Source organism: Nonomuraea sp. NPDC051941 (assembly GCF_044593615.1).
Map to the genome: position 1 here is coordinate 57,172 of NZ_JBIUCF010000001.1, position 451,729 is coordinate 508,900.

Below are 451,729 nucleotides of genomic sequence, written 5' to 3' on the forward strand. Positions count from 1 at the left end.
TACACCTACGCCGACGGCGAGGCCGTCGTGGCGGATCCGTATTACCGCGAATCAAGTGACCGTTAAGCGGCTGTAGATGCGGGCCGAGCATAGTGGTCGGACCAGCGAAAGGGAGGCACCACGATGCCAGTCCAGCGTCCCAGCAAGGCCCTCTTGATCGGCCTGGTCGTGTCCAGCGCCCTGGCGATGATCGTGCTGACCGTCATGCTGCTGTCGGGCGGGCCCGTGGGGTTCGGGCTGTCCGCGCTGCTGGGCGTGGCGCCGCTGCCGGTGCTGCTGGCGGCCGTGCTCTCGCTCGACAGGCTGGAGCCCGAGCCGAAGCTGAACCTGGCGTTCGCCTTCGCGTGGGGCGCGGGGGTGGCGATCGTGCTGGGCGTCGCGCTGTCGTTCGTGGGGGAGGCGCTGTTCACCAGAGCCGGGTTCGGCGAGGCGGTCGTCGACGACGTGGGCACCGTCCTGCTGGCCCCCGTGATCGAGGAGGCGCTCAAGGGCTCGGCGCTGCTGCTGCTCCTGCGCAGGCGGCAGGAGATCGACGGGCTGACCGACGGCATCGTGTACGCCTCCATGGCCGGCCTGGGCTTCGCGGCCGTGGAGAACGTCGGCTACTACATGCTCGCGTACAACGAGGACGGGGCCGGCGGGGCGCTGCAACTGTTCGTGATCAGGGGCCTCATCGACCCGCTCGGCCACCCCATCTACACCTCCATGATCGGCCTCGGTGTCGCCTACGCCCTGACCAGGCGCACCGCGGCCAGGTTCGCCGCGATCCCGCTCGGCTACCTGGGCGCGGTCTTCCTGCACGGCCTCTGGAACGGCTCCGCCACCACGGGCTCCCTGGCCTGGGTGGCCGCCGCGTACCTCGTGATCATGGGGGCGCTCATCCTGCTGATCACCGTGACCGTCATCGAACGCCGCCAGCTCGTCACCAGGATGGGCGTCTACCTGCCCGGCTACCAGCAGACCGGGCTGATCACGGAGGCCGACGTCAGGATGCTCAGCACGCTGTCCGGCCGCAAGGCGGCCCGCAAGTGGGCCAGGGGCGCCGGGCTCGGCCGGGCCATGGGCGACTACCAGCAGGCGGCGACCGAGCTGACCATGCTGCACCTGCGGGCCGAGCGCCAGGGCATGGACCCGGTCCGCTTCGCCGTGGAACGCGACGCGCACCTGGGCATGATGGCGAACGCCCGCCGCTGGTGACCCAGACGCTCCCTGGCAAAATGGGGTGAACCCTCGAAGGGAGAGCAGATGAGCTGGGTGGAGATCGGGTCCGAGACTGAGCTACGCGAATTGCTCGGCGAGGTCATGCCGAGGGCGGCGACCAAGGAGCGCGTACGGCTGCACGAGCGTGACCGAGAGTGGCTGGCGGCCTCCCCGTTCTGCCTGATCGCAACATCGGACGACGCGGGCGCCTGCGACGTCTCGCCCAAGGGCGACCCCGCCGGGTTCGTCCACGTCATCGACGACACCACGATCGCCATCCCGGACCGGCCGGGCAACCGCAGGGCCGACGGATTCCTCAACGTCCTGACGAACCCGCACGTCGGGCTCATCTTCCTGATCCCCGGCCGCAACGAGACCCTGCGCATCAACGGCCGGGCCAGGCTCATCCGCGAGGCCCCGTTCTTCGACGAGATGATCGTGAAGGGCCATCGCCCGCACCTCGCGCTCGTGGTGGAGATCGAGCAGATCTTCTTCCACTGCGCCAAGGCGTTCCTGCGCTCCTCGCTGTGGAAGCCGGACAGCTGGGAGCCCGAGGTCCTGCCCTCCCACGCGCGGCTCGTCAAGGACGTGCAGAAAGTGGAGGAAAGCCTCGAACAGCTCGAGAGCTACTACGGCAAGACCTACGCCGAGCGCCTCTACGGCTGACCTCGAGCCCGCCGCCCGGCTCCGGGCCGGGCGGCGGTGCTTTCAAGGCGTTTCAGGCGTTTCAGGCGGCGGAGGTCGGACCGCCCGGGAAACGGATGACGTTGCGGCCGCTGTAGGCCCGCAGGTCGATCACCTTGGGATCGGCGGGCTGCTTGCGGCGGTCGGCCGAAGGAATCTCGCGGACCTTGTGCCTGGCGATGTGTGGCGGCACCACCACAAGCCTCTTCATCGTGAGCCCCCCGTGATGACTTTGTTATCTAGTTATCTACCGAAGGACCGATAAATCCGGCGTAAAGAGAGCACGTCAGTAGGGGAGTGTGCGGCCCGCCGGGGTCCGCAGGTCCAGCTCCAGAGCCGGCTTCGTGGGCCGCTTGGTCGTCGACTTCGTGACTCTGACGCGTTTCATGGCCTCCCCCTTCGGAAGCGCGTGTCCGCGCCGCCGGCCGGTGGCATGACGGGCGCCTGCCACCCGCCATGCGCGCCAACCTAACGGGCCACCACCGGCTCTCTCAATGCATTTCTACGAATGTCATGCTCCGGGCGTGAGCCGGGCGGTGACACCGATCCGGTTCCACGCGTTGATCATGGCCAGCGCCACGATGAGCAGTCCCAGCTGCTTCTCGCTGTAGTGCTTCGCGGCCTCCTCCCAGACCGCGTCCGGCACACCCGCGCCGTCGGCCAGCCTGGTCGCCTCCTCCGCCAGCGCGAGCGCGGCCCGCTCGGCCGGCGTGTAGACGGTCGCCTCCCGCCAGGCGGCCACCGACCAGAGGCGCTCATCGCTCTCACCGGCCTTCTTCAGGTCGCGGCTGTGCATGTCCACGCAGTAGCCGCAGCCGTTGATCTGGCTGGCGCGCAACTTGATCAGCCCGAGGGTGGTGGTCGGCAGCTCGCTCTCGTGCAGCAGCTTCTCCACGGCCAGGAAGTGGTGGTACGCCTGCGGAACCTGCTGTGCGACGTTGATCCGCTGGGTCATGTGTCTCTCCTCAGTTCGTTTGTAGGAGGACGGGATGGGCCGCCCAGTTGTGACAACTTCCGCGAAGAAAGTGACATCTAACCCGCCATGGAGGCGCTGAGAGCGGGGGATCCCCAGCGCATCGGGGATTACTGGCTGGCGGGGCGGCTGGGCTCGGGCGGGCAGGGGGTCGTGTACGACGCCTACGACGCCGGCGGCAGCCGGGTCGCGGTCAAGGTGCTGCACGCGAACGGCGACCGCGCGATCCGCGACCGGTTCGCCAAGGAGGCGACGGCGGCGGGGCGGGTGTCGTCGTTCTGCACGGCTCGCGTGCTGGCCACCGACCTGGAGGGGAGCAAGCCGTACCTGGTCTCGGAGTACGTTCCGGGGCCGAGCCTGGGCGCGGCCGTGCGGGACGGGCGCCGGTTCGGCGGCGACGACCTGCACCGGCTGGCCACGGCGGTGGCGACGGCGCTGACCGCGATCCACGACGCCGGGGTCGTGCACCGCGACCTCAAACCGGACAACGTGCTGCTCGGACCCGACGGTCCACGCGTGATCGACTTCGGTATCGCGCGCACGATCGACATGTCGCTCACCAAGACCGGCGAGGTGTCGGGCACACCGGCGTACATGGCGCCCGAGGTGTTCACGGGGCAGCGGGCGGGCGCCCCGGCCGACGTGTTCGCGTGGGGCGCCGTCATGGTGTTCGCCGCGACGGGGCACGAGCCGTTCGGCGCCGAGAACCTGGGCGGCGTCATGCACCGGGTGCTCTCGCACCGGCCCGACCTGAGCGCGCTGCCCCCGCGGCTGGCCGCGCTGGTCGAAGCCGCCATCGACAAGGACCCGGCGGCCCGGCCCGCGGCCCGTGACCTGCTGCTCGCGCTGGTCAGCGGGACCGGCTCCGACATCAGGGGGCTGCTGGCGGCCGGCAGCCGGACCGCCCGGGACGTGCACGGTCCCGGCCACGCCGATCCCGCGCTCGGCACGATCGCGGAGGACGCCTACGAGTCGCTGGCTCCCGAGGAGCGGGAGGTCGCGGCCGAGGTGTTCCTGCGCCTGGTGGCCGTGGACGGAGACGGGCACGAGGAGGGGCGGACGGCCGGATACGAGGAGCTGTTCGGCGGGCGGTCCGAGCGCGAGTCGGCGGCGGTCAAGCGGGTGCTGGAGGCGTTCTCGTACGTGATCGCCGACGGGGACGGCTCGGTGGCGCTGTCGCGTCCCGGCCTGCTGCGCGCCTGGCCGAGGTTGCGCATGTGGGTGGACGCCGACCGCGACGGCCTGGCCCTGCTGAACACCGTCAACGCCGCGGCCCGGCACTGGGCGGGCAACGGCCGCCGCGACGCCGACGCGTTCCAGGGCAGCCGCCTGGAACAGGCGCTGAGCTGGGCCGCCACCGGACGCCGCCACGTCACGCTGACCCCGCTCGAACGCGACTTCCTGCGCGCCGGCACCGACCTGACCAGGCGCCGGGCCAGACGCCGGACGCTGACCACGGTCACGCTGGCCCTGCTGCTCGTGGTGGCGCTGGTGGCCGGCGGGCTGGCGGTCCGGCAGCGCCAGGAGACCGCCCGCCAGCGCGACATCCTCGCCGCCAAGCAGGTGGCCGCCGAGGCCGACCGCATGCGTACCGCCGACCCGGCCCTGGCGATGCTGCTCAGCGTGGCGGCCTGGCGGGTCTCGCCGGCACAGCCGGAGGCCCGCTCCAGCCTGATCGCCTCACTGCAGCAGCAGGAGGCCGCCGTCTTCCGCGAGCCGCCGGTCAAGGGCTCGGCCGAGCGGCTGCTCAGCCGCGACGGCCGCACGCTGGTCAGCGCCAGCGAGGGCGGGGTCAACGTGTACGACGTGCGCACCCACGAGCGCACGGCGAGCTGGCCCGAGATGAAGGTGAACGGGACGATCACCGGCACGCCCGCGCTGAGCCGCAGCGGCCGGCTGCTGGCCGAGACCTCCACGGAGGAGCTGGGTGTCTGGGACCTGAAGACCGGCAGGAAACTCCTCGAACGGCGCATTCCACCGGCGTTCGAGGGCGTCTACACCGCCGTGTTCGGCGAGCACGAGACCACGCTCACGCTGATGTACGCCAGGCAGGAGATCTATTACCTGCTCGACGTGTCCACAGGCAGGCGGTTCGGGAAGGGCGTCTTCGAACAGCGCGGCGAGGTGGCGGTGAACGATCCGCTCGTGGACCCCTCGGGCAGGCACCTGCTGCTGCCGGGAGGCCGCTTCGACCAGCGCTCGCTGCCGGGCTGGCGGGCCGAGCGGCCCTTCCGCGCCTGCGTGACGCATCCCGACCTGGCGGCGTTCAGCCAGGACGGCAGGACGCTCGCCTGCGGCAACGGGACCGAGGTCGCGCTCGTGGACGTCGCCTCGGGCCGGGCCTTCGGCGAGACGCTGACCTGCGAGGTCTGCGGATTCGAGAGCAAGCTGCGCTTCAGCCCGGACGGCCGCCACCTCGCGGCCTACCGCGGCAGATACGTGCAGGTCTGGGATCTGCGCACCCGGCGGGCGGTACTCGGCTACCGCGCCGAGGGCGAGCTGGCCGACGTCGCCTTCGACCCCGACGGCAGGACGCTGCGGTACGTCGTGGACGACGCCGTCGTCAGCCTGGACCTGCGGTCGCGTACGCATGTGACGGAGACGCCGGGCTCGGCCTTCCTCAGCCCGGACGGCCGGTGGGCGGCGGTCCAAGCCGGAAAGCGGCTTCGGATCTGGGACGTGGGCGCGGGCAAGGAGACCGGCAGCCTTCCCGTCGGCGATGACGACGGGGAGCCCGAGGAGTTCCACGGAACGTGGCTGGCCGTCTCGGACGCCAACGGCACGATCGCGCTCTGGGACGTGCGGACCCTCGCGAGGCTCTGGTCGACGCGGGTGTCCAAGCCGGCCGGCGCCGTCACCGACGTGCACTTCACCCGGGACGGGCGGCGGCTGGTGACGAACGTCGTGTTCTCCCAGAACCCGGTGGCCAAGGAGGTGGTGCTCGACGCCGCCGACGGCCGCGTGCTGAGCTCGACCGACACCAGGTACCAGGGCGGGCCCTTGCTCCCGGGTGGCACGGCGTACGCGTCGCTGCTCGGCGGCAGGTTCGTCGACCTGCGCACCGGCAAGCCGGTGGGGGCCGGGTTCGGGGCCACGAACGCGATCGAGTTCAGCCGGAACGGGCTCATGGCCGTGAACGAGGCGGCCACCGGGCGGATCGGGCTGTGGTCGGTGGACGGGCCGACCCGGCTGAGCCCCGCCCTGCCCCGGGCCGCCGACGACCTCCTCCTGCTGGCCTTCTCGCCCGACGGCGGGACCCTGGCCTCCGTCACGGAGAAAGGCGCGCTCCAGCTCTGGGACGTCGAGACCAGGCGGCGGCTCGGCGGGTCCTACCGGCTGGGGGACGGCCCGGTGTCGCTGGCGTTCAGTGCGGACGGGGAGACGTTGCACGCCGGGACCGACGAGGCCCTGCACGCGATCCCCGTGCGGGGTGAGCGGGTCGCGCAGGAGGTGTGCGCGCGGGCCGGGCGTTCGCTGTCGGCCGACGAATGGGCCCGGTACCTGGGCGGCGTGCCGTACCAGAACGTCTGCCCCTGACGGGACGCCGCCCTCCAGGGACCTCAGCCCTTGCAGTTGCCCCAGGTCTTGCGGCCGCCCCAGGCCTCGACGCGGTTGTCCGGGTCGCGGGTCCAGCCGGCGTACTTCACGCACTTCCACTTGCCGTCGATGTGGCCGGTCTCGGCGTAGAAGCGGTACTTCTGCACGTCTTCCGCCCGGCCGCCGCCCCTGACCTCCAGGTAGGCGCCGGTGACCGTGCGCGTGCCCGTGTACGCGCTCTTGATGGCGGTCACGCAGTTCTTGCCGCTCCGCTTGTTGTACATCAGGTACACCTGCCCCAGCACCGCGCCCTCGCGGGTCTTCATCGCCCGCTGGCCGTCCTTGACACGATGGAAGCCGGGGCCGCAGACCCGCTCGGGGGTGAAGCGGGCCGTGGCCGCGTACGCCGAGGAGGGGGTGGCGACGATCCCGGCCGCGACCAAGGCCGTCGCGATGACCGTTCGGGTGAGCACGAGCTTCCCTTCGGCAGGGGTAATAAGGACAACGTCGATCTTTACTGTGCCTTGACCGAAATATCAAGGGGTTGTGGTAAATGCCGCTTATCGCGGTGTGCGCGGCCTGGGCCGTGTTCTGGGGCTCCTGGTCGGCCCTCCTGCCTGCCATCAAGCTGGAGCTGGGCATCTCGGCGGGGGACCTGGGACTCGCGCTGAGCGCCGTACCCGTGGGGGCCCTGCCCGCGATGGCGCTGACCGGGCGGCTGGTGCGGGGGCGCGAGCGGACCGCCCTGCTGGTGACGACGGCATTGTTCGGGCTCAGCGTGGCCGGGATCGGGCTGGTGGCCACACCCTGGCAGCTCGCGCTGTCGCTGCTGCTCGTCGGGGCGACCAGCGGGGCGCTCGACATCGCCCTGAACCTGGCCACGGGGCGCGCCGAGCGCGAGACCGGCCGCCGCCTCTTCCAGCCCGTCCACGCGGCCTTCCCGGTCGCGGTCATAGCGGCGTCCCCCGCCACCGGCCTGGCCCGATCCCTGGGCCTGAGCGTCGGCACGGTCCTCGTGATCATCGCAGCGATCGTGATCGCCACGTCCCTGACGGTGCTGGCGCTGCCCGCAGGCGAGGGAACGTCCGCCTCGTCCGGCGGCCCGGACAGGCGCGCGCTGTGGGGCGCCGCGGTCGTGGTGGGGGCGCTGGCGGCCTGCGTCCTGGTCATCGAGAACTCGGTCGAGCAGTGGTCGGTGCTGCTGCTGGAGGAGCACCGCGGGGCCACGCCCCTGGTGTCGAGCGCCGCGCCGTCCGTCTACATGGCGGCGCTGACGGCCGGGCGGCTCATCGTGCAGGCGCTGCCTCGGGTGCCGCTGCGGGCGTTGTACCTGGTGGCGGGGGTGGGCGGCGGCGCGGGCATCGCCCTGGCGGGGCTGGGCGGCACCGTGCTCGCCTCGATGGCGGGCTTCGCGGTGACCGGGCTGGCGCTGGGCCCGCTGGTGCCCGCCCTCCTCAGCCGGGCCGCCGCCGACGACCCGAGCGGAACGCTGGTGTGGGGGGTGTCGACGATCTCGTACGCGGGGTTCGTGATCAGCCCGCTGCTCGTCGCGGCTCTGAGCGGATGGCTCGGCCTGCCCTCAGCCGTGGCCCTCCTCGGCCTCCTGGGCCTGCCATTGGTGGCCCGCTTCGCCCGGTCCTGACCGATTTCGAGGGACGTTTGGGGAAATTGGTGGTCCTTTGAGGAAGAGAGGCCATAGAACCGGGTATCCCCCCGGCGGAATGGACTGTAGGAGGGATCACCATGGCTGTCTGCGAGACCTGCGGAAATGACTACGACATGGCGTTCGAGGTGCATGCGCAGGGAGCTGTGCACACCTTCGACTGCTTCCAGTGCGCCATCGAGGCGATGGCGCCCATCTGCGAGCACTGTGGCACCAAGGTCATCGGGCATGGGGTGCAATCGGGCGAGCACTGGTACTGCTGTGCGCATTGTGCGCGCGAGGAAGGCAGCCAGGGCCTCGTCGACCGCATCATGGCCACCACCGGCCGCTGACCCGCCCCGCCCCCGGGCGCGTGCGGGTTACGGGAGCAGGGTGCGGATGCGGGTGATGGCCTCCTCAAGAGGGCCCGAGGGGACCGGGGTGGCGAGGTCGACGGTGATGTGGCCGTTCTTGGCCTCCCAGACCCCCGCGACCCGTCCCTCGTGGACGACCACCGGGGAGATCCACCCCGCCTGACGGCTCACCTTGGGCTTGAGGGGCCGCGGGATCAGCGGGGCGAGGCCGCGCGGGGCGCCGAGGATGTACTGGTCGAAGCCCGGCAGCAGGTGGACCTCGGCCGACGGGCCGGTGGCGGCGAGGTCGTCGAGGTGCTCGGTCAGGGCCAGCAGGGTCTGGCCGTCGTCGGTCTCAACCTCGGTCAGCTCGGGCGCCAGGTCGCGGAACCATCCCTTCAGCACCGTCTTCTTCGCCACGCCGCCGAACAGCCACGTGTCGAACATCTCCGGCGTCGCCGGCCCGTGCGCCCCCAGGAACGCGCGCGCCACCCGTACGCCGGCCTCCTCGTACGGCGGCAGCGCGGCGGGCCAGCCAGGAAGCCAGGCGCGCGGGGAGGTGAAGGTGACCCTGCCGTCGCGGGGCGGGCCGTAGCAGAGCTCGCCCAGGCGGCTCAGCGGCTTGAGCAGGGCGCCCCAGCCGGACGTGAGCGCCTCCCGCAGATGAGCGTCCCCGGTCACCGTCACCACGGCGTCGACGAGCTCCTCCCTGGTCAGCGCCGGCCCGCCCGGCGCCCCGTCGCGCAGGGCGCGGGGGACCGCGTCGATGATCGCCGCGATCTCGTCGGCGGTGACCCCGTGGCCGCGTTGCCACGAGCCCTTCTCCCAGAAGCGCAACGTGCCCAGGGCCGCGCAGAAGTCGGCCAGCTCGTCGGCGGGGAGGAGGTGGAGGGTGCCGCGCATGATCCACGTCTTGACCAGCGTGCGGTCGCTCCACAGGGCCTGGTCGATGCCGCCCGGGTCGGGCTTGTCGCTCCGGACCGCCACAGCGAGCTGGGCCGAGGAGGCGACCTGTGCCTGGACGCCGCACAGCCGCCGGGCCACCGCCACGGGATCGGGCGCGTCCGGCTCGCTCACGAACTGTCTGCGCAGGCGCCAGGCCAGGATCTGCGGCCAGGTCAGCTTGGTAGTCACGCGTCCACTTCTACACCCGGCCGCCGACGCTTCCGAACGGGTCAGCCGGTGAAGCCGATGTCCTCGTAGCGGAGGTCGTAGAAGCCGCGGGCCCCCACGTTGGCCAGCGTCTGGCGGGCGGCGACGTTCTGCGGGCGCTGGTAGAGCGGCAGCACGTTGACCTCCTGCCAGATCAGCGCATCCGCCTCGTTGGCCGCCGCGCGCGCCCGCACCGGGTCGAGGCTCTGGGCGGCGCGGTTCATGGCCTGGTCGATGGCGGGCGAGCCGGTACGGCCGAAGTTCGCGTTCCAGGTCTTGCCATCGGCGGAATTGGCATAAATCCCGAAACTGCTGGAAACCGGGAAAGGCGTCCCGATGTATGCGAAGGGCGTGATGTCGAAGTTGCCGGGGATGACGTACTTGGTGAAGAAGTCATCGCTCGGCACGGCCTGAATGGTCAGCTTCACGCCGACCTGGGCGAGCATGGTCTGCGCCAGCTCCCCCTCCGCCTTGCTGATCTGAACCCCCGACGGCACCACGAACCGCAGCTCCAGCACCTTGCCGTTCTTCTGCCTGAACGAGCCGCTCAGCTTCCACCCGGCCGCGTCCAGGAGCCGCCGCGCCTGACCGGGGTCGTACGCCCCGAGCTTCCCGGCGTTGTCCTGGTAGCCCTCCTGGGTGTTCATGAAGAAGTGGTTGTTCAGCAGGGCGATCGGCCAGTCGAGGCCCTGCAGGTCCGACTGCGCGATGGCCTGGCGGCTGATGCCCAACTGGACGGCCTGCCGGACGTTGCGGTCCTTGAGCAGCTCGCTGGACCCGTTAAAGGTGAAATGCCGGAAATCGGGGCCAGCCGCCTGCCGCACCTGCGCCCCCGGCGTGCCCTTCGCCCGCGCGTAGTCGGGCGCCGACGGCCCCACGTCGATGAGGTCGAGCTCCCCGTTGCTGAACGCCGAGATCAGCGAGTCCTGCTCCGACGACCGATAGATGATCTTGTCGAGCTTCGCCCGGTTCCCCCACCACGAGTCGTCCCGCACGATCGTGATCGTCTTAGCCGTCTGGTCGAACCCCCCGAACCTGAACGGCCCGGCCGTCATCGGGATCTTGTTCAGCCAGGCGTTGTCGAAGGCCTCGGGCGTCCGGTTGGTGGCGGCGGGCAGCAGCGGCCCGAACAGCGCCTGCCAGTCCCCGAACGGCTTGTCGAACGTCACCACCACCTCGAAGTCGTCCTTCCCCCGCGCCACCTTCTCGATGTCCTGGTAGCCGGTGGACGAGGCGATGTGGAAGGCCGGATTGCGCCCGTTCAGCGCGTGCCACTGGGCCTCGTAGTCGGTCCAGGTGATCGGCTTCCCGTCGGACCACTTCGCCTTCGGGTTCAGCTTGTACGTGACCACCTGCTTGGGCCGCTGGGCGGTCACCTTCGCGTCGAGCACGTAGTTGCGGTCGACCGAGATCTCCGCCTTCTCGTCGGAATGGAACGGCGAGGGCAGCAGCGCGTTGCTGACCACGGCGGCCATGGCCAGGTTGCCGTCGACGTGGTTCCTGTTCCACTGCGCGGGGAACTCGTTGATGCCCCACCGCAGCGTCCCGCCGTCCTTGACCTTGTCGCGCGGCTGCGGGTTGACGTCGTAGGCCTTGATCGTACGTTCGTCACCGCCGCTCTCCCGGCCCGGCCCGCTCCCCGTGCCCTTGCCGCAGCCCGCCAGGCACAGCGAGCCCGTGACAACGGCGGCCACGACAAGACGTGATGCTTTCATCGAGAGAATTCCTCCTGGTCAGAGCGAGGTCTATACGACTTCGCGCCTCTCGGCGTAATGGCAGGCCGCCCCCTGGTCCTCGCCCAACGGACGCACCTCGGGCTCGACGTCCACGCAGAGCCTGCGTTGTTCGTCGGTGAGCTCGCCGCGGAACTTCGGGCACCTGGTGCGGAATCGGCAGCCCGTCGGAGGGTTGGCCGGGCTGGGCAGGTCGCCTTCGAGCAGGATCCGCTCCCGGGCGCGCTCGCGTACCGGATCGGGCAGCGGGATCGCCGACAGCAGAGCCTGCGTGTACGGGTGCGCCGGGGCGTCGAACACGGCGTCCACCTGGCCGATCTCGGCAATCCTGCCGAGATACATCACCGCCACCCGGTCGGCGATGTGCCGCACGACCGCCAGGTCGTGCGCCACGAACAGGTAGGACAGCTCCAGCCGGGCCTTCAGCGAGCCGAGCAGGTTGATCACCCCGGCCTGGATCGACACGTCCAGCGCGGAGACCGGCTCGTCCAGCACCAGCAGCCGGGGCTCCAGGGCCAGCGCTCTGGCGATGCCGATGCGCTGCCGCTGGCCGCCCGAGAAGTCCTGCGGGTAGCGGGCCGCGTGGGAGGCGTCGAGCCCGACCAGGGCGAGCAACTCGGCGATGCGCCGCCCGGGGCGCCGCCGCCCGTGCGTACGCAGCGGCTCGGCCAGGATGTCGTGCACGGTCATGCGCGGGTCGAGCGAGGCCAGCGGATCCTGGAAGACGACCTGCATGTCGCGCCGGATCGCCTTGCGCTCGGGGCCGCTCAGCCGCGCGGTGTCGCGTCCGAGCACGACGATGCGCCCGCTCTGGGGCGCGGCCAGCTCCAGGATCTGCGTCAGCGTGGTCGTCTTGCCGCTGCCCGACTCGCCGACCAGCCCCAGCGTCTCGCCCTGCCGGATGTCGAAGCCGACCCCCGCCACGGCGTGCACCGTGCCCACCCTGCGCTTGAAGATCGCGCCCTTGAGCAGCGGATATTCCTTGACCAGGCCGTGCACCTCGAGCACCGTGCGCTCGCCGCGCTCGCGCCGTCCCGGTTCGACGGGGACGAGGACGGGCTCGCGGGGGCGTACCTCCTGCCAGCGGATGCAGGCCGCCCGGTGCCCCGCCCCCACGTCGAACAGCGGCGGCTCGCCCTCGTCGCAGGCGTCGATCTTCATCGGGCAACGCGGCGCGAACGGGCACCCCGGCGGCAGCGCCTCGGGGGAGGGCGGGCTGCCCTCGATGGGCGCCAGCGGCTGCCGCGCGCCCCGGTCCACACGCGGGATCGAGCCGAGCAGGCCCACCGTGTACGGCATCCGCATCCCGTAGTAGATGTCGTCCACGTCGCCGACCTCGACGGGCCGCCCGGCGTACATGACCAGCACCCGGTCGGCGAACCCGGCCACGACGCCCAGATCATGCGTGATCATGATGATCGCGGCGCCGGTCTTCCGCTGCGCCTTCTTCAGCACCTCCAGCACCTGTGCCTGGATGGTGACGTCGAGCGCGGTGGTCGGCTCGTCGCAGATGATCACGTCGGGGTCGTTGGCGATGGCCATCGCGATCACCACGCGCTGCCGCATGCCGCCGGAGAACTCGTGCGGGAAGGCCAGCGCCCGCTCGGCCGGCCGCGGGATGCCCACGAGCTCCAGCAGCTCGACGGCCTTGACCATGGCCGTCTCCTTGCTCACCCGCTGGTGCACGCGCACCGCCTCGGCGATCTGGTCGCCGACGCGGTAGACGGGGGTGAGCGCCGAGAGCGGGTCCTGGAACACCATCGAGATGGTCTTGCCGCGGAAGGACGTCAGCTCCCGCTCGGGGGCCCCGATCAGCTCCTTGCCGTGCAGCCGTACGGACCCGGTGACGCGCGCTCCGGGCGGCAGCAACCCCATGACGGCCGCCGAGGTGACCGATTTGCCCGACCCCGACTCGCCGACGATGCCCAGGACCTCGCCGGGCTCCACGTGGTAGCTCACCCCGCGTACGGCCGGCACGCCGCCGAACGACACGTTGAGGTCGGTGACCTCGAGGACCGGGCTCATCGCCGCCTCCTCCGCGAGGTCGAGGGGTCGAACGCGTCACGCAGCGCGTCGCCCATGAGGTTGACCGCGAGCACGGTGACCACCAGCAGCCCCGCCACGAACCAGAACGTCCACGGCGCGTAGACCGCCGTCCTGGACCCGTCGGCGATGAGCGTCCCGAACGACACGTCGGGCGGCTGGATGCCGAAGCCGAAGTACGACAGCGAGGTCTCGGTGAGGATCGCGCTGCTGACGTTGAGCGTGGCGTCCACGATCAGCAGCGACGACAGGTTGGGGATCACGTGGCGGAAGATGATCCGTACGGGGGACACGCCCATGAAGCGGGCGGCCTGGATGAACTCCCGCTCCTTCAGCGAGATCGTCATCCCCCTGACGATCTTCGAGGTGACCATCCACAGGAACAACGCCAGCATGACCACGAACAGCGGCCACTGCCCGGCCTCGAACAGCGGCGACATGATCGCCAGGATGAGGAAGCCGGGCAGCACGAGCAGCAGGTCGGTCACCCAGCTCAGCGTCCGGTCCGTCCACCCCAGGAAGTAGCCCCCGAACGCGCCCACCACGGCCGACAGCGCCGTGGAGATCAGGGCCGCGAGCAGCCCCACGACCAGCGACTTCTGCATGCCGCGCAGCGTGACCGCGTAGACGTCGGCGCCGGTTTGGAGCGTTCCGAACCAGTGGGTGGCCGACGGCGGCTGCATGAACGCGGTGAAGTCCTTGTCGGTGTACGTCCACCTGGAGAAGATCGGCCCCGCGAACGCCAGCAGGAACATCGCGGCCAGCACCGCGAACCCGACCCGCCCCTGCGGGGAGCGGAAGAACCGCCCGGCCACCACCCGCAGCCGGGACGGCGCCGTGGCCGCCGTGCCGTCGGTCAGCTCCTCGGCGAGCTCCTCGTCGGAAAGCGTCATCACGCCCGCACTCTCGGGTCGAGCGCCGCGTGCAGCAGGTCGGAGACCAGCGCGGAGCACAGCACGGCGATGGCGGCGAGGAGGGAGATGGCCGCGACGGTGTTGACGTCGTTGCTGAAGATGGAGTTGATCAGTTGCTCACCCAGCCCGTGCCAGCCGAAGATCTTCTCGGTGAACGTCGCCCCCGTCAGCAGCGCCCCGAACGTGAACGCGAAATAGGTCACGACCGGGATGAGCGCGGTCCGCAGCGCGTGCTTGACGAGCGCCCGGCGCCTGCTCAGCCCCTTGGCCAGGGCGGTGCGGACGAAGTCGGCGCCCTGCACGTCGAGCATCATGTTGCGCTGGTAGCGGCTGAAGACCGCGACGAGCCCCACCGACAGCGAGATCGTCGGCAGGATCAGGTGTTGCAGCCGGTCGACCACGTGCCCCCAGAACCCGGCCTCCAGCCCGTCGGTGTACTCGCCGCTGACCAGGAACACCGAGCGGCCGAACACGTTCTCGTTGGCCCAGGCGGCGACCAGGATCAGCATGTTGGCCAGCACGACCACCGGCACGGCCAGCACCACGAAGGACAGGGCGGTCGAGATCCGGTCGAACCAGCCGTACTGGCGGACCGCCGCGAAGGCGCCCACCAGCACCCCGAGCAGGCTCCCGAACAGCATCCCCAGCACCACCAGCCGGGCCGTCACACCCATGCGCCGCTTGAGATCCTCATTGACCGGAGCGCCCCCGACGGACTTGCCGAAGTCGCCGCGCATCACCCCGCCCGCCCAGGTGGCGTAGCGCTGCAGCAGCGGCGTCTTGTCGTTGAGGTTGAGCGCCGTGAGCTGCGCGTCCACGACCGCGGGCGGAGGTTTTGGCGTGCGGTCCGCGTAGTTGGAGCGAGGATTCAGAGCCGTGGCAGCCAGAAGGTAGGCGAGACTGGCGGCCACTACGACCAGCACGGCGTAGTTGAGCAGCCTGCGGGCCAGAAACCCCGCCATCGCGCTCCCCCTCCGACGCGCACCGCACGTAGTTATATTGCTACACCATGTGACGGGTCGCGCGCAGGGAACCGCCGAAGATGGTCGGCTCCGGAGATGGTCAGCGTCCGGAAAGCTCGTCCACGGCGGTGCGGACGTCCTCGCTCGTGATCGTCGTCAGGTCTGCCGAGCTGGCGGACCCGCCGCGCGAGGCGTGGGCGGCCAGCCGCACGTCGCGGCGCATGGCGGCGCGCTCGAACAGCGACCTGGCGAAGCGGCCGTTGCCGAGCCCGTCGATCAGCCGCTCCTCGCACACCCAGGCGAACACGTCGTCGAGGTCGCGCAGCGCCTCCTCGTCGAAGGTGTCGCCGGCCTTCCCGGCCAGCAGCACCGCGATCTCGGACAGCTCCTGCGGCGAGTAGCTGGGGAAGCCCACCCGCTGGTTGAAGCGGCTGGCCAGGCCGGGGTTGGTGGACAGGAACGCGTCCATCTCGCGCTCGTAGCCGGCCAGCACGATGACGAGCCGGTCGCGGTCGTCCTCGGCGCGCTTGAGCAGCGTCTGCACGGCCTCGGCGCCGAACGCGTCGCCACCCTGGTAGCCGGGGTTGACCAGGCTGTAGGCCTCGTCGATGAAGAGCACGCCGCCCAGGGCCCGGTCGACCAGCTCGTTGGTCTTGATCGCGGTGGCGCCGAGGTGCTGGCCGACCAGGTCGGCGCGGTGCGCCTCGACCACGTCGGGCCTGGCCAGCAGGCCGAGCGCGGCGAAGATGCGGCCGATGACCCTGGCGACCGTGGTCTTGCCGGTGCCGGGCGGGCCGACGAACACGAAGTGCCGCATCTGCGGCGGGGTGGGCAGCCCGCGCTCCTGCCGCATGCGCGCCATCTGGAGCTGGGCCGCGATGGCGTGGACCTGCCGCTTGACGGGCGCGAGGCCCGCCATCCTGTCGAGGTCGGCCAGCGCCTCCTCCAGCGTGGGCGTGGCGACGTAGCCGCGGAAGCGCGCGGTCAGCTCCTCGAACGCCTTGGTCACGTCGGGCGTGGTGGTGGTCACCAGGTCCTCGGTGGTCGGGGTGCCGCCCGCGCCCACCACGCGCACGTCACGGGCCTGCGCGGCGGCCTCGACCAGGCTGCGCGCGAACCTGGCGTTGCCCAGCTCGTCGACCAGGCCGCGCCGGTGCACGTCCTCGAACAGGCCGAGCAGCACCCGCCTGGTCTCGGCGTCCATCGTGTCGCCCCGGCGCCGCTGGAGCAGCCCGGTGACCTCGACCAGCTCGGTGGGGGAGTAGCCGGGGAAGCGCACCCGGGTGGCGAACCGGCTGGCCAGCCCGGGATTGCTGGACAGGAACGCGCCCATCTCCTGCTCGTAGCCGGCCAGGATGATGATCAGCCGCTCGCGGTCGTCCTCGGCGCGCTTGAGCAGCGTCTGCACGGCCTCGGCGCCGAACCTGTCGGGCTGCCCGTCGGAGGAGTTGACCAGCCCGTACGCCTCGTCGATGAAGAGCACGCCGCCCAGGGCCCGGTCGACCAGCTCGTTGGTCTTGATCGCGGTCGCGCCCAGGAACTCGCCCACCAGGTCGGCCCGCTGCGCCTCGACCACGTAGGGGGTCTCCAGCAGGCCGAACGCGTAGAAGATCTTGGCGAGCGCGCGGGCGACGCTGGTCTTGCCGGTGCCGGGCGGGCCGAGGAAGACGAAGTGCCTGGTGGGCCGCTCGGTGGTGTAGCCGGCCTCGGCGCGCAGCCGGGACGCCTCGATGGAGGCGGCGATCGAGCGCACCTGCTCCTTGACGGGGGCCAGGCCGACCATGCTCTCCAGCTCGCTGAGCGCCTCCTCGACGGAGATCTGCGGAAGCCCGCCCTGCCTGTCCTGCGGGGACTCGGGCCTGCCCTCGCGCGCCCTGACGCGTACCTGCTGCTCCTCGGCCGCGGCGCTCTCCGCCTTGACCCTGCGGGCCAGCACGAACCGGTAGACCAGCACCGCGGCGGCCACCGCGTACGCCACCCAGACCGCCACGTTCGCCGAGACGAACGAGAGCGGCACGGCGAGCACGCCGGCGGGGGCGAGCGCCAGCAGCGTGGTCACCCACGGCGCCACCCAGCGGATGAGGTGGGCGCCCGCGGCGGCGGGCAGGGCCAGCGCGACCATCAGGTGCACCGAGCCGGAGCCCGCGGGGAACAGCCCGGAGAAGATCGGCAGCGTCAGCACGACCCAGCCCGCGACCACCAGCACGGTGGCGGCGGCGCGGGGGAAGCGCATGGTCAGCGCGACGAACGCGAGCCCCAGCAGGACGAGGGGGAAGGTGTTGAGCAGATTCCACCCGAGCGCCGCCCCCAGGCCCATGACGGCGACCAGCACCACCACGTAGAGGACCCGGCGCACGGCCGGGGGAATCTGGTAATAACGCAGCCGAACCTTCTCGAACAGATCCCGCGCCGCGACCCGCCCCGCGGCCTGGGCCCTGCCGGACTCCTGCATCACGCCTCCCCGGTCCGCCCCCGGTTATACCGCACCGGACCGACGATTGGGCGCTCCTGACACGCTAGGTGGAGGTCACGAAAGCGGCGATCTGTCGCCCGAGTTCGGCCCCCGCGTCCTCTTGCAGGAAGTGCCCGGCGCCCTTGATGACGGGATGCCGCAGGCCGGACGTGCCCGAGATCGACTTGAGCAGAATGGGCGCCATGCCCCCGGTGATCGGATCTCCGTCGGAGAACGCCACGAGGAAAGGCCGCTCGAGTGTCGTGAGAACCTGCCAGGCAGCGCGGTTGGCGGGCGCGGCCGGGTCGTCGGGGGTGATCGGGACGAGGCTCGGCATGACGCGAGGGCCCGCTTTGTACGACTCGTCGGGGAACGGCGCGTCGTAGGCCGCCCGGACCTCCTCGGGCAACTCCGTCCTGCAGCCGGCCTGGACGAGCCGGGCGATGTCCAGCACCGGGGCCTTGAGCACGGCGTTCCTGAACTGGTGCCACACCTCGGGCATGGGAATGTCACCCGTCGGCAAGCCCGTGTTGGCGGCCACGATCCTGGCGACGCTCTCGGGGTGTTCGGCGGCGATCCGCAGCCCGATCAGGCCGCCCCAGTCCTGGCCGACGATGGTGACGCGGCTCAGGCTGTGTTTTTTGGCCGAGCCTTCGCTCGGCGTGCTTCGCTCGATGTCCTCGCTTCGCTGCGGATCCAGTCGAAGCGCGTCGAACAGCAGGGCGCGGGTCCACTCGACGTGCCTGGCGTAGGTGTGCTCGGCCTGGTCGGCGGGCTTGTCCGAGCGGCCGAACCCGACGAGGTCCACCGCTATCGCGCGCAGCCCGGCCGCGGCCAGCTCGGGCATGACGTGCCGGTAGAGGAACGACCAGCTCGGCTCGCCGTGCAGGAGCACGACGGGCTCGCCGTCGGCGGGGCCCGCCTCGACGTACGCCATCCGCAGGCCGTCGGGGACCTCGGCGTAGCGGGGCTCGTAGGGGAAGCCGGGCAGGCCGGCGAAGCGCTCTTCTGGCGTGCGCAGGATACGCATAGAACAAGATTCTAGCTAGCGGCGCTGGTGCCGCCCAGGGAATTCGCCGACGAGCACTTGTTTGGGGGTGACGCGCAGGACGTCGGAGTCGGGCAGGGCGATCCCGCGTACCTCCACCCAGAACCGCCGCTGCAGCGGGTCCGCCGCGAACACCGCCACCCTGGGGTCGGCCGCGATGGCGTCCCACGCCTCCAGCTCCGTGATCACCCGGAGCTCGCCGGACGAGGTGACGGTCGCCACCGCGCCGGCGACCCGGGGGCCGAGGGCGTCGCCGTAGGAAAGGACGATGCTGCGGGCGTACGAGAAGGTCTGGCGCACCTCCGGGTCCAGCGAGACGGACGGCTCGGCGCCCACAGGCAGGTCGCACATGATCAGGGAGGTCCGCCACGGGCCCGGCCCGCCCCGCCACCAGGCCCGCGCCGCCCGCGCCCCGAACACGGCCATCGCCGCCGCGAGCGCGCCCAGCCCGAGCCGCCACGCCCACGTCGCCGCCGGCTCGGCCCGCCAGGACTCCAGCAGCCCGCCCGCCGCGCAGGAGGCCGCGGCCAGGACGACGAGCGCGGTCGCGGCGGGCAGCCACCGGTCGCCGCGGTGACGGGCGCGCAGGTAGCCGCGCACCATCGGGTACGGCACCGCCACGGCGGCGACGGCGGCCCTGGGCTCCACCGCGAGCGCCCCGCCCACCAGCGGGACCAGCACGGACCAGGTCCTGCCGAGCAGGATCCAGAGCAGGACGCCGGCGTTCCTGCGGGCGGTGCGGTCGATCTGCGCCGCGTGGGTGTGCTCCAGGGCCTCCCGGGCGCGCGTGGTCTCGGCCAGCGCCAGGAGCGGGCGGCCGCGCCACGTCTCGGCCAGCGCCCGTACGGCCGCCAAAGCGGGCCACCCCAGCACCACGATGCCCGCCAGCCCCGCCCAGACCGGGTCGAGCGCGGACGGAACGGACGGCACCGCCCCCAGCAGCAGCCAGGCGGCGAACGCGACCACCGACACGGCCGCCGACACCACCGCCGCGCCGAGCCAGGGATCCCGGCAGAGCATCGCGGGCACGTACGACCACAGGCCCACCCGCCGCGCCTGCCTGACCGTGAGCGGCGCCAGGAGCACCAGCACGGCGAACCCGCCGAGCTGGGTGTCCCGGTCGAGGAGGAGCGCGGCCCCGGCGATCGCGAGCGTGGCGAGCGCGACCAGCAGGCGGGCCTGGCGGGACCAGACCTCGAGCGCCCTCCTGACCCGGCCCGTCTCGCGCGGGTCGACCGGCCAGGCGGGGTCGTGGTGCGGGCGGGGGCGGTCCCAGCGCAGCAGGGACAGGCCGAGGTTCATGCGGGCCTGGGGGTTGGCGGGATCGACGGCGAGCGCGGCCCGGTACGACCGCTCGGCGCCGGTGTGGTCGCCGCCCAGCAGGGCCAGGTCGCCCAGCATGACCTCGGGATCGGGCCGCTCCGGCGCGAACTTCCCTGCCAGCGTGGCGTGCTCCACCGCCTCCCGCCGGCGGCCGGGGGAGCGGCGCAGGGTCGCGGCCAGGCGCAGGCGGGCCGGCCAGGAGCCGCGGGCCAGCTCCACGGCACGCTCGGCGGCGGGCAGCGCGTCGGCGTCGCGGCCCAGCCGTTCGTGGGCGAGGCTGATGAGCCGGTACGCCCATTCCGCGCCCGGATCCAGGTCGGCCGCGCGGCGGGCGGCGTCGAGCGCGGACTCGGGGCGGCCGGCGTTCAGCCTGGTCAGGGCCTCGTCACACCATTCACGTGAGGATCGGTCGGAAATATCGCCATTTCTGTCACTTTCGTCGCGCCCCACGGTCTCCATGATCGGGTCGAGGGCGAACCCTGGATAGATGCCGACATATGGCTGTATCTCTCTAGAGAGGTAACGGGGCATCTGTGGATCAGTCGATACTGCTATGACAAGTGCTGGACATGCCCTAAGCTGCGACGCAAGCCGGAGTGCGAGGAGTCGAGGCGGAGGAGCTCGGGAGGAGCGAGCGTCGAGCCGGGCTCCCGCCGCCGACCAAAGAGCACGTGCGGGCCCTGTCAACGGATCGGCCTGCAAGGAGGCCCATGACCGTCATACAGGCCGCACCCCTCGTACGGACTGCCGATCGGGAGCACGGGGACCGCCGCTGGTCCATTCTCGTGCTGCTCTGCGTGAGCCTGCTGCTGATCACCGTCGACGCGACCGTCCTGCACATCGCGGTGCCCGCGCTCACTGCCGCGCTGGAGCCGTCCGCGGTGCAACTGCTGTGGATCATCGACATCTATTCGCTGGTGGTCGCGCCGCTGCTGATCATGTTCGGCACGCTCGGCGACCGGTACGGGCGCAAACGGCTGGTGCTGTGCGGCTACGTCCTGTTCGGCCTGGCCTCGGCCGGGGCCGCGTTCGCCCCGACGCCGCTGACCCTGATTCTGGCCAGGGCGCTGCTCGGCATCGGCGGAGCGATGATCATGCCGGCCACGCTGTCCCTGATCCGCCAGATCTTCACCGACAGGCGCGAGCGCGCCATCGCGCTGGGCGTCTGGAGTGCGGTGGCGGCGGCCGGCGCGGCCGTCGGCCCGCTCATCGGCGGCGTGCTCGTCGGCATCTGGTGGGGCGCCGTCTTCCTGATCAACGTGCCGATCCTGCTGGCGCTGATCCCCGCCGCCGTCCGCCTGCTGCCGGACTCGCCGGGGCGCAAGGACAGGGGATGGGACGGCGCGAGCGCGGTGCTGTCGGTGCTCGGCATCCTGGCGCTGGCGTTCGGGCTGAAGGAGGCGGGCTCGGGCAGCCTGATGCCGCTGTGGGCGTCGGTGCTGGTGTTCCTGGCCGGGCTGGGGCTGCTCTTCCTGTTCGTACGCCGCCAGACGCGCCTGCGCCACCCGCTGCTGGAGGTCGGGCTGTTCCGGCGGCGCGAGTTCACGACCGGGGTGGCCGGCGTGCTGCTCGGCGTGTTCGCGCTGGTGGGCCTGCAGCTCATGCTCGCCCAATACCTGCAGCTCGTGCTCGGCGACAGCCCGCTGCGCGCGGCGGTCCGGATGTTGCCGCTGGTGATCTCGGCCATCTCCGGTGGGCTCGCCGCCGCCCACATCCTGCCGCGCATCGGCATGCGGACCACCATGAGCGGCGGGCTCGGGCTCGTCGCGCTCTCCCTCACCCCCACGCTCTCCTGGGGCGTCGAGGGCCATCCCGTGATGCTGGCGTTCTGCTTCGTGGGCATCGGATTCGGGGTCCAGGTCGCGCTGCTGGCCGCCTCCGACACGATCATGTCCGCGGCGTCGGAGTCCCAGGCGGGCGGGGCCGCGGCCATCGAGGAGACCGCGTACGAACTGGGCGCCGGCCTGGGAGTGGCCGTGCTCGGCACGATCACCGCCGTCGTGTACGCCCCCGGCCTGCACTCGGTGCCCGGCGTGTCCGCCAGCGGCATGGACAAGGCCAGGCAGTCGCTCGCCGGCGCGGCGCACGTCGCGCACGAGGTGGGCGGCAGCGCGGGCGGTGCCCTGCTCGACGCGGCCCGATGGGCCTTCGTGAACGCCCTGCACACGACCGTGGTCGTGAGCGTCGTCCTGCTCAGCCTGACCGCCGTCGCGGTGGCCACGCTGCTCAGCCGTGATTGAGGTGTGCCATGTCCCGATTAGGGCAGACAACTACCGTGAAACAGGCCCTCCGTGATCTTGCTGCTTTAGTCGCCCGCGTCGGCGTGGGCGGCATCTTCTTCGCGAACGGCTGGACCAAGCTGGAAGACGGGCTGAAGGCCACCGGGGCGAAGTTTCTCGCGCAGGGCGCCCCCGCACCCGGCGCCTGGGCCACGGTGACCATGCTCACCGAGCTCATCGGCGGCGCGCTGCTGATCGCGGGCCTGGCCGTCTCGGTCACGGGCCTGATCCTCTTCGCCGAGGCGCTGGGGGTCTTCGTGGTGGCCCCGCCGCTCAACCCCATCAGCCTGAACGAACTCATCCTCCTGGGCGCCGCCTCCCTCCTGCTCGCCGTGGTGGGCGCGGGACGGGTGTCGGTGGACCACATGGTGGTGATCAGGCGGAGGGAGTCGGAGGCGGCGAACGAGTTCGCGGCCGACACGGAGGCGGACCGCGTCATCGCCTCGCTCCGGGGACCCGACAAATCACCGGCTCCGGGGCCGGAGGCGCAGGACGAGCCCAAGGACACCGCCGCCACGGAGGATACGGCGCCCCATCCCCGGCCGCGCGCCAAGAGCGCGGAGACGAGCCGCGCGGAGGACCCCGCACCGGCCCCGGGCGACACCCTGGTCGCCGGCCGCAAGAAACCCACCGCCCGCACCCGCCGCCCACCCTCCGACTGACCCCCCACCCTCCGCCTCGCCGCCCCGACGCCGGTTGAGGCGGAGGCCGCAGGTCACATCCGCCCCGCACCGCCGCGCCGTGCGTCCGTGTCCCCGCCCGTGCGTCGGGGAGCGACTCAAGGTGCGACCGGGGCCGGGTTCTCGGCGGGCGGTGCGGGTGGCATGTGAGATGGGCTCATGTTTGGGTCTTGTTGGTCACGCGGACGCGGCGGATGCTGGTGGGCGAGCCCCCGGTACCCCCAGCCCCGTGAGGTGCCCCATGCCGCGCCGCTCAGCCCACCGGTTGATCGTCCTCGTGCTCCTCCTCGCCGGCACCCTGGTGATCCCCCAGGCCACGGCCACCGCCAAGACCACCACCACGGCAGCCCAGGTCAGCGGTTTCATCGACGCCCACAGCCACCTCTTCTCCTACGAGGCGTTCGGCGGCCGGCTCATGTGCGGCAAGCCGTTCGACCCCGACGGCATCGCCAAGGCGCTGACCGACTGCCCCGACCACTACCCCAACGGCGAACTGGCCTGGTTCGAGAACTTCACCCGCAGGGGCACGGTCACCGGCACCCACGACCCCGTCGGCTGGCCCACGTTCAGGGACTGGCCGGCGAACGACTCGCTGACCCACCAGCAGGCGTACTACACCTGGGTCGAGCGCGCCTGGCGGGGCGGGCTGCGGATCCTGGTGAACGACCTGGTGGCCAACCGCCAGCTGTGCGCGATCTACCCCCTGAAGAAGAACTCGTGCGACGAGATGACCATCATCAGGCTCCAGGCACAGCGGGCGAGGGAGCTGCAGGACCACATCGACGCCGAGCAGGGCGGGCCGGGCAAAGGCTGGTTCCGGATCGTGGCCGATCCGGCCGAGGCGCGGCAGGTCATCCAGGCCGGCAAGCTGGCCGTGGTCCTGGGGATCGAGACCTCCGAGCCGTTCGGCTGCCGCCAGATCCTGGGCATCCCCCAGTGCACCAGAGCGCAGATCGACCGGGGCCTGGACGAGATGTACGCGCTGGGCGTACGCAGCATGTTCGTCTGCCACAAGTACGACAACGCCCTGTGCGGCGTAAGGTTCGACTCCGGCACCCAGGGCGCGATCGTCAACCTGGGCAACTTCCTCGGCACCGGCTCCTTCTGGCAGGCCCGCACCTGTACGACCCCCGAGCACGACAACCCGATCGACCCGGGCGGCGTCCTGCCCGACCCGATCGCGGGCCTGCTGCCTCCCGGCATCTCGCTGCCGGTCTATCCCCCCGCCCCGCACTGCAACACCAGGGGCCTGACCGCGCTGGGCGAGTACATGGTCCAGGGCATGATCCGCCGCGGCATGCTGATCGAGCTCGACCACATGAGCGCCAAGGCCGCCGACCGCACGCTCGACCTGCTCGAAGCCGCCCGCTACCCGGGCGTGATCTCCTCCCACAGCTGGGCCGACCCGCTCTACTTCGACCGGATCTACGCCCTCGGCGGCATGATCACGCAGTACGGCCACGACGCGGAGCACTTCGTCGCCGAGTGGGCCCGCACCAGACCCTCCAGGCAGGCGCACCAGGTCGCCGGCTACGGCTACGGGCTCGACGTCAACGGCATGGGCAGGCTGCCGGCTCCGCGGGCGGGCGCCAACGGGGTGACGTACCCGTTCAGGTCGTACGACGGCAGCGTGCTCCTGGACCGGCTGCGCACCGGCCAGCGGGTGTGGGACGTGAACACGGACGGCGTCGCCAACTACGGCCTGGTGCCCGACTGGATCGAGGACATGCGGATCATCGCCGGCGACGAGATCGTCCGGGACATGGCGGCCGGCGCCGAGTCCTACCTCCGCACATGGGAGGCGGCCACCTCGGCCAGGCCGTGACCGCCCCGGCTATTCTGGCGGCAGGGCGGAGCGAGGGGCGTGGATGGCGGCCAGGTCCGGCAGGGCGCGCGCGACGGTGCGTGACGTCGCGGCGGAGACGGGGCTGTCCATCGCCACGGTCTCCCGCGTGCTCAACGGCCAGGCCAACGTTGCCCCGCACACCCGGGAGCTGGTGCTGCGCGCCGTCGGGCGCCTCGGCGACCAGGCGCCGCGGCCGCGCACGGTCCACGACCCGTCGGCCGGCGCCGTGTACGTTCGCTGCCCGTACGTGCTGACCGACTATTTCGGGCTCATCGTCTCCTCGGTGGGGGAGACCATCGAGCTGCACGGCAGGCAGATGATCCTCGGCGCGGGCGAGGCCGCCCAGGACGCCCCGGTGCTCGCCGGGCTGCCCGGCAGGCAGGGCGTGGCCGGCGCGATCCTCGTCCTGCCCCCGGAGCCGGGCGACGAGCTGGTACGCCTGCGCGACAGCGGCTTCCCCTTCGTGGTGGTCGACCCGAGGACCCCGCCCCCCAAGGACATCGCGGCGGTCTCGGCCGCTCACTTCGCGGGCGGGCGCAAGCTGATGGCGCACGTGGTCGGGCTGGGCCACCGCCGGGTCGGGATCATCGGCGGCCCGGTGGAGTGGCTGCCGAGCGAGGCCAGGCTCGCGGGTTACACGGCCTCGCTGGCGGACGCCGGGGTGCTGCCCGAGCCCGAGCTGCTGCGCAGCGTGCCGGAGCCGAGCACCGAGTACGGCTACCTGGCGGCCTGCGAGCTGCTCGACCTGCCGGAGCGGCCGACGGCGCTGGTGGCGTTCAACGACAAGATGGCCGTCGGGGCGCTGTGGGCGGCGGCCGAGCGGCGGCTGAGCGTCCCAGGCGACCTGTCAGTGGCGGGCTTCGACGACATCGACGTCAGCAGGGCCACCTCGCCCGCCCTCACCACGGTGCGCCAGCCCCTGCAGGAGATGGGCCGGATGGCGGTCACGCTGCTGATGCGGCTGCTGAGCCGTCACACGGTGGAGGCGCTGCACGTCTCGCTCGAGACCGAGCTGATCGTCCGTGGCTCCACCGGCTCAGCCTGATCGTTTCATTTGTTTCATAGCCACAAATGGGCCTTGACGCTGCCCATGACCCGTGGTCACCTAAAAGAAAGTTTCTTTATTGTTTCATTTGTTACATGGACATCACCCCCCGCCCGGAAGGGAAACAACGCCGTGTCCCGAATACTCACGCTCGTCTGCGCGGCCGTGCTGGCGCTGGCCGTGCCCGTCCCGGCGTACGCCGCCGGCGAGACGGTGAACGTCTGGCTCACCACCACCTCGGACGCCGGAGGCCGGAACGTCACCCGCGGCCTCGCGCAACAGACCCCGATCGCCTTCGGCTCCGCCGGCGGCAGCGCCAACCAGACGATCACCGTCAACGAGGGCACCACGTACCAGCAGTTCGAGGGCGGCGGCGCGTCGATCACCGACACGACCGCGTACCTGCTGCGCGGCGGCCCCGTCAGCGCGGCCACGCGGGACGCGACCATGCGCAAGCTGTTCTCGCCCACGGACGGGATCGGCCTGTCGTTCGTCCGCAACCCGATCGGCGCCTCCGACCTGTCGCGCCCCGGCATGGTCTCGCTCGACGACACCTGCTGTGACCTCAACGACTTCGGCGCCAACGGCTACGACACCAACGTCCGCCTGCTGACCGTCCAGGCCAAGCAGCTCAACCCGGAGCTGCGGGTCAAGGGCGTGCCGTGGAGCGCGCCCGGCTGGATGAAGGACAACGGCCGGATGGACCAGATGGGCTGGCTGAAGTCGCAGTACTACGCCACGTACGCCCAGTACTTTGTCAAGTACGTCCAGAGCTACCAGGCCGCCGGGGTCCCGGTGAACTACATCTCCGTCCAGAACGAGCCCAACTGCTGCCAGGCGTCCAACCCGACCGCCATGAACTACCCCGGCATGAACTGGAACTCCTCCGGCCTCATCGAGCTGACCAAGAACTTCGTGTACCCGGCCTTCCGGGCGGCCGGCATCACCACGAAGGTGCTCGTACACGACTGGAACTACGGCGACTACGGCCAGATCGGCGGCCCCATCCTGGCCGACGCGGCGCTGCGGAACGACCCGCTGTTCGGCGGCATCGCCTGGCACGGCTACTTCGGCGACCCGGCGGTCGGCTCGCAGGTGCACGACCAGTACCCGTCGGTGCCCCAGTTCAGCACCGAGCACTCCGGCGGCACCTGGATCGGCAACCAGCACAACGAGGACATGGCCGACATCGTGAACTACACCCGCAACTGGAGCCGCAGCCTGGTCAAGTGGAGTCTGGCGCTCAACCAGCAGATGGGTCCGCACAACGGCGGCTGCGGCACCTGCACCGGCCTGATCACGGTCCAGGAGGGCGGCTCGCGCGCCGGCCAGGTGGACTACACGATCGAGTACTACACGACCGGCCACCTCACCAAGTTCGTCAGGCCCGGGGCGTACCGGATCGACTCGACCGCCAACTCCACGGTGCAGAACGTCGCCTGGCGCAACCCCGACGGCTCCAAGGCCCTGATCGCCCACAACGGCGGCACCTCGGCCCAGTCGGTCAGGGTCAACTGGGGCAACCAGTCGTTCGTGTACACGCTGCCCGCCCGTACCACCGCGACCTTCACCTGGTCGGGCACGCCGGGCGGCAACCCGGCCGGCGCGATCACCGGTCTGGCCGGCAAGTGTGTCGACGTGGCCGGCGGCAGCAGCGCGGACGGCGTGGCCGTGCAGCTCTACACCTGCAACGGCACCGCCGCCCAGCAGTGGACCCGCCCGGGCGACGGCACGCTGCGCGCGCTCGGCAAGTGCCTCGACGTGGTCGACCGCGGCACCGCCGACGGCAGCAAGCTCCAGCTGTGGTCGTGTTCGGGCGGCGCCAACCAGCAGTGGACCTACACCTCGGGCCGCGACCTGGTGAACCCCGCCGCGAACAAGTGCGCCGACGTCACCGGCAACTCAAGCGCCGACGGCACCCGGCTGCAGATCTGGACCTGCACGGGCGCCGCCAACCAGAAGTGGACGCTGTCGTGATCACATGCCGGCGGTGAGGCGGGCGACCACCCGCATCTTGTTCATCGCGTCCAGCGCGGCCACCTTGTACGACTCGGCCAGCGTCGGATAGTTGAACACGGCGTTGACCAGGTAGTCGATCGTCCCGCCGCACCCCATGACCGTCTGCCCGATGTGCACGAGCTCCGTCGCCCCCGTGCCGAACACGTGGACGCCGAGCAGCCGCCGGTCCTCGGGGGAGACGAGGAGCTTGAGCATCCCGTACGAGTCGCCGATGATCTGCCCCCTGGCCAGTTCCCGGTACCGCGAGATGCCCACCTCGAACGGCACCTTGTCCCGGGTCAGCTCGTCCTCCGACCGGCCGACGAAGCTGATCTCGGGAATGGTGTAGATCCCGATGGGCGGCAGCTCGCGGGCGTCCTCGACCGGCTCCCCGCACGCGTGCTGCGCGGCCACCCGCCCCTGCTCCATGGAGGTGGCCGCCAGCGCGGGGAAGCCGATCACGTCGCCCACGGCGTAGATGTGCGACACCTCGGTGGCGTAGTTGGAGTCCACCGAGATGCGGCCGCGGGCGTCGGCGGCCAGGCCGGCGGCCTCCAGGCACAGCTCGGCGGTCTTGCCCTGGCGCCCGGCCGAGTACATGACGCAGTCGGCGGGGATCTTCTTGCCGCTCTCCAGCAGGGTCAGCGCCCCGCCGGGGCGGCGCTCGACGGCGGCCACGTTCTCCCCGAAGCGGAACGTCACGGCCAGGTCGCGCAGGTGGTACTTCAGCGCCTCGACGATCTCCAGGTCGCAGAACTCCAGCATGCGCTCGCGCCGCTCGATCACCGTCACCTTGGTGCCGAGGGCGGCGAACATGGAGGCGTACTCGATGCCGATGACCCCGGCCCCCACCACGACCAGGGTCTCGGGGATCCGGTCGAGGTGCAGGATCGCGTCGGAGTCGATGATCGTCCTGTCGTCGAACTCGACGCTGTCGGGACGGGCGGGTGAGGTGCCGGTGGCGATCACGACCTTCTCGGCGGTGATCTTCGTCTCCTCGGACTTGCCCTCCTCGTGCGTGATCCCGATCGTGTGCGCGTCCAGGAACCGGCCGGTGCCCTGCAGCACCGTCACGTGGTTGCGGGCGAGCTGGCTGCGGATCACCTGGATCTCGCGGCCGATCACGTGCTGGGTGCGCATCCCGAGGTCGGTGACCGTGATCTCGTCCTTGACGCGGTAGCTGGCGCCGTACAGCTCCCGCTGGTTGAGCCCTGTGAGATAGAGGACGGCCTCCCTGAGGGTTTTGGAGGGGATCGTCCCCGTGTTGATGCACACGCCGCCGAGCATGTGTCGTTTCTCGACCACAGCGACACGCTTGCCGAGCTTCGCCGCCGCGATCGCGGCCTTCTGTCCACCTGGCCCGGAACCCAGGACCACAACATCAAAGTCCGCCACACCGTCCAGTCTGCTGGTGGCGTGTTAACGGGAAAAGACCTGTCTGCGAGACTCCGAATTATGTTGCGCCCTTTCACCGAGGTTGACGTCTTCACCACCACCCCGTACCACGGGAACGCGCTCGCGGTCGTGCTCGACGGCCAGGGGCTGACGGCCGAGGAGATGCAGCGGTTCGCCACCTGGACGAACCTGGCCGAGACCACCTTCCTGCTGCCGCCGACCACACCCGAGGCCGACTACCGGGTGCGGATCTTCACCGCGTCCGTGGAGCTGCCCTTCGCCGGGCACCCGACCCTCGGCACCTGCCACGCCTGGCTGGAGGCCGGGGGAGTGCCGCACCAGGAGGGAGAGATCGTCCAGGAGTGCGCGGCCGGGCTGGTACGGGTACGCAGGACCGGCGACGGGCTGGCCTTCCACGCGCCGCCCCTCGTGCGGTCGGGCCCCGTGGAGGAACCGCTGGCCGGGCGGATCGCCGAGTCCCTCGGGATCGGGCGGGCCGACATCGTGGACATGGAGTGGGCCGACAACGGCCCCGGCTGGATCGCGGTGCTGCTCGCGGACGCCGAGTCCGTGCTCGCGCTGCGCCCTGGCCTCGTCCCCAACTACGTGGGCGTGGCGGGCCCCTACCCCGAGGGGGCGCCGTACGACTTCGAGGTGCGGGCGTTCACGCACGCGCACGGCTCCACCATCGAGGACCCGGTGACGGGCAGCCTCAACGCCTCCATGGCCCAGTGGCTGCTTCGCTCGGGCCGGGCCAAGGCCCCGTACGTGGCCAGACAGGGCACGGTGCTGGGCTTCTCGGGCCGGGTGCACATCTCCACCGACGCCGAGGGGGACGTGTGGGTGGGCGGCTCCGTGCTGACCTGCGTCACCGGCCAGGTCGAACTGTGAACCGCACCTCGTCGCCCGGCCGCAGCTGGGCGGCGACCGGCAGGTCCGCCTCGCGTACGACGCCGATCACCGGGTAGCCGCCCGTCGGCGGGTGGTCGGCGAGGAAGACGATCGGCTGCCCGCTCGGCGGCACCTGGATCGCCCCGGTGACCATCCCCTCGCTCGGCAGCTCGCCCTCCTTGGCCCTGACCAGCTCGGCGCCGCTGAGCCGCACCCCGACGCGGTTGCTGTCCTGGCTCACCGAGTACGGCCGCGCGCACAGCTCGGTCAGCGCGTCCGGCACGAACCAGTCGTCCCGCGGCCCCGGCGTCACCCGCAGCACGGCGGGCCGGGGCCCGGGCGGCGGCGCCAGGTCGACGGAGATCACGCCTTCGGGCCGCCCGACGGGCAGCAGCGTGCCCGCCCGCAGCGGCTCCGGGCCGAGCCCGGACAGCGAGTCGGTGGAGCGGCTGCCGAGCACCGGCTCCACCGCGATCCCGCCGCGCACGGCCACATAAGTGCGCAGCCCCCACTCCGGCATGCCCAGCCGCAGCTCCGTGCCCTTCGCGACCCAGTACGGCGCCCCCATCCCCGCCGCGCTGTCCACGGGCGCGCCCGCCAGCGCCACCCACGCCCCGTCGTGGAACAGCAGCCGCGCCATGCCGAACGTCAGCTCGATCCCCGCCAGGCCCTCCGGGTTGCCCACGAGCCTGTTGGCCAGCCGCAGGCTCGGCGCGTCGGCCGCCCCCGAGCGGGGCACCCCCAGATGGGCGAGGCCCGGCCGCCCCAGATCCTGGACGGTCGCGTACGGCCCCGCCGCCATCACCTCGATCATGTGGGTTCAAACCGTACGCGCACGCCCGGCCTGAAGAGCGAGGGAGGGTCGGCCGTCACGTCCCACACCCGCACGGAGGTGCGCCCGATCAGCCGCCACCCGCCCGGCGAGGCGCTCGGGTAGACCGCCGAGTACGGCCCCGCCACCGCCACCGACCCGGCCGGCACCGACGTGCGCGGTGTGTCGAGCCTGGGCGTCTCCAGCACCGGATCCAGCCCCGTGAGATAGGCGAACCCCGGGGCGAACCCCAGCCAGCCCACCACCAGCTCCCGCCCCGCGTGCCGGGAGACCACCTCGTCCACCGGGATCCCGGCCAGTGCCGCCACGGAATCGAGATCCGCCCCGTCATAGACGACGGGAATCGTCACGACGTCCCCCTCGGCCGCCCGAGCACCGGCCCTGTCCCGCTCGCGGCCGACGACGTCCACCAGAAGCGCCCGCAGCCGCGCCTGATCCGCCCCAGGAGCCACCACGAGCACCGTCTCCGGCCCCGGCACGATCTCCACCACCCCGGTCGGCAGATCGGCCCGCAGCGCCGCGTCCAGCCGGTGAGACAGCTCCAGCGAGCCGGTCTCCACGAGCAGCCCGTGCTCCCCGGCCGCCCGGATCACGCGAACGCCTGCAGGACCACTCCGGCCGCCAGCAACGCGTCCCGCACCCCCTGCGCCAGCCGGACGGCGTCAGGCGTGTCCCCGTGCACACAGATGGAACGTGCCGAAACCGGGACAGAACTGCCGTCGATGGCCGTCACGGAGCCGTGCACGGCCATCCGGCACGCTCGGTCGGCCACCGCGGCGGGGTCGTGGATGACCGCGCCCGGCTCCCTGCGCGACACCAGAGTCCCCTCGGGGGTGTACGCGCGGTCGGCGAACGCCTCGTTCACGGTCGGGACGCCCGCGGCGGCCGCCACCGCGTGCACCACCGAACCGGGCAGCGTGAGCACCGGCAGCGAGGGGTCGTAGTCGGCCACCGCGTCGATCACCGCCGCCGCCTGCACCTCGTCGCGGCAGATCCGGTTGTAGAGCGCGCCGTGCGGCTTGATGTACGAGACCCGGCCGCCCATGGCTTTGGCGATGCCGTCGACGGCCGCGAGCTGGTACAGCACCTCGGCGCACAGCTCCTCCGGCTCGGCGTCCATCTCCCTGCGCCCGAAGTGGGCCAGGTCGCGGTAGGACACCTGCGCGCCGATCGTCACCCCGCGGTCCACGGCCGCCGCGCACGTCCGTCTGATCGTCACGGGGTCGCCCGCGTGGAAACCGCAGGCCACATTGGCGCTCGTGACGATGTCGAGCAGGGCGAGGTCGTCGCCGAGCCGCCAGACGCCGAACCCTTCACCCAGGTCGGCGTTGAGGTCGATCACCATGGCAGTAGAGGCTATCTCGGCGCCTATCTCGGTGCGATGAACAACGTCTGGATCGCCGTGCCGACTTCACCTGTCCCGTCGTACAGGGTGGACCGGGTCAGGCCCCTGCCGGACGGGCCGACGACCGTGGCGGCGTCCATGCAGATCCATTCGCCTTCGGGGGCGCGGAACAGCGAGATGGTCAGGTCCACGTTCACGAACACGTGCGTGTCGAAGCCGAGGGCGGCGCTGACGCCGTTGCCGCTGTCGGCGAAGGCGGCCAGGCGCTCCATCGGGGTGAACTCCTCGCCCTCGACCAGCGGCACCGTGAACCGGCCCCAGACCGTGGCGGGGCCGGGCCGCGTGGGGCCGCCTTCGGCGAAACGCCAGTCGAGCGCGCGGCCGTACCCGAATCCCGAGCCGAGCCACGAGCGGGCGGCCTCCTCCGAGGGCGGCGGGACCGGCCCCGGTGGCCCGGGGACCGGCGAGGCGGGCGTGTCGGCCGTACGGATGCGCCAGGCGCTCGCCCTGGCGTACTCGCGGCCGCCGGACGAGACGCTGGCCGACAGGCACTGCACGCGCTTGCCGTCGCGGGTCACGTCGGTGGCGATCTCCAGCTCGGCCACGGGCACGGGGGCGAACACGTCCACCACGAGCTTGGACAGTTCCAGGCCCGGGCGCGGCGCGGTCTGGGCCAGCTCGTGGACGATCAGGGCGGTGACCGGGCCCATGTGCTGGGTGCGCGGGTCCCACGGGCCCTGCGTGTGCTCGGAGGCCCGGTAACGCCCTTCGGTCAAGCGGGTGTACATCGCCATAGAAGAAAATTCTACGGTGGTCCGCGTCCGGCGGTCCGTCGCGGGGACCGTTCCTAGAACTCGTCCGGGATGTCGGCGATGTCGTCCAGCGCCGCCGCCAGCTCGTCGGGGTCGCCGCCGATCCGCTCGGCGATCTCGATCAGCACGTGGAGCACGTCGTGGCGGTCGTGGCCGAGGTCGAGCAGGCGCTGCGCGGCCTCCCACAGCTGCGGCGGGTCGCCCTCCCACAGCCGGGTGGCGATCTCCTCGTGCCAGGCCAGGTGCTCCTGGTCGATCGCGTCGCCGTGGTCGATCTCGAGCAGCGTACGCCGGTCCGCCTGGTCGGCGGGGTTGAGCTTGTCGAGCTCGATCCCGTTGTGCACGCCCTGCAGGTACGGGAACGCGAAGACCCGCCTGGCCAGCGCCGACAGGTCGCCGTCCGGCAGCAGCCGCTCCAGCAGCGGCCGGTCGAGCCCGAAGGACGTCGGGTCCCGATATGCCTCGGGGAACTTGCCGATCGCCTCCCACACCGCGTCCAGCGTGGCCTTGAGCCCCTGCTCCGGCAGGCCCGTGCGGTGGGCGGCGAAGCGCACCCACGCCGACAGCACGTGCGGCATCGCCTCCTGCTCGGCCACGCTCAGCATCACCTTGCGCGGCAGCCAGTCGAGCAGGAACGTTTCACATTTGGTCGGGCTGACCCGCAGCGGACGGTTGAAGTCCTGGTCGCAGCCGTAGTCGATGATGTGGTCGGCGCAGCGCGAGGCCGCCGACGGGTCGGACAGGTGCTCGGCCGCGTCGGACGCCAGGAACTCCGCCGCCAGCATGGCCCGCCGCTCCCTGCTGTACGGGGCCTCGGTGTGCCGCGGCGCAGGCCGCTTGCGCCCGGGAGGCAGCGCCTTGAGCCTGGCGCGGGCGAAGGCGTGGTAGGCGCTGTAGCTGTCGCTCACCGGCGGCGGCGTCTTCGGCTCCCTGGTGGCCTTCATGGCCGACTCCAGCAGCGCCCTGGCCTGCTCGGGCTCGATCTCCTCGAACAGCAGCAGCGGATTGCCCGCCGCCTCGGCCCTGGCCTGCTCCAGCAGCTTGTCGACCTGCGAGGACACCCAGGCGTCCCGGGCCATGCCGCTCATGTTGTAGTCGACCACCATGACGAGCGCGTGCCGGTCGACGGGCAGCGAGTCCTCGTCCCAGCGGTAGGCGAAGGTGCAGATCACCGTGTCCTGGTCGCCGTAGGAGTCGCGGGAGACGTAACAGCCCGCCGGCTTGACCGCGCCCACCCGGTCGGCCCAGCCAGGCCTGGCCACCCCCGACTCCATCATGGCCAGCGCCGCGCCCTCGGCCTTGGCGCCCTGGCGGGCCGTGCCCAGATAGGCCAGGCAGATGAGCAGCGTCAGCGAGGCCGGCGTGCCGGCCTTGGCGGCGTAGTCGACCAGTCCCTCCCCGAGCACCTGCTCCACGTCGCCGCCCCTGACCCGCCTGCCCCACCAGGCCCCGATCATGTCGGAGACCATCAGCTCCGCGTCCAGAGGGGTGCGTACGGCGAGCAGCTCGCGAGCCGCCTGCACCATCTCCTTGAACACGTCGTCTGGCGGGGTGCTCTCCCGGGGATCTCGTCGGTGTCGGCGCACACCCTCACTCTCTCGTATTCCAGGCGCAAACGGTGCGGAGAACTCGGCCTGGTGACCCCGATGTTATCGGGGACTTCTGGATGGGACTTAACTCGACTTCCGGGCTTTTGTTTGGTTACCGGGAACTTCGGGGCGGAGGCGCTGAGTTGACGATCGCGAGCAGATGCTCGCGAGCGATGCGCTCCACGATCTCCGGCGTCGCCGAGACGCCGAGATGCTGCGCACACGCGCACACGTCGGCCACGCAGCGGTCGATCGTGTCCACGGGCACGGTCAGGAACTCTTCGGCCAGCCTGAGACTGACCGGCTCCCGCAGGAACCGTGTGGCCAGAGCGAGCATAGAAGTGAGATTCCTCTGGAGACCAGGGGGCAAACCCCCAGGAATGTCGGCAGGGCGACTTGCGCTCTCATTTCACCTTTTCTCGGGCGGCTGTCAAGGCTCCGCGGCGGTTGTGTTCACGTCACCCGGTGCCCATTCGTGCGAAGCTGTCTCCATGCGCATCCAGCTCGCCCAGCGGAGCGAGGCAGACGAGCTCCTCGGCCGCAGCCCGCTCGCCCTGCTCGTCGGCATGCTGCTCGACCAGCAGATCCCCATGGAATGGGCGTTCACGGGGCCATATACGATCTCCCAGCGTCTGGGCCACGACCTGACCGCCGGGGAGATCGCCTCCTACGACCCGGAGGCGTTCGCGGCGCTGCTGGCCGAGAAGCCGGCCGTGCACCGCTACCCCAAGTCCATGGCGGCCCGGGTCCAGCAGCTCGCCGCCTACTTCGTCGAGCACTACGACGGTCAGCCGGAGAAGCTGTGGGCAGACGCCGCCGACGGCAAAGAGTTGCTGAAACGACTGATGGCCCTGCCGGGATACGGCAAACAGAAGGCCCAGATTTTTCTGGCATTGCTGGGGAAGCAGTTGGAGGTCCAGCCGCCGGGCTGGCGGGAAGCGGCCGGACACTATGGCGAGGAGGGGTCGAGCCGGTCGGTGGCCGACGTGGTCGACGCCGACAGCCTGGCCCGAGTGCGAGCCTTCAAGCAGGAGGCCAAGCGCGCGTCGAAGTAGTTGGGGCCGGGGTCTCGGCCCCGGCGATCGAGCGCTGTAACCTGATCTTGCTGCGCAATGTGGAGCGACTTTGACAGGATGCGTAGACCCTAAAGGCGACCGGGCCGCGACGGGGGCTTCCGTCCACACATGCCCATCGCCGATGATGTACTGCAGAATCCGGTCGCCCGGAGCTGCGCTACGCCGATACACAGTTATGGAGATGTGCCGCGTGGGAGACCCTGGCACGCGACGGAGGTGCGGACCATGAGTGCCGAGACCTCCGTTCCCCGTCCCCGGGAGTCGGATGTGGACATCTCGGACTCCGCTCTGTTCAAGGGCATGTTGTCGGAGGCCGAGTTCGCCTTCGCGTTCTTCGACGGCGACGGCCGCATCCAGCGGGTCAACGACGTGTTCAGCGACGTCGTCAACGTGCCCGCCGAGCGCATGGCCGGCAGGCTGCCGGTCGAGGTGCTGGCCGCCGACCTCAGTCAGATCATCACCCACGCCGTGCAGGCCGTCATCGAGACCGACGCGCCCGTCACCGAGGGCCGCGTACGCGTGCGGACGGCGGAGGGCGACACCAGGCACTGGTCGCTGTCGTTCTCGCCGGTCCACGACGAGGCGGCGGGCGAGCTGCGCGCGATCGCGCTCGTCGGGCTCGACGTGACCGAGAGCCGCCAGACCGAGGAGGCGCTGCGCCGCAGCGAGGAGCGCTACCGCTCGCTCGTCGAGGCCCAGTCGCAGCTCGTCTGGATCACCTCCCCCACCGGCGCGGTCGTCGAGGACGCTCCCCAGTGGCGCGCCATCACCGGCCAGGGCCTGGAGGAATACCTCGCCAACGGCTGGCTGGAGGTCGTCCACCCCGAGGAGCGCCAGCAGACCGAGGAGGCCTGGAGAGAGGCGCTGCGCGGGCGCACCATGTTCGAGTGGAACTACCGCGTGCGCACCCGGGCCAGCGGCTACCGACACTTCGAGGTGCGGGCCGTGCCGATCATCAGGCACGGCCGGGTCGTCGAGTGGGTCGGCGCCAACACCGACGTCACCCCGCAGCGCGAGGCCGAGGAGATGCGCGGCCGGCTGACCGACCAGCTCGGCGCCGCCGCCCTGCGCACCGCCCGGCTCCAGGGCGCCACCGCCCAGCTGGCCGAGGCCCTGACGGTCGAGCAGGTGGTGCAGGTCATCATCGACGTGGGCCGCACGGCCCTGGCCGCCGACCGCTCGGCCGTGGCGCTGCTCGACCCCGACCGCGCGGCGCTCAAGCTGATCAACGGCGAGGGCATCATGGAGGCCTCCGGGATCACGGGCGACGAGATCCCGCTGTCCCACTCCAACGTGATGACCATGGCCGTCAACAGCCGCCGTCCGGTCTTCGCAGAGTCGCCCGAGTCGCTGAAGGCCCAGTTGCTCGAGGCGGGCGACGACGAGGAGATCCTGGCCGGTTTCATCACCCACGGCGACGAGCGGGCCTGGGTGGGCCTGCCGCTGCTGGCGGCGGGGAGGGCTCTGGGAGCGCTCCGATTCTCCTTCACGAGGCCGGTGAAGATCTCCCAGGAGGACGGCGTCTTCCTGGAGGCGCTGGCCGGCCAGTGCGCGCTGGCGGTCGAGCGGGCCACGCTGTTCGAGCGTGAGCACCGCACCGCCGAGACGCTGCAGCGCAGCCTGCTGCCCGACCGCCTGCCCGTGATCAAGGGTCTGGTGCTGGCCCAGCGCTTCCGCTCGGGCAGCCGCCACGTCCAGGTCGGCGGCGACTGGTACGACGCGTTCGTCCTGCAGGACGGGCGGGTCGCGGCGGTCGTCGGCGACGTCATGGGCAAGGGCGTCAAGGCCGCGGCGGGCATGGGCCGCATCCGCAACGCCATGCGGGCGCTGGCGCTGACCAACCCGCCGCCCGCGGCCGTGCTGACCGGGCTCGACCGGGTCTTCGAGGCCACGGAAGAGGAAGAACAGGTCACGACTTTGGCGTACATGGTCGTGGAGCCGGTCACCGGTGAGGGCACTCTGGCCCTGGCCGGCCACCCGCCTCCCGTCCTGGTTTCGCCGCAGGGCACGGCGATCCTGTGCGACGGCGAGCCCGGCACTCCGCTAGGCTGGCCGACCAGCCGCAGGCAGTTCCGGTTCGTGGTGCCGCCCGGCCATACCGCCGTGCTCTACTCCGACGGTCTCGTCGAGAACAGGAAGCGCGGGCTGGATGCCGGATTGGCAGACCTTTGCAGTGTTGTGACCGAAGCTCCGCCTGAAGTTGTGAGTAGTCCGCACATGTTGCTGGACTTCCTGGTTGACCGGATGTTGTCTGGATATGAACAGGATGATGACGTTACCGCGCTAGCAATTCACGTCCCGCCAGCCACGAAGAGTGACTGAATGAAACAGTCATAACGGTTGCTTTCGGGTATCAGTGCCCCGCTTACGTACGCACTACTGTCTCGGTCGGCCTAGGGTGGAGGTCAACCGCCGGGAGGTGGCCGTACGGAGCGCGGGGTCGTGCCAGAATGCTGTGCAGGTCCGTCGCGGTCCGCACGGCCTCACCGATCTCCGAGAGAGGCAACAGCCCCCCAGCGGGCATCTGGGTCCATAGTCGCCACGCGTTCGTTCGAGAGGTGTTCGTGTCGCCTGCAAGTTCGACTCGCTCGAAGCCACAAGAGCTGAACGAGCCCGTCATTCAGCGACTGCTCGAGCGTGGGCGCTCGCAGGGTTTCCTCGAGTCTGAGGATGTCCGTCAGGCCTTTGAGGAGGCGGACATCCCCATGTCGCACGCCGCCGCGTTCTTGCGGAACCTCAGCAAAGAGGGCGTGACCGTGGTCGTGACCGCCGCGGATTCGGCTGCGCCGAAGAAGTCTCGTGGTCCAGCAAAGCGCCGCACCGCTGCCCCCGTCAAGACCAAGACGGCAGCGGCCGCCAAAGAGCAGCAGCCCGAGACCGTGACCGCGGTCGTGGGCACCACTGAAGCCGAGCCGGCCGCCAAGAAGGCGGCCCCTGCCAAGAAGGCCGCTCCGGCGGCGAAGAAGGCCGCGGCTCCCGCCGCCGCCAAGAAGGCCGAGCCGAAGAGCGCTGGGCCTGCCGAGACCAAGCCGAAGCCCGAGTCCCGGGCCGACGCCGACGACGACGAGGACATCGAGCTCGACGGCGACGTGGAGCTGGAGGACCTCGAGGATATCGACGTCGAGGACGACGAGATCGTGGCCGAGGACTCCGACTCGGAAGGTGAGGAGGAGTCCGACGACGAGTCCGACGCCGAGCCCAAGCCTTCCGAGGTCGCCGCGGTCCAGAAGACCGAGGACGAGGTCCTCATCCTCTCCGACGACGACGATGACGCCCCGGTCGCCCAGGTGGCCGCCGCCGGCGCCACCGCCGACCCGGTCAAGGACTACCTCAAGCAGATCGGCAAGGTCCCCCTGCTCAACGCCGAGCAGGAGGTCGAGCTCGCCAAGCGCATCGAGGCGGGCCTGTTCGCCGAGGAGCAGCTCGGCGGCGGGGAGACCGAAGGGCTGCCGGTCGACGTCAAGGCCGAGCTGGAGTGGATCGCCGAGGACGGTCGCCGGGCCAAGAACCACCTGCTGGAGGCCAACCTTCGGCTCGTGGTCTCGCTGGCCAAGCGCTACACCGGCCGCGGCATGCTCTTCCTCGACCTGATCCAGGAAGGCAACCTGGGTCTGATCAGGGCCGTCGAGAAGTTCGACTACACCAAGGGCTACAAGTTCTCCACCTACGCCACGTGGTGGATCCGGCAGGCGATCACGCGTGCCATGGCCGACCAGGCGCGGACCATCCGCATCCCGGTCCACATGGTCGAAGTGATCAACAAGCTGGCCCGCGTCCAGCGGCAGATGCTGCAGGACCTGGGCCGCGAGCCCACGCCGGAAGAGCTGGCCCGCGAGCTGGACATGACGCCCGAGAAGGTCGTCGAGGTCCAGAAGTACGGCCGTGAGCCCATCTCTCTCCACACCCCGCTGGGTGAGGAGGGCGACAGCGAGTTCGGCGACCTCATCGAGGACTCCGAGGCCATCGTCCCGGCCGACGCCGTCAGCTTCACGCTGCTCCAGGAGCAGCTGCACTCCGTTCTCGACACGTTGTCGGAGCGGGAGGCGGGCGTCGTCTCGATGCGCTTCGGTCTCACCGACGGGCAGCCGAAGACGCTGGACGAGATCGGCAAGGTTTACGGGGTCACCCGTGAGCGCATCCGCCAGATCGAGTCGAAGACCATGTCCAAGCTGCGCCACCCCTCGCGCTCCCAGGTCCTCCGGGACTACTTGGACTAACACGCACGAATCCCCCGCCCCGCTCGGTCCTTCCGCGCGGGGCGGCGGCATTCCCACCCACCATCCCACTCCACGTCTGCCACACCGCAGCCGGCTCCGCCGCACGCCCGCCACCCAGCCGACGGCCCTGTCCCACACCCCGTCACCCAACTGACGGCTCTGTCTCACATCCCGTCACCCAACTGACGGCCCTGTCTCACACTCCGTCACCCAGCCGACGGCACTGCTGCACGCCCCGCCAGACCGCTGACGGTTCTGCCGTACTCCCCGCACCGCCGTGGATCATGGTCGCTCGTCGCACCGTTGGCACCTCGACTGCACCTCCACCGCCCCACCACACCGGCCGTTGGCACCGCCGCTGCGCCCCCGCCATCGCCCCACCGGCCGTTGCCACCTCGGCTGCACCCCCGTCCCCTCCGCACCGGCCGATGGCACCGCCGCTGCGCCGTCGGTGGCTGTTCGCAGTCCCCAACGCCTCAGTTGCACCATCGCCGCGCCCCCCACCCCGACGGGACCGCCACTGCAGCGTCGATGGCTTGTCGCACTACCACCGCCCCCACTGCACCACGGGTGGCTCTGTCGCGCTCCCGTCGCTCTCCATCGCACTACGGGGCGCCCCCGATCGCATCGCTGGCGCCGCGTATATCCAGCGTCGCGGCCGTACGACACGCCCGGGCAGCCGATGATCGTGCGAAACGCCTGGGCAGTTCGCGATCGCGCGACACGCCCGGGGCGCTGCGCCGACGTTCGTGGCCCGTAGCCCGTAACGTGCCTCCGACACGCCCGGGCGGCCCGTGCGACCCTTACGCCGGGTCGGTGACGTGCACGTCGAGGGTCCAGGGGCGGTTGGCGCGGGCGGGCTCGGCCAGGTCGATGGTGTGGCCCAGGGTATCGAGGGTCTTGGCCAGCTCGTCAGGGGTGTCCGGAGCGGTGTCGTGCCGCAGAAGGGCTCGGGCGATCTCCCCCCGGGTCGCCTTGGCCATGTGGCTGACGACCTTGCCGTCCCGGAACACCCGTACCGTCACCGACCGCGCACCAGGCTGCCAGGCGCTCGCGTACGTGGCCGAACGGAGATCCACCACCAGTCCCGGCACCCGGTCCAGCTCCTTGGCGATCAACGGACGCCAGAACGTGCCCAGCCCGCCGAGAGGCGGGAGATTGACGCCCATCGAGAGCCGGTACGGCGGGATGAGATCTGTGATTCTCACCACACCCCACAGGCCGGAGAAGATCAGCACCGACTCCTCCGCCCGCCTCCGCGCCTCTTCGTCGAGGGTGCCCAGCCCAAGGTTGTCGTAGAGGACGCCGGTGTAGAGATCGGCGGCCGGCAGGGTGGGGGCGGTCTTGAGGGCGGCGTTCTTGACCAGTTCGCCCGCCAGCCCGGGTGTGAGGCCGAGCACGTCGAGGGCGTCGCGGCGCTTGGAGGCCCGTACGAGCGCGTTCAGCACGCGCTTGCGGGCCTTGTCGAGGGTGGGGAAGGACAGCTCGCCGACGGGCGGCCCGCTGCCTTCGGGCGCCTTCCCCTCGGACGGCGGCAACAGGATCAGCACAACCCCTTACCTTATTGCTCCTGGTCGGAGGCTCTCCCGCCGTCCCCGTCACGATCTTTTACGGTGGCCCAAGCGGGCACCACCCGCCGACCGTGGCCGGGCCCTGTCCAGGGTGACGCTCACCGGGTGGACATGGCCGGCCGCCGCAACGGCGCCCCCTGGACCATGTTCTTCGCTGAATCGTCGGCCTCGGGCGCAGGCTCCCGGCATGGCGGCGAGTCCCGCTCCGGTGTCGGCCCGGCCCTGCGGCACGCTGTTGAAGCGTTCTGAGGAGGCTTCAGCCCCGGCAACCGGTGCCCGGCAGGCAGGAGGGAGGGCGTATTCGGAGGTCGGCTAGGCTGCGCGGGTGAATTTCGACCTCCTTGTCCATGAGGCCTGGCCCGCCTATGAGCAGCGCGTTCACGACGGATGGGTGCTGCGTTACGCCGGTGGCGTGACCAAGCGGGCCAACTCGGTACTCCCTCTGGACGAGCCCGCCGACCTGGACGGGGCGATCGAGGTGGCGGAGGCCTTCTACGGGGAGCGCGGGGTGCGTTGTGTCTTCTCGCTGGGGCCGAACGCCACGCCCGGGCTGGACGAGGAGCTGCAGCGGAGAGGCTATGAGCTGGTCGATCCGACCGTCATCATGGCCGGCTCGCCCGCCGGCCCTCCGCCCCCGTACCAGGTGAGGATCGAGGACCGGCCGTGGCAGGGCTGGCTGGAGACGTGGTGGGCCGTGGACGGTCGTTACGGCACCGGGTTCGAGGAGGCGGAGCGCATCTGCACCGGGGTGCCCGCCTGGTACGCGGCGTTCGAGGAGGACGGCGTGGCGCTGGCCGTCGGCAGGGCCGTGCCCCAGGCCGGCACGTACGGTGTGTCGGGGGACGAGGCGTCCTCGCAGAGTGACACCCTTGGGATCTACTGCATGGCCACCCTGCCCCAGGCCCGCAGGCGAGGACTGGCTCGTGCGGTCATCCGGGCGCTCGTGCGGCATGCGGATGCGAAATCCGCCTACCTGGTCACCACGGCCCCGAACCTGGCCGCTCAGGCTCTCTACCGTGGTGAGGGACTCGAGATCGTGGACCGGTACCACTACCGGGTCCGCTGACCGGCCCTACTGTCGCTTTGGCCGCGGCCGATGCTCTGGGCACGACCGCGTCGATATCGGTCCCGGCGGCCGCTCTGCGGGGCTCTGGCGTCCCGCGAAGTCGCGCGTCCGCCTGCCAAGGCACGCGTCTGCCTGTGAAGCGGCGTACCTGCCCGTGAAGTCGCACGTCTGCTTGCGAAGCGGCGCGTCTGCCCATGAAGCGGCGTGTCTGTCGCGAAGTCGCGCGTCTGCTTGCGAAGTGGTCGGCCTGCCCGCGAAGTCGCGCGTCTGCGTGTGCACCGGCCGTTCCGCTCGTATAAACCCCGTTCTCCGTGCATGACGGCGTGTCTTCGGGCATACCAGAGTGACTGAACGCAGAACGGCGGCCCCGGGCGGTGCCGGGGTCGCCGTTCTGCGTTGTCGCTATATGTGGTTATCTCAGCACGACAGGCGCTGCGTCAGCGCTCGTCGTTGGGGGCATTTGAAGGGGTTTCGCTGAGTCGAGCCGACTCGTCCAGGATGTCGGCACCCTTTTCGCGCAGCGCTGCGATGTGCTGACGCCCGTGGTGGGCGCAGAACAGCAACTCCCCACCCACAGGCAGGGTCGCGCGAATGTAGGCCTGGGCGCCGCAGCGGTCGCAGCGGTCGAGGGCCGTCAGCGGCTTAACGGGGGCGAGAGCTCCAGTCACGTATCGCCTTTCGGGTCACCCCCGCCGAAGCGAGGATCTGGCGTCAGTCACTTGGAACAACATCTAACCGGACGTGGACGTTCCCAACCGCCCCCTCTCTACGCCCAGAGCGGAATGTGTCCCAAAGTAATGACGATCAGCCGGTTGGTAACGGCAAACGTGTCGGCATGGCAAGCTTGTACGCGCGCGTGTGGGAAGAACGGTAAGCTACGCACACGTGTTCGATGCCTAGACCAGGGGAGCTGGAGTGACGCTAGTGGAGGCGGGTTACACGGCTCGTCACCTGTCGGTGCTTGAGGGCCTGGAAGCAGTTCGCAAGCGCCCTGGTATGTACATCGGGTCCACCGACAGCCGCGGGCTCATGCACTGCCTCTGGGAGATCGTGGACAACGGCGTCGACGAGGCGCTGGCGGGTCATTGTGACCGCATCGAGGTCGAGCTCTACGCCGACGGTTCCATCGAGGTGCGCGACAACGGCCGGGGCATCCCCGTCGACATCGAGCCCAAGAGCGGTCTGGCCGGGGTCGAGCTGGTTTATACCAAGCTGCACGCGGGCGGCAAGTTCGGCGGCGGCTCCTACGGCGCGTCCGGTGGTCTGCACGGCGTGGGCGCCTCCGTGGTCAACGCCCTGTCCTCGCGAGTGGACGTCGAGGTCGACCGCGACGGCAAGGTCCACGAGATCAGCTTCCGCCGTGGCGTCCCCGGGATCTTCGACGGCCCCGGGCCCACCGCGAAGTTCAAGAAGAAGTCCGGCCTGCGCATCGGCGACAAGCTCCCCAAGAACGTCGCCGGCACCCGTGTGCGCTTCTGGGCCGACAAGCAGATCTTCCTGCCCGACGCCGAGGTCTCGCTCGACGAGATCCACGTGCGCCTGCGGCAGACCGCGTTCCTGGTGCCCGGCCTGACGCTGGCCGTCTTCGACAGCAGGCACGAGGAGCGCACCGAGGAGGAGTTCCGCTTCGACGGCGGCATCTCCGAGTTCACCGAGTTCCTGGCCCGCGACGAGGCCGTGTGCGAGGTGCTGCGGCTGCAGGGCCTGGGCCACTTCCACGAGACCGTGCCGGTCCTCGACGACCAGGGCCACATGACGCCCACCGAGGTGCAGCGCGAGCTCACCGTCGACGTGGCGATCCGCTGGGGCAAGGGCTACGAGTCGACCGTCCGCTCGTTCGTCAACGTGATCTCCACCCCCAAGGGTGGCACCCACCTGACCGGGTTCGAGCGCGGCCTGGTGCGCACGGTCAACGAGCTGCTGCGCGAGACGCGCCTGCTGAAGAACGGCGACGACCCCGTCACCAACAGCGACATCTCCGAGGGCCTGACCGGCGTGGTCACGGTCCGGGTGCCGGAGCCGCAGTTCGAGGGCCAGACCAAAGAGGTGCTCGGCACCTCTGCGGCCACCCGCATCGTCTCCCACGTGGTCTCCCGCGAGCTGAGGGAGCTGTTCACCAACCCGCCGCGCGGCTTCAAGCAGCAGTTGCGTGCTGTGCTCGAGAAGATCGTCGCCGCCGCCAAGGCCCGCATCGCGGCCCGCGAGCACCGCGACAACCAGCGGCGCAAGAGCGCGCTGGAAAACTCGGCGCTCCCGGCGAAGCTGGTCGACTGCCGCAGCGACGGCATCGACCGCAGCGAGCTGTTCATCGTCGAGGGTGACTCGGCCCTTGGCACGGCCAAGCTGGCCCGCGACTCGGAGTTCCAGGCGTTGCTGCCGATCCGGGGCAAGATCCTCAACGTCCAGAAGGCGTCCGTGAGCGACATGCTCAAGAACGCCGAGTGCGCCGCCATCATCCAGGTCGTCGGGGCCGGGTCCGGGCGCTCGTTCGACATCGAGTCCGCCCGCTACGGCAAGGTCATCCTCATGGCCGACGCCGACGTGGACGGCGCCCACATCCGCTGCCTGCTGCTGACCCTCTTCCACCGCTACATGCGGCCGATGGTGGAGGCGGGGCGCGTGTTCGCCGCCGTGCCGCCGCTGCACCGCATCGAGCTGACCAACCCCGGGCGGGGCAAGGAGAAGTACATCTACTGCTACTCGGACGCCGAGCTGCAGAAGGTGCTGCGGGATCTCGAACGCCGGGGCAAGCGGTGGAAGGACCCCGTGCAGCGGTACAAGGGTCTGGGCGAGATGGACGCCGACCAGCTGGCCGAGACGACCATGGACCCGCGCCATCGCGTCCTGCGCCGCGTCCGCATCGAGGACGTTGAGGAGGCCGAGGCCATCTTCAACCTGCTCATGGGGAGCGAGGTTGCGCCTCGGCGGGAGTTCATCGTCAACAGCGCCGCCGAGGTCGACCGCGACCACATCGACGCCTAGCCGTTCTGCCGTCCGGTGAGGTTGGGTACGCGGCGGGCGTCTGGAAGGCCGCCCAAGGGGCCCAGGGAGAGACCGCCCGGGGTGCCCAGGGTGGCTGGTGAGCTCGTTGTGAACGGTCAGGGGAATTCCTGAGGCATGCGCGCGCGGCTCTGAGGTGCCATGCAGGGCCGTTTGGCGGTCTCCTGGAGTGGTACGCCGGGTCGCGGCTCAGCGCGGCCTCTCGAGGCTCTGACGCGCGGAGCGGGGCTCCGGATCCCTACGCGTGCGCCGCCGGCTCTTCGCTGACGGTTCTCAGGGCCATGGTGCGGGCTGCTCGGTTGTGAGGGTCCTGGGCTTTGGATACGCGGGCCGCTCGCGTCGTCTTGGGTGCCGTCTGGTCGGGGGTGGGGTGTGAGGGCCGCCGGCACGTACGAGATCGTGCTCGGGGGAATGATGGCGACTTCGGTCCCCGAGACCACCTTGGTTCCACCGAGCCGTCACATCGATGGCGAGCCCGCCCACAACCGCAACCGGCGCGTGCCCCCACGAAGTCGTCCGCGCTCGTACCGTCGGGGACGGGGGGAGAGCTCGGAGATCCTCTCGTACGCGCCCAGGGCGGGCCCGGGGCGCCCGGTCATGCTGTACGGACCGGGCGCCACTCAGGCCAGGTGAATTCCTTCAGAACGCGGCAGGCGTCAGCCGGCCCGTGCGGACGTCGTAGATGGCTCCCGCGATCGGCATGCCCTCCGGCAGGAACGGGCTGGTCCTGATGCGGGTGAGGTCGTGGCGGAGCGCCTCGGTCTGGTCGGGGACCGTGTGGAACTCCAGGCTGCGGGTGTCCACCCCGCGTTCCTGGGTGAGGGCGTGGACGTCCGGGTCGGTGACCTTGGCCATGCCGCAGTCCGTGTGGGGCATGACGAGCACGCGTTCCACGCCGAGCAGGTAGACGGCCAGCACCAGGGTGCGCAGGACGTCGTCCGTCACCCGGGCGCCCGCGTTGCGCAGGATCTTGGCGTCGCCGGGCTTCAGGCCCAGCAGGCCGAGCGGGTCGATGCGGGAGTCCATGCAGGTCACGACGGCCAGCCCACGGCCGGCGCGGCCGGTGAGGCCGGAGTTTCCGAACTTCTTGGCAAACCTCGCGTTGGCGGCATACAGGTCGTCGAACGCACTCATGCAACAAATGATGCACTGCGCCCCAAGGTCAGTGATGGACGGGGTGGCGACTGGCCGGAGTTGGCAAACATCCCACGAAAAACCGTCACCTTGCGTGATGATGTCGTAGCCGTATGTACGTGATCGAAGAAGGTTTGTCGTGAGTAGGTCCGAATCGCTCGCCGAGTACCTCCGTGCCCAAGCCCGGCGCCGCCTCGACCGCGTGGAGTCCAAGGACGGCGGTCGCAACGCCAGGCTGGCCCTGGCTCTCCTCGACACCGCCGCCTACGCGGCCAGCCTGCCCGAGGACGATCCGCTGATCCTCATGCTGGACCAGGCGGGCTGCTACGGGCCCCTGGGGTGCGAGAGCTTCGACCCCGGCGAGGGGGGCAACCAGCTGATCCGCCACTGGGACGGCGGCGAGCCGCACGAACTGCTGCTGGCCCTCCCGCCCGCCGTCAGCGCCGCGGGCGCCTGAGCGGCCCGCCCGCTCGCCGCCCGCGGGCTCCGCCACGCGGGTGCCGCCGGGTTCGAGCACGTCGAACCCGGCGAACATGCGTGCCATCTTCTCGCGGCCGCAGCGCCGGCTCCTTCCCGGCGGCCCCACCGCCAGGGCCGACCAGGTGACTGCCGTGGGCAGGCGGTGGCGACGCGCCACACGGGCAGGCAGTGGGCACCTCAGACCAGCTTGCCGGGGGCAGGCGGTGGGCACCTCAGACCAGCTTGCCGAGGTCGGTCGGCCGTCACCGCGTCCCGGTGCTGCTCGGCTGGGCACCGCCCGGTGAGCAGGGCGGGAACCGGATCACGCGGGAGCGTTGCCCGGCTTCCACTTGATGCCGCAGCCGAGCGACGGGTTCTGCTCCCCGGGCACCGGCTCGCCCTCGAGCACGGCGTCGATGGCCGCGCGCAGCGACTCGCCGGTCACCGGCACCGAGTTGCCCGGCCTGGCGCCGTCGAACTCGCCCCGGTAGACGAGCTGCAGGTGCGCGTCGTACAGGAAGAAGTCCGGCGTGCACGCCGCCCGGTAGGCCTTGGCGACCTCCTGGGTGTCGTCCAGCAGGTACGGGAACGCGAACCCGGCCCGCGCCGCCTGCTCCGCCAGGTGTGTCGGATCATCGTCCGGGTAGTTCACGCTGTCATTGCTGCTGATCGCGACTATGGAAAGCCTGGCGCCGTAGTCGGCGGCCAAGGCGCCCAGCCCCTTCTCGATGTGGCGCACATACGGGCAGTGGTTGGACAGGAAGACCACCAGAGTGGCGGGCGAGCCTTTGAGATCCCCGAGTGAGACACTGCCGCCGTCGATGGCGGTCAGGTCGAAGGCGGGTGCTGGGGTGCCGAGCGGCACCATGTACGAGTTGGCAGCCATGGCATCCATTCTTGTCTGCGGACGTGCCCGCAAAACGAAGACGTGCCCGCAAAACGAATCTGAGAGGTGAATCGAGTGAGTGGCATCGCTGAGTTCCGCACTGTCGTGCTCGACTGTCCCGACCCCGGAGCGCTGGCCGAGTTCTACTCCCGGCTGCTGGGATGGCCCGTCACCTACGCGGATGACGAGTGGGCGCTGGTGAGCGACGGCGGGGCTCCCAAGCGAGTCGGGTTCCAGCTCGCGCCCGACTTCCGGCCGCCCACCTGGCCGGATCCGGAGCGCCCCCAGCAGCTCCACCTCGACGTGACGGTGGTCGACATGGACGAGGCGGAGAAGCAGGTGATCGAGATCGGCGCGATCAAGCACGAGCACCAGCCGAGCGAGGACGACAGCTTCCGGGTGTTCCTGGATCCGGCCGGACACCCGTTCTGCCTGTGCCGCGCCTGACGTGAGGGGCTGTCCCCGCCCCCGGCGGGGACAGCCCCTCGTGACCTCAGCGGGCGGCCTGGGCCAGCAGGTCCACCGCCTTCCTCAGGTTGCCCGCCGCCAGTTCGTGGTCGGCCGCCGCCTGCAGGTCGGGCCGCCTGCCCGCGCTCTGCGCGACGTCCCTGGCCACCGACACGACGGCGTCGTCCACGGTGTACGTGTCCGTCTTCGACCGTTCGAGCAGCGTCGCGGCCGTGCCCAGGGCGCCCAGGACGGCCCGCGCGTCACGTACGGACCCGTCGGCGTTCCAGACGCGCGCGGGCAGCGCGAGGACCAGCGCCGCGGCCTTGGAGAACCCGTCGCCGAAGGCGAGCCGGTCGCGCGCCGCCTTGAGCCGGTCGCGGGCCCGGTCGGTACGCAGCCCCCACCCGTAAGGCCAGAGCGGGTCATAAGCCGCGTCGCCCACGTTGATCGGCAGCTGCGCCACCGAACGGAACCAGGTGAACGGCAGCCGCCCCGTGTACGGCACCGCCCCGAACAGCGGGTCGGCCACCCCCGCGCCCTCGGTGCCCGGCAGCCAGGAGGCCACCACGGCCTCGACGCCCGACAGGTCGCCGAGCTGCAGCGGACGCCCGGAGACGACCAGGACCGCGCACTTCATCGCCCCGCACACCTTGTCGATCGCTCCCCGGTCGGCGGCCGACAGCTCCAGCGTGCGCCCGGCGCGGCCCACGTCGCCCTGCCCCTCGGCGTACGGGGTCTCGCCCACCACCACGACGCCCACGTCGTGCCCGGCCGGCTCGGCCGCGGCGTCGCGGGAGTACGTCACGGAGGACGCGCGGGAGCGGATGGCCGACAGGATCGTGGTGCCGGGAGTGATCGGCCCGGACGAGCCCTGCCAGCTGATCGTCCAGCCGCCGGTCTGGTTGCCGATGTCGTCGGCGTTCGAGCCGGCCACGTAGATCCTGGCGTCGCGGCGCAGGGGGAGCAGGCCGCCGTCGTTCTTCAGCAGCACCTGCGACCTGGCCGCCGCCGTGCGCGCGACCGCCCGGTGGGCCGCCGAGCCGACGTCGTCGATCCCCGACCGGTCGGCGTACGGGTGCTCGAACAGCCCCAGCCGGAACTTCTGGGTCAGGATCCTGGCGACCGCGTCGTCCACCCGGCCGACCGGCACGCGCCCGGCCTCGACCTCGGCCTTCAGCGTGCTCTCGAAGGCCGGGTAGGCGTACGGCACCATGATCATGTCGAGCCCGGCGTTGACGGAGGTGCGCACGTCGCTCGGGTAGTCGCCGGGGATCTGGTCGATGGCCCGCCAGTCGCTGATCACGAACCCCTTGAAGCCCAGCCGGCCCTTGAGCACGTCCGTGATCAGCTCCTTGTGGGCGTGCATTTTGAGCGGGCCGTCACCGAAGTCGACGCTGGAGAACGACGGCATGACGGTGGCCACCCCGCGCTTGACCGCCTCCACGAACGGCGCCAGGTGGACCGCCTCCAGCTCCTGGCGGCCGACCTTGGTGACGCCCTGGTCGATCGTGTAGTCGCCGCTGGTCGAGGAGCCGTACGCGGTGCCGCCGTCGCCGACGTAGTGCTTGGCCGTGGCCAGCACCCCGTTGTCCTGCAGGCCGTCGATGACCGTGGCCATCCGCGACACCAGCGCCGGGTCCTCCCCGAACGACTCGTAGGCCCGCCCCCACCGGTCGTCGCGCGACACGCACAGGCACGGCGCGAAGTCCCAGGGGATGCCGGTGGCCTTGACCTCGCGGGCGGTGATCTCGCCCGCCCGCTCGACGAGGTCGGGGTCGCGGGTGGCGCCCAGGCCCACGTTGTGGGGGAAGATCGTCGCGCCGACCACGTTGTTGTGGCCGTGCACGGCGTCCACGCCGTAGATCAGCGGCACCTGGAGCCGGGTCCGCTGCGCCTGGAGCTGGAACGCGTCGATCATGTCGGCCCAGGCCCGCGGCGTGTTGGACGAGGGGGTGGAGCCGCCGCCCGACAGCAGGGAGCCGAGCACGTACGTGGCGATGTCGCTCTGCTTGCCCAGCGCGCCGCGCTCGGCCTGCGTCATCTGCCCGATCTTCTCGTCCAGCGTCATCCGCCCGATCAGGTCGGCGACGCGTTCCTTGATCGGTTTGCGGGGGTTCAGGTAGGGGAGGCCGTGCGCGTTGATCACGACCACCGGAGCCTCGGCCGGGGGCCTGGTGCCCGTGCCGGACAGCTCGATCGGGATGGTCTCGGCGACCTCGTCCTGGCCGTCCTTCAGCATCTTGACCGTGAACGCCTTGGCGGCCCCGGACGCCGTGCCCGCGGGGAACGTCAGCGTGCCTTCGACGGGCGTGTAGTCGCCGCCGGGGGTCGCGGTGCCCGTACTGGTCCTGTAGGACACGGCCAGGTCGGCGGGCAGGGGGCGGCCGTCGGCGGTGGCGACGGTGACGTTGACCTTGGCCTCGCCCTTCTCGTTCACCGGGTAGACGGGCCGGTCGGTGAACAGCCTGACCGGGCGCGGGGGAGCGGTGCCGTAGAGCTCGACCTGGTCCCACTCCAGGGTGCCCTGGGAGGAGGCCGGGAGCCGCATCGAGTAGCCCCACATGGCGACCAGGTCCAGCTCACCGTCGGACGGCGCGCCGCCGGGCTGGTAGTCGGCGCGCCTGGTGAAGCTCCCGAACGGCACCTTCACCTGCCGCCAGCCCGCCGTGTCGTCGGTGAACGACGACTCGAACAGCTCGGCGGCGCCCGCCCCGCCGCCGCCGTCCTTGACCTCGAAGAAGATCTTCTGGCCCGAGGCGGCGCCGTTCACCCAGAAGGAGAAGCCCTCGTACGGGGACCAGTCCTGGGTGGCGGCCAGATCGTGCGACCAGCCGCCCCACTGGCTCACGTTGTAGACCGACTTGAGCACCCGGTTGGTCGCCGGGGCTCCCGGCCTGCCGGGGCCGGGCTCGATCGTGAGCGTGGGGGTCGAGGCCGCGTCGTTGCCCCAGGCGTACACGCCTGAGGGAACGCTGTCCGACTCGAAATCGGTGATCGTGAGGGGGTCGGCGGCCGCGGCCGCCCGTGGTGCGACGATCAGGGCGGCGAGCAGGGAAAGAGCCACCCATAACGGGCATCTGGATCGGAACACGGTACCTCCAGTGGGAGAGAGAGCGCTCTCTCAGGAGAGATCGGTGCCGATCCGTGATTCATAACAACGGAGCGGGCGCCCGCTGGTCGCGGGCGCCCGGCGCCGTCAGAGGGACGTCTGCTCGTCCGGGGCCGACCCGGACGGCAGGGCCTCGGGCCCAGAGGCGAGGGCGCCGCCGATCGCGCCGATGGTGTTGGTCAGCCGCACGCCCGAGCCGTCGCGCCGGCCGATCTCCTCCGGCAGCGGCACGGGCTTGCCCACCGCCGAGACCGCCTTGGCCGGCGCCGGGCCGGCCCACGCCAGCAGCAGTTCGTCCTCGCCCTTCAGGAACCGCTGCGCCCGGACCCCGCCCGTCGCCCGCCCCTTGGCCGGGAACTCGGCGTAGTCGGACAGCTTGCCGCCGCCCACCTGCGTGCCGGGCAGCGCGGTCGAGGAGCCCGCGATCGTGACCACCTGCGCGGGACGCTCGGGATCCACCACCCCGAACCAGATCACCCGCGCCCCGTCGTCGAGCCGGATGCCCGCCATGCCGCCCGCCGGGCGGCCCTGCGGGCGCACCTGCGAGGCCGGGTAGCGCAGGAGCTGGGCGTCGGACGAGATGAACACCAGGTCGTGCGACTCCGACACCAGCTCGACCGCGCCCACCACGATGTCGCCGTCCTTCAACGTGATCACTTCGAAGTCGTCGCGGTTGGCCGGATAGTCGGGCACCACCCGCTTGACCACGCCCTGCGCCGTGCCGAGGGCCAGGCCGGGGCCGTCGGGGTCGAGGGAGCCCAGGCCGACGACCTTCTCGTCGGGCTGCAGCGAGACGTATTCGGACACCGGGTGCCCGCCCGACAGGGACGGCGGGTTGGCCGTGGTCGGCAGGGTCGGCAGGTCGACGACCTGGATCCGGATCAGCCGGCCCAGCGACGTCACCACGCCCACCTCGCCGCGTACGGACGTCTTCACGACCGACACCAGCACGTCGTGCGCCGACCGTTCGCCCTCGCCGGACAGCGGCGTGGCGTCGGAGGTGCGGGCCAGCAGGCCGGTCGAGGACAGCAGCGCCAGGCACGGGTCGTCGGCCACCTGCAGGTCCACGACCGCGACCGGGGTGCGGGTGACGCCCGGCGCCTCCAGCAGGACGGTGCGGCGCGGCATGCCGTACTTCTTGGCCACGTCGGCGAGCTCGCCCGAGACCACCTGGCGCAGCTTGGCGTCGGAGGAGAGGATCTCGGTCAGCTTGGCGATCTCGTCGCTCAGCGTCTCCTTCTCCCGGTCCAGCTCCAGTTTGTCGAACCTGGTGAGCCGGCGCAGCGGCGTGTCCAGGATGTAGGAGGCCTGGATCTCGCTCAGGTCGAACACGTCCATCAGCCGCGTGCGGGCCTCGGCCGAGTCGTCGGAGGAGCGGATGACCTGGATGACCTCGTCGATGTTGAGCAGGGCGATGATGAGGCCGTCGACCAGGTGGAGGCGCTCCTCACGCTTGCGCCGCCTGTACTCCGACCTGCGGCGCACCACCTCGAGCCGGTGGTCGACGTAGACCTGGAGCATCTCGCGCAGGCCGAGCGTGCGCGGCTCGCCGTCGACGAGGGCGACGTTGTTGATGCCGAACGTCTCCTCCATCGGCGTCAGCCGGTAGAGCTCCTCCAGGACGGCCTCGGGGATGAAGCCGTTCTTGATCTCGATGACCAGCCGGAGGCCCTTGTGGCGGTCGGTGAGGTCCTTGAGGTCGGCGATGCCCTGGAGCTTCTTGGCGTTCACCAGCTCCTTGATCTTGGTGACGACGCGCTCGGGGCCGACGTTGTAGGGGAGCTCGGTGACGACGATGCCCTTGCGGCGGGGCGTGATCTGCTCGACCGCGCACTTGGCCCGCATGCGGAACGTGCCACGCCCCGTCTCGTACGCGTCGCGCACGCCCTGCAGCCCGATGATCGAGCCGCCCGTCGGCAGGTCGGGACCCGGGACGAACGTCATCAGCTCGTCCAGCGTCGCGTCCGGCTTCTTGATCAGATGGCGGGCGGCGGCCACGACCTCGTTGAGGTTGTGCGGCGCCATGTTGGTGGCCATGCCGACCGCGATGCCGCTGGTGCCGTTGACCAGCAGGTTGGGGAACGCCGACGGCATGACGACCGGCTCGGTCTCCTGGCCGTCGTAGTTGGGCTTGAAGTCGACGGTGTCCTCGTCGAGGGAGTCGACCATGAGCATCGCCGCCGGGGCCAGCCTGGCCTCGGTGTATCGCATGGCGGCCGGCAGGTCGTCGGGCGAGCCGAAGTTGCCGTGGCCGTCGACGAGCGGCAGGCGCATGGAGAACGGCTGCGCCAGGCGCACCAGGGCGTCGTAGATGGCGCTGTCACCGTGGGGGTGCAGCTTGCCCATGACGTCGCCGACGACGCGCGACGACTTGACGTGGCCGCGATCCGGGCGCAGGCCCATCTCGCTCATCGAGTAGAGGATGCGACGCTGCACGGGCTTGAGGCCGTCGCGCGCGTCGGGCAGGGCGCGCTGGTAGATCACCGAGTAGGCGTACTCGAGATAGCTGGTGCGCATCTCGGAGGTGACGTCGATGTCGACGATCCGCTCCTCGAAGTCCTCGGGCGGGGGTGCAGTCGTGCGTCGGGCCATGTCGAACATTGTGCCGAAGGTATTCGGGTGCCCGCGACTCGTTGGCGTCACAAGTCGCGCGCGGCGTGTACGGAAGGCTCTCCCGGACGCCCCTTGACCAAGCAATTGCTTGGGTCGTACGTTCGGGCCGAGGGTTCCCACCTGTATCCGGAGGCGTCATGATCGAGTTCCATCCCGTGACCATGCATATCGGCGCCGAGGTCACCGGGGTCGATCTGCGCAAACCGCTGTCGCAGGAAGAGGTCGCCACCCTGCGGGCCGGCTGGCTCAGGCACCTCGTGCTGTTCTTCCGCGACCAGCACATCGACGACGAACAGCACCTGCAATTCGCCCTGAACTTCGGCACGCTCAACCACCCGGCCTTCAAGAAGGACTCCACCAGCCCCATCCACGTCCTCGACCAGACCTCACCGAAGGGCGAGGGCGGGGACGAGTGGCACAGCGACAACACCTTCGAGCCCACCCCGCCGATGGGCTCCCTGCTCCGCTGCGTCCAGCTGCCCAGCGTGGGCGGGGACACGTGCTGGGCGAACACGTACCTGGCGTACGAGACGCTCTCGCCGTCGCTGCAGCGGCTGTGCGACGAGCTGACCGCCGAGCACGACATCACGATGTCGATGAAGAAGGCGATCGCGAAGGGGCACCCGTTCGACCTGGCCGAGATCCAGGCCAAGTGGCCGCCGATGGTGCGCCCGGTGGTGCGCGTGCACCCGGAGACCGGCCGCAAGGCCCTGTTCGTCAACCGCGCCTCCACGACCCGCCTGGTGGGGCTGACGGACCGGGAGAACGAGGCGCTGCTGCCGCTCCTGATCGACCACATCCGGTCGCCGGAGTACCAGCTCCGGCTGCGGTGGCGGCCCGGCACGCTGGCGTTCTGGGACAACCGCCCGACCCAGCACTACGCGGTGGCCGACTACACCGAGCGCCGCCGCATGCACCGCGTCACCATCAACGCCTTCCCCGAGCACGCCGACAAATAGCGGGTGCGGGTGAGCCCCCCTGAGGTCACAGTTCCACCGAATGCGGGGCGGGTATGGCGGTCGGCGGCCCATTCCGTCGGAGAAAGCTGGTAACAAGGGGGGCATGAGTGAAGCCCCCGATGTCGCGATGCTGCGTGAAGAGGCCGAGGAGCGGTTGCGGGCCCTGGCCGGGGAGCACGCCGTGCTGCGCGAGGACCAGTGGGCCGCGATCGAGGCGCTGGTGCTGGATCGGCGGCGGGTGCTCGTCGTGCAGCGTACCGGCTGGGGCAAGTCGGCCGTCTACTTCGTGGCCACCGGGCTCCTGCGCGAGCTCGGCGAGGGCCCCACGGTCATCGTCTCGCCGCTGCTGGCGCTCATGCGCAACCAGATCGCCGCCGCCGAGCGGGCCGGCATCAGGGCCGTCACGATCAACTCCGCCAACCCCGAGGCGTGGGAGGAGATCTACGGCGAGGTCGCCGAGGGCCTGGTCGACGTGCTGCTGGTCAGCCCCGAGCGGCTCAACAACCCCGACTTCCGCGACAACGTCCTGCCCGAGCTGGCCGAGAGCGCCGGGCTCGTGGTGGTGGACGAGGCCCACTGCATCTCCGACTGGGGCCACGACTTCCGGCCCGACTACCGCAGGCTGGCCACGCTGTTCGAGGAGCTGCCGCCGGGCATCCCCGTCCTGGCCACCACCGCCACCGCCAACGCCCGCGTCACCCGTGACGTGGCCGAGCAGATGCGCCTGCCCGGCGACGACGGCGACGGCACGCTGGTGCTGCGCGGGGCGCTGGAGCGGGAGAGCCTGCATCTGAGCGTCGTGCGCCTGCCCACCGCCGAGCAGCGGCTGGCCTGGCTGGCGCAGACGCTGCGCGAGCTGCCCGGCTCCGGCATCGTCTACACCCTCACCGTCGCCGCCGCCCACGAGATCGCCGGATACCTGCGCGACCAGGGGTTCGAGGTGGCCGCCTACTCCGGGCAGACCGACCCGGCCGAGCGGCTGGCCGCCGAGGAGGCGCTGCTGACCAACAAGCTCAAGGCACTGGTGGCGACGAGCGCGCTGGGGATGGGGTTCGACAAGCCCGATCTGGGGTTTGTGGTGCACGTGGGGGCGCCGCAGTCGCCCGTCGCCTACTACCAGCAGGTCGGCCGGGCCGGGCGCGGGGTCGAGCGGGCCGAGGTGATCCTGCTGCCGGGCACCGAGGATCGGGATATCTGGTCATATTTCGCCTCGCTGGCGTTCCCGCCCGAGCCCGTCGTACGGACCACGCTCCAGACGCTCGAAGAGCGCGGCGTCATGTCCACCCCGGCGCTGGAGACGGCGGTCGACCTGAGCCGGAGCCGGCTGGAGATGATGCTCAAGGTGCTCGACGTGGACGGCGCGGTCCGGCGGGTCAAGGGCGGCTGGGAGGCCACCGGCGAGCCGTGGGCGTACGACGTCGAGCGTTACACCCGCATCGCCGCCGAGCGCAGGGCCGAGCAGGAGGCCATGCTGGGGTATCTGACGACGTCCGAGTGCCGGGAGCAGTTCCTGCGCAGGCACCTCGACGACGAGACCGCCACGCCGTGCGGCCGCTGCGACAACTGCACCGGGCGGCACCGCTCGCCGGAGATCGGCGCGCAGGCCGTCGAGGGCGCCCGCCAGCGGCTGAGCAGGCCCGGCGTCGAGATCGAGGCCCGCAGGCAGTGGCCCACCGGGCTGGCCGACCTGTCCGGGCGGATCAAGCCGGAGCTGGGCGCCGAGCCCGGCCGCGCGCTCGGGCGGCTGACCGACATCGGCTGGGGCAACCGGCTGCGGGAGCTGTTCCACGGGGGCGACGGGCCGGTGTCCGACGACGTGTTCAAGGCCGTGGTGCAGGTGCTGGCGTCCTGGGAATGGCGCGAGCGGCCCGTGGCCGTGGTCAGCGTTCCGTCCGCGACCCGCCCCACGCTGGTGCGGAGCTTCGCCGAGCGGCTGGCGTCCGTGGGCCGGCTGTCCTACCTCGGCGAGCTGGGCTATCGGGCGGGAGCGCCCGGGCAGCAGTTCAACAGCGCGAAGCGGGTGCAGGCCGTCCGGGGGACGCTCGCCATGCCCAAGGAGCTGGGCGCCTCGATCGCGCAGTGCGGCGGGCCGGTGCTGCTGGTGGACGACCGCGTCGACACGGGGTGGACGATGACGCTGGCGGCGGCCCTGATCAGGCACGCGGGCGCTCCGGCGGTCCTCCCGCTCGCCCTGGCCGTCACCTCGTGAGGCGCCTACTTGAGGCCCATGGTGAGCAGGTCGTAGTTGCCAAAGACGGGGCTGACGTGGACGTTGGCGGCGTTCTGGCCGCGTAGCAGCACCGGGCATACCCAGACCAGCGGCACGAGCACGGCTTCGTCGGCGAGCTTCTGCTCCACCTCGGTCCACAGGTCGGCCCGCTTGCCCGCGTCGAGCTCGGCTCTGGCCCGGTCCATGAGATCGTCGATCGCCTTGGCCCGGACGCTCACGTTGAACGAGTACGTGTCGGTGATCTGTCTGCTGTCGGCGATCAACGACAGGAACGACTCGGGGTCGGGCCAGTCAGGTGCCCAGGACTTGGGGATCAGGCCGATGCCCTGCCGCTTGAGGTTGGCGGGGTTGCCGCCGTATATCTTGTGGAACTCCGCGGTGGAGACCTGCCGTAGCTTGACGTCGATGCCGATCCCGCCGAGGTCGTTCTGTACGACCTCGGCGATCTGCTTCTCGGCGCCCAGGTCCCGATAGACGTAGTTCGCGGTGAACCCGGACGGTTTCCCGCACGCGGCCAGCGACTGCTTGGCGGCCTGCTGGTCACCCTCGGCCTTCAGGTTCGGATCGGACCAGCGACCGCCGGCGACCGTGGGCGGGACGAGCGACGTGGGCAGCCGGGACTGTGCCGGTCCGGCGCCGAACGCGCGGGCGAGGTTCTTGAGGTTGAGCGCGCGGACCACCGCCCTGCGGCAGTCGACCTTGTCGAACGGCGCCACCTGCGGGTTGATCGCCAGCATGCGCACGGACGTGCCCACCGGGACGTCGGCTCGTTTCCTGAGCGCCGGGTCGGCGAGCGCCGCGGCCTCGCTGCTCGCCGAGCTGGTCGCGAAGCCGAAATCGGCGGTGCCGGCCCGCAGCCGCTGCTCGGCGTCGGTGACCTGGTAGTCGATCTCGTACCGGTCGGGGAGCGGGTCGCGGTTGGGGTCCGTGGCGGCGGCCCACTGGTCGTTGCGGGTGAGGACGAGCTTCTTCTTGTCGGCGGACACGCTCTCGATCTTGTACGGGCCGGAGGCGAGGACGCTGCCCTGCGTGTCCTTGGCCTTCGGCACGGGGACGGTCTCGGGGAGCTGCACGACGTCGTCGAACGTCGCGTACGGCCGCTTCAGACGGAACACGATCGTCCGCTCGTCGGGGGTCTGGATGGCCGAGTCGGTGTTCGCGCTCGATGACTTGGCGGGGCCCCGGTAGCTGGCGGGGAGGTCGAGCATGAGGTCGAAGTGGCTCGATCCCAGGGTGCGGGAGGGATCCATGCTCCGCAGGATCGCGTACTTGACGTCCTCGGAGGTGATCGGCGTGCCGTCCTGATATTTCACGCCTTGTCGGAGTTTGTACGTCCAGGTTTTGCCGCCGTCACCCGGCGCCCCGAGCGATTCGGCCAGGTCCGGCACGACCTGCGTCCCGGCGGCCCCCGGCACCGGCTTGAACATCGTCAGCGAACGCCCGTAGAGCCGGACCAGGTTCAGGGACTCCGTCGTGTACATGTTCCCCGGATCGACGGACTCCAGCTCGTACGGTGAGACGACGCGCAGGGTCCCGCCCTTCCTGGCCGAAGGGTCCGCCACGGAGGTCACGGCCGTCCCGAAGGCCGCCACGGGCGAGGAGGACGTGGGAGCGGGGTCCGGCCGGCGGTCCTCGGGATGGGTCCGCGCCACGAGCCACACCGAGATCCCGGTCACGAGAGCGGTGGCCGCCGCCCCGATCGAGACCAGCGCCCTCCGCTGCCCGCGCCGCCGCGAGGGCTCGGTCGAGGCCCCCGGCACCGGCGGCCGTACGGCGCCGCTGACCGGATACTGCGGGGGTGCCCCCGGACGGAGGTGCCCCCCGTTCGCCTGAGGGGCGCTGATCGGCTGAGCTTCCGGAGGGGCGGGTGGCGGGGCGGTGCCGGCGCGGATGAGGTCCCGCATCAGTTGCTCGGCGGTGGGCCGTCGCCGGGGATCCTTGGCCAGGCAGGCCCACAGCAGCGGCGCCAACTCCGGTGGCACGCCGTTCAGGTCGGCGTCCAGGTTGAGGATGCGGTGCATGACCACGGGCAGCGGCCCGAAGCCGAAGGCCCCGCGCCCGGTGGCGGCGAAGATCATGGTGCCCGCCCAGGCGAACACGTCGCTCGCCGGAGGGGCCTCTCCGAGGAACTGCTCGGGGGCCATGAACGCGGGCGTCCCCACGATGCCGGTGGTCAGGCTCTGGCTGATGTCGAGCGCCCGGGCGATGCCGAAGTCGATCACGCGGGGCCCGTCCGGCCCGAGCAGCACGTTGCTGGGCTTGAAGTCCCGGTGGACGACCCCGGACCCGTGGATGGCCACCAGGGCCGTGGCGGTGGTGATCGCCAGCCGCATGAGCGCCGGGCCCTGGACGGGGCCTTCCTTGGTGACCTGGTGCTGCAGGGAGGGCCCGTCGACGTACTCGCCGACGATGAAGGGCTGGTCGTTGACGGCCCCGACCTCGAGCACGCGTGCCGTGCAGAACTCGGCCACCCGCCGTGCCGCCTCGGCCTCTCGGCGGAAGCGGCGTACCGCCTGCTCGTCGTCGGCGAACCTGGCGTGCAGCAGCTTGATCGCGACCTGCTCGCCGGAAGGGGAGGCGCCGAGGTAGACGCTGCCCTGACCACCCTCGCCGAGAAAACCGGTGACCTTGTACGAGCCCACCGATGTGGGGTCGCCCGGCCGTAACGGACGCACGCCGCGCATCCGGCTCCCTTATTTCGCGCTCATCCCGACTTTCTCCACCATAGCGGTGCAGGACCGCTCACAACGGAGCCCTGTGGGACTAGAACGGCGGGCGGGCGCCCAGGTGCGCGATGGCCTTCGCGGCCAGCCGGCAGCCGGCGGCCAGCGACTCGGTCGGCGGCTTGCCCGCCAGCCAGACGGGCAGGAAACCGGCGCTGAACGCGTCTCCGGCACCCGTGCCGTCCACGATCTTGTCGACCGGCTCGGCGGCCACGTGGACCGGGTCGGGGCGGCCGTTGGCGTACCACAGCGCACCTTCGGAGTTCATCTTGATGACGACCTGCGGGAACCACGCCGTCAGCACCTTGGCGGCGGCCTCGGCGTCGTCGCGGCCGGTCAGCACCTTGGCCTGCTCGATGTTGGCGAACAGCAGCTTGACCCCGTTGGTCCACTCCAGGAACGACTCGGCGCCCGTACGCTCCAGGGGCGCGGACGAGGCGCAGTCGACCGAGATCGACATCCCGCCGCGCCTGGCCATGTCGAGCGCGGCCAGGCCCGCGTCGCGCGAGCCCTCGTTGATCAGCGTGTAGCCGGACAGGTGGAGGTGCGCGCCGCTGGAGAACAGGTCACGCGGCAGGTCCTCGGGCGACAGCGCGGCGTTGGCACCGGGGTCGGAGAGCATGGTGCGCTCGCCCTTGTGCGTGACGAGCACCACGCAGGTGCCGGTGGGCCGCTCAGGGTCCATGACGAGCCGGGCGTCGACGCCGTAGCCCATCAGCTCCATGTCGCGGTTACGCCCCGTGATGTCGGCGCCCCTGCGGCCGATGAAGGCCACCTCGGCGCCTTCGACGGCGAGCCACGAGGCGATGTTGGCCCCCGAGCCGCCGCCGTGCATGGTCACGATCGCCGGGGTGTCACTCGCCCTGGCAAGCGCATAACGGGCGCGCGCGACCGCGTCGGTCATGAGATCGCCCACCACGACGACCCGCGTCATGATGTCACCACCTTGCTGCCTTCAGAACGAGCCTGGCCACGGCAAAACTAACAGCTTCCGGGGTGCCCGTGGGGCGGTCCCACGACACCGGGCTGCAGTCGATGCACAAGCGTTGCCCAACAGGGGCTCCGGTCTTGGCATATGAAATGCGGGTTTACGCTCGACACTGTGGAGGCACATTATCCGGCCCACTGGGAAGCCGACGTCGTTTTGGCCGACGGAGGCACGGCGCACGTCCGGCCGATCAAGCCCGCAGACGCCGACCGCCTCCGCTCTTTTTACTCGCGGTTGTCGGACGAGTCGATCTATTTCCGGTTCTTCGGGCCGAGGCCCCGGCTGTCCGACCGGGAAGTCGAGCGGTTCACCAACGTCGACTACGTCAACCGGGTCGCGCTGATCGCCACCATCGGCGCCGAGATGGTCGCCGTCATCCGCTACGACCGCACCGGCCCCGGCGAGGCCGAGATCGCCTTCCTCGTCGAGGACGCGCACCAGGGCAGGGGAGTGGCCTCCGTGCTCCTGGAGCACCTGGCGGCCACGGCCCGCGAGAACGGCATCGAACGCTTCGTCGCCGACGTCCTGCCCGCCAACATGCGCATGATGGGCCTGCTGCGCCAGGCCGGTTACACGGCCCAGAGCCAGTTCGAGGACGGCGTCGTACGCATGACGCTCGACCTCACCCCCACCGAGACCTCGACGGAGGTGACGCTCGCCCGCGAGCACCGCGCCGAGTCCCGGTCCATCGGCAGGCTGCTCGCCCCCGGCTCGGTCGCCGTCATCGGCGCCTCGCGCGAGCCCGGCGGGGTCGGCCAGACCGTCCTGCGCAACCTGCTGGCCGCCGACTTCACCGGCCCCGTCTACCCGGTGCACCGGGAGGTGCGGGCCGTGGCGGGCGTGCGGGCCTATCCGAGCGTGGGGGCCATCGACGGCGATGTCGACCTGGCCGTGGTGGCCGTGCCCGCCTCCGGCGTGATCGACGTGGTCAAGGAGTGCGCGGAAAAGGGCGTGCACGGGCTGGTCGTGGTCTCCTCCGGGTTCGGGGAGACGGGCCCGGAGGGCAAGGCCAGGCAGGACGAGCTGGCTCGCCTCGCGCGTTCGTACGGGCTGCGCGTCGTGGGCCCCAACTGCCTCGGCATCGCCAACACCGACCCCGCCGTCCAGCTCAACGCGACCCTCGCCGCCACCCTGCCGTGCCGGGGCAAGGTGGGGTTCTTCAGCCAGTCCGGCGCGCTCGGCACGGCGCTGCTCCAGCGGGTGGCACAGCGCGGCATGGGCATCTCGACGTTCGTCTCCGCGGGCAACCGGGCCGACGTGTCCGGCAACGACCTGCTGCAGTACTGGGAGGAAGACGACTCGACCGAGGTGATCCTGCTCTACCTGGAGTCGCTGGGCAATCCGCGCAAGTTCACCCGGCTGGCCAGGCGCATCGCGCGCAGCAAGCCGGTCGTGGTGGTCAAGAGCGGCGGCACCCCCTCCGGGCACTCGGCGGAGGAGCTGCGGCTGCCCGACTCGGCGATCAGCTCGCTGTTCGAGCAGGCGGGGCTGATCAGGGTCGACGACCTCATCCAGCTGTTCGACGTGGGCCAGTTGCTGGCCTACCAGCCGTTGCCCGCCGGGCCCCGGGTCGCGCTCGTGACCAACTCCGACGCGCTCGGCCTCCTGGCCGCCGACGCGTGCCTCGCCGCCGGCCTCGACCCCCGCTCGCCGGTCAACCTGGGCGCCGCCGCCGGGGCCTCGGAGTTCGGCGCGGCCCTCGCCGGCGAGCTGGCCTCGCCCGACGTGGACGCCGCCGTCGTGATCTACATGCCGCCCATCCCCGGCGACACGGACGCGGTGGCGGCCGAGCTGCTGCGGGTCTCGAAGGGCTCCGGCAAGCCGGTGCTGGCGACGTTCCAGGGGCATCTGGGCATGCACCAGGCCCTGCGCGTCGAGACCGGCCCGCCGGGGTGCGGGACGGCCCCCGCGCGCGGCTCGATCCCCTCGTACGCGGCGCCCGAGGAGGCCGTGCGCGCCCTGGCCCATGTGGTCCGCTACGCGAAGTGGTTCGCCCACCCGGCGGTGCCGCCGCCGGAGCTCGACGGCATCGACACGGTCCGTGCCAAGGCCCTCGTCCGGACGGCCCTCACCACGACCGTTCCGGCACGGACCGGCGCGTCGGAAGAGGGGGCGTTCGCGCAGCCGGGCCCGCCGGTCGAGGTGGACGCCGCCGAGCTCCTGTCCTGCTACGGCCTCACCGTCTGGCCCGCCGAAGTGGTGCGCTCGCCGGACGAGGCGGTGCGGGCGGCCGAGCGGCTCGGGTGGCCGGTGGTGCTCAAGGTGGCCGACCCCGGCGCCTCGCGGCGCGCTGGCACCGTGCGTCTCGGCCTGACCGGGCCCGAGATGGTCCGCCACGCCTATGCCGAGTTCGCCGACCAGCTGGGCGAACGCGTGGAGCTGGCAGTCCAGCGCATGGCGCCGCAGCCGGCCGTCCCGACCGTCGTGGGCGTCGTCGAGGACCCCGCGTTCGGCCCCTTCGTCTCGTTCGGGCTCGGCGAGGTGACCGCGCGCCTCCTCCTCGACCAGGGCTTCCGCCTGGCCCCCCTGACCCGCGAGGACGCCGCCGCGCTCGTGCGTTCCGTCCGCGCGGCCCCGCTGCTCTTCGGCGAGTACGGCTACCCGCCCGTGGCCGTGGACGCCCTGGAAGACCTCCTGGTACGCGTCGGCCGCCTGGCCCACGACCTGCCGGAGGTGGCCAGGCTCGACCTGGACCAGGTGCTCGTCGGCGAATCGGGGGTCATCGTCCTCGGCGCCCGCGCCACCCTCCGCACCCCGGCGGGCCCACGCCTCGACGGCGGCCCCCGGAGGCTGTCCTGATCAGCTCTCAGCGAAGGGCGGCCGACGGGAGCGAATGGGGTGAACCGAAGCGCCCCCTGATGCCTGGATAAAAGACGTTATAGAGCGTTATATCCAGTGGGTGAGCACACAGCCTCGCCCTGGCAGGATGGACCCATGAGGGAAACCCGAGTCTCAGCCGCGGGCCTGCGTGAAGCGATCGAGCGCAGCGGCTACTATCCCGACCTCGTCACCGATGCGGTCGAATCCGCGCTGGGCAAGGACGCAGTGACCGCCTTCGTGGTCCATCACGAGGCCACGTTCGATCCCGCCATGGAGGTGCGCAGGCACGTCACGGTGCTGGTCCTCTCGGCGACGCGGCTGCTGGTCTGCCACACCGACGAGCATCCCGCGGTGGAGGGCGTCTCGACGTCCCACGCCTCCACGACCACGGAGGCCGTGCGCCTGACCCGTGTCCAGTCGGTCGCCGTCACCCGCGTGGTGCCCGACCCCGCCTCCTACGTTCCCGGTGTGCCTCCCACGGAGGTGACGCTCACGATCGGCTGGGGCGCCATCTCCCACGTGGACCTGGAGCCGGCCACCTGCGGCGACGAAAACTGCGAGGCCGACCACGGCTACACGGGCGCGATCACGGCCGATGACCTGTCCCTCCGGGTCAGCGAGGCGGCCGACGGCCCGGAAGCGGTCACCCACGTCCTCGCCTTCGCCAAGGCCCTCTCCGAGGCCACCGCCCGCGCTTCCTGAGCGGGAGATCCGCCAAGGCATAGGATGAACGACATGCTGGTGCCGGGGTACGGCGGCGGGTCACTCGCGGACCTGCCCGACGCGTTGCTGGCGGCGCTGGGCGTGCGCGCACCCGAGCCGGACACGGCGAGTCCGCCCGGTGCGACGGGCGCCTCGGATCCGGCGAGTCTGCCCGGCGCGGCAGGCGGAGGGCCGCTCGTCCTGGAGCCGGCCGATCGCGTGTGCCTGTTCCTGGTCGACGGCCTGGGCGCCGAGTTGCTGAGGGCGCACGCCGAGGCCGCCCCGTTCCTGTCCGGCCTGGCGGGCCGGACGCTCACCGCCGGATTCCCGGCCACGACCGTCACCAGCCTCTGCTCCCTGGGCACCGGCCTGACCCCGGGCGAGCACGGCATGCTCGGCCTGACGCTGGCCGTCCCCGGCACCGGCCACCTGTTCAACTGCCTGCGGTGGACCCTCCCCGACGGCCTCACCATGGATCCCGAGCTCTGGCAGCCCGCCCCGACCGTCTACCAGCGCGCCACCCGGGCCGGGCTCGACGCCGTCTACGTCGCCCCCGCCGAGTTCGAGGGCACCGGCCTGACGCAGGCCGTCTACCGGGGCGTCCGTTACGTGGCCGCCGACACCGTGGACGACCGCGTGGCCCGCGTGCACGAGTCCATGCGCCAAGGGGCGGCGCATGTCACCGTCTATTACGGCGACCTGGACGCCGCCGGTCACATGACGGGCTGGGGCAGCGAGGAGTGGCTGCGGCAGCTCGCCGTCGTCGACGGCATGGCCCAGCGGCTCGCGGAGGGCCTGCCTCCTGGATCCGCCCTCTACGTGACCGCCGACCACGGCATGGTCAACGCCACCGAGAAGATCGACGCCGAGAGCGTGCCCGAGCTCACGGAGGGCGTGGCGCTGCTCGGCGGCGAGGCCAGGGCCAGGCACGTCTACGCCGAGCCCGGAGCCGCGCGGGACGTGCTGGAGGCGTGGCGCGAGACCCTGCGCGGGAAGGCCTGGGTGGTCTCCAGGCGGGAGGCGGTGGAGTCGGGCTGGTTCGGCCCCCGGGTGCGGGACGCGTGGCTGGGGCGCATCGGCGACGTCGTGGCCGTGCCGTATGCCGACCTGGCGATCATCGCGCCTTCCCATCACAGGATCGAGGCCCTGTTCACCGGCTACCACGGCTCGATGACGGCGGCCGAGCAGCACGTGCCGCTCCTGCAGGCCCGCACGTGACCTGGCCGGAGATACTGTGACGAGTTCCGGCGACGAATTCTCTGGGGGTACGCCTTGACCAGCCCGCTGATCACACCGGCCGAGCTCGCCGCGCTCGATGACGTGACGGTGCTCGACGTCCGCTGGCGGCTCGGCGGGCCGCCCGGGGTGGAGTTCTACCGCGAGGGGCACATCCCCGGCGCCGTCTACTGCGACCTCGACCAGGATCTCGCGGCCCCGCCCGGCGCGGGCGGGCGGCATCCGCTGCCCGAGGCGGGCGCGTTCCAGAGCGCGATGCGGCGGCTCGGCGTGTCGGACGGGCGCCCCGTGGTGGTCTACGACGACGCCGGATCCACGGTCGCGGCCAGGGCCTGGTGGGCGCTGCGCTACTTCGGCCACCAGGACGTCCGCGTCCTCGACGGCGGGCTGCCCGCGTGGACCGAGGCCGGGCTGCCCACCACGAAGGACTCACCCGACCTCGCGGCGTCCGGCGACTTCACCGCGCGGCCCGGCGGGATGCCGGCGCTGACGGCCGACGAGGCGGGGGCGCTGGCCACCCAGGGCGTGCTGCTCGACGCCCGAGCCGCCGAACGCTACCGGGGCGAGGTGGAGCCGATCGATCCCGTGGCCGGGCACGTTCCCGGGGCCGTCAACGCGCCCACGACGGAGAACGTCGGGCCCGACGGCCGCTTCCTCCCGCCCGCGGCCCTCCGGGACCGCTTCACCGGGCTCGGGGTCCGGGAGGGGGTTCAGGCGGGGGCCTACTGCGGCTCCGGCGTGACGGCCGCGCACGAGGTGCTGGCCCTGGAGGTGGCCGGCCTGCCCGCCGCCCTGTACGTCGGCTCCTGGTCCAACTGGGTGGCCGACCCCTCCCGGCCGGTCGCCACCGGCTGACCTCACCGCCGACGGCCGGCCTCCGGCTGCGGGGCCCCGCAGCCCTGGCCCTGCGTCGGTGTGGGGGCCGGGCTGATCAGCTCTGCGGCCCCGTACCGCTAATACAACGGATGGTCGCCCGCGCCGAAGCAGACGAAGCCGGTCTCGCCGGTCTTGGCGGCGGCGGAGGCCAGGGCAGCGTCCGGGGGCCGGCCCGCCACCAGCAGTTCGTGGAACATGCTCATGAGCGCCATGGCCCCCTCGTCCCGCACCGGCACCAGCCCGGCCACCACGCACGCGGACCCCTTGGCCAGGAACGTTCCGGGCAGGCCCAGCGGCGCCCCCTCCACCGGCGTGCGCGACATCCCCGAGTTGCAGGCCGACAGCACCACCAGCCCCGGCGACCGCGGGATGTCCAGCAGGTCGTAGGCCATCAGCGAGCCGTCCTCCAGCGTGATCCCGGACACCAGCGGGCTGCGCGCGTGGAAGACCCCGTGCGCGGCCAGGTGCAGGACGTCGGCCGCCGCCAGGGCCTTCAGCACCGGCCCGGTGCGCCCCGGCGCCTCGCGCCCGTCCGGATGGCAGGCGAGCACGTTGCGCACCTCGGCGTGCGCGTGCGCCAGGGCGGGCCCGGCCGCCGCCACCACCGCCGGCGGGCCGCTCCGGCGGGCGCGGGCGAGCTCCCGGGCCCGCACCCAGCCGGCCGCGCTGGCGACCACGTTGACCGGGCGTTCGCGCAGGCACGGCAGCGCCCCCCACGGCAGCGTGTGCAGGGCGTCCACCGGCACCACCACCAGCGGCCCGTCCCCCAGCTCGGCGAGGAGCGGGCGCAGCAGCAGCCCTTCGACCTCCAGGGCCGCCACCTCGACGCTCTCCAGGTCGCAGCGAGGACGCTGCGTCCCGGAGCACTGGCGGCGCAGCGCGTGACGGAGCCGGACGATCGCCTCCTTGACCTGCCGAGCCTCGCCCACCCGCCGCAGCGTCACGCGTTCCCCGGTGACGAGCACGGCCAGCAGCGCGTCCTCGTCCGCCACGAACTCGACCAGAGCCCCGCCCCCCAGCTCCGCCCGCACCCGTTCGGGATCCACCAGCGAGCACGCGTGCGAGGGCGCGGCCACCGCCCGCCACCGCTCCGCGAACTCGAACACCTCCCCGGCGGACCCGCCCCGCACCGCCAGCCCCAGCCCGAACCCCGCCAGCCGCTCCCCGGCTCTGGCCGCGTGCGCGCGCAGCGAGGGATCGTCGAACGTCTCCACCCGCTCGCTCACCTCCGACAGCCCGACGCGGACCGCCCGGAAGGCCCCGGTGGCGTCCTCCTGCAGCGACGCCTCCAGGGCGAGCGCGTGCTGGCGCACCGGCACCGGGATCTCCGCCTCCCGCGCGGGCTCGGAGTCCAGCGGGGTGAGCCGGGTGCCGATCGGGGGGAGCGGCTCCTCACGTTCGGCGTGCTCGGTGAGGAGGGCCAGCTGCGCCGAGGCCGTCGGATGGTCGTCCACGGCCAGCGCCGCCTCGGCCGCCACCAGCCGCAGCGCGGCGGCGCCCGCCAGGTGCGCCAGGCCGTCCTCCAGCTCGTCCGCGCACGCGACCAGGTCGGCGACCAGGGCGGGCGTGACGGGTTCGAGCGTCAGCCGGGCCCGCAGGACCACCTCCCTGGCCAGCGGCAGCCATGACGTCCGGTCCTGCGCGGCCAGCTCGCCGGCCGCCTGCTCGGCCACCTCCAGCGCCCGGCGCGGGTCGCCGGTCAGCAGCTCCACCTGCGCCAGCTTCAGCCGGGCCTCGGCCAGCGCCACGTGCGCCCCCGACACCTCGAGATCGGGTACGGCCAGGCTCAGCATGGCCCTGGCCTCGCCCGGCAGATGGGCGGCCAGCAGGGCGCCGGCGAAGTCCGCCCGCATCGTGGCCAGCCGCTCGGGGAAGCCGAACAGGGTGTCCTCGGCCTCGCGGTAGAGCTTGAACGCCCCCGCGATGTCGCCCCGCCGTACCGCGAGGAAGGGCAGGTTCGCGGCGGACAGGCGGGCCAGGTGCCGCAGCCCCGAGTGCCGGGAGATCTCCAGGCAGGCGGTAAGGTCGCGCATGGCGGCGTCCCAGTCGCCGCGGTAGGAGTGGACGAGACCGCGGTTGAGCAGCCCGCCCGCCAGGAACCTGCGGTCGTCGATGGTGCCCGGAGCGGTCACGAGGGCCCGCAGCGCGCGGTCACAGGCGGCGATGGCCTCCTGGTGGCGGCCGAGACGGGCCAGGGCGACCGCGCGCTGGGTGTCGAGCTTGGCGCGGTCGAGCGGCGAGAGGTGGGCCCAGGCCAGGGCGGCCACCCGCAGGGCCTGGAGCGGGTGGCCGAGCTCGGTGCGTACGGTGACGAGGGAGAGCCGGGCCTGGGCGATGCGCTCCGGCGGGGCGCCCGGGGTGGCGATGGCCTCTCGGAGGTGGTGCTCGGCGCTGCGCAGGTCGCCGAGCTCGCGGGAGGCCAGCGCGATGGCCCTGTGCGCGACGGCCTCGGCGTCGGGGTCGCCGACGCGGCGGGCGGTGGAGAGCACGGTACGGCCGGCGCGAAGGGCGTGGTCGGGATCGACCAGGGAGCGCATGACAGCGGCCTCGGCCGCCACGACGAGTGGATCTCGGTCGTCTGGTCGCTCTGGTGTTGCGCTCATCGAAAGTTTCCAAGGAAACCCGGCCCTTTGGCTTCGGCGCCGGGAGGAATTGGATTCCTGCCAAGCAGAGCAAGAGCAGGCATGCGGCCGCCGGGTGGACCGCCAGCCTGGGTAACAGCGAGAATTTTAACCGATCTCGCTTTAGAATGTGAGGCGTGACACAGACCGTGAAGCGGCCCTACAAATACCGCTTCTACCCGACCTCCGAGCAGGCCGAAGAGCTTGCCCGGACGTTCGGCTGCGTGCGCCTGGTCTACAACAAGGCGTTGGAGGAGCGGACCCGCGCCTATGCTCTGCACGGCCGTCGTGTTTCCTACGTGGAGTCGTCGGCGGCCTTGACGGCCTGGAAGAAGGCGCCCGAGCTGGCGTTCCTGGCCGAGGTGTCCAGCGTTCCGCTCCAGCAGGCCCTCCGACACCTGCAAGCGGCATTTGCGAGCTTCTTCACTAAACGGGCCAAGTATCCGACGTTCAAGTCCCGTAAGAAGTCGCGGGCCAGCGCCGAGTACACCCGTAGCGCGTTCCGCTGGCGCGATGGCCGGCTCTGGCTGGCCAAGATGGATGCGCCGCTGAACATCCGCTGGTCGCGCTCGCTGCCGCCGGGAGCGGAGCCCTCCACGGTGACCGTCTCGCGTGATGCGGCCGGGCGATGGTTCGTGTCGATCCTGGTGGAGGAGAAGATCTCCCCGCTGCCGCCGGTCGAGGCGTCGGTGGGGGTGGACGTGGGCATCACGGCGCTGGTCACCTTGTCCAGCGGGGAGAAGATCGTCAATCCCAGGCACGAGCGGGTCGACCGGCGCAAGCTCGCCAAGGCCCAGCGTGAGCTCGCTCGCAAGGCGAAGGGCTCGAACAACCGCGCCAAAGCCCGGCTCAAGGTGGCCCGCGTATATGCGCGGATCGCCGACCGGCGCCGGGATTTTCTGCACCAACTGTCCACACGGCTTGTTCGCGATAACCAAGTGATCGCCGTGGAGGACCTCACCATCCGCAACATGGTCAAAAACCGCCGGTTGGCCCGCGTCATCTCGGACGCGAGCTGGCGGGAGTTGCGGTCGATGCTGGAGTACAAGGCCGCCTGGTACGGCCGCACGCTGGTGGCGGTGGACCGCTGGTTTCCCTCCTCCAAGCTGTGCTCGGCATGTGGCGCGCTGGCCGAGCGCATGCCGCTGACCATCCGGGAATGGACGTGTGCCTGTGGCGTGGTCCACGATCGGGACGTCAACGCTGCCAAGAACGTGCTCGCCGCCGGGCTGGCGGAGAGCTGAAACGCCTGTGGAGCTGATGTAAGACCTCAAGAGGAGTCCTCCTCGGCGGGCGATCGGTGGTGAAGCAGGAAGCCCAACCCGTGAGGGTTGGAATCCCCCTCGGTTGCGAGGAGGAGGAAGTCAAATGGGGTGCCTTGGGATCTCTCTCTCCATCTCCACAAAAAACAGCCGAGAGAGGCGACGCGGCTCTCTCGGCTGGTCGACAAGGGGATCAGGGTCGCGTCGTCAGGGCCGGATGCGCACCCATCGCGTCTGAACGGGCTTGTGGCCGGGGCGGTGGCAGACCACGCTCAGCCAGCCCGGCGGCAGGCCGGTGGCGGCGAAGTCGCCGGAGCCGGCGATCCGCCGGGTGAGCGTCAGATGGGGAGTGCGCACATCGATGAGCGCGCCCTCCCCCGGGTACGGGAAGACGTGTCCCGCCACGTCGATGAGCCCGTCGCCGATCGTTATCTCCAGGTCGAAGGTGAGGCCCGCCACGACGAAGCGCACCAGATGGGAGCCTTCGTCATCGCGTACACCGTCGGCGGCGCCGCGGTCGGTGGGGCCGGCCGTCACCGCCCCGGGAACCCGGAGCCGGTAGGCGTCGCGCGCGGCGGCGGACACCTGGCCGGGGATCGGGTCGTTCCCGGAGGCCAACCGGAGGGCTGCCAGGAAATACTCGTCGTTGATCATTGCGCTGTCTCCTGTATTGAGATCAGAGTGCGCAGTTTTTCCAGGCACCGGGCCTTGGTCGGACCGATGCTGCCCACGGGCAGTCCGAGCCGTGACGCCATCTGCTGGTTGCCGAAGTCGACGGCGACCAGCTGGAGGAGTGAGCGGCAGGGCTCGTGCAGGTCGGAGACCGTCTTCCAGAGCAGGCGGCGGCCGTCGGCCTCCAGGACGGCGGACTCCGGGTCAGGGTCTTCGACGACCTCGAAGGAGGAGACCCCGGGACGATCTTTACGCAGCAGCAGGAGGGCTTCGCGGCGCACGGTCGTCACCAGCCAGGCCCCCACTCCGGCCGGATCCCTGATGCTCGGGAGGTGCTGCAGCAGGCGCAACCAGGAACCCTGGACCGCGTCCGCCGCGTCGGAGGGGCTCAGGCCGCACGCACGCGCCACCGCCCACATACGCGGCCCGAACCTGGCCTCCAGCTCGTCCCAGGCCGTCCGGTCGCCCTCGGCCGCCGCTGCGAGCAGCTCCGCTGAATCGCGCATCGCGGCCTCCTTCCGTCCGGCACGAGTAGGCGATCATGCCTCCCCGTGATTGGCTGAGGACTGAGCGTAAACTCTACAGACTCGCCGGGATCAGAACTCCCAGATCCGGAATTTGCCGGGCCCGCTCAGATTCGAAGAGCCGTCTGGCGACCTCCTTGGCCGGCTCGCTCTTGGCCCCGTCCGCGACGGCCCCTGCCACCAGGGCGGTGGCGAACGACGTGCCGCTCCACGCCGCGTATCCCGCGAAGTCACCGCCGTCCAGGAAACTGCTGGTCAGCCAGTCGCCGCGGGCGCAGGCGTCCACCCAGATGCCGTAGCCGGAGTAAGGGGCGCGCTGCTCCTCCGCGGCGTCCACTGCGGCCACGCCCACCACAGAGGGCAGCGCCGCCGGCCAGAACGGCCGGTCGGACCCCGTGTTGCCGGCGCAGGCCACGGTCACCGTGTCGGGCAGCGCGGCGATGGCGTCTGACAGCAGCGGTGGCGGGCGGTCGTCGTAGCTGTGGCCGCCGAAGGAGAGGTTGAGCACCTGCGGAGGGCGCTCGCGCAGGCGGTGGAGAGCGCGGACGACGGTCGCCTCGTCGCCGATGCCGTCGCCGTCGAGCACCCGGTGCACGCTCAGTTCCGCGCCCGGGGCCCGCCGGGTCAGCAGGCCCGCGATGAACGTGCCGTGCCCCGCCTGCGAGCCCTCCGTAGCGTCGGCGCTCTCGGGGGCGGTCTCGCCGTACCAGTCGCTGCCGGACCACCACGGGTGCTTGGCGATGCCGGTGTCGAGCAGCCCCACGACCACGCCCGAGCGAGACCGCCCCGGCTTGTGGGCGATGGGCGGGGTCGGAAAGGGTCTGGACGCGGGACCACCGAAGAACAGGGGCTGGCCGCGGAACACGTGGTTCGGCGACGCTCGCAGGCCCCGCTCGCGGAGTTCGGCGGTGATCTCGCAGGGGTCGGCGCCGGGCGACAGGTGGATCACGCAGACGCCGTCCGCCTCCGAGACCGCCTGGGTCCAGCGGGAGACGGCCGACAGCGCCGCGCGGTCGGTCAGCACCTGACCAGGCCGGATGAGCGACGCGCCGACAGATTGGATGTCCATGAGGCGGTATGTTTCCCCGCTGGTCCAACTGTCACATGCCACTCCCGCACCAAGTTGGTATGGCCCCCCTCTGGTGTCGGATAGCGACCGACGGTAGTCTCTCCCTAGTCACTTGTGATCATCCCGGGGCGAGGCCGTTGGGGAAGGCGCACCTCGTACCGAAACGGGAGGTCCGGTGTCTGCTCGTGGCGTCCTTTACGTCCACTCGGCTCAGCCCGCGCTGTGCCCTCATATCGAATGGGCAGTCGCGGGTGTCCTTGGCGTGCCCGTGGATCTGACGTGGACTCCGCAACCCGCCGCGCCCAACGTCGTGCGGGCCCAGGCGGAGTGGGATGGCCGCGCCGGCATCGCGGCGGCCATCGCCTCCTCGCTCATGGGCTGGCAGCGCCTCAGGTTCGAGATCACCGAGGACGCGTCACCGGGAGTGGACGGGTCCCGCCACGCCTACACGCCGACGCTCGGTGCCTTCACCGCGGTCATCGGTGCGGCCGGCGACATCATGATCCCCGAGGAACGGCTCCGGGCGGCGATGATGATGGCCGCGCAGGGGCGGTGCGTGCTGGAGGACGAGCTGGACAAGATGCTCGGACGGCCCTGGGACGAGGAGCTGGAGCCGTTCCGGTACGCGGGCGACGGTGCGCCCGTCCGCTGGCTCCACGCCGCCGTCTGACCCTGCCCACGCCACGGGCGAATGCCACGCCCAAGAGGCCCCGCACCCACGCCGGTGCGGGGCCTCTTGGAAAGCACGGTGCGGGGCCTCTTGGGAAGCACGCGATCGGCCCCGCACCGATGCTCGGTGCGGGGCCGATCGTCAAAGAGCTACAGCGGGATGTTGCCGTGGGCGCCGCGGGCGGGCGTGGCCTGGGCGAGGAGCTTGGCGATGGCGCCGCGCGTCTCCGCAGGCTTGATCACCTCGTCGATGACCCCCAGCTCACGGGCCCGGTCGAGCCCACCGGCCAGCTTCTCGTGCTCGGCGGCCAGCCGCTGCTCCAGCTCGGCCCGCTCCTCCTCCGGCGCGGCGGCCAGCTCGCGCCGCTTGAGGATGCGTACGGCCGCCACCGGCCCCATGACCGCCACCTCGGTGGTCGGCCAGGCGAACACCTTGGTGGCCCCCAGCGCGCGGGAGTTCATCGCGATGTACGCGCCCCCGTACGCCTTCCGCGTCACCAGCGTGACCCGCGGCACCGACGCCTCGGCGAAGGCGTGCAGCAGCTTGGCCCCCCGCCGAACGACCCCGTCGTGCTCCTGCCCGACCCCGGGCAGGTAGCCGGGAACGTCCACGAGGACAACCAACGGCACTCCGAAAGCGTCACACATGCGTACGAAGCGGGCGGCTTTCTCGGCGGACGTGGCGTCGAGGCAGCCGCCGAGCCGCAGCGGGTTGTTGGCGATCACACCGACCGTCCGGCCACCGAGGCGGCCGAGCGATGTGACGATGTTCGGCGCCCACTTGGGGTGCAGCTCGATGCCAGGCTCGTCGAGCAGGCCGTTGACCAGCGGCTTGACGTCGTAGGCGCGCCTCGCCGAGTCGGGCAGCAGCGTGGAGAAGTCCACTTCCTCGATTTCTCCCGTGCGCACCCGGCCCTGGTGGCCGAGGAGCGTGGCGAGCTGGCGCGCCTTGACGTACGCGTCGGTCTCGGTCTTGGCGACGACGTGCACGACGCCGCTGCGCTTGCTGTGCGGCTCCGGGCCGCCCAGCGCCGCGGAGTCGACGTTCTCGCCGGTGACGCTGCGGACCACGTCGGGGCCCGTGACGAAGATGCGGCCGGACTCGGCCAGGATGACGATGTCGGTCAGCGCGGGACCGTACGCGGCGCCGCCGGCGGCGGGGCCGACGACCACGGAGATCTGCGGCACCACGCCGGACGCCTTGGTCATGGCGGCGAAGACCCGCCCGACGGCGTGCAGCGACTCGACGCCTTCGGCGAGTCGCGCACCGCCGGAGTGCCAGATCCCGATGACCGGCACCCGTTCACGGACGGCCACGTCGTAGGCGTGCACGATGTGCTCGCAGCCCTCGCTGCCCATCGCGCCGCCCTGGAAGCGGGCGTCACTGCAGAAGGCGACGACGGGAACACCCTCGACGCGGCCCATGGCGGCCAGCACGCCGCTCTTGTCTTCGGAGCTGATCAGCCGCAGCGAGCCCTCGTCGAGGAGCGCGGTCAGGCGGACGGCTGGATCGCGGGGGTCGGCAGGCTCCTGTTCGGTGCCGTCGGTCGCTATCCCGTTGTCCAGCACGGTCATTTATGCCCCCTTAAACACGACGGCCACGTTGTGGCCCCCGAATCCGAACGAGTTGTTGACCGCGGCGATGTCTCCGTCGGGCAGGGGGCGGTTCTTCCCGTAGACCAGGTCGACCTCGATGCCGTCGTCGAGGTCGTCGAGGTTGATGGTCGCGGGGACGATCCGCTCCTGCAGGGCCTTGATGGTGAAGACGGACTCGATGCCGCCGGCCCCGCCGAGCAGGTGACCGGTCATCGACTTGGTCGAGGTCACGAGCGGGTGGGTGCCGATGGCCTTGGCCACGGCCTGCACCTCGCCGACGTCGCCGGCAGGGGTGGAGGTGGCATGTGCGTTGACGTGCTTGATGTCGAGGCCGGTCAGGCCGGCGTCGTTGAGCGCCTGGGTCATCGCCATGATGATGCCCCGGCCCTCGGGCTCGGGCTGCGTGATGTGGTGGGCGTCGGCGGAGTAGCCGACCCCGGCGCAGTAGGCGTAGATTTTCGCGCCGCGCGCCTTCGCGTGCTCCTCGGACTCCAGCACCACGATGCCGGCGCCCTCACCGAGCACGAACCCGTCGCGGTCGCGGTCCCATGGCCTGGACGCGCCCTGCGGGTCGTCGTTGCGGGTGGACATGGCGCGCGCGGCGGCGAAGGCCGCCATGTTGAGCCCGTGGATGGCGGCCTCGGTGCCGCCGGCCACGACCACGTCGGCGCGGCCCACCCTGATCATGTCCATCGCGTGGCCGATCGCCTCGGCGCCGGACGCGCACGCCGACACAGTGGCGTGCACCCCCGCCTGGGCACCCAGGTCGAGGCCGATCCAGGCGGCCGGGCCGTTGGGCATGAGCATCGGCACGGTGAACGGCGACAGCCGGTTCCAGCCGCGCTCACGCCAGGTGTCGTACGCGCTCAGCGTGGTGCTGATGCCGCCGATGCCGCTGGAGACCACGACGCCCAGCCGCTCCGGCGCGACCTCGGGGGCGCCGGCGTCCCGCCAGGCCTCCCGGGCGGCGACCATCGCGAACTGCTCGCTGCGGTCGAGCCTGCGGGCCTCCGGCCGCGGCAGCACCTCGGTGGGGTCGACCGCGGCCGTCCCCGCGAACTTCACGGGGACGGAGTCGATCCAGTCCGTGGTGAGGGTCTCGACACCCGACTGACCGGCGAGGAGCGCCGTCCAGGTCGAGGTGACGTCTCCACCGACGGGCGTCGTCGCGCCAAGCCCGGTGACGACGACACGTACCCGGTTCGCACTCACGTTTCGCGCTCCTTGCTAGTCAGAATGATGACTTCTCAGCCCTGGATGAAGTTGAGGACGTCCTTGACCGTCTTCAGGTTCTTGAGCTGGTCGTCGGGGATCTCGACGCCGAACTCGTCCTGGGCGGCCACGGCGATCTCGACCATGGACAGGGAGTCGATGTCGAGGTCGTCGACGAAGCTCTTCTCGGGGGTCACGTCCGAGGCCGGGATGCCGGTGATCTCGTTGATGATCTTGCCGAGGCCGTCAAGAATGTCCTGCTCGGTGGCAGCCATGTCGCTGGTTCTCCTTTTGATTTCTGGGTTCTGCACGGCTGTGCCGTACAAGCTCTGGATGGTAGTGCGGGGGGAGGCTAAGGGATCTCGATGACTTGCCCGGCGTAGGTCAGCCCCGCGCCGAAGCCGAGCAGCAGCGCGAGACCGCCGGAGCGGACCTCGCCGCGCTCCAGCATGCGCGAGAGCGCCAGCGGGATCGAGGCGGCCGAGGTGTTGCCGGCGTTGACGATGTCGCGGGCGATCACGGCATTGTCGGCGCCCAGCTTACGGGCGATGGCCTCGATGATGCGCAGGTTGGCCTGGTGGGGCACGAACGCCGTCAGCTCCGACGGGTCCACGCCCGCGCGCTCGCAGGCCTCGAGCGCCACCGGGTGGAGCGCGGTGGTCGCCCAGCGGAACACCGTCTGGCCCTCCTGGCGGAGGAAGTTCTGGCGGTCCTGGATGGCGATCGCCTCGGACTTGTCGCCGGAGCTGCCCCACACCACGGGGCCGATGCCGGGGGTCTCGGAGGGACCCACCACCGCGGCGCCCGCGCCGTCGGCGAAGATCACGGCGGTGGACCTGTCGGTCCAGTCGATCCACTGCGACAGCTTCTCCGCGCCGATGACCAGCACGTGGCGGGCCGAGCCCGCGCGTACGGCGGCGCTCGCGGTGCCGAGGGCGTAGCAGAACCCGGCGCAGGCGGCGTTGACGTCGAACGCGCCCGGCGCCTTGATGCCGAGCCGGTGGGCCACGACGGCGGAGGCGTTGGGGATCTGGGTCTCGAGCGTGCAGGTGGCGACGATGACCAGGTCGACCTCTTCGGGCGACAGGCCGCTCGCGGCCAGCGCCTTGCCGCCGGCGATGGTGGCCATGTCCTCGAGGGACTCGCTGTCGGGAGCGACACGGCGCTCCTTGATGCCGACCCTGGACTGGATCCACTCGTCGTTGGTGTCGATGTTCTTGGCCAGGTCGTCGTTGGTGACGACGTTGGCCGGCTGGTAGTGGCCGAGGGCCAGGATCCTGCCGCCAGGGGCGACGTCGGGAATCTTCACTTGGTCAGCTCCCTGGCCGCGTCGAGGTCGTCGGGGGTCTTCAGCGCCACCGTCTGCACGCCGGACAGGCCGCGCTTGGCCAGGCCGGTGAGCGTGCCGCCGGGCAGCAGCTCGATCATCTTCGTGACGCCGAGCCCGGCCATGGTCTCCATGCAGGCGCCCCACCTGACGGGGCTGCTGATCTGCCTGACCAGCCGCTCCACGAACTCGGCGCCGGAGGCGACCGCCTGGCCGTCGGAGTTGGACAGGAGCGTGACGGTGGGGTCGGCGGGGGCCACGTTGGCGGCGGCCTCGCGCAGGCTCTCCACGGCGGGGGCCATGTGGCGGGTGTGGAAGGCGCCCGCGACCTTCAGCGCGATGAGGCGGGCACGGGTCGGCGGGTCGTCCTTGAGCGCGGCCAGCTGCTCCAGCGTGCCGCCCGCGACGATCTGGCCGGCGCCGTTGATGTTGGCGGGGGTCAGGCCGTGCTTCTCGAGGGCGGCCAGCACGTCGTCCTCGACGCCGCCGAGCACGGCGGTCATGCCGGTCTCGGTGACCGCGGCGGCCTTGGCCATGGCCTGGGCGCGCTCGCGGATCAGGGTGAGCGCCTGCTCGGGGGTGAGCACCCCGGCCAGCGCGGCGGCGGCGAACTCGCCCACGCTGTGGCCCGCGAGCACGTCCGGCGTCGCGCCGAGCACCTCGGCGGAGGCCAGCGCGGCGGCCACGAGAAGCGGCTGGGCGACGGCGGTATCACGGATCTCGTCGGCGTCGGCGGTGGTCCCGTAGGCGATCAGATCGAGCCCGACGACCTCCGACCAGGCGCCGAGTCTGTCGGCCACACCGGGGAGCTCGAGCCAGGGAGAAAGGAAGCCTGGCGTTTGGGCACCTTGGCCCGGAGCGACGAGTACAAGCACAAAACCCACCTTGCCCTGTAGAACTCCGACACGCGGATAATGATCCGCACGAACTTCGTCCGGGGGGTTTTGTAGGAAGCCTACAGTGGGGATTTCGGCGACATTACGTTAGGGCGCGCCACATTTCGGCGCTCTCCGCCAACCGGCCGAGGATCAGGCCGACCTGGAGCGTGAAGGCGGACCTGCCCTCCGTGGGCTGGTAGCCGGTCAGCTCCGTGATCTTCTTCAGGCGGTAGCGGACGGTGTTGGGGTGGACGAACAGCAGCCGCGCCGTCGCCTCCAGCGAGGTGCCCTGCTCCAGGTATGTGGCGAGGGTGTCGAGCAGGGGCGTGCCGGCGAGCGGCAGGTAGACGTTCTCGATGAGCTGCTGCCTGGCGTCGTCGTCGCCGTCGAGCGCCCGCTCGGCCAGCAGGTCCTCGGCGTGCACCGGCCGGGGCGCGTCGGGCCAGCCGGAGGACGCCTTCAGCCCGGCCAGCGCCGCCCTGGCGGACCTGGCCGCGGCGTGCAGGTCGGGGACCTCGGGGCCGATGACGATGGGGCCCATCCCGAAGCGGTGCACGACCTGCTTGGCCGCGTCGTTGACGCTCTCGGCGCCGCCCACGATGACGATCAGCCGGTCGGCCTGCACGCCGGCCAGCAGGTCCATGCCGATGCGGCGGCCCTTCTCCCGCAGCCCGTCGATGACCGCGCGGGGGTCGTCGACGGGGGCGTGGCCGGCGATGACGACCACGGGGGAGGAGGTCCAGCCGAGCGCGGCCGCCCAGGAGTGCAGGCCGTCGTCGACCTCGCCGCGGACGAGGGCGTCCACGATGAGGGCCTCGAGCCGGGCGTCCCACGAGCCCCGGGCCTCGGCCTCGCGGGCGTAGACGTGGGCGGCGGCGAAGGCGACGTCGCGGGTGTAGCGGAGCATGGCCTGCTGGAGCTGGTCCTCGCCGCCGGGCGCGGCCAGCTCGTGGGCCTGCGCCTCGACCACCTCGACCACGACCCTGACGATGTCGACGGTCTGCTGCAGCGAGATGGACCGCTTGAGCTCGCGCGGAGCCGTGCCGAAGAACTCGATGCTGGGGGTGGGGGGATCCTCGCCGGCGATCGAGAACCACTCGACGAACGCCGCGATGCCGGCCTGGGCCACGAGCCCCACCCACGACCGGTCTTCGGCGCTGAGCGCGCGGAACCACAACAGCTGGTCCTCCATGCGCGCCATCGCCGCCGTGCCGAGCGAGCCCATGGCCCGCTCGAGCCTGCGCGTGGTGTCCTCGCGGGTCCGGTCTGTCACGTCTCCTAGAGTGCCAGCTCCGTTCGGATGACCGCGACGGTCGTCCTCCTGGGACCGGACGCCGGGCGTCAGATGACCGCGACGGCCGTGATGAGGCCGATCGCGACGTGCGTGACCGCGAGCAGCCGCGCGCCCGGCTGCAGCTCGGGCTCCTTCACGAGGTCGCGTACGGAGATGCCGACGATCCGGTCGAACAGCAGCATCGCCACGGTCTGCACCACGATGCCGACCAGGCCGAACACCGCCGTGCCCGCCAGCCCCTCGGCCAGCCGGCCGCCGGAGGACCAGATGGAGGCGGCCACGATCAGGCCGACGGCGGCCAGGGCGGAGGTGGCGAGCAGGGTGGCGTTCGGGTTGCGCTGGGTGCGGATGATCTCGCTCAGCTTGCCGGGGGTGGCCCAGTCGATCACGTAGAAGCCGACGATCATCAGGATCACGCCGACGGCGGCGTACGCGGCGATGGCGCCCGAGCCGCGGGCGAGGGTCTCGAGAAGAGTCACGTTGATTCCTATCGGGGGATGCGGTGGGGAGTCAGGCGATGCGGTGGGGGACGAACGAGGAGGTGTCATCGGTGATCAGGCCGGTCGTCTCCCTGATACCCAGCCCGGCGGCCTCGTCGGCGACCACCCAGGCGCCGAGCACCGGCCGCTGCCCCTCGAACTGGGGCAGCGCCTCGAAGCCCTGGAAGACGTAGCCCTCCTGGCCGTAGACGCCCGGCGTCTCCTGGGTGCCCTCGGGGGTGACGATGCGCATGGAGGCGCCCTCCCTGCCCAGCAGCGGCTTGGCGATGTAGGAGGTCAGGTCGCGCGGGCCGTCGAGGTAGGCGGGCAGCAGGTTGGGGTGGCCGGGGTTGAGCTCCCACAGGATCGCCAGCAGCGCCTTGTTGGACAGCAGCGTCTTCCACAGCGGCTCGATCCAGGTGGAGTGCCGTACGGCGTGCCGCCCGAAGTCGTCGGCCAGCATCCACTCCCACGGGTAGAGCTTGAACGCCGAGCGGATCACGCGGTTCTCGACGTCCACGAAGCGGCGGTTGAGGGAGTCCCAGCCGATGTCCTCCATGGCGACGGCGACGGTCTGCAGGCCCGCCTGCTCGGCGGTCTCCTGCAGGTAGGCCACGGTCATGGCCTCCTCGCCCGTCTCGTCCATGTTCGTGAACGCGAAGTGGGTGGGCCCGGGCGGCAGCCGCATCTCGCGCCAGCGCTCGATGAGCCGCTCGTGCACGGAGTTCCACTGGTCGGCGCCCGGGTGGACGTCCTGCAGCCAGAACCACTGCACGACCGACGACTCCACGAGCGAGGTCGGCGTGTCCGCGTTGTACTCCAGCAGCCTCGCCGGGCCGGTGCCGTCGTAGCGCAGGTCGAAGCGGGCGTACAGGTGGGCGTCGCGGCGCTCCCATGAGCGCGCCACCTCGTCCCACGCCCACTCGGGGATCGCGAAGTCGGCGAAGCGCCGGGCCGAGACCACGTGCTCGACGGCGCGCAGGCACATCTCGTGGAGCTCCTCGACCTGCTCCTCCAGCGCCTCGACCTCGTCCATGGAGAACACGTAATGGATGGACTCGTCCCAGTACGGTCTGCTCAGCCCCGACGGGTGCGCCGCCCGATGGTAGGCCAGGCCCTGGCCCTCGATCATCTTCTCCCAGCCGTCCCTGGGAGTGCCATGCTCACGCCGCACCGGTCAGCTCCCGCCGCCCCAGTGGTTGCCGAAGCCGCCCCGTTGGATCTCTTTCCCGTTGCGGGTGGAGATGTTCACGTCAGAGGGCCGGTACGTGGTGCCGCCGCGCACCTTGTTGCCCGATCTGGTGCCCCCGTAGTACCACATGTACGCCCCGCGCGAACCGCCGTAGTAGTGGTACGAGCCGTTGTCGTCATCGTCGCAGTAGTCGTCGTCGACGACCTCGTACGTGCCGTCGTCCAGCTGGATGACGCAGTCCGCGGTGACGTCGTCGTCATCCTGGGTGGCCGCGCAGTACCCGACCAGCATGATGGACAGAACACCGAGAATGGTCAGCGGGATGGCCTTGGACGCCTTGCGCGCGGGCGGCGGCGGCGTGGGATGGGTTTGCGGAGGTTGTGCCATCAAGATCCTGCTTTCATGGGCCGCTCAGCCTATCGGCGGCCCTCGTCCCCGTTCAATCCTGTAGTCGTGGCCCCGAGGTATGTTCGCTCACATGGAACCGGTTGAGGCCCTGCGCGAGATCGCCTTCCTGCTGGAGCGCGCCGGAGAGCCCACGTACCGCGTACGTGCCTTCCGTCGCGCCGCCCAGGTCGTCACCGACCTGCCCAGGGACGAGCTCGTGCGGCTGGCCCGCACCGGCGGTCTCGGCGATCTGCCCGGCATCGGGAAGGTCACCGCCCTTGTGGTCAACGAAAGCCTCGATGGGCAGGTTCCTACATATTTGCGGCGGTTGCAGGCGACCGACGGCGTGCAGCTCGACGAGGAGACGCAGGCGCTGCGCGGCGCGTTGAAAGGCGACCTGCACAGCCACTCCGACTGGTCGGACGGCGGCTCGCCGATCGAGGAGATGGCCGAGGCGGCCCGCGGGCTCGGCCACGACTACCTGGCGCTGACCGACCACTCGCCCCGCCTGACCGTGGCCAAGGGCCTCTCGGCCGAGCGCCTGGAACGCCAGCTCGACGTGGTGGCCGAGCTGAACGAGCGGCTGGCCCCGTTCCGGATCCTGACCGGCATCGAGGTGGACATCAACACGGACGGCTCCCTCGACCAGTCACCCGACCTGCTGGAGCGGCTGGACGTGGTGGTGGCCAGCGTGCACTCCAAGCTGCGCATGGACGGCGACGAGATGACCCGCCGCATGGTCACCGCCATCGCCAACCCCCTGGTGGACGTGCTCGGCCACTGTACGGGGCGGGTGGTGAAGGCCGGCGGCAGGCGCGGCGAGCGCCGCCCGGAGTCGTCGTTCGACGCCGAGCTGGTCTTCGAGGCCTGCCGGCAGTTCGGGGTCGCGGTGGAGGTCAACTCCCGGCCGGACCGGCTGGACCCGCCCAAGAGGTTGATGCGGCTGGCGTACGAGATGGGATGCGTGTTCGCGATCGACTCCGACGCCCACGCGCCCGGTCAGCTCGACTGGCAGCACCACGGCTGCGAACGGGCCGCGCGGTGCGGCATCGAGGCCGACCGCGTCGTCAACACCTGGCCGCTGGAGCGGCTGCTCGGCTGGACGGCCGCCTGAGCGTCACGTGGTTACTTGCCGACCCCGTCGGCGAGGCCCCTGACGATGTAGCGCTGGCCGAGGAAGAACAGCAGGACCACGGGGAGCGCCGCGATCACCATCCCGGCGAAGACGACCGGGTACTCGGTGCCGTGCTTGCTCATCAGGCTGGTCAGGCCCACGGGGAGGGTCTGCACGCCGGTGCCGCTGGTGAAGATCATCGCGAAGAGGTACTCGTTCCAGGTGAAGAGGATGTGCAGCAGCATCGTCGAGGTCAGGATCGGCTTGCACATCGGCAGGATGATCCGCCAGAACGCCGTCCACCGGTCCGCGCCGTCCATCTCGGCCGCCTCGTCCACCTCGCGGGGCAGGTCGATCATGTACGCCCGGATGAGGAAGGTCGTGAACGGGACGCGGAAGGCGGTGTAGAGGATGAGCAGCGCCCAGAACGTGTTGTACAGCCCCATCGCCTGGAACATCTTCACCAGCGGCACGAGCGCCACGGTGGGGGCGAGCATGAGCCCGCCGAGTATCGCCGCCGTGAGCGTCCGGTTGAGCGGGACGTTCACGCGGGTGAGGCCGTAGGCGGCCCACGCGCTGACGAACACCGTGGCGACCGTCGAGGTCAGCGTGACCAGCACGCTGGTGGTCAGGTAGTCGCTGACGCCGCGGTTCCACGCCTTCTGGTAGTTCTCGAAGCTCCAGTGCAGGGGCAGCGCGAACGGGTCGCCGAACAGCTCGGCGTTGGTCTTGAACCCGTTGAGGGTCATCCACAGCAGCGGATAGACCACGACGACCGCGAGGGCCAGCAGGAAGGCCCACATGAAGACGCGGGCGATCACCGCGAGGAAGCTCAGGCGCGTCACCATTCCACCCTTCTCCTGCGGGTGACCCACAGCTGCGCCACCGCGATGCCGAGCGTGATCACGAACAGGACGGTCGCGACCGCGGCGGCGTAGCCGAAGTTGTTGCGGACGAACCCGCTGCGGTACAGCCAGGTGCCCAGCACCTGCGTCGAGTTGTTCGGCCCGCCGGCGGTCATCACCATGACCTCGTTGAACACCTGGAACGCGCCCGAGATGGTGACGATCGCCATGAGCCCGGTCATCTCGCGCACGAGCGGCACCGTCACGTGGACGAACCGGCGGATCGGGCCGACGCCGTCGATGGCGGCGGCGCCGTAGATCTCCGAGGGGATGCGCTGGATCGCGACCGCGAACAGCAGCGTGGAGTAGCCGAAGCCCTGCCACTGGCTCATCGCGATGATCGCCGACATGGCCGTGCTCTCCTGGCCCAGCCATGCCTGGGCGAACCCGCCCAGGCCGACGGCCTTGAGCGCGTGGTTGAGCGGGCCCAGGTTCGGCTCGTACACGAAGTAGAACAGCAGCCCCGCGACGGTCAGCGAGATCGCCGAGGGGATGAAGTAGACCGCGCGCAGGCCGCGCCGCCAGCGCTCGCTGCCGATGCTCTCGATGAGCGCGGCGAGCAGGAGCGCGCCGAACACCTGGAACACGATGGAGACCACCGCGTACAGCGCGTTGTTGCCCAGCGACGACCAGAACACCGGGTCGTCGACGAGCTTGGCGTAGTTGTCGAGCCCGACGTATTCCTGGCTGCCGCTGTAGATGTCCCACTTGAGCGTGCTGAACTGCAGGTTCTGCACGAGCGGCAGATAGACGAACACTCCGACCAGCACGAGGGCGGGCAGGACCCAGACGAGCCTGAGCGTGGCGCGCACGTGCGGACTCCCTACTTGGCTTCGGCCGAGGCCTGGCGCACGCTTTCGAGCACCTGCTCGGCGGTCTTGCCACCGCTGACGATCGCCTCGCCGCCGGCCAGCCACGCGTCCGCCACCTCGGGCACGGTGACCATGTCGAGCCAGATGGCCAGCTTCGGCGCCTTGTTGACCAGCTGGACGCCCTCGTAGACGGCCTTGCTGGAGGTCTCCGGCGTGACCGCGCCGACGACCGTGCTGGGCTGCCCGTACGGCGGCGCGGACAGCGTCCTGGCGTTCTGCGCGCTCGTGGCGAACTTCATGAAGTCGACGGCCAGCGCCACCCTGGGGGACCTGGCGTTGACCAGGTAGCCCTCGGGCGAGCCCTCCAGCACCGCCGGGTCGCCGGGGTGGTCGCCCGGGACCGGGAGCTGGAAGATGCCGAAGTCCGCGGGCTTGAGCTCGCCCGACGTCGCGTTGTCGAACTCCAGGATCTCCTGGTAGTACATGGCGGCCTTGCCGTTGGCGAAGGCCTCCTGCGCCGAGGAGTAGAGCACGCCGTTCGTGCCGCTCTTCGTGTCGGTGCACTGGTCGACCAGCGTCTTGAACTGGTTGAGCGCGGTGACGTAGCCCGGATTGTCCAGCTTGGCCGTGGCCGGGACGAAATCGGCCTGGAGCACGGCGTCCGGCACGTTGTAGGCGAACAACTGCTGCAGGTAGTGCAGGGCGGGCCAGCCGTCCTTGTTGCCGAAGGCGACGGGCTCGTACCCGGCCTTGCGCAGCGGGCCGCAGGCGGCGACGAGGTCCTCGAACGTCTTCGGCACCTCGACCCCGGCCTTGGCGAAGGCGCTCTTGCTGTAGCCCATGAACTTGCCGTTGCCGTACAGCGGGATCCCGTAGTTCTTGCCGTCGCGGGCGAAGGCGGCCAGCGAGCCGGGGCTGAACGTCCTGCCCCACTCCGTGTCCGGGCCGATCACCTTGGTGAGGTCGGCGGCGCGTCCGCCGCGGATGTAGTTGTCCGCCCAGTTGCCGGTCCAGGTGAAGTAGACGTCGGGCAGCGCGTCCGAGGCCGTGAGCGTCTTGAGCTTGTCCTTGACGCTCTGGTCGGTCTCCTGGATCAGCTCGATCTTCACCTGCGGGTGCTTCTTCCGGTACTCGGCCGCGAGGTTCTCGAAGTAGGGGCCTGTCGGGTCGCCGGCGAACTTGGTGAGGATGCTCAGCGTGCCGGAGAACTCCGGCGTGGCGGCGGCGTCGGCCGCCGGGGCCTGCTCGGGCTTGCCGCCTGAGCAGGCGGCCAGCGTGAGTGTCCCGAGGAGTGCCGCGAACGTCGGCAGTGCGCGAGGGCGCATGGGCATCCTTTCTCTTTCAGGAACGCCTTTGGTGTTGGCCGACCTTACAGCTCGTCTGATACCGGTACCAGACCTAGCTCCAAGATCTTTTCCATATGGCCTTGTATAGGCATTCTGAAGTGGAGTTGTTTGACGGATCTCAGCTCTTTGTGTCAACGTGACTGCCGCGTGATACCGGTATCAGGTCGGCGCACGAAATTTCCCCGGAAAGGATGCGAAGATGCTCGGGTTCAACGAGCCGGAATTTCTCTCCCAGGTGACGAGCGCGGTGGCCCTGCGCCCACGGATCGAGGAGCTGGTCGACCGGCTCGTGGACGAGGGGTTCAAGCACGTGCTCCTCGTCGGCGCCGGCGGCACCTACGCCCAGATGTGGCCGTACGAGCACCTGGCCCGGCGCAGCTCGACGCTCGACGTGCGCGCCGCGATCGCCGCCGAGCTGATCGTCTCCGGGGACGCCCGCCTGGGCGAGGACACCGTGGCGATCTTCACCTCGGTCTCCGGCACCACCGACGACACCATTCGCGCGATCGAGTACTGCAGGTCCAGGGGCGCCTTCACGGTCTCCTTCACCGGCCACCCCGACTCGCCCGTTGCCACGAAGGTGGACGCGGCGCTCGTCTCGCAGCCCAAGACCTGGCCCTTCGACATGCAGCTGCTGCTGTTCATGACCCGGCTGCTCGCGCGCCGGGGCGAGTTCGACGGGTACGAGAGGTTCGCCGCCGAGTTCGAGGGCGTGCCGGGGATCCTCGTCGAGGTCGCCAGGCAGGCCGAGCCGGTGGCCGCCGCGTTCGCCGAGGCCCACAAGGACAGCGGCTACCACTTCCTCGTCGGCGGCGGGAACCTCTGGGGGTTCACGTACCTCTACTCCATGTGCATCCTCGAGGAGATGCAGTGGCTGCGCACGACCAGGGTGCACAGCGCGGAGTTCTTCCACGGCTCGCTCGAGCTGCTCGAAGAGGACACCAGCGTGATCATCTTCCAGGGCGAGGACGAGACGCGGCCGCTCACCGACCGCGCCGAGGCGTTCGCCCGGCGCGTCTCCAAGGACGTCACCGTCTTCGACACCCGCGACTACCCGCTCACCGGGATCAGCCCCGAGTTCCGCGGCCTGCTCGCGCCGCTCGTGCTCGACACCGTGCTGAGCCGCGTCAGCAAGCACCTGGAACGGGTCCGGGACCACTCCCTCGACCTGCGCCGCTACTACCGGGTCATGGACTACTGAGGCCCGCATGCGAGTGCTCGGCTTCGGCGACAACATCGTCGACCGGTTCATCGACCGCGGCGTCGACTACCCCGGCGGCAACAGCGTCAATGTCGCCGTCTACGCCCGCCGCCTCGGCCTCGAGTCGGCCTACCTGGGCGTCTTCGGCGACGACTCGCTCGGTGGCTTCCTGCGGGAGTCGATCGCCGCGGAGGGGGTCTCGATCGACGCCTGCGTCGTTCGGGAGGGCGAGAGCGGCGTCTCGCACCTGCGGGTCGACGACGGCGACCGCGTCTTCCTCGGCTGGAACGGCGGCGGCGTCACCGTACGCGAGCCACTCGTGCTCGACGACGGCCTGCTCGGCTACGCAGGCGGCTTCGACCTCGTGCATTCGAGCGTCTACTCCCGCAGCGAGCCCGAGCTGCCGAAGCTGGCCGAGCTCCGCACGCTGGTCAGCTTCGACCTGTCCAGCGAGGAGGAGTACCGGCGCCCCGCCTACCTCGACCGCGTCTGCCCGCACGCCGATCTCGTGCTGCTGTCCTGCTCCGACCTCGACGCGGCCGCCACCGGCGACCTCCTGGCAGAGGCGGTACGGCGGGGCGCCCGGCTCGCGGTCGGCACCCGCGGCGTGGACGGCGCCATCGCCCACGACGGCCACGCCCTGGTGAGCGCTCCCGCCCGGCGCGCCGACGGCATCGTCGACACGATGGGCTGCGGCGACGCCTTCCTCGCCGGGTTCGCCGTCTCGCTGCTACGGGACGGCTGGACCTCCGAGGCCCGGCCGGGGCTCGGCCCGATCGCCCGGGCGCTGGCCCTGGGGGCGGAATCGGCCCGCGACCAGTGCTTCGTCGAGGGCGCCTTCGGCCGCGGCCGGCTGACTACGATGTGATGGGCCGATCAGGAACGGGGGACGGGATCCATGCCAGCTGACCGTGGCCAGGGGCCGACGATCTCCGAGGTCGCGGCCGAGGCCGGCGTGGGCCGCGCCACGGCGGCCCGTACGCTCGGCGGCTACGGATACGTCAGCCCGGAGCTGCGCGCGCGGGTGCTCGCGGCGGCCGAGAAGCTCGGCTACCGCGCCAACGCGCTCGCGCGCAGCATGTCGACGGGCGTGAGCCACACCCTGGGCGTGATCGTGGCCGACATCGGCAACCCGTTCTTCGCGGGGTTGCTGCGGGGGATCTCCGACAGCGCGCGGGCGCGGGGGTTCGACGTGATCGTGCTGAGCACGTACGAGGACCTCCAGGAGGAGATCGCGGCCACCAACGTGCTCATCGACAAGCGGGTCGACGGCGTCATCGTCGCGTCGGCCGCGCTCGACCGCGACCAGGTCGCCCACATCAGGGCGGCCATGGACCGGGGCATCCCCGTCGTGCTCGTCGACCGCGCGGTGGCCGCCCTCGACCTCGACGCGGTCGTCATCGACAACCGCGACGCGGCCCGCGAGGCGGTCGAGGTGCTGATCGCGGCCGGTCACCGCCGCGTCGGGTTCGTGTGGGGGCCGCCGGTGGCGCGGCCGCCGTCGACCAGGCGCGAGCTGCTGGCGGCGGCCTCGCGCAACCTGTGGACCGACGGCGAGCGGTTGCGGGGCTACCTCGACGCGCTCGACGACGCGCACATCCCGTTCGATCCCGAGCTGGTGATGGTCGGGCCCAAGACGGAGGCGCGGGTGGTGGGGGAGGTCGGCCGCATGCTCGCCCTCCCCGACCGGGTCACCGCCGTGTTCTGCACGGAGACGGACGGCATGACCGGCTCCCTGCGCGCCATGCGCCAGGCGGGGCTGTCCTACCCGGACGACGTGGCGCTGATCGGGTTCGACGACAGCGCGTGGGCGGCGGTCATGGACCCGCCCCTGACGATGATCGCCCAGCCGGTGCACCAGCTCGGCGCCAAGGCGGCCGAGGTCCTCCTCGACATCCTGGGCGGCGCCGAGCCGGCCCGCACCATGCACACCCTCCGCTCCGAGCTCATCCAACGCGCCTCGGTGGCCTCACCCCCGGAATGATCGTTCCACGCTGGAAACGCAATCGATCGATTTCGAAAGCGAATGTCAGCGGTACGATGACGCAGGAAAATCCGCGGAGCCGGAAGGAGCCCCACGTGCTGGCCGAGGAGCGACACGGGGCGATCTTGCAGGAGCTGAGCCGCAAGGGCTCGGTCAAGGTCGCCGATCTGGCCGCCAGGCTCGGCGTCTCGGCCGTCACCATCCGGCACGACGTGCGGGAGCTGGCCGGGCGCGGGCTGCTCGTCCGGGTGCACGGCGGGGCCGTGTCGATTCCGGAGGCGCCGGCGCGGGCGGGCGAGGAGCCGGCCGCGGGCGAGCGGAAAAGGGAGCGCGAGCCGTACGTGCTCGGCATGCTCGTGCCGCAGACCGCGTACTACTTCCCGGCGGTGATCAGGGGCGCGCAGGCGGCCGCGCGCGAGCTCGGCGTGCGGATCAGCCTCGCGGTCTCCCGCTACGACCTGAAGGAGGACCGCCGCCAGGTGGCGCAGCTGCTGTCGTCCGGCGTGGACGGCCTGCTGCTGACGCCGAGCGAGAACCCCACGCTCTCGCTCGCCACGGAGCAGTGGGTGAACGAGCTCGACCTGCCCGTGGTGCTGGTCGAGCGGAAGGCGGGCTGGTCGATGCCGGCGGTGGAGCAGGTGGCCACCGATCACGCGTACGGCGCCTATCTGGCCACGTGTCATCTCGCCCGGCTGGGACACGAGCGGGTGGCGCTGCTCGCCTGCGAGAGCAGGACCACCCCGTGGATCCGCGAGGGACACGAGCTCGCCCAGCGCTCTCTCGGCCTGCGGGAGGGGCCCGTGCGCATGTTCCCGCGGGCCGCCGTGGGCGCTCCGGCCGGGATGGACGAGCACGTCGACGACTTCCTGGACGCCTTCAGGGAGGAGGGCGTGCGCGCCGCGCTCGTGCACAACGACATGGACGCCCTTTCCCTGGTCAGGCAGCTTCGCGGCCGCGGCGTCTCGATACCCGAGGATCTGGCGATCGTGACCTACGACGACGAGGTCGCCTCCCTTGCCGACATCCCCCTGACCGCCGTGTCGCCGCCCAAGGAGGAGGTGGGGGCCGCGGCCGTGCGGATGCTCGTCGATCGGCTGGACGATCCGGGCAGGCCGCTGTGCGGCCTGCTGCTGCGGCCGAGCCTGCGGATCCGGGCGTCGTGCGGCGCGACACCCTCTTAGTGGCTTTCGTTTTCTTTCGTTTTTCCTGCTTGTGACGCGATCGTAACTGATCGCTGCTTCGGGATGCATTGACAGGCTTCATTCGAAACAAAATGATTGCACCAATCTTCACTTCCCTCCCTGGACGGTGCATATGAAGCCTCGATGCCTGCGGATCACGGCCCTGCTCGCGGGCGCTGTCGTCTCGCTGTCGGCACTGGCCGCCTGCGGGGGCACGGATCCGGGTGCCTCCGACGCGAAGCCGGGGGCGGACGTCATCACCTTCCGCTCCTTCGTCAAGGCATCCGACGTCGTCACCGCCGCCTTCAACAAGACCCACAAAGACTTCCAGGTCAAGTGGGAGAACGTGCCGAGCGGCGGCGACTACTACACCAAGCTCGCCAGCTCGGTGAAGGCCGGCAACGTCCCCGACGTGGCCATCGTCGAGTACAACCAGCTGCCCGACGTGGTCAGCCAGGGCGAGCTGGAGGACCTCACCGAGACCGCGGGCCCCGTGGTCGCCAAGACCTTCCCCGCCCAGGTCCAGCAACTGGTGAACCTCGGAGGCAAGACCTGGGGCATCCCTCGCGACGTCGCCCCGCTGATGTTCTTCTACCGCAAGGACTTCTACGACAAGCACAAGCTGGAGCTGCCGAAGACCTGGGACGACTACGCGAAGCTGCTCGCGGACGTGAAGAAGGCCGACGCGAAGGCGCGCGGCGGGATCTTCGCGACCGCCGACGCCGGCGTGCTGGCCGCGCTCTCCTGGCAGGCCGGTGGCCGGTGGTACGGCACCGAGGGCCAGTCGTGGAAGGTCTCCATCGACGACGAGCCGTCCAAGAAGATGGCCGCGTACTGGAACGACCTGGTCCTGAAGGGGCTGGTCGGCACGTACAACTCGACGAGCGACGACGCCTTCTTCCAGGCGGTGCAGAAGGGCCAGGTCGTCTCCTACATCTGCGCGAACTGGTGCGCGGGGGCCCTCCAGTCCACCGTTCCCGACCAGAAGGGCAAGTGGGCCATCGCGGCGGTGCCGAGCTGGGACGGCCGGCCGGCCTCCGCGATGCTGGGCGGCTCGGCCTTCACCGTCCCCAAGGGCGCCAAGCACCCTGAGCAGGCTCTCGAGTTCATCAAGTGGATCACCACGGATCCCGAGGGCATGAAGGCCTGGCTGTCCAGCGGCACCAGCAGCATGCTCCCGGCCGCGCCGGCCCTGCTGCCGGCCACCAGTGCCTTCAAGACCGACTTCTACGGGGGCCAGGACATCTTCTCCGTCGTCTCCCAGGCGTACGAGTCGATCCCGGCCGGCTGGACGTGGGGGCCGAGCGCCGGCGTGACCGGGACGGCGATCTCCGACTCGCTCGGCAAGGTCGCCGGCGGCGAGGTGAAGCTGGCCGACGTGCTCACGAGCGCCCAGCAGGCCACCGTGGCGGACTTCAAGAACCGCGGCCTGAGCGTCGCCCAGTAGTGCCCACTTCCCCCCTTCAAGGAGATGCCGTGGCGACCCGTCCGGCCCGCGGGCAGGGGCGCACCGCCGCCCTGCTCGTCGGCCCGTTCCTCCTGCTGTTCCTCGCCTTCTCCGTCGCGCCGCTGGTGTACGCGGGGTGGCTCAGCCTGTTCACCGAGCGCAGCTCCGGCCTCGGCTTCGGCGGCGTCGAGACCTTCTTCGTCGGCCTCGGCAACTACGCCCGGGCGCTCGGCGACGCGGCGTTCCGGGACAGTTTCCTGGTCATCGCGACCTACGTCCTGCTGTACATCCCGGTGATGATCGGGGGCGCGCTCCTGCTCGCCCTGCTCCTCGACTCGGCCATGGCCCGGGCGAAACGCTTCTTCCAGCTCGGCCTCTTCCTGCCGCACGCCGTACCGGGGCTCATCGCCGCGATCATCTGGGTGTACCTGTACACGCCCGGGCTCAGCCCGGTGATCGACGTGCTCGAGTCGGCCGGCGTGAAGTGGAGCTTCCTGTCGGCCGACCACGCCCTGCTCTCGGTGGTCAACATCTCCACCTGGGAGTGGGTCGGGTACAACATGGTCATCCTCTACGCCGCCCTGCAGGCCGTCCCGAGGGACGTCCTGGAGGCGGGGACGGTCGACGGCGCGAGCGGGCTGCGGATCGCGCTGCGGATCAAGGTCCCGCTCATCCGCCCGGCGATCGCGCTCAACGTGCTCTTCACCGTCATCGGCGCCCTGCAGCTCTTCACCGAGCCGAAGGTGATCTACCGGGCGTCGACCGAGATCGGCAGCGCCTGGAGCCCGAACATGTACGCGATGCGCGCGGCCTTCGACAACCACGACTACGGCCTGGCCGCGTCCGCCTCGATCCTGATCGCCCTGCTCGGCGGGGTCCTGTCCTTCATCGTGACCCGGTTCTCGGCGCGGAGGGTGCAGCCATGACGTTGACCGCGACGCCCGCACCGCCGGTTCCCGCCTCAAGGAGGCGCAGGAAGCCCGGCTCCCGCCCGATGCCGCGCCTGCTCTCGCGTGCCGCCGTCAACGGCGTCCTCGTCATCGCCGTGCTCTACACGGTGATGCCGCTGCTGTGGCTGCTCATGGCGGCCACGAAGAACATGCGTGACCTGTTCGGCACCAGCGGCTTCGCCTTCGGGCGGACCTTCGACCTCGGTGCCAACCTGGCGCACCTGTTCAGCGCGGGTGACGGCATCTACCTGCGGTGGCTCGGCAACACCGCCCTCTACGCCGTGGGCGGCGCCCTCATCGCCACGACCCTGTGCGTGGCGGCGGGGTACGCCTTCGACAAGCTCTCGTTCCCGTTCAAGGAGAAGATCTTCGGGCTGATCCTCCTCGGCGTGCTCGTACCGGCCAGCGCGATGGCCCTGCCGATCTACCTGCTGGCGTCCAAGACCGGCATCGTGAACACCTTCTGGGGCGTCTTCCTCCCGAGCCTGGTCTTTCCTTTCGGGGTCTACCTCGCCCGGGTGTTCAGCGCCGCGTACGTGCCCGACGAGGTGATCGAGGCGACCCGCGTCGACGGCGCCGGTGACCTGCGGACCTTCCTCAGCATCGGCTTCCCGATGCTCCGCACGGCCTTCGTCACCATCTTCCTCTTCCAGTTCACCGGCATCTGGAACAGCTTCTTCCTGCCGCTCGTGATGCTGACCGACCAACACCTTTACCCGCTCAACCTGGGTCTGTACACCTGGCAGACCACGTCGCTGAACCAGGGCCATCCGGAGGACTACCTGCTCGCCATCACCGGTTCGCTGGTGGCGGTCGTGCCGCTGGTCATCGCCTTCGTGGTGCTGCAGCGGTACTGGAGGGCGGGCATGACCGCTGGAGCCGTCAAGTGACCCTTCCCCGCGCGCTGCTCGCCATGGAGCCGCGATTCAAGGACGACCTGTTCGGGCCGGACGAGCTCGACCGGCTCACCCGGCTGGTGGACGTCGACCCCGGCCTGGTCGTCAGCGACTTCGCGGACGTGCCGGAGCTGGCCGCGGCCGAGGTCCTCGTCACCTGCTGGGGCTGCCCGCCCGTCGACGCTTCCGTGCTGCGGCGGGCACCCGGGCTGCGGGCCGTCGTCCACGTGGCGGGCACGGTCAAGAGCCTGATCACCGACGCCTGCTGGGAACGCGGCATAGCCGTCTCGTCGGGCGCCGCCACCAACGCGCTCCCCGTGGCCGAGTACACCGTCGCCGCGATCCTGTTCGCCGGCAAACGCGTCCTCGGCATCCGCGACCTCTACCGCACGCAGCGCCGGGCCCTCGACTGGGCGGCGCACTTCCCCTCGCTGGGCAACTACCGCAGGACCGTCGGGATCATCGGGGCCTCTCACATCGGCCGCCGGGTGCTCGACCTGCTCCGCCCGTTCGACCTCGAGCTCCTGATCAACGACCCGTACCTCGACGAGACCGCAGCGGCCGCGCTCGGCGCCCGGCCGGTCGGCCTCGACGAACTGCTGGCCGCCTCCGACGTCGTCTCCGTGCACGCCCCGGCGCTGCCGGAGACCCGGCACCTGCTGGACGCGCGGCGCCTGGGACTGCTCTCCGACGGCGCCACGCTCATCAACACCGCGCGCGGCTCGCTGGTGGACATGGAGGCGCTCACCAAGGAACTGGTCTCGGGCCGGATCGACGCCGTGCTCGACGTCACCGAGCCCGAGATCCTCCCGGCGGACTCGCCACTCTACGACCTGCCGAACGTCCTGCTCACCCCGCACGTCGCCGGCTCGGTGGGCGGCGAACTGCGCCGCCTGGGCCACTCGGCACTCGACGAGCTGGAACGGTACACGCGGGGCCTGCCGTTCGCGCATGTCGTCCGCGCCGACACGATCGGCCGCTCGGCGTGATTTGGCAGGCGCTTTCCGGGCAGCCCCCGCCGTGGCGGCCCGCCTCGACGTGGACCTGCCCCGGCGCGACTCATCCGGTCGTTCCGGGAGCGGGTCCCCACGGGATCCTCCTGAGTACGGTCCGCGCGGTCGTCGACGGAAGGCTCGCCGCAACGGCGCTCCCGCACGGCGAGCTCCGGGTGGACGGCGCCGCCATCGCGAAGGCGGTGGCAGGCTGCACCGGTTCCGTCGCCGGTCACCTGACCGACGGTCGTACCTTCACCGGCGAGGTGAGGATCCGCCCGTGACGTCCGACCCGCTCTTCTTGCGCTTCCGCAGCAGATCTCGAACATGCAGGTGAACGAGCAGGACCCAGCCGAAGATCACCACGAGCCGCCCCAGCCACGACCATGACCCCAGGTTCCAGCCGAACAGGTCCCAGGGCCCGCCCGCGAGCAGCCCCAAGGTCTGGGTCACGAGGACGAACAGGCCGAAGACGATGAAGAGCAGGTTGACCCAGAGCGGCCATGTCGGGCGAAGCCTTCGCGTGTCATCGGGTTGCTCAGCCACAGCAATACTCTGACACTTGCCGCATTCCACCGGAAGACGTCCGTCGTTGAGCCCAAGGTACGGATCGGCACGGCGTCCTTATCGGGTGCTCAACCTTGATCGGCTGCGTACCCCCGCGTCGCCGTTGACCCCATGTGGTAGGGGTCGTCGCCAGTGGGCCGCCCCTGGCCCGGCGCGAACCGCATCACCCCAGCCTCAGGACCTCAGCCGTCTTGCCGTTGCTTGAGGCGGAGTGCTTCTTTGCGGGTCTCGGCCTGGACGGACCGCTCGTGCTCCAGCCACGCCGGGTTCTCCGCCTTCAGCGCATCGATCTCAGCGGTGGTGAGCGGTTCGGTGATCCCGGCCCTGATCAGGCCCGAATTGGAGATCCCGAGCTTCGCGGCGACGACCTGCCTGGGGTGCGGGCCGTTGCGGCGCAGATCAGTGAGCCAGGCGGGTGGCGTCGCCTGCAACTCGTTCAGCTCGTCCCTGGAGACGACGCCCGCCTGGAACTCGGCGGGAGTGGCCGAGAGGAGGACACCCAGCTTCTTGGCCGCGGTCTCGGGCTTCATCGTCTGGATGCTCTTCGATTTGGGCGAGGTCATGACGTCAAGAGTAGTCAGTCGGAACGGGTTTCCATGACATCGATACCCTGAGGAAGTGACTGATGGGGAGACCAAGGCGTTCCGGCTGGCGTACGTGCCCGGGGTGACACCCGCGAAATGGGTCAACATCTGGTCCGAGAGGCTGCCCGACGTGCCGATCACCCTGGCCACTGTTCCCGCGGCCGAGGTGGTGGGTCTCCTTCGGGACGGCGGCGCCGACGCCGGATTCGTCAGGCTGCCGGTCGACCGGGACGGGCTCAGCGTGATTCCGCTCTACGTGGAGACCACGGTGGTCGTGGTGCCCAAGGACCACGCGGTGGCCGCCGCCGACGAGGTGACCATCGCCGACCTGGCCGACGACGAGGTGCTCCATCCTCTGGACGACACCATCGAGTGGACGGTCCGGCCCGGGCAGCCCGCGTTCACCCGCCCGGCCACAACCGCGGAAGCGATCGAACTGGTAGCGGCCGGCGCCGGGCTGCTCCTGGTCCCGCAGTCGCTGGCACGCCTCTATCACCGCAGGGACCTCACTTACCGGCCGGTGCTGGAAGCGCCGCAGTCCCAGGTCGCGCTGGCCTGGCCCACGGACGCGACCACCGACCTGGTGGAAGACTTCATCGGCATCGTCCGCGGCCGGACAGTGAACAGCTCGCGGGGGCGTACCCCCGCCGCTCCTGCGGAGAAACCGGTACAACGGCAGCCCCAGAAACCCGCGAAGAGCGGCTCCAGCCGCCGGGCCGTGCCGGCCCGCCGTAAAGGGAAGGGCCCCCGGCCCCGGTGACCCGGACCTTCCGTGGTTTTCCAAGGCCGAGGCCAGGGTTTTCCTACGGGTGGGCGGTCGGATTGCGGCCGGTGAGCAGTCGGGCGGCTGTCAGCAGGGCGGCGGCGAACACCAGGGGCCCGATCGTCTGAGGGACCTGATGGTGCGCAGCGCCGATCGCCGCATCGCCGATCTGGACCGCGCCGTTCAATGCGAGGAGCAACCCGAGGGAACGCCACGCGTGTCGGGCCAGCAACCAGACCATTCCGCCGAGCAGCACCACGCTGCGGGCCGCCATGTAGGCGGCATAGGTCCTGGGGGCGGCCTGATCGCCTCCAGGCACCAGCCCGCCCGGGTCCGCCAGGCTGGACACTGCGAAGTAGCCGGATGTGACCACGGTGAGGAGCACGACAAGTGCGCCGAATCGACGGACATTTAATGAGGGAGCCATATCTTTCGGGTGCCGAATCATATGGCTAGGCTAGCATTGGTGGTGTGATGGTGGAAGAGTCGTTGATCAACACGGTGGGTTTCCTGCTGGGCAAGCTGGGCCAGGAGGCGAACGGGCAGTTCGCGGATCGCCTGGCCCCGCTCGGCCTGCGGCCACGGCACTGTGCGGTCCTTGAGCTCCTGGCCGGCGGGCCCCGGGCGCAGCTGGAGCTGGCCAAGGCCGTCGGGGTGACCGCCAGTGTGGTCGTCGACATGCTCGACGAACTTGAGAAGCTCGATGCCGTACGACGAGTACGGGACACCGCAGACCGTCGGCGTCAGCTCATCGAGCTGACACCGACCGGCCAGGATCTGCGGCACCAGACGCTCTCGCTGGCGCGGCAGAACGACGAGGAACTGCTGAGCGCCATCGACCCCGCCGAGGTGGCGGCCCTGCGCCGGACCCTGGGTCGGATCGCCGCTGCGACTGGCCTCGTGGGGAAGTGACGGGCACTACGCGTGGCAGGTCGGCGTCGGCGAATGACTCGCCCGCTGCCATGAACGCCCAACGGCCATCGTCCGGATGGGGAACCCGTCCCTTGGCTTTGACGAGGCGATCGCGCGGCTTGACACCTGCGGACTTCAGCACCTCCTCCTCGGCATCGTCAAGAGCACCGAGTCCGCCTACAACTTTCAGCTCTTCCTATCTCCCGACGCATCACGTGTGGTGGCATGCCTCGGCGTCAGCAACCAACGGGAGCGCTCGCGCGTAACGGGGCTTGCGTGATGATGCGGTACCGCTCAGGACGTTTCTCCTGGAGGTGACAGCTCGACATCGGCGCGTGTGAGCCATGCCTCGTACCAGGCGTCGAAGGTGGGCGTAGGACCGAGATACGTCGGTGCGGCCAGGTCATAGAGCTCGCTCTCCAAGCTGGCGGGGGCGGCCATGGCCGGTCGCCAGGCACTTTCGTCGAGCCAGACATCCCAAACCGTGCCCGTCAGCTCTCCTGCGGTCACCAACGCGGTGACACTGGAGCAGCCCTGGGTTCCGATGAAGATGCAGCCAGGTGCGGGGTTGGGGGCTTCGATGCTGGGGCCGCCACCGGAGTCGGGCTCTGGTTCCTGGACCCATGCGTACCAGGCGTTGTAGATCTCCTCGGCGTCGCGGCGGGTGAGCGGGAAGGGTTTGGCAGGATCGCCCTCGGTCTCTTTCACGATCTCCTGCGGTTCCCAGATGCCGTAGTAGGGGCCCGCGCCGGGGCCGACCTGGAGCAGGAACTCCCGGTATGCGGGTGGTAATTGGACACCGAGATCGTCTTCTAGGGCCAGGACCGAGGTCGGGTCGAGCGGGGTGTTGCGGTACTGGTGTCGTTCAGCGCCGAAGACGAGGAACCGCTTGTTGCGTCGGTAGAACTTATGCAGGTGTACGGGTCGGCCGGTTTCGATGGCTCGCAGCCGGTCGAGTCTTGCTGTCATGGTCGACATGGCGCCAGTATGCGGCTTTTCGTGAAGCAACCTGGCGGCGGCATGACGATGGCTAGGATCGGCGGGTTCGTCTGGCTGCGGCGCGGCGTCGCTTGAGTTCGCGGCCCGGATCGTCGGCGTTCGGCAACAGTATGTTTAGCCCGACGTGGGCGAACTCCTCGTCGGTCCGCCCACGTCCCGCGCGGGAGTCCGTACGGTCGCAAGCCCGAAAAGGATCATCCCGTCACTCCCCGACAATCTCGCCCAGAGGCCCGATGCGCTGATCTTCACCGGCTCACAGGGCGGTCCGGGCAGCGCTGATCTACCAGCACAGCACGGGGGAGGCTGACCGGGGGATCGCGAACAGCTCCAATGGATCTTCGAATGGGCTCTGTCGCACCGGTAAATGGGACGAAGCCCCGTTTCCATGATTGGAGAGGGGCTCTTGATGCAGGTGGGCGGTACTGGGTTCGAACCAGTGACCCCCTCGCTTGTAAGGGAGCCATGATCCCTTAGGCGTACCTCTTGACCTGCCCCCCCGTACCTCCGAGACGCGCGGTTACACGGTGGTCGATTCAGTCTGATGGCACGCTAATGGCACGGCCCAGTGGCACGCACCGCGCACACCTCTCCCTGCCTGAGCTTCCCGTCTGCCGTCGACCCGCCCGAGGGGGAAGCGGGCCAGGGCCACGGGGTCAAGGTGCAGCGCCCCACTGGACGAACGACCTTGACCCCGGCCCTGGTCTGCTCGGCTCGTCCCGGGTCGATGGCGGGCGGGATGATCAGGCTTCCACCTCAGCCATTGATGGCCTTCAGGTCGTCGCGATCATCCCGGAGCCTGAGGTCCCCGCCGCAGGCGAGGACCTTGTCGGGTCGGCATGGTGTAGGGCAGCATGGGCGAATGTTCTTGACTATCGTTACCGTCGCTTCGCCGTTTGTGCTCGTAGCTGGAGCTGTCTACGTGGGCATTCGGCTGGCGTCGAGGCGCAAGCATGCGGGTGTGGATCACTAGTCGCGGATACCGAGGTGGCGTGGCCGATGCCCTGTGCGGCGGTGTGGCGCTTGGTCGGTGGGTTCGGGGTGTACGGCGGGGCGGCCGTACGGCGATGCCCCGCGCGGCGCTCGCGCGAGAACGGCCCCCAGACCGCACGCGCAGCACGGGACGGCGGCGCTTGATCAGTTCACCGGCCCAGAGGCCGACGCGCTGATCTTCACTGGCTTACAGGGTGGCATCCTTTGTCGGATCAACTTCCGGGCGGGCGGCCAAGTGGGACGAGAGCACGAGAAAGATCGGCTTCCCGGGCCTGCACTTCCATGATCTCCGGCACACCGGCAACACGATCGCTGCGAGCTCCGGCGCGAGCCTCAAAGATCTCATGCAGCGCATGGGGCATGACTCGGTCCGGACAGCACTGGGTCTACCAGCACAGCACGGCGGAGGCCGACCGCAGGATCGCTGACGCGAAGATCGCGAACAACTCCAATGGATCTTCGAATGGGCTCTGTCGCGCCGGTAAATGGGACGAAGCCCCGTTTCCATGGTCGGAGACGGGGCTCTTGCTACAGGTGGGCGGTACTGGGTTCGAACCAGTGACCCCTCGCTTGTAAGGAGCCATGATCCCTTGGCTGTACGTCTGGACCTGGACCCTCGTACCTGTGGGGCGCTTGATACGCCATGATCGATTCAGTCTAATGGCACGCTAATGGCACGGCGATCATGCCTCTGACGTGGCGTTCGCTTGCGGGATCTGGCACGGTAGGGCACGGCCTTGCGGCACGCAGATGGCACGGAAGCGAACCCGGCGCCCCTACGGGCGATCCACCCGCATGGGTCGAACGCCGGCGGTTTTACAGCGGGCTGACGTTCTTGACCGCATCAGGCCCCTGACCTCGGCGTACGGTTCTCGCTTTCCCTCTGCCAGGGAAGATCATCCCGCGTACATCCCGCGGGGCAAAGGGCCAACCAACGAGCTCCCTGGAACCTGCTTCCAGATCGGTTCAATGCAAGTCAGTGGCTGTGTACGGTCTTCCCTTCAGCAGTAAACCTGCCATTCCTCATCAGGGACATAGCCCTCTGTCACATCACAGACACGATCGGCCCATTCGCGGGCAACGAAAACGGGGCGCGTCAGGAGGATGTCTCCAGCGCGTTGCGCACGCAGTACGAGCCCAAGCTCGTCAGCTCCAAGATCTCCGTACTGCGAGCAGTGGACCGCTTCCGGCAGTCCCCGTGACTGCATGTGATCAACGAACAGATCGACCAACTCGGACGGCACACGCCCAACCAGCCGAAGGCCGTCCATCGTCACCTGAGGACCGTGCCGCGCATCAACCGCGATGCAGGACAGCTGACCAGACTTTGCGTAGTACGTCGTCAGGGCACCCCCGTAAGAGGTGGGCAGACGGAACCACGCAAGGCGCCCTCCCCACCTGCAAGGGCCTGTGGAAGGGGGATTCGCATCCAGCGCAGCAATCACCTCGTCATGACTCATCCCGAACCGGAGTGGCCCAACGCTGACGAGCGGCCTGAAATCCCACTGCAGTCGTTCCGTGTCGTCTAAAACGAGGCCTATAGGTTTCATGGGACCGCACCCTTTCGATGCCCTGTCAGCTCGTTGCAGCCGCACCCTACCGCGCGAGCAGAAACACTTGCTCGGGGTAAGCCGTCGAGACGACTAGGCAGTGCGTCATGGGCTTCAGCCACATCATTTCTCCCAATGCCGATCGTCCTCACCAGCCCGGCAACGGGGGTCAGCCACGCTACCTCGGTGAGCCAGGGTGAGGAACGAACCCTGGATCGTCGATCGCCCCCAGCCATCTACGGCGACCGGCCATGTAGTGGCGATCGTAGGGCTGCATCTGTGCGGCGGCGGGGCAACCCCGGTCGGAGCGTTCGGTCGGTACGGTGGGGCCGGCGCGCGGTGCCCGGCCCGGTGTCCCGCCGCCGTCCGGGACCGGCCCCCAGGCCGCACGCCCGGACGGCGGGCGGGCGGAGGGCCGGGGGTACGGCGGCGCGCCGCGCCGCCGCTTGATCCCAATGAGGATAATTCGGCAAGGTTCAACCAGATGAGAGCGCGGAACAGGGACTAAGGATGGCTAGCTTTCAGGCGGAACAATCGCTTTGACCAGCAGGACGGGCTGGTTGTCGCTGTGCACTGGACCGCAGCAGCCCGGATACCTTCTGTAAGCAGGCCCAGAGCGCAGGGTCGCCAGGCTCGAGCACCGAAAGCGACGCGGCAGCGTGGCCTCTACTTTTGAGCAAGTGCTGGGTAGTTGCGAAGAGCCAGCGGCGCACGTGACCCGTCAACAGCATCCAGCTTCCCGAAGAAGCATTCGAAGATTGACATACCTTGCGACAGATGTAACGTATAGCGTATTCCTGTCGATGTAGATCACATCAGCGCAAATCATCAGGCTAGGAGCTATCTATGGCACGTTATGCAGTCGCGGCTTACGGGCTCAAAATCGCACCATTTCGCCAGCCCAAGCGGTTCCTTAATCTAGAAGATATGGACGGACGCGGGCTCGATCTACTACACCTCGCACACGGATTCCTTAGAGACGTCCAAGCCGATTCGCTCAAAGAAGAACAATTCGGCCACTATCTTTCAGTGGAAAACATCAAGGCGGAAGGCAGGTCAATATCCTTTGGGACCGAGTACGGCAGATTCGGCTTCGAAGGCACCGTGAAGAATGTCCGCACAAATAAGCGCACTCATGAATTTGGTGCCGACGAGTCTGCAGTGGTTCATGTACGTAATATGCTGATTATCCCTCCCCACTCCAGCACCGCCCTATTTCTAGCAGAACGATGCAGCGGCAGAGGTGCTGCGAGCATTTTTTTGCGCCACCTCACGAAGGCATTCCGGAAGCGGTTCGTCGACGAGGCACTGATTCTTCACAAGGAAGGTTTGACAGAGGAGGAAGCCTGGAAGAGGTTCATGGAACGTGCTCGCCTAACACAGATCAGAGTGGTTCGGTACTCAAGGAGCCACGATCTGGCCGATGGCATTAACGGAATCAGCGAAACCAATATTGGCAAGCTGGAATATACTGTTAAGCCACTTCGCTCCAGCGGCCTAGCAAGACAGCTCATATCCCCAATTATGGATCGTTCCATCAAGCCTGAAACGCAGATATTGGGGCTTCGCGACGAGGTTGAGGCGGACGAAGTTCGCCTGCAGTTAACCGATGGCGACCAGCAGAGGGAGATCGTGCTCGGCAAGGACGGACTGCCCACGCTCGTCTACCCAATCAAAACTTCAAATGATGATCGCCCCTCCGACGGGGCCGTATACGACTACATGGGCGAATTGGCCAAAACGCTAGCGCAAGACCTACATCTTGAGTTACCATCAAACTGGAGAGATGGCTTGTGGACCAAGCAAGCCCAATCGATCCACATGGAGGCGGTGAGGGATGAGCTCTAAATGGTCCATCCGACCCCTTGTGGAAGATCACTTAGATACGTTCCGAGATCAGCGCACCAACGAGCGGCGGCGGCAAGACTATCTCTCTTTCTATGCCATTCCGACGACCTTCGGAATAGCGGGCTATTTGTTTGATTTTAAGATGCAAGACCCTGCGAGCATTCTTGCCGGAATAGCCGTCTTTACTGCCCTCTTATTTGGACTGCTAATTCACATTTTCAGCATGGGCCTTCGCGTCAATGACGACTCTCGTCTTCCCAAGTATGGGAACACAGCGGCACTGATTGACCAACTGCAGGCCAATGTAAGCTACTCGGTACTGATTGGGATTATAACAACAGCATTCTTGATTGCGGCGGCAGCGATTAGGGAAAACAATCAGCCGATCAATAGCTTGCTGTCAGCCATAATCGTGACATTGCTAATACATTTGATGCTTACCGTGTTCATGGCACTTAAGAGAACACGAGCTGCATACCAGGCATTGAGATTCTAGCCAGTAGGGCCATCATGAGGCATCGCGGATGGCAGCCCACAATTTCTCGAATCTAGTCGAGCAGGTCGGGCCGACGGCTATCGATGGCCCGCCGCGCAGTCACGAATCGTTCGTGGAAATCTTCGGCGAGCGCTTCTCGTCGGTAGCGCTGCCGTAGGACGCGATCGAGGTCTCCGGCACGATTGACGAGGTCGATGAGGGATCGGCGGTCGATGTCGAATGCGGCGATGCCGTGGTCCACGGCGGCGTCGAGATCTCCCCGTCGGGCGTCCACGATACCGAGGTCTATGTGTGCGTCGGCGACTCGCATGGGGGCGTTGGAGGTACCGTCGGGGCGGGTGTGCATCTGGATGGTTTCGCAGGCGTGTTCCTCGGCGCGGTCGTCGTCGGCGAGCCAGGTGTAGCAGGTGGCGGCGTAGAAGACCCACTTGGCGTGGTCAAACACGAAGTGATGATCAGGGTTGTCGGGCATGGGCAGGCGGTTGAGGACTTCGGCTCCGCGGGTGAGTGCGCGGTCTGCCTCGCGGCGGTCACCGATGCGGGCTAGGCCGCGCGCTTCCTGGAGGGTGAGTTGGACCATGGCGCTGGTCTGGCCGGCAACGGCCTGGCCCATGCGGGCGGCGTTGACGACATCTTCGTAGCGGCCCTCGACGAGGGCGAACCAGGCTGACATCTCGTGTGCCCACCCCATGAGTTCGCCGTGCCCGACCTGGCGGCCCATTTCGAAGGCGGCACGTCGGGCCGTTTCGGCCTCTTCCCTCTCACCCAGGTCATAGTGAACGCACCCCAGCAGGGCGGTGAGCCATCCGGTGATCACGAGCAGTTCACGGTGCTGGTCGAGGGTGAGACGCCCAGCGAGGAGGCGGTTGATCTGGGCCAGGCGCTTCTGGGTGCGATCGCGCAGGGTGCCGGCGGGCACCACCGGGTAGGCGCGGCACAGCAGATCGACAGCCTCGGCGAGAGCCTCCAAGGTGCCCGTTCCGACGTCAGATGCCTGAAGTTGCTGGGCAAGCTCCATCGTCCCGTACAGGTCGGCTTCGGCTCGTAGTGCGTCGATGGGCATTACCTGGGCCTCGATGAGACGGCTCTCGTTCTGTCTCCCCTGTGAGAACCCGAGCTCTTCCGGTTCCTTCCCGGTCAGTTGGGTCAGCGCCAGCCGGTATTCGGTGCGCGGCCACCTGACTTCGCCTGCTTCCCAGCGCCGGATCCGCTCCTCGTCGCAGGCCAACCTTTTAGCGACACCAATGGGCGTGGCGTTGAGCTTTTCGGCCATCTGCGCGCGGTTGAGCTGCTCCTGGTTGCGCCAGGCGCGAAGTCGAACGTTCGGGATGTAGTCGGGCATCTTCGGGTCTTCCTCCCGGCTGGGGGCTCGAAAGGGGAAATGAGGGGGCCGTTCAGGGGTCCTGCTCAGACGCGGTTGCCGGTGGACTTGTCATCAATCAACCACGGTACGTCACGCGGCCTCCCGCCACAGGGAACGCCGGATGAACGAGGAGATGGCGACGGTGATCCGGCCAGACGAGACAAGCAAGACGTCGCCCTGCCCTGCTTGCCGGGGACGCGGGATCAAGCTGCGCGACTCGCGCCGTGCGCTCCTTATCGGCGATGACGACGAAGATCAGACCTCGGGTGAGGAGCGGGAGTGTCTCGACTGCCTCGGAGACGGCCGGGCCGAAGGGAGCGGAAGATGAACTCGATCATTCAAGCGGCGGTGACCGGCTTCCCGGACAACAGCCAGGAAGAGGGCGACATGCTCGTCCAGTTGCGCGACCAACTCGCGAACCTCGGCGTGAACGCCGATCTGCGGGACAACAACAGTGTGCTGCTGGTGCGCAAGCCTGAGCCGGGGCTGCCGGTGTGGGTGTTCGTTGGGTACGGCGGGGCCTACTACTCGTGGCAGAGCGCCGAGAGGCGTCACCCGACCAGCGATCCGCAGGGTGCGGCGAACATCCTGGCCGAGTACATCGCCAGGTGATGACGGGCGTGGCGGGGCAGGCGTGGTCTCTTCCGGAGGGGGATGGCGGCCACTGCCTTGTCTCGCCACGCCTCGCCCGGCAGGTAGATGCAGTGACATCCACGAGGCAACCTTCCCAGCCCGGTCGCTGCGCTGCCTGTCGGGTTCTCATGTGCGGCTCACGCTTCCGGCAACGCCGTGGACAGCCGGCGGTTGGCCGGATACTCTCAAACTTAGTAAAACAACCTGTCGGCTGTTGGACGGTCAAGATGTCGCTAGAGTCCGTGCCGCCTAAGTATGCGCAGCTTGTGCACACTCTTCAGAGGCGCATCGAGGGGGGAGACTACCCACCGGGCACGATGCTCCCCAGCGAGAACCAGCTCATCCAAGAGTTCAGCGTCTCCCGTCCCACCGTGGTCGCCGCCCTCCGCGTGCTACGTGAGCAGGGCTGGATCGAGTCCCAGCAGGGCAAGGGACGCTTCGTGCGCGGCCGTCCGGCGATGGCCTCGGTTGAGCAGAAGCGTCCGGGACAGGCGTACCTGACCAAGCCGGAGACCGACTCCGCGGGCGAGGTCGTCGAAGTCGGCGCGGTCGCCGTGCCGAATCGGATTGGCGTGCTGCTCGACGTGCAGCCCAAGAGTAAGGCGTTCGTTCGGCGACGATTGATCACGCGAGAGGGCGAGCGGACTGAACTGGTGTCGCTCTGGCTGCCGTTGGAGCTGTCCGAGGGGACGGATCTGACCAGCGGCGAGCCGTTGCGGCAGGGTTTCCGCGAGCATCTCCAGGCGCGCAAGGGCGTGCGTTTCGATCACATCGTGGAGCAGATCACCGCTCGCATGCCCTCGGCCGACGAGGTCAAGCAGCTCGCCATGCCGAAGAACCAGCCACTTCTGGCCGTCTTCGGCGCGGTACGCGATGCCTCCGGCCGGCCTTTGGCAGTTGTGGAAGTGCTGCTACCCGCCGACCGGCACGAGTTGGAAGACGCGTATCCGATCGCGTAGAACCATCCGAATCTGGATGCGGGTCCGCGATCCGCTGCGCTAGTAGCAGCGCCAATCCCAGTCCCAGTTATGGGAGTCGTACGCCTCGACGATGACGCGGCGGCCACCAGCGTCAGGGTCCTCGTCTCCGAAGTACAAAGTGATCACCGCTTTCGACTCGGCTCCAGCGATGGACGCGTTGTCATAGTGGCGGTGGACCCGCTCCGGGGTCAGTGCCGTCTGCAGCGTGATCCGGACGCGGTAGTCGCAATAAGATCCGCTGCCTCCGACCAGGTTCTTATCGAAGATCACATCGCGATCCATCGGGAAGACGTCTCGGGTGTTCGGTGGGAGCGGGTAGGCAAGGACGCGCTCATAGAAGGCTTCAAGCCGGGCGTTGTCGCGCCACTGCGGGATCATGATCAGCAGTAACAGCCCGACAAGTGGCACGATCACGACTGCGGCTAAGCATCCCCACGCGATTCGCACGAGATTCTCCCTAAATGTCGGGCCATTGGCTTGGGCGACTGTCTATCGGATCGGTGACATCGCCGTCACTTTCACCTAGTAACTTGACCTAGCAAGCTACGGAGAGTTATCGTCGAATCACTTGATAGGTCGAGTGCCTGTCATCCAAGTGAGGAGTAGTTATGGCTCTGCAAGGCCCCATCCCCGTTACCTTCGCCATGGTCTTCCCGCACGGCTGCTACATCGTCGGCGAGGTCGAGCCCGTCAAGGACTTCGACGCCTCCGCCAACGGTCGCTTCGTGCAGGCCCGCGACAAGCAGACCGCAGAGCTGGTCTGGCAGGTCGCGGTCATGGACGGTGACCCGACCCTCAAGCCCGCCCAGAAGACGGTGGCGGTCAAGATCCTCGCGCCGGTACAGCCGGTGCCCCCGTCCCCGATGCCGGGACTCCCGTTCACGCCCGTCGAGTTCGACGCCATCGCGGTCACGCCGTACGTCAACGGCAACAACCGCCTCGCCTACTCCATCAAGGTCCGCGACATGCACGCTCCCCGCCAGACCGCTCCCAACAAGGCCGGAAAGGACGCCGCCTGATGACCCGTCGCCGTACCCCTCGAAACAGCGTGATCCGGCTGACCACCGGAAACGCCGCACGAACCCTCAACCACCCGTTCACCCGCCGTGAGCCCGTCCTGGCGCTCGACTTCGGCGCCACCTCCGTCCTGGTCACCACAAGCGGGCCGGTGACGGTGGAGGACCTGGAGTTCGCGCGCCAGCTCGCCCGCGAGGCCCACCGCTTCGCCCGCTCGATGGAGCGCAGTTTCTACGGCCTGCCCGACGGACGCGGGGTGGCGGCGTGAGCGAGCACCGGCCCTACACCTACGTCACCCTGTCCATGCGACCCGACTCCGACCCGCATGTCGGCGTCTCCTTCCACACACCGCGCCTCCAGATCCGCGCCGGACTCCTGATGGGCACTCCGCGCCCGTACCTGGAGTTCGCCTCCCACGAGGCCGACGTGCACATCTCCACCACCGGAGCCGGGCCGGTCACCGACGCCGACCTGGACATCGCCCGCGAAATCTTCAACGCCGCCGCTCGCTACCTGGCCGACTGCGAGCTGCTGCATGCCGAAGAGCCGGCCGAGGACGCCACCGACACGGCGGCCTGACATGAAGCGGGGCCGCTGGAAGCGGCAACTTCCGGCGGCCCCTCGGTTCTCCCCTGACTTCCACATCACGAGAGGTTCCCAGCTTATGTTCAAACGGCTGCCTGGCGACGAGGCGCGCAACCTCGTCTCCACCACGCCCGACACGGCCGTCGTCTTCCGCCCGGCCGTGATCAAGACTCCCGCTATCGTCACCTTCCTCGTCTACGGCTGGCGCTTCCTGTCCGCCCTCGTCCGCACGACCTGGCGGCATCCGGTCGCCGTCGCCATACCGGTCGCCCTGGGCGTCGTTTGGACGCGGTACGGGTGGCCTGCCACAGCATCCTTGTTCGGCTTCGTCGTCCTGTCCCTGCTCGCCTGGGCCTTCATCGAGCCCGATTCCTTCGCCCTTCTCGTCGGCTTCCGGCTGCTGGCCTGGTGGCGGCTGATGTCGGTCTACCGGCGACACTGGCAAGGCGTCATGGACGTCTCCGGACTGGCCAAGCGCGTCAACGGTCGCGTCTACATGCCGCGCCTGATGCGCGTCACCTGCGATGGCTGGGCCGACCGCATCACGGTCCGGATGCTCGGCGGTCAGGCGGTCAAGGACTGGTCCGACCGCATCGACAATCTCGCCCAAGGCTTCGGGGCGACGTCATGCCGGGTCGCGCTCGTCAAGGGTGGCCGGCTGTTGCTGACCTTCCCGCGCCGCGATCCACTGGCCGCGCCCATGCCCGCTCTCCCCATCCCGGACGAACCATCGGTCGGACCGGTCGAGATCGGCAAACAGGAGGACGGCAAGCCGCTCCGGCTGAAGGTCCACGGCACCCATGTCCTGATCGCGGGCGCGACCGGAGCGGGCAAAGGCTCCTTCCTCTGGGACACGATCCGCGGCTTGCTCCCCGCGATGCGGGTGGGCCTGGCCCAGGTCTGGGCTTTGGATCCGAAACTGATGGAGCTGTCCTTCGGGCGGGAGCTGTTCCAAGGCCGGTACGCCGCTGACCCGGCCGACTGCGCCGACCTGCTCGACGACGCGGTCAGTGTCATGCAAAAGCGCGCGACCCGCTTTGCCGGGCTGCAGCGCTCCCACGTCCCGACTGTCGAGGACCCGTTCGTCCTGGTGCTCGTCGACGAGGTGGCGTTCCTGACCGCCTACCAGCCCGACAGACAGCTTCGGCAACGCATCTCCGCCGCCCTGGCCACGCTCGCCACCCAAGGCCGCTCAGTCGGTGTCGGCGTCATGGCCGCTCTCCAGGACCCACGCAAGGAAGTCATGAATATCCGCAACCTGTTCCCCGACAAGATCGCCCTAAGACTCGACGAGTCCGAACAGGTGGACATGGTCCTCGGCGACGGCGCACGCGATCGAGGCGCGCTCGCTGATCACATCTCACCGGTTCCAGAGCTGGGGGCTGGCGTCGCGTACATGCGTCTGGAGACCTCCCCCGAACCCATCCGCGTCCGCGCCGCCTACGTCTCCGACGCCGACATCCGCGCCATGGTCGCCTACTACGGGCAGGCCGCATGACACTCGCCCACTTCCTCGACGGCCTACGCTGCGCCACCTGCAACACCCTGAACGCTCTGTGGCTCGACCCGATCCGCGCCCTGGTCGAATGCCGCGAGTGCGGCCAGACCGCACTCACCGTCACCGATCCCGACGAAGGGGGGACCGCATGACCCATGCGCACGACCGCGCACTCCCCCGGGCCGTCCGACAGGCCATGCCGATGGCCCGCGACGTGCTCGAAGAGGTCGCCAAGCTCCACGGCGTCTGCATCCGGCCCATCCCACTCAAGCGACTCGACACCATCACCGGCAATTCCGAGATCATCGACGTCCCATGCGGGGCCACCCTCGACAGCAAGTGCCCCCCGTGCGCCAAGCGCAACAAGCAACTGCGTAAGGCTCAGTGTCGCGAGGGCTGGCACCTCAACGCCGAACCCCTCATCACGCCCGACGAGGCCAACGAGGAACAGCGCTGGCTCGTCGAGTTCCGCGCCGACTACCAAGCCCAGCGCGACGCCGCCGAAAAGGCTGGCACCGACACCACCGAACTCGACGCGATCATCACCGGCCTCGACCAGGAGATCAACGCAGCGGGCATGCGCGGCAAGGTCCTCGGCCGTACCACCGCCAAGCGATCCCGCTCGACCAAGCGGCGGCAGGACGCGCCCGACCTGCCCAAGCGCACGATGACCAACACCACCCTTGGACGCACCTTCCAGGGCACGGACGGCAGGACCTACCGGCCATCGCTGTTCGTCACACTCACCCTGCCCAGCTACGGCAAGGTCCGCGACGGCGCTCCCATCGATCAGGACACCTACGACTACCGGCGTGCCGCCCGAGACGCGCTGCACTTTTCCAAGCTCGTCGATCGCTTCGTGCAGAACCTGCGCCGCGTCGCGGCTACGACGTGCAGTACTTCGCCGCTGTGGAGCCTCAGAAGCGACTCGCGCCGCACTTGCACATGGCCATCCGTGGAACGCTCCCACGCGCGGAGATCAAACAGATAGCCGCCGCCACCTACCACCAGGTCTGGTGGCCACAGGCTGACGAAGTCGTCTTCGAGGGCGATCACCTGCCGGTCTGGCAGGACGGCACCGGCTACCTCGACCCGGCGACCGGCGAGGTCCTGCCCACCTGGGACGAAGCTCTCGACGAGGACGCCGAACCCCTCCACGTCATCCGCTTCGGCGAACAGGTCGATGTCCAAGGTGTGCTCGCCGGTACCCCGGACGCCGACCAGTGCATCCGCTACCTGTCCAAGTACCTCACCAAGTCCATCGGCGACACCCTCAACAGCGGCCAGGCCCAGCAACAGCACGCCACCCGCATGCTCGACGCCCTCCGCTTTGAGCCCTGTTCACCCACCTGCCCGAACTGGCTGCGCTACGGCATCCAGCCCAAGGACGCCAAGCCCGGCATGCTCCCCGGCCGCTGCCGGGGCAAGGCCCACAAGCCCGACCACCTCGGCTACGCCGGACGCCGGGTCCTCGTCTCCCGCAAGTGGTCCAACAAGACCCTCGCCGAACACAAGCAGGACCGCCGCACCTGGGTCCTGGAAGCCCTCGGCAAGGCGGACGAACCCACCGACCCACACCGCTACATCTGGCGCCCCGTCCCGGCCGGAGACGCCAACGTGCCACCTCTCGCCGTCCGGCTCCTTAGATCCGTCCACGAACGCCAACGCTGGCGAGCCCACCTCAGGGAACTGGAAGCCAGAGCAACCGGACAAGACCTTTCGGCAACTGACCTCGGGAGGGCCGCCTGATGGCGAACAGACCAGGCAAGCGGCGCTTCGGCAGTATCCGCCAGCTTCCGTCCGGCAGATTCCAAATCCGCTACCCCGGCCCTGACGGCAAGATCCGTATGGGTGAGAACACCTATGCCCGCGAGCGCGACGCAGAAAGGGCGCTCTCACTGATCGAGGCCAAGCTGATCACCGGCGATTGGACCGATCCACAGCGCGCCAAGGTCAAGCTCGGCGACTACGCGGACAAGTGGATCACCGAACGGACGAACCTCCGGCCTCGTACCGTCGAGATCTACAAGGGGCTACTCAAGCGCTATATCCGACCCCATCTGGGCGGCCTACCCGTCGGCAAGCTGGACACGGCGACGATTCGTGAGTGGCGAGTCCTGTTGCTCGGCAATGGAGTCGGGCAGTCCGAGGTAGCCAAGGCCTACCGCTTCCTGCGGGCCGTCCTCATGACGGCGGCAGACGACCAGATCATCCAGCGCAACCCGTGCCGCATCCGCGGTGCCGGTGAGGAGAAGCCGGAAGAGCGGCCAGTCCTCACTGTGGCGAAGGTGTTCGAGCTGGCCGATCAGATGCCGCCACGGCTCCGCGCCCTGGTCCTCCTCGCCACCTTCGCCAGCCTGCGCTGGGGTGAAGTGGCAGCCCTGCGGCGTATAGACCTCGACCTTGCGGCCAGGACCGTCAGCGTTCGGCAACAGCATGTCGAGCTCGACACGGGCGAACTCCTCGTAGGTCCGCCCAAGTCCCGCGCGGGAATCCGTACGATCGCCATCCCAGAGGCGATCGTCCCGGCACTCCGCGATCACCTCGACCAGTTCACCGCCCCCGAAGCCGACGCGCTGATCTTCACCGGCTCACGAGGCGGCATCCTCCGCCGGAGCAACTTCCGGCGCGCGGCCAGGTGGGACAAGAGCACAAGAAAGATCGGCTTCCCCGGCCTGCACTTCCATGATCTACGGCACACCGGAAACACCATCGCGGCCAGCTCCGGCGCGAGCCTCAAAGATCTCATGCAGCGCATGGGACATGACTCGGTCCGCGCCGCGCTGATCTACCAGCACAGCACGGCGGAGGCTGACCGGAAGATCGCCGACGCGATGAACTCGAAGATCGCGCAGGACGTTGATGGACCTTCGGAGAGACCCTCCGGCGCAAGCTAATGGCACGCTAATGGCACGAAGCCCCGTTTCCATGATCGGAAACGGGGCTTTTCCGCAGGTGGGCGGTACTGGTATCGAACCAGTGACCCCTCGCTTGTAAGGCGAGTGCTCTACCGCTGAGCTAACCGCCCCTGATCGGCACTACACCTTACGACACCACGGGGCCCGATCGCACATCCACTGTCCAGCCCGGGCCCAGTTCGGGGCGGCCTGCGGCGCGCCAGCCCAGGAGGGCGGCTCCGAGCATGCCCGCGTCGACCCCGAGTGCGGCCGGCACCAGTGGGGGTGCCTCGCGGAAGGCCAGGCGTTTGACGAGGCGGGTGCGTACCGGGTCGAAGAGGGCCGGGCCCGCTTCGGCGAGGCCGCCGCCGAGGACGATCACCGTGGGGTCCAGCAGGAGCGTGTACGTGGCCAGGGCCAGCGACAGGGCCTCCACGGCCTCGTCCCAGACCTCTACGGCGATCGGGTCGTCGGAGGAGACCACCTGCTCCGCCTTGACGCCCTCCAGGCCGGCGCGCTGGCTGTAGCGGCGGCCCACCGAGGCGGCCGAGGCGTACGTCTCCAGGCAGCCGAACTGGCCGCACGCGCACTCTTCCCCGTCCGGGAAGACCGGGGTGTGGCCGATCTCGCCCGCCCAGCCGGAGGAGCCGCCGTACGGTTCGCCGCGGATGATCGAGGCGCCCGCGATCCCCGTGCCGATGGGGAGGAAGAGGAAGTCGGACAGGCCCCGGCCCGCGCCGAGGATGCTCTCCGCGAGGCCGCCGGTGCGTACGTCGTGTCCGAGCAGGACGGGGATGTCCAGGGTGGTGAAGCTGGTGGCGGGGACGTCGCGCCAGCCCAAGTTCGCGGCGTAGACGGCGGCGTTGTCGGAGACCAGGCCGGGGACCGCCAGGCCCACGCCTGCCGGGGTGCCGTCACCCGAGGAGGCCAGGTGGCTGATGAAGTCGGAGATGGCGGACACGACCGCCTCCGGGCCCTCCGCCCGCGGGGTCGGGCGCCGCTCGCTCAGCAGCACCACACCGGAGTCGCTGACCAGGCCGCCCTTCATGGACGTGCCGCCGACGTCGAGCGCGACGACGAACGAGCTCGGAGCCGGGTTCGGGCTCACGCTCACACTCGGGTTCGGGCTCTCGCTCACGCTCGGAGTCATCTCGGACACGGAGGAGACGATAGCGCAGCTCAGCAAATGTCTGGAAAGAGTCTCTTCGCCCGCGGGGATTCGCTGCAGGGATTCCCGGGGCTTGGATCCGGCTTGGCAGGGCGGTGCGGGGCTTGGACCCCGGCTTGGGCGGGCGGAGCTTGGACCCGGCTTGGCCGGGCCTAGCTTGGACCTCCGCCAGGCCAAGCCCTGCCCAGGCCTTGCCCTGCGTCGAGGGATCCAGGCTTCGGGTCCCAGGGCAGCCCACCGAGGGCTCAGAGCGGCTCAGGGCGCTGTGAAAGCCCCCGTGTCCCCGTCCAGGCCCCCGTGCCTCTGTGTCCGGGCTCAGGGCTCCGTGGGTTCGTGTCCGGCCCTGGGGGCTCAGGTGCGGCCCAGTACGCGGTTGAGGGCCGCTTCCACCTCCGCCGAGAGGCCGGGGGGTGAGGACGGTGGGGAGACGGGAGAGCCCGCGAGCGCGTCCGAGCGCGCCAGCCGTACGTCGCCGCAGGACCGGCACTCCACCTCGCCCAGCCGGCAGATCAGCGCGACCGACCCGCAGGCCGCGCACGAGTCGAGGTCGAGGTCGTGCAGCCGCTGACAGTCCGGGCAGATCAACACCTGCGTTTCGCGGCGCACCCCGCGCTGCCACGGGCTGGCGCCGCGCACCGGGTCGGTCTGCCGGGCCCCGCATCGGTAGCAGGGCATCGTTCCCTCCGAGGTCAAGAAATGTCGGCGAGTGCCTTGATGTAGGCGGCGATGTCGCGTGCGGCGGAGGTCGGATTGACCACCGACCACCGGATCACACCCTCGCCGTCGATGATGAAGGTCCCCCGAAGAGCGAACCCCTTCGCCTCATCGAACACACCGTACGCCCGCGCGACCTGTCCGTGTGGCCAGAAATCGGAGAGCAGCGGAAACGTGTAACCCTCGCGATCGGCCCACGCACGGTGCGTGAACAGGGAGTCGACGGACACGGTCAGCAGTTGTGCCCCGTCGAGCGGCTGGTCGCGCAGCGCGGACAGCTCACCGTGACAGATCCCGCTGAAGGCAAGCGGGTAGAAGACCAGCACGACCTTCGTGCCCCGGAACTGAGACAGGCTCACCGGGGTGCCGTGCTGGTCCTGCAGCTCGAAATCCGGAGCCAGGGCGCCGACCTCGGCAGGATGTGCGTTCACGGCTTCATCCTGCCGTACGGAAGGCGCTCGGACTCCCTACCGTTTGCCCTTGGGCGTGACGAGCCTGGTCCCGGACCAGTCCGGTGCGGCGGAGATGCTGCTGGTCTGTGAGAGACCCGCGGTAGCGGCATCCTCCCCGATGTCGCTCGGCTCCACGTGGCCGTCGCGTCCGGCCTTGGGAGTCAGCAGCCAGATCCGGCCGCCGTCGGCGAGTGCTCGCATGGCGTCGCTGAGGGCGTCGAAGAGGTCTCCGTCGCCGTCGCGCCACCACATCAGCACCACGTCTACGACGTCGTCGCTCTCTTCGTCCAGCAGCTCGTTGCCGGTCAGGTTCTCGATGGAGTCGCGAAGCTCGTCGTCGACGTCCTCGTCCCAACCGATCTCCTGCACCACCTGACCCGGCTTGAGGCCGAGCCGTTCGGCCAGGCCGCGCTCGCCCTGCGCCTGACCCGCGGTCGCGCTCACGTTTATCCCTCCTGCTTGAGTGGCCCCGCTTATGCGGTTTATCGCTTCGGCACAGTCCACACGCTGTGACCCTCAGTCGTCAACGGTCGCCACGGGTACGGCCGTAGTCGGCCAGAATCAATCCGACAAAAACGACAGGCGAACCTGGCGTTGCCGGTTGTCGACGTTCAGGTCGACGAGTGCGATCGACTGCCACGTACCGAGTGCCAGACGCCCGCCCAGCACGGGGACCGTGGCATATGGCGGGATCAGCGCGGGCATGACATGTGACCGTCCGTGACCGGGCGAGCCGTGGGCGTGACGCCAGCGGTCGTCGGGCGGCAACAGGTCGCGCAGCGCGGCGAGCAAGTCGTCGTCGCTGCGCGAGCCCAACTCGAGCAGGGCGACACCGGCGGTCGCATGGGGCACAAAGATATGCAACAGCCCGTCTTCGCCCTGCCTGTGCACGAAATCAGCGCATTCAGCGGTGATGTCGTGCACTGTCTCTCGTGACCCTGTGGCCACGGAGATGATTTCAGATCTCACAGGGAAATCTTACTTATGCACCACGACGGCGTCCGGGCCGGGAAACACCAGACCGGTGTGCCCGTCGTCGAAGCGCACCATGTAGGGAGGCCCGCCTTCGAGGCCCTGGACCTCCACAATCACACCACTCCGGTCCCCTTCGCCAACGGCATGTCCGTGCACCAGGAGCCGGTCTCCTACTGCAGCATTCATATAACCCACATTGGTACGCGGGAGGCCGTCCGAAAAGGGTGATTCGCAAGTTTTGCTCCCCCTCCAGAGGGGCGGAGAAAAATGACCGAAACGTTACGCTGCGATGAGGCGGCGGTGCCCGGGCTGGGTGGCGAACGGGCAAGGCGTGGAGGGAGTTCGGAGGCTGTGGGGAGGCGGAGGGGGCCTCGAGATGGTGGTGGGCCTTGGGGGTGGCAGGGGTGCCGGGATGAGGGGGAGGCGAGGGATCTTTAGGGTCATGCGGGTCCGAGGGGTGTCATGGACAGGAAGAGGTGGCATGACCCCATGGGTGGTGAGGGGCGTCACAAGCCGTGAGAGGCGATACGGGTCGCAAGTGGCGACAAGGGGCATGATCAGCGGCGATGCGCTCCCGGCCGACCCTCCGCCGGACGGCCCCCGTCGGAGCCGGGCCGGGAGGACGGCCGCTAGACTCGCCCGTCACGTCGCGCCCTCGTGGGGTGAGAACCCCCTCCCTTCGGGGGAGAGTGGAGGGTGCGGGGACCAGGAGTCCAGAGACATTCGAGCGAAATTTCGTTCGTTTTCCTGTCTTGTTAAATTGCTCCCGGGATGTAACCTTTGGTGGCGATTCGTCCTACCATCGGTGGTCTAGGCCATCTGATCTGTCTCTGCCAGCAGGGACACCACTGGTTACCGGTCAGTAGAGATGCGTTTTCTACGGCTAGCGACCAGGATGGAAGGCGACCCAGACCAGACATCAGTCATCCTCGGAAGGCGAGACCCAGTGGCTTCCGGACGCCAGCGATTCTCGATCATCAGCGACGGCCTACCCAGCCAGCTGCCTGATGTCGACCCCAGCGAGACCAACGAGTGGCTCGAGTCTCTCGACAACGTCGTCAAGACCGAAGGCCGCACCAGAGCCCGCTACCTCATGCTGCGCATGCTGGAGCGGGCCCGCGAGCACCAGGTCGGGGTGCCGGGTTTGCGGAGCACCGACTACATCAACACGATCCCGCCGGAGCGCGAGCCCTGGTTCCCCGGTGACGAGCACGTCGAGCGCCGCATCCGCGCCTACATCCGCTGGAACGCGGCCATCATGGTGTCCAGGGCCAACGCCCGCACCAACGTCGGCGGCCACATCGCCACCTACGCCTCCGCCGCCTCCCTCTACGAAGTGGGCTTCAACCACTTCTTCCGCGGCAAGGATCACGGCGAGTCGGGCGACCAGGTCTTCTTCCAGGGGCATGCCGCGCCGGGCATCTACGCCCGCGCCTTCCTCGAGGGCCGCCTCAACGAGGCCCAGCTCGACGCGTTCCGCCAGGAGCTGTCGCACGGCTTCCACGGCCTGCCCTCCTACCCCCACCCGCGCCTCATGCCGGACTTCTGGGAGTTCCCGACGGTCTCCATGGGTCTCGGCCCGATCGGCGCGATCTACCAGGCGCGGTTCAACCGCTATCTGCTCAACCGGCAGATCAAGGACACCAGCCGCAGCCACGTGTGGGCGTTCCTGGGCGACGGCGAGATGGACGAGCCCGAGTCGCTCGGCGCGATCGGCCTGGCGGCGCGCGAGGAGCTCGACAACCTCACGTTTGTGATCAACTGCAACCTGCAGCGGCTCGACGGTCCCGTACGCGGCAACGGCAAGATCATCCAGGAGCTGGAGTCGTACTTCCGCGGCGCCGGCTGGAACGTCATCAAGGTCGTGTGGGGCCGCGACTGGGACCCGCTGCTGGCGGCCGACGTCGACGGCGTGCTGGTCAACCAGATGAACACCACGCCCGACGGCCAGTTCCAGACCTACTCGGTCGAGTCCGGCGAGTACATCCGCGAGCACTTCTTCGCCGGTGACCCGCGCCTGCGCAAGATGGTCGAGCACCTGACCGACGACGACATCCGCAAGCTGTCGCGCGGCGGCCACGACTACCGCAAGGTCTACGCGGCGTTCAAGGCGGCCCGCGAGCACGTCGGCCAGCCGACCGTGATCCTCGCCCAGACCATCAAGGGCTGGACGCTGGGCAAGGACTTCGAGGCGCGCAACGCCACCCACCAGATGAAGAAGCTCACCAAGGCCGAGCTGAAGGAGTTCCGCGACCGGCTCTACCTGCCGATCCCGGACTCCGCGCTGGAGGGCGAGCTGCCCCCGTACTTCCACCCGGGCGAGAACGACCCCGAGATCCAGTACATGAAGGAGCGCCGCGCGGCGCTCGGCGGCGTGCTGCCCAAGCGCGTCATGCGCGCCAAGCCGGTCAAGCTGCCCGCCGACGAGGTCTACGGCGGCTTCGCCAAGGGCTCGGGCAAGCAGCAGGTCGCCACCACGATGGCGTTCGTACGGCTGCTCAAGGACCTCATGCGCGACAAGGAGATCGGCCACCGGTTCGTGCCGATCATCCCGGACGAGGCGCGCACGTTCGGTCTCGACGCCATGTTCCCGACGGCCAAGATCTACTCCCCGCACGGCCAGACGTACGAGGCCGTCGACAGGGAGCTGCTGCTGTCGTACAAGGAGGCCACGCAGGGCCAGATCCTGCACGAGGGCATCAGCGAGTCGGGCTCGATGGCCTCGGCCATCGCGGCGGGCTCCGCCTACGCCACGCACGGCGAGCACATGATCCCGATCTACATCTTCTACTCGATGTTCGGGTGGCAGCGCACCGGCGACCAGATGTGGCAGATGGGCGACCAGATGGGCCGCGGCTTCCTGCTCGGCGCCACCGCGGGCCGCACCACGCTCAACGGTGAGGGCCTGCAGCACGAGGACGGCCACACGCCGCTCATCGCCTCCACCAACCCGGCCGCGATCTCCTACGACCCGTCGTGGGCGTTCGAGGTGGCCCACATCGTCAAGGACGGCCTGCGGAGGATGTACGGCGACCAGCCGGAGGACGTCTTCTACTACCTGACCGTCTACAACGAGCCTTACCTGCAGCCCGCCCAGCCGGCCGACCTCGAAGTGCAGGGCCTGCTCAAGGGCCTGTACAAGTTCGCCGACGGGCCGCAGACCCAGGGGCCGAAGGCCAACATCCTGTCCTCCGGCGTGGCGGGCCCGTGGGCGATGGAGGCGCAGCGGCTGCTGGCCGAGGACTGGGGCGTATCGGCCACCGTGTGGTCGGCGACGTCGTGGTCCGAGCTGCGCCGCGACGCGCTGGCCTGCGAGGAGCACAACCTGCTCAACCCCGACACCGAGCAGCGCGTCCCGTACGTGACCCAGGCGCTCTCCCAGGCGCAGGGCCCGTTCGTGGGCGTCAGCGACTACATGAAGGCCGTGCAGGACCAGATCGCGCAGTGGGTGCCGGGTGACTGGTCCTCGCTGGGCACCGACGGGTTCGGCCTGTCCGACACCCGCTCGGCGCTGCGCCGCCACTTCCACGTCGACGCCGCCTCGATCACGCTGGCCGTGCTGACCAGCCTGGTCAAGCGGGGCGAGCTCGACGGCGAGGTGCTGCGCGAGGCGATCGCCCGCTACCACCTCAAGAACGGCGTCACCGAGGCGGGCGGCGCGGAGAGCAACGACACCCAATCGATGGGCGTCTGAGTCATCCAGGAGCGGCGCTCCCGCGAAGTACTTCTCGCGGGGGCGCCGTCATTTTCGCCGCCCGCGGCGTTCGGCCTGTGAGGCGGCACGTTCAGGAGGGGTACGTGCCGCCTCACCCAGGTATGGTGCGGCGTCACGTATTGTGGGCACTACTTCCCCCTGAGAGACGAGGGAGAAGTCTGTTTATGCGACGCGTCCTAGCCGCCCTGCTCATCCCGGTCGTCGCCGGTTGTTCCACCGTGCCGGCCGAGCCCGCCACGCAGTCGACGGCGGACACCGGCACGATCAGCTGGGGGCCGTGCACCGACATCAAGCGTCCCGGCGGTGAGTCACCGGCCAGCCAGGACAGTTCGGTACGGTGCGGGAAGCTGGCCGTTCCCCTGGACTACAACAAGCCCGACGGCGAGAAGCTGGACCTGGCGCTCATCAAGCTGTCCACCACCGGCAAGAACCGGCTGGGCTCGGTGGTCTTCAACTTCGGCGGTCCCGGCGCCTCCGGCGTCGACACGCTCGACCAGGCCGCCAAGGCGCTCACGGGGCTGCGCGCCCGATACGACCTGATCAGCTTCGACCCGCGCGGCGTGGAGCGCAGCTCCGGCGTGCGCTGCGGCGACACCGTGGAGATGGACAGGTTCACCGCGCTGGACACGCTGCCGTCCGACAGCCAGACCCACCAGGAGACCGCGGCGGCCAACAAGCAGTTCGCCGCTCTCTGCCAGCAGCACTCCGGCAAGATCCTCCCGTACATCGGCACCGTGAACGCCGCCCGCGACATGGACCGGATCCGCGACGCGGTCGGCGACTCCAAGCTCAACTACGTCGGCATGTCGTACGGCACGCAGCTCGGCGCCGTGTACGCCACCGAGTTCCCGAAGAAGGTCGGCCGCATGGTGCTCGACGCGCCGCTCGACCCGACGGTGACGTTCGAGCAGCGCACGCTGGTGCAGACGCGCGGGTTCCAGAAGGCGTACGAGAGCTTCCTGCGCTCGTGCGTCAAGAACAAGTGCGACATCGGCAAGGACCAGGAGACCGCCAACGCGAACGTGGACAAGCTGCTGAACCAGCTCACCACCCAGCCGCTGAAGGTCGGCACCCGCGAGCTCACCCAGGGCCTGGCCGCCACGGGCGTGGCGGCGGCGCTGTACTCGGAGCTGACCTGGCCCTTCCTGGAGCAGGCGCTCTCGGAGGCGATCAAGGGGCGCGGCGAGGCGCTGCTCTACCTGGCCGACTCCTACACCGGACGCTCCCAGGACGGCAAATACTCCACGCAGATGACCAGCTTCCCGGCCATCACCTGCGTGGACACCTCCGAGCGGCCCAGCGAGGCCGAGCTGCGCCGCACCGAGGCGGCCGCCATGAAGATCTCGCCGCTGTTCGGCAGCGAGGGGTCCGGCGGGCTGTGCCGGGTCTGGCCGGCCAAGGGCAGCGATCAGGCGCGGCACGTGAACGCCACCGGCTCGGCGCCGATCGTCGTGATCGGTGGCAAGGGCGACCCGGCCACGCCGTACGAGTGGGCGCCCAAGCTGACGGCCCAGCTCAAGACCGCCAGGCTGGTGACGTACGAGGGCGAGGGGCACGGCGCCTACCTGTCGGGCAGCAAGTGCGTGCTGGAGCTCGTGGACTCGTTCCTGATCGAGGGCAAGCTCCCGCAGAAGGGCGCGACCTGCCCGGCGGCCTAGGGTGGGGCCTGTGACATACGACTCGCTCATCGACGCCGAGACCGCCCGCCTGGCGGCCCTGGCCACGGACCTGTCCGTCCCGGTGCCCACGTGCCCGGGATGGACACTCGCCGAGCTGATCACGCACGTCGGCCAGACGCACCGCTGGGCGGTGCACGTGCTGCGCAACCAGGTCCAGGAGCGGATCTGGTCGCGCCAGGTGCCCAGCGGGCTGGCCGAGGGGCAGAGCGGCGACGCGGCCTGGCTGACCGCCGGGGCGGCCGAGCTGCTCGGTACGCTCGGCGACACCGACCCCACGCTGGCGGTGTGGACGTGGGGCCCGGACCGGCAGGCGTCGTGGTGGCCCCGCCGGATGCTCTTCGAGCTGGTGATCCACCGGGTCGACGCGGAGCTCGCGCTCGGCATCGACCCGGTCGTCCCGGCCGAGGTCGCGATCGACGGCATCGAGGAATTCCTGCACAACCTGCCGTACGCGACCTGGGTGACCCGGTCGCTGGCGGAGCTCGAGGCGGAGGGGGCCACGATCCACCTCCACGCGAACGACGCCGACGGCGAGTGGACCATCACCCAGGGCCCGGCCGGGACGGTCGACTGGGCGCGCGGGCACACCAAGGGCGACTGCGCCGTCCAGGGGACGGCCCAGGACCTGCTGCTCATGCTCTACGGTCGGCGCTCGCCCGAGGCGCTGACCGTGTACGGCGACGCCGACCTCCTCAAGCGCTGGCTGTCCAAGGCCGCCTTCTGACACGGGGGATGGGCCCTGGACGCGCCGCCGCTCGGCGATCGGCGGCGTGCCCAGGGCACGGGGTGAACCGCTCCTAGGAAGCGGCCCGTCCGTACGCCGGGGGTCTGCGGGGAAGGCGTTCTCCCCGGCCCTCGAACGGGTGATTCACCTGTGGGGGAAGCTCATCTGCGGTGGAAGACCCCGAAGACGCTCCCGGACGTGTCACGCAGGTAGGCGAAGTCGGTGCCGGCGCCGTCGTCGATCACCTTCGTGATCACCTTGCCGCCCAGCGACTCGCTCTTCGCGCAGGCCGCCTCGACGTCGGCCACCTGCACGTGGAAGATCGCGTGCGCCGGGAACTCGCCCTTGGTGTTGAACAGCCCGCCGCCGGGCTGCTCGCCGCCCGGACAGCCGATCATCCGGTAGTCGATCGGCCCCTCGCCGGCGCTGAACGTCCAGCCGAACAACCCACCGTAGAACGCCTGGGCGCCTTCGGGATCGTCGGTCGCGATCTCGAACCAGGTCACGGTGTTGTCCATCGTCGTCTCCTCGTCACTGAGCCTTTCTCGAACAAAGCAACGATCTAACGCTGTCGCGACAACCCTATGTCGGTGTTTTCGATTGACTAATCGAGCATGGCGGTGTCCACGATCATGTTGGGCACGTCGGCGGCGAAGCCTTCGAGCGGCCGGTCGGGGCTGCGCTCGGCGGTCACGGTCGCGGCGGCGATGCGATCGAGCCGGAAGACCCGCACGTCATCGCGTAACCGGCACCAGGCCACGAGATACCAGAACCCGCCCCGCCCGCCCAGGAACACCCCCGGCTCGACGTCCCGCGAGGTCAGCGCGCCCTTGGCGTCGGCGTATTCGAGCCTGAGCACGCGCCGCCGCAGCAGCGCCTCCTCGATGGCCCGGGAGATGCCCTCTCCCCCGAGCGGCCGGACCTCGGGGGAGCCGGGCGCCGGCGGGTGGTGGACGAGCTGCACGCGCCGCGCCAGCTCCCTGGCCAGATCGCCCTCGGAGCCCGGCATCGCGGCCACGACCTTGCGTAACGCGCTGCGGGCCTGCCGGCCGAACGGCTGGTCGCCGGCCTGGCTGAGCGCCACCGCGATGGCCACCGCCTCGGCCGGGGTGAAGTTGAGCGGGGGCAGGGACATCTTCTTGTCGATCGCGTAACCGCCCTTGCGGCCCGCCTCGGCGTAGATCGGCACCCCTGACTCCTGAAGGGCGGTGATGTCGCGCTCGATCGTGCGCACGCTCACCTCGAACCGCTTGGACAGCTCGCGGGCGGAGCGGCAGCGGGGCGCGATGGCGCGCAGGTCTTCGACGAGTGCGTAGAGCCGGTCGGTGCGATTCACAGCCGCGACGCTACGCGCCGCCACCGACAATCATGGTCCGCGCGCCGTCGCGGCCACCCGTGCCTCACCCCGCCGCCACGGGGGTCTCACCGCACCGGCCAGGCCGTGCCGCTCCCCGTGCGGATCGGGCGGAGGACGACCTGGCGGTAGGCCGCGCCCAGCGAGTGCCGTGCGGCTGTGAAGGCGCGGCCCGGGATCCGGCGCGGTCGTGGCCCAGCGCTCCTGGGTGTTGAGCTCGGCCGTGCAGCCGGAGGGGGCGGCGTGGGCGGCGGGGACGGCGCCCCGTCAATGCGCCTACCAGCGGTCGTGGACCTGCGGCCGGATCAGGTCGTCGTAGACGGCCTCGACCGCTTCGAGCGTGGCCGGCGGGAGCGGCGCGGACGACGCGGCGGCCGCGTTCGCGGTGGCCTGGGACACGTTGCGGGCGCCGGGGATCACCACCGACACGCCGGGCTGGTCGAGGATCCAGCGCAGCGCGAACTGGGCCATCGTCAGGCCCTCCGGCACCAGGGGAACCAGGCGGCGGACCGCCTCCAGGCCCGTGCGGAAGTCCACGCCCGAGAAGGTCTCGCCGACGTCGAACGCCTCTCCCTGCCGGTTGTAGGTGCGGTGGTCGTCCGCGCCGAAGGTCGTGTGCTCGTCGTACCGGCCGGACAGCAGGCCGCTGGCCAGCGGGACGCGGGCGATGATGCCCACCCCGGCGGCCCGGGCGGCGGGCAGGACCCGCTCCAGCGGCTTGAGCCGGAACGCGTTGAGGATGATCTGCACGGACGCCACCCCCGGCCGTGCGATCGCCGTCAGCGCCTCCTCGCACGTCTCCACGCTGACCCCGTACGCGGCGATCTTCTGCTCGGCCACCAGCGTGTCCAGGGCGTCGAACACGGCGTCCGTCGAGTACACCGGGGTCGGCGGGCAGTGGAGCTGGACCAGGTCGAGGGTGTCCACGCCGAGGTTCTGGCGCGAGCGCTCGTTCCAGACCCGGAAGTTGGACATCACGTAGTTGGCGGGGATCTGCTCCAGCCGGCGGCCCATCTTGGTCGCCACGGTCAGCTCCGGCCGCCCCTTGGCGAAGCGGCCGACGATCTGCTCGCTCCGGCCGTCGCCGTAGACGTCGGCCGTGTCGATGAAGGTGACCCCGGCGTCCACGGCGGCCCCCAGGGTGGCGAACGCCTCGTCCTCCGTCACCTGGCCCCAGTCGGCGCCGAGCTGCCACGCGCCGAGGCCGACTGTGCCCACCTGGCGTCCTGTTCGTCCCAACGTGCGTTGTTCCATGGGAACAGTCTCCCGGATGGGAACCGCGCTCCGCCCCGAGGGCCGGTCCCGCCGCCGGTCCGCTACCGGGGCTGGTAGCAGCAGCGCAGCCCCGTCTGCACCGTGGCGCGCAGTTCCTCCCCGATCGCCTGGTCCACCGCCGAGATCCGCGCCAGCGCCCGCCTGATCGCCTTGCCCACGGCGATCCTGGCCCGCTCCTCGCTCCCCGTGAACGGCCGCGCCCGACCGCCGATGCCCGTCGCCGCCGTCAGCTCCGCCACCAGCCACTCGCGCTCCAGCCGCAGCCCCGCCGCCCGCTCCAGGTCGTTCATCGACTCCAGCTCGTCGATCTCCGCCTCAAGCTGGCCCAGCCGCTGCCGGTAGGTGTCCCTGGCCTGGTCGTCCAGCACCGGCTGGGCCGACCTCCCCTCGGGCTCACGCGTCCACGACCCCGCGGCCAGGTCGACGGCGAGGATCTCCCGGCCCGGATTGGCGACCAGCGTGGCCAGGTGCCCCATCCCGACGCTGTGGTCGACGAGCGCGAGCCGCCCGCCCAGCTCCACCTGCCAGTGCCGCCCGTGCCTGCGGAAGCGGCAGCCGTCCTGCCCCGAGGCCGAGCGCCCGACCACGGACGGCAGCACCATGCCCAGCTCCCTGGCCTCCCGCGCGGCGGCGGCCTGCTCCCGGTTGGCCGCCTTGTCGTGCGTCCCGTCGCGCAGCGCCAGCGCCTGGCCCAGCCGCCACCTCGACAGCGCGGCGGCCGGCCAGTGCCCCAGGGCGAAGTTCCCCCGCACGGCCGCCCGCAGGTGCTCCACCGCCGTGGACAGGTCCCCGGTGGTGAGCGCGGCCATGCCCAGCGAGTGGTGCACGGAGCCGAAGCAGGCCACGCCCAGGCTGGCCACCACCGGCAGGTCCGCGAACGGGCGCAGCAGCGCGTACGCGCGGGCGGCCGTGTCCGGGTCCTGCAGCAGGTGGGCGGTCTCCACGACGCAGTACATCGAGAGCAGCCAGGTGCTCGACCCCGGCATCTCCTCCACGCGCAGCCTGGCCAGGTGCCCGGCCGCCGCGCGCCGGTCGCCCGCGACGGCCGCGGCCAGCGCCAGGCCCGCCAGGTACGAGTTGTCGATCGGGCTCAGCGTGGGCGAGCTGACCAGGTCCGTCAGGACGGGCAGCAGCTCGGCGGCCCGGCCCTGGAACCAGCGGATGGCACCGAGCTGGCCGCCGTACCAGCCGGTCGCGTCCATGTCGCCGGCGGTCACGCCGCGCTCGAAGCACTCGCCGGCCCGCTTCTCGGCCTCGGCGAAGCGGCCCGCGCGGATGGTCAGCATGACCTCGATGGCCTCGACCACGTACCCGACCGCGAGGTGGTCGTGGCCGGTCAGCAGGCCGCGCAGCTCCGCCAGGCCGCGCTCGGCGTGCGGGTCCGCGGCCAGGTAGAGGTCGACCGTCCGCCACAGCAGGCCCATCAGCAGGTCGCCCCTGCGCTCGGTGACGGCGGCCTGGCCGATCAGCTCGCTCGCCAGCTCCAGCCTGAGCGCCGCGTGCTCGGGGCCGAGCAGGCAGTGGTGCGCCAGGCTCAGCGCCTCGGCCAGCGCCGCCCCGTCGCCGGAGCCCCTGGTCTCGGCCAGCAGCTCCATGATCGTGGCGTGCCGGCCCGCGCGGTAGTCCTCCTCGCCGTGCAACCGCACGCGCAGCCGCAGGGCCGGCGAGGAGCGGGGGTCGATCAAGGACAGCGCGTGCCGCTGGCGGGCGCGTACCATCTCCGACTCCGCACATGTCCTGTGCTCGTGCACCCAGATCCCGCCCAGCCCCAGGGCCGCCCGCGCCAGCGACGACGGGTCGCCGCAGAGCTCGGCCAGCCGGTACGCCGAGTCGAACCAGCGCCGTGCGGTCTGCAGGTCGCCGTTCACGAACAGCGCCCGCTCGCCCAGCACGAGGGCCAGCTTGAGATCGGGGCACGAGGGCAGGAGTACCCCCGGTTGCTGCGCAACGCCCATCGGTTCCGCTCCCCTGTCCGATACCTTGCCTGAGCGTCTGCCACGGTCCCCGAATACCGTTCTGACAACTACGACGTTTGACACACTGGGCGGGTTCAATCGGAGAGGGCCATACGCTGGGTGCCATGATTCGCCCCGCGACACCCGCCGACGTGCCCGAAATCGTCAACATGATCCGTGAGCTCGCCGAGTACGAGAAGGCCGCGCACGAGGCGAGGGTCACCGAGGAGCAGCTGCACACCGCGCTCTTCTCCGACCGGCCCGCCGCGTTCGTCCACATCGCCGAGCACGACGGCGAGGTGGCCGGCTTCACGCTCTGGTTCCTGACGTTCTCGACGTGGCGGGGCGTGCACGGCATCTACATGGAGGACCTGTACGTCCGCCCCCAGCACCGGGGCGGCGGCCACGGGGTCTCGCTCATGAAGGAGCTGGCCGGGATCTGCGCCGAGCGCGGCTACCAGCGTTTCGAATGGTCGGTGCTCGACTGGAACGAGCCCAGCATCGGCTTCTACGACAAGCTCGGCGCGGTGCGCCAGGACGAGTGGCTGAAGTACCGGCTGACCGACGAGCCGCTGCGCCGCCTGGCCGACCGCCAGGACTGACCGCTCACGTATCGTGACAAGCCACGCATAAGATTACGGCTGATCGTCAGCCCGTATTACGAGCAGGTTTCCTCCGTGACGCATGTGCGTGGCTTGTTACGCCGGTGAATCACACGTAACGAACGCACAGCCACGGATCGTCAAAGTGCGTAACGCGCGCTTCCTACTTTGGAGTTCCCCCCGGACGCCGAACGTAGGAGAAAGTCGATGGCGCGCTGGATCGCCGAGTGGCACCCCGATGACTCAGCTTTCTGGGAGAGCTCAGGCAAGCGCGTCGCACGGCGCAACCTGATCTTCTCGATCGCCGCCGAGCACCTCGGCTTCACCGTGTGGACGCTGTGGAGCATCGTGGCCACCAAGATGGGGGTCTACAAGTTCTCCACGGACCAGCTCTTCTGGCTGGTCGCGCTGCCCAACCTGGTCGGCTCGGTGCTGCGCGTGCCCTACACGTTCGGCCCGGCCAAGTTCGGCGGGCGCAACTTCACCGTGGTGAGCGCGGCGCTGCTGCTCATCCCGGCCGTGCTGCTCGGCGTGGCGGTCGGGAACCCGGAGACGCCGTACTGGCTGTTCCTGGTGATCGCGGCGCTGGCCGGGGTCGGCGGGGGGAACTTCGCCTCCAGCATGGCCAACATCACCTACTTCTACCCCCGCCACAAGCAGGGGGTCGCCCTGGGGCTGAACGCCGCGGGCGGCAACATCGGCGTCAGCTCGGTCCAGCTCGTCATGCCGCTGGTGATCGGCTCGCTCGGGCTGGCCGCGGCCGGGTGGTTCTGGATCCCGTTCATCGTCGTGGCCGGCGCCTGCGCCTTCTTCTTCATGGACAACCTCACCAGCGCCAGGGCCAACCCGCGCGAGCAGCTCGCGGTGGCGGGCAAGGCCCAGACCTGGATCATGTCGTTCCTGTACATCGGGACCTTCGGCTCGTTCATCGGCTACTCCACGGCCTTCCCGCTGCTCAGCAAGAGCCTCTTCCCCGAGGCCCCGTTCGCCGCCGTGGCGTTCGTCGGGCCGCTGCTGGGCTCGCTGATCAGGCCGGTGGGCGGCTGGCTGGCCGACAGGCTCGGCGGCGCCCCCGTCACGCTGTGGAACTTCGCCGGGATGGGCGGCGGCGTGCTGCTCGTCTGGGCGGCCAGCACCTCCGGCAACTTCTGGATGTTCTTCCTGTCCTTCCAGCTCCTCTTCGTCACCGCCGGCATCGGGAACGGCTCCACGTACCGCATGATCCCGGCCATCTTCCAGGCCAAGGCCGTCGCCGAGCGCGGCGAGGGCGAGGAGTCCCTGCTGCACGGCAAGCGCCAGGCCTCGGCCGCCATCGGCATCATCTCGGCGGTGGGAGCGCTGGGCGGGTTCCTCATCAACCGGGCGTTCGGGATGTCGTTCGCCGCGGCCGGGACCCCGGCGCCCGCCTTCCTCGCCTTCGGCGCCTTTTACGTGTCCTGCTTCGCCCTGACCTGGTGGTGCTACACCCGCAAGGTCGGCGCCTCGGTCGTGGCCAGCCTCGCCTATGCCCGGGTCTGACCCGATGAGTGAGCCCGTGAAGACACACTGCCCGTACTGCGCACTCCAGTGCGGCATGGAGATCGGCCCGGAGCTGGCCATCAGCCCCAGGACCGACATCCCTGCCAACGCCTCCGGCGCGCTGTGCCAGAAGGGCTGGACGGCGGGCGAGCTGCTCACCAACGGCGAGCGCCTGACCACCCCGCTCCTGCACGGCGAGCCGGTGGAGTGGGAGGTCGCGCTCGACCACGTGGCGGAGCGGCTGTCAGCGATCCGCGCCGAACACGGCCCCGACGGCGTGGCCGTGTTCGGCGGCGGCGGGCTCACCAACGAGAAGGCCTACACGCTCGGCAAGTTCGCCAGGGTCGCGCTGGGCACCAGCCAGATCGACTACAACGGCCGCTTCTGCATGTCGTCGGCCGCCGCCGCCTCGATCAAGGCGTTCGGCATGGATCGCGGCATGCCGTTCCCCATCACCGACCTGGCCGAGGCCGACGTCGTGCTGCTGGCCGGCGCGAACGTCGCCGAGACCATGCCCCCGTTCGTGCGCCACCTGTCGGGCCCCCGGGTGATCGTCATCGACCCGCGGCGCTCCCAGACGGCCAGGCAGGCCTGGCTGCACCTGCAGCCCACACCCGGCACCGACCTGGCCCTGGCGCTCGGGATGCTGCACCTGGCCATCGCCGACGAGCTCGTGGACGAGGCGTACGTGGCGGCCAGGACCACCGGGTTCGAGGAGGTCCGCACCTCGCTGGCCGCCTGGTGGCCGGAGCGGGTCGAGCGGATCACCGGGGTGCCGGTCTACCGGATGCGGCAGGCGGTCCGGGCGCTGGCCGCGGCGGGCAACGCGTACATCCTGACCGGGCGCGGCGCCGAGCAGCACGCCAAGGGCACCGACACGGTCAGCGCGTTCATCAACCTGGCGCTGGCGCTGGGCCTGCCCGGGCGGCACGGCTCCGGGTACGGGTGCGTGACCGGGCAGGGCAACGGCCAGGGCGGCAGGGAGCACGGGCAGAAGGCCGACCAGCTCCCCGGCTACCGCAAGATCGACGACCCGGCGGCCCGCGAGCACGTCGCGGGCGTGTGGGGCGTCCCGGCGGACAGCCTCCCGGGGCCGGGGCGGTCGGCGTATGAGCTGCTCGACGCGCTCGGCACCCCCGGCGGGCCGCGGGCGCTGCTGCTGTTCGGCTCCAACCCCGTGATCTCCGCGCCCGCCTCCGAGCACGTGGCCGAGCGCATCGCCTCCCTCGACCTGCTGGTGACCTGCGACTTCGTCATGTCCGAGACCGCGGCGCTGGCCGACGTGGTCTTCCCGGTCACGCAGTGGGCCGAGGAGACCGGCACCATGACCAACCTCGAAGGCCGCGTCCTGCTCCGCAACCGGGCCGTGGCCCCGCCCGAGGGCGTCAGGAGCGACCTCGACGTGCTCGCCGGGCTCGCCGAGCGGCTCGGGCACCGCCTGGAGACCGAGCCGGTCAAGATCTTCGACGAGCTGCGCCGGGCGAGCAAGGGCGGGGCGGCCGACTACTCGGGCATCACCTACGAGCGCATCACCGAAGAGAAGGGCGTCTTCTGGCCCTGCCCAGACCCGGAGCACCCCGGCACGCCGCGCCCGTTCCTCGACTCCTTCGCCCACCCGGACGGCCGCGCCAGGTTCGTGCCCGTCCAGCACCGGCCGGCGGCCGAGGAGACCGACGCGGACTACCCGATCTACCTGAGCACCGGACGGGTGCTCGCCCACTACCAGAGCGGCGCCCAGACCCGCAGGATCGCGCCGCTCGTCCAGGCGGCTCCCGAGCCGTTCGTCGAGCTGCACCCGGACCTCGCCGAGCAGCTCGACATCTCGCCCGGGGACGTCGTACGGGTCAGCAGCAGGAGAGGCGAGGGGAAGGCCGTGGCCAGGATCAGCGACGCCATCAGGCGCGACACCGTTTTCATGCCCTTCCACTGGGAGGGCGCCAACCGGCTCACCAACCCGGCGCTGGACCCGACCTCGAGGATGCCGGAGTTCAAGGTCTGCGCGGTCAGGGTGGAGAGGGACTCATGAGGCTCGTCGTCGTCGGCAACGGGATGGCCGGGTCGCGGCTGGTCAGCGAGGTACGGACCAGGGACCCGCACATCAGGATCACGATCTTCGGCGCGGAGTCGCGCCAGCCGTACAACAGGGTGCTGCTGTCCAACGTGCTGGCCGGCAGCTCGCGTCCCGAGCAGGTGAGGCTGCTCGAATCCTCCTGGTACGACGCCCACAACGTCGAGGCCGCCTTCGGCGACGCGGTCGCCCACATCGACAGGGAGACCAGGCACGTGGTGACCGAGGGCGGGCGGCGCGAGCCGTACGACCTGCTGGTCCTGGCCATGGGCAGCGAGGCGATCGTGCCGCCGATCCCGGGCGTGGAGCGGGCCATCCCGTTCCGCACGCTCGACGACTGCGAGCGCATCATGGAGGCCGCCGACCAGGCCCGCAGGGCCGTGGTCGTCGGCGGCGGCCTGCTCGGCATCGAGGCCGCCCGCGGGCTGGCCGGGCGCGGCCTGCCGGTGACGCTGCTGCACCTGGCCGGGCATCTCATGGAGCGCCAGCTCGACGTCGAGGCGGGTGAGGTGCTCGGCGAGACGCTCGCCGGGCTCGGCGTCGAGATCCGCACCGGCGTCAGCGCCGAGTCGGTGCGGGAGGACGGCGTCCGGCTGGCCGGCGGCGAGCTGATCGAGGCCGACCTCGTCGTGCTGGCCTGCGGCGTCCGCCCCGTCACCGGGCCGGCCGCCGCGGCGGGGCTGGAGGTGCGGCGCGGCGTCGTCGTGGACGACGAGCTGCGCACCGACGACCCATCGATCTTCGCCATCGGCGAGTGCGCCGAGCACGAGGGCACCGTGTACGGCCTGGTCGCCCCCGCCTGGGAGCAGGCCTCCGTGGCCGCCGACGTGATCACCGGCGGCAAGGCCCTCTACCGGGGCTCCCGGCTGGTCACCAGGCTCAAGGCCAGGAGTGTCGAGCTGGCCGCCATGGGCGAGACCCAGCTCACCGAGGAGCACGCCGAGGTGGTGCGCTTCAGCCACCGGGCCCGCGGCACCTACCGCAAGCTCGTCATCCGCGACGGGCGGCTGGTGGGCGCGATCCTGCTGGGCGAGAGCGACGCCGTGGGCACGCTCACCCAGCTCTTCGACCGAGGCGCGCCGGTGCCGGGGGACCGGGCCGGGCTGCTGTTCCCCGGGCTGTCGTCGGCGCCGGTGGCCGACAGCCCGACGCTGATGCCGGACGCGGCCAAGGTCTGTCAGTGCAACAACGTGACCAAGGGTCAGATCAGGGCGTGCTGGGAGGCCGGGGCCCGCGACGTGGCCGGAGTGGCGGCCGCGACCAGGGCGACGACCGGATGCGGAACCTGCCGCGACGCCGTGGAGGGCATCGTCGGCTGGCTGTGCGAACAGGAAGGGGTTTCTGTATGAGCAGGATCGTCGTCGTTGGGTACGGGCCGACGGCCCACCGGCTCGTCGAAACTCTGGTGGACAAGGGCTTCGACGGCCGGATCACCGTGATCGGGGAGGAGCCGCGCCCGGCGTACGACCGGGTGGCACTGACCTCCTACCTCTCCGGCGTCACCGTGGAGGACCTCACCTACGAGATGCCCGCGGGGGTCGTGACGAGGCTGAGCAGCCGGGTCACCGGGATCGACCGGGAGGCCCGCGAGGTCACCCTGGCCGACGGCGCCACCGAGCCCTATGACGTGCTCGTGCTGGCCACCGGGTCGGCGCCGTTCGTGCCGCCGGTGCCGGGCGCCGAGCACGCCTTCGTCTACCGCACCATCGACGACCTGGACGCGATCCGGGTGGCCGCCAAGGACGCGGTCGAGGGCGTCGTGGTCGGCGGCGGGCTGCTCGGCCTGGAGGCCGCCGACGCGCTGCGCGCGCTCGGGCTGAAGGCGCACATCGTCGAGATGAGCCCCTGGCTGATGCCGCGGCAGGTGGACGAGGGCGGCGGCGCGGTGCTGAAGTCCCACATCGAGGGCCTCGGGCTCGGCGTGCACGCCGGGGCGGGCGTCCAGGAGATCGTCACCGCGGACGGCCAGGTCACCGGGCTGCGCAAGCCGGACGGCACGGTGCTGGACGCGCAGGTCGTGGTCTTCTCGGCGGGCATCAGGCCGCGTGACGAGCTGGCCAGGTCGTCCGGGCTGGAGGTCGGCGAGCGGGGCGGCATCGTGGTCGACTCCTCGATGCTCACCTCCGACGCCTCGATCTACGCGGTCGGCGAGTGCGCGCTGGTCGGCGGCATGGTCTACGGCCTCGTCGGGCCGTGCAACACGATGGCCGAGGTGGCGGCCGACCGGATCATGGGCGGGTCCTCGGCCTTCGAGGGCGCCGACATGTCCACCAAGCTCAAGCTGCTGGGTGTCGAGGTGGCGCAGTTCGGGGCCATGTCGGGGGCGCTCGACGTCACCTACATGGACCCGGTGGTCGGTGTCTACAAGAAGCTGTTCATCAGCGACGACGCGAAGACGCTGCTCGGCGGCATCTGCGTGGGCGACGCCTCCCCGTACACGTCCCTGCGGCCCTTCGTCGGCAAGGCGCTGCCCGCCTCGCCGTCCGACCTGCTCTTCAGCGGGGCCGGGGCCAGCCTCGACCTGCCCGACGAGGCGCAGGTGTGCTCCTGCAACAACGTGTGCGCGGGCGATGTCCGCACGGCCATCGCCGATAAGGGCGTCACCGACGTGCCCGGCATCAAGGCCTGCACCCGCGCCGGCACGACCTGCGGCAGCTGCGTGCCGATGCTCAAGCAGTTGCTGGAGAAGTCGGGCGTCGAGGTCAGCAAGGCGCTGTGCGAGCACTTCACGTACTCGCGGGCCGAGCTGTTCGACATCGTACGGGTCCGCAAGATCACCACGTTCTCCCAGCTCATCACCGAACACGGGCACGGCAGAGGCTGCGACATCTGCAAGCCGGCCGTGGCCTCGATCCTGGCCTCGCTCTACAACGGCCACGTGCTCGACGGCGAGCGGGTCACGCTGCAGGACACCAACGACCATTTCCTCGCCAACATGCAGAAGAACGGCACGTACTCGGTCGTCCCGCGCATCCCCGGCGGCGAGATCACCCCCGACAAGCTCATCGTGATCGGCGAGGTGGCCCGTGACTTCGGCCTCTACACGAAGATCACCGGCGGTCAGCGCATCGACCTGTTCGGAGCCCGGGTCGAGCAGCTGCCGGAGATCTGGCGGCGGCTGGTGGACGCCGGGTTCGAGTCCGGCCACGCGTACGGCAAGGCGCTGCGCACGGTGAAGTCGTGCGTCGGCTCGACCTGGTGCCGCTACGGCGTGCAGGACTCGGTGGGCATGGCCATCGCGCTGGAGCTGCGCTACCGCGGCCTGCGCTCGCCGCACAAGCTCAAGTCGGCCGTCTCCGGCTGCGCCCGCGAGTGCGCCGAGGCCAGGTCCAAGGACTTCGGGATCATCGCCACCGAGCGGGGCTGGAACCTGTACGTCGGCGGCAACGGCGGCTTCAAGCCCCGCCACGCCGACCTGCTGGCCACGGACCTGAGCTCGGAGGAGCTCATCAGGACGATCGACCGGTTCCTCATGTTCTACATCCGCACGGCCGACCGGCTGCAGCGCACCTCCACCTGGCTGGAGTCGCTGGACGGCGGGCTCGACTATCTCCGCGAGGTGATCATGGAAGATTCGCTCGGCATCTGCGCCGACCTGGACGCGCAGATGGAGAACCACATCGCCACGTACGCCGACGAGTGGGCGGCCACGCTGGACGACCCCGAGAAGCTGAACAGGTTCGTCACCTTCGTCAACGCCCCCGGCGTGCCGGACCCGTCGATCGTCTTCGCCAGCGAGCGCGGCCAGATCAAGCCGGTGATGGCCAGATGAGCTGGACGCGGATCTGCGACTATGAGGCCATGGTGCCGGAACGCGGCGTCTGCGCCCTGGTGGGCGGTGAGCAGGTGGCCATCTTCCGCACCCACGACGGCACGCTGCACGCGCTGGGCAACCTCGACCCGTTCAGCGGCGCGTACGTGCTCTCGCGCGGCATCGTCGGCACCAGGAAGGGCGAGCCGACCGTGGCCTCGCCGCTGCACAAGCAGGTGTTCTCGCTGGTGTCGGGGCGCTGCCTGGACGAGGACGCGGTGTCCGTGCCGATCTACCGGGTTCGGGTGGCGGACGGCGGCGTGGAGGTCGGCGCCTGATCGCCCGCCAGGACCAAGCCCAGGTCGTAGGCTCGCACGACGGCCTGGGTGCGGTCCCTCGCGCCCAGCTTGTCCAGGACGTTGCCGACGTGCGTCTTGACCGTCTCCCTGGTGACGTACAGGGCGGCGGCGATCTCGGCGTTGCTCAGCCCGCGGGCCAGGTGACGCAGGACGTCCAGCTCCCTGGGCGTGAGGTCGTGGGCGGCGGTGGCGCGCGGGCGCGGGGCGGCGATGCGGCGCAGCGCGTCGGGGAAGAGCACGCCGTCCCGCAGCCGGATCGCGGTGACCAGGTCGGCGGCGGGGGAGCGCTTGAGCACGTAGCCGGCCGCGCCCGCGCGTAGCGCGCCCCAGACGAGCTGGTCGTTCTCGAACGTCGTGACCACGACGACCCGGGTCCGCGGCGAGAGGCGGGCCAGCTCCCGGGTGGCGTGCAGGCCGTCCATGCTGCCGGCGGGGCCGGGCATGCGGATGTCCATGAGCACGACGTCGGCCGCGCGGCCCAGCTCGACGGCGGCGTGGCCGTCGGCCGCCTCCCCGATCACCTCGATGTCGTCGTACGGGGAGAGCATGGTGGCCCAGCCGGAGCGGATGAGCGGCTCGTCGTCGGCCAGCACCACCCGGATCCCCCTGCTCACGCGGGCAGTGTCGCCGTCACCCGCCATGTGCCGTCCACCTCCTCCCGCTCGAACACCCCTCCGGCCAGGCGCGCCCGCATTCGCATCCCCACCAGACCGCGCCCCTCCCCGGGCGTCGCGCTCCCGGCCACCTCGTTCTCCACGACCAGCACGACCTCCTTCCCGCCCCCTCCAGCGCCGCCCCTGACTGCGGTCACTTCGGGGGCGGAGCGGTGCCGGACGGCCAGGTCCACCCGGACCCGCCCCCGCCCGTGCCTGAGCGCGTTCGTGACCGCCTCCCTGGCGATCGCGTACGCCGCCCGCGACGCCGCCTCCGGCACCCGGTCCACCGGGTCGGCACGGCACTCCACGTCCAGCCCGTGCACGAGCGCACTGAGGGCGGCCAGCGTGGGCGCCTGCGCCGTACTGCCCTCGTCGAGCACCCGAAGGAGCACGTCCAGCTCCTGCTGAGCGCCACGTGCGGTGCCCACCAGGTGGTCCAGCGACCGTCCGGCCACCGGCACCGTCTCCGGCCGCCCCAGGGCCGCCTGGGCCGCCATGGCCTGCACCAGGACGACGCTGAGCGCGTGCCCCACCGAGTCGTGCAGCTCCAGCGCCAGGCTCTGGCGGCGGCCGAGCTCCTCGATCACCAGCGACGGGTCGGAGCGCAGCAGCCTGCGCGCCACCCGCTGCTGCCCGGCCCCCGCCAGCACCATCACCGCCAGCACGGCCACGGCCATGACGGACACCTGCGCCAGATCACCCTGAGCGGCCTGCGGGCGGGTGAACGCGGGCGCCAGCGCCAGCACCCCGGCACTCAGCGTCGCCCCCACGAACAGGTGCAGCGCCGTCAGCACCCGCAGATAGACCGGGTCGGCGCGGTCCGGCACGGCCACCCCGAGCAGCTCTGACAGCGCGATGACCTCCAGCCGCGGCACCAGGGGCAGGCACGCCACGAGCGCCGACGCGGGCAGGCACGCCGCCCACAGCAACAGCACCCGCGCCAGGGACACCTCCGTCACGAGCGTCACCGCCAGGACCGCCGCCACCGGCGTCAGCAACGCCGCGCCCAGTAGCTGGTAGAGCACCGCCTTCCAGGGCTTCCAAGGTTTCCAGGGAACCGCCACGGCTCCAGAAGCTAGCCGACCGGCCCGGGGACCGCCTCCCTCGTACGGGGGAAGTGGCTCGTCTTCCGCCTGCTCAGAGTGGGGTCATGCCGTTCTGGCATATCGGCTGCGCCGATGCCAGGCCGAGGGCTATGCTCCAGTCTCCACCGGGGGGTAGACGTGCGGGCTTCGATGGGTCAGTGGCAACACGCAACGCCGTCCTGAATCGATGCTGTCGCAACGTTCGGCGTCCTCGCGCTGGGGGAGGGGTTCGGGGTTCGCCTGGATTCGCGGCACTGGACGGACGCTATCGGCGGTGCCCTGTGCGCTGGTCTCGGGGCGGCAACGATCGCAACTCTGACCGGTCTCAGCCAGATTCAGTGAACCGTTACCGTGAGTAACACCCCAACGAGCTAAAGGCGTCGTGCGGACTGGCCAAACGCCGCATTCGCGCATGGCGGGTGCGGGCATCAAAGCGGCCATGAGCAAGGTTTTTCAGCGCTGGGCACTTCTACCGGCGGCGATCGTCCCCGTCCTCCTGGTCGCCGGTTGCGACGTGGGCGGTGACCGTACGCAAGCGATGAAAGCGGCCGTGACCCCGACCGGTCCCTACACCAGGAGCCCGTCCCCGACCGCGACGGCGACGGCGGCCGGGCAGCCGCGCGGCGCCGTCGAGTCCTACTTCAACGCGCTCAAGGCGGGGAACGTGGACCAGATCGTCAGCCTGTTCACGGGCAACGCGGTGGTCGAGATAGACGGCGAGGCCACGGCCGAGGGCACCAAGGCGATCCGCAGCCTCTACCAGCAGCAGTTGCAGGGCGCGACCGACGTGGTGTCGGCCATGCACACCATCGTGGACGTGCGTACGGTCGGCGCCGAGAACGCCGTCGTCCGCTCGGGGAGCAAGCAGGGGGACGCGCGCTTCCGCGAGCTGTTCCTGCTCGGCAAGGAGGGCGGGAAGTGGAAGATCTCGGAGTTCATGAACAATCAGTCGTCCTGACCGCCGGAGCCTCGGGAATGGGCCACACGTCCTTTGCGGGACGCCCGCCGGGAATGGCGGGAATTCCGGGACGGATTCACCGGTCCGGTTAAGTCACGAGGCGGGCTACGACTGCGCGGTGCCGCGCGGGATGCGCGGGGTGATGCGGCCCTGGTCGATCATCGCCAGGTAGACGGCGAAGGCGCCCCGAGCCCACGTTTCCGCCTGTCGCGCGGTCAACCTGATCTCCTCGCCCTCGTGCGAGACGATCATGTATCCGCCCCAGGGCGTGTTCCGTCGCCACGCCACCAATACGTTCTCGAAAACGAGGACGTCGAGCATTGCGGTCACATATGCGCGTCCGGTGGCGGACACGGCGCAAGCCTCCTCGCTCCCCGCCGAATTCTCGCCTTTCCTCCATTGTGCGCGCCGTAACGAGAAATGTCGCAGGCCCGTCAGAACCTGGGCCGCGCCTCCGGTGTATCTGTACCGGAGGTGGTCCCATGAAGAGGATTCTGGCGGTGCTGGCCGCCACGGTGGCCGGCATGGCGGCGCTGGTCCTGGGCGGCCTGCCCGCCGCCGCTGCCGGCGGTTGGGCGGTGACCTATCTGGATCCGGTGCCGTCCCGGTTCGAGGGCGGGACGTCGTACGCGCTGGGGTTCTGGGTGCTCCAGCACGGCTCCCATCCGTTCGACGGGGATCTCGGGGCGGTCGGGCTGCGGTTCACCGGGGCGGACGGGAAGAGCCTGCGCTTCGGCGGCACGGCGCTGCCGGAGGCCGGGCATTACGCCACGTCGGTGGTGGTGCCTGAGGGAGTGTGGAAGGTGGAGGGCGTCCAGGGGCTGTTCCAGCCGTACGTGGTGGGGACGCTGACCGTTCCCGGCGGGCTGAAGGTCGATCCGGTGCCCGCCGAGATGGTGGCGCCCATGTCGGCGGAGAAGTCGTTCTGGGGGGCCGTGCGGCCGCCCGGGTTCCCGGATGGGAGTCCGGCGGTGATTACCCGGTCGCCGAAGGGGCAGGGGAGTGCCGGTGCTACCGACGTGGGGCGGGAAGGCTCCGGTGACACGGGTGGCCGGCGGGCAAGCTCCGGTGGTGCGGGGCAGGGATCCGGCGGGGTGCCTGTCTACGCGCTGGCGATCGCCGCCGTCGGTGGTTCGCTGGTCGCGGTGGTGGCCCTGTGGCTGCTGCCGCAGTCCCGCCTGCCGGGCCTGCCGCCTCGGCCGCCCTCGCCGGACGGGGCGTCGCCGAGGTGGCCGGCCCGCGTGGCGCGGCTGATCCGCCGGTCGCGCCGGTCGGAAGCCGAGCCGGACCCGCCCACGGGCACGCCGGACCCATCGGACCCGCCTGAGCCGACGGGCTCGCCGGGGGAGACGATCGTCATCTCCGGTAAGTGATCGGCGGTCCTGGCGGGGAGAGCGCCGGGGTGTGCCTGCGGCGCCGCTTTCCCGAGCGGCACCGCGTCGCAGGCCCACCCCGGTTCCGCCACGTGAGCCTCGCCGCATCCCGACGCCGCGCTAGCCGGACGCGGCCCGATGCCACGGGGGTCGGATCGCGGCCCTACGTCGCGGGGGCCGTGTTCAGAGGTCGCGTTCCTGCTGGTCGAGGATGGCGACGGAGACGGCGACCGCGCGGGCCGCGTCGCCGTCCTCGATCGCGCCCAGCAGGTCGTCGTGGGAGCTGTCCGGCGTCAGGGCCGCCTGCTCCTGGTCCCTGACGCTGTCGCGCAGGGCGTCGCTCATGCTGCGGTAGAGGTCGCCGAGCAGGGCGTTGTGCGCGGCGTCCGCGACCAGCAGGTGGAAGTCCACGTCCGCGTCCGCGAAGCCGTCGAGGTCGCCGGCGCGGGCGGCCGCGTCCCGGCGGGCCAGCGTCCGGCGCATCGCGGTCAGGTCCTCCTCGGTGCGCCTGCCCGCCGCGAGCCGGGCGGCCACGAGGTCGAGGCCGCGGCGCACGTCGATGATGTCCATGGCGGCCGCCGTGTCGAGCCGCCGGCGCAGGGCGACCTTGGACTCGTCGGTGGCGGTCACGTAGGTGCCGTCGCCCTGGCGGGTGTGCAGGAGCCCGGCGTGGGCCAGGACCCGCACCGCCTCGCGCACGGACAGCCTGCTCATGCCGAGGCTCTGCGCGAGCTGGCTCTCGGACGGGATCTTGGTGCCGACCGGCCACACACCACGCGCGATCTCTCGGCGGAGCTCGTCGATGGCGGCGTCCACGAGCGAGGTCCGAGCGACGTTTCGCATGCACCCTCTCCTCATCGGATGGAGAACACCCACCCTAAGAGCTATCGCCGAAGGCGGGGTAGTCCGGCCGGTGATCGGGGGCGCGCCGCCGGTCAGCGCCGGGGCAGGGCGGAGAGGAAGGCGGACTGGACGGCCTCGAAGCGGCGGCCGACGTCCCCGAGGTCGAACGGCAGGCGCTCGCCGCCCTGGGCCTCGGCGAGGCGCTCCTCCAGCTGGCCCCGGGCCGACAGCTGGGCCGCGCGCAGCGCCGTCACGATCGCCTCGGCCAGCTCGTCGCTGCCCATCGTGCGCAGCACCCGTGCGTCCAGGCGGATGTCCCGGACGAGGCCGTCGGCCTCCACGGTGGCCTGGATCCGGCCCCCGGCGGCGGTGCCCTCCCCGGTGACCTCGCCGAGCCCGTCCATGGCCGTGGCGAGCTTCGACATGGCCTCGTCCGCGCGCCGCCCGATCCTGTCCAGCTCCTCGGGCGTGACGGCGGCCGGGTCGAAGTCGAACATGCCGTGACCTTCCTGTTCGTCGGCGCGACCAATGGAGTTGATCAAGATTTCCTGAACCCGCTGACAGCGGCTGGTTGCGCCCCGTCGAACATCCGGTGAACCCAGATGATCAACGCCTCCAAGGCGACAAAGATGACCTTCGACGCAGAACACCTGAAGGAGCGACATGTCCACCCCGCAGGAGACAAGGGTCATCACGTCCAGTGTCATCGCCGCCATGGGCGAGCGCTACGACGACGTCTGGGCCGGCCTCATGAAGACCGGAGACCGCGTCTACGACACCGACCTCGGCGACGGCACGCTGGGGACGATCTTGGCGAGAATCCTCGGCCCGGCCTACGAGACGGCGCAGCGAGGCTGCACGGAGGCCCTGAGGGGCGGCGCCATCGCCTCCCGCGGCATCACCGACAGCCTGGCCACCTGCGCGGGAAACTGGCGCAGGGCCGAGCAGGCCAGCATCGTGGAGTACGTGTGATGGCGCCCGCGCCGTGGCCGATCATCCGGACGCTCAAGGGGCTCCAGCTGTACGCGGGCGTCCCGCTGGTGTCGCTGGCCCTCCTGGAGTCCCTCCAGATGGACGTCGACCGGGTCTCGGAGGTCGCCAAGGTCTGGAAGCAGATGGCCAGGGACCTCGACAACCCCGTGGAGGTGCTGGACGGCATTCCCGCCGAGTCCCGCCGCGGCTGGATCGCCGACGACCAGCGGGAGTTCTCCCGGGTGACCGGCAAGATGCACGCGGGCACCGAGGTCCTGCGCGACTCCCTCGACCAGATCGGCGACATCCTCGACGGCGTGGCCAACGCCTTCCGGCTCTTCAAGGGGGCGATGGCGACCTTCTCCACGATGGTCGCCGCCTCCAGCGTGTACGGGCTGTCGATGATGGTGCTGTCACCCGTGGGGGCCGTCCAGGGCCGTCTGTACCTGAGATGGCTGCTCAACGCCGCGGACAAGGTGCTGACCGTGATGATCGGCGCGCTCCTCACGTACTGCATGGGCCAGGCGGCCATCGTCGCCTACCTGATCACGCAGGGGCAGGCGCTGGCAGACATGGCCGAGCCGTACGAGCAGGACGGCTGGCCGGGGGCGAGGCTGCGCGAGGTCGACTTCGCCACCGTGAAGATCGACAAGTCGGCGTTCCCCACCTTCCAGTACCCCGAGGGGAAGCAGGCCCTGCCGGACGACACGAAGGACTTCAAGTGGGTGGCCCCGAGCCGGCCCGGTACGAAGTGAGCCCGGCCCGGAGCGGCTCATGAGCGACGGGAGGCGGCCAGGGCGGCACCGATGATGCCGGCCTCGTTCTGCAGGGTGGCGGGGACGACGGGCGTGTCGATGTGGACGTGCGGCAGGAACTTGTCGGCCTTCCTGCTCGCACCTCCGCCGATGACGATCAGCGTGGGCGACAGCAGCATCTCCACGTGCCGGAGGTACTCCTCCACCCGCTCGGCCCACTTCTCCCAGCTCAGCTCGTGCTCCTCCCGCGCCCGCGCCGACGCCCGGTGCTCGGCGTCCTTGCCCCGCAGCTCCAGGTGCCCGAGCTCGGTGTTGGGCACGAGCGTCCCGTCGGTGAACAGGGCGCTGCCGATCCCCGTGCCGAACGTCAGCACGAGCACGGTCCCGCGCTCCCCGCGCCCGCGCCCGTAGGTCACCTCCGCCACGCCGGCCGCGTCGGCGTCGTTCAGCACGGTCGCCCCGCCGAACAACCCGGCCGCGTCCACGCCGATCCACGAGTGGTCCACATTGGCGGCCGTCAGCACGACCCCGTCCTTGACCACGCCGGGGAACGTCACCCCGATGGGACCGCTCCAGCCGAAATGCTTGACGATCTCCGCCACCGCTTCCGCCACCTCATCGGGCTTGGACGGCTGGGGCGTGGGAATGCGCAAGCGCTCCTTCACCAGCTCGCCGGCCTCGATGTCGACAGGGGCGCCCTTGATTCCCGAACCACCGATGTCAATGCCCAACACGTTCATGTCAATCCCTCTCCCCTTCAGGACACGAAAAAACTCCTGTCCCGATATTTCCGGAACCGGCTGAACCGGCCCACAGCCCTCCACGTATCTCGCGTCACAAGCGCTAACTAGGAGGCAACGGATGCGGCCACGCATCATCACACTCTGCGCTGTTGCGGTTGTGTGGGGAGCAACTCTCACCACTCCCGCGCACGCCACCACAACCAGGAACCGATTCGACGTGATCAGCCTTGTGTCGGACGTTCAGGGCAAAGCCCCGGTCACCGACGCCAAGGTCGTCAACCCGTGGGGCCTGGCCATGGGCAAGACTCTGTGGGTCTCGAACACCGGCACCGGCACCGCCACCGTCTACTCCGGCACGGGCAAGAAGGAGCAGACCGAGGTGTGGATCCCCGGCGGAGCACCCACCGGCCAGGTGTTCAACCCGGGCGAGGGCTTCACCGTCAAGGGCAAGCCCGCCACGTTCATCTTCTCCAGCCCGAGCGGAGCCATCACGGGCTGGAACAAGGACGTGGACCCGAAGAACGCGATCATCGGGGCCTTCACCCGCGGCGCCGACTACAAGGGGCTGGAGCTCGTCGAGACCGACGACGGAGACTTCCTGCTGGCCGCCGACTTCGCGAGCGGGCGCATCCACGCCTTCGACGAGGACTTCCGGCGCATCAGCCTGAAGAGCTGGCAGTTCCGCGACCCGGGCGTCCCCAGGACGTACAAGGCCTACAACGTGGCGATCGCCAACGGCAGCATCTGGGTGTCCTGGGCCCTGCGTGACCCGTCCACCGGCAAGCCCGAATTCGGCGAGGGCAAGGGCTTCGTGAGCCGCTTCAACGCCGGCGGGCGCCTCACCGGCCGCATCTCCAGGGTCGGGCTCAACGCCCCCTGGGGGATCACCGCCGCGCCGAAGGGCTGGGGACAGTACAGGGGCGCGCTGCTCATCGGCAACTTCGGCGACGGCACCGTGCACGCGTACAAGAACAGCCGCCACCTGGGCGCGCTGGCCACGGCCGACGGCAACCCGATCGTGCTGCCCGGCCTGTGGGACCTGGAGCCCGGCACCGCCACCAACGGCGGCGAGAACTCCATGTGGTTCTCCGCGGGCATCGACGGCACCAAGCACGGCCTGATCGGCATCATCGCCCCGCAGGGCACCAAGCCGACGTCCACCGCGACGCCCACGTCCTCGCCGTCGAGCTCCCCGACGAACCACCCGTCGGGCCACCAGACGAGCGCCCCCAGTAGCCAGTCGTCCTCCCAGAATCCGTACGGCGGGTACTGAGCGGCGCTCTCTCGCCGCCGCCCCCGGCCTGGCGAGAAGCGCAGCTCGCCGAGCAAGGCCGGGGGCGGCGGTCACGCGGACGTTTCCGGCGCGGTTGGCGCGAGCCGCGCCGGAAACAACCCCCTTGTTGGTGCTTCCGCCGCACCCTTACTCCTCGCCGCACTCCGGCTGAGGTCCCTGGGATGTCTTTGAGGGAATAGGGGAAGGGCTGGCTCCTCCCGGAGGACCTGGTGTCCTCCGGGAGGAAGGGGTTGAAGCTCGTTTTGGGTACGGTCGGATCGTGAGCGAGCGATCCTTCAGTGAATGGCTCAGGGCGCAGTGCGAGCCCGAGTGGACGGCGGTGGTGACGCACCCGTTCGCGATGGCGATCACGACGGGCTCGGCGCCCGACGACGGCATGCGGCGCTACCTGGAGCAGGACTTCCAGTTCGTGGACTCGTTCACGGCCCTGCTCGGGGCGGCCGTGGCGAGCGCGGACACGTTCGAGGCGCGGGTGCCCTACGGGAAGTTCCTCGGCCAGGTGGCGACCACCGAGGAGAAGACGTACTTCCACCGGGCGCTGGCCGCGCTGAACGGGCGGACCGACGCGCCGACCGAGCCGGTGACGGCCGCGTTCAGGCAGCTCATGGACGAGGCGCGGACGTCACAGGACTACCTGCTGATCGTCGCCGTGCTCTGCGTGGCCGAATGGTGCTACCTGGGCTGGGCGTCGCGGGCCGAGCGGCCGCTGCCGGAGAGCTTCGTGCACCGCGAGTGGATCGAGCTGCACGAGGGCCCGGAGTTCCGGGCCTGGGTGGCCTTCCTGCGGGGCGAGCTCGACCGCCTCGGCGCGGACCTGGACGAGGAGCGCCGGACGGCGGTGCTGGACGTCTTCCGCCTGGCGGTCGAGCTGGAACGAGCCTTCTTCGACCAGGCCACCGACCATCAGCCCAGTACGGCCGCCAGATCCTGGAACGAGCGGTAGTGGACGCCGGTCATGCCGAGCGCCCTGGCCGCCTCCACGTTCTGCAGCCGGTCGTCCACGAACAGGCAGCGCTCCGGCGCGACCCCGGCCCGCTCCGCGGCGATCTCGTAGATCCGCCGATCGGGCTTGGCCACGCCCACCCTGGCGCTGCTGACCACGTCGTCCGCGAAGTACGTGAGCCCCAGCAGGTCGAGGTGCTGCTCCAGCGAGTCCGTGGCGTTGGTCACGATCACCACGGGCACGTGCTGCTGTGCCTTGGCCAAGAGCGCCCTGACCTCCTCGTCCACCCAGAACCGCACCTGCCCGAACTCGGCCACGGCCTGGCGGGCCCGCTCGTCACCGCCGAGCGCGACGACGACCGACTCCAGCCACTCCGCCTCGGTGGCCTGGCCGAGCGTGGCGGGCATGATCAGCGCGGGGTCGAGGGCCGTCCGCATGAGCGGCAGGCCGTACCGGGCCTCGATGTCGGCCTGGGCGGCGTGGTCGAAGAGCCGGAGCACTCCATCAAGGTCAGACAGAACCGCGTCAAAGGGGATCACAGCCCCTCATTGTGACAGTCGTCAGCATTTCCTGCGTCGTCAAAGGTCCAAGGGCGACCGGCCGGACTACCATCTCCGAGACAGGATTCGGTATCGGAACGGTAGGGCATGAGCGCACGCGAGCTGGGGCGGCTGTTCGCCGACGGCGGCAGGGGGCACAGGCTGCCCGCGGGGCTGCCGCCGGGCGAGGTGGTCTGGCCCGATCCCGGCTACACCCGGCAGGGCCAGGCGCTCAGGCCGGCGTTCTGGATGAGCGAGGAGGCCGCGTCCGGCGAGGACTGGAGGCGCATGCGGGAGTGGCACCCGCACAGCGGCCTGTGGCCGGTGCTGCTGGACGAGTCGGCGCAGCCCTGGGGGGTCGGGCAGATCGTTCCGGACGACCCCCGCCAGATCGACCACTTCACCGCCGAGGGGTTCATGGCCGAGGTGTGGCAGGAGTGGGTGACCCAGATGCCGCAGGCCGCGCTGGAGGAGCTGGACCCGTTCGGGGCGATCTGTCCCGGCCCGGCCCCGCCCGGGATGCTCAAGGCCGCCCCCGAGGCGGTCGCCGACTGGCTCGCGGGCGAGCTGGCCGTCAAGGGGATGCCGCTCGGCCTGGTCGCCGCCCCCAGGAGCGCCGACGCGCTGGCCGTGATGGGCTGGCAGGGCGCGCTGCACCACAACGAGTGGATGATCCCGCTGGCCGCCGTGGTGCGCAGCTGGGAGGACCGGTTCGGCGCGCGGGTGGTGAGCGTCGGGTTCAACACCCTGGACCTGAGCGTGGCCGCGCCGCCGGTCGATCCGGAGCACGCGTTGCACGTGGCTGCCGAGCACTGGACGTTCTGCCCGGACAACATCGTCCAGGGCCCCGGTGACCTGCAGGGCTATGCCGAGCAGATCATCGGCGAGCACGCCTGGTCGTTCTGGTGGGACTGAGTCCGGCCGCGCGCACGACAGGGTGGCTCGGCCGGACCGTCCGGTGTCAGGGGAGGTGGGCCACGGCCCCGTAACTCCCCGAAGAACTCGGCTGTTCGGCGCAGGCGGTGTCGAGGCCGTCCGGCCGCCATTCCGGGATCCACACCAACCCCGGATCGACCAGCACCAGACCTTCGAGCAACGCCGCGACCTCCTCTCTGTTGCGAATCGCGTGACCCGGCAGCGTCATCGCCAGCAGGTCGTGAATCGCTCCTAGCAGCTCCGGCGGGACCGCGTCGAACGTGGTCTGCAGCAGCGACAGGTAGCTGCCTTCGGGCACCACCTGCCGGATCCGCTTGATCACGTAGTGGAAGTACTCGTCGTCGTTCAGGCTGTGGGTCGACAGCAGCAGCACGGCCATGGGCCGGTCCCAGTCGAGGAACGTCTGCAGGACCCGGTCATCGAGGATGTCGTCGATCTCGCGCACGTCGCCCTCTACGACGCGTACGAGGTCGGTGACGGGCTCGATGGTCGCCCGGGCTCCGGCCAGCACCATCGGGTCGTTCTCCACGTAGACCACACGGGGGACCGCGCCGCACAGGGCGTCACGGGCCACGTCGTGCAACTGTCTGCCCGCCGGCAGGCCGCTGGGCACTCCACTCCCGACAATGACGAACTGGTCCACACCTTCGCCGGCCAGATGACGCACCACACGGCACAAATAGTGGAGCACGGCCCGTGCGGCCGTCGTCACGACGGGAGCGGCCTGGTCGTAGCGGCGCACTGCGTCTCTGTCCGCCACGAAGTTGTTCTTCCCACCCGTGGCCGCGTCGAGAACCCGGGTGATCCTGGCTTGGGTCATCTCCAGCTTCGCCAGGTTTCGGATGGCACGCTGACGCATTGAGTGTTGCCCCTTTCCCCTCGCCCACTTTCTCGGGAAAAGAATGATCCTTTCGGACCCCACTCGATGACCCAGAACTTATGATCCTCGCTGCGCGGCGGATGACAACCGGAAAAGCCATTAGTTTTCGGTATATCTGCCTAACCCTCTACCGTGAATAACGATCATCCATTAGGGAAGGAGATCACTTTCCGAGGGAACGCGAAAGCCGCTCGCGATGGAAATTCAACACCTCGAAAGTCTCTTCGCGGGTCGTCGTCGTCACCGACAGCTTGGTGAACGCCTGGTGGTACGCCTCCACCGCGGCGGTGTCGGTGATCAGCTCGTCGGACTCGATGCCGTGGGCGCACGCGATGTCCGCCTCGAACGCCTCGGCGAAGCGCCAGAGCGTGAACGGGCCGGTGCGCGGCACGTAGACGGGATCGTCCGTCGGCAGCACGTGGAGCGAGATGTTGGGCCGCTTGGCGTGCTCGATGAGCTGGTCGATCTGGCGGAGCTGGACGTGCGGCCCGACGATCGAGCGGGTCAGCACGCTCTCGTCGATGACCGCCCACACCACGATGCCGCTGTCGCGGGCCACGGCCTCCTGGCGGGCCAGCACGAGGGCGAGCGCCTCGTCGACCGTCTGCTGCCCGAGCGTCGCCGGCCCGGTCACGGTGACGGCCGCCCTGGCGTATTCCTCGGTCTGCAGCAGCGGCGGGACGAACTGGGGGTGGTAGGTGCGGATCACCGTGGCCCGCTGCTCCAGCGCGTACGTGGTGGCCAGCCAGACCGGCACCGACTGCGCGTCGTACCAGGCGGCCTCGCGCTCGCCCCTGGCCAGCGACAGCACGTATTCGCGGATGGGCGGGGCGGTGACGCCGTAGAGGGCGAGCAGGCGCTCGGCGGTGATGGGGGCGGGCGCGATCCGGCCCTCCTCGATGGCCGGGATCGCGGCGGCTCCCTTGCCGATCGCCGTCTCCACCTGCGCGACCGACAGGTCGGCGGCCAGGCGCAGGCCGTGCAGCCGCCTGCCGAGCGCCCGGCGCTGCGGCCCGCTCAGCGGCGCGGCCGCCTCGGGGATGTCGGGGGAGGAGGGGGGCTCGGGCTCGTCGGGCAGCCCTTCGGCCCTGCGGGCCAGCTCGACCACGCCGCGCAGCAGGGTCAGGGAGCTCTCGGACAGCTCTGAGGTGCCCAGGCCGATGGCGGCCGCGCGCAGCTGGAGGTCCTCGACCGCGCCGGACTCGAGGTAGTCGTCACCGACCAGCCAGCCGACGCTCACCTGGAGGCACGAGGCCAGCGCCCTGAGCACCTGGAGCGTCGGGTTGGTCTGCTTGCCGGTGCGCAGCTGGCTGACATAGGCGCGGGTGATGGGGATGCCCGCCTCCGTCAGGGCGGAGGCGACCTGCGCGCCGGTGAAGCCGCGCTTGGTCAGCGCAAGATCGAGCCGTTCGGCGAAGTTCGCCACGGCACACCTCCATCCACCGCCCGTGAACTTTTCCAGCGTAAGGGACGCGAGCCGCACTGTCCCCTGCCATGCGGGGCAGCTCTGCCCCGCGAGTAGGTATCAACTTATGCGCAAACTGTCAGTTGACATAGCCTCGCTCGTAAGCAGACTATCGGAGGGCATGGTAACTGTGGCTTAACAATCGGGGAGGAGGTGGCCGGACGTGACCATGGAATCCTCGCACCTCGAAGATCTGTCCTCCACGGGGCAGGAGCGAGTGGTGCAGCGGATCTGCGCGCGCGTGGCCGGGCCGGCAGTGGGAGCCGGCGTTCAGGTCGCGAGCCTGCCTCTCGGCGGCCTCCAGGTCTGGCTGGACAGCCCTCGTCATCGTTGGCGCTTCTACCACCGGATGGCCCGCGAGCTGCGGCTGGCCGGCTGGCACACGGAGACGGGACCTGATCGGCTGCTGTTGCTCGGGTGGAGTGCGGTCTGCCTGAGCCACCGCGCCAGGATGCTGAGCGCGGCCCTGGCGGGACGGCTGGCCGACTTCGACAAGACGGCCTTCATGGCCGTCATGATCGCCACCCGGCTGCGCCACGAGGGGTTCCCGGTGGAGGAACTCCCGGCCGAGGTGGAGGCTCGCTGCCGCGACGCGCTGCGCTGGCCCGCCCGGCTGGAGGACCTCGACGGCCTGGAACGCCGGTCGTCGCTGGAGCCGCTGCGGCTCAGGCTCGCCCAGGTGGCGGGGCTCGAGTCCAAGGTCGGCTGCCGCTGCTGCGAACATCTCGCGCTCGCCTCGAAGGTCGCGCGCACGGTGGCCGGTGGTGCGGTGCCGGCCAGATCGCGCGCACGTTCGTCGGCATCGTGCTCCGCCACGCCGGATTCCTCCCCGGGGGTTGGGCTGACCGAGCGCATGGTCTGCGTCAGCGTGCCCAACGTGGCAACCACCAGAGCGGGGACGGCGCGATGACGCCGACGCCCATCCCCGCGCACCGGGCCGCACCGGTCCCGGCAGCCGTGGCGTGGCCACGGCACCGGGTCAGGAGGCGGCCGGGTCACCACTTCGGCGTCGCCATGAGGTTCCCCGCCGCGTACGCGCTGCCGCCCGGCGCGCCGCCCACCGGCCAACGGCCCTGGGGCGTCGCGTTCTGGTGCGCGTGCGCAGGAGCGGGAATGCTGGCGCTGCTGTCAGACGGCGGGTGGCCGCCGGCCGATCACGGCCGACTTCCCCGCCTGGGACTGACGGCGGCGCTTGTGCCGCTGGCCCCGGCGCTTCCCCATCCCTCCGGCATCGCGCGGCACGTGCCCGACTTAGTCGGCGCGGTGCTGTCGACCAGCGCGTTAGCGGCTGGCGTGCTGGCCGACACGAGGGGGAGCGCCTGGGGCCGGCTTTATCGGCGTCCGCCGGGCCGTGCGGCCGCGGCCACGGAGCCGATCGCGAGGTCGTACGCGGGATCGTCCGCGACCTCGTGGCGGCATCGTGCGCGCGCGACCGACCCGCGGCTCCGGCGACGTAGCGGACTCCCGATGGCGGCGGGCGCGTTCTGCCCGTCCGGTGCGGCGTCGTTCGCCGTGCTCGCCATGGGGCCGCCTTTTGTGGAGAAGGCCGGGCTCCTGTCGGCCATGATCGCGGTGACTCCGGCGGCCATCCTGGCCGTCCGCCGCGTCGGGACCGACGGAGCCGTCTACGGCGGAGGCTTTGCTCTGGGCGGAGGTTGCGCGCCGCTGCCGGCCCACTCGTCTTCCGACGGGTGGAGCCTGCTCGGCGCGGTGCTGATGGGCGCCGGATTCGGCGCGCTCGCGGTCGGTCTTCTGGCGGGGGCCACCGCGAGCGCCGAACCCGGTCAGCACGCCTCCGCGATCGGCACCATCGGCACGTGGGCGATGCTGGGTGGGGTGATCGGCGCGATGGGCGCCACAGTGCTGATCGGCCGGCCGTTCTCGGAGGGGCCCGCTTCCGGGCCCGCCTCCGTCCTGGTGGCCGTTCTCCCGGCCGCCGTTCTGCTCGCCGCCACGGCGCTGGTGCGGGTCGCCGGGGCGTCGGGCCATGAGACCGAACCTCGATCTCAACGCGCGGCGGAAGAGGGGCCGGCGATCTTCCGCCGGCTCCTCGCCGAGCCGCGCGGCCACGTCAACCACGTACGGAGCGAGGTTCTGGCCCGCTTCGCCACATACGACCGCAAGGTCGTCAACCCGCTATGAACAGGAGCGATCATGCTCACGGATGAACTGCGCCGGTCACAGCCGCACGAGGTCCACGCACGCGGAGCGCGCCACGCGCCGCCGTCCTGGGGCGAGGACCAGGGCGACGCGCCGCCGGTGGAAGAACCGCCGCGCACCGTGCACAGGCTGCGCCGCATCCGTCCGGTGTCCGCGCGGGCGATCACCGAGATCGACCACGCGTTACGCCACCCGGTCATCTGACACCACACCCTTCCCGCACAGGAGGAGAACCCATATGCGCACCGTCCTCGCCCGGAGCCTTCAGTGAGCCGCGGGAGGGTGGGAGTGATCGTGGCGCCCGCCAACCCCTCGGCGGAGCCCGAGCTCACCCGCCTGCTCGGGTCGCGCGCCGACATGCACGTCACGCGCTTCCCGGTACGGCCCGGGCAGTCTCTGGCCGAACGGCTGGAAAGCTACAACGAGGCCCTGCCCTCCATGGTGTACGCGTTCGACGCCCTGCCGCTGAGCGCGATGGTCATGGCCTGCAGCGAGCCCCGCTACCTCCTCGGTCCCGATGAGGACCGCGACCAGTGCGCCGAGCTGTCGGCCGCGACCGGGGTGCCCTTCGCCTCGGCCACGCAGGCCACGCGCGAGGCGATGGAACACGCCGAGGTGAGCGACATCGTGCTGGTCTCCCCGTACCAGCCGTGGCTGACCGAGCTGGCCGAGCGGTTCTGGAAGACGGCCGGGCTGAACGTCACCCAGGTCATCCAGGTACGCGCGAAGAACGGCTACTCCTCGTACGCGGTCACCCCCTCCGAGCTGATCAGCCAGGTCGAACTGGCCGAGCTGCCGGCGGACGCGGTGCTGCTGTTCACCGGCACCGGCATGGCCACGCTGCCCGTGCTCGGCCCCCTCAGCGCCGGCAACGACCGGATCCTGCTGACCTCCAACCTCTGCACGGCCTGGTGGGCGCTGTCCAGGACCATCGGGCAGCAGGTGACGCTCGGCCGCGTGCCGCACCGGCGGTACATGGGAGGCGCGGCATGAACGGCGTCATCGTGGTGGGAGCGGGGCCCGCGGGGCTGACCGCGGCGCTCTCGCTGGCCAAGGCCGGGATCCCGGTCACCGTGCTGGAGCGCGAGAGCGAGCTCAGCAAGCAGACCAGGGCCTGCACGTTCCACCCGGCCACGCTCGACCTCCTCGACGACCTGGGCGTGGCGTCCCAGCTCGTCGCCAAGGGCCGCGTCGTCGACCGGGTGCAGTGGCGCGACCGGTCCGGCATCGTGCTGGCCGAGATGGGCATGAACCGGCTCAACGGCCTGACCAGGCATCCGTTCAGGATCCACGCCGACCAGGCCGCGCTCACCCCGCTGCTGCTGGCGGCCCTCAGCGTCTACCCGGACGTGGACGTGCGGTTCGGCACCCACGTGGACGGCGTGGCCGAAGGTGGCACAGGGATCCGGGTCCGCGTCGGCCACACCTGGACGCGGGCCCGGTACATGATCGCCGCCGACGGCGCGCACAGCACGGTCAGGGGCTCCCTGGGCCTGCCGTTCCCCAGGTCCGCCTACCCGACGCAGGCGTTGCGGGTGTTCACCGACTCGCCGCTGGACCGGCTGCTGCCGAGCCTGGCGCCGCTGACGTACGTGCGGGACGTGCAGCAGTCGTGCACGCTGCTCGGGCTGCCGGACCACTGGCGGATCATCTTCAAGATCCCCTGCGACACGCACGAGCCGCTGTCGCCGCCGAACCTGTCCCTGCTGGTCCGCCGGGCCCTGCCGGGGGCGAGCGGGCCGATCCACGTGACGGGCGCCGACCGGTTCGGGCTGTCCAGGGGTGTGCTGACCTCGTACCGGTGCGGCCGGGTGCTGTTCGTCGGCGACGCCGCGCACCTGACCTCCACGGTCGGCGGGCTCAACATGAACGCCGGCATCCACGACGCGGCCGAGGTGGGCCAGGTGATCGCGGCCGTGATCGGCGGCTTCGCCCCGCCGGCGGCGCTGGAGGCGTGGGCCTGGCGGCGGCGCTCGGTGCTGCTGCAGCGGGTGATCCCACCTCGCGAGACCCGGCTCGCGGGAGTGCGGGAACGCGACAGCGCCAGGCTGGCGGCCGCCATGGCCGGGCTGCGCGCCATCGCCGGAGACCCTGACGCGACACGTGCCTACCTGGCACAGGCCTCATTACTGGACACCGTGCCAGGGAAGAGGTGACGACCCCCCGTTCCGCGTACTGACTGGAGGAGGTGTGACGCCGGATGTGGCGAACCCTGTCTGACGACGCTCGCCAGGCCATTCGCGACCTGTGCGACAAGCACGGAGCCCGCCTCTACGACTACTGCCGCACGGAGCTCGCCGCGGGCGACGCCGAGCAGGCGGTGGCCGGTGCGATGCTGACGGCGCACCTGTACGCGGATCGCGTGGTCGATCCGGCTCTGCGGCGGCCCTGGTTGTACGCGGTGGCCCGCGCGCACCGGGCGTTCGTCGCCAAGCCCGCGAGCATCGGCTCGTGGTCGCGGCCCGGCCGGATGTCGGAGCTGCTGCCGGAGGCGCTGCTCTCCCTGGAGCGCCCGCAGCGGGAGCTGCTCGACCTGTCCATGCGCCACGGCCTGGCCGACGCGGAGATCTCCGTGATCTTCGAGCTGCGCCAGGACGAGGTGCGGACCATCGTCACCCGGGCTGCCGAGTCCCTGGAGGAGTGGTTCGCCGCGATCATCGCCGCGCGGGGGCGCGACGGATGCCCCGACCTGACGGCACGCGTGTCGGCGTGGGTCGCGGCGCCCGGCCGGCGAGCCAGGGCCAGGATCGGCCGTCACATCCAGTCCTGCGCGACCTGCCGGGCCGCGCCCAGGACCATGTCGGCGGCGGCGCTGCTGCGCCGCCTGCCGATCACCACACTGCCCGGCACACTTCCCAACCGGCTGGCGTTGGCGCAGCCGTTGCCCGGCGAGGGGCCTCTCTGGCGGGCGGACGGCTTCCCCGTGCAGGCACGCACACTGGTGGAGACCGGTCCTTCCCCGGCTCCTCCGGTCGCCGACGCCACGCCGCAGATCCCGGTCGCCGACCCCACGACGGCGACCTCGGGAAAGCCCTGGTCGGCGGCGGGCGCGGCCGCCGCCGACCAGGAGCCCCCGGCGGCACCCGCCGTGCGCGGGCGGCACCCGTTCACGCCGCCGAGCCGTACGCGGGCCTTCCGCGGCGGCGCGTACGGGGACAAGCTCGTCTTCAGCGCCGCCATCAAAGGCTCGGGCAACGGCTCCCACAGCGAGGGCGCCATCATCCGGTACGGCGGGATCTCCCTGGGCGGCGATCTGGCCGAGCTGCGGGACGGGCAGGTTCAGGAGTTCTGGCGGGACCGGCTGGACGACGACGACCCCGAGGCGGGGCCGCCGATCAGGGCCGTGGCCAGGCTCGGCCTGATCGTGGGCGTGGGCCTGCTGGTGGCGGGGCTGGTCTGGGCCGTCGTGAACGCCCAGAAGCATCCCCCGACGCTCACCAAGGCCTCGGCGCAGTCGGGCGGCCTGCTGGACGAGCCGTCGCGCTGGGTGGCCGGGGTGGCCCCGATGGCCGCCGGAGCCGGCCTGACGAGCATGGCCAGGAAGGCCGAGCTGCCCAAGCCCGCGCCCCCGGTGGCCAGGCTGTCGCCGGCGACGGCGTGGCTGGGCTCGGGGCGTACCGGAACGTTCGCGCTGTCGTGCGACGGACGCTGCGAGATCGTCTCCGCCAAGGGCACCGACGGCATCACCGTGTCCGGAAACACCTTCAAGGTGACCGCGCCACTCTCGCGGCCCGGCTGCTCCGGGCGGTCGAGCGTGGAGCGGGGGAAGATCACCGTCCGGTGGGCGGGCCGGGCGACCGGTGACGGCAAGACGACCGGCGGCACCAGCGCCGGTGGCGGCACCCTGACCATGAGCGTCGCCTGGACGGTCCGGCAGAAGGGCACGCGGACGACGCTCGACTACCGGCGCGGCGTCCTCTCCTGCGGGTGAGGGCCCCGGGCGGCGCGCCCGAGACCCCCTCATACCGCTGGAAGCCCCCTCATACCGCTAGAAGAACGAGAACTCGCGATCGGGCTCGGGCAGCTCGACCCGGTCGGGACCGCGGAACGTGGTCGTGTCCTGCGGCACGTCCGCCAGCGGCGTGCCCAGGACGAACGGGACGACGACGCTGGACCTGGCCAGGTCGAGCGTCACGGTCGCGCCGGTGCCGGTCTCGTCGCTGTAGGTCGAGTCGGTGCCGGCCACCACGAGGCCGACCCGGTGGCCCTTCCTGAAGGTGTAGTCCTGCGGCAGCGTCAGCCACTTGACCGTCCCGTACGTGCCGGGCGGCAGCGGCGCGGCCTGGCTGAGCGAGTCGCGGTTCTGGACGTCGATCCAGCCGCGGGCGACGATCTCGAGCGGGCGGGTGGCCACGTTCGTGACGACCTTCTTGTAACAGGCGTCGTCGGCCGCGGTGCTCTCGCCGTAGCAGTCCTCCTCGGTGAGCGTGGTGATGCCCTGGCCGCGGCGCCAGTCGACGCGGGTGCCGTCGCCGAAGTCGACGAGCAGGGCGGTCAGGTTGGAGGTGGGCTTGTCCAGCTTGACCCGCAGGTCCGCGGTGGGCGTGCCGGACAGGCGCAGGTCGAGCGGGAGCGCGCCCGTGGTGAACGCGACCCGTCCCGGGTTCGCCGTCCCGATGTCGGCCACCATGTCGCTCTCGGTCATGGCGACGTCGGTGAAGGAGGCGGTGGTGTTCCTGGTGGCGGGCTTCAGGCCGAGCGAGCCGTCGGGCGCGGGGCGCAGGGACGCCTTGAGCGCGAACGGCGCCGGCCAGTCGTGCTGGGTGGTCCAGCGGGCCGGGCCGATCTCGACGTCGGCGCGGGGCTCGTTCGTGATCCCGTTGCGTACGCCGTGCAGCCAGTGGTCGAACCACCGGTGCAGGGTGTCCACCCAGAGCGCGCGCCGGCCCTCGAAGTCGAACGGGTCCACGTGCTGGGTCTGGCCGACCCAGATCTTGCGCGGCACGTTGCGGTCGGCCAGGGCCTTCCACCAGGTGGAGAAGTTGTCGGGCTTGACGTTGAGGTCGTTGACCGTGTGGACGACGAACACGCTGGCCTTGACCTTGGAGGCGTCGCCGAGCAGGCCCTTGATGTAGTCGCGCTCGGCCCAGAACGGGTTGAAGTCGCCCGTGTCGTCGCCGTCCTCGGCGTCCATCCTGTCGCGCACGGCCTGGCACTTGGCCTCGGGGTCGGTGTCGACGTAGTTGGCCAGCCAGGAGGCGTAGTCGTGGTTGTAGATGACGCCGTTGGAGCGCTGGTACTTGTACCAGGAGCTGATGGCCGAGATGGGCACGATCGTCTTCAGGCCCTCGACGCCGGTGGCGGCGACGGCGTTGGCCAGGGTGCCGTCGTACGACTTGCCGATCATGGCGGCCTTGCCCGTCGTCCAGTCGGCCACGGCCGGGGTGCCGTCCGCCCTGAACGCCTTGGCGCGGCCGTTCAGCCAGTCGATGACGGCCTTGCCGCCCAGGACGTCCGCCTTGCCGCCGATGTCCGGGCAGCCGTCCGATCGGGTGGTGCCGAGCATGTCGACGTTGAGGACGGCGTAGCCGCGGGGGACGAAGTAGTTGTCGTAGAAGAGCGGAAATTTCGTGACATTTCCGGCGGCGTCGTACATTTTGCGCTCTGCCTCGTTGCCGCGGCCGGAGTTGTCGTAGTACGGGCTCTCATCGATGATCACCGGCACCTTGAGCCCCGGGCCGGACTCCTTGGGCCTGATGACGTCCACGCGTACTCTGTCGAGTTTGCCGTCGAGGTCGCTGTCGACGGTCGACTCGACGTACACGTGCTCGCGGACGGCGTCCGCGTAGGAGAAGACCGGCTGTGTACGGCCGTTCTGGACGGTGATGGCGGGTGGCGCTGCCGCCGCCTGGGCGGGTGTCGCGATCGCGAGGGTGAGGGTGACGGCGAAGAGGGCCGGGCGTAATTGTGGCACGCGTGACCTCCGGGACGTGGGCCGAATCACCCGCAATCTCTCAGACCGCCCGGAGCCTGACAAGATTTCCCCCATGGACGTACGGGATCGAGTACGAGGCTGCCTCCTCGGTGGCGCGATCGGCGACGCGCTCGGGTCGCCGATCGAGTTCCAGTCGTTGCGGGAGATCCGCAGGGAGCACGGGGCGGAGGGCATTACCGGATATGTCACGACGTGGCGAGGAAGATCCGGTCTCATCACCGACGACACCCAGATGACGCTCTTCACCGTGGAAGGGCTGCTCCGGGCCCGCGCCGCCCACGCTGGTGGACCCCCGGCCCCGGGGCGGGCGGCGTACCCGTACCCCGAGGTGGTGGAGCCCGTGCGGCAGGCGTACCTGCGCTGGCTCGACACCCAGAACCACCAGGCCCCGCCGCCCGCGGACCGCCCGCACCGCACGGGCCGGCTGCGCGAGGAGACCTGGCTGTACTCGCGCAGGGCCCCGGGCAACGCCTGCCTGTCGGGCCTGCGTCAGCAGTTCCCCGGGCCGTCCCCGCTGGGCGTGCCGGGCCCGGTGAACCCCAACTCCAAGGGCTGCGGCACCGTGATGCGCTCGGCCCCCTTCGGCCTGGTCGCGCTCTCCGGCGCCGCGGGGCCCGACCCTCGGGAGGCGTTCGAGGTGGCGGCGGCCTGCGCGCAGATCACCCACGGGCACCCGACCGGCTACCTGGCCGCGGGGGCGTTCGCCGCGATCACGGCGTACCTCGTGGCGGGCGAGGACCTGGAACCCGCCGTCCACCGCGCCCTGGACCTGCTGGCGGCCTACCCGGCGCACGACGAGACCAGCGCGGCCCTGCGCGCCGCCGTGGCGCTCGCCGCCGGCGGCGGCGCGCACTCGCCGGAGCGGGTCGAGTCGCTGGGCGGCGCGTGGGTGGCCGAGGAGGCGCTGGCCATCGGCGTGTACTGCGCGCTGGCCGAGCCCTCCGTGGAGCGGGCCCTGCTGCTGTCGGTCAACCATTCGGGCGACAGCGACTCCACCGGCTCGGTGTGCGGCAACCTGCTCGGCACCCTCCACGGCACCGGCGTCCTGCCCGCCGCCTGGCTGCGCCCCCTGGAGGGGCGCGACACGATCGAACGTCTCGCCGCCGAGCCGGCATAACCGGCAGGCGCCCCGGGCCGGGCGAGATATTGGGATGCGCGTCCCGCCGGTGTCGGGCAGCATGGTCGGTTGGCTCCGGGGACGCGGGGCTCAAATATCCTGAAAGCAGTATGGGAACGCCTTCCTTGTCCTCTCCACTCGCCGAGCTCCACTCCCGCCTGCCCGAGCTCATGCCGCGCGACCAGCGGCGACTGCGGCGCAGGCTCGACGGCATGCGCCGGGTCCGGTCACGTGACGCCCGGGACAAGATCGTCGCGGAGATCCTCGCCGACGTCGAACGCGCCGAGCAGCGGCTGGTCCGGCGGCGCGAAGCCGTACCGGTGGTGAAATATCCGGAAAACCTGCCGGTCTCCCAGCGGAAAGACGACATCCTGGCGGCCATCCGCGACCACCAGGTGGTGATCATCGCGGGCGAGACGGGCTCCGGCAAGACCACCCAGATCCCCAAGATCTGCCTGGAGCTGGGCCGCGGCGTACGCGGGCTGATCGGCCACACCCAGCCCCGCCGCATCGCCGCCCGCACGGTCGCCGAGCGCATCGCCGAGGAGCTCGACACCGGCCTGGGCGAGGTCGTCGGCTACAAGGTCCGCTTCACCGACCAGGCGAGCGACCGCACGCTCGTCAAGCTGATGACCGACGGCATCCTGCTGGCCGAGCTGCAGAACGACCGCATGCTCGACCAGTACGACACGCTGATCATCGACGAGGCCCACGAACGCAGCCTCAACATCGACTTCATCCTCGGCTACCTCAAGCAGCTCCTGCCCCAGCGCCCCGACCTCAAGGTCATCATCACCAGCGCCACGATCGACCCCGAGCGGTTCTCCCGCCACTTCGACGACGCGCCGATCGTCGAGGTCTCCGGCCGCACCTACCCGGTGGAGGTGCGTTACCGGCCGCTCAGCGAGGACGACGACCAGACCCAGGGCATCGTGGACGCCTGCCGGGAGCTGATCTCGGAGGGCCCCGGCGACATCCTGGTGTTCCTGTCGGGCGAGCGGGAGATCCGCGACGCCGCCGACGCCCTGGGCAAGGCCGAGTTCCGCAACACCGAGATCCTCCCGCTCTACGCCCGCCTGAGCGCCGCCGAGCAGCACCGCGTCTTCCAGCGCCACACCGGCCGCCGCGTCGTGCTCGCCACCAACGTCGCCGAGACGTCGCTCACGGTCCCCGGCATCAAATACGTCGTCGACCCGGGGTTCGCCCGCATCTCCCGCTACAGCCACCGCACCAAGGTGCAGCGGCTGCCGATCGAGGCCGTCTCGCAGGCCAGCGCCAACCAGCGCAAGGGCCGCTCGGGCCGCACCTCCGACGGCATCTGCATCCGGCTGTACGAGGAAGAAGACTTCCTCAGCCGGCCCGAGTTCACCGACCCCGAGATCCTGCGTACCAACCTGGCCTCCGTCATCCTCCAGATGACCTCGATCGGGCTGGGCGACATCGAGGCGTTCCCGTTCGTGGAGCCGCCGGACCGCCGCCAGGTCAAGGACGGCGTCAACCTGCTCCACGAGCTGGGCGCGTTCGACGTCCACGGCAAGCTCACCGGCGTCGGCCGCAAGCTGGCCGGCCTCCCCGTCGACCCGCGCCTGGGCCGCATGGTGCTGGAGGCCGAGAAGAACGGCTGCCTGCGCGAGGTCATGGTGATCGCCGCGGCGCTGTCCATCCAGGACCCGCGCGAGCGCCCGTCCGACAAGCAGCAGCAGGCCGACGAGAAGCACCGGCGCTTCGCCGATCCCGAGTCCGACTTCCTGGCCTACCTCAACCTGTGGAACTACCTGCGCGACAAGCAGAAGGAGCTGTCCTCCAGCGCCTTCCGGCGGCTGTGCAAGGCCGAGTTCCTCAACTACCTGCGCGTACGCGAGTGGCAGGACATCTACAGCCAGGTGCGCCAGTCGCTCGGCGCCCAGCCCAACAGCCAGCCCGCGCAGCCGTACCACGTGCACGCGTCGCTGCTGGTCGGGCTGCTGTCGCACATCGGCGTCAAGGACGTCATGGACAAGCAGCGGGGGCAGGACGGCCGCCGGCCGATCCAGGAATACCTCGGCGCCCGCAACGCCCGCTTCGCCATCTTCCCCGGCTCGGCGCTGGCCAAGAAGCAGCCGCAGTGGGTCATGTCGGCCGAGCTGGTCGAGACCTCCCGGCTCTGGGCGCGCGTCAATGCCAAGATCGAGCCCGACTGGGTCGAGCCGCTCGCGCAACACCTGGTCAAACGCACCTACTCCGAGCCGCACTGGGAGAAGAACCAGGGTGCGGTGATCGCCCTGGAGAAGGTCACCCTGTATGGGGTGCCGCTCGTGGTGGGCCGCAAGGTCAACTACGGCCGCATCGACCCCGACCTGTCGCGTGAGCTGTTCATCAGGCACGCCCTGGTCGAGGGCGACTGGGACACCCACCACCGCTTCCTCAAGGACAACCGCAGGCTGCTCGGCGAGGTCGAGGAGCTGGAGAACCGGGCGCGCCGCCGCGACATCATGGTGGACGACGAGGCGCTGTTCGACTTCTACGAGCAGCGGGTGCCGGCCGACGTGGTCTCGGCCCGCCACTTCGACTCCTGGTGGAAGCAGGCCAGGCAGCAGACGCCCGACCTGCTCACGTTCTCGCCGGACATGCTGGTCAACGAGGGCGCCGACGTCAGCGCCCGCGACTACCCCGACACCTGGAAACAGCTCGGGCAGCGGATGAAGCTGACCTACCAGTTCGAGCCGGGCGCGGACGCCGACGGCGTGACCGTCCACGTGCCGCTCCAGGTGCTCAACCAGGTCAGCTCCGACGGCTTCGACTGGCAGATCCCCGGCCTGCGCGAGGAGCTGATCACCGCGCTGATCCGCTCCCTGCCGAAGGCCCTGCGCCGCAACTTCGTGCCCGCCCCCAACTACGCCAAGCAGGTGCTGGAGGGGGTCAAGCAGGGCGGCGAGCCGCTGCTGGCGGCCGTGGAGCGCGAGCTGCTGCGCCTGACCGGCGTACGCGTGCCGCGCGAGGCCTGGCAGCTCGACCAGGTGCCCGAGCATCTGCGCATCACGTACCGGGTGATCGACGAGCGCCGGCGCACGGTGGCCGAGGACAAGGACCTCGACGCGCTGAAGCGCCGCCTCGCCCCGCGCCTGCGGGAGACGCTCTCGCAGGCCGGCGACGACCTGGAGCAGACCGGCCTGCACAGGTGGAGCTTCGGGACGCTGCCGAAGGTGTTCGAGCAGGGCCGGATGAAGGGCTATCCGGCGCTGGTGGACGCGGGGGACTCCGTCTCGATCAAGATCTTCGACACGGCGGCCGAGCAGCGCCGCTCCCACTGGCCCGGCGTGCGCCGCTTGCTCCTCCTCAACGTCACCAACCCGGCCAAATCCCTGCTGGGCGGCCTGTCCAACCAGGCCAAGCTGGCGCTGTCACGCAGCCCGCACGGCGGGGCGGTGGCGCTGTTCGAGGACGTGGTCAACGCGGCCGTCGACAAGCTGATGCTCGACGCCGGGGGCGCGGCGTGGGACCCGGTGGCCTTCGACCGCCTCTACCAGCACGTACGGGCTCACCTCCACGACACGGCGGCCGACGTGCTGTCGAAGGTGGAGCAGATCCTGAGCGTCTGGCACGCGGCGGGCGGCCGGCTGGGCGGCCTGCGGGAGAGCGCGTCGACGGACGACATCCGCGAGCAGCTCGGCAAACTCGTCTACGCGGGCTTCGTCACGGCGACCGGTTACCGGCGTTTGTCCGACATCTTGCGCTATATCCGGGCGATCGACCGCCGCCTCACCAAGCTCCCCGAGGAGCCCTGGCGGGACCAGGAGTGGATGGACAAGGTGCACAAGGTCGAGGACGACTACCACGACGTGCTGGAGAAGCTTCCCCCGGTGCGGAGAGGGGAAGCGGACGTGGTGGAAATCCGGTGGATGATCGAGGAACTGAGGGTGAGCTTCTTCGCCCAGACCTTGGGGACTCCTACTCCGGTGTCGGAGAAGCGCATCGTCAAGGCGATGGAGAAGCTCACTCCATGAAGATCGAGGTGTCGAGCTCGAAGTTGACGGGGTCCGGCAGGTAGAGCAGCTTTCCCATGGGCTCCGAGTCGATCGTGCGATATACGCCGTCCTCGATGTCGCTGTACACAGTTACGCTCGGGCACTTCGCGACCTGGTCGATCAGCAGGTAGACCGGCACCTCGCCCAGCGCGTAAAGACGCACCTTTTCCTCGCGGTCGTCGCGAACGCTGCTGGGCGAGACCACCTCGGTAACCATGATCACTCCAGTCGACAGCAGCTCATTGCCCCACCGTTTGCAGTCGCAGGGCCACAGCACGTAGTCGGGCTGGAGTGAGTATCTGGGCCCATCGATGCAGATCTGCGGACCATGTGCTCCGTGCCAGCCGCGTTCCTTGCGCAACGGACGCAGAGCGTAGGCCAGCTCGTCGCTGGTCAAGAAATGCTCAGGGGTGCCTGATGGGCTCACGATCAGTTTCCCTTCGATGACCTCAACCCGGAAGCCGGGGAGGGGGGGTAGGGCATCGAACAACTCCCGAGCGGTGCGTGGCGTTCGGCGGCGTCGCATCGCAGTCGACTTCGGGTTGTCTTCTTGCTCTGCCTCGTCTGTGTGACGTTCCTCTTCGGCGGAGCCGGACTGCTGCTCCTCCTCCACGGCGTCGGCGTGGTCCTCCTCCACTTCCACTGCGTCCGTGTGGAGCTCTTCTTCCACGATGGCGACCATGGAATCTTTCCCTTCGTATTCGAACGGACACGCTAAGTATTCCATCACGCGCGCGCTCACGCCACACGAATCGGCCGCCCCGAAGGACGGCCGACTCGCGTACCAGTCACGCCGGGACGGCGTCCACGTCGCGTTCGTAGAAGCGGTGGCCGGCGACCGCCGTGGCGAACTTCTCGGCGATCCCGTCCCCCGTCACCACCCCCACGTCGCTGGGCAGTCGCGCGGCCTCCAGAAGCTCGCGGCCGGACCCCACGGCCCCGATGGCCTTGCCGTGCTTGAACGCCTCCATGACGAAGAAGCGCGCCCGCCCCAGCGAGGCCAGGGCCGCGCCGTCGGCGGCCACCACCGCGTCGTAGAGGACCGAGCTCGCCGCGCCGAGCTGCCGGTCCACGGGGATGCCGGCCACGGTGCCCTCCGCCGGGGCCAGCACCTCGCAGATGGCGCCCTTGCCCTCCAGGGACTCGCGCAGGGCGGTCACCTCGCCGGCGTCCGTCCCGTCCGCCATGAGGATGGCGACCTTGCGGGTGGCGAGGCTCTGCGGCTGGCCGGTCATGCTGAGCGCGGGTGAGGCGTTGGAGTGGACCTCGGTCCTGGGCGGCGCGGGCAGGCCGAGCCCCTGGGCCACCTGGGCGGCCAGGTCGGGGTGGATCTGGCCCAGGTGCCGGACCACGCCCTCCTTGATGGGGAGCCGCTCCACGTGCCCGAGTTCGAACAGGAACGCGGCCACGATGTGCCGCTTCTCCCAGTCCGCCATGCTGTTCCAGAACAGGGTGGCCTGGCTGTAGTGGTCCTCGAAGCTGGGGCTGCGCTCGCGGATCTTCACGCCGTCCACCCGCTCCTGGTAGTGCCGGTAGCCGTCGGTGGCCTCGGGGCGGTTGCCGCTGATGGAGTTGGGCGCGTAGCTGGTGCGCGACTCGTGGATCAGGTGCTGGTGGAAGCCGTCGCGCTGGTCGTTGCGCACCTCGTTCACCGGCCGGTTGACCGGGATCTGCGGGAAGTTGGGCCCGCCCAGGCGCAGGAGCTGGGTGTCGAGGTAGGAGAAGTTGCGGGCCTGCAGCAGCGGGTCGTTGGAGAAGTCGATGCCGGGCACGACGTTGGCGGTGTGGAAGGCGACCTGCTCGGTCTCGGCGAAGAAGTTCTGCGGGTTGCGGTTGAGCGTCATCTTGCCTATGGGCCGCAGCGGCACCTGCTCCTCAGGGATGATCTTCGTGGGGTCGAGCAGGTCGAAGTCGAAGTCGTGCTCCCGCGACTCGGGTACGAGCTGCACGCACAGCTCGTACTCGGGGTAGACGCCGCGCTCGATGGCCTCCCACAGGTCCCGGCGGTTGTAGTCGGGGTCGTTGCCCTGGATGCGCAGCACCTCGTCCCACACCAGCGAGTACGTCCCCAGCACCGGCCGCCAGTGCCACTTGACGAACGTCCCCTGCCCGGAGGCGTTCACCAGCCGGAACGTGTGCACCCCGAACCCCTGCATCATCCGGAAGCTGCGCGGGATCGCCCGGTCGGACATCAGCCACATGACCATGTGCAGCGACTCCGGCTGGAGCTGCACGAAGTCCCAGAACGTGTCGTGCGCCGACTGCGCCTGCGGGATCTCGTTGTGCGGCTCCGGCTTGACCGCGTGCACGAAGTCGGGGAACTTGATGCCGTCCTGGATGAAGAAGACCGGGAAGTTGTTGCCCACGAGGTCGAAGTTGCCCTGAGAGGTGTAGAACTTCGTGGCGAACCCGCGTACGTCCCGCACGGTGTCGGCCGAGCCGCGCGAGCCCGCGACGGTCGAGAAGCGCACGAACGTCGGCGTCGGCGTCGAGGTGTCGTTCAGGAAGGCCGCCGAGGTCAGGTCGCCGAGCGGCTCGTAGAGCTGGAAGACCCCGTACGCGCCCGCGCCCCTGGCGTGGACCACGCGCTCGGGGATGCGTTCGTGGTCGAAACGGGTGATCTTCTCGCGGAAGTGGAAGTCCTCCATGAGCGTCGGCCCGCGGGTGCCCGCCCGCAGCGAGTCGTCCGTGTGATCGACCGGGACGCCCTGATCCGTGGTCATGGTGAGGTCGTCGAGTGGGACGCGATCGGCGTCGAGCTGGCGGTGCTTCGCATCGCGCTCTGGCTTCATGAAGAAATCCCCCTTATAGGATTTGTCGGGCGCTTTTACCTGGGTGCCCGGCCGAACGGGTTGAAACGGGGGGATTGATGATGAAGGCCGTGGTGTTCGACGTCGGGGAGACGCTGATCAGCGAGGCGCGCATCTGGACGCGCTGGGCCGGGCGGCTGGGTGTGAGCGAGTTCGTGCTGATGGGCGCGCTCGGTGGGATGGCGGCGCTGGACCGCCCCCATATCGACGCCTTCGAGCTCATCCGCCCCGGCTTCGACGCGGACGCGGAGGATGCCGCCTGGGAGCGCGACGAGCCCGACGGCCTGCGCAACCACTTCGACGCCGACGACCTCTACCCCGACGTGCGCGACGCCCTGGCCGCCATCAGGGCGGCCGGATACCAGGTGATCATCGCGGGCAACCAGCCGGCGCGGGCCTACGGGGCACTGGTCGCCATGGACCTGCCCGCCGACTCCGTGCACACCTCCGAGGGATGGGGCGTGTCCAAGCCGGACGCCGGGTTCTTCGCCAAGGTCGCGGCGGTCGCGGGGCGGGAGCCCGGCGAGATCCTCTACGTCGGCGACCGGCTCGACAACGACGTGCTCCCGGCCGCCGCGGCGGGCATGCGCACGACGCTGCTGCGCCGCGGCCCGTGGGGGTACCTGCACGCCGAGCGCCCGCAGGCGGCGGCCGCCGACGCGATCATCGACGACCTGCACGCCGTACTGACCGTGCTGGAACGCCTCGGCTGAGCGCGAGTGCTGGGACGCGTTGGATGAGCACCCGCGCCGGAACGCCGCGCGAGCGGTGACGGCGGCGCGGGGACGGATCACGTGAGGTTCTCGTCGGAGTCGATGCGGATGGCACGCTCCTCCGCCGACAGGTCGTTCCCGTCGTCGTCGCCCCAATCGAGGGCGATCTCCTCGCCTTCCGTGTCGGGCGCCAGCCCTTCGTCCGGCTGGGTCAGCCGGTGCTTGGGGCGGGGCTCGTGGAGCCGGTCCCTGGCCTCGCGGCGAAGGCGTTCGTCGAGAGTGTCCCGGCGCTGGGGGTCGTCTTCCTTGACCTCGTGGTAGAAACCGAGATCCTCGGTCCACTCCTCGAACTCGATCGCCTGTTCGTCACTGAAGCCGAACCGGTCAGGAGGTTTTTCGGTCATATGCGACCCCTACCCAGGACGCGGCCCGAAATCCTATGACTTGGCCTTGCTCAGGGCCTTGGCCAACGCTTCCTTGTCCCTCCTCGACACTGTGGTGGGCGTCGGTTGCCAGAGGGGTCAGGGCTACTCATGGGACTGGGATGATGCCCATTTGGGGTTGAACGAGCTCGAGCGGATGATCCCTGCTCACCAGCGCCGCGTAGTGGCCGGCGCGGGCCATCAGCTCGTCGTGGGTGCCGCGCTCGACGATCTTCCCGCCGTCCAGCACGACGATCTGGTCCGCGTCGCGGACCGTGGACAGCCGGTGCGCGATCGTGATGGTCGTACGGCCCCGCGCCAGCGCGTCGAGCGCCTCCTGCACGGCCCGCTCGGTCTGCGTGTCCAGCGCGCTGGTGGCCTCGTCGAGGACCAGCACCGGCGGGTTGCGCAGCAGCGTGCGCGCGATGGCCAGGCGCTGCTTCTCGCCGCCGGAGAACCGGTAGCCGCGCTCGCCCACCAGCGTGTCGTAGCCGTCGGGCAGCGAGGCGATGTGGTCGTGGATGCGCGCGGCCCGCGCGGCCTCCTCCAGCTCCTCGTCGGTCGCCGACGGCTTGGCGAAGCGCAGGTTGTCGGCGATCGAGGCGTGGAACAGGTACGTCTCCTGCGACACCACGCCGACCGCCTCGCTCAGCGTGTCGAACGTCAGCTCCCGCACGTCCACCCCGTCGATCGTGACCCGCCCGCCGGTGACGTCGTAGAGCCTGGGCAGCAGGTAGCTGAGCGTGGTCTTGCCCGAGCCGGTCTCGCCCACGACGGCCAGGCTGGCGCCCGCCGGGACCTTGAGGTCCACGCCGGTGAGGGTGGGGGTCTCGCCGTACGAGAAGTCGACGTCCTCGAAGCGGACCTCGCCGCGCACGTCCTGCAGCTCCCGCGTGCCGGGGCGGATGTCCACCGGCAGGTCCAGATACTCGAAGATCCGCCCGAACAGCGCCAGCGAGGTCTGCACCTCGACGCCCAGCCGCAGCAGCGAGACCATCGGCCTGAACAGGCTGGTCTGCAGGGTCGTGAAGGCCACCAGCGTGCCGACCGAGATCGCGCCCGTGTGGCCGACCGCCCAGTAGATGATCGCGGGCATGGCCGCCATGACGATCTGGATGGACGACTGCCGCCAGCGTCCCGCCATGCTCGTCCGCACGCCGAGGTCGGCCAGCTCGTCGGAGGCCCGGCCGAAGCGCTCGGTCAGACCGTCGGAGCGGCCCATGGTGCGGCCGAGCAGGATGCCGCTGATCGACAGCGACTCCTGGACCATGGAGGCGATGCTCGCCAGCTTGCGCTGCCGCTCGTTGGTGATGCGCTTGCGCTCGCTGCCGACCTTGCGGCTGATCCACACGAACACCGGCATGAGCAGCAGCGAGACGACCGTCAGCCGCCAGTCGAGCGCGACCATGGCGACGATCGTGGCGATCACGGTGGTGAGGTTGGAGACGAGGGAAGAAGCGGTCGAGGTGACGACCGACTGCATGCCGCCGATGTCGTTGGCGATGCGCGACTGGACCTCGCCGGTCCTCGTGCGGGTGAAGAACGCCAGCGACATGCGCTGCAGGTGGCCGTAGACGGCGATGCGCAGGTCGTGCATCACCCGCTGGCCCACAGTGGTGGACATCAGCGTCTGTACGACGTCGAACACGCTGGTGATGACCGCCACCGCGATCATGCCCAGGGCCAGCAGCGCGAGCAGGCCGGCGTCCCTGGCCGGGATCGCCACGTCCAGCACCTCGCGCAGCAGGAAGGGCGAGGCCAGCGACACCAGCGACGACAGCAGGATGAGGGAGCCCACCAGGGCCAGCCGGCCGCGGTAGGGGCGGAACAGCTTGATGATGCGCCCGAGGGGCGCGCGTGGTTCCTCCGCCAAGTGGCGCCTCCTTTCAGATGTCCACTCAAACAGAGGTTAACTCATATTTGTTCCGGCTAAACTTATCGACATGGGAGAAAAGGAGCTCGCCGAGCTCTTGCACCTGGTCAGCCGGCGGTTGCGGCGCGGGTACGTGGACCGGCTGGTCCCGCTGGGGCTCAACCCGGGGCAGGCGCGGGCCCTCCGGGCGCTCGCCGAGGCCCCGGAAGCGCTGCGGATGGTGCGGCTGGCCGACGAGCTGCGGATCGTGCCGCGCTCGCTCACGCCGGTGGTGGACGCGCTGGAGGAGGCCGGGCTGGCGCGCCGCGAGGTGGATCCCGCCAATCGCCGCTCCACGTTGGTGGTGATCACTCCCGAGGGGCGCCGGATGGCCGAGCGCGCCCGCGAGGCCCGCCGGGACGCGGGTCAGGACCTGTTCACGGTCCTGACGGAGGAGCAGCGCGACCAGCTCCGTGACCTGCTGGGCCTGGTGGAGTCCCAGTTCCGCTAGCGATCAGGCCGCGGGGAGGACGGTGCCGCCGAGGACGGTGCCGAGGCAGGGCGGCTGGGCCAGGAGCGCGGCGTACGGGTAGCGTCCGCGGGCGTCGAAGACGGCGAAGTCGGCGCGGGTCCCCGGGGCCAGCGACCCGATGCGCCCCTTGCCCCGGTGCATCCCCAGCGCCCGGGCCCCGCCCATGGTCGCGGCCGCCACCAGCCTGCCGTCCAGCCCTCGGGTCCGCAGCCCGAGCTCGCGGGCGTGCTGCCGGATGCCCCGCGCCACCCCGAGCACCCCGCCGGTGCCGCCCGTCGGACCGCCGTCGGCCCCGGTGCCGAGGGCGACGGTGTTGCCCTCGTCGAGCAGGGCCAGCACGTCGGGGGCGGGCGACGCGCAGACGGCCACCACGGTCTTGCGCAGCCGCAGCAGCTTGCGCTCCCCGGGGTCCAGCGGCCGGGAGACCGCCACATGGCACAGCGGTCCCAGCACCCCCGCCTCGTCCAGCGCGGCGGGGGAGAGCCGGTCCAGATCGACCAGCAGGCGCAGCCCGAACGTCCTGGCCAGCACCGCCACGTCCTCCAGCACCTGCGGGTCCGGTGTGTGCGCCGCGATCCCCACCGGGCAGGGCCGGTCGACCTCGCGGATCGCCGTGATCACCGCGTCCCGCCCGCGGGTCTCCCACTCCTCCTCGCTCGCGCTGGTCACCTCGACGTACGAGATCCCGGGCACCCCGGCGGGCTCGGCCAGGTCGGAGACCACCCCGGCCCGCGCCGTCACCCCGGGTCCGGCGGCCGGCCCGGAGGCGGACCCCGCGGCGCGGGCGTCGACCAGCCCGGCCACGATCATGCCGGTCCACCGCCGCTCCTCGGCGGCGGGGAAGGACGTGGTCACCGAGGCTCGCGTGCCCACCTCGACCACCCGGTCACCCTTGAGCGCCACGGCCCCGTCGCGAATGGGATCGGCGCAGACGGGCAGGACGAGCGGGCCGGAATGGACCACGACGGGCATGGGCGCGCGCCTGTTCAGGACCGGACCGGCACGTTTCGCAGACGGCATCGGCACTCCCGTCGGATCATCCCTGTCAGGGCATTAAACGTGAGCCCTGTCAGGTTCGCAATTAGGACAAATTATGCGATTCTCTCGGTAAATATCGACCGGAGAGGCGGGCGAGTTTCAGGCTCAGGTGCAGCGCGAGCCGCTCGCCCCCGTCCTTCAGGTCGGTACGGGCCAGCTCCTCCACCCGCTGCAGCCGGTAGTACAGGGACGTCCGGTGCAGCCGCAGCGCCCGAGAGGTGGCGACCGCGCTCCCGGCCAGGTCCAGGTAGGTCTCCAGGGTCTCCAGCAGCGGCAGGTACTGGGCGTCGGCCAGCAGTCCCTCCAGCCCCGGATGCAGCTCCTGGTCGGGCAGCTGGGTGAGCATCCGGTAGACGCCGAGCCGCGCCCACTCGGCCGTGCGCCCGAGCCCGGGCACCCGCGAGGTCACCTCCGCCGCGTGCCTGGCCTCCCGGTACGACCCCGCCGCCTCCGCCAGCGCCGGCCTGGTCCGCCCCACCCCGACCACCACCGGCACGGGCATGGCCGCGTGCAGCTCGTCGGGGGAGACCGGCGGCCCGGCGGTCAGCAGCACAGCGTGGTCGTAGCGAACCAGGTGCAGCGGATGGTGACCGTTCAGCCGCCGCCGCAGCGCCAGCAGCCCCTGCTCCAGCCCCAGCCTGAGCGCCTCGTCCGGCTCGGCCCCGCGCGGCTTGGCCACCAGTACGGTCACCGGCTGCGCCTGCGGGAACGCGCCCGCCTCGATGAGCTGCCTGGCCGCGTCCCGCTCGCCCGCCAGCAGCCCGGTGACCGCCTCCAGCTCCCGGTGGGAGGCCAGCCCGGTGGCCAGGCTCTCGTGGAACAGGGCCAGTGCCAGCGCCGGGGCGGCGGCCACGGCCTCGGCGATCTCGGCGTCGGACATGGCCGGCTCCGCGTCGACGAACCACAGGAAGCCGAGCAGCGCGTCCGCGTGCCGTACCGGGACGCACACCCGCGGCAGCAGGCCGAAGTGCGGCGCGCCCGGGGTGCGCACGGGCCCGGTCGCCTCGTGCACGCCGGCAGCCCGGAACCACTGCCGCACCTCGGGAGTGGTGCTGCGGCGCAGGATCGAGTCGCGGCGGATGTCGTCCATGGCGCCGTTCTGCTCGCTGTAGGCCACGACGCGTTGCACGCGGTCCTCGAGCAGCAGGGGGCGGCCGAGACGCGCGGCGAGCTCGTCCACGGTCCGCTGGAGATCCGCCACACCAACACCTTTACGTGGATATTTCAACAATTGTCGGAAAGACGACTAGGGTTCTTCCCTACAACTGATCGGTGATCTCCGTCAATATCGTCTATACCGTCAATCCGTGATTGCCCCGAAGAAGCTGCTGAAGGGTTTGCTGGCGGCCATCGTGCTGATCCCGGTGAGCCTGATGGCGACCCCTGCTTCCGCAGCACCCCCCACCGATCCCGAGTATCCGTGGCGGCAGAACCACTGGCCGCAAACGCAGCCCTGGCAGCTCGACGAATCCGCCGACGCCCAGGCCCTGCGCTCCGACCCAGCCGGCGGCATCAAGCCGATTGATCCGCAGAACTGGGAGAATCCCGACAACATGACGTGGGCGGACTACAAACGGCCGCCCGGCACCAAGTGGAACGACCCCGCCGTCAAGGGGTCGAAGCGCACGTTCAAGGGCGCGCTCGTGCTGCTCGACTACCCGAACCAGTCGTTCGTGGTGACGCAGCCCAAGGGCTCGACGATCTACGCGAACCCGAGCGCCGAGGCCCACGACGTCCCGCGCGACCAGGTGGCCAAGTTCTACCAGGACTTCCTCAACACCCCGAACGACCTCAACAAGGGTCACACCATCCACGAGTACTGGATGGAGGACTCGGGCGGCAGGTACGGGGTGGAGCTGACCGGGTTCGGGCCCTACACGCTGTCGGGCAAGGACCACGAGTACGCGATGGAGTTCCAGGGCGGCACCGGCTGCCCGGCGGGCGACACCTGCAACAAGAACCTGCGTACCGAGGGCAACGCCGCCTGGATCGCCTCTGTCGGCGAGGAGGTGGCCAAGCAGTTCGACTTCGTCTTCTACCTGAGCGCCGGTCAGGACGAGTCGGCCACCTGGCAGGAGTTCGGGATGATGAAGTTCCCGACCAAGGAGGACGTGCCGGACGAGTGGGGCCCGCCGGACCCCGCGCTGCCCAACTGGGTGGCCACCCGCTACGTCGACTGGACCTCGTGGCAGGCCGGCTCCAACTTCTGGCCGAACGCCCGCTTCGGCATCGACTCGGTCCAGGCCGAGAGCTCGGGCATGGCCGTCTACGCCCACGAGCTGAGCCACATCATGGGCATCGCCGACAACTACAACAACCCGTACGGCGTGCCGGCGCGCAGGGCGTACACGGGCGTCTGGGAGATGCTCAGCCGCGGCAGCTTCAACGGCCCCGGCGGCCCGCACTCCCGCTGGCTGATCCCGCCGACCTCCGGCGCGTCCATGGGCGCCCAGCACATGCTGCGCAACAAGATCAAGCTGGAGATGGTGGACGAGCAGAACGTCTTACGCCTCTCGCGTGCGGCGCTCGACGAGTCGGGCCTGGTCACCGCCCGGGTCGTGGCCCGCGCCGTCCAGCCGGGCAAGAACGAGCTGTCCGGCGTCAACATCTCCTTCGACACCGGCGACAAGAGCCCCGCCTGCGACGTCACGACGAACCCGCTGTGTGACGGCGGCGGCTACGAGAACTACACGGTCGAGGTCGTGGACCGCGTGGGCACCGACTCCTTCACGCCCGACTCCGGCGTCCTGCTGGCCAAGACCAAGAACCAGGACCGGTCCCCGTTCGAGTGGGTGATCGACGCGAACCCGCAGGACATCGGCATGACCGACTACGTGCTGCCCGACGGGACGAAGGTGCCGATCACGGTCGGCGACTACCGCCAGCTCGCCGACGCCCTCTTCCACGCCGGCACGGACTCCGGCAGCGAGTACGAGTACGTCGACCAGGCCAACCGCCTGCACTTCTACGTCACCGACGTCAAGCGCGACCGCGACGGCGAGCTGTCCTACACGGTCGCCATCCGCTCGCTCGACGGCGCGGGCCCGCAGAAGCGCGGCGTCAAGCTGCTCCCCTCGGCCGGCCTGCCCACCGCCAAGAACATCTCCACCTGCAAGTTCCCGCTGTTCAACACCGGCAAGGCGGCTCCGGCGCAGGGGCAGCACCCGGAGGACGTCAGCGCCTACCTGAACTCCGACGTCTACCGGCTCAAGGCCGAGATCCAGGGCAAGGGCTGGACCGCCCAGCTCCCGAACGCGCTGGACTCCGTCGCGTTCGGCAAGCAGGACCTCGTCACCGTGAACGCCGTGCGCGGGACCGGCGGCGACCGCCTGGCCAGGGTCAAGCTCACCGCCACCTCGGAGAGCGACCCGAGCAAGACGGCGACGGCCACCTGTCATGTGATCGGCTAACAGATGAACGATGGGGTACGGCTGGCGCAAGCCGTACCCCATTGGCTTGAATTACCCCATAGGGGGTGTTCGTTGACAGGGGACCTACCTGACAAACCGCGCAAAAGGCGCAGAAAGGTGCCATGGGCCGCGCCCATCTCCGCGGGCCTCGCGGCCGCCGCCGCGAGCGTGCTGACCGCCTCCGTGGACTGGGAGATCCCGCCGCTGGCCAAGATCGCCGTGACCGGCGCGGCGGCCGTCCTCGTCGGGCTGACCACCTGGGCCACCACCGAGCCGCGCGAGCCCCGGCAGCAGGCGCTCCCCGCGCCCGGCCCGCACCCGCCCGACCAGTGGCCGCCGGTCCCCGAGCACTTCACCGGCCGCGCCGAGGCGCTGGCCGAGTTGCACGACGTCTTCACCGAGCGCAGGAAGACCCCCGGCCTCTCACCGCCCCTCGTGGTCTCCCTGTACGGCCGGGGTGGCGTCGGCAAGTCGGCGCTGATGACCAGGTTCGCGCACGAGACGGCCGGCTGGTTCCCCGACGGCAGGCTCTACGCCGACCTGCGCGGCGGCGTGGACGCACCGGTGCGCCCCGACGAGGTGCTGATCGGGTTCCTGCGCGCGCTGGACGTGCGCCTGACCACCGACCCCGGCGGCCTGGACGAGTTACGCAAGCTCTGGCTGACCTGGACCAAGGGCCGCAGGATCCTCATCGGCCTCGACAACGCCCATGACGCCGAACAGGTCAAGGCGCTGATCCCGGCCGAGCCGGGCTGCGCGGTGCTGGTCACCTCGCGCGCGCCGCTGTTCCTGAACGGCACCCATGACACGCGGCTGGGCGTGTTCAGCGAGGCGCACGGAGTGGAGCTGCTGGCCAGGCTGGCCGGCGGCGACCGGGTCGTCGACGACCTGGAGGCCGCCAAGGAGGTCGTGCGGCTGTGCGACTACCTGCCGCTGGCGATCAACATCTGCGGCGCCCGGCTGGCCACCCGCGAGCAGTGGAGCATGCGCGAGATGGCCGCCCGGCTGGCCGACACCCGCCGCCGCCTCGACCAGCTCGAAGTGGCCCCGACGGTGGACAAGAGCGTGCGCGCCTCCGTGCAGCTCAGCTACGACGACTGCACGGGCATGCAGCGCCGCCTGCTGCGCCTGCTCAGCGCGCTCACCGCGCCCGACGTGCCCGGCTGGGTGGCCGGCGAGCTGCTCGACAGCTCCGGGCTCGACGGCGCCGACCAGCTCGAAGCCCTCATCGACGCCCAGCTCGCCGAGTGCTCGGGCACCGACCAGACCGGCACGATGCGTTACCGGCTGCACGACCTGGTCAGGGTGTTCGCCGCGGAGTTGGCCGGGCAGGACGAGGCCGAGCGGCGCAGGGCCGCCATCGAGCGCGTGCTCTACGGCTACCGCCGCCGCGCCGAGGAGGCCGCGCAGAACCGCTGGCCGCAGGACTGGAGCAAGGGCGGGCGCCGCTCCGACGCCGACGGGCAGGTCCGGGCCGGCGACTGGCTCAATGCCGAGCGGCTGACGCTGCTCGCCATGATCCACCTGGCCCGCCAGCTCCGGCTGTGGGAGCTGACCTGGGGGCTGGCCAGGGCGTTCTGCTCCCTGTGCCACTCGCTGCGCGCGTACTGGGCCGACTGGGTGGCCGTCGCCGAGCTCGGCTGCGAGGCCGCCGCGCAGATCGGCGACCGGCGCGCGCTGGCCATCGCGCTGCTCGACAGCGCCTCCGTGCACGGCGGCCTGGGCCTGCGGGAGCGGGCGCTGGAGGAGGCCAGGCGGGCGCTGGAGACGTTCGAGGAGCTGGGGGAGACCTGGTGGGCGGCCAGGGCCATGCGCACGATCGGCATGACGCTGTTCAGCGACGGCCACCTGGACCGGGCGCAGGACTATCTCATCGGGGCCATCACCGCGTTCAAGGGCGAGGACGACCTGTGGTGGATGGCCCGCACCCAGCGCAACCTCGCCGAGATGCGCATGTCGGAACGCCGTCCCGACGAGGCCAGGGAGCTGCTGGAAGACGCCCTGGAGATCTTCAAGCGGGACGGCAACCGCTACTCCGAGGCCCAGACCCTGCGCGTCTACGGCGAGGTGCTGGCCGCGCAGGCGCGCGTCGAGCACCGCGCGGGCGACCTCCGGCTGGCGGCCAACCTGTTCACCAGGGCCGGGTTCAGCCTCGACCGGGCCTCCGAGATGTTCAGGCAGCGGGGGGAGCTGTGGGAGGAGGCCCGCTGCCTGCGGGCCGCGGGGGAGGTCGGCGACCCCGACAACGGGCTGCGCGAGCTGGACTTCGTCCGGCGGGCCGAGAAGATCCTGGCCGCGCTGGGCGACTCGTGGGGGGTGGCCAGGACCGCCGTGTCGGCCGGGCGGGCCCTGGCGCGGCTGGGCCGGATCGAGGAGTCGGAGCGGGAGCTGCGGCGGGCGGTGCGGGGGTTCGAGGAGCTCGAGGACCGGTGGTGGATGGCCAGGAGCCTGCGCTACCTGGGGGAGGCGCACCTCGACGCGGGCGGCCGCGGGGCCGCGGTGGAGCCGCTGGAGCAGGCCAGGGACATCTACCGCAGCCTCGGCAACGAGGCCGGCATGCGCCGCACCCTGGAGCTCCTCAGACGCGCCGGCCCCTGAGCGGCCCGGATCACGTGAGGGGGGTCCTGATCAGCTCGCCCGCCGCCAGCCTGGCCTGGGCGATGCTCTCCTCGAACAGCTTGCGCACGTGCGCCGCCTGGTCGGCCAGCTCCCTGATGCGCTCGTGGGCCAGCTCGTCCCGCACGGTGTCGGCGATCAGCTGCTGGTATTCGGGGGTCTTGGCGGCCAGCGCCTCGAGCCGCCGGTGCGCGTGGTAGACCTTGTCCGCCTTGACCACCTGCTTGGCGTACTTCTCCAGGTGGCGGACGCGGTGCGACAGCGACGTCCAGGCGGCGTCCAGCGCGGTGGTGTAGGGCTTGAACGCGTCCTCCATGCCGGGCGGCAGCTCGCGGGGGACGATCTTGCCGTGCTCGGCGTGCATGGACGACAGCTTCCGCAGCTGCTGGGCGATCTGCCAGACCTCCTCGGGCAATGAGACCCGGTTGTCGATGGTGTCGATCAGGCCGTCCCGGTGGACGCGGGAGGCCATGATCGCCTCGACCGCGTTCTGTGCCCTGCGCAGCAGCCTCTGGCAGGGGTAGTCCAGGTCCTCGGGGAGGATGAAGCGGTTGGCGTGGACCTGGGCGGCGCGGATCCGCCGCCGGGTCGATCGATAGGTGCCGTCCAACGCCATCCACCTGAACAGGACGATCAGCCCGAGCCCTACACCGGGGACCAGCAGGGCTGCCGTGCCGGTCGCTACGGCGATCACCATCAGGAGGGCCGGGATCACGAAGAGGAGGGCAGGGTTCTTCGTGGTGTCCACGCGCACACCGGATCGAGCCAGGCGGAGGATGTGCGGGCTGGACCGCAGCTCGACCGAGATCTCCGGGTGCAGCGTTGGATCGATCACCAGCCGGGGCGGCAGAGCTCGTGGATCCATACGTTCATGCTGCGTTATGAACCTCGAATTCGCTCATATTTGGCGGACATATAGGGTCGCAATAATGGATGAGATGACGAGGTGGATAGACCTGGAAGGCGCGGTCAACGCGCGTGACCTGGGCGGATTGCCGACTCGCGACGCCGGCCGCATCCGGCGCGGGCGGATCTTCCGCGCCGACAACCTGCAGGGCCTCACGCCGGGTGACGTGGCGGTGCTGGTGGGTGAGCTGAAACTGCGGCACGTGGTGGATCTGCGCTCGAACGCCGAGGTCGCGATGGAGGGCCCGGGGCCGCTGACCCTGGTGCCCGAGGTGCGCCACCACCACTTGACGCTGTTCGCGGAGGGCGGCACGCACACCGACGTCGAGGCCGACACCATCGACGGCGACCGGGTGCTGCCCTGGGCCGAGCGCGGGCTGGACGAGGAACTGCGGGTGACCGGCTTCTACTTCGGCTACCTGCGCGACCGCCCGGACGCGGTGGTGGCGGCGCTGCGCGCGATGTCGCTGGACGACGGGGCGGCGCTGGTGCACTGCGCGGCGGGCAAGGACCGCACCGGAGTGCTGTCGGCGCTGGCGCTGGAGGTGGCGGGGGCGACCCGCGAGGCGATCGTCGAGGACTACGTGGCGACGGGGGAGCGGCTGGAGCTGATCCTCAAGCGGTTGCGGAGCAGCGCGACGTACCGGGGCGATCTGGACTCGCGGCCGGCGGACGACCACATGCCGCGGGCCCGGTACATCGAGCAGTTCTTCCAGGTGCTGGACGAGCGGTTCGGCGGGCCGATGGGCTGGCTGACCCGGCACGGCTGGACCGACGCCGACACGACCGCCCTCCACACCCGCCTCCGCGACTGACTCCGCCGCCCGCGGGGTGTGGCAGGCGGATGGCCCCCGCGCCGAAGCGACGCGGGGGCCGGGGTCAAGACTTTCGGCTGGCGCTCATGGGGTTCGGAGACGCCAGATCTGGTTGGGGCGGTCCTTGCAGATCGCCTGGATGACGTTGGCCCCGTGGGCCTGGCTGGCGTCCTGAACGTCCAGGCACAGGCCGCTGTGCCGGGCGATCAGCTCGAAGGGGAGGCCGGTGCCGCGCCATTTCGGTCCGGGCACCGTCCGCATCCTCCACTGCTGGTTGTAGCCCGGATCCCAGCAGTTCGCCTGCAGGACGTCGGCGCCGTGGAAGCGGCTGGCGTCCTGCACGTCCAGGCACATGCCGCTGTGCCGGGCAACGAGCTTGAAGTAGCCGTTGTCGGTTCGCCTGAGAGCCCACTGCTGGTTGCGTCCATTCACGCAGTACGCCTGCAGAACGTTGGCCTTGTTGGCGCGGCTGGCGTCCTGAACGTCCAGGCATCTGCTGCTGTGCTCGGCGACCACCTCGTAGTAGGTGGTTTCGGCGTGGGCGACCCCGATCCCGGTGAGGGCGAGGCCGGCGGCTGCGGTCAAGGAGACGATGAGGGTACGGCGGACTGCTGCGAAGGACATGATCAGTCTTCCTTTCATGTGATCCAGAGTGGGTGTGACGAGCGGATTCCTCATGAGTAGGGCCTACTCATTTCCGGGCTCCCGAGTTCTTGGCGGCCCAGGCCAGAGCCAGGCCTCCGAGGAGAGCAGTGGGCTGGTGCGGGGAGAGCAGGACCGCGACCAGGGCGGCGAGGAGGAGCAGCACGCACGCGCCGCGGGAGATGCCGCGGCGGCGCCAGCCGGCGACGGCCAGCGCGGCGAAGCCGACCGCGCACAGCAGCATCTTGGGGACCAGGCTGAGGAAGCCCAACAGGCCGGGGCCCTCCCACTGGGCGTCGGTGACCGTCCCCGCGAGATCCGCGCCCACGGTCGCCATGGCCCACGCGACTGCGGCGAGGAAGGCACAGCCCAGGCCGGAGGTGATAGCGGCCCAGCGGGGGAGCCGGAGTGGTCCGGCGAGGGCGGGCAGGGCCAGGGCGATCGTGACGAAGCCGAAGGCGATCAGCACGTTGGCGGTGACGCAGAGCGGACTGCGCACGGCCTCGCGGCCGCTCAGGTCCGACAGCAGGAAGAAGCTGGAGATGTAGGCCGCCGCGCCGGTCGCGCCGACCAGGCCGCCGGCGACGACGGCGAACTGCGGGGTGAGGGCTCGGCCCGCCGGGGCCTGGGAGCCGTACGAGGTCGTGGACATGGCATTTCCTTTTCGAGCGGTCAGCGGTGGTGGCCGTCGGCGGGCGGTGAGCGATCCGCGGGCCGATGTCAGCAAGAGTGCGGCGCGGACGGCGGCGTGGTCAGCGGCCGTACGGCCGATCTCGTTGCTCCGTCCCAGGACTGAACCGGCCGGTCGGTTCCTTCCCATGGGGGAATGAGCGTTCCGCCGGATGGCGGTATCGAGGCGCGGCCGCGGGGCCGTACCCTCCGGTCATGGGTGTGACGGCGCCGTCTGGCGGACGGCGGGATCAGCTGCTGGACGTGGTGCTCGCGCCGGCCCTCGCCGCCGTGACCGTTGCCGACGTCCTCACCCCCGATCCGGCCTCCGCCCTCCCGCAGCCCGAGCCGGACGCCGGGCTTGTGTCGCTGGCGCTGGTCGCCGCGCTGTCGCTGGCCGTACGCAGGCGGTGGCCGCTCGCCGTCCTCGGGGTCACGCTGGCCGCGAACACCGCGTTCGAGTGGCTTCGGTGGGATCCGGGGCTGGTCGGCGTCTGCGTGCTGTTCGCGCTGTACGCGGTGGCCAACTGGCGGCCGGTCCCGGTCTCGCTGGCCTGCCTGGCAGGCACGTACGCGATCACGGGCACCGTCCTGGTGCTGCGGTCACTGGACACCTTCTCCCTGGCCACGCTGCCCGAGTCCGGATTCTTCGCCGTGGCCTGGGGGCTGGGGTTCTACGCCCGCCGATGGCGGCTGGGCAGGGAGGAGGCGATGGTGCGGGCGCTGGAAGCCGAGCGGAGCCGGGCCGCCGCGGTGGAGCAGGCCGTGTTCGCCGAACGGCTGCGGATCGTCCGCGACCTGCACGACATCGTCTCTCACACGCTGTCGGTGATCACGGTGCAGTCGGGGGTCGCCCGGCATCTGGTCGACGAGCGGCCCGAGCAGGCCGGGCCCGCCTTGTCGGCCATCGAGGAGGCCGCCCGGGCCGCGCTGGGGGATCTGCGCCGCATGCTCGGCCTGCTGCGCACGCCGTCTCCCGCGCTCGACGCTCCGCCCCGGCACGGCGATGAACTCGGCACGGTCGTCCCCGCCAGGCGGGAGCGGCTGCTCGACCTGCTGACCGGCCTGACGGTGACCGCCGTGGCGGTGAGCAGCGTGCTGACCACCGACCCGACCGACGCCTACGCCTATCCCGAGCCCGACGCGTGGCTGGTGCTGCTCGCTCTGGGGGCGGGCCTGCCGCTGACGCTCCGGCGCCGCTTCCCCGTGAGCGCGCTGGTCGTGGTCGTGACGTCGGCGTTCACGATCGCGGGGCTCGGACGCAACGCCGGGCTGACCCCGCTGTGCATGGTGATCGCCTTGTACACCGTCGCGACCGAACGGCCGCGCCGGTTCGCGGTGACGGGCCTGGCCATGGTGTACGCCGGGATGGCCAGCCTCGCCCTGCTGGGCGCGCCGTACTTCGACCACCCGCTCGCCCTGGTCACCGTGGCGGCGGTGACCGTGTTCTGGGTGCTGGGCCGCTACGCCAGGCATCGGCGGCTGGCCATGCGCCGGGCGGCCGAACTGGCGCTGGACGCGGAATGGCGCAGGGCGCGGGAGGCCGAGCGGGCCGTCGTCGAGGAACGGCTGCGCATCGCACGAGAGCTGCACGACGTGGTCTCGCACACGCTGTCGGTCATCGCCGTCCAGTCGGGGGTGGCCGTTCACCTCATCGAATCCCAGCCGCAGAAGGCGGAGCCCGCGCTCGCCGCCATCGAGGAGGCCGGCCGTACCGCCATGGAGGACCTGCGCCGCATGTCGGAGCTGCTCCAGCCGGAAGCCGGATCGGCCGGCCTGGCGCCCGCGCCAGGCCTGGACGAGCTGCGCCTGCTGGCCTCCGTGCACCGCGCCGCGCATGGAGCGATCGAGCTGGAGATCGACCCGGCCGTCGCGGATGCGCCGGAGAGCCTGCGGCTGACCGTCTACCGGGTGGTGCAGGAGGCGCTGACGAACGCCCGCAAGCACGCCCCGGGCAGTCCGGTCCGGGTAGGCGTGCGGGCCGCGGAGGGGCACATCGACATCCGGGTCGACGACGACGGCCCGGGCACCCCCGCCACCGGTGGCGGGTTCGGTCTGGTGGGAATGAGCGAGCGCGTGGCACTCTACGACGGGATGCTGGAGGCCGGCCCGCTCCCGGGTGGTGGCTTCCGCGTCCACGCCACACTGCCGGCCGCAACCGAACGGGTGAACCCATGACAACACCCCTGCGCGTCGTGGTCGTCGATGACCAGGAGCTGGTCAGGGCCGGATTCGTGGCCCTGCTGTCGGCCACCCCCGACCTCGAGGTCGCCGGCGAGGCCGGGCAGGGTGAGGAGGCCGTGCGGCTGGTCCGTGCCACCCGCCCGGACGTGGTGCTGATGGACGTCCGCATGCCGGTGCTCGACGGCATCGAGGCCACCCGCCGCATCACCGCCGACCCGGCGTGTGCCCAGACGAAGATCGTCGTCCTGACCACCTTCGGCCTGGACGAGTACGTCTTCGGGGCGCTGCGCGCCGGCGCCGTGGGATTCCTGCTCAAGGACACCCCACCGGCCGAGTTGCTGCGCGCGGTGCGGGTGGCCGCCGACGGCGACGCGCTGTTGTCCCCGTCGATCGCGCGCCGCCTCATCGACGCGTTCGCCGTCACCCCGCCGACCGCCGTGGACATAGGTGATCTGCCCGAGCTGACCGAGCGGGAGACCGACGTGCTCCGTCTGGTCGCCCAGGGCCTGTCCAACGCCGAGATCGCCGAGCGGCTGTACATCGGCGCGGCTACGGTCAAGACGTACGTCAGCAGGCTGCTCACCAAGCTGGATGCCGCAACCCGGGTCCACCTGGTGATCCACGCCTACGAGAGCGGGCTGGTCACGCGGGGCGGCGAACGCCGGCCCGCGTGACCAGCCGACGATCCGGTCGGCCCCCGCGCCGGACGACGCGGCCGCCGCCCTGTGTGACTGGCCCGCCGCTCGCGTCCCGGGCGGGTGGGTGGGTCAGCCCAGGTGGGTGACGATGCGCTGGGTGGCCGACAGGCGGGCCGCCTCGATGACGGTCAGCGTGTCGATCACGCTCTCCGGGTCCACGGGTGGTGGCGCCCCCTCGCGCAGGGTCGCCACAACCCCGCGATAGAAGTCCAGGTACGCCCCCGGCTCCGTCCGCTCGGCACGATGGGCCTCCTCCGTGCCGAGCAGCCCCCAGCTCCCCTCGTCATCCTCCCCGAACTCCGGCGAACCGGGCGACATCCCCGCCCGCAGCCGCTCCTCCTGCACGTCCATCCCGTACTTCACGAACCCGGCCGCCGAGCCCAGCACCCGGAACCTGGGCCCGCGCCAGGCCGCCACCGAGCTCATCCACAGATGCGACCGGGCCCCGCCCGCGTGCGTCAGCGCGATGAACGTGTCGTCGTCGGAGGCCACCCCCTCGCGCCGCACGTCGCTCTCGCAGTAGACCTCGCGCGCCGGGCCGAGCAGTTGCAGGGCCTGGTCCACCAGGTGGCTGCCCAGGTCGTAGAGGAGCCCGCCGATCTCCTCCGCGCCCCCGGTCTCCCGCCAGCCGCCCTTGGGCACCGGCCGCCACCGCTCGAACCTCGACTCGAAGCGCAGCACGTCACCCAGCCGCCCCTCCTCGACCAGCCTGCGGACGGTGCGGAAGTCGCCGTCCCAGCGCCGGTTCTGGAACACGGTCAGCATGAGCCCGCGCTCCTTGGCCAGCCGCACCAGCTCCCGGCCCTCCGCAGCGGTCCTGGCCAGGGGCTTGTCCACGACGACGGGCAGGCCGGCGGTGAGCGCGGAGGCTGCGGTGGCCATGTGGGTCCTGTTGGGGGAGGCGACCACGACGAGATCGCACCGGCCCCACAGCTCCTCCACGTCGGGCACCGGGACCGCGCCGTACTTCTCGGCCACCTCGGCCTGGCGGGCGGGGTTGCCGGTCACGACGGCAGTCAGGGACAGGCCGGGGGTGGCGTGGATGAGGGGGGCGTGGAAATACGCTCCGGCGGTGCCGTAGCCGACCAGTCCGACCCGGATGTCAGTCATTTCCTCAGGCTATCCGGCGGCCCCGTCGAGACCCCTCAGGCGGTGCCCGGCCACGGCCCTTGTCCCGGGGTCACGAAGGCATCGCTGTTTCCGGGGTCACGAAGGCACCACCCAGACGGCCCACGGGGCGGCGTGACGGCGGCCCGCCACGCACACCTGGTGAGCGTCACCCTGGACAGGCCCCGGCCACGTGCGGCGGGTGGTGCCGGCTCGGGCCACCGTAAAATATGGGTGTTCACTCGTCGTCGCGCTCGGCGAGGAAGCGTTCGAACTGGGCGGCCAGTTCGTCGCCCGTGGGCATCGGGGTCGTCTCGGCCATCAGGTTCTCGCGCTCGGCGCCGCCCGCGAACGCGTCGTACTGCTGCTCCAGCCCCGTGATCGCGGTGGAGAGCTCGGTGGAGGCCTGGATCTGCTCCTCGATCTCCGTCGTCGTACGGCGGGCCGCGTCGCGCAGCCCGTCCAGCGGGAACACCAGCCCCGTGCCCCGCGTCACCGCCTCCAGGCCGGTGACGGCGGCGGTCGGGTACTCGGCCTGCGAGAGGTAATGCGGTACGTGGATCGCGTACCCCAGCGCGTCGTGCCCCTGCGCCCCCAGCCGGAACTCCAGCAGCGCCGCCACGCTCCCCGGCACCTGGACCCGTCCGAACGCGCTCGTCTGGGAGTTGATCAACTCGGGCCGGCTGGCGTGCATCGTCAGGCCGAGCGGCCGGGTGTGGGGGACCGCCATGGGGATGCCGTGGAGCGTCACGATCTTGCTCACCTTCAAGCGCTCCACCAGGTCCGACACGGCCTTGGTGAACAGCTCCCACTCCCGGTCGGGCTCGGGCCCGCTCATCACCAGGAACTGCGTTCCCGTCGCGTCCTTGGCGACATGAACGGCCAATTCCGGGCTCTCGCACTCCACCCATCGGTCAGTGTCGAAGGTCATGATGGGCCGGCGAGACCGGTAGTCGAGCAGCCGGTCCACGTCGAACGTCGCCACGACCCGGTGCTCCAGCTCGGCCAGCAGGTGGCCCAGTGCGAGGCGTCCGGCGGCGCCCGCGTCGACAAAGCCGTCGAAGTGGTACAGCAACACCGGATCGGGCAGCTCGGGCGCGTCGTCTGCGAGCTCGTAGAGATCCTTCGGGTCGAACACGGTTGGACAGCCTTTCCCTAGGTACTCTTCACCAGAACCTACGGCGAGTCGGAACGATTCCGCGCACGGCACCCTATCGAGGGTCAATAGGACACATCGCCACGGACCCGAAGATCGGGGTTCGCAACCGGGATGTTCGCCCTGGCCAGGACGGGTGCCGCCGGGATGCCGAAGGCATAGGCCGAGGTCGGGCACCGGTCGAGGCGACCGACGGCAAAGGTGACACTTTGCTGGTGCTCGCGGCTCATTACGGTCACGCCAGGACGGTTTCGCCTGCTTGTAACAGCGGGGCGCCGATTCCCGCCGGGTCCGCGACCTCGGTCTGACGCCGCTCACCACGAAAAGGAGTCTGTCGTGGTCAGAGCGTTACCGAAGGAGAGCGACGATCGCCGCACGGGCTCGCCGCCGGCGTTGCGTGCGACGCGATTGTGGTAAATGACCAGTTTATCCAATGGTTCACGCAAAGCGATTCATAGTATGAAATAAGCACTAAAGGCCTCGAAGTTGCCGACTGTGGCCTTTCGTTCACCGCCTCGTCATGCTGGATGACGTGGCTACTTCTGCGCAAACATTTGGTAGGCGACCACTCCACATCCCTCCGTTGCCATGTCCGTTCCCGAACGAGATTCACGTGCACGCCGCGGAGGTCGACGCGGAGAGTCACGCATGGCTGGCCGCCACGAACATGCTCACCGGCGCCGAGGCGATCGAGCACTTCCGGCGCTCCAAAATCGGCCTGCTCGCAGCCCGGACCAACCCGACCGTGCCGCGTGACAGCCTCCGGTTGATCAACGACTGGTACAACTGGCTCTTCGCGTTCGACGACGCGTTCTGCGAGGGCGAGCTGATGGGACACCGGGCCTCCGCGTTGGCCCGCGCCCTGCCGCCGCTCCTCGAGATCCTCGACGGACGCAGGAAGCCGGACTTCGACGACCCGTTCGGCCTCGCCCTCAACGAGCTCCTGCACCGGATCTCCGAAGCCGCCACCCCCGCCCAGGTGGACCGGTGGCGGATCACGGTGAAGGAGTACCTGTTCGCCCAGATCTGGGAGGCGGCCAACCGCGAGGTCGACCTGATCCCCAACCCTGACGACTACGTGCTGATGCGCCGCATCACGGGGGCCACGTACACCTGCCTCGCGCTCATCGACGCCGGTGGCGGTTACCGGCTCGAGGCGGAGGAATGGCACCATCCCGACGTCCGCGCGCTCTCCGACCTGGCATGCGACCTCATCGGCTGGGACAACGACCTGCTCTCGTACGCCAAGGAACGGGGGAACGACAAGGCCCGGCACAACCTCGTCACCGTCCTGGCCACGCACAAGTCCCTCTCCCTCCAGGACGCGTTGCGCGAGGTCGCGGAGATGCACAACAACGCGGTCGCCGCGTTCATCGAGCGGCGCGCGACGCTGGAACACTGGGCGTCGCTACCGGTCCGCAAGTACGTCCGGGGGCTCGAACACTGGGTGCGCGGGCACATCGAGTTCTCCCTCGGCAGCGCACGTTACGTGCACGCCTGGCCCGACGGCACCCGCTGGCCCCAGGCGGTCTGAGGCCGGCGCTATTCAGAGGCGTCCGGCTCGCCACCGAGCGCGAGTTCGGACGCCTCGTCCAGGTCGAGCCTGGCGCCCTCCTCGAACGTGTTCTTGTAGGCCTGCTCGCCCATCCGCCGCACACACTCGCGCACGCACACGTTGTGGTCGTCGGTCAGGAACGGCGCGCCCATCTGCGGCAGGCCGGCCGACTTCCAGTTCTGCTGCAACGCGCCGAGCAGTTTGGCGGCCAGCGCCAGCTCGTCGTGCAGGACGAAGATGCGCGCGCAGGTCTCCAGCGCCAGCAGGGTGCCGAGCGTGTCGTGGAAGTGCCGCTTGATCCGCAGCCCCTCCCTGGCGCTCTGCAGCGCCTCCTCCGCCCTGCCGGTCGCGAGTCTGGTGAAGGCCAGCGCCCACTGCGCGTACGAGCTGACCCAGAGCTCGCCGCGCTCCCTGCACACCTGCAGGCAGTCCAGCAGCAGCGACTCCGCCTCGTAGAACTCGCCCTGCGACGACAGCACCAGCGACAGCTCGACGATGGCGGGCAGCAGACCGGGGTTGAGCTCCTTGTTGTCGGTGTTGAACTCGATCGCCACGCCCAGCAGCGCGCTGGCCTTCTGCAGGTCACCTTGGAGCAGCGCGGCCGTGCCCTGCATCTTGGAGGCCAGGATCACGGCCCTGGAGTCGCCGACCCTGACGGCCTCGGTGCTGCACTGCTCGGCCGCCTTCAGCGCGCCCGCGCTGTCACCCTGGGCGCTGCGCACGTACGAGAGCACCCACAGCGCCTTGCAGCGCTCCTTGCTCACGGTGGGGTTGGCCTGGAGCGCCTTCTCCAGGTAGAGCCGCCCCTCACGGACGAATCCACAACAGATCCACATGAACCACAACGACGACAGCAGCGTCAGCGCCAGCACCGACTTGCCCGGCGACTTGAGCGCATGATCGAGCGCCACCCGTACGTTGTCGTGCTCCTGCCGCATGCGGACGAACCAGTAGATCTGCCGCGGCCCGGACCAGGCGTCCTCGCTGCGCTGGGCCAGGCTCAGGTAGTACTCCAGGTGCCGCTGCTGCATCTGCTCCTTCTGGCCGAGCTTGTCGAGCCACTCCTCGCCGTACTCCGCGAGGGTGTCGATGAGCTTGTAGCGGACCCCGGCGTGGTTGCTCCTGATCAGCAGGATGGACTTCTCGACCAGCCCCGTGACCAGATCGGTGATGTCCTCGGACGGCAGCCGCCCGTCGGAGCAGACGAACCTGGCCGCGTCCAGCTCGAAGTCCTTCGCGAACACCGACAGCCGCGCCCACAGCAGCCGCTCCGCGGGCTCGCACAGCTCGTGACTCCACCCGATGGCCGCCCGCAGCGTCTGGTGCCGCGGCAGCGCCGTCCGGCTCGCGCCCGCCAGCAGGCTGAACCGGTCGGCCAGCAGCCCGAGGATCTGCTCCACCGACAGCGCCCGCAGCCGCACGGCCGCCAGCTCGATCGCGAGCGGGATCCCGTCGAGCCTGCGGCACAGCTCGGCCACGGCGCCGATGTTGTCCTCGTCGAGCACGAAGTCGGGCACGCTCGCCCCGGCGCGTTCGGCGAAGAGCTGCACGGACTCGTTCGTGAACAGGCTCTCGCCCGGATCCTCGAACGGCACCTGCAGCGGCGGCACGGGGACCACGTGCTCGTACGGCAGGTTCAGCGACTGGCGGCTGGTGGCCAGCACCTTCAGATTGGGCGCCGCCTCCAGCAACTCGTGCACCAGATCGGCGCACCCGTGCACCAGGTGTTCGCAGGTGTCGATGATGAGCAGCATGTCGCGCTCGCCCACCCACTCCGACAGCGACTCGGACTCGGCCCGCGAGGACTGGTCGGCGATGCCCAGCGCGGAGGCGATGGTGTGCTTGACCATGCCCGCGTCCTGCAACCGCCCGAGATCCGCGAACCACACGCCGTCCGGATACTGCGAGCGGACGAGATGCGCGAGCCTCAGCACCGTACGGGACTTGCCCACGCCCCCGATGCCCGTCACGGTCACCAGGCGGGACTCGCCGAGGTGCCGTTTGAGGTTGGCGAGGAGTCGTGTCCTGCCGATGAAGCTGGTGAGCTCCGCCGGTAGATTGCCGTCTCGCTGCCAGCCTGTCGGGGTTGCCATGAGCAGCCTCACGGGGGGATAGGCGACACCTGCTCTCGCATCGTACCGCCGCCGCCCCCGCCTGTCCCTGGACCTGCGGACACGTCGGGTGCTTTGTATGCCCGAGTAGCATGTCCGGCGTGAACGATTTTCTACCGGAGCAGACAGCGGACGACACGGACGAGGGCTGGGGCGACTGGCCCGAGACCGACCCGGACGCCTTCTACCTGGACAACAAGCCTCCACACTGGGCCTAAGGCCCTCGCTCCGCTCGGACTGTCCCTCCAGAGGCGCGCCTGGCGGCGCCATCGAGCCCACCCGCTGACCGGCGAAGCGGCGGGCTGACTGATGCCCACCCCGGACCGGGTGCCTTCCGAGCCGCGTTGCCCGATCTGGCGCGGTGTTCGCCAGTAACAGCTCGATCAGCTCCTACTGCGCTTCGGTCAGGCCCGAGGGGTAGCGATCAGCGGGCATCAGGCCACCTGACGGCACAAGCGCTCATCGTCACGCCGCGCTCAGTAATGGCCCACCGCTGGCAGGCGCGGTGGGAGCGCAAGCCCTTGTTGGGTCCGCATGTCAGTGGCGATCTCTATCATGCTGCCCCAGAGATCATCCATGCCGATTGGGGTCCCACCATGGAGCGTCACTTCGCGAGGATTGTCGATGGCCCGTTCGCCGGCCTTGATGCGGAGATCGTCTCTGTGGACGGTCAAAGGTTGACCGCGCGTGTGACGATCTTCGGTCGGGAAACAGCGGTGGAACTCCACCGGGACCAGATAGAGCATCCCGAGGACATACCCGTGCTGTGGTACGGCGAGGAGGAGGACGACGGGCAGGTCCTCGCGGGGCTGCGGGAGCAGATAGCGGCGCAATACGACGACCTCAGGTATGGGAGAAGGTTCGAGTTCTTTCTCGAGCGTGCCGACCTTCCCGAGGAGGATCTGGCCCAGGAGTGGGACGCTTACACCGCGTTGTGCACCGAGATTGACGCCGATGTGCAACGGTGCAAGGCGGTGGCGTTGCGCGCGTTCGATCAGGAGATCGCTCCGCTGCCGGCCGGTGAGGCGAGAAGGCGGGTGGCGGCCGACCCCGGCCGCTGGCTGCCGGCTGCGGCCGCCCGGGAAGAGCGCCGGTCGCGCTACCCGGGCATCGACCGCTCCAATACCGAAGAGCGGTTGCGGGCGGCGATATTCGGGGAGCCCGATCCGCCGCTGACGCTGTGGGAACGGGCCGACCGTCGGCGGGCCGCATCGCGTTCCGCCGCCGGACTGCGGGACTACGCGGTGTGGAAGGCGGCGAACCGACCGCAGGAGCAGGTGAGGTCGGCCGCTGCGGCCCAGGTGGAGCACGAACGCGCCGCGATCGAGGAACGCCTTGCCCGCGACTGGGGATTCCAGCTGCCCGACTCGATCTTCCGGTTTCGCGTCTTCCTGCTGTCCCTGGGCCCGGCCGAAAAGCAGGCCCTCGACGACCTGGAACTGTGCCCGTTCGGGATCATGGACCTGTTCGATGATCCCGAACGCGGTTCCCGGGCCGGCATCGATGTGCGAGTACACGGCCGCTACTACCGTGACCCGCCCGAGTTCCTCACGTTCATGCACGGCGGCACCGACGGGCTGCATTTCGGGCTCTGGTACGACGACGGCCGCACCTGCACCGGAGTCGCCTCCTACTACAACAACGACGGTGGCGGCGTGGGCATCCCGTCGCGCACCCCTCTCGAGGCAGTCAGGTACACGCTCGAATGGGGATGGCGCCACCTCGGAGACCAGGATGATGAGCCGGCCGATCCCATGGACCCCGAGGTGGTCGCACGACGGCACCGGCTACGGCTCCTGCGCGAGATCCTGATGACCTTCGAGACCGGCGACCGCGACGAGCAGGGCGAGGACTACCACAACGTCTACAAACACTCCCCAGAACTGCTCGAGCACGGAGATCCGGATCGAATCGAAACCCTGGACGGCGGCGGCGCGCTCGTCGACGGTGCCACCGCGATCAGGCGCGGCCGACAGAGACCATGGGACGACTACGAGTTCTGCACAACCCTGCAGAAGGAGCTGACCGACGACCCAGCCGTCCGGGAAGCCCGCCTCACCGAGGCACGGCGCCGCTGCGCCGCCGGACACCCCGCCGACGCTCTCACCCTCGGCCGTGACCTGCACTGGATCAGCGCAGGAGACCCCGAACTCGAACACCATGCGAACGAGCTGCTCACCATGGCCTACCGCGCTCTGGGACGCGACAACCTCGCTGCGATCGCCCAAGCCCACCACCGCCACCGCGATCTCCCCCAGGTGCACGTCCTCGAAGAGACCTGACGTACTCACCACCATCGCACTACCGACCTGGACAACGGAGCGGAGCGACGCTGCGAAGCCGGTTGGCCACATTCGCCGATCTTGACCATCGTGGGCGAACAGCCCCGGCGAAAGACGTTCACGACCTCGAGTGGGATGGACGGTCAGAAGCGGCCCCAGGCGATCAAGGCGGTCAGCGCGAGCAGTACGACGTTGACGGCGACGGCCGCAGGCTCTTTGCGGCGAACGTGGGTGGCGGCGGCGCCGAGCATGGTGATCGCCAGGCCGGCGGCAGCCAGCGGGATGAGGATCGGGGCGATGCCGGTGGCGGCGGGCAGGATCAGGCCGAGGGCGCCGAGAAGCTCGGCCACGCCGATCAGGCGGATCTGGGTGGGAGTGAAGTCCTCCACCCAGGGCAGCATGGGGCGCAGTCTCTCCTTGGGCAGGGTGGAATGCATGACCCCCGCCAGCCCGAAGACAGCGGCCAGGACGGCCTGCAGTACCCACAGGAACACGTTCACGTCAGTTGCTCCTTTCGCAGGTTCTTGGCCTAGTAGCGGCCGAGGGTGCCGCGGCGTCGGGCGAGGTGCTCGAGCCGGTTGAACAGGATCACCCCGGCGATGGTGATGAGCAGCGGCTGGACCAGCAGCCATCCAAGACCCCAGCCGGTCGGGAGGGCGGCCAGGGAATGCCCGCCGAGCAGGATGTCCCGCATCGCCTCGATGCCGGGCGCGATGGGGACCGCGAGCCGGCTGAGGAAGGCGACCGGGTCGGGCATGGCGGCCAGGGGGACCAGGGTGCCGCCGGCGATGGCGTAGACGGCCACGGACAGCTGGGTGATGATCTCGATACGTTTGAACACCAGGGTCAGCCCGCACAGGATGAGGGCCAGGCCGCAGGTGCCCAGCGTGATGGCGGCCAGCGGCACGATCACCTGCGCGTCGAAGGGCAGTCGCCCGCCCTGGAGGGTGAGGGTGACCGCGCCGGTGGCCAGGACGGCCAGTGCGGTGGGCAGGGCGGAGATCACGGCGGCGACCTGGCGGCCGAGGATGAGCGCGGCCGAGGGCAGCGGGGTCAGGTAGGTCTGTTCCAGCACGCCGGACTGGATGTCGCCCAGGTAGCTCCAGAACACGCGGTTGACCTGCTCGTGGATGAAGGTCAGCGCCACCATGCCGAGCAGGACCGGGAGCAGGAGGTCCGCGCGCAGTTGCCCACGTCCCATGAACAGCACGATGAGCAGGTAGAACAGCGGGAAAGTGGCCATCTGGATGAGGACTTCGCGCCATCCGGCGACGAGGTTGAGCAGGCCCTTGCGTACTTCCGCGGCGAATCCGCGAGCGAAGATCATGCTGTCTCCTGGAGGGCACGGCGATGGTTGCGGACGAACAGCAGCCCGCCGGCGGCGGTGAGCGCGATCGTATGGGCGAGCAGCCAGGGCAGGGTGCCTCCGTTCCACACGTCGGCCAGGGTCCGGTCCTGGAACAGCGTCGGGGTGAGAGCCTCGATGCCCAGCGTGGTGGGCAGGACCCTGGCCAGGACCGCCAGCCAGTCCGGATAGAAGGCCAGCGGCAGGAACGACCCGTTCAGCAGCAGCACCAGTGCGGTGAACAGCGACTGCAGCGCCCCGATCATCGGGGAGACCAGTGCGAGGGCCGCGAGCAGGAACGTGAAGGCCAGCACGTTCGCTCCGAGCAGCAGGGCCGGCACCAGCGCCGCCCAGCGCATCGGGATCGCGATGCCGGTCACCAGCATGGGGACGAGCGCGGCGACCGCGGCCACGGCCAGGCCGAACACCGAGGCGGTGATCAGCCGGCCGAGCATCGGCAGCCAGGGCGGCGCCGGGGTCATCTGCGCCTGGGCGAAGGTGCCGGCGCGTTTCTCCTCGATGAGGTCGGCCACCATCACCAATGCGGCGTACTGCAGGAACCAGTAGGCGCCGATCGCGACCAGGGTCCGTGGCAGGAGCTCCTGGCGCAGCTCGCCCTGGCCGAGCACGAACTGCAGGCCGAGGTACATGGTGGTGCTGATCAGCAGGGTGATGACGTGGCCGATCGGGTGGGCCAGCTGTACGCGCAGGCCCTTGCCGATCTCCGCGCGCAGGACGTCAAGCAGCATGGGACGCCTCGTTCACCAGGGCGAGGAACACATCCTCCAGGTCGGGCTGGAGCTGGGTCAGCGACTCCAGGACGGCACCCTGGGCGCGCAGGCGCTCGACCACGTCGTACACCTCGTGCGGGTGGCTCACCCGCACGCTGATCGTGGTGATGCCGTCTCGGGTGACGGCGTCGAACCCGGGTGGCGCCGCACCCTCGACGCGGATCTCGTACCTGTCCCGTTCGCGGAAGCTCGCCAGCAGCTGGTACGTGGGCAGGTCGGCGATGAGCCGTCCTTTGCGCATGACGGCCACCCGGTCGCACAGCTCCTGGGCCACGTCGAGCTGGTGTGTGGTGATCAGGATGGTGGTGCCGAGCTCGCGGGCCTGCTCGGTGATCCAGTTCTTGACGGTGCGGGTGGCCTCGACGTCGAGGCCGAGGGTCGGCTCGTCGAGCAGCACGATCGGCGGGTCGGCGATGAGAGCGGCGGCGATCGCGACCTTCTGCTGCATGCCGCGCGAGAAGCCGCCGACCTTGTCGTCGCGGCGCTCCCACAGCTCCAGGTCGGTCAGCAGATCACGGGCGCGCTCGGCGACCTGGGCCTTGCGCAGGCCTTTGAGCCGGCCGAAGTACATGAGGTTCTGCCAGGCCGACAGGCTCCAGTAGACGTTGCGCGAGCCTTCCAGCACGGCGCCGAACTGTGCCATCGCGGCCGAGCGCTGCCGGGTCACGTCGAAGCCGCCCAGCCGGACCTGGCCGGAGGTGGGGGACAGCAGGCCGGCCAGCATCTTGATGGTGGTGGTCTTGCCGGCGCCGTTGGGGCCCAGAAAGCCGAAGACCGACCCGGCGCGGATGTGCAGGGACACCTCGTCGACCGCCCTGACCTGCGCCGAGCCGTAGACCTTGGTCAACGTGTCGATTTCGATCATGTCATCTCCTTGGTTCGGGGAACCCCGGCCCTCCGGGCTGCGGGGCCGGAGGGCCGGGGCAGGTGGTCAGAGCTCGGCCAGAACCTCGATGTCCTCCGCCATGACGTCGCGGGCGACTGCGAACGCCGCGACGGCAGCGGGGGTGCCGGGCGCGGCCTGGCGGGCGGCCTGCAGGCTGGCGGCCGAATCCCAGCGCCAGATGCCGACCCACGTCTCGTCGTTCAGCCGGCCGAGGCGCGCTTCGGTGAGGCCGGGCTGAGTGGCTCTGATGGCGGTGACCAGGGCGGCGTGCCGGGCCTGAACCTGCTCGGCGTCCGCGGGATCGGCCTGGAAGCGGGTGACGCTGATGACCGTCATGACTGTGCCTTCTCTCTAGAGTTGACTTCTAGTGACTGAATCTAGAGATAGACTCTAGCCATGAGCGATGTCAAGCGGACGAACAAGCGGGCTGAGAAGGCGAAGGAGACGCGCCGGCGCATCCTCGCGGCAGCATCGGAGTTGTTCGTGCAGGACGGATACGGCGCGACAAACCTGCAGGACGTCGCCGAGAAGGCCGGGGTCGCGGTGCAGACGATCTACTTCGTCTTCGGCAACAAGCGCGCCCTGCTCAAGGAGCTGGTCGACGTCACGATCGCGGGCGATGACGAGCCGGTGGCCACGATGGACCGGCCGTGGTACGTGGCGGCGCTGGCCGCCGGCACCGCCCAGGACATGCTGCGCGCCTACGTCGCCGGCACGACCTCGGTCCTGGAACGCGTCGCGCCGATCGGCCGGGTCCTGGAGGCGGCGGTCGCGAGCGACCCCGAGGTTGCCGCGCTGTGGCCGTACGACGTCGATCCCCGGCACGTCGTCCAGCAGGGCGCGGCCAGGGCGCTTGCCGGCAAACCCGGGGCGCGGGCCGAGGTGTCGGTGGAGGAGGCCGCCGACCTGCTGTACGGCCTGCTCAGCCCCGAGCTGTACCTGCTGTTCGTGCACGAGCGCGGCTGGACGCGCGAGCATTGGGAACAGTGGGTCGGCGAGACCCTCCGCACCCAGCTCTGCACCATGGGCGGGAACGGGTGATCCTCCGTCCCGTCGCCCACGTCCTCGGCGGGCGTCTTCCGGTTCGACCGTATCGACGAAGCGGACATGCAGGGCCGTACCTGGTCGAATTCGCGCCCACCAGCCCGGTCCGGCGACCGGTCTGCGCCGGTACACGACTGCGATGAGCGGTGGTCTTGGCGCGGGCCGTGCACCCTTCGGGCGCGGACGAGCAGGGGCCACTGCGGCGCCTGGCCTGTGGGTAGGACGGTGTGCCCCATACCGGGTCACACCGTCCTCGGCAGAGTCAGTGGTGGGGTTGGGCGTGGTGTGGCAGCAGCCGTACCAGGACGCAGGAGGCCAGCAGAAGGGCCGCCACCACGCCGAGGCTGACCGTCGAGCCGGCGTGGAAGTAGACGGTGGTGAGGGCGGCGGCGCCGAGGCTGTTGGCCAGTTGCTGGGTGGCCGACAGCGAGCCGCTGGCGCTGCCGGACTCTGCCGGGTCGACGTCGCCGAGAGTGATCTGATAGACGGTGCCGAAGCAGGTGCCCAGACCCAGGCCGATCACGAACACCGGCAGGATGAGCGCGATGCCGGTGAGGAGTATCAGGACGCCGGTCAGGGTGAGCAGCAGGCCGATGAGGATGAGCCTGCGGCCCAGCCGGGCGATGAACCGGTGCGCGGTGATCGAGGCGACCACGATGCCGGCGGCGACGGGCGCCAGCCCGAGGGAGGCTCCGGTGGGGGTGCGGCCGAGGTCGTTCTGCAGGTGAAGGGAGAGCACCAGCAGCAGGCCGGCGACGGCGGCGTTGAAGGCCAGGCCGAGGATCAGCCCGGAGGTGAAGCCGCGGTTGGTCAGCAGCGAGGGTTTGACGAGCGGCTGAGGCGCGGTGCGCTGGCGGCGGCAGAACAGGGCGAAGGACACCAGTCCGGCGCCCAGGCAGATGACCGGTGGCAGGCCCCAGCCGTGACTGGAGCCGTCGATCAGGCCGTACAGCAGGGCGAGCATGGTGACGGCGAGCAGGGCTGAGCCGGGTCCGTCGACGGTGACGACACGGTCGCCGGGATCCGGGGGCAGCAGCCGTACGGCACAGCCGATCGCCAGGCCGCCGAGGGCGATGTTGATGAGGAACATGGCACGCCAGCCGAGGCCGAGCAGGTCGGCGTCGATGAGGAAGCCGGCGAGGATGGGGCCGCCGATGGCGGACAGGCCCAGGGCGGGGGCGAAGACGCTGAAGGCCGTGCCGATCTGGTCGCGAGGGAAGACGGCGCCGAGGATGCCGAAGCCCTGCGGGATGAGCAGGGCGCCGAACGCTCCTTGGAGCAGCCGGAACGCCACCATGGAGGTCGGGTCGAAGGCCAGGCCGCAGGCGATGGAGGCCAGGGTGAAGCCGGTGATGCCGATCAGGAACAGGCGTCGCCGGCCGTACTTGTCGCCGAGCCGTCCGCCGACCACCAGCAGCACTCCCATGGCCAGGGCGTAGGCGGCGCCGAGCCACTGGATGAGAGCCTGTCCGCCGTTCAGGTCGGCGGCGATGGCGGGGGCGGCGATGTTGGTGATGGTCGAATCCAGCAGGTCGAGGATGGCGGCGAACAGCACGACGGCGAGAACGGCCCAGCGCCGGCGCGCGGAGGTGAATGCAGGCGCGGGGGCCACAGGGGTGCGCATGAGGACTTCCTATGAGGGTGAAGGGGGATGAGCCCCGACCCGAGCAGGGCGGGGCGTGGACAGATGGCGCTCATCGGGCGTCGAAGGCGGCGACGTTCTCCGCGGCCCACTGGGCGAAGGTGCGGGCGGGAGTGCCGAGGAGCGTCTGGGTGGTCTCGGCGATCGGGGCGGGACCGGCGGTGGCGGCGGCCCACAGGTCCAGCAGCGAGCCGGCGTAGGGGGCGGACATCCACCGGGTCATCTGCTGCTCGGCCTTGGCGCGGGTGATCTGCAGGAGGGGGATGTCGCGGCCGATCGCGCCGGACAGGATGACCAGTTGCTCGCGGAAGGTGAGCGACTGCGGCCCGGTGAGGGTGACCTGACGGCCGGTGAGCGCGTCGCCGGTCAGGGCGGCCACGGCGAGGTCGGCGAGGTCGTCGGAGTGGATGGGCGCTATGTGCGCGTCGGGGTAGGCGAGCTGGATCGGCTGGTTCTGGCCGATGAGGTAGGACCAGCCGAGGGCGTTGCTGGCGAAGGCGTCCGGGCGCAGGAAGGTGCAGGTCAGGCCGGAGGCGGTCAGGGCGCGTTCGACCTGGAGGCTGTGGGAGGCCAGCGGGTCGGTCTCGGCGCCGGGGGCCGTGACGGAGGAGGACGACAGCAGTACGACGTGCTCGACGCCGGCGGCCTGGGCGGTCTTGACGAAGGCGTCGACACCGGCGGGCTCGGGGTAGAGGAAGACCTGGCGGACGCCGTCCAGCGCGGCGGGGAAGGTGCCGGGCTGGTCGAGCTTGAGCTCGGCGATCTCGACGCCGGCCGGGGCGGTCAGGCCGGTGGGGTCGGCGCTGCCGGCGCGGGTGGGCAGGCCCGCGGTGACCAGGCGGTGGATGACGGCCTGGCCGACCTTGCCGCGGGCGCCGGTGATGAGGATGGTCATGCTGACTCCGGAGGTAGTTGGTGCGTGAAGACACATGCATGTTGGCATGCACATAAATTCGTGTCAACACATGTCTTGTTGGTTGCACAGAGATACGATGAGGGCATGGATGAGACAGCGACAGCCGAGGACCTGCTCAACGCCGTGGGACCGGCCTTCTCCAAGTTGCGCCGCACCTCGCTGCTGGAGGTCGAGAACGCCATCTCGGCCAAGGACCTGAGCAGGACGCTCGTGCTGAACCTGGTCCTGGAGCACACCACCGGTCAGGACAAGGAGGTGACCGTCGGCGCGATAGCGGAGCTGCTGGCAGTGGACCCCTCGGTCGCCAGCCGCATGGTGAGCGACAACATCAAGGCGGGCTACCTGATCCGCACCGCTTCCCAGCAGGACGGCCGGCGCACCGTGCTGGAGCTGAGTCCGGCGGGGGTGGAGCTCATGGAGCGCTTCCGCCGCCACCAGCGCGAGGCGTTCGAGTACATCACCGCCGAGTGGAACGAGAGCGACCGGCTCGAGTTCGCCCGGCTGATGCTCAAGTACGTCGATTCCCTGGCCCAGCTCCGCGACCGCACGGGCAGGTAGGCATCGGGGCCCGGGTCCGGGCGGCCCTCCGCCCGAAAATGCCTTTGGGCCTGGTGGGGAGCACCCCTATCGTGGGCCGGTGACTACTCAGGTGATCGTGTTGAACGGCGGCTCCAGCTCGGGCAAGTCCGGGATCGTCCGGTGTCTGCAGGCGGTCCTGCCGGATCCGTGGCTCGCCCTCGGGGTCGACTCGCTGATCGAGGCGATGCCGGCGTCCATGCAGGGATCGGACGCGGGCATCGAGTTCGCTCCGGACGGCGGGGTCAGTGTCGGGCCGCAGTTCATGATGCTCGACCGGGCGTGGGCGGAAGGGGTCGCCGCGATGGTCCGTGCGGGCGCCCGGGTCATCATCGACGACGTCTTCCTCGGTGGACCCGCCTCCCAGGAGCGGTGGCAGAAGGCTCTTGCCGGGCTGGACGTGCTGTGGGTCGGCGTCAAGTGCGAGAGCGCGGTCGCCGCGGGCCGGGAGATCGCCCGGGGAGACCGGGTCCGGGGGATGGCGGAGTTGCAGGCGGAGGTGGTCCACCAGGGTGTGACCTATGACCTGGAGGTGGACACCACGCGTACCGAATCCCTGGAGTGCGCGCGGACCATCGCCGCGCGGGTCAGGTGACGGAGCCCATGACGTCCCCCGCGTACGAGCTGCGCCCGGCCACCCCCGCCGACTACGACCCCATAGCCGCCGTCGTCGACGAGTGGTGGGGTCGGCCGGTCCTGCCCTCCCTGCCCAGGCTCTTCCTCGACCACTTCCACCGCACGAGCCTGGTCGCGGAGGGCCCGGCGGGCATGGCGGGGTTCCTGATCGGCTTCATCTCCCCGTCCGAGCCCGACGAGGCGTACATCCACTTCGTCGGCGTCTCCCCGGAGGCCAGGACGGGCGGCGTGGCCCGCGCCATGTACGAACGCTTCTTCGACCTGGCCCGCCGCCACGACCGCCGCGTCGTGAAGGCCATCACCTCGCCCGTCAACCAGACGTCCATGGCGTTCCACCGGCGCATGGGGTTCGAGGTCGGCGAGCCCGTCCCCGGCTACAACGGCCCGGGAACGGCCCTGGTGACCTTCAGGCGACGCATCTCTGATCAGTAGGCGCTCCAGGGGACCGGTGAGCGCGAACAGCCTCCAATGTCACTTTGCGTGACGAATAGCATGCGCGCCGTATGCATGTCCCGAAATCGGGAATGGCACACGACGATCTCATGCGCAAGGAGGAGCGATGGCCGGACGTCGCGACCGGATAGGGCTGACCGGTGAGCTGATCGCCGAGTTCGCCGGCACGATGGTGCTCATTCTGTTCGGCGTCGGCGTGGTCGCCCAGGTGGTCGCGGGCAAGCTCGGCGACCACGACAGCATCGCCTGGGCGTGGGGCATCGGTGTCACGCTGGGCGTCTACGTCGCGGGCCGGACCACGGGCGCGCACCTCAACCCGGCGGTCACGCTGGCGTTCGCGGTCTTCCGCGGCTTCGCCTGGGGCAAGGTCCTGCCGTACGCGCTGGCGCAGACGGCCGGGGCCTTCATCGCGGCGCTCATCGTGCGCTGGAACTACACCGAGGTGCTGGCCATGGTGGACCCCGGGCACACGATCAAGACCCAGGGCGTCTTCTCGACCCTGCCCGGCAACGGGGTGCTGCCGGTGGACATGTGGGGCGGGTTCCGCGACCAGATCATCGGCACCGCCATCCTGCTCTTCGTCATCTTCGCCGTGTCCGACGTCGCCAACATGGCCCCCAGCGCGAACCTCGGGCCCGTCGTCGTCGGCCTGCTCATCGTGGGGATCGGCATGTCCTTCGGCACCGACGCCGGCTACGCGATCAACCCCGCGCGCGACTTCGGGCCGCGCCTGGCGAGCTACCTCACCGGCTACTCCACCGCCTGGCGAGATCAGTACGGCGATCTGTACTTCTGGGTGCCGATCGTCGCCCCGCTGATCGGCGGTCTCATCGGCGCCGGCCTCTACCAGGCGGGCATCGCCCGGTTCCTGCCGCCGAGCGAGGAGCGCGGGATCGTGCAGCCGGTGGAGATCTGACGGAATCTTGCAGAGGAGAAAGACATGCCCGAGTTCGTGGGAGCCGTCGACCAGGGCACCACCAGCACCCGATTCATGATTTTCGATCATGACGGCGCCGAGGTCGCCAAATACCAGCTCGAACACGAGCAGATCCTGCCGAAGGCGGGCTGGGTCGAGCACAACCCGATAGAGATCTGGACCGTGACGGCGGCCGTGATCCAGACGACGATCCAGCGTGCCGGGCTGCACGCCAAGGATCTGGCGGCCCTGGGCGTCACGAACCAGCGCGAGACCACGGTCGTCTGGAACCGGCGGACCGGCCGCCCGTACTACAACGCGATCGTGTGGCAGGACACCCGTACCGACCGGATCGCCGCCGCGCTGGAGCGGGACGGGCGCGGGGAGGTTATCCGCGACAGGACGGGCCTGCGGCCGGAGGCGTACTTCTCCGGCGGCAAGATCCAGTGGATCCTGGAGAACGTGGAGGGCGTCCGCGCGGACGCGGAGCGGGGCGAGGCCGTCTTCGGCAACACCGACACCTGGACCCTGTGGAACCTCACCGGCGGCGTCAAGGGCGGCGTGCACATCACCGACGTGACCAACGCCAGCCGGACGATGCTGATGGACCTGGAGACGCTCGACTGGGACGACGAGCTGCTGTCGTTCTTCGGGATCCCGCGCCGGATGCTGCCCGAGATCCGGCCGTCGGCCGACCCCGCGATGTACGGGACCACGCTCCCGTACGGGCCGCTCGGCGGGGAGGTGCCGATCAGCGCGATCCTGGGGGACCAGCAGGCGGCCACCGTCGGCCAGGTCTGCTTCGCGCCCGGCGAGGCCAAGAACACCTACGGCACCGGCAACTTCCTGCTGCTCAACACCGGCACCGACCGCGTGCGCTCGCGCAGCGGGCTGCTCACGACGCCGGCCTACAAGTTCGGGGACCAGCCGGCCGTGTTCGCGCTGGAGGGGTCCATCGCGGTGACCGGCTCGGCGGTGCAGTGGCTGCGCGACCAGCTCCACGTCATCACCTCCGCGGAGCAGAGCGAGACCCTGGCCCGGCAGGTGGAGGACTCCGGGGGGATGTACTTCGTGCCGGCGTTCTCCGGGCTGTTCGCCCCCTACTGGCGCGCCGACGCCCGCGGTGTGATCGTCGGCCTGTCGCGCTTCAACACCGACGCCCACCTCGCCAGGGCCGCTCTGGAGGCGATCTGCTACCAGAGCCGCGACGTCGTGGAGGCGATGCAGCAGGACTCCGGGGTGGTCCTGGACGTGCTCAAGGTGGACGGCGGCATCACCATGAACGACCTGTGCATGCAGCTCCAGTCCGACATCCTCGGTGTCCCGGTCAGCCGCCCGGTGGTGTCGGAGACCACCGCGCTCGGGGCCGCGTACGCCGCCGGGCTCGCCTCCGGATACTGGAAGGACATCTCGGAGCTGCGGGCGCACTGGGCGGAGGACCGCCGCTGGGAGCCCCGGTGGAGCGAGGAGCGGCGGGAGGAGGCGTACGCGGGCTGGAAGAAGGCCGTGACCAGGTCGTTCGACTGGGTCTAACTCACGACGTCCTTGCGCCGGAAGCGCCGGAACGCGAGCGCGATCAGGAGGGCCGCGTACGTGACCGACACCGACGCCCCCTTCGCCATGCCGCTCCAGTCCAGCTCGGGCATCAGCGCGTCGAGCCAGGCGTTGTTCCAGAACGTGGGCAGGAACTCGCGCAGCGAGCCCAGCGCCTCCACCGCCTGCAGGATGTTGCAGACGATCCAGAGCCCGACCGCCCCGCCGACCGCGCCGAGCGGGGAGTCGGTCATGGTGGAGACGAGGAACGCGAGCGCGGCCACCACCAGCTGGCTGACCAGCGCGTACCCGATCACGATGCCGAAGCGCGGCAGCACGTCCAGGGCCGGGATCGTCTCGCCCGTGCCGGGCACCTGGATGTCGTTCCAGCCGAACGCCAGCGTGCCCGCGAGCAGCGCCATCAGCGGCAGGCAGATCACCGCCGCCGCCGAGTAGCCCAGCGCCACGATCAGCTTCTGGCGCAGCAGCCGGTCGCGGGGGACCGGCGCGGCCAGCAGGTAGCGCAGCGACGACCAGTTGGCCTCGCTGGCGACAGTGTCGCCGCAGAACAGCGCGACCGCCACCACCAGCAGGAAGCTGGCCGACACCGACAGGGCGAAGGCGGCGAAGTTCAGGCCGCTCGCCGTCGCCAGGTCGGAGATGCGCAGCGACGACTGCCCCTGCCCGCTCGGCTGCGGCCCGAACTGGAACGCGATCACCAGGATCCACGGCAGCGCCAGCAGCAGCCCGAACATGACCAGCGTGCGCCGCCGCTTGAACTGCCTGACGATCTCCACGCGCAGCGGCAGCGTGCGACGGGGCGCGTAGCCCGGCGCGGCGACGGTCATGACTTGTCTCCGATGAGGTCGAGGAACACGTCTTCCAGGCGCGGCCCGTGCCCGTTGGAGGGGACGGTGGCCGAGGTGAGCAGCAGCGACACCGGCCCGGTCGAGACCAGGCGGCCCCGGTGCATGACCACGACGTGGCTGCAGGTCTGCTCGACCTCGGCCAGCATGTGGCTGGAGACGATCACGGTACGGCCGTCCTGCGCGTAGCGCTTGAGCACCTCGCGCATCTCCCGGATCTGGGGCGGGTCGAGACCGTTCGTGGGCTCGTCGAGCACCAGCAGGTCAGGAAGCCCGAGCATGGCCTGGGCGATGGCGAGCCGCTGGCGCATGCCCTGCGAGTAGGTGCGGACGGCCCGGTCCAGGGCCTTGCCCAGGCCGGCGATCTCCAGCGCCTCGTCGAAGTGCGCGTCGGCGGCGGGCCGTCCGGTGGCGGCCCAGTACAGCTCGATGTTGTCCCGCCCGGACAGGTGCGGCAGGAACCCCGGCCCCTCGACGAACGACCCGAGCCTGGACAGCACGGGAGCCCCGGGCGTGACGCGGTCACCGAAGATCCGGATCTCGCCGCCGTCCGGCTGGATGAGGCCCATCATCATGCGCATCGTGGTCGTCTTGCCCGCGCCGTTCGGCCCGAGCAGGCCCAGGACCTGGCCCCGCTCGACGCGGAACGACAGCCCGTCCACGGCCAGCTCGCCGTTCCGGTACGCCTTGGTCAGCCCGCTGATCTCCAGCGGCACGTCCTTGTCGCCGGCCCCGTCCTGCCGCTCGCCGCTCTCCGGGGCGCCGGGTGCGGTCCGGCGGCGGGACGGGACGCGCCCCGTCGCCAGCAGCACGGCGGCGACGACCACGGCGGCCAGCGGCATCGCCCACACCCACCACGCCACCCCGGTCGGCGGAGCGGCGAGCGTGCGCACCGTCGGCACGGCGAGCGCGGGGGAGGCCAGGGACACCTGGTACGAGGCGGGCTCGGCGGCGGTGGCGAAGCCCATGTCCGTCGTGGTCAGGACCAGCCGGAGCCGGTGGCCTGCGGCGAAGCGGTAATCCACGGCGGGCAGGGTGACGGTGACCTCCGCGCTGCCCGCGCCCTCCGGGATCGTCACCCGGACCGGCGCGACCAGCCCGGCGGGCAGGGCGGGCGGCTGGGTGCCGTCGGCCACGTCGTACAGCTTGGCGAACAGCGTCGCCTCGCCCTTGCCCGACACCTTGACCCTGACCGTGGAACTGCCGGTGAGCTGGAGCGGGGTGGTGAGCGGACGGGACTCGAACGCGGCGCTCTGGCCCGGCATGTCGATGGACACGCCGGTGCCGGCCTGGCTGCCGCCCAGCAGGCCGCCGATGCCGGGCACCGTCGAGATGGAGGCGGGCGCGCCGCCCGGCGGGTTGACGATGTTCTGGGCAGGGCCGTTCAGCTGGACCGTGGTGGTGTCGGTGCCGGTCAGGCCGGGGTAGGAGGCGGCCTCCGGGTGCAGGCGGATGCGCTGGCGGGTGCCGGGGTCGCGGCCGCCGTCGCGCGTCACCGTGAACGCGCTCACCGCCGGGGCGGACTCGTCGCCCTTCAGGTAGCGGGCGAACCAGGCCGTGGACTGCTCGAACACCCAGTCCGCCTCGCCGTTGCCGCCGTCGTGCCCGCCGTCGAACCAGGCCAGGCTCACCGGCGTGCCGGCGGCGGCGATCGCCTTGGCGTTGGCGTCGGCGTGGCCGAGCGGGAAGAGCGAGTCGCGCTGGCCCTGGATGAGCAGGGTCGGCGCCTTGATCTGGCCGGCCACGGTGATCGGGCTCGACTTGCGCAGCAGGGCGACGGCCTCCGGCGTGGCCTTGCCGTCCTTGGCGACCTGCTGGTAGACGTCGCAGATCGCGGGCAGGAACCTGCCGCACCGCGCCTGCTCGGGCGTCAGCGGGCCGGCGGCGGCCTGCCGCTCGCCCCGCCCCGCGAAGCTGTCCAGCGAGACGCCCTGGCCGAAGAAGATGCCGGCCCACATGCGCTTGAAGACCCCGTGCGCGGCGTCCTGGCCGATGGCGGCGGGGCCGGCGCCCTGCGCGGCGGCGTTGGGGAAGAGCGCGTCGGCCAGGTCGGCCCAGGTGATCTGGGGGACGATGGCGTCCACACGGTGGTCGTAGGCGGCCGTCATCAGGGAGATGGCGCCGCCGTACGAGCCGCCCGCGATGCCCACGCGCGGGTCGTTCGCTGCGTCGAGCTGGACCTCCGGCCGCTTGGCCAGCCAGTCGATCAGCTGCTTGACGTCCTTGACCTCGTAGTCGGGCGAGTTGAGCGCGATCTCGCCGGTCGAGCGCCCGAACCCGCGCGCCGACCAGGTCAGCACGGCGTAGCCCTGCTGGGCGATCCGGACCGCCTGGTCCCGCACGCTCTGCTTGCTGCCGCCGAAGCCGTGCCCGATCAGTACGGCTGGAGCCTTCCCGCCGTCGGGCGGCGGGAAGAAGGTCGTATCGAGCTCCACCCGTTGGTCGTCGCCGGGTCCGTCGACGACGCTGATTGTCTGGTCCTGGCCCCGCACCCCAGGAGCCGACGGCCACACGAGCCACGTCGTCACCCCGATGAGGGCGAGCGCCGCTACCAGCGCGGCCACACGCTTCATGACCGTGAGCCTACTTTCCGCACCTGAGAGATCCCTGAGATCAAGGCCTGAGCTGCGGGATCAGGCCAGGATGGCGTAGACGGTCGTCGCGTGGGCGGCGGTCTCGGCGCTGCCCTCGGCCGCGAGGGTGACGTCGGAGAAGGCCAGCGTGCGGCCCAGTTTCGTGATGCGGACGTCGATCAGGACGTCCTTGCCCAGCACCGGCCGCTGGAACGTCGTCGACTGCTGCACCGTGGTCATCGGCACGAACCCGCCGCGCGCCGAGGAGATGGCGATGACGGTGGCGGTGTCGGCTGCCGCCATCATCGCCTGGCCGCACAGCCCGCCGCCCTCCCGGGCCAGGTCGTCGGACCACGGGAGCCGTACGACGGCGTGGCGCTCGCTCACCTCCTCCACGCGCAACCCGAGCCGCTGGATCCAGGGGGCGAAGTATTCCTGGAGGATCGCCTCTGCGTCTGCTGGAGTCACGCGCTCATGATGCCCGCCGGAGCGCCGCGCCGCTCCTGGCTCGATCGCTTGCGTCGTGTCAGGGTGCCGGTATAGGGCAAAGCCACGACCTACGAGCGCGGGGGTGGGCGGCATGGCGGGTGCGAGCGGGCGGCCGGTGGTCGAGGTGTTCATGCCGGCCACGTACGAGTCGGCCGTCCCGTACGACCTGTTCGCCGCGTTGCGGGAGGAGTCCCCGGTCTGCCGGATCCCGGAGCCCGGCGTCGGCCCGTGGCGGGAGGGCCCCGGTTACTGGGGGGTGTTCGGGCACGCCGACGTCAAACACGTCCTGCGCACGCCCGAGGACTTCTCCTCGCAGCTCGGCGCCACCCAGCTCCGCGACCCCGACACCCCGGGCGACCTGGCGTTCGTGCAGGTCCAGATGCTGAACATGGACCCGCCCGACCACTCCAGGCTGCGCAGGATCGTGGCGGCGGCCTTCACCCCGCGGGCCGTGCGCGCCCTGGAGCGCACGATCGCCGGGCGGGCCGCGGCGCTGTTCGCGCAGGGCGAGTGCGATTTCGTGGAGGTGGCCGCCGACCTGCCCGTGTGGACGCTGGCCCACGTCATGGGGGTCCCGGCGCAGGACAAGCTGCTGCTGTACGACTGGGCGTCGCGCGTGATCGGATACCAGGACGCCGACTACGCGAGCCTGTCCACGGCCGACGTCGAGTCGCTCACCCCGATGGGCCGCCTGGCCGTTGCGTCCAGGCCGGAGCTCGCGCCGGGAGTGAACCCGCGCTCGAAGGCCGCGCTGACCGACATGTTCGCCTACGCGCACGCCCTGGCCGAGACCCCCGTGGACGGCGAGTCCGTCATGTCTGCCATGCGGAAGGGCGGCCTGACAGAGGCCGAGTTCGAGAACATGTTCTTCCTCTTCGCCGTCGCGGGCAACGAGACCTTGCGCAACGGCATCCCCGGAGGGCTGCTCACGCTCCTCCAGCACCCCGCGGAGCTGGCCCGCCTGCGCGCGGACCCGTCGCTGCTCGGCTCCGCCATCGAGGAGATGCTCCGCTTCTGGCCTCCCGTCATGCACTTCCGCCGGACGGCCACGCGCGACCTCACCCTGGGCGGCCGGCGCATCCGTGCCGGGGACAAGGTGGTCGTCTACCACGCCTCCGCCAACCGCGACCCGTCCGTCTTCCCCGACCCCGACCGCTTCGACATCGCCCGCACCCCGAACGACCACGTCAGCTTCGGGTTCGGCCCCCACGTCTGCCTCGGCGCCCACCTGGCCCGCGCGCAGTTCCGCTCGGTGTTCACGGAGCTGCTGCGCGAGTGGGACGTCGAGCCGGCGGGCAGCCCGCGACGGCTGATGTCCAACTTCCAGAACGGCCTCAAGCACCTCCCGGTACGGCTGACGAGAAGGCGCCCCTGACCGAAAACCAGCGGCGGCGGGATCGGGGGCTCGCCTACGCTGCCCTCCCATGGACTACTTGGACGTCAACAGGGCCAACTGGGACGGACGGGTCCCCATCCACGTCGCCAGCGACTTCTACGACGTCGAGGGCTTCAAGGCGGGCCGGAGCCCGCTGCGGGCGTTCGAGCGGGACGAGGTCGGCGACGTGACCGGCCGCCGCCTGCTGCACCTGCAGTGCCACTTCGGCCTGGACACCATGGCCTGGGCCAGGCTCGGCGCCGAGGCGACCGGACTCGACTTCTCCGAGGCCGCCATCGAGCAGGCCAGGGCCATCTCCGCCGAATGCGGCATCCCGGCGGAGTTCGTCACCGCCGACGTCTACGACGCGGTCGAGGCGCTCGGCGGGGCCACGTACGACATCGTCTACACCGGCCTCGGCGCGCTGGTGTGGCTGGCCGACCTCACCGCCTGGGCGCGGACGGTCGCCGCGCTGCTCAAGCCGGGCGGATTCCTCTATCTCGCCGAATTCCATCCGTTCGCCGACACCATGGACGACGAGACGGGCACCACCGTCACCACCGACTACTTCGACCGAGGCCCCCACGTCTGGGAGTACCCGCACACCTACACCGGCAGCGAAATCCTGGAGCACCAGACCTCCGTGCAGTTCCAGCACGGCCTCGGCGAGGTCGTCAGCGCGATCGCGGCGGCGGGCCTGCGGGTCGAGTTCCTGCGCGAGCACGACCGCACGTACTTCCGCCGCTTCGGCACGCTGGTCGACGGCCAGGAGGGCTTCCGGCTCCCGCAGGGTGCCCCCAGGATCCCGCTCCTGTACTCCCTGCGGGCCTCGGCGGTAGTCTGACCTGCCAAGACATTGCCTGGCATTACCCCAGCAACAGCTCAACGCAGGGAACCGTAAGATTCACTCCCGTGAAGTCTCCAGCATCTCTCAAGAGGGCCGCCGAGTGGGCCCTGCCGTACTGGACCAGGGGCCAGGCGGGGCGTGAGACGCCGCAGGATCTGTTCAGGGTGCTCTATTTCGGCTGGCTGGTGGCGTTCACGCTCAAGCTGCTCGGCTCGGCGTGGGACGTTTCATGGCACTTCAAGTGGCTGCGGGACGACCTCGCCCCGCCCCACCTGCTCAACTCCGCCGGCACGGCCATCGCCGTCGCGCTGACCATCATCCATGGTTACACCGGCTACGGCGTGGACAAGGCGGCGCTGCGGCTGATCCAGTGGGGCACCGGGATCTTCCTGGTCGCGGTCCCGCTCGACCTGATCAACCACCGGGTCAACGGGCTCGACATCACCTCGTGGAGCCCGTCGCACATCATGCTCTATCTTGGAACGTTTTTCATGATCGCGGGCGTGCTCCGCGGCTGGTTCATGGGCGCCGGAGCTCGGCCGCCGGGGCGGGAGCGGACCGTCGTGCTGGGCGCGTTCTTCGCGTTCTTCCTGGAGAACGTGCACTTCCCCGAGCAGCACCAGGAGTACGGCATCCTGTCGATCGGCGCCTGGGACAACCACGCGACCTACGCCGAGCAGATCCTGCTCGAGTTCGCCGCCCACCAGATGGGGCGGCCGGTGGACCGGCCGATGATGGTCGCGTTCTCGCTGCCCGTCCCCGACGTCCTCTATCCGGTCTACGCGGTGGTCGTCGGCCTGTCGGTGCTGGTCGTGGCCAGGCTGCTGATCGGTAGGTTCGGGGCCGCGACGCTGGTGGCGGGCGCCTACGTGGGGGTCCGCACGCTGCTCTGGCCGCTGCTGACGTTCACCGGGTTCCCGCCGTCGGCGGTGCCGTTCTTCCTGGTCGTGGCGGGGCTGGTGGTGGACCTCGCGTTCCTGGTGCGCATGCCGTACGTACGGGCCGTGCTCGGGAGCGTCGGCGTCACGGCCGCGGCCTACGGCGCGCTGGTGGCGCAGAGCGCGATCATGGGCGGCGTGTACAGCGCGATCAAGGGCCAGAAGGGGCTGCTCGGAGCGCCTCCACTGGCCACGTCGTCGGCCGTCTGGGCGGGGCTAGGCCTGCTGGTCGTCTGGCTGTCGGTCGAGTGGCTGGCCGCCAGGCGGCGCGGGTCTCAGCCGATCGAGGCCCGGGTGATCGCCACCGCCACGCCGTAGGCCAGCCCCATCACGCCCACCTCGGCCGCCGCCCAGCCCACCAGGGCGGTGGCCCGGCCTGCGCGGACGGCGGGCATCAGGCGGAAGCGGATGTGGGCGGCCAGCGGCACCAGCGCCGCCACCAGGACCGTCTTGATCACCACCAGCACGCCGTAGTGGCTGGTCAGCAGGGCGTCGGGCAGCGTCACGCCGGGGGTGAGGGCCATCGTGCCGAGCCCGTTGACCAGCCCTGACAGCCCGACCAGGAGCAGGCACACCGTGGCGATCCTGGAGAACCTGGGCAGCACCACGGCCAGCAGTTCCCGGTGCGGCGCCACGAACACGGCCGTGGCCGCCAGCCCGCCCGCCCACGCCGCAGCGCCCATCACGTGGATCTCCATCGAGACCATGATGGGGTCGTGCCAGACCGAGTTGACGGCGTGCCCGGTGACGGGGATGGGCAGCAGCCCGAACAGCGCCACGATCACCCGCAGCTCGGCCGGCACCTTCTCGCCGAACCGCACCGCCATGAGCCCGATGCCGGCCGCCGCCAGCGCGCACGCCGCGCTGAACAGCAGCCCCTGACCGGTGCCGACGGTCTCGACGTAGCCGGCGATCATCCCGAACGTGGGCACGCTGCCGGGATTGAGCTCGGCCGTCTGGAACACGATGGTGAGCAGCGCGCAGATCGCCCACGCCCAGGCGGCCAGCACGGCCAGCGGCCGCACCCTGAGCATGACGGGCTCGGTCCGCTCGGGGGCGTCGAAGCCGAGCAGCTTGGGCAGCAGGCTCAGCCCGACCACGGCGACGGCGGCCAGGTCGAGCAGCACCCGTACGACGGGCAGCCCGAAGGACACCAGCGGGCCGGGCATGGGGATGCCGGGCACGGCCTCCTGCGCGGTGAACGTGCTCGCCGCCACCGCGGCGACGACCGCGCAGACGCCGAACGCCCCGGCCACCAGCCGGCCGCCGACCCGCTGCCGGGGGAGGGGAGGCGCGGTGACGGTCATGCCCGGGCCTCTTCGCCGGCGGCAGCGGGCCCGGCATTCGGCTGGGCCTCTCCGGCGGAGCCCTGGTCGGGCGCGGCCGGGCGGGGGCGGCGCAGCGCCACCGCCGTGCCGGCGGCGAGCAGCAGCAGCGCGCCCACGATCCACACCACGGCCATGCCCGCGCCGCCGTTGGCGGCCGCCTCGGCGGCCTGCGCACTCGCGTCCTGCGGCGCCTGCGCGGTGGCGCCCTGGCCCGTGTTCTGGGCCGGGCCACCGGTCCCGGCCCCGGCCGCGAGGGTGAAGGTGATCTTGCCGGTGACCGGGTGGCCGTCGGCCGACAGGATCCGGTAGCCCACCGTGTACGCGCCCCCGGACGGCAGCGGCTTGACGCGTACCGACACCCGCTCCGCGGCGACCTCCGCGGACCCGTCCGCCCACGAGGACCCGTCCGGGCCCGTCACGCCCACCTGCGCGTAGCCCTGCCGCACCGCCTGGTCGAACACCAGCGTCACCCGCGCGGGCGCGGCCGGCAACGTGGCACCGTCCTTGGGGTCGCTGCTGAGGAGCACGTTGTGCGCCTGTGCCGCGGGAGGGGCGATCCCGGCGGCGGCGAAGGCGAGCAGCAGGACCGTGAGTAGCCGCCTCAAAGATCAAAACCTTCCAGCAACGACGAAACGAACCCGTATATGGTCCCATCCATGACAGACCTGTTTGCCGGCACGGCCCCCTACTACGCGAAGTACCGGTCCGACCACGGGGACCAGGCGATCGGGCACCTGGCGAGGACGTTCGGCCCGGACGGCACCGTGCTCGATCTCGGCTGTGGTCCCGGCACGGTGGCGATCCCGCTGGCGCCCGCCGTGCGCGAGGTCCTGGCCGTCGATCCCGACGAGGAGATGCTGGAGACGGGCAGAGGGCTGGCGGCGGAGGTGCGCAACATCCGGTGGCTGCGCGGCGACTCGACGAGGCTGCGCGAGCTCCCGGCGTTCGACCACATCGTCATGGGCAGGTCGTTCCACTGGATGGACCGCCGCGCGGTGCTGGCCGACCTGGACGAGCTGCTGCCGCCCGGCGGGGTCGTGGCCCTCCTCGGCCCGGGCCGCGAGCCCCAGGAGGAGCCCTGGGAGGCGACGATGCGCCGGGTGCGCGAGGAGTTCGACGCGAACACGTTCACGGCCGCCGGCTCCTTCCAGGTCAGCGGCGAGCACCCCCACGACGTGCTGGTCACCACGCCGTTCGGCGACCTGGAGTCCGCCGTGTACGAGCACCGCCTGACGTACGACGTGGACGCCGTGATCGGCCTGCAGCTGTCCTACTCCTACAGCTCCCCGGTCCGCCTCGGCGACCGGCTGGAGCCGTTCAAGGAGGCGGCCAGGAAGGCGCTGCTCGACCTCGACCCCTCGGGGACATGGGAGCACACCGAGGTCACCGAGGTGCTGATCGCCCGGCGGCCGACCCGCTAGATGCCCATCGCCCGCCAGATCCGCCGGGTGACCGGGTTGATCAGGCCGATCTCCGTGCACAGCTCCCGCGTCCTGCCCACAGAGTCGCGGATCTCCTGCTTGGCGGCGGGATTGCGCAGGTAGATGTCGGCGACCACGTGGGCCGGGATGCGGAAGCGCCGGATCATCGGCCCCGGGGGCGCCAGCATGATCCGGGCCATCACGCCCAGGATGACGGGGGAGATGACCCCCAGCAGGAGCCGCCGGTACGCGGGCATCCGGGGCACCCGGTTGCGCAGGTAGTGCCGGGCGAAGGAGATGTGCCTGGCCTCCTCCGCGATGTGGATCCGCATGATCGTCTCTTCCAGCGGATGATGCGCCCGCTCGTCCTTCAGCACCTTGCGCTGCACGTGGTCGATCGGGTCCTCGCCGCCGAGCACGAACACGAAGAACAGCTCCGTCGAGATCAGCGGGATCCACGGCGCCACCTGAGCGATCAGCGACAGCGGCCCGGGCATCCCGCGGATCGGTAAGCCGGTGCGGTTCACGAACTCCTGGAACATCATCCCGTGATGTCCCTCTTCGATGGTCTCGTGGTAGACGTACCGGAACTCCGGCGACCCGTTCGGCAGCCGGTAGGCGTAGTTGAGCAGCCCGCGCTTGAGCAGGTTCTCGAACTGCAGCCCGACCTTCATCGCGGTGGCCACCCGCCACAGCCCGATCGCCGCCCGCACCTCGGGCGGGCGGCTGCGGTACCACGGGTGGCCGCCCAGTTTGTCGACCTCCGGCAGCTCCCAGCGGGGATCCGCCGGGTCCACGGCGAACTCCGGGTCATCCCACGGGATGTCCCGGTACGGCTCCCAGTGCTTGTCGACCGACGCCTTCGAGAGCCGTTCGATGACCGCTCGGTAGGCGCTCCTGCTGGCGACCTGCTCGTCGCGTTCGCGGGCGGCGGCAGAGCTCGGTGCGGATGCCATCACGTGCTCCTCTCCTCGCCGCTAATTGTACGGAGCATCCAATAGCGTCGGAAGAGGGGAGGGTCACAGGGTTTCCGCAGAGAGCCCGAGCTCGGCCGCGGCGGCCGTACGGATCAGCGTGTTCACCTTGCGCCTGGTCAGCACCTTGGGATGCGCGTGCGTCTGGATCGCGAGCCCGTCCACGAGCGCGAGAATCCGCCACGTGGATGCGTCGGGGTCGTCGCACTTGAACTCGCCGCACGACACGCCCGCCTCGATGATCGCGCGCATGACCAGCCGGCCCCGGGAGTCGAGGCGGCGCGAGATCTCCTCCAGTTCCGGGTTGCGCATCGCCTCGGACCACGCGTCGATCCACAGCCGCCATCCCTCGGTGGGGATCGCCGGGGAGGAGAGCCTGAGCAGGGTGCGCAGTCGTTCGAGCGGCGTGCCCTTGGACTCCTCGATGTGTTCGAGCGAGTGGAGATGCTGGCGGGCGGCGTAGGTGAAGGCCTGCGCGAACAGCCGATCCTTGGTCTCGAAGTGGTAGAACAGCAGCGCCTGACTCACCCCGGCGGCCCTGGCGATGTCAATGGTCCGGGTATGCCCGAACCCGCGCTCCGCGATGACCTCGCAGGCCGTCTTCAGTAAATCCTCGCGCCGTAATCGGCTGAACCCTGAAGTCACAGCGAGTAACTCACCTCCGATGCATAGTAATCGTGTGCGCCCAGAGATCCATCAAGGGGCGGAAAATTTCTCATACCCACATTCACTCCTTTCGTATCGGCAATCGCAGCACGAAGCGTGCGCCGATGTCGGAGTCCTCGATCGTGAGGGTGCCGTTGTGGGCCTGGGCGATCTCGCGGGCGATGGGCAGGCCCAGCCCGGTGCCGCCGGCGTCGCGGCTGCGCGAGGCGTCCAGCCGGGTGAACCGCCTGAAGACCACCTCGCGCTGGTCCGGCGCGATGCCCGCGCCGTCGTCGAGCACCTCGAGCAGGGCCTGCTCGTTCCGGCGCAGGGTCACGATGATCGTGCTCTCGGCGTGCCGTTCGGCGTTGTCCAGCAGGTTCGTCAGGAGGCGGGCCAGCTTGAGCCGGTTGCCCGTGACGACCACGCCGGGCTGCAGCGCGGTGACGATCTTCTTCGACCGCGGCCTGGTGGTCTCGGCGGCGACCAGCTCGGCCAGGTCGACGGACTCGAGCCGCGACGGGGCGCCCGCTTCGAGCTTGGCCAGCGTCAGCAGGTCGGCGACGATGTTCTGCAGCCGGTCGAGGCTGGCCATCAGCTTGCCGCCGGTCTCGCACCAGTCGGTCTCCTCGGGTGCGAGCATCGCCGCCTCGAGCTCGGCGCGCATGGCGGTGATCGGGCTGCGCAGGTCGTGCGAGGCGTCGGAGGCGAACCGGCGCTGCTGCTCCATCGCGGCCTCCAGCCGCGCGAGCATGAAGTTGGCGGCATCCGCGAGCGCCTTGATCTCCTCGGCCTTCTCCGGCACGGGCACGCGCATGATCTCGTCGCCGTAGTTGATGTCGGTCAGCCGCCGGGTGATCTGGTTCACCGGCGCGAGCGTCCTGGCCACCACCTTGGACACGCCGAACCAGGTGATCGCGACCAGCAGCATGGTCAGCACGATCAGCGCGGCGATCACGGAGGGGTGGATGTACCAGGGCACCGTGGCGTCGTAGGCGTAGACGAACCAGTCGCCGGCCTCGTCGTAGACCCGGATGGCGGCCGTGATGTGGCACTCGTCGCCGAGCTCGGGCAGCTCGCACAGCAGGTCGGTGCGGCTGGGGCTGTTCGGGCCGGGCAGGATGGTGGTCAGGCGTGGCTTGCCCTCCAGGTTCGGCGTCGAGGCCACCACGCGACCGGTCTGGTCGATGACCTGGATGCCCTTCAGATCGAAGTTGGTCAGGGAGTGCCGGTGATTGCGCTGGATGTCGTGGCCCACGTGCAGCGCCGCGGTGGTCACCTCCCTCGTGCGGATGTCGACGGCGGTGTTGTGCCCCACCCACAGGAAGAACGAGCCCGCCGCCAGGCACAGCAGTGCCATGGCGACGCTGGCGAACAGCGCCAGGCGCGCGCGAATGGACCGGCCCAGCCGTTCGATCACACCCAATCCCCCCGTGATCAGATGATCACAGTTCGTGCCTCTACATCCAATTATCGGAGATTCGGTGACAAATCACGCCAAAAGACCTGCAGAACAGTGCTCTATGCGGCATCCGGTCGCCTGACTAGAGTAAGTGAGCACTGATGCCAAGGAGTCGAAGTGAACCTTGCTGACTATCGGCGGTCCGCCAGGACCTGGCTGCAGGAGAACGTCCAGGCGGACGACCGGCCCGGGGGAGACCCGATCGCCCGGGCCAAGGAATTCATGGCCAAGCTCCACGACGCCGGCTACTCCGGCATCACGTGGCCGCGGCAGTGGGGCGGACAGGGGCTGACGCAGGCGGAGGAGCGCGCGTTCGCCGCCGAGGCCCGCGGTTTCACCCTCCCCACGTACGTCTTCTCGATCGGCCTCGGCATGACCGGGCCCACGCTGGTCGACCGGGGCACCGACGCCCAGCGCGAGCGGTTCGTCCGGCCGCTGCTGCGCGGCGAGGAGATCTGGTGCCAGCTCTTCTCCGAGCCGGGCGCGGGCAGCGACGTGGCCAGCCTGCAGACGAGGGCCGAGCGCGACGGCGACCACTGGATCGTCAACGGCCAGAAGGTGTGGACCTCGGTCGCCCACCACGCCGACTGGGGGCTGCTGCTGGCCCGCACCGACGTGGAGGTGCCCAAGCACAAGGGGCTGACCATGTTCGTGGTGGACATGCACCACCCCGGGGTCACGGTCAGGCCGCTGAAGGACATGACCGGCAGGTCCAACTTCAACGAGATCTTCTTCGACGACGTCCCCATCCCCGACGAGCACCGCGTCGGCGAGGTCAACGACGGCTGGAGCGTGGCCGTCACGACCCTGCTGCACGAGCGGCTGTCGATCTCGGCGGGCGTGGGCATGAGCGGTCAGAAGGAGGACCCGACCTCGCTGGAGGCGTTGCGCCGGGTGGTCGACACCGGCGACCCGCTGGTCCGCGACGAGCTGGTCGAGCTGCACATCCGCAGCCGCGCCCTGGCGCTGTTCAACCAGCGGCTGGCCCAGGAGACCGAGGCGGGGATCTTCCCCGGCGCCCGGGGCAGCGCCGCCAAGCTGCTGCTGGCCGAGCTGACCATGTTCCAGGCCGACCTGGCCACGCGGCTCGCCGGCCCGGAGGCCGTCCTGGGCGACTCCCCGCTCGCGCAGGCGATCTCGATGGCCCCGGCCATGTCGCTGGGCGGCGGCACCAACGAGATCATGCGTAACATCGTGGGCGACCGCGTGCTCAACCTGCCGCCGGAGCCCCGGATGGACAAGACCGTGCCGTTCAAGGACCTGAAGGTGGGGACGCAGGGGTGAAGCTCATACTCGATGAGGAGCAGCGGCAGCTGCGCGAGGCCGTACGCGCCTTCCTGGGCGCCGCCTCGCCGCTGTCCAAGGCGCGGCACGGCTACGACCCGCAGGTGTACGCCAGGCTCAACGGCGAGCTGGGCCTGGCGGGCCTGATCATTCCGGAGGAGTACGGCGGCGCGGGCGCGGGCCTGGCCGAACTGGCGGTCGCGCTGGAGGAGACGGGCGCGGCCCTGCTGCCCGGGCCGTTCCTGGCCACCGCGTTCGCCGCGATCGCCCTGACCCGCACCCCTGACAAGGAGCTGCTCGCCGCCGTCGCGGAGGGGCGCACCACGGCCACGCTCGCCCAGGCCCCCGTCGACCTCGACGGCGGGGCCGTGCGCGGCACGCTGGCGCAGGTGCTCAGCGGTATGGAGGCCGACGTGCTGGTGGCACCCGCGCGCGGCGGCGACGGCGAGCTCCTGGTCGCCGTCGAGCTGGCCGGACCCGGCGTCACCAGGACCCCGCTGGAGACGCTCGACCTGACGCGCGGCCAGGCGCGGGTGGTCCTGGAGGGCGCCCCCGCCCGCGTGCTGGGGCCGGCGCCGGAGGTCGGCGACCGGCTGTGCGTGGCGCTGGCGGCCGAGCAGCTCGGCGTGATGCGGGCGGCGCTGGACGCCATCGTGGCCTACGCCAAGATCCGCGTCACCTTCGGCCGATACATCGGCTCCTACCAGGGTGTCAAGCACAAGCTGGCCGACATGCACTGCAAGCTCGAACAGGCCGAGTCCATCGTCAGGTACGCCGCCTGGGCCGCCGACGAGTCGCCGGAGGAACTGCCCGGCGCCGCCGCCCTCGCCCAGGCGTACGTCGGCCGCGCCTGCTTCGAGGTGGCCCGCGACCACCTGCTGCTGTACGGCGGCATCGGTTTCACCTGGGAGCACGACGCGCATCTGTTCTACAAGCGGGCCAAGGCGGACGAGGTGCTGCTCGGCCCGCCCCGCATCCACCGCGCCCGCCTCGCGCAGCTGCTGGAGCTGTGATGGATCCGCAGCGCAGCGAGGACATCCATCACAGCACTCCGAGTGCAGCTCGGCAATCAGACGCGGAAATGGATGTCAGCCAGTTGCCCGGCTTCTACGCCATCGCCGCCGCCGACCCCGACCGCCTCGCGGTGATCGACTCCGACGGCACGAGGACGTCCTACGGCGAGCTGCTCGCCCGGGTCAACCAGGTGTCGCACGGTCTCAGGGCCCGCGGGCTCGGCACCGGCGACGTGGTGGCGGGCGTGCTGCCCAACGGCATCGACGCCATCGTCATGGTCATGGCGACCGCGCAGATCGGGCTCTACTACGTGCCGATCAACTGGCACCTGACGGCGTCCGAGGTGGCGTACATCCTGGCCGACTGCGACGCCAAGGTCGTGGTCACCGGGCCCGACCACGCCGTACCCGGTGGGGAGATCGGCACGGCGGGGCTGGCCGAAGGGCAGCCCTCCGACGCGCCCGGCGAGCGGACGTCCGGGGCGGTCATGTGGTACACCTCCGGCACCACCGGCTTCCCCAAGGGCGTGCAGCGGCCACTGCCGGGCGTCGCGCCCGAGCAGATGGTGCCCGCCTACCAGTGGTTCCTCGGCGAGGTGGTGGACCTCAGGCCGGGCGACGACGTCCATCTGGTGACCTCGCCGATGTACCACTCGGCGCCGTGCGCGCACACCCAGTTCGCGCTGCACCTCGGGCACACCGTGGTCGTCGCGCCCAAGTTCGAGCCGGTGACGATCCTTGAGCTCGTCGAGCGATACCAGGTCACCAACGCGATGATGGTGCCGACCATGTTCCACCGCATGCTGCAGCTGCCGGAGGAGGTCAGGGGCAAGTACGACGTGTCGAGCCTGCGCCAGGTCATCCACACCGCCGCCGCCTGCCCCGTCGCGGTCAAGCAGCAGATCATGGACTGGTGGGGGCCGGTGCTGTACGAGTACTACGGCTCCACCGAGTCGACGATCGCGTTCGCGGTCAAGCCGCACGACTGGCTGGCCAGGCCCGGCACGGTGGGGCGGCCGGTGCCCACGTTCGAGGCCAAGATCGTGGACGAGGACGGCGCCGAGCTGCCGGCCGGCGAGCCCGGCCTGATCTACGTCAAGTCGGCCATGGGCACGTTCGAGTACCGCAAGGACCCGGCGAAGACGGCCGCCAGCATGCTGGGGGAGTGGTACTCGCCGGGCGACATCGGCTACCTGGACGAGGACGGCTACCTGTTCCTGTGCGACCGGCGGACCGACCTGATCGTCTCCGGCGGGGTCAACATCTACCCCGCCGAGATCGAGGCCGCCCTGCTCGAGCACCCGGCGGTGGCGGACGTGGCCGTCATCGGGGTGCCGGACGAGGAGTGGGGCCACCACGTGGTGGCCCTCGTCCAGCCCGCCGAAGGGGTCACGCCCGGCCCCGGACTCACCGCCGAGCTGCTGGAGCACTGCGGGCCGCGCATCGCCAGGTTCAAGCACCCGAAGGAGATCGAATACCGCTCCCTGCTGCCGCGCACGCCCACGGGCAAGCTGTCGCGCTCCAAGGTGCGCGAGGACTACCTGTCGGAGGGGTGAAAGACCAGCTCCTCGCTGTAGCTCCGGCCGTCTCCCAGGTAGAAGCGGGCCGACAGGGTGCGGGCGGCGGTGTCGAAGACGGTCGTCCACAACGTGCGGAACGGCAGGGCCGGGTCCTCGGCCTGCCGGACCGCGCGCAGGTGGTCGCGCAGCTCCCGCGGTGACACGGCGGCGCCCTTGCTGCGCTCGTACAGCGTGCGCAGCCGCTCGTACGTCCGGAAGCTGCCCGGGGTGTCCTCGGGCAGGTTCATCGGATCGGGGTGGCGGTGCAGCAGGTGGTTGGTGACGCAGAGCGGGCCGTCGCCGAGCTGGACGATGTGCTCGCTACCGTCCCTGCCGCGCTCCCACACGAACGCCTGCCCGTGGGCGTCGGTCACCAGGTAGTGCAGGGAGGTGCCGTGGTCGTACTGCTTGGCGCCCAGGAGCGCCTGCTTGGCCTGCTCCACGTTCTCACAGGTGTCGACCAGGAACCTGGGCAGCTGCACGCTCCCCACCCCGACCTGCGGCGCGACGTGCTCCGGCGGCGCGGCGCGCTCGAAGTCGGCCACCAGCAGCACGACCGCCAGGCCGGCCGAGTTGATGCCGTCCATGCAGCCGTCGAGGTCCGACATGGTGATCACGGTGGAGGCCAGCCCTTCGTCGGGCACCGTCGTGATCACGTAGGGGCGCGAGGCCATCGGCAGCTCGCCCGGCCTGGGCGCGGTGCCCATCACCTCGCTGCTGGTCATCGGGAAGAAGTCGTAGTTGCGGCCCACCCGGCCGTGGCCGTCCGCGGCGGCCGACGGCGGGATCCACAGGGCCGAGCAGCCGGTGCCCTCGGGGACGTAGTTCAGCCCGTCGAGGGCCAGATCATCCTGGTCGGGGTCGAGGCCGAGGACCGCCGCCGCGCCGTCCATACGGGCGTGGTGCTGCGGCCAGTGCCGCTCGAACCACGTCCTGCGGGCCCGGTTCACCGCCGGGTCGGCCGGCATGGGGGCCCAGCCCAGCCGGCGGGCCTCCTCGGTGAGCGCCCTGCCGATCTCGAACTGGCTGCCCGTGAGCGTGAGGTGGTGCACGAGCTGGAAATCGTCCTTGCCGCCCGCCACCCGCGTCATGTTCTTCATGCCGCCGAGCCTGGGGCCGCCCGCTGACCGGAGCCCTACCGTTCGCTGACCGCCCGCCGGTAGCGCTCGGAGAGCCTCAGCACGGCCTCGGCCAGCTCGGGCGGGTCGAGCACCTCGAAGTCCACGCCTATCAACCCGATCCACCTGGCCATGCTGTCCGGGTCGTCGCCGCCCAGCCTGACCAGGCAGGTGGCCTCGTCCACCGGCTCCACCTCCAGCCCCAGCGGCAGGCGGGGCAGCCGGTCGGCCGGGGCGTGCGCCAGCACCGTGCCCCGGTGGCGCCACGTCGCCGTGTTGACGCCCTTCTCCACGTACGCCGCCACGTCGCCGCCCTCCGGAGGCTCGCGCGGGGTGAACCTGGGCCCGGCCGGGGTGCGCGGGCGCACCCGGTCCACCCGGAACGTGCGCCAGCCCTGCCGCTCGACGTCGTACCCCACGAGGTACCAGCGGCCGCGCCGGTGCGCCAGGCGGAGCGGCTCCACGTTCCGCACGGCCGTCGCGCCGTCGTGGCCGGTGTAGTCGAAGCGCAGCCGCTCGTGGTCGCGGGCCGCGTTCGCGATCGTGGTCAGCACCTCGGGGGGTACGGCGGGCACATCGCCCGGTATTTGCCCCGGTATTTGCACGGTGTAGGTGTTGAGCGCGTTCACCCGGCGGCGCAGCCGGGACGGGAGCACCTGCTCCAGCTTGGCCAGGGCCCGCACGGAGGTCTCCTCGATGCCCTCGACGCCGCCCCCGGCCGCCCGGCCGAGCCCGACCGCCACCGCGACGGCCTCCTCGTCGTCGAGCAGCAGCGGCGGGAGCGCGGCCCCGGCGCCCAGCCGGTAGCCGCCCGCGACCCCGGGCGTGGCGTGCACGGGGTAGCCCAGCGTGCGCAGGCGCTCGACGTCGTTGCGGATCGTCCTGGTGGAGACCCCGAGCCGGGACGACAGCTCGGGGCCGGTCCAGTCCCGGCGGGCTTGGAGCAGGGACAGGAGCTTCAGCAGGCGGGCCGAGGTTTCCAGCATGAGACCAGTGTGCCGCGCTATCGCGGCAAGGTCCCTTCCGTGTTCACCACGATCTTGCCCAGGAAGTGGCCGTCCTCGCTGAGCCGGTGCGCGTCGGCGATCCGCTCCAGGGGGAACGCCTCCGCGATGGGGATCCGTACGTTCCGGTGGTCCACCGGCCCCTTCGCGCCGCCGGACGAGAAGCGCACGCCGAGCTCGGCCGCGCCGGCCCGGTCGGCGATGGTGATCACGTTGGCGGGGTCGCCGGCCAGCTTCACCGACAGCTCCAGCTCGCCTCTGCCGGAGGCGTCCAGCACCCGGTCGACGGGGCCGGGCAGCCGCTCCTCCAGGCCTTCCCCGTAGGTGACCGGGTGGACGCCGAGGCCGCGCAGGAAGGCGTGGTGGCGCTCGCCGGCCGTGCCGACGACCCGGGCGCCAGCGGCGAGGGCGAGCTGCGCGGCGGCCAGCCCGACGCCGCCCGCGACCGCGTGGATCAGCAGCGTCTGGCCCTTTTCCAGGCCCAGCCCGTCCAGCGCGCGCCGGGCCGTCTCGACGGCGACGGGCAGCGCGGCGGCCTCCTCGTACGTCAGATCGTCCGGCTTGGCCGCCAGCAGGCCCGCGTCCGCGATCGTGTGCGTGGCGGCGGCGCCTCCCTCGACCTGCCCGAACACCGGGTCGCCCAGCCGCCAGCCGGTCACCCCGGGGCCGAGGGCGTCGATCGTCCCGGCCAGTTCGAGCCCGGTGCCCTGAGGCTCGCCGAGGGGCGCGCCCATGAGGCCGCGGCGGATTTTCCAGTCGATGGGGTTGACCCCGGCCGCCCGGACCGCGATCCGCACCTGTCCCGGGCCGGGCTGGGGGAGCGGGATCTCCTCCAGAGCCAGCACCTCCGGACCGCCGTGGGCGCGGTAGCGGGCGGCCTGGGCGGTGACCAGCAGGACCGCCTTGCCGACCAGCTCGCGGCTCCCCAGGGCGGCGTGGGCCTCGTGCGCGCGTTCCAGCGGCACGGCCAGCCCCACGACGGTCGTCAGGATGTCGTGCTCCAGGGCCCGCCCGGCCAGCCGCCGGAACTCGTCCGGGGCGAACTGGACCTGCTCCATGCCCACCACCCGCGCGGCCCCGGGCTCGATCCGGGCGGTCGAGCCGCTGGGCACGCCGTAGGCGAAGAACGTGCCGCCGGGCTCGACCAGCTCGTACGCGGCGCCGCCGACCTCCCCGCCGACCCCGTCGAACACCACGTCGAAGGGCCCGCCGAGCTCGTCGTAGCCGACGGCCTCCGCCGCGCCCATGCCCAGCGCCGCGGCCCGCTTCGCCGCGCCGTGGGCGGCGGCCGTCACCTGCGTCCCCGCCGCACTCGCCAGCCCCACGATCGGCAGCCCCAGCGCACCACCGGCCCCCGTGACCAGCACCCGCGTCCCCGGCTTCAGCTCGGCCGCCTCGACCAGGCTCAGGGCCGCGGGCCCGACCTGGATCAGCGCGGCCGCCCGCCACAGGGGCACCTCGTCGGGCACCGCGACCACCGTCTCGACGTCGGCCACGACCCGCTCGGCGTACGCGCCGCCGCCGGGCAGGAGCGCGGCCACCCGCCGCCCCGTCCACGCGCCGTCCACTCCGTCGCCCACCGACAGCACCCGGCCGGCCACGCCGGTGCCGGGCACGAACGGTGGCTCGCCGGGGAACCACTCCCGTCCCCACCCGGACCGCAGCTGCGCGTCGAGCGACATCACGTCCACCACCGACACGCCGATGAGCACCTGCCCCGGGCCGGCCTCCGGCTCCGGCGCCTGCCGGACCTCCAGCACCTCGGGACCGCCGAACCTCGTCACCTCGATCACGTTCATGCGGCCGAGTCTGTAACCTCAAGCGAGGTTGAGGTCAAATTCCGGGGCAGGTCACTCCCTGACGATCAGCCGAACAGCTTGTCCGCCTGCTGAATGAGGACCATCACGGTCAGCGTGCCGAAGAACGCCACCGACCAGATCAGCGCGCCGAGCCGGTACGAGCGCACCTTGATGGGCTCGGGCAGCGACCGCCGGTTGAGGATGATCAGCAGGATCGAGTACACGAACATCATCACGGCCGCGAAGCACGCCGAGAGCACCAGCAGGATGAGCGGCTGGTCGAAGCCCGCCAGCAGGAAGGCGATCCCGATCAGCGCCATCGCCCAGACGGTGTAGAAGTAGACGCGGTTCACCGAGACGGGCTTGTCACGCAGGTAGACCGTCTTGATCGTGTCGGAGGCCAGCCGCGAGGTGTAGTCGACGATGCCCATGGCGGAGGCGAACAGCGCCAGCGCCCCGATCACCCAGAACAGCACGCCGAACCACGGCCCGACGACCTCCTGCAGCACCTCGCCCTCGACCTTGAGGAACTGGATGCCGTTGGCCAGCCCCTCGCGGCCGAACACGGTGGAGTAGGCCAGCATCGACATGAACGCGATCGTCAGGAACGACACCACGGCGAAGGTCCAGGCCTGCTCGATGTTCGCGAAGCGCCACCACTGCCGCCAGCGCGCCAGGTTCTCCTTGGTGGGCGCGAACTGGAAGCCGGTCGAGGCGGCCGCCTCCTCCTGGCCGGTCACCGGGCTGACCAGGCGCGGCACGTACTGGCCCATGCCGAAGCCCTTGTCGCGGATCCAGTTGCTCTGGCAGAGGTTCTGGCCGCCGCCCGCGCCGGCGTAGGCGATGGCGCCCATCAGCAGCGAGAACTCCAGCGGCGGCACCGGGATCCGGGCGCCGACGGTCAGGCCCTTGCCCAGTTGGACCCAGCTCTCGGCGTTGATCGCGAACAGGACGGCGACCAGGATCAGCGTGGCCACCAGGATGATCTTCACGAAGATGACCCGTTCGAGCACGGTGTAGATCACCGGCGCCAGCGTCAGGCCGAGCGCGATCACGACGAGCATGCCGATCGCGATCCACCGCACGCTGCCCGCGCCCGACCCGGTCAGGTACGTCACCATCGTCGCGGACGTGGTGACCCAGCCGGGCCAGAGGTTCGAGCAGAGCGTCATCACCACGAAGACCAGGCCCCAGTGTTTCCACATCCGGCTGAAGCCGGTGAGCGCGGTCTCGCCGGTGGCCAGCGTGTAACGCTCGATCTCCATGTTCAGGAACCACTGCGTGATGATGCCGATCGCGGCTCCCCAGACGAAGATGAGCCCGACTTGGGAGGCGATGTACGGCCAGAGAATGAATTCGCCCGACGCCAGCCCCACACCCGCGCCGACCAGCCCCGGGCCGATGATGCGCCAGGTCGATCGGGGAGGGTCGGGCAGGTCGCGGACGGTGACGGACGGTAGGACTCGCGCGGGAACGGTCGGGGTGAACTCCGCCATGCGAATCTCCTTGCTAAGCGTTGCCTAGCCGCCACATTACAGAGACCGCAAACTCTGGTGGAATACCTAGTTAACCTGCTTGACCACGTATTCTCCGCGTTCGGTGAAACCCACGACACGCCAGCCCGCTTTCATGAGCCGGCCGAGCGCGTCACGCACGGCCAGCCGCCACGCCCCGGCCGCCGCCGGGTTCTCGCGCCGCAGCCGCTCGACGTCCGCCGGCGTCCCCACGAGCACCGTGCCGCCCCGCGCCTCCTTGGCCACAGGCCATCCGCCCTCGTCCGACAGGAGCGCCTCGGCGGCGGGCGGTTCGCCGGGTTTCGCCGTTTCTGTGAGGCGCCACGCGGCCAGCAGCCGGTCGGACGCGTCACCCTCGTTGATCGCGTCGGCCATCTTCCCGTAGAAGTCCTCCAGGTACTCCTCCGGCATGGCGCCCAGCTTGATCAGGTTGAACCGCGCGTTCCTGCGTACGAGGGGGTCGAACGTCCAGGTGATCCGCTCCAGCCCCTGACCCAGGCACCACTCGCGCTGGTGCGACTTGAGCGCGTGGCCGATGCCCCTGCCGATGACCGCGCCGGTCACGTGCGAGTGCAGCGTCCGCTCCGCCGCTCTGAACCCGACCGAGGCGCCCACGAGCGTGCCGCCCTCGTCGTACGCGCCCGCCACGTAGTTGCCCGTGTGCGCGAACCCGATCATCAGCTCTATCGTCACGGGCGGGTTGTGCGGCGCCGGGTGCCAGATGTCGTCGAAGAGCCGGTAGACCTCCTCGAACTCGTCGATCTCCCGCAACTCCCTGATCTTCACACCACCGTTCACCCCTCCATTTACGCACGCCCCCGCCGGACGTCCCCGGCGGGATCGCCGCCGGGATCGCCGGCGGATCGTCGTCCCACGGCGCGGCGCGCTCCGCGGTACCGCGTGCTCGGCGTCAGGCGTCGGCGGGGACCCGGGGCCTCGGATCCGGGCCCGCAGATCCGGGCCCGCACTGTTGCGGCTACGGCGTCCTCAGGCCGACGGGGCGGTAGGCGGGGGCCGGGGGTCTGGCGGTGAGGCGGCGGTAGAGGGTGGTGGGGCCCGGCCAGTTGTTCGTCACGCGGCCCTCGGCCGTCTTGTACCAGCTCCGGCAGCCGCCGCCCCACACCATTCGCGCCATCGCCGCGTCGAGCTGCCCGCGCCAGGCCGCCATCACCTCGGGCCGCACCTCGATCGGCCCGTTGGCGGACAGGTACGGCAGGCAGGACATGATGTGCTCCACCTGGCACTCGATCATGAAGACGATGGAGTTGTGGCCGAGGTTGGTGTTGGGGCCGTACAGGAGGAAGAGGTTGGGGAAGTTCGGCACGGAGATCCCCAGGTACGCCTCGGGCCCTCCCTTCCACTGCTCCTCCAGCGTGCGGCCGTCGCGCCCGGTGATCTCCATCGGGGCCAGGAACTCGGTGGTCCGGAAGCCGGTGGCGTAGACGATCGTGTCCACCTCGTGCGGGCCCTCGGTGGTCTCGACGCCCGTGGGCTTGATCCGTACGATCCTGTCCGTCACCACGTCGACGTTGGGCCTGGTCAGCGCGGGATAGAAGGCGCTGTCGATGACGACCCGCTTGCAGCCCGGCGGGTAGTCGGGCGTGAGCTTGGCCCGCAGCGCCGGGTCGGGCACCTGGTCGTGCAGGTGCCGCAGGGCGCGTTTCCTGAGCAGGTCCGCGCTCCAGCCCTGGGCGAGCGCGGGATAGAGGGTGGCCTCGGCGTACCGGTAGAGCCACTCGCGGTAGGCGCGCTGGAGGCCGGGGACGTAGTGGAACCCCAGCCTGGCCAGCGGTCCGAAGGTGGTGTCCGGCTTGGGGATGACCCAGTTCGGGGTGCGCTGGAAGACGTACAGGCGCTCGACCTGCTCCGCGATGCGCGGGATGAGCTGGGCCGCCGACGACCCGTTCCCGATCACGGCGACGCGGCGGCCGGTGAGGTCGTGGGTGTGGTTCCAGCGGGCGGAGTGGAAGGAGACGCCCCCGAAGTCCGGCATTCCCGGAATATCTGGTAGGTGGGGGCGGTTGAGCTGGCCCGCGCCGGTGACGACCAGGTCGAACGGCTCGGTGCGGTCGCCGCTCGTCACCTGCCACCTGGTGCCGTCGAAATCGGCGTGCTGGACTTCCGCGCCGAACCGGATTTTTCGCCTGACGTCGTATTTATCGGCGCAATGTTCAAGATATCCAAGAATTTCGGGCTGTTCTGGGTAACGGCGGGTCCAGCTCGCGTACTTCTCGAATGAGTACGAGTAAAGATGCGAGGGAATGTCGCACCCCGCCCCGGGATAGCTGTTGTCGCGCCAGGTGCCCCCGAGGTCGTCCGCCCTCTCGAAGACCGTGTACGAGCGGATCCCGGCCCGTTCGAGCCGGATCGCCATGCACAGCCCGCCGAACCCCGCTCCGACGATCGCGACGCTTGGTGACATGCCGCCCTCCGCAGGTCAGGATTCACTTACATTACGCCGAACGCCGTTCCACCGACACCCTCTCCCGTGCCGATAGTCTGCGCAGGTGGCTGCTGTGTCGTTGAAGAACGTGATCGAGGTGCTCGAGGCGGCCTACCCGCCCGCCCGGGCCGAGTCGTGGGACGCCGTGGGGCTGGTCTGCGGGGATCCGGCGCAGGAGGTGCGCCGGGTGCTGTTCGCGGTCGACCCGGTGGCGGCCGTGGCCGAGGAGGCCCTGGAGTGGCGGGCCGACCTGATCGTCACCCATCACCCCCTGTACTTGCGCGGCACCACCAGCGTGGCCGCGACCACGCCGAAGGGCCGCCTGATCCACACCCTGATAAAGAACGACATATCGCTTTACACCGCCCACACGAACGCCGACGTGGCCAACCCCGGCGTGTCGGACGCCCTGGCCAGGGTCGTGGGCCTGGTGGGCGACCTGGTGCCGCTCCAGCCGTTCCCGGACGACCCGTGGCGGGGTCTGGGCCGCATCGGCGAGCTGCCCTCGGCGATGACGCTGGGCGACTTCGCGGCGCAGGCGTCCAAGGGCCTGCCCCGTACGTCCTGGGGGATCCGCGTGGCAGGCGACCTCGACCGGCCCGTCACCCGCGTCGCGGTCAGCGGCGGCGCCGGCGACTCCCTGCTCGGCACGGCCAAGGCGGCCGAGGTCGATGTGTTCCTGACGGCGGATCTGCGGCATCATCCGGCGAGTGAGTTCGTGGAGTCGGGCGGGCCCGCGCTCATCGACGCCGCGCACTGGGCGACCGAGTGGCCCTGGCTGGACAGCGCGGCGTCCATCCTGCACTCCAGTGGCGTTACCGTTGAAACGCGCGTCTCCGCCACGGTCACCGATGCTTGGACAAAAGGATATTGATCATGAAAGCAGCCCCTGAGGCACAGAAGAGACTGCTCGACCTGGCAGAGCTCGACTCCGTGATTGATCGGCTGGCCCACCGCCGCCGCACCCTGCCCGAGCTGGCCGAGATCGACGAGCGGTCGAAGTTGTTCGCCAAGGTCGCCACCCAGGTGATCGAGGCCGAGACCGAGGCGGGCGACCTGGCCCGCGAGCAGGCCAAGGCGGAGAGCGACGTCGACGCCGTGCGCACGCGTGCCGACCGTGACCAGAAGCGCCTCGACTCCGGCGCCGTGACCTCGCCGCGCGACCTTTCCAGCCTGCAGTCCGAGATCGCCTCGCTGCACAAGCGCCAGGGCGACCTGGAAGAGATCGTGCTGGAGATCATGGAGCGCAGGGAGGCCGCCGACACCAAGGTCACCGACCTGATCGCGCAGCGTGACGAGCTCGCCACCGCCCTGTCCACCGCCGAGGCCCGCCGCGACGAGGGGCTCCAGGGGATCGACAAGGAGGCTTCGGAGGTCCAGGGCCGCCGGGGCGGCGTCTCCGGCGAGATTCCCGCCGACCTGCTGGCGCTCTACGAGAAGCTCAAGGACCAGTACGGCGTGGGCGCCGCGATGCTGCGGGGCGGCCGGTGCCAGGGGTGCAAGGTGGCCCTGTCCATCGCCGAGATGAACCGCATCAAGGCCGCGCCCCACGACGACGTCCTCCGTTGTGAGGAGTGCCGGCGCATCCTCGTACGTACGGCAGAGTCAGGCCTGTGACCTCCTACGTCATCGAGGCGGACGGCGGATCCCGCGGCAACCCGGGGCCCGCCGGCTATGGCGCGGTGGTCATGGACGCCTCCGACGGCCAGGTGCTGGCGGAGGCGGCCGAGGCCATCGGCGTCACGACCAACAACGTCGCCGAATACCGCGGCCTGATCGCCGGCCTGCAGGCCGTGCTCCGGCTCGGCGGCGAGGGCGCGCCGGTGGCCGTCCGGATGGACTCGAAGCTGGTCATCGAGCAGATGGCGGGCCGCTGGAAGATCAAGAACGAGGGGCTGCGGCCGCTCGCGATGGAAGCCGGATCCCTGGTCAGGCGGCTGCGGGTGACGGAGTGGACCTGGATCCCCCGCGAGCGCAACAAGCACGCCGACCGCCTGGCCAACGAGGCCATGGACGCGGCCGCCAAAGGCCTGACCTGGAAGGCCGGCGGCACCACCCAACCGGAGCTCCAGGAAGAGCCCCCGACCGCAGCGGGAGTTGGAGAGCCCTCCACGGCCCGCACCACGGCGCCCACCACCACACCGCCTGCCATCGCCCAGCAGACAGACCTCCTCGACATAGGTGCTATCGGCCCCACGGGCACCATCTCCGAAATCTCCGCCCCAACCGCCTCCACCGCCGCGGCCCAGCAACGTACGGCCAAGGCGCCCGCCAAGGGCACCGGCTGGGCCCCGCCCACCCGCGTGGCCACGTCCTTGCTCCTGCTCAGGCACGGCGAGACCGCGCTGTCCGTGGAGCGCAGGTTCTCGGGCAGGGGCGATGCCGAGCTCACGGCCAACGGCCTGGCCCAGGCCGCGGCGGCCGCCGAACGGCTGTCGCGCGAGCCGTACCGGCTGGATGTGATCGTCAGCTCGCCGCTCAAGCGCGCCAGGCAGACCGCGGAGGCGGTCGCCCGGCGGACCGGGCTCGACGTCGAGGTGGACGAGGACCTCAGGGAGCTCGATTTCGGCGACTGGGAGGGCCACACGTTCACGGAGGTCCAGCGCCGCTGGCCCGCCGAGCTCTCCACCTGGCTCGCCGACCCGGAGACCGCGCCGCCCGGCGGCGAGAGCTTCGCCACGGTCGCCCGCCGCGTCCAGGCGGCGGGGGAGCGGCTGGTGGAGCGCTACGAGGGCAAGACCGTCCTCGCGGTCTCCCACGTCACACCCATCAAGATGCTGCTGCGGCTGGCCCTGATGGCCCCGCTGGAGTCCCTCTATCGTATGCACCTCGACGTGGCCTGCCTGTCGCTGATCGAGTACTACGCGGACGGCCCGGCCGTGGTGAAGTCGTTCAACGACACCTCACACCTGCGCCGTTGACCGGGAACGCCGCGGAGCTTGGTAAAGTGCTGCAGACGAGTCGGCCGGGCGACCGCGTCGGGCCATCCGGCCCGCCGAGGAAGGTCCGGGCTCCACAGGGCAGGGTGGTCGGTAACACCGACCCGGGGTGACCCGCGGGACAGTGCCACAGAAAGCAGACCGCCTCCCGGTTGACGGGAGGTAAGGGTGAAAGGGTGGTGTAAGAGACCACCAGCGCCCACGGTGACGTGGGCGGCTAGGTAAACCCCACCCGGAGCAAGGTCAAGAAGGGACGCTCTCCGGAGCGTCCCGCGCGCGACGTTCGAGGGCTGCCCGCCCGAGCCGCGCGGGTAGACCGCTCGAGGCCGCCGGCAACGGCGGCCCTAGATGGATGGTCGCCCCTTCTCACGAAGGACAGAACCCGGCCTACAGGCCGACTCGTCACCCAATCCCTCTCTGACCTGGGAGGGAACGGGGATGCCCAAGGGTCAGGGGCGCCAAACGCCCTGTCCAGCGCTTCTCTGGCTCTACCGGACGCTTCCGGTACGAGGTGACCGTACAGATCCACGGTGGTGGCAATCGACTCATGACCGAGCCACCTGGAGACCTCCGAAATGGGGACGCCGGAGGCGTACTGGCGAAGGTGTGACGCAGGTCGTGTCAGGAAGCAGGCCCGCCGCCGTAATGGAGGGCTTCCAGATCTTCGCTTTGACGTAATCGCTGCGGATCAGGTTGTCACGCAGGGCCGTACGGAACAACACGTCGACCGGGCCGCACGCACCGCCGTCACGGCACGCCCCCGCCTCCCGCTGACCCTCCCGGCGGCCGGCTGAGAACGACGCCGGACGGCTGGCGCGGACGAGTCGAACGGGCCCGCGCCACGCGACAGTACGATTCCGCTCAGCAGGCGCCGGGCTGGACTGGGAACAGCCGCCGGTTCCCGTCTGCACATGGGGATGTGCAGGCGGGGGCGCTCCGGCTCCGGGATGGCGCCCGAACATATGTGGGTTATGGGAATGGCTTGGGGTAGGCATCCATCCGTCCCGCTGCCGCTCCGTGGTGGGTCGATGGCGGACGGGATGGACAGGCAAGGGGTGCACCGAGGTTGGTGGTTCAGGGTGTTACCGCAGGCCAATGAGCAGGACGTCGCTTGACGAGCGTAAGACTTCTACAGGGTTTCTTGGACTTTAGGGTGCATGGCCTCGTAGCTGATTTCGCCATTCAAGTGGACCACGCGCAGGTACGTGTCTTCCGAGATGCCTGCCGCCACCTCATCAATGAGTTCGGCGGCATCGCCACCCGTCCAACAAATGTGCGTCTCTGTCGCTCGACCTTTCAGATAGGCGACACCTGCCTGACCCTCGCAGATCGAATAGCTCGTGCCCCGATCGCCCATGGAGGATCCCTTCGTCCGGTCCGGTCTCACCACATCTCAGCACAGATCCTCAGTTCCGCTCTGGTTCCACGCCTCAGCGACGAACTGAGTGACATCGGGAAGGCATTCTCCGGCCCGTCAGTGCACAGTGCGGCACACTAGCCAGTCCATCGACTTCGGCAAAGACCACTCCTCCCGATCGCGAGGGCTGCTTTGGGGGCAAGAAGTCGCAGGTTCACATTGGCCACGGACGTGGTTCCGCCGGAGGAAGCTCGGGACAGAGGATCGGCACCGTGCCGCCGTGAAGACGAGCGATATGAGCCTCAAGCAGCCGAACGGCCGGTCCGTGACCGTAGTGGAAGGCGAAGAGCTGCGGGACGTCCCCGTCAGGGCCCGGACGTTCGGGATCAGCGCCATAGGCCAAAAGCACAGCGGTACATGCAGCGTCCAGTGACTGCCCGGTCTGGGCTGCTCCATCGGCTTCCACGTCGATCGCATGCAAGAGCAAGGTCATGTTGGACCACACCTCATTTGGATCGGTGCCGGCGTCGAGTAACCGAGTCAGCTCCGCCAGGTCGCTGTGCTCGACCGCATGATGCGCCGGAGTCATCGGCTCGTAGGCTGCCGCTTCATATTCCATGGCTGGGATCAAAGCAGAAGACTCCATCACGGCCCTGGCACCGGGCACGTGGCCGGGGCAGAACCGCGCCTCCTCGCAGGGCACTTCCAGGGCATATCGCACCACTAGCGACCATAGTGTTTCTGCAGTTCAAACGATGTTGCGCGCGATCCGCCGCTCCGTGGTGGGGCGACGGGCGCGGAAGAAAATGCGTGGCGGGGCCCGTGTGCAGGACGTTATTTTCTCCATGGGTGCGGCGGACGTGCCCTTTCTGCGGCTTTGAATCAGCAGATCGGAGGTGCGGAGCGGAATGGCTTGTCGCCTCCACGCGCTCTGCTTCGACGCACACGACCCGCTCCGTCTCGCGCGCTTCTGGGCCGGCGTCCTGGATTGGGAGCTGGCCGACGACCCTCGTGACGGCATCGCGCTCCTGCCGAGCGATGACACCGGGTTCCGGATCCGGTTCCTGCCGTCCCAGGCGCAGAAGATCAGCCAGAACCAGATGCACTTCGATCTGACGAGCAAGTCACTCGAGGGCCAGCAGGAGACGGTGGCGAGGGCGCTCAAGCTCGGCGGCCGGCACATCGACGTCGGTCAAGGTCCGGAGGATGAGCATGTCGTGCTCGCGGACCCCGAAGGCAACGAGTTCTGCGTGATCGAGCCGGGCAACAACTTCCTCGCCGAATGCGGATTCGTCGGGGCGCTCGCGTGCGACGGCTCGCAGCAGGTCGGCTACTTCTGGAGCGAGGCGCTGGGCTGGCCGCTGGTCTGGGATCAGGACCAGGAGACCGCGATCCGCTCGCCGCAGGGCGGCCCGAAGATCACCTGGGGTGGTCCGCCGCTGGACCCGAAGACCGGGAAGTACCGGCTGCATTTCGACCTCGCTCCGCCCGCCGACGGTGATCAGCAAGCGGAGGTCGAGCGGCTCATCACCCTCGGGGCGACGCGCGTCGACATCGGTCAGGGCGAGGTCGACTGGGTGGTCATGGCCGATCCTGATGGCCATGAGTTCTGTGTTCTGAGCCCGCGATAGCGCCGTCGTTCGCGCCCTCTCGTGGCCGCTGACCAAGCGAAAGTCTCCGTAGTCCGTTCGTGAGGCGGGGTGTGGCGCACGTCATACCTGGCTCGTGTCACGTATCGGCGAGCAGCTTGCATCACGTGGTCGTCAGTGCGAGGAGAAGGGCGCAAAGATGACCAAACATCGGGTTCTGATTCTGGGGGCGGGGTACGCGGGGATGGCCGCGGCGATCCAGCTCGCGGCTCGGGGTACGCGGCGCGAGGACGTGCAGGTGACCCTGGTGAACGCGCAGGAGCGCTTCACCGAGCGGCTGCGGCTGCACATGTCGGCGACCGGGCAGCGGGTCGCCGAGCTGAGCATCCCGGAGCTGCTGGAGGGCACGGGCGCGCGGTTCGTGCGGGGCTGGGTGACGGCGGTGGACGCGGACGCGAAGCTCGTACGGATCGACGACGACCGGGTGCTGCACTACGACACGCTGGTGTACGGGCTGGGCAGCGTGGCCGACACGTCGGCGGTGCCGGGCGTGGAGGATCACGCGTACACGCTCAACAGCGCGCAGGACGCCGAGCTGCTGGCCGATCGGCTGGCTCGGCTGGGCCGTGGCACGGTCGTGGTCGGCGGCAGCGGGCTGACCGGCGTCGAGTCGGCCGCGGAGATCGCCGAGCAGTACCCGGAGCTGGACGTCGTGCTGCTGGGCCGGCAGGAGCCCGGCGCGGCCATGAGCCCCAAGCCGAGGGCGTATCTGCAGGCCGCGCTCGCGCGCCTGGGCGTCCGGGTGCTCAGCGGGGCCGAGGTGGTGAAGGTGCTGCCGGACGCGGTGGAGCTGGCGGGCGGGGAGCTCGTCGCCGCCGACGTCGTGCTGTGGACGAGCGGTACTCGAGTGTCGCCGCTGGCGGCCGCGGCCGGTCTGACCGTCGACGAGCGTGGCCGGGTCGTCACCGATGCCGCGCTGCGGTCGGTGTCGCACCCGGACGTGTACGCCGTGGGCGACGCGGCCGCGATCCGGCAGGGGTACGGCGTCATGCACGGCACCTGCCAGGGCGGCATGCCGACCGGTGTGCACGCCGCGGTGTCGATCGTCCGCACGCTGGACGGCAGGCGGCCCAAGCCGTTCCGTTTCGGCTACTACCACACGCCGGTGAGCCTGGGGCGACACGATGCCGTCGTCCAGTTCACCCACCCCGACGACAGCCCCCGACGGGTCTATCTCACCGGCCGGACGGCGGCACGGTATAAGGAGACGGTGACCGCCTCGCCCTGGCCGACCTATGGCCGCATGAAGAAGCTGCCCGCCTCGGGCGCGTTCTGGCCCCGCGGCGGCCGCTTCACCAGGGGCGTGCGGTGACTCAGCCGTACTCCGATCGCGACCAGCAGGTCTTCAACCAGCATCGCAACCTGCTGTTCTCCGTGGCCTACCGCATCCTCGGCACCGTGGCGGACGCAGAAGACGCGGTCCAGGAGGCCTGGATCAAATGGTCGGCCGCCGACCGTTCGCAGGTGGCCGACCCCAAGGCCTATCTGGCGCGGATCGTGTCGAACCTGGCGCTGCAACGGCTGCGCTCCACGCAGCACCAGCGCGAGACCTACGTCGGGCCGTGGCTTCCGGAGCCGATCCTGACCAGCGGCGACACCGCCGACGACGTGACGAACGCCGAGTCGGTGTCGACGGCGATGCTGGTGGTGCTGGAGACCCTGAGCCCGCTCGAACGCGCGGTCTTCGTGCTGAAGGAGGTCTTCGGCTTCAGCCACGCCGAGATCGCGGAGGCGGTGGAGCGCTCCGAGTCCGCGGTGCGCCAGGCCGCGCACCGTGCTCGCGAGCACGTACGGGCCCGGCGGCCCCGGTTCACCGCGGACCGGTCGCGGCAACGCGACGTCACCGAACGCTTCCTCGCCGCCGCGACCGGCGGCGACATCAACACCCTCATGGAACTGCTGTCCCCGGACGTCACCCTCTGGACCGACGGCGGCGGCAAGGTTCGCCAGGCGCTGCGGCCGGTGGTGGGCGCGGAGACGGTGGCCGCCTGGTTCGCCGCCATCGGTGAGGTCACCTACCAGGGCGTCGAGCCCGCCGACATGAACGCCGCACTGGTCGAGATCAACGGCGGCCCGGGCGTGGTGTTCAGCGGCCTGGGCCGGGTGATCGCCACCGTCACGTTCGATTTCGACGCCGAGGGCCGCATCTTCACCATCCACAACATCGCCAACCCGGACAAACTCCAGGCCATCGCGGACGGCACCACGCGCGACGTCCGTACCCCCTGAGACCTCGCGCGCGCGGGACTAACGGCTGAGGAGCTCGCTGAAGATCTCCACCACTTCGGGCCGGTCGAAGGGGCCGACGTGGGGCGCCGCGACGTTTCGCACGTCGGTCGGGTTGTCCGGCGTGAGGCGGTCGGCTTCCTGGATGAACCGGTCCTGCAGCGCCGGCGGGATCAGCCGGTCGAGGGTGAAACGTACGTAGGTCCGGGGAATGCGGCCCCACGTGTGCGCCTCACCCCGGGCGTCGGCCATGGGAATGCCGGCGGTCTCGTCCGGTTCGAGCAGGTTGAGCAGCCGGCTCACCCCCTCGTCGGTGAAGTCGCCGGCCAGGGCCTCCCTGACGCCGCGGAACACCGCCGGGTCGGCCGAGCGCCAGTTGAGCCGGGTCACCCCGAGGACCGCGGGGTCGGCGACCAGCGCCTGGGTCACTTGGGGGAGGAGGCTGTCGCTGTTCTCGGGGGTGGAGAGGTAGGCGGCCAGGTTCGGCAGGTCCACGCAGCAGTACGCGGCGACATAGACGACCCGGTCGAGCAACTCGGGGATGGCGTTGCCGACCCTGCTCACGGTGACGCCGCCCTGGCTGGCGCCGGCCAGGATCACGGGCCCGAGGCGGTGGGCGCGGCGGACCACGTCCACGACGCGTTCGACGTAGTCGTCAATGGTGATCTTGGCGAGCGGCGACGGCTCGGTCGCCAGCGCCTGGAGGTCCTGCGGGGCCTGGTACGCGCGGGGGTAGAACGCCTCGTCGCCGTGTCCCGGAAGGTCGACCATCAGGGCTCGGTGCCCGCGCAGGGTGAGTTCGCGGATCAGCCCCGTGCCCAGGGCTGAGGAGGAGTTGGTCCCGTGGACGAACACCAGGGTCGGCGTGCGTCCTGCTTCATGGTTGGTCATGATCGCTCTCTTCCTTGTTCGTCGGGTTTGTGTGGGTGGTCAAGGCCGCTGGCCGGCGCCACATCGGCCACAGGAGCGGGCTGTCGGCCACGCGTACCGGTTCGCCGAGATCCTCGAAGCCGTGCCGCAGGTAGAGGTCACGGCTGCGGGGCGAACTCGCCTCCAGGTACGCGGCGAGCCCGTCGGCGTCCGCTCGTTCCAGCCGGTGCCGCAGCATCGCCGTACCGAGTCCGGCGCCCTGCCGCCCGCCGACCACTCCCATGCACGCGAGGTAGAGGTGCGGTTCGTGGTCGGGGTGCCGTTGGGCCAGCGCCTCGCCCACGGCCTGCAGCCGTGCTCCGTTCTCGCCGAAGACCTGGTTCGCCCCCTCGTGGGACGTCTGGCCGGTGGCCGGCACCAGCCACAACGAGGCGCCTTCGCGACCGCCGATCAGGTACGCCTCGGCGGTGGGCTGGGCCAGCAGGGAGCGGTAGAAGTACGACTGGAGCCGACCTCGTTCGCTCGCCTCGGGGAAGAGCCAGCAGGCGAGGGGGTCGTTCATGAACGCCTCGGTGAGGACGTCCAGCACCGCCTGCTCGTCTGCTCCATCCGCCTTCCGCACGGATGCGTACGGCGTATTCACTGTCATGCGTACAGAGTATTTATGTGGCCGCCCTTCTGGCGTTTTTAGGGGAAAGAAGTGAACTATTACTGTATAGAGTGAACTAGTGCACTTATCGATGGATCGGAGGTCCCATGCAGCGAACGGATCCGCCCTACCAGCGGATCGTCGCGGAGATCCGTGCCCGGATCCTGAGCGGCGCCCTGCGGCCCGGCGACCGGATGCCGTCCATCCGGCAGATCGCCCAGCGATGGGGTGTCGCGCTCGCCACCGCGACCAAGGTGATGGCGGCGCTGCGCGACGAGGGGCTGGTCGAGACGAAGGTCGGCTCCGGCGCGGTGGTCAGCTCACGTACGACCCTCAAGCAGCCGGCCGTGCCGCCGAGGCCGCGGCAGGCCGGTGTCCCCAAGCAGGCGCTCAATCGCGAGCAGATGCTCCGCACCGCCATCAAGATCGCCGACGCCGAAGGACTCGAGGCCGTGTCCATGCGGCGGCTCGCGGCCGAGCTCGGCGCCGGTCCGATGTCGCTCTACCGGCACGTGGAGAACAAGGACGAGCTGGTGACGCAGATGGTCGACGAGGTCTTCGGCGAACCGGAGCTCCCCGCGCCCGGGCCGGACGGCTGGCGGGCCAAGCTCGAACTGATCTCCCGCGCGCAATGGCAGCTGGTACGGCGGCACCTCTGGCTGCCCAGGGCCGTCTCGTTCACGCGCCCGCTGCTCGTACCCAACATGATGGCCCACACCGAATGGACCCTGCGCGCGCTCGACGGGCTCGGCCTGCCCATGGAGACATGCATCCGGGAGGCGCTCGCGCTGCACGGACTGGTCATCACCGTCGCCCTGTCGATGGCGGACGAGGTCGAGGCCGAGCAGGAGACCGGCGTGACCCTCGACCGGTGGTGGCTCGCGCAACGGAACCGCGCCGACGAACTCCTCGACAGCGGACGATTTCCGCTGTTGGCCACGATCCCGGAGGAGACGGTGTCGGACCTGGACGGGCTGTTCGAGTACGGCCTCGCACGCCATCTCGACGGCTTCGCCGCCCTGGTCGAAGGTCAGGCCCGGGCGCGGTCATGAGCCCTCGTCAGGCTTCGGCGTTCTGCGGTGCCGCGTCGGCCGGGACGAGGTCACCCGCGGGAGCGGGCTTGGCGGGGATGCGCTTGCCCAAGGTGACGAACAGCAGGATCAGGCCCACGGTCAGCAGGACGTGACCCAGTCCGGAGATCAACGCGATGGCTTCACCGCTGGGGCGGCCCAGGACGGTCAGGGTGCCGTGGAGGGTCATCGTGGCGACGGTCACCGCCAGGCCGGCGTTGTAGATCCAGAAGAACCAGCCGAAGAGCCGAACGGAGGTCAGCGCGAACACCTTCTCCAGAGCGAGGACCACGAGAAAGAACAGCATCCCGAGCGCGAGCAGGTGCGTGTGGACGACGCCCAGCTGCGTGTCGCCGGTGAAGCCCGTCAGCTTGGTCAGCTCGCGGTAGTACAGGCCGCTGACCAGCCCAAGGATCATGTAGACGTGAGCAACGTTGAGGATTTTCCTCATGGGAGCTGACCTTCACTCTCGCGCGGGGGGGAAACGGTGCGGCCCTCGCCGGGTGAGGTTCGCTGGAGGGGCGTTCTTCTGGTGCCGGTCGGTGCCGGGAGGACATTATCGGACTGTGGTCCGCTATCGCAATGCCGCCGGAGGGCTCGGGTCGAGGCCGGTCAGGGCGGAGCCGGCGGCCCACACGCGGGCCGCGAGTTCGGTGTCGGCCAGGTGGCCGCGTACGGGTTCGAGGGTGGGCAGGCCGCGGATCCCGAAGACCCGGGGTCCCCATAGCTGGCCGCCGCGTACGGACGGGTCGAGGACGGCCCGGACGGCGGGCCAGGCGGCGGCTTCCTTGCCCTGGAGGAGGAGGCCGGCGGGCAGGCCGCGCAGCCGTTCGCCGGTGGTGGGCAGGTGGACCGGCGGGCGGGCCGGTGTGAGGGAGTCGAGTGCCCCGCCGGGGTGGGTGACCACGCTCAGCGTCGTGCTGCCGGCGGCGCGCAGGCGGCGGTCGAGTTCGAAGGCGAAGAGCATCTGCGCGAGCTTGGATCGCGCGTAGGTGCGTTTGGGCCGGTAGTCGCGCGTGCTCTGGAGATCGTCGAGGTCCAGGCTCTCGGACTTGGCGGTGAAGCTGCCGGTGGTGACGACGCGGCTCGCGGGCGTGGCCGTGAGCAGGGGCGAGAGCCAGTGGATCAGCGCGAAGTGCCCCAGGTGGTTGGTGGCGAACATCAGCTCGTTGCCGTCCCTGGTGACCTGCCGTTGCGGCTGGTCGAGCAGCACTCCGGCGTTGCAGACGACCGCGTCCAGCCTCTCCAGGCTCAGGGCGTCCACGGAGGTTTTGAGCGAGGAGAGGTCGGCGAGGTCCAGGCGGATGTGCCGTACGTCGGCGCCGGGGACGCGGGCGCGGATCGAGGCCCGCGCGGCTTCGGCCTTGGCGGTGTCGCGGCTGCCGAGGATGACGGTGGCGCCGGTGCCGGCGAGTTGTTCGGCGACGAAGTATCCGATGCCGGCGTTGCCGCCGGTGACGAGGAAGTGCTTGCCCTTGGCGGGCGGCAGGCGTCGTACGTCCCAGGGGGACATGGTCGGCTCCTTGGCTCGATGATTTCTGAACTGACTCTGAAACTATAGTCATTATGGATTCGTAGGCGTTCCAGGTTTCGCTACGATGAGGACGTGGAGATGGGGCGCCGGGAGCGCAAGAAGGCACAGACCCGCCGGGCGTTGTCGGACGCGGCGTTGCGGCTGTTCGCCGAGCATGGATACGACGGCGTCACCGTCGCCCAGATCGCCGACGAGGCGGACGTCTCCATCGCCACGCTGTTCGCGCACGTGCCGGACGGCAAGGAAGCGCTGATCTTCGACGACGGCGCGGAACGGCACGTCTGGCTGGCCGCCGCGGTCCGTGACCGGCCTGCCGGTCAGTCCGTACTGGGAGCTCTGCGTCGGTGCCTGGCGGGTCGAGGGCCCTTCACCGACGATCTCCCGCCCGAACTGCGGGCCAAGCGTGACCTGATCGTCGGCACGCCCGCCCTGCGGGAGTACTCGCGCAAGCTCTGGATAGCCGGTGAGGGGCCCCTGGCCGAGGCGATCGCCGCCGGGAGCGGCCGCGACCCGTCCGACATGACCGTCCGCGCGCTCGCCCGCTATGTCCTGGAGATTCCTGAGCTCGCGGGTGTGGAGGCCGACCCCCTGGCCGCGATGAACGCCATCTTCGACCTGCTCGAATCCGGCTGGCCGGAGTCGCACGAGGACGCCTGACCGGCTCACCCGATCCTGCGGGTGAACTCCCGACGGCGACGCCACTCCCGACGGCGAGGCCGCTCTGGACGGCGAGGCCACTTCCAGCGGCGAGGCCACTCCCGGTGCCACAGCTGCAGCACGGTGCCCCCACCCCGTGGCCGCGCGCGGTGGGTGCCTGACCGGGTGCACGCGGTTCCCCACTGGGCACACTTGAAACTCAACCCACAGTCGTACAAGTGATCCAAAAAATCGGACTCAGGGCGCATTGGAGCAGGTCCAGCCCTCGCGATAACGTCCATCGCATGACGCTTTCCCTCCACCGACGCGCAGTCGTGGCCGACACACACAACGATCTGCTCATGGCCGTCTCCGCGCGGCCGCCTCAGCAGTGGGCCTCGTTCTTCCGGGAGAGATGGCTGCCCCAACTCGTCGAGGGTGGGGTCGATCTGCAGGTCCTGCCGGTCTTCATCGACGACCAATATCGGCCGGAGGGCGCGCTGAGGCAGACGTTGCGCATGATCGAGTGTGCGCACGTGCTGGCCGAGGGAAATCCCGACCATGTCCGGATCTGTCTGAACGCGGCCGACATCGACCGCACGCTCGAAGAGGGCAAGATCGCGCTGGTGATCGCGCTGGAGAGCATGCCGGGCATCGACGCCGACGTCGAGCTGATCTCGACCGTTCACCGCCTTGGCGTACGAGTGGCGTCCATCGCGCATTTCGGGCGCACGGCGTTGGGCGACGGCAGCGGTGAGGACGCCATAGGCAGCGGCCTGACCTCCCACGGCATCGCGGCGCTGGAGGAGATGGAGCGGCTCGGCATCGTCTTCGACGTCTCCCACCTGGGCGCCTCCGGCGTGGCGCACGTCCTGGAGCTGGCCACCAGACCGGTCATCGCCACCCACTCCGCCGCCAGGGCGCTGCGCGACCACCACCGCAACCTCACCGACGACCAGCTCCGCGCGGTGGCCGCCACGGGCGGCGTGATCTGCGTCAACTTCTTCGCCCCCTTCCTCGCCGAACGCGAGGAGGACATGACCCTCGACCGCCTGCTCGACCACATCGAGCACATCGTGTCCGTCGCCGGGATCGACCATGTCGGGCTCGGCCCCGACTTCATCCGCGAGGTCATGGACGACCTGACGCCGCCGTGCTGCGAGGGCCTCAATACGAGAGGCGTCAACCCGAAGTCGGCCGTCCCGGGGTTGGCGGGTCCCTCCGGCCTGCCCATGGTCACCGAGGGCCTGCTCGCCCGCGGCCTCCCGGAGAAGGACGTCACGAAGATCATCGGCAGCAACGTGCACCGCTTCCTGAGCGAGCAACTGGCGTGATCGGCGACATGCGGTCGAGGTTCGGTCAGCGGCAGCCGTGGTCCGGTCAGCGGCAGGGTGCATCGCCTTCGGGCAACAGCTGAGCTGGTCAACGCCGGCGTGCACCGCCTTCGGGAAACAGCCGGGTCGGCTAACGCCGGCGAGCATCGCTCTCCGGCCAGGTAACTCGGTCGGTTAACGACCGCGCGCACGCTTTTCCGGCAAATAGCTGGGCCGGTTGGCGGCAGCGTGCACCGTTTTCCGGGTAAGTAGCAGGTGGAGTGGGTGGCGGCGGCCGGCGCCGTCTCCTGGGTGAGCGGTTGATGGTGTTGGCGGCAAGGCGTGTTGGTTCCTGGGCGGGAGCCGGTTCGGTTGGTAGCAGCGGGCGTGCTGCTTGGGCGAGTGGTCGGTGGAGTGGGCGGCGGCGTTCGCCATCTCCTGAGTGAGCAATTGACGGCGTTGGCGGCAGCGTGCGCCGGCTCCTGGGCGGGAGCCGGTTCGGTCGGCGGCAGCATGCACCTCTTTCAGAGGATCTAAGTGCGCGGCATGCGCATGACCCCTTCATCACCCCTTCTCGGACGGCGATCGGGCCGGTGCGAGCTGACGGCTGCGGAGAGGAAACGGAATGAAGCACGAGCTCTACGGAGGGACGGCATGATCGAGGATCTCGAAGAGCTGGTGTTGTGCGAGTCCTTCACCCACGACCTGGAGGCCGTTGCCCGCAGCGCGAAGGTCGTGGCCACGATGGGAGCCCGCTACCTGGGCACGCAGCCCGAGTTCCTCATGATCGACGGCGTCACGCACCTGCGCTGGACGTTCGGCACCCCCAAGGTGTTCCTGCTGTGCCACCACGACACCGTCTGGCCGATCGGTACCCTCGCCACCCACCCCTGGTCCGTGGTGGACGGCGTCGCACGGGGGCCCGGGGTGTTCGACATGAAGGCGGGGCTGGTGCAGACGTTCCACGCGCTGGCCGGGCTCGACTCGCTCGAGGGCATCACTCTGCTGATCAACGGTGATGAGGAGTGCGGTTCCCGTACGTCGGCCGAGCTGATCAAGGAGACCGCCCGCGGGCTGGCCGCCGCGTTCGTCATGGAGGCGAGCGCCGACGGCGGCGCGCTGAAGACGTCCCGCAAGGGCACCGCCCTCTACACCGTCAACGTCCGCGGCCGGGCCGCGCACGCCGGGCTGGAGCCCGAGAAGGGGCTGAACTCCGCGATAGAGCTGGCTCACCAGGTCCTGGCCATCGCCGCCATGGGCGCGGGGGCCACCACTGTCACGCCGACGGTGTTGTCGGCCGGCACGGCACGCAACACCGTCCCCGCCGCGGCCTCGGTCTCAGTGGACGTGCGGGTGGCTGAGATGTCGGAGCAGGATCGGGTGGACGCGGCCTTCCGCGCGCTCCGGCCGGTCCTGCCCGGCACCCGCCTGGAGATCCTGGGCGGCCCCAACCGGCCGCCGCTCGAGAGCGCGATGTCGTCCTCGCTGTACGCGTTGGCGCAGGAGCTGGCATCGGACCTGGGAGTGGGGCCGCTGATCTCGGCCTCGGTGGGCGGCGCCTCGGACGGCAACTTCACGGCGGGAGTCGGCTGCCCGACCCTCGACGGGCTGGGTGCGGTGGGCGGCGGGGCGCACGCGGACGACGAGCACGTCATCGTCGCCGAGATGCCCCGGCGCACCGCCCTCCTCCGCGCCCTGATCGAAGCCGTCCGTGGCGGGGCGTGAGCGTGGGTGTCCTTGCCGTGTGACCCGAGGTGTTCGTCCCGGTGGCCGTAGGACTGTTCGTCCCGGTGGCCGTAGGGCGGCTTGGGCGATCTCCTCGGCGGTGCCGAGCCGGTTGGTTGATGGGCTGGTTGGCGTCGGCGTGGTTGGAGGCACGGCCGGAGATGCCGCCAAGGCAGCTGAGGCCGGGATGCCGCCGAGCTGAGGCCCGGATGCCGCCGAGGCCAATGAGGCGCGAGATGCCGTCGAGGCCAGTGGATGCGCCGAGGCTGTTGGGGCCGAAGATACTGCCGAGGCTTGGGATGCCGCCGAGGTGACGATGGCTCTGCTGTCTTGTGCGCGCATGTGCCGCAGTGGAGGTTCCGGCGGCGATCAGGTCTGATGCGGTGACGTGTCAGAGGCCGTGTCAGCTCGGCAACGGTCCGATATCAGCGCGGCCGGCGATGGTGGATCCCATGAACGGCTCAGCCATCACGGTCCCGTGCTCGACGGCATCGCGCCGGATGCCCGGACCGGCACGGTTCGGATCCGACGGCGCTGGGAAGACCGCGGCAGCGAACGTGTTGACCGCGCTGCTGACCCCCGCGACGACCGGCTCACCGGCGAGGAAAACCCGCTGCTGATGGCAGACCCGCGTCATCGCTTCCATTCAGCCCTGATCGCGATGTCCCGACCTGAACCTAGGTCGATGAGAGGAATGACCATGGAAATCCCCCTCACCAAGATGCCGACCGCGCGTCAGCCCGGCTGCCCCTTCGACCCGCCCAAGGAGCTGATCCAAACCCGCGAGCACAGCCCGATCACCCCCTACCCCTTCCCCAGCGGACACCAGGGCTGGCTGATCACCGGATACGACCTGGCCCGATCGGTCCTGGCCGATCCGCGGTTCAGCTCGCGCAAGGAGCTCATGCGCCACCACCCGACCATCGACTACGGCGACATCGAGGTCCCTCCGGCGCCGCCCGGCGAGTTCCTGCTCATGGACGAGCCCCAGCACAGCCGCTACCGCAAACCGCTGGTGGGCAAGTTCACCGTCCGGCGGATGCGGCTGCTCACCGAGCGCGTCGAGCAGGTCACCGCCGAGCACCTGGACGCCATGGAGAAGGCCGGGCAGTCGGCGGATCTGGTGACCGCCTTCGCGAAGCCCATCCCCGCCATCATCATCTGCGAGCTGCTGGGCGTGCCGTACGAGGACCGGGGCCGCTTCCAGGACAACATCGACAAGTTCCTCGGCGGGGAGGTCAGCGACGAGGAACTGATCGCCGCCTACACCGCGGTCCAGCAGTACCTCGCGGAGCTGGTGGTCGCCAAGCGCGCCAACCCCACCGACGACGTGCTCAGCGACCTCACCGACAGCGACCTGACCAACGAGGAACTGCAGGGCATGGCCCTGATCCTGTTGTCGGCGGGGTTCGACACCACTGCCAACATGCTGGCGCTGGGCACCTTCGCGCTACTGCAGAACCCGGAGCAGTTGGCGGCGCTGCGCGCCGAGCCCACGCTCATCGAACCGGCCGTGGAGGAGCTGCTGCGGTATCTGAGCGTCCTCAGGGCGTTCCAGAGGGTAACGCTGGAGGACGTTGAGCTGGGCGGCCAGACCATCAAGGCCGGTACGACGGTCATCCTGTCGGGCAACACCGCCAACCGCGACCCCGAGCGCTTCACCGACCCCCACGTGCTCGACATCCGCAGGCAGGACGGCGGCCACCTGACCTTCGGCCACGGCATCCACCAATGCCTGGGTCAGCAGCTGGCCCGCGTCGAGATGCGCGTCGCCTTCCCCGCGCTGTTCAACCGCTTCCCCACGCTGCGCCTGGCCGTACCGGCCGAAGAGGTCAGCCTGCGCCCTGAGACCGCCGACATCTACGGGGTCAAGAGCCTCCCGGTCACCTGGGACGCATGACCGCCGCGACGTAACGCGCCCTCGTCCATCCCACGCCGCATCGCCCCGCCGCCCTTCGCCGCCTGGGCGGGGTGGAGCGGAGGAATGGGCGGACCCGCTCGGCCTCACCTGCGGTCCGCAGCCTTGGAGAGGGCCTTGGTGACGAGTTCGGCGACGTGCTCGACCGCTTTCACCCCGGCCCCCATCGTGCGGTGCCGGTGGGAGATGACGGCGATCAGGTACGTGTGCCCGTGGCGGTCGCGTACCCGGCCGATGCTGTTGACCGTCCACCGGCCCCCGTCGCGCGGCCGTGGCAGCCAGCCGTTCTTGAGGGCCACGTCCCCGCGTCCGGCCGCGCTGACGCCCCACGACTGCTCCGGCGTCACCTCGCTCATCAAGCCGAGCACGTACCGGCGGTTCTTGGCGGAAAGGGGGCTCTTGGGGGAGGTGAGCGCGGTCAGGAGGCGGAGCTGGTCGGCGGCGCTGGTCGTGGTCGCTCCCCACGCTCCTCCGGGGCCGGGGGTGGTGTCGCGCAGGCCGAGCTTCCGGTGGGCGGCGGCCAGGCCCGGCGCGCCGCCGATCGCGGACCACAGCGTGGACGCGGCGGCGTTGTCGCTGACCTTGACGGCCCGCGCCGCCCACCCCCGTTCCCGGCCGGTGAGGCCACGGTGCCGGCGCTGGGCCTTGAGCAGCAGCGCGACCACGAGGTCGACCTTGACGATGCTGGCGGTGGCCGTTCTGAGGCGGTGGTTGTAGGTGTAGGACAGGCCGGTGGAGAGCTCGCGTACCGACACCGAGAGCTGGCCGGGGAGGTCGTCCAGGTAGCGGTGCAGGGAACGGGTCAGCGCCTTCCTGTACGACGAACCGCGCGGAGCAGGCGCTGACGGCGTGGTCGCGGCGACCGGGCGGGGGACGAGCGGGGCGGGTACGGGCGCGGGGGCGGGGCTGCATGAGATGAGCAGGGATGACGAGAGGACGGACGCCGCCAGGGTTCGCCGGAGCGGTCGCGTCCCGGGCTGGGACGGCACGGCGGCCTACATGGGGGAGAAAAGCGACAAAGAGCGCGAAGCCATGGCAGGCAGCATTGCGGCGCAGCTGTTTCTCCGGTGTTAGCCAGGGCGGGTTCAGCTCGGTGAGCCCTTGCCTTCCGGGTCCAGCGGCGTCTGCTTGCAGGTGATACCGCGCTTCGGGGGCTGAGCGCTGATCAGGTACTGCTCGACCGGCTCGCGGATGCACTTCTCCGCGTTGGTCAGGTAGGCGGTGTGTCCGTCGCCGTAGTAGGTGAGCAGGACGCCGGACGTGAGCTGGTCCGCCAGGCTCTGAGCCCACTTGTACGGGGTCGCGGGATCGCGGGTGGTGCCGATCACGAGGATCGGCGGCGCTCCGGTCGCGGTCACCGCCCCGGGCTGCCGGGTGGGCCTGACCGGCCAGTACGCGCATGCCAGCCACGGCCACACGACGAACGAGCCGAAGTGCGGCGCGACCTTCCCGGCCCGGTCGGCCAGGTCCTGAACGGCCGCGAGGTCGGCGGGAAACGGCTTGTCGACGCAGTTGACCGCCTGCAGTGCCCCGAGCGGGGCGATCATCTCCTGCGCATAACCGAGCTTGAACAGGCCGGTGCCGTCACCGTCGTCGATCGCCTGTATCAGCGCCTGCCGCAGCGTGGGCCAGTAGTTCCGGTTGTAGAGGGCCGTGTAGATCCCCTGCGTCACCCCGTCGTCGTCCACCGGGACGCGGCCGTCCGCCCGGTTCTTCAGGGGCTCGCGGGCGGCCCGTTCCTGCAGGCCGGAGATCTTGCCGACGGCCCGGTCCACGCTCCCGGTGCCCAACGGGCAGCCGGCGGTGCTGACGCAGTAGGCGGCGAAGGCGCGGAGTGCTGTCTCGAAGCCCTCGGCGTGACCGAGGAGGAACTCCTCGCCCGTCAGTTTCGGGTCGGACGCGCCGTCCAGGACCAGGGCCCGCACGTTCCGGGGGAACTGGTCGGCGTAGAAGGCGCCCAGGTACGTGCCGTACGAGAATCCGAGGTAGGTCAGCCGCCTGTCGCCGAGCGCCGCCCGCAGCACGTCCATGTCGCGGGCGGCGTTGACCGTTCCGACGTACGGAAGATCGGCCCCGGACCTGGCCTCGCAGGCGGCCACGAACGCCCGCCAGAACGTGGCCTCGGCGTTGACCTGGGCGCGCGTGGTGGGCGGATCGTACAGGAGGCGCTGCTCGGCCTGCCGGTAGTCGAGGCAGCGCACCGGATCGCTCCGCCCCACGCCGCGCGGGTCGAACCCGACGAGGTCGAAGCGATCTCGCAGTGCCTCGCCGAACGCCTGGTTGGAGGTACGGAGGAAAGAGACGCCGGATGCGCCGGGTCCTCCAGGGTTGGTCACCAGTGAGCCGATGCGCCGGGATCTGTCTTTCGCGGGCAGCCGGATGACGGCGATCTTCAGCTGGTGACCCTCGGGACGGGCGTAGTCCCGTGGCACCTTCAACGTGGCGCACTGAAAGCCTTCTCTGCAGTCCGACCACGACAATTTCTGCTGATAAAACGGCTCAAGGCCGGATGCCGGCGCGGTCGCCGTCATCGTCATGCTCTGCGCGCCGGCGCACGCGACCGCGAGAATCCCCGTCGCCGCGGCTACCGCTGCTCTCCGAAGTGCCGTCACCGCCCATTCCCCCTGTTTCGGGCGATTCATTACTCTACGTGATGCTATGTAGCCATTCAGTTATTATGTAACGCAAAGTGAGGGGCGGAGGCATCGACACCTCCGCCCCTCCGGCCCCTGGGAGTCAGGACCGGCGTCGCGAGGAGCGCCATGGGCATATGGAGAACCTCGCCGGCCCCCGCGACACTAATCCGCCTCCCGGCGCCGCGTCTGCGCAGGATTACTCAGAAGCTCATCATCCGCTCGGCCGGTGCGGGGCGCAGCGGCGGCACCATGTGCACCCTGGCCGAGCCGATGTCGAAGAACAGCCCCACCAGCTCCAGCTTCCCGGCGCGCACCTGCTCGTCGACCTTCCGGTAGGTGCGCAGGTTCTCCAGCTGCTGTTGCACGTTGACCCGGCACAGCACGTCGAGAGCGCCGCTGTGCAGCCGGTCACCCTCGGTCTCGATGAACGTGGCCAGGCTGTGGTTTCCGTGCCGCAGCCACCTCCTCAGCCCCGGCAGGCTGCCCGCCTGCACCCCGCCGCTCAGCACCCCGGCCATGGCGCCGCACCCGGAGTGCCCGCACACCGTGATCGTGTGTACGCCGAGGACCTGCGTGGCGTACTCGATCGCCGCCACCACCGAGTCGTCGTGCGGTTCGGAGCCCCGGCGCGGCACCAGGTTGCCGATGTTGCGCACCGTGAACAGGTCTCCGGGCCCGCTCGCGGTGATGAGGCTGGGCACGATGCGGGAGTCGGCGCACGTGATGAACAGGTGCGAGGGCTGCTGCTTGCGGGCCAGCTCGGTGAAGATGGGCCGGACCAGCGGCGCCGTACGCCGGTGGAACTCGCGCGCCCCCGCCGTCAGCAGGCACTCCGCCTCGGTGGAGTCGGGAGCCGAGGGACGGACGGGATGACGGCGGTGCGACCACGGCAGCCACCAGCGGTCCGGCACCTTGGGCGGCGACTTCACCGGGAACATGCGCGCGCCGCTGGCCGCCAGCGTGTACCACTCGTCGTGCAGCTCGTCGATGTCGACCGTGCCGCCCATGCGCTCGTGGTCCAGCCGCCAGGAGTGGATGGCCTCGAAGGCGGCGTTGTCCATGAAGTCGATGTTCAGGTCGAGGTCCACGGCGGTGGCCGGGGCGATCGTCCGCAGTTCGTGCGTGAGCCTGGGCACCCCCAGGAACGTCAGCGAACCGGACACCGTCACGTGCAGCCGCCCGTCGCCGCCGTCGCGCTTCAGGACCGTGACCCAGGTCAGGCGGCGCAGCGCGAGCAGCGCGGCCAGGATCAGCCCCACCACGACGCCCTCGGCGAGCCCGAGCGCGATCACGGTGAGCATCGTCACCACGTAGACGGGCACCTCGCCGTGGCCGTGCACCTTCCTGATGTGACCGAGGTTCACCATCTGCACGCCGATGAACACCAGCAACGCCGCCAGCGCCTCCAGCGGGATCAGCTTGATCGTCCAGCCGAACCCGATCGCGAACACCAGCACCCACACCCCGTGCAGGATCGCCGACCAGCGGGTACGCGCGCCGGCCTGCACGTTCGCGGTGCTGCGCACGATCACCCCCGCCACCGGCAGGCCGCCGAGGGCGCCGGTGACCATGTTCGCGACGCCCTGGCCGGTCAGCTCCTGGTCGAGGTCGGCGCGGCGGCCGCCGTGCATCCCGTCCACCGCCACGCAGCACAGCAGCGACTCGCACCCGGCCAGCAGCGCCACCAGCAGCACCGCCCCCACGATCAGGTGCCAGTCGCCGTGCGGCAGGACCGGGAAGGCCCACTCGGTGACGCTGTGAGACAGGTCCACGCGCGTGACGTCCCACTCGAACACCCACGCCGTCACCGCCGCCACGACCAGCGCCACCAGCGGCGCGGGCACGACCTTGACCCGCTTGGGCAGCCGCGTCCACAGCGCGAGCACCGTGATCGTGAGCAGTCCGACGGCGACCTTGTGGCCGTGCAGGTTCGCGATCTGCCCGGGCAGCTCGATCAGGTTGGCCACGGCCGAACGCTGCGAGCTGCCGCCCAGCACCACGTGGAGCTGGGAGAGGGCGATGATCACGCCGACGGCCGCCAGCATGCCGTGGATGACCGCCGGCGACACCGCGAGTGCCGCCCTGGCCGCCTTGAACACGCCCAGCAGGAGCTGCACGGCGCCGGCCAGCAGGGTGATCATGCAGGTGGCGCGCCATCCGTACGTCTGCACGAGATCCACGACCACCAGCGACAACCCGGCGGCGGGTCCGCTGACCTGAACGGCGGAGCCGCCCAGGACGCCCGCCACGATCCCGCCGACCACGGCGGCGATCAGACCGGCGGCCAGTGGCGCGCCGGAGGCCATCGCGATGCCCAGGGACAGGGGCACCGCGACGAGGAAAACCACGAGCGAGGCTGGCACGTCATGCCGGAGGGTGCTCAGCCAGCTACTCTTCGTGTCGGGGATCATGGAGCAAACCCTATTGCTCCGTCGACCCTGCTTTAGGGGTGGCTCACGCTGGTTTTACCCATTAATGGGCGCGTGCGTTCACCGGTAGTAGTCGTGCGGGTGTTCCTGGTCGGACCCGCGACGGTGGTTGCCGCCGTCGTTGCCGTTCTGGGAGCCGTACGTCGGCCACGAGGTCGCGCTCGACGGCGGCTCCGGCCAGGCGGCGGCCGGGGCGGTGGTGATGTCGCCCGTCTCGTACGCGAACGGCGCGCCCTGCGGCGTCGGAGGCACCGGAGTCGACGTGGACAGCACGTCGTCGTAGGCCGAGACCGCCCTGCCGGGCACGGTCGGGGTGCCGGTGGCGGGGGAGGGGCCGGTGAGCGGGTCGGTGTCGTCGGCCACGGCCCAACCGGAGCGCACCTCGTACGAGGCGGGGTAGGAGGAGCGCGCGGCGGGCTGCTCGAACGCCGGCCAGGACGTCCCCGAGCCGTAACCGGCGGCGGGGGCGGGGTCGTCGAGGATGTCGGGCTGCGCGGGCCATGAGCCGGACGAGGAGGGCGTCGCGGGCGGGTTGGTCCAGGTGGTCTCGGCCGCGTTGGTGTAGGCGGGGAACGGGTCGCTCGTGGGCGCGCCGTGGATGGGGGCCGGCTGGGCGGGGAAGGAGCCGCTCGAGGAGGGGGTGGCGGGGTAGGCGCCGCTCCCGCCGGGCTGGCTCACGGGGCTGGCCGGGAAGGTGCCGCTGGCGGCGGGGGCCGCCGGGAAGGAGCCGGTGCCGCTCCTGGGCGAGTTGTTGGACGACAGGGAGTCGGGGCGAGGGGAGGGGACCGGCTGGGCGCCCGCGCCCAGGATGCTCATCACGTCGGCCGTGGGGGCCGCGAACGTCACCGTACGCTGGTCGGCCATCTCCGACTGGGACGGAGCGGGGCGCTTGGCGGGCTCCACCAGGTCGGCGAGGTTGGCCGCGGCGGAGGCCGGCTGGCGCTGCGGCAGGGGGGCCTGGATGGTGGTCGCGTCGGGGTCGACGGCGGCGGCAGCGGGCCGCGGCTTCGCGGTGCGCCCCTGGCGCTTGGGGGCCGCGGGGCGCTCGGCGGGCTTCTCACGCTCGACCGGACGGGAGGAGGCCTTCCTGGCCGCCACGGTGCCACCCGCGCCGAAGCCGCCCTCTTCCGCGTCGCTGCGGATGTTGGCCCAGAACTCCTCGTCGTCGTCATCCGTGCTCGGGTTGCCCCACTCGTCGACGCCGCGCCTGCCACGCTGACCGGTGCGCACCGGTTTGGGCTCGCGCTCGCCGATGGGGCTGAAATCGGGGCTGAAATTGGCCATGCGAGGCTCGTGCGAGGCGAACTCGTCGGTGGACCGCGTCTGGGTCCTCTCCTCCTTCTCGGCCATCTCCTTCAGGCGTTCCGGAGGGAGAGAACTCTCCCGGCGGCTCATGGAACGCATGCCCAGTGCCACGACGACGAGCACGAGGAGCACGACGGCGACCAAGCTCACTACGACCGCGATCATTGCACCACCCTCAAAGCCATGGCCTCCCTTCGGCGCCGGTGAGATCGCGCGGCCATCGACGCGACCTGCCCCCTTTGATCACCAGTGCCTAACGATTGGATCTGATTGTGTCGGACCACTATGAGCGTTGTCACACCCTACGTGAAGAATAGGTACACCGGACTACCTGCTGTGATCGCTCTCTCACTGGATGTCGACCGCTGTGAGCCGACCCCGGGCGATCGTCTTGTCCGCGATCTCCTTCAGGATGTCGGGGAGCTCGTCACCCTGCTTGAGGTCGACCCGTCCGTTCAGCGTGTAGACGGTGAAGCGATAGCTGCCCGGGCTTGTGCAAGGCGGCTCATAGCCCTCCTTGCCGCCGGTGACCTTCGCCTGGCCGGACCCCTCGGGCGGGTCCGCCGCGGCGTTGGGCCCCAGCTCGGTCGTGGTCGCCGGGATGTTGTAGAGCACCCAGTTGACGGCCGAATCGGACGGTGTGTGGGAGTCGACCACGATCGCGATCGACTTCGCCTCGGACAACGGTTGGCTCGACCAGCGCAGCGGAGGACTGCCCTCGCCACCCCGGCAGGAGTATTCGGCGGGGAGCGGCTTGCCCTCCCCCAACTCCGGGCTCGAGACGTTGATCTCCGCGATGTCCTTGGCCTGAGATCTGCCGATGAAGCTGCCGCAACCGGCCAACGCGAACGCCGCAGTCACCGCCGTCACACTGACGGTGATGCGCCGCATGCGTGTTGCCGCGTTACACAGCCCCATGCCGGACGATGCTACGCGGCTCTCGGCGGTGCGCAGACCGTTTCTCGATGGTCGGTGCTCGGTAAAGGATCCGAAACGGGTCAGAATCGCGGGATCCGTGGAGTGACGTTGGCCACAGGAGTGGCCTGCGTGTCTGTTGGGGGACCGGAATCGGGTCGCGCCTCGGGACCCGGCCTGGCCTGCTGGTTCGATGCGGTGGGACGGGGGTGGGCTCATGCGCCCGGATCCGACAAAACGGACACCATTTTCGGTCACGGTGATGCCGCAAAAACCAGGTGCGCCGGATTGGCCCCTGGATGTAGGAGCTCGTGGTGATTCGGGCGGCTCTGGTGGCCCGAATCGGGCGGTGGTGGTTCGCGGGGCGTTCGGGCCACGGGGTGAGGGGTGCCGGCGCGACGGCCGGTGGTGGTTCGTGCGGGTGACGGCGGCTGCCACGTTGCGTGAGGCGCTTGCGCGGTGGTGCGGTCATGCGCTGGCCGAGCCTGGTTGGCACGTACGTGGCGCCGCCGACGTGGCCAAGCTCGACAGCCTGCGGCCGGCCGCCACCGAGCATGGCACCGGGGCGGAGGGGCGCGACGGCCGACACGCCGAGGATCTCGGTCGATCTTTAGCGGCTCGCGGGCTGATCGCCCTGCCTCCGCGCGCCCTAAGCTGGCCTTGTGACGTCAACTGGCCCACTGCGCGATCCGGCGAACCGCGTCTCGCCGAAAGCCGTCCGCCTGTGGCTGCTCGAATCGCTGGTCGCCTTCGTGTTCTTCCTCGGCGGCTCGCTTCTGGTGGCGCGGTGGGTGGGCGGGAGCGGCTGGTCGTGGGTGCCCGGCTGGTTCGCGGACAACTCCTGGCTGCTGCCGGCCGCGGTCGTGCTGCTGACGGCGCCGTTCCTGGTGGCCGAGCCGTTCGTACGGTACGCCGTGCACCGCTGGGAGCTCTCAGGGGACGTCGTCTACGCCAGGTCGGGGTTCTTGACCAGGGAGTGGGTGTTCGTGCCTGTGAGCCGCATCCAGACGGTCGACAAGGGGCAAGGGTGGATGGAGCGGCTGCTCGGGCTGGCCACGCTCGAGATCCGTACCGCGTCCCACGCCGGGTCCTCGACGATCAAGGGTCTTGACTACGCGGTGGCGGCCGGGCTCGCCGAGCAGCTCGCGCACCGCGCCGAGGCGCTCAGGGACGACGCGACATGACCGACCCCCACCACCCGCAAGGCGACCCGCCCCCTCAGCCCTCTTGGAGCGAGCCGCGTCCTCAGCCGGATCCCGCCCCTCGAAGAGATCCTGGTCCTCCGCCTCCGAGCGAGCCGCGTCCTCTTGCCGGTCCTCCGCAGCCGTACCCCCGGGACGGCGCTCCGCCCTGGGTCGCGCACCCGGGCGGCGGCGTTGGGAGCGGGCAGGCGTCCGAGCCGTGGAGCGGTCCGCCCGGCCCGATGGGAGGGCCGCCGGGTCCTCCGGTCCGGGTGCCGCTGCGGTTGAGTCCCAAGGTGCTGCTCATCGACCCCGTACGCATGCTGCCCTCCCTCCTCCTGCCCCTCGTCGGCGTGCTGTTCGTGGGCGGGTTCTCGGCCCACTCGTACGTATGGGCGGCCCTGGGTGTGGCGGGCACCGTGGTGTTCGCGATCATCAGGTGGGCCACCTTCAGCTACGAGATCGTCGGCGACCGGCTGGAGACCAAGCGGTCGCTGATCAGCCGTTCCGTCCGTACCATCCCGCTTGAGCGGATCCGCGGCGTCGACGTGTCCACGCCACCCCTGCACCGCCTGCTCGGCCTGACCGTGCTCAAGATCGACACCGGGGCCAGCGGCGGCGACGAGGAGGCCGAGCTCGACGGGGTCACACCGGAGGAGGCCGACCGCCTCAAGTCGGTGCTGCTACGGCGCGCGCCCCGGCCCGAGGCGCAGGTTTCCGAGGCGGCGGCCCCTCACGAGCGGGTGATCATCGGGGTGCCGCGGAAGTGGCTGCTGTACGGGCCGCTGTCCGGCGCGTACCTGCTCACCCCCTTCGCCCTCGCGGGTGGCGCCGTGGGCCTGGCGTTCCAGTGGGGCGACGACCTGGGCCTCGACCAGGACGCCGCCTGGAGCGCCGGCGAATGGGTCTGGGACCATCCCTACCTGCTGGTGGCCGTGGCGGTGCTGCTCGTGCTGGCGATGCCGGTCGTGGGCGGGCTGATGTACGCGGTCTTCAACTGGGACTTCAAGCTCAAGCACCGCGACGGCTACCTGGTCGCCGAACGAGGGCTGATCAACCGGCGCAGCGTGTCGCTGGAGTCCGCCCGGGTGCGCGGCTACGAGATCGTGGACGGGCTCGCCGAACGCTGGGCCGGGGTCGTACGGGCCTGGGCCATCGTCACGGGGCTCGGCGACTCCGAGACGCGCGGGCAACTCCTGCCCGACGTGCCCCGGGCCGTGGCGTACCAGGTGACCGCAGAGGCCATCGGCCCCCACCAGGCCGAACTCCGCCGCCACCCGCCCGTGGCGCGCAACCGCCGCCTGTTCCGCGCCGTCTTCCCGTGGGCCGTGCTGGCGGTGGCGAGCGCCGTGGGGATCTGGGCGACGGGGATGATCCTCTGGTGGGTCCTGCTGGTGCTCGCGCTGCTGCTGGCCGGGGCCGGGATTCCGCTCGGGCTCGACCGGTACCGGTCACTGGGACACGGCTACGACGGGGTACGCGTGGCGGTGCGGTCGGGGTCGCTGCGACGCTCCCACGCCGTGATCGAACGCCGGGCCGTGGTGGGGTGGCGGCTGCGGCAGACGTGGTTCCAGCGGCGGGCCGGAGTGCTCACGCTGATCGCCGGGGTCGGGGCGGGCAAGGGGGGCTACTCGGCGATCGACGTGTCGGTGGCCCAGGGGGCGGCGTTTCCCGGTGAGGTGACGCCGGAGTGGCTCGCCCCCTTCCTCGAGTCCCCAAGCACACCGCCCACAGCCTGACCCCCGGCACCGCCCGAGCCCCCGGTCCCTCTCCTCTGCGCGGTGGACCGGGAAGTTCGTGCCGAGGCACCGATCCCCCTTCCTGCGGGGGTGGACCGGGGGCTCTCGTCCTTCGTTACGGCCCATGACCTTTGCGGCGGCGGTGGACCGGGAGGCCCCGTCCTTCGTCACGGCCCTCGCGCCGGTGTGGTGCCGCTGAGGTCGTGGCACCGTGGCTGGCGGTGGGCCGCCGAGGTCGATCTCCGCGCCTGGGGCGGGTCAGTCCTGGCGGCGGGCGCCGAACATGATCTCGTCCCAGGTCGGGACCGAGGCGCGGCGGCCCCGCGAACCCTTGCGCGCCTGGCGGGCCGCCGGAGCGGGCGGGGGAGACGGCACCGGCACGGGCGGCTCCTCCTTGGGCGCGTCCTTGCCGGACCGCGCCGCCGGGACCGCCGGGGCGGTCTTGGGCTCCGTCGGCTTGGGCTTGGGAGCGGGCGCCGGCGGCTTGGCCTCCTGAGCGGGCTGCTCGGGCTCGGCCGCGCTCTCGGGCTTCGGCGCAGCGGGCTGAGCCGTGGGCTCCGGCGCGGCGGCCTCCGCAGGCTTCGTCGCAGCAGTGCTCGCGGCTGCGGCACCGCTGGCGGATTCCGTCGTAGTGGTGGTCGCGGCTTCCTTTGCGGCGGCGGCACTGGCGGGCTCCGCCGTGGCGGTGCTGGCGGCCTCCGTTGTGGGGGTGCTGGCGGCCTCAGGTGTGGCGACCTCAGGGGCCGCCTCGGGCTGCGGCTTGGCGTCCGGTACGGCCTGGGTCGCCTTCTGCTCGGGCATGGCGGCCGTCGGCTCGGCGGTGGGCGCGTCTGCCGCTGGCTTGGACGTCTCGGCCTTTACGGCGTCGGTGGCCTGGACGTCCGTGGTGTCCCCATCGGCGGGCGCGTCGGCAGGCGCGGAGACGGCCTCGGAGACCGGCGTGGGAGCGGGCTCAGGAGTGGGCTCGGCGTCGCTGGCCGAGGCGACCGGCTCGCCGGCCGACGACGTGTCCGACTCGGTGGCCGAGGACGCGACCGGCTCGGTGGCCGAAGAAGTGACCGGCTCCGTGGCTGGTGCCGACTCGGTGACCGGGGTCGGCTCCGCGGACGCGACCGGCGCCGCAGATACCGCCGACTCGGTGACTGCAGCCGACTCCGAGGCGGCCACCGGCTCGGCGACCGCAGTCGGCTCCGCGGATGCCGCGGGCTGGGTGACTGCCGCCGACTCGGAGGTCGCTGCGGGCTCACTGACTGCGGTCGGCTCGGAGGTCGCTACGGGCTGGGTGACGGCCGTCGCCTCGGAGGTCGCCGCGGGCTCGGTGATCGCGGTCGGCTCCGAGGTCGCCGTGGGCTCGGCGGCTGCGGTCGGCTCCGTGGATGCGGCGGGCTCGGCGACCGGCATCGGATCCGCGGTTGTCGCTGGCTCGGTGGCCGGCGTCGGCTCGGTGGTTGCTACGGCCTTCGCGGGTGCCACGGGGTCTGCGGATGCCACGGGTTGTGCGGCCGCCGTCGCCTCAGGGGCCACGACCGGCTCAGGGGCTGCGGTCGGCTCGGAGGTCGCGATCGGGGCCGGGGTCGTGCTCGGCCGGCTGGTCGCGGCGGAGTGGGCGTCCTGAGCGGGCTCCGTGGACGGCTCCGGTGTGGCAGGCCGCTCCATCGCAGCGGGCGTTGCGGCCTCGGGCTTCGCGGCCTCGGCCTGCGCGGGCGACTCCACGGCGGCGCTCGCCTGGCCCTGGCCGACACGCTGGGCTTCAGCGGCGAGCCGGGCGTCAGCGCCGGGCAGGGTCTCAGCAGCGGGCTGAGCCTGGGGTGCGGGCTGGGCTGCGGGCTGGGCCTGGGGTGCGGGCTGGGCCGGGGTGGTGTGCTGGTCGTGGGTGGTGGGCTGGTGGTGGGGCTCGGTGGTGGGCTGGGGCGTGGGCGGTGTGGCCGCGGCGGGCTGGGACGGTGCGGGGGCCTGCGGGGCAGGGCTCTGCTCGCGCCAGGCCACCGGGCGCTCCTGGGCGGGCGGCTCCTCGACGGCGGGCGGCGGTGAGGTGCGGGAGTCCGCGGGAGTGCCGGCAGGGGCGTAGATGGAGGAGTCGGCCTCGCGCCCGGCAGGACGGCCGGAGCCGAAGTCGGGCAGCCACGGCGAAGACCCGCCGCGGCGGGACGAGGTGTCGCCGGGGCGGGCATAGCCGGTCTCGCGGGCGGGCGGCTCCGGCCGGTAGTGCTCGCCGGGGTCGGGCGTGTCGTAAGACACCTCTCTGGAGGTGTCAGGCTCACGTGGTGGCGCGCCCCGCTCGAACGGGGGCGCCGCCTCCGGGGCGCGGCCGTACGCCGTCTCCGGCGACCTGGGCGGCGGGTTGTAGCCGACCGCCGGCTCCTCCGGCTCGCGGCGCACCACCGACGGGAACGGCAGCGGGTCGGAGGCGAGCGGCGGCACCGGCTGCAGCTTGGCCACCCGCGGCGTGAACGGCGTCACCGTCGTGTCCTCCACGACGACGGGATCCGGGTCGAAGTCGGCCGACGACAGCCGCATGGCCTCGTCGTCATGGGGCGTCACGTGCCGCTTGCGCGGGTCGAACAGCCATTCGGCGTGGCGCGTGTGACCGTTCCACACGTAGCCGAGCTTGACGCGCCACAGCCCGTCGTCGCGCTTGGCGGAGTCCCAGTCGATCTCGTCGGTGGGCACGCCCCGCCTGGTCAGCCGCTCGGCGACGAGGTCGCCCAGGGTGGGCCCGGGCGCCGACTCACCGGGCATCCGGACGGCCACACGTTGCGCCTGCTGGGCGACGTACTCCCGCTCCTGCAGCACCGGACCCTCGAACCAGCGGACACGCTCGACCGGGATCCCGGCGGTCGCGGCTATCTCCTCCGCCGTCTCTCCGGCGCGGATGCGAGCCTGGATCTCCTTGGGGCGCAACGGACTCTCCACTTCGATCTCGTACTGGCCGAGACGGGAGAAGTTGCCGCGGACGGCAGCACGGAGCCGGTCGTCCACGGGAAGCGTGAAGCGCGTACCTCGCCCGGCAGTAGCCAGCACGAGATAGGTGCCGTCCTCACTCACCGCGACGAGTCGGAGCTCCTGCATGCGAGTCCCTTCGTCAGCGTCGCCATTCTTCCCCCGGACCCTTGAGTCTCTCGCGTGTGCCGGTTGCCTGCCAGCACCGTACCCGGCATGTCCGAACATCGCCTTCCTGGGATACTCCCGGGACGGTGTGACGCCGGTCACATTTGTCGAATCCATCCCTCTAGAGCCCGCCGTTGTGCAAGTGGAGGTTAGAGGCCCCTGACGGATTCTGACGAATCGCGGCGCGTGGTGTCGTGCACTTGAGCCAAGAGGCAAGAACGGATGGGGCGGCGCCAGGATGGCGCTCCAGGTATTGGGCGGCGACCCCGGCCAGATACGGTGCGTGAGCGGAGAATGCCTGAGCGCCGGGCACGGCCCGGCAGGCGCCGGAGGACGCCGCGCCGACCACGAAGACGCCCGACCGCACCAGCGACCGCGTGGCGGCGTCGAGCGCGGGGGAGTCGGACCCGTCGACGGCCAGGTGCGCGACGGAGGGGCCGTGGGCGTGCCTGCCGATCCAGTCCAGCCCGGCGAGCAGATCGGCCAGGGTGCCGTAGCCGGCGCAGCCGAGCACCCGCACGGAGGCGATCCTGGCCTTCGGCGCCATGACGTTGACGCGCCGCGCGGCCTCGGTGCCGTGGCCCGCGCAGTCGTGCCCGGTGCCGCCCGTGGCGTCGAAGGCGCGCCAGGCCCGGTCGCCGAGCTCGGCCCGGGCCGCGTCCAGGCCGCTGTCCACGACGTACACGGTGGCGCCGGCGCCGGTGGCCCAGTGGGAGCGCGGGCGGGATTTCCCGAGCGCCATGGGGCGGATCTCGCGGTCGGGCTCGACCGCGAGCACCCGCGGGTCCGACCGGAGCTCGGCCAGCTCGGCGGCGGTGAGGAAGGTGGCGAATCCGGGCAGTGCGGCGGTGTAATAGCGCCGCACCCGCCACCGCACCTCGCCGACGAGATCGCGGGCGGCGCCGCGGCTGCGTGCCGTGACGATGAAGGGCCGGGTCGGCTCGGTGGGGGCGGGCCGCAGGGCGAGTCCTGACGCGGGCGTCATGGCGAGAGGAACGGCGGTCGTGGCGGCGGTGGCCACGGCCGCGGCGAGGTACACGGAGGGCAGGCCGAGTCGTCGGGGCACGAGTTACGAGGATGCCCGCCACGAGGCCCGCGCGGATCCCAGGACACGTTTTCGAGCAAGCTCTTTACCTAACGATGCGTTAGCCGAGCACTAGATCCAGGTACTCATTGCCGAATAGGCGCCCCGGGTCGAGCCGGTCACGCAGGGCCGTGAAGTCCGCGAAGCGGGGATAGACCTTGTTCAGGTAGGAAGCGTCCCTGGTATGCAGCTTGCCCCAGTGCGGCCGCCCGTCCAGCCGCATCATGATCTCCTCCACGCCCTCGAAGTACGCGGGGTTCGGCGTCGGCCGGTAGATGTGGCACGCGATGTACGCCGACGACCGTCCGTACGCGGTGGACAGCCACGCGTCGCTGGGCGGCGTGACCCGCACCTCCACCGGGAACGTGATCTTCCAGTCCATCCGGTCGATCAGGTCCCTGGTCTCGCGCAGCGCCTGGCCGAGGCGTTCGCGCGGCACCGCGTACTCCATCTCGAGGAAGCGCACGTCCCGCCGCGCCGTGAAGACCTTGTACGACGTGTCCACCGACTCCGAGTCGCCGAGCGCCGCCGCGCTGACGGCGTTGATCCGCGGGATCAGGTCGGGGAAGCGGCCCCCGAGCGCGCAGGCCGCGCCGAAGACGGTGTTCTCCAGGAAGACGTTGTCCAGCCAGTGCCGCAACGCGCCCGGCGGCCGGGCCGGGCCCGGGCTGCGATTGTTGGTCTTGACCAGGCAGGCGTCGGTGTGCGGCAGCCAGAAGAAGTCGAGGTGCTCGTTCGCCGAGGTCAGCTCGTCGAGCGAGCCGAGCACCTCGCTGAGGGACAGCTTGCGCCGCCGGTTGTGCAGCAGGAACGCGGGCTCCACCCGGAGCGTCACGGCCGTCAGCACCCCGAGCGCCCCCAGCCCGACCCTGGCCGCGTCGAACAGGTCCTCGCCCGGCGCGGCCGTCGTCACCGAGCCGTCGGCCAGCACCAGCTCCAGCTCGGCGACCTGGTCGGCGAGGCCGCCGCTGTCGCGGCCGGTGCCGTGCGTGCCGGTCTGGATCGCTCCCGCGACGGTCTGCTCGGTGATGTCGCCCATGTTGGCCAGGGCCAGGCCGCGCTCGTCGAGCAGCTCGTTCAGCACGCGGAGCGGGGTGCCGGCCAGCACGGTCACGCGGTCGTCGCCCCATGCCCTGATCCCGGTGAGCGCGCCGGGGCGCAGCATGACGCCGTCGGTGAGGGCCACCCCCGTGAAGGAGTGGCCCGTGCCCACCATGCGGACCCGCCGCCCGGAGGCGGCGGCGTCCCGCACGGCGCGTACGACGTCCTCGACCGAGGCCGGCGTACGCACCTCGGCAGGGGTGCCCGACTGGTTACGCGCCCAATTCGCGAACGTCATGAGCACCCCTCCAGAGCATCGTTCGGTTAGACGCGAACGATACTCACTTCTCCCAGCCGGCGGGAACCGGGAAGATGTCGCCGGGCTGCAGGTTCTGCTGCTTGACGATGTCGGACACCGTCACGAGGTGGTAGCCCTTCTTCTGGAGCGACTTGATGAGGGCCGGCATCGCGTCCACGGTCTGCTTCACCCAGTCGTGCATCAGGATGATGCCGTTGGGCTGCGCGACCTCCATGGTCTTCTTCTTGATGGCGTCGACGTTCTTGCTGGACCAGTCCTCGGAGCCGGCGGTCCACAGGATCATCGGCATGCCGAACTCCGTGGCGACGTCGGCGACCTGCAGGTCGGCCAGCCCGTACGGCGGACGCAGCAGCTTGGGCTCGACGCCCGAGGCCTTCTTGACCGCGTCCTGGGTCTTCTTGATCTCGTTCCTGATGGCGCCCGCGTCGGACTTGGTGAAGTCGGGGTGGCTGTAGCTGTGGTTGCCGACCTCGTGGCCCTCGGCCACCATGCGCTTGACGAACGCGGGGCGGCTCTTGACGTACTGGCCCTCGAGGAAGAACGACGCCTTCGCGTCGTACTTCTTCAGCGTGTCGAGGAGCGTTCCCGCGTACTGGCCGGGCCCGTCGTCGAACGTCAGCGCGAGGCACTTGACCTGCTCGCAGTCGACCGGCGCGGCCTTCTTCGGCGCCTGGGCGAAGGCGGGCGCCGGGGCCAGAGTGACGCAGACAGCCGCGATAGCTAGAAGTGAACTGATTTGTCGGGACATAGGTAATGCTTCCAATGAGATGGGTGTTGCGAGGGATGTCCCGACCGTAGCGGATCAACTCCGGGCGGGTGAAGGAGCCTCGGGAAGTCTCAGCAAACCCGAACCTCCGATGCCCACGGCCGCGGCCAGGATCGCCGCACCCCAGGAGAAGGCGTACGCGTTGGACGCGCCGAACATCTCGGTGAGCCGCCCGCCGGCCCACGCCCCGACCGCCACGCCGAACCCGATCGACGTCGAGATCCACGCCATGCCCTCGGTGAGCAGGGACGGAGGCACCAGCCGCTCGGTGAGCGAGAAGCCCGTGATGAGCGTCGGCGAGATGGCGAATCCGGCCAGGAACAGGGCCGGCGCCATGATCCGCGCGTCACCGATGAACATGATCGGTATGAGCCCCACCACGAACAGCGCGAGCGTCCGCACGAACCGCCCGCGCAGCGAGATCTTCCAGTCCCGCGACCCGAACCACAGCCCCGACACCATCGACCCGCCCGCGAACGCCGCCAGCAGGAACCCGGAGGCGCCCTTCACGCCGTGCTCCTCGGCGAAGGCCACCGTGATCAGGTCGACCGAGCCGAACACGGCGCCCAGCGCCAGGTAGACGCACGCCAGCAGGGCGATGCCGGGGATCAGGATGGGAGTGCCCGCCACCGACTTGACCGGCTGCACGGGCGGCTGGGTGCGCCGCTGGGCCGCCAGCGCGAAGGTGCCGAGGAGCATGCAGACCAGGGCCACGACCAGCCCCGCGTACGGGTTCACGGCGGTGGCCAGCACCGTGACCAGCGCGGGCCCGGTGACGAAGATGACCTCGTCCACCACCGACTCGAAGGCGAACGCGGTGTGCAGCCTGCCCGACCCGCCGTGGATGACCGACCAGCGGGCCCGCACCATCGAGCCCAGCGACAGCGACGTGGCGCCCACGAGCAGGCCCGAGGCGTACAGCGTCCAGTCGGGCAGCCCGAATCCGGCGCACAGCATGAGGGCGACCAGCGCGAGCGCGTTGACGACGGCGAACGGCGGTATCACCCGGCCCTGCCCGAACCTGTCCACGAGGCGGCCCGACATGGGGGCGGCCACGGCGAAGGCCAGGTTGGTCATGGCGGCGACGCCGCCGGCGGTGGCGTACGACGAGGTGAGCGCGGAGACCAGCAGGACGACGCCGATGCCGAGCATGGACATCGGCATGCGGCCGATGAATCCCGCCAGGACGAATCCCTTGACGCCGGGCCCGTCGAACAATCCCCGGTAAGGCCCGACCACGCCGTTTCCCCCTTACTTGCGCCAAGTAACCATGACGCACCGTATGTCCGGATGGCAAGTGATTTAGCGGGCGAGTGGGTTAACGTGTCCCGAGTGTCCGGTCTTCCCTCGTTCCGCGCGGTCATCCTCATGGTCGCCGCCGTGCTCGTGGTCACGGCCGCGGCCGGCGGAGTCGTCGTGATCCTGGGCGACGACCTGGTCAAAACCGCGAACGAGCCGGTGCGCAGGAAGCCCACGCAGCGGCCGCAGCAGCCCTCGCCGCGCCTCGACCAGCTCGTGCCCACGGCCGCGCCGGTCAAGGACTTCGGCCAGGGCGGCGCCGGGGTCACCGCGACGCCGCCGCGCGTGCTGGCCATCGCCGCGGGCACGGTGCCGAAGACCACGAGGTTCGCGCTCAGCGGGCTGAAGTACGTGCAGAAGGTGGCCGTGGTGGACGCGGGCGCGGTCAAGGTGGCCGGCACAGGCCTGAACCTGCTGGCCGTCGATCCCGCCGACTTCCGCTCCTGGACGCCGCAGCCCGTCGCCGACCAGCCCGCCGTGTGGAGCGCGCTGGCCAGGGGCGAGCTGGTGGCCGACGCGGGCGCGATGCGCAAGTTCGGGATGATCCTGGGCGGCATGTACCAGGTGGACGGCGGTCCCCGCCTGCGCGTGGCGGCCTCGGCCACGCTCGGGCTCATGGGCGTGGACGGGCTGGTGAGCGCGGACCTGGGCAGGTCGCTGGGGTTCGCGCCGGGGGTCGCGGTGCTGCTGCACGGCAAGGCCGGCAAGATCAGCGAGGCGGGGGTGCGCAAGGTGCTCGGCAAGGGCTCGCAGGTCGTCATGCTGGACGCGGCGCACCGTACGCCGAAGCAGCAGAAGCCCCAGACGACGGTGAACGTGGGCCGCCCGGGCAGCTACCTGGACCTGTACAAGGCGGCGGCCACCCGCTGCCCGGGGCTGTCGTGGACGGTGCTGGCGGCGATCGGGCAGGTAGAGAGCAGCCACGGCCGCAACAACGGCCCGTCCAGCGCGGGCGCGCTCGGGCCCATGCAGTTCATGCCCGCCACCTGGAAGCACTACGGCGTGGACGGCGACGGGGACGGCAAGTCCGACATCTGGAGCCCGTACGACGCGGTGCCCGGCGCCGCCAACTACCTGTGTGCCAACGGCGCCGGCCAGGGCGGCGAGAAGCTACGCAAGGCGATCTGGTTCTACAACCACTCGTGGGACTACGTGAACAAGGTCATGGGGATCGCCCAGGCCTACGCCCGTACCTACGCCTGAGGGCGCCTGCGGGGCGGCGGGCAGCAGGTGAGCGCGCAGGGAACGGGCTCGGGCTCGTCCATCAGCTCGCGCACCATCTGGACGAAGCGCGGGTGCGTGCCGGCGGTCGCCGCCCGCTCCATGGGCAGCCCCAGCTCGGCGGCCACCTGCCTGGCCTCGGTGTCGAGGTCGTAGACGACCTCCATGTGGTCGGAGACGAACCCGATCGGCACCAGCACGACCGAACGGGCGTCCGTCTTGCGCAGGAAGTCGCAGACGTCCGGCTCCAGCCACGGCACCTGCGGCGGGCCGCTGCGCGACTGCCACACCAGGTCCCACGGTTGCGTGCGGCCGAGCGCCTGGCTGACCAGCTCGGCGCTCCTGCGGAGCTGCGCCTCGTACAGGCCGCCCGAGGGGCCCGCGGTCTCGGCCATGGAGACGGGGATGCTGTGGGCGGTGAACACCAGCCGGGCGTCGTCGCGGCCGAGCCGTTCGAGCGCCGCCCGCGTGTGGTCGGCCATCGCGGCCACGAACCCCGGGTGGTCGCCGAAGTGGCGCATCTTGACCAGCTCGGGACCGTCCTCGACGGAGATCCTGGCGATGTCCTCGTAGTACTGGCGGCAGCTCGAGTAGCCCGCGAACGCCGAGGTCGCGAACACGGCCGCTTTCCTGATCCCGTCGGCCTTCATCTGGCGGACGGTGTCCTCGCCGAACGGGTGCCAGTTGCGGTTGCCCCAGTAGACGGGCACGCCGGAGATCGGGCGCAGCGCCTCGACCAGGTCGCGGTTCTGCCGGTTGATCGGGCTGACCCCGCCGAAGCCCTGGTAGTGCTCGGCCACCTCGAGCAGCCGCTCGCGCGGCACCCCCCTGCCGCGCACGACGTTCTCCAGGAACGGCAGCACGTCCTCGGGCCCCTCGGGCCCGCCGAACGACAGAAGCAGCAACGCGTCGTATGTTCCCACGTGACCACAGTATTCAGGAGTGCGGGAGGTCTCTGCTGCGAGGTAGGTTCGATTGAGTGAGCGCATTCAATGACATACGCGACTACGTGGCCATCCCCCGGGTTCTCTCGCTGAAGCTCTCCCCCGACGGCTCCAGGTTGATCTCCACAGTCCAGTCACTCAACCCCGACGGCAAGTCTTACGGCACCGCGCTCTGGGCGATTCCGGTCGACGGCGAGCCCTATCGGCTGACCCGCTCGGCCAAGGGCGAGTCGGCCGCGGTCTTCACGGCCGCGGGCGACGTGCTGTTCACCTCCGCCCGCCCCGACCCCACCGTCAAGGACTCCTCCGACGAGGTGCCCGCGCTCTGGTTGCTGCCCCGCGCGGGGGGTGAGGCCCGCCAGGTGGCCACCCGCCCCGGCGGCGTCGGCGCGGTGCGTACGGCCGCCGACGTCGTGGTCTTCTCCGCCGACGTGCTCGACGGCGAGGAGGCGGCCGACGAGGACAGGCGCAAGGCCCGCAAGGACGCCGGGATCAGCGCCATCCTGCACGAGGGCTACCCGATCCGCTTCTGGGACCACGACCTCGGCCCGGGCCGCACCAGGCTGTTCGCCGCCAGGCTCGGCGGCGACCGCCTGGAGGACGTGCGCGAGCTGACCCCCGACGCGGGGGAGGGGCTGCGGGACGCCTCGTTCGAGTTGAGCCCGGACGGCGCCACGGTGTTCACGACCTGGCGCACGTACCTGCCTAAGGGTGAGAGCCGTACCGACCTGGTGGCCATCGACGTGGCCTCGGGCGAGCGGCGCACGGTGCTCACCGAGGACGGCTTCGACTACACGGGCCCGCTCGCGATCTCGCCCGACGGCTCCAAGGTGGCCTGCGCCCGCGACCGGTTCACCGGGCTGGAGGTCTCGGCGCGCAGCGAGCTGTGGATCGCCGACGTGGCCACCGGCGAGGGCCGCGCGTACGCGCCCGACCTGTTCCCCGCGGACATCGAGTGGGCGCCGGACTCCTCGGCCGTCTACATCGTGGCCGACCACCAGGGCCGCCGTCCGGTCTTCCGCGTCCCGCTGGACGGGGAGAGCACCAGGCTCACCCTGGACGACGCCGCGTACACCGGGCTCAACGTCTCCTCCGACGGCGGCTCCGTCTACGCGCTGCGCAGCGGCATCGCCCTCGCCCCCGGCCCGGCCAGGATCGACGTGGCCGGCGGCGAGATCGTCGACCTGCCCTCGCCCGGGCCGCGCCCCGAGGCGCCGGGCACGCTGACCGAGATCTCCGCCACCGCCGACGACGGCGCCACGATCCGCGGCTGGCTCGCGCTGCCCGAAGGCGCCTCGGCCGACGAGCCGGCGCCGTTCGTGCTGTGGATCCACGGCGGCCCGGTCGCCTCGTGGAACGACTGGCAGTGGCGCTGGCAGGTGTGGCTCATGACCCAGCGCGGGTACGCCGTGCTCATGCCGGACCCGTGCCTGTCCACCGGCTACGGGCAGGAGATGATCGACCGCGGCTGGGGCAACTGGGGCCCGCGCACCCAGGCCGACCTCGACGCGATCGTCGACGTGGCCCTGGCCAGGGACGACATCGACAGCGAGCGCATCGGCGCGATGGGCGGCTCGTACGGCGGCTACATGGCCAACTGGCTCGCCGGCCACAGCGACCGCTACAAGGCCATCGTCACCCACGCGTCGCTGTGGAACCTCGACCAGTTCGCCGGCACCACCGACGCCTCCATGTACTGGCAGCGCGAGTTCGGCGAGCCCGGCTCCGAGCGGTACCAACTCCTGTCGCCGCACAACTCCCTCGGCAAGATCACCACGCCGCTCCTCGTCATCCACGGCGACAAGGACTACCGGGTGCCGATCGGCGAGGGCCTGCGGCTCTGGTGGGACCTGCGGCGCAGCGAGGTCGAGTCGAAGTTCCTGTACTTCCCCGACGAGAACCACTGGATCCTCAAGCCGGGCAACATCGTCGCCTGGTACGAGACCGTCTTCGCCTTCCTCGCCCAGCACGTGCTCGGCGAGGAGTGGAAGCGTCCGGACTCGGTGGCCTGATGACGGATTTCCTGAGACTGGCCGAGGACATCGCGCGCGAGGCGGGCGACATGCTGCTCGCCAAGCGGCCCACGATGTCCGAGGAGATCGAGACCAAGTCCAGCCCCACCGACGTGGTCACCGCGCTGGACAAGGCGTCGGAGGAGCTCATCCGCGAGCGCATCCTGGCCGCCAGGCCCGGCGACAGGATCCTCGGCGAGGAGGGCGGGGAGAAGCCCGGCGATTCGGACGTGCGCTGGGTCGTCGACCCGATCGACGGCACCGTCAACTTCCTGTACGGCCTGCCGGAGTGGGCGGTGTCGATCGCCGTCGAGGTGAACGGCCAGGTCGTGGCCGGGGTCGTCAACCTGCCGGCGCGCGGCGAGGTCTACACCGCGGCGCTCGGCGAGGGCGCCTGGCTCGGCGCGGAGCGGCTGCGCTGCAACACGGGCGTGCCGCTCGCGCAGGCGCTGGTGGCGACCGGGTTCGGCTACGCGGTGAGCAGGCGCGCGGTCCAGGGCCAGGTGGTCGCGGCGGTGCTGCCCCGGGTGCGGGACATCAGGCGCGGCGGCTCGTGCGCGATCGACCTGTGCTCGCTCGCGGCGGGCCGGGTGGACGCCTACTACGAGCGCGGCATCAACCCGTGGGACTACGGCGCGGCCGGCCTGGTGGCGACCGAGTCGGGGGCCAGGCTCGAAGGCCTGCACGGCCGGCCGGTGAGCCCGGAGTTCGCGCTCTGCGCGGCGCCGGGGCTCTTCGAGGAGCTGCACGACCTGCTGGCGGCGCAGAACCCGGAACGGGACGCCTGAACGCGAACGGCCGGAGCCCCCGCGGGCTCCGGCCGTTCGCGCTTGGTCAGCGGGGCAACGGGATGCCGTGATCGTCGGCCAGCCTGCGCAGGTCCTCGATCTCGGCGGTGAGCGTGTCAGCGAGATATTCGTCGCCGACGCTACGGGCCTCCCGAAGGCCCTTATAAGCCTGGTCGAGGCGGTGTTCGATCGTAGTCGTGAACTCGCCCATCTCACCTACTCTCTGGGGTCCGATCCGTGTCTTAGGGCGAAGTACGCCCATTGCCGGGTGATGTCCGGGCGATGGGTGTCCCGCAGGCATACCCCGGCCCGTCGCACCCCGAAACATGAATTTTGTGCTCCTCTCCCTGACCGGGGGGTCACCCACCTCTGAACATGCCTTACCGTGCGCTTATCGAGGCTGTGGACAGAATGAGTGACCAGAATCGGAGAGAGGTGCATCAGGCGTGCGGGTGCTGGTGGTTGAGGATGAGCGGGTGCTCGCCGACGCGATCGCGACCGGGCTGCGGCGCGAGGCCATGGCGGTCGACGTCGCCTACGACGGGGGCGGCGCCCTCGAGCGGACCTCCTACATCGACTACGACGTGATCGTGCTGGACCGCGACCTGCCAGTGGTCCACGGCGACGAGGTGTGCCGTCGCCTGGTGGAGCAGCGGAGCGCCTCGCGGATCCTGATGCTGACCGCGTCGGGCGACGTGGACGACAAGGTGGAGGGTCTCGGCCTGGGGGCCGACGACTACCTGGCCAAGCCGTTCGTGTTCATCGAGCTGGTCGCCAGGGTGCGCGCGCTCGGCCGCCGCTCCGCGCCCGCCCTGCCGCCCGTCCTGGAGCGCGGCGGCATCCGGCTCGACCCGGGCAAGCGGCTGGTGGAGCGCGACGGCAAGGAGGTCGTGCTGACCAAGAAGGAGTTCGCGGTGCTCGAGGAGCTGATGCGGGCCGAGGGCGCCGTGGTCAGCCAGGAGGACCTGCTGGACAAGGCATGGGACGAGAACATCGATCCCTTCACGAACGTGGTCCGCGTGACCATGATGACGCTGCGGAAGAAGCTGGGCGAGCCTCAGGTGATCGAGACTGTGCCCGGGGTTGGGTACAAACTGTGAGAAACCGGCGATCCATTGAACGCCGTACGGCCGTCGCGGGGGAGGCCCCGTGATGGAGAGGTCGGAGGAGCTCCAGTCGGGGCCGACGCATCCGATGATCAGCCCGCATTCGGCGAGGAAGGCGACGCGCGTGCAGCAGGCGCCACCACCCAGCGGGCCGCCCGCCTGGGACGGCCCGCCGCCGCCCGCGGAGCAGACCCAGCGCACGCCGCTGGAGCGGATGAGGGAGCTGCCCGCCAAGGTCAGCATCCGGTGGCGGCTGACGCTCACGTACGGCGCGCTCGTCTTCGTGGCGGCCGCCGTGCTGCTGGGGTCGGTCTACATGATCGTCGGATCGGCGATCACCTGGGCCTGGCCGACCATCGATCTGGGGCTGCCGCCCTCCGCGGACGAGCAGCTCCAGAACGCCTGGCACAACATGCAGGCGCTGGCGATCCAGCGTGCGCGGGACGCGTTGTTCGGCAACTCCCTGCTCGCGCTGATGGGCGTCGGCATCCTGGCGCTGATCATCGGCTACTTCGTGGCCGACCGGGCGCTGCGGCCGGTGGCCCAGATGACGGCGACGGCGCGCAAGCTGTCCGAGAGCACCCTGGCCCACCAGCGCATCGACCTGCAGGGCCCCAACGACGAGCTGAAGGAGCTGGCCGACACGTTCGACGCCATGCTCACCCGGCTCAACGTCGCCTTCGACACCCAGCGCAGATTCGTGGCCAACGCCTCCCACGAATTGCGAACTCCCCTCACGATTAACCGGACCGTCCTGGAGATCGCCCTGTCCGATCCCGAGGCGTCCGAGGATCTCAAAGCGCTCGGCCGTACCCTTCTCGAAGTCAACGCGCGTAACGAGAAGCTCATCGAGGGACTGCTGTTGCTGGCGAGGAGCGAGCGCGAACTCGCCGTGCGCAAACCGGTCGATGTCCGGGAAGTCGCTCAGACGGCCGTGGAACAGGTGACGGCCTTCGCCGAGGAGCACGGGGTAACCGTGACGGCCGAACTGGTCAGCGCGCCTACCATAGGCGATCCGGTGCTCCTGGAGCGGTCGGTCAGCAACCTCCTGGAGAACGCGGTCAAGTACAACATTCCTGAAAACGGAAAAGTATGGATCCGGACGGGAATGGCGGACGGTGCCTTGGTTGTTCAGGTGGCCAACACAGGGCAGCATGTCCCGGCGTACGAGGTGAACAGCCTGTTCGAGCCCTTCAGGAGGCTCCACGCGGACCGCGTGGATTCGGCGAAGGGATCAGGGCTGGGGCTGTCCATCGTTCGTGCGGTGGTTCAGGCTCACGGTGGAAATGTGGCCGCGGTGCCACGTGATGGTGGAGGGCTCGTCGTGACCATTCGGCTCCCGAGACGCTGAGATCGTCTTGCTCCGGCGCGTTCGTCCGTGTGTTGGTGCCCGTGTTGAGGCGTGGGGGGCGTCTCATTCACGCCGCACATGTGGTTGGATGTGCCGTCGAACACGGTGGTGCATGGCGCCAAGGCTGTGGGTTTCGCCATATTTGGCTAACCATTGCCGACGGCAGCAGGCCCTGACGTGTTGGGAGGTTCGTCGTCCGTTCCAGCGGGGTACCCATGGGAAATCTCCCCGGCGGAACGGGCACAAGATGGGCTTCCTGGACGTTAGAAGACGCGCGATGAGCGCGAGGACATATAGATGAGGGGGATGGAGTAAGCACAATGGCTACCGACTACGACAGCCCACGCAAGACAGACGACGACCTGGGGGAGGACAGCCTCCAGGAGTTGCAGGCGCGGCGCACCGACAAGTCGTCTGGCAGCATCGACATCGACGAGACCGACCTGGCCGAGTCGCTCGAACTGCCCGGTGCGGATCTGTCGAACGAAGAGCTCTCCCTGCGGGTGATCCCCCGTCAGGCCGACGAGTTCACCTGCTCGCGCTGCTTCCTGGTGCACCACCGTAGCCAGCTGGCCTCCGAGAAGAACGGCCAGCAGGTCTGCCGGGAGTGCGCCGCCTAATCGACTGGAGCGAAATGCTCGGGGTAGGGAGACGAAGCCCGACCTTGAGCGATCGCGACCATGAGGACGGAGGCAACGCGTGGCCGTACCTGAGCAAGACAAGCAACCAGACAACGAGGTCGCCGGCCCCGAACGCGAGGTCGGCGAGCTCGTAGGCAAGCTCACCGCGCCCGGCGAGCTGGAGCCGGCCGAGCGGCGCAGGCTGCTCGGCCGACTAGCCCGCGCGCTGTCCGAGGGGGCCAAGAAGGCACGCGCCACAGGCGCGGGCCGGGGCCGCTGGCTGGCGGACGTCTTTCTCAACATCGCGCCGCGCATCCCGATCAGGGACCTGCACACCCTTTCCGAGCACCATCACGGCCTGACCGGCGAGCAACTCGCCGACGACCTGGTGCGCACCGCCCAGAAGGCCACGATGACGGTCGGCGCCATCGGCGGAGCGCTCGCGGCGGCAGAGTTCGCCGCACCGCCCCTTCTGCTCTCCGCCCCCGCGCAACTCGTCGCCGAGACCATCGTCGTCGCCGCCATCGAGGTCAAGCTCCTGGCCGAACTGCACGAGGTCTACGGCGTACGCGTCGAGGGCTCGGGCACCCAGCGCGCGGTCGCGTTCACGGCGGCATGGGCCAGACAACGTGGCATCGACCCCCTCACGCCCACGTCCGTCTCGCTGGCGCTCGGCGCGGCCACCAAGACCGCCCTGCGCAACCGCCTCCTCCGGACGCTCGGCCGCCACCTGACCACGCTCGGCCCGTTCCTCACGGGAGCGATCGCCGGCGGCGCGCTCAACCGCATCGCCACCAAGAAACTCGGCGAGGCCGTACGCAACGACCTGCGCGTCAAGCTGCCCCGCGGCGCCGAGACCCCCGAGGTCGATCCTCCGCGGCGGGACGCGTTAGACCCGTAGGCCGGTGAAGGTCATCTTGAGCAGCGCGTCGGCCAGGTCGTCCGCCGAGGCCCCGCGCGCCGGTCGGTACCACTCGGTGATCGAGTTCACCGCGCCGAACAGCAGCCGCGTCACCAGCGCCGGGTCCACGTCCGGCCGGATGCTGCCCTCCGCCGCCGCCTCCTTGACCAGGTGGCTGATGAACCTGTCGAAGTCCCGCCGCCGCTCCAGCGCCGCCTGCTCGGTGCGGCTGTTGCCGCGCACCCGCAGCAGCAGCGTCACGTACGGCAGCCGGTCCACGAGGATGCGCACGCTCTGCCGTACGGCCCACTCCAGGCGGTCGATCGCGGGTCCCGAGGCGGCGCGCTCGTCGGTCACCACCGCGAACAGCCCGTCGAGCGCCCGGTCCAGCGCCCGCGCGAGGAGTTGCTCCTTGCCCGGCACGTGGTAGTAGATGGCCGACTTGGTCACGCCGAGAGCCCTGGCCAGGTCCTCCATGCTCGTCCCGTCGTAGCCCCGCTCGTTGAAGACGCCGACGGCGGTGGACAGCACGGACTCCGGGTCGTGTCCGCGCTTGCGCTGACGGGTGGGGGTCGGAGAGGCCATGTCTTAATTATCCCGCTTGTCGATGACTCGTTTGAGCTTGCCGACCGAGCGCTCCAGCGTCTCCGGATCCACCACCTCGACCTCCACGCTCACGCCCACGGTGTCCTTGACGGCCCGGCGCAGCGCCTCACCGGCCTCTCCACGGCTCGCGAGGCCCGGGCGGGCCTCGACCCTGACCGTCATCACGTCGAGCCGCCCCGGGCGGGTCAGGTGGAGCTGGAAGTGCGGTGACAGGCCCTCCACGCGCAGCACCAGCTCCTCGATCTGGGTCGGGAACACGTTCACGCCGCGCAGGACGATCATGTCGTCGGTGCGGCCCGTCACCTTCTCCATGCGCCGGAACGCGGGCCTGGCGGTGCCCGGCAGCAGCCTGGTCAGGTCGCCGGTGCGGTAGCGGATGACCGGCATGGCCTCCTTGGTGAGGCTGGTGAAGACCAGCTCGCCCGCCTGCGCGGGCTCCCCGGTGAGGGGATCGACGGTCTCCGGGTAGAAGTGGTCCTCCCAGATGTGCAGGCCGTCCTTGGTCTCGACGCACTCGTTCGCGACGCCGGGGCCGATCACCTCCGACAGGCCGTAGATGTCCACGGCGTGCAGGTCGAAGCGGTCCTCGAGCTCCGCGCGCATGCGCTCGGTCCAGGGCTCGGCGCCGAAGATCCCGATCCGCGGGGAGGACGCGCGGGGGTCCAGGCCCTGCCGTTCGAACTCGTCCAGCAGGGCCAGCATGTACGACGGCGTGACCATGACGATGTCGGGCCGCAGGTCGGTGATGAGCCGGACCTGCCGGGGCGTCATGCCGCCGGAGACCGGCACCACCGTGCAGCCCAGCCGCTCGGCCCCGTAGTGGGCGCCCAGCCCGCCGGTGAACAGGCCGTACCCGTAGGCCACGTGCACGATGTCGCCCAGCCGGCCGCCGGAGGCGCGGATCGAGCGGGCCATGACGTCCGCCCAGACGTCGAGGTCGTGCCTGGTGTAGCCGACCACGGTGGGCGCGCCCGTGGTGCCGCTGGAGGCGTGGATCCTGGCCACCTGCTCGCGCGGGACGGCGAACATGCCGAACGGGTAGGTGTCGCGCAGGTCCTGCTTGGTGGTGAAGGGGAACCTCGCCAGGTCGGCGAGCTCTTTGCAGTCGCTCGGATGCACGCCCGCCTGGTCGAATTTTTGCCGATAAATCGGGACATGTTGGTAGGCGTGGGTGAGTGTCCGCTGGAGCCGCTCCAACTGGATCGACATGAGCTCGTCGCGGGACGCCCGCTCGATGGGATCGAGATCTTCCGGCGCGGGGGGATCGCCGAGTCTCATCAGCCCTCCACCTGTCCCAGTTCTCTGCTGCGGCCGCGGAACTCGGCGACCACCCGGCCGGCCGCTCCGCGCACCGTGATGTCGTAGATGCCGCTGCGGCCGTAGCGGGTGCGCTCGGCGGCCTCGGCCACCAGCACGTCGCCCGCGTGGGCCGGGGAGACGAACGTGATCTCCGCGCCCGCCGCCACCGTCACCGGGCCGTGGCTGTTGCAGGCGCACGCGAACGCGGTGTCGGCCAGCAGGAACACGTAGCCGCCGTGACACAGGTCGTGCCCGTTGATCATCTGGTCGGTCACGGTCATGCGGCACACCGCCCGGCCCTCGCCGAGCTCCGTCAGCTCGATGCCCAGGGCGGCGGAGGCGGTGTCGGCGTCCATCATGCGACGCGCGCTCTCCAACGCAGGTCTCCCTTGTCAACTGACCGAATGTTCGGTAAACACTTCACCGTCCGGACCATCCCTGTCAAGAGGATGAACACCATGTTCGAGCAGCACCGCGAGACTCTGGAGAAGGCGCTGTCGGCCATCGCCGAGCGGGGATACTGGAGCGCCTATCCCGAGTCGCCGAGCCCGCGCGTCTACGGCGAGGGGGCGGCCGAGCGGGGCAAGGAGGCGTTCGAGTCCTACCTCGGCAGGCCGTTCCCCCTCGACCAGCCGGGCACCGGGTCCTGGATCGGCGCCGAGCGCTCCCCGTACGGCATCGACCTCGGCGTCACCTACCCGCAGCCGCTCGTGGACGACCTGATCGCCGCGGCCCGGGCGGCGCTGCCCGCCTGGCGCGACGCCGGGCCCGAGGCCCGCGCGCTGGCCTGCGTCGAGATCGTCGACCGGATCAACCGGCGCAGCTTCGAGCTGGCCAATGCGGTGCAGTACACGACCGGGCAGGCGTTCGTGATGGCCTTCCAGGCGGGCGGGCCGCACGCGCAGGACCGCGCGCTCGAGGCCGTCGCCTACGGCTACGCGGCCATGACCTCCTCGGCCGCGAGCGCCCGCTGGGAGAAGCCGGCCAAGGGCGAGCCGCTGGTCATGGACAAGCGCTTCACGGTCGTGCCCCGGGGCGTCGCGCTGGTGATCGGCTGCAACACGTTCCCGACCTGGAACGCGTACCCGGGGCTGTTCGCCTCGCTCGTCACCGGCAACCCGGTGATCGTCAAGCCACATCCGCGCGCGGTCCTGCCGCTCGCCATCACCGTGCGGATCGCCCGCGAGGTGCTGGCCGAGGCGGGCTTCGACCCCGGGCTGGTCTCGCTCGCGGTGGAGGAGGGGCAGGGGCTGGCCAGGACGCTCGCCACCCACCCCGACGTCCGCATCGTCGACTTCACCGGCTCCACGGAGTTCGGCGACTGGCTGGAGCGCAACGCGCGGCAGGCGCTCGTGCACACCGAGAAGGCGGGGGTCAACACGATCGTCGTCGACTCGACCGACTCCTGGCGCGGCATGCTGGGCAACCTGGCGTTCTCGCTGTCGCTCTACAGCGGCCAGATGTGCACGGCGCCGCAGAACCTCCTCGTGCCGGCCGGCGGGATCGAGACGGACGAGGGCCACAAGAGCTTCGACGAGGTCTGCGCCGGGCTGGCGGGCGCCGTCGGCAGGCTGCTCGGAGACGACGCCCGCGCGGTGGAGCTGACCGGGGCCATCGTCAACCCCGACGTGCTGGCCCGGGTGGAGGCGGCGCCGTCGCTGGGCGAGGTGGTGCTGGAGTCGCGCGCGGTGAAGCATCCGGGGTTCCCGGACGCGGTGGTGCGGACGCCGGTGATCGTGAAGGTCTCGCCGGACGACTCCGACGTCTACGGGCGGGAGCATTTCGGGCCGATCGCGTTCGTCATCCCGACGGGGTCGACGCAGGAGAGCCTGGAGGTGCTGCGCCGCACGATCAAGGCCCGCGGGGCGCTCACGGCCGCCGCCTACTCCACCTCCGACGAGGTGCTCGACCAGGCCGAACGGGCCGCCCTCGACGCGGGGGTGAACCTGTCGTGCAACCTGACGGGCGGCGTCTTCGTCAACCAGTCGGCGGCGTTCAGCGACTACCACGGCACGGGCGCCAACCCGGCCGCCACGGCCTCGCTCACGGACCCGGGCTACGTGGCGGGCCGCTTCCACATCGTCCAGACCAGGCGCCCGGCGTGACGTGGGGCGGCGTTGGGAGAGGGGCCGTCGGAGGGGGAAGGGGTCCTGGCGGGTGCTGACCGCGTCGCGGGAGGAGTGGTGATGGCCAGACCGTTCGCCTCGTCGGCCGATCTCGGCGAGAAGAGGCAGTCCCTGGAGGTGCTGGCCGAGGGCGTGTACGCGCTCACGGCAGAAGGCGATCCGAACGTGGGCGCCATCGAGGCCGAGGACTTCCTCGTCTGCTTCGAGGCGCTCGCCACGCCCGTGGCCGCCCGCGAATGGCTGGCCAGGCTGCGGGAGCACACCGACAAGCCGATCAGGTACCTGGTGCTGTCGCACTACCACGCCGTCCGGGTGCTGGGCGCGTCGGCGTTCGGCGCGGACGTGATCGTGACGCACGACAAGACCCGCGAGCTGATCGCCGAGCGCGGCGAGCAGGACTGGGCCAGCGAGTACGCCAGGATGCCCCGCCTGTTCAAGGAGCCCGGGTCGATCCCGGGCCTGACGTGGCCGACGGCGACGTTCAGCGACACGTTCACCATCGACCTGGGCGGCGACCGGGGCGACCTGGTGCTGGCCCACTGCGGGCGCGGCCACACCGAGGGCGACCTGGTGGCCTGGCTGCCGAAGCGACGGATCATGTTCGCCGGCGACCTCGTCGAGTCCCAGGCCGCCCTCTACACCGGCGACGCCTTCCACCTCGACTGGTCCGCCGCGACGCTCGACAGGGTCGCGTCGTTCGGGGCGGAGACGCTGGTCGGGGGCAGGGGCGCGGTGGCGCGCGGCCGGCAGGGGGTGGACGCGGCCATCGCGCAGACGCGTGACTTCCTCGCCGTGATGCTGCGCGAGGTCGGCGCGGCGGGCTCGCTCAAGGAGGCGTTCGAGCGCACGCACCGGGCGCTGGCGCCCCGGTACGGGTCCTGGCCGATCTTCGAGCACTGCCTGCCGTTCAACGTCTCCAGGCTCTGGGACGAGCTGCACGGCGTCGAGCGCCCGCGCATCTGGACCGCCGAGCGCGACCGCGAAGTCTGGGACCAGCTCCAGTCATGAACGCCCCAGCCAGTGCGCAGGTCATCGTGGTCGGGGCGGGGCCGGTCGGGCAGAGCGCCGCGCTGCTGCTGGCCCGCTGGGGCATCCAGGTGCTGCTGCTCGACCGGCGGGCCGGGCGCGACTCCACCGGGTCGAAGTCCATCTGCCAGCAGCGCGACGTGCTCGACATCTGGGCCGCCGCCGGCGCGGGCAAGATCGCCGAGGAGGGCCTGGCCTGGACCACCGCCCGCACCTACTACCGCGACCGCGAGCTGTTCTCCTGGTCGTTCGAGCGCGAGGGCCCGCTGCCGGCGTGCGTGAACATCTCCCAGACCCGCACCGAGCAGATCCTGGACGAGGCGATCGCGGCGCAGCCGCTCATCGAGGTGCGCTGGGACCACGAGGTCACCGGCCTCGACCAGGACCCCTCGGGGGTGACGGTCCGCTGCGGTCAGCGGTCGCTGCGCGCGTCCTACGCGCTGGTCTGCGCGGGCGCCAGGGCCCAGCAGGTACGCCAGGCGCTCGGCGTCTCGTTCGACGGGGAGACGTTCGACGACCAGTTCCTCATCTGCGACATCAGGGCCGACCTGCCCGGCTGGGAGAACGAGCGCCGCTTCTACTTCGACCCGCTGTGGAACCCGGGCCGCCAGGTCCTGATCCATCCCTGCCCGGGCGGCACGTTCCGGATCGACTGGCAGATCGCGCCCGACTTCATCCCAACAAAAGCCGACATTTCCAGAAAAATTGGGCAGATCATCGGCGGCCGGCCCTATGACCTGCTCTGGCACAGCACGTACCGCTTCCACTCCCGCATCGCCTCCCGCATGCGCGTCGGCCGGGTCCTGCTGGCCGGCGACAGCGCCCACCTGGTGGCCCCGTTCGGCGCCAGAGGGCTCAACTCCGGCGTGCCCGACGCCGAGAACGCGGCCTGGAAGCTGGCCTTCGTGCTCAACGGCTGGGCGGGGGAGGGGCTGCTGGAGTCGTACCACGCCGAGCGGCACGCGGCCGCGCGGGAGAACCTCGAGATCACCGCCGCCACGATGCGCTTCCTCGCCCCCAGGACCGTGGCGGAGCGCATGCGCAGGCGGGCCGTGCTGGAGGGCGGGCTGGTGGCGGAGGTGGACTCGGGCCGGTTCGCGGAGCCGTTCTGGTACGTGGACTCGCCGCTGACCACCCCCGAGGCGACGCGGCCGTTCGGGGGCAGGCCGCCCAAGGGCGCGCTGTGCGTTCCGGCGCCCGGCGTGATCCTTCCGGACGTGGGACTTTCGGGCGGCAGGTTGCGGGAGTTCTGTCGTGACGGTTTTCTCGTGTTGTTGGGTGATATGTGCGATTCGCGTTTGTTTGCGCAGGTCTTGGGCAAGGTCATTACGGCGCCGCTCGCCGTGCGCGGGCTCGCGGAGATGGATGGGACCGGCTCGCTCGCTGAAAGGCTCGGCGCCGGACCGGATGAGGCATGGCTCATCAGGCCCGACTCCCACATCGCCGCAATCATCCCCCATGCGGGTCCCGACTCGGTGGCGGACGCCGTCCGCCGCGTGCTCGGCGAACAATAGGAGGAACTGCGTGACTGGCCGTAGCTCGTTTCTGATCGTCGCGAACCGGTTGCCGGTGGATCGGATGCTCGAGCCTGACGGAACGGCCTCGTGGCGCAGGAGCCCTGGTGGCCTCGTGACCGCGATCGCACCGGTGATGAAGCGCCGGCACGGAGCCTGGCTCGGCTGGCACGGAGCCCCCGACGAGAAGCTGGAGCCGTTCGAGCAGGACGGCATGAACCTCATCCCGATCCCCCTGTCGGCCGGTGAGGTGGAGCTGTACTACGAGGGCTTCTCCAACGCCACCCTCTGGCCGCTCTACCACGACGTGGTGGCGCCGCCGGTGTTCGACCGGGCGATGTGGGACACCTACCGCGCCGTCAACGAGCGCTTCGCCAACGCCGCCGCCGACGCCGCCGAGAAGGGCGCGGTGGTCTGGGTGCAGGACTACCAGCTCCAGCTCGTCCCGGCCATGCTGCGCAGGCTCAGGCCGGACCTGCGGATCGGGTTCTTCCTGCACATCCCGTTCCCGCCGACCGAGCTGTTCTGGCGGCTGCCGTGGCGCAAGGACCTCGTCGAAGGGCTGCTCGGGGCCGACCTGGTGGGCTTCCAGCTGCCCGGCGGGGCCTCCAACTTCCGGCGGCTGTGCCGCAGGCTGCTCGGGCTGCCGTACAAGGGGAACGAGATCTTCCTCGACGACCGGGTGGTGACCACGCAGGCGTTCCCCATCTCGGTGGACTTCGGGCAGCTCGACTCGCTGGTGCGCGACCCGCAGATCATGGCGCGGGCCAAGGAGGTCAGGGCGGAGCTGGGCGATCCCGAGCATGTGCTGCTCGGCGTCGACCGGCTCGACTACACCAAGGGCATCGGGCAGCGGCTGGAGGCGTTCGGCGAGCTGCTCAAGGACGGGCGGCTGAAGGCGAACGAGGCCGTGTTCGTGCAGATCGCCACGCCCAGCAGGGAGCGGGTGGAGGAGTACAAGCGGCTGCGCGACGACATCGAGCTGCAGGTCGGGCGGATCAACGGCGAGCACGCGCAGCTCGGCTACCAGCCGGTCCAGTATTTCCACCAGTCGTACGACCACGCCGAGCTGGCCGCCCTCTACCTGGCCGCCGACGTCATGGTCGTGACCCCGCTGCGGGACGGGATGAACCTGGTCGCCAAGGAGTATGTCTCCTGCCACCACGACCTGCACGGCGCGCTGGTGCTCAGCGAGTTCGCCGGGGCGGCCGACGAGCTGCGCCAGGCCTACCTGGTCAACCCGTACGACGTGGAGGACGTCAAGCGGCAGATGGTGGCCGCGATGCGGGCCACGCCGCACGAGCTGGCCCGGCGGATGCGCACGATGCGCCGCCGGGTAGCCACCTACGACGTGGACCGCTGGGCCAACGAGTTTCTCACTGCCCTTGAGTCACCTGCTTCACAGACTTCCACGCGTCGTAACGCTTCTTGGCGGTCCGGTTGACCACGATCTGCGCCACCGACATGCCGACGCCCATGAGCACGGCGTAGCCGATCGCCTCCCCCATGCTGACCTCGGGCGAGTCTGTGTCGAGCGGCGGTTCCTTCCCGGTCGCCTTCACCCAGACGAACCCGAGGATCTTCCTTGCCGCCCAGCCGGTGGCCAGACCGACCAGGCCGCCGATCACACGCCAGGCGACATCGGGCTTGTCCTCCGCCATGTCGATCTCCCTTCCCCTCTGTAACGAAGACTAGTCTGCACCGCTTGCCGGGCCTGCGAAGCCGTACCATATGGAGGCATGACTCAACAGCGACTACGCCATGCATCCATGCCGGAAAAGCCGACCCTCGACGGCTTGGAGCAGGTATGGGTAGCTCGCTGGGAGGACGAGGGCACCTACCGTTTCGACCGGTCCGCGCCGCGCGAGCAGGTTTATGCCATCGACACGCCGCCGCCGACCGTGTCCGGCTCGCTGCACGTCGGTCATGTCTTCTCCTTCACCCACACCGACATCATGGCCCGCTACCAGCGGATGATCGGCAAGTCGGTGTTCTACCCGATCGGCTGGGACGACAACGGGCTGCCCACCGAGCGCCGGGTGCAGAACGTCTACGGCGTGCGCTGCGACCCGTCGCTGCCCTATGACCCTGACTTCGTGCCACCGGACAAGCCCGGCAAACGTGAGATCGCCATCTCGCGGCGTAACTTCGTGGAGCTGTGCCACAAGCTGACCGCCCTCGACGAGCAGGCGTTCGAGGAGGTCTGGCGGCGGGTCGGCCTGTCGGTCGACTGGTCGCTGCTCTACACCACGATCAGCGACGAGGCGCAGGCGGTCTCGCAGCGTGCCTTCCTGCGCAACCTGCTGCGCGGCGAGGCCTACCTCGCCGAGGCGCCGACGCTGTGGGACGTCACCTTCCGCACCGCCGTCGCCCAGGCCGAGCTGGAGGACCGGGAGTGGCCCGGCGCGTTCCACAAGATCTCGTTCTACGGCGAGAAGGGCCCGGTCTTCATCGAGACGACCAGGCCCGAGCTGATCCCGGCGTGCGTGGCGCTGGTCGCCCACCCCGACGACGAGCGCTACCAGCCGCTGTTCGGCACGTCGGTGCTGACGCCGCTGTTCGGGGTGGAGGTGCCGGTGCTGGCCCACCGGCTGGCCGAGCCCGACAAGGGCACCGGCATCGCCATGATCTGCACGTTCGGCGACATCACCGACGTCATCTGGTGGCGGGAGCTGCACCTGGAGACCCGGCCGATCATCGGCTGGGACGGGCGGCTGCTGGCCGAGCCGCCGGAGGGCGTGGACGCGGAGCCGTACAAGGAGCTGGCCGGAAAGACCGTGCACAGCGCCCGCGAGCGGATCGTGGAGCTGCTGCGGGAGTCCGGCGACCTCGAGGGCGAGCCGAGGCCCGTCTCGCGCACGGTCAAGTTCTACGAGAAGGGCGACCGGCCGCTCGAGATCGTCACCACCCGTCAGTGGTACATCCGCAACGGCGGGCGCGACGAGGAGCTGCGTGATCGGCTGCTGGGGCGCGGGCGTGAGCTGACGTGGCACCCGCCGCACATGCGCGTGCGCTACGACAACTGGGTCGAGGGGCTCACCAGCGACTGGCTGATCTCGCGCCAGCGCTTCTTCGGCGTGCCGTTCCCGGTGTGGTATCCGATCGACGAGTCGGGGCAGCCCGTCCACGACGCGCCGATCGTGCCCACGGAGGACATGCTGCCGGTCGACCCGTCCTCCGACGTGCCGCCCGGCTACACCGAGGACCAGCGCGGCGTGCCCGGGGGGTTCATGGCCGACCCCGACGTGATGGACACCTGGGCCACCTCGTCGCTGACGCCGCAGATCGCGGGCCGCTGGGAGACCGACGACGACCTGTTCAAGCGGGTCTACCCGGCCGACCTGCGGCCGCAGGCGCACGAGATCATCCGCACCTGGCTGTTCTCGACCGTGGTCAGGTCGCACTACGAGTTCGGCCGGCTGCCGTGGAGCGACGTCGCGATCTCGGGCTGGATCCTCGACCCCGACCGCAAGAAGATGTCCAAGTCCAAGGGCAACGTGGTCACCCCGCTCGACCTGCTGAAGCAGCACGGCTCCGACGCGGTGCGCTACTGGGCGGCCAACGGCCGCTACGGCGTGGACACCGCGTTCGACGCCGGGCAGCTCAAGATCGGGCGGCGGCTCGCGATCAAGATCCTCAACGCGTCCAAGTTCGTCCTCGGCCTGGCTATGAACGACGGGCCAGGATCAAACACGGTCACCGAGCCGCTCGACCTGTCGATGCTCGCGGGCCTGTCCGACGCCGTGCGCGAGGCCGGCCAGGCGTTCGAGGCCTACGACCACACCAGGGCGCTGGAGGCCGTCGAGCGCTTCTTCTGGGCGTTCTGCGACGACTACCTGGAGCTGGTCAAGGCCAGGGCCTACGAGTCCGGTCCGGCCGCCGCCTCCGCCCACGCGGCGCTGCGGCAGGCGCTCGACGTGCTGCTGCGGCTGTTCGCGCCGTTCCTGCCCTTCGTGACCGAAGAGGTGTGGTCGTGGTGGCGCGAGGGGTCGGTGCACCGGGCCCCGTGGCCCGCTCTCTCGCGCGGGGCCGGCGACCCGGCCGTGCTGGCCGTGGCCTCCGAGGTGCTCGGTCAGGTGCGCAAGGCCAAGTCCGAGGCCAAGCAGTCGATGCGGGCCGAGGTCTCCAGGCTGACCGTTTGGGCGCCCGAAGTCGGGCTTGTCCGCCAAGCTCAGGACGACCTTTGTGCCGCAGGCACTGTGGAGGAGTTCGTCTTGGAGTATGGTGACGAGCTGAAAGTCGAGGTCCACCTGGGCTGACGTCCGGATGGCAGGACGCCGGGCCGCCCCCCTCTGCGGGGCGCCCGGCGTCCGTGCGTTCAGGGGTCCTCAGGGGTCCTCAGGGGTCCCGGGTGACGTCGCGGTGCATGGCCAGGAAGATCGAGTACGCCTGCCCGTCCGGCGGCGCCTGCCGCCCGCGAAACTCGTCGAACAGCTCCTCCAGTCGCCTGCGCAGCTCCGCGTGCCCGTCGGGGGTGAGCCTGAGCCCCAGCCTGACGAGGTCGGCCCGCTCGATGTCGATGAGCCCGCTCTCCTGCAGGAACGCGTCGAGCATCGCCGCGCTGCCCCCGCTCACGCCGCTCTCGCGGACGTCCATCTCCCACGACTTGCCGGTGGCCCGGTAGGGGATCTCCGTGGAGCCGCGCGGCCCCGGCCGGCTGGGCTCGGCGGACAGGAAACCTGTCTCCACGAGCTTGCGCACGTGGTGGAGGGTGGTGGCGGGGTTGGCGTCGAGGCGGCCGGCGATCTCTTTGTTGGTGAGCGCCTGGTCGAGACAGAGCCGCAGGATGCGCAGCCGTACGGCCGAGGCCAGCGCGCGGGCCTCGGCCTCGGTGGCGGGGCGGCGTTGGGTGCCCATGGACCGCCACCCTATAACCGGTTGATTTTTCTCAATCGGTCAGGGATGCTCTGACGGGTGAGCCTGTTACGCGATCACGACTTCCGCCGGTTGTTCCTCGCCGACGTCGCCAGCCAGGCGGGCAGCCAGCTCCTGGTGCTGGCGCTGCCGCTGGTGGCCGTGTCGGCGCTGCGGGCCTCCGCGTTCGAGGTGGGCCTGCTGGCGGCATGCCAGACGCTGGCGTTCGTGGTGATCGGGCTCCCCGCCGGCGCCCTCGTCGACCGGCTGCGCAAGCGCGTGGTCATGGTGGTCAGCGACTGGGCGAGGGCGCTGGCGCTCGCGTCCGTGCCGGTCGCGTGGTGGCTGGACGTGCTGACGATCCACCAGCTGTACGCGGTGGCGCTGGTGCTGGGCGTGTTCACCGTGTTCTTCGACGTCGCGTACCAGAGCTACCTGCCCTGCCTGGTCGAACGCGAGCGGCTCGTCGAGGGCAACTCCACGCTGGAGATCGTCCGCACGGTGGCGCAGGTCGGCGGGCCGAGCGGGGGCGGCTACCTGATCCACCTCCTCACCGCGCCGTTCGCGCTGGTCGCCACGGTGGCCGGGTTCGCCTGGTCGGCGCTGTGCCTGGGGACGATCCGCAGGCACGAGGCCCGTCCGGAGCCCGGCCGGGCCAACCTGGGCCAGGAGATCGCCGAAGGCGTGCGGTTCGTGCTCGGGCACCGGCTGCTGCGCCGCATCGCCGGCTGCACCGCCACCGCGAACTTCTTCGTCTCCGTGGCCCAGCCCATGCTCCTGCTCCTCCTGGCCAGGGAGCTCGGCCTGGACGCGGGCACCATCGGGCTGCTCATGGCCTCGGGCGGCCTCGGCGGGATCGTCGGCGCGCTGGTCAACGCCCGGGTCGTCAGGCGGCTCGGGCAGGGGCCGGCGATGTGGCTGGGCATCGCCGTGCCCGCGCCGCTGACGTTCGTGCTGCCGTGGATGGCGGCCGACTGGCGGCTGGGGCTGTTCGTGGCCTACGAGTTCTGCGTCGGGGCCGGGGTGGTGATCTACAACGTCACGCAGCTCAGCTTCCGCCAGGCCATCACGCCCGAGCCGCTGCTCGGGCGGGTGAACGCCACCATGCGCTTCCTGGTGTGGGGCACGCTGCCGCTGGGCGGGCTGATCGGCGGCGCGCTGGGCGGGGCGATCGGGGTGCGGAACACGCTCCTGGTCGCGGCTGCCGGGGCCTGCCTGGCGTTCCTGCCGCTGGTCACCTCGCCCCTGCGCTCGATGCGCGAACTGCCCGTCAGTAGTCGCACACTCCGGTAGGGAAGATCTGCTTCAGCCTGGCCCGCTCCTCCTCGGTCGGGTGCCAAGAGCCGTACAGGCCCCTCGCGACGGCCCGATCGACCGGTTGGAGGCGGCACCTGTAGACGCCGCCCGCCAGCGGGCCGCCCGCCACCACGCGGCTCGTCGAGTAGATCGGGAAGCGCTGCGTGCAGGCGCCGGGGGAGCGGCGGTCGAGGATGCCGTCCCAGACGTGCGGGCCCGCCGCGATCTGCGTGCCGTCCGTGGCGAAGCAGCGGTCCACCGCCTCCGGCGGCCTGTTGCCGACCACGCCGCGCGCCGGATATTTCCGGATGTTGGCCATCCAGGCGTCCATCACCTGCAGCGCCTGCGGCGTCTGATCGAACTTCGGCCCGTCAGGCCGCGCGTCCGTGAACCAGATGACCTGATTGCCCGCCCGGCCGTCGTGGTCGAGCATCCGCTGCCTGGACGCGAACGACTGGTGCGAGTCGTGCATGTCGAGCCGGTCCTCCAGGTAGTGCCGCCAGTCGATGATCGGGATGTCGATGTCGCCCCTGAACACCAGGCCGCTGCGCCGCACGTTCCTGATCGCGATCGGGTCTCCCGCGCGCCTGGGCGCCGGGTCGCCCAGGTTGACGTTGCGGGCGCTCCAGGGGTCGAAGTCGGCCGGGCAGGCGGACGGCACGAACGGGCAGCCCTCCTGGACCATGTCCGCCGCCTCCTTCCACGAGCCCGCCTTCGCGTTGACGTCCAGGAACTCGGCCGGGGTGATCACGCCGTCGGCCAGCGCCTTCAGCCCGTACTGGACGCCCACGTTGTCCCAGGTCGAGCGGGCGTACCCGTGCTCGTCCACGCCGTAGACGTTGCGCACGTCGTCCCAGTGCGTCCACTGCACGGTGTCCTTGACGCCCGGCGGGTCCATGCGCTGCCACTCGGGGTCGTTGTTCGAGGTCCACCGCGGGTTCATGGTCAGCGGGGTCAGGCCGCGCCAGCCGTTGACGCACTCGTCGGAGCCCTGTCCGCCGGTGTACGGGTTCGCGACCGTGTCGCCGGCGTTCATGCCGATGAGGGCCGTCCTGTCGTCCCACCGGGCCCAGCGCGGATTGCGGTCCATGTAGCGTTCGAGCAGCTCGCAGTCGCCCACGTGGATGGTCTGGGTGACCATGTCCGGATAGGAGTACTGCGGGATCGCGGCGTCGATCAGCCGGTCGCCCAGGTTCTGGCCGTAGATGTACTGCTGGATGGCCCCGCCCGAGCCGCCCACGCCCACCGTGTAGAGCGGGACGCCGTACTGCTCGATGAAGCGCTCCTTGACCATGAGGGCCGTCTCGCCGCCCAGGATCAGGTTGTAGTGGGTGGAGGTGCGGGTCCCCGACGAGTACATGATCGCGTAGCCCTGGCCCAGCCCGTACGGGTCGAGGGCGTTGCCGCCGAGCGTGCCCTGGTCGTGGCCGATCCCCACGCCGCCGTCGAACCGGTAGATCGCCCGGCCGGTCCAGCCGTCCTCGACCATGGCGATGGAGTAGAGGAAGCGGTTGATCACGCCGCGCTCCCTGCGTACCACGAAGTCGACCGTGCGGCCGTCCGGCAGCGTGGTCGTGGACATGTCGGCGGGCCGCCCAGTGGATCCGCTCGCCGGCATGGGCTTGAACGTGCCGTCCGTGGACCGGTAGAGGCGGTCGGTGACGGCCGGCGCGAAGCAGTCCCTGCTCCAGCCGCCCGCGACGCGCATGCCCTGGCCGTCCTGGTTGTCCGCCGCGGGCGGGCCCAGCCCGCTGCGCTCGGTCTTGCACAGGAACGGGTACTGGTGCGGACCCGAGAAGACCGGCCCCTCGATGGGATGGTTGCGCAACGTCAGCGTCCGCCGCTCCCGGCCCGCCGTGGCGACGATCGTGTTCGCTCCCGTCCTCAGGCCGGTGACCAGGGCCGTGAGGCCGTCCCCGGTCTGCTTGAAGGCCGCCGTGACGTCCTCGCCGTCGCGCGTGACCCGGAGCCGCGTGCCTTCGCGGTGGCGGACCCTGAGCAGGGCGTCACCGCCGGTGACCTGGTCGGGGCGGCTGGAGAGCACGTCCAGCGCCAGATCGGCGCGGGAGGCGTACGCGGGGGCGGGCAAGAGCGACGCGAGCACGGCGAGGACCACCACAGCCTTCATGACCATGACGGTGACACGCCGTCCATCCCTTGCACAGGCCCGACCTTGGCGAGGTGGGCTTGTGCTGGTCGCGCGGCCTTCGCGTCGCTCTGTGGTCAGCCGCCCCATGATTTATGGGCGCGCATCCGGGCCGCGGACATGCCAGTCTGGAATATGTGTTTCCCGACCGCCCTACCAAGCTCGTGCCGCCCGTGCTGGCCAAGATGGCCGCGTGGTGCGCGTGCCTGATCCTTGTCGGCGTGGTCGTCTACTTCTTCGCCCTCGTCATCGCCCGGCTCACGTTCGTGGCGCTGCCCGTGGCGATCGCGCTGCTGCTGACCGCGCTGCTGTTCCCGCTGACCAACAGCCTGCGCCAGGCGGGCATGCGGCCCATCTACGCCACCTGGATCACCATGCTGGTGGCCCTGACCGTGCTCGCCGGCACCGGGTGGCTGGTGGGGGCGCGGGCCAGCGACGAGTTCCCCAACCTCGTCCAGCAGGTGCAGGCGACGGCCCGATCGGTGCAGGACTGGCTGATCACCGGCCCCCTGCACCTCAAAGAGGCACAGATCACAAGCTACGTCGACGAGATCGCCACCATGGTCAACACGCAGCGCACGGCCATCACCGGCACCGTGCTGACGGCCGGGGCGGTCGCATTCGAGGTGCTCGCGTCCATCGTGCTGCTGCTGTTCGTGACGTTCTTCCTGCTCAAGGACGGCGAGCGCATCTGGTCGTGGGTCCTGCGGGGGTTCGGCAACGTCGCGCCGCGCGTGGACCGGGCCGGGCGGGCCGCCTGGGCCACGCTCTCCCACTACGTGCAGGGCACCGTGGCCGTGGCCGCCGTGCACGGGCTCATCATGGGCATCGTGCTGGCGGGCATGGGCGTGCCGCTGTGGGCGCCGCTGGCCGTGCTGATCTTCTTCGCCAGCTTCATCCCCATCGTCGGCATCTTCTTCGCCGGCACGGTCGCCACCCTCGTCACGCTGGGCGCCAAGGGGCTCGTCTACGCGCTGATCTTCCTCGGCATCCTCATCGTCGAGCAGCAGCTGGAAAATCACGTGCTCCAGCCGCTGATCGTGGGCCGGGCGCTCAACTTCCATCCGCTGGCGATCATCCTCGTGCTGGCCATCGGCGGCATCCTGGCCGGCATCGCGGGGGCCGCCGTCGCCGTGCCGGTGGCCGCGGTGATCTACCGCGCGCTGCCCGAGCTCATGCATCAACCACCTGCCCTGCCACCGCCCAGCCATGGTCCCGGCGAGGACAAGGGGCCCACAGGGGACGCCGGGGGAGGGCCCGGCGAGGTTCCCCGTCCGCGCGGCGAGGGGGCCGCTCTCCGCGACGACGTGTCCGGATCGCGCGGCGCGGAGCCCGGCGGCAGAGGCGCCGAGCCCGGAAGCCAGGGCGAGAACGGCCGGCGGGTGGACACCGAGTAACCTCGTCAGCCGTGACTCCCTGTCTCCTCTCCGCTCCCGTGGGCACGACACTCCACTTGCGTGCCGGGTGCGACGGCAATGCGGGCGGGAAGGCGTACCTTGAGGCTGAGGGGCGAAACAGCCCTCCGACGGTCCGTTCGCCCGTCCGCGCGGCGGCGCTGTTCGTCGAGGTGAGCATGGGACACTTCGCCAAGCACGCCACCGTACAGAACACCCAGGACTACGAGGTGAACCCTTGAGCAACGTAGAGGTCCTCATCCAGCGGCTCGACGCCGGGCTGCCGATGCCGTCCTACGCCCACGCGGGAGACGCGGGCGCCGACCTCTACGCGGCCGAGGACGTCGAGTTGCTGCCCGGCGAGCGGGCCGTCATCGGGACGGGCGTCGCGATCGCCCTGCCCGACGGCTACGCCGCGTTCGTCCACCCGAGGTCCGGGCTGGCCGCCAAGCACGGTGTCACGCTGGTCAACGCGCCGGGCACGGTCGACGCGGGCTACCGCGGCGAGATCAGGGTGACGCTGATCAACACCGACGCCAAGGAGCCGTTCCGCCTCCAGCGGGGCGACCGGGTGGCCCAGCTCGTGGTCCAGCGGGTGGAGCGCGCGGCCTTCTACGAGGTGGAGAGCCTGCCGGGTTCGGTGCGCGGCGCCAACGGGTTCGGATCTACAGGACGATGAGCATCGGGCCGCGCTGACGGCCCGCGAGCGAGGAGAGTGAGGAACGTGTTCCGACGTCGTCGTCGTGAGCAGCCGGAGCAGGTCGTCGAGCAGGATCCTGCCGCCCTTGCGCGAGATTCCGGCCCGTGGGACGCCGACGAGCCCCACCCGGAGACCGACAGGATCGACCTGGGCGGCCTGCGGCTGCCGCACAATCCCGACTTCGACGTGCGGCTGGCCTCCGTCGGAGACCAGCACGTCGGTGTCGTCGTGCTCTACGAGGAGAGCTCGCTGCAGCTCCAGGCCCTGGCCGCACCGCGCAGCTCGGGCCTGTGGGACGAGGTCAAGACCAAGATCCTGGCCCAGGCGCAGCATCTGGAGGAGCGGGAAGGCCCGTTCGGCAGCGAGCTGAGGGGCGAGATGAAGGTCGAGGACGGCTCCCGTCCCGCCCGATATCTCGGCATCGACGGGCCCCGCTGGTTCCTGCTCGCCGTGATCTCCGGCAAGGCGGCGCTGGACGAGGCCGTGGCGGCGGCGTACATCGACTTCGTCAAGGACGTCGTGGTGGTCCGGGGCGGCGACCCGATGGCCCGTGAGGAGCCCATCCCGCTGCGCCGCCCCAACGAACAAGCAGGCGAGACGGGCGACGATCGGCCCGGGTTCAACCCGTTCAAACGGGGACCCGAAATCAGCGAGATTCGCTGAGGGCTGACATCGCGCCGACATCACATAGGCTGATTCATCATGAGTACGGCAGAGCCTCCGAAACGCGGGGGATTGCGCGGGTTCTTCAGTCGGCTGGCCTCACCCCAGTCCGAGATCGAGGCCCAGGAACTGCGAGAAGACGCCGACGAGGTCGGCGCGACCCCCATCGTCTCGTGTGGCGGCCGTCGGCGCTTCTGCGTGGCAGGTACGCTACGTACGGTGACACTCCGTCCGAGGGGCGGCGCCCCCGCCCTCGAGGCCGAGCTCTACGACGGGTCCGACGTGATCGACCTGGTCTGGCTCGGCCGCCGCAAGATCGCGGGCATCGAGCCCGGCCGCACGGTCAAAGCCGAGGGCCTGGTCAGCATGCAGGACGGACGCAAGGTGATGTTCAATCCGCGTTACGAGCTGCGCCCAGGGAGTTGACACGTGAGTGCTGAGGCGGAAGAGGTCGCCCACGACACCGTTGAGGCGGCGGTGCGAGCCCAGCTCGCCAAGGCCTTCGGCGGGGTGCGCGGCATCATCGAGGCGGCGATCCCGACGATCGCGTTCACGGTGTGCTGGGTCACCACCGAGGAGCTGAAGCTGTCGCTCATCGTGAGCGTCTCGATCGCGGTGGTGCTGCTGCTGGTCAGGATCGTGCAGCGGTCCACGCCGCAGTTCGTGATCAACAGCCTGATCGGCATCGCGATCGGCGCGTTCTTCGCCAGCCGCACCGGCGACGCGAAGGACTACTTCCTGCCCGGCATCCTGTGGAACGCCGGCTACATGGTGGCGATGCTGCTGTCCATCGTCACCCGGTGGCCGGTGGTGGGCTTCCTGATCGGCTCGGTCACGGGCGACCCGACCGCCTGGCACAAGGACCCGGGCATCGTGAAGCTGTGCACGCGGCTGACCTGGCTGCTCCTGCTGCCGTGCGCGGTCCGGGTGGCCGTGCAGGGGCCGGTCTACTGGTTCGGAGGCGGCAACGAGGCGGTCGCCGCCCTCGGTGTCGCCAAGATCGCCATGGGCTGGCCGCTCCAGGTGGCCGCCCTCGGCGCCATGCTCTGGGTCCTGGGCCGCGGCCGCACCCCGATCAAACCCCCGGTGGCCCCCGCCTGACGATCCCTGGTAAAGATCTCCGGATCATTTCCTAGAAGAGCTGATCCACTTGCGCGGGTACGAAGGCTGGCGAAGGATCACTTCGAGCCAATCGGGGGCCCCAATGTACGCACGTGCCGTCACCGCCCTGGCCACGACCGCCGCCGCCCTGCTCCTGGCAGCGGGGCCGGCCGTCGCCGACGACGACTGGAGGGGGCCGGATGACACTCTGTGCGAACGGTTCCTCGAGAGCCTGGACAGGGGCTCCGTCGTGCTGCCCATGAGTGTCGTCGTCAACTGCATGGACGCGGATGACGCCAGGCGCTTCAGCGTGACCTTCGACTGAGCGCCGGTTCCTGGCTGTCGGGCACCGCCATGGTGATGACACCGAAGGATTCGCCAAGAGGGCTGGAAACCCTGGGTTAACGGGAGAACGCAGCCCTGAGGTGTGGGCCATCGAGGGCCGTCCCAAGGGGCCGGCCGTCGCTGAGGCTGAGGTTTCTGTCACGACGCGCTTCCTGCCCGGGCTCCTGGGGACCGGGCAGGGGCCACCGCTTCGGTGCTGTGACGAGGAGTCGGATGGGACCGCGAGGGGTGGCGCCGCGCTGGTCACGTGCAATCGACCCGGATGCCGGTCCGGCGCTCGCCAGGGGCGGCTTTGCCGTCGTCGTGCCGCCCGGCGGTGGGCGCCGGTAGGGAGTTCAGCCAGATGGAAACGGTCCGCGGGTCGCCGGCGTCCTGTCGCTGCCGGCGCATGACATTGGACCACCCCCGCCGCCCCTCTACGGCGAATAGCGCCGCCTACCCGAGTTCCCCGTCGTCCTCGCTGGATTCCTGGAGTGCCGCCTGGACCTGACGCGAGTCGGCAAAGCCGCGACCTCGCCGGAGACGATCTGGCTGATCAGTTGGGCCGATGGGATGGCCGAATGCCGTGTCGAGGTGCTGAGGTACTGAGGTACTCTGGTGCAGAGGGACAGGTGATTCCCATGGCTATGCCGAACCCGGGCGGCAAGCGGCAAGCGCCGTTGAAGGTCGATCTGGCAACAGACAAACTCATCACGCAAGGTGCACACTTCCTCGGGATGACCAAAAAGGATCTTGTGGATGCCGCGGTCCGTGCCTATCTCGATCGGCAGCGCGAGGAGATCCGTCGAGGCATGATCGAGTCCATGAAGATCCTCGATGGCTCTCTTGCCTCTGGCGTGTCCTTGCTCACAGGGCTTTCCGCCGAGAGGATCGAGGAACTGGGCGGCGTCGGAGGCTGGGAGGAATAGCCTCACAATGGCACACGTCCGGCCCACGATCCGGGTCCTTCGCCATGACCTGGGGATCCCCATTCCTCCAGCAAACCTGCCGCTGGAGAGCGTTGAGCATCCGCTCTTGGACAAAGCCTCGCACCAGTTCGCTGACCCTGACATCGCTCATGAGCGGATACGTGCGATAGACGACACGGTGATGTTCAAGGTCAAGGTGCAGCGATGGCGGGGAGCGGTGTGGAGGGACGAGCCTTCTGCGGACGTCAAGGCATGGTTAGTGGCTGGGGGAATGCGTGAGGAGGGTTCCGGGGACGACTTCTATTCCGCCCTCACTGCCGAAACCCGAGCCGCCCGTGCCCGCTACAACGCGGAGCATGACAAGCCACTGATCACTGACGCCTATAGTGCTCACCTGCTGCCCGGTCCCGATGATCATGACCGGTATCGCCTGGAAAGTGCGACACGGTTCGCATTGCGCCTTAATCGCACTATTCGTGAGCTGGTCTGCGGCTCGCTGCGTGACGGACATGAGCACGCGGCCGACTTCTCAGGCTTCAGGCTGGGCATCTTGATCAGGGCCGAGGACGGGCACGAAACTTATGTCGCGATCCGTATCACCGGTTCCGTTCTGCGCGACCTGGTCACGCTAATCCTGAGCCGGATGCCTGGCTGTCCCCCTGAAGCATGGTTTCCAGAGGTGGCTCTACCTGAGCGTGACCTGCTGCCTGCTGAGCAAGTGTGGTCCAACCTGATGGATCCCAAAGCGGCGGCCCTCCTCCTTGATGAGGAGTAGGGCCGGCTCCGCCCGGCAACGCTGCCGCCGTGGCGCTCGGCGGGACGAATCACATGGTGGGCAGGGACGCCATCGTCCACTGTCTCACCGTGGACTTCCCACGCATGTTCGTCGCCGATGTGGCGCTTGATTTCCGCTGGTTCTACGCCGAACAGCGATGTGGTCGTGGCGGAGGAGACCATGCAGCTACGCTGACCAACGCCCACGCCTATCGCAACGACTACTGTTTCGTCTTCGCACTGCGAGGCGGGCTGATCCATAGGGTGCGCGAGTACATGGACACCGCCAACGGGCACCGCATGGTATTCGATGGGGCGTGAGGCGGGAGCCTCAGACAGTGTCGTCGTGCCTGTTGCGGTGCTGCCTGTCTGCCGAAATAACCTTGCGCCCCGGCGCACGCCGTTGATGCGTGAGTAATCGGGGTCGCGTCCGGGGGTGCGGGGACCGGCAGGTCCCCGCCTGGGGTGTGGGGGCCTGCCCCCACAGGGCGCTGCCCGAGCTCTCGTCGCGCGCAGCGCGCCTTCAAGCGAGGACCGCGCCGTTGAGGGGTCGAAGGGGCGGAGCCCCTGGGAGGCGGGGCCCGAGTGCTTGCATGGCGCGAAGCGCCTCCCGGTGCGAGGACCTTGCCTTTCGGCCCCGGAACCCCCCCAAGGGGTCCGGGTCCGTACCGGCTAGTGCTGGGAGAGGAGGTGGGCGAGCTCCTGCTCCACCTCCTGGTTCGCGACGAACAGCAGCTCGTCCCCCGCCTCCAGCGGATCGTCCGCCGTCGGCACCAGGACCCGGCCCTCCCTGAGGATCGCGACCAGGGCGGAGTCCACGGGCCACGGCACCGAGCCGGCCCGCTGGCCCACGACCGGGGCGTCCTCGGCCAGCGTGAGCTCCACCAGGTTGGCCTGGCCCTGGCGGAAGGTCATCAGGCGTACGAGGTCTCCGACGCTGACCGCCTCCTCCACCAGGGCGCTCAGCAGGCGCGGGGTCGAGACGGCCACGTCGACGCCCCAGGACTCGTTGAAGAGCCACTCGTTGTTGGGGTGGTTGATGCGGGCCACCACGCGCGGTACGCCGTACTCGGTCTTGGCCAGCAGGGAGACCACCAGGTTGACCTTGTCGTCGCCGGAGGAGGCGACCACGACGTGGCAGTTGTTGAGCCCGGCCTCGTCGAGGGAGGCGATCTCGCAGGCGTCGGCGAGGAGCCATTCGGCGCGCGGCACGCTGTCGATCTTGATGGCCCTGGGGTCCACGTCGATGAGCAGGACCTCGTGGCCGTTCTCCAGGAGCTCGGCCGCGATGGAGCGGCCCACGGCGCCCGCTCCGGCGATGGCGACGCGCATCACTCGTCCTCTTCCGGTGCCGCGGCGAGCACCTTGTTGATCCGGTCCATGTCGTTCTCCGCGGCGATGACGTGGAGCACGTCGCCCTCCTGCACCACGGTGTCCTCCGTGATGGTCAGAGCCTCGCCCATGCGGTTGATGAAGGCCACGCGCGTCTTGACGCGGTGCTCGAGGTCGACGACGCGGGTGCCGATCCACTCGGGGTTGGCGGTGACCTCCGCCAGGATGATCGTGCCCGTGGGGTCGCGCCAGAGCGGCTCGGCGCCCTCGGGGAGGATGCGGCGCAGGATCTGGTCGGCCGTCCACCGTACGGTCGCCACCGTGGGGATGCCGAGCCGCTGGTAGACCTCGGCGCGGCGAGGGTCGTAGATGCGGGCCACCACGTTGTCCACGCCGAACGTCTCGCGGGCCACGCGAGCGGAGATGATGTTGGAGTTGTCGCCGCTGGAGACCGCGACGTACGCGGCGGCGGACTCGATGCCGGCCTCGGTGAGCACGTCGCGATCGAAGCCCACGCCCGTCACCCGCCGCCCTCGGAACCCGGCGCGAAGCCGCCGGAACGCCTGCGGGTCGCGGTCGATGATGGCGACGGAATGGCCGCTGTCCTCGAGGATATGAGCGAGAGTCGAACCGACTCGGCCACACCCCATGATCACTATATGCATTTCCCCCCGCACTTTCGCGGTCGGCCCATTGCTGGACACCAGTATGGCCCGAGGGGGGAGCGCCTCGTTTAAGGCCTCGGTATGGGGCTAGCATCTCGTTACGTGGCGAAGGTAACGGATCTTGTCAAACGCTTGCTCGTGGGGCGCGCCCTGCGTAGCGGGCAGCTTCACGAGCAACTCCTCCCAAAACGGATAGCACTGCCGGTTTTCGCGAGTGACGCGCTCTCTTCTGTGGCGTATGCGCCCCAAGAGATTCTGGTCATCCTGTCGTTGGCCGGAGTCTCCTTCTACACCTACAGTCCCTGGGTCGCGATCGCCGTCGTGGTCGTGATGCTCACCGTCGTGGCGTCGTACCGGCAGAACGTGCACGCCTATCCGAGCGGCGGCGGGGACTACGAGGTGGCGACCACCAACCTCGGCAAGAACGCCGGGCTCACCGTCGCCAGCGCGCTCATGGTCGACTACGTGCTCACGGTCGCCGTGTCCGTCGCCAACGGCGTCGATTACGTCGGCGCCACAATTCCGTTCGTGGGCCAGCACAAGCCCGCCATCGCCATCGCCATCGTGATCCTCCTCACGGTGATCAACCTGCGCGGCATCCGCGAGTCCGGCGCCGCCTTCGCCGTTCCCACATACGCGTTCATGATCGCCGTTCTGGCCCTGATCGCCTGGGGCGGGTTCCGGCTGCTGGTGCTGGGTGAGCAGCTCCAGGCGCCGAGCGCCCACTTCACCATCGAGGCCGAGCAGACCAACCTGACCACCTTCGCCGCCGCGTTCCTGATCCTGCGCGCGTTCTCCTCCGGCTGCGCCGCCCTGACGGGCGTCGAGGCCATCAGCAACGGCGTGCCCGCCTTCAGAAAGCCCAAGAGCAAGAACGCCGCCACCACGCTGCTGATGATGGGCCTGGTCGCGATCACTATGTTCGGCGGCATCATCGCGCTCGGCCTCGCGTCGGGCGTGAAGATCGCCGAGCCGTCCGTGGTCGCCACCGACCTGCACCTGCCCAACGGCAACCCCGTCGGCCCCGGCTACTACCAGCAGCCGATCATCTCCCAGGTGGCCGACGCGGTGTTCGGCGGGGGGTCGCTGCCGTTCGTGGTGATCTCGGCGGTGACCGCCCTGATCCTCTTCCTGGCCGCCAACACGGCCTTCAACGGCTTCCCGGTGCTCGGCTCCATCCTGGCGCAGGACCGTTACCTGCCGCGCCAGCTCCACACCCGCGGCGACCGGCTGGCCTTCTCCAACGGCATCATCATCCTCGCGCTCGGCGCGTGCCTGCTGCTGTGGGGCTTCCAGGCCGACGTCAGCCGCCTGCTGAACCTCTACATCGTCGGCGTCTTCGTCTCGTTCACGCTCAGCCAGATCGGCATGGTCATCCACTGGACCCGCCACCTGAAGACCGAGACCGACCCCAAGGTGCGCCACCAGATGCACCGCTCCCGTGTGATCAACTTCTTCGGCGGGATCATGACGGGGCTCGTGCTGGTGGTCGTGCTGCTGACGAAGTTCCTGGTCGGGGCGTGGATCGTGTGCATCGCGATGCCGATCCTGTTCCTCATGATGAAGGGCATCAGGCGCCACTACGACAACGTGGCGGCCGAGCTGGAGATCAGCGAGGAGTACGAGCCGACGATGCTGCCCGCGCGCAACCACGCGATCGTGCTCGTCTCCAAGCTGCACAAGCCGACCATGCGCGCGCTGGCCTACGCCCGCGCCACCAGGCCGTCCACGCTGGAGGCCATCACGGTGGGCGTCGAGGGCGAGGACGCGCGCAAGCTGCAGGAGGAGTGGGAGCGGCGGGGCATCCCGGTGCAGCTCAAGATGCTCGACTCGCCGTACCGCGAGATCACGCAGCCCATCCTCGACTACGTCAAGACCCTGCGGCGGCGCTCGCCGCGCGACGTGGTGACCGTGTTCATCCCCGAGTACGTGGTCGGCCACTGGTGGGAGCACGCGCTGCACAACCAGAGCGCGCTCAGGCTGAAGGCACGGCTGCTGTTCAAGCCGGGGGTCATGGTGACGAGCGTGCCCTGGCAGCTGCACTCCTCCGACCGCCTCAAGGGCAGGCCGGAGCCGTTCGCGCCAGGCGCGGTGCGCCGTCCCTGGGACCAGACCGCCAAGGATGGAGAGCAGGCTCGGGCATAGGGTGTCCCTGTGGAACAGGCATCTCTCGAGCTGACGGTAGGTCCGGTCGCGCACGGCGGCTGGTGTGTGGCGCGCCACGAAGGGCGCGTGGTGTTCGTACGCCACGCCTTGCCAGGCGAGCGGGTGATCGCCGACGTCACCGAGGAGACCGCCAGGTTCCTGCGTGCCGACGCCGTGGAGATCCTGGAGCCCTCGCCCGACCGCGTCGTCCCGCCCTGCCCGTACGCCGGCCCTGGGCGGTGCGGCGGGTGCGACTGGCAGCACGCCACGCTGGAGGCACAGCGGCGGCTCAAGGCGCAGGTCGTTGCCGAGCAGCTCAAGCGGCTCGCGGGCCTGTCGCGCGAGGTCGTGGTGGAGGAGGTGCCGGGCGCCAAGGACGGGCTCGGCTGGCGCACCCGCGTCCAGTTCGCCGCCCGGCCCGGCGGTGAGCTGGGCTTCCGCCGGCACCGTTCGCATGACATCGAGGTCGTGGACGCCTGCCTGATCGCCCACCCGGAGGTGGAGGCGGTCGGGGCGGAACAGCACTCCTGGCCGGGCGCGGCCGGCGTCGAGGTCATCGCGTCCTCGTCCGGCGACCGGGCCGTGGTCGTCTCTCCCAGGCCGCGCCGCAGCGTCACCGTGCCCGAGCTCGAAGCGCCCGCCTCGATCCTCCTGGACCAGGGCAAGGGCCGTACGGTGCCACGCCGCGGCTCGGGGGTGCTGCACGAGCAGGTCGGCGACCGCGGCTTCCGGGTCGCGGGCAGCGGCTTCTGGCAGGTCCACCCGGGCGCCGCCGAGACGCTGCTGGACGCGGTGCTGGCCTACGCGGCGCCGGAGCCGGGGGAGTGGGCGCTCGACCTCTACTGCGGGGTGGGGCTGTTCGCCGCCGGTCTGGCGGAGGCTGTGGGGGCCGAGGGGGCGGTGTTCGGGCTGGAGTCGGAGGCGGCCGCCGTCCGCGACGCCCGCGCCAACCTCCGCGACCTGCCGCAGGCCCGGGTGGAGCGGGGACGGGTCGAGGAGGCGCTGGACCGCTTCCAGATCGAACGCGCCGACCTCGTGGTCGTCGACCCGCCCCGTTCCGGGCTGGGGCGCGAGGTGGTGGAGCGGATCGCCGCGCTGGACGCGCAGCGGATCGTGTACGTCTCCTGCGACCCGGCCACGCTGGCGCGGGACCTGGCCTGGCTGGCGGAGCTCGGTTACCCGCTCTCCGACCTGCGGGCCTTCGACGCCTTCCCGATGACCCACCACGTGGAGTGCGTGGCCCTGCTGGCCAAGCAGTGATCCGTCGTCCCGGCCCGCCTCGCGGGTGAGCCGGGTCCTTCTCAGCCCGCGGCGCACGATGCGCCGCGGGTTTCTTCGTGAACCCCCAAGCGATCCTCCGCGTATCTCCAGGTGGCTCCCATGGGGGCCATGGGGCGTGCAAAGCCCGGTGAGACAGGAGTTTCGGGCCTGTGGCAGCGGGGGCACGGACGCCTCAGATGGCACTTTGGTTTACCCGAGTTGCGAGATTTATATCGCAATTTAGTGACAAGTCGGTCTCGTTCCCGACAGAATGCCTTGCCATCCAGCGTCTATGGCAACTGGAGGGAATCCCCTATGCGTAGACCCATTGGGGTATTTGCCGGGCTCATCGGCCTGGCGGCGCTCTGCGCGCCGATCGGTGCGGCCGAGGCCGCGGCGCAGAGCTCGGTCGAGGCGCAGGCCTCGTGCCGCGTGAACGTGGCCAAGCCCAGCCTGACCAACGCATTGAAGATCAAGTCGTTCGCCACCCGTCGCAACTGCGACGACAGCGCACTCCTGCGCATCCGCATCAAGCGCGCCGTCCCGGGTCCCGACCCCGTCGTCAAGAGCGGGGCCTCCAAGGACGGCCGCATCACCTTGACACTCGCCTGCAAACCGGGCACCTACTACGCGGTCGCGACCGACTATCGCGGCGGCACCGCCAAGTCCCGGGCCGTCCGGCTGACCTGCACCCCTGACAGCACGCCGACGCCCACTCCCACCACTCCCAGCCCCAGCGGCACGTCGACCCCGACGCCCACCGCGCCGCCCCCGTCGTCCGGAGGGACGGTCGGCACGGCCGAGGAGAACGAGGTCCTCAGGCTGACCAACGCCGAGCGGGCCAAGGGCGGCTGCCAGCCGCTCAAGCACGACCCGCAGCTCCGCACCGCCGCGTTCGGCCACTCCGACGACATGGCGAAGCAGGGCTACTTCGACCACACCTCCAAGGACGGCCGCAGCTTCATGGACCGCATCCGGGGGGCCGGCTTCAGCGGGGGCACGGCCTTCGCCGAGAACATCGCCTTCGGCCAGCCCTCCCCGGCCTCCGTGGTCCAGGGCTGGATGAACAGCGAGGGCCACCGGGCCAACATCATGAACTGCCGGTACAACCTGATCGGCGTCGGCGTGGCCAAGAACTCCCAGGGCCGGATCTACTGGACCCAGGACTTCGCGGCGAAGTAGGTCAAGTAAGCCAGGCGGGCCGATCAGGCCAAGTGGCCGCGCAGCCGTCCCATCTCGTCGGCGATGGTGGCCAGGGTCCAGTGGGCGTTCAACCCGCTCGGGTTGGGCAGCACCCACACCCTGGCCCCACCGACGAGCTCCTCCTGAGGGCCGATGCGGGCCTTGGGGCGGGCGAAGGCCATGCGGTACGCCGAGATCCCCAGCACCGCGAGGACCGCCGGCGTCGCGGCCGCAACCTTCGCGGTCAGGGCCAGGCCGCCCTCCACCAGCTCCTCCCGGGTCAGCTCCGACGCCTTGGCGCTCGGGCGGGCGACGATGTTCGTGATGCCCAGGCCGTACGAGGGGAGAAGGTGCTGCTCGGCCGGGGCCAGCAGGCGCGGGGTGAAGCCGGACAGGTGCAGCGCGGGCCAGAAGCGGTTGCCGGGCCGGGCGAAGTGGTGGCCGGTGGCCTCGGACATGAGGCCGGGATTGATGCCGCAGAACAGCACGTCGAGCTCGGGGGCCAGGACGTCGTCGATCACGTGCCGGAGATTAGCCCATCTCTTCGAGTTTGCGGCCCTTGGTCTCACGCACCCACCTGACGACGAACAGGAACGACAGCACCGCGAAGAACGCGTACATGGCGTAGGTGAGCGGCAGGTTCCAGGCCGCCATCGCCGGGAACGTCACCGTGACCGCCCAGTTCGCGATCCACTGGGCCCCGGCGGAGACGCCCAGGGCGGCGGCGCGGATGCGGTTCGGGAACATCTCCCCCAGCAGCACCCAGACCACCACACCCCAGGACAGGGCGAAGAACAGCACGAACACGTTGGCCGCCACGAGCGCGATCAGCCCCTGCGGGTCGGGCAGCGTGACCGTCTTGCCCACCTCCCTGGCCGCGCTGAACGCCCACGCCGCGGTGGCCAGCGAGACCGCCATGCCCGCGGAGCCGATCAGGAGCAGCGGCTTGCGCCCGATCCTGTCCACCAGCGAGATCGCGATGAACGTGCCCACGATGTTGATCATCGAGCTGGAGAAGCTGATCAGCAACGAGGCGCTCTGGTTGATGCCGACCGACTGCCACAGTACGGACGAGTAGTAGAAGATCACGTTGATGCCGACGAACTGCTGGAAGACCGACAGGCCGATCCCGATCCAGACGATCGGCAGCAGCCCGAGCGCGGGCCCGCGCAGGTCCTTCAGCCCCGGCACCCGCTGGGTGCGCAGCACGTGCTGGATCGCCGCGATGTGGGCCTCGATGTCCACGTCCTCGGGCTCGATCTCGGACAGCACCTCGCGGGCCCTCCTGGTGCGTCCCGACATGATCAGGTAGCGTGGCGACTCGGGGATGATCAGCGCGAACGTCAGGTAGAACAGGGCGGGCACGACGCAGGCGCCCAGCATCCACTGCCACGCCTGCAGGCCCCAGAGGGGGTTGTTCACGTTGCCGCCGGCCAGCTGGACGATCAGGTAGTCGACGAGCTGCGAGACCGCGATGCCGAGCACGATCGCCAGCTGCTGGAACGAGCCCAGCCGTCCCCGGTAGGCGGGCGGGGCCACCTCGGCGATGTACGCGGGCCCGATCACCGACGCCATGCCGATCGCGAAGCCCGCGATCACGCGCCAGAACGCGAGGTCCCAGATGGCGAACGGCAGCATCTGACCGATCGAGCTGACCGCGAACAGCAGCGCCGCCACCTGCATCGTCCTGGTGCGCCCCAGCCGGTCGGCCAGCCCGCCGCCCGCCCACGCCCCCACGGCGGACCCGAGCAGCGCGATGGCCACCACGAACCCGATCTCGACCGGCCCCACGTGGAAGTACTTCTGGATGCCGACGACGGCGCCGTTGATCACGGCGCTGTCGTAGCCGAACAAGAACCCCCCGATGGCCGCGGCCGCCGTGATGAAGATGACGTGGCCGAGGTGCTCGTGGTGCGCGAACTTCGTTGCCATGCAGGTCCTTCCCCGTGGTGGGGGACATACCCGCAGGTCATGGCGTTAGTCAGAGCCGGGGATCCACAGGCTCCGACTCCAGGGCCAGCACCGCGAAGACCGGCTCGTGCACCCGCCAGGCCGCCTCGCCGTCCGCCAGCCGCGACAGCGCCTCCAGCCCCAGCGCGTACTCGCGCAGCGCCATCGAGCGCTTCTTGCCCAGGAAGCGCCGGCGCAGCACGTCGAGCGACTCGGTGTAGTCGGGGCCGTAGATGATGCGCAGGTATTCGCGCCCGCGCACCTTCACCCCGGGCTGCACCCGCCCGGGAGCGTACGCGGCGGGCTTGACCACCATGCCCTCGCCGCCCGCCGCCGTCAGGGACTCCCACCACTCGGTCGCCGAAGCCCTCGACCCGGCCGAGTCGAGCGTGACGGAGACGTGCCGGGTGGGGGCGATCAGCGGCGAGTCGAGCAGCGCCAGCGTGGACAGGTGCCAGGCGTGCGGCTCCAGCGCCGTGGCCCGCCCCTCGCAGGCGAGGATCTGGAACGGCGCCACCCGGATGCCCTCCAGGCCGTCGACCGGCCAGCAGTAGCGTGCATAAGCGTCGCGGAACAGGGCAGCGTTGTCGGAGCGGCGCCGGGTGCGGGTCAGCAGTCCGCCCACGTCCATTCCCCGCCCGGCCGCCGCCTCCAGCGCCGCGACCGCCTCGGGCAGCGCGACGCGGGCGGCCGCGCCGACGGAGGCGTACTGCGAGCGGATCAGCTCGCCGGCCTTCGCCGACCAGGGCAGCAGCTCGCAGTCGAGCACCACCCAGTCGGAGTCCAGCTCCGCCCAGAGCGGCTCGCACGCCTCGCGCAGCCGTGCGACCAGCGGCGCCGTGTCGTCGAAGAACGGCCGTCCGGTACGCGTGTAGACGGCGCCGGTGCTGCCGTCCGTCACGCCGAACCTGGCCGCCGCCACCTCCGGCGTCCTGGCCAGCACGGCGACGGCCCGCGAGCCCATGTGCTTCTCCTCGCACACGACCTCGCGCACCCCGGCGGCGGCGAACTCCTCGAACGCCTCGTGCGGGTGCTCGAGGTAGCCGTCCAGCCGGGACGTCTCCGGCGGCGCCATGGTGGGCGGCAGGTAGACCAGCCAGCGCGGGTCCACCGCGAACCGGCTCATGACCTCCAAGGCCGCGGCCGCGTTCTCCTCCAGGACCTTGACCCTGGTGCCGAACCTGGTCTCGACGTGCCGGGTGCCGATCACGTCGTTGATGTCCAGCATGCCGGGATCGCGGGCCGAGCCGGTGCCGAGGGGCTTGGTCGGCTCGTACCAGACCTTCTCTGCCGGGATCTGGACGATCTGCCGCTCCGGGTAGCGCAGCGCGGTCAGGTGGCCGCCGAAGACGCAGCCGGTGTCGAGGCAGATCGTGTTGTTCACCCACTCGGGGCGGACCGTGGGGGTGTGGCCGTAGACGACCATCGCCCGGCCGCGGTACTCGTCGGCCCACGGGTAGCGGACGGGCAGGCCGTACTCGTCGGTCTCGCCGGTCGTGTCGCCGTACAGGGCGAACGCGCGCACCCGGCCCGAGGCGCGGCCGTGGTAGGCCTCCTTCAGGCCCGCGTGCGCGACCACGAGCCGGCCGCCGTCGAGGCGGTAGTGGCTGAGCAGGCCGTCCATGAACGTCCTGGCCCGCTCCACGAACTCCGGCTCCTGCGCCGCGAGCTGGTCGAGCGACTCGCGCAGGCCGTGCGCGACCGTGACCTTGCGGCCGTTGAGCGCGCGCACCAGCTTCTGCTCGTGGTTGCCGGCCACGCAGATCGCGGTGCCGGCCTCGACCATGTCCATCACCAGGCGCAGCACGCCGGGGGTGTCGGGCCCGCGGTCGACCAGGTCGCCGACGAACACGGCCGTGCGCCCCTCCGGGTGCGTGAGTCCTTCCCAGCCGAGCCTGCGTAGCAGCGTCTCCAGCTCCGAGCGGCAGCCGTGCACGTCGCCGATGATGTCGAAGGGGCCGGTCAGCTCGGTCCTGTCGGACCAGGCCCTCTCGTACGTGATCTCCGCGTCGTCGATCTCGTCGAGGCCGCGCAGCACGTGGACCCGCCGGAACCCGTCGTTGGAGATCTTGCTCAGCGAGCGCCGCAGGTCCTTGCGCTGGCGGATGACCACGCCGGGGCCGAAGTCGCGGTCGGGCCGGGCGGCGTTGCGCTCGATGGCCACCTCCTCGGGCGCGTCGAGCACGATCGCGTCGCACAGCACGTCGTACTTCCTGGCCAGGTCGAGGAGGCTCCTGCGGGCCGCGTACTGGACGTTGGTGGCGTCGACCACGGTGAACAGGCCCCTGGCCAGCCGTACGCCGACGATGTGGTGCAGCAGGTCGAACGCCGCGGGCGTGGCCGACTGGTCGTTCTCGTCGTCGGAGACCAGGCCGCGGCAGAAGTCGGAGGAGATGACCTGCGTGGGCTTGAAGTGCTTCCTGGCGAACGTCGACTTGCCGCTGCCCGAGACGCCGACGAGCACCACCAGCGAGAGCTCAGGAACGCTGATCACGGGTGAACACTCCCATCTGGGTCGGCGGGCCGACCTCGGGGTCATCGTCGCCGACCGGCGCGAAAGCGACCTGGTAGCCGTACTCGCCGGCGACCCTGGTGGCCCAGGCAGCGAACTCGGCGCGGGTCCACTCGAAGCGGTGGTCGGGATGGCGCAGGCCGGTCAGGAACTCGTAGCGGACGTTGTGCTCGATGTTGGGGGTGGTGACGAGCACGTGCTGGGGCCGGGCGCGGCCGAACACGACGCGTTCGAGCGCGGTCAGGCGCGGCGGGTCGACGTGCTCGATCACCTCCATGAGCACCGCGGCGTCGTAGCCGGACAGCCGCTTGTCGGTGTACGTGAGCGCGCCCTGGAACAGGGTGAGCCTGGCGCGCTTGCTGTCGGGCATGCGGTCCAGCCGCAGCTTGCGGGCGGCGATGGTGAGCGCCATCGACGAGACGTCCATGCCGCCGACCCTGGCGAACCTGGGCCTGGCCAGCAGCGCGCCGACCAGCTCGCCCTGGCCGCAGCCCAGGTCGATCACGCTGACCGCGCCGAGCTCCTCCAGCTTGGCCAGCACCGCCTCGCGCCGCCGGAGGTTCAGCGGCTTCGCCTTGGGCGCCTGCTGGGTGGCCTCATCTTGGGCGGCCTCCTCCTGGGGAGCGTCGCCCTGGGCCTCGGCCTCCGCGGCGGCCGCCTCGTCGGCGGCGGTCTCCCCGGCGGGCGCGTCCTCCTCGACCGCGGGCTCCAGCTCCTCCTCGGTCTCGTCGCCCAGCTCGGCCAGGCGTGCCAGCGCGGTGCGGGCCAGCGCCCAGCGCCGCCCCAGGTAGCGCCGGGTGATCAGGCCGCGCTCCGGGTGCCCGGCCAGCCAGCCCTCGCCCGCCCTGATCAGCTTGTCGACCTCGTCGGGTGCGATCCAGTAGTGCTTGCCGTCGTCGAGCACCGGCAGGAGCACGTACAGGTGGTTGAGCGCGTCGGCGAGGCGCGCCGTGCCGCGCAGGGTGAGCCGGACATAGCGCGAATCGCCCCACTCGGGGAAGCCCTCGTCGAGCGGCAGAGCCTGCGCGTCCACCTCCCACCCGAGCGGCTCGAACAGCCTGGTGGCCAGCTCGGGGCCGCCCCGGCAGGGCAGCGCGGGCAGCCGCAGCTCCAGCGGCAGCGGCGTGCCCGCCAGCTCGGGCCTGGCCGCGCACCGGCCCGCCCGCGCCGTGCGGAACACGTCGGCCAGCGCCACGGCCAGCAGCGAGGAGGCAGCGTAGGGGCGGTCGTTGACGTACTGCGACAGGCTGAAGTCGGGCGAGCTCTTGCCGCGCGACCTGACCAGCGCGATCGGATCGACTTCGAGCAGGAGCGCCGCCGTGCAGCGCTCCTCCTCGGCCTCGGGGTAGAACACCGTCGCCGTGCCGAACGACCGGCCGAACTCCTGCACGCGCCCGGGATGCTTGTGCAGGAGGAAACCCAGGTCAGTGGCGGGCCTCGCGGTGGTCGTGATCGTCAGCAGCACGCCCCAAGTCTGCCGTACCGCCACGAAGCGCCGCCAATGATTACTTACACGTGCGGAAGCACCTCAGCGGCGATCAGCTCCAGGTGCTCGAGGTCGTTCAGGTCCATGATCTGGAGGTAGACCGTCTCGGCGCCCAGCTCGGCGAACTTGCCGATCTTCTCCACGATCTCGGCCGGGGTGCCGCACAGGCCGCCCGCGGGCAGGGTCTCGGGGTTCTCGCCGATGGCGGCCGCGCGCCGCTCGACCTCCGCCCGATCCGCGCCCACGACGGTCGTCTGCGCCACCGAGTACGTCAGGCTCCGCCCGGTCGTCTCGCAGGCCGCGCGCACCCGCGCGAAAGCCTGCTCCGTGTCGGCCAGGGTGTGGAACGGGAGGTTGTACTCGTCGGCGTACGCAGCCGCCAGCCTCGGCGTGCGCTTGGCGCCGAACCCGCCGATGATGATCGGCGGCCTGGGCCGCTGGACCGGCTTGGGCAGCGCGGGCGAGTCGGCCACCCGGTAGTAGCTGCCCTCGAACGAGAAGCTCTTCTCCGCGGTCCACAGGCCCGTGATGATCTCGAGCTGCTCCTCGAACCGCCCGAACCGCTCGTTCTGCGGCGGGAACGGGATGCCGTACGCCGCGTGCTCGGTGTCGAACCAGCCCGTGCCGAAGCCGAGCTCGACCCGGCCGCCGCTCATCTGGTCGATCTGCGCGACGCTGATCGCCAGCGGCCCGGGCAGCCGGAACGTGGCCGGCGTCACCAGGGTGCCCAGCCGGATCCTCGAGGTCTCCCTGGCCAGGCCGGCCAGCGTGATCCACGCGTCGGTCGAGCCGACCCCCGGGTCGCCGGGGCCGATGCGCATGTAGTGGTCGGAACGGAAGAAAGCGTCAAAACCCAGTCGCTCGGTGGCCTGGGCGACGGTGAGCAGGTCGTCATATGTCGCGCCCTGCTGGGGCTCGGTGAAGATCCGCAGCTTCATGACGACATTATCCGCACACAACGGACGCGTGCCGGAAAAGGACCGCACAGCGGCTCGCGCGCTTGCTACCGTTCGAGTCAGCGCCGGAAAGTAGCCGAATGACCACGTGGGGTGGCCTATGCCGCGGCACAAGAGGGAGCCGGGCATGCTCCCGCGCCCGCTCGCGATCCTCGGGGCCCTCGCTCTCACCGGCGCCACCGGAGCGATCGTGCGCATGCTTCCCGCGGGTGCCACGCTCGCGCCGAGGCCGCCGGTGGTGAGGCACACCCCCGCCGTCTCGCGGCCGGTGGCGGTGGAGCCGCAGGCGGCGTTCGTGGAGTTCGTCGACACCGCGCGGGAGCCCGAGTTCGACCTGCCCAAGGAGACCCGGCGCACCGGTGTGCGCCGGTACGCGCTCGGCCACCTCGTCTCGGGCGACGACGGCTGCGCGCCCAAATGGAATGGCCCGTCCCAGTCCGACCCGCTCGATCCCGGCAAGAACCCCGTGGCCAACCGGATCGGCCGGCTCAGGGCGCTGGGCGGCGACGCCGCGCCCGTGTTCGGCGGCCCGGAGGGGCGGGAGCTGGCCGACACCTGCACCAGGCCGGGCGGGCTCGCGGCCGCCTACCGCAGGGTGGTCGGGGCGTTCGACGCCGACACCATCGACTTCGAGGTCAGCGACAGCCGGGACGAGGCCGCCGTGCTGCGCCGGGCGCGGGCCATCTACGCCATGCAGCGCGAGCGGCCGCTCCAGGTCAGCTTCACGCTGCCGCTGAAGTCGGACGGGCTGGGCTCCGGCGACGTGGCGATGCTGCGGGCCACCCGCCAGGCGGGCGCCGAGATCGGCACCGTCAACCTGCTGGCCGACATCGAGCCGCGGGGCGCCCCTGACGGCCGCCTGCGCCGGGTGGCGGAGGCCGTGCTGGCGGCCAGGGACCAGATCGCGCGGGCCCAGGGCCTGGACGACCCCGAGGAGGCGTGGCCGCACATCGCGCTCACCCCGGTGCTGGTGGGTGAGGGCGATCTGAACGAGGTCGACGCCCGGACCCTGGCCGCCTACGCCGCCCGCCACGGCCTGGCCTGGCTGTCGCTGCGCGGAGTCGCCCCGAAGCCGGACGTGTCGCGGATTCTTTGGCAGACCTCTCCCTGACTATAGGATTTCCGCGACGGGCGAGGTTTCCAGCGGCAGGGGGATGGCGTGATGGCGGCGCGTCCGGAGACGGCGCGAAAGATCCTGCTCTACTGGATGGACGCCGCGGTCATGCTCCTCGGCGTCATGTTCGTGGTGGTCATCGTCATCTACCTGGCGGACGGCCGGATCTCCACGCTCCACGCCGCGGCCGTCCTCACCTGCCTGCTTGCCTGCTTCGGCCTCTTCCCCTCCCTGCTCAGGGACGCCTACGACGCCAGGCCCCGGCCGACGCCGAAGCTGGTGGTCGCGGGGCTGTCCGCGGCGGTCGCGGTGGCGCTGGTGCCGCACCAGCCGCTGGAGGGCGTGCCCACCTGGCTGGAGATCGGCGTCCTGTGGCTGTCGATCGCCGCCCTCTACCTGCCGTGGGCCGTGACCCTCTGCCTCGGCGTGGCCGTGGTCGGCCTGGCCAGCGGCTATGTCATGGCCGTGACCGGCGAGCCGTGGTACGGGGTGCTCGTCCCCGAGACGTTCAGCGCCGTCGCGCTGACGGTGGCCATGCTGGTCTGGCGCTGGATCTGGTGGACGATCAGGGACGCCCACGACAGCAAGGAGGCCAAGGCCCGGCTGGCGGTGTCGGAGGAGCGGCTGCGCTTCGCCCGTGATCTGCACGACCTGCTCGGGCACAGCCTGTCGGTGATCACGCTGAAGAGCGAGCTGGCCGCCAAGCTGGCGACCAAGGACGCCGGGCGGGCGGACGCCGAGATGGCCCAGGTGCACCGGCTGGCCGGCGAGTCGCTGGCCGAGGTGCAGCAGGCGGTGCACGGCTACCAGACGCTCGACCTCGACGAGGAGCTGGCCGGCGCGCGGGTGGCGTTGGAGGCGGCCGGCGCGCGCTGCCTGATCGACGCCAGGGCCGACGGGCTGTCGCCGGCCGCCCGGACGCTGCTGGCCTGGGCGGTCCGCGAGGGCACCACCAACGTGCTCAAGCACAGCGCGGCCACCCGCTGCGCGATCACGATCGACGGCGGCGTGCTCGAAATGATCAACGACGGCGTGGACGGGCGCCCCTCCGCCTCCGGCAGCGGCCTGCGAGGCCTGTCGGAGCGGCTGGCCACGGCGGGCGGCTCCTTCTCCGCCCGGCCGACCCCGGCGGGCGAGTTCCTGCTGCGAGCGGCGGTGCCCGCGTGATCCGCCGTGCGACGAAGCTGGACAAGATCCGCTGGGTGATCGTCTACTCGACCGACTTCATCAACCTGTTCTCCTTCTTCGGCTATTACGACCTCTATGTCCGCTGGCAGATGGGCGTGCCGTGGCCGGTGGTCCTGGCCGGCGTCGCCCTGCTGGTGGTCTTCAACGTGCTCGCGACGCGGCCGCACCGGGTGGCCATGAGGGGCGGCAGGCGGCCCACCGCGACCCTGGCGGTGACCGGCGTGATCATCCTGGTCATGTCCGCCGCCTTCTTCATGTGGGCCATCCCGACGTGGCTGGGCATGCTGGGGCCCTTCGTGCGCAGGCGCACCATCGTGATCCTGTCGGTCCTGTCCGTCGTGCTCTTCAACCTGTACGTGGCGCTGCAGGGCGTGCCCATCTGGGGCACGCTCCTGGTGCAGTCGGTGTTCACCGCCGTGAGCGTGGTCGGCGTGCTGACGAACCTGTGGCTCTGGCGGGTGGCCAAGGAGGCGTACGAGGGGCAGGAGGCGCAGGCCAGGCTGGCGGTCTCGGAGGAGCGCCTGCGCTTCGCCCGCGACCTCAACGACCTGCTCGGGCAGAGCCTCACCGACATCGCGGCCCGCACCGAGGGCGCGTCGCGCACGTTGCCGGCCGACCCGGCGGCGGCGGCCGAGGAGATGTTCGCGGTCCGCGACCTGGCCCGGCGGTCGCTGCGCGAGGTGCGCTCCGTCGTGCAGAGCTACCGGGCCGTCGACCTGGACGAGATGCTCGCCAGCGTGCGGGCCGTGCTGGAGGCGGCGGACGTACGATGCACCGTGCGCGCCGAGACGGGCTCGCTGCCGCCGGAGACCCGCACGCTGCTGGCCACGGTCGTGCGCGAGGGGACCACCAACGTGCTCAAGCACAGCACGGCCGGACGCTGCACGATCACGATCGAGGATGGAGTGCTGGAGATGTCCAACGACGGGGTGAGCGGGCCGGCGGGCGAGCACGCGCCGAACGGCCTGGCGGGGCTGGCCCAGCGCGTACGCGCGGTCGGCGGCACCCTGGAGGCCGCGCCGACGCACGAGGGCGGCTACCTGCTGCGGGCGGCGGTGCCGGCATGACGACCAGGGTGTTGCTGGCCGACGACGAGCACCTGATCCGGGGCGCCATCGCGGCCCTGCTGGACCTGGAGGAGGGCATCGAGGTCGTCGCCCAGGTGGGCAGGGGTGACGAGGTCGTGGCCGCCGTGGCCGAGCACCGGCCCGACGTGGCCGTGCTCGACATCGAGATGCCCGGCATGGACGGCCTCAGCGCGGCCGAGCAGATCAGCGCGCAGTGCAAGATCGTCATCCTGACGAGCCTGGGCCGCCCCGGCTACCTGCGCAGGGCCATGGCGGCGGGGGTGAGCGGCTTCCTCGGCAAGGACGCCTCGGCCGAGGAGCTGGCCATGGCCATCCGGAAGGTCCAGGCGGGCGGCCGCTATCTCGACGCCGAGCTGGCCGCCGCCGCGATGGCCGCCGGCGACAGCCCGCTGACCGAGCGCGAGCGCGACGCGCTGCGGCTGGCCGGCGACGGGGCCACGATCTCGCGGATCGCGGCCGAGCTGCACCTGACCGAGGGCACCGTACGCAACTACCTGTCGAGCGCGATGACCAAGCTCAACGCCCAGAACCGCCTGGAGGCCATCCGCACGGCCCAGCGCATGGGCTGGCTCTGAACCCGGCCGGGGACCTCACCGCAGCAGGTCGCGCACCTTCGCCAGCAGGTCCACCTGGGTACGCCAGTCGCCGCCCGCTATGCCGATGACCGCGTGGCCCGCCCCGGCGTCGCGGTAGGCGGCGAGCGCCTCGGCGGCTCGCTCCGGCGGGCCGGTGAGCGGGATCGGCAGGACCTCCTCCAAGGGGCGGCCGTAGGCGGCGGCGACGCCTGACGCGATCTCCTCCCGCGACGGGACGCCGTCGCCGCTCCCCAGGGCCGCCGTGCCGCCGATCGCGACGACCGGTACGGGACGGCCCCGGCCCGCGGCCAGTTCCGCGAGCCGGGCCCGGCCCTCGGCCACCTCCCGGGGCGGGACCAGGGACGGGAACCACCCGTCGCCGAGCAGCGCCGCCCGCCGGATCGCCGCCTCGGACGCGTTGCCCACCCACACCGGCGGCATCGTGGCGGCGGGCGCCAGCCGTACGGGCGGCTCTCCGGGCTCGTCCCGCAGCCGCGTCTCCTCGCCCGCCAGCAGCCGGGGCAGCAGTTCCAGGGCGGTGTCGGTACGCCGGCCGCGCGAGCGGTAGGGCGCCCCCGCCGCGGCCCACTGCCCGGGACCGCCGCCCGAGCCCACTCCCAGGACGAGGCGGTCGCCGGTGACGTGCTGCAGGGTCGCGATCTGCTTGGCGGCCCACGCGAGGGGCCGGATGGCGGGGACGAACACGCTCATCCCGACCTTGATCCTCCGGGTGCCCGCCGCCGCGGCGGCCAGGGCGATGGGCCCGTCCAGGGTCGGCCCGCCGATGGCCAGGTGGTCGCCGTGCCACACGCCGTCCAGCCCGGCGTCCTCGGCGTGCCGAGCGGCGGCTAGCAGGTCGATGCTGTCTCGCCGCTGCACGGCGACCCCCGGCAGGATGACGCCGATCGTGAAGCTGTTCATGCGCTCCACCGTGCAACCTCAATCGCGGTCGAGGTCAACCGGTGAGAGCGTTTGCGGGGCGCGTCTCGAAAACGTCACGGGTATTGACGGCACGGACATCGTGAACTTACGTTCGCGGTACTTATCCGGTTCAGCAGGCCCTCGCGGCCTGTGACTACTCCTCAGTGAATCGCTCACCGGTCTCCAGGGCGGGAGCGCGTTCTGCGTTCTTCCTGGGAGCGCTCCCAGGTGGGAGCCCCCGCCGCCCGTTCGAGAGCAAGCCGGCCCATCGGGGGTCGATGGAAGACGTGCGAGCCTTCGCGCCACGCGCGGAGGAAGGAGAGAAGCGATGCGAAACCGGGCTCGGATCATGATTCCGCTCGTGGCGGCGGGCCTGCTCGCCGCGGCCTGCACCGGCGGCGGAGCCACGCCGACCCCACCGGCCTCCCAGCCGCAGAGCCAGGGCGCGGTGGCGAGCGCCAACCCCGACTCGCTGCCGCGCAACGAGACCCTCTACACGACCGGCACCCAGTGGGGGCCGCCCGTCAACTTCAACCCCATCAGGGAATGGGACCACGCCACGGGCACCAAGGGCCTGGTGTACGAGACGCTGTTCCACTATGACGCGACCGCCGGCAAGCTGACCCCCTGGCTGGCCGAGAGCGGCTCGTGGGCCGACGACAAGACGTACCAGGTCAAGCTCCGCCAGGGCGTCAAGTGGGCCGACGGCCAGCCTCTGACGGCCAAGGACGTGGCGTACTCCTTCGAGCTCGGCAAGATGGAGACGATCCCGTACCACAACCTGTGGACCTGGCTGAAGAGCGTCGAGGCGGTCGACGACCAGACGGTGAAGTTCAGCTTCTCCACGGCCAACTACCAGCAGTGGGACTTCAACCTGTACAGCCGCTCGATCGTTCCCGAGCACATCTGGAAGGGCCGCTCGGAGAAGGACGTGCTCGACGGGATCAACGAGAACCCGGTGGGCACGGGCGCATACACGTTCATGGCCAAGGACCAGGACCGCGTCGTGCTGCAGCGGCGCGACGACTGGTGGGGCAAGACCGCGCTGAACATGGAGCCCAAGCCCCGCTACATCGTCGACATCGCCACCCCGAGCAACGAGGTCGCGATGGGCCTGCTGCTGCAGAAGGGCATGGACCTGAGCAACAACTTCCTGCCCGGCGTGGCCAACCTGGTCAAGGGCAACTTCGGCCTGACGACCTACTACAGCGAGCCGCCGTACATGTTGTCGGCCAACACCGCGTGGCTGGTGCCCAACACCACCAAGAAACCGATGGACGACCCCGCCTTCCGCAAGGCGCTCGCCGCCTCGATCGACGTCAAGAAGATCGTCGAAGGCGTGTACGGCAACCTCGTCAAGGCCGCCAGCCCGACCGGCCTGCTGCCGCAGTGGGAGCAGTACGTCGACCAGAACGTGGTGGCCAAGTCGGGGTTCGCCTTCGACGCGGCCAAGGCGAAGAAGGCGCTGGCCGACGCCGGTTACAAGGACACCGACGGAGACGGGTACGTCGAGAACAAGGACGGCTCCAAGATCAGCCTGACCATCATCGTGCCGTCCGGCTGGACGGACTGGATGGAGTCGGCCAGGTCCATCGCCGCCAGCGCCAAGACCGCCGGGATCCAGATCACCCCGGACTTCCCCGACTTCAACGCCCTGGTGGAGAAGCGCGCCAAGGGCGACTTCGACCTGCTGATCAACAACGAGCGGCAGCTGTCCAACTCGCCGTACACCTACTACGAGTACCTCTTCCAGCTCCCGATCCAGAAACAGCAGAACACCGTCAACTTCGCCCGTTACGAGAACAAGCGGGCCTGGGACCTGACCAAGCAGCTCGACCAGGTCAAGACCGACGACGTCGAGGGCATGAAGAAGATCATCTCCCAGCTCCAGCAGATCCACCTGGACGACCTGCCGGTGATCCCGCTCTGGTACAACGGCCTCTGGGCGCAGTCGAGCAACCAGGTCTGGAAGAACTGGCCGGCCGCGGCGGGCAGCACGCCCAAGACCCCGGCCGTGATGTGGCACAACTGGCTCGAACTGGGTGGTTTCGAGACCCTCACGCAGCTCCAGCCCTCCGGCTCCTGACCCATCGTCCCCCGCTCCCGCAGGAGCGGGGGACTTTCACGGCTCTCACGGAGAAAGCATCACGTGCGTCGATATTTCGGCAGAAAACTGCTCATATACGGGCTGACCTTCTTCGTCGCTGTCACCGTCAACTGGCTGATCCCGCGTTTCATGCCCGGCGACCCGGTGGCGAGCATGGTGGCCAGGGCCAACGTCACCCAGCCCGCCGCCGCGGAGGCGATGCGGGTCTACTACAGCAACCTCTTCGGCTTCGACCAGCCGCTGATCACGCAGTACCTCAACTTCTGGGCCGCGCTGTTCAGGGGCGACTTCGGGATCAGCATCTGGCTGTTCCCTTCCCCCGTCAGCTCCGTGATCATGAGCGCGGTGCCGTACACGCTGGCGCTGATCATCCCGTCGGTGCTGCTGAGCTGGGTGGTGGGCAACTGGTTCGGCGCGTACGCGGCCCGGCGCAAGCTGCTCGACAACACCGTGCTCCCGGTCGGGTACGTCCTGACCGCGATGCCGTACATGTGGCTGGCCGTGCTCCTGGCCTGGGCGCTCGGCGTGATCGCCGGACTGTTCCCGGTGGCCGGCGGCTACAGCTTCTCGATGCGGCCCAACTGGTCGTGGGCGTTCCTGCTCGACCTGCTGCACCACTGGACGCTGCCGTTCCTGTCGCTGTTCCTGGTGGCGCTGGGCGGCTGGGCCATCGGCATGCGCAACATGATCATCTATGAGCTGGAGTCCGACTACTCCAACTACCTGGCCGCGCTCGGCGCGCCGGCCAGGCTCATCCGCAGGTACGCCTTCCGCAACGCCGTCCTGCCCCAGATCACCGGCCTGGCCCTGCAACTCGGCGTGATCGTGGCCGGAGCCCTGGTCACCGAGATCGTCTTCGCATATCCCGGCCTGGGCAGCCTGATTCTCAACGCCATCAAGAACAAGGACTTCTTCCTGCTCCAGGGCACGTTCCTGTTCATCGTGCTCGGCGTGCTGATCGCCAACTTCATCATCGACATCGTCTACGTCGTGGTCGATCCGCGTACCAGGGCGGGAATGGCGGGTGCGCGGGCATGACGGCACTCCAGGAAGTCGCCCCGCGCGAGCGGGCCGGGGTCCGGCGCGAGGCGCTCTACTTCGCGGTGCGCAACGGCAAGCTGATGTTCGGCTTCGGCCTCGTGCTGGCGCTGCTCCTGCTCGGCCTGATCGGGCCGGTGCTGACCGGCGGCACGCCCAACGAGTACGGCCCCCAGCCCATGAGCCCGCCCTCGGCCGGGCACTGGCTCGGCACCACCACGTTCGGCCAGGACATCTTCCTGCAGTTCGTGCACGGCCTGCGCAGCACCTTCGCCGTGGGCGTGGTCGGCGGCGGCATCGCGGCGGCCATCGGCATGCTCGTCGGGTTCGTGGCCGGCTACCGCGGCGGCATCGTCGACGAGGTGCTCAACATGCTGACCAACGTCATCCTCGTCATCCCGACCCTGGCCGTGCTGCTGATCATCAACGCGTACCTGGGGATCAGGAGCGTGGCCGTGCAGGGCCTGTTCATCGGCCTGACGCAGTGGCCGTGGGCGGCGCGGGCGATCAGGGCGCAGACGTTCTCGCTGCGTACGAGGGAGTTCGTGGACCTGGCCAGGATGAGCGGCGCGAGCACCTGGAAGATCATCACCAGGGAGATCGCGCCGAACATGAGCTCCTACCTGTTCATGACCTTCATCCTGCTCTTCGGCGGCTCGATCCTCATCGCCTCCTCGCTCGACTTCATCGGCCTCGGCCCGACCGAGGGGGTCTCGCTCGGCCTGATGCTGCAGAACGCCAACCAGTGGAGCGCGCTCCAGCTCGGCATGTGGTGGTGGTTCGTGCCGCCGGGCGCGGCCATCACCGCCATCGTCGGCGCCCTGTACGTGGCCAACGTCGGCCTCGACGAGGTCTTCAACCCGAAACTGAGGGAGACATGAGCCTGCAGGTCAGCGAGCTGAGGGTGCACTACCGCACGCTCAGGGGCGAGGTCCGCGCCCTCGACGGCATGTCCTTCGAGCTGTCGGACGGCGAGATCCTCGGCCTGGTCGGCGAGTCCGGCTGCGGCAAGAGCACGCTGGGCAAGAGCCTCATCCGCATGGACGGCCGCATGCGCCACGTCGGCGGCCGGGTCGTGCTCGACTGCCGGGAGCTGCCCATCGCCGACGACCGCGGGATGAACGACTTCCGCTTCAAGGAGGTCTCCCTCATCCCGCAGTACGCCATGAGCGCGCTCAACCCCACCCGCAAGATCCGCAGGATGGTCGGCGAGCTGCTCAGGTCGAGGGGCGCGGAGGTGGACGCCGCCGAGCTGGAACGCCGGATGGACCAGGTCGGCCTGCCCCGCGAGGTGCTCGACCGCTACCCGATCGAGCTGTCCGGCGGCATGAAGCAGCGCATGGTGATGGTCATCTCGACGCTGCTCGACCCGTCCCTGCTGATCGCCGACGAGGTCACCTCCGCGCTCGACGTCTCCACCCAGAAGGCCGTCGCCCGCGCGCTGCTCGGCTTCCGCGAGAGCGGCTACGTCAAGAGCATGATCTTCGTCACTCACGACATCGCGCTCACTCACCACATCGCCGACACGATCATGGTCATGTACGCGGGCAAGCTGGCCGAGAAGGCGCCCGCCGACGTGATCGTCAAGGCGCCCCGCCATCCGTACACGAAGTTGCTCCTCGACTCCCTGCCCGAGGTCGGCGTCCGCTACGCCGACCGCAGGCTGGAGGGCATCGCCGGCAGCCCGCCGTCGCTGCTGGACCCGCCCGCCGGCTGCCGCTTCCGCGACCGCTGCCCGATCGCGGGGGACGAGTGCGCCGAGGAACCGCCCGTGGCCGAGCTCGCCTCCGACCATCACGTCGCCTGCTGGAAGGCCTGATGCTGAAACTCGACGACGTCACCAAGGAATTCAGGATCGGCGCGTTCGGCGGCAAGAGCGTCGCGGCCGTACGGAACGTGAGCTTCGAGGTCGTGCCAGGCGAGGTCGTCTCCCTCATCGGGGAGAGCGGCAGCGGCAAGAGCACGATCGGCCGGATGATCCTCGGCCTGAACCCGGTCACCAGCGGCACGATCACCTTCGACGGGCGGCCCGTGCGCGGCGGCAAGGAGTACTACCGCCACATCCAGGGCATCTTCCAGGACCCGTTCAGCTCGTTCAACCCGGTGTTCAAGGCCGACCGGGTGTTCGACCTGGTCAAGGAGGCGTACCACCCGTCCGTCCCGGCGGCCGAGTGGGCCGGACGGGTCGCGGCGTGCCTGCGCGACGTGCGGCTCAACCCCGACCAGGTGCTCGGCAAGTATCCGCACCAGCTCAGCGGCGGCCAGCTCCAGCGCCTGCTCATCGCCCGCGCGCTGCTGCTGGACATCAAGCTGCTGGTGGCCGACGAGATCACCAGCATGCTGGACGCCTCCACCCGCATCGACGTGCTCAACCTGCTCGCCGAGCTGAAGACCCGCGGCCTCGGCGTGCTCTACATCACGCACGACCTCTCGCTCGGCAACTACCTCGCCGAGCGCACGGTGGTGCTGCGCCAGGGGAGCGTGGTCGAGATGGGGCTGACGGACAAGGTCTTCGGCGATCCGCTGCACCCGTACACCCGCGAGCTGCTGTCCGCCGTGCCGCGCCTGCACCAGGCCTGGGACGACGCCACGCCCGTGGAAACCTGCCTCTACCACGAGCGCGGCGGCACGGGAGCGCTGCTGGAGGCCGAACCCGGCCATCTCGTGGCGTGCGCCCGCCTCCCGGCCTGCAGAGGAATGTGAAGGGGGCGCTCAGACCCGGAACTCCTCGGTACGGTGCGCGTAGGCGGGCAGCGCGGCCCGCATCTCGTCGGTGACCTGCGGCGGCGGCAGCGGCACGATCTCCCGCTCGTGGAAGTCGAGCACGTTCTCCCCCTCGGCGAACAGCTCCTGGACCGTCCGCAGGCACGGCCCCACGACCGCGGGATCGGTGATCCGCCGCCCGCCCATGCCCCCGCCGTACCGGTCGTACAGCACTTCGTACATCAGGGACGGAGAGAAGATCACCAGCTCCGGCATCGGGTCGAGCCCCGCCACCCGCTCGGCCGGCACCACCCGGCACGGGGAGCCGGCCCTGGCGCGTAAGGCCAGGATGTGCATCTCCCACTGCAGGTACGAGGTGATCGGGAACTCGACGACCCGCACCCGCTTGACCGGGACGCGGTGCCGGAAATAGTCGGCCACGGTCGCCGCCATGTGCGCGGTCAGGGCCAGCGAACGCTCCCAGTCGCCGTCCATCATGGCCCGCCAGCTCGCCACGTCCGGCTCGTAGAAGTGCTGGGCGCGCTCCAGCTTCCACATCGGCTCGGGGCAGATCGCGTGGTCGCGGTCGAAACCGGTTTGGTACTCCGGCACGTCCAGGGCGAGGCCGTCGGCCGGGGCGACGGCGGCGAACGGGTTCGTGCGGCGGGCCGGAGCGCCCTGCTGGGTCATGCGGCGTCCCTTCGACTCTGAAGATCCGCCCTGATCATGAAATGAGCCCCTGACAGGGTCAAGGCCCAAAACGATCTGGGCGGACCGTCAGCGCCGGTAGTGGAAGCGCCGGTGGATGAGGCTGAACACCATGGCTCCCAGCCACACCACGAAGAGCACCTTGAAGATCCCGAAGCCGCCGAAGATCAGCCCCAGCAGCAGGAACACGAACAGCACGCCCATGAACGGATGCGGCCCGCGATGGCGCCGCCACGGGTGGTTGCCGCCCTGCTCGCGCCACTGACGGCGCATCTCCCGGCGGGCCTGGTGCATGGAGTGGCGCATGTCATGGTGGGCCTGGTGCATGGACTGCATCTGCCGGCGGTGCGCCGACATCGCCTCCCGCCAGCCGTCCATGTCATGGTGGGGGTCATGGTGGGGGTCATGGTGGGGGTCATGGTGGGGGTCGTAGTGGGGTGCGGGCTCGCGGTAGCCGGGCGCGGGCTGCGGCCCCGGCAGGTCGGCCGTCACTTTTGCCAGGTCACGGGCCGTCTTCGAGGCCAGCGTCTGGTCGAGTCGCTCGTCGAGCTCCTCGTGGGTCAGGCGGCCCTGCGCGAAGTGCTCGCGCAGGACGGCCATCGTCTGCTCACGCTCGGCGTCGCCGATGCGAAGGTCGTGCGAGTCCATACCTGATCCCGAATCCTTCCGGAAGCTCGCGCTCACTCCTCGCCCGGTTCGTCGTCCGCCAGGATCTGGTAGAGCTTGCGCCGGGTCTCTATAAGAGTCTTACGCGCTTCTCGGATTTGTGCGTCGTTCCCGGTCTGCAAAACCTGCATCATGGCGAAGGCCGACTGCCGGGCGATGTGCCAGAGATCGGCGGTGTTGTCGTCGATGTCGGGGCGCATCTCGTCCCACGGGGCCCGGACCTCGTCCGCGTGCGACTCGATGTAGTTGCGCCCCGCCTCGGTGAGGCGGAAGGTCTTGCGGCCCTCGCTCTCCTCCGAGATCACCAGGCCCTCGTCGGTGAGCTGCTGCAGCGCCGGGTAGACGGCGCCGGGGCTGGGCTTCCAGCCGCCCTCGCTGCGCTCGGCGATCTCCTGGATGATCTGGTAGCCGTTGCGCGGCTCCTCCAAGAGCAGGGCCAGGATCGCGGCGCGGACGTCTCCCCGCTTGGCCTTGCGGCCCCGGCCGCCCCAGCCCCGCTGGCCGCCCCACGGCCCGCCGGGGCCGCCCCAGGGGCCGCGCCCCCAGTCGAACGGGAACGGTCCGGGACCGCCGCGCCTGCCGCGCTGGCGGTGCTCGTGATGGTGGCGGCGGCCACCCATGTCGTCGAAGGCCTCGGAAACGGCCCTGAACGCCTCGCGGGCGGCCTGCTTGGCCTCACGGGCCGCCTGCCGGTACTCGTGCGCGCCGGGCCAGTGCCCGCCTGCTGCCTGTGCGGAATCCATTTCTCCCCCTATATCGTGATCTGTTCTCGATGCGTCAACGATATATCGATAGTGTGTCGTTCGCAAGGCCGGTGTGGGAGTGAGCCAGATCACGAAAAAGTTGCGGAATCCGGGAACAGGATTGGGGAAAGGCTCGTTATCTAGAGCAGACGAGGTCGTTCCGCGTCGGCAGGGCTGGGGGGTGCTGTCGCCGCGGAGACGGCCTCGTCTGCGTTTGCGGGGACTTTTCGGGACCGCGCGCCCGCTCCTTCCCGCTCGCGTGCGCGGGGGAGCGGGTCGGCGAGCCGGCCGGCCGCGAACACCGTGCGTGACCACGTATCCCCATGTTTTCGCCAAGTAGCGCGTCGCGGATCGGCCCCAGGCCATCGTGAAGGCCCCGCCAGGCGGGTCCCGGCGCGTAAAGGACTTCTTTGCCGTACAGTCCGGATCATGATGGGGCACACGCACGCGATGACCGGGGCCATCGCCTGGCTGGGGCTGGCGCCGCCCCTCGCCGCACTTCCGTTGCTGAACGAGTCGTCCCGGTTCGTCGAGACGGGAATCATGGCCACCGCGCTCAGTCCGGCGGAGCTGATCGCCGGTGCCCTCATCTGCGCGGGCGCCGCGATGCTGCCCGACCTCGACCATCCGAGCGCGACGATCGCGCAGACGTTCGGGCCGGTCACGTGGGCGCTCAGCAAGGCCGTGAGCTGGATCAGCGGCGGCCACCGCGGGGCGACCCACTCGCTGGTGTTCGCGGTGGCGCTCGGATTCGGGGCCCACTGGCTGGCCAACACCTATCCCATCGGGCGCGACATCATGGTCGTGCTGCTCATCGGCCTGGCCCTGCGGGCGATCGGCGTCGGGATCCCCGGCAACAAGGCGGGCTCCGCGATGATCAACATCGGGCTCACCGCCGGGCTTTACGCCGTCTTCCTCTCGCTCGGCGTGGGCTACGCCTGGCTGGGGCTCGCGGTGGCGATCGGGTGCCTCATCCATGTCGTCGGCGACTGCATGACCGAACGGGGCTGTCCGGTGCTGTGGCCGCTGGGGGCCAAGTTCGTGCTGCCGTGGAAGATCGGCATCAAGACCGGCAAGACGTTCGAGCAGAAGATCCTCGCGCCGATCCTGTCGGTGGTCATCGTCGGCCTGCTGTTCTGGCGGTTGGCGCCCGGTTAACTTGATGTCGAGATAACCTAGGGATATCTTGACGTCGAGACATCCGCCGCGGAGCTCGCCAGTTAGGGTCACCTAACGTGCTGGTCGTGCGAAGAGTGCGGCAGGATTTGGTCTGAGGAAAATGTCTGATGGAGGAGGCGAATCACCGTGTCCGCGAACAGCTTCGGCAGCCGTGACACGCTACGCGTCGGCGACGCGTCGTACGAGATTTTCCGGCTGGATGCCGTCGAGGGCGCCGCACGCCTCCCGTACAGCCTGAAGATCCTGCTGGAAAACCTCCTCCGCACCGAGGACGGCGCGAACATCACCGCCGACCACATCCGGGCGCTGGGTGGCTGGGACCCGAAGGCGGCGCCGAGCGTGGAGATCCAGTTCACGCCCGCGCGCGTCATCATGCAGGACTTCACCGGCGTCCCCTGCGTGGTCGACCTGGCCACCATGCGCGAGGCCGTTCGTGACCTCGGCGGCGACGCGGCCCGCATCAACCCGCTCGCGCCGGCCGAGATGGTCATCGACCACTCGGTCATCGTCGACTTCTTCGGCCACCCCGACGCCTTCCAGCGCAACGTCGAGCGCGAGTACGAGCGCAACCGCGAGCGCTACCAGTTCCTGCGCTGGGGCCAGACGGCCTTCGACGAGTTCAAGGTCGTCCCGCCCGGCACCGGCATCGTCCACCAGGTCAACATCGAGCACCTGGCCCGCGTGGTGATGATCCGCGACGGCAAGGCGTACCCCGACACCTGCGTCGGCACCGACTCCCACACCACCATGGAGAACGGCATCGGCGTCCTGGGCTGGGGCGTCGGCGGCATCGAGGCCGAGGCCGCGATGCTCGGCCAGCCGATCTCCATGCTCATCCCGCGCGTGGTCGGCTTCAAGCTCAACGGCAAGCTGCCCGCCGGGGCCACCGCCACCGACCTGGTGCTCACGATCACCGAGATCCTGCGCAAGCACGGCGTCGTCGGCAAGTTCGTGGAGTTCTACGGCGAGGGCGTCTCGTCCGTGCCGCTGGCCGACCGGGCCACGATCGGCAACATGAGCCCCGAGTTCGGCTCCACCTGCGCGATCTTCCCGATCGACGGCCAGACCGTCGACTACCTGCGCCTGACCGGCCGCTCCGAGGAGCAGATCGCGCTCGTCGAGGCGTACGCCAAGACCCAGGGCCTCTGGCTCGACCCGTCCGCCCCCGAGCTGGTCTTCTCCGAGTACATCGAGCTCGACCTCGGCACCGTCGTGCCGTCCATCGCCGGCCCCAAGCGCCCGCAGGACCGCATCGCGCTGTCGGCCGCCAAGGCCACCTGGCGCCACGACGTCCAGAACTACGTCGAGGACGGCGTCGACGAGGCGGGCCAGGAGACCTTCCCGGCCTCCGACGCGCCCGCCTCCAACGCCCGCGCCAACGGCGGCCGGCCGCACAAGCCGGTGGCGGTCACGCTGGCCGACGGCACCTCGTTCGAGATCGACCACGGCATCGTCTCGATCGCCGCGATCACCTCGTGCACCAACACCTCCAACCCGTACGTCATGCTCGGCGCGGCGCTGCTGGCCCGCAACGCCGTCGAGAAGGGCCTGACCCGCAAGCCGTGGGTCAAGACCTCGCTGGCCCCGGGCTCGCAGGTCGTCACCGGCTACTTCGAGCGCTCGGGGCTCCAGCCGTACCTCGACAAGATCGGCTTCAACCTCGTCGGCTACGGCTGCACCACCTGCATCGGAAACTCGGGCCCGCTGCCGCCCGAGATCTCCGAGGCCGTGCAGGCCAACGACCTCGCGGTCACGGCCGTGCTGTCGGGCAACCGCAACTTCGAGGGCCGCATCAACCCCGACGTCAAGATGAACTACCTGGCCTCGCCGCCGCTCGTGGTGGCGTACGCGCTGGCCGGGACCATGGACGTCGACCTCGACACCGAGCCGCTGGGCCTGGGCAACGACGGCAAGCCCGTCTACCTGAGGGACATCTGGCCGTCGCCGGAGGAGATCTCCGCGGTGGTCAACTCCTCCATCGGGCGTGACATGTTCGAGCGCGACTACGCCGACGTGTTCAAGGGCGACGACCACTGGCGCTCGCTGCCGATCCCGACCGGCGACACGTTCGAGTGGGACCCGTCCTCGACCTACGTGCGCAAGGCTCCCTACTTCGACGGCATGCCGTCGAAGCCGGAGCCCGTCACCGACATCGCCGGCGCCCGCGTGCTGGTCAAGGTCGGCGACTCGGTCACCACCGACCACATCTCGCCGGCCGGCTCCATCAAGACCGGCACCCCGGCCGCGCAATACCTGCAGGCCAACGGGGTCGAGGTGAAGGACTTCAACTCCTACGGCTCGCGGCGCGGCAACCACGAGGTGATGATCCGGGGCACGTTCGCCAACATCCGCCTGCGCAACCAGATCGCGCCGGGCACCGAGGGCGGCTACACCCGCGACTTCACCCAGCCCGACGGGCCGGTGTCGTTCATCTACGACGCCTCGGTCAACTACGCCGCGGCCGAGACGCCGCTGGTGGTGCTGGCGGGCAAGGAGTACGGCTCCGGCTCCTCGCGCGACTGGGCGGCCAAGGGCACGGCGCTGCTGGGCGTGCGCGCGGTCATCGCCGAGTCGTACGAGCGCATCCACCGCTCCAACCTGATCGGCATGGGCGTGCTCCCGCTGCAGTTCCCCGAGGGCGCCACGGCGGAGTCGCTCGGGCTGACCGGCGAGGAGACCTTCGACATCACGGGTGTCGAGGAGCTCAACTCCGGCGGCATCCCGAGCACGGTGCACGTCAAGGCCGGCGAGGTGGAGTTCGACGCAGTGGTGCGCATCGACACGCCGGGTGAGGCCGACTACTACCGACACGGCGGGATCATGCAGTACGTTCTTCGCTCGTTGCTCGCGAAGTGACTTCCCGGGCTCGCGCGCGGTCATGAGCCGCGCGGGGGCCGGGATCCCTTGGCCGCTCGTTGAAGCCGGGGGTGGGGCGTGATCTTCACGCGCCCGTATCGGGGGAACCACCCGACACAAAGAAGAGCCGCCCGGCGGGACAACCCCCGCCGGGCGGCTCTTCGTCATCGGGACATCGTCCGGTAGCGGTGGACGGACAGCGGCAGGAACACCGCGAGGATCGCCAGCGACCAGATCAGGCTCGCGGCCACCGGGTGCTGCAGCGGCCAGGCCGAGGAGACCGAGGTGGGATTGCCGAACAGGCCGCGGGTGGCGGCCGCGACGGCGCTCATGGGGTTCCAGTCGGTGACGGGCTTGAGCCAGGCCGGCAGCCCCTCGGTGGGGACGAACGTGTTGGCCAGGAACGTCATCGGCATCAGCCAGCCGAACGTGGCCGCGTCCGCCTGCCCGCCGCTCTTGACCCACAGGCCGATGTACGTGCCCATCCAGATCATCGCGAACCCGAACAGCGCCAGCAGCCCGAACGCCCCCGCCGTCGCCCCCAGGCTCCCGTGCGCCCGCCACCCGGCCAGCAGCACTCCGGTCAGCACCATGGCGGACAGCGACAGCAGGTGCAGCGACAGGGCGGCCACGCTCCGCCCGACCAGCACGGCGCTGCGGGCGATGGGCTGGGCGCGGAACCTGTCGGTGATCCCGCGGGCCATGTCCTCGGCCACGGTGGTGGCGGCAGAGGTGGCCGTCATGGCCATGACCTGCATGAAGATGCCGGGCATGAGGTAGTCGCGGTAGTCGCCGCCGCCCGGCAGGGTGATCGCGCTGCCGAAGACGTAGCCGAACAGCACGGTCATGATCACGGGGAACACCAGGAATCCCGCGATCTCCGCCGGCTGGGCCTTCAGCCGCGAATAGGTGCGGCCGGCGATGGTGAGGGAGTCGTTCAGGGTCCAGCGCAGCGTCTCGTACATCTCTCCGGCTCCTTCTCAGGCCGTCAGGTGGAGGAAGACCTCGTCGAGGGTCGGCCGCCGCAGCGCCAGGTCCTCCACGGGGATGCCGGCCGCGTCCAGCGCGCCGGCGATGCGGACGAGCGACTGCGCGCCGTCGGCCGCGGGAACGGTCACCTGCCGCCCCTCGGCGCTCTCGATCTCCGGGGCTCCGGCGGCGCGCAGCAGCCGCAGCCCCGCGTCCACGTCCCCCGGCTCCCGGAAGACGACCTGAACCCGGTCGCCGCCGACCTGCCTCTTCAGCTCGGCCGGTGACCCCGCCGCGGCCACCACGCCCTCCCTCAGCACCACGATCTGGTCCGCGAGCCGGTCGGCCTCGTCCAGGTACTGCGTGGTCAGCAGCAGGGTCGTGCCCTCTTTCACCAGGTCGAGCATCAGCTCCCAGAGCTGCATCCGGCTGCGCGGGTCGAGCCCGGTGGTCGGCTCGTCCATGAACAGCACCGGAGGCGACACGATCAGGCTCGCCGCCAGGTCGAGCCGGCGCCGCATGCCCCCCGAATACTCCTTGACCGGCCGCTGTCCCGCCTCGGCCAGCTCGAACCGCTCCAGCAGCTCGACCGCCCTGCGCCGCGCCTCGGCCCTGCTCAGGTGGTAGAGCCGCCCGAACAGCTCCAGGTTGCGCCGCCCGGTCAGCAGCTCGTCGACGGCCGCGTGCTGCCCGGCCAGGCCGATGCGGAAGCGCAGCGGGGCCGCGTCGCGCACGACGTCCAGCCCGGCGACCTCGGCGTGACCCGCGTCGGGGCGCAGGAGCGTGGCGAGGATGCGTACGGCGGTGGTCTTGCCCGCCCCGTTCGGCCCCAGCAGGCCGCAGACGGTGCCGGCCGGCACGTCCAGGTCGATGCCCTTGAGCGCTTCGGTGGCCGCGTACCGCTTCCGTAATCCTTCCGCGTGGATCATGAAGACCCCCTTAACAGCGTTAAATCTAACAGCGTTAAGGATGCATTGAACGTTGTTAAGCTGTCAACCGTGGCACTCGAAAAAAGCACCATCGTCGCGACCGCGCTACGGCTCCTGGACGAGGTCGGGCTCGACGGGCTGACGCTGCGCCGGCTCGCGGGCGAGCTGGGCGTGCAGGCCCCGGCCCTCTACTGGCACTTCAAGAACAAGCAGGAACTGCTGGACGCGATGGCGGCGGCGATGATGTCCGCGCACACGTCCCGCCCCACGCTGACGGAGCCGGGCAAGTGGCGGGAGTGGGTCGCCGGCTACGCGCACGCCGACCGCGCGATGCTCAACTCCTATCGCGACGGGGTCAAGCTGGTGGCGGGCACCCGGCCGTCGTCGGAGCTGTTCGCCGTGGTGGAGCGGGCGCTGGAGGGGCTGGAGGCGGCGGGGTTCGGCGCCGGGGACGCGGCGCGGGGGCTGTTCACGGTGAGCGGGTACGTGGCCGGCTTCGTGCTGGAGGAGCAGGCCGACCGGACGCGTACGGACGAGGAGCGCGGCATGCCGGACATGGAGGAGTTCCAGGCGGCCTATCCGCGGCTGATGGCGGGCCTGGCGGAGGTGGGCGACCCGCAGGGCGACCTGTCGTTCGAAAGCGGGCTGCAGCTGATCCTCGACGGGATGGGGCTGCGCCTGAAGGCTCAGGACACCTTGGCGGCGGGCGCGGACCAGGTGTCGCAGGCGGAGGGGGAGACGGCGCGGTAGCCGCGCTGGAGCCAGTAGACACGGGTGGCGCCCTTGCCGTGGCTGCGGTGGCCGTCCTCGTCGCCGCCGGCCCGGGTGGCGTCGAGCAGCGCCGCCCAGTCGTCCTTGCCGCGCCGCAGCGACCCCCACACGCTGCCGAGGAACACCCCGGACAGGCAGTCGGCCTGCAGTTCGAAGCGCCGCTTCAGCTCGCCCTGGCGGTCGGCCGGGATCTTCGCCTTGTACTGCCGCCAGACGCCGAGCCGGCTCTGCAGGTGGTGCCCGTACTCGTGGGCGGCCACCTTGAACGGATAGAGATCGGTCCTGTCCTCGATCCACCGGCCGCTGAGGGGGAACACCAGCGTGCCGCGCTCCATGCAGTAGAAGGCCGCCGCCTGCTCGGGCCACGGCACCCCGCACACGGTGCTCTCGGGCTCCTCGTAGTACCGCACGACGGGCTTGCCGAACGCCCATCCGGCCCGCCCGAAGTAAGCACCCCACGACGTGTCCAGACATTTCACGACTGCTGCGAGGTACTGCCGGGCCCGCGGGATCCCCCCGTACGTGATCGCCGTCTCGGGACAGGCGGTGTCACGCAGCTTCCCGGCCTTCTTGGCGAACGGGCTGGTGACGGGGGCGGCGTGGGCGGTCTGAGCGGGCACGCAGACGGCCGCGAGGACCGCGACGAGGGCGAGGACGCGCGTGAGCGGGAGGGACTGCACGGAGGGCAGCTTAACGATCGGCGGGAGCGTCTCGAGCTCGGTCACTCCCGCAGGGGAGAACGGCGACAGAGAGTGAAGGTGATTGACTCTCGCCCATGACTGATGCGGCATTGGTGCTGATTGTTGGCGGTTTGGCGGTCTTCGTTGGGGCGCTTGTCCAAGGTGGTGTGGGTTTCGGTCTCGGACTGGTCGCCGCTCCCGTGCTCACCATGCTCGACCCCGACCTCATGCCCGGCGCCATCCAGGTCGTCAACGTGACGCTCCCGCTGTTCACGCTGGCCGCCGAATGGCGGACGGTGGACTGGCGCGGGCTAGGGTTCGCGGTGCTGGGGAGGCTGCCCGGGAGTGTCATCGGCGCAGTCATCGTGGTCTACGTTTCGGCATACGCCAGAGGCGTCTTCGTCGCGGTCATGGTGCTCGTCGCGGTGGCCCTGACGGCCAGGGCGCTGAGCGTGCCGCGCAACGGGGTGACGCTCGCCTCCGCCGGGTTCATCTCCGGGATCACCGGAACGGCGACCGGCATCGGCGGGCCGCCCATGGCGCTGGTGTACCAGCACGCCAAGGGGCCGCAGATCAGGGCGACGCTGGCGATGTTCTTCTTCCTGAGCGCCGCCCAGTCGCTGGTCATCCTCGCCGTCGTGGATGAGCTCCCGGCCCGGGCGCTGACGACGGGGGCGATCCTGATCGTGCCGATGGTGCTCGGCTTCCTGGTGTCGGGGCCGCTGCGGAGGTATCTCGACGGCGGCAAGGTGCGGGTGGCCGTGCTCGTGGTGGCCGCCGCCTCCGCCTTGGCGCTGCTCGCGCAGAACGTGATCGCGCAGCTCGCCTGAGACCGTGAGGCTGTGGGCGGTGGATGGCGGATGCGACGGATCCAGCTCGCCGGCTGCCTCGCGATTCGGCCTCGGCCCAGCGGAAGATGCCGATCGACATGGTGCTGCGCTCCTGGGCGGCGCGGAGCGCGTAGACCTCGGCGCGGGCGGTGTGGACGGCCCTGTCCTCCGGGGCGGCGTCGCCGGCGAGCTGGGCGAGGTGGCAGGCCAGCCGGTGGTCGCCGGCGCGTGACAGCTCCAGTGCGCGGTCGGCGAGGACCTGGGGGCCGCCGCTGAGCGCGGCCATCCAGCGGAGGGCGGCGGCCCAGTCGACGGGGTAGCGCTGCACCTTCTGCGGGTTGCCGGCGTTCGGGGCGACGCCGAGGAACAGGTCGCCGGGGAAGAGGATCCGCTGCCGGGGAAGCCAGCCGACCACGTGGTCGTCGGTCTCGCCCCGGTGGTGGGTGAGTTCGAGGCGGAGACCACCGGCCTCGACCACATGGGCGTCGGAGAAGGTGACGTCCGGTTCCCGGAATTCGGTCGGCCAGACGAGGCCCGGCATGCGGAACTGGCGTCGGTTGATGACCGTGTTGTAGCCCTGCGTGCCGGCGTAGCGCCGAAAGCGCGCGAGTACGTTGTCGTGCGCGATCACCTCCGGGCGAGGCACGCCGCAGGCGTCGGCGGCGGCGTCGAAGGGGCCGAGTCCGCCGACGTGGTCGACGTGACCGTGGGAGTAGACGGCGTGGGTGACCGGCCCGGAGTCCCACGCGGTCACCTGCTCGTGCAGCTTGTCGGCGAGCAGCTTGACGCCGGTGTCGAAGAGTACGGGTCCGTGCTCGTGCCGGAGGGCGAAGGCGTGCCCGAAGCCGGGCACCATCAGCACCCCGTCGGCGACCTCCTCGGCGTCGGTCACGGTGGGTTCCGTCATGGAGGCCGGCTCGCGCCGGCCGGCTCACATCTCATCGGCCAGCTTGAGAATCGAGGAGGTCATGACGGGTCCTTTCGACGGGGTGCCGGGCGGCCTTCGGGCGTGGCGGCCATCACGTGGTGGTCCGGTGCGGCGCCGGTGGCGTACGGACCCCGCCGCACGGCCCGGCGTACGACCACGACGGTGAAGGCGGCCATCGCCGGCAGCGACGGCTTGCAGAACAGCGCGCTGACCAGCGTGAGTCCGACGAGTGAGTTCGCCGCGTAGAGGTAGCCGAGCGGCACGAGGTGGCTCACCCAGAGCACGGCCCAGCCTGCGGTCAGGCGGACGTGGCGGCGCCGGGCGGCCGGATCGCCGGCCGTCCGGGACGGCTCCACCCCGGCTTTGCGGCAGACCGCTTCGGTGAGCGGCCGCCCGATCAGCAGCGAGCCGGCGCACGCCACCAGGCCGGCGGCGTTGACGACGAGTTCGGGGAGGTAGAACGCACGCCCTTCGCCGAAGGCGATGGCGCTCAGGCTGTGGAAGGCCACGATCGTGGTCGACAGCGTTACGACGGCCAGGGAGTCGCCGCGGTGCCTGCGGATCGCGCCGACCACCAGAGCGACCAGCAGCGCGACGACCGCACCCCACTCAGGGCCGTTACCGGACTCGACGATCAGGAATGCCGCGGGTGCGGCGAGCGCGTCGACGATGTGCCGTACGACGTCGGCCACGCGGCGTGGCGGACCGGGAAACGGGTTGCGTGCCTTGTCTGTGCCGGGCTCGGTCATCGGCGCCTGCTCTCATACGATCCGCCAGCTGTAAGTGACACATTGATCAATAACGCTTGACACATCACAACTGATGAAATCATCATTTGTCAAAGGGTCGCGACGACAGGAGCCAGCCAGATGACCACTACCGTGACGCTGACCGGCACCGGCGTGCCTTTCCCGAGCCCGGATCGCGCCGGACCCGGCGTGCTCGTGAGTCACGGCGATGTCCACCTCCAGATCGACGCCGGGCGCTCCACAGTGATGCGGCTGGCCCAGGCAGGGATCGGCCCGTACCAGCTGTCCGCTCTTCTGCTCACGCATCTGCACAGCGACCACGTCAGCGACGTCGCCGACCTGGTGCACGCCCGGTGGGTGCAGGACCACATGCACGGCACCGGCCCCCTCCCCGTGGTGGCGGTCGACGGGCACGCGCCCGGGTTCGTACGGCGCGTGCTGGCGGCCAACGAGTACGACGTCGCCGTGCGCGTACAGCATGTGCAGGACGGACCGCCTGAGGTGATCGGCCACTGGTTCGACCTCCCCGGCGCCCCGGCCGAGGTCTGGCGCAGCCCCTGCGGCCGGGTCGGCGTCGAGGCCGTACGGGTGCGGCACGAGCCGGTCGAGCAGGCCGTCGGCTACCGGGTGACGACGCCGGACGCCGTGGTCGTCGTCTCCGGCGATACGCGGGTCTGCGACGAGGTCGCAGAGCTGTCTGCCGGCGCCGACGTCCTGGTCCATGAGGCGTGCCGGAGCTCGGCGTTGGCGGAGCTCGTGAAAGGGACGCGCTTCGAGACCATCTTCGGTTACCACGCCGACACCGTGGCGCTGGGTGCGATGGCCGAGCGCGCCGGCGTGCCGCACCTGGTGCTGACGCATCTGATCCCCGCTCCGATGACGCCGGAGCAGGTGGCCGAGTTCGAGGACGAGGTGCGTCAAGGCGGGTTCGAGGGGCGGGTGTCGGTCGGGCACGACCTGCTGTCGGTCACGGTCGGCGACGCCGCCGAGGTGTGACGGCCGTCGCGACCGGTCCATGGAAAAGGGAGTTTCGCCGATGATGGAGATCCAGATACCGGCCGGTGCGGCTGAGCCGGCAGACGTCCACCACGGGCTGCACAGCGAGCTCGGCGCACTGCGCGGGGAGCATCCGGGAAGGGCCCGCAACCCGGTGATCAAGGTGGTGGAGCTCGGATGGCTGGAGTTCGTCAAGCCCGACCTTGACCGGGCCGAGCGGTTCGCCCGCGACTTCGGGTTTGTGGTGCACTCGCGCACGCCGGACCGGCTCAGCCTGCGCGGTACCTGGTCGGCGCTGCCATGTCTGGTCATCCGCCGCGGCCGCCATGCCCGCTTCGTCGGGCCGACGTTCGTCGCCGATTCCGTCGCCGACGTGCGGCGGCTGGCCCGCTGGGCGGGCGCCAACGTGCTCCCGCTCCAGGGTGGTCAGGGCGTCCAGCTGAGAGACCCGAGCGGTTTCCCGGTGCGGGTCATCGCCGGCATGGATCGGCCTCCGGCGCTGGCCGAGCGTGAGCCGCTCGACCTCAACGTCGGCACGAAGCCGGTCCGGCTCAACGCCGCCCAGCGGCCCCCGCGGGCCGCGGCACAGGTGCAGCGGCTCGGGCACGTCGTACTGGAGACGACGAAGTTCCGGCACGCGCTGGAGTGGTATCTCGAGGCGCTCGGGCTGATCGTGAGCGACTTCCTCTTCCTCGACGAACTCCGCGAGCGCGGGCCCACGATGGCCTTCCTGCGCTGCGACCTCGGGTCCGTGCCGGCCGACCACCACACGCTGGCCATGCACCTCGGGCCACGCGTCGGCTACGTGCACTCGGCCTACCAGGTCACCGACCTCGACGCGGTGGCCGCGGGCGGCGAGCACCTCGCCGCGCGGGGCTACCGCCGCGTGTGGGGCATCGGCCGGCACATCCAGGGCAGCCAGATCTTCGACTACTGGCGCGACCCCGACCGGATGATGGTCGAGCACTATGCCGACGGTGATCTCTTCGACAGCTCTCTGGACCCCGGCTGGGCGCCGATGAGCGCCAGCGGGCTCGCCCAGTGGGGCCCGCCCGTAACCCGCGACTTCCTGGGCGGCAAGCCCAGCCCCGGCATGATCTCCGCCCTCCTCAAGGCGCTACGCGACGAGGCCAACGAAATCGACAAAGACGTGCTGAAGGCACTGGCGAAAGCGATGGCGGCATGAGTGTCAACGTGGCTCGTACCGAAAACGGCTGGTGGGTCGAGCGCGGCGGCCGGCTGACCCGGATCCTGACCGACGCGGTCACCACCCGCGAACTCCTCGCCGACCGCCCGGCGGTCGACAAGGCCGCGAGCGCACCCGACCCCGAGGGCCCCCTGCTCGCGGACGTCGACCTGCTCTCCCCGGTCACCGCGCCGGCCCGAGTGATCGCCCAGATGGTCAACTACCGCAGCCACGCGCACGACTCCGGCTTCAACCCGGACGCCGTGCCGCCGGCCTTCTTCCGCAAGTCGTCCGGCTCGGTCTGCGGGCCCACCGACGACATCCGGTGCCCGGAGCACGTCCGGCTCCTCGACTACGAGGTCGAGCTGGGCCTGGTGATCGGGCATCGGATCGACGTCGGCGAGGCGGTGGCCGAGGACGAGCTCGCCGACGTCGTCGCGGGCATCGTCGTCGCCAATGACATCAGCGCCCGCGACATCCAGCTGACCCGGACGCAGTTCTACGAGTCGAAGTCCTACCCGACCTTCACCCCGGTCGGCCCGTTCCTCACCCTCGTCGACGGCGAGGAACTGGCCGGACTGGAGCGGCTGCGGCTGACGCTGAGCGTCAACGGAGAGCTCCGCCAGAACAGCACCGTCGCCGACATGATCGTCAAGCCCGCCCGCGCGCTCACCCTGCTCGCCCGCTTCCAGGCCCTCGACCCCGGCGACCTGCTGCTCACCGGAACGCCGGGCGGCACCGCCCTCAAGTCCCCGGGACCTGTCGCCGAGAAGATCGGAGCGCTGCTGCCCCCTGCGGTGAAGTGGAAGGCGTTCTTCAGGCGGCAGGCCGGCAACCCGGACTACCTGAAGGACGGCGACGTGATCGCCGCGACCATCGCCGACCCCGTACGCGGTATCGACCTCGGCCAGCAGTCCAACGTCGTGCGCGGACGGGCGCGAAGGACCGCCCGGTGACGCCGGGTTCGGCGGCCGGTCTGCCCCCGCTGACCTCGGTGGCCGACCTCCACGAGATCGAGCGGGTCCCGCTCGCCGACCGCGACCTCGCGCTCACGACGTACGACCTGCTCGTGCGGGCCGCGCAGCGGTGGCCCGACGCGCCGCACTCGGTGTGGATTCCCGACGCGACCGCGATCGAGGACCACGTGACGGTGACCTTCGGCGGACTGCGCGACCGCGTGCACGCGATCGCCCACGCACTGCACGGGCTGGGGATCGGGCGCGAGGACGCGGTCACGCTGATGGCCCCCAACTGCAGCGACCTCCTCGCGGCCACACTGGCGGCCGAGGCCGTCGGGATCGCGGCCCCCGTCAACGCCGCGCTCGACGTGCGCCACGTCGCGCACATCGTGCGCCTGACCGGCTCCCGGGTCCTGGTCGCCGCCGGTCCCGAGCTGGACGAGGCGCTGTGGAAACGGCTCCTGGACGGCGTCCGCGACTTCGGGATCGAGGTCCTCGTCGCATTGTCGCCCGACGGCGCCGACCGGGCAGCGGCGCCCGCGCTGGAGGCCCGCACGGGACTGCGCACCGTACGCCTCGACGACCTGGTGGCCGACGGGCCGGCCGCGTCCGCCGGACTCCCGGCCGCGCCGCCGGCGCCCGGCGACCTCGCGGCGTTCTTCCACACCGGGGGCACCACCGGCACCCCCAAGGTGGCCGCGCACACCCACCGCAACCAGGCGGTGATGGCGTGGAGCCTCGCGGTCGCGGGCGGCTCCGGCGAGGGTCAGGGCATCGTCGCCGGCCTGCCGCTGTTCCACGTCAACGCGCTGCTGGTGACCGCCGTCGCACCGCTGGTGTCCGGCGCGCGGTCCATCTGGCCGGGCCCGCTGGGCTATCGCGACCCGAAGCTGTACTCCGGGTTCTGGCGACTGGTCGAGCACTACCGGCCCCGCGCCATGTCGGCGGTGCCGACCGTCTACGCCTACCTCTCCGCCATACCGGTCGACGCCGACATCAGCTCTCTCGAACTCCCGGTCGTCGGCGCCGCGCCGCTGCCGGACAGCGTGCGGCGGATGTTCGCCGAGACGACGGGGCTGCAACTGCTCGAGGGCTACGGCCTCACCGAGGCCACCTGTGCGTCGTCGGTGACCCTGCCGGGCGACGTACGCCCCGGCTCGGTCGGACAACGACTGCCCTACCAGACGCTGGTGGCCGCGAAGGTCGACGAGGCGAGCGGCACGGTACGGCCGTTGCCCGCAGGCGAGACGGGCGAGCTGATGATCGGCGGCCCGACCGTGTTCGCGGGGTATCTGCGGCGCGACGGCAACCGAAGACGGGTGTCCGCCGACGGCGTGGTCGACGGCCGGCTGCGCACGGGCGACCTCGGCTTCGTACGCGACGAGCGGATCCATCTCCGCGGCCGGTCGAAGGATTTGATCATCCGCGGCGGCCACAACATCGACCCTGCCGTCATCGAGGACGCCCTGCTCAGCCACCCCGCCGTGGCCGCCGCCGGTGCCGTCGGCCGGCCCGACCGCACCTCCGGCGAGGTCCCGGTGGCATTCGTCGCGCTCTCCGCCGCCGGGATCACGGTGGAGGAACTGATGGCCTGGGTCACCGAGCACATCAGCGAACCGGCCGCGCGCCCGAAGTCGATCACCGTGCTCGACGCGATCCCGGTCACCGAGATCGGCAAGCCGTTCAAGCCCGCGCTGCGCGAGGCGGCGGCCGCCCGGCACTTCCGTGCCGAGCTCGCCGAGCACGGCATCGGCGGTGTCGAGATCGGCGTCCGCCACGAGGCCGGGCGACTGGTCGTGCGGCTGACCGGCGACGCCGGGGCCGAGGCGGCCGCGGTGCTGCGGGACTACAACGTCGACATACGCATGGGCGCCGAGGAGGCGGAGCAGTGACCACGAAGGGTCTCGACACGCCGGCGGGCCAATGGGACGTGATCGTGATCGGCGGCGGTCCCACCGGCCTGACGGCGGCGACCCTGCTCCACCAGTACGGATGCCGGGTCGCGGTCGTCGAGCGCCACCATGACATCTATCCGCTCCCCAGGGCCGTCCACGTCGACGACGAGGTGTACCGGATACTCCACCAGGTCGGGATCGGCGAGGAGTTCGCCGCGCACACCCGTCCCGCGGCCGGGCTGCGGCTCGTCGACGGGCGCCACCGTGAGCTGGCCACCTTCTCCCGCGAGCGGAGGACGGCCGCGGGGCTTCCTCGGGCCAACATGTTCGACCAGCCGGTCCTGGAGCGCCTGCTGCGCGACAACCTCGAGCGCCTGCCGGAGGTGACCATCCTCGGCGGCCACGAGCTGCTCCGCTTCGACATCGGCACCGACGGGATAACCGCCCACGTGGGCGGGCCGGACGGCGCGACGGCCGAGCTGCGGGCCCCGTACCTCATCGGCTGCGACGGCGCCAACAGCACCGTCCGCGGACAACTCGCCATCGACAGCGACGATCTGGGCTTCGAGCAACGCTGGCTGGTCGTCGATGTCCGCTGCGAGCTGGGTCTCGATGCCTGGGACGGCGTGCACCAGGTGTGCGACCGGCACCGGGCCGGCACGTACATGCGCATCGGGCCGGACCGCTACCGCTGGGAGTTCCAGCTGCTGGACGGAGAGAGCGCCGACGACTACGACGGCATCCCGGCGCTGCGCCGGCTCATCGACCCGTGGGTCCGCGGCATCCCGGACGGCCGTCTGGAACTGCTGAAGTGCCGGGAGTACACCTTCCGGGCCCGCGTCGCCCGCCGCTGGCGCGCGGGCCCGGTCTTCATCGCCGGCGACGCCGCCCATGTCACGCCGCCGTTCATCGGCCAGGGCCTGTGCGCCGGGCTCCGCGACGCGCACAACCTCGCCTGGAAGCTGGCCGCGGAGCTGCGCGGGCGCGTGGCGCCGGGGCTCCTCGACTCGTACGAGGCCGAACGCCGGCCGCACGCCACGGCGATGATCAAACAGGCGAAGACCGTCGGCCGGCTGATGACCGGCGGCGGCCGCGCCGCCGAGCTGGTGCGCGGACGCCTCCTGCCCGTCCTCGCCCACTCCCGGACGGCCCGGCGGGTCGTGCTGGACACCGGCAGCCCGCCGCTCACACCCGGCCCCCGAGTCCAGCGGCGCACCCCCCGCAGCGTACGGGGCGCGCTCCTCCCGCTCGTGCACCTGCCGGGCCCGGACGGAGAATCCGTACTGGTCGACCGAGTCCTCGGCGACCGCACAGCGGTCGTCGCGCTCCCCGGCACCGATATCGCGGCCGTCCCCGACGCCCTGCCATCGGCCTGGCTGACCGTCGATCCGGAGGGCGGCGAAGGCGAACGGTTCCTCGCACGCTGGCTGCGGAACGCCGGCGTCGCCTGGGTCAGCGTCGACCCCGACCGCGTGATCAAGGCTGCGGGACCGTCCGGGGTGCTGCGATGAGTAACGGGACGCTCGCCCCGGCTACGATTCCGACCATGCCGGAACAGCAACCGTCGCGTGGAGAGAGGCGCAAGCTGCGCACCCGAAGGGCGCTGATCGAGGCCGCGCAGGAGATCTACGCCGAGCGCGGTGACTTCGAGGTCAGCATCCAGCAGATCACAGATGCCGCCGACGTCGGTTTCGGTACGTTCTACAATCACTTCTCGTCCAAGGCCGAACTGCTCGACGCGGCGATCGCCGAGGCGCTCGAGACCCACGCCGCCTGGCTGGAGCAGCTGCTCGCCGACGTCGACGACCCGGCCGTGGTCTTCGCGACGTCGATGCGACTCACCGGCCGGCTCGTCCGCACCCGCCCCCGGCTGGCGCAGGTGATGCTGAACAGCAGGGGTGCGCTGCTGGAAGCGCCGTACGGCCATGCGGTGCACGCCCGCAACGACATCGAGGCGGCCATCTCCGCCGGCCGCTTCGTCATCGACGACGTCGGGGTCGCGCTCGCCTGCACCGCGGGGTGCCTGATCGCCACGATGCACCTCTGCTTCACCGACCCGAAGGCCTCGGTCGACGACGTCGCCGACCAGACCGTGCTCAACGTCCTGCGGATGTTCGGCATGGCCGAATCGGAGGCCCGCCGCATCGTGGCACTGCCGCTCCCGGCCGACGAGCCTCCGCCCGCATCGATCTGATCGACGGGACGCACCGGCGCAACTCAGGGGTCATGAGGTTGCGTGATGCGTTCGAGCCATCGCCGCAGGAGGGCGGTCTCGGCCGGTTCGAGGGCCTCGGTCCCGACGAGATCGAGTTGCGCGTGAAGGCGTAGTGCGGCGGCGCGCACGGGGTCGGCGTCGTTGTGAGCGGTCGTTTCGGTGAGTACGTACGAAAATACGGCGTCTCGCATGCGGTGGGACAGTGCGGGGTCATCGAACAGGGCCGGTCTGGAGATGTGGTCGAGGGCGGTCCCGACGTTCGCCGACAGGATGAGCTGAGCGCCGGTCCGCGGCGCGACCGTCAACGCGCCCGCCGCCGCGCACCGGGTGAGCGCCGCCACCAGCAGGTCCATCACGCGATCCCGCGCCGTTGAGTGGGACCACGGCCGGGGAGTGAACATGAGCTGGTAGAGGGCCGGGTTCTCCTTCGCGAACGCCATGTGACCGTCCCAGCCGGCGTGCAGATCGGCGACCGGGTCGTGCGTCTGCTCCTGAGCGGCCTTGATCGCGGCGTACCGCTCGTACCCGTGGTCGGCGACGGCGTCGAGAAGCCCGTGCTTGTCACCGAACAACCGGTAGAGCACGGGCTGGCTCACGCCGACCGCCTCGCAGACCGCGCGCGTGGCGATCTCGTGGTTCGCGGACGTCGCCAGTTGCCGCACCGCGGCTTCGATCATCGCCGTGCGAAGCGGGTCTGTCGCTGCCATGGAATCAATGCTACTGCCATTCGATAGCGGTGATACGGATCTGTGCTATGGTCACTCCGTAGCATCGATATGGAAGAAACGTATCGAAGATAAGGAGCTTCCGTGAGTGATCAGCATGTTGCCGTCGTCGCCGGCGGCTCTCGCGGGATAGGCAAGGCGATCGCGATGGCGCTGGCGGCGCGAGGCTGCCCGGTCGCGGTGGGGTTCCAAGGGTCGGCCTCCGCCGCGGCGCAGGTGGTCGAGAAGATCACGGCGTCCGGCGGCCGGGCGATCCCGGTTCAGGCCGACGTGGCGGACGAGCACGCCGTCGCGGCGATGTTCGACACGGTGGAGAAGGCCTTCGGCGGGGTCGATGTGGTCGTCAACTCGGCGGGGCGGCTGTCGCTGTCCCCCATCGCCGAGCTCGACCTCGACGACCTGGACGCCCTGCACCGTACCAACATTCGCGGCGCCTTCGTCATGGCGCGGGAGGCCGCGCGTCGCGTGCGCGCCGGTGGCGCGATCGTCACCCTTTCCACCTCCGTGGTCGGTCTGCAGTTCCCGAACTACGGGGCGTACGCCGCCAGCAAGGGGGCCGTCGAGGCGATGACGCTCGTGCTCGCCCGCGAGTTGCGAGGGCGGGACATCACGGTCAACGCGGTCGCGCCCGGCCCGACCGCCACCGAGCTGTTCCTCGACGGCAAGGACGAGGCCACCGTCGAACGGCTCGCCAAGCAGCCGCCGCTGGAGCGGCTCGGCACCCCCGAGGACATCGCCGAGGTCGTCGCCTTCCTGGCGAGCCCGGCGGGGCACTGGGTCAACGGGCAGGTCGTACGCGCGAACGGCGGGATCATCTGACGACCGCCGCCCACCGCCTCCGTGCCGAGTTCTACCAACCCTCTGAATCCCCTGTACGAAAGGAAACCGGCATGCCGTTCGCCAACCTCAAGGTGCCCGCCGACACCCTGACCCCCGAGTCCAAGAAGAAGCTCATCGACGCCGTCACCGACGCCGTCACCGACGCCTACGCCGACGTCTACGGAGAACGAGCCCGCGCCACCACCCTGGTCCTCCTGGAGGAGGTTCCGGACGGCGGCTGGGGCCTGGGCGGCAATATCCTCACCGCTGAAATGCTCGGCCGAAGCTGACCCGTCCGGGGCCGGGCCGGACATCCCACCCGGCCCGGCCCCGGCCCAGTCCCGAGGCCCGGCACTCGACCGCCGATCCCGCAACGCCCGCTGGTGGGCAGAACGGCGCGAACTGGCCGACTGAAGCGCTCAGTCACAGGACCGGAGCCCCCGAAGATTCCGGTGACGTTTCTGGATTGTTACCCGAAACAACAAACTCCCGGCCCACAGGGTCTTCCAAAGCAGGCCATCCCGGAATACGTTGCCGCAAACAACATTCATCCGGGCGCCTCCGGAAGAAAGGACCCTGCACCATGCGCAAGGGGATCCTCAGCCTGACCGCCGCGGCAGCCACGCTCGCCCTCGGTCTCACCGCCTGCGGGGGCAACAGCGGTCAGAACACGACGTCGACCTCGTCGACCGCGTCGGCCACGGCCTCAGCGGCGAAGGCCGGGAAGATCGGCGTCATCCTGCCGGACAGCAAGTCCTCGGCCCGGTGGGAGACGGCGGACCGCAAATACCTCGAAGAGGCGTTCAAGGCCGCCGGTGTCCAGTACGACATCCAGAACGCACAGAACGACAAGACGGCGTTCCAGACCATCGCCGACCAGATGATCACCAACGGCGCCACCGTCCTGATGATCGTGAACCTGGACAGCGGGAGCGGCAAGGCGGTCATCGAAAAGGCCAAGTCCCAGGGCGTGGCCACGATCGACTACGACCGGCTGACGCTCGGCGGCGGCGCCGCGTACTACGTCAGCTTCGACAACACCAAGGTCGGCACCCTGCAGGGCGAGGGCCTGAGCAAGTGCCTGACCGACAAGAAGGCCAGCAAGCCCATCGTGGCCTACCTGAACGGCTCGCCGACGGACAACAACGCCACGCTGTTCAAGCAGGGGTACGACGGGGTGCTCAAGCCCAAGTTCGACGCCGGCGAGTACACCAAGGGCCCCGACCAGGCCGTGCCCGACTGGGACAACACCCAGGCCGGCACGATCTTCGAGCAGATGCTCACCCAGCAGCCGAAGATCGCCGGCGTGCTGGCCGCCAACGACGGCCTCGGCAACGCCGCCATCACCGTGCTGAAGAAGCAGAACCTCAACGGCAAGGTGCCGGTCACCGGTCAGGACGCCACCGTCCAGGGCCTGCAGAACATCCTCGCGGGTGACCAGTGCATGACCGTCTACAAGGCCGTCAAGAAGGAGGCCGACGCGGCGGCCAAGCTCGCGGTGGCGCTGGCCAAGGGTGAGAAGCCCACGGCGAGCGGCAGCGTCAAGGACCCCGAGAGCGGCCAGGACGTCCCTTCGGAGCTGCTCGAGCCGCAGGCCATCTACCTCGACAACGTCAAGGACGTGGTGGCCGACGGTTACGTGACCAAGGAGGAACTGTGCACGGGTGACTTCGCCAAGAAGTGCACCGAGGCCGGTATTCAATAAGACCAAAGGGGGCGCGGCCGGACCGGTCGTGCCCCCTTTTAGGGAGCCCCATGACCCCCCTCCTTGAAGTGCGCGGGATCGACAAGAGCTTCGGCCCGGTGAAGGTGCTGCACAAGGTCGAGTTCGAAGCGTACGCCGGCGAGGTGACGGCCCTGGTCGGAGACAACGGCGCGGGCAAGTCGACCCTGGTCAAGTGCATCGGCGGCATCTATCCGATCGACGCCGGCGAGATCCTGTTCGACGGCAGGCAGGTGCACGTCCACAGCCCTCGCGACGCGGGCGAGCTCGGGATCGAGATCGTGTACCAGGACCTGGCCCTGTGCGACAACCTCGACATCGTCCAGAACATGTTCCTCGGCAGGGAGCGCAAGAACGGGCTCCTGCTCGACGAGGACAGCATGGAGGAACTGGCCGAGAAGACCCTCAGCGGCCTGTCCGTACGCACGGTGAAGTCCATCCGGCAGCAGGTCTCCAGCCTGTCCGGCGGGCAGCGGCAGACCGTGGCCATCGCCAAGGCCGTGCTGTGGAACAGCAAGGTCGTCATCCTCGACGAGCCGACCGCGGCGCTGGGCGTGGCCCAGACCGCGCAGGTGCTGGAACTGGTGCGCAGGCTGGCCGACACCGGCCTGGCCGTCGTGCTCATCTCGCACAACATGAACGACGTCTTCGCCGTCTCCGACCGGATCGCGGCGCTCTACCTCGGCAGGATGGCCGCCCAGGTCAAGACCGCCGACTTGACGCACGCCCAGGTCGTCGAACTGATCACCTCAGGCCGCAGCGGGGAACTCGGCCTCAAGAACGGGGTCACCCCATGAGCAAGGTCAAAGAACTCCCGGGCGAGGCCATCGTCGCCGCGACGCAGTCGCCGTCGATCGGCAACAGCTTCCTCGCCTACGTCGAGCGGGTACGCGGCGGCGACATGGGCGCGCTGCCCGCCGTGCTGGGGCTGGTCGTGCTCTGCACGGTCTTCGCCGTCGCCCGCCCCGCCTTCGTCACCTCGATCAACTTCGCCAACCTCTTCACCCAGGGCGCCGCGATCACGCTGATCGCGATGGGCCTGGTGTTCGTGCTGCTGCTCGGCGAGATCGACCTGTCCGCCGGCTTCGCCAGCGGCGTGTGTGCGGCGGTGCTGGCCGTCACGCTCACCAGCCTGGGCCTGCCCTGGTACGTGTGCGCGCTGGCCGCCATCGTCACCGGCGTGATCATCGGCACGGTGCTCGGCACACTCGTCGCCAAGGTCGGGATCCCGTCGTTCGTGGTCACGCTGGCCGCCTTCCTCGCCTTCCAGGGCCTGGTCCTGGTGCTGGTCCAGGAGGGCACGAACATCTCCATCCGCGACAGCATGATCGTCGCCATCGCCAACAAGAACCTGCCGCCCTGGCTGGGCTGGGTGCTCTACGCGGCCAGTGTGGCGGTCTACGCCGCCGTCCAGCTCCTGCGGGCCAGGAAGCGCACCAAGCGCGGGCTGGTGGCCGACCCGATGTCGCTGATCGCCGCCCGCGTGGGCGCGCTGGCGGTGCTGGCCGGGCTCGCGGTCTACGTGCTCAACCTTGAGCGCAGCCGCAACCCGGCGCTGGTCTCGCTCACCGGCGTGCCGATCGTGGTGCCGATCATCCTGGTGCTGCTGGTCGCGTGGACGATGGTGCTGCGCCGTACCGCGTTCGGACGCCACATCTACGCGGTCGGCGGCAACACCGAGGCCGCGCGCCGGGCCGGCATCCCGGTCGACCGGATCAGGATCAGCGCGTTCGTGATCTGCTCCTCGATGGCCGCGATCGGCGGGATCGTGGCCGCGTCCAGGGCCAGCTCGGTCGACCCGAACACGGGCGGCAGCTCCGTCCTGCTGTACGCGGTCGGCGCGGCGGTCATCGGCGGCACGAGCCTGTTCGGCGGCAAGGGCAGGGTGCTGGACGCCGTGCTCGGCGGCGCCGTGGTGGCGGTCATCGAGAACGGCATGGGTCTGATGGGGTACGGGGCCAGTGTGAAGTACCTGGTCACGGGGTCCGTCCTGCTGCTCGCCGCGGGCGTCGACGCCCTGGCCCGCAAACGGGCGTCGGCCGCTGGTCTAAGGTGATCAGCGACTCTCAGCCCCCGAAGGAATACCAGACGATGCGTGCCGGCCCTTCCCAAGAGGACATCAGGCGCCACAATCTCGGCGCGCTGCTTCGCCATGTCCATCTGGGCGGGCCGATCTCGCGCGCCGAGCTGACCTCGAGGATGGGGCTCAACCGCAGCACGATCATGGCGCTGACCTCGGACCTCACCGCGGCCGGGCTGGTGCGCGAGGAGCTGCCCCGCGAGACGGGCCGGGCGGGACGGCCCTCGCTCGTGGTGCGGCCGGAGTCGGCCCGGGTCTACGTGTTCGCGTTCGACGTGGGCCCTGACCGGCTGGCGGTGGCCCGCGTGGGGCTGGGCGGGGTGATCCTCGACCGCCGTGAGACGACCCGCGAGCGCGGCAAGTTCGAGCTGGACGAGCTGACCGGGGTGCTGTCCGGCTTCGCCCGGCAGATGCGGCGCAAGACCAGGGACGACACCGTCTGCGTGGGCGCGGCGGCGGCCGTGTCCGGCGGCGTGCGCAAGGCCGACGGCGTGGTGCGGTTCTCGCCCAACCTGCTGGCCGAGGAGATCCCGTTCGGCGAGGAGCTGGGCCGCCGGCTCGGCCTCGGGCTGCCGGTCAGCGTGGGCAACGACGCCAACCTGGCCGCCCTCGCCGAGCACAGCCGGGGCGTCGGCGCCGCCGTCAGGGACCTCATCTACCTGCACGGCGACGTGGGCATCGGCGGCGGCATCATCGCGGGCGGCCATCTGCTCGGCGGCCACGACGGCTACGGCGGCGAGGTCGGCCACATGGTCGTCAACCCCGGCGGGCGCGCCTGCGGCTGCGGGTCCCACGGGTGCCTGGAGGCGGAGGTGGGGGAGCGGGCGCTGCTGGAGGCCGCGGGCCGCATCGGCCCCGGGCAGCACGGACGCGACGCGGTGCGCGCCGTGGTGGAGGCCGCCGACCGGGGCGACATCGAGGCGCAGGACGCGCTCAAGAAGGTCGGCGACTGGCTCGGCCTCGGCGTGGCGAACCTGGTCAACATCTTCAACCCCGAGATGGTCATCTTCGGGGGCATCCTCCGGGAGATCTACCTGGGGTCCGCCGCGCGGGTGCGTTCCCAGCTCGCGCTGCACGCGATGGCGCCGCAACGGGAGCGGCTGCGGCTGCGCACGGCGTCGCTCAAGGACGCCGCCCCGCTGGTGGGCGCGGCCGAGCTGGCCTTCGCCAACGTCCTCGCCGACCCCCTGGAGGTCCTCGCCCGCGCCACCGCCTAGACCCCCGTCCTAGACCCCCGTCAGCCGACCTTCGACTTGGCGGCCGTCCAGGTGTTGCAGAAGCCCGTGGCCCCGCCGCGGTAGCCGCGCTCCTGCCAGAAGGCGAGGTTGCGGGGCTTGCCGTGGATCTCGCTCTCGTCGGCCCTGCGCACCGCGTCGATCCAGTCGTCCCACTCGATCCCCGGCCTGATCGACTTCAGCGTGGCGCTGTACAGGACGCCGGCGAAGCACTCGGCCTGCATCTCCAGCCGGTGGCTCAGCAGGGTCCGCGCGCTGCCGGACGCCTGCCAGGACAGCGCGTTCTGCGCGTCCAGCACCCCGATGAGCTGCTGCACGTGGTGTCCCCACTCGTGGGCGACGGAGTGCGCGATGTTCATCCTGAAGGGGTCGCGCAGGTCGTGCTTCATGATGCGGATGGCGATCGTGCGCTGCTCGGGGCAGTACTGCGCGCCGTTGCTGGTGATCTCCCCGCAGACGGAGTCGCTCCCCGTCGTGATCGTGACCTCGGGCGGCGCGTACGGCAGCCGGGCCTGCGCGAACCGCCCGGCCCAGAAGCGGTCGGCGCATCCGGCCATCGCCCGGTAGAACGTCTTGAGCGAGGCGACGCTGCCCGGACGGATCTCCGGGACCTCGCAGGTCTGCGCGACCACGTCCCCGCCCATCTCTCCCAGAAGGCCGGCCTGCGCGATACGCGACGCCGCCCAGGCCGGCCCAGAAAAATGCCCGGAGAACAGCAGTAGACCCGCGACCATGCCCGCTAAGAGGGATATGCGCACGATCGCGGATCTTAGAGGAGTTTTACGACACTTGGGACTTCGGAGCCTTCCAGGTGTTGCAGCCGCCGGCCGACTCGGTGTCGAAGCCGCGCTTGAGCCAGGCGCCGGTGTTCTTGGCGTTGCCGTGCGTCTTCTCGCCCCAGTTGTCGACCTTCACGCCGATGGCGGACAGGTCGAGGCCGGTGCCGCCGTTCCTGACCCAGTAGGTGAAGTCGGTTTCCTGGCGGCCGAGCGAGTGCCAGACGCTGCCGGTGAACACGCCGGCCAGGCACTCCGCCTGCAGTTCGAACCGCCGCGACTCGTCGAGCACCCGCGCCGCGTTCTTGCCGGTGTACCGAGTCTGGGCGCCGAACATGCCCGTGAGCTGCTGGACGTGGTGGCCGTACTCGTGGGCCAGGACCAGCATCAGGATGAGGTCGGTCGGCTCTTCGACGAGGTTGGCGCTGGCGAAAAAGGTGATCTTCTTGTTGGTCGAGCAGTACAGGGCCTGCACGCCGCCCTCGGGGAACTTGCCGCAGCCGGTCTGCGCGCCGGGCTTGGCGATCACCTGCATGGTGGGCTTGGTGAACTTGAAGCCCGCCTTCTTCACCTTGGGCTCCCAGGCGGCGTTGAGGCAGTCGAGCACGACGTTCAGGTAGCCCTTGACCTCCTCCAGGCTGCCGGACTGCACCTTCGGCTCCTCGCACGTGTCGAAGCCGAGCTTGCCCGTCTTGTAGATCGGGCTTTTCGCCAGTACAGGCTTGTATGCCGGCGCAGCGGTGGCCGCGTGGGCCGTTCCGGCGAAGAGCAGGCTCGCCATCGCGCCTGCCATAAGCGCCAATCGGGGGATACGCATGAGAAGGCACCCTATTGAATAGGGAGTTCCAGGTAAAGGAAGATTAAAGCGTGTTGCGGGCCGTGGCGGACCAGGTGTTGCACGCGCCCGGACCGCCGCGGTTGAAGCCCCGCGTCATCCAGGCCGCCTGCGTCGGGCCCTTGCCGTGGTCGTTCTGGGGCCAGCCCTTGGCGCCGTTCTTCCTGAACCAGTCGACCGTGTACGCCCAGTCGGCGTCGGTGACCAGCTCCGTTCCCTTCATCGTGCTCATGAACACCGACGAGAAGCACTCCGCCTGCAGTTCCGAATTGCGCGAGAGTTGCAGCCGCTTCGCCTTGCCCGCGACATTCCTGGCGGTCCAGTAGTAGTTCCAGATGCCGGAGATCTGCTGGACGTGGTGCCCGTACTCGTGGGCGATCAGGCGGGTGATGCCCAGCGGGAACGGGTTGCGCAGCTGGTCCCTGCTGATCATCAGGTACATCGTGCGGTCCGTGGAGCAGTAGACGCCGTCGGCGCCGGTGTTCCAGGTGCCGCAGGGGGTCCTGACCTTGGTGGTGATGATGCGCAGCCGCGGCTTGGCGAAGGGCAGCCCGGCCTTGCGGAACTGGGCGGCCCACGCCTTGTTGAGGCAGTTGGTCACGCGGGTCAGGAAGCGCCGGTACGCGGTCATGCTCCCGGCCGGCAGGTCGCCGGGCGCGCAGTTGACGTCGGCCAGGCGCCCGGTCCGGTACAGCGGGTTCGCCGTCGCCAGCGCCCGGCCGATCGAGGGCCCCTTCTTCGACTCGCTGGAGCCCTTGGCCGGCGGGGAGGAGAGCTGCTGGGCCGCCCCGTTCAGCGACTCCGACGAGGGGGTGGCCACGCCGGCCAGCACGAGCACCAAACCGGCCGCTGCCAGGGCAAGCGCCACCATGGCGACCGCCAGCGCCGCGAGTTTGCTTTTGGGGGCAGAGTTCATATGTTCCGAAAAACTATCCCAAGATCAGACATATGTGGGTGGATTTGACTCGATGGAGTCAGTGAGGCGGGAGCGAACTAGACTCGGGTCAACGGCGCACAAGAGCAGAGGGGAGTCGGATCCGTGAGCGGGTTGCTGGGCTCGATAGAGGGACCGCACGACGTCAAACGGCTCACTGTCGAGGAGCTGCCGCGGCTTGCGGGGGAGATCCGCGACCTGCTGGTCGACTCGTGCGCCAGGTTCGGCGGCCATCTGGGCCCCAACCTGGGGGTGGTCGAGCTCACCATCGCCATCCACCGGGTCTTCGACTCCCCGAACGACCCCGTCGTCTGGGACACCGGCCACCAGTCGTACGTGCATAAGGTCCTCACCGGACGGGCCTCCGGCTTCGAGGCCCTCAAGCAGGAGGGTGGTCTGTCGGGCTACCCGAGCCAGGCCGAGTCGGAGCACGACTTCGTGGAAAACTCCCACGCCTCGACCGCGCTGTCCTACGCCGACGGCCTGGCCAAGGCGTTCAAGCTGCGCGGCGAGCAGGACCGCACGGTCGTGGCGGTGATCGGCGACGGCGCGCTGACCGGCGGCATGGCCTGGGAGGCGCTCAACAACATCGCCGCCGGCAAGGACCTCCGGCTCGTGATCGTGGTCAACGACAACGGCCGCTCCTACTCGCCCACGATCGGCGGCCTGGCCTCCCACCTGTCCAACCTGCGGGTCAACCGCAGGTATGAGGACTTCCTCGACTACGTCAAGGACAAGTTGGGGAACGTTCCCGTGCTCTACGACGCCCTGCACGGCTTCAAGAAGGGCGTCAAGGACGTCCTGGCCCCGCAGGTGATGTTCGAGGACCTCGGGCTCAAATATGTCGGCCCCATCGACGGCCACGACGAGCAGGCCATGGAGGCGGCGCTGCGCAAGGCACGCGACTTCCGCGGCCCCGTCATCGTCCACGCCCTCACCCAGAAGGGCCGCGGCTACACGCCCGCGGAGAATCACGACGAGGACCAGTTCCACTCGCCCGGCGCCTTCGACCGGGCCACCGGCGCGGAGAAGCCCAAGCCGCGCATCTGGACCAACGTCTTCAGCGAGGAGCTCGTCCGGCTCGGCAAGGAGCGCGAGGACCTCGTCGCGATCACCGCGGCCATGCTCCACCCGACGGGCCTCAACGCCTTCGCCGACGCCTACCCCGAGCGCATCTACGACGTCGGCATCGCCGAGCAGCACGCGCTGACCAGCGCCGCCGGCCTCGCCCTCGGCGGCATGCACCCGGTCGTGGCCGTCTACGCCACGTTCCTCAACCGGGCCTTCGACCAGCTCCTCATGGACGTCGCGCTGCACCGGCTGCCCGTCACGGTGGTGCTCGACCGCGCGGGCGTCACGGGCGACGACGGCGCCAGCCACAACGGCATGTGGGACCTGTCGATCCTCCAGGTCGTCCCCGGGCTGCGGGTCGCGGTGCCGCGCGACGGCGACCGGCTGACCGAGCTGCTGCGCGAGGCCGTCGAGGTCACCGACGGCCCGACCGTGCTGCGCTTCCCCAAGGGCCCGGTCGCCGAGCCGGTCGAGCCGGTGGGCAAGCTGGGCGAGATGGACGTGCTGCGCGCCCCCAAGGGCGACCCCGACGTGCTGCTGGTCGGCGTGGGCCCGATGGCGCAGCTCTGCATGGACGCCGCGGTCCTGCTCGACGCCCAGGGGATCGGGGCCACCGTGGTCGACCCCCGCTGGGTCAAGCCGCTCGATGAGGCGCTCGTGCTGGCCGCGAGCGCCCACAAGCTGGTGGCCGTCGTCGAGGACAACGGCCGCGTGGGCGCCGTGGGCGACGCCGTGGCCCGCCTGCTGCGCGACGCCGACGTCGACGTGCCGGTGCGCACGTACGGCATCCCGCAGGAGTTCCTCGACCACGCCAAGCGGGCCGCGATCCTCGCCAAGGTCGGCCTGACCGCGCAGGACCTCGCCCGGCAGATCACCGAGGCGGTCGCGAAGCGGACCTCCCACGAGGTGCCCGCCCGCCACTGAGCACCCGGCGCAGCGCGGCGGTGATCCCCGGCAGGGCGATCACCGCCGCGTCGCGCTCCTATCCGGAAGGTGAGACTGGATCCCGACCACGCATGATCACTCAGGGCGTGGGAAGGATCACCGGGCGTGGACATCTTTCGCACGAAGAGTGTCGAGCAGTCGATCCGTGACACCGAGGATCCGGAGCATCAGCTGCGCAAACGCCTGACGGCCACCGACCTGACGGTCTTCGGCATCGGGGTGATCGTCGGCACCGGGATCTTCGTGCTCACGGGACAGGTCGCCAAGGAGGTGGCGGGCCCGGCGGTGGCGCTCTCGTTCGTCGTCGCGGGCATCGTCTGCGGCCTGGCGGCCCTGTGCTACGCCGAGTTCGCCTCCACGATCCCGGTCGCCGGCTCGGCCTACACCTTCGCCTTCGCCACCCTGGGCGAGTTCCCCGCCTGGGTGATCGGCTGGGACCTGACCCTGGAGCTGGCGCTGGCCGCGGCCGTGGTGGCGGTCGGCTGGTCGGGCTACTTCGCCTCGATGCTGGCGTCGATCGGCATCCATCTGCCCGCCTCGATCGCGGGCGAGAACCCCGTGGTGAACGTGCCCGCCATCCTCATCGTCCTCCTCCTCACCGTGATCCTGGTGATCGGGATCAAGGTCTCCTCGCGGGTCAACCTCATCCTGGTGATCACGAAGATCACGGTCGTGCTGCTGGTGATCGTGGCCGGGCTGTTCTTCGTCAAGGGGGCCAACTACACGCCGTTCATCCCCGAGGCGGTGTCCACGCCGCGGGTCGAAGGGCTGAAGGCGCCGCTGATCCAGGTGCTGTTCGGCGTCACGCCGGTCGCGTTCGGCATGCTGGGCGTCTTCTCCGCCGCGGCGATCGTGTTCTTCGCGTTCATCGGCTTCGACATCGTGGCCACCGCCGCCGAGGAGACCATCCACCCGCAGCGCGACGTGCCGCGCGGCATCCTCGGCTCGCTGGCCATCTGCACGGCCCTGTACGTGGCCGTCTCGCTCGTCGTGGTCGGCATGCAGCGCTATGACCGGCTCAGCACCTCTGCGCCGCTGTCCGACGCGTTCACCTCGGTCGGCTACGGCTGGCTGGCCACCATCATCAGCGTCGGCGCCATCGCCGGCCTGACCACCGTGGTGCTCGTGCTGCTGCTCGGCCAGACCCGGGTGCTCTTCGCGATGTGCCGCGACGGGCTGCTGCCGCGCCCGCTGGCCAAGGTCCACCCCCAGTTCGGCACGCCGGCCCGGCTCACGATCATCATCGGCGTGGTGACGATGGCGCTGGCCGGGTTCGTGTCGTTCGGCGAGCTGGCCGAACTGGTGAACATCGGCACGCTCTTCGCGTTCGTGGTGGTCTCGATCGGGGTGGTCATTCTCCGGCGCACCCGGCCCGACCTGCCGAGGGCGTTCCGCGCGCCGTTCGTGCCGGTGCTGCCGGTCCTGTCGGTGCTGGCCTGCCTCTACCTCATGCTCAACCTGCCGGTGCAGACGTGGCTGAGGTTCCTGATCTGGATGATCGTCGGCGTCGTCATCTACTTCGTCTACGGCTACCGCCACAGCAGGACGGTCAAGGTCCGCGTCAAGAGCGGCGGCTGAGGGGGCGGGCGCCCGCCCCCTCCCGGCCGGTCAGAACGAGACGACGGCTCCCAGCGCGGCCTTCATCGTGCAGCCGTTGCCGAAGACCTTGGCCCACTGCACCGTCGTGCCCTGCCACTGGCCGGCCACCACGACGACGTGCGGCTGCAGCTCCTTCGTGCAGATGGCGTCCGGTGTGACGTTGAGCCGCTCGGGGTGTCCGTCGACCTTCTCCAGCAGCCGGCAGGCCGCGCGCGCGTTGGGGTGGGCCCCTCCCGCGGGGCCGCAGTTGAGCCAGACCGTCTTCGTCACGCCGTCCTTGACGGCGTCGACGATCTTGAGCTGCGCCTTCGGGTGGGGTGCGGCCACCGCGGGCGACGACGCGCCCACCATGAAGGCTCCGCAGAGCGCGATGGCACCGAATGCTCTCATCATGACTACTCTCCGTTCGTAGAACGGTACTCAACGCTACGACGGAGGCCGGTGAGGATCAGGGAGGCCCGCCGGGGCGGGCCTCCTTCAAAAGGTTCAGGCGGGCAGCGAGGCCACGCCGGGCGACAGGAACCGCGGCCGGGCGATGCCCGTCCTGTCCAGGTACGGGGTGATCCCGCCCAGGTGGAACGGCCAGCCGGCCCCGAGGATCATGCACAGGTCGATGTCCTGCGGCGCGGCGACCACGCCCTCGTCCAGCATGATGCGGACCTCCCTGGCCAGCGCCGCCAGGACGCGCTCGCGTACCTGCTCGGCGGTGGACGGTGACGTGCCGCCCGAGAAGAGGGCGACCGCCTCCGGGTCGAGCGTGAAGTCGGGCCGGTAGACGCCCGGCTTGCCCGCGGCGACCAGCTTGGCCATGTTCTCCGAGACGCCGAACCGGTCGGGGAAGGCCTCGTGCAGCGTCTCGGCGACGTGCAGGCCGACGGCCGGGCCGACGAGCTGCAGCAGAGCGAACGGCGACATGGGCAGCCCGAGCCCGTCCAGCGCGTGCTCGGCCACCTCCAGCGGCGTGCCCTCGTCCACGGCCGTCACGACCTCGCCCATGAAGCAGGTCAGCAGCCGGTTGACCACGAACGCCGGGGCGTCCTTGACCAGCACCGACGACTTCTTCAGCGACTTGCCCACCGCGAACGCCGTGGCCAGCGTGGCGTCGTCCGTCGCGGCGCCGCGGATGATCTCCAGCAGCGGCATGACGGCGACCGGGTTGAAGAAGTGGAACCCGACCAGCCGCTCGGGGTGTGCCAGCCCGGTGCCCATCTCGGTCAGGGAGAGCGAGGAGGTGTTCGTGGCCAGCACGCACTCGGCCGAGACCACGGCCTCCACCTCGGCGAACACCTGCTTCTTGACCGCCATGTCCTCGAACACGGCCTCGATCACGAAGTCGGCGTCGGCGAAGGCGTCCTTCGTCAGCGACCCGGTCACCAGGGCCTTGAGCCGGTTGGCCTGGTCGGCCGAGACGCGGCCCTTGCCCAGGAGCTTGTCGACCTCGGCGTGCACGTACCCGACGCCCTTGTCGAGCCGGGCCTGGTCGAGGTCGGTCAGCACGACCGGCACCTCCAGGCGGCGCGCGAACAGCAGCGCCATCTGCGAGGCCATCAGCCCCGCGCCCACCACGCCGACCTTGGTGACCTTGCGGGCCAGCGACCGGTCGGGCGCGCCCGCGGGCCGCTTGGCACGGCGCTGCACCAGGTCGAACGAGTAGAGCCCGGCCCGCAGCTCGTCACCCATCAGCAGGTCGGCCAGCGCCTCGTCCTCGGCGGCGAAGCCCTCGTCGCGGGAGGCCGTGCGGGCCTGGGCGATCAGGTCGAGCGCGCGGTAGGGGGCGGGCGAGGCGCCGCGCAGCTTCATGTCCACCAGGAAGCGCGCGTCGGCGACCGTCTTGTCCCAGTCCTCGTCACTGTTCTCGTCGTGTGCCGGCCGCTCCACGGCCAGCTCGCCCTTGACCACGCGGGCGGCCCAGCGCAGCGACTCCTCCAGGAAGTCGGCGGGCTCGAACATCGCGTCCGCGACGCCCAGCTCGTACGCCTCCTTGCCCTTGACCATGCGGTTCTGCGAGAGCGGGTTCTCGATGACGAGCTTGATCGCCTTCGCCGGGCCGATCAGGCGGGGCAGGAGCTGCGTGCCGCCCCAGCCCGGCACCAGACCGAGGAAGCACTCCGGCAGCGCTACCGCGGGCACGCCCGAGGAGATGGTCCGGTACGTGCAGTGCAGCGCCACCTCGAGCCCGCCGCCCATCGCGGCGCCGTTCACGAACGCGAACGACGGGATCGCCAGCTCGCCCAGCCTGCGGAACACGTGGTGGCCCAGAGCGCCGATGGCCAGGGCCTCCTCGCGGGTGGACAGCGCGGCCGCGCCCTTGAGGTCGGCGCCGACGGCGAAGATGAACGGCTTGCCCGTCACGCCCACCGCGGCCAGGTCGGTGCGCTCGGCGATCTCCGACAAGGCGCCGTTGAGCGCGAACAGGCCGTTCGGGCCGAACGTGTTGGGCTTGGTGTGGTCGAAGCCGTTGTCCAGCGTGATCAGCGCCATCGTGCCGGCGCCGTAGGGGAGCTGGACGTCGCGCACGAGCGCCTTGGTGACGACTTCGTCGGTGTTGCGCCCGCCCAGCAGCGCGCGCCAGTTCTCGACGTTGGTCATGCGAGGTTCTCCCAGATCACAGTGCCGCCCATGCCCATGCCGACGCACATGGTGGTGATGCCGTACCGCACGTCGGGACGCTCGCCGAACTGCCGCGCGAGCTGCGTCATCAGCCGTACTCCCGAGGAGGCGAGCGGGTGCCCGTAGGCGATCGCGCCGCCGTACTGGTTCACGCGGGGATCGTCGTCGGTGATCCCGAAGTGGTCGAGGAACGCCAGCACCTGGACGGCGAACGCCTCGTTGATCTCGAACAGCCCGATGTCGGAGATGTCCAGGCCGGCCAGCCGGAGCGCCCGCTCCGTGGACGGGATCGGTCCGACGCCCATGACCTCGGGGTCCACGCCCGCGAACGCGTAGGAGACGAGCCGCATCTTCGCGCCCAGCCCCAGCTCGTCCGCGACCTCCTTGGCGGCCACGACGCACCCGGTGGCGCCGTCGTTGATGCCGGAGGAGTTGCCCGCCGTGACGTTGCCGTGCGGCCGGAAGGGCGTCTTGAGCGTGCTCAGCCCTTCCACCGTGGTGCCGGGCCGCGGCGCCTCGTCCTCGACCGCCAGGCCCCAGCCCTTCTCGGCCGTCCTGATCGCGGTCGGGACCAGGTCGGGCTGGATCCGGCCGTCGGCGTACGCCTTGGCCGCCCGCTCCTGCGACAGCACCGCGTACGCGTCCGCGCGGCCCTTGGTGATGTGCGGGTAGCGGTCGTGCAGGTTCTCCGCCGTCATACCCATGACCAGCGCGCTCGGGTCGACCAGCTTCTCCGACAGGAAGCGCGGGTTGGGATCGACGCCCTCGCCCATCGGGTGGCGGCCCATGTGCTCGACGCCGCCGGCGATGGCCACGTCGTACGCGCCGAACGCGATGCCGCCCGCGACCGTGGTGACCGCGGTCATCGCGCCCGCGCACATGCGGTCGATGGCGTAGCCGGGCACGCTCTTGGGCAGCCCTGCCAGCACCGCCGCCGCCCGGCCGATGGTCAGGCCCTGGTCGCCGATCTGCGTGGTCGCGGCGATGGCGACCTCGTCCACTCGCTCGGGGGGCAGGTTGGGATTGCGCCGGACGAGCTCGCGGATGACGCGGACGACCAGGTCGTCGGCGCGGGTCTCCGCGTACAGCCCTTTTGGTCCCGACCTGCCGAAAGGCGTGCGCACGCCGTCGACGAACACGACGTCACGAGAGGAAGGCACGGATTCGCTCCTCGTTGATAGGGTTCCGTGCCTATGCTACTCGTCAGTAACTACTCCGCAGACGAGGGCGGCGGTCAGCAATGTGTAAACGACCGCCGTGGCCGGCTCCCAGAGATGGGCGCGGGCCCCGACCAGGGCCGCGACCGCCACGGCCGCGCCCGTCCAGAGCGCCGCGCCCTCTCGCCGGCGCGCGCCTCGGCCGGGGTCCCACGGATCGCCAGGTGACCCGCCCGACCGCAGGGCGCGCGCCAGTGTCCCCAACGCGTCGCCTGCCCACCAGAGGACGAACAACACCCCCGTCGCGAGACTCATCAGCGCCAGCGCCTCGGTGGCCCAGCCCAGGGAGTCGGCGAAGCCGTACAGGGCGGCCTCCCGGAACAGGCGCGGCGCCGTCCAGCCGAGCAGCAGCGTCACCGCCCAGCAGCAGGCCACGGCCAGCCTGCTGAGGGGGCGCACGCGTCCGGCGCGGGGGGCGGCGTACAGCTCGCGCTCCTTGCGGTGGACGTGCCGGGCGTGGGTGCCCCAGACGTACTGGGTGATCGCCTGCGCGGGCACCGCGGCCGCGAAGACCGCCAGCGACAACACGGCCAGCGGTAGCGTCTGCTCCCTCGTCTGCGCCCGGTCGGCGAGCAGCTGGGCGGTGGCCAGCAGCGCGATCGAGGCGGAGAGCGCGACGAAGGCCCGGCGGCGGGCGGTTCTGGCTCTGGCCCGCAGCCCGGCCAGTTCCTGGGCGCCTGGAGGGGGCGCCATCTCGGTCAACAGCATGAATGTCATCATGGCGTCACTCTGCGTGGTGACGCCCCGGATTCCCGTGCTTTGGATGGAGCTCCTCGCCCGGCACGCAACAGTGGCAGCCCCGAGGATTGCCACTTTTATCTGCAAGGCGCGACAGTCCTGGAATCATCGGTAACTCGGTGAGCTACGCGCCGCCAGCTGGCGGTACGCGTTTCTCTTGTGGGGTGGGTGAAGGGGGGCGCGTGAGGCAGAGTCCGGAACACGTGGGGGATGCTCCGCCGCGGCGCAGGAGGCGGCGCGAGCGCGGCCCGCGATGGCGGGTCTCGGTACTGGGGTGGGTCGGCATCGGGATGACGCTGGTGCTGGTGGTCGTCTCGGTCGGGGCGTACGCGTACTACCGGCACATCGAGAGCGAGATCCCCCGCGAGCCCATCGTCGTCGGCGAGAGCCGCCCGCCGGACACCGGCGCGCTCAACGTCCTGCTCGTCGGCTCCGACTCCCGTGAGGGCGACAACAAGAGGTACGGCCCCCACCTCAAGGAGATCGGCGAGCGCACCGACACGATCATGCTGCTGCACATCTCCCCGAACCGGGACAAGGCCACCATGATCAGCTTTCCGCGTGACTCCATGGTCATGATCCCGGAGTGCAAGAGCCGTACCGGCGCCCTGATCCCCGGCGGCCTGCGCCAGATCAACGCCGCCTTCAACGACGGCGGCATCAACTGCACGATCAAGACCCTCGAGTCGCTCACCAACATCAGGATCGACCACTTCGTGAAGGTCGACTTCACCGGCTTCAAGGGCATCATCGACGCCATCGGCGGCATCGAGATCTGCCTGCCCAAGGCCGTCAACGACCCCAAGGCGAAGCTGGTGCTCAGCGCGGGCCGGCACGTGGTCAGCGGCGAGCAGGCGCTGGGGTACGTGCGCGCCCGGTACTCGCTGGGCGACGGCAGCGACCTGAGCAGGATCCAGCGCCAGCAGGTCTTCCTCACCAAGGTGCTGCAGGCGGTCACCGACGGCGGCCTGCTCACCGACCCGGTCAAGCTGAACTCGTTCCTGCTGGCCGCCACCAAGGCCGTCACGCTGGACGATCAGCTCACCCTCGACCGCATGGTGGACATCGCCCTCAGCGTCAAGGGCCTGACGACCAAGGAGCTCAAGGGCATCACGGTGCCCACCGAGCCCTACCCGGCGGACAAGAACCGGGTCCAGTTCAGCCAGCCGTCTGCCCGCGACTTCTTCGAGAGCGTGCGCAACGACGTCGAGGTCACCGCGGCTCCCTCGCCCGGCAAGTCAGCCGGGCCCAAGATCGAGAACAAGCAGGTGCGCGTCCAGGTGCTCAACGGCACGGGGGAGCAGGGCAAGGCGCTCAAGGTGGCCGACGAGCTGGCCGCCCAGGGTTTCGTGATCACGGAGGTCGGCAACGTCGCCGCCACCCCGAAGACCGCACTCCGGTACGCCAAGAAGGACGCCGCCGACGGGCCCGCCTACGGGGACGCGGTGGCCTCGCGGCTGTCGAAGGAGAAGAAGACGCCCGTGGCCGGCAAGGTCAAGCCGATCACCACGCAGCCGTACAAGTCCAAGGCCGGCGTCGAGGTCCCCGGCGGGCCGATCATCCAGGTCGTCATCGGGGCGGACTGGCCCGGCGTGCGCGTCGTGTCGGCGATCCCCGACTCGCTCAAGGACAAGGTCGTCGACTCCGACACCAACCCCTGCCTGTGACTCCTGACTGTGCTCTTGACAAGCCGCCCGGACCCGGTCCGGGCGGCCTTTCGCCTGCCGTGCCCCGTGACGCCGGAGCGTGCCCGCGCGGGTGAACTCCGTGGTCAAAGGGGGTTCTGGAGGGCCGATCGGCTCACCAACAGCGTGCCTTCGATCTCTTAGAGTGACGAATGTTACAGAGAGTGTTTTTAGGGAAACATGTGAAATTTCCGGACAAGTGATGGTCGGGTCTGTTAAGAAGGGCGCGGTCCGAATTCGTACTAGAGAGGTTCATCGTGGCGCGCGACGAGAACGACAGGCCTTATGAGGATGGGCAGGGGAGGTCGTTAAACCCGGATCTGACGGGCGACGTGCTTTCCCCACGGTGGAGCACCGATGACACCGACGAGCAGCCCGCCATCCAGGTCGTCGGCAACGAGACCTACATCCTCCCCCTCGACAAGAGCGAGCCCCAGCTCATCGGGGGCCGTGACCTGCTCGACGACGGCCCGCACGATGTCCTCGGCGGTCAGAGCGACCCGCTCGACGCGGGTCAGCGCGACGTGTACGGCGACCCGCTCGACGTGGGGGGCCAGCGCGACATGTACGTGGCCGGCGACCCGCTGGACGGCAGCAAACGCGACGTGTACGCGGCCGGCGACCCGCTCGACGTGGGCCACCGCGACGTGTACGGCGGGGCCAGCGGTCCCCATCACGTCCTGGACGCCGACGACCTGGGCGGACCCAGCGGCTCCCACCGCATCGAGGACGACAACCCGTACCTCCCGCTCGACCGCAGCTACGACGCCGGGATCGACGACGACCACGACGACGACAAGCCCAAGCGCGGCTTCCTCGGCTCGGGCTGGACTGAGGACTCGGACGACAAGCGCCCGCAGGACAGGCGCTCGGGCGGCCGTTCCGGCGGCGGCGGCAGCGGCGACGACGGCGGCGAGGTGCGCCGGCGCACCAGGAAGCTGCTGGTGGTCGCGGCCGCGGTGGTGCTGGTCGGCGTGGGTGCCGGCTTCATGCTCACGGGCAACTCCTCCGACGACCCCTGCAAGGGCGGTCAGTGCGCCAGCGCGGGCGAGGTGACGCGCCCCTCGGAGAGTGCGGCCCCCGAGGACACGACCTCGGAGGAGGAGACTCCCGAGACCGAGGATACGGACACCCCGGAGCCGACCGACTCTGAGTCCGATACCCCGACGACGACCGCGCCCACGCGGGCGGCCCGGCCCACGCGCGAGCCCTCGGCCCGTCCGACGAACACGCGCATCGGCCAGCCGACGACGAAGGCGAGCACCAGGCCCACCCGCGCCCCGCAGAACCAGACGAACGACAACGACGACCGCACGAGCACGACGAACGACACGGACAGCAGGGACAACACGGTGTCGACCAAGGCGCCGGAGTCGAGGTCCACCCAGGCTCCCTCCACGCAGGCGCCGCCGCAGACCCAGGCGCCCGCGCCCACACCCACCAAGGAGAGCAAGGGACTTCTGGACATCCTGTTCCCCTGGGCCTGAGACGTGCGAGGATGCGGATCCAGGTGCTGATCTGGCAGACTTGGAAACCGCTTTCCGGGGAGGTCTCGTGGTCACGCTTGAGGATGTCGCCAAGCAGGCGGGCGTCTCGCTCGCGACAGCCTCGCGGGTGCTCAACGGCAGCACCCGCCAGGTGGGCGCGACTCTGCGGGCGCGCGTCGAGCAGGCCGCGGACGAGCTGGGCTACCGCGCCAACATCGCCGCCCAGACGCTCGCCCGCGGCGCCAGCAACGTCATCGGCATCGTCGTCCACGACCTGACCGACCCCTACTTCGCGGCCCTGGCCGACGGGGCGATGCGGGCGGCCGCCACCGAGGGCCTGCTGGTCATGGTGGGCACCACGCATCGCGATCCCGAGCAGGAGATCGCCTACGTGGCCACGCTCAACGCCCAGCGCGTGCGGGCGGTGCTGCTGGTCGGCTCGCGCGTCGCCGACCACGCTGTCACGGGGCGCCTGCGCGACGAGCTCGCCCGCTACCAGTCGGGCGGCGGCCGCGCCGCCTGCGTGGGCCAGGACCTCCTCGGCGTCGACACCGTCGCGCCCGCCAACAGAGCGGGCGCCGCCGAGCTCGCTCGCGCGCTGGCCGGGCTCGGGCACACGCGGTTCGCGGTGCTGGCCGGGCCGCCGCACCTGGTGACGGCGGCCGACCGGTGCGCCGGGTTCGCCGGGGCGCTGGAGGAGCTGGGGCTGCCCGCGCCGCACGTCATCCACGGGCCGTTCGACCGCGACGGCGGCTACGCGGCGGCCCAGCAGGTCAAGGACGCGACCTGCGTGTTCGCGGTCAACGACGTGATGGCGGTCGGGGCGCTGGCGGCTTACAGGGAGCGCGGGGTCCGGGTGCCGGAGGACGTCTCGGTGGCCGGGTTCGACGACATCGTGACGCTGCGGGACCACGTGCCCGCGCTGACGACCGTGCGGCTGCCCCTGACGGACATGGGCGCGCGGGCGCTGGAGCTCGCGCTGGGTGAGACGGACGAGGTCGTGGTCGAGCAGGTCGCGGGCGAGGTCGTGCTGCGAGAGAGCGTACGGAGGATGGCGTGAAGCTGGCCGTCAGCACCCTGGGGATGCCCGGTGAAGGGCTGGACAGGGCGATCGGGATCGCGGCCGGAGGCGGCTGCCAGGGCCTCGAGCTGCGCCTGCACCCGGACACCGGGGTGCACGCCGGCCTCGACGCCGCGGAGCGGCGCTCGGTGCGGGAACGGGTCGAGCGGGCGGGCCTGGAGATCGCCGCACTCGCCGGATATGTCAGGGTATGTGCGCCTGGACCGGACGAACCGGCCATCGAGGCGCTCCTCGCCGACCTCCGGCTCGCCGCCGACCTGGGTGCCCCCGCGGTGCGGGTGTTCCCGGGCGGCGACGATCCCGCCGTCGGCGCCCGCCGGCTCAAGGCGGTCTCCGGTACGGCCTCCGCGCTCGGCGTCCGCGTCCTCGTCGAGACGCACGACCACATGGCCACCGGCGCCGCCGTGGCCGGGCTGCTGGCCGAAGCGGTCTGCCCCGAGTCCACCGGCGCGATCTGGGACCTGCTGCACCCGTGGCGCCACGGCGAACCCCCGGCCGAAACGCTGGCCGCGCTGGGCCCGTACCTCTCCTACGTCCAGGTCAAGGACGCGGTCTCGGCCGAGGACACCACGCCGGTGCCCATGTGGACGGGCTCGGTGCCCTTGGAGGAGTCGGGCGAGCTGCTGCGCGCGGCAGGTTACGACGGATGGGTGTCGCTGGAATGGGAGCGCACCTGGTATCCGCAGGTCGCCCCGGTCGAGGAGATCCTCCCGGGCGCGGCTGACTGGGTGCGGCGTTTCGCCCTTTAGATACCTTTCGCCGCTTAGATAGGGGGATGCCCCTATCTAAGCGGAACAAGGTGCTGGTCGTCGGGATGGACGGCCTGCGGTTCGACCGCCTCCAGGCTCTGGGCGCGCCCGTGCTGGGCTCGCTCATGTCCTCCGGCGCGTACGGCACCAGCAAGCTCCCCTACGGCGAGGCGGGAACGCCGCGTACGGAGTCGCCCGGCCAGGTCGTCCCCAAGTCTCCGGAGCCGGGCGGTCGCGTCATCGCCTCGCGGACGGACTCGGGTCCCGGCTGGTCGTCGATCGCCACCGGAGTCTGGCCGGACAAACACGGCGTGGTGGACAACGGCTTCGCCAACCCCCGTTTCACGAAATATCCGGACTTCTTGACTCGTGCGAAGCATGCCCGGCCGGAGTTGAGCACCGCCGCGTTCTTCTCCTGGGGGGCGCTGGAGGAGCACGGCGCGTTCAGCCGGGCCATCGACCACCGGTTCGTCCTGGACGGCTACGAGTTCGGCTCCTGGGCCGAGGCCGACAGGCAGGTCGCCGAGGCCGCCGAGCGGCACCTGGCCGCGGCCGACCCCGACGCCGTCTTCGTGTATCTGGGCGACACCGACGAGGTGGCCCACGACCTCGGCCCCCATTGCCCCGAGTACTTCGACGCTCTCCAGACCCAGGACGCCTACCTGGGGCAGCTGCTCGACACCGTCCGCGGGCGGTCCTCGTACCCCGGCGAGCGATGGACGGTGCTGATCACGACCGACCACGGGCACGTGGACGAGGGCGGCCACGGCGGGATCTCGGACGAGGAGCGCACGGTGTTCGTGATCGCGAACCGGCTCGAGGAGGACCTGGGCGGCCGCTCGCTCGGCGAGCCGCGGCTGGTCGACGTGGGGCCGACGGCGCTGGGCGTGCTGGGCGTCGGGGTCGATCCCACCTGGGATCTGGACGGCGCGGATCTTTTCATCAACCGTTGAATTTCTCTCACGGAAGAGCCACACTGAGTGACAGGAAGCTGAACCGCAGGGGAGCAGACGATGAAGACGGCACTGGCCTTCTCCGAGATCGACGCCGGGATGCTCGCCGAGGTGGGCGGCAAGGCCGCGAACCTCGGCGAGCTGGCCAGGGCCGGCCTTCCCGTCCCGCCGGGATGGGTGCTGACCACGGAGGCGTACCGGCGGGTCGCGGAGGGCCTGGAGACGAGCGGCGACGGGCTCGCCGAGCGGGCCAGGCGGCACCTGCTGGAGGCGCCGGTGCCGGACGACGTGCGCGAGACGATCGTGTCGTCCTACGCCGCGCTCGGTGACGACGTGGCCGTGGCGGTGCGCTCGTCCGCCACGGCCGAGGACCTGCCGTTCGCCAGCTTCGCCGGGCAGCAGGACACCTACCTCAACGTCGTCGGCGCCGAGGCGGTGGTGGAGGCCGTGCGCCGCTGCTGGGCCTCGCTCTGGACCGACCGCGCGGTCGCCTACCGCGAGTCCAACGGCATCGACCACGCCGCCGTCCGGCTGGCGGTGGTCGTGCAGGAGATGGTGGACGCGCGGGTGGCGGGCGTGATGTTCACCGCCAACCCGGTGACCGGGCGGCGGCGCGAGGCCGTCATCGACGCCAACCCCGGGCTCGGCGAGGCCGTCGTCTCCGGCGCCGTGAACCCCGACCGGTTCGTCGTGCACGGCGGCGAGATCCTCGAACGCCACGCCGGCGACAAGCGCCTGACCATCCGTTCCGTGCCCGGCGGCGGCACGGAACGCGTCGAGACCGCGCACGACGGTCTCTGCCTGACCGACGGCCAGGTGCGCGCGCTGGCCGAGCTGGGCGCCCGCGTGGAGGACCACTACGGCGCGCCCCAGGACACCGAGTGGGCCATCGACGGCGACGGCCGGCTCTGGCTCACCCAGGCGAGACCGATCACCACCCTCTACCCGCTGCCCGAGCAGAGCCGGCCGGGCCTGCGGGTGTACTTCTCGGTCAACGTCGTGCAGGGCGTCATGGGGCCGCTCACCCCGATGGGCCTGTCGGCGTTCCGGCTGATCTCCTCCGGGGCGGCGGGGCTGCCCGGCTACGGGCCGGCCGACCCGCGGGACGGCGCGCCGTTCATGACCGTGTCGGGCCAGCGCATGTGGCTGGACCTGACCACGGCCGTACGCAGCCGCTTCGGCCGCGCGGTCCTGCCGCGCATGCTCGCGCTGGGCGAGGCGCGCACCGTCCCCGTGTTCGAGCGGCTGATGGAGGACCCGAGGCTCTCGGTGGTGCACACGTCACCCCGCCCGGTCCTGCGCGGCCTGCGCAGGTTCGCCCGCCGCATCCACGCGCCCTCCCGGCTCCTGCTCGCCCTGACGCGGCCGAAGGAGGGCCTCGCGTACGCCGCCCGCATCGGCGAGCAGCTGGACCGGCGCCTGCGGCTCCCCGAGGCGGCCACCCCCGCCCAGCGCCTGGACCACGCCGAACGCCTGCTCGCCGCCACCTTCCCGGTCATCCTCTCGATCATGCCCATGGTGCTCACCGGCTACGGCCTGTTCGCGCTGGCCTCCAGGCTCTCCGGCGTGCCGATCGCCGACATGCAGGACGTCCTGCGCAGCGTCCCGCACAACCCGACCACGGAGATGGACCTGGAGCTGTGGCACCTGGCCACCCGCATCGAGCCGGAGCCGTTCAGGAAGGAGCCGGTGGCCGAGCTGGTCCGCCTCTTCGAGGCCGGCAACCTCCCGCCGGTCGCCCAGCGCGAGATCACCGCGTTCCTGGACGAGTACGGCCACCGCGGCGTCGCCGAGATCGACCTGGGCGTGCCCCGCTGGTCGGAGGAGCCCGCGCACATCCTCGGCGTGCTGGCCAACTACCTGCGGATGGACGGCGGCGCCGACCTCGCGCCCTCCGCGCTGTTCGCCAAGGGGGCCGAGGCGGCGCGCTCCGCCATCGCCCACGTGGCGTCCGAGGCCCGCCGCAAGGGCCGCTGGCGGGCCGCGGTCGTGCGTCTCGGGCTCCGGCGGACCAGGGAGTTCGCGGGGCTGCGCGAGCTGCCCAAGTTCTACCTGGTCAAGACCCTCGCCGGGGTGCGGCGGAGCATGCTCGCGGTGGGGGAGCACCTGGTGGGCCTCGGCGTCCTGGACTCGGCGCGGGACGTGTACTTCCTCGGCTTCGACGAGGCCAGGGCCGCCCTGGACGGGGGCGACCTGCGCGCGGTCGTGGCGGAGCGGCAGGAGACGTACGAGCGGGAGTCGCGCCGCAGGCACGTCCCGAGGATCCTGCTGTCCGACGGCACCGAGCCCGAGGCGCTCGCGACCAGTGCCGTGGAAGGCGCGCTGACGGGCACCGCCGCCTCGGCCGGCACCGTCAAGGGCGTGGCCAGAGTGGTGCTCGACCCCATCGGCGCGCACCTGGAGCCCGGCGAGATCCTGGTCTGCCCCTCGACCGATCCGGGCTGGACGCCGCTGTTCCTGACGGCGGGCGGGCTGGTGATGGAGATGGGCGGCGCGATGTCGCACGGCGCCGTGGTGGCCAGGGAGTACGGCATCCCGGCCGTCGTCGGCGTCCCCGACGCCACCCACCGCATCACGACGGGGCAGGAGATCGAAGTGAACGGCGCCGCGGGGACCGTGACGCTATCGTGATCAAATGTCCGAGACCTACTGGAATCACAACGTTCATTACCAGAGGCTCGTCCTGACGCTCGTTCCCGAGGACTGCGCGCACGCGCTCGACGTCGGATGCGGTGACGGGCTGCTGGCGGGCAAGCTCGCGGCCCGCGTCCCCTACGTGACCGGCGTCGACCGCTCCGCCGAGGCGATCGCCATGGCCCGCGAGCGCCGCCCCGGCAACGTGTCCTTCCTGGAAGGCGACTACCTCGACGGCCGGCTCCCCGAGGGCAAGTACGACCTCGTCACCGCCGTCGCGGTCGTCCACCACGCGGACTTCGGCGAGGCCATGGACGCGCTGGCGGGGCTGCTGGCGCCGGGTGGCCGGCTGGTGATCGTCGGCAACGCCAGGGACCGCACGCTCCTGGACGGGGTCGTCCGGCTCTCGGGCCAGGCGGTCTCGCACGTGCTCAAGCTGTTCCACGGCGGCAAGCGCGGTCCCGGCGTGCCGGCCATGGACCCTGTCATGTCGTGGGGCGAGGTGGGGCGGGCGGCCCGCCGGCTGCTGCCCGGCTGCCGCTTCCGCCGCCTCCTCCTGCGGCGCTACCTGCTGGTCTGGGACAAGCCGAGGTAGCGCCGGACGTCACCGTACGGGGAGCACCACGTCCTCGTAACGGGCCTTCATCGTGGCCACCACCTCGTCGGGGTCGGCGGCCCAGACGTCGGCGTTGAAGATCTCCACCTCGACATCGCCCGCGTAACCGGCGTCCAGGACGGCCTGCGTGATCGGCCGGAAGTCGATCACGCCGTCGCCCATCATGCCCCGCCCGAGCAGGATGTCCTGCGGCAGCGGGTGCAGGTAGTCGCACACCTGGTAGGAGGCGATCCTGCGGCCGGCCCGCGCGATGTCCTCGAACACCCTCGGGTCCCACCACACGTGGAACGTGTCGACCACCACGCCGACCTGCTCCTCAGGGTAGGCCAGGCTCAGGTCCAGCGCCTGGCCCAGGGTGGACAGGACGGCGCGGTCGGGGCAGTAGATCGGGTGCAGCGGCTCCAGGGCCAGCTTGACCCCGCGCTCCCCGGCGTACGGCGCCAGCTCGGCCAGCGCCTCCGCCACGCGCTCGCGCGCCCCGGCCACGTCCCGCGAGAACCCGCTCGGGGGCAGGGCCTCGCCCGGCTTCACCCCCGGCAGGCCGCCGACCACCATCACCAGGCAGGCCGCCGACAGCTCGGCCGCCTCGTCGATGGCCCGCCGGTTGTCGTCCAGCGCCTGCGCGAAGGCCCGCCGGCCCTCCTCGCCGGGCAGCCCGCCCGCCGTGAGGAAGCCGCCCCGGCACAGCGAGGACACCCGCAGGCCGGCCTCGCGCACCAGCTTCACGCTCTCCGCGAGGCCCTGCTCGGCGACCTTCTCCCGCCACAGCCCGACCGCCTCCAGGCCGTGCCGCACGCACCCGTCCACGGCCTCGGCCACGGACCACCGCCGGGTCGTCCACTGGTTCAGCGCAAGGCTCACAGGCCGTTCACCGCCAGCAGTGCCTTCATCCGGCCCACGGCCAGCTCCTGGTCGGACAGGAGCCCGGCCTGGTCGGCGAGGCGGAACACCTCAGCCAGGTGCCGCAGCGAGCGGGCCGACTGGGCGCCGTTCACCATGGCGAACGCGTCCTGGTGGCCGTTCAGCCAGGCCAGGAAGACGATGCCGGTCTTGTAGTTGTACGTCGGCGTCTCGAAGATCTTCCTGGACAGGGGGACGGTCGGGGCGAAGATCTCGTCGTAGCGGGCGAGCTGCCGGGCGGCCTCGTCCGCGTCCTGCGCCGCCTCGGCCGCGTCCAGGGCCTGCAGCGCCGCCGTCGCCGCCGGGGCGATGGCGTCGAAGATGCCCAGCAGCGCGTGCGAGCCCGACTTGATCAGCGACGGGTAGTTGAAGTCGTCCCCCGTGTAGAGCCGGACACCCTCGGGGAGCGCGGCGCGCAGCCCTACCTCGTGCTCCTCGTCCAGCAGCGACACCTTGACGCCGTCCACCATCGCGGCGTGTGCGTGGATCAGCTCCAGGAACGACTCGGTGGCCGCCGCCACGTCGCCCGAACCCCAGTAGCCGGCCAGCTGCGGGTCGAACATCTCGCCCAGCCAGTGCAGGATCACCGGCCGCTCCGCCAGGCCGAACAGCTTGCCGTACACCTGGTGGTAGTCCTGCGGACCCGCCGCCACCCTGGCGAGCTGGCGGGAGGCCATGACGATCACTCCGGCGCCGGCCGACTGGACGGTCTCGATCTGCTCGGCGTACGCGGCCGTGATCGTGTTGAGATCGGCGGCCTGGGGCGCGTGGTCGGTGCCCGCGCCGCAGGCGACCAGCGTCGCCGGGTCGCCGTACGAGCGGGCCTCGGCGGCGCTGCGCCGGATGAGCTCCTTGGTCGCCGCCCAGTCCAGGCCCATGTTGCGCTGGGCGGTGTCCATGGCGTCGGCGACGCGCAGGCCGTGCGTCCACAGGTGGCGGCGGAAGCGCAGGGTCGCGTCCCAGTCGACGGCGGCGGGGGAGCCGGGCGTGTTGTCGCCGAGCGGGTCGGCCACCACGTGCGCGGCCGCGTACACGACGCGCCCGGCGGGCGGCCCGCCGGGCACCTCCCATGTGACGGGCTCGCGCAGGGTGTAGGCGCCGATCCCGGGCAGGTCGATCGTCGTCACAGCTGCGGCACCTCGATCCTGCGGCCCTCGGCGGACGAACGCAGCCCCAGCTCGGCGAGCTGCACGCCGCGGGCGCCGGAGGCGAAGTCGTTCGGGAAGGGCGCGTCCTCCAGCACGTGCTTGATGAACGCCTCCCACTGCACCTTGAACCCGTTGTCGAACTCGGCGTTGTCCGGCACCTCCTGCCAGCCGTCGCGGAAGCGGGCGGTGGCGGGCAGGTCGGGGTTCCAGACGGGCTTGGGGGTGGCGGAGCGGTGCTGCACGCGGCAGTTGCGCAGGCCGGCCACGGCGCTGCCGTGCGTGCCGTCCACCTGGAACTCGACCAGCTCGTCGCGGTTCACGCGAACGGTCCAGGAGGAGTTGATCTGGGCGACGATGCCGCCTTCGAGCTCGAAGATCCCGTACGCGGCGTCGTCCGCGGTGGCCTGGTACGTGTTGCCCTGCTCGTCCACCCGGGCGGGGACGTGGGTCACGGCGCGGGCGTAGACGGACTGGACGCGGCCGAACAGGTTCTCCATCACGTAGTGCCAGTGCGGGAACATGTCGAGCACGATGCCGCCGCCGTCCTCGGCCCGGTAGTTCCACGACGGGCGCTGCGCCTCCTGCCAGTCGCCCTCGAACACCCAGTAGCCGAACTCCCCGCGCACCGACAGGATCCGGCCGAAGAAACCGCCGTCGATCAGCCGCTTCAGCTTGAGCAGGCCGGGCAGGAAGAGCTTGTCCTGCACGACGCCGTTCTTGACGCCCTTGGCCGTGGCGGCCTCGGCCAGCGCCATCGCCTCCTGCGTCGACTCGGCGGTGGGCTTCTCGGCGTAGATGTGCTTGCCCGCCTCGATGGCCTTCAAGACGGCCTTGACGCGGGCGCTGGTGACCTGGGCGTCGAAGTAGATCAGGTTGTCGTCGTCGGCGAGGGCGGAGTCGAGCTCCGTAGTGAAATCCGAAATCCCATGCTTCGCCGCGATATCTGCCAATTTATCGGCGTTTCTGCCGACAAGTACTGGCTTGATCTTCACCCTGCCGCCGTCCGAGAGCGTGACCCCGCCCTGCTCGTTGATGGCCAGGACGGAGCGGACCAGGTGCTGACGGTAGCCCATCCGCCCGGTGACGCCGTTCATCACGACGCCGATGGTGCGCACGCTCATTGAGGATCCCTTCAGGACAAACATGGGGAAAGCGCTTTCCCGAACCGTACGGCCGCCCCACCAACCCCGTCAAGTAGCCCCAACCCCCACACACCCGAAAACCCACCGTCCGACCGCGGCGTCCGGGCCGGTGCCCGGGGGTGCAAGGGCGATCGGGTGTTCGGGCGCGGTGTTCGGGCGCGGTGCCCGTTCGGGCGCTCAGGCGTTCGGGCGCGAGGCGGGTGTCGGCGTCGTGGGTCGCTGGAGCCTCGCGCCGCGCCGGGGCGTCAGCGGCGCGCTCGCCGGGGTTGCCTTACGGCGCCGCGTCGGCGGGATGGTGTGCGGTGGTGTCCGGCGCAATGCGCACGGGCCCGGCCGAGCGTTCGGGTGCGCGGTGCGTTGGTGCGTCTTTATGGCATGCGGCGGGGGCAACCGAACGGCGGCGCGCCGGTGGGGTCGTGCGCGGGGTCGGGCTGCGGGTGTGCGACGCGCCCCGACCCTCCCGGGTTCGGGTGGGTCGGGGCGCGTTGCGGTGAGGCGTGGGGCGCTACAGGTCGCCGCGGGTTTCGAGGCGGCCCAGGGCCTTGGTGATGGGGTGGGCCGTCAGGGAGAGCTGCCACTCGCGGGCCCCGAGCTCGCGCAGCCGCTCCGTCACCGTCTCCTCGGTGATCTCCTCCGGCGGCTCCCAGGTGAGCCGCCGGACCGCGTCCGGCTGGAGCAGGTTCTCGGTTGGCATGTGGTGCTGCTCGGCCAGCCCCGCCACCACCGCTCGCGCGGCGGCGAGGCGTTTGGCGGCGGCCGGGTCGCGGTCGGCCCAGCGGTTGGGCGGTGGCGGTCCGTCGCCCGGGGTGCTCGGCTGCGGGAGCTGGTTGTCCGGCAGTCCGCGGGCCCGGGTGACGGCGGCGAGCCAGTCGCCCATGTGGCGGCGTGCGCTACGCCCGGTGAATGCTGATATTTCGGTCAAGGCCTTCTTGGTGCGGGGTCCCTCCAGCGCGGCGGTGACGATGGCCGCGTCGGGCAGCACCCGCCCCGGCGCCAGGTCGGACTCCCGGGCGATCCTGTCGCGCATGGTCCACAACTCCCGCACGATCGCCAGCGCGCGTACGTTCCGGACCTTGTGGATGCCCGACGTACGCCGCCAGGGGTCGGACCGTGGCACGGGCGGCGGCGTGTTGAGCACGGCGGCGAACTCCTCGCGCGCCCACTCCAGCTTCCCGCTGTCGGCCAGCTCCTGGTGGAGCACGTCACGGAGCTCGACCAGCACTTCCACGTCGAGGGCCGCGTACCGCAGCCAGTCTTCCGGCAGCGGCCGGGTGGACCAGTCGGCGGCCGAGTGTCCCTTCTCAAGGCGCAGCCCGAGCACGGTCTCGACCATCGTGCCGAGTCCGACCCGCTCGTAGCCGAGCAGCCGCCCCGCCAGCTCCGTGTCGAACATCTCCCGCGGCCTGAACCCCACCTCGAGCAGGCACGGCAGGTCCTGGGAGGCGGCGTGCAGCACGATCTCCGCCTCGGCCACGGCCGTGTCGAGCGCGGACAGGTCGGGGCAGGCGATCGGGTCGATCAACGCGGTCCCGGCCCCGGCCCGGCGCAGCTGTACGAGGTAGGCGCGGTTGCCGTACCGATAGCCCGAGGCGCGTTCGGCGTCGACCGCCACGGGACCCTTGCCCGCCGCGAAACGCGAAACGATTTCAGTCAGCGCGTCGGCGTCCGCGATGACCGCTGGAATGCCCTCGCGCGGCTCCAGGAGCGGCACGACGGTATGTTCTTCTGTCACGAGTTCACCGACCTCATGACGCTTGTGCTGTCTTGACTGGTGCCCTCACTTCGTACGGTCACTCTCCGGATCATCACGGCGGCGGGGAAGGGCGGCCACGTCGGGCGGGAGCGGCGGGATCCCCGCCGCCAGGCACATGAGGTCGCACCAGGCGGCGACGTGGCCGGAGAGATCCTCCTGCGCGGGTGACCAGGACGCCCGTAGCTCGAGCTCGGTCGTGACCGGGTCTTCGGCTTTGTTGCCGAACCCCTCTGACACGGCTCTTGTCACGGTACCGCCAGCGGCGGAGTAGTCGGCTTGGTGGGCCTCCAGAGCTTCCGTCAGCCAGCTCCAGACGACCGGCCCGAGCAGCGGGTCGGAGGTGATCTCCGGCTCCATGTCGGCCCTGACGTAGGCCACCAGCCGGAACGGGCCCTCCCACCCGCGCTGGCCGTCAGGGTCGTAGAGCAGGATCAGCCTGCCCACCGCGAGCTCTTCGTCGTCGCGGTAGACCGACGCGCCGATGGCCGACGAGTAGGGGGCCAGCCGCTGCGGCGCGGGCAGCTCCTCCAGCTCGATCTCCGGCCTGACCTCGGTCAACCGCATGCTCTCCGCCGCGCGCGTGAACGCCGCGGGCGGAGGAGGCTGGTCACTGAGTGTCATAGCGGAAGCGTAGGTCGAAGTCGGACGGAAGGGGACCACAGGGGTGCTCATCCTTCGTGATCAAGCCGCTGCCGTAACCAGCTGGCGAACCTGTCGGACGGACTCGGCGGTGCCGATGACGATCGCGTGACCGCACTCGACGCAGGCCCACTCCGGGCAGTGGCCGGGCTCGTGCCCGTCGAGGCACGGCGGCTGCTCGAACAGCCGCTCGCCGGCACAGGACAGGCAGCGCTCATTGCGGCGCTCTGGGGAAGTCCACAACGCGGTAGTCGCACGAGTCATCGAACCGGGGCCTTTCTTCGGGTCGTGGCTCCGACGTTGGCACGAGCCGCTGACATTTCCCCGCAACGCGCTCGGCGTGTCCCCAAAGTGGTCTCTGAATCGATGCCGCGCGGGGGGTTGGTGAACATTTGGCCCAGTCGAGACCGGCACTCTGGCCGGGCATGGGGTGTGTTCGACCCTCGTGCGATGCCGATGCCGAGCAGACCGGTAAACCTTCATCTGGCTATCTGATCATGACTTGGGGTGTTCGATCGATGTTTTTCCGACACCTCGCACCAGTGTCGGGACCGCCGCCCTGCCATGGCACCCTTGTGGGGTGAACCTCGCCGACTCAGCGTTCCTGCGTGCCTGCCGCCGCCAGCCTGTCCCGCACACCCCGGTCTGGTACATGCGCCAGGCCGGGCGGGCGCTGCCGGAATACCATAAGGTCCGCGAGGGCGTGCCGATGCTCACCGCCTGCGCGAGGCCCGATCTGATCGTCGAGATCACCATGCAGCCCGTACGCCGCTACGGCGTGGACGCGGCCGTCTTCTTCAGCGACATCGTCGTCCCGCTCAAGGCCATCGGCGTCGACCTCGACATCAAGCCGGGCGTCGGCCCCGTCGTGGCCGACCCGATCCGCGACGCCAAGGGCATCGACGCGCTGCGCCCGCTGGAGCCGGACGACGTGCCGTATATCACCGAGGCCATCCGCGCGCTGACCGGCGAGCTGGGCGGCACGCCGCTGATCGGCTTCGCCGGGGCGCCGTTCACGCTCGGCTCCTACCTGATCGAGGGCGGCCCGTCCAAGAACCACGACCACACCAAGGCCATGATGTACGGCGAGCCGAAGCTGTGGCACGCGCTCATGGAGCGGCTGTCCACGATCGTCCTCGAGCACCTGCGCATCCAGATCGCGGCGGGGGCCTCGGCGGTGCAGCTCTTCGACTCCTGGGTGGGGGCGGTGGCGCCGGCCGACTACCGGGAGTTCGTCCTGCCGTACACGCGGCGGATCTTCGAGGGTGTGACGGACGTGCCGCGCATCCACTTCGGCGTCGGCACGGGCGAGCTGCTCGGCGTGCTCGGCGAGGCCGGGGCCGACGTGGTGGGCGTGGACTGGCGGGTGCCGCTCGACGAGGCGGCCCGCCGGGTCGGCCCCGGCAGGGCGCTCCAGGGCAACCTCGACCCGGCCGTGCTCCTGGCACCCTGGGAGGTCGTCGAGCGCAAGGCACGCGAGGTGCTGCGCCAGGGCCGGGCGGCCGAGGGACACGTGTTCAACCTGGGGCATGGCGTGCTGCCCTCGACCGACCCCGACCAGCTCAAGCGCCTCACCGACCTGGTCCACGAGGCGAGCGTCACCGGCTGACACCTGGCCGCAGATCCCAGGCCTGTCCCGCAGCGCGCGGGGCAGGCCTTTTCGCATGTCACGGAATGTTTCCCGGCGCGTCACTAGACTTGGATCATTCATTATCTTGTATAGTTCGTGTTTATGAAGACCACCGCCGAGGAGCTGCGCGGTGTAGGCCTGAGAGTGACGGCCGCCCGCGTCGCGCTGCTCGAGACCGTCCGGGAGGGCGATCACCTCGATGTCGAGGCGATCGCCTCCGGGGTGCGCGACCGTGTCGGCCATGTCTCCCTTCAAGCCGTGTACGAGGCCCTGCACGCGCTCACCGCAGCGGGACTCGTACGTCGCATCGAACCGGCCGGCAGCCCGGCCCGGTTCGAGGGACGCATCGGCGACAACCACCACCACGTCGTGTGCCGCTCGTGCGGTGTCGTCGCCGACGTCGACTGCGCGGTGGGCGAGGTGCCCTGCCTGACCGCGTCCGACGCCCACGGCTTCATGATCGACGAGGCAGAGGTCATCTACTGGGGCCTGTGCCCCGCATGTTCCACCGCCCGCAGTGCTTGAGCACCGTGATCTAGTCCGGAAGGATTCCCATGTCTGAGAACCATGATGCAATCGTCACTGACGCGAAGGCGGAAGGCGCAGGCTGCCCGGTCGCGCACGAGCGCGCCCCGCATCCGACTCAGGGCGGCGGAAACCGCCAGTGGTGGCCGGAGCGGCTCAACCTGAGGATCCTCGCCAAGAACCCCGCCGAGACCAACCCCCTCGGCCAGGAGTTCGACTACGCCGAGGCGTTCAAGAGCCTGGACCTCCCGGCCGTCAAGCGGGACATCGCGGAGGTGCTGACGACCTCGCAGGACTGGTGGCCGGCCGACTTCGGTCACTACGGCCCGTTCATCATCCGGATGGCCTGGCACAGCGCGGGCACGTACCGGATCAGCGACGGCCGTGGCGGCGCCGGGGCCGGGCAGCAGCGCTTCGCCCCGCTCAACAGCTGGCCCGACAACGGCAACCTCGACAAGGCCCGCCGCCTGCTCTGGCCGGTCAAGAAGAAGTACGGCCAGAAGCTCTCGTGGGCCGACCTCATGATCCTCGCCGGCAACGTCGCCCTGGAGACGATGGGCTTCGAGACCTTCGGCTTCGCCGGCGGCCGCGCGGACGTCTGGGAGCCTGACGAGGACGTCTACTGGGGCCCCGAGACCACCTGGCTCGGCGACGAGCGCTACACCGGCGACCGCGAGCTGGAGAACCCGCTGGGCGCGGTCCAGATGGGCCTCATCTACGTCAACCCGGAAGGCCCGAACGGCAACCCCGACCCGCTGGCCGCGGCCCGCGACATCCGTGAGACGTTCCGCCGGATGGCGATGAACGACGAGGAGACGGTCGCCCTGATCGCCGGCGGTCACACCTTCGGCAAGACCCACGGCGCCGGCCCGGCCGACAACGTCGGCGCCGACCCCGAGGCCGCCCCGATCGAGGCGCAGGGCCTCGGCTGGAAGAACAGCTTCGGCACCGGCAAGGGTGGCGACGCGATCACCAGCGGTCTCGAGGGCATCTGGACGAACACCCCGATCACCTGGGACAACAGCTTCTTCGAGATCCTGTTCGGCTACGAGTGGGAGCTGTTCCAGAGCCCCGCCGGCGCCAACCAGTGGCGGCCGAAGGACGGCGCGGGCGCGGACACCGTCCCCGACGCCCACGACTCGTCGAAGAGCCACGCTCCGACGATGCTGACCACGGACCTCTCGCTCCGGTTCGACCCGGTCTACGAGCCGATCTCGCGGCGCTTCCTGGAGAACCCCGCCGAGTTCGCGGACGCCTTCGCCCGCGCGTGGTACAAGCTGACCCACCGCGACATGGGCCCGATCGTGCGCTACCTCGGCCCGGAGGTCCCGTCCGAGACGCTGCTGTGGCAGGACCCGCTGCCCGCGGTGACGCACGAGCTCGTCGACGCCGCCGACATCGCCGCCCTCAAGGGCCAGGTCCTGGCCTCGGGCCTGTCGGTGTCGCAGCTCGTCTCCACCGCGTGGGCGTCGGCCGCGTCCTTCCGCGGCAGCGACAAGCGCGGCGGCGCCAACGGCGCGCGCATCCGCCTGCAGCCGCAGAGCGGGTGGGAGGTCAACGACCCCGACCAGCTGGCGGCGGTGCTGGGCACCCTTGAGGGGATCCAGAAGGCGTTCAACGGCGCCCAGACCGGCGGCAAGCAGGTCTCGCTGGCCGACGTGATCGTGCTGGCCGGTGCCGCGGCCGTGGAGAAGGCCGCCAAGGACGCCGGCTTCGACGTCCAGGTGCCCTTCACGCCGGGCCGCGTGGACGCCGCGCAGGAGCAGACCGACGTCGAGTCGTTCGCCGCGCTCGAGCCGGCCGCCGACGGGTTCCGCAACTACCTCGGCAAGGGCAACCGGCTGCCGGCCGAGTACCTGCTCATCGACCGGGCCAACCTGCTGACCCTGAGCGCTCCCGAGCTGACGGTCCTCGTCGGCGGCCTGCGCGTCCTGGGTGCGAACTACCAGCAGTCGCAGCTCGGCGTCCTCACCGCGACCCCCGGGGCGCTGACCAACGACTTCTTCGTCAACCTGCTCGACCTGGGCACGACGTGGACGGCGACGTCCGAGGACGCGAACACGTTCGAGGCCAAGGACGACGTCACCGGTGCGGTCAAGTGGACCGGCAGCCGGGCCGACCTCGTCTTCGGGTCCAACTCCGAGCTGCGCGCGGTCGCGGAGGTCTACGCGAGCGACGACGCGAAGGAGAAGTTCGTGACGGACTTCGTCGCGGCGTGGGACAAGGTCATGAACCTCGACCGGTTCGACCTGGTCTGATGATCGACGTCCGGGTCGGCCCACGACGGGCCGGCCCGGACGGCGTACCCGGCCTCAGTACCGGCCTCAGTACCGCCTCTGGGCGGTCAGGCCGCCTCGGGGCCGGGGCCCGGCGGGGGCGTGGGGACGGTGGGACGCCTGACGCGATTGCGCCGCGCCAGGTAGATCACCAGCGCGATCAGGGGCAGCGACGCGATCAGCCACGGCAGCAGCGCGCCGAGCACCGTCAGCGCGATCTTCGTGAACGACACCAGCGCCTTCCAGCCCGCCTTCAGCCCGCCCAGGAAGCCCGCGGGCTCCTCCTCGGGATCCTGGACCTCCGTGACCGGCCCGACCAGCCGGAGCGTCAGCGTGGCCATGGCGACCTGCGTGGTCAGCTCCTTCTGCTGCGCCTGCAGCGACTCCAGGTCGGCCTCGCGCGTGGAGATCTCCCGCTCCACCTGCAGGACCTGCCCGATCGTGTCGGCCTTCTTCAGCAGCGTACGCAGCGAGTCCAGCGACTGCTGCGCCGACTTGAGCCGGCTGTTGACGTCGGCCATCTGCATGGTGACGTCCTGGGTGCCCTGGTTCATGGACAGCTGCTTGCCCAGGTCCTTGCCGAGCCGGCCGAGCACCTCGGCGTACTTGTCCGGCGGGACCTTGAACTCCAGCATGGCCGTGTCCTCGCTGTCACTGGCCGAGCTGGTCTCCTCCTTGGACAGGTAGCCGCCCGCCGACGTCACGATCTGCTTGGCCTGCTGCACGGCGGCGGTGACCTGCTTGGCCCGCACGGTCATGCTGCCGGTGTAGATGACCTGGCGGTCCTGCTGGGTGAGCTTGACGTTCGAGACCAGCCCGCCGTTGTCCTGGCGCTGGGGTCTCGGCTGCTTGCTGACATCCTGCTCCTGGGCCGGAGCCGCGGAGGCCACGGCTGGTGCGGCCGCCCCGCTGCCCGCGTCGCTGGTGAGGACTTCTGAGCGGCTGCCGCCGCCGCAGCCGGCCAGGAGCAGGGCCGAGCAGGCGGTCGCGAGTGCGATTCCGTACCGGATTCTCCTCATGCCCATAAGACGGGTGCGAGATAGCCCCGGTTTGACGGGATGAATCACGTTACGGTCACTGCGTTTATGGAGGCAGGGCGCTGAGGCGGTAGCGTCTGGAAGCGTGGAAGGGAATCGGGCCCACGTGGTCGTCATCGGCGGGGGGATCTCCGGTCTCGCCGCCGCGTGGTATCTCCGCCAGAGCGGGGGCAAGCGGGTCAAGGTGACCGTGCTGGAGGGCGCCTCGCGCATCGGCGGCAAGCTGTACGCCTCGGAGGTCGCCGGGGTGAGCGTGGACGCGGGCGCGGAGGCCATGCTGGCCAGGCGGCCCGAGGGCAAGGAGCTGGCCGGAGCGGTGGGGCTCGGCGACGACCTGGTCTTCCCCGGCGCCGCCGGCTCGGCCATCTACAGCAGGGGCACGCTGCGGCCGATGCCGAAGGGCCAGGTCATGGGCGTGCCCGCCGACCTGACCGAGCTGGCCAAGTCCGGCATCGTCTCGCCCGGCGGCCTGCTGCGCGTGCCGCTCGACCAGATCCTGCCGGCGACGCTCGTCCGCACCGACGTGTCCGTGGCCGCGTACATCCGGGCCAGGATGGGCGCCGAGGTCGTGGAACGGCTGGTCGAGCCGCTGCTCGGCGGCGTCTACGCGGGCCGGTCCGACATGTTGTCGCTGGAGGCCACGATGCCGCGGGTGGCGGCGGTGGCACGCTCCGAGCGCTCGCTGCTGACCGGGGCCAGGCAGCTCGTCGAGGAGGCGCCGAAGGACGCGGGTCCGGTCTTCACGACCCTCAAGAACGGCGTCGGCAGCCTCGCGGAGGCGGTCGCCAAGGCGTCGGGCGCGGACATCAGGACCGGCGTCACCGTACGCGAGCTGCGCAGGACCGGCGACGGCTGGCAGCTCGTCACCGGCCCGGTCCCGAGACCCGATGTCATCGAGGCGGACGCCGTGATCGTGGCCACGCCGGGGCCCGCGGCCTCCCGGCTGCTCAAGGCCGAGGTGCCCAAGGCGGCGAGCGAGCTGGCCAGGATCGAGTACGCCAGCATGGCCATCGTCACGCTCGCGTACCCGATCGACGCCTTCCCCGAGCCGCCTGCCTCCAGCGGCTACCTGGTGCCGCCCGTGGAGGGGCGGGCGGTCAAGGCGGTCACGTTCAGCTCGGTCAAGTGGCCGCACCTGGTCAAGGACATGGTGATCCTGCGCTGCTCGATCGGCAGGGTCGGCGAAGAGCACCTGCTCCAGCGGGACGACACCGAGCTGGTGTCGCTGGCCTCCGCCGAGATGGCCGACGTGATGGGCACCAGCGGGCTGCCGCTGGACACCCGGGTCACGCGCTGGGGCGGCGCGCTGCCGCAGTACAACGTGGGTCACCTCGACCGGGTGGCCAGGGTGCGCGCGGCGGTGGCCGTGCAGCCCGGGCTGGCCGTCTGCGGCGCCGCGTACGACGGGATCGGCATCCCGGCCTGCATCGGCACGGCGCGTACGGCCGCGGCCCGGATTCTGGACCACCTGTCCCCGAGAGGACAATAGAGGCTATGACAGAGGCAGCCCCGCGGCCCAAGGCCCGCGATCTCAACCAGGTGATCCGTTACACGATGTGGTCGGTCTTCCAGGCGACCGAGCCGTGTCCCGCCGACCGCGAGGGCCTGGCGGGTGAGGTCGAGGAGCTGCTGGACCAGGCCGCCGGCAAGGGCGTCGTGACCAGGGGGGTCTACGACGTGGCCGGGCTGCGGGCCGACGCCGACTTCATGTTCTGGTGGCACGCGCCCACCGCCGAGGACCTGCAGGACGTCTACTCCAGGTTCCGGCGCACCGAGCTGGGCCGCCACAGCAGGCCCGTCTGGTCGGCCATGGCGCTGCACCGGCCGGCCGAGTTCAACAAGTCGCACATCCCGGCCTTCCTCGCGGAGGAGGAGCCGCGGGCCTACGTGAGCGTCTATCCGTTCGTGCGGTCGTACGAGTGGTATCTGCTCGAGGACTCCGAGCGCCGGGCCATGCTGGCCGAGCACGGCAGGATGGCGCGCGACTATCCCGACGTGCGGGCCAACACGGTGGCGTGCTTCTCGCTCAACGACTACGAGTGGATGCTGGCGTTCGAGGCCGACGAGCTGCACAGGATCGTCGACCTGATGCGTACGCTGCGGGGCGCCCAGGCCCGCCGCCACACGCGCGTGGAGATCCCGTTCTACACCGGCGCCCGCAAGCCGGTGCGGGAGCTGATCGCGGCCCTGCCCTAAGGTGCGGTGGTCGCGGTGCGGTAGAACTCGGCCGCGGTGACGGTGGCGGAGACGCCGAGTTCGGCGGCGACCGCAGTGATCGCGGTGGCGCCGACGGCGAGGTCGGCTTGGCCCTCGGTGGTGAAATACGGGGCGATGAACGTCTCGTAGTGGGCTCGGGCCTCGTCCGCGGTGTGCCGGCCGAGGAACGTCCGGATGTGCCGCACCGCGGTGTCGGGGTCGTCGTGGATCACCCGCAGGGCGCGCCGATGGGCTCGTACGACGGCCTGGACCGCGGGGTCGCCCGGAGGGATGTGGGTGGGATCGACGGCCACCCCGACGGTGGGGATCTGGAAGTGGTCGCCGACCCAGGCCGGCACCCGCCAGCCGTTCTCGGCGGCCACCGCCTCCGGTGCCATGGTGCTGCCGACCAGGGCGGCGTCGATCCTGCCCTCGTGCAGCCGGCGCAGGTCCATGCCGTAGTCGCCGGGCTGGCGGACGACGGCGCGGATGTCGAGGTCCGGGTCGAGGCCGGCCCGGCGCAGCACGATCCGGGCGAAGCACCCCGGTGCGGTCTGCGGGGCGTGCACCGCGACCCGCCGACCGGCCAGATCGGCCAGGGAGGTCAGACCGGCGCGGGCGAGGAACCAGAACAGCGGGCGGTGGGTGTTGACGTTGAGCGCGACCCAGGGCACGCCGTCGGCCAGCCGGGACAGCAGCGCCCGGCCGAGCCCGATGGTGGCGACGTGGCGCAGCCGCTCCTCGTCCCAGGAGCAGCCGTCGCGCAGCGCGACGTGGACGCCCTCGTCGGCGTAGTAGCCCTGCTGGTCGGCGATGTAGGCGACCAGTTCCTCGTGCAGGCCGCGCCCGACGTAGGCGAGATCGATCGTGTACATCAGTACATGGCCATCCCGCCGTTGACCGCGGCCGTGGTGCCGGTCATGAAGGCGTTGTCCTCGCTCGCGTAGAAGGCGACCACTTGGGCGACGTCGCCCGGGTGCGCCAGGCGGCCCAGCGGGGTGGCGGCCACCTGCCGCCGTACGAGCTCCTCGTCGAGCACGTTCGCCATCCGGGTGTCCGCGACCGGGCCGGGCTCGACGACGTTGACCGTGATGCCGCGCGGGCCCAGTTCCTGGGCGAGATACCGGGCGAACTGCGCCAGCGCCGCCTTGGCCGTGCCCAGCGCGACCATGCCCTCCCGGGGCCGGCGGCTGAGGCCGGTGCCGAGATAGATGATGCGTCCCCAGCTCTGTTCGGTCATGGCGGGCAGGACGGCCTTGGTGACCGTGAACGCCGCACGCATCTCGTCGTCGAGCTTCCCGCCCAGCTCCTCCCATGTCATGTCCTGGAAATGCTTGATCACATATGGGGTGAGCGCGTTGTGCACGAGCACGTCGATGCCGCCCCACGCCGCCTCGACCTGCCGGACCATGCGCCCGACCGCCGTCGCCTCGCGTACATCGGCCTGCGCGGCCATGGCCCGGCCGCCGGCGGCCTCGATGCCGGCCACGACCTCCTCGGCCGCCCTGGCGCTGCGGAGGTAGTTGACCACCACGCGCATCCCTCGCGCGGCCAGAAGGCGTGCGGTGGCCGCGCCGATTCCGCTGCTGGCCCCCGTCACCAACGCCACCCTGCCGTCCACCCTGCCGGTCGCCTCAGCCACGGGCCCACCCCCTGCCCATCCTGCGGCCTGGACTGTCCCTGCTCTTCCTTGCTGCCCCCGGGGCTGTCCGGATAACGGCAGAAAGAGCGAGGCCGAAGTTGGCGATCCAGGCGACTTGATCTATCCGCTTTGTCACAATCAGGGAAATCCTCTGTTCGTACGGGCGGCTTGCGGTGGCACGTTCCAAGGCGCTCCGGGCACTTGATGGCGGCGTCCCACGGTGGCGGGGAGGGCGGGGTGATGGGTGGATCGGGAAAACGGGGGACCCGGCGGCGCGGGGCAGGCCGTCATGTGGCGACGCGCTCGCGGCGGCGCGGTCTGGGCCGGCGGTGGGCGGTCGGAGCGGTCGGGGCCATGGCGCTGGCCGGCGGCGTGGCCGCGGTGCTCGGCGCGAACGGGACCTTCGGCGGGGCGCTGACCGCCGCCTCGTCCCAGCAGGCGCGACCGGCGCCGCAGGCTCGGGTGGAGCCGGAGAACGGCTCCGCGGCACTGCCAGGAAAGGGCGGCGGCACCACCAGCGCGGGGGTGAGCGCGGAGGTCAGGACGCGTGAGCTGCCGAAGTCGGAGCCGCCGTCCCAGGCCGCTCCGAGCCCGGGTGCGGTCTCTCCCGGTACGGTCGAGCAGGGGCTGGTACCGGGCACCACCGACGCGGAGGACCTGCTGGCGGACGGTCCCGACCCCGGCGAGGCGGAGGGGTACAAGGCGAACGGCCCGTCGCGGCACACCGATCAGCAGGCGGCCGAGTATTTCCGTACGCACTGGGGCCCGGACGACAAGGCGCTGAAACGCCTCAAGGACATCCGCACGGTCGGCGGATATTTGCGCATTTACACGGATCTACCGGAAACGGCGGGGAACTCGTCCTCAGCGATCACGCTGTGCGAGCGCGGTCTGGCGTACCTGCGCGCGAGGGGCGTGGCCCATCCGGTCGTGTTCGTACAAGCCGAGTTCGGCGAGAACGGCAATCCCGTGCTCGCCAACATCCTCGGCCCGTCCGACACCAGCTGTCGCGTCACCCACCCCGCCCCTGACTAACGGACCCGGACGCGGGTCTTGGCGCACACCTCACACCGTTGCGTCACGACCCGCCCGATGGCCTCAATCGTCACCCAGCGATGGCGCAGATGGACAAAGCGCACACAAAACTCCTACCCGAGGCAGGTGATCAGTACGCGCTGTCGCTGGCCGATCACCCCTTGGGTTCAAGCCTAAGGGAGATCGAGTTGATGCAGTAACGATCGTCGGTCGGAGTGGGATATCCCTCTCCGTGGAACACGTGCCCCAGATGCGAGTCGCATCGCGCGCACCGCACCTCCGTACGCACCATTCCATGGCTGTGATCCTCGATCAGCCGGACCGCGTCGGAGTCGCCCGGCGCGAAGAAGCTCGGCCACCCGCAGTGCGACTCGAACTTCGTGTCCGACCGGAACAGCTCCGCCCCGCACGCGCGGCACGAGTAGACGCCCTCCGCCTTGGTGTCCACGTATTCGCCCGTGAACGGGCGCTCGGTCCCGGCCTCCCTGAGGACGTGGAACTCCTCAGGCGAGAGCTGGACCCGCCACTCGGCCTCGCTCTTGACCACCTTCTCCATGCGTCCAGCGTACGAGATCGGAGGCGATGAGAGATCAGGCAAAAAGAGATCTTCGCAGGCTGAAGCATCTGTTCTGGGGTGAATTCGCGTCTTTGTAGGCAAGGGGGTGTCATCGCCTCCTGTCAGGGGTGAGATCATCCGCAGATCCCGCCAGGCGGCACAGCCCACGCCCGTGCTGGAGCCGCTGGGGATCGCCACGGCCGGCCGGGTGGCGCGCCAGCGCCCGGAACGGCGGCGGGTGATCTAGCGGCCCGTCCCGTCGAGCCCTCGGTCCCGCCACCGAGGCGGCTCCGGGACGGGCCCACCTCGGCCATGGCACGCACCAAGCGACCGAGCCCGCCTCCGCGAAGTGGAGGCCATGAGCACGTGAGGGAGCGCCGTTGCCTGGACTGAGGAGCGTCGGGAGCGCAGCGACCAGAGCGACGAGGGAAGGCAACGGCACCGAAGCGACCGAGCCCGCCTCCGCGAAGTGGAGGCCATGAGCACGCGACGGAGCCCCCTCCACGAGTGGAGAGTATGTTCGGTGCATGGCATCGCCGTACATCGAGCTGCAGGTGGGGGAGCGGACCGTCAAGGTCACCAACCCCGACAAGGTCTACTTCCCGGAGATCGGCGCCACCAAGCGGGAGCTGGTCGAGTACTACGTGAGCGTCGGCGAGGGCGCCCTGCGCGCGCTCAAGGACCGGCCCACCAACCTCAAGCGCCACCCCGACGGCGTACAGACCGAGGCGATCTATCAGAAGCGGATGCCGCCCAAGCACCCCGACTGGCTCCAGTCGGTGACGGTGCGGTTCCCGAGCGGCCGTACAGCGCAGTCGCTGCGGGTCACCGAGGTGGCGGCCATCGCCTGGGGCGCGAACCTCGGCACCATCGACTTCCACCCCTGGCAGGTGCGGGCCTCCGACGTCGAGCATCCCGACGAGCTGCGCGTCGACCTGGACCCGCAGCCGGGCCTGGACTTCGACGCCGCCCGCAAGGCCGCACTGCTCACCAGGGAGGTGCTGGGGGAGCTGGGGATGACCGGGTTCGTGAAGACGTCGGGCAACCGCGGCGTGCACATCGCCGTGCGCATCGAGCCGCACTGGGACTTCATCCAGGTACGTCACGCCGGCATCGCCCTGGCGAGGGCCGTCGAGGACCGGGACCCGGGGCTGGTGACCACGGCGTGGTGGAAGGAGGAGCGCGGCGAGCGGGTGTTCATCGACTTCAACCAGAACGCCCGGGACCGTACGATCGCCAGCGCCTACTCCGTCAGGGCCCAGCCGCACGCCCCCGTCTCGGCCCCGCTGACCTGGGACGAGCTGGTCGACGCCGACCCGCGTGACTTCGACATCCGTACGGTGCCGGCCCGGTTCGCCGAGGTGGGTGACGTGCACGCGGCCATCGACGACGTGGCGTACTCGATCGAGCCGCTGCTGGAGCTCTACGCCAAGGACGACCGGGGCGACATGCCGTACCCGCCCAACTACCCGAAGATGCCGGGCGAGCCCATGCGCGTCCAGCCGAGCCGGGCCCGGAACGCCGACTAGCGGACGAGGTGGTGCGGGGCGAGTTCGCGGATCTCGCCTCGCCGCATGTAGACCACCCGGTCGGCCAGGCCGTTCTGCTCGATGTGGTGGCGGAAGTCCTCCAGCGGTGAGCTGAAGGCGGCGTAGTCGTCGTAGTGCACCGGTACGACCGCGTGCGGGTTGATCAGGTCACACCACGACGCGCCCTGCTCGCCGTCCATCGTGACGAGCAGGAGGCCGAGCAGCCGGGCGCCGCCCAGGTGCACGATGGCCAGGTCGATGTCGGGGAAGCGGCGCGGGATCGCGTCCAGGTGGCGGTCGAGCAGCGTGTCGCCGCTGATGTGCACGGTCAGCTCCAGCCGTTCGTCCAGGTTGCGGAACTCCAGCATCGTGCCGATCACGGGCGGCAGCAGCGCCTCGGCCGGGCCCGGCGCGTGCTTGGCGGGCAGCGCGGTGATCCTGACCGTGCCGTGCGGGCCGCGTAGCTCGTGCGTGTGCCATTCCTCCAGCCCCACGCTGCGGCGGAAGCCCTGGAGCCGGAGTCTGCGGGCCGCCGCGGTCGTCGTGACGATCACCGTGCCCTTGTCCAGTTTCCTGCGGGCGACCCGGTCCCAGTGGTCACCGTGCAGGTGCGACAGCACCACCCCGTCGAGCGGCGGCAGGTCCTCGATCTCCAGGGCCGGGTCGGTGAGGCGGCGTGAGGACAGGCCGTAGCCCAGGTACGCCCGCTGGCCCCGGTGCAGGAAGTTGGGATCGGTCAGCAGCGTGAGGCCGTTGTAGCGGATCAGCGTGGTCGCGTTGCCGATGAACTGCAGGCTGCCTTTCACCTCGGCTCACCCCGGGTACGGCGAGCGCTGGTCGGGAGGCACGCCTCCGCCCTTGCCGCCCCCTTTGTTGCCCTTGTCCGTGGAGTGCGGGTGGTCGGCGCGCCTGGCGCCGCGCTGCTTGTCGGAGACGAGGTGGGTGGACTTGAACTCGGTGGGCGATTTGCCTGATCTGCGAATCTCGGGCTGCTGTGGATTGCTCATGGCATTTGTCCCCCTTTATGCGGTTATTTCCTGCCACGTTGGGACGTGCTTAAACCCTCCGTGTCTGGCTGGTTTCACTTCGATCACATTACTTGACTCGTTATCTAATAATTCGCAAGGCTCTCTTGTGTATCGGGGGCGACAACCGATTCTGGAGCCTTCTCTCATGGCAAAAGCGCGACATCTCGCGGCGCTGGTGGCCGTCTTCGTGGTCGGAGGAGTGACCCTGGCGGCGGGCCCGTCCCATGCCTCCGCCCGCACCGGTCCCGACCTGCCGGTTGACCTACCGGTCGATCTGCCCACCTGCCTGCTTCCACTGCCGCTGCTCTGCGACGAGCAGCCCGAACCCGAGCCCGAGGAGCCGAGCCCGCCGCCCTCCGCCGAGCCCGATCCCGGCCGATCCTGGCCGGGGCCGGAGGAGTCCGCCCAGCCGTGGCGGCCCGCGGCCGAGAACGAGCACCGAGTGCCGAGGGGGCACCCGGAGACCGGTGGCGGCGGGCTCGCCCCGGACGACCCGATGTGGCCGTTCGCGCTGGGCGGGGTGGCGCTGCTGACGGGCGCGGGGCTGGCCGGAGCCGCGGTACGACGCCGCAGAGGTGTCGCCTAGCTTGGCCGCAGCGGAAACCCCGAGCCGGGACCCATCCGCGCGCCGGGACCTGGGCGGTGGCCGGAGGTCCGGGCAGCGGGGCATGCTGGTCGTGGCCGGTGCGGTGTCGTTGGCCGGGGCGTTGCTGGTCGGGCTCGGGCTGAGCGGCATCGTGGGTGGGGAGCCCGAGCCGGAGCCCGTCGCCGCCACGCGGCGCGGACCCGTCGAGGGTGCTGCCCCGGTCACCGGCCTGCCGCTCGGCAAGGTGGCCGCGCCCATGCGGGCCGCCAAGCCGACCGCCGTCTACATCCCGTCCATCGGCGTGGCCGCCTCGCTCATGGAGCTGGGCCTGGACGCGGCGGGCGCCATCGAGAACCCGCCGTTCGACCCTCCGGACCTGGCCGGCTGGTACCGCTACGGCCCCGTGCCCGGCCAGCGCGGCGCCGCCGTGATCACCGGCCACCTGGACACCAGGTCCGGCCCCGCCGTCTTCGCCAACCTCAAGAACGTCAAGCGCGGCGACCAGGTGCAGGTGCTGCGTGCCGACCGCTCGGTGGCCGTGTTCGTCGTCGACAAGGTCGAGCACGCGCCGAAGCGCAGCTTCCCCGTCAAGAAGGTGTACGGCAGGCTCGCCTATCCCGGGCTGCGACTGGTGACCTGCGGCGGGACGTTCGACCGGCAGGCGCACAGCTACCGGGACAACACGATCGTGTACGCGCACCTGGCGGCGCCGTACTACCCCAAGAGCTGATCAGGGGTCTCGCGGCAGGCCGAGGGCGCGTTCGGCGATGATGTTGAGCTGCACCTCCGTGGTGCCGCCGCCGATCGTGAACGCCCGCGTCGCGAGGATCATGCGGTTCCAGCGGCGGCTCGCCGGGGCCAGCGACCAGCAGAACTCCGAGATCGCCTGAGCGTGCCGCATACCGAGCAACTTCCGCACGCTGGACGCGGTCGCGGCGTCCACGCCGGACAGCTTGGAGAGCGTCACGCGCAGGCCGAGCGCCGAGATGGCCTGGCCCTCGGCCCACAGCCGACCCGCTTGCTCGCGTTGCGACTGCCGGAGCGGGGGCAGCGTCGCGATCAGCTCGGCCATGTCGGTGTGCTGCGAGCCGGGGCCCCAGGAGTCGCCGAGCGCGACGCGTTCGTGGGAGAGCGTGTCGCGGGCCACCCGCCAGCCCTCGTCCACCGCGCCGACGACCAGGTCGTCCGGTACGAAGACGTCGTCGAGGAAGACCTCGTTGAACACCTCGTCCCCGTTGATCTCCTTGAGCGGCCTGACGGTGACTCCCTGGGACGCCATGTCCACCAGGAAGTACGTGATCCCGTTATGTTTCGATTTTTCGGGAGAAGTCCGGGCGAGGCAGATACCCCAATGGGCGAACTGCGCGAGGGACGTCCAGATCTTCTGACCCGTCAGCGACCAGCCGCCCTCCACCCTCGTGGCCTTCGTCGCCAGCCCGGCCAGGTCCGACCCGGCGCCGGGCTCGCTGAACAGCTGGCACCACACGATCTCCCCGGTGAACGTCCTCGGCAGGAACCGCTCCTGCTGCTCCCGCGTGCCGTACCGGACGATGGAGGGGACGGCCCAGGCCGCGATGCCCAGGTTCGGCCGCTTGAGGTCGCGGAACTCCTGGTGGATGATCACCTGCTCCAGCGGCGAGGCGTCCCTGCCCCAGGGCCTGGGCAGGTATGGCATGATCCATCCCTCCCTCGCGAACCTGCCCAGCCGGGCCGGCGGCTCCTCGGCCCGCAGCGACTCGGCCTCCGCCCTGATGGCGTCCCTGACGGCGGCCGCCTCCTCGGGCAGGTCCGGCTCCATCGCCCGCCGAACCCCGGCCACCGCCAGCCCGGCCACCTCCTCGGCCCACGGTCCCGGGTCGCCGGCCAGCATGCGGTCGGACAGGGCCCGGCGGTAGTAGCGGTGGGCGTCGTGCTCGAAGGTGTAGCCGACGCCGCCGAGCACCTGGATCGCATCCGCCACGCACCGCACGGCCGCCTCGGTCCCCAGCACCCCGGCCACCCCCACCGCCAGTCTGACCTCGCCCCCAGGTCCGCCCCCGGGTGTGGCGTCCAGGGCTCTGGCGGCGTCCCAAACGGCGGCGCGTGCCTGTTCGAGGGTCACGAGCGCGGCGGCCACCCGGTGCTTGACCCCTTGGAACTGCCCGATCGGCCGCCCGAACTGCTCGCGTACCTTGGCGTACTCGGCCGCCGTCCGCACGGCCCACGCCGCCACGCCGCACGCGTCCGCCCCCAGCAGTACGGCGGCGAGCTCCCGTACCGGCACCTCGCCGAGCACCCGGTCGGCGGGCACGGTGCGTGCGGTGACGGAGCAGAGCGGCCGGTCGAGGTCGACGCCGTCGGCGGGCTCGGCGACGACGTCGGCACGGTCGAGCACCGCCCATCCCCGGCCGTCCACCGGCACGAGGAAGAGGTCGGCCTCCGGCGAGCCCAGCGCCAGGACGCGTCCCGGGTCGCCATCCTCGGCGGGGAACGCGACGGCGGCGGTCATGGACCCGTCGGCGAGCCCCGCGATCAGCGACGCGGCGGTCACGGCGCCTCCGGCCGGGTGGGCTGGGCCGGGCCAGGTGAGTGCGGCCGAGGTCAGGACGGTCGGCAGGTACGCGCCCGGGGCCCGCCGCTCACCCAGCGCCTCCAGCGCGACGCACAACTCCAGCAGCCCGTACCCCTGCCCACCGCACTCCTCGGGCAGATGCAGCCCCAGAATCCCCTGCCCCGCCAGAGCCGCGTGCTCGGTCGTGCGCGTGGCGAGCCCCCGTACGGAGTCGGCCAGCGCCTGGTGTTCCTCGGTGGTCCCGATGCCCATACGTCCGAACCTAGAAGATCATTCGGTCGATGGCCAGGAAACCAGACGGCCAGGAAACCAGACAGCCAGGAAAACCATTGGCGGCCGCCGGACTCGCCCCGCTAATCTCCCTGATGTCCTGACGATGGAACTCATGATCTGGGGAGGGGTGGATTAATGCCTGGCACCGCGCCTTGCGCGCCTCGTCGTGCCGTGGGCGGATCCTGCCTCTGAAACACCACCTCTGACCGGCCGGACCGCCTGCCGTACCAGCATGCCCGCATACACCGCGAGGCTCGCTCGGCGCTCTCTTGCTGCCTTTCGACAAAGTCATTCCGGCAAGGAGTACCCAGGTTGTCCACCAACGGCAAACCTCGTTCCATCGTGAACACCGACACCTTCCCGTGCGTGCGCTGCGGCCTGACCGTGGCCGTGACCGCACCGGACGGCACCCGCCGCAACCACTGTCCGAGTTGCCTGCACTCGCAGCACGTGCTCGACCGTGCGGAAGGCGGCCCCTCGGAATGCGGGGCGCGGATGATCCCGATCTCGATCGCGGTCCTGCGCACCGGCGACTGGATGCTCATCCATCGCTGCACCCGGTGCGGTGAGCTGACGTCCAACCCCATCTGCGGGGACGACAACCAGCTCATCCTCATGCGCATGGCCGTACGGCCGCTGGCGCAGCCGCCGTTCCCGCTCGAGGCGTTCGGCGGTCTGTGACATGCCCAGGAGGAACCCGGCCCGGGACAGGGCCCGGCAACGCAAGAAAGCGCATCACCCGGACGCGTTCCGCTGTGTCTCCTGCAGGCTGGACGTCCCGATGATCGCGCCGGGCACCGCCCACCGGAACCACTGCCCGCACTGCCTGACGAGCCTGCACGTCGACCACCGGATCCCGGGGGATCGCCGCGCGGCCTGCCGGGGCAGGATGGCGGCGCTGAGCATCACCGTCCGGCCGGACGGGGAGTGGCTGATCATCCACCACTGCCAGTCCTGCGACGAGCTCAGCGCCAACCGCATCGCGGGCGACGACAACGCGCTGGCCCTGCTCCGCATCGCCATGCGCCCCCTGTCCGCGCCCCGCCTCCCCCTGCCCGCCTGGGCGGGGTAGGCGACCCGACGGCCGTCCGGGGTGACCCCCGGACGGCCCGATGTGCCCCGGACGGACATCGGGTCAGCGCAGGCGGCCGTCCTGGTGGAGGTCGTCGAAGATGATCTGGTCCACGGGCGCCACGCGGTCGCGGTCGGCGTAGGTGAGCCAGACCACCTCCTCGATCTCGCTGCTGGGTGTCGGCGTCCCCTCGTGGTCGGCGGTGTAGCAGGTCATCTTCACGATCACGCCGTCGGCGTGGCTGTCCGCCTGAGCCTGGTACGTGCCCAGGTGGACGGCGGTGGAGGGGACGATGGCGACCGACAGCTCCTCGTCGATCTCGCGGACGAGGGTGTCGAGGTCGCTCTCGCCGGGTTCGCGCTTGCCGCCGGGGAGGTAGTAGACGGTCTTGCCCCGTGACCGGGTGCTGAGGATCTTGCCGTCCGCCAGGTGGATCCACGCGATCTTGTCAATCATGCCGACCATCATGCACATATCCATCCGCATTTATCCCCCTTGGAGAGTCATCGGATGGTTGGTCATTTCCTGCGACCGCGCGGCTTACATACGTCATCCCCGCAGAGATCTCTGGCACTCCCGAGACAGAGAAAACCACACCCAGAGCGTTCTCGCCGAGCCTCGCAATCTCGCGCTACCTGCGACGATGTCTCAGGGGAAGCGGAGATCCGCGTCATCGGGGCACGGAATCCCTTCCGAGTACATGCAAAGGCAGGAGTACGTGGACATTGAGGCGGAGATCCGCGCTTTGAAGCTCCGCATCGACGCGTTCGAAGCGATCGTGCGTTCCGGTGACGCAGATTCTGACGACTACAGCCATGCCCACCTGCGAACGGGGAGACGTACACGCGCGAAAGGCTCGAAGATCACCTCGGCGGACATCGCCGTCGCCGAGATGCGGGCCGAGATCGCGGATGTTCAGCTGGAGATCTCCCAGGACTTCGCGGCCCTGGGCGACGAACTGACAGGTCTTCGACGGCAGACCAACGATCAATTCATCTCCGCCCGCGCGGAGATCCTCGGGGTATTCGACTCCCTGCGGCACGACATGGTCGACCTCGGCCGCAGGCTCGACCGGTTGCTGGAGACCCGCAACGCATAGACGGGGGCGCGGCCAGGTCTCGCACCTGGCCGCCACTCCCGCCCGCGAGGTCAGTCCCCGAACTCCAGGTGCAGGGCCCGGGTGAAGTCGGAGATCGCCTCCTCGTGGCGGTCCGCCTCCTGAAGGATCTCCCCGCGTACGCGGAACGCCCAGATGTACTCGGGATCCAGCTCGATCGCCCGGTTCAGATCGCTCAGCGCCGCCTCGTTGTCGCCCAGCTCGCTCAGCACCGCCCCCCGGCTGCCATAGGCCCGGTCGTTCTCGGGGTCGAGCTCCACCGCGCGGCTCAGGTCCGCCAGCGCCTCCTCGTACCGGTCGATCATGCGGTACGCCTCGCCCCGCCGGCTCAGCGCGCGCACGTACTCCGGGTTCGCCTCCAGCGCCTTCGTGTAGTCCTCGATGGCCTCGGCGTAGAGGTGCATGCGCTGGTACAGGTCGCCCCGGGCGGCCCAGGAGTAGGGCAGGTCCGCATTCAGAGCGATGATCTTGGCGTGTTCCTCCAGGGCCTCGTCCAGGCGGTCCAGGTCCACCAGGACGTCGGCCTTCGCCTCCAGGATCCACAGGGAGTCGGGGGAGAGGGTGAGGGCGTGCTCGAAGTCGGTCATGGCCTCGTCCAGGCGGCCCATCGCGGCGTACGTCTGGCCCCGGGAGCCCAGCGCGTACGCGCTGTCCGGCTCCAGCTTGAGCGCCTCGTCGAAGTCCTCCAGGGCGGTCTCGTAGCGTTCGATGACGCGATGGCTCTCGCCGCGCAGCCGCCAGGCGCGGGCGTTGTCCGGTACTAACGCGATCGATTCCGTCAGATCCGCGATCGCGGCGTCATACCTCGACAGGGCGATGTACGATTCGGCGCGACTGCGTAGTACGGACGCACGGGACTGCGCGGCTGCGTCCGGCAGCTCGGATTCGTCCTTGATCCCCTCGCTCATGAGGCGTAAATCTATCCGACTAAATCTGGATTATGGCCGCCTTTTCGCGGGTGTACTCGAGGACCGAATCGTGCCCGTACCCGCTGTCCTTGACGCCCCCGAACGGGAGGCCGGGCGGCATCTGCCGGAACGTGTTCACCCACACCGTCCCGCTCTGCAGATCGCGCACGAAACGGTGCGCCCGCCCCAGGTCGCGCGTCCAGACGCCGGCCGCCAGGCCGTAACGGGAGTCGTTCGCGATCTCCAGGGCCTCCTCGTCGGAGGAGAACGGCATGGCCACCGCCACCGGGCCGAAGATCTCCTCCTGGCAGAGCCGGAGCGAGTTGTCCGTGGTCGTGAAGAGGGTGGGGGAGACCCAGTAGCCGCCCGGCAGGCCGGGCACCACCTCCGCCCCCGTCCGCCCGCCGAAGAGCAGGCTCGCACCCTCCTTCTCGGCCAGCTCCAGGTACGACCGCACGTGCTCGTACTGGGCCGAGGAGACGATCGGGCCCATGGTCGTCCGCAGGTCGAGCGGGTCGTCCAGGACCAGTTCGGCGCAGATGCGCGCGATGCGCTCCAGCAGCTCGTCCCAGATCGAGTGGTGGATGAGGATGCGGGAGCCCGCCACGCAGACCTGCCCGGCGTTGCCGGTGTAGACGGAGTTCACGGTGACGCCCTGGGCGGCCGCGTCCAGGTCGGCGTCGGGGAAGACGATGTTCGGGGACTTGCCCCCGAGCTCGAACGTCAGCGGCTTCAGCGCGTCCGCCGACGCCCGGGTGATGGCCTGGCCGGTGGCCGTCGAGCCGGTGAGGCTGATCTTGGCGACGTCGCGGTGCCGTACGAGCGCGTCCCCCACCTCCTCGCCCAGGCCGCTGACGATGTTCAGCACCCCGGGCGGGAACACCTCGGCCAGCAGCTCGCCCAGCCGCAGCACCGACGCGCTCGCCTGCTCGGCCGGCTTGACGATCACCGTGTTGCCGGCCGCCAGCGCGTACGCCGCCTTGGCCGAGAACGTGGAGATGGGTGAGTTCCACGGGATGATGCAGACCGCCACCCCGTACGGCTCCCGCCGCGTCAGCCCGAGCGTGTCCGGGCCGAGGATGACCGTGTCGCCCTTGGCCGCGTCCAGGCACTGCCCGGCGGCCAGCTGCCACAGGTACGCCATCCCGGGCAGGTCCTTCTTCAGCGTGTCGCGCAGGATGCGGCCGTTGTCGCGCGTCTCCAGCCTGGCCAGCTCCTCGGCGTTGCGGGCGAACACCTCCGACACCTTGCGCAGGTAACCCGCTCTGGCCAGGGCGGGCAGCGCCGACCAGGCGGGGAAGGCGCGCCGGGCCGCCGCCACGGCCGCCTCGGCGTCGGGCGCCCCGCTCGCCGGGATCCGCGCCCACACCTCCCCGGTGGCCGGGTTGACCGAGTCGAGGGTTCTGCCGTCGCTTGCGGGGACCAGCTCGCCGCCGACGAGATTGCGATAGTCAGACACGGACCAAGCATATGCTTGCTTGTCATCATTCGCCATGAAGCCCTAAGATCACGTAAAGTGCCCGGATCTTCACGCATAGCGGTCCTTGGCGTCGGGGAAGACGCTTCGCATGGCATATCGACTGTTGAGCCGGTTGGTGTATGGCTCCCGATACGACCGCATTCCCTGGGCGCAGCGCGTGTACGTCCGTCCGGGCGAGCGCCTGGTACGCGAGGCGCAGTGGCAGCTGCTGACCACGCGGGCCCCGGTCATGGAGCTGACGGACTACCGCAGGCTCAGGCCGCTGAAGGCGAACGAGGAGTTCCTGGCCTGCATGATGTGCGGGGAGTCGCGCCAGCAGCCGATGTTCGAGCCCTCCGGCAACGGCTGGCACTATCACGTCGTCCGCTGCCCCTCGTGCGGCTTCCTCTACCGCAACCCCAACATCCTGCCCGAACGCCTCGGCGACCTGTACGCCACCGGCTACAACACCTTCCTGGCCGGCTCGTACGCCGCAAAACGGCAGCGCCGGTACGAGCTGACCATGGACGCGTTCTCGCCGGTGTTCGACGAGGGCAAGGAGCGCCGGCTGCTCGACTTCGGGTCTGGGACCGGGCTGTTCCTGGAGCTGGCCGAGCGGCGCGGGTTCGACGCCTGGGGCGTGGACCTGTCGCCGGAGTCCGTCGTCCAGGCCAACGAGCGGCTGAGCAGGGCCCGCGCGTATCTGGGCGCCCCCGAGGACGTCCCGGAGATCGCCGCGGGCGGGTTCGACGTGATCACGCTCTGGTCGGTGCTCGCGCACCTGCCCAGGCCGCTGGACGACTTCCGCAGCTTCCGCCGCCTGCTGGCGCCCGGCGGCGTGCTGCTCATCCTGACCGTGAACGCCCAGTCGCTGCTGCTCAAGGCGTACGGGCCGGCGTGGAGCGGCTTCACCAGGAACCACCTGATGTTCTACTCCCCGTGGACCGTGCGCAGGCTGCTGAGCCGTACCGGCTTCGCGGGCGTCTCCTTCGCCCCGCACTACGGCGACACGGTCGAGGCCGGCACGACCGCCCTGCCCCGCCCGCTGCGGCGGAGGCTGCGCCGCAGCGTGGACCTCAGCGACGGCGGCAACATGATGCGCGTGCTGGCCTTCGCCGACGACGAGGCGATCGGCCGCTGGGGCGGCGGCCCGCTCGCCGTCCACCGCCTCAGCCGCTGAACTCCTCGTCGTAGACCACTTCCGCGCGGCCGAGCGTGGTGCGGCGGCCCGTGTCGTCCTCGCCCCACAGCTCCAGCTCCGCCCGGTTGCCGTCGGTCGAGACCACCCGGCCCCGGCACGTGTGGGCGCGGTCGCGGAAGTCCATGCCGCGGTAGCTGACCTCCAGCACGGCCAGCCGCCCCCGTCCGCCGAGCCAGCCGGTGACGAGCCTGCCCAGGTAGGCGGCCTTGAGCAGCCCGTGCACGGCCAGCTCGGGGTGGCCGAGCGAGCGGGCGAAGGCGAGGTCGTAGTGCATCTCGTAGAAGTCGCCCGACGCTCCGGCGTACTCGACGAGCCTCCGCAGCGTGGTCGTCTCCGTCAGCGGGGGAATGTCGGTCATTTCCTGATCCTGGTGCCGATGTGCCTGACCACCAGCTCGCCGTCCGGCCGGCGGAACTCCGTCTCGAACGTCAGCAGCGCCATCGGCCCCGCCGACCCGTTCTTCTCGACGACCCCGGTGAACCGCGGCCGCGACACGATCACGTCGCCCACGCGCAGCGGCGCGTGGTACTCGAACCGGTCGCCGCCGTTCAGCCAGCCGGACCCGTACGACGAGGCGGCCGGCAGCGACGGCGGCTCGTCGAGGAAGCACGCCGTGAACGTGGGCGGCACCTCGTCGCCCGACGCCCCGACGGCGCGCAGGTAGAAAGCCAGGTGCCGCCGCTCGACGACGTCCTCGCGCGGCGGCCCCGTCCAGCCCACCGCCTCCTGGAGAGCCTCGATCATGTGTCTCCTTCCCTGACCCGCTTCAGCCAGGCCAGCGACTCGGGGGAGTGGCCGCCGACCCGGTCCTCGATGCCGTCGAGGAACGCCATGTCACCGTGCCCGGCCAGCTCCCGGTGCACGGCCTCGGGCGAGCCGGCCTCGATCACCTCCAGCAGCCGCCGATGCCGCTCCCAGTCGTCGACGAGCGACTCGCCGGACGCCCTGACCTGCCGGTTCATGCCCATGCAGAGCAGCATCTGGAGCTGGATCGACCGGTAGGCCTCCTCCAGCCGCCGGTGCCCGGACAGCCCGATGACCGAGCTGTGGAACTCGACGGCCTGCTCCAGCACCCCCAGCCAGTCGCCGGATCGCGCGGCGGCCTCGTGCCGGTCGAGCGCGGCGTGGCAGCGCCGGAGCCGGGCGGGCTCGCGTACCGGGACGCCGAGGTCCACGGCCATCCGCTCCAGCTCCCGCCGCAGCGTGACGATCTCGTAGATGTCGTGCAGCGTGAGCTGCGTGACGAACGCGCCCCGCCGCGGCTGCTGGGTGATCAGCCCCTGCTGCTCCAGCACGCGCATGGCCTCGCGCAGCGGCGGCCTGCTGACGCCCAGCTCCTGGGTGAGCTGGTTCTCCACGACCCGGTCGCCCGGCTGCAGCTTGCCGCTGAGCAGCATGCGCATCAGCGCCTCGGTGGCGAGCTGAACCATGCTGGGGGGTGCCTCGATGCGCATCGTGGTCTCTCTTGTCGTAGGCGATCATCGTCTGCCGCCATAGTGCCGAAGAACTTCCGGCAGAACCCTTGTCTAGCTCACTTGTCTTCTGTAGACAATAGACCAATCCGGCCCGAAGTGAGGTTTTCGTAACACATGACCACTCCACTGTCCGGCATCCGGGTCGTCGAGGTCGGCGCGTTCATGGCGGCCCCCTTCGCGGCCATGCAGCTCGCCGACCTCGGCGCCACCGTCATCAAGGTCGAGAACCCCGACGGAGGCGACGGCGTGCGCGCCGTCGGCCCGTTCACGGCCGGGCACAGCTCCCCGTTCGCCCGGCTCAACAGGAACAAGCGGTCGGTCGCGCTGGACCTGAAGTCCGAGCTCGGCGTGGCGGCCTTCCGCCGCCTCGTCGAGGACGCCGACGTCCTGGTGGAGAACCTCCGCCCCGGCGCCATGCGCCGGCTCGGGCTCGGCTTCGCCGACCTGAAGGAGCTCAACCCCGGCCTCGTGTACGTCTCCGCCTCCGGCTGGGGCCAGGACGGCCCGCTCGCGGACCTGCCCGGCCTGGACATCATGGCCCAGGCCAGGGGCGGCCTGATGAGCGTCACCGGCATGCCGGGCGGCGACCCGGTCAAGGTCGGCGTGCCCATCGCGGACCTGGTGTGCGGGCTCTACGGCGCGCTCGGAGCGATCTCCGCGCTGCACGCCCGCGCGCTGACCGGCCAGGGCCAGCACGTGGACGTGTCGCTGCTGGAGTCGGCCGTGTCGTTCGCCATCTGGGAGGCGGGCAAGTATTTCGCCACCGGCGAGGTGGGCGGGCCGCTCGGGTCCGCGCACCAGAGCACGGCGCCGTACCAGGCCGTCCGCACCTCCGACGGCTGGTGCACGGTCGGCGCCGTCACCCCCAAGACCTGGCGCGGCTTCTGCGTGGCGCTCGGCCTGACCGCCCTGCTCGACGACGAGCGCTACACCGACGCGCACGATCGGCATGGCCTGCGCCACGAGCTGATCCCGGCCATCGAGGCGGCCACCACCCGGCGCACCACGGCCGAGGTCGTGGCCGCGCTCGACGAGCACGGCGTGCCGTGCGCCCCCATTTCCGACTACTCCCAGGTGTTCGAGGACGAGCACCTGAACCAGCGCGGGTTCTTCTGGGATGCCGAGCATCCCGAGATGGGCCCCGTACGCCAGCTCGGCTCGGCCATGCGTTTCTCGGACACGCCGACGAGACGCGGCCCCGCCGGACCGTCGCTCGGCGCGGACACCGTGGAGGTGCTGCGCGAGTGCGGTCTGACCGAGCAGGAGATCGACCGGCTGCTCGCCGAAGGCGCGGCGGCCCAATCCCCCACCCCCTTGGAGAGTTCATGAGCGACCAGCTGACCCCGGGTGTGAGCGCCGGCCTCACCTGGGTCGTGACGGAGCGGCACTGCACCCGCCGCGGCGACCACGACATCTTCTCGACCCCCAACCTGGTCCACCTGATCGAGGACGCCGCCATCGAGGCGCTGGCCCCGTACCTGAACGACGGCGAGGGCAGCGTCGGCAGCAAGGTCGAGATCGCGCACGTGGCGCCCACGCTCAAAGGGGGCGAGGTGACCGCGACCGCCACGGTGACCGAGGTGGACCGGCGGCGCGTCGTGTTCGCCGTGGTCGCCGAGGACGCCAACGGGAAGGTCGGCGAGGGCACTCACGAACGCTTCATCATCAACCTGGACAAGTTCGCCGCCAAGCTCGCGGAGCAGGCGTCATGAGGGCGTGGGTCGCCGTGCTCCTGCTCGGGGTCGCCGCCTGCGGCACGAACGCCGACGCCGGGGGCGGCGCGTGGAAGCCGCGCGGCGACGTCCGCATGATCGTGCCGTTCTCGGCGGGCGGCGGCAGCGACCTGGCGGGCCGCGCCATCGCCGCCGCCCTGGAGAAGGCCCAGCCCGGGCTGAAGGTCACCGTGGAGAACCGCGAGGGCGGCTCGGGCGCGGTCGGCTACTCGGCCCTGCTCGGCAAGAAGGGCGACGGCAAGTACCTGCTCGCCACCGAGAACGCCATCCTGTCGCTGCCGCTCAGCGGCCAGGTGTCCTTCACCCGCCAGGACTTCACGCCGGTCGCCAAGCTGGCCGAGGACGGCGGCATCGTCGTGGTCAAGAAGGACTCGCCGCTCAAGACGTGCGCCGACGTGGTCGGCGCGGCCAGGAGCGGCCGGGTGAGCGTGGGCATGTCGGGCGCGTACGGCGTGGACAACGTGATCTTCACGATGATCGAGCAGAAGACCGGCGTGAAGTTCCAGCGGGTGCCGTTCGAGTCGGGCGGCGAGCTGGTGCCGGCCGTGCTCGGCGGCCAGATCCAGGTTGCCCTGCTCAACCCGGGCGAGGTGATCGGCCAGTTCAGGTCCGGCGACCTCCGGGGCCTGTGCGTCACCACGGACAAGCGCTACACCTACCCCGAGTTCGCCTCCCTCGGCACGGCCAAGGAGCAGGGCATCGACGTCTCGTACGTGCAGTTCAGAGGCTTCATCGCGCCGGGCGGGCTGGACGCGCGGGAGAAGGCGTACTGGGAGCAGGCGGCCAGGGGCGTGGCCAAGACCGCCGAGTTCCAGAAGTGGCTCAAGGACAACTACCTGCAGCAGGCCGAGCTGTACGGCGCCGACTTCGGCGAATACCTCGAACAGCTCGACACGGCGCTCGCGCCGGTGCTGAAGAAGTCGTCATGAGGCAGCTGCTCCGCGGCGAGGCCGTCGTCTGGGCGGTGCTGGTCTGCCTGGCGACGGCCATGGCCGCCGTCTCGTTCGGCTACGGCATCACCAAGGACGGCGGGCAGGTGGGGCCCGGGTTCCTGCCGCTGGTGAGCGGCGTGGCGCTGGCCGTGCTCTCGGCCGCCTGCCTCCTGCAGTCCGTACGCCGTGCCGGGCCCGCCACTGAGGCGGACGACCCCCGGCGCGTCAGGACGCTGTGGACCGTGTTCGCCATGCTGCTGGTCGCGCTGCTGCTGGTGCCGCTGACCGGGTTCCTGGTGGCGTTCGGGCTGCTGGTCTTCGCCGTGTCGGCGTTCGTGGAGAAGCAGCGGGTCGTGCCGGCGGCGGGCGTGGCCATGGCCGCCACGGTGGTGATCTACGCGGTGTTCGTGCTGTTCCTGGCCGTCCCGCTGCCCGGCGGGCTGCTGGGCGTCGGAGGTGACGGGTGATGCTGGACAACCTGGTCATGGGCTTCGGCGCGGCCCTCACGCCCGCCAACCTGCTGTGGTGCTTCGTCGGCGTGCTCGCCGGGACCGTCATCGGCCTGCTGCCGGGGCTGGGCTCGACGACCGGCGTGGCCGTGCTGCTGCCGCTGACGCTTTCGTTCGAGCCGCTGACCGCGCTCATCATGCTCGCCGGGATCTACTACGGCGCCCAGTACGGCGGCACGATCACCTCCGTGCTGATCTCCACGCCCGGCGAGGCGGCCAGCGTGGTGACCGCGATCGACGGCTACCAGATGGCCCGCAAGGGACGGGCCGGGGCGGCGCTGGCGATCGCGGCCATCGGATCGTTCGCCGCCGCGATCGTCTCGCTGGTGCTGCTGGTGGCGATGGCGCCGCCGTTCGCCAAGCTGGCGCTCGACTTCGGCCCGCCCGAGAACCTCGCCGTCATGGTCCTCGGCCTGGCCACCATCGTGAGCTTCTCCGGCGGGGCGCGGCTGCGCGGCCTGGCCATGGCCGTGCTCGGCGTCCTGCTCGCGACCGTCGGCGTGGACGCGGCCACCGGGCTGCCCCGCTACACCTTCGGGGACGTGGACCTGCTGTCCGGGCTGCCGTTCGTCCAGGTGATGATCGGGTTGTTCGCGGTGGGGGAGGTGCTCTACCAGATCAGGCAGGGCGCGGCCGAGCCCATCCGGGCCCGCTTCAGGGACCTGGTGATCACCCGGGAGGAGCTGTCCCGCTCCAAGGGGGCGATCGCCCGGGGGAGCCTGATCGGCTACCTGCTCGGCTGCCTGCCCGGCGCCGGGTCCACGCTGGCGTCCTTCCTCGCGTACGGGGTGGAGAAGCGGGTCTCGCGGCACCGGGACGAGTTCGGGCAGGGTGCGATCGAGGGCGTCGCGGCGCCGGAGAGCGCCAACAACGCCGCCGCGAACGCCAACTTCGTGCCCACCCTCGCGCTGGGCATCCCGGGCGGCGCGACCACGGCCGTGCTGCTGGGGGCGTTCACGATGTACGGGATCCAGCCGGGGCCGCTGCTCTTCGACGAGCAGCCGGAGCTGGTGTGGGGGCTGCTGGCCTCGTTCTTCATCGGGAACGTGCTGCTGCTGGTGCTGAACCTGCCGCTGGCGCCGCTGTTCGCGCAGATGCTGCGGATCCCGTACGGGTACCTGTATCCGCTGATCCTGGTCACCAGCCTCGTCGGGGCCTATTCGATCGACAACAACATGTTCAGCGTGTGGATCGTGTTCGCCTCCGGACTGATCGGATATTTCATGAAAAAGTTTGATCTGCCGATGGCGCCGCTCGTGCTCGGGCTGGTGATCGGGTCGCTGTTCGAGAAGGCGCTCGTGCAGACGTCCGCGATGGGGGACGGCGACCTGACGATCATCCTCACCCGGCCGATCGCGCTTGCGGTGCTCGTGCTGGCCGCCCTGCTGGCGGCCGGGCCCTCGCTGCTGAAGCTCATCCCACGAAGAGTCAAGGAGACGGTGTGACCGAGCTAGTCGTCGTCGCCGACGGGCCCGTGCTGCGGGTCACGTTCAACCGGCCGGAGCAGCACAACGCGCTGACCTGGGCGATGTGGGACGGCCTTTACGACGCCTGCGAGCGGGCCGACGCGGATCCCGCCATCAAGCTGCTCGTGTTGTCGGGGGCCGGTGGGCGGGCCTTCGTGGCGGGCACCGATATTTCGCAGTTTTCCACCTTTGTCGATGGGGACGACGGGATCGCGTACGAGCGCAAGGTCCAGCGGATCATCGACCGGCTCGAACGCGTCAAGGTGCCCACCGTGGCCGTCGTCCAGGGCTACTGCGTGGGCGGGGGCCTGGTCGTGGCCGCCGCCTGCGACCTGCGGCTGGCCGTGCCGGATGCCCGGTTCGGGGCTCCCATCGCCAGGACGCTGGGCAACTGCCTGTCGATGAACACGTACTCGCTGCTCGTCCACCACCTCGGCCCCGCCCGCACGCTGGACATGCTGCTGCGGGCCCGCATGTACACGGCCGAGGAGGCGCACGCCGCCGGGTTCGTGGCCGAGCTGTGCGCTCCCGACGACCTGCCCGCGCGGCAGGCGGAGGTGGAGGAGCGGCTGCTCTCGCACGCGCCGCTGTCGATGTGGGCGGCCAAGGAGGCGGTCAGGCGGCTGCGCGTGGCCGGCCTGCCGGACGGCGACGACATCGTGGCCACGGTCTTCGGCAGCGCCGACTTCCACGCCGCCGTGCCCGCCTTCCTCGCCAAGGAACGGGCCACCTGGCAGGGCCGGTGAGCCTCGCGCTCTAAGATCGAGCCATGGAGCTGGCCCCTGGAGTGCGTGTCGCCGTCACCGATCGCCACGGGGGGATCAGCGTCCCGCCGTTCGGGTCGCGCAACCTCGGCGGGATGGTCGGCGACGACCCGGAGGCCGTGCGGGCCAACCGGGCGGGGGTGGCCGCCGAGCTGGGCGTGCGGGGCGTCGTGTTCATGCGCCAGGTCCACAGCGCCGACGTCGCGTACGTGAGCGAGCCCTTCGGGGACGATCCGCCCGCGCTCGACGGCGTGTTCACCACCGAGCCGGGGCTGGCGCTGGCCTCGCTCGGGGCCGACTGCCCGGCGGTGCTGGTGGCCGACCCGGTGGCGCGCATGGTGGGCGCCGCGCACTCCGGCCGCCCCGGCACCGAGGCGGGCATCGCGAGCGCCCTGGTGGCGGCGATGGCGGCCAAGGGCGCGGCGCCGGGCCGGATGATCGCGCTGGTCGGGCCCGGCGCGTGCGGCCGCTGCTACGAGGTGCCCGCCGACCTGCGCGAGCGGGTGGCCTCCCGTGTCCCCGAGACGTGGTCCACGACGTCGTGGGAGACGCCCGCGCTCGACCTGCGGGCCGGGATCGAGGCCCAGCTCCGTGCCGCGGGGGTCCAGGACGTACGCCATGACGCCCGCTGCACGATCGAGTCGGCGGAGCTCTACTCGCACCGCAGGGAGCAGCCGGGCGGCCGTTTCGCCGGGCTCATCTGGCTCACATAGGCTCCTTTTTCCGCATTTCTTCGGTTAATGTCGCCCCATGCGCGTCGTCATCGCGGGGGCGGGCATCGCCGGGCTGACCGCGGCCCTGAGCCTGCACGCCGCGGGAATCACCGATGTGGTCATCCACGAGGCGGTCGACGAGCTCCAGCCGCTGGGCGTGGGCATCAACATCCTGCCCCACGCCGTACGCGAGCTCATCGAACTCGGCCTGGGCGACCGCCTGGCGGAGATCGGCGTCGAGACCGCCGACCTCACCTTCATCAACCGGTACGGGCAGCGCATCTGGTCCGAACCGCGCGGGTTGACGGCCGGCTACAAATGGCCCCAGTACTCGATACACCGGGGCCGGCTGCAGTTCATGCTCCTGCGGGCGGTCCAGGAGCGCCTCGGCGCGGAGGCGGTGGTGACCGGGTCGCCCGTCACCGAGCTCGACCACGACGCGGACCTGCTCATCGGCGCCGACGGCATCCGCTCCGGCGTCCGGCAGGCGCTGCTCCCCGAGGAGGGCGAGCCGTTATGGAGCGGCGACGTGCTGTGGCGCGGCACCTCGTACAGCACGCCGTTCATGACCGGCAAGTCCATGATCATGGCGGGTGACGGCGCACAGAAGATCGTCATCTATCCCATCGCACCGCCGGACCCCGACGGCAGGCAGCTGATCAACTGGGGCATCCAGCACAAGGCCACGGAGGCCACGCACCGGGGCGACTGGAACCGGCCGGTGAGCCTGGAGAAGGTCCTCCCGCACGTGGCGGACTGGCACTGCGACGAGCTCGACATCCCCGGGCTCATGGCGGCGGCGGAGAAGGTGTTCGAGTATCCGCTGGTGGACCGGGACCCGTTACCGTCCTGGTCGACGGAGAAGGTGACGCTGATGGGCGACGCCGCGCATCCGATGTACCCCACCGGCTCCAACGGTGGCACCCAGGCCATCATCGACGCCCGCGTCCTGGCCTACGCGCTGGCGACCGGCCGGGGGCTGGAGTTCTACGAGGAGCAGCGCCGGCCCGTCACGAACAACGTCGTGCTGGCCAACCGCAAGGACGGGCCCGAGGTCGTCCTGAAGCTGGCCCACCAGCGCGCCCCGCGAGGCTTCGCCGACGTCGAGGACGTCCTGCCGCTGGCCGAGCGCGAGGAGATCGCCCTGCGTTACAAGCAGTTGGCCGGCTTCGAGCCCGCCACGCTGAACGCACGCCGGAGCTGGTCGGTGGAGACCGACGCCTCCCCGGAGTGAAGGATCAGGCGCGGGCCGCCGGAGTCAGCCGCTCTTGCCGTTCGACCTCCCCGAGTTGAAGAGCGCGTTGATGATGATGATCCCAAGCCAGATCGGCACCAGGTAGCCCGCCTTGTCGTCCCCCAGCAGGACCAGCAGGAGGGTGGAGATGGTGCCGAGGCTGAGCGAGACGATCGCCAGGGCGAGCCGCTGCCCGTCGGGCGCCCGGTCGCGTGCCGGCGCCTTCGACGCCCGCTGCGCGATGCGCTCGTCCACCCGCCGGTCGACCTCCTGACCCATCTTGTCGAGGAAGGACTCGACCACGGCGTCCTCGAACTCCGGCCCGAGGTCCCGGCGGGCGGACACAGCTGCCTTTAACTCATCCCCTGTACTCATATGTCGAGATATAACGGGTAGCGTGGCTACCGGGCAAGGATGTCGTCCAGGTTGTAACTCACGGGACGTTCGAGCTGCTCGTACGTGCATGACTCCGGCGTGCGGTCGGGCCGCCAGCGCCGCCACTGCGCCGTGTGCCGGAACCGGTCGCCTTCCATCTGGTCGTAGGCCACCTCGATCACCAGCTCCGGCCTGAGCGGGATGAACGACAGGTCCTTCTTGGCGTTCCACCGCGACACCGCGCCGGGCACCCGCTGCCCGCCCGTCGCGGGCCCGGCGGCGGGCTGGCCGATGTTGGCCGCCGCCTGCTGGGCCCAGTGGCCCCAGGGGTGCTCGCTCAGCTCCGCGAGGTACGGCTTGATCTCCTCGACCAGTTCGGCCCTGCGCGCCATCGGGAACGAGGCCGCCACGCCCACGTGGTGCAGCCGGCCGTCGTCACCGTAGAGGCCGAGCAGCAGCGACCCCACGATCGGGCCCGACTTGTGCTCGCGGTAGCCGCAGATCACCACGTCGGCCGTGCGCTCGTGCTTGACCTTGAACATCGTGCGCTTGTCGGGGATGTACGGCTGGTCACCCGGCTTGACGATGATGCCGTCGAGCCCCGCGCCCTCGAACATCTCGAACCACTCGGCCGCCTGCTCGTCGTTGGTCGTGACCGGGGTCAGCCGAATGGACTCGCCCTTTTCCGAAAATATCCCCTCAAGTCGCGCGCGGCGCTCCGAGAACGGCGTCTCCATCAGCGACTCGTCGCCCAGCGCCAGCAGGTCGAACGCGACGAACTGGGCCGGCGTCTGCTCCGACAGCAGCTTCACCCGCGAGGCCGCCGGATGGATGCGCTGCTGCAGCGCGTCGAAGTCGAGCTGCGACCCCCTCGGCAGCACGATCTCGCCGTCCACCACGCACCTGTCCGGCAGCTCCGCCCTGACCGCCTCGACCAGCTCCGGGAAGTAGCGCGTGAACGGCCGCTCGTTGCGGCTGCCCAGATAGACCTCGTCGCCGTCGCGGAACACAATGCACCGGAAACCGTCCCACTTCGGCTCGTAGAACAGCGAGCCGTTCTGCTTGGGCATGGCCTTGACCGGCTTGGCCAGCATGGGCGGCACCGGCGGGCGCACCGGCAGGTTGGGCACCGGCTGCTCTTCGGCGGGCTCCGCGAGCCCGGTCGGCTCCGTGGGCTCAGTCGGCTCGGTCATGGCTCTGCTCCCTGTCGTATTTGCAGAAGAGGACCCCCTCCTCCTCCAGCACCTGGCTGAGGCGCAGCGAGACCTCCGAGGGCTCGCCGTTGAGTATGCGCGCCGCGCCGCCCCCCACCAGCAGCGGGCTGATGGACAGGCACATCTCGTCGACCAGGTCCTGGGCCGCGAGCTGGGCGTTGATCCTGGGGCCGCCCTCGCACAGGATCCTGGTCAGCCCGCGCGCGTGCAGCTCCGTGACGGCCGCCGCCAGGTCGACGCTCTCGCCCCCGGCCACGATGACGTCGGCGTGCCTGGCCGCCGCCTTGCGCCGCTCGTGCGGTGCGGCCTCGCAGGTGATCACGATCGTCCGGCTGGGCGCCTCGGTGAACAGCTCGTCGTCGAGGTCGAAGTCCAGGCTGCGGGTGATGACCGCGATGGGCGGCACCTCCGGCCTGCCCGCGCGGATCTCGCCCCACCAGTCACGCTGGGGGACGGGACCATACCCCTCCTTGCGCACGGTCGCGGCGCCCGCGAGGACGACGTCGGCCAGGCCGCGCAGGGTCTGGAAGATCCGCTTGTCACCCGCGCTCGACAGCCCACCCGAGCGGCCCTTCAGCCACGCCGCGCCGTCGGCGCTGGCCACCATGTTGAGCCGCAGCCAGGGCCGCCCCTCGGGGTAGGCGTACGCCTGCACGATGTCCGGGTCGTCCTGTATGTCGGGATAGATGCGCCGCACTCCTCTACCTTGGCACACCCCACCGACAGTTGGCCCACGCGGGAGCTCGCGCGGGGGCGGGGCCCGCTCGTCGCGGGCCCCGCCCGGTTCCTGAGCTGGTCAGGCGGTGGTGAAGGAGATCCACGCGTCCGGGGGAACGTCGGGCCGGTTCGGCACGGCCAGGCGCTCCTCCGTCCATGCCTCACCGGCGATCTCGGTGGCGACGCGCCGCCAGAACGCGACGGCCGCCGCGTTCGAGTCCTGGAAGGCGATCTTCCAGGGGCCGGGGTGCCGGGAGATCACCTCCCGCACGACCTCCATCCCGATCCCGGACCGGCGCGCGCCGCGTACCACGAAGAAGCTGTTCAGCACGCGCGCCGGGCCGGACAGCGCGCGCACGAACGAGAACCCGACGGGCCGGTCGTCGCTGGTGAACAGGTAGGCCGCCCAGTCGTCGTCCTCGAGCGCCGAGCGCAGCCGGTCGCTGTGATAGGTGGCGTCGGGGTTGGGCAGCCCGCCCTGGAACTCCGCCATGTCGTGGCGGAACATGAGCCAGAGCCGTTCGACGGTGGGGTGGTCGGCGGCGCACACGGGCCGCACGGTTGCCTGAGAAATGGTCATACAAACACGTTCCGGCCGGAAGCAATATCCGGCCGGAAAGGTAAAGCTAGCAGATGTGAGCGGGCATTTCGGGATATGGGGCGTATAGCACTTTTGTGTATCCAAGGACGCGCGGGCGTTCACGTGCTTACGTGGCGGAAGGGGATCGGGGGAGGGAGGCCCTGTGGGTCTGATCACCGCTGTGGCGTGGGCGATCGCCGCGCTGGCCGGAGTGTACCTGCTCTACTTCTGGCTCTCCGGGGACGGGCTGCGCCGGGCCAAGGTCACCCGCTTCCCGGCCGCGCTGGTGTTCTCCCACCCGACGCTGGCCGTGTCGGCGCTGGTGTGCTGGGTGGGCGGGCTGGTCACGGGGAGCAGGGCGCTGGCGTGGGCCGCGTTCGGAGGGCTGGCGGTGGCCGCGCTGCTGGGGTTCACGATGTCCACGCGCTGGCTCGGGGCCGGGCGGCACACGACGTGCGGGCGCCGGTTCCCGGTGCTGGCGGTGACGCTGCACGGCCTGGCGGGGGTGGCGACGTTCGCGCTGATGCTGCTCACCGCGAGCGCGGCTGGCGCAGGACCTGGAGGGAACGGGCCGTGACGGCGACCAGGTCACCGGCCCGCCAGCCCTCGTCCACGAACGCGTCCTCCATCGTCTCGTGGCTGGTGTCGAGCACGGGCACCCATCCGGTGCCGCACTCCTCGCCCGGCAGCGTGAACGACATGTTCTCGTGGTGGGCGTTGATGAGCAGCAGGAACGAGTCGTCCACGATCCGCTCGCCGCGCGGCCCGGGCTCGGTGATGGCCTCGCCGTTGAGGTAGACCATGAGCGACTTGGCGTAGCCGATGTGCCAGTCGCTCGCCGTCATCTCCGAGCCGCCCGGGGTGAGCCAGACCAGGTCGCGCTTGCCGTCCTCGGGATGGCGGCCGTGGAAGAAGCGGCGGCGCTGGAAGACCGGGTGCTCGCGGCGCAGCTTCGACAGCGCCCTGACGAACTCCAGCAGCTCCGGCTCCGTGTGCAGCATCGACCAGTCGACCCAGGCCAGCTCGTTGTCCTGGCAGTAGGCGTTGTTGTTGCCGCGCTGGGTGCGGCCGAGCTCGTCGCCGTGGGAGAGCATGGGCACCCCCTGCGACAGGAACAGGGTGACCAGGAAGTTGCGGCGCTGGCGGTGGCGGAGCTGGACGATGCCGGGGTCCTCCACGGGGCCCTCGGCGCCGCAGTTCCAGGAGCGGTTGTCGTTGGTGCCGTCGCGGTTGTCCTCGCCGTTGGCCTCGTTGTGCTTGTGGTCGTACGAGACCAGGTCGCTGAGGGTGAAACCGTCGTGGCAGGTCACGAAGTTGATCGAGGCGACCGGGCGGCGGCCGGAGGACTCGTACAGGTCGGCGGAGCCGGTCAGGCGGGAGGCGAACTCGGGGAGCGCGGAATGCGTGCCTCTCCAGAAATCGCGCACGATGTCGCGATATTTGCCGTTCCACTCCGTCCACAAAGGCGGGAAATTCCCGACCTGGTAGCCGCCGGGCCCCACGTCCCACGGCTCGGCGATCAGCTTGACCTGCGAGATCACCGGATCCTGCTGGATCAGGTCGAAGAACGCGCTCAGCCGGTCGACGTCGTGCAGCTCCCTGGCCAGCGCCGAGGCCAGGTCGAACCGGAACCCGTCCACGTGCATGTCGAGCACCCAGTAACGCAGCGAGTCCATGATCAGCTGCAGCGCGTGCGGCGAGCGTACGTTGAGGGAGTTTCCGCACCCGGTGTAGTCGAGGTAGTAGCGCCGGTCGCCGTCGTGCAGCCGGTAGTAGGCGGCGTTGTCGATCCCCCGGAACCCCAGCGTGGGCCCCATGTGGTCGCCCTCGGCCGTGTGGTTGTAGACGACGTCGAGGATGACCTCGATGCCCGCCTCGTGCAGCGCCCGCACCATCGCCTTGAACTCCAGCACCTGCTGCCCCCGCGTCCCCGCACTGGAGTAGCCGCCGTGGGGAGCCAGGTAGGCCATGGTGTTGTAGCCCCAGTAGTTGGTCAGCCCGCGGGCGACCAGGAAGTGCTCGGGGATGTAGTGGTGGACCGGCATCAGCTCGACCGCCGTCACCCCCAGCGACAGCAGGTGATCGATGATCGCCGGATGCCCCACCCCCGCGTACGTGCCGCGCAGGTCGGGCGGCACGTCGGGGTGGCGCATGGTGAGCCCGCGCACGTGGGCCTCGTAGATCACGGTCTGGTGGTACGGGATGCGCGGCGGCCGGTCGTTGCCCCACTCGAAGAACGGGTTGATGACCACGTTCTTCGGCATGTAGGGGGCGCTGTCCTCGGTGTTGCGCCGGGTCGGATCGGTGAAGTAGTAGGGGAACAGCGCCTGGTTCCAGGTCAGCTCGCCGTCGATGGCCTTGGCGTAGGGGTCGAGGAGCAGCTTGGCCGGGTTGCACCGGTGGCCCTGCGACGGGTCGTGCGGGCCGTGGACGCGGTAGCCGTAGCGCTGGCCCGGCTGGATGCCCGGCAGGTAGCCGTGCCAGACGAACCCGTCGACCTCGGGCAGGTCGACCCGCTCCTCGGTGCCGTCGTCATGAAAAAGGCACAGCTCGACTCGCTCGGCGACCTCGGAGAACACCGCAAAGCTGGTGCCAACGCCATCCCAGGTGCCGCCGAGTGGATAGGGCTCGCCCGGCCAGACCTCGCGCATGTGGCCCAATTGTCGCACGCGAACACGCTCTTGGTCTCTCAATGCGCCGATCGCCCTCCGTACCGGGGTCTCCACGTGCCCGGCCTCCGGGCCGGGCAGGTCGCGGCGACCGTCAGAGCAGCTCGGCGTTGAGCGTGATCATGGTGCCCGTCAGGGCCTTGCTGACCGGGCAGTTGGCCTTGGCCGTCTCGGCGGCCTCCGCGAACTGCTCGGCCGAGATGCCGGGAACGTGGCCCTTCACCGTGAGCACGATGCCCGTGATGCCCTCACCCGGCTGGAACGTCACGTCGGCGCTGGTCTCCAGCGACTCCGGCGGGGTGCCGGCGCCGGCCAGCCCGTGCGAGAGCGCCATCGAGAAGCAGGAGGAGTGGGCGGCCGCGATGAGCTCCTCCGGGGACGTCTTGCCGCCGGCCTCCTGGGACCTGGACGCCCAGGAGACCTCGAACGTGCCCACGCCCGAGGTGTCGAGCGACACGGTGCCCGAACCGTTGAGCAGGTTGCCCTTCCACTGGGTGGTGGCGGTGCGAGTGGTGGCCATGACGTGCTCCCTCCGTATTGGTCCTCCGACCTTATCGCGCGCCGGCAAACTCCCTGCCTCTCGGTCATCCGGCTCTACTTTTCCGGCGAATAATGACATGCTCGGGTCGCGGCGCACCCGCCGCCTTCTGGTCCGGATTACACGGGAGTGTGGTGCCAGTGGAGGCACCGTACGACGACCGCCTGCTGCACCAGCGGGTGGTCGGCGGCGATGAGTCCGCGCTGGGCGAGGTCTACGATCGGCTCTCCTCGCTGATCTTCGGGCTCGCGCTGCGGGTCACCAGGGACCGGGTGATCGCCGAGGACATCACTCAGGAGGTGTTCCTGGTCTTCTGGGAGCGCCCCCTGTCCTACGACCCGGAGCGCGGCACCTTACGCGCCTGGCTCGCGACGATCGCGCACCGCCGCGCGGTCGACCACGTGCGCGCCGAGGAGCGGCGGCGGGTGTCGGCACTCGGACCCAGGCTGTTCGAGCGCGAACCTGACAGACTGGAGGACACGGTCCTGGCCTCGGACGAGGCCAAACGGGTGCGGCAGGCGGTGACCTCGCTGCCCGACGGCCTCCGGGAGGCGGTGGAGCTCGCCTACTTCGGCGGCAGGACCTATCGGCAGGTGAGCGAGGAGCTGGGCGTGCCCGAGGGCACGGCCAAATCGCGCATCCGGCTGGCGCTGAGACGCCTGGCGGACGCGCTTGCGGAGGAAGAGGTGTAATGGACCCCATCGAGCGCCTCTATCTGGACGCGATGATGGAGGACCCGGAGGTGCCGGCCCGTTCGTTGCGGCCCCAGCTCCTGGCCGGGGCCAGGGCCCGGCGCAGGCCCGCGGCCCCCACTGCGGCCTGGGCGGAGCCGTACGCGGGCCGGGTGGCCGCGATGGACGCGCTGCTGACCTCGGCCGTGGACGACGACTGGTCGCGCGTGATCGTCGAGGGCTGGACCCTCCAGGAGCTCGTCGCCCACCTGGCCGCCAAGGACGGCCTCCTGGCCGCCTCCGTCGGCGCCCCCGTGCTGGGGCCGCCCATGGGCGCGACCGATTCGACGGGACGTACGAGCGACGTTCAGGCGTACGAGCGCACCCGCAGCCCAGAGCAGACGAGAAGGGACTGGCGGGCCCAGGCCGACGCCCTCTGCCGCCACCTGGCCGACCTGCCGCCCACGACCCCGGCCACCCTGGACGGCATGGAGGTTCCGGTCCGCGACCAGCTCCTGGCGCGCTGCCTGGAGACCTGGATCCACACGGCCGACGCCGCCCGGACCGCCCGGCTGCGCCTGCCCGACCCCATCGCCGAGCACATCCACCCGACCGCCGACCTGTGTGCGCGCCTGCTGCCCTGGACGATGCTCCTGTCGGGCATGGACGGCTCCGGCCGCACCCTCCACCTCACGCTGACGGGCGCGGGCGGGGGCGAGTGGCAGGTGCCGCTGGGCGTGGAGGACACCCGGCCCGGCACGCCGGACGCCCACATCACGGCGGACGTGGTCGCGTTCTGCTTCCTGCTGGGCGGCCGGGGAGAGCCCGCCGAGTTCCCGGCCGAGCTGGCCGGCGACCTGCCGCTGGCCAGGGACGTCCTGACCGCGGCCCCGGCGCTTTCCGGCCCCTGACCGGCGGCGCTGTCCATTCTGGGGGAATTGGGCGGGAAATGCCCTGGGATATAGCGCGAGGTCCTTTAAGTAACTCGGAAAACCATCGTTTAATGACCCCGCCGGGTTTTGACAGGTTATTTGGGTTTACATAGTTAGGCGAGAATATTCACATGGGTACGTCTGCCCCTGTCTGAGTGCCTGCGGAGATAGTGGGCACTGGATTTCGGGCCGATCTACCCATGAACGGAAACGAATGCACGTGAACACTGAAAGTCGGCAATCGCGGACGCCTCGCCATGGGCGGGCCGCGACACTAACGCTGGCCGGCGCCATCGTCGGCTCCCTGCTCCTTCCCACGGGTCTGGCGGCCGCGGCGAGCGCGGTGCCGAGCAGCGCCGCGGGCGTCGGGGTCATCTCGAACGAGAAGCCGCCGCTCTGTGGGAAGCACTGCGGCCGTCGCGGATGGGGAGGCGGCTGCTGGCGCCCCTGGTGTGGCCCCTGGGGCTGGGGCGGCTGGGGACGTCGTCACCACCACCACCGTGATGACGACGAGATCATCCGCATCCGCACACCGCGCCGCGAGCACCACCGTCCGGTGCACCACACGCCGCCGACGGTGCAGACGCCTCCCGTCAAGGAGACGCCGGTCAAGCAGCCGATCAAGGACGACGACCAGTTCGAGGGCCCCGAAGAGACGGGCCAGGACGAGACGGGCCAGAACGACAGCTGGTGGCCCAACGGGGACGACTGGCGGGATATCTTCGGCAGCGAGAATTAACCGGTGAGCTGAAACAGCTCCCGTTTTCGGAGAACGGTCGATGACAAATGCCGTGGCCGGCGAAACGGCCACGGCATTTGCCGTAGGAGAGGAGGGTCCCCGTGATGGACGACGCGACGGGACTGGCGGGGCTGCTGTACGAGTTCGGGCTGCTCAAGCGCTACAAGCGGACCGGGTGGCTGGTGGCGGGCGTACGGGACCCGGAGAGCATCGCCGAGCACTCGTTCCGCGCGGCCGTCATAGCCGGCGTGATCGCGAGGCTTGAAGGGGCGAATCCGGAGCGGGCCGCGTTCATGAGCCTCTTCCACGACACCCAGGAGACCCGCATCACCGACATCCCGTACATCGGCAAGCGCTACCTCAAGGCGGCCTCCAACGAGGACGTCACCGCCGACCAGATGCGCGGCCTGCCCGCGGAGGTGGCGGACATGGTCGGCGACGCGGTGGGGGAGTACGAGGAGAAGGCCAGCCTCGAAGCCGTCTGCGCCCGGGACGCGGACAAGCTGGAATGCCTCATCCAGGCGGTCGAATACCGGGAGCAGGGGCACCAGAACGTCCAGGGCTGGATCGACAGCTCCCTGGACGCCTTGACGACCCCGACCGGGAAACGGCTGGCCGAGGAGGCCCTGCGCACCGGCACCCTGGAGTGGGTGACGCGCGTGCTCAACGGCGACTGAGCGCTCCCCCGGTCCGGCGGGAGGGTGCGGGTCAGCCGGTGATCGGCTGGGTGACGAGATCCCGCTCGTACTCGTCGTCGCTCTCCGCCAGCACCCGCTCCACCCCTTGAGAAGCGCGCTCGTCGCCGCGCGTCAGCAGCCCGCGCGTGGCCTCGGCCACCGTGCGCAGGTCGGCGTCGGCGAGGCGGGCGGCCAGGGCCTCACGGATGACGGGCGTGTCCTCGGACAGCCCGGCGAGCCCGGCGGTGGCCCAGTCGCGCACCTCCGTGTCCTCGTCCTCCGTCATCGCGATCAGCAGCGCCAGGCCCTCCTCGTGGCCCGGCGGCAGCACGTCGGCCAGCGCGATCGCGTCCGTCATCGTGCGCTTGTGCCCCGGACGCCCGATGACGTCCAGCACGTGCGGCAGCGCGCGGGCGTCCCCCTGGTGCCCGAGCGCGGCCAGGACCGACCGCAGCACCTGCGGGTTGCCTTCCGTGGTGACCATCTTCTGCAGCAGCGGCAGCGTGGTGTCGAGGTAGGGCTTCTCACCCTCCGCGAACCCGAACTGGGCGATCGCGTCGACCCCGAACTCCCGCTCCCTGGCGTCCTCGCTCCCGCACAGCCGGACCAGCGCCTCGTACGTCTCGTCGTCCGCCCGCCTGCCCAGCGAGTCGGCCACGATCCACCAGGTCTCGGCGTCCTCGTCGATGTCGCGGTGCGCCACGGCCCGCGCCACGAGCTGCTCCACCGGCGTGTACGTGCCCGTCGCGTCCTCCAGCAGGGTCGCGACGGCGGCGTGGCCGCGCTGCGCCTGCACCTGCTCGCTCTCCGAGCCGTCGGCCGCGCGTCCGGCCACCGTGACCAGCTCGGTGCCGTCCTTGGCGTACTGGCGGGCCACGACGTACTCCCAGCCCTCCTTCTCGATCTGGTCGAGCAGCGCGCTCTCCAGGTGCACGCCCACCCAGGAGGCGGCGATCTCGAGCGGCGTGTCGCCGTCGCCGTCGTACTTCTCGGCATCGGCGCCCGCTTCGAGCAGCACCTGCACCACGCCCAGCGCGCCGCGCCGGACGGCCAGCGTGAGCGGGGTGTCGCCGGACTCGTTGGCCGCGTCGACCTCCGCGCCCGCCTCGATCAACGCCTTGGCGGTGGCGGCGTGGCCGTTGGAGGCGGCCCAGTGCAGCGCCGTCCAGCCGCCCTCCTCCCGGCCGTTCACGTCGGCGCCGGCCGTCAGGAGCGCGCCGGCCACCTCCACGCGGTCCCAGGCGGCGGCCGCGCACAGCGGCAACCCCTCCTCACCTGGGCTGTTGGGATCGGCGCCGCCGGTGAGCAGCTTGCCCACGGTCTCGGTCTCGCCGTTCAACGCCGCGCGGTAGAGCTGTTCCTCATGCATGACAGGGACCCTAGCCTGGTCCGGCCGCGCCCCGGGCCAAGCCAGAGCCCCGTGTCATCGCTTGGTACGCGCCAAAGCGGCGTATAGGTTCAAACGCCTACAAGGGATGACATGTTTTCCTTCTCGGGGAGGAGTCGCATTCCGGGCAAGACGCGATATGTTGCGAGTATGACTGATCCCGGTGGGCTCCGCGCCTCGGACGCCGAGCGCGAGGCCGTCGTCGAGCAGCTGCGTGTCGCATCGGTGGAGGGCAGGCTGACGCTCGCCGAGCTGACCGACCGTACCGAGGCCGCCTATTCCGCGACCACGCACGCCGAGCTGGCCCTGCTCACCCAGGACCTGCCGGGGGGAGCCACGCCGGCGCCGGCGCCCGCCCCGGTGCCCGCGGGCAGGAAGCGGCGGTGGTTCGTGGGCTTCATGGGCGACTCCAAGCGGCGCGGGACCTGGCGGATCGACCAGGAGCTCGGCGCGGTCGCCGTGATGGGCGACGTGGTGCTCGACCTGCGCGAGGCCGAGGTGCGCACGGACATGGTGGACATCATGGCCGTCTCCGTGATGGGCGACGTCAAGATCATCGTCCCCGACGGCGTGAACGTGGACCTCGACGGCGTGGCCGTCATGGGCGACAAGCGGGTGGACGTCCTCCAGGCGGCCCCCGGCATGAACGTCCCGGTGGTGCGCGTGCGCGCGTACGCCGTGATGGGGGACGTCAAGGTGATCGGCGACTCGCGGGCGCAGCCGGTGCAGCGCGCGTTCGCGGCCTGGCGGGAGCACTGGCGGCGGCTGCACGGCGAGGACTGGCGGGCGCTGGGCCGGCAGATGCGGCAGGAGACCCGCGAGCTGAACCGGCAGGCCCGTGAGCTGGGCAGGCAGGCGCGCGGGGACCGCGGCGACCGGTGGGGCTACTGACCCCGGCTCAGCCGACCAGGGAGGACACCGGCTGCCGCTGGGCCGCCTCGTAACGCTCCAGGAGCACCTCCACCAGCTCCGGTGCCGGGCCGAGCACGTCCGACACGACCGCGGCCCCGGCCTCCAGGCTCGTCTGCCGTACCTTGTCCGCGAAGTAGCCGGGCGCCAGCAGGTACGGGGCGACGACGACCTTCGGCGCGCCCGCCCGCCTGAGCGCGGCCACGGCCTCGGCGGGCGACGGATCGGCGGCCGACGCGTAGCCGGCGGACACCGTCCACCAGCCGGAACGCCGCCACGCCCGCGCCTGCCCCGCGATCACCGCGTTGGCCCTGGCGTCGCTCGAACCCGCCGACACCAGCACGACCGCGGTCTCCGGGTCCCCGGCGCGCACGCCCGCCTCGGCCAGGCGCCGCTCCAGCGCCGTCAGCAGCAGCGGGTGCGGCCCCAGCGTGCTGCCGTAGTGCACGCGCAGGCGCGGCTCGCGCGCCCGGACCTCGTTCAGCGCCGCCGGCAGGTCCACCCGGCTGTGGTAGGCCTCGGTGAGCAGCAGCGGCAGCACAACGGCCTCCTGGAGGCCGCTCAGCGCCTGTCCCAGTGCGGGAGTGCAGTGGTCGAGGTACGCCACCCGTACGGGCACCTCAGGGCGCGCCAGGCGTACCCGGTCGAGCAGCGCGGCCACGGTGGCGGCGGCACGCGGATCTCGCGACCCGTGCGCCACCGCCACCAGTGGCACGCGGCCGGGGGCCGCCCCGCCTGCCAACGGGACGGGTCCCCTGCTGGGGATCACAGGTGAATGCCGCATTCGACCTTCCCCAGGCCCGCCCAGCGTCCGCTGCGCGGATCCTCTCCCTCCGCGACCTGCCGCGTGCACGGCGCGCAGCCGATCGAGGGGTAGTTGTCGTAGTGCAACGGGTTGATCAGCACCCCGTTGTCGGCGATGTAGTTGTCGACGTCCTCCTGGGTCCAGGCCGCGATCGGGTTGACCTTGACCATCTGCCGCTTGGCGTCCCACTCGACGACCTTGGAGCCGGCGCGGCTGGAGGACTCGTCGCGGCGGATGCCGGAGATCCACGCCAGGTACGGCTCCAGCGCCCGGTTGAGCGGCTCGACCTTGCGCAGGAAGCAGCACAGGTCGGGGTTGCGGCCGAACAGGCGCGGGCCGAGGTCGCGATCCTGCTCCTCGACCGTCCGCGACGGCTTGATGTCGATCACGTTGACGTCATAGACCTGGCGCACCGCGTCACGCGTGCCGATCGTCTCGGCGAAGTGGTAGCCGGTGTCGATGAACAGCACGTCCACGCCGGGCTTGACCCTGCTCACCAGGTCGATCAGGAGGGCGTCGCTCATCGAGGAGGTCAGGCACAGCCGGTCGCCGAACGTCGCCGCCGCCCAGCGGATGATCTCGCGGGCGGGGGCGCCCTCGAGGAACGTCGCGGCGGACTCGACGATGTCCTGCAGGTCAAGGGTGCCGCGCTGCTGTTTCAGGCCGACCTCGATGTCCACGAGCGTCATATCTTCACTCCGATCCCGAGAAACTTGAGCTTGAAGGCGCGGGCGCAGGCGCGGCAGTACCAGCCGCCGTCCCCCTCGTAGGGTTCGAGGTCCTCGTCGCCGCAGTACGGGCAGTGGAACGGGACCGCTCGCTCGCTCATTTGAGGTCCGCCTCGTCGGCCCGCTGCACCCAGTCGGCGAACGACTCGCCTTCCTTCTTCTGGGCGTCGTAGTGCTTGACGACGCGCTCCACGTAGTCGGGCAGCGCCTTGGCGGTGGTCTTGAGGCCGCGCACCTTGCGCCCGAAGCCGGCGTTGACGCCGAGGGAGCCGCCCAGGTGGATCTGGAAGCCCTCGACCTGGTCGCCGTTCTCGTCCACCACGAGCTGGCCCTTGAGGCCGATGTCGGCGACCTGGATGCGGGCGCAGGAGTTGGGGCAGCCGTTGACGTTGATCGTCAGCGGCTCCTCGAACGCCGGCAGCCGCCGCTCCAGCTCGTCGATCAGGTCGGCGGCCGCGGCCTTGGTCTCGACGATGGCCAGCTTGCAGTACTCGATGCCGGTGCAGGCCATCGTCTGGCGGCGGAACGTGGACGGCCGGACCCGCAGGTCGCTGGCCTCCAGCTCGGCCACGATCGAGTCGACCTGGTCGGGCGCGACGTCGAGGATGACCATCTTCTGCTCGACGGTCGTGCGGACCCGGCCGGAGCCGTGCCGCTCGGCGATGTCGGCGATCAGGTGCAGCCTGTCGCCGTCGAGCCGGCCCACCTTGGGCGCGAAGCCGACGTAGAAGTTGCCGTCCTTCTGCGGGAAGACGCCCACGTGGTCGCGGCGGCTGCCGCGCGGCAGCGCGGGGGCGGGCCCGTCGGGCAGCGGCTCCTTGAGGTACTCCTGTTCGAGAACTTCGCGGAACTTCTCGACTCCCCAGTCGTTGACCAGGAACTTGATGCGGGCCCGGTGCCGCAGCCGCCGGTAGCCGTAGTCGCGGAAGATCCCGACCACGCCCTCGAAGACGTCGACCGCCTGCTCCGGCCGGACGAACACGCCGATCCGCTTGCCCAGCATCGGGTTGGTCGACAGGCCGCCGCCCACCCACAGGTCGTAGCCGACCTCGCCCTGCTCGTTGACCACGCCGACGAACGCGATGTCGTTGATCTCGTGCACCGTGCAGTGGGCGGTGCAGCCGCTCAGCGCCGACTTGAACTTGCGGGGCAGGTTGGAGTACGCCGGGTTGCCCACGATCCGGTCCTGCACCTCGTGGATCTGCTCGGTCGCGTCGAGCACCTCGTCGGCGTCGATCCCGGCCAGCGGGCAGCCCAGGATCACGCGGGGGGTGTCGCCGCACGCCTCGGTGGTGGACAGGCCCACGGCCTCCAGGCGCTCCCAGATGTCCGGCACCGACTCGATCTCGATCCAGTGGAGCTGGATGTTCTGGCGGTCGGTCAGGTCGGCGGTGCCGCGGCCGTACTCGTTGGAGATGTCGGCGATCGTGCGCAGCTGGGCGAGGTCGAGCTGGCCGCCGTCGATGCGCACCCGCAGCATGAAGTAGCGGTCGTCGAGCTCCTCCGGCTCCAGGATGGCGGTCTTGCCGCCGTCGATGCCGGGCTTGCGCTGGGTGTAGAGGCCGTACCAGCGCATGCGGCCGCGCAGGTCGGCCGGGTCGATCGAGTCGAAGCCCCGCTTGGAGTAGATGTCGATGATGCGCTGGCGGACGTTGAGGCCGTCGTCGTTCTTCTTGTTCTCTTCGTTCTTGTTGAGCGGCTCACGGTAACCGAGAGCCCACTGGCCTTCGCCGCGCGGGCGTTTGTGGTGCCGGCTGGCAGGAGTGCGGCTGGCAGGGGTGCTCATTGCGCGTCCTTCGGTTCATGGGCGCGCGCAGGGTTCCTCCTGCCTCGTCATCGAGGGCAGGGGTGGAGAGGAGGTGTGCGACGCGCTCAGCGGTGAAAAGGATGGGGTTACAGGCGGGCGTCGCAACAGATGGCACTGCGGACACGCTGAAGGTCGACGTGGCGTCGACCGACGAGCATGGGGTCCGCTGGCATACCTAGAAGATACTCTGGCCGTCCCGTTTGTCCAAGACAGGGTCCAGAGTGTGGGACTGTCCAGCTCGCTCAGCCCTGGCTCTTCCAGCTGAGGTCGGGCTCATGGGGCTTCTCCTGGACCTGGTGCTGGCAATCGCACCAGGAGCCCCCGCGGCAGTCCTCGTGGCGTTTGTCCTTGCAGCTCTCACAGATCACATGACGATTATTCTCCTAGAACGTTGTTCGGGTTAGGCTGGCGGGCGTGGATCTCATGGCCGAGCTGCTCGACGACCTGCGTGCCGAGACCGCGTCCCTCGAAGCTCTGCTCGATCCGCTGAGGGACGAGGACTGGGAGCGGCCCACACCCGCCGAGGGCTGGGCGATCCGTGACCAGGTGAGCCATCTGGCCTGGTTCGACGAGGCCGCCGTGCGCGCGGCCACCGACCCCGGCGGCTTCCAGGCCTCGCCGGCGGGCTTCACGTCCGTGGACGACCTCACCCTTGAGTCGCGCGGAATGCCGCCGGCCGAGCTGCGCGCGTGGTTCCGCACGGCCCGCTCCCGCAGCCTGGAGGTCTTCGCGAGGCTGGACGCGCGCGAACGGGTGCCGTGGTTCGGCCCCGCCATGTCGGCCGCCTCCTTCGTGACCGCGCGGCTGATGGAGACGTGGGCGCACGGCCAGGACGTGGCCGACGCGCTCGGCGTCACCCGTGAGCCGACGGCCCGGCTGCGCCACGTGGCCATGATGGGCTTCCGCGCCCGGCCCTTCAGCTTCATCGCGCGCGGCCTGCCGGTGCCCGAGGAGACCGTACGCGCCGAGCTGGCCATGCCGGACGGGACCACGTGGACGGCGGGGCCCGAGGGAGCCGACGGCCTCGTCCGCGGCACCGTCCTCGACTTCTGCCTGGCCGTCACCCAGCGCGTCCACCTGTCCGACACCGCGCTGGAGCTGACCGGCGAGCCCGCGCGGGCCTGGATGGAGATCGCGCAGGCATTCGCCGGGCCGCCCGGCAAGGGGCGGGCGCCCAGGTCAGGGTGAAGTCAGGGTCTTGCCGGATGACGCGGGCGGACCGGCTGGTGAGATCCTTCAGGTATGCGCACGATTCTGAACGTCATCTGGCTGATCTTCGCGGGACTCTGGCTGGCCGCCGGCTACGCGCTGGCCGGGGTCATCTGCTGCATCCTGATCGTCACGATCCCGTTCGGCGTCGCGTCGTTCCGGATCGCGGCGTACGCGCTGTGGCCGTTCGGCAGGACCGTGGTGCGCGACCCCGACGCGGGCGCGTTCTCCCTGATCGGCAACGTCATCTGGTGCGTGGTCGCCGGCGTCTGGCTGGCCATCGGGCACGTCGTGACGTCGATCCCGCTGTTCCTGTCGATCATCGGCATCCCGATGGGCATCGCGAACCTCAAGCTCGTCCCCGTTTCCCTGCTTCCGCTGGGCGCACGCATCGTTGACAACGACTAGGGCAGGCAGACTCCGGGACGTAAGCTGTCCCGAAGAGTCACTGCGAATACCGTTGGGTGCCATGACGTCCACCGATGCGCCTCCCCGGCCGAAGAGAGGGCTCGTCTCCAACGCCAGGGCCAGGCTGAGCTGGGTGCTCGACACGAAGTCGTGGGCGATCGTCCGCGCGGCCACCAACGCCGGCGTCACCTACCGGGTCACCGGCCTGGCAGGTGAGGCGGCGTTCTTCGCGCTGCTGTCGCTGCCGCCGTTCGTGCTGGGCCTCATCGGCGTGCTGGCCAAGCTCGGCACCTGGCTGGGCTCCAGCGTGGTCGCTCAGGTCAAGGCGTGGGTGATCGCGCAGGCGGGGGTGCTGTTCACGGAAGAGGCCGTGAACAAGGTGATCAACCCGCTCCTCACCGACGTCCTCAGCGACGACGCCAGCAAGGTGTCGATCATCTCGGTCGGCTTCCTGCTGTCGCTCTGGTCCGGCTCCCGAGCTCTTTACGTGTACGTCGACCTCATCTCCGTGGCCTACGGGCTCGGCGAGGAGCGCGGCATCATCCGCACCAGGCTGATGTCGTTCGGCCTCTACGTCGTCGGCCTGATCATCGGCATCATCGTCATGCCGATCCTGGTCATCGGGCCGACCCTGCTCAGGGACGCCCTGCCCGCCCAGTACGGCGTCCTCATCGACATCCTCTACTGGCCGGTCGTGATCATCGGCTCGGTCCTGTTCCTGACCGTGCTCTACCACGTCAGCGTGCCGGTGCGGACCAAGTGGTACCGGGAGCTGCCCGGCGCGATCCTGGCGCTGTTCCTGTGGATCGTGTGCGCGGCGGTGCTGCGGGCCGTGCTGGCCGCCTGGTTCTCGCCCGTCTCCGTCTACGGGTCGCTGGCCGCGCCCATCGCCGTGCTCCTCTGGCTCTACATCACCGCCCTGGCCGTGCTCATCGGGGCCATCCTGAACGCCGAGGTGGACCGGCTCTGGCCGGGCGTCAGCCGTACCAAATAGAGTCCCCCCGATATGGAGGCGCAGCGGAGAGTCGGGCCGTACACCCTGGTGCGCAAGCTGGGCGAGGGCGGCATGGGCCTCGTCTACCTGGCCGAGGCCCCTGACGGACGGCGGGTCGCCGTGAAGACGATGCGGCCCGAGCTGGCCGCGCGGGAGGAGTTCAGGCGCAGGTTCGGCAAGGAAGCCGAGGCCGCGCGGCGGGTCGCCAGGTTCTGCACCGCGCCCGTGCTGGACGCCGGGTTCGACGGCGGCACCGCGTACCTGGTCACCGAATACGTCGAGGGCCCCGACCTGGCCGCCGTGGTCAGGCAGGCCCCGCTGACCGGCGCCAACCTGGAGGCGCTGGCCGTCGGCGTGGCCACCGCGCTGGCCGCCATCCACCAGGCCGGGGTCGTGCACCGCGATCTCAAACCGTCGAACGTGCTGCTCAGCCCGGTCGGGCCGCGCGTCATCGACTTCGGCATCGCCCAGCTCGCCGACACCGCCGGGGCGCCGGCCACGGTCGCGCGGAGCATGGGCACGCCCGCGTACATGTCGCCCGAGCAGGCCAAGGGCGAGCCGGCGACGCCGGCCGGCGACATCTTCTCCTGGGGCGCGCTCGTGGCCTATGCGGGAACGGGCCGGCCGCCGTTCGGCACCGGCGGGGTCGCGGAGGTCGTCTACCGGGTGATCAACCACGCGCCCGTGCTCGACGGGCTCGACGAGCGGATCAGGCCGCTGGTGGAGCGGGCGCTCGACAAGGACCCGGCCCGCCGTCCGACCGCCCAGCAGCTCATGGACCGGATGCTCGGCCGCGCCGAGGTGGCGGTGGACACGGCCACCAGGGTCGTCTCCGACACCTGGACGCCGGTCGTGCCCCAGAGCCCGGCCCCCGTGATGCCCTTATCCCCGACGCCCGGGACGCCCTCGCGCCCGACGCCCTCGCCCTCCACGCCCTTGCCCCCCACGCCCGGGATGTCTCCGTCCCCGGGGCTCACCGGCCCTCCGGCGGCCCCGAGGAAGCGGCCGTGGACGCCGATCGCCGTGGGCCTGCTCGCCGCCGCGCTCGGCGCGGCCGTCACGCTCGCCGTGGTGCGCCCGTGGGAGCCGCCGGGCAACGACGCCGGGACCCCGGCCGCCCGCAGTACCCTCCAGGCCGCGGGCAGCACGCTGAGCGTCCAGATCGACTCCCTGGCCCGCCAGGGCGGCACGGTGCGCCTGCAGTGGACGGTCAAGAACGTCGGCACCGAGAACGCGCCCCTGGCCGGCAAACTCGGCGGCGGCGCCCTCGACTCCACCGTCTCGCGGGTGAACCTCATCCCGCCCGGCGTCGGCCGGCCGATCTACCCCGCCTGGAAGGACAAGACCTGCGCGTGCACGGACCTGCCGATGGCGCCGTTCCCCGCGGGAGCGCAGCTCCGGATGTACGCGATCTTCGAGGGCGTGCCGCAGGACGCCGACCGGGTCGACGTCGATCTGGTGCTGCTCGGGGTCATCAGGAACGTGGCGGTCAGCTCATCGTGACACGACGGATGGGCCCCGTGACATCCGCTATCGTCTACCAGGAGACGCGACTGGCGCATTTTGGTGGGATCGACCACCGGGGAGCGAAAGGAGCGGAGGCCGTGCGCCTGGGTCTTCGCAATTGTCAACGATGACAGGAGAATCATGAGTTCTCTCGCGAGCGTCGACCCGCAGATCGCCGAGCTCATCAAGGCGGAAGAGCGCCGCCAGGCCGACACCGTCAAGCTCATCGCGTCCGAAAACTACGTGTCCAAGGCCGTGCTCGAGGCCACCGGCACCGTCCTCACCAACAAATACTCCGAGGGCTACGCGGGCAAGCGCTACTACGAGGGCCAGCAGGTCATCGACCAGATCGAGACCGTGGCCATCGAGCGGGCCAAGTCGCTGTTCGGCGTCAACCACGCCAACGTCCAGCCCTACTCCGGCTCGCCCGCCAACCTCGCCATCTACATGGCGTTCCTGCAGCCGGGCGACACCGTCATGGGCATGGGCCTGCCGTTCGGCGGCCACCTCACCCACGGCTGGTCCGTCTCCGCGACCGGCAAGTGGTTCAACCCGGTCCGCTACGGCGTACGCAAGGACACCGGCCGCATCGACCTCGACGAGGTGCGCCGGCTCGCCCTCGAGCACCGGCCGAAGCTGATCTTCTGTGGCGGCACCGCGATCCCGCGCACCATCGACTTCGAGGGCTTCGCCTCGATCGCCCGCGAGGTCGGGGCCGTGCTGGCCGCCGACATCGCCCACATCGCCGGCCTGGTGGCGGGCGGCGCGCACCCGTCCCCGGTGGGCCACGCCGACGTGATCTCCACGACCACGCACAAGACGCTGCGCGGGCCGCGCGGCGCCATGCTGATGGCCACGGCCGACGAGCACGCCACGGCGCTCAACAAGGCCGTCTTCCCCGGCCTGCAGGGCGGCCCCCACAACCACACCACCGCCGCCATCGCCGTCGCGCTCCACGAGGCCGCCCAGCCGTCGTTCCGCGACTACGCCCACCAGGTCGTCGCCAACGCCAGGACCCTGGCCGACGAGCTCGCCTCCCGCGGGTTCGACCTGGTCTCCGGCGGCACCGACAACCACCTGATCCTGCTCGACCTCACGCCCAAGGGCATCGGTGGCAAGCCCGCCGCCCAGGCGCTCGACCGGGCGGGGCTGGAGACCAACTACAACACGGTCCCCTTCGACCCCCGCAAGCCGTTCGACCCGTCGGGCATCCGTATCGGCACCCCGTCCGTCACCTCCCGGGGCATGGGCGAGGCCGAGATGCGCCAGATCGGCGCCTGGATGGACGAGGTCGTCACGGCCCTGGCCAAGGGGGACGCGGAGGACGTCATCACGCGCGTGCACCACGAGGTCAGCGAGCTCACCGCCCAGTTCCCGGCCCCGGGCCTGTAACCGATCCACCTCACGCCGGGCCCACCCGGCCGCTCCGGGCCGGCGTCTCCTCCGGGGCGACCATGTGCAGACGGCGGTGCCGGGGACGACTGCGGGCAGACGCGAACGCCCCGCCGCACGGGCTCCCGGAGTGCGGCGGGGCGTTCGGTGCGAGCGGGGCGGGCCGAAGTGCCCCGCTCGCGGTCGGCCGACCGGCGGCCCGGGGGACGTGGGCCGGATCGACCGGGAAGGCGTTCCAGGGGACGGGACCGAATCGTCCCCCGGAAGCCTCAGCCCAGGAACAGGTAGTCGGCCCCGTACGGGACCCGGGCCTCGGAGCCCGGCGTGCAGGCGCCGGACGGCGCGACGCCGCCGGTGGTGTTCAGGCGCAGGATCTGGGTGGCGTGCGCGAGGAGCCCGCTGTCCTTGCCCGCCTGGGTGGCGTCCAGCACGAGCTCGGGGATGTTGCCGTCGCCGTTGGGCGTCTTGGTGACGACCGCACCGCGCACCGCGCTCCCGTCTGGAGCTATCCACTGCGGCGGTCCGGCGGCGGGCGTCACGAACGAGTGGTCGATCCCGCGCCGCAGCTTGGCCGAGACGCCGAGCTGGGTGAAGGCGTACCCGCCGCTCGGCTGCGCCGTGCAGGAGTAGATCTGCGCGCCGCGCAGCACGTCGGCGGTGAGCGCGCGCGGGTGGGTGAACGGCCGGTCGGACAGCTGGCCGCGCACGGCGCCGCCGTCGAAGTCGGAGGTGTGCAGGTTCGCGTAGTAGCGGTCGGGGTGGGCGGCGATGCGCTTGACGACGCCGGCGGCGACCGGGGCCTCGCCCGCGACGCCGGTGAGGTTCTCCGGCAGGGCGCCCGCGAACAGGTCGGCGACCACTGGACCGTTCCCGCCTGCGGAACCCTTGTGCAGGTGGCCGTTGGTGACCGCGCCGAGGCCCGACCAGAAGGCCGTGTACGCGATGGACGAGCCGCCGGGACGCAGCCACCAGCCGGCCTGGCCGTCCTGGTCGCCGCGCTTCTTGCCGTCGTTCTCCGGCACCTCCTGCGCCCCGTCGGCGCGCGTGGAGAGCGTGGCCTGGTTGCTGCCCTGCAGCACGCCGTTGAGGTCGATCGGCTTGTTCAGCCGGTGGAACTGGCCGCGGACCGCGCCCTTGGGGTGGGCGGCGTCGTGCAGGTTGGCGTAGAAGCCGCCGGGGTTGTCGATGAGCGCCTTGACCAGGTCGTTGTCGGCCCTGACGGTGCCGGTGACGCCGAGCACGCCGGCGGGCAGCGGCTTGGTGAAGAACTCGAGCCTGACGTCCCCGTTGACGCCCTTCGCGCCCAGGTGGACGTGACCGGCGGTGGGCGTGCCGATCTTGTTCCAGCGGGCCGCGAACGTGACCTCGTTCCCGCTGATCCTGATCACGACCGTCGAGCGGCCGTCGGCGTCGCCCTTGACGCCCACCTCGTTGTCGCCGCGCAGGCCGGCGGCGAGATAGACGTCGTCACCGGAGGCGTTCGCCGGCGAAGCGGGGGAGGCGAGCAGGGCGGCGGCGAGCAGCGTGCCAGGAATCGCGAACTTTCGGATGAACATGGCTAAACCTCTTAAACGGTTTGATATTCCGGTTGGTACGGCAGGCAGTACGCGCCGGGTATCGGGGGAGGTTCAACCCGCGAATCCGTAATTTTGCACACAGGCCCGAAGGCATGAAAAAGCCCTCCCACCAGCGGCGGGAGGGCTTGGAGCGCCTGGCGGGTCAGGCGGTGATGGTGAGCAGGTTCTTGCCTGCCGAAGTGACCACCTCGAAATGATCGATGTCCTTCAGCGGCGTCGCGCTGCCGCCGTGCATGTAGAGCGGATCGGGCGAACCCGGCACTCCGTACCCGGCTGGAGGTACGGACCACCCGGTCATCACCCGGCGCTCACCCGACTTGCCGACCGAGACCAGCTCGCACTCGAGCGGCCCCTTCACCCCGGCCAGCTTGAGCGCGGCGTGCGTGCCCCAGGCCTTCGACTCGACCACCAGCCCGCCGGTGACCCCGTCGACGCCCTTCCCCTCGATGGGCGTGCCGTCGGCGAAGAACTGCTCGGCGGGGCCCATGTGGCTGCCGTGCCCCTGGGCGGCCATCGGGGGAGCGTCGCCGACGGAGAGCTGCGTGCCGACCGTCAGGCCGCCGGCCACCAGCGTGACCGCCGCCGCCATCCCGATCACGAACGTCCCCCTGCGGGTCTTCCTGTCCGTCCTCTTCTTGCGCTGGAGCAGGTCGATCACCGGTTCGGGGGACGGCGCCCCGTAGTCCTCCATCGGGCCGATCCCGCTCAGCACGCTGGCCATGCCGGACAGATCGGACAGCTCGGCGCGACAGGGGGCGCAGCCCAGGAGATGGGCCTCGAAGGCGTGCCTGTCGTCCTCCTCCAGCAGACCGAGCGCGTACGCGCCCACGTCTGTGTGCTCGACTCTCGAAGTCACGCCGTCACCCCCCTCTCCTCAAGTGCGATCCGCAGCGCGCGAACGGCGTAATAGACCCGGGACTTCACAGTGCCGACCGGGATGCCAAGCGCCTCGGCGGCGTCGTTGACCGACCGGTCTCGCAAGATCGTCTCGTTGAGGATCTCGCGGTGTGCCGGCGACAACGTCTTCAGTGCCTCTGACACGACCACCTGGTGCAGCAGGCCCTCCATCTCGTCAGGCACGGGCATCGTCTCCAGCGGCCCGTCACCCGACTCCCGAGGGCGGGCGTCCCGGCGCCGCCGGTCATCGATCACGATACGTCTGGCGACCGTCGCCAGCCAGGGCATCAGCGAGACCGACTCGGGATCGAGCTGCTCCGCACTGCGCCAAGCCCGGATCATGGTCTCCTGCACCACGTCTTCCGCCCACTGCCGATCGCCCGCCGTCAACCTGATCACGAAGGCCAGCAGCGGCCTGTGATACTCCCGGTAGAGCGCGGACACTGCCGCCTCGTCATTGGACACCCCGTCATTTGGCACCCCGTCATCCGGCCGTACGCGGCGGATCCAGTGTCGAAAACGCGGCTTCCCCATGGGGGCGGCTCCCTCGGCCGAGGGCGGGGGATAAGTGCTGGTGTGCATCATTCCCCTTTCTCGGGTCCGTCGGCAGGTGGTACGGCCAGCCGCCCAGGCAGGGTTCAACAGATCGCCATACTTAATCCGATTGCGTCCCTGCGGGAGAGGTGCGTAGAGTCTGCGGCAACTGATCGAGGAGGTGAGGACTATGCGGGTCATCGCGTTCCGTGTGCCCTTCGTCCACCTCCCCGGGCTCCGCTGAGCTGCCGGGTTTCCCTTCTCGATCAAAGGTTTCACTGCGTTGAATCACGATCTTTCCCTGCTCGGCTGGACCGCTCTCCGCGCCGCCGAGCTGCCCGCTGACACCGTCCCCGCCCGCGTGGCCCGCGTCGACCGCGGCGCCGCCGAGGTGATCGCGGCCGAGGGTCAGCTTCACGTCAAGTACGGCGCCCGCGTCCGCAGGGCGTCGGCCGCCGACCCGGTCGCGCTGCCGTGCGTGGGCGACTGGGTCGCGCTCAGGCTGCTCCCTGAGGGCCGCTACGAGCTCGATGAAGTCCTGCCGCGGACGACCGCGTTCATCAGGGGCGGCGTGAGCCGCGACTCGGTGGGCGGCCTGTCCGGCGACGGCCAGGGCCAGGTGCTCGCCGCGAACGTCGACGTCGTCTTCGTGGCCGAGCCGTCCATGCACTCCACGGACTTCGCCGACCTCGGCCGCATCGAGCGCCTCGTCGCGCTGGCCTGGGAGTCCGGCGGCACGCCCGTGGTGCTCATCACCAAGTCCGACCTGTTCGAGGACGGTCTCGACCAGTTGCTCGACGACGTCCGGGTGGCCGCGCCCGGCGTGGACGTGCACGCGGTCTCGTCCCTGCACGGAGACGGGGTCCCGCTGGTCGCCGGCTACCTGGAGGGCTCCCGTACGGCCGTGATCCTCGGCCCGTCGGGAGCCGGCAAGTCCACCCTGGTCAACGCGCTGGCCGGGGAGGTCGTCATGGAGACCCAGCAGGTGCGCGCCGCCGACGGGCGGGGCCGGCACACCACCGTGCACCGGGAGCTCATCCCGCTGTCCGGGGGTGGGCTGGTCATCGACACGCCCGGGATCCGGCGGATCGGCCTGTACGACATCGCCGACGGCGTCGACCTGGTCTTCTCCGACATCGAGGCGCTGGCCGGACTCTGCCGCTTCGGCGACTGCGGGCACTCCGGCGAGCCGGGCTGCGCGGTGCTGGCCGCCCTGGAGACCGGTGAGCTGCCGGAGCGGCGGCTGGACAGCTGGCGCAAGCTGCAGCGGGAGGCGGCCTGGATGGCTTCCAGGACCGATGCCCGCCTGCGCAAGGAGCAGCTGAACAAGTGGAAGCTCATCACCAAGGAGATGCGCCGCTCGGGCCGCGGCCGGCCCTAGCGGTCCGGCCGCCGCGGGTGAGGCGAGGAGTGCGTTTGAGCGGGTAGGGCACTGGTCATGGAGCTCTTCGCAGACCGTGCCCAGGCCGGGGAGCTGCTGGCCGAGCGCCTGGAGGACGTGCGCGACCCCGTCGTGCTCGCCCTGCCCCGCGGCGGCGTGGCGGTGGCCCTGCCGATCGCGCGCAGGCTCGGCGCTCCCCTCGACGTCCTCGTGACGAGGAAGATCGGCTATCCGCCCACCCCGGAGCTGGGTGTGGGCGCGATAGCCGAGGGCGGCGAACCCGTGTTCGACCACACGCTGCTGCGCCGCCTCGGCATGACGCCCGAGTCAGTGGCGGACGTGGTGGAGAAGGAGCGGCGCGAGCTGGCCCGCAGGGTGCTCGCCTACCGCGGCGACCGCCCGCTGCCCTCGCTGGAGGGGCGCGAGGTCATCGTGGTGGACGACGGCCTGGCCACCGGCGGCACCGCGCGCGCCGCGCTCAGGGCGGTCCGCACGGCCAAGCCCGCCAGGGTGACGCTGGCCGTGCCGGTCGGGGCCCGCGAGACCGTCGGCTCGCTGCGGCGGGAGGCCGACGAGGTGGTGGTCCTGCTGACGCCGATCGACTTCAGGGCGGTCGGCCAGTGGTACGAGCACTTCGACCAGCTCACCGACGCCGACGTGCTCGAACTGCTCGACCGGGCGCGGCGATGAGGACGTACGGCGAGTCAGGCGGCGAGCACGGCCCAGACGAGCTTGCGGGCGCCGCCGGGCGACAGCCAGCCCCAGGCGGTGCAGAGGGCGTCGATCAGCCGCAGCCCCCGCCCGAACTCGGAGAACACGTCGGGAGCCGCCGCCACCGGCACGGTCCGGCTGTGGTCGGTCACCACGCACGCCAGCTCCGCCCCGTGCGACAGCAGCCGGAGCTGCGCGGCCCCGCCGCCGTGCCGCATCGCGTTGGTCACCAGCTCCGACACCACCAGCTGCGCGTCGAAGGCCGGCTCCGAAACCCCCCACGTGGTCAGCGTCTGGTCGACGAACCGCCGCGCCGTCGCCACGCAGGCGGGCTCGAGCGCGACCCGCTGATGGAAGGGGAACACCGCGTCGCACTCCCAGGCATGCCCCTCGACCAGAATGGAAAAAAGCCATCCTGGTGGCCGGGAACCGATGGCGGCTTGCGGCCGAGCGTCGAAAGTCGTCATTCTGGCCCCCGAAGCGCGGTCTGGTGATCCAATGCCCATCTTTACGGGGAGTGCTGACCGATGCAAGACTTTTCGTCGTTTACGGATGCGAATCGCATCTGCACGTGCAGATGACCTAGGAGCGGCAGGGTGAGCGCAGAGAGCGCGGAAGGGAAGCTTCTCAACCATTCGCCGGGAAGCCCGACGGTGCTGCGGATCCTGCTGGGCACTCAGCTGCGCAGGCTCCGCACGGAGAAGGGTATCTCGCGCGAGGACGCCGGGTACTCGATTCGCGCATCTCACGCCAAGATCAGCCGGCTGGAGCTCGGCCAGGTCAGCTTCAAGCAGCGCGACGTGGCCGACCTGCTGACCCTGTACGGCGTCACCGACCCCGCCGAGCGCGAGCCGCTGCTCGCCCTGGCCAAGCAGGCCAACGCCCCCGGCTGGTGGCACAAGTACGGCGACGTGCTGCCGCCCTGGTTCGAGGTCTACATCGGCCTCGAAGGCGCGGCCTCCAGCATCCGTACGTACGAGAACCAGTTCGTGCCCGGCCTCCTCCAGACCCCCGACTACGCCAGGGCCGTGATCGAACTGGCCCACGAGAAGGCCCCGAGGGTGGAGCTCGACCGCCGCGTGGCGGTGCGCACCACCCGGCAGGGGCGGCTGGAGAGCGGGCTGACGGTCTGGGCGGTGATCGACGAGGCCGTCGTGCGCCGTACGATCGGCGGCTCCGAGATCATGCGCGCGCAGCTCGCCCATCTCCTCGACCTCACCGCCGAGCGCAACGTCACCGTGCAGATCATGCCGTTCGACCGCGGCGGCCACGCGGCGGCCGGGGGCCCGTTCAGCATCCTGCGCTTCCCCGAGCCCGAGCTGCCCGACGTCGTCTACATGGAGCAGCTCACCAGCGCCCTCTACCTGGACAAACCCGCCGACTCCGACAACTACATGGAAGTCATGGACCGGCTCAGCATCCAGGCCGAGGAGCCCAAGGAGAGCAGGCGCTTCCTGGAACGCCTGCTTTCCCGATGAGCTGCTGATATCCCTGTGACCCACCCCATATCTGGCTTTTTGGTCGTCCGCTATATGGAGACCGACGCGTTACCGTATTGTCTCCTCGCAAACGCGGATGCACGTGCATCCGTAAGATCGTGAGGAGCTGCCCCCATGCATGAGTTCCGGAACGGAACGCCCGCCGGCCGCCTTCCTGTCGTCTGGCGCAAGAGCAAGCGGAGCAACCCCAACGGCAACTGCGTCGAAGTCGCGAACCTGCCCACGGGGGAGATAGCCATGCGTAACTCACGTTTTCCCGAAGGTCCCGCGCTGGTCTACACCCAGGCGGAGATCACCGCGTTCGTCCTGGGGGCCAAGGACGGCGAGTTCGACGATCTGATCGTCTGAGGTCTGACGTTTAGGGGAGCGCGCGCCGCTCAGGACCGCGGCGCGCTGTACCAGCGCCATTTCACCGGGCGCTCACGGCCGGGGAGGTCGGCGCGCCCGGTGACCCACAGCAGGGTCGTCCACGGATCCGTGTCGCGCGGGGCGTCGGGGAACAGCCGCCCCAGCACCCGGGCGCACATCCCGGCCGGCGGCGCCCACCCGAGCCCGAGCCCGTCGGCCAGGTCGTGGGTGTGGACGAGCGTCTCCACGATGCCCATCGCCGCCGAGCCCTCGGGGTCGGCCGCGCCGAAGCCGTGGTGGGCGCGGACCTCCGGCGGCGTGGTCCGCACCATGGCGGACAGCATCGCGCCGCACGACTCCAGCACCTGCAGCAGCCCGACGGGACCGGCCTTGGGGTCGGCGTGGATGGTGTTGGCGGGGCCTTCCGGCCTGCGACTTTCCAGGATGAACGGGACGTACGTGTCCAGCGGCGGCATCCTGAGCCCGAGCTGGGCGGCATAGGCGAACAGGTCGTCGGCCAGGTGCTCGACCGTCTCCCAGCACGTCCACTCCAGCGTGCCGGCCTTGCGGTCCCACGCGGTCTCGGGCGCCTCGCGAAGGGCGGCGACGGCCAGCCGGACGGCCTCGTCGAGGTCGTCGGCGGTCACGGGGGAGAGCTCGGATTCTGTCATGCCGGGCACCCTATCGGCCGGGTGTGACAATCTCCGGAAGCCCGGTTTGTCGGTGGCGCGTGGGATGCTGTCGGGCATGGATGTGTTGCGCGTGGTCGCCGCGGCGGTCGTGGACCGTGGGCGGCTGCTCGTCGTGAGCAAGCAGGCCGCTCCGGACGTCTTCTACCTGCCGGGGGGCAAGCCCGAGGCGGGGGAGGAGACGCTCGCGCGCGAGCTGGCCGAGGAGCTCGGGGTGACCCCGCACGACCTGGCCCTGCTCGACCACGTGGAGGACGTGGCGGCGCTGGAGGGCGTGCCCATGCGCATGACGGTTTTCACCGCCGGGGTTTCGGGGGATCCGAGACCGGCCGCCGAGCTGGCGGCGCTGGGGTGGACGGACGGGCGTGACGCTTACGTGCCGCGTCTCGCGCCTGCCGTGCGCGACCAGGTGGTGCCGCTGCTCGTGCGGGCCGGTGTTCTCGGAGGTGCTGCCTGATCAGGCAGTTGTCCCGACCGGGTTCGCCGGAGCCTGTGCATGGAGGGCCAGGCTCCGGTTCATCGGGACAACTGCTTGATCACGCGATGATGGTGACGCTGCCGGGTATGTCAGGCGGCGGAGATGCCGGCGCTGGCCGCGCGGCGCATGCGACGACGACGCTCGGAGGCGCGCTCGTCTTCGTTGAGACCGCCCCACGTGCCGTACTTCTCCGGACGGGACAGCGCGTAGTCAAGGCACTCGTTGCGGACGGGGCACTGGGCGCAGATCGCCTTGGCCTTCCGCTCACGTACGTCACGCTCGGGCTGCCGCTCCCCGTCGGGGCCGAAGAAGAGCACGAGGTCCTCACCCCGGCACGCGGCATCATCCTGCCAACCCCAGCTGGGGCGCGGGCGGGCGAGCTGCCGACGTACCTGAGACATGAGAAAACCACCTTCGTGAGAGGTATTTCGGTAATTGGGCCGCATTGGACGCTTATGGCGTCACTGTTCCAACGCAACGTTGGGCCGCGATGTTCCCTGTTCAGGCGAGAGCGGGCGTGGCGTACCGCACAGGCGTGAGCCTGTCCAGCGAAACCAGCCGGTAGGTGGTGATCGTCTCGGCGCAAGCCGTACCACACGGCGCTGTGAACGCCGATGGCTCAACCACAACCTGGAACCGGACGTCCCCGCAGCGTACGAGCGCTTCGGTGACGTCACCGTCCGACCTGGAGGATTCCACGGCCACCGCGCCGACGGAACACTCTCCCGTATGGGCTCGGGCGAAGTGCTCCACGGCTTGCAATGGCTCAGGGATGCCTGCGCGTCCCCGGTAGCGGTCGAGAATGACCTCGCCCGACCGGTACGCGTTGGCCGCTGCCAGTGCAGCAGCCTGAGACATGCTGCCGTAGAAAATTCCGTGTGGCAAGCACACCAGGTTGGCGGCGTAGCGATCGCCGCCAACGTGTGACGTTTCCCACACTCTGTCCGGCAAAGAATCGGCCAGCGTGCGAGCGAGGGGTAGTCCAATGCGGGCGCAGCACGCATTGCGCTTGGCGTGCGTGCAGACCAGAAATACCGGCTCGTCTTCAAGTATGCAGGACTCCGGGACCACTCCCGCCACGAGCGCGTCGAGGTCAAGATCGTCGGGACCTGCGACGACACCGCTCGCCAACCAGGGCCGGTCTCCTACCGCGTACGCGAGTAGCACACGGATCCCCTGCTCCTGTGGGCGGGTTCGCTTTCCCGGCCGGCGGATCAACTGGGGCCTGATACCGCGCTCGAGCGCCCGGCGGACCAGTTCGGAGATTTTTTCAGGAAGTTCGAAGTTTTCCAGGTGTGACGGCCAGGCGCCGGTGTATTCGACGAGCAGCCACAGCCGGGCTCCCACGGTGGCGCTGGCCAACGTCGGAACCCCTCCGGTGTGGCACCCGTTCGGATGCTCGCAGCCCCTTGCCAACGCCTGTTCTCCCTCCCCAACCCGAATTAGGTAAGACTAACCTAACGGATTGGTGGGGTCAGTCGCGGGCGGTTCGGTCCAACACGTCCCGTGTCGCGGGCAGTGCGCGGTCCCTGTCCTGCTTGACCAGGCCGATCCTGGTCCTCCTGTCCAGCAGGTCGCCCTCGTCGAGCGCGCCCTCGTGCCGGACCGACCAGACCAGCTCGCCCTCGGTGATGCCGAGCCCGACCTCCTCCGGGTGCGCCTTGACGAGCTCGTGCACGGCCTCCGCCTCGCTGCCGTACCGCTCGGCCAGCCGGTGCGGCACCCCGGACGGCCGCGGGCCCGCCCCGGCGAGCGGGATCTTTCTTGTACGACTCCGGCGCGCCCGGAGTTTCCCGGACGAGACCGCTTCATCCACCGCGTCCTCGGCCATCCGCCGATATGTCGTGAGCTTGCCGCCGACGACCGTGACGATCCCGTCATGCGCGAGAACGGCGTGTCTACGCGAGATGTCTGCCGTGTGGCCGTCGGCCGCCAGAAGGGGCCTGAGGCCCGCGTACGCGCCCGCGACCGCCTCCCGGGTCACCTGAGTCTCAAGAACCCCGTTCAGCACCTCCAGGAGCGTTCTGACGTCTTCCTCGGGCACTTCCGGAACATCGGGGACGGGCCCGTCCACCGGTTCGTCGGTGAGGCCCACGTACACGCGGCCGTCGCGCTGGGGGAGCACGAGCGCGAATCGGTTGGTCTCTCCGGGAATGGGCACATGCATGCCGGCGATCAGCCCGGGCAGCGTCCCCTGGGTCAGCACGAGGTGGGTGCCGCGCGAGGGACGCAGCTTCACCTCGGGATCCAGCCCGCCCGCCCACACCCCGGCCGCGTTGATCACCACTCTGGCGCGGACGTCGAACTCCTCGCCCGTCAGCTCGTCGCGTACCAGCGCGCCCCGGTCCGTGGGCCCGTCCGTGAGCCGCAGCGCGCGGCAGCGGGTCAGCACGCGGGCGCCGTGCGCGGCGGCGGTCCTGGCGATCGCCACGACCAGGCGGGCGTCGTCCAGCAGCCGGCCGTCCCACGACAGGAGCGCGCCGCGCAGGCCGTCGCCGTCGAGCACGGGCGCCAGCGTGCGCGTGCGGGCCGCGCTCAGCCGCGTCGGGCCGGGCAGCAGGCGGCGCGGCGTGCGCGCGGCGGCCCGCAGGCCGTCGCCGAGCCGGTAGCCGCTCATCACGAGCGCCGCCTGCCGCCGCGAGACCGCCTTCGTCAGCGGCAGCAGGTACGGGTGGGCCGCGACCAGGTGCGGAGCCGTCGTGCGGAGCAGGATGCCGCGCTCGATCGCGCTCTCGTAGGCGACGTCCACCTGTCCCTTGGCCAGATAGCGCAGGCCGCCGTGGATCATCTTGGAACTCCACCTGGAGGTCCCGAAAGCCAGGTCGTGCGCGTCGATCGCCGCTACGCTGAGCCCCCGGGAGGCGGCGTCCAGCGCGGCGCCGGCGCCGGTCGCGCCGAGCCCGACCACCAGCACGTCGAGCCGTTCCTCCGCGACGCGGCGCAGCTCACGGGATCTTCTGCGGGCATTCAGCGAGCTGTTGTCCAAGGTGCCTCCATGCGAGCTATCCAAGATAGGCCTCCAGCAGGGCGGTGAGCTCGCCGTCGAGCTCGTCCATGGTCACCGGGCCGAGCATCGTGGGCGCCGACAGCAGGAACGACTGCGCCACCAGCAGCACCGCACGCGCCCTGCCCGGATCCCCGACGGCGCGCTCCAGGACCTCGAGTATCGCCTCGTGGCTGGCGCCGCGCCGGTCGAGCAGGTAGGGCAGCAGCAGCTCCGGATCCGCTTCCACGATCTTCCGCCACAGCGGGTGGGCGCGCAGCCCCCTGACCCCCTCGACGACCGCGCGCACGGGGTCCGCCAGGTCGAGCTCCTCGACCACCCGCACCCATTCCCTGGTCATCAGGTCCGCGACCAGCGTGCGCACGTCGGGCCAGCGGCGGTAGATCGTCATCCGCGACACCCCCGCCCGGCGCGCCACGTCGGTGAGCGTCGTCCTGCGCACGCCATAGGCCAGCACGCAGTCGCGGGCCGCGTCCAGCACCCCATCATTGTGACGAATCGACGTCATGTGTCACAGTGTAAGCGTGACTGGAGAACCGATGTTGTGGTCCGGCTGGGGCGACCCGGCTCTCGCCCGCGAACTGCCCGAGCAGGTCCGCGCGCTCCTGCGCGACTTCCTCGGCGTTCGCGCCCCGGACGTCCCCGCCGTCGGCCTCGAATCGGTGCGCCTGCCGCCGGTAGCCCTGCCCGAGTCACTGCTCGGCGCGCTGGCCGGGGTGGTTGGCTCCGCGTACGTGCTGACCTCGCACGAGGCCCGCGTCCGCCACACGCGCGGCAAGTCCACCCCCGACCTGCTGCGGATGCGCGCGGGGGACGGCTCGGCCGCGCCCGACGCGGTGGTGCTGCCCGGCTCGCACGAGGAGGTGGCCGAGCTGCTGCGGTTGTGCTCCGCCGAACGCGTCGCCGTGATCCCCTTCGGCGGCGGCACCTCCGTGGTGGGCGGCCTCACCGGCTCCGGTGCGGGATTCACGGGGGTGATCGCCCTCGACCTGGGCCGGCTCGACCGCCTGCTCTCCGTGGATCTGGAGTCCCTCGTGGCCTCCTTCGAGCCCGGCGTACGCGCCCCCGAGGCCGAGCGGCTGCTCGCCGCGCACGGCCTCACGCTGGGCCACTTCCCCCAGTCCTTCGAGTACGCCACCCTCGGCGGCTTCGCGGCGGCCCGCTCCAGCGGCCAGGCCTCCGCCGGGTACGGGCGCTTCGACGACATGGTCGTGGGCCTCACGGTGGCCACGCCCACCGGCACCCTGGACCTCGGGCGCGCCCCCAAGTCGGCGGCCGGGCCCGATCTGCGCCAGCTCGTGCTGGGCTCCGAGGGCGCCTTCGGGGTCATCACGTCCCTGCGGCTGAGGGTGCGGCGGGCTCCTGACGAGCGGCGGTACGAGGGGTGGCGGTTCGGGACGTTCGCGGAGGGGACGGCGGCGGTGCGCGCACTCGCCCAGGAGGGGCCGCTCCCGACGGTGCTCCGGCTCTCGGACGAGACCGAGACCATGATCGGCCTCGCGAAGCCGGACGCCATCGGGTCGGGCGGCTCGGGCTGCCTCCTGATCGCCGGCTACGAGGGCACCCCCGCCTCGGTCGCCGGATGGGGCTCGGCGGCCGCCCGGCAGGCCGGGGCCGCCGCCGTGCTGACCCGGATGGGAGGCGAGCCGCTGGGGGCCGAGCCGGGGGAGGCATGGGAGCACGGGCGTTTCTCCGCGCCGTACCTCCGCGACTCGCTGCTCGGGGCCGGGGCCACGGTCGAGACGCTGGAGACGGCCGGGTTCTGGGCGAACCTGCCACGGCTCTACGACGCGGTGCGGCTTGCCCTGGCGGGCGCGTTCGGCTCGCCGCTCGTCATGTGCCACGTCTCCCACGTGTACGAGACCGGCGCCTCGCTGTACTTCACGGTCGTCGTCGCGCAGGAGGGGGACCCGGTGGCGCAGTGGGAGCACGCCAAGGAGGCGGTGAACGCGGCCATCGTGGCGGCCGGCGGCACGATCACCCACCATCACGGGGTCGGACGCGACCACCGGGACGCTTATGCGGCCGAGGTGGGGCCGGTGGGGATGGGCATCCTGCGGGCGGTCAAGGACCGGCTCGACCCCGCCGGAATCCTCAACCCCGGCGCCCTCGTCCCACCCCCACCCGCGTAGCCCGGCCCACTCCCGCCCACCCGCCGCCGTCGGCTCGGATGGGTCAGGGTTCGTCCGGGGGGAGGATGTGGTCGGCTTCCGCGATCGCGGCGGCGGCCTCGCTGTAGCGGTGGAGGGACTCGAGGGTGGTGGCCAGGCAGTTCAGTGCCACCACCAGCGGGGCGCCGCCCGTCAGCCGGGTGAGCGCCACCGCCTCCTGCGCCAGGGGGAGCGCCTCCGCTGCCCGGTCCCGCTTGAGCAGGAGTTTCGCCTTGGCGAGCAGGCTGCGGGCCAGCAGGGTCGTGTGCGTGCCGGGAGCACGTGCGTCGAGGGCCCGGCTGCGCGCGACCGCTTCGCTGACCCGTTTGAGGGCCGCCCCGCTCCAGCGGGATGACCGGGTTTGCGCGTATGCCAGCAGACCCTCGATGGCCTCAACGTCGGAAGTGCCGCTCCGGGTCGTGTCGTCAGGGCCGTTACGGCTCATGGAGCACTCCCCTCGACGTCCCTACCGCTTGCTTGGGGGGTTGAGGGTACACCATTGCGAACCTTCTGTGTTCCTTACGGTACGGAGCGTTCCGGGTGCACGAATGGGTGATCGCGGTAAGTATGTGGTCATGGTGGAAGTCGCGGCCGAGCGGGGAAAGCAACTTTCCTCAAGGGTGTCAGAGGAGGGAGCAGGATGGGCCTGCACACAGACGGGGACGTTCGCGCAGCTCAGACCTAACGATCACGGGTTTACCTGGCTGAATTTGGTGACGCTGTGGAGATCGCGTAACGACATCCTCGCGGGGTTGTTCGGGGATCCGTCGGGAGAGGTTCGGGCGCGATGGGTGGAGGCCCAGGAAGCGCGGGGGATTGATCCGGAATTTCGCGTCAAACCGCCGGTCGGGGGAAATTTCAGTTTCCTCCTGCTCGGTGATACCGGCGAGGGAGACGCGTCCCAGTACGCCGTTGTTCCGGGGATGTTGAAAGTGGGGGAAGACACGTCGTTCGCCGTCATTGCGAGTGATGTGATCTATCCGACGGGATCGGGAAACGAGTACGGGGACAAGTTCTTCCGTCCGTACAAGGACTATGACGCCCCGATCTATGCCGTCCCCGGCAACCACGACTGGTATGACGGGCTCGGCGGTTTCATGCGGGTCTTCTGCGACGCGCCGGCGCTCAAGCCGAAGCCGGACCGGTGGCTGCGCGGCCTGCTGTGGCGCAAGCCGGAGGCCATCGACGAAGAGGGGCTGGCGCAGGCGCGCGAGCTCAGGGGCAAGCCGTCCCAGCAGGTCACGCAGCCGGGGCCGTACTGGGTGATCGAGAGCGACAGCCTGCTGATCGTCGGCGTGGACACCGGCATCAAGAACATCATCGACAAGGGGCAGACCGCGTGGCTGCGGCGCGTCTCGCGCGATCCGCGGCCGAAGATCCTCGTCACGGGCAAGCCCATCTACACCGGGAACGTCTACAAGCCCTCACCGCTGGAGGAAGGCGGCACGATCGACGACATCGTGCGCGATCCGGCGAACCGGTACGTCGCGGCCATCGGCGGAGACGTGCACAACTACCAGCGCTACCCGGTCAAAGTGGGCGACCGGGTGATCCAGTACATCGTGTCCGGCGGCGGTGGCGCCTTCATGCACGCCACGCACACGATCCAGCGGGTCGACGTCAAGGGCGTGCACGAGGACGACTTCAGGTGCTACCCGCTGCGCGGCGACTCCCTGTCCTTCTACAGCCAGCTGTACGCGCACCGCCTGCGGATGAAGTGGATCTACCTGACGCCCTCCGAGGCCCTGTGCGTCATGGCGGACCAGATCAAGAACGAGCCCGTCCGGACCCCCCAGGGCCCGGTCACGATCACCCGCAGGATGCGGTGGGCGGCGCGGCTGCTCGGGGCGTGGCCGTGGCCGCTCAGGCTGCCGGTCGACAAGGTGTTCCACCGCTACCTGTCGGAGCTGTCCGACTGGGACACGCCGCCGTTCTTCAAGCAGTTCCTGCACCTGTCGGTCACGCCCGAGGAGCTGACCGTGCGGTGCTTCGCCGCCACGGGGTGCCGGGCCCAGGAGGCCGATCCGCCGTTGGAGGACGAGGTGCGCATCGCTTTGTCGTAGCCGTTTGGCACTCTTGACCACGTGCATGTCGTGGTCGCAGGAGAGACGCTGCTGCCCGTGGGCGGCTCGGCTCGGCGTCCCGCCGACCTGGCGGGGGCCGTACGCGAGCTGGAGGAGGCCGAGCGCCCGCGGTGGGTGTGGGCCGACGCGCGGGAGGTCTATCCCGACCTGCTGAGCGCGGGCGCGCGGGTCTCGCGCTGCCACGACGTCGCGCTCACCGAAGGGCTGCTGTTCGCTTACGAGGGCCGCTACGGCGAGAGCCGCTCGGCCCGGGCCGCCCACGCCCGGCTGCACGGGCTGCCGGTGCCGGAGGAGCAGCCGAGCGCGCCCGGCACGCTGTTCGCGCCCGAGCCGCTCGCGGCCGAGGCCGTGGCGGAGGTGCTGGCCGACCAGCTGCGCCGGATCGAGGCGCTGCCCGAGCCGGGCAGGTTCCGGCTGCTGGTGGCGGCCGAGTCGGCGGGGGCGCTCATCGCGGCCGAGATGTCGTACGACGGCATGCCCTGGCGGCGTGACGTGCACGACGAGCTGCTGACCGAGCTGCTCGGGCCGCGGCCCGTCCACGGCATGCGCCCGGCCAAGCTGCAGGCGCTGGCCGACGAGGTGACCGCGGCCCTTGGCCAGCCGGTCAATCCCGACTCGGTGCAGCAGCTCGTCAAGGCGTTCAAGGGGGCGGGGGTGGCGTTGAAGACCACCCGGTCGTGGGAGCTCAAGCAGATCGACCACCCCGCCGTGAAGCCGTTGCTGGCCTACAAGGAGCTGGCCCGGCTGTACAGCTTCCACGGGTGGGTGTGGGCCGACCAGTGGGTGCGGGGCGGGCGTTTCCGGCCCGAGTACGTGGTGGGCGGCGTGGTGTCCGGGCGCTGGGCCACCAGCGGCGGCGGGGCGCTGCAGATCCCCAAGGTGATGCGCCGGGTGGTGGTGGCCGACGAGGGGTGGGTGCTGGTCGTCGCCGACGCCGCCCAGTTGGAGCCGCGGGTGCTGGCCGCGATGGCCGGCGACGTGGGGCTGGCCAGGGCCGCCGGGGAGATCGACCTGTACTCGGCGCTGGCGCAGTCGTTCGGCGGCGAGCGTGACAATGCCAAGATCGCGATGCTGTCCGCCATGTACGGCGGCACCAGCGGTGACGCGCCCAAGCTGCTGGCGGTGATGCGGCAGCGCTTCCCCAGGGCTTACCAGTTCGTGGAGGACGCGGCCAAGGACGGGGAGGAGGGGCGGCTCGTGCGCTCCTGGCTCGGGCGCACCAGCCCGCCGCCCTCGCCGCGGTGGAGGGAGCTGGTGTCGGGGCCGGAGGGCACGCGGGCGGCCCGGGACCGGGGGCGGTTCACGCGCAACTTCGTGGTGCAGGCCACGGCGGCCGAGTGGGCGCTGGCGCTGATGGCGGTGCTGCGCGGGCTGCTGCCGGAGCCGGCGCGGCTGGTGTTCTTCCAGCACGACGAGGTGATGGTGCACTGCCCGGCGGAGCAGGCGGAGGAGGTGATCGCCGCGGTGTCGTCGGCCGCGGTCGAGGCCACCCGGCTGCTGTTCGGGGCGACGCCGGTGCGCTTTCCCATGGAGGCGGTGGCGGTGTCGTCCTACGCCGACGCGAAGTGACGGCCGCGTCGAGTGTCTAAGGGCGGTCGGCGCGCCAGGTGATGGTCAGCCAGATGCCCGCGAGCGCCACCATGATGCCCACGACCAGGCCGAGCACGCCGTAGCCGAGCATCCCCACGATGGCGCCCGCGACGATCGTGCCCGTGGCGCCGCAGACGTTCATCAGCAGGTCCGAGAGCCCCTGGACGGCGGGACGGCGTTCGAGCGGGACGGACTCCGTGACCAGGGCGGAGCCCGCCACCAGGCCGCACGACCAGCCGAGGCCGAGCAGCACCAGCGCGGCCGTCACCTGCCAGATCGCATGCCCGGCCGTGCCGGCGAGCGTGGCGGCGCTCAGCAGCAGGGCCATGCCGAGCACGAGCACCGGCACCTTGCCCGCCTTGTCGGCCAGCCAGCCCACCACCGGCGACAGCACGTACATGCCCGCGATGTGCAGGCTGATCACGAGGCCGATGACGTCCAGGTTCGAGCCGTCGTGGTGGAGTTTGACCGGGGTCATGGACATGACGGACACCATCGCCGTGTGGCTCACCGCGATCATGACGAGGGCGCGGCGGGCCGTCGGGGTGGTGCGGAGGGTCTGCCAGGCGGTGCGGATCGTCCCCTTGGGACCGCGGCCGGTGTCCGGGCCCTCGTTCAGGGAGCGGGCCAGCGTGAGCGGGTCGGGGCGCAGCAGGCAGAAGATCAGGGCCAGCGCCACCGCGAACGCCAGCGCCGCGAACACGAACGGCCCCGCCTTCTCCACCAGCCCCAGCCGCATGCCGATCTGGTCGGTGGGCTTGGCCAGGTTCGGGCCGGCCACGGAGCCGATCGTGGAGGCCCAGACGACCAGTGACAGGTGCCTGGCCGAGCGGCCCTTGGGGGACAGGTCCGTGGCCGAGTAACGCGCGGCCAGGCTGCCCGCGCTCCCGCCGCCCACCAGCACCAGGCCCGCCAGCAGCAGCGGCCACGTACGCAGGCTGATCGCGAGGGCCGAGATCAGGCAGCCCGCCAGCGCCGCAGCGTACGCCAGCGACAGGCCCGCCCGGCGGCCGCCGCTGCCCGACGCCTTGGCCGTGGGCAGGGCCAGCAGTGCCGCGCCGAGCACGGTCGCGGTGCCCGCGAAGCCGCTGATCACCGTGGAGCCCGAGAGCTCGTCCACGACCACCGAGCTCAGCGCGAGCCCGACGGCGACCCCCACCCCGCTCACGATCTGCGTCGCGGACAGGACGGTCAAGGTGCGGCGCTGGACGCCGCGAATTCGGTCAGAGGACGAGACAGTGGGCGTTGTGGGGGCACTGGTCACTCGTGAAGTCTCGCATAGCCCCTGACATCACCCCAAAGGGCGATATTTCAGTGAATGGTGACTGAATCTCCCTGGGCGATGCGTCCGGGCATGTCCGGGATCAGGTTGATGCCGAACCACACCTTGCCGTCCCACCTGCGGTGCCGCGAAAGCGTCCTGATGGGCTCCTTGCCCTTCGTGTACGTAGACGTGTCGATCGTGGTCAGCACGCACCGGTCGCACCGCTTGCTCACCCGGAAGTCGACCTCGCCGATGCGTACCCGCTTCCACTCGTCCTCCGCGAACGGCGTGCCGACGCCGTCGATCACCACGTTCGGCCGGAACCGGTGCATGGGCAGCGGCTCCGGCGCCTCCTCGCCGCGCTCCAGCGCGGTCTCCACGATCCAGTCGTTGAGCAGGGCGAGCGAGGCGCTGGACGTGAGCAGCAGCGGATAGCCGTCGGCCAGGCTCACCCGGTCGTCCGGCCGCCCGTACTCCGGATTGACCGGCCGGCGGGTCGGGTCGTCGAGCCACTTGAGCCGCACGGGCCGGCCCACCAGCCCGGACAGCCAGTCCGCCGCGTCGTCGTCGCAGTCAGTGAGCTCCACGGGGGTGCGGCCCACGCTGACCGTGGACATGACGGCGGTCGGCGTGACCCGCAGCGGGGCGGCGTGCGGGCCGGTCAGCGTGAGCGAACCGCCGTCGACCCGGGCCACGCAGGCCAGCAGGCGGGGCTCCTGACGGGCGGTCAGGAGCTCGCCGTGCTCGTCGGTGATCAGGTAGCGGCGGTCGTCGGCGAGCCCCCACGGCTGCACCTCGGCCTCGTGGACCTGGTGCCCCGCGGTGGACTTGACGGGGTAAAAGTGGATGCTCGCCAAATTCATCTGAGCTGTGGCGCGGACACCCTGGTCTTTCAGGATGGGGAGGGAGCGCCACTCCTCCTTTCGAAAACAGTATGGAAAGCCTTAGTAACGCTCGATAGTGTTCGCGGTGGGTGACTCTTCCACGACAGGGAGTGTGTAATGGCGATCCGCCGCTCCACGGCCAAGCTGGCAGGCCTGCCGTCGGTGGTGCAGTTGCGGCTCATGCCTACACCTGCTCAGGCTGACGCCCTGACTGCGACGGTGCTGGTCTGTAATCAGGCGGCCACCTTTGTTTCCCGTCTGGCTTGGCAGCACCGTACCTTCACCGTCCTCCAGTTGCATCGGCTGGCCTACCATTCCGCGCGTGCGCAGTTCGCCGGGCTGGGCGCGCAGGCGGCGGTGCGGGCGATAGCCCGGGTGGTCGGTGCCTACGGCAACCGGCGAGCCACCAAGAAACGGGCCCACACCTTCCGCCAGCACGGCGCCATCCCGTACGACGCGCGCCTGATGAGCTGGTCCCGTGAAGCCCGGACCGTGTCGCTGTGGACCTCCACGGGACGTGTGGCCGTGCCATACACAGGTCGGCCAGAGGACCTCCAGGCTGTCAACGCGCTGCCTCTCGGGGAGGCCGACCTGATCTGTCGGCGCGGCGTATGGCTGCTGCAAGTTGCCATGACCTTGCCCAAGCCCCGGACGCGTGAGCCGGTTCACGGCTTTCTAGGGGTGGATCAAGGGGTGGCGAACCTGGCGGTCACGTCCGACGGGGCCGTGCTCCCCGGCTCCGCCCTGGCCGGGCCGATCACCGGCAACGGCCACGTCCGTACGCTGCGGGAGCGGCGGCATCGGCAACGCCAACGGTTGCAGAGGAAGGGCCCGAGTGCGGCGCGGCGGGTCCTGCGTCGCTTGGCCGGGCGTGAGCATCGGATGATGACCGACCTCAACCATCAGCTTTCGAAACACGTGGTGCGCGAAGCCGAACGCACCGGCCGCGGGATCGCCTTGGAGGATCTGCAGGGCATCCGCGGGCGGGTAAGGGCTCATCGGTTCCAGCGGCGCACCCTGCACAGCTGGGCGTTTGCTCAGCAGATGGCATTCACCCGTTACAAAGCCGCGCGGGCCGGGGTCGCTTTCGTACTGGTCGACCCCGCACACACCTCTCAGCGCTGTCCAGAGTGCGGGTGTATGAGTAGGGCGAATAGGCCGACGCGGGGTCGGTTCGTCTGCACTGGGTGTGGCCTCGCTGGGCACGCCGATCACATCGCGGCCCGCAACATCGCCGCACGCGGCGCTGCGGGCTGGGCTGCTGTCAACCAGCCACACGCTACCGGCCTCCCTTCAGCCAGACGGGACCGTGAGAGCAAGCCACCGGCCTCAACCGGTGGTCGTTGACACGGCCGAAGGTACCCCACTGCGCTCCGGCGCCGGCGAGCGGTGCAGAGCACCCGCCACGGCCACGGTGGCCAGGGCGAGCACGCCGATCGCGGCCCCGATCCAGGCGACGGACGGGTAGCCGAGGCCCGCGCCGATGGCCAGCCCGCCGAGCCAGGGGCCGACGGTGATGCCGACGTTGAAGGAGGAGACGTTCACCGCGGCGGCCAGGGTGGGGGCGTCCTTGGCCAGGGAGAAGACGCGGGTGTTCAGGGCGGGGTTCATGCCGAAGCCGAACGCGCCGAGCAGGAAGATCAGCGCGATGGCCGCCACGGGGACGGACGCGGTCAGGGCCAGCGCCACCGAGCAGACGATCAGGCCGGCGACGCCGAGGTAGAGAGACGGGAACGGCCGCGCGTCGGCGGTCCGGCCGCCGATGGTGATCCCGATCAGCGAGCCGACGCCGTAGAGCGCCAGGACCGCGGGCACCCAGGCGGGATCCAGGCCCGTGGTGTCGACCAGCAGCACGCTCAGGTAGCTGAAGGAGGCCAGCAGGGCTCCCGTGGTCAGCGCGGTCGTGCCGTACGCGAGCCAGAGCCTGGGGTTGATCATGGAGCGCAGCTCGTCGGAGACGCGCGGGGTCGCGCCGGCCTCCGGGCGGCCGCCCGGGATGGTGCTGAGCACGCCCGCCCCGGCCAGCGCCGACAGCGCCGCGACCGCCCAGAACGCGGCCCGCCAGCCGAGGTGCTGGCCGATGACCGTGCCCAGGGACAGCCCGACGATGGTGGCGACCGTCAGGCCGCCGGCGAGCACGCTCATCGCCTTGCCGCGGGCGTTGGCGGGCACCAGGCCGACCGCCGTGCTCGCCGCCACGGCCCAGAAACCCGCGTACACGAACGCGCCCACGACGCGGGTGGCGAACACCACGGTGTAGCTCGACGTCAGCGCGCCCGCGACGTGCGACAGGACGAAGACCGCCATGAACGTCAGCAGCGCCGTACGCCGTGGCCAGCGCAGCGTGAGGACGGCCAGCACCGGCGCCCCCACCAGCATTCCCATGGCGAACGCCGAGATCAGCAGCCCCGCCTCGGGCACGGACACCCGCAGGTCGGCTGCCATCTCCGGGATCAGCCCGGCCAGCATGAGCTCCGAAGTGCCTTGAGCGAAGATCGAAAGCCCCAATATGTAGATGGCCAAGGGCATGGTGCTTCTCCTTTTGGATTGATCGGTTCAAAATGAGGGCGTAAAAAAGATCAGAAAACGCCCAGGGCGGTCTTCGCGATCGACTCGAGCCCGTCCCGGTCCGTCCCGCCCCGCGCGGCCACGCGCAGGCCGCTGACGGTGGCGAAGACGAAGTGCGCCAGCGCGAGCGGGTCCCTGGCCGGGTCGATCTCGCCCCGCGAGCGGCCGGTCTCGATGGCGGCCCGGACCATCTGCCGGCGCCTGTCGTTGTCGCGCCGCAGCAGCTCGGCGATCTCCGGGTCGTGCGGGGCCAGCTCGGTCATCGAGTTGACCACCAGGCAGCCGGGCGGCTCGCCGGGCTCGGGGTCGACGGCCCACCACAGGACGGTCCTGATCTTCTCCTTGAGCGGCAGGTCGGCGTCCAGCGTCTCGGCGAGCGTGGCGTTGCGCTGGTCCATGTAGCGGGTCAGGGCCTTCACGAACAGGTCGTGCTTGCTGGCGAAGGTGTTGTAGATGCTGCTGCGCCCGAGTCCGGTGGCCGCGCACAGGTCCGCCGTCGAGGTGGCCTCGAAGCCCGCGGACCAGAACGCGCGCATCGCGGCCTCGACGGCGCGTTCCTCCTCGAACTTCCTCGGTCGCCCCATATGTCGAACATTACCCGTTTTGGACTGAGCGGTGCAATACGTCAGCCATCCCGCCGGAACGTGTCCAGGAACACCTTGCGGGTCTCCGCCTGGTCGTCCCACTTGAGCTCGGGCAGGTCGAAGGTGATCTTGTACGCGGTGATGTCGTCGATCGTGACGTACCGGGTGAGCGCGTGCATGGGGACGCCGCTGGCCGTGGTGTAGGTGTACTCCCAGTCGGCGGCCTGCCAGCCGCGGTAGTCGACGGCCTGGAGCTGCACCTGGATGTAGCCCTCCACACCGCCCTTGGCCTCCTGGCGGCCCAGCTCGGACAGCCCTCCGTCGGTCTGCGGGCTCACCTTCTGCACCATGATCCGCATGCCGGAGTCCTTCGGCCCGCTGAACGTGGTCACCCCGCCCGACGTCGAAGGCTTCCAGCTCCCGGGCACGGCGGCGGCGAAGCCGGCCGTGCCGTGCTCGGTGTAGCCCGACGGTATCGCCGAGGGCTCGGCGTTCCCGGGTTTCGCGGGTGAGGACGTCTTGGCCTGCGACGTGGCCGTCTGCGGGGGCGGCGACCCGCCCGGCATGAGGAACATGACGGCGCCCACGACGGCGGCCACCGCCACGATCGCGCTGATGATCGTGAGCGGCGTCGGCCGCCCGCGGCGCACCCATATCCCGTCGTCCTCGTCGGGCCTGCGCCGGCTCTTGCCGGTGCGCGGCGCCGTGCTGGGCAGCGTGGCCAGGCGGTTGTGGCCGAGGTCGCGGGACAGGTCGCGCGACTGCTCGCGCAGGTCCTCGGCGGAGGCCAGCGGCCACGGCGTGGCGGCGGACGACGTACGGCTGTCCGTGGTCAGCGGCAGGATCGGTGCCGGCTGCGGGCCGGACTCGTCGCCGCGGCCCCTGGGAGCCCGGTGCGGACCCGAGGGCATGCCGAAAGCGGGCTGCGCCCCCGAGGGCCCGCCGAACTCGGGCGGCGGCGGCACCAGCTGGTCGGTCCGGTGGCTGCCGGAGGGGCTCGTCAGGCCGTCGAACGGCATCGAGTGACCGCCGGACGGGCTGCTCATCGGGTCGTACGGCACGCGTATCGGACCCGAGGGCGTCTCCACGATCCGCGACGGCATCGGCCCCGACGGGGAGTCCAGCAGCCCGGAGGCCGGCATGTCCCCCGGGGCGGGCCCGGCGGTGGGCAGCGACTCGGCCGGGCGCGGACGGACGGAGCCGTGCGCGCGCAGCACCGCCTCCAGCATCTCGATGACCTGGTCGGAGGTCAGCCGCTGGGCCGGGTCCTTGCGCAGTAGTCCCTCGACCACCGGCATCAGCGAGCCGGCCCGCTGGGGCGCGATCGGTTCCTGCGTGAGCACCGCGCCGAGCACCGCCACCGGGTCGGGCCCCTCGTACGGCGGCCGCCCCTCGAGGGCGGCGTACAGCGTCGCGCCGAACGACCACAGGTCGGCCGCCTGCGTGATCGGCTGCCCGGACAGGCGCTCCGGCGGGATGTACGCGGGCGACCCCATGAGCAGCCCGGTCTGCGTGATCGCCACGTCGCCCTCGATGGCCGCGATGCCGAAGTCGGTCAGCACCACCCGGTCCTGGGTCAGCAGCACGTTGCCGGGCTTGATGTCACGGTGCAGGATCCCCGCGGAGTGCGCGTGCCTGAGCGCGTCGAGCACCCGGATGCCGATCTCGGCCGCCTGCAGCACCGGCAGCGGCCCGCTCTGGCGTACGGCCTGCTCCAGGGACCACGCGCGGACCAGCTCCATCACGATCCACGGGCGGCCGTCCTCCTCGACCACGTCGTGGACGGTGACGATGCCGGGATGCGTCAGCCGCGCGGCCGACCTGGCCTCGCGCAGCACGCGCCGGTGGGCCCCCTGCATGCCCGAGTGGTCGAGCCCGTACGGGAGGATCAGCTCCTTGACCGCCACGTCCCGGTCGAGCAGGACGTCGTGAGCGTGCCACACCATGCCCATGCCGCCCCTGCCGACAGGTGACATGAGCCGGTAACGCCGGCCGATCAGACGGCCCTGGCTCTGCGGGGCGCCGCTCGGGGCGCCCCCTTCCGCGCCGGGGCCGCTGAGCAAGCGGTCGGCTGCCATGATCCCGCCCCCATCCCGCGCTACGAGCAATTTAAAGTGGTTCGTTACGATATCGGCGGGGCATGCGCAAGGGAAGCTGGAGCATCCTTACAAAAGCTTTGACCTGGGGAAATATCGCCATTCAGATGGCTTGTTCCGCCAATGCGATCAATGCAGTAGTGAATGCCTCTGCAGGGGGTTTGACCAGGCCTGCTCCTACTTGACCGGTTCCCGCGACGCGGCCCGCGATGCCGGTGTTGACCACGGGCAGCAGGCCCGTTCTCGCGACGAGAGTTACATCGATGCCGACCGGCGTGCCGCGGAAGCCGAGCCCCGGAATCTGGTACCCCGGGTGCTCGGCGAGCGTGATCTCGTACATGGAACGGGTGGCCCGCACCGCGTCGGACACCTCGCCGCCCACGAACCGCACGATGGCCGGCGCCGCCGCCATCGCGAACCCGCCCAGCCCCGAGGTCTCCGTGATCGTGGAGTCGCCGATGTCGGGGTTCGCGTCGTCCGGCCCGTACGAGCCGAGATAGAGCCCGTCGGGCACGCCGGCCGGTCCCGTGAACCACCGCCCGCCCAGCCCCGAGACCTGGACGCCGAAGTCGGTGCCGTTCCTGGCCATGGCGACGACCATGGACGAGCCGGGCACGTCGCGGGCCGCGTCCGTGCTGACCTTGGCGGCGGCCATGCCGGCGTTCAGGAAGAAGTGGTCGTTGCCGTTGATGAAGCGCAGCACCTCCGCGGCCGCGCCCGGGGCGGCCTCGACCACGGCCGGGGCCAGCTCGCGCAGCAGGAGCGAGGTGGCGGCGCGGTTGCGGTTGTGCAGCTCGTCGCCCATCTGCAGGGCCTGCGCCATCAGCGAGCGCAGGTCGATCGGCCCCGTGCGCTCCAGCGTCGCCGCCAGGGCCGGGCCGAGCACCGCGTCCATCCAGCGCAGCCGCTCCAGCACCTCGGGCCCGTAGGCGCCGTACCGGAGCACCTTGCCCAGGCCCTCGTTCAGCGAGCAGTACGCGGTACCGCCGTGCTCGTCGTCGCGTACCTCGAACAGCCACATGGACGGGCTCACCACGCCCGCCATCGGGCCCACGGTGGCGTGCTCGTGGCACGGCCGCAGCGCGATCTCGCCCGCCGCCAGCCTGCGCCCGGCCTCGTGCTCGTCGCCCGCCAGGCCCTCCAGCAGCATCGCGCCGATCAGCGCGCCGCGCATCGGGCCCGACGCGCGCTCCCACGTGATGGGCGGGCCCGCGTGCAGGAACGTTCCCGCCGCCAGCACCTCCGAGGCCCGGCGCACCCCGACCAGGTGCGGGCGGGCGGAGGTCAGCCTGCTCACGGCCAGCTCGTTCGCGGCCTGCCTGCGCGGGTCGGCGAGCACCGCGGCCAGGGCCTCGGCGGTGCCGGGCAGCGGCGGGCGCCAGGACACCGGCGTCGTCTCGACGGCCTGCGCCCTGAGCGACTCGTCGAGCAGGCCCGCGCCCACCGTGATGACGCGGGACGGGACGGACAGCGGGCTCATACAAGGCTCCTGGCGTGCCGGGCGGCCTGGGCGTTGGAGGTGAAGACGGCCGCGCCCGCCTCCCGGAAGGCGGCGGCCTGTCGGTGCAGGTCCTGGGGGTCGCCTTCGGTGCCGATGAGCGCGATCACGACGGTGGCGGGGGTGCGGGCGACGGCGTGCGCGAGCGAGGCGGCCGGGTCGGGGTCGGCGCCGTGGCCGAGCACGACGTCCATGAGCACCAGGTCCGTCTCCTGGGCGCGGGCCAAGGTCTCGACGCGCAGGGTCGGGTCGATCATGGGATGCGCCCGGCCCCTGGTGTAGGCGTCGTCCCCGTAGTCGACGAACTCGCCCTTGCCGGCCACCAGCGCGGCCTCGGTGCTGAGCGTCCCGCCGGAATAGACACCCTTGATGGCCTTGGTCCGGCTCTGCTTGCCCGACCACGCGGGCCAGGAGGGCCACTCGGGCACCGGCCGGCCGAGCGCGCGCAGGACCCGCTCGGTCGCCTCCGTCAGGTCGGACTCGGGGAGCAGCGCGGGCACCACCGGCGTGCGCAGGCGTCCCACGGCCTCCCGTACGGTCGCCGCCACCTCGGGGGACGGCGGCTTGGAGATCAGCACGATCAGCTCGGTGGCCGGGTCCTCGTCCAGCATGCGCAGGGCCCGCAGCGTGGACAGGCCGCCCACCTCGGCGGACAGGTCCCTGCCGCCCACGCCGAGCACGTGGCTGACGCCGGTGCCGGCCCAGTCGAGCAGGGACGTCACCTGCTGGGCCCCGGTGCCGGACGCGGCCACCACACCGACGGGGCCTGGGGTGAGGACGTTCGCGAAGCCCAGGCCGACGCCGCCGATCACGGCGGTGCCGCAGTCGGGGCCCATCACGAGGACGTCCGCGGCCTCCGCGAGCTCCTTGAGCCGCCGTTCCTGGGCCACGGGGAAGCCGTCGCTGAAGATCATGACGGGGAGCCCGGCCTGGACGGCGTCCAGCGCCTCGGCGAAGGCGTGCTCGCCCGGGGTGGAGACCAGCACCAGGTCGGCCGGGATGCCGGTGGCCGAGCGGGTGGTGAGCGGGGGCTGGTCGGCCGTGGTCGCCTCCGGACGGTCGAAGCTCGCGAGCTGCCGGTCGGCCTCCTCGACGGCCGCGCCGGCGTCGCGGGCGCGTACGGCTATCAGGAGGTCGCCGGGGCCGGCCTGCGGGACGGTGAAGCCCAGATCGCGGAGGACGGCGAGGTTCAGGTCGGTGGCCATGGCGACCATGGCGGCCTCCACGCCCGACATCTCGGTCAGCGCCCGGCTTATGCGCATCAGGGAGATGGAGTCGACGTACGCGCCCTTCCGTACCAGCACCATGTCGGCCACGGTGTCGGCGCTCATCGGGGCCCGCTCAGCGCGAGGACGGCGGTCACGCCGACGGCGACGCCCTGGGCCAGGTCGGAGCCCGAGGTGTGGCCGAGGCCGTGGAGGCGGCGCAGGGCCGGTTCGAGGGCCTGCCCGCCCGTGATGCCGCGCAGCACCGCGGTCACTTCGGGGCTGCTCTCGCCCCTGGCCGCACAGTGCAGGAGCGTGGCCGAAATGGGCGTCGTACGCGTCCTCGCGTCGAACGTCACGGTCGCCGCCAGCCAGTCGGCCAGCCAGACCGCCCGCTCCGCCCCGGCCGCCGCGCCCAGGTGCCGCAGCGTCACCAGCAGGCCCGCCAGGACGTCGTCGCCGCTCGGCGTCAGACCGGGCCCCAGGCCCATGAGCTGCTCGGCCGCCGTCACGGCCCCCAGCAGCCAGCCCTTCGCGCAGCTGTCGGCCAGCAGCTCGACGGCGCCGTTCCCGGCCAGCCCGGGTTGCGGCGGGTCGCCGAAGCGGGCGGCGGCCTGTTCGAGCCGGGCCCGATCGATCCGGCCCAGCGGCGGGGCGGGGTCCCACCAGCGGCGCACACCCAGGCTCAGCGGGCCCAGCTCGATGTTGCGGTCGCCCACCGAAGCTTCGTCACCCACCGTGACGCTCGGCAGCGCGCCGGCCAGCAGCACGGAGTTGGGCAACCGGGTGGCCGCCCCCGTGATGACGGCGATCACCGAAGGCTCCAGGTCGGTCCTGACCTCGAGATAGACCCCCGCCGGGAACGCGGCTAGCACCCGCGCGGGGCGGCGCGGCGACTCCAGGACGGGGCGTACCGCCGTGCTGGCCGCGCCCGTGACGTGGATGCGAGTACGCCTCGCATGAGTACTTACGGTCACCGAACCTCCCATCGGACCTTGGACCTGACCGTAAAACGGCCGGGGAACCCTCCGTACGGGTAAATTTGCCAACAGTCAGCGGGAAGGTTGGCTCTTCCTGACAGACGGTTTCTGGGGTCACAATCTCCACATGGAGCCCCCCGTCCGTCTCGCCAGCACCGGGACGATCATTCACGGCGTTTCCGTCGGAGAGGTGCTCGGCGTCTCCACCCTCGCCGAGGCCAGGCTGATCGCGGGGGAGAGCGGGCTGGGCCGCATCGTGCAACGGCTGAACGTCATGGAGGTCCCCGACATCCTGGCCTGGGTCAAGCCGCACGAGCTGCTGCTGACCACCGGCTACCCGCTGCGCAACACGCCGCAGTCGCTCGGCCGGCTGGTCGCCGACCTGGACGAGCGCGGGCTGTCGGCGCTGGCGATCAAGCTCGGCCGGTATGTGGACGAGCTGCCCGACGAGATGGTCGAGCAGGCCGACCGGCTCGGCTTCCCGCTCATCCTCCTGCCGAACGACGTCGGGTTCGACGACATCCTCAACCAGGTGCTGACCGACATCCTCAACCGCCAGGCCGCCGTGCTCGCCCGCGCCGAGGAGGCGCACCGGGCGCTGGTGCAGGTGGTGCTGGCCGGCGGCGGGCTCAACGAGGTGGCCGCCGAGGTGGCCCAGCTGCTCGACGTGTCGGTGGCGGCGGTGGACGGCTCGGGCCGGGTGCTGGCCACCGCGGGTCCGGCCGAGCAGGTGGCCGTCCTGCGCGAGTCGATCTCCCTGGAGGGCCCGCCCCGTACGTCCACCTCGGGACGGGTACGGTCGTTCGCCTCGGTGCCCGTGCTGGCCGGGGGCCACCACCACGGGAGGATCGTCGCCTACAGCCCGTCCGGGGCCATCCGCGACAGCGACGTCGGCATCCTCGAACGCGCCGCGACCGTGGCCGCGCTGGTCGTCACCCGGCAGGAGGCGGTCAACGCCGTCGAGAGCAAGTACCGCGCCGACTTCCTGCGCGACGTGCTCACCGGCCGGGCGGGCACGGCGGAGCGGGTCACGGCCCGGGCGCGGGCGTTCGGGTGGGACCTGGCGCGGCCGGTGACCGTACTGGTGGCCGAGCTGGACCCGGACGGCGACGAGCGCAGCGCGCAGGACCGGTTGGTGGCGTGCTGGACGGCGGCGATGCGCCGGCACGACCCGCGCGGGGCGGTGGCGGGGTTCTCGCACGAGGTGGTGGCCGTGGTGGACGCCTCGATCGACGCGACCAGGGTCGCCAAGGACGCGGCCTCGGGCTTCGCCGACGTGCCGCCCGCGACGTTCTCGACCGGCACCTCCCGGCCCAGCCCGGGGGCGGAGACGCTGCCGGAGGCGTACTCGCAGGCGCTGAAGGCGGCCCGGGTGGGCCGCCAGCTGCACGGGCCCGGCGCCGTCGCCCATTTCGACCAGCTCGGCGTCTACCGGCTGCTGTCCCTGGTCAACGACACGGAGGAGCTGCACGCCTTCGTACGCGAGACGCTCGGCCCGCTGGCGGCCGACGCCGACGCCGAGAACGCCGACCTGCGCCGCACCCTGCAGGTGCTCCTGGAGACCAACATGAACGTGGCCGAGACGGCGCGGCGCCTCCACTTCCACTACAACACCCTCCGCTACCGGATCGGGAAGCTGGAGCGCCTGCTCGGCAACTTCACCGACGACCCGCACCTGCGCCTCAACCTGACCCTGGCCCTGCACGTGCTGCGGATGCGCGGCATCTAGGGTTGGGGCTTGTGGATTTCGAACTGCGCTCCGAGTACATCCCGCTGTGTGACCTGCTGAAGTACTGCGGGATCACGGAGACGGGCGGCATGGCCAAGCTGCTGATCGCCGAGGGGCTGGTGCTGGTGGACGGCGAGGTGGAGCTGCGCAAGCGCGCCAAGATCCGCTCGGGGCAGGTGGTCAGCGGGGAGGGGTTCTCCATCCACGTGGAGTAGTGGGAACCTGTTGACGAAAAGTCACCGCACAATTACTCACTGTTTACTAACATCGGGCGCACTGGCAAAAAGAAACGGCCCCCTGACGGGGGCCGTAGAGCCCGGGATGTACTCCCGGGCGGCGGTGACTCCATGTTAGGACGTGATGGCGGTGTGCGACAAGTCGAATCCCGGAATCGAGCGGGTGGGTGTCTACGTCGACGGCTTCAACCTGTACTACGGCCTGCGGGACCTCGGGGGGCGGCGGCACCTCTGGCTCGATCTGCACGCCATGGCGACCCGCCTGTTGCGGCCGCATCAGCGTCTCGTCGCCATCAGCTACTTCACGGCCACGATCCTCAACGATCCACCGGCCAAGGCGCGGCAGGAAGCCTATCTGGCCGCGACGGTGAGCCGCGGTGTGCAGGTCGTCATGGGGAGGTTCCAGGAGCAAGCAGTGCGATGCCACTCTTGTGGCACCATACGGCGGACCTATCCAAGACCAGGGTGATCACCGTGTTTCCGCCCCGGAGGCGTTCCAACCATCTGAGGTTGCTCAGTGACGCATGGTTCCCGCTGGGTGATGCCGTGATCCGCCGGTCTCAGCTTCCCAACGTGCGTCTACCACCGCCCGCAGCACTGGAACTGACCTCACAGTGAATTCGGATCGCGTGTGCGCGAGGTTTTCACTGGCCCTGCGCGTAGATTTGGCAGATCATGCCCGTGTAGGAGCGTTGCGGCGGGCCTAATGTGCCCGCAACGGAACGTGTCGCCGGCCCAGTACAAGAGGGACTCTCATGGTTTTGGGATGGACCAAACACGGTGACGGCAAGCACCTGGCGCCCGGAGAGGTGGTCAGGCCCGACGAGCGCCTGAGCTGGCCCAGGATGGTGGGCTTCGGGGCGCAGCACGTGATCGCGATGTTCGGCGCGACGTTCGTCTTCCCCCTGGTGATGGGGCTGGACCCGAACGTCGCCGTGATGATGTCAGGCGTCGCGACGATCCTGTTCCTGCTGATCGTGAAGGGGAAGGTGCCCAGCTATCTCGGCACCAGCGCGTCCTTCGTCGGCGGGGTGCTGGCCATCAGGGCCGCCTACGGCGGTGACACGGCCGGCGCGGACGCGATCGTGACCGGGGCGATCCTGGTCGCCGGGTTCGTGCTGGCGCTGGCGGGGCTGGCCGTCCACTTCCTCGGGGTGCAGATCATCCATCGCGTGTTCCCGCCCGTGGTCACGGGGGCGGTCGTCATGCTGATCGGGTTCGGGCTGGCGTACGTGGTGGCGGACGTCTACTGGCCGCAGGACCACTGGGTCGCGCTCATCACCATGCTGGTCACCTTCCTGGTGATCGTGTTCTTCAAGGGGTTCGTCGGCCGGATCGGGGTGCTGGTCGGGCTGATCGCGGGGTTCGTGCTGTCGTGGGTGCTGGACAAGACCGCGGGGGCCGTCACGTCCGTGCTGCCCGGCGCCAACCTGCGGGACGCGGCGGGCGCGAGCTGCCCGGCCGAGGGGACGTACTGCGTGGCCACGGCCTTCCCGCACGACCGGGTGAACTTCGACTCCGTGGCGTCGGCGCCCTGGTTCGGGGTGCCGAACTTCCACGCCCCCGACTTCAAGACCTCCGCCGTGCTGCTGGTGCTGCCCGCCGTCATCGCGCTCATCGCCGAGAACATCGGGCACGTCAAGGCCGTCGGCGAGATGACCGGGGCGGACGTCGACCCGTACGTGGGCCGGGCGGTGATGGCCGACGGGGTGGGCACCATGGTCGCCAGCGCGGTCGGCGGCTCGCCCACCACCACGTACGCCGAGAACATCGGCGTCATGGCGGCCACCAAGGTCTACTCGACCGCCGCCTACTACATCGCCGCGATCATCGCGATCCTGTTCGGGCTCTGCCCCAAGTTCGGCGCGCTGGTCGCCGCGACCCCGGGCGGCGTGCTGGGCGGGGTCACCGTCATCCTGTACGGGATGATCGGCCTCCTCGGCGCCAGGATCTGGATCGAGAACCGCGTCGACTTCTCCGACCCCGTCAACATGGTTCCGATCGGCGCGGGCATCATCCTGGCCATCGGACCTGTGAGCCACTTCATCGGCGGCGACTTCACCCTTGAGGGGATCGCGCTCGGCACCATCGTGGTGCTGGGCGGATACCACCTGCTGCGGGCCATCGCCGGACGGCCCGCCCGGCCGGCCGGGAGCGAGGCCGGGTGAAACCGCCCCCGTTCGAGTACCACGCCCCCCGCGACCTCGACGAGGCGCTCCGGACCCTCGCGGAGGTGGGCGGGAAGGTGCTGGCCGGAGGGCAGAGCCTGATCCCCATGCTCAACATGCGGCTGGCCGCTCCCGAGCATCTCGTCGACATCAACCGCGTCCAGGGGCTGTCGGCCATGGAGACGGAGCGGGACGGTGTCCGGGTGGGGGCTACGGTCCGGCACTCGCAGGCGGAGCGGGCCAGGGCGCATCCGCTGCTGAGCCGGGCGCTGCGGCTGGTCGCCCACCCGGTGATCCGGAACCGGGGGACCGTGGTGGGCAGCCTCGTGCACGCCGACCCGGCCGCCGAGCTGCCGGCCGTGCTGGCCGTCCTGGGCGGCTCCGTACGGGTGGCCCGGCAGGGGCAGGTACGCGACGTGGGCGCCGAGGAGTTCTTCGTCGGGCCCATGGAGTCGGCGGTCCAGCCGGGCGAGCTGGCCGTGTCGGCATATTTCCCGGCATTGGGTCCGCGTACCGGGGCAGCCTTCGAGGAGGTGGCCCGGCGGCACGGCGACTACGCCCTGGCCGGGGTCTGCGCCGTCGTCACGCTCGACGAGGACGGCCGCGTAGAGGCCGCCAGGCTCGCCTGCATCGGCGTCGGCCCCGTGCCGATCGTCGTGGACGTGACGGAGAGCCCCGCGGACGCGGCGCGGATCGTACGGGACCGGGTCGAACCCGAGGGCGACATCCACGCCTCGGCCGCCTACCGCCGCCACCTCGTCGGCGTGCTGGCCGAGCGGGCCGTACGGAACGCGACCAGGGAGGCAGGGGATCGTGGAGCATGAGATCACGCTCGTCGTGAACGGCACGGCCAGGCGGGTCGGCGTGCCCGCCAGACGCCTGCTGTCCGACTGCCTGCGCCACGACCTCGGCCTGACCGGCACCCACGTCGGCTGCGAGCACGGCGTCTGCGGCTGCTGCACCGTGCTGCTCGACGGGGAGCCGATCCGGTCGTGCCTGACGTTCGCGGTCAGCGTGGACGGGTCCGAGATCACCACGGTCGAAGGGCTGGCTGGCGACGGCACCAGGGCGACCGAGCCCGCCTCACGGAGTGAGGCCATGAGCGCGGTCCAGCGGGCTTTTGCCGAGTGCCATGGGTTGCAGTGCGGGTTCTGCACGCCGGGGTTCCTGTGTACGGTGACCGCCCTGCTGCGGGACAACCCCACCCCCACGGACGACGAGGTGCTGGAGGGCATCTCGGGCAACCTGTGCCGGTGCACCGGCTACCAGAACATCGTCAAGGCCGTCCACCGGGCCGCCGAGCTGCTGGCGGAGGAAGCATGACGACGAGGCTGTTCGGGGAGCCCGTGCAGCGGCGGGAGGACCCCAGGCTGCTCACCGGCCGGGGCCGCTACCTCGACGACCTCGGCCCCGACGCGCTGGCCGCCGCGTTCGTGCGCTCGCCGCACGCGCACGCCCGCATCCGCGACATCGACGTGGGCCCCGCGCTCGACGTCGAAGGGCTCGTCGCCATCTACACCTGGGAGGACCTGCCCGGACGGGTCGGCCGGCCGCTGCCGCTGCTGATCCCGCACCCGGCGCTCACCCACGGGCGCACCGCGTACCCGCTGGCCAGGGACATCGTCAGGCACGTCGGCGAGCCGGTGGTCATGGTCGTGGCGGCGGACAGGTACGCCGCCGAGGACGCCTGCGCGCTCATCGAGGTCGACTACGAGCTCCTCAAGCCGGTCGTCGGCCTGGAGGAGGCCGTGCAGGGTGCCCAGCTCGTGCACGAGGACGTGCCGGGCAACGTCGGCGCGCACCTCGTCCAGGAGGTCGCGGGGACGGACGGGCGCGGCGCGCGCGAGGCGATCGAGACCGCGCCGCACACGCTGGCCTTCCGGCTCGACATCGAGCGCAGCGCCAGCATGCCGCTGGAGGGGCGCGGCGTGTACGCCCGGTGGGACGGCCGGGACCTGCGCGTCTACTCCAGCACCCAGACCTCCACCAGCGTCCGCATGGCCGTCGCCGCCGCGCTGGAGCTGCCGCTGCCGCAGGTCGAGGTGATCGCGCCCGACGTGGGCGGCGGCTTCGGGGTGAAGATCGTGCACCCGTGGCCCGAGGAGGTGCTGGTGCCGTGGGCCGCCATGACGCTCGGGCGCGAGATCAAGTGGACGGAGGACCGCAGGGAGCACTTCATCTCCTCGGCCCACGAGCGCGGCCAGGTCCAGTACGTACGGGTCGGCTTCGACGACGACGGCCGCGTGCTCGGCCTGGACGTGACGATCCTGCACGACCACGGCGCCTACACGCCCTACGGGATCATCGTGCCGATCGTCACCTCCACGCAGCTCCTGGGGCCGTACAAGATCGGGGCGTACCGGGTCGAGTTCACCGCCGTCTACACCAACACCGTGCAGGTCACGCCCTACCGGGGGGCCGGCAGGCCGCAGGGCGTGTTCTGCATGGAGCGGACGATGGACAAGATCGCCCGCTACCTGGGG

The 451,729-nt window shown here is 70.5% G+C and carries 415 protein-coding genes, 1 tRNA gene, 1 other RNA gene, 3 pseudogenes and 1 riboswitch (2 of these 421 running past the window's edge); of the genes and pseudogenes, 218 read left to right on the forward strand and 202 right to left on the reverse strand.

The annotated features are described in order from the left end of the window. The 3 genes in view from ACIHFD_RS00245 to ACIHFD_RS00255 are tightly spaced (at most 57 nt apart) and all read left to right on the forward strand, a layout consistent with a single transcriptional unit that may run on beyond the window. Positions 1-66, forward strand: partial view of an amidohydrolase gene (locus ACIHFD_RS00245; RefSeq protein WP_350739210.1) — the 3' portion only. 1,146 nt of this gene lie to the left of the window's left edge; only the last 66 of its 1,212 coding nucleotides appear in the window; the start codon falls outside the window, past its left edge; its stop codon occupies positions 64-66. Between the two features lie 57 nt (positions 67-123). Then, on the forward strand, positions 124-1,197 hold the full coding sequence (locus ACIHFD_RS00250; protein WP_397364923.1) for a PrsW family intramembrane metalloprotease: 1,074 nt from the start codon (positions 124-126) through the stop codon (positions 1,195-1,197). A 48-nt stretch (positions 1,198-1,245) separates the two neighbouring features. Next, positions 1,246-1,866 carry a pyridoxamine 5'-phosphate oxidase family protein gene (locus tag ACIHFD_RS00255; RefSeq protein WP_350739204.1) on the forward strand — a complete coding sequence of 207 codons (621 nt, stop codon included), beginning with the start codon at positions 1,246-1,248 and terminating at the stop codon, positions 1,864-1,866. A gap of 61 nt (positions 1,867-1,927) precedes the next feature. Here ACIHFD_RS00255 and ACIHFD_RS00260 read toward each other — a convergent pair whose 3' ends face one another. Next, complete coding sequence (locus tag ACIHFD_RS00260) at positions 1,928-2,095, reverse strand: hypothetical protein (RefSeq protein ID WP_350739201.1); 168 nt, start codon at positions 2,093-2,095, stop codon at positions 1,928-1,930. Between the two features lie 300 nt (positions 2,096-2,395). Further along, positions 2,396-2,839: a carboxymuconolactone decarboxylase family protein gene (locus ACIHFD_RS00265; protein ID WP_350739199.1), complete on the reverse strand. Its 444-nt coding sequence runs from the start codon at positions 2,837-2,839 to the stop codon at positions 2,396-2,398. Between the two features lie 87 nt (positions 2,840-2,926). On the opposite strand from ACIHFD_RS00265, the gene ACIHFD_RS00270 reads away from it, so the two are divergent. Beyond that, positions 2,927-6,394, forward strand: a complete 3,468-nt coding sequence (locus tag ACIHFD_RS00270; protein ID WP_397364924.1) for a protein kinase — start codon at positions 2,927-2,929, stop codon at positions 6,392-6,394. Positions 6,395-6,417: 23 nt separating this feature from the next. Here ACIHFD_RS00270 and ACIHFD_RS00275 read toward each other — a convergent pair whose 3' ends face one another. Further along, complete coding sequence (locus tag ACIHFD_RS00275) at positions 6,418-6,867, reverse strand: hypothetical protein (protein WP_350739193.1); 450 nt, start codon at positions 6,865-6,867, stop codon at positions 6,418-6,420. Between the two features lie 80 nt (positions 6,868-6,947). On the opposite strand from ACIHFD_RS00275, the gene ACIHFD_RS00280 reads away from it, so the two are divergent. Then, entirely contained in the window at positions 6,948-8,036 is a 1,089-nt protein-coding gene (locus ACIHFD_RS00280; RefSeq protein ID WP_397364925.1) for an MFS transporter, read from the forward strand. 101 nt (positions 8,037-8,137) lie between these two features. After that, positions 8,138-8,389, forward strand: coding sequence for a hypothetical protein (locus tag ACIHFD_RS00285; RefSeq protein ID WP_350739188.1), 252 nt, complete (start codon positions 8,138-8,140; stop codon positions 8,387-8,389). A gap of 27 nt (positions 8,390-8,416) precedes the next feature. Here the strand turns inward: ACIHFD_RS00285 and ACIHFD_RS00290 are convergent, their stop codons facing one another. From ACIHFD_RS00290 to ACIHFD_RS00325, 8 genes are all read right to left on the reverse strand, one after another. Continuing rightward, a complete protein-coding gene (locus ACIHFD_RS00290) occupies positions 8,417-9,523 on the reverse strand; it encodes a winged helix DNA-binding domain-containing protein (protein WP_397364926.1) in 1,107 nt (368 codons plus the stop codon). A gap of 41 nt (positions 9,524-9,564) precedes the next feature. Next, entirely contained in the window at positions 9,565-11,256 is a 1,692-nt protein-coding gene (locus tag ACIHFD_RS00295) for an ABC transporter family substrate-binding protein (RefSeq protein ID WP_397364927.1), read from the reverse strand. A gap of 30 nt (positions 11,257-11,286) precedes the next feature. Then, positions 11,287-13,299: a dipeptide ABC transporter ATP-binding protein gene (locus ACIHFD_RS00300; RefSeq protein WP_397364928.1), complete on the reverse strand. Its 2,013-nt coding sequence runs from the start codon at positions 13,297-13,299 to the stop codon at positions 11,287-11,289. Next, positions 13,296-14,210, reverse strand: coding sequence for an ABC transporter permease (locus ACIHFD_RS00305; protein ID WP_397365453.1), 915 nt, complete (start codon positions 14,208-14,210; stop codon positions 13,296-13,298). Before ACIHFD_RS00305 ends, ACIHFD_RS00300 begins: the two co-directional genes overlap by 4 nt. After that, a complete protein-coding gene (locus ACIHFD_RS00310) occupies positions 14,210-15,193 on the reverse strand; it encodes an ABC transporter permease (protein WP_397364929.1) in 984 nt (327 codons plus the stop codon). The genes ACIHFD_RS00305 and ACIHFD_RS00310 overlap by 1 nt, the downstream gene beginning before the upstream one ends. 100 nt (positions 15,194-15,293) lie before the next feature. After that, positions 15,294-17,645: an AAA family ATPase gene (locus ACIHFD_RS00315; RefSeq protein WP_397364930.1), complete on the reverse strand. Its 2,352-nt coding sequence runs from the start codon at positions 17,643-17,645 to the stop codon at positions 15,294-15,296. 64 nt (positions 17,646-17,709) lie between these two features. Beyond that, on the reverse strand, positions 17,710-18,675 hold the full coding sequence (locus tag ACIHFD_RS00320) for a haloalkane dehalogenase (protein ID WP_397364931.1): 966 nt from the start codon (positions 18,673-18,675) through the stop codon (positions 17,710-17,712). A gap of 15 nt (positions 18,676-18,690) precedes the next feature. Beyond that, on the reverse strand, positions 18,691-20,466 hold the full coding sequence (locus ACIHFD_RS00325) for a tetratricopeptide repeat protein (RefSeq protein ID WP_397364932.1): 1,776 nt from the start codon (positions 20,464-20,466) through the stop codon (positions 18,691-18,693). Between the two features lie 260 nt (positions 20,467-20,726). Between ACIHFD_RS00325 and ACIHFD_RS00330 the strand changes: the two genes are divergently transcribed. The 5 genes from ACIHFD_RS00330 to ACIHFD_RS00350 all read left to right on the forward strand — a co-directional run bounded on the left by ACIHFD_RS00330 (position 20,727) and on the right by ACIHFD_RS00350 (position 27,843). Further along, positions 20,727-22,256 (forward strand): MFS transporter, encoded by a 1,530-nt coding sequence (locus tag ACIHFD_RS00330; RefSeq protein ID WP_397364933.1) that lies wholly within the window; start codon positions 20,727-20,729, stop codon positions 22,254-22,256. A gap of 35 nt (positions 22,257-22,291) precedes the next feature. Then, entirely contained in the window at positions 22,292-22,957 is a 666-nt protein-coding gene (locus tag ACIHFD_RS00335) for a DoxX family protein (RefSeq protein WP_397364934.1), read from the forward strand. A gap of 259 nt (positions 22,958-23,216) precedes the next feature. Beyond that, positions 23,217-24,800 carry a membrane dipeptidase gene (locus ACIHFD_RS00340; RefSeq protein ID WP_397364935.1) on the forward strand — a complete coding sequence of 528 codons (1,584 nt, stop codon included), beginning with the start codon at positions 23,217-23,219 and terminating at the stop codon, positions 24,798-24,800. Between the two features lie 43 nt (positions 24,801-24,843). Then, positions 24,844-25,866, forward strand: coding sequence for a LacI family DNA-binding transcriptional regulator (locus ACIHFD_RS00345; protein ID WP_397364936.1), 1,023 nt, complete (start codon positions 24,844-24,846; stop codon positions 25,864-25,866). Positions 25,867-25,998: 132 nt separating this feature from the next. Then, positions 25,999-27,843 carry a ricin-type beta-trefoil lectin domain protein gene (locus tag ACIHFD_RS00350; protein WP_397364937.1) on the forward strand — a complete coding sequence of 615 codons (1,845 nt, stop codon included), beginning with the start codon at positions 25,999-26,001 and terminating at the stop codon, positions 27,841-27,843. On the opposite strand, the gene sthA is transcribed toward ACIHFD_RS00350, so the two are convergent. Beyond that, a complete protein-coding gene (gene sthA, locus ACIHFD_RS00355; RefSeq protein ID WP_350739158.1) occupies positions 27,844-29,259 on the reverse strand; it encodes a Si-specific NAD(P)(+) transhydrogenase in 1,416 nt (471 codons plus the stop codon). Positions 29,260-29,319: 60 nt separating this feature from the next. On the opposite strand from sthA, the gene ACIHFD_RS00360 reads away from it, so the two are divergent. Continuing rightward, a complete protein-coding gene (locus tag ACIHFD_RS00360) occupies positions 29,320-30,150 on the forward strand; it encodes a PhzF family phenazine biosynthesis protein (RefSeq protein WP_397364938.1) in 831 nt (276 codons plus the stop codon). Here ACIHFD_RS00360 and ACIHFD_RS00365 read toward each other — a convergent pair. The 6 genes from ACIHFD_RS00365 to ACIHFD_RS00390 form a co-directional block, all read right to left on the reverse strand. Next, entirely contained in the window at positions 30,128-30,964 is an 837-nt protein-coding gene (locus tag ACIHFD_RS00365) for a biotin-dependent carboxyltransferase family protein (RefSeq protein WP_397364939.1), read from the reverse strand. The two genes, ACIHFD_RS00360 and ACIHFD_RS00365, sit on opposite strands and share 23 nt — an antisense overlap. After that, on the reverse strand, positions 30,961-31,575 hold the full coding sequence (locus ACIHFD_RS00370; RefSeq protein ID WP_397364940.1) for an allophanate hydrolase subunit 1: 615 nt from the start codon (positions 31,573-31,575) through the stop codon (positions 30,961-30,963). Before ACIHFD_RS00370 ends, ACIHFD_RS00365 begins: the two co-directional genes overlap by 4 nt. Continuing rightward, a complete protein-coding gene (locus ACIHFD_RS00375) occupies positions 31,572-32,327 on the reverse strand; it encodes a LamB/YcsF family protein (RefSeq protein WP_397364941.1) in 756 nt (251 codons plus the stop codon). The genes ACIHFD_RS00370 and ACIHFD_RS00375 overlap by 4 nt, the downstream gene beginning before the upstream one ends. Before the next feature lie 23 nt (positions 32,328-32,350). Continuing rightward, entirely contained in the window at positions 32,351-33,121 is a 771-nt protein-coding gene (locus ACIHFD_RS00380) for a thioesterase family protein (protein ID WP_350739146.1), read from the reverse strand. Positions 33,122-33,174: 53 nt separating this feature from the next. Further along, the gene (locus ACIHFD_RS00385; RefSeq protein WP_350739327.1) at positions 33,175-34,665 is read right to left on the reverse strand and encodes a hypothetical protein; all 1,491 of its coding nucleotides are present in this window, start codon (positions 34,663-34,665) and stop codon (positions 33,175-33,177) included. Between the two features lie 175 nt (positions 34,666-34,840). Next, positions 34,841-35,065: a hypothetical protein gene (locus ACIHFD_RS00390; protein WP_185078019.1), complete on the reverse strand. Its 225-nt coding sequence runs from the start codon at positions 35,063-35,065 to the stop codon at positions 34,841-34,843. A gap of 154 nt (positions 35,066-35,219) precedes the next feature. Here ACIHFD_RS00390 and ACIHFD_RS00395 point away from each other — a divergent pair, with 154 nt between their 5' ends. The 3 genes from ACIHFD_RS00395 to ACIHFD_RS00405 all read left to right on the forward strand — a co-directional run bounded on the left by ACIHFD_RS00395 (position 35,220) and on the right by ACIHFD_RS00405 (position 40,021). After that, entirely contained in the window at positions 35,220-35,783 is a 564-nt protein-coding gene (locus tag ACIHFD_RS00395; RefSeq protein ID WP_397364942.1) for an HhH-GPD-type base excision DNA repair protein, read from the forward strand. Between the two features lie 246 nt (positions 35,784-36,029). Next, on the forward strand, positions 36,030-38,126 hold the full coding sequence (locus tag ACIHFD_RS00400; protein WP_355204572.1) for a SpoIIE family protein phosphatase: 2,097 nt from the start codon (positions 36,030-36,032) through the stop codon (positions 38,124-38,126). A 242-nt stretch (positions 38,127-38,368) separates the two neighbouring features. After that, entirely contained in the window at positions 38,369-40,021 is a 1,653-nt protein-coding gene (locus ACIHFD_RS00405; RefSeq protein WP_355204569.1) for an RNA polymerase sigma factor, read from the forward strand. 803 nt (positions 40,022-40,824) lie between these two features. On the opposite strand, the gene ACIHFD_RS00410 is transcribed toward ACIHFD_RS00405, so the two are convergent. Continuing rightward, positions 40,825-41,571 (reverse strand): YaaA family protein, encoded by a 747-nt coding sequence (locus tag ACIHFD_RS00410; RefSeq protein ID WP_397364943.1) that lies wholly within the window; start codon positions 41,569-41,571, stop codon positions 40,825-40,827. A 346-nt stretch (positions 41,572-41,917) separates the two neighbouring features. On the opposite strand from ACIHFD_RS00410, the gene ACIHFD_RS00415 reads away from it, so the two are divergent. After that, complete coding sequence (locus ACIHFD_RS00415; protein ID WP_397364944.1) at positions 41,918-42,658, forward strand: GNAT family N-acetyltransferase; 741 nt, start codon at positions 41,918-41,920, stop codon at positions 42,656-42,658. A gap of 437 nt (positions 42,659-43,095) precedes the next feature. Here the strand turns inward: ACIHFD_RS00415 and ACIHFD_RS00420 are convergent, their stop codons facing one another. Further along, positions 43,096-43,326, reverse strand: coding sequence for a hypothetical protein (locus ACIHFD_RS00420; RefSeq protein WP_139635676.1), 231 nt, complete (start codon positions 43,324-43,326; stop codon positions 43,096-43,098). A 247-nt stretch (positions 43,327-43,573) separates the two neighbouring features. Here ACIHFD_RS00420 and ACIHFD_RS00425 point away from each other — a divergent pair, with 247 nt between their 5' ends. Next, on the forward strand, positions 43,574-45,640 hold the full coding sequence (locus ACIHFD_RS00425) for a DNA topoisomerase IV subunit B (protein WP_350739129.1): 2,067 nt from the start codon (positions 43,574-43,576) through the stop codon (positions 45,638-45,640). 657 nt (positions 45,641-46,297) lie between these two features. Here ACIHFD_RS00425 and ACIHFD_RS00430 read toward each other — a convergent pair. Continuing rightward, on the reverse strand, positions 46,298-46,792 hold the full coding sequence (locus ACIHFD_RS00430) for a carbonic anhydrase (protein ID WP_350739128.1): 495 nt from the start codon (positions 46,790-46,792) through the stop codon (positions 46,298-46,300). A 139-nt stretch (positions 46,793-46,931) separates the two neighbouring features. Between ACIHFD_RS00430 and ACIHFD_RS00435 the strand changes: the two genes are divergently transcribed. Beyond that, complete coding sequence (locus ACIHFD_RS00435) at positions 46,932-47,249, forward strand: hypothetical protein (RefSeq protein ID WP_350739125.1); 318 nt, start codon at positions 46,932-46,934, stop codon at positions 47,247-47,249. Positions 47,250-47,573: 324 nt separating this feature from the next. On the opposite strand, the gene ACIHFD_RS00440 is transcribed toward ACIHFD_RS00435, so the two are convergent. Further along, the gene (locus tag ACIHFD_RS00440; protein WP_355204557.1) at positions 47,574-48,137 is read right to left on the reverse strand and encodes a thioredoxin family protein; all 564 of its coding nucleotides are present in this window, start codon (positions 48,135-48,137) and stop codon (positions 47,574-47,576) included. Between the two features lie 75 nt (positions 48,138-48,212). On the opposite strand from ACIHFD_RS00440, the gene ACIHFD_RS00445 reads away from it, so the two are divergent. Next, a complete protein-coding gene (locus tag ACIHFD_RS00445; RefSeq protein WP_397364945.1) occupies positions 48,213-48,584 on the forward strand; it encodes a VOC family protein in 372 nt (123 codons plus the stop codon). 46 nt (positions 48,585-48,630) lie between these two features. On the opposite strand, the gene ACIHFD_RS00450 is transcribed toward ACIHFD_RS00445, so the two are convergent. Next, positions 48,631-51,678: a glycoside hydrolase family 3 N-terminal domain-containing protein gene (locus ACIHFD_RS00450; protein ID WP_397364946.1), complete on the reverse strand. Its 3,048-nt coding sequence runs from the start codon at positions 51,676-51,678 to the stop codon at positions 48,631-48,633. A 105-nt stretch (positions 51,679-51,783) separates the two neighbouring features. Then, positions 51,784-54,288 carry a DNA topoisomerase (ATP-hydrolyzing) subunit A gene (locus ACIHFD_RS00455; RefSeq protein WP_397364947.1) on the reverse strand — a complete coding sequence of 835 codons (2,505 nt, stop codon included), beginning with the start codon at positions 54,286-54,288 and terminating at the stop codon, positions 51,784-51,786. A 158-nt stretch (positions 54,289-54,446) separates the two neighbouring features. On the opposite strand from ACIHFD_RS00455, the gene ACIHFD_RS00460 reads away from it, so the two are divergent. Beyond that, complete coding sequence (locus ACIHFD_RS00460) at positions 54,447-55,268, forward strand: TauD/TfdA family dioxygenase (RefSeq protein ID WP_363966231.1); 822 nt, start codon at positions 54,447-54,449, stop codon at positions 55,266-55,268. Positions 55,269-55,371: 103 nt separating this feature from the next. Further along, positions 55,372-57,477 carry a RecQ family ATP-dependent DNA helicase gene (locus ACIHFD_RS00465; protein WP_355194080.1) on the forward strand — a complete coding sequence of 702 codons (2,106 nt, stop codon included), beginning with the start codon at positions 55,372-55,374 and terminating at the stop codon, positions 57,475-57,477. 5 nt (positions 57,478-57,482) lie between these two features. Here ACIHFD_RS00465 and ACIHFD_RS00470 read toward each other — a convergent pair whose 3' ends face one another. Together ACIHFD_RS00470 and ACIHFD_RS00475 are read right to left on the reverse strand one after the other, a co-directional pair. Next, on the reverse strand, positions 57,483-60,182 hold the full coding sequence (locus tag ACIHFD_RS00470; RefSeq protein ID WP_397364948.1) for an ABC transporter substrate-binding protein: 2,700 nt from the start codon (positions 60,180-60,182) through the stop codon (positions 57,483-57,485). 79 nt (positions 60,183-60,261) lie between these two features. Continuing rightward, positions 60,262-61,155: a sugar kinase gene (locus ACIHFD_RS00475; protein ID WP_350723205.1), complete on the reverse strand. Its 894-nt coding sequence runs from the start codon at positions 61,153-61,155 to the stop codon at positions 60,262-60,264. Positions 61,156-61,296: 141 nt separating this feature from the next. On the opposite strand from ACIHFD_RS00475, the gene ACIHFD_RS00480 reads away from it, so the two are divergent. The 4 genes from ACIHFD_RS00480 to ACIHFD_RS00495 all read left to right on the forward strand — a co-directional run bounded on the left by ACIHFD_RS00480 (position 61,297) and on the right by ACIHFD_RS00495 (position 66,822). Then, positions 61,297-64,008: a GNAT family N-acetyltransferase gene (locus ACIHFD_RS00480; RefSeq protein WP_397364949.1), complete on the forward strand. Its 2,712-nt coding sequence runs from the start codon at positions 61,297-61,299 to the stop codon at positions 64,006-64,008. 135 nt (positions 64,009-64,143) lie between these two features. Beyond that, entirely contained in the window at positions 64,144-64,731 is a 588-nt protein-coding gene (locus tag ACIHFD_RS00485; protein WP_397364950.1) for a DUF5998 family protein, read from the forward strand. A 33-nt stretch (positions 64,732-64,764) separates the two neighbouring features. Then, a complete protein-coding gene (locus ACIHFD_RS00490; protein WP_397364951.1) occupies positions 64,765-65,949 on the forward strand; it encodes an alkaline phosphatase family protein in 1,185 nt (394 codons plus the stop codon). A 54-nt stretch (positions 65,950-66,003) separates the two neighbouring features. Then, entirely contained in the window at positions 66,004-66,822 is an 819-nt protein-coding gene (locus ACIHFD_RS00495; RefSeq protein ID WP_397364952.1) for a sulfurtransferase, read from the forward strand. Positions 66,823-66,920: 98 nt separating this feature from the next. Here ACIHFD_RS00495 and ACIHFD_RS00500 read toward each other — a convergent pair whose 3' ends face one another. Then, on the reverse strand, positions 66,921-69,446 hold the full coding sequence (locus tag ACIHFD_RS00500) for a CHAT domain-containing protein (RefSeq protein ID WP_397364953.1): 2,526 nt from the start codon (positions 69,444-69,446) through the stop codon (positions 66,921-66,923). A gap of 167 nt (positions 69,447-69,613) precedes the next feature. Here ACIHFD_RS00500 and ACIHFD_RS00505 point away from each other — a divergent pair, with 167 nt between their 5' ends. Further along, positions 69,614-70,708: an RNA-guided endonuclease InsQ/TnpB family protein gene (locus ACIHFD_RS00505; RefSeq protein ID WP_397364954.1), complete on the forward strand. Its 1,095-nt coding sequence runs from the start codon at positions 69,614-69,616 to the stop codon at positions 70,706-70,708. 225 nt (positions 70,709-70,933) lie between these two features. Here ACIHFD_RS00505 and ACIHFD_RS00510 read toward each other — a convergent pair whose 3' ends face one another. The 3 genes from ACIHFD_RS00510 to ACIHFD_RS00520 form a co-directional block, all read right to left on the reverse strand. After that, entirely contained in the window at positions 70,934-71,380 is a 447-nt protein-coding gene (locus ACIHFD_RS00510) for a hypothetical protein (RefSeq protein WP_397364955.1), read from the reverse strand. Then, entirely contained in the window at positions 71,377-71,904 is a 528-nt protein-coding gene (locus ACIHFD_RS00515; RefSeq protein WP_355194094.1) for a sigma-70 family RNA polymerase sigma factor, read from the reverse strand. The genes ACIHFD_RS00510 and ACIHFD_RS00515 overlap by 4 nt, the downstream gene beginning before the upstream one ends. A 73-nt stretch (positions 71,905-71,977) precedes the next feature. Further along, a complete protein-coding gene (locus tag ACIHFD_RS00520) occupies positions 71,978-72,991 on the reverse strand; it encodes a S8 family peptidase (protein WP_397364956.1) in 1,014 nt (337 codons plus the stop codon). A 175-nt stretch (positions 72,992-73,166) separates the two neighbouring features. Here ACIHFD_RS00520 and ACIHFD_RS00525 point away from each other — a divergent pair, with 175 nt between their 5' ends. Further along, complete coding sequence (locus ACIHFD_RS00525) at positions 73,167-73,661, forward strand: DUF3145 domain-containing protein (protein ID WP_350723190.1); 495 nt, start codon at positions 73,167-73,169, stop codon at positions 73,659-73,661. Positions 73,662-73,810: 149 nt separating this feature from the next. Here ACIHFD_RS00525 and ACIHFD_RS00530 read toward each other — a convergent pair whose 3' ends face one another. The 9 genes from ACIHFD_RS00530 to ACIHFD_RS00570 all read right to left on the reverse strand — a co-directional run bounded on the left by ACIHFD_RS00530 (position 73,811) and on the right by ACIHFD_RS00570 (position 82,025). After that, the gene (locus ACIHFD_RS00530; RefSeq protein WP_397364957.1) at positions 73,811-75,235 is read right to left on the reverse strand and encodes an acyl-CoA carboxylase subunit beta; all 1,425 of its coding nucleotides are present in this window, start codon (positions 75,233-75,235) and stop codon (positions 73,811-73,813) included. After that, the gene (gene fabF, locus ACIHFD_RS00535) at positions 75,236-76,468 is read right to left on the reverse strand and encodes a beta-ketoacyl-ACP synthase II (protein ID WP_397364958.1); all 1,233 of its coding nucleotides are present in this window, start codon (positions 76,466-76,468) and stop codon (positions 75,236-75,238) included. It lies immediately after the preceding gene. Between the two features lie 35 nt (positions 76,469-76,503). Beyond that, positions 76,504-76,743, reverse strand: coding sequence for an acyl carrier protein (locus ACIHFD_RS00540; protein ID WP_350723184.1), 240 nt, complete (start codon positions 76,741-76,743; stop codon positions 76,504-76,506). Positions 76,744-76,820: 77 nt separating this feature from the next. Next, positions 76,821-77,777 (reverse strand): beta-ketoacyl-ACP synthase III, encoded by a 957-nt coding sequence (locus ACIHFD_RS00545; protein WP_350723182.1) that lies wholly within the window; start codon positions 77,775-77,777, stop codon positions 76,821-76,823. Then, positions 77,774-78,670 (reverse strand): ACP S-malonyltransferase, encoded by an 897-nt coding sequence (locus tag ACIHFD_RS00550; protein WP_363966206.1) that lies wholly within the window; start codon positions 78,668-78,670, stop codon positions 77,774-77,776. Before ACIHFD_RS00550 ends, ACIHFD_RS00545 begins: the two co-directional genes overlap by 4 nt. A 103-nt stretch (positions 78,671-78,773) precedes the next feature. Then, positions 78,774-79,898: a helix-turn-helix domain-containing protein gene (locus ACIHFD_RS00555; protein WP_355195164.1), complete on the reverse strand. Its 1,125-nt coding sequence runs from the start codon at positions 79,896-79,898 to the stop codon at positions 78,774-78,776. Positions 79,899-80,014: 116 nt separating this feature from the next. Next, complete coding sequence (locus ACIHFD_RS00560; RefSeq protein ID WP_350723178.1) at positions 80,015-80,446, reverse strand: DUF350 domain-containing protein; 432 nt, start codon at positions 80,444-80,446, stop codon at positions 80,015-80,017. A gap of 31 nt (positions 80,447-80,477) precedes the next feature. Then, positions 80,478-81,620 carry a glutathionylspermidine synthase family protein gene (locus ACIHFD_RS00565; RefSeq protein WP_397364959.1) on the reverse strand — a complete coding sequence of 381 codons (1,143 nt, stop codon included), beginning with the start codon at positions 81,618-81,620 and terminating at the stop codon, positions 80,478-80,480. A gap of 3 nt (positions 81,621-81,623) precedes the next feature. Next, positions 81,624-82,025, reverse strand: a complete 402-nt coding sequence (locus ACIHFD_RS00570) for a hypothetical protein (protein WP_350723174.1) — start codon at positions 82,023-82,025, stop codon at positions 81,624-81,626. 91 nt (positions 82,026-82,116) lie between these two features. On the opposite strand from ACIHFD_RS00570, the gene ACIHFD_RS00575 reads away from it, so the two are divergent. After that, positions 82,117-83,139, forward strand: a complete 1,023-nt coding sequence (locus ACIHFD_RS00575) for a PHP domain-containing protein (RefSeq protein ID WP_397364960.1) — start codon at positions 82,117-82,119, stop codon at positions 83,137-83,139. Between the two features lie 11 nt (positions 83,140-83,150). Here ACIHFD_RS00575 and ACIHFD_RS00580 read toward each other — a convergent pair whose 3' ends face one another. Genes ACIHFD_RS00580 through ACIHFD_RS00590 form a run of 3 tightly spaced genes read right to left on the reverse strand, consistent with a single transcriptional unit; the run spans position 83,151 to position 86,181 of the window. Next, the gene (locus ACIHFD_RS00580) at positions 83,151-83,987 is read right to left on the reverse strand and encodes a carbohydrate ABC transporter permease (protein WP_397364961.1); all 837 of its coding nucleotides are present in this window, start codon (positions 83,985-83,987) and stop codon (positions 83,151-83,153) included. Then, complete coding sequence (locus ACIHFD_RS00585; protein ID WP_397364962.1) at positions 83,981-84,856, reverse strand: carbohydrate ABC transporter permease; 876 nt, start codon at positions 84,854-84,856, stop codon at positions 83,981-83,983. Before ACIHFD_RS00585 ends, ACIHFD_RS00580 begins: the two co-directional genes overlap by 7 nt. 11 nt (positions 84,857-84,867) lie before the next feature. Next, positions 84,868-86,181, reverse strand: a complete 1,314-nt coding sequence (locus ACIHFD_RS00590; RefSeq protein WP_397364963.1) for an ABC transporter substrate-binding protein — start codon at positions 86,179-86,181, stop codon at positions 84,868-84,870. Between the two features lie 220 nt (positions 86,182-86,401). Here ACIHFD_RS00590 and ACIHFD_RS00595 point away from each other — a divergent pair, with 220 nt between their 5' ends. From ACIHFD_RS00595 to ACIHFD_RS00630, 8 genes are all read left to right on the forward strand, one after another. Beyond that, the gene (locus ACIHFD_RS00595; protein WP_397364964.1) at positions 86,402-87,403 is read left to right on the forward strand and encodes an SIS domain-containing protein; all 1,002 of its coding nucleotides are present in this window, start codon (positions 86,402-86,404) and stop codon (positions 87,401-87,403) included. Between the two features lie 7 nt (positions 87,404-87,410). Beyond that, positions 87,411-88,271 carry a PfkB family carbohydrate kinase gene (locus ACIHFD_RS00600; protein ID WP_355194117.1) on the forward strand — a complete coding sequence of 287 codons (861 nt, stop codon included), beginning with the start codon at positions 87,411-87,413 and terminating at the stop codon, positions 88,269-88,271. A gap of 30 nt (positions 88,272-88,301) precedes the next feature. Further along, the gene (locus tag ACIHFD_RS00605) at positions 88,302-89,387 is read left to right on the forward strand and encodes a LacI family DNA-binding transcriptional regulator (protein ID WP_397364965.1); all 1,086 of its coding nucleotides are present in this window, start codon (positions 88,302-88,304) and stop codon (positions 89,385-89,387) included. A gap of 95 nt (positions 89,388-89,482) precedes the next feature. Beyond that, positions 89,483-90,568, forward strand: coding sequence for a LacI family DNA-binding transcriptional regulator (locus ACIHFD_RS00610; protein WP_397364966.1), 1,086 nt, complete (start codon positions 89,483-89,485; stop codon positions 90,566-90,568). 133 nt (positions 90,569-90,701) lie between these two features. Beyond that, positions 90,702-92,015: an ABC transporter substrate-binding protein gene (locus tag ACIHFD_RS00615; protein ID WP_397364967.1), complete on the forward strand. Its 1,314-nt coding sequence runs from the start codon at positions 90,702-90,704 to the stop codon at positions 92,013-92,015. A 29-nt stretch (positions 92,016-92,044) separates the two neighbouring features. After that, positions 92,045-92,941, forward strand: a complete 897-nt coding sequence (locus ACIHFD_RS00620; RefSeq protein ID WP_397364968.1) for a carbohydrate ABC transporter permease — start codon at positions 92,045-92,047, stop codon at positions 92,939-92,941. Continuing rightward, positions 92,938-93,855: a carbohydrate ABC transporter permease gene (locus ACIHFD_RS00625; protein WP_364253494.1), complete on the forward strand. Its 918-nt coding sequence runs from the start codon at positions 92,938-92,940 to the stop codon at positions 93,853-93,855. The genes ACIHFD_RS00620 and ACIHFD_RS00625 overlap by 4 nt, the downstream gene beginning before the upstream one ends. Then, positions 93,852-94,850, forward strand: coding sequence for a hydroxyacid dehydrogenase (locus ACIHFD_RS00630; protein WP_397364969.1), 999 nt, complete (start codon positions 93,852-93,854; stop codon positions 94,848-94,850). The genes ACIHFD_RS00625 and ACIHFD_RS00630 overlap by 4 nt, the downstream gene beginning before the upstream one ends. A 258-nt stretch (positions 94,851-95,108) precedes the next feature. Here ACIHFD_RS00630 and ACIHFD_RS00635 read toward each other — a convergent pair whose 3' ends face one another. Next, positions 95,109-95,399 carry a hypothetical protein gene (locus tag ACIHFD_RS00635; RefSeq protein WP_397364970.1) on the reverse strand — a complete coding sequence of 97 codons (291 nt, stop codon included), beginning with the start codon at positions 95,397-95,399 and terminating at the stop codon, positions 95,109-95,111. Between the two features lie 203 nt (positions 95,400-95,602). Beyond that, positions 95,603-95,983, reverse strand: a complete 381-nt coding sequence (locus ACIHFD_RS00640; RefSeq protein WP_363966178.1) for a DUF5997 family protein — start codon at positions 95,981-95,983, stop codon at positions 95,603-95,605. Between the two features lie 55 nt (positions 95,984-96,038). Between ACIHFD_RS00640 and ACIHFD_RS00645 the strand changes: the two genes are divergently transcribed. Next, the gene (locus ACIHFD_RS00645) at positions 96,039-96,764 is read left to right on the forward strand and encodes a LysR family substrate-binding domain-containing protein (protein WP_397364971.1); all 726 of its coding nucleotides are present in this window, start codon (positions 96,039-96,041) and stop codon (positions 96,762-96,764) included. Positions 96,765-96,807: 43 nt separating this feature from the next. Here the strand turns inward: ACIHFD_RS00645 and ACIHFD_RS00650 are convergent, their stop codons facing one another. Next, positions 96,808-97,215: a hypothetical protein gene (locus ACIHFD_RS00650; protein ID WP_397364972.1), complete on the reverse strand. Its 408-nt coding sequence runs from the start codon at positions 97,213-97,215 to the stop codon at positions 96,808-96,810. A 26-nt stretch (positions 97,216-97,241) separates the two neighbouring features. Between ACIHFD_RS00650 and ACIHFD_RS00655 the strand changes: the two genes are divergently transcribed. Next, on the forward strand, positions 97,242-97,679 hold the full coding sequence (locus ACIHFD_RS00655) for a MarR family winged helix-turn-helix transcriptional regulator (RefSeq protein ID WP_397365455.1): 438 nt from the start codon (positions 97,242-97,244) through the stop codon (positions 97,677-97,679). A gap of 294 nt (positions 97,680-97,973) precedes the next feature. Here ACIHFD_RS00655 and ACIHFD_RS00660 read toward each other — a convergent pair whose 3' ends face one another. Together ACIHFD_RS00660 and ACIHFD_RS00665 are read right to left on the reverse strand one after the other, a co-directional pair. Further along, a complete protein-coding gene (locus tag ACIHFD_RS00660) occupies positions 97,974-98,657 on the reverse strand; it encodes an SMI1/KNR4 family protein (RefSeq protein WP_397364973.1) in 684 nt (227 codons plus the stop codon). Positions 98,658-100,669: 2,012 nt separating this feature from the next. Continuing rightward, the gene (locus ACIHFD_RS00665; RefSeq protein ID WP_397364974.1) at positions 100,670-100,945 is read right to left on the reverse strand and encodes a hypothetical protein; all 276 of its coding nucleotides are present in this window, start codon (positions 100,943-100,945) and stop codon (positions 100,670-100,672) included. Between the two features lie 1,119 nt (positions 100,946-102,064). Between ACIHFD_RS00665 and ACIHFD_RS00670 the strand changes: the two genes are divergently transcribed. Beyond that, complete coding sequence (locus ACIHFD_RS00670) at positions 102,065-103,066, forward strand: hypothetical protein (RefSeq protein WP_397364975.1); 1,002 nt, start codon at positions 102,065-102,067, stop codon at positions 103,064-103,066. Between the two features lie 19 nt (positions 103,067-103,085). Then, entirely contained in the window at positions 103,086-103,562 is a 477-nt protein-coding gene (locus tag ACIHFD_RS00675; RefSeq protein ID WP_397364976.1) for a hypothetical protein, read from the forward strand. 52 nt (positions 103,563-103,614) lie between these two features. On the opposite strand, the gene ACIHFD_RS00680 is transcribed toward ACIHFD_RS00675, so the two are convergent. Further along, positions 103,615-104,904, reverse strand: a complete 1,290-nt coding sequence (locus ACIHFD_RS00680) for a hypothetical protein (protein ID WP_397364977.1) — start codon at positions 104,902-104,904, stop codon at positions 103,615-103,617. A 345-nt stretch (positions 104,905-105,249) separates the two neighbouring features. Between ACIHFD_RS00680 and ACIHFD_RS00685 the strand changes: the two genes are divergently transcribed. Both ACIHFD_RS00685 and ACIHFD_RS00690 read left to right on the forward strand, forming a co-directional pair. Further along, positions 105,250-105,537 (forward strand): hypothetical protein, encoded by a 288-nt coding sequence (locus tag ACIHFD_RS00685; RefSeq protein ID WP_397364978.1) that lies wholly within the window; start codon positions 105,250-105,252, stop codon positions 105,535-105,537. A gap of 248 nt (positions 105,538-105,785) precedes the next feature. After that, entirely contained in the window at positions 105,786-106,517 is a 732-nt protein-coding gene (locus ACIHFD_RS00690) for a GntR family transcriptional regulator (protein WP_397364979.1), read from the forward strand. A gap of 39 nt (positions 106,518-106,556) precedes the next feature. Here the strand turns inward: ACIHFD_RS00690 and ACIHFD_RS00695 are convergent, their stop codons facing one another. Further along, positions 106,557-106,985, reverse strand: a complete 429-nt coding sequence (locus ACIHFD_RS00695; protein WP_397364980.1) for a hypothetical protein — start codon at positions 106,983-106,985, stop codon at positions 106,557-106,559. A gap of 161 nt (positions 106,986-107,146) precedes the next feature. On the opposite strand from ACIHFD_RS00695, the gene ACIHFD_RS00700 reads away from it, so the two are divergent. From ACIHFD_RS00700 to ACIHFD_RS00730, 7 genes and pseudogenes are all read left to right on the forward strand, one after another. Then, positions 107,147-107,557 carry a plasmid replication, integration and excision activator gene (locus ACIHFD_RS00700; protein WP_397364981.1) on the forward strand — a complete coding sequence of 137 codons (411 nt, stop codon included), beginning with the start codon at positions 107,147-107,149 and terminating at the stop codon, positions 107,555-107,557. Further along, positions 107,557-107,823 carry a hypothetical protein gene (locus ACIHFD_RS00705; RefSeq protein WP_397364982.1) on the forward strand — a complete coding sequence of 89 codons (267 nt, stop codon included), beginning with the start codon at positions 107,557-107,559 and terminating at the stop codon, positions 107,821-107,823. The genes ACIHFD_RS00700 and ACIHFD_RS00705 overlap by 1 nt, the downstream gene beginning before the upstream one ends. Further along, positions 107,820-108,134, forward strand: coding sequence for a hypothetical protein (locus ACIHFD_RS00710; protein WP_397364983.1), 315 nt, complete (start codon positions 107,820-107,822; stop codon positions 108,132-108,134). The genes ACIHFD_RS00705 and ACIHFD_RS00710 overlap by 4 nt, the downstream gene beginning before the upstream one ends. Before the next feature lie 85 nt (positions 108,135-108,219). Continuing rightward, entirely contained in the window at positions 108,220-109,638 is a 1,419-nt protein-coding gene (locus ACIHFD_RS00715; RefSeq protein WP_397364984.1) for an FtsK/SpoIIIE domain-containing protein, read from the forward strand. Continuing rightward, positions 109,635-109,790 carry a hypothetical protein gene (locus ACIHFD_RS00720; protein ID WP_397364985.1) on the forward strand — a complete coding sequence of 52 codons (156 nt, stop codon included), beginning with the start codon at positions 109,635-109,637 and terminating at the stop codon, positions 109,788-109,790. The genes ACIHFD_RS00715 and ACIHFD_RS00720 overlap by 4 nt, the downstream gene beginning before the upstream one ends. Before the next feature lie 50 nt (positions 109,791-109,840). Next, positions 109,841-111,387 (forward strand): annotated as a pseudogene (locus ACIHFD_RS00725) (replication initiator). Then, entirely contained in the window at positions 111,387-112,535 is a 1,149-nt protein-coding gene (locus ACIHFD_RS00730) for a tyrosine-type recombinase/integrase (RefSeq protein WP_397364986.1), read from the forward strand. Before ACIHFD_RS00725 ends, ACIHFD_RS00730 begins: the two are co-directional and overlap by 1 nt. A gap of 59 nt (positions 112,536-112,594) precedes the next feature. Here ACIHFD_RS00730 and ACIHFD_RS00735 read toward each other — a convergent pair. The 7 genes from ACIHFD_RS00735 to ACIHFD_RS00765 form a co-directional block, all read right to left on the reverse strand. Further along, positions 112,595-112,666: transfer RNA gene (locus ACIHFD_RS00735), tRNA-Val, on the reverse strand. A 17-nt stretch (positions 112,667-112,683) separates the two neighbouring features. Further along, positions 112,684-113,685 (reverse strand): ROK family protein, encoded by a 1,002-nt coding sequence (locus ACIHFD_RS00740; protein WP_350723248.1) that lies wholly within the window; start codon positions 113,683-113,685, stop codon positions 112,684-112,686. 369 nt (positions 113,686-114,054) lie between these two features. Further along, positions 114,055-114,378 carry a hypothetical protein gene (locus tag ACIHFD_RS00745; RefSeq protein ID WP_350723127.1) on the reverse strand — a complete coding sequence of 108 codons (324 nt, stop codon included), beginning with the start codon at positions 114,376-114,378 and terminating at the stop codon, positions 114,055-114,057. A gap of 14 nt (positions 114,379-114,392) precedes the next feature. Next, complete coding sequence (locus ACIHFD_RS00750; protein WP_397364987.1) at positions 114,393-114,848, reverse strand: peroxiredoxin; 456 nt, start codon at positions 114,846-114,848, stop codon at positions 114,393-114,395. Between the two features lie 36 nt (positions 114,849-114,884). After that, a complete protein-coding gene (locus ACIHFD_RS00755) occupies positions 114,885-115,313 on the reverse strand; it encodes a DUF3052 domain-containing protein (RefSeq protein WP_355194150.1) in 429 nt (142 codons plus the stop codon). Between the two features lie 117 nt (positions 115,314-115,430). Next, positions 115,431-115,838: a secondary thiamine-phosphate synthase enzyme YjbQ gene (locus tag ACIHFD_RS00760; RefSeq protein WP_397364988.1), complete on the reverse strand. Its 408-nt coding sequence runs from the start codon at positions 115,836-115,838 to the stop codon at positions 115,431-115,433. A gap of 9 nt (positions 115,839-115,847) precedes the next feature. Beyond that, on the reverse strand, positions 115,848-116,030 hold the full coding sequence (locus ACIHFD_RS00765; protein WP_350723120.1) for a DUF1918 domain-containing protein: 183 nt from the start codon (positions 116,028-116,030) through the stop codon (positions 115,848-115,850). Positions 116,031-116,790: 760 nt separating this feature from the next. Here ACIHFD_RS00765 and aceE point away from each other — a divergent pair. The 3 genes from aceE to ACIHFD_RS00780 all read left to right on the forward strand — a co-directional run bounded on the left by aceE (position 116,791) and on the right by ACIHFD_RS00780 (position 121,962). Then, positions 116,791-119,538 (forward strand): pyruvate dehydrogenase (acetyl-transferring), homodimeric type, encoded by a 2,748-nt coding sequence (gene aceE / locus ACIHFD_RS00770; protein WP_397364989.1) that lies wholly within the window; start codon positions 116,791-116,793, stop codon positions 119,536-119,538. Between the two features lie 185 nt (positions 119,539-119,723). Beyond that, positions 119,724-121,217 (forward strand): alpha/beta hydrolase, encoded by a 1,494-nt coding sequence (locus ACIHFD_RS00775; protein WP_397364990.1) that lies wholly within the window; start codon positions 119,724-119,726, stop codon positions 121,215-121,217. Between the two features lie 10 nt (positions 121,218-121,227). Next, a complete protein-coding gene (locus tag ACIHFD_RS00780; protein WP_350723115.1) occupies positions 121,228-121,962 on the forward strand; it encodes a maleylpyruvate isomerase family mycothiol-dependent enzyme in 735 nt (244 codons plus the stop codon). Between the two features lie 161 nt (positions 121,963-122,123). On the opposite strand, the gene ACIHFD_RS00785 is transcribed toward ACIHFD_RS00780, so the two are convergent. From ACIHFD_RS00785 to ACIHFD_RS00800, 4 genes are all read right to left on the reverse strand, one after another. After that, entirely contained in the window at positions 122,124-122,480 is a 357-nt protein-coding gene (locus ACIHFD_RS00785; RefSeq protein WP_397364991.1) for a VOC family protein, read from the reverse strand. Between the two features lie 86 nt (positions 122,481-122,566). Next, on the reverse strand, positions 122,567-123,298 hold the full coding sequence (locus tag ACIHFD_RS00790) for a helix-turn-helix transcriptional regulator (RefSeq protein WP_397364992.1): 732 nt from the start codon (positions 123,296-123,298) through the stop codon (positions 122,567-122,569). Positions 123,299-123,592: 294 nt separating this feature from the next. After that, positions 123,593-124,570: an aldo/keto reductase gene (locus tag ACIHFD_RS00795; RefSeq protein ID WP_397364993.1), complete on the reverse strand. Its 978-nt coding sequence runs from the start codon at positions 124,568-124,570 to the stop codon at positions 123,593-123,595. A 62-nt stretch (positions 124,571-124,632) separates the two neighbouring features. Next, entirely contained in the window at positions 124,633-126,546 is a 1,914-nt protein-coding gene (locus tag ACIHFD_RS00800) for a hypothetical protein (protein ID WP_397364994.1), read from the reverse strand. A 125-nt stretch (positions 126,547-126,671) separates the two neighbouring features. Here ACIHFD_RS00800 and ACIHFD_RS00805 point away from each other — a divergent pair, with 125 nt between their 5' ends. The 6 genes from ACIHFD_RS00805 to nirD all read left to right on the forward strand — a co-directional run bounded on the left by ACIHFD_RS00805 (position 126,672) and on the right by nirD (position 134,823). Further along, entirely contained in the window at positions 126,672-127,148 is a 477-nt protein-coding gene (locus tag ACIHFD_RS00805; RefSeq protein ID WP_397364995.1) for a GNAT family N-acetyltransferase, read from the forward strand. Positions 127,149-127,355: 207 nt separating this feature from the next. Then, positions 127,356-128,666, forward strand: coding sequence for an MFS transporter (locus ACIHFD_RS00810; RefSeq protein ID WP_397364996.1), 1,311 nt, complete (start codon positions 127,356-127,358; stop codon positions 128,664-128,666). A gap of 4 nt (positions 128,667-128,670) precedes the next feature. Beyond that, on the forward strand, positions 128,671-130,692 hold the full coding sequence (locus ACIHFD_RS00815; protein WP_397364997.1) for a molybdopterin oxidoreductase family protein: 2,022 nt from the start codon (positions 128,671-128,673) through the stop codon (positions 130,690-130,692). Then, positions 130,689-132,083: an FAD-dependent oxidoreductase gene (locus ACIHFD_RS00820; protein WP_397364998.1), complete on the forward strand. Its 1,395-nt coding sequence runs from the start codon at positions 130,689-130,691 to the stop codon at positions 132,081-132,083. Before ACIHFD_RS00815 ends, ACIHFD_RS00820 begins: the two co-directional genes overlap by 4 nt. Next, positions 132,080-134,506: a nitrite reductase large subunit NirB gene (gene nirB / locus ACIHFD_RS00825; RefSeq protein WP_397364999.1), complete on the forward strand. Its 2,427-nt coding sequence runs from the start codon at positions 132,080-132,082 to the stop codon at positions 134,504-134,506. The genes ACIHFD_RS00820 and nirB overlap by 4 nt, the downstream gene beginning before the upstream one ends. Continuing rightward, the gene (gene nirD / locus ACIHFD_RS00830) at positions 134,503-134,823 is read left to right on the forward strand and encodes a nitrite reductase small subunit NirD (protein ID WP_350723096.1); all 321 of its coding nucleotides are present in this window, start codon (positions 134,503-134,505) and stop codon (positions 134,821-134,823) included. Before nirB ends, nirD begins: the two co-directional genes overlap by 4 nt. On the opposite strand, the gene ACIHFD_RS00835 is transcribed toward nirD, so the two are convergent. After that, the gene (locus ACIHFD_RS00835) at positions 134,778-135,458 is read right to left on the reverse strand and encodes a response regulator transcription factor (RefSeq protein ID WP_363966143.1); all 681 of its coding nucleotides are present in this window, start codon (positions 135,456-135,458) and stop codon (positions 134,778-134,780) included. The genes nirD and ACIHFD_RS00835 overlap by 46 nt on opposite strands. Beyond that, on the reverse strand, positions 135,455-136,564 hold the full coding sequence (locus tag ACIHFD_RS00840) for a sensor histidine kinase (protein ID WP_397365000.1): 1,110 nt from the start codon (positions 136,562-136,564) through the stop codon (positions 135,455-135,457). The genes ACIHFD_RS00835 and ACIHFD_RS00840 overlap by 4 nt, the downstream gene beginning before the upstream one ends. A gap of 460 nt (positions 136,565-137,024) precedes the next feature. On the opposite strand from ACIHFD_RS00840, the gene ACIHFD_RS00845 reads away from it, so the two are divergent. Next, positions 137,025-137,543 carry a YybH family protein gene (locus ACIHFD_RS00845; RefSeq protein WP_397365001.1) on the forward strand — a complete coding sequence of 173 codons (519 nt, stop codon included), beginning with the start codon at positions 137,025-137,027 and terminating at the stop codon, positions 137,541-137,543. Between the two features lie 105 nt (positions 137,544-137,648). Here ACIHFD_RS00845 and ACIHFD_RS00850 read toward each other — a convergent pair whose 3' ends face one another. Further along, a complete protein-coding gene (locus ACIHFD_RS00850; RefSeq protein ID WP_397365002.1) occupies positions 137,649-137,897 on the reverse strand; it encodes a hypothetical protein in 249 nt (82 codons plus the stop codon). A gap of 128 nt (positions 137,898-138,025) precedes the next feature. On the opposite strand from ACIHFD_RS00850, the gene ACIHFD_RS00855 reads away from it, so the two are divergent. After that, the gene (locus tag ACIHFD_RS00855; RefSeq protein WP_397365003.1) at positions 138,026-138,916 is read left to right on the forward strand and encodes a hypothetical protein; all 891 of its coding nucleotides are present in this window, start codon (positions 138,026-138,028) and stop codon (positions 138,914-138,916) included. Between the two features lie 183 nt (positions 138,917-139,099). Here the strand turns inward: ACIHFD_RS00855 and ACIHFD_RS00860 are convergent, their stop codons facing one another. Both ACIHFD_RS00860 and ACIHFD_RS00865 read right to left on the reverse strand, forming a co-directional pair. After that, complete coding sequence (locus tag ACIHFD_RS00860; RefSeq protein WP_357730370.1) at positions 139,100-139,759, reverse strand: FCD domain-containing protein; 660 nt, start codon at positions 139,757-139,759, stop codon at positions 139,100-139,102. Between the two features lie 92 nt (positions 139,760-139,851). Further along, positions 139,852-140,256, reverse strand: coding sequence for a YbaB/EbfC family nucleoid-associated protein (locus ACIHFD_RS00865; protein WP_350723083.1), 405 nt, complete (start codon positions 140,254-140,256; stop codon positions 139,852-139,854). Positions 140,257-140,422: 166 nt separating this feature from the next. Between ACIHFD_RS00865 and ACIHFD_RS00870 the strand changes: the two genes are divergently transcribed. After that, positions 140,423-140,731, forward strand: a complete 309-nt coding sequence (locus ACIHFD_RS00870; protein ID WP_350723082.1) for a hypothetical protein — start codon at positions 140,423-140,425, stop codon at positions 140,729-140,731. Next, positions 140,728-141,486 (forward strand): WXG100 family type VII secretion target, encoded by a 759-nt coding sequence (locus tag ACIHFD_RS00875; RefSeq protein WP_397365004.1) that lies wholly within the window; start codon positions 140,728-140,730, stop codon positions 141,484-141,486. Before ACIHFD_RS00870 ends, ACIHFD_RS00875 begins: the two co-directional genes overlap by 4 nt. Positions 141,487-141,503: 17 nt before the next feature. On the opposite strand, the gene ppgK is transcribed toward ACIHFD_RS00875, so the two are convergent. Beyond that, positions 141,504-142,226: a polyphosphate--glucose phosphotransferase gene (gene ppgK, locus ACIHFD_RS00880; RefSeq protein WP_397365005.1), complete on the reverse strand. Its 723-nt coding sequence runs from the start codon at positions 142,224-142,226 to the stop codon at positions 141,504-141,506. Positions 142,227-142,446: 220 nt separating this feature from the next. Here ppgK and ACIHFD_RS00885 point away from each other — a divergent pair, with 220 nt between their 5' ends. Beyond that, on the forward strand, positions 142,447-143,502 hold the full coding sequence (locus tag ACIHFD_RS00885; RefSeq protein WP_397365006.1) for a TIGR03118 family protein: 1,056 nt from the start codon (positions 142,447-142,449) through the stop codon (positions 143,500-143,502). A gap of 280 nt (positions 143,503-143,782) precedes the next feature. Further along, entirely contained in the window at positions 143,783-144,466 is a 684-nt protein-coding gene (locus ACIHFD_RS00890) for a TenA family protein (protein ID WP_397365007.1), read from the forward strand. Here the strand turns inward: ACIHFD_RS00890 and ACIHFD_RS00895 are convergent. Next, complete coding sequence (locus tag ACIHFD_RS00895) at positions 144,427-145,005, reverse strand: HAD-IA family hydrolase (RefSeq protein WP_350723073.1); 579 nt, start codon at positions 145,003-145,005, stop codon at positions 144,427-144,429. The two genes, ACIHFD_RS00890 and ACIHFD_RS00895, sit on opposite strands and share 40 nt — an antisense overlap. A 108-nt stretch (positions 145,006-145,113) precedes the next feature. On the opposite strand from ACIHFD_RS00895, the gene ACIHFD_RS00900 reads away from it, so the two are divergent. Next, a complete protein-coding gene (locus tag ACIHFD_RS00900; protein WP_355194187.1) occupies positions 145,114-145,920 on the forward strand; it encodes a DUF4253 domain-containing protein in 807 nt (268 codons plus the stop codon). A 46-nt stretch (positions 145,921-145,966) separates the two neighbouring features. Here the strand turns inward: ACIHFD_RS00900 and ACIHFD_RS00905 are convergent, their stop codons facing one another. Both ACIHFD_RS00905 and ACIHFD_RS00910 read right to left on the reverse strand, forming a co-directional pair. Beyond that, the gene (locus ACIHFD_RS00905) at positions 145,967-146,800 is read right to left on the reverse strand and encodes an SAM-dependent methyltransferase (protein WP_350723069.1); all 834 of its coding nucleotides are present in this window, start codon (positions 146,798-146,800) and stop codon (positions 145,967-145,969) included. Positions 146,801-146,984: 184 nt separating this feature from the next. Then, positions 146,985-148,247, reverse strand: a complete 1,263-nt coding sequence (locus ACIHFD_RS00910) for a Scr1 family TA system antitoxin-like transcriptional regulator (protein WP_397365008.1) — start codon at positions 148,245-148,247, stop codon at positions 146,985-146,987. A 202-nt stretch (positions 148,248-148,449) separates the two neighbouring features. Here ACIHFD_RS00910 and ACIHFD_RS00915 point away from each other — a divergent pair, with 202 nt between their 5' ends. The 6 genes from ACIHFD_RS00915 (at position 148,450) to ACIHFD_RS00940 (ending at position 154,377) form a co-directional block, all read left to right on the forward strand. Further along, positions 148,450-149,196 carry a hypothetical protein gene (locus ACIHFD_RS00915; protein ID WP_350723066.1) on the forward strand — a complete coding sequence of 249 codons (747 nt, stop codon included), beginning with the start codon at positions 148,450-148,452 and terminating at the stop codon, positions 149,194-149,196. Further along, positions 149,193-150,428: a hypothetical protein gene (locus ACIHFD_RS00920; RefSeq protein ID WP_397365009.1), complete on the forward strand. Its 1,236-nt coding sequence runs from the start codon at positions 149,193-149,195 to the stop codon at positions 150,426-150,428. Before ACIHFD_RS00915 ends, ACIHFD_RS00920 begins: the two co-directional genes overlap by 4 nt. 12 nt (positions 150,429-150,440) lie before the next feature. Beyond that, positions 150,441-150,650, forward strand: a complete 210-nt coding sequence (locus tag ACIHFD_RS00925; RefSeq protein ID WP_355194194.1) for a hypothetical protein — start codon at positions 150,441-150,443, stop codon at positions 150,648-150,650. Between the two features lie 63 nt (positions 150,651-150,713). Beyond that, positions 150,714-151,439: a hypothetical protein gene (locus ACIHFD_RS00930; RefSeq protein WP_363966112.1), complete on the forward strand. Its 726-nt coding sequence runs from the start codon at positions 150,714-150,716 to the stop codon at positions 151,437-151,439. Further along, complete coding sequence (locus ACIHFD_RS00935; protein WP_350723058.1) at positions 151,436-152,602, forward strand: FAD-dependent oxidoreductase; 1,167 nt, start codon at positions 151,436-151,438, stop codon at positions 152,600-152,602. Before ACIHFD_RS00930 ends, ACIHFD_RS00935 begins: the two co-directional genes overlap by 4 nt. A gap of 44 nt (positions 152,603-152,646) precedes the next feature. Next, positions 152,647-154,377: an RNA polymerase sigma factor gene (locus ACIHFD_RS00940; protein WP_397365010.1), complete on the forward strand. Its 1,731-nt coding sequence runs from the start codon at positions 152,647-152,649 to the stop codon at positions 154,375-154,377. Positions 154,378-154,434: 57 nt separating this feature from the next. On the opposite strand, the gene ACIHFD_RS00945 is transcribed toward ACIHFD_RS00940, so the two are convergent. Continuing rightward, positions 154,435-156,360, reverse strand: a complete 1,926-nt coding sequence (locus tag ACIHFD_RS00945; protein WP_397365011.1) for a Xaa-Pro dipeptidyl-peptidase — start codon at positions 156,358-156,360, stop codon at positions 154,435-154,437. Positions 156,361-156,433: 73 nt separating this feature from the next. Here ACIHFD_RS00945 and ACIHFD_RS00950 point away from each other — a divergent pair, with 73 nt between their 5' ends. Together ACIHFD_RS00950 and hrpA are read left to right on the forward strand one after the other, a co-directional pair. Next, positions 156,434-157,498: an ADP-ribosylglycohydrolase family protein gene (locus tag ACIHFD_RS00950; protein ID WP_397365012.1), complete on the forward strand. Its 1,065-nt coding sequence runs from the start codon at positions 156,434-156,436 to the stop codon at positions 157,496-157,498. 110 nt (positions 157,499-157,608) lie between these two features. Further along, the gene (gene hrpA, locus ACIHFD_RS00955) at positions 157,609-161,481 is read left to right on the forward strand and encodes an ATP-dependent RNA helicase HrpA (protein WP_397365013.1); all 3,873 of its coding nucleotides are present in this window, start codon (positions 157,609-157,611) and stop codon (positions 161,479-161,481) included. Here the strand turns inward: hrpA and ACIHFD_RS00960 are convergent. After that, entirely contained in the window at positions 161,471-162,184 is a 714-nt protein-coding gene (locus ACIHFD_RS00960; protein ID WP_397365014.1) for a Uma2 family endonuclease, read from the reverse strand. The genes hrpA and ACIHFD_RS00960 overlap by 11 nt on opposite strands. 106 nt (positions 162,185-162,290) lie before the next feature. After that, a complete protein-coding gene (locus tag ACIHFD_RS00965) occupies positions 162,291-164,294 on the reverse strand; it encodes a catalase (protein ID WP_397365015.1) in 2,004 nt (667 codons plus the stop codon). 77 nt (positions 164,295-164,371) lie between these two features. Here ACIHFD_RS00965 and ACIHFD_RS00970 point away from each other — a divergent pair, with 77 nt between their 5' ends. Beyond that, complete coding sequence (locus ACIHFD_RS00970) at positions 164,372-165,025, forward strand: HAD family hydrolase (protein WP_397365016.1); 654 nt, start codon at positions 164,372-164,374, stop codon at positions 165,023-165,025. A 77-nt stretch (positions 165,026-165,102) separates the two neighbouring features. Here the strand turns inward: ACIHFD_RS00970 and ACIHFD_RS00975 are convergent, their stop codons facing one another. Both ACIHFD_RS00975 and ACIHFD_RS00980 read right to left on the reverse strand, forming a co-directional pair. Next, on the reverse strand, positions 165,103-165,429 hold the full coding sequence (locus tag ACIHFD_RS00975) for a DUF5709 domain-containing protein (RefSeq protein ID WP_350723043.1): 327 nt from the start codon (positions 165,427-165,429) through the stop codon (positions 165,103-165,105). Between the two features lie 127 nt (positions 165,430-165,556). Next, on the reverse strand, positions 165,557-167,320 hold the full coding sequence (locus tag ACIHFD_RS00980; protein WP_397365017.1) for an ABC transporter ATP-binding protein: 1,764 nt from the start codon (positions 167,318-167,320) through the stop codon (positions 165,557-165,559). A gap of 70 nt (positions 167,321-167,390) precedes the next feature. On the opposite strand from ACIHFD_RS00980, the gene ACIHFD_RS00985 reads away from it, so the two are divergent. Continuing rightward, positions 167,391-167,810, forward strand: coding sequence for a MarR family transcriptional regulator (locus ACIHFD_RS00985; RefSeq protein WP_350723039.1), 420 nt, complete (start codon positions 167,391-167,393; stop codon positions 167,808-167,810). 3 nt (positions 167,811-167,813) lie between these two features. Here ACIHFD_RS00985 and ACIHFD_RS00990 read toward each other — a convergent pair whose 3' ends face one another. Beyond that, positions 167,814-168,803 carry an amidohydrolase family protein gene (locus ACIHFD_RS00990; protein WP_397365018.1) on the reverse strand — a complete coding sequence of 330 codons (990 nt, stop codon included), beginning with the start codon at positions 168,801-168,803 and terminating at the stop codon, positions 167,814-167,816. A 109-nt stretch (positions 168,804-168,912) separates the two neighbouring features. Then, positions 168,913-170,070 carry a PucR family transcriptional regulator gene (locus tag ACIHFD_RS00995; RefSeq protein ID WP_397365019.1) on the reverse strand — a complete coding sequence of 386 codons (1,158 nt, stop codon included), beginning with the start codon at positions 170,068-170,070 and terminating at the stop codon, positions 168,913-168,915. A 106-nt stretch (positions 170,071-170,176) separates the two neighbouring features. On the opposite strand from ACIHFD_RS00995, the gene ACIHFD_RS01000 reads away from it, so the two are divergent. Together ACIHFD_RS01000 and ACIHFD_RS01005 are read left to right on the forward strand one after the other, a co-directional pair. Further along, positions 170,177-172,279 carry a M6 family metalloprotease domain-containing protein gene (locus ACIHFD_RS01000; protein WP_397365020.1) on the forward strand — a complete coding sequence of 701 codons (2,103 nt, stop codon included), beginning with the start codon at positions 170,177-170,179 and terminating at the stop codon, positions 172,277-172,279. A gap of 117 nt (positions 172,280-172,396) precedes the next feature. After that, a complete protein-coding gene (locus ACIHFD_RS01005; RefSeq protein ID WP_397365021.1) occupies positions 172,397-174,877 on the forward strand; it encodes an ATP-binding protein in 2,481 nt (826 codons plus the stop codon). 10 nt (positions 174,878-174,887) lie between these two features. On the opposite strand, the gene ACIHFD_RS01010 is transcribed toward ACIHFD_RS01005, so the two are convergent. Next, complete coding sequence (locus tag ACIHFD_RS01010) at positions 174,888-175,760, reverse strand: hypothetical protein (protein WP_397365022.1); 873 nt, start codon at positions 175,758-175,760, stop codon at positions 174,888-174,890. Between the two features lie 73 nt (positions 175,761-175,833). Between ACIHFD_RS01010 and ACIHFD_RS01015 the strand changes: the two genes are divergently transcribed. Then, positions 175,834-176,616, forward strand: coding sequence for a tyrosine-protein phosphatase (locus tag ACIHFD_RS01015; RefSeq protein ID WP_397365023.1), 783 nt, complete (start codon positions 175,834-175,836; stop codon positions 176,614-176,616). A gap of 84 nt (positions 176,617-176,700) precedes the next feature. Here ACIHFD_RS01015 and ACIHFD_RS01020 read toward each other — a convergent pair whose 3' ends face one another. Both ACIHFD_RS01020 and ACIHFD_RS01025 read right to left on the reverse strand, forming a co-directional pair. Further along, positions 176,701-177,240 carry an RICIN domain-containing protein gene (locus ACIHFD_RS01020; protein ID WP_397365024.1) on the reverse strand — a complete coding sequence of 180 codons (540 nt, stop codon included), beginning with the start codon at positions 177,238-177,240 and terminating at the stop codon, positions 176,701-176,703. 67 nt (positions 177,241-177,307) lie between these two features. Then, on the reverse strand, positions 177,308-177,910 hold the full coding sequence (locus tag ACIHFD_RS01025; protein WP_397365025.1) for a hypothetical protein: 603 nt from the start codon (positions 177,908-177,910) through the stop codon (positions 177,308-177,310). 233 nt (positions 177,911-178,143) lie between these two features. Here ACIHFD_RS01025 and ACIHFD_RS01030 point away from each other — a divergent pair, with 233 nt between their 5' ends. Together ACIHFD_RS01030 and ACIHFD_RS01035 are read left to right on the forward strand one after the other, a co-directional pair. Further along, complete coding sequence (locus ACIHFD_RS01030; RefSeq protein ID WP_397365026.1) at positions 178,144-180,105, forward strand: sensor histidine kinase; 1,962 nt, start codon at positions 178,144-178,146, stop codon at positions 180,103-180,105. After that, positions 180,102-180,785 carry a response regulator gene (locus ACIHFD_RS01035; RefSeq protein WP_397365027.1) on the forward strand — a complete coding sequence of 228 codons (684 nt, stop codon included), beginning with the start codon at positions 180,102-180,104 and terminating at the stop codon, positions 180,783-180,785. Before ACIHFD_RS01030 ends, ACIHFD_RS01035 begins: the two co-directional genes overlap by 4 nt. A gap of 93 nt (positions 180,786-180,878) precedes the next feature. Here the strand turns inward: ACIHFD_RS01035 and ACIHFD_RS01040 are convergent, their stop codons facing one another. The 3 genes from ACIHFD_RS01040 to ACIHFD_RS01050 all read right to left on the reverse strand — a co-directional run bounded on the left by ACIHFD_RS01040 (position 180,879) and on the right by ACIHFD_RS01050 (position 183,302). Further along, on the reverse strand, positions 180,879-181,919 hold the full coding sequence (locus tag ACIHFD_RS01040) for a Gfo/Idh/MocA family oxidoreductase (RefSeq protein WP_397365028.1): 1,041 nt from the start codon (positions 181,917-181,919) through the stop codon (positions 180,879-180,881). A 235-nt stretch (positions 181,920-182,154) separates the two neighbouring features. Next, positions 182,155-183,054: a PAC2 family protein gene (locus ACIHFD_RS01045; RefSeq protein ID WP_350723021.1), complete on the reverse strand. Its 900-nt coding sequence runs from the start codon at positions 183,052-183,054 to the stop codon at positions 182,155-182,157. An 83-nt stretch (positions 183,055-183,137) separates the two neighbouring features. Beyond that, positions 183,138-183,302 (reverse strand): hypothetical protein, encoded by a 165-nt coding sequence (locus ACIHFD_RS01050; RefSeq protein ID WP_397365029.1) that lies wholly within the window; start codon positions 183,300-183,302, stop codon positions 183,138-183,140. A gap of 383 nt (positions 183,303-183,685) precedes the next feature. Between ACIHFD_RS01050 and ACIHFD_RS01055 the strand changes: the two genes are divergently transcribed. After that, positions 183,686-184,606, forward strand: a complete 921-nt coding sequence (locus ACIHFD_RS01055) for a hypothetical protein (RefSeq protein WP_397365030.1) — start codon at positions 183,686-183,688, stop codon at positions 184,604-184,606. A gap of 8 nt (positions 184,607-184,614) precedes the next feature. Here ACIHFD_RS01055 and ACIHFD_RS01060 read toward each other — a convergent pair whose 3' ends face one another. Further along, positions 184,615-186,720, reverse strand: a complete 2,106-nt coding sequence (locus ACIHFD_RS01060) for an ATP-binding protein (RefSeq protein WP_397365031.1) — start codon at positions 186,718-186,720, stop codon at positions 184,615-184,617. A 614-nt stretch (positions 186,721-187,334) separates the two neighbouring features. Between ACIHFD_RS01060 and ACIHFD_RS01065 the strand changes: the two genes are divergently transcribed. Further along, positions 187,335-189,020: a hypothetical protein gene (locus ACIHFD_RS01065; protein ID WP_397365032.1), complete on the forward strand. Its 1,686-nt coding sequence runs from the start codon at positions 187,335-187,337 to the stop codon at positions 189,018-189,020. A gap of 143 nt (positions 189,021-189,163) precedes the next feature. Here ACIHFD_RS01065 and ACIHFD_RS01070 read toward each other — a convergent pair whose 3' ends face one another. From ACIHFD_RS01070 to ACIHFD_RS01090, 5 genes are all read right to left on the reverse strand, one after another. Continuing rightward, a complete protein-coding gene (locus ACIHFD_RS01070; protein ID WP_397365033.1) occupies positions 189,164-189,520 on the reverse strand; it encodes a DoxX family protein in 357 nt (118 codons plus the stop codon). 29 nt (positions 189,521-189,549) lie between these two features. Continuing rightward, positions 189,550-190,347: an ABC transporter permease gene (locus ACIHFD_RS01075; RefSeq protein WP_397365034.1), complete on the reverse strand. Its 798-nt coding sequence runs from the start codon at positions 190,345-190,347 to the stop codon at positions 189,550-189,552. Further along, on the reverse strand, positions 190,344-191,114 hold the full coding sequence (locus tag ACIHFD_RS01080; protein ID WP_397365035.1) for an ABC transporter permease: 771 nt from the start codon (positions 191,112-191,114) through the stop codon (positions 190,344-190,346). The genes ACIHFD_RS01075 and ACIHFD_RS01080 overlap by 4 nt, the downstream gene beginning before the upstream one ends. Continuing rightward, on the reverse strand, positions 191,104-192,021 hold the full coding sequence (locus ACIHFD_RS01085; protein ID WP_397365036.1) for an ATP-binding cassette domain-containing protein: 918 nt from the start codon (positions 192,019-192,021) through the stop codon (positions 191,104-191,106). Before ACIHFD_RS01085 ends, ACIHFD_RS01080 begins: the two co-directional genes overlap by 11 nt. A gap of 66 nt (positions 192,022-192,087) precedes the next feature. After that, a complete protein-coding gene (locus ACIHFD_RS01090) occupies positions 192,088-192,378 on the reverse strand; it encodes an antibiotic biosynthesis monooxygenase (RefSeq protein WP_397365037.1) in 291 nt (96 codons plus the stop codon). A 60-nt stretch (positions 192,379-192,438) separates the two neighbouring features. Between ACIHFD_RS01090 and ACIHFD_RS01095 the strand changes: the two genes are divergently transcribed. Continuing rightward, positions 192,439-193,083, forward strand: coding sequence for a TetR/AcrR family transcriptional regulator (locus tag ACIHFD_RS01095; protein WP_397365038.1), 645 nt, complete (start codon positions 192,439-192,441; stop codon positions 193,081-193,083). A gap of 265 nt (positions 193,084-193,348) precedes the next feature. Here ACIHFD_RS01095 and ACIHFD_RS01100 read toward each other — a convergent pair whose 3' ends face one another. After that, on the reverse strand, positions 193,349-194,710 hold the full coding sequence (locus ACIHFD_RS01100) for an MFS transporter (RefSeq protein ID WP_397365039.1): 1,362 nt from the start codon (positions 194,708-194,710) through the stop codon (positions 193,349-193,351). Between the two features lie 70 nt (positions 194,711-194,780). After that, a complete protein-coding gene (locus tag ACIHFD_RS01105) occupies positions 194,781-195,623 on the reverse strand; it encodes an NAD(P)H-binding protein (protein WP_397365040.1) in 843 nt (280 codons plus the stop codon). A 105-nt stretch (positions 195,624-195,728) separates the two neighbouring features. Here ACIHFD_RS01105 and ACIHFD_RS01110 point away from each other — a divergent pair, with 105 nt between their 5' ends. The 5 genes from ACIHFD_RS01110 (at position 195,729) to glpK (ending at position 199,758) form a co-directional block, all read left to right on the forward strand. Beyond that, positions 195,729-196,202 carry a MarR family winged helix-turn-helix transcriptional regulator gene (locus ACIHFD_RS01110; RefSeq protein ID WP_397365041.1) on the forward strand — a complete coding sequence of 158 codons (474 nt, stop codon included), beginning with the start codon at positions 195,729-195,731 and terminating at the stop codon, positions 196,200-196,202. Positions 196,203-196,281: 79 nt separating this feature from the next. Continuing rightward, positions 196,282-196,815 (forward strand): chloramphenicol phosphotransferase CPT, encoded by a 534-nt coding sequence (cpt, locus tag ACIHFD_RS01115; RefSeq protein ID WP_397365042.1) that lies wholly within the window; start codon positions 196,282-196,284, stop codon positions 196,813-196,815. A gap of 8 nt (positions 196,816-196,823) precedes the next feature. Further along, positions 196,824-197,288: a GNAT family N-acetyltransferase gene (locus ACIHFD_RS01120; RefSeq protein WP_397365043.1), complete on the forward strand. Its 465-nt coding sequence runs from the start codon at positions 196,824-196,826 to the stop codon at positions 197,286-197,288. A gap of 127 nt (positions 197,289-197,415) precedes the next feature. After that, on the forward strand, positions 197,416-198,225 hold the full coding sequence (locus tag ACIHFD_RS01125; RefSeq protein ID WP_397365044.1) for an MIP/aquaporin family protein: 810 nt from the start codon (positions 197,416-197,418) through the stop codon (positions 198,223-198,225). 24 nt (positions 198,226-198,249) lie between these two features. Continuing rightward, a complete protein-coding gene (gene glpK / locus ACIHFD_RS01130) occupies positions 198,250-199,758 on the forward strand; it encodes a glycerol kinase GlpK (protein ID WP_397365045.1) in 1,509 nt (502 codons plus the stop codon). Here glpK and ACIHFD_RS01135 read toward each other — a convergent pair. From ACIHFD_RS01135 to ACIHFD_RS01145, 3 genes are read right to left on the reverse strand one after another with little or no spacing between them, the layout of a single operon-like run. Then, complete coding sequence (locus tag ACIHFD_RS01135; protein WP_192786611.1) at positions 199,755-200,606, reverse strand: ABC transporter permease; 852 nt, start codon at positions 200,604-200,606, stop codon at positions 199,755-199,757. The genes glpK and ACIHFD_RS01135 overlap by 4 nt on opposite strands. Next, positions 200,603-203,197, reverse strand: a complete 2,595-nt coding sequence (locus ACIHFD_RS01140) for a CocE/NonD family hydrolase (protein WP_397365046.1) — start codon at positions 203,195-203,197, stop codon at positions 200,603-200,605. The genes ACIHFD_RS01135 and ACIHFD_RS01140 overlap by 4 nt, the downstream gene beginning before the upstream one ends. A 60-nt stretch (positions 203,198-203,257) precedes the next feature. Beyond that, a complete protein-coding gene (locus tag ACIHFD_RS01145) occupies positions 203,258-203,665 on the reverse strand; it encodes a PaaI family thioesterase (protein ID WP_397365047.1) in 408 nt (135 codons plus the stop codon). 112 nt (positions 203,666-203,777) lie between these two features. Between ACIHFD_RS01145 and ACIHFD_RS01150 the strand changes: the two genes are divergently transcribed. The 3 genes from ACIHFD_RS01150 (at position 203,778) to ACIHFD_RS01160 (ending at position 207,164) form a co-directional block, all read left to right on the forward strand. Next, complete coding sequence (locus ACIHFD_RS01150; protein WP_397365048.1) at positions 203,778-205,061, forward strand: cytochrome P450; 1,284 nt, start codon at positions 203,778-203,780, stop codon at positions 205,059-205,061. A gap of 49 nt (positions 205,062-205,110) precedes the next feature. Further along, positions 205,111-205,905 (forward strand): class I SAM-dependent methyltransferase, encoded by a 795-nt coding sequence (locus ACIHFD_RS01155; RefSeq protein ID WP_397365049.1) that lies wholly within the window; start codon positions 205,111-205,113, stop codon positions 205,903-205,905. Positions 205,906-205,973: 68 nt separating this feature from the next. Next, positions 205,974-207,164 carry a hypothetical protein gene (locus ACIHFD_RS01160; protein WP_397365050.1) on the forward strand — a complete coding sequence of 397 codons (1,191 nt, stop codon included), beginning with the start codon at positions 205,974-205,976 and terminating at the stop codon, positions 207,162-207,164. Here the strand turns inward: ACIHFD_RS01160 and ACIHFD_RS01165 are convergent. Together ACIHFD_RS01165 and ACIHFD_RS01170 are read right to left on the reverse strand one after the other, a co-directional pair. Next, positions 207,122-208,153, reverse strand: a complete 1,032-nt coding sequence (locus ACIHFD_RS01165; protein ID WP_397365051.1) for a CopD family protein — start codon at positions 208,151-208,153, stop codon at positions 207,122-207,124. The two genes, ACIHFD_RS01160 and ACIHFD_RS01165, sit on opposite strands and share 43 nt — an antisense overlap. Next, complete coding sequence (locus ACIHFD_RS01170; protein WP_397365052.1) at positions 208,150-208,779, reverse strand: copper resistance protein CopC; 630 nt, start codon at positions 208,777-208,779, stop codon at positions 208,150-208,152. Before ACIHFD_RS01170 ends, ACIHFD_RS01165 begins: the two co-directional genes overlap by 4 nt. Positions 208,780-208,830: 51 nt before the next feature. On the opposite strand from ACIHFD_RS01170, the gene ACIHFD_RS01175 reads away from it, so the two are divergent. Next, on the forward strand, positions 208,831-209,595 hold the full coding sequence (locus ACIHFD_RS01175) for a class I SAM-dependent methyltransferase (RefSeq protein WP_397365053.1): 765 nt from the start codon (positions 208,831-208,833) through the stop codon (positions 209,593-209,595). Here ACIHFD_RS01175 and ACIHFD_RS01180 read toward each other — a convergent pair. The 3 genes from ACIHFD_RS01180 to ACIHFD_RS01190 form a co-directional block, all read right to left on the reverse strand. Beyond that, a complete protein-coding gene (locus tag ACIHFD_RS01180) occupies positions 209,592-210,551 on the reverse strand; it encodes a diiron oxygenase (protein ID WP_355194281.1) in 960 nt (319 codons plus the stop codon). The two genes, ACIHFD_RS01175 and ACIHFD_RS01180, sit on opposite strands and share 4 nt — an antisense overlap. 63 nt (positions 210,552-210,614) lie before the next feature. Then, complete coding sequence (locus ACIHFD_RS01185) at positions 210,615-211,214, reverse strand: TetR family transcriptional regulator C-terminal domain-containing protein (protein ID WP_350722968.1); 600 nt, start codon at positions 211,212-211,214, stop codon at positions 210,615-210,617. Between the two features lie 82 nt (positions 211,215-211,296). Further along, a complete protein-coding gene (locus ACIHFD_RS01190) occupies positions 211,297-212,634 on the reverse strand; it encodes a sensor histidine kinase (RefSeq protein ID WP_397365054.1) in 1,338 nt (445 codons plus the stop codon). A 159-nt stretch (positions 212,635-212,793) separates the two neighbouring features. On the opposite strand from ACIHFD_RS01190, the gene ACIHFD_RS01195 reads away from it, so the two are divergent. The 3 genes from ACIHFD_RS01195 (at position 212,794) to ACIHFD_RS01205 (ending at position 216,529) form a co-directional block, all read left to right on the forward strand. Next, the gene (locus ACIHFD_RS01195; protein WP_397365055.1) at positions 212,794-213,960 is read left to right on the forward strand and encodes an acyl-CoA dehydrogenase family protein; all 1,167 of its coding nucleotides are present in this window, start codon (positions 212,794-212,796) and stop codon (positions 213,958-213,960) included. Then, a complete protein-coding gene (locus ACIHFD_RS01200) occupies positions 213,957-214,973 on the forward strand; it encodes an acyl-CoA dehydrogenase family protein (RefSeq protein WP_397365056.1) in 1,017 nt (338 codons plus the stop codon). Before ACIHFD_RS01195 ends, ACIHFD_RS01200 begins: the two co-directional genes overlap by 4 nt. Positions 214,974-215,041: 68 nt before the next feature. After that, on the forward strand, positions 215,042-216,529 hold the full coding sequence (locus ACIHFD_RS01205) for an AMP-binding protein (RefSeq protein WP_397365057.1): 1,488 nt from the start codon (positions 215,042-215,044) through the stop codon (positions 216,527-216,529). Here ACIHFD_RS01205 and ACIHFD_RS01210 read toward each other — a convergent pair. The 7 genes and pseudogenes from ACIHFD_RS01210 to ACIHFD_RS01240 form a co-directional block, all read right to left on the reverse strand. Continuing rightward, entirely contained in the window at positions 216,511-217,632 is a 1,122-nt protein-coding gene (locus tag ACIHFD_RS01210; RefSeq protein ID WP_397365058.1) for a C45 family autoproteolytic acyltransferase/hydolase, read from the reverse strand. The genes ACIHFD_RS01205 and ACIHFD_RS01210 overlap by 19 nt on opposite strands. A gap of 35 nt (positions 217,633-217,667) precedes the next feature. Then, complete coding sequence (locus tag ACIHFD_RS01215) at positions 217,668-218,636, reverse strand: helix-turn-helix transcriptional regulator (RefSeq protein ID WP_397365059.1); 969 nt, start codon at positions 218,634-218,636, stop codon at positions 217,668-217,670. 17 nt (positions 218,637-218,653) lie between these two features. Beyond that, positions 218,654-219,547, reverse strand: a complete 894-nt coding sequence (locus ACIHFD_RS01220) for an NADP-dependent oxidoreductase (RefSeq protein WP_397365456.1) — start codon at positions 219,545-219,547, stop codon at positions 218,654-218,656. 12 nt (positions 219,548-219,559) lie between these two features. Further along, a pseudogene (locus tag ACIHFD_RS01225) lies at positions 219,560-220,453 on the reverse strand (alcohol dehydrogenase catalytic domain-containing protein); the annotation flags it as partial. A 65-nt stretch (positions 220,454-220,518) separates the two neighbouring features. Further along, the gene (locus ACIHFD_RS01230; RefSeq protein WP_397365060.1) at positions 220,519-221,949 is read right to left on the reverse strand and encodes an Nramp family divalent metal transporter; all 1,431 of its coding nucleotides are present in this window, start codon (positions 221,947-221,949) and stop codon (positions 220,519-220,521) included. Between the two features lie 66 nt (positions 221,950-222,015). After that, positions 222,016-222,753: a GNAT family N-acetyltransferase gene (locus tag ACIHFD_RS01235; protein ID WP_397365061.1), complete on the reverse strand. Its 738-nt coding sequence runs from the start codon at positions 222,751-222,753 to the stop codon at positions 222,016-222,018. A gap of 190 nt (positions 222,754-222,943) precedes the next feature. Further along, positions 222,944-224,389, reverse strand: a complete 1,446-nt coding sequence (locus ACIHFD_RS01240) for a flavin-containing monooxygenase (RefSeq protein WP_397365062.1) — start codon at positions 224,387-224,389, stop codon at positions 222,944-222,946. Positions 224,390-224,483: 94 nt separating this feature from the next. Here ACIHFD_RS01240 and ACIHFD_RS01245 point away from each other — a divergent pair, with 94 nt between their 5' ends. The 4 genes from ACIHFD_RS01245 to rnpB all read left to right on the forward strand — a co-directional run bounded on the left by ACIHFD_RS01245 (position 224,484) and on the right by rnpB (position 227,755). Next, positions 224,484-225,284 carry a Nif3-like dinuclear metal center hexameric protein gene (locus ACIHFD_RS01245; RefSeq protein ID WP_363966012.1) on the forward strand — a complete coding sequence of 267 codons (801 nt, stop codon included), beginning with the start codon at positions 224,484-224,486 and terminating at the stop codon, positions 225,282-225,284. Positions 225,285-225,286: 2 nt separating this feature from the next. After that, positions 225,287-226,027, forward strand: coding sequence for a zinc ribbon domain-containing protein (locus ACIHFD_RS01250; RefSeq protein WP_397365063.1), 741 nt, complete (start codon positions 225,287-225,289; stop codon positions 226,025-226,027). After that, positions 226,024-227,331, forward strand: a complete 1,308-nt coding sequence (locus tag ACIHFD_RS01255) for a bifunctional RNase H/acid phosphatase (protein WP_397365064.1) — start codon at positions 226,024-226,026, stop codon at positions 227,329-227,331. Before ACIHFD_RS01250 ends, ACIHFD_RS01255 begins: the two co-directional genes overlap by 4 nt. Positions 227,332-227,367: 36 nt before the next feature. Beyond that, an RNA gene (rnpB, locus tag ACIHFD_RS01260) (RNase P RNA component class A) lies at positions 227,368-227,755 on the forward strand. A 723-nt stretch (positions 227,756-228,478) separates the two neighbouring features. Here rnpB and ACIHFD_RS01265 read toward each other — a convergent pair. Together ACIHFD_RS01265 and ACIHFD_RS01270 are read right to left on the reverse strand one after the other, a co-directional pair. After that, complete coding sequence (locus ACIHFD_RS01265) at positions 228,479-228,706, reverse strand: hypothetical protein (RefSeq protein ID WP_397365065.1); 228 nt, start codon at positions 228,704-228,706, stop codon at positions 228,479-228,481. A gap of 214 nt (positions 228,707-228,920) precedes the next feature. Beyond that, positions 228,921-229,325 (reverse strand): ankyrin repeat domain-containing protein, encoded by a 405-nt coding sequence (locus tag ACIHFD_RS01270; protein ID WP_363966003.1) that lies wholly within the window; start codon positions 229,323-229,325, stop codon positions 228,921-228,923. 289 nt (positions 229,326-229,614) lie between these two features. Between ACIHFD_RS01270 and ACIHFD_RS01275 the strand changes: the two genes are divergently transcribed. From ACIHFD_RS01275 to ACIHFD_RS01285, 3 genes are all read left to right on the forward strand, one after another. Beyond that, positions 229,615-230,337 carry a VOC family protein gene (locus ACIHFD_RS01275; protein WP_397365066.1) on the forward strand — a complete coding sequence of 241 codons (723 nt, stop codon included), beginning with the start codon at positions 229,615-229,617 and terminating at the stop codon, positions 230,335-230,337. Between the two features lie 157 nt (positions 230,338-230,494). After that, positions 230,495-231,667, forward strand: coding sequence for an NAD(P)/FAD-dependent oxidoreductase (locus tag ACIHFD_RS01280; protein WP_397365067.1), 1,173 nt, complete (start codon positions 230,495-230,497; stop codon positions 231,665-231,667). After that, entirely contained in the window at positions 231,664-232,584 is a 921-nt protein-coding gene (locus ACIHFD_RS01285) for an RNA polymerase sigma-70 factor (RefSeq protein WP_397365068.1), read from the forward strand. The genes ACIHFD_RS01280 and ACIHFD_RS01285 overlap by 4 nt, the downstream gene beginning before the upstream one ends. An 18-nt stretch (positions 232,585-232,602) precedes the next feature. Here the strand turns inward: ACIHFD_RS01285 and ACIHFD_RS01290 are convergent, their stop codons facing one another. Together ACIHFD_RS01290 and ACIHFD_RS01295 are read right to left on the reverse strand one after the other, a co-directional pair. Next, complete coding sequence (locus ACIHFD_RS01290) at positions 232,603-233,472, reverse strand: alpha/beta fold hydrolase (protein ID WP_397365069.1); 870 nt, start codon at positions 233,470-233,472, stop codon at positions 232,603-232,605. Beyond that, positions 233,459-234,100 carry a GNAT family N-acetyltransferase gene (locus ACIHFD_RS01295; protein WP_397365070.1) on the reverse strand — a complete coding sequence of 214 codons (642 nt, stop codon included), beginning with the start codon at positions 234,098-234,100 and terminating at the stop codon, positions 233,459-233,461. Before ACIHFD_RS01295 ends, ACIHFD_RS01290 begins: the two co-directional genes overlap by 14 nt. Positions 234,101-234,207: 107 nt before the next feature. Between ACIHFD_RS01295 and ACIHFD_RS01300 the strand changes: the two genes are divergently transcribed. Beyond that, positions 234,208-235,152: a TetR/AcrR family transcriptional regulator C-terminal domain-containing protein gene (locus ACIHFD_RS01300; RefSeq protein WP_397365071.1), complete on the forward strand. Its 945-nt coding sequence runs from the start codon at positions 234,208-234,210 to the stop codon at positions 235,150-235,152. 7 nt (positions 235,153-235,159) lie between these two features. Here ACIHFD_RS01300 and ACIHFD_RS01305 read toward each other — a convergent pair whose 3' ends face one another. Then, the gene (locus ACIHFD_RS01305; protein WP_397365072.1) at positions 235,160-235,621 is read right to left on the reverse strand and encodes a DUF2871 domain-containing protein; all 462 of its coding nucleotides are present in this window, start codon (positions 235,619-235,621) and stop codon (positions 235,160-235,162) included. Positions 235,622-235,744: 123 nt separating this feature from the next. After that, the gene (locus tag ACIHFD_RS01310) at positions 235,745-236,683 is read right to left on the reverse strand and encodes an SDR family NAD(P)-dependent oxidoreductase (protein ID WP_397365073.1); all 939 of its coding nucleotides are present in this window, start codon (positions 236,681-236,683) and stop codon (positions 235,745-235,747) included. Positions 236,684-236,782: 99 nt separating this feature from the next. On the opposite strand from ACIHFD_RS01310, the gene ACIHFD_RS01315 reads away from it, so the two are divergent. From ACIHFD_RS01315 to ACIHFD_RS01325, 3 genes are all read left to right on the forward strand, one after another. Further along, a complete protein-coding gene (locus ACIHFD_RS01315) occupies positions 236,783-237,361 on the forward strand; it encodes a TetR/AcrR family transcriptional regulator (protein WP_397365457.1) in 579 nt (192 codons plus the stop codon). Positions 237,362-237,645: 284 nt separating this feature from the next. Then, complete coding sequence (locus ACIHFD_RS01320; protein ID WP_397365074.1) at positions 237,646-238,674, forward strand: dipeptidase; 1,029 nt, start codon at positions 237,646-237,648, stop codon at positions 238,672-238,674. 633 nt (positions 238,675-239,307) lie between these two features. Next, complete coding sequence (locus ACIHFD_RS01325) at positions 239,308-240,378, forward strand: M20 family metallopeptidase (RefSeq protein WP_397365075.1); 1,071 nt, start codon at positions 239,308-239,310, stop codon at positions 240,376-240,378. Between the two features lie 403 nt (positions 240,379-240,781). Here ACIHFD_RS01325 and ACIHFD_RS01330 read toward each other — a convergent pair whose 3' ends face one another. Continuing rightward, entirely contained in the window at positions 240,782-241,024 is a 243-nt protein-coding gene (locus ACIHFD_RS01330) for a hypothetical protein (protein ID WP_397365076.1), read from the reverse strand. A 54-nt stretch (positions 241,025-241,078) separates the two neighbouring features. Here ACIHFD_RS01330 and ACIHFD_RS01335 point away from each other — a divergent pair, with 54 nt between their 5' ends. After that, complete coding sequence (locus tag ACIHFD_RS01335) at positions 241,079-242,278, forward strand: cytochrome P450 (protein ID WP_397365077.1); 1,200 nt, start codon at positions 241,079-241,081, stop codon at positions 242,276-242,278. A gap of 104 nt (positions 242,279-242,382) precedes the next feature. On the opposite strand, the gene ACIHFD_RS01340 is transcribed toward ACIHFD_RS01335, so the two are convergent. The 5 genes from ACIHFD_RS01340 to ACIHFD_RS01360 form a co-directional block, all read right to left on the reverse strand. After that, positions 242,383-243,285: a serine hydrolase gene (locus tag ACIHFD_RS01340; protein ID WP_397365078.1), complete on the reverse strand. Its 903-nt coding sequence runs from the start codon at positions 243,283-243,285 to the stop codon at positions 242,383-242,385. Positions 243,286-243,381: 96 nt separating this feature from the next. Continuing rightward, a complete protein-coding gene (locus ACIHFD_RS01345) occupies positions 243,382-244,728 on the reverse strand; it encodes an alpha/beta hydrolase (protein WP_397365458.1) in 1,347 nt (448 codons plus the stop codon). Positions 244,729-245,132: 404 nt separating this feature from the next. Continuing rightward, a complete protein-coding gene (locus tag ACIHFD_RS01350) occupies positions 245,133-247,343 on the reverse strand; it encodes a bifunctional SulP family inorganic anion transporter/carbonic anhydrase (protein WP_363965977.1) in 2,211 nt (736 codons plus the stop codon). Positions 247,344-247,421: 78 nt separating this feature from the next. Beyond that, positions 247,422-248,831, reverse strand: a complete 1,410-nt coding sequence (locus ACIHFD_RS01355; protein WP_397365079.1) for a hypothetical protein — start codon at positions 248,829-248,831, stop codon at positions 247,422-247,424. Positions 248,832-249,014: 183 nt separating this feature from the next. Continuing rightward, entirely contained in the window at positions 249,015-249,584 is a 570-nt protein-coding gene (locus tag ACIHFD_RS01360) for a YbhB/YbcL family Raf kinase inhibitor-like protein (protein WP_397365080.1), read from the reverse strand. Positions 249,585-250,243: 659 nt separating this feature from the next. Between ACIHFD_RS01360 and ACIHFD_RS01365 the strand changes: the two genes are divergently transcribed. Both ACIHFD_RS01365 and ACIHFD_RS01370 read left to right on the forward strand, forming a co-directional pair. Further along, positions 250,244-250,765 (forward strand): PH domain-containing protein, encoded by a 522-nt coding sequence (locus ACIHFD_RS01365; protein WP_350722916.1) that lies wholly within the window; start codon positions 250,244-250,246, stop codon positions 250,763-250,765. A 281-nt stretch (positions 250,766-251,046) separates the two neighbouring features. Continuing rightward, the gene (locus ACIHFD_RS01370; protein WP_397365081.1) at positions 251,047-252,501 is read left to right on the forward strand and encodes a PH domain-containing protein; all 1,455 of its coding nucleotides are present in this window, start codon (positions 251,047-251,049) and stop codon (positions 252,499-252,501) included. A 258-nt stretch (positions 252,502-252,759) separates the two neighbouring features. Here ACIHFD_RS01370 and sepH read toward each other — a convergent pair whose 3' ends face one another. The 5 genes from sepH to ACIHFD_RS01395 form a co-directional block, all read right to left on the reverse strand. After that, complete coding sequence (gene sepH, locus ACIHFD_RS01375; protein WP_397365082.1) at positions 252,760-255,570, reverse strand: septation protein SepH; 2,811 nt, start codon at positions 255,568-255,570, stop codon at positions 252,760-252,762. 160 nt (positions 255,571-255,730) lie between these two features. Next, positions 255,731-256,675: a S8 family serine peptidase gene (locus ACIHFD_RS01380; protein ID WP_397365083.1), complete on the reverse strand. Its 945-nt coding sequence runs from the start codon at positions 256,673-256,675 to the stop codon at positions 255,731-255,733. Positions 256,676-256,754: 79 nt separating this feature from the next. After that, on the reverse strand, positions 256,755-258,032 hold the full coding sequence (locus ACIHFD_RS01385) for a D-arabinono-1,4-lactone oxidase (RefSeq protein WP_397365084.1): 1,278 nt from the start codon (positions 258,030-258,032) through the stop codon (positions 256,755-256,757). A gap of 43 nt (positions 258,033-258,075) precedes the next feature. Further along, a complete protein-coding gene (locus tag ACIHFD_RS01390) occupies positions 258,076-258,801 on the reverse strand; it encodes a polysaccharide deacetylase family protein (RefSeq protein WP_397365085.1) in 726 nt (241 codons plus the stop codon). A 54-nt stretch (positions 258,802-258,855) separates the two neighbouring features. Beyond that, positions 258,856-260,058, reverse strand: a complete 1,203-nt coding sequence (locus ACIHFD_RS01395; RefSeq protein ID WP_397365086.1) for an MFS transporter — start codon at positions 260,056-260,058, stop codon at positions 258,856-258,858. A 93-nt stretch (positions 260,059-260,151) separates the two neighbouring features. Here ACIHFD_RS01395 and ACIHFD_RS01400 point away from each other — a divergent pair, with 93 nt between their 5' ends. Continuing rightward, positions 260,152-261,321: a lytic transglycosylase domain-containing protein gene (locus ACIHFD_RS01400; protein ID WP_397365087.1), complete on the forward strand. Its 1,170-nt coding sequence runs from the start codon at positions 260,152-260,154 to the stop codon at positions 261,319-261,321. Here ACIHFD_RS01400 and ACIHFD_RS01405 read toward each other — a convergent pair. Then, complete coding sequence (locus ACIHFD_RS01405; protein ID WP_397365088.1) at positions 261,312-262,262, reverse strand: ferrochelatase; 951 nt, start codon at positions 262,260-262,262, stop codon at positions 261,312-261,314. The genes ACIHFD_RS01400 and ACIHFD_RS01405 overlap by 10 nt on opposite strands. Before the next feature lie 56 nt (positions 262,263-262,318). Here ACIHFD_RS01405 and ACIHFD_RS01410 point away from each other — a divergent pair, with 56 nt between their 5' ends. Beyond that, a complete protein-coding gene (locus ACIHFD_RS01410) occupies positions 262,319-264,295 on the forward strand; it encodes a prolyl oligopeptidase family serine peptidase (RefSeq protein ID WP_397365089.1) in 1,977 nt (658 codons plus the stop codon). Continuing rightward, positions 264,295-265,083: an inositol monophosphatase family protein gene (locus ACIHFD_RS01415; RefSeq protein ID WP_355194354.1), complete on the forward strand. Its 789-nt coding sequence runs from the start codon at positions 264,295-264,297 to the stop codon at positions 265,081-265,083. Before ACIHFD_RS01410 ends, ACIHFD_RS01415 begins: the two co-directional genes overlap by 1 nt. A 46-nt stretch (positions 265,084-265,129) precedes the next feature. On the opposite strand, the gene ACIHFD_RS01420 is transcribed toward ACIHFD_RS01415, so the two are convergent. Beyond that, entirely contained in the window at positions 265,130-265,294 is a 165-nt protein-coding gene (locus ACIHFD_RS01420) for a hypothetical protein (protein WP_165959788.1), read from the reverse strand. 235 nt (positions 265,295-265,529) lie between these two features. Here ACIHFD_RS01420 and ACIHFD_RS01425 point away from each other — a divergent pair, with 235 nt between their 5' ends. The 4 genes from ACIHFD_RS01425 to ACIHFD_RS01440 all read left to right on the forward strand — a co-directional run bounded on the left by ACIHFD_RS01425 (position 265,530) and on the right by ACIHFD_RS01440 (position 269,061). Next, on the forward strand, positions 265,530-266,183 hold the full coding sequence (locus tag ACIHFD_RS01425) for a response regulator transcription factor (RefSeq protein ID WP_350722895.1): 654 nt from the start codon (positions 265,530-265,532) through the stop codon (positions 266,181-266,183). Positions 266,184-266,235: 52 nt separating this feature from the next. After that, a complete protein-coding gene (locus ACIHFD_RS01430; RefSeq protein ID WP_397365460.1) occupies positions 266,236-267,540 on the forward strand; it encodes a sensor histidine kinase in 1,305 nt (434 codons plus the stop codon). 320 nt (positions 267,541-267,860) lie between these two features. Then, entirely contained in the window at positions 267,861-268,160 is a 300-nt protein-coding gene (locus tag ACIHFD_RS01435) for a DUF4193 domain-containing protein (protein ID WP_020542847.1), read from the forward strand. A 79-nt stretch (positions 268,161-268,239) separates the two neighbouring features. Then, positions 268,240-269,061 (forward strand): hypothetical protein, encoded by an 822-nt coding sequence (locus ACIHFD_RS01440; protein ID WP_350722893.1) that lies wholly within the window; start codon positions 268,240-268,242, stop codon positions 269,059-269,061. On the opposite strand, the gene ACIHFD_RS01445 is transcribed toward ACIHFD_RS01440, so the two are convergent. From ACIHFD_RS01445 to paaI, 3 genes are read right to left on the reverse strand one after another with little or no spacing between them, the layout of a single operon-like run. Next, positions 269,050-269,646 carry a TetR/AcrR family transcriptional regulator gene (locus ACIHFD_RS01445; protein ID WP_397365090.1) on the reverse strand — a complete coding sequence of 199 codons (597 nt, stop codon included), beginning with the start codon at positions 269,644-269,646 and terminating at the stop codon, positions 269,050-269,052. The genes ACIHFD_RS01440 and ACIHFD_RS01445 overlap by 12 nt on opposite strands. 3 nt (positions 269,647-269,649) lie before the next feature. Beyond that, positions 269,650-270,945, reverse strand: a complete 1,296-nt coding sequence (gene paaK / locus ACIHFD_RS01450) for a phenylacetate--CoA ligase PaaK (RefSeq protein WP_397365091.1) — start codon at positions 270,943-270,945, stop codon at positions 269,650-269,652. Further along, complete coding sequence (gene paaI, locus ACIHFD_RS01455) at positions 270,945-271,325, reverse strand: hydroxyphenylacetyl-CoA thioesterase PaaI (protein WP_397365461.1); 381 nt, start codon at positions 271,323-271,325, stop codon at positions 270,945-270,947. The genes paaK and paaI overlap by 1 nt, the downstream gene beginning before the upstream one ends. Before the next feature lie 99 nt (positions 271,326-271,424). Between paaI and paaN the strand changes: the two genes are divergently transcribed. The 4 genes from paaN to ACIHFD_RS01475 all read left to right on the forward strand — a co-directional run bounded on the left by paaN (position 271,425) and on the right by ACIHFD_RS01475 (position 277,076). After that, complete coding sequence (paaN, locus tag ACIHFD_RS01460) at positions 271,425-273,071, forward strand: phenylacetic acid degradation protein PaaN (protein WP_397365092.1); 1,647 nt, start codon at positions 271,425-271,427, stop codon at positions 273,069-273,071. 81 nt (positions 273,072-273,152) lie between these two features. Further along, complete coding sequence (locus ACIHFD_RS01465) at positions 273,153-274,100, forward strand: MBL fold metallo-hydrolase (protein WP_397365093.1); 948 nt, start codon at positions 273,153-273,155, stop codon at positions 274,098-274,100. Continuing rightward, positions 274,097-275,632: an FAD-dependent monooxygenase gene (locus ACIHFD_RS01470; protein WP_397365094.1), complete on the forward strand. Its 1,536-nt coding sequence runs from the start codon at positions 274,097-274,099 to the stop codon at positions 275,630-275,632. Before ACIHFD_RS01465 ends, ACIHFD_RS01470 begins: the two co-directional genes overlap by 4 nt. Positions 275,633-275,642: 10 nt before the next feature. Further along, positions 275,643-277,076 (forward strand): trehalose-6-phosphate synthase, encoded by a 1,434-nt coding sequence (locus tag ACIHFD_RS01475; protein WP_350722881.1) that lies wholly within the window; start codon positions 275,643-275,645, stop codon positions 277,074-277,076. Here ACIHFD_RS01475 and ACIHFD_RS01480 read toward each other — a convergent pair. Next, positions 277,009-277,293: a DUF4235 domain-containing protein gene (locus ACIHFD_RS01480; RefSeq protein WP_397221382.1), complete on the reverse strand. Its 285-nt coding sequence runs from the start codon at positions 277,291-277,293 to the stop codon at positions 277,009-277,011. The two genes, ACIHFD_RS01475 and ACIHFD_RS01480, sit on opposite strands and share 68 nt — an antisense overlap. A gap of 108 nt (positions 277,294-277,401) precedes the next feature. Between ACIHFD_RS01480 and valS the strand changes: the two genes are divergently transcribed. Continuing rightward, complete coding sequence (valS, locus tag ACIHFD_RS01485; protein ID WP_397365095.1) at positions 277,402-279,891, forward strand: valine--tRNA ligase; 2,490 nt, start codon at positions 277,402-277,404, stop codon at positions 279,889-279,891. A gap of 79 nt (positions 279,892-279,970) precedes the next feature. On the opposite strand, the gene ACIHFD_RS01490 is transcribed toward valS, so the two are convergent. Continuing rightward, positions 279,971-280,489 (reverse strand): ArsR/SmtB family transcription factor, encoded by a 519-nt coding sequence (locus tag ACIHFD_RS01490; RefSeq protein WP_397365096.1) that lies wholly within the window; start codon positions 280,487-280,489, stop codon positions 279,971-279,973. 57 nt (positions 280,490-280,546) lie between these two features. Between ACIHFD_RS01490 and ACIHFD_RS01495 the strand changes: the two genes are divergently transcribed. Next, complete coding sequence (locus ACIHFD_RS01495; RefSeq protein ID WP_363965939.1) at positions 280,547-281,779, forward strand: MFS transporter; 1,233 nt, start codon at positions 280,547-280,549, stop codon at positions 281,777-281,779. Here the strand turns inward: ACIHFD_RS01495 and ACIHFD_RS01500 are convergent. Next, positions 281,757-283,910 carry a DUF6351 family protein gene (locus tag ACIHFD_RS01500; RefSeq protein ID WP_397365097.1) on the reverse strand — a complete coding sequence of 718 codons (2,154 nt, stop codon included), beginning with the start codon at positions 283,908-283,910 and terminating at the stop codon, positions 281,757-281,759. The two genes, ACIHFD_RS01495 and ACIHFD_RS01500, sit on opposite strands and share 23 nt — an antisense overlap. A gap of 155 nt (positions 283,911-284,065) precedes the next feature. Here ACIHFD_RS01500 and ACIHFD_RS01505 point away from each other — a divergent pair, with 155 nt between their 5' ends. From ACIHFD_RS01505 to ACIHFD_RS01550, 10 genes are all read left to right on the forward strand, one after another. Then, positions 284,066-285,325: an AI-2E family transporter gene (locus ACIHFD_RS01505; protein WP_397365098.1), complete on the forward strand. Its 1,260-nt coding sequence runs from the start codon at positions 284,066-284,068 to the stop codon at positions 285,323-285,325. Positions 285,326-285,336: 11 nt separating this feature from the next. Next, positions 285,337-285,564 carry a hypothetical protein gene (locus ACIHFD_RS01510; RefSeq protein WP_397365099.1) on the forward strand — a complete coding sequence of 76 codons (228 nt, stop codon included), beginning with the start codon at positions 285,337-285,339 and terminating at the stop codon, positions 285,562-285,564. Beyond that, on the forward strand, positions 285,561-286,001 hold the full coding sequence (gene dut, locus ACIHFD_RS01515) for a dUTP diphosphatase (protein ID WP_355194384.1): 441 nt from the start codon (positions 285,561-285,563) through the stop codon (positions 285,999-286,001). Before ACIHFD_RS01510 ends, dut begins: the two co-directional genes overlap by 4 nt. A gap of 45 nt (positions 286,002-286,046) precedes the next feature. Then, positions 286,047-286,685, forward strand: a complete 639-nt coding sequence (locus ACIHFD_RS01520) for a DUF3710 domain-containing protein (RefSeq protein WP_397365100.1) — start codon at positions 286,047-286,049, stop codon at positions 286,683-286,685. A 39-nt stretch (positions 286,686-286,724) separates the two neighbouring features. Further along, positions 286,725-287,111 carry an OB-fold nucleic acid binding domain-containing protein gene (locus ACIHFD_RS01525; RefSeq protein ID WP_090929309.1) on the forward strand — a complete coding sequence of 129 codons (387 nt, stop codon included), beginning with the start codon at positions 286,725-286,727 and terminating at the stop codon, positions 287,109-287,111. Positions 287,112-287,114: 3 nt separating this feature from the next. Next, positions 287,115-287,786 (forward strand): DUF3159 domain-containing protein, encoded by a 672-nt coding sequence (locus tag ACIHFD_RS01530; protein ID WP_318786963.1) that lies wholly within the window; start codon positions 287,115-287,117, stop codon positions 287,784-287,786. 103 nt (positions 287,787-287,889) lie between these two features. Continuing rightward, positions 287,890-288,111: a hypothetical protein gene (locus ACIHFD_RS01535; protein ID WP_397365101.1), complete on the forward strand. Its 222-nt coding sequence runs from the start codon at positions 287,890-287,892 to the stop codon at positions 288,109-288,111. Positions 288,112-288,751: 640 nt separating this feature from the next. After that, positions 288,752-289,039, forward strand: coding sequence for a hypothetical protein (locus ACIHFD_RS01540; RefSeq protein WP_397365102.1), 288 nt, complete (start codon positions 288,752-288,754; stop codon positions 289,037-289,039). Between the two features lie 7 nt (positions 289,040-289,046). Then, entirely contained in the window at positions 289,047-289,814 is a 768-nt protein-coding gene (locus tag ACIHFD_RS01545) for a hypothetical protein (protein ID WP_397365103.1), read from the forward strand. A 29-nt stretch (positions 289,815-289,843) separates the two neighbouring features. Next, positions 289,844-290,134: a hypothetical protein gene (locus tag ACIHFD_RS01550; protein ID WP_397365104.1), complete on the forward strand. Its 291-nt coding sequence runs from the start codon at positions 289,844-289,846 to the stop codon at positions 290,132-290,134. A gap of 351 nt (positions 290,135-290,485) precedes the next feature. On the opposite strand, the gene ACIHFD_RS01555 is transcribed toward ACIHFD_RS01550, so the two are convergent. Next, positions 290,486-291,145: a TrkA family potassium uptake protein gene (locus tag ACIHFD_RS01555; protein ID WP_350722859.1), complete on the reverse strand. Its 660-nt coding sequence runs from the start codon at positions 291,143-291,145 to the stop codon at positions 290,486-290,488. Next, positions 291,145-291,810: a TrkA family potassium uptake protein gene (locus ACIHFD_RS01560; RefSeq protein ID WP_350722857.1), complete on the reverse strand. Its 666-nt coding sequence runs from the start codon at positions 291,808-291,810 to the stop codon at positions 291,145-291,147. Before ACIHFD_RS01560 ends, ACIHFD_RS01555 begins: the two co-directional genes overlap by 1 nt. A 102-nt stretch (positions 291,811-291,912) precedes the next feature. Here ACIHFD_RS01560 and ACIHFD_RS01565 point away from each other — a divergent pair, with 102 nt between their 5' ends. The 3 genes from ACIHFD_RS01565 to ACIHFD_RS01575 all read left to right on the forward strand — a co-directional run bounded on the left by ACIHFD_RS01565 (position 291,913) and on the right by ACIHFD_RS01575 (position 296,397). Next, positions 291,913-293,955 (forward strand): APC family permease, encoded by a 2,043-nt coding sequence (locus ACIHFD_RS01565; RefSeq protein ID WP_397365105.1) that lies wholly within the window; start codon positions 291,913-291,915, stop codon positions 293,953-293,955. Between the two features lie 9 nt (positions 293,956-293,964). Next, positions 293,965-295,215, forward strand: a complete 1,251-nt coding sequence (locus ACIHFD_RS01570) for a class I SAM-dependent RNA methyltransferase (protein WP_397365106.1) — start codon at positions 293,965-293,967, stop codon at positions 295,213-295,215. A gap of 315 nt (positions 295,216-295,530) precedes the next feature. Beyond that, complete coding sequence (locus tag ACIHFD_RS01575; protein ID WP_364239635.1) at positions 295,531-296,397, forward strand: CAP domain-containing protein; 867 nt, start codon at positions 295,531-295,533, stop codon at positions 296,395-296,397. Between the two features lie 23 nt (positions 296,398-296,420). On the opposite strand, the gene mug is transcribed toward ACIHFD_RS01575, so the two are convergent. From mug to ACIHFD_RS01600, 5 genes are read right to left on the reverse strand one after another with little or no spacing between them, the layout of a single operon-like run. Continuing rightward, positions 296,421-296,918, reverse strand: a complete 498-nt coding sequence (gene mug, locus ACIHFD_RS01580) for a G/U mismatch-specific DNA glycosylase (protein ID WP_397365107.1) — start codon at positions 296,916-296,918, stop codon at positions 296,421-296,423. A gap of 10 nt (positions 296,919-296,928) precedes the next feature. After that, positions 296,929-298,329 (reverse strand): sugar porter family MFS transporter, encoded by a 1,401-nt coding sequence (locus ACIHFD_RS01585; RefSeq protein ID WP_397365108.1) that lies wholly within the window; start codon positions 298,327-298,329, stop codon positions 296,929-296,931. Between the two features lie 49 nt (positions 298,330-298,378). Then, positions 298,379-300,886: a polynucleotide kinase-phosphatase gene (locus ACIHFD_RS01590; RefSeq protein WP_397365109.1), complete on the reverse strand. Its 2,508-nt coding sequence runs from the start codon at positions 300,884-300,886 to the stop codon at positions 298,379-298,381. Next, positions 300,825-302,324, reverse strand: coding sequence for a 3' terminal RNA ribose 2'-O-methyltransferase Hen1 (locus ACIHFD_RS01595; protein WP_397365110.1), 1,500 nt, complete (start codon positions 302,322-302,324; stop codon positions 300,825-300,827). Before ACIHFD_RS01595 ends, ACIHFD_RS01590 begins: the two co-directional genes overlap by 62 nt. Positions 302,325-302,368: 44 nt before the next feature. Further along, positions 302,369-303,283: an LLM class F420-dependent oxidoreductase gene (locus ACIHFD_RS01600; protein ID WP_397365111.1), complete on the reverse strand. Its 915-nt coding sequence runs from the start codon at positions 303,281-303,283 to the stop codon at positions 302,369-302,371. A gap of 145 nt (positions 303,284-303,428) precedes the next feature. Between ACIHFD_RS01600 and ACIHFD_RS01605 the strand changes: the two genes are divergently transcribed. Genes ACIHFD_RS01605 through ACIHFD_RS01620 form a run of 4 tightly spaced genes read left to right on the forward strand, consistent with a single transcriptional unit; the run spans position 303,429 to position 307,266 of the window. Next, complete coding sequence (locus tag ACIHFD_RS01605; RefSeq protein WP_397365112.1) at positions 303,429-304,412, forward strand: hypothetical protein; 984 nt, start codon at positions 303,429-303,431, stop codon at positions 304,410-304,412. A 51-nt stretch (positions 304,413-304,463) separates the two neighbouring features. Then, positions 304,464-305,582 carry a sensor histidine kinase gene (locus ACIHFD_RS01610; RefSeq protein ID WP_397365113.1) on the forward strand — a complete coding sequence of 373 codons (1,119 nt, stop codon included), beginning with the start codon at positions 304,464-304,466 and terminating at the stop codon, positions 305,580-305,582. Then, on the forward strand, positions 305,579-306,670 hold the full coding sequence (locus tag ACIHFD_RS01615) for a sensor histidine kinase (RefSeq protein ID WP_397365114.1): 1,092 nt from the start codon (positions 305,579-305,581) through the stop codon (positions 306,668-306,670). Before ACIHFD_RS01610 ends, ACIHFD_RS01615 begins: the two co-directional genes overlap by 4 nt. Further along, entirely contained in the window at positions 306,667-307,266 is a 600-nt protein-coding gene (locus ACIHFD_RS01620) for a DNA-binding response regulator (RefSeq protein WP_192786541.1), read from the forward strand. The genes ACIHFD_RS01615 and ACIHFD_RS01620 overlap by 4 nt, the downstream gene beginning before the upstream one ends. 15 nt (positions 307,267-307,281) lie before the next feature. Here ACIHFD_RS01620 and ACIHFD_RS01625 read toward each other — a convergent pair whose 3' ends face one another. Next, positions 307,282-308,187, reverse strand: a complete 906-nt coding sequence (locus ACIHFD_RS01625) for an LLM class flavin-dependent oxidoreductase (RefSeq protein WP_397365115.1) — start codon at positions 308,185-308,187, stop codon at positions 307,282-307,284. Between the two features lie 328 nt (positions 308,188-308,515). Between ACIHFD_RS01625 and ACIHFD_RS01630 the strand changes: the two genes are divergently transcribed. The 5 genes from ACIHFD_RS01630 (at position 308,516) to ACIHFD_RS01650 (ending at position 314,035) form a co-directional block, all read left to right on the forward strand. Continuing rightward, entirely contained in the window at positions 308,516-310,273 is a 1,758-nt protein-coding gene (locus ACIHFD_RS01630) for an ABC transporter substrate-binding protein (RefSeq protein ID WP_397365116.1), read from the forward strand. Positions 310,274-310,336: 63 nt separating this feature from the next. Further along, positions 310,337-311,332 carry an ABC transporter permease gene (locus ACIHFD_RS01635; protein WP_355194426.1) on the forward strand — a complete coding sequence of 332 codons (996 nt, stop codon included), beginning with the start codon at positions 310,337-310,339 and terminating at the stop codon, positions 311,330-311,332. Then, positions 311,329-312,213: an ABC transporter permease gene (locus ACIHFD_RS01640; protein ID WP_185077827.1), complete on the forward strand. Its 885-nt coding sequence runs from the start codon at positions 311,329-311,331 to the stop codon at positions 312,211-312,213. Before ACIHFD_RS01635 ends, ACIHFD_RS01640 begins: the two co-directional genes overlap by 4 nt. Continuing rightward, on the forward strand, positions 312,210-313,151 hold the full coding sequence (locus ACIHFD_RS01645) for an ABC transporter ATP-binding protein (RefSeq protein WP_397365117.1): 942 nt from the start codon (positions 312,210-312,212) through the stop codon (positions 313,149-313,151). Before ACIHFD_RS01640 ends, ACIHFD_RS01645 begins: the two co-directional genes overlap by 4 nt. Beyond that, the gene (locus tag ACIHFD_RS01650; RefSeq protein ID WP_397365118.1) at positions 313,151-314,035 is read left to right on the forward strand and encodes an ABC transporter ATP-binding protein; all 885 of its coding nucleotides are present in this window, start codon (positions 313,151-313,153) and stop codon (positions 314,033-314,035) included. The genes ACIHFD_RS01645 and ACIHFD_RS01650 overlap by 1 nt, the downstream gene beginning before the upstream one ends. Before the next feature lie 9 nt (positions 314,036-314,044). On the opposite strand, the gene ACIHFD_RS01655 is transcribed toward ACIHFD_RS01650, so the two are convergent. The 3 genes from ACIHFD_RS01655 to ACIHFD_RS01665 all read right to left on the reverse strand — a co-directional run bounded on the left by ACIHFD_RS01655 (position 314,045) and on the right by ACIHFD_RS01665 (position 316,152). Then, entirely contained in the window at positions 314,045-314,725 is a 681-nt protein-coding gene (locus tag ACIHFD_RS01655; protein ID WP_350722821.1) for a DUF6879 family protein, read from the reverse strand. A gap of 87 nt (positions 314,726-314,812) precedes the next feature. Continuing rightward, positions 314,813-315,391: a DUF1707 domain-containing protein gene (locus ACIHFD_RS01660; protein ID WP_397365119.1), complete on the reverse strand. Its 579-nt coding sequence runs from the start codon at positions 315,389-315,391 to the stop codon at positions 314,813-314,815. A 32-nt stretch (positions 315,392-315,423) separates the two neighbouring features. Continuing rightward, positions 315,424-316,152, reverse strand: a complete 729-nt coding sequence (locus ACIHFD_RS01665; protein ID WP_355194435.1) for a PadR family transcriptional regulator — start codon at positions 316,150-316,152, stop codon at positions 315,424-315,426. A 429-nt stretch (positions 316,153-316,581) separates the two neighbouring features. On the opposite strand from ACIHFD_RS01665, the gene ACIHFD_RS01670 reads away from it, so the two are divergent. Both ACIHFD_RS01670 and acnA read left to right on the forward strand, forming a co-directional pair. Further along, on the forward strand, positions 316,582-317,310 hold the full coding sequence (locus ACIHFD_RS01670) for a metal-dependent hydrolase (protein WP_397365120.1): 729 nt from the start codon (positions 316,582-316,584) through the stop codon (positions 317,308-317,310). 147 nt (positions 317,311-317,457) lie between these two features. Further along, positions 317,458-320,187, forward strand: coding sequence for an aconitate hydratase AcnA (gene acnA / locus ACIHFD_RS01675; RefSeq protein WP_397365121.1), 2,730 nt, complete (start codon positions 317,458-317,460; stop codon positions 320,185-320,187). 164 nt (positions 320,188-320,351) lie between these two features. On the opposite strand, the gene ACIHFD_RS01680 is transcribed toward acnA, so the two are convergent. Further along, positions 320,352-321,152 carry an ABC transporter permease gene (locus tag ACIHFD_RS01680; RefSeq protein ID WP_397365122.1) on the reverse strand — a complete coding sequence of 267 codons (801 nt, stop codon included), beginning with the start codon at positions 321,150-321,152 and terminating at the stop codon, positions 320,352-320,354. Positions 321,153-321,167: 15 nt separating this feature from the next. After that, positions 321,168-322,085 carry an ATP-binding cassette domain-containing protein gene (locus ACIHFD_RS01685; RefSeq protein WP_397365123.1) on the reverse strand — a complete coding sequence of 306 codons (918 nt, stop codon included), beginning with the start codon at positions 322,083-322,085 and terminating at the stop codon, positions 321,168-321,170. 69 nt (positions 322,086-322,154) lie between these two features. On the opposite strand from ACIHFD_RS01685, the gene ACIHFD_RS01690 reads away from it, so the two are divergent. After that, positions 322,155-322,835 (forward strand): TetR/AcrR family transcriptional regulator C-terminal domain-containing protein, encoded by a 681-nt coding sequence (locus tag ACIHFD_RS01690; RefSeq protein ID WP_397365124.1) that lies wholly within the window; start codon positions 322,155-322,157, stop codon positions 322,833-322,835. Here ACIHFD_RS01690 and ACIHFD_RS01695 read toward each other — a convergent pair. Next, a complete protein-coding gene (locus ACIHFD_RS01695) occupies positions 322,772-323,581 on the reverse strand; it encodes a neutral zinc metallopeptidase (protein WP_397365125.1) in 810 nt (269 codons plus the stop codon). The two genes, ACIHFD_RS01690 and ACIHFD_RS01695, sit on opposite strands and share 64 nt — an antisense overlap. A 122-nt stretch (positions 323,582-323,703) precedes the next feature. On the opposite strand from ACIHFD_RS01695, the gene ACIHFD_RS01700 reads away from it, so the two are divergent. Continuing rightward, the gene (locus tag ACIHFD_RS01700) at positions 323,704-324,366 is read left to right on the forward strand and encodes a sulfite exporter TauE/SafE family protein (RefSeq protein ID WP_397365126.1); all 663 of its coding nucleotides are present in this window, start codon (positions 323,704-323,706) and stop codon (positions 324,364-324,366) included. A 70-nt stretch (positions 324,367-324,436) separates the two neighbouring features. On the opposite strand, the pseudogene ACIHFD_RS01705 reads toward ACIHFD_RS01700, so the two are convergent. Then, positions 324,437-325,273: pseudogene (locus ACIHFD_RS01705) on the reverse strand (MBL fold metallo-hydrolase); the annotation flags it as partial. A gap of 59 nt (positions 325,274-325,332) precedes the next feature. Beyond that, a complete protein-coding gene (locus ACIHFD_RS01710) occupies positions 325,333-326,043 on the reverse strand; it encodes a DUF3159 domain-containing protein (RefSeq protein WP_397365127.1) in 711 nt (236 codons plus the stop codon). Positions 326,044-326,163: 120 nt separating this feature from the next. Between ACIHFD_RS01710 and ACIHFD_RS01715 the strand changes: the two genes are divergently transcribed. Genes ACIHFD_RS01715 through ACIHFD_RS01740 form a run of 6 tightly spaced genes read left to right on the forward strand, consistent with a single transcriptional unit; the run spans position 326,164 to position 333,273 of the window. Beyond that, positions 326,164-327,039, forward strand: coding sequence for an MBL fold metallo-hydrolase (locus tag ACIHFD_RS01715; protein WP_397365128.1), 876 nt, complete (start codon positions 326,164-326,166; stop codon positions 327,037-327,039). A 40-nt stretch (positions 327,040-327,079) separates the two neighbouring features. Further along, positions 327,080-328,225, forward strand: a complete 1,146-nt coding sequence (locus ACIHFD_RS01720; protein ID WP_397365129.1) for a VOC family protein — start codon at positions 327,080-327,082, stop codon at positions 328,223-328,225. 8 nt (positions 328,226-328,233) lie between these two features. Next, complete coding sequence (locus tag ACIHFD_RS01725; RefSeq protein WP_397365130.1) at positions 328,234-329,181, forward strand: fumarylacetoacetate hydrolase family protein; 948 nt, start codon at positions 328,234-328,236, stop codon at positions 329,179-329,181. Further along, positions 329,178-331,076, forward strand: coding sequence for an acyl-CoA synthetase (locus tag ACIHFD_RS01730; RefSeq protein ID WP_397365131.1), 1,899 nt, complete (start codon positions 329,178-329,180; stop codon positions 331,074-331,076). Before ACIHFD_RS01725 ends, ACIHFD_RS01730 begins: the two co-directional genes overlap by 4 nt. Beyond that, the gene (locus tag ACIHFD_RS01735) at positions 331,073-332,590 is read left to right on the forward strand and encodes a bifunctional 3-(3-hydroxy-phenyl)propionate/3-hydroxycinnamic acid hydroxylase (RefSeq protein WP_397365132.1); all 1,518 of its coding nucleotides are present in this window, start codon (positions 331,073-331,075) and stop codon (positions 332,588-332,590) included. The genes ACIHFD_RS01730 and ACIHFD_RS01735 overlap by 4 nt, the downstream gene beginning before the upstream one ends. A 35-nt stretch (positions 332,591-332,625) precedes the next feature. Then, positions 332,626-333,273 carry a TetR/AcrR family transcriptional regulator gene (locus ACIHFD_RS01740; RefSeq protein ID WP_397365133.1) on the forward strand — a complete coding sequence of 216 codons (648 nt, stop codon included), beginning with the start codon at positions 332,626-332,628 and terminating at the stop codon, positions 333,271-333,273. Positions 333,274-333,296: 23 nt separating this feature from the next. Here ACIHFD_RS01740 and ACIHFD_RS01745 read toward each other — a convergent pair whose 3' ends face one another. Further along, complete coding sequence (locus ACIHFD_RS01745) at positions 333,297-334,001, reverse strand: TetR/AcrR family transcriptional regulator (RefSeq protein WP_397365134.1); 705 nt, start codon at positions 333,999-334,001, stop codon at positions 333,297-333,299. Positions 334,002-334,103: 102 nt separating this feature from the next. Here ACIHFD_RS01745 and ACIHFD_RS01750 point away from each other — a divergent pair, with 102 nt between their 5' ends. The 6 genes from ACIHFD_RS01750 to ACIHFD_RS01775 all read left to right on the forward strand — a co-directional run bounded on the left by ACIHFD_RS01750 (position 334,104) and on the right by ACIHFD_RS01775 (position 339,858). After that, the gene (locus ACIHFD_RS01750) at positions 334,104-334,838 is read left to right on the forward strand and encodes an SDR family oxidoreductase (protein WP_397365135.1); all 735 of its coding nucleotides are present in this window, start codon (positions 334,104-334,106) and stop codon (positions 334,836-334,838) included. Positions 334,839-334,909: 71 nt separating this feature from the next. Further along, a complete protein-coding gene (locus tag ACIHFD_RS01755) occupies positions 334,910-335,128 on the forward strand; it encodes a tautomerase family protein (RefSeq protein WP_397365136.1) in 219 nt (72 codons plus the stop codon). A 293-nt stretch (positions 335,129-335,421) separates the two neighbouring features. Beyond that, on the forward strand, positions 335,422-336,543 hold the full coding sequence (locus tag ACIHFD_RS01760; RefSeq protein WP_397365137.1) for a sugar ABC transporter substrate-binding protein: 1,122 nt from the start codon (positions 335,422-335,424) through the stop codon (positions 336,541-336,543). 50 nt (positions 336,544-336,593) lie between these two features. Then, positions 336,594-337,358, forward strand: a complete 765-nt coding sequence (locus ACIHFD_RS01765; protein WP_350722794.1) for an ATP-binding cassette domain-containing protein — start codon at positions 336,594-336,596, stop codon at positions 337,356-337,358. Beyond that, positions 337,355-338,617, forward strand: a complete 1,263-nt coding sequence (locus tag ACIHFD_RS01770; protein WP_363965870.1) for an ABC transporter permease — start codon at positions 337,355-337,357, stop codon at positions 338,615-338,617. The genes ACIHFD_RS01765 and ACIHFD_RS01770 overlap by 4 nt, the downstream gene beginning before the upstream one ends. A gap of 35 nt (positions 338,618-338,652) precedes the next feature. After that, the gene (locus ACIHFD_RS01775; protein WP_350722790.1) at positions 338,653-339,858 is read left to right on the forward strand and encodes an ROK family transcriptional regulator; all 1,206 of its coding nucleotides are present in this window, start codon (positions 338,653-338,655) and stop codon (positions 339,856-339,858) included. 20 nt (positions 339,859-339,878) lie between these two features. On the opposite strand, the gene ACIHFD_RS01780 is transcribed toward ACIHFD_RS01775, so the two are convergent. The 3 genes from ACIHFD_RS01780 to ACIHFD_RS01790 form a co-directional block, all read right to left on the reverse strand. After that, positions 339,879-340,634: a neutral zinc metallopeptidase gene (locus ACIHFD_RS01780; protein ID WP_350722789.1), complete on the reverse strand. Its 756-nt coding sequence runs from the start codon at positions 340,632-340,634 to the stop codon at positions 339,879-339,881. A 22-nt stretch (positions 340,635-340,656) separates the two neighbouring features. Next, positions 340,657-341,433 carry a neutral zinc metallopeptidase gene (locus tag ACIHFD_RS01785; RefSeq protein ID WP_397365138.1) on the reverse strand — a complete coding sequence of 259 codons (777 nt, stop codon included), beginning with the start codon at positions 341,431-341,433 and terminating at the stop codon, positions 340,657-340,659. A gap of 79 nt (positions 341,434-341,512) precedes the next feature. Continuing rightward, positions 341,513-342,403, reverse strand: a complete 891-nt coding sequence (locus tag ACIHFD_RS01790; protein WP_364239580.1) for a neutral zinc metallopeptidase — start codon at positions 342,401-342,403, stop codon at positions 341,513-341,515. Between the two features lie 132 nt (positions 342,404-342,535). Here ACIHFD_RS01790 and dxs point away from each other — a divergent pair, with 132 nt between their 5' ends. Continuing rightward, on the forward strand, positions 342,536-344,416 hold the full coding sequence (gene dxs / locus ACIHFD_RS01795) for a 1-deoxy-D-xylulose-5-phosphate synthase (protein WP_397365462.1): 1,881 nt from the start codon (positions 342,536-342,538) through the stop codon (positions 344,414-344,416). A gap of 126 nt (positions 344,417-344,542) precedes the next feature. Further along, entirely contained in the window at positions 344,543-346,015 is a 1,473-nt protein-coding gene (locus tag ACIHFD_RS01800; protein WP_397365139.1) for an amino acid permease, read from the forward strand. 30 nt (positions 346,016-346,045) lie between these two features. Here ACIHFD_RS01800 and ACIHFD_RS01805 read toward each other — a convergent pair whose 3' ends face one another. The 4 genes from ACIHFD_RS01805 to ACIHFD_RS01820 all read right to left on the reverse strand — a co-directional run bounded on the left by ACIHFD_RS01805 (position 346,046) and on the right by ACIHFD_RS01820 (position 350,571). After that, complete coding sequence (locus ACIHFD_RS01805) at positions 346,046-346,429, reverse strand: SSI family serine proteinase inhibitor (protein ID WP_397365140.1); 384 nt, start codon at positions 346,427-346,429, stop codon at positions 346,046-346,048. A gap of 93 nt (positions 346,430-346,522) precedes the next feature. Beyond that, a complete protein-coding gene (locus ACIHFD_RS01810) occupies positions 346,523-348,625 on the reverse strand; it encodes a 3-hydroxyacyl-CoA dehydrogenase NAD-binding domain-containing protein (protein ID WP_397365141.1) in 2,103 nt (700 codons plus the stop codon). Further along, entirely contained in the window at positions 348,622-349,785 is a 1,164-nt protein-coding gene (locus tag ACIHFD_RS01815) for a thiolase family protein (protein ID WP_397365463.1), read from the reverse strand. Before ACIHFD_RS01815 ends, ACIHFD_RS01810 begins: the two co-directional genes overlap by 4 nt. Positions 349,786-349,842: 57 nt before the next feature. Then, positions 349,843-350,571 (reverse strand): hypothetical protein, encoded by a 729-nt coding sequence (locus ACIHFD_RS01820; protein ID WP_397365142.1) that lies wholly within the window; start codon positions 350,569-350,571, stop codon positions 349,843-349,845. 212 nt (positions 350,572-350,783) lie between these two features. Between ACIHFD_RS01820 and ACIHFD_RS01825 the strand changes: the two genes are divergently transcribed. The 7 genes from ACIHFD_RS01825 (at position 350,784) to ACIHFD_RS01855 (ending at position 359,785) form a co-directional block, all read left to right on the forward strand. Further along, on the forward strand, positions 350,784-352,268 hold the full coding sequence (locus tag ACIHFD_RS01825; RefSeq protein ID WP_397365143.1) for an LCP family protein: 1,485 nt from the start codon (positions 350,784-350,786) through the stop codon (positions 352,266-352,268). A gap of 350 nt (positions 352,269-352,618) precedes the next feature. Then, positions 352,619-353,773 (forward strand): hypothetical protein, encoded by a 1,155-nt coding sequence (locus ACIHFD_RS01830; protein WP_397365144.1) that lies wholly within the window; start codon positions 352,619-352,621, stop codon positions 353,771-353,773. Between the two features lie 67 nt (positions 353,774-353,840). Next, positions 353,841-354,833, forward strand: a complete 993-nt coding sequence (locus tag ACIHFD_RS01835; protein WP_350722770.1) for a LacI family DNA-binding transcriptional regulator — start codon at positions 353,841-353,843, stop codon at positions 354,831-354,833. Then, positions 354,830-355,603: a sugar phosphate isomerase/epimerase family protein gene (locus tag ACIHFD_RS01840; RefSeq protein WP_397365145.1), complete on the forward strand. Its 774-nt coding sequence runs from the start codon at positions 354,830-354,832 to the stop codon at positions 355,601-355,603. The genes ACIHFD_RS01835 and ACIHFD_RS01840 overlap by 4 nt, the downstream gene beginning before the upstream one ends. 26 nt (positions 355,604-355,629) lie before the next feature. Next, positions 355,630-356,556, forward strand: coding sequence for an alkaline phosphatase family protein (locus tag ACIHFD_RS01845; RefSeq protein ID WP_397365146.1), 927 nt, complete (start codon positions 355,630-355,632; stop codon positions 356,554-356,556). Positions 356,557-356,616: 60 nt separating this feature from the next. Further along, positions 356,617-359,187: a PEP/pyruvate-binding domain-containing protein gene (locus ACIHFD_RS01850; protein ID WP_397365147.1), complete on the forward strand. Its 2,571-nt coding sequence runs from the start codon at positions 356,617-356,619 to the stop codon at positions 359,185-359,187. Between the two features lie 4 nt (positions 359,188-359,191). Continuing rightward, positions 359,192-359,785 carry a class I SAM-dependent methyltransferase gene (locus ACIHFD_RS01855; RefSeq protein WP_397365148.1) on the forward strand — a complete coding sequence of 198 codons (594 nt, stop codon included), beginning with the start codon at positions 359,192-359,194 and terminating at the stop codon, positions 359,783-359,785. A 9-nt stretch (positions 359,786-359,794) separates the two neighbouring features. Here ACIHFD_RS01855 and ACIHFD_RS01860 read toward each other — a convergent pair whose 3' ends face one another. The 5 genes from ACIHFD_RS01860 to ACIHFD_RS01880 all read right to left on the reverse strand — a co-directional run bounded on the left by ACIHFD_RS01860 (position 359,795) and on the right by ACIHFD_RS01880 (position 365,370). Next, positions 359,795-360,667, reverse strand: a complete 873-nt coding sequence (locus ACIHFD_RS01860; protein WP_397365149.1) for a sugar phosphate isomerase/epimerase family protein — start codon at positions 360,665-360,667, stop codon at positions 359,795-359,797. Beyond that, the gene (locus ACIHFD_RS01865; RefSeq protein WP_397365150.1) at positions 360,664-361,833 is read right to left on the reverse strand and encodes a dihydrodipicolinate synthase family protein; all 1,170 of its coding nucleotides are present in this window, start codon (positions 361,831-361,833) and stop codon (positions 360,664-360,666) included. The genes ACIHFD_RS01860 and ACIHFD_RS01865 overlap by 4 nt, the downstream gene beginning before the upstream one ends. Next, positions 361,830-362,975, reverse strand: a complete 1,146-nt coding sequence (locus tag ACIHFD_RS01870) for a Gfo/Idh/MocA family protein (RefSeq protein WP_192786504.1) — start codon at positions 362,973-362,975, stop codon at positions 361,830-361,832. The genes ACIHFD_RS01865 and ACIHFD_RS01870 overlap by 4 nt, the downstream gene beginning before the upstream one ends. A gap of 526 nt (positions 362,976-363,501) precedes the next feature. Next, positions 363,502-364,728 (reverse strand): HRDC domain-containing protein, encoded by a 1,227-nt coding sequence (locus ACIHFD_RS01875; RefSeq protein ID WP_397365151.1) that lies wholly within the window; start codon positions 364,726-364,728, stop codon positions 363,502-363,504. Positions 364,729-364,773: 45 nt separating this feature from the next. Then, positions 364,774-365,370 (reverse strand): DUF3000 domain-containing protein, encoded by a 597-nt coding sequence (locus tag ACIHFD_RS01880; protein WP_350722757.1) that lies wholly within the window; start codon positions 365,368-365,370, stop codon positions 364,774-364,776. 622 nt (positions 365,371-365,992) lie between these two features. Between ACIHFD_RS01880 and hemE the strand changes: the two genes are divergently transcribed. The 3 genes from hemE (at position 365,993) to katG (ending at position 369,801) form a co-directional block, all read left to right on the forward strand. Further along, positions 365,993-366,997, forward strand: coding sequence for a uroporphyrinogen decarboxylase (gene hemE, locus ACIHFD_RS01885; protein ID WP_397365465.1), 1,005 nt, complete (start codon positions 365,993-365,995; stop codon positions 366,995-366,997). Between the two features lie 123 nt (positions 366,998-367,120). Continuing rightward, positions 367,121-367,543, forward strand: coding sequence for a Fur family transcriptional regulator (locus ACIHFD_RS01890; RefSeq protein WP_397365152.1), 423 nt, complete (start codon positions 367,121-367,123; stop codon positions 367,541-367,543). Between the two features lie 29 nt (positions 367,544-367,572). Continuing rightward, complete coding sequence (katG, locus tag ACIHFD_RS01895; RefSeq protein WP_397365153.1) at positions 367,573-369,801, forward strand: catalase/peroxidase HPI; 2,229 nt, start codon at positions 367,573-367,575, stop codon at positions 369,799-369,801. An 86-nt stretch (positions 369,802-369,887) separates the two neighbouring features. Here katG and ACIHFD_RS01900 read toward each other — a convergent pair whose 3' ends face one another. Then, the gene (locus ACIHFD_RS01900; protein WP_397365154.1) at positions 369,888-370,838 is read right to left on the reverse strand and encodes a DUF4349 domain-containing protein; all 951 of its coding nucleotides are present in this window, start codon (positions 370,836-370,838) and stop codon (positions 369,888-369,890) included. A 103-nt stretch (positions 370,839-370,941) separates the two neighbouring features. On the opposite strand from ACIHFD_RS01900, the gene hemG reads away from it, so the two are divergent. Continuing rightward, complete coding sequence (gene hemG, locus ACIHFD_RS01905) at positions 370,942-372,345, forward strand: protoporphyrinogen oxidase (protein WP_397365155.1); 1,404 nt, start codon at positions 370,942-370,944, stop codon at positions 372,343-372,345. Between the two features lie 5 nt (positions 372,346-372,350). Further along, complete coding sequence (gene hemQ, locus ACIHFD_RS01910) at positions 372,351-373,052, forward strand: hydrogen peroxide-dependent heme synthase (RefSeq protein ID WP_397365156.1); 702 nt, start codon at positions 372,351-372,353, stop codon at positions 373,050-373,052. Here hemQ and ACIHFD_RS01915 read toward each other — a convergent pair. Both ACIHFD_RS01915 and ACIHFD_RS01920 read right to left on the reverse strand, forming a co-directional pair. Beyond that, the gene (locus tag ACIHFD_RS01915; RefSeq protein WP_397365157.1) at positions 373,049-373,927 is read right to left on the reverse strand and encodes an ABC transporter substrate-binding protein; all 879 of its coding nucleotides are present in this window, start codon (positions 373,925-373,927) and stop codon (positions 373,049-373,051) included. The two genes, hemQ and ACIHFD_RS01915, sit on opposite strands and share 4 nt — an antisense overlap. Beyond that, positions 373,927-374,694 (reverse strand): SDR family NAD(P)-dependent oxidoreductase, encoded by a 768-nt coding sequence (locus tag ACIHFD_RS01920; RefSeq protein WP_397365158.1) that lies wholly within the window; start codon positions 374,692-374,694, stop codon positions 373,927-373,929. Before ACIHFD_RS01920 ends, ACIHFD_RS01915 begins: the two co-directional genes overlap by 1 nt. A gap of 291 nt (positions 374,695-374,985) precedes the next feature. Between ACIHFD_RS01920 and ACIHFD_RS01925 the strand changes: the two genes are divergently transcribed. Next, positions 374,986-375,729, forward strand: coding sequence for a hypothetical protein (locus ACIHFD_RS01925; RefSeq protein WP_397365159.1), 744 nt, complete (start codon positions 374,986-374,988; stop codon positions 375,727-375,729). Between the two features lie 154 nt (positions 375,730-375,883). Here ACIHFD_RS01925 and msrB read toward each other — a convergent pair whose 3' ends face one another. Further along, positions 375,884-376,285 (reverse strand): peptide-methionine (R)-S-oxide reductase MsrB, encoded by a 402-nt coding sequence (gene msrB, locus ACIHFD_RS01930; protein ID WP_350722740.1) that lies wholly within the window; start codon positions 376,283-376,285, stop codon positions 375,884-375,886. Positions 376,286-376,391: 106 nt separating this feature from the next. Here msrB and ACIHFD_RS01935 point away from each other — a divergent pair, with 106 nt between their 5' ends. Further along, complete coding sequence (locus ACIHFD_RS01935) at positions 376,392-376,532, forward strand: hypothetical protein (protein WP_350722739.1); 141 nt, start codon at positions 376,392-376,394, stop codon at positions 376,530-376,532. 280 nt (positions 376,533-376,812) lie between these two features. Beyond that, entirely contained in the window at positions 376,813-377,814 is a 1,002-nt protein-coding gene (ligD, locus tag ACIHFD_RS01940) for a non-homologous end-joining DNA ligase (RefSeq protein ID WP_397365160.1), read from the forward strand. Here the strand turns inward: ligD and ACIHFD_RS01945 are convergent. Both ACIHFD_RS01945 and ACIHFD_RS01950 read right to left on the reverse strand, forming a co-directional pair. Next, the gene (locus ACIHFD_RS01945) at positions 377,811-378,620 is read right to left on the reverse strand and encodes an MBL fold metallo-hydrolase (RefSeq protein WP_397365161.1); all 810 of its coding nucleotides are present in this window, start codon (positions 378,618-378,620) and stop codon (positions 377,811-377,813) included. The genes ligD and ACIHFD_RS01945 overlap by 4 nt on opposite strands. A 6-nt stretch (positions 378,621-378,626) precedes the next feature. Continuing rightward, the gene (locus ACIHFD_RS01950; RefSeq protein WP_364239536.1) at positions 378,627-378,821 is read right to left on the reverse strand and encodes a hypothetical protein; all 195 of its coding nucleotides are present in this window, start codon (positions 378,819-378,821) and stop codon (positions 378,627-378,629) included. 166 nt (positions 378,822-378,987) lie between these two features. On the opposite strand from ACIHFD_RS01950, the gene ACIHFD_RS01955 reads away from it, so the two are divergent. Both ACIHFD_RS01955 and ACIHFD_RS01960 read left to right on the forward strand, forming a co-directional pair. Then, entirely contained in the window at positions 378,988-379,428 is a 441-nt protein-coding gene (locus ACIHFD_RS01955) for a hypothetical protein (RefSeq protein WP_397365162.1), read from the forward strand. 82 nt (positions 379,429-379,510) lie between these two features. Continuing rightward, positions 379,511-380,158 carry a class F sortase gene (locus ACIHFD_RS01960; RefSeq protein WP_397365163.1) on the forward strand — a complete coding sequence of 216 codons (648 nt, stop codon included), beginning with the start codon at positions 379,511-379,513 and terminating at the stop codon, positions 380,156-380,158. On the opposite strand, the gene ACIHFD_RS01965 is transcribed toward ACIHFD_RS01960, so the two are convergent. Continuing rightward, on the reverse strand, positions 380,159-382,231 hold the full coding sequence (locus tag ACIHFD_RS01965) for an acyl-CoA dehydrogenase (protein ID WP_397365164.1): 2,073 nt from the start codon (positions 382,229-382,231) through the stop codon (positions 380,159-380,161). Between the two features lie 360 nt (positions 382,232-382,591). Here ACIHFD_RS01965 and ACIHFD_RS01970 point away from each other — a divergent pair, with 360 nt between their 5' ends. After that, entirely contained in the window at positions 382,592-382,933 is a 342-nt protein-coding gene (locus ACIHFD_RS01970) for an RNHCP domain-containing protein (RefSeq protein WP_397365467.1), read from the forward strand. A gap of 1 nt (position 382,934) precedes the next feature. Beyond that, on the forward strand, positions 382,935-383,324 hold the full coding sequence (locus ACIHFD_RS01975; RefSeq protein WP_350722725.1) for an RNHCP domain-containing protein: 390 nt from the start codon (positions 382,935-382,937) through the stop codon (positions 383,322-383,324). A gap of 63 nt (positions 383,325-383,387) precedes the next feature. On the opposite strand, the gene ACIHFD_RS01980 is transcribed toward ACIHFD_RS01975, so the two are convergent. After that, on the reverse strand, positions 383,388-383,780 hold the full coding sequence (locus ACIHFD_RS01980) for an NUDIX domain-containing protein (protein ID WP_350722724.1): 393 nt from the start codon (positions 383,778-383,780) through the stop codon (positions 383,388-383,390). A 262-nt stretch (positions 383,781-384,042) separates the two neighbouring features. On the opposite strand from ACIHFD_RS01980, the gene ACIHFD_RS01985 reads away from it, so the two are divergent. Next, positions 384,043-384,423 carry a hypothetical protein gene (locus ACIHFD_RS01985; RefSeq protein ID WP_350722722.1) on the forward strand — a complete coding sequence of 127 codons (381 nt, stop codon included), beginning with the start codon at positions 384,043-384,045 and terminating at the stop codon, positions 384,421-384,423. Between the two features lie 50 nt (positions 384,424-384,473). On the opposite strand, the gene ACIHFD_RS01990 is transcribed toward ACIHFD_RS01985, so the two are convergent. Together ACIHFD_RS01990 and ACIHFD_RS01995 are read right to left on the reverse strand one after the other, a co-directional pair. Next, the gene (locus ACIHFD_RS01990; protein ID WP_350722720.1) at positions 384,474-385,349 is read right to left on the reverse strand and encodes a tetratricopeptide repeat protein; all 876 of its coding nucleotides are present in this window, start codon (positions 385,347-385,349) and stop codon (positions 384,474-384,476) included. A 19-nt stretch (positions 385,350-385,368) separates the two neighbouring features. Then, the gene (locus ACIHFD_RS01995; protein ID WP_397365165.1) at positions 385,369-386,808 is read right to left on the reverse strand and encodes an aldehyde dehydrogenase family protein; all 1,440 of its coding nucleotides are present in this window, start codon (positions 386,806-386,808) and stop codon (positions 385,369-385,371) included. Positions 386,809-386,944: 136 nt separating this feature from the next. On the opposite strand from ACIHFD_RS01995, the gene ACIHFD_RS02000 reads away from it, so the two are divergent. After that, complete coding sequence (locus tag ACIHFD_RS02000; protein WP_397365166.1) at positions 386,945-387,988, forward strand: class I SAM-dependent methyltransferase; 1,044 nt, start codon at positions 386,945-386,947, stop codon at positions 387,986-387,988. Here the strand turns inward: ACIHFD_RS02000 and ACIHFD_RS02005 are convergent. From ACIHFD_RS02005 to ACIHFD_RS02015, 3 genes are read right to left on the reverse strand one after another with little or no spacing between them, the layout of a single operon-like run. Then, on the reverse strand, positions 387,978-388,367 hold the full coding sequence (locus ACIHFD_RS02005; RefSeq protein WP_350722715.1) for a MaoC/PaaZ C-terminal domain-containing protein: 390 nt from the start codon (positions 388,365-388,367) through the stop codon (positions 387,978-387,980). The two genes, ACIHFD_RS02000 and ACIHFD_RS02005, sit on opposite strands and share 11 nt — an antisense overlap. Next, positions 388,364-388,753: a MaoC family dehydratase N-terminal domain-containing protein gene (locus ACIHFD_RS02010; RefSeq protein WP_363965802.1), complete on the reverse strand. Its 390-nt coding sequence runs from the start codon at positions 388,751-388,753 to the stop codon at positions 388,364-388,366. Before ACIHFD_RS02010 ends, ACIHFD_RS02005 begins: the two co-directional genes overlap by 4 nt. Further along, the gene (locus ACIHFD_RS02015; protein ID WP_397365167.1) at positions 388,750-389,463 is read right to left on the reverse strand and encodes a GntR family transcriptional regulator; all 714 of its coding nucleotides are present in this window, start codon (positions 389,461-389,463) and stop codon (positions 388,750-388,752) included. Before ACIHFD_RS02015 ends, ACIHFD_RS02010 begins: the two co-directional genes overlap by 4 nt. Before the next feature lie 135 nt (positions 389,464-389,598). On the opposite strand from ACIHFD_RS02015, the gene ACIHFD_RS02020 reads away from it, so the two are divergent. The 8 genes from ACIHFD_RS02020 to ACIHFD_RS02055 are packed head-to-tail and all read left to right on the forward strand — an operon-like array spanning position 389,599 to position 396,835. Then, the gene (locus tag ACIHFD_RS02020) at positions 389,599-390,813 is read left to right on the forward strand and encodes a CaiB/BaiF CoA-transferase family protein (RefSeq protein WP_350722709.1); all 1,215 of its coding nucleotides are present in this window, start codon (positions 389,599-389,601) and stop codon (positions 390,811-390,813) included. Beyond that, positions 390,810-391,196 carry a thioesterase family protein gene (locus ACIHFD_RS02025; RefSeq protein ID WP_397365168.1) on the forward strand — a complete coding sequence of 129 codons (387 nt, stop codon included), beginning with the start codon at positions 390,810-390,812 and terminating at the stop codon, positions 391,194-391,196. Before ACIHFD_RS02020 ends, ACIHFD_RS02025 begins: the two co-directional genes overlap by 4 nt. Beyond that, a complete protein-coding gene (locus ACIHFD_RS02030) occupies positions 391,193-392,146 on the forward strand; it encodes a tripartite tricarboxylate transporter substrate binding protein (RefSeq protein ID WP_397365169.1) in 954 nt (317 codons plus the stop codon). The genes ACIHFD_RS02025 and ACIHFD_RS02030 overlap by 4 nt, the downstream gene beginning before the upstream one ends. Beyond that, complete coding sequence (locus ACIHFD_RS02035; RefSeq protein WP_397365170.1) at positions 392,143-392,616, forward strand: tripartite tricarboxylate transporter TctB family protein; 474 nt, start codon at positions 392,143-392,145, stop codon at positions 392,614-392,616. The genes ACIHFD_RS02030 and ACIHFD_RS02035 overlap by 4 nt, the downstream gene beginning before the upstream one ends. Beyond that, on the forward strand, positions 392,616-394,103 hold the full coding sequence (locus ACIHFD_RS02040; protein ID WP_397365171.1) for a tripartite tricarboxylate transporter permease: 1,488 nt from the start codon (positions 392,616-392,618) through the stop codon (positions 394,101-394,103). The genes ACIHFD_RS02035 and ACIHFD_RS02040 overlap by 1 nt, the downstream gene beginning before the upstream one ends. After that, a complete protein-coding gene (locus ACIHFD_RS02045; RefSeq protein ID WP_397365172.1) occupies positions 394,100-394,870 on the forward strand; it encodes an enoyl-CoA hydratase/isomerase family protein in 771 nt (256 codons plus the stop codon). Before ACIHFD_RS02040 ends, ACIHFD_RS02045 begins: the two co-directional genes overlap by 4 nt. 23 nt (positions 394,871-394,893) lie before the next feature. Next, entirely contained in the window at positions 394,894-395,601 is a 708-nt protein-coding gene (gene pgeF / locus ACIHFD_RS02050) for a peptidoglycan editing factor PgeF (RefSeq protein WP_397365173.1), read from the forward strand. 37 nt (positions 395,602-395,638) lie between these two features. Next, a complete protein-coding gene (locus ACIHFD_RS02055) occupies positions 395,639-396,835 on the forward strand; it encodes a flavin-dependent oxidoreductase (RefSeq protein ID WP_397365174.1) in 1,197 nt (398 codons plus the stop codon). Between the two features lie 24 nt (positions 396,836-396,859). Here ACIHFD_RS02055 and ACIHFD_RS02060 read toward each other — a convergent pair whose 3' ends face one another. The 4 genes from ACIHFD_RS02060 to ACIHFD_RS02075 form a co-directional block, all read right to left on the reverse strand. Continuing rightward, complete coding sequence (locus ACIHFD_RS02060) at positions 396,860-397,180, reverse strand: hypothetical protein (protein WP_397365175.1); 321 nt, start codon at positions 397,178-397,180, stop codon at positions 396,860-396,862. 56 nt (positions 397,181-397,236) lie between these two features. Then, positions 397,237-398,403 (reverse strand): ATP-dependent DNA ligase, encoded by a 1,167-nt coding sequence (locus tag ACIHFD_RS02065; protein ID WP_355194545.1) that lies wholly within the window; start codon positions 398,401-398,403, stop codon positions 397,237-397,239. After that, positions 398,387-399,121 carry a pyrimidine reductase family protein gene (locus tag ACIHFD_RS02070; protein WP_397365176.1) on the reverse strand — a complete coding sequence of 245 codons (735 nt, stop codon included), beginning with the start codon at positions 399,119-399,121 and terminating at the stop codon, positions 398,387-398,389. Before ACIHFD_RS02070 ends, ACIHFD_RS02065 begins: the two co-directional genes overlap by 17 nt. A 99-nt stretch (positions 399,122-399,220) precedes the next feature. After that, positions 399,221-399,721 carry a GNAT family N-acetyltransferase gene (locus tag ACIHFD_RS02075; RefSeq protein ID WP_397365177.1) on the reverse strand — a complete coding sequence of 167 codons (501 nt, stop codon included), beginning with the start codon at positions 399,719-399,721 and terminating at the stop codon, positions 399,221-399,223. 163 nt (positions 399,722-399,884) lie between these two features. Here ACIHFD_RS02075 and ACIHFD_RS02080 point away from each other — a divergent pair, with 163 nt between their 5' ends. Further along, the gene (locus ACIHFD_RS02080; RefSeq protein ID WP_350722688.1) at positions 399,885-400,298 is read left to right on the forward strand and encodes a hypothetical protein; all 414 of its coding nucleotides are present in this window, start codon (positions 399,885-399,887) and stop codon (positions 400,296-400,298) included. Here ACIHFD_RS02080 and glgX read toward each other — a convergent pair. Both glgX and ACIHFD_RS02090 read right to left on the reverse strand, forming a co-directional pair. Next, positions 400,252-402,372 carry a glycogen debranching protein GlgX gene (gene glgX / locus ACIHFD_RS02085; RefSeq protein ID WP_397365178.1) on the reverse strand — a complete coding sequence of 707 codons (2,121 nt, stop codon included), beginning with the start codon at positions 402,370-402,372 and terminating at the stop codon, positions 400,252-400,254. The two genes, ACIHFD_RS02080 and glgX, sit on opposite strands and share 47 nt — an antisense overlap. Positions 402,373-402,484: 112 nt before the next feature. Further along, positions 402,485-402,910, reverse strand: a complete 426-nt coding sequence (locus tag ACIHFD_RS02090; RefSeq protein WP_397365179.1) for an OsmC family protein — start codon at positions 402,908-402,910, stop codon at positions 402,485-402,487. A gap of 152 nt (positions 402,911-403,062) precedes the next feature. Here ACIHFD_RS02090 and ACIHFD_RS02095 point away from each other — a divergent pair, with 152 nt between their 5' ends. From ACIHFD_RS02095 to ACIHFD_RS02110, 4 genes are all read left to right on the forward strand, one after another. After that, the gene (locus tag ACIHFD_RS02095) at positions 403,063-403,620 is read left to right on the forward strand and encodes a sigma-70 family RNA polymerase sigma factor (RefSeq protein ID WP_350722683.1); all 558 of its coding nucleotides are present in this window, start codon (positions 403,063-403,065) and stop codon (positions 403,618-403,620) included. Next, complete coding sequence (locus ACIHFD_RS02100; protein ID WP_397365180.1) at positions 403,620-404,510, forward strand: maleylpyruvate isomerase family mycothiol-dependent enzyme; 891 nt, start codon at positions 403,620-403,622, stop codon at positions 404,508-404,510. Before ACIHFD_RS02095 ends, ACIHFD_RS02100 begins: the two co-directional genes overlap by 1 nt. 241 nt (positions 404,511-404,751) lie before the next feature. Further along, positions 404,752-405,270 (forward strand): hypothetical protein, encoded by a 519-nt coding sequence (locus tag ACIHFD_RS02105; protein WP_397365181.1) that lies wholly within the window; start codon positions 404,752-404,754, stop codon positions 405,268-405,270. A gap of 104 nt (positions 405,271-405,374) precedes the next feature. After that, the gene (locus ACIHFD_RS02110) at positions 405,375-405,947 is read left to right on the forward strand and encodes an HD domain-containing protein (protein WP_357732042.1); all 573 of its coding nucleotides are present in this window, start codon (positions 405,375-405,377) and stop codon (positions 405,945-405,947) included. Positions 405,948-405,978: 31 nt separating this feature from the next. Here the strand turns inward: ACIHFD_RS02110 and ACIHFD_RS02115 are convergent, their stop codons facing one another. Continuing rightward, positions 405,979-407,316 carry an ankyrin repeat domain-containing protein gene (locus tag ACIHFD_RS02115; protein WP_397365182.1) on the reverse strand — a complete coding sequence of 446 codons (1,338 nt, stop codon included), beginning with the start codon at positions 407,314-407,316 and terminating at the stop codon, positions 405,979-405,981. Positions 407,317-407,484: 168 nt separating this feature from the next. Here ACIHFD_RS02115 and ACIHFD_RS02120 point away from each other — a divergent pair, with 168 nt between their 5' ends. Beyond that, positions 407,485-408,225 (forward strand): DUF1707 domain-containing protein, encoded by a 741-nt coding sequence (locus ACIHFD_RS02120; protein ID WP_397365183.1) that lies wholly within the window; start codon positions 407,485-407,487, stop codon positions 408,223-408,225. A 7-nt stretch (positions 408,226-408,232) separates the two neighbouring features. On the opposite strand, the gene ACIHFD_RS02125 is transcribed toward ACIHFD_RS02120, so the two are convergent. From ACIHFD_RS02125 to ACIHFD_RS02145, 5 genes are all read right to left on the reverse strand, one after another. Further along, positions 408,233-409,027: a sirohydrochlorin chelatase gene (locus tag ACIHFD_RS02125; RefSeq protein WP_363965766.1), complete on the reverse strand. Its 795-nt coding sequence runs from the start codon at positions 409,025-409,027 to the stop codon at positions 408,233-408,235. Next, positions 409,009-409,737, reverse strand: a complete 729-nt coding sequence (locus ACIHFD_RS02130) for a phosphoadenylyl-sulfate reductase (RefSeq protein ID WP_397365184.1) — start codon at positions 409,735-409,737, stop codon at positions 409,009-409,011. The genes ACIHFD_RS02125 and ACIHFD_RS02130 overlap by 19 nt, the downstream gene beginning before the upstream one ends. Further along, a complete protein-coding gene (locus tag ACIHFD_RS02135) occupies positions 409,734-409,877 on the reverse strand; it encodes an Insertion element protein (RefSeq protein WP_185077756.1) in 144 nt (47 codons plus the stop codon). The genes ACIHFD_RS02130 and ACIHFD_RS02135 overlap by 4 nt, the downstream gene beginning before the upstream one ends. Beyond that, complete coding sequence (locus ACIHFD_RS02140; RefSeq protein WP_397365185.1) at positions 409,874-411,562, reverse strand: nitrite/sulfite reductase; 1,689 nt, start codon at positions 411,560-411,562, stop codon at positions 409,874-409,876. Before ACIHFD_RS02140 ends, ACIHFD_RS02135 begins: the two co-directional genes overlap by 4 nt. 107 nt (positions 411,563-411,669) lie before the next feature. After that, positions 411,670-411,756: a putative leader peptide gene (locus ACIHFD_RS02145; RefSeq protein ID WP_350723228.1), complete on the reverse strand. Its 87-nt coding sequence runs from the start codon at positions 411,754-411,756 to the stop codon at positions 411,670-411,672. A gap of 250 nt (positions 411,757-412,006) precedes the next feature. Between ACIHFD_RS02145 and ACIHFD_RS02150 the strand changes: the two genes are divergently transcribed. The 5 genes from ACIHFD_RS02150 (at position 412,007) to glyA (ending at position 417,092) form a co-directional block, all read left to right on the forward strand. Further along, positions 412,007-412,771: a TIGR03084 family metal-binding protein gene (locus ACIHFD_RS02150; protein WP_397365468.1), complete on the forward strand. Its 765-nt coding sequence runs from the start codon at positions 412,007-412,009 to the stop codon at positions 412,769-412,771. A gap of 54 nt (positions 412,772-412,825) precedes the next feature. Beyond that, positions 412,826-413,200: a YccF domain-containing protein gene (locus ACIHFD_RS02155; RefSeq protein ID WP_397365186.1), complete on the forward strand. Its 375-nt coding sequence runs from the start codon at positions 412,826-412,828 to the stop codon at positions 413,198-413,200. A 61-nt stretch (positions 413,201-413,261) separates the two neighbouring features. Further along, positions 413,262-414,194, forward strand: a complete 933-nt coding sequence (locus ACIHFD_RS02160; RefSeq protein WP_350722668.1) for a YihY/virulence factor BrkB family protein — start codon at positions 413,262-413,264, stop codon at positions 414,192-414,194. A 12-nt stretch (positions 414,195-414,206) separates the two neighbouring features. Further along, positions 414,207-415,697, forward strand: coding sequence for a serine/threonine-protein kinase (locus ACIHFD_RS02165; protein WP_397365187.1), 1,491 nt, complete (start codon positions 414,207-414,209; stop codon positions 415,695-415,697). A 36-nt stretch (positions 415,698-415,733) separates the two neighbouring features. Next, a riboswitch (ZMP/ZTP riboswitch) is annotated at positions 415,734-415,817 on the forward strand. Between the two features lie 24 nt (positions 415,818-415,841). After that, positions 415,842-417,092: a serine hydroxymethyltransferase gene (gene glyA / locus ACIHFD_RS02170; RefSeq protein ID WP_350722663.1), complete on the forward strand. Its 1,251-nt coding sequence runs from the start codon at positions 415,842-415,844 to the stop codon at positions 417,090-417,092. A gap of 269 nt (positions 417,093-417,361) precedes the next feature. Here the strand turns inward: glyA and ACIHFD_RS02175 are convergent, their stop codons facing one another. The 3 genes from ACIHFD_RS02175 to ACIHFD_RS02185 all read right to left on the reverse strand — a co-directional run bounded on the left by ACIHFD_RS02175 (position 417,362) and on the right by ACIHFD_RS02185 (position 420,100). Continuing rightward, positions 417,362-418,648 (reverse strand): CHRD domain-containing protein, encoded by a 1,287-nt coding sequence (locus ACIHFD_RS02175; RefSeq protein WP_397365188.1) that lies wholly within the window; start codon positions 418,646-418,648, stop codon positions 417,362-417,364. Between the two features lie 163 nt (positions 418,649-418,811). Continuing rightward, the gene (locus ACIHFD_RS02180; RefSeq protein WP_397365189.1) at positions 418,812-419,525 is read right to left on the reverse strand and encodes an anti-sigma factor family protein; all 714 of its coding nucleotides are present in this window, start codon (positions 419,523-419,525) and stop codon (positions 418,812-418,814) included. Next, positions 419,522-420,100, reverse strand: a complete 579-nt coding sequence (locus ACIHFD_RS02185; RefSeq protein WP_350722658.1) for a sigma-70 family RNA polymerase sigma factor — start codon at positions 420,098-420,100, stop codon at positions 419,522-419,524. The genes ACIHFD_RS02180 and ACIHFD_RS02185 overlap by 4 nt, the downstream gene beginning before the upstream one ends. A gap of 283 nt (positions 420,101-420,383) precedes the next feature. Here ACIHFD_RS02185 and rsgA point away from each other — a divergent pair, with 283 nt between their 5' ends. Both rsgA and ACIHFD_RS02195 read left to right on the forward strand, forming a co-directional pair. After that, positions 420,384-421,481, forward strand: a complete 1,098-nt coding sequence (rsgA, locus tag ACIHFD_RS02190; protein ID WP_350722656.1) for a ribosome small subunit-dependent GTPase A — start codon at positions 420,384-420,386, stop codon at positions 421,479-421,481. Positions 421,482-421,538: 57 nt separating this feature from the next. Continuing rightward, positions 421,539-422,171 (forward strand): phosphoribosyltransferase, encoded by a 633-nt coding sequence (locus tag ACIHFD_RS02195; RefSeq protein ID WP_355194576.1) that lies wholly within the window; start codon positions 421,539-421,541, stop codon positions 422,169-422,171. 14 nt (positions 422,172-422,185) lie between these two features. On the opposite strand, the gene ACIHFD_RS02200 is transcribed toward ACIHFD_RS02195, so the two are convergent. Continuing rightward, positions 422,186-422,557 (reverse strand): ATP-binding protein, encoded by a 372-nt coding sequence (locus ACIHFD_RS02200; RefSeq protein ID WP_350722652.1) that lies wholly within the window; start codon positions 422,555-422,557, stop codon positions 422,186-422,188. Positions 422,558-422,788: 231 nt separating this feature from the next. On the opposite strand from ACIHFD_RS02200, the gene ACIHFD_RS02205 reads away from it, so the two are divergent. Together ACIHFD_RS02205 and ACIHFD_RS02210 are read left to right on the forward strand one after the other, a co-directional pair. Continuing rightward, positions 422,789-423,670, forward strand: a complete 882-nt coding sequence (locus ACIHFD_RS02205) for a helix-turn-helix domain-containing protein (protein WP_397365190.1) — start codon at positions 422,789-422,791, stop codon at positions 423,668-423,670. 135 nt (positions 423,671-423,805) lie between these two features. Then, positions 423,806-424,039 (forward strand): DUF397 domain-containing protein, encoded by a 234-nt coding sequence (locus tag ACIHFD_RS02210; RefSeq protein WP_127935054.1) that lies wholly within the window; start codon positions 423,806-423,808, stop codon positions 424,037-424,039. 29 nt (positions 424,040-424,068) lie between these two features. Here the strand turns inward: ACIHFD_RS02210 and ACIHFD_RS02215 are convergent, their stop codons facing one another. Continuing rightward, positions 424,069-424,710, reverse strand: coding sequence for a DinB family protein (locus ACIHFD_RS02215; RefSeq protein ID WP_350722648.1), 642 nt, complete (start codon positions 424,708-424,710; stop codon positions 424,069-424,071). A gap of 76 nt (positions 424,711-424,786) precedes the next feature. On the opposite strand from ACIHFD_RS02215, the gene ACIHFD_RS02220 reads away from it, so the two are divergent. Then, a complete protein-coding gene (locus ACIHFD_RS02220) occupies positions 424,787-425,185 on the forward strand; it encodes an NUDIX domain-containing protein (RefSeq protein WP_397365191.1) in 399 nt (132 codons plus the stop codon). 110 nt (positions 425,186-425,295) lie between these two features. Here the strand turns inward: ACIHFD_RS02220 and ACIHFD_RS02225 are convergent, their stop codons facing one another. The 4 genes from ACIHFD_RS02225 to ACIHFD_RS02240 all read right to left on the reverse strand — a co-directional run bounded on the left by ACIHFD_RS02225 (position 425,296) and on the right by ACIHFD_RS02240 (position 428,718). Further along, positions 425,296-425,607 (reverse strand): WhiB family transcriptional regulator, encoded by a 312-nt coding sequence (locus ACIHFD_RS02225; RefSeq protein WP_080036407.1) that lies wholly within the window; start codon positions 425,605-425,607, stop codon positions 425,296-425,298. A 100-nt stretch (positions 425,608-425,707) separates the two neighbouring features. Continuing rightward, positions 425,708-426,568: a sucrase ferredoxin gene (locus tag ACIHFD_RS02230; protein ID WP_355194584.1), complete on the reverse strand. Its 861-nt coding sequence runs from the start codon at positions 426,566-426,568 to the stop codon at positions 425,708-425,710. A gap of 112 nt (positions 426,569-426,680) precedes the next feature. Then, entirely contained in the window at positions 426,681-428,192 is a 1,512-nt protein-coding gene (locus ACIHFD_RS02235; RefSeq protein ID WP_397365192.1) for a glycerol-3-phosphate dehydrogenase/oxidase, read from the reverse strand. A gap of 16 nt (positions 428,193-428,208) precedes the next feature. Beyond that, positions 428,209-428,718, reverse strand: coding sequence for a TetR/AcrR family transcriptional regulator (locus ACIHFD_RS02240; RefSeq protein ID WP_192786458.1), 510 nt, complete (start codon positions 428,716-428,718; stop codon positions 428,209-428,211). Positions 428,719-428,749: 31 nt separating this feature from the next. Between ACIHFD_RS02240 and ACIHFD_RS02245 the strand changes: the two genes are divergently transcribed. Continuing rightward, on the forward strand, positions 428,750-430,342 hold the full coding sequence (locus tag ACIHFD_RS02245) for an FAD-binding oxidoreductase (RefSeq protein ID WP_397365469.1): 1,593 nt from the start codon (positions 428,750-428,752) through the stop codon (positions 430,340-430,342). 43 nt (positions 430,343-430,385) lie between these two features. Here ACIHFD_RS02245 and ACIHFD_RS02250 read toward each other — a convergent pair whose 3' ends face one another. Then, positions 430,386-430,805 carry a hypothetical protein gene (locus tag ACIHFD_RS02250; RefSeq protein WP_397365193.1) on the reverse strand — a complete coding sequence of 140 codons (420 nt, stop codon included), beginning with the start codon at positions 430,803-430,805 and terminating at the stop codon, positions 430,386-430,388. 346 nt (positions 430,806-431,151) lie between these two features. On the opposite strand from ACIHFD_RS02250, the gene ACIHFD_RS02255 reads away from it, so the two are divergent. Both ACIHFD_RS02255 and ACIHFD_RS02260 read left to right on the forward strand, forming a co-directional pair. After that, positions 431,152-432,423, forward strand: coding sequence for a metallophosphoesterase family protein (locus ACIHFD_RS02255; protein WP_397365470.1), 1,272 nt, complete (start codon positions 431,152-431,154; stop codon positions 432,421-432,423). Between the two features lie 21 nt (positions 432,424-432,444). Then, positions 432,445-434,013 (forward strand): bifunctional 3'-5' exonuclease/DNA polymerase, encoded by a 1,569-nt coding sequence (locus ACIHFD_RS02260; RefSeq protein WP_397365194.1) that lies wholly within the window; start codon positions 432,445-432,447, stop codon positions 434,011-434,013. 16 nt (positions 434,014-434,029) lie between these two features. Here ACIHFD_RS02260 and ACIHFD_RS02265 read toward each other — a convergent pair whose 3' ends face one another. Then, positions 434,030-435,229, reverse strand: coding sequence for an MFS transporter (locus ACIHFD_RS02265; protein ID WP_397365195.1), 1,200 nt, complete (start codon positions 435,227-435,229; stop codon positions 434,030-434,032). Positions 435,230-435,345: 116 nt separating this feature from the next. Further along, complete coding sequence (locus ACIHFD_RS02270) at positions 435,346-436,161, reverse strand: MOSC domain-containing protein (protein ID WP_397365196.1); 816 nt, start codon at positions 436,159-436,161, stop codon at positions 435,346-435,348. Positions 436,162-436,299: 138 nt separating this feature from the next. Here ACIHFD_RS02270 and ACIHFD_RS02275 point away from each other — a divergent pair, with 138 nt between their 5' ends. Then, positions 436,300-437,529: an RNA-guided endonuclease TnpB family protein gene (locus tag ACIHFD_RS02275; protein ID WP_397365197.1), complete on the forward strand. Its 1,230-nt coding sequence runs from the start codon at positions 436,300-436,302 to the stop codon at positions 437,527-437,529. On the opposite strand, the gene ACIHFD_RS02280 is transcribed toward ACIHFD_RS02275, so the two are convergent. From ACIHFD_RS02280 to ACIHFD_RS02305, 6 genes are all read right to left on the reverse strand, one after another. Continuing rightward, positions 437,512-438,711: a Cmx/CmrA family chloramphenicol efflux MFS transporter gene (locus tag ACIHFD_RS02280; RefSeq protein ID WP_397365198.1), complete on the reverse strand. Its 1,200-nt coding sequence runs from the start codon at positions 438,709-438,711 to the stop codon at positions 437,512-437,514. The genes ACIHFD_RS02275 and ACIHFD_RS02280 overlap by 18 nt on opposite strands. A 50-nt stretch (positions 438,712-438,761) precedes the next feature. Then, on the reverse strand, positions 438,762-439,334 hold the full coding sequence (locus ACIHFD_RS02285; RefSeq protein ID WP_397365199.1) for a TetR/AcrR family transcriptional regulator: 573 nt from the start codon (positions 439,332-439,334) through the stop codon (positions 438,762-438,764). A gap of 41 nt (positions 439,335-439,375) precedes the next feature. Further along, complete coding sequence (locus ACIHFD_RS02290) at positions 439,376-441,412, reverse strand: protein kinase (RefSeq protein ID WP_397365200.1); 2,037 nt, start codon at positions 441,410-441,412, stop codon at positions 439,376-439,378. Between the two features lie 121 nt (positions 441,413-441,533). Continuing rightward, positions 441,534-442,910: a DUF1116 domain-containing protein gene (locus ACIHFD_RS02295; protein WP_397365201.1), complete on the reverse strand. Its 1,377-nt coding sequence runs from the start codon at positions 442,908-442,910 to the stop codon at positions 441,534-441,536. Further along, positions 442,907-444,259, reverse strand: coding sequence for an FdrA family protein (locus ACIHFD_RS02300; protein ID WP_397365202.1), 1,353 nt, complete (start codon positions 444,257-444,259; stop codon positions 442,907-442,909). Before ACIHFD_RS02300 ends, ACIHFD_RS02295 begins: the two co-directional genes overlap by 4 nt. Further along, a complete protein-coding gene (locus ACIHFD_RS02305) occupies positions 444,256-445,110 on the reverse strand; it encodes a DUF2877 domain-containing protein (RefSeq protein WP_397365203.1) in 855 nt (284 codons plus the stop codon). Before ACIHFD_RS02305 ends, ACIHFD_RS02300 begins: the two co-directional genes overlap by 4 nt. Before the next feature lie 130 nt (positions 445,111-445,240). Between ACIHFD_RS02305 and ACIHFD_RS02310 the strand changes: the two genes are divergently transcribed. From ACIHFD_RS02310 to cutA, 7 genes are all read left to right on the forward strand, one after another. Further along, complete coding sequence (locus ACIHFD_RS02310; RefSeq protein ID WP_355194606.1) at positions 445,241-446,842, forward strand: PucR family transcriptional regulator ligand-binding domain-containing protein; 1,602 nt, start codon at positions 445,241-445,243, stop codon at positions 446,840-446,842. Positions 446,843-446,853: 11 nt separating this feature from the next. Beyond that, positions 446,854-447,057 carry an RNA-binding S4 domain-containing protein gene (locus tag ACIHFD_RS02315; RefSeq protein ID WP_350722619.1) on the forward strand — a complete coding sequence of 68 codons (204 nt, stop codon included), beginning with the start codon at positions 446,854-446,856 and terminating at the stop codon, positions 447,055-447,057. Positions 447,058-447,202: 145 nt separating this feature from the next. After that, positions 447,203-447,547 (forward strand): NYN domain-containing protein, encoded by a 345-nt coding sequence (locus ACIHFD_RS02320; RefSeq protein WP_397365204.1) that lies wholly within the window; start codon positions 447,203-447,205, stop codon positions 447,545-447,547. A 286-nt stretch (positions 447,548-447,833) separates the two neighbouring features. Further along, complete coding sequence (locus ACIHFD_RS02325) at positions 447,834-449,246, forward strand: uracil-xanthine permease family protein (RefSeq protein WP_397365205.1); 1,413 nt, start codon at positions 447,834-447,836, stop codon at positions 449,244-449,246. After that, entirely contained in the window at positions 449,243-450,070 is an 828-nt protein-coding gene (locus ACIHFD_RS02330) for an FAD binding domain-containing protein (RefSeq protein WP_397365206.1), read from the forward strand. Before ACIHFD_RS02325 ends, ACIHFD_RS02330 begins: the two co-directional genes overlap by 4 nt. Beyond that, positions 450,060-450,569: a (2Fe-2S)-binding protein gene (locus ACIHFD_RS02335; RefSeq protein ID WP_350722612.1), complete on the forward strand. Its 510-nt coding sequence runs from the start codon at positions 450,060-450,062 to the stop codon at positions 450,567-450,569. The genes ACIHFD_RS02330 and ACIHFD_RS02335 overlap by 11 nt, the downstream gene beginning before the upstream one ends. Continuing rightward, positions 450,566-451,729: the beginning of an aerobic carbon-monoxide dehydrogenase large subunit gene (cutA, locus tag ACIHFD_RS02340; RefSeq protein WP_397365207.1), read on the forward strand. 1,194 nt of this gene lie beyond the right edge of the window; only the first 1,164 of its 2,358 coding nucleotides appear in the window; the start codon lies at positions 450,566-450,568; its stop codon lies beyond the right edge, outside the window. Before ACIHFD_RS02335 ends, cutA begins: the two co-directional genes overlap by 4 nt.

Excerpts from the sequence above, each read along its gene's own strand:
- ACIHFD_RS01955 (WP_397365162.1), top strand. The coding sequence starts at position 378,988 with ATGGCAAAAGCGCGACATCTCGCGGCGCTGGTGGCCGTCTTCGTGGTC.
- ACIHFD_RS02155 (WP_397365186.1), top strand. The coding sequence starts at position 412,826 with ATGCGCACGATTCTGAACGTCATCTGGCTGATCTTCGCGGGACTCTGG.
- ACIHFD_RS01320 (WP_397365074.1), top strand. The coding sequence starts at position 237,646 with ATGACGCTTTCCCTCCACCGACGCGCAGTCGTGGCCGACACACACAAC.
- ACIHFD_RS01100 (WP_397365039.1), bottom strand. The coding sequence starts at position 194,710 with ATGCGCACCCCTGTGGCCCCCGCGCCTGCATTCACCTCCGCGCGCCGG.
- ACIHFD_RS01630 (WP_397365116.1), top strand. The coding sequence starts at position 308,516 with ATGCGAAACCGGGCTCGGATCATGATTCCGCTCGTGGCGGCGGGCCTG.
- ACIHFD_RS00775 (WP_397364990.1), top strand. The coding sequence starts at position 119,724 with ATGCGACGCGTCCTAGCCGCCCTGCTCATCCCGGTCGTCGCCGGTTGT.
- ACIHFD_RS01760 (WP_397365137.1), top strand. The coding sequence starts at position 335,422 with ATGCGCAAGGGGATCCTCAGCCTGACCGCCGCGGCAGCCACGCTCGCC.
- ACIHFD_RS01325 (WP_397365075.1), top strand. The coding sequence starts at position 239,308 with ATGATCGAGGATCTCGAAGAGCTGGTGTTGTGCGAGTCCTTCACCCAC.
- ACIHFD_RS02140 (WP_397365185.1), bottom strand. The coding sequence starts at position 411,562 with ATGAGCACCCCTGCCAGCCGCACTCCTGCCAGCCGGCACCACAAACGC.
- ACIHFD_RS00540 (WP_350723184.1), bottom strand. The coding sequence starts at position 76,743 with ATGGCTGCCACCGAGCAGGACATTCTTGACGGCCTCGGCAAGATCATC.
- msrB (WP_350722740.1), bottom strand. The coding sequence starts at position 376,285 with ATGGAGAAGGTGGTCAAGAGCGAGGCCGAGTGGCGGGTCCAGCTCTCG.
- ACIHFD_RS01095 (WP_397365038.1), top strand. The coding sequence starts at position 192,439 with ATGAGCGATGTCAAGCGGACGAACAAGCGGGCTGAGAAGGCGAAGGAG.
- ACIHFD_RS00870 (WP_350723082.1), top strand. The coding sequence starts at position 140,423 with ATGTCCACCCCGCAGGAGACAAGGGTCATCACGTCCAGTGTCATCGCC.
- ACIHFD_RS02295 (WP_397365201.1), bottom strand. The coding sequence starts at position 442,910 with ATGAGCCCGCTGTCCGTCCCGTCCCGCGTCATCACGGTGGGCGCGGGC.
- ACIHFD_RS01020 (WP_397365024.1), bottom strand. The coding sequence starts at position 177,240 with ATGTCCTTCGCAGCAGTCCGCCGTACCCTCATCGTCTCCTTGACCGCA.
- ACIHFD_RS01155 (WP_397365049.1), top strand. The coding sequence starts at position 205,111 with ATGGACTACTTGGACGTCAACAGGGCCAACTGGGACGGACGGGTCCCC.
- ACIHFD_RS00250 (WP_397364923.1), top strand. The coding sequence starts at position 124 with ATGCCAGTCCAGCGTCCCAGCAAGGCCCTCTTGATCGGCCTGGTCGTG.
- ACIHFD_RS00920 (WP_397365009.1), top strand. The coding sequence starts at position 149,193 with ATGACGCCGACGCCCATCCCCGCGCACCGGGCCGCACCGGTCCCGGCA.
- ACIHFD_RS00690 (WP_397364979.1), top strand. The coding sequence starts at position 105,786 with ATGTCGCTAGAGTCCGTGCCGCCTAAGTATGCGCAGCTTGTGCACACT.
- ACIHFD_RS01240 (WP_397365062.1), bottom strand. The coding sequence starts at position 224,389 with ATGTCACCAAGCGTCGCGATCGTCGGAGCGGGGTTCGGCGGGCTGTGC.
- ACIHFD_RS00815 (WP_397364997.1), top strand. The coding sequence starts at position 128,671 with ATGAGTGAGCCCGTGAAGACACACTGCCCGTACTGCGCACTCCAGTGC.
- paaN (WP_397365092.1), top strand. The coding sequence starts at position 271,425 with ATGTTCGAGCAGCACCGCGAGACTCTGGAGAAGGCGCTGTCGGCCATC.
- ACIHFD_RS02215 (WP_350722648.1), bottom strand. The coding sequence starts at position 424,710 with ATGACAGAATCCGAGCTCTCCCCCGTGACCGCCGACGACCTCGACGAG.
- ACIHFD_RS01560 (WP_350722857.1), bottom strand. The coding sequence starts at position 291,810 with ATGCATATAGTGATCATGGGGTGTGGCCGAGTCGGTTCGACTCTCGCT.
- ACIHFD_RS01480 (WP_397221382.1), bottom strand. The coding sequence starts at position 277,293 with ATGGCGGAGGACAAGCCCGATGTCGCCTGGCGTGTGATCGGCGGCCTG.
- ACIHFD_RS00365 (WP_397364939.1), bottom strand. The coding sequence starts at position 30,964 with ATGATCGAGGTGATGGCGGCGGGGCCGTACGCGACCGTCCAGGATCTG.
- ACIHFD_RS02135 (WP_185077756.1), bottom strand. The coding sequence starts at position 409,877 with ATGAGCGAGCGAGCGGTCCCGTTCCACTGCCCGTACTGCGGCGACGAG.
- ACIHFD_RS01290 (WP_397365069.1), bottom strand. The coding sequence starts at position 233,472 with ATGACCAACCATGAAGCAGGACGCACGCCGACCCTGGTGTTCGTCCAC.
- ACIHFD_RS01010 (WP_397365022.1), bottom strand. The coding sequence starts at position 175,760 with ATGGATCCACGAGCTCTGCCGCCCCGGCTGGTGATCGATCCAACGCTG.
- ACIHFD_RS00315 (WP_397364930.1), bottom strand. The coding sequence starts at position 17,645 with ATGCAGGAGTCCGGCAGGGCCCAGGCCGCGGGGCGGGTCGCGGCGCGG.
- ACIHFD_RS01645 (WP_397365117.1), top strand. The coding sequence starts at position 312,210 with ATGAGCCTGCAGGTCAGCGAGCTGAGGGTGCACTACCGCACGCTCAGG.
- ACIHFD_RS00650 (WP_397364972.1), bottom strand. The coding sequence starts at position 97,215 with ATGATTCGGCACCCGAAAGATATGGCTCCCTCATTAAATGTCCGTCGA.
- ACIHFD_RS00975 (WP_350723043.1), bottom strand. The coding sequence starts at position 165,429 with ATGACCGAAAAACCTCCTGACCGGTTCGGCTTCAGTGACGAACAGGCG.
- ACIHFD_RS01845 (WP_397365146.1), top strand. The coding sequence starts at position 355,630 with ATGCCCCTATCTAAGCGGAACAAGGTGCTGGTCGTCGGGATGGACGGC.
- ACIHFD_RS02005 (WP_350722715.1), bottom strand. The coding sequence starts at position 388,367 with ATGACCGACATTCCCCCGCTGACGGAGACGACCACGCTGCGGAGGCTC.
- ACIHFD_RS00340 (WP_397364935.1), top strand. The coding sequence starts at position 23,217 with ATGCCGCGCCGCTCAGCCCACCGGTTGATCGTCCTCGTGCTCCTCCTC.
- ACIHFD_RS02270 (WP_397365196.1), bottom strand. The coding sequence starts at position 436,161 with ATGAATTTGGCGAGCATCCACTTTTACCCCGTCAAGTCCACCGCGGGG.
- ACIHFD_RS01685 (WP_397365123.1), bottom strand. The coding sequence starts at position 322,085 with ATGATCCACGCGGAAGGATTACGGAAGCGGTACGCGGCCACCGAAGCG.
- ACIHFD_RS01180 (WP_355194281.1), bottom strand. The coding sequence starts at position 210,551 with ATGGCATCCGCACCGAGCTCTGCCGCCGCCCGCGAACGCGACGAGCAG.
- ACIHFD_RS01880 (WP_350722757.1), bottom strand. The coding sequence starts at position 365,370 with ATGACACTCAGTGACCAGCCTCCTCCGCCCGCGGCGTTCACGCGCGCG.
- ACIHFD_RS01555 (WP_350722859.1), bottom strand. The coding sequence starts at position 291,145 with ATGCGCGTCGCCATCGCCGGAGCGGGCGCCGTGGGCCGCTCCATCGCG.
- ACIHFD_RS01640 (WP_185077827.1), top strand. The coding sequence starts at position 311,329 with ATGACGGCACTCCAGGAAGTCGCCCCGCGCGAGCGGGCCGGGGTCCGG.
- ACIHFD_RS01415 (WP_355194354.1), top strand. The coding sequence starts at position 264,295 with ATGACGGATTTCCTGAGACTGGCCGAGGACATCGCGCGCGAGGCGGGC.
- ACIHFD_RS01755 (WP_397365136.1), top strand. The coding sequence starts at position 334,910 with ATGCCGTTCGCCAACCTCAAGGTGCCCGCCGACACCCTGACCCCCGAG.
- ACIHFD_RS00520 (WP_397364956.1), bottom strand. The coding sequence starts at position 72,991 with ATGGACATCCAATCTGTCGGCGCGTCGCTCATCCGGCCTGGTCAGGTG.
- ACIHFD_RS01315 (WP_397365457.1), top strand. The coding sequence starts at position 236,783 with ATGGGGCGCCGGGAGCGCAAGAAGGCACAGACCCGCCGGGCGTTGTCG.
- ACIHFD_RS01430 (WP_397365460.1), top strand. The coding sequence starts at position 266,236 with ATGGAGAGGTCGGAGGAGCTCCAGTCGGGGCCGACGCATCCGATGATC.
- ACIHFD_RS01250 (WP_397365063.1), top strand. The coding sequence starts at position 225,287 with ATGAAAGCAGCCCCTGAGGCACAGAAGAGACTGCTCGACCTGGCAGAG.
- ACIHFD_RS01540 (WP_397365102.1), top strand. The coding sequence starts at position 288,752 with ATGGCTATGCCGAACCCGGGCGGCAAGCGGCAAGCGCCGTTGAAGGTC.
- ACIHFD_RS00480 (WP_397364949.1), top strand. The coding sequence starts at position 61,297 with ATGAAATGCGGGTTTACGCTCGACACTGTGGAGGCACATTATCCGGCC.
- ACIHFD_RS02320 (WP_397365204.1), top strand. The coding sequence starts at position 447,203 with ATGGCGGTGTGCGACAAGTCGAATCCCGGAATCGAGCGGGTGGGTGTC.
- ACIHFD_RS00600 (WP_355194117.1), top strand. The coding sequence starts at position 87,411 with ATGCGAGTGCTCGGCTTCGGCGACAACATCGTCGACCGGTTCATCGAC.
- ACIHFD_RS02145 (WP_350723228.1), bottom strand. The coding sequence starts at position 411,756 with ATGCCAGCGGACCCCATGCTCGTCGGTCGACGCCACGTCGACCTTCAG.
- ACIHFD_RS01765 (WP_350722794.1), top strand. The coding sequence starts at position 336,594 with ATGACCCCCCTCCTTGAAGTGCGCGGGATCGACAAGAGCTTCGGCCCG.
- ligD (WP_397365160.1), top strand. The coding sequence starts at position 376,813 with ATGGCATCGCCGTACATCGAGCTGCAGGTGGGGGAGCGGACCGTCAAG.
- ACIHFD_RS00810 (WP_397364996.1), top strand. The coding sequence starts at position 127,356 with ATGGCGCGCTGGATCGCCGAGTGGCACCCCGATGACTCAGCTTTCTGG.
- ACIHFD_RS01265 (WP_397365065.1), bottom strand. The coding sequence starts at position 228,706 with ATGGGCGATCGGGGCACGAGCTATTCGATCTGCGAGGGTCAGGCAGGT.
- ACIHFD_RS00265 (WP_350739199.1), bottom strand. The coding sequence starts at position 2,839 with ATGACCCAGCGGATCAACGTCGCACAGCAGGTTCCGCAGGCGTACCAC.
- ACIHFD_RS01600 (WP_397365111.1), bottom strand. The coding sequence starts at position 303,283 with ATGAAGCTGCGGATCTTCACCGAGCCCCAGCAGGGCGCGACATATGAC.
- ACIHFD_RS01870 (WP_192786504.1), bottom strand. The coding sequence starts at position 362,975 with ATGAGCGTGCGCACCATCGGCGTCGTGATGAACGGCGTCACCGGGCGG.
- ACIHFD_RS00430 (WP_350739128.1), bottom strand. The coding sequence starts at position 46,792 with ATGAGTGCGTTCGACGACCTGTATGCCGCCAACGCGAGGTTTGCCAAG.
- ACIHFD_RS00385 (WP_350739327.1), bottom strand. The coding sequence starts at position 34,665 with ATGGTGCAGGCGGCTCGCGAGCTGCTCGCCGTACGCACCCCTCTGGAC.
- ACIHFD_RS01980 (WP_350722724.1), bottom strand. The coding sequence starts at position 383,780 with ATGATTGACAAGATCGCGTGGATCCACCTGGCGGACGGCAAGATCCTC.
- ACIHFD_RS00490 (WP_397364951.1), top strand. The coding sequence starts at position 64,765 with ATGCTGGTGCCGGGGTACGGCGGCGGGTCACTCGCGGACCTGCCCGAC.
- ACIHFD_RS00940 (WP_397365010.1), top strand. The coding sequence starts at position 152,647 with ATGTGGCGAACCCTGTCTGACGACGCTCGCCAGGCCATTCGCGACCTG.
- ACIHFD_RS01140 (WP_397365046.1), bottom strand. The coding sequence starts at position 203,197 with ATGAAGCGTGTGGCCGCGCTGGTAGCGGCGCTCGCCCTCATCGGGGTG.
- ACIHFD_RS01175 (WP_397365053.1), top strand. The coding sequence starts at position 208,831 with ATGACAGACCTGTTTGCCGGCACGGCCCCCTACTACGCGAAGTACCGG.
- ACIHFD_RS00935 (WP_350723058.1), top strand. The coding sequence starts at position 151,436 with ATGAACGGCGTCATCGTGGTGGGAGCGGGGCCCGCGGGGCTGACCGCG.
- ACIHFD_RS01660 (WP_397365119.1), bottom strand. The coding sequence starts at position 315,391 with ATGGACTCGCACGACCTTCGCATCGGCGACGCCGAGCGTGAGCAGACG.
- ACIHFD_RS00465 (WP_355194080.1), top strand. The coding sequence starts at position 55,372 with ATGAGTGAAGCCCCCGATGTCGCGATGCTGCGTGAAGAGGCCGAGGAG.
- ACIHFD_RS00390 (WP_185078019.1), bottom strand. The coding sequence starts at position 35,065 with ATGCTCGCTCTGGCCACACGGTTCCTGCGGGAGCCGGTCAGTCTCAGG.
- ACIHFD_RS01280 (WP_397365067.1), top strand. The coding sequence starts at position 230,495 with ATGACCAAACATCGGGTTCTGATTCTGGGGGCGGGGTACGCGGGGATG.
- ACIHFD_RS01620 (WP_192786541.1), top strand. The coding sequence starts at position 306,667 with ATGACGACCAGGGTGTTGCTGGCCGACGACGAGCACCTGATCCGGGGC.
- ACIHFD_RS01745 (WP_397365134.1), bottom strand. The coding sequence starts at position 334,001 with ATGGCAGCGACAGACCCGCTTCGCACGGCGATGATCGAAGCCGCGGTG.
- ACIHFD_RS01030 (WP_397365026.1), top strand. The coding sequence starts at position 178,144 with ATGGGTGTGACGGCGCCGTCTGGCGGACGGCGGGATCAGCTGCTGGAC.
- ACIHFD_RS00960 (WP_397365014.1), bottom strand. The coding sequence starts at position 162,184 with ATGGTCGCCATCGTGGAAGAAGAGCTCCACACGGACGCAGTGGAAGTG.
- ACIHFD_RS01215 (WP_397365059.1), bottom strand. The coding sequence starts at position 218,636 with ATGCTGGAAACCTCGGCCCGCCTGCTGAAGCTCCTGTCCCTGCTCCAA.
- ACIHFD_RS00515 (WP_355194094.1), bottom strand. The coding sequence starts at position 71,904 with ATGCGCGATTCAGCGGAGCTGCTCGCAGCGGCGGCCGAGGGCGACCGG.
- ACIHFD_RS00455 (WP_397364947.1), bottom strand. The coding sequence starts at position 54,288 with ATGGCCCGACGCACGACTGCACCCCCGCCCGAGGACTTCGAGGAGCGG.
- ACIHFD_RS02030 (WP_397365169.1), top strand. The coding sequence starts at position 391,193 with ATGAGGGCGTGGGTCGCCGTGCTCCTGCTCGGGGTCGCCGCCTGCGGC.
- ACIHFD_RS00570 (WP_350723174.1), bottom strand. The coding sequence starts at position 82,025 with ATGGCACAACCTCCGCAAACCCATCCCACGCCGCCGCCGCCCGCGCGC.
- ACIHFD_RS00295 (WP_397364927.1), bottom strand. The coding sequence starts at position 11,256 with ATGAAAGCATCACGTCTTGTCGTGGCCGCCGTTGTCACGGGCTCGCTG.
- nirB (WP_397364999.1), top strand. The coding sequence starts at position 132,080 with ATGAGCAGGATCGTCGTCGTTGGGTACGGGCCGACGGCCCACCGGCTC.
- ACIHFD_RS02325 (WP_397365205.1), top strand. The coding sequence starts at position 447,834 with ATGGTTTTGGGATGGACCAAACACGGTGACGGCAAGCACCTGGCGCCC.
- ACIHFD_RS01420 (WP_165959788.1), bottom strand. The coding sequence starts at position 265,294 with ATGGGCGAGTTCACGACTACGATCGAACACCGCCTCGACCAGGCTTAT.
- ACIHFD_RS00765 (WP_350723120.1), bottom strand. The coding sequence starts at position 116,030 with ATGAATGCTGCAGTAGGAGACCGGCTCCTGGTGCACGGACATGCCGTT.
- ACIHFD_RS02185 (WP_350722658.1), bottom strand. The coding sequence starts at position 420,100 with ATGGGGAAGCCGCGTTTTCGACACTGGATCCGCCGCGTACGGCCGGAT.
- ACIHFD_RS00800 (WP_397364994.1), bottom strand. The coding sequence starts at position 126,546 with ATGGGCGTTGCGCAGCAACCGGGGGTACTCCTGCCCTCGTGCCCCGAT.
- ACIHFD_RS02055 (WP_397365174.1), top strand. The coding sequence starts at position 395,639 with ATGCGCGTCGTCATCGCGGGGGCGGGCATCGCCGGGCTGACCGCGGCC.
- ACIHFD_RS01650 (WP_397365118.1), top strand. The coding sequence starts at position 313,151 with ATGCTGAAACTCGACGACGTCACCAAGGAATTCAGGATCGGCGCGTTC.
- ACIHFD_RS00345 (WP_397364936.1), top strand. The coding sequence starts at position 24,844 with ATGGCGGCCAGGTCCGGCAGGGCGCGCGCGACGGTGCGTGACGTCGCG.
- ACIHFD_RS02175 (WP_397365188.1), bottom strand. The coding sequence starts at position 418,648 with ATGTTCATCCGAAAGTTCGCGATTCCTGGCACGCTGCTCGCCGCCGCC.
- ACIHFD_RS00715 (WP_397364984.1), top strand. The coding sequence starts at position 108,220 with ATGTTCAAACGGCTGCCTGGCGACGAGGCGCGCAACCTCGTCTCCACC.
- ACIHFD_RS00925 (WP_355194194.1), top strand. The coding sequence starts at position 150,441 with ATGCTCACGGATGAACTGCGCCGGTCACAGCCGCACGAGGTCCACGCA.
- sepH (WP_397365082.1), bottom strand. The coding sequence starts at position 255,570 with ATGCAGGAGCTCCGACTCGTCGCGGTGAGTGAGGACGGCACCTATCTC.
- ACIHFD_RS00400 (WP_355204572.1), top strand. The coding sequence starts at position 36,030 with ATGAGTGCCGAGACCTCCGTTCCCCGTCCCCGGGAGTCGGATGTGGAC.
- ACIHFD_RS00720 (WP_397364985.1), top strand. The coding sequence starts at position 109,635 with ATGACACTCGCCCACTTCCTCGACGGCCTACGCTGCGCCACCTGCAAC.
- ACIHFD_RS01900 (WP_397365154.1), bottom strand. The coding sequence starts at position 370,838 with ATGAGGAGAATCCGGTACGGAATCGCACTCGCGACCGCCTGCTCGGCC.
- ACIHFD_RS00285 (WP_350739188.1), top strand. The coding sequence starts at position 8,138 with ATGGCTGTCTGCGAGACCTGCGGAAATGACTACGACATGGCGTTCGAG.
- ACIHFD_RS02115 (WP_397365182.1), bottom strand. The coding sequence starts at position 407,316 with ATGCATGAGGAACAGCTCTACCGCGCGGCGTTGAACGGCGAGACCGAG.
- ACIHFD_RS02250 (WP_397365193.1), bottom strand. The coding sequence starts at position 430,805 with ATGAGCCGTAACGGCCCTGACGACACGACCCGGAGCGGCACTTCCGAC.
- ACIHFD_RS01590 (WP_397365109.1), bottom strand. The coding sequence starts at position 300,886 with ATGACCCCGAGGTCGGCCCGCCGACCCAGATGGGAGTGTTCACCCGTG.
- ACIHFD_RS01950 (WP_364239536.1), bottom strand. The coding sequence starts at position 378,821 with ATGAGCAATCCACAGCAGCCCGAGATTCGCAGATCAGGCAAATCGCCC.
- ACIHFD_RS01305 (WP_397365072.1), bottom strand. The coding sequence starts at position 235,621 with ATGAGGAAAATCCTCAACGTTGCTCACGTCTACATGATCCTTGGGCTG.
- ACIHFD_RS00475 (WP_350723205.1), bottom strand. The coding sequence starts at position 61,155 with ATGACGCGGGTCGTCGTGGTGGGCGATCTCATGACCGACGCGGTCGCG.
- ACIHFD_RS01110 (WP_397365041.1), top strand. The coding sequence starts at position 195,729 with ATGGATGAGACAGCGACAGCCGAGGACCTGCTCAACGCCGTGGGACCG.
- ACIHFD_RS02010 (WP_363965802.1), bottom strand. The coding sequence starts at position 388,753 with ATGATCGAGGCTCTCCAGGAGGCGGTGGGCTGGACGGGGCCGCCGCGC.
- ACIHFD_RS02100 (WP_397365180.1), top strand. The coding sequence starts at position 403,620 with ATGGACCCCATCGAGCGCCTCTATCTGGACGCGATGATGGAGGACCCG.
- ACIHFD_RS01295 (WP_397365070.1), bottom strand. The coding sequence starts at position 234,100 with ATGACAGTGAATACGCCGTACGCATCCGTGCGGAAGGCGGATGGAGCA.
- ACIHFD_RS01785 (WP_397365138.1), bottom strand. The coding sequence starts at position 341,433 with ATGGCGAGCCTGCTCTTCGCCGGAACGGCCCACGCGGCCACCGCTGCG.
- ACIHFD_RS00730 (WP_397364986.1), top strand. The coding sequence starts at position 111,387 with ATGGCGAACAGACCAGGCAAGCGGCGCTTCGGCAGTATCCGCCAGCTT.
- ACIHFD_RS01715 (WP_397365128.1), top strand. The coding sequence starts at position 326,164 with ATGACCACTACCGTGACGCTGACCGGCACCGGCGTGCCTTTCCCGAGC.
- ACIHFD_RS01085 (WP_397365036.1), bottom strand. The coding sequence starts at position 192,021 with ATGATCGAAATCGACACGTTGACCAAGGTCTACGGCTCGGCGCAGGTC.
- ACIHFD_RS01060 (WP_397365031.1), bottom strand. The coding sequence starts at position 186,720 with ATGGCAACCCCGACAGGCTGGCAGCGAGACGGCAATCTACCGGCGGAG.
- ACIHFD_RS02310 (WP_355194606.1), top strand. The coding sequence starts at position 445,241 with ATGGAGCCCCCCGTCCGTCTCGCCAGCACCGGGACGATCATTCACGGC.
- ACIHFD_RS01105 (WP_397365040.1), bottom strand. The coding sequence starts at position 195,623 with ATGACCATCCTCATCACCGGCGCCCGCGGCAAGGTCGGCCAGGCCGTC.
- ACIHFD_RS01975 (WP_350722725.1), top strand. The coding sequence starts at position 382,935 with ATGCCCAGGAGGAACCCGGCCCGGGACAGGGCCCGGCAACGCAAGAAA.
- ACIHFD_RS01355 (WP_397365079.1), bottom strand. The coding sequence starts at position 248,831 with ATGATCGCGGTCGTAGTGAGCTTGGTCGCCGTCGTGCTCCTCGTGCTC.
- glpK (WP_397365045.1), top strand. The coding sequence starts at position 198,250 with ATGCCCGAGTTCGTGGGAGCCGTCGACCAGGGCACCACCAGCACCCGA.
- ACIHFD_RS01680 (WP_397365122.1), bottom strand. The coding sequence starts at position 321,152 with ATGTACGAGACGCTGCGCTGGACCCTGAACGACTCCCTCACCATCGCC.
- ACIHFD_RS01665 (WP_355194435.1), bottom strand. The coding sequence starts at position 316,152 with ATGGATTCCGCACAGGCAGCAGGCGGGCACTGGCCCGGCGCGCACGAG.
- ACIHFD_RS00605 (WP_397364965.1), top strand. The coding sequence starts at position 88,302 with ATGCCAGCTGACCGTGGCCAGGGGCCGACGATCTCCGAGGTCGCGGCC.
- ACIHFD_RS01535 (WP_397365101.1), top strand. The coding sequence starts at position 287,890 with ATGTACGCACGTGCCGTCACCGCCCTGGCCACGACCGCCGCCGCCCTG.
- ACIHFD_RS00855 (WP_397365003.1), top strand. The coding sequence starts at position 138,026 with ATGAAGAGGATTCTGGCGGTGCTGGCCGCCACGGTGGCCGGCATGGCG.
- ACIHFD_RS02015 (WP_397365167.1), bottom strand. The coding sequence starts at position 389,463 with ATGCGCATCGAGGCACCCCCCAGCATGGTTCAGCTCGCCACCGAGGCG.
- ACIHFD_RS01770 (WP_363965870.1), top strand. The coding sequence starts at position 337,355 with ATGAGCAAGGTCAAAGAACTCCCGGGCGAGGCCATCGTCGCCGCGACG.
- ACIHFD_RS00680 (WP_397364977.1), bottom strand. The coding sequence starts at position 104,904 with ATGCCCGACTACATCCCGAACGTTCGACTTCGCGCCTGGCGCAACCAG.
- ACIHFD_RS00260 (WP_350739201.1), bottom strand. The coding sequence starts at position 2,095 with ATGAAGAGGCTTGTGGTGGTGCCGCCACACATCGCCAGGCACAAGGTC.
- paaI (WP_397365461.1), bottom strand. The coding sequence starts at position 271,325 with ATGATGGACGCCGACACCGCCTCCGCCGCCCTGGGCATCGAGCTGACG.
- ACIHFD_RS01125 (WP_397365044.1), top strand. The coding sequence starts at position 197,416 with ATGGCCGGACGTCGCGACCGGATAGGGCTGACCGGTGAGCTGATCGCC.
- ACIHFD_RS01300 (WP_397365071.1), top strand. The coding sequence starts at position 234,208 with ATGCAGCGAACGGATCCGCCCTACCAGCGGATCGTCGCGGAGATCCGT.
- ACIHFD_RS01025 (WP_397365025.1), bottom strand. The coding sequence starts at position 177,910 with ATGTCCACGACCTCGTACGGCTCCCAGGCCCCGGCGGGCCGAGCCCTC.
- ACIHFD_RS01610 (WP_397365113.1), top strand. The coding sequence starts at position 304,464 with ATGGCGGCGCGTCCGGAGACGGCGCGAAAGATCCTGCTCTACTGGATG.
- ACIHFD_RS01850 (WP_397365147.1), top strand. The coding sequence starts at position 356,617 with ATGAAGACGGCACTGGCCTTCTCCGAGATCGACGCCGGGATGCTCGCC.
- ACIHFD_RS01790 (WP_364239580.1), bottom strand. The coding sequence starts at position 342,403 with ATGAACTCTGCCCCCAAAAGCAAACTCGCGGCGCTGGCGGTCGCCATG.
- ACIHFD_RS00625 (WP_364253494.1), top strand. The coding sequence starts at position 92,938 with ATGACGTTGACCGCGACGCCCGCACCGCCGGTTCCCGCCTCAAGGAGG.
- ACIHFD_RS01080 (WP_397365035.1), bottom strand. The coding sequence starts at position 191,114 with ATGCTGCTTGACGTCCTGCGCGCGGAGATCGGCAAGGGCCTGCGCGTA.
- ACIHFD_RS01050 (WP_397365029.1), bottom strand. The coding sequence starts at position 183,302 with ATGAGCCGCGAGCACCAGCAAAGTGTCACCTTTGCCGTCGGTCGCCTC.
- ACIHFD_RS00530 (WP_397364957.1), bottom strand. The coding sequence starts at position 75,235 with ATGACCGTGCTGGACAACGGGATAGCGACCGACGGCACCGAACAGGAG.
- ACIHFD_RS01605 (WP_397365112.1), top strand. The coding sequence starts at position 303,429 with ATGCTCCCGCGCCCGCTCGCGATCCTCGGGGCCCTCGCTCTCACCGGC.
- ACIHFD_RS01855 (WP_397365148.1), top strand. The coding sequence starts at position 359,192 with ATGTCCGAGACCTACTGGAATCACAACGTTCATTACCAGAGGCTCGTC.
- ACIHFD_RS01820 (WP_397365142.1), bottom strand. The coding sequence starts at position 350,571 with ATGCTGTTGACCGAGATGGCGCCCCCTCCAGGCGCCCAGGAACTGGCC.
- ACIHFD_RS02210 (WP_127935054.1), top strand. The coding sequence starts at position 423,806 with ATGCATGAGTTCCGGAACGGAACGCCCGCCGGCCGCCTTCCTGTCGTC.
- ACIHFD_RS00985 (WP_350723039.1), top strand. The coding sequence starts at position 167,391 with ATGGGAGAAAAGGAGCTCGCCGAGCTCTTGCACCTGGTCAGCCGGCGG.
- ACIHFD_RS01350 (WP_363965977.1), bottom strand. The coding sequence starts at position 247,343 with ATGATCCCCGACACGAAGAGTAGCTGGCTGAGCACCCTCCGGCATGAC.
- ACIHFD_RS01710 (WP_397365127.1), bottom strand. The coding sequence starts at position 326,043 with ATGACCGAGCCCGGCACAGACAAGGCACGCAACCCGTTTCCCGGTCCG.
- ACIHFD_RS00440 (WP_355204557.1), bottom strand. The coding sequence starts at position 48,137 with ATGGCTGCCAACTCGTACATGGTGCCGCTCGGCACCCCAGCACCCGCC.
- ACIHFD_RS02240 (WP_192786458.1), bottom strand. The coding sequence starts at position 428,718 with ATGACGTCGATTCGTCACAATGATGGGGTGCTGGACGCGGCCCGCGAC.
- ACIHFD_RS01500 (WP_397365097.1), bottom strand. The coding sequence starts at position 283,910 with ATGAAGGCTGTGGTGGTCCTCGCCGTGCTCGCGTCGCTCTTGCCCGCC.
- ACIHFD_RS00555 (WP_355195164.1), bottom strand. The coding sequence starts at position 79,898 with ATGGGCTCGCTCGGCACGGCGGCGATGGCGCGCATGGAGGACCAGCTG.
- ACIHFD_RS01470 (WP_397365094.1), top strand. The coding sequence starts at position 274,097 with ATGAACGCCCCAGCCAGTGCGCAGGTCATCGTGGTCGGGGCGGGGCCG.
- ACIHFD_RS01435 (WP_020542847.1), top strand. The coding sequence starts at position 267,861 with ATGGCTACCGACTACGACAGCCCACGCAAGACAGACGACGACCTGGGG.
- ACIHFD_RS00845 (WP_397365001.1), top strand. The coding sequence starts at position 137,025 with ATGAGCAAGGTTTTTCAGCGCTGGGCACTTCTACCGGCGGCGATCGTC.
- ACIHFD_RS02035 (WP_397365170.1), top strand. The coding sequence starts at position 392,143 with ATGAGGCAGCTGCTCCGCGGCGAGGCCGTCGTCTGGGCGGTGCTGGTC.
- ACIHFD_RS00990 (WP_397365018.1), bottom strand. The coding sequence starts at position 168,803 with ATGCCCGTCGTGGTCCATTCCGGCCCGCTCGTCCTGCCCGTCTGCGCC.
- ACIHFD_RS00300 (WP_397364928.1), bottom strand. The coding sequence starts at position 13,299 with ATGAGCCCGGTCCTCGAGGTCACCGACCTCAACGTGTCGTTCGGCGGC.
- ACIHFD_RS00740 (WP_350723248.1), bottom strand. The coding sequence starts at position 113,685 with ATGACTCCGAGCGTGAGCGAGAGCCCGAACCCGAGTGTGAGCGTGAGC.
- ACIHFD_RS00950 (WP_397365012.1), top strand. The coding sequence starts at position 156,434 with ATGGACGTACGGGATCGAGTACGAGGCTGCCTCCTCGGTGGCGCGATC.
- ACIHFD_RS01990 (WP_350722720.1), bottom strand. The coding sequence starts at position 385,349 with ATGAGCGAGGGGATCAAGGACGAATCCGAGCTGCCGGACGCAGCCGCG.
- ACIHFD_RS00745 (WP_350723127.1), bottom strand. The coding sequence starts at position 114,378 with ATGCCCTGCTACCGATGCGGGGCCCGGCAGACCGACCCGGTGCGCGGC.
- ACIHFD_RS00270 (WP_397364924.1), top strand. The coding sequence starts at position 2,927 with ATGGAGGCGCTGAGAGCGGGGGATCCCCAGCGCATCGGGGATTACTGG.
- ACIHFD_RS01445 (WP_397365090.1), bottom strand. The coding sequence starts at position 269,646 with ATGGCCTCTCCGACCCCCACCCGTCAGCGCAAGCGCGGACACGACCCG.
- ACIHFD_RS00580 (WP_397364961.1), bottom strand. The coding sequence starts at position 83,987 with ATGGTGACGCGCCTGAGCTTCCTCGCGGTGATCGCCCGCGTCTTCATG.
- ACIHFD_RS01065 (WP_397365032.1), top strand. The coding sequence starts at position 187,335 with ATGGAGCGTCACTTCGCGAGGATTGTCGATGGCCCGTTCGCCGGCCTT.
- ACIHFD_RS00795 (WP_397364993.1), bottom strand. The coding sequence starts at position 124,570 with ATGGAACAACGCACGTTGGGACGAACAGGACGCCAGGTGGGCACAGTC.
- ACIHFD_RS00700 (WP_397364981.1), top strand. The coding sequence starts at position 107,147 with ATGGCTCTGCAAGGCCCCATCCCCGTTACCTTCGCCATGGTCTTCCCG.
- ACIHFD_RS02120 (WP_397365183.1), top strand. The coding sequence starts at position 407,485 with ATGACTGATCCCGGTGGGCTCCGCGCCTCGGACGCCGAGCGCGAGGCC.
- ACIHFD_RS00615 (WP_397364967.1), top strand. The coding sequence starts at position 90,702 with ATGAAGCCTCGATGCCTGCGGATCACGGCCCTGCTCGCGGGCGCTGTC.
- ACIHFD_RS00510 (WP_397364955.1), bottom strand. The coding sequence starts at position 71,380 with ATGATCAACGACGAGTATTTCCTGGCAGCCCTCCGGTTGGCCTCCGGG.
- ACIHFD_RS00905 (WP_350723069.1), bottom strand. The coding sequence starts at position 146,800 with ATGCGTCAGCGTGCCATCCGAAACCTGGCGAAGCTGGAGATGACCCAA.
- ACIHFD_RS00305 (WP_397365453.1), bottom strand. The coding sequence starts at position 14,210 with ATGACGCTTTCCGACGAGGAGCTCGCCGAGGAGCTGACCGACGGCACG.
- ACIHFD_RS01575 (WP_364239635.1), top strand. The coding sequence starts at position 295,531 with ATGCGTAGACCCATTGGGGTATTTGCCGGGCTCATCGGCCTGGCGGCG.
- ACIHFD_RS01740 (WP_397365133.1), top strand. The coding sequence starts at position 332,626 with ATGCCGGAACAGCAACCGTCGCGTGGAGAGAGGCGCAAGCTGCGCACC.
- ACIHFD_RS00500 (WP_397364953.1), bottom strand. The coding sequence starts at position 69,446 with ATGAGCGCAACACCAGAGCGACCAGACGACCGAGATCCACTCGTCGTG.
- paaK (WP_397365091.1), bottom strand. The coding sequence starts at position 270,945 with ATGAGACTCGGCGATCCCCCCGCGCCGGAAGATCTCGATCCCATCGAG.
- ACIHFD_RS00255 (WP_350739204.1), top strand. The coding sequence starts at position 1,246 with ATGAGCTGGGTGGAGATCGGGTCCGAGACTGAGCTACGCGAATTGCTC.
- ACIHFD_RS00860 (WP_357730370.1), bottom strand. The coding sequence starts at position 139,759 with ATGCGAAACGTCGCTCGGACCTCGCTCGTGGACGCCGCCATCGACGAG.
- ACIHFD_RS00360 (WP_397364938.1), top strand. The coding sequence starts at position 29,320 with ATGTTGCGCCCTTTCACCGAGGTTGACGTCTTCACCACCACCCCGTAC.
- ACIHFD_RS02165 (WP_397365187.1), top strand. The coding sequence starts at position 414,207 with ATGGAGGCGCAGCGGAGAGTCGGGCCGTACACCCTGGTGCGCAAGCTG.
- ACIHFD_RS02090 (WP_397365179.1), bottom strand. The coding sequence starts at position 402,910 with ATGGCCACCACTCGCACCGCCACCACCCAGTGGAAGGGCAACCTGCTC.
- ACIHFD_RS01040 (WP_397365028.1), bottom strand. The coding sequence starts at position 181,919 with ATGACTGACATCCGGGTCGGACTGGTCGGCTACGGCACCGCCGGAGCG.
- ACIHFD_RS02150 (WP_397365468.1), top strand. The coding sequence starts at position 412,007 with ATGGCCGAGCTGCTCGACGACCTGCGTGCCGAGACCGCGTCCCTCGAA.
- ACIHFD_RS00375 (WP_397364941.1), bottom strand. The coding sequence starts at position 32,327 with ATGGTGATCGACCTCAACGCCGACCTGGGTGAAGGGTTCGGCGTCTGG.
- ACIHFD_RS00310 (WP_397364929.1), bottom strand. The coding sequence starts at position 15,193 with ATGGCGGGGTTTCTGGCCCGCAGGCTGCTCAACTACGCCGTGCTGGTC.
- ppgK (WP_397365005.1), bottom strand. The coding sequence starts at position 142,226 with ATGAACGTGTTGGGCATTGACATCGGTGGTTCGGGAATCAAGGGCGCC.
- pgeF (WP_397365173.1), top strand. The coding sequence starts at position 394,894 with ATGGAGCTGGCCCCTGGAGTGCGTGTCGCCGTCACCGATCGCCACGGG.
- ACIHFD_RS00595 (WP_397364964.1), top strand. The coding sequence starts at position 86,402 with ATGCTCGGGTTCAACGAGCCGGAATTTCTCTCCCAGGTGACGAGCGCG.
- ACIHFD_RS01035 (WP_397365027.1), top strand. The coding sequence starts at position 180,102 with ATGACAACACCCCTGCGCGTCGTGGTCGTCGATGACCAGGAGCTGGTC.
- ACIHFD_RS02285 (WP_397365199.1), bottom strand. The coding sequence starts at position 439,334 with ATGGGGCGACCGAGGAAGTTCGAGGAGGAACGCGCCGTCGAGGCCGCG.
- glyA (WP_350722663.1), top strand. The coding sequence starts at position 415,842 with ATGAGTTCTCTCGCGAGCGTCGACCCGCAGATCGCCGAGCTCATCAAG.
- ACIHFD_RS01270 (WP_363966003.1), bottom strand. The coding sequence starts at position 229,325 with ATGGAATATGAAGCGGCAGCCTACGAGCCGATGACTCCGGCGCATCAT.
- ACIHFD_RS01960 (WP_397365163.1), top strand. The coding sequence starts at position 379,511 with ATGCTGGTCGTGGCCGGTGCGGTGTCGTTGGCCGGGGCGTTGCTGGTC.
- ACIHFD_RS01915 (WP_397365157.1), bottom strand. The coding sequence starts at position 373,927 with ATGTACACGATCGATCTCGCCTACGTCGGGCGCGGCCTGCACGAGGAA.
- ACIHFD_RS02160 (WP_350722668.1), top strand. The coding sequence starts at position 413,262 with ATGACGTCCACCGATGCGCCTCCCCGGCCGAAGAGAGGGCTCGTCTCC.
- ACIHFD_RS00900 (WP_355194187.1), top strand. The coding sequence starts at position 145,114 with ATGAGCGCACGCGAGCTGGGGCGGCTGTTCGCCGACGGCGGCAGGGGG.
- ACIHFD_RS01625 (WP_397365115.1), bottom strand. The coding sequence starts at position 308,187 with ATGAACAGCTTCACGATCGGCGTCATCCTGCCGGGGGTCGCCGTGCAG.
- ACIHFD_RS00785 (WP_397364991.1), bottom strand. The coding sequence starts at position 122,480 with ATGGACAACACCGTGACCTGGTTCGAGATCGCGACCGACGATCCCGAA.
- ACIHFD_RS01670 (WP_397365120.1), top strand. The coding sequence starts at position 316,582 with ATGATGGGGCACACGCACGCGATGACCGGGGCCATCGCCTGGCTGGGG.
- ACIHFD_RS02130 (WP_397365184.1), bottom strand. The coding sequence starts at position 409,737 with ATGACGCTCGTGGACATCGAGGTCGGCCTGAAACAGCAGCGCGGCACC.
- glgX (WP_397365178.1), bottom strand. The coding sequence starts at position 402,372 with ATGCGCGAGGTCTGGCCGGGCGAGCCCTATCCACTCGGCGGCACCTGG.
- ACIHFD_RS00655 (WP_397365455.1), top strand. The coding sequence starts at position 97,242 with ATGGTGGAAGAGTCGTTGATCAACACGGTGGGTTTCCTGCTGGGCAAG.
- ACIHFD_RS00660 (WP_397364973.1), bottom strand. The coding sequence starts at position 98,657 with ATGTCGACCATGACAGCAAGACTCGACCGGCTGCGAGCCATCGAAACC.
- ACIHFD_RS01720 (WP_397365129.1), top strand. The coding sequence starts at position 327,080 with ATGATGGAGATCCAGATACCGGCCGGTGCGGCTGAGCCGGCAGACGTC.
- ACIHFD_RS02195 (WP_355194576.1), top strand. The coding sequence starts at position 421,539 with ATGGAGCTCTTCGCAGACCGTGCCCAGGCCGGGGAGCTGCTGGCCGAG.
- ACIHFD_RS02280 (WP_397365198.1), bottom strand. The coding sequence starts at position 438,711 with ATGCCCTTGGCCATCTACATATTGGGGCTTTCGATCTTCGCTCAAGGC.
- ACIHFD_RS02110 (WP_357732042.1), top strand. The coding sequence starts at position 405,375 with ATGGACGACGCGACGGGACTGGCGGGGCTGCTGTACGAGTTCGGGCTG.
- ACIHFD_RS00320 (WP_397364931.1), bottom strand. The coding sequence starts at position 18,675 with ATGCGTATCCTGCGCACGCCAGAAGAGCGCTTCGCCGGCCTGCCCGGC.
- hrpA (WP_397365013.1), top strand. The coding sequence starts at position 157,609 with ATGGGAACGCCTTCCTTGTCCTCTCCACTCGCCGAGCTCCACTCCCGC.
- ACIHFD_RS01210 (WP_397365058.1), bottom strand. The coding sequence starts at position 217,632 with ATGAAGAACATGACGCGGGTGGCGGGCGGCAAGGACGATTTCCAGCTC.
- ACIHFD_RS01465 (WP_397365093.1), top strand. The coding sequence starts at position 273,153 with ATGGCCAGACCGTTCGCCTCGTCGGCCGATCTCGGCGAGAAGAGGCAG.
- ACIHFD_RS00330 (WP_397364933.1), top strand. The coding sequence starts at position 20,727 with ATGACCGTCATACAGGCCGCACCCCTCGTACGGACTGCCGATCGGGAG.
- nirD (WP_350723096.1), top strand. The coding sequence starts at position 134,503 with ATGAGCTGGACGCGGATCTGCGACTATGAGGCCATGGTGCCGGAACGC.
- hemQ (WP_397365156.1), top strand. The coding sequence starts at position 372,351 with ATGACAGAGGCAGCCCCGCGGCCCAAGGCCCGCGATCTCAACCAGGTG.
- ACIHFD_RS01585 (WP_397365108.1), bottom strand. The coding sequence starts at position 298,329 with ATGGCAACGAAGTTCGCGCACCACGAGCACCTCGGCCACGTCATCTTC.
- ACIHFD_RS00590 (WP_397364963.1), bottom strand. The coding sequence starts at position 86,181 with ATGCGCCCTCGCGCACTGCCGACGTTCGCGGCACTCCTCGGGACACTC.
- ACIHFD_RS02065 (WP_355194545.1), bottom strand. The coding sequence starts at position 398,403 with ATGACCGAGCCGACTGAGCCCACGGAGCCGACCGGGCTCGCGGAGCCC.
- ACIHFD_RS02300 (WP_397365202.1), bottom strand. The coding sequence starts at position 444,259 with ATGAGCGCCGACACCGTGGCCGACATGGTGCTGGTACGGAAGGGCGCG.
- ACIHFD_RS02040 (WP_397365171.1), top strand. The coding sequence starts at position 392,616 with ATGCTGGACAACCTGGTCATGGGCTTCGGCGCGGCCCTCACGCCCGCC.
- ACIHFD_RS01655 (WP_350722821.1), bottom strand. The coding sequence starts at position 314,725 with ATGACCCAGCAGGGCGCTCCGGCCCGCCGCACGAACCCGTTCGCCGCC.
- ACIHFD_RS00970 (WP_397365016.1), top strand. The coding sequence starts at position 164,372 with ATGATGAAGGCCGTGGTGTTCGACGTCGGGGAGACGCTGATCAGCGAG.
- ACIHFD_RS01385 (WP_397365084.1), bottom strand. The coding sequence starts at position 258,032 with ATGACGTTCGCGAATTGGGCGCGTAACCAGTCGGGCACCCCTGCCGAG.
- ACIHFD_RS01390 (WP_397365085.1), bottom strand. The coding sequence starts at position 258,801 with ATGTCCCGACAAATCAGTTCACTTCTAGCTATCGCGGCTGTCTGCGTC.
- ACIHFD_RS00575 (WP_397364960.1), top strand. The coding sequence starts at position 82,117 with ATGGAACCGGTTGAGGCCCTGCGCGAGATCGCCTTCCTGCTGGAGCGC.
- ACIHFD_RS00485 (WP_397364950.1), top strand. The coding sequence starts at position 64,144 with ATGAGGGAAACCCGAGTCTCAGCCGCGGGCCTGCGTGAAGCGATCGAG.
- ACIHFD_RS00470 (WP_397364948.1), bottom strand. The coding sequence starts at position 60,182 with ATGCGCGGCGTGCGTCCGTTACGGCCGGGCGACCCCACATCGGTGGGC.
- ACIHFD_RS01205 (WP_397365057.1), top strand. The coding sequence starts at position 215,042 with ATGGATGTCAGCCAGTTGCCCGGCTTCTACGCCATCGCCGCCGCCGAC.
- katG (WP_397365153.1), top strand. The coding sequence starts at position 367,573 with ATGTCTGAGAACCATGATGCAATCGTCACTGACGCGAAGGCGGAAGGC.
- ACIHFD_RS01310 (WP_397365073.1), bottom strand. The coding sequence starts at position 236,683 with ATGTCCCCCTGGGACGTACGACGCCTGCCGCCCGCCAAGGGCAAGCAC.
- ACIHFD_RS00965 (WP_397365015.1), bottom strand. The coding sequence starts at position 164,294 with ATGAAGCCAGAGCGCGATGCGAAGCACCGCCAGCTCGACGCCGATCGC.
- ACIHFD_RS00820 (WP_397364998.1), top strand. The coding sequence starts at position 130,689 with ATGAGGCTCGTCGTCGTCGGCAACGGGATGGCCGGGTCGCGGCTGGTC.
- ACIHFD_RS00395 (WP_397364942.1), top strand. The coding sequence starts at position 35,220 with ATGCGCATCCAGCTCGCCCAGCGGAGCGAGGCAGACGAGCTCCTCGGC.
- ACIHFD_RS00805 (WP_397364995.1), top strand. The coding sequence starts at position 126,672 with ATGATTCGCCCCGCGACACCCGCCGACGTGCCCGAAATCGTCAACATG.
- ACIHFD_RS01165 (WP_397365051.1), bottom strand. The coding sequence starts at position 208,153 with ATGACCGTCACCGCGCCTCCCCTCCCCCGGCAGCGGGTCGGCGGCCGG.
- ACIHFD_RS00865 (WP_350723083.1), bottom strand. The coding sequence starts at position 140,256 with ATGTTCGACTTCGACCCGGCCGCCGTCACGCCCGAGGAGCTGGACAGG.
- ACIHFD_RS01135 (WP_192786611.1), bottom strand. The coding sequence starts at position 200,606 with ATGACCGTCGCCGCGCCGGGCTACGCGCCCCGTCGCACGCTGCCGCTG.
- ACIHFD_RS00460 (WP_363966231.1), top strand. The coding sequence starts at position 54,447 with ATGATCGAGTTCCATCCCGTGACCATGCATATCGGCGCCGAGGTCACC.
- ACIHFD_RS01090 (WP_397365037.1), bottom strand. The coding sequence starts at position 192,378 with ATGACGGTCATCAGCGTCACCCGCTTCCAGGCCGATCCCGCGGACGCC.
- valS (WP_397365095.1), top strand. The coding sequence starts at position 277,402 with ATGCCGGAAAAGCCGACCCTCGACGGCTTGGAGCAGGTATGGGTAGCT.
- ACIHFD_RS01810 (WP_397365141.1), bottom strand. The coding sequence starts at position 348,625 with ATGACCAACGTCGAGAACTGGCGCGCGCTGCTGGGCGGGCGCAACACC.
- ACIHFD_RS00670 (WP_397364975.1), top strand. The coding sequence starts at position 102,065 with ATGGCACGTTATGCAGTCGCGGCTTACGGGCTCAAAATCGCACCATTT.
- ACIHFD_RS01525 (WP_090929309.1), top strand. The coding sequence starts at position 286,725 with ATGAGTACGGCAGAGCCTCCGAAACGCGGGGGATTGCGCGGGTTCTTC.
- ACIHFD_RS01330 (WP_397365076.1), bottom strand. The coding sequence starts at position 241,024 with ATGGAAGCGATGACGCGGGTCTGCCATCAGCAGCGGGTTTTCCTCGCC.
- ACIHFD_RS01890 (WP_397365152.1), top strand. The coding sequence starts at position 367,121 with ATGAAGACCACCGCCGAGGAGCTGCGCGGTGTAGGCCTGAGAGTGACG.
- ACIHFD_RS00640 (WP_363966178.1), bottom strand. The coding sequence starts at position 95,983 with ATGACCTCGCCCAAATCGAAGAGCATCCAGACGATGAAGCCCGAGACC.
- ACIHFD_RS01490 (WP_397365096.1), bottom strand. The coding sequence starts at position 280,489 with ATGGGCACCCAACGCCGCCCCGCCACCGAGGCCGAGGCCCGCGCGCTG.
- ACIHFD_RS01965 (WP_397365164.1), bottom strand. The coding sequence starts at position 382,231 with ATGGGCATCGGGACCACCGAGGAACACCAGGCGCTGGCCGACTCCGTA.
- ACIHFD_RS01275 (WP_397365066.1), top strand. The coding sequence starts at position 229,615 with ATGGCTTGTCGCCTCCACGCGCTCTGCTTCGACGCACACGACCCGCTC.
- ACIHFD_RS01545 (WP_397365103.1), top strand. The coding sequence starts at position 289,047 with ATGGCACACGTCCGGCCCACGATCCGGGTCCTTCGCCATGACCTGGGG.
- ACIHFD_RS02025 (WP_397365168.1), top strand. The coding sequence starts at position 390,810 with ATGAGCGACCAGCTGACCCCGGGTGTGAGCGCCGGCCTCACCTGGGTC.
- ACIHFD_RS02225 (WP_080036407.1), bottom strand. The coding sequence starts at position 425,607 with ATGTCTCAGGTACGTCGGCAGCTCGCCCGCCCGCGCCCCAGCTGGGGT.
- ACIHFD_RS01775 (WP_350722790.1), top strand. The coding sequence starts at position 338,653 with ATGCGTGCCGGCCCTTCCCAAGAGGACATCAGGCGCCACAATCTCGGC.
- ACIHFD_RS01335 (WP_397365077.1), top strand. The coding sequence starts at position 241,079 with ATGGAAATCCCCCTCACCAAGATGCCGACCGCGCGTCAGCCCGGCTGC.
- ACIHFD_RS02075 (WP_397365177.1), bottom strand. The coding sequence starts at position 399,721 with ATGACCATTTCTCAGGCAACCGTGCGGCCCGTGTGCGCCGCCGACCAC.
- ACIHFD_RS02020 (WP_350722709.1), top strand. The coding sequence starts at position 389,599 with ATGACCACTCCACTGTCCGGCATCCGGGTCGTCGAGGTCGGCGCGTTC.
- ACIHFD_RS01120 (WP_397365043.1), top strand. The coding sequence starts at position 196,824 with ATGACGTCCCCCGCGTACGAGCTGCGCCCGGCCACCCCCGCCGACTAC.
- ACIHFD_RS02275 (WP_397365197.1), top strand. The coding sequence starts at position 436,300 with ATGGCGATCCGCCGCTCCACGGCCAAGCTGGCAGGCCTGCCGTCGGTG.
- ACIHFD_RS00380 (WP_350739146.1), bottom strand. The coding sequence starts at position 33,121 with ATGGCGATGTACACCCGCTTGACCGAAGGGCGTTACCGGGCCTCCGAG.
- ACIHFD_RS01150 (WP_397365048.1), top strand. The coding sequence starts at position 203,778 with ATGGCGGGTGCGAGCGGGCGGCCGGTGGTCGAGGTGTTCATGCCGGCC.
- ACIHFD_RS01015 (WP_397365023.1), top strand. The coding sequence starts at position 175,834 with ATGACGAGGTGGATAGACCTGGAAGGCGCGGTCAACGCGCGTGACCTG.
- ACIHFD_RS00705 (WP_397364982.1), top strand. The coding sequence starts at position 107,557 with ATGACCCGTCGCCGTACCCCTCGAAACAGCGTGATCCGGCTGACCACC.
- ACIHFD_RS01805 (WP_397365140.1), bottom strand. The coding sequence starts at position 346,429 with ATGATGAGAGCATTCGGTGCCATCGCGCTCTGCGGAGCCTTCATGGTG.
- ACIHFD_RS02125 (WP_363965766.1), bottom strand. The coding sequence starts at position 409,027 with ATGCGGCATTCACCTGTGATCCCCAGCAGGGGACCCGTCCCGTTGGCA.
- ACIHFD_RS00280 (WP_397364925.1), top strand. The coding sequence starts at position 6,948 with ATGCCGCTTATCGCGGTGTGCGCGGCCTGGGCCGTGTTCTGGGGCTCC.
- ACIHFD_RS02245 (WP_397365469.1), top strand. The coding sequence starts at position 428,750 with ATGTTGTGGTCCGGCTGGGGCGACCCGGCTCTCGCCCGCGAACTGCCC.
- ACIHFD_RS02290 (WP_397365200.1), bottom strand. The coding sequence starts at position 441,412 with ATGGCAGCCGACCGCTTGCTCAGCGGCCCCGGCGCGGAAGGGGGCGCC.
- ACIHFD_RS00685 (WP_397364978.1), top strand. The coding sequence starts at position 105,250 with ATGAACTCGATCATTCAAGCGGCGGTGACCGGCTTCCCGGACAACAGC.
- ACIHFD_RS01075 (WP_397365034.1), bottom strand. The coding sequence starts at position 190,347 with ATGATCTTCGCTCGCGGATTCGCCGCGGAAGTACGCAAGGGCCTGCTC.
- ACIHFD_RS02220 (WP_397365191.1), top strand. The coding sequence starts at position 424,787 with ATGGATGTGTTGCGCGTGGTCGCCGCGGCGGTCGTGGACCGTGGGCGG.
- ACIHFD_RS01230 (WP_397365060.1), bottom strand. The coding sequence starts at position 221,949 with ATGGCGGAGTTCACCCCGACCGTTCCCGCGCGAGTCCTACCGTCCGTC.
- ACIHFD_RS01360 (WP_397365080.1), bottom strand. The coding sequence starts at position 249,584 with ATGGGGCTGTGTAACGCGGCAACACGCATGCGGCGCATCACCGTCAGT.